Origin of the sequence: Rhizobium sp. BK251 (assembly GCF_004345245.1) — a bacterium.
In the GTDB taxonomy this organism is placed as follows: domain Bacteria; phylum Pseudomonadota; class Alphaproteobacteria; order Rhizobiales; family Rhizobiaceae; genus Rhizobium.
The window spans coordinates 115,344-451,295 of the sequence record NZ_SLUQ01000009.1 but is presented as its reverse complement, the minus strand read 5'-3'; the positions used below and the strand labels follow the sequence as shown (position 1 = coordinate 451,295).

At 62.0% G+C, this 335,952-nt stretch carries 278 protein-coding genes, 9 pseudogenes and 2 riboswitches (1 of these 289 cut by a window edge); of the genes and pseudogenes, 135 read left to right on the top strand and 152 right to left on the bottom strand.

All coding sequences use genetic code 11. The annotated features are described in order from the left end of the window. The 3 genes and pseudogenes from EV286_RS24790 to EV286_RS24780 form a co-directional block, all read left to right on the top strand. Window positions 1–114: pseudogene (locus EV286_RS24790) on the top strand (ATP-binding protein); the annotation flags it as partial. Window positions 115–214: 100 nt separating this feature from the next. Continuing rightward, entirely contained in the window at window positions 215–541 is a 327-nt protein-coding gene (locus EV286_RS24785; RefSeq protein WP_132959833.1) for a mobilization protein, read from the top strand. After that, the gene (locus tag EV286_RS24780) at window positions 538–2,241 is read left to right on the top strand and encodes a type IV secretory system conjugative DNA transfer family protein (protein ID WP_132959832.1); all 1,704 of its coding nucleotides are present in this window, start codon (window positions 538–540) and stop codon (window positions 2,239–2,241) included. Before EV286_RS24785 ends, EV286_RS24780 begins: the two co-directional genes overlap by 4 nt. A gap of 386 nt (window positions 2,242–2,627) precedes the next feature. Here EV286_RS24780 and EV286_RS24775 read toward each other — a convergent pair whose 3' ends face one another. From EV286_RS24775 to EV286_RS24765, 3 genes are all read right to left on the bottom strand, one after another. Next, on the bottom strand, window positions 2,628–3,467 hold the full coding sequence (locus EV286_RS24775) for a hypothetical protein (RefSeq protein WP_132959831.1): 840 nt from the start codon (window positions 3,465–3,467) through the stop codon (window positions 2,628–2,630). Window positions 3,468–3,614: 147 nt separating this feature from the next. Next, a complete protein-coding gene (locus tag EV286_RS24770; RefSeq protein WP_132959830.1) occupies window positions 3,615–4,574 on the bottom strand; it encodes a zincin-like metallopeptidase domain-containing protein in 960 nt (319 codons plus the stop codon). Window positions 4,575–4,842: 268 nt separating this feature from the next. Then, window positions 4,843–5,733, bottom strand: a complete 891-nt coding sequence (locus tag EV286_RS24765; RefSeq protein ID WP_132959829.1) for a LysR family transcriptional regulator — start codon at window positions 5,731–5,733, stop codon at window positions 4,843–4,845. 128 nt (window positions 5,734–5,861) lie between these two features. Here EV286_RS24765 and EV286_RS24760 point away from each other — a divergent pair, with 128 nt between their 5' ends. From EV286_RS24760 to EV286_RS24750, 3 genes and pseudogenes are all read left to right on the top strand, one after another. Then, the gene (locus tag EV286_RS24760; protein ID WP_132959828.1) at window positions 5,862–6,125 is read left to right on the top strand and encodes a helix-turn-helix transcriptional regulator; all 264 of its coding nucleotides are present in this window, start codon (window positions 5,862–5,864) and stop codon (window positions 6,123–6,125) included. Window positions 6,126–6,572: 447 nt separating this feature from the next. After that, entirely contained in the window at window positions 6,573–6,887 is a 315-nt protein-coding gene (locus tag EV286_RS24755; RefSeq protein ID WP_088702569.1) for a metalloregulator ArsR/SmtB family transcription factor, read from the top strand. Next, a pseudogene (locus EV286_RS24750) lies at window positions 6,884–7,099 on the top strand (hypothetical protein); the annotation flags it as partial. The gene EV286_RS24755 and the pseudogene EV286_RS24750, both read left to right, overlap by 4 nt. Before the next feature lie 164 nt (window positions 7,100–7,263). Here EV286_RS24750 and EV286_RS24740 read toward each other — a convergent pair. Continuing rightward, window positions 7,264–7,512 (bottom strand): annotated as a pseudogene (locus EV286_RS24740) (DUF3085 domain-containing protein); the annotation flags it as partial. Window positions 7,513–7,627: 115 nt separating this feature from the next. Then, window positions 7,628–8,578, bottom strand: coding sequence for a DUF3616 domain-containing protein (locus EV286_RS24735; protein WP_245500815.1), 951 nt, complete (start codon window positions 8,576–8,578; stop codon window positions 7,628–7,630). 554 nt (window positions 8,579–9,132) lie between these two features. Between EV286_RS24735 and EV286_RS24730 the strand changes: the two genes are divergently transcribed. The 5 genes from EV286_RS24730 to EV286_RS24710 all read left to right on the top strand — a co-directional run bounded on the left by EV286_RS24730 (window position 9,133) and on the right by EV286_RS24710 (window position 23,706). Next, a complete protein-coding gene (locus tag EV286_RS24730; RefSeq protein WP_132959826.1) occupies window positions 9,133–11,904 on the top strand; it encodes a caspase family protein in 2,772 nt (923 codons plus the stop codon). Window positions 11,905–12,286: 382 nt separating this feature from the next. After that, complete coding sequence (locus tag EV286_RS24725; protein WP_132959825.1) at window positions 12,287–15,103, top strand: hypothetical protein; 2,817 nt, start codon at window positions 12,287–12,289, stop codon at window positions 15,101–15,103. Continuing rightward, entirely contained in the window at window positions 15,100–16,170 is a 1,071-nt protein-coding gene (locus EV286_RS24720) for a hypothetical protein (protein WP_132959824.1), read from the top strand. Before EV286_RS24725 ends, EV286_RS24720 begins: the two co-directional genes overlap by 4 nt. 10 nt (window positions 16,171–16,180) lie before the next feature. Then, window positions 16,181–21,733, top strand: a complete 5,553-nt coding sequence (locus EV286_RS24715) for a DEAD/DEAH box helicase (RefSeq protein WP_132959823.1) — start codon at window positions 16,181–16,183, stop codon at window positions 21,731–21,733. After that, window positions 21,730–23,706: an AAA family ATPase gene (locus EV286_RS24710; RefSeq protein ID WP_132959822.1), complete on the top strand. Its 1,977-nt coding sequence runs from the start codon at window positions 21,730–21,732 to the stop codon at window positions 23,704–23,706. The genes EV286_RS24715 and EV286_RS24710 overlap by 4 nt, the downstream gene beginning before the upstream one ends. Here EV286_RS24710 and EV286_RS24705 read toward each other — a convergent pair. The 3 genes from EV286_RS24705 to EV286_RS24695 form a co-directional block, all read right to left on the bottom strand. Then, entirely contained in the window at window positions 23,703–25,709 is a 2,007-nt protein-coding gene (locus EV286_RS24705; RefSeq protein ID WP_132959821.1) for a Druantia anti-phage system protein DruA, read from the bottom strand. The two genes, EV286_RS24710 and EV286_RS24705, sit on opposite strands and share 4 nt — an antisense overlap. Before the next feature lie 57 nt (window positions 25,710–25,766). Further along, the gene (locus tag EV286_RS24700) at window positions 25,767–27,317 is read right to left on the bottom strand and encodes an ATP-binding protein (protein WP_132959820.1); all 1,551 of its coding nucleotides are present in this window, start codon (window positions 27,315–27,317) and stop codon (window positions 25,767–25,769) included. Between the two features lie 530 nt (window positions 27,318–27,847). After that, on the bottom strand, window positions 27,848–29,068 hold the full coding sequence (locus tag EV286_RS24695; RefSeq protein WP_132959819.1) for a hypothetical protein: 1,221 nt from the start codon (window positions 29,066–29,068) through the stop codon (window positions 27,848–27,850). Window positions 29,069–29,485: 417 nt separating this feature from the next. On the opposite strand from EV286_RS24695, the gene EV286_RS24690 reads away from it, so the two are divergent. Both EV286_RS24690 and EV286_RS24685 read left to right on the top strand, forming a co-directional pair. After that, window positions 29,486–30,811 (top strand): FAD-dependent oxidoreductase, encoded by a 1,326-nt coding sequence (locus EV286_RS24690; protein ID WP_132959818.1) that lies wholly within the window; start codon window positions 29,486–29,488, stop codon window positions 30,809–30,811. After that, window positions 30,808–31,461: a hypothetical protein gene (locus tag EV286_RS24685; protein WP_132959817.1), complete on the top strand. Its 654-nt coding sequence runs from the start codon at window positions 30,808–30,810 to the stop codon at window positions 31,459–31,461. Before EV286_RS24690 ends, EV286_RS24685 begins: the two co-directional genes overlap by 4 nt. 508 nt (window positions 31,462–31,969) lie before the next feature. Here the strand turns inward: EV286_RS24685 and EV286_RS24680 are convergent. From EV286_RS24680 to repA, 6 genes and pseudogenes are all read right to left on the bottom strand, one after another. Then, window positions 31,970–32,685: pseudogene (locus EV286_RS24680) on the bottom strand (SMC-Scp complex subunit ScpB). Further along, a pseudogene (locus EV286_RS24675) lies at window positions 32,682–33,633 on the bottom strand (DUF1403 family protein). The pseudogenes EV286_RS24680 and EV286_RS24675 overlap by 4 nt, the downstream one beginning before the upstream one ends. A gap of 178 nt (window positions 33,634–33,811) precedes the next feature. Beyond that, window positions 33,812–35,242, bottom strand: a complete 1,431-nt coding sequence (locus EV286_RS24670) for a bifunctional diguanylate cyclase/phosphodiesterase (RefSeq protein WP_132959816.1) — start codon at window positions 35,240–35,242, stop codon at window positions 33,812–33,814. 135 nt (window positions 35,243–35,377) lie between these two features. After that, window positions 35,378–36,592: a plasmid replication protein RepC gene (gene repC, locus EV286_RS24665; protein WP_132959815.1), complete on the bottom strand. Its 1,215-nt coding sequence runs from the start codon at window positions 36,590–36,592 to the stop codon at window positions 35,378–35,380. A 154-nt stretch (window positions 36,593–36,746) separates the two neighbouring features. Further along, the gene (gene repB, locus EV286_RS24660) at window positions 36,747–37,757 is read right to left on the bottom strand and encodes a plasmid partitioning protein RepB (RefSeq protein WP_132959814.1); all 1,011 of its coding nucleotides are present in this window, start codon (window positions 37,755–37,757) and stop codon (window positions 36,747–36,749) included. After that, on the bottom strand, window positions 37,754–38,953 hold the full coding sequence (gene repA, locus EV286_RS24655; RefSeq protein ID WP_132959813.1) for a plasmid partitioning protein RepA: 1,200 nt from the start codon (window positions 38,951–38,953) through the stop codon (window positions 37,754–37,756). The genes repB and repA overlap by 4 nt, the downstream gene beginning before the upstream one ends. A gap of 199 nt (window positions 38,954–39,152) precedes the next feature. On the opposite strand from repA, the gene cobF reads away from it, so the two are divergent. The 5 genes from cobF to EV286_RS24630 all read left to right on the top strand — a co-directional run bounded on the left by cobF (window position 39,153) and on the right by EV286_RS24630 (window position 43,549). Then, on the top strand, window positions 39,153–39,923 hold the full coding sequence (gene cobF, locus EV286_RS24650) for a precorrin-6A synthase (deacetylating) (RefSeq protein ID WP_132959812.1): 771 nt from the start codon (window positions 39,153–39,155) through the stop codon (window positions 39,921–39,923). Between the two features lie 83 nt (window positions 39,924–40,006). Next, window positions 40,007–41,419, top strand: coding sequence for a precorrin-3B synthase (gene cobG, locus EV286_RS24645; protein WP_132959811.1), 1,413 nt, complete (start codon window positions 40,007–40,009; stop codon window positions 41,417–41,419). Window positions 41,420–41,421: 2 nt separating this feature from the next. After that, complete coding sequence (locus EV286_RS24640; protein ID WP_132959810.1) at window positions 41,422–42,054, top strand: precorrin-8X methylmutase; 633 nt, start codon at window positions 41,422–41,424, stop codon at window positions 42,052–42,054. Next, on the top strand, window positions 42,051–42,788 hold the full coding sequence (locus EV286_RS24635) for a precorrin-2 C(20)-methyltransferase (protein WP_132959809.1): 738 nt from the start codon (window positions 42,051–42,053) through the stop codon (window positions 42,786–42,788). The genes EV286_RS24640 and EV286_RS24635 overlap by 4 nt, the downstream gene beginning before the upstream one ends. Then, the gene (locus EV286_RS24630; protein ID WP_132959808.1) at window positions 42,785–43,549 is read left to right on the top strand and encodes a precorrin-3B C(17)-methyltransferase; all 765 of its coding nucleotides are present in this window, start codon (window positions 42,785–42,787) and stop codon (window positions 43,547–43,549) included. Before EV286_RS24635 ends, EV286_RS24630 begins: the two co-directional genes overlap by 4 nt. Here the strand turns inward: EV286_RS24630 and EV286_RS24625 are convergent. Then, complete coding sequence (locus EV286_RS24625) at window positions 43,513–44,283, bottom strand: cobalt-precorrin-6A reductase (protein WP_132959807.1); 771 nt, start codon at window positions 44,281–44,283, stop codon at window positions 43,513–43,515. The two genes, EV286_RS24630 and EV286_RS24625, sit on opposite strands and share 37 nt — an antisense overlap. Between EV286_RS24625 and cbiE the strand changes: the two genes are divergently transcribed. The 3 genes from cbiE to nikR all read left to right on the top strand — a co-directional run bounded on the left by cbiE (window position 44,282) and on the right by nikR (window position 46,823). Continuing rightward, complete coding sequence (gene cbiE / locus EV286_RS24620) at window positions 44,282–45,514, top strand: precorrin-6y C5,15-methyltransferase (decarboxylating) subunit CbiE (RefSeq protein WP_132959806.1); 1,233 nt, start codon at window positions 44,282–44,284, stop codon at window positions 45,512–45,514. The two genes, EV286_RS24625 and cbiE, sit on opposite strands and share 2 nt — an antisense overlap. 24 nt (window positions 45,515–45,538) lie before the next feature. After that, window positions 45,539–46,297: a precorrin-4 C(11)-methyltransferase gene (gene cobM, locus EV286_RS24615; protein ID WP_132959805.1), complete on the top strand. Its 759-nt coding sequence runs from the start codon at window positions 45,539–45,541 to the stop codon at window positions 46,295–46,297. Window positions 46,298–46,376: 79 nt separating this feature from the next. Beyond that, the gene (gene nikR / locus EV286_RS24610; protein ID WP_132959804.1) at window positions 46,377–46,823 is read left to right on the top strand and encodes a nickel-responsive transcriptional regulator NikR; all 447 of its coding nucleotides are present in this window, start codon (window positions 46,377–46,379) and stop codon (window positions 46,821–46,823) included. Between the two features lie 90 nt (window positions 46,824–46,913). Here nikR and EV286_RS24605 read toward each other — a convergent pair whose 3' ends face one another. The 3 genes from EV286_RS24605 to EV286_RS24595 all read right to left on the bottom strand — a co-directional run bounded on the left by EV286_RS24605 (window position 46,914) and on the right by EV286_RS24595 (window position 49,718). After that, a complete protein-coding gene (locus EV286_RS24605) occupies window positions 46,914–47,513 on the bottom strand; it encodes a HupE/UreJ family protein (RefSeq protein WP_132959803.1) in 600 nt (199 codons plus the stop codon). 189 nt (window positions 47,514–47,702) lie between these two features. Next, window positions 47,703–48,527: a TIM barrel protein gene (locus tag EV286_RS24600; RefSeq protein WP_132959802.1), complete on the bottom strand. Its 825-nt coding sequence runs from the start codon at window positions 48,525–48,527 to the stop codon at window positions 47,703–47,705. A 162-nt stretch (window positions 48,528–48,689) separates the two neighbouring features. Further along, a complete protein-coding gene (locus tag EV286_RS24595) occupies window positions 48,690–49,718 on the bottom strand; it encodes a LacI family DNA-binding transcriptional regulator (RefSeq protein WP_132959801.1) in 1,029 nt (342 codons plus the stop codon). Between the two features lie 147 nt (window positions 49,719–49,865). Between EV286_RS24595 and EV286_RS24590 the strand changes: the two genes are divergently transcribed. The 5 genes and pseudogenes from EV286_RS24590 (at window position 49,866) to EV286_RS24570 (ending at window position 54,042) form a co-directional block, all read left to right on the top strand. After that, complete coding sequence (locus EV286_RS24590; RefSeq protein ID WP_132959800.1) at window positions 49,866–50,954, top strand: fatty acid desaturase family protein; 1,089 nt, start codon at window positions 49,866–49,868, stop codon at window positions 50,952–50,954. 34 nt (window positions 50,955–50,988) lie between these two features. After that, window positions 50,989–51,303 (top strand): MocE family 2Fe-2S type ferredoxin, encoded by a 315-nt coding sequence (locus tag EV286_RS24585; protein ID WP_132959799.1) that lies wholly within the window; start codon window positions 50,989–50,991, stop codon window positions 51,301–51,303. 9 nt (window positions 51,304–51,312) lie between these two features. Continuing rightward, the gene (locus EV286_RS24580; RefSeq protein ID WP_132959798.1) at window positions 51,313–52,539 is read left to right on the top strand and encodes an FAD-dependent oxidoreductase; all 1,227 of its coding nucleotides are present in this window, start codon (window positions 51,313–51,315) and stop codon (window positions 52,537–52,539) included. Between the two features lie 41 nt (window positions 52,540–52,580). Beyond that, window positions 52,581–53,384 (top strand): annotated as a pseudogene (locus tag EV286_RS24575) (3-methyl-2-oxobutanoate hydroxymethyltransferase); the annotation flags it as partial. Window positions 53,385–53,481: 97 nt separating this feature from the next. Continuing rightward, window positions 53,482–54,042, top strand: coding sequence for an NADPH-dependent FMN reductase (locus EV286_RS24570; protein ID WP_132959797.1), 561 nt, complete (start codon window positions 53,482–53,484; stop codon window positions 54,040–54,042). A 46-nt stretch (window positions 54,043–54,088) separates the two neighbouring features. Here EV286_RS24570 and EV286_RS24565 read toward each other — a convergent pair whose 3' ends face one another. After that, window positions 54,089–54,886, bottom strand: coding sequence for an SDR family oxidoreductase (locus EV286_RS24565; RefSeq protein ID WP_132959796.1), 798 nt, complete (start codon window positions 54,884–54,886; stop codon window positions 54,089–54,091). 119 nt (window positions 54,887–55,005) lie between these two features. Between EV286_RS24565 and EV286_RS24560 the strand changes: the two genes are divergently transcribed. After that, a complete protein-coding gene (locus EV286_RS24560; RefSeq protein ID WP_132959795.1) occupies window positions 55,006–55,950 on the top strand; it encodes a GlxA family transcriptional regulator in 945 nt (314 codons plus the stop codon). A gap of 13 nt (window positions 55,951–55,963) precedes the next feature. On the opposite strand, the gene EV286_RS24555 is transcribed toward EV286_RS24560, so the two are convergent. From EV286_RS24555 to EV286_RS24530, 6 genes are all read right to left on the bottom strand, one after another. Beyond that, entirely contained in the window at window positions 55,964–57,010 is a 1,047-nt protein-coding gene (locus EV286_RS24555; protein ID WP_132959794.1) for an NAD(P)-dependent alcohol dehydrogenase, read from the bottom strand. Window positions 57,011–57,247: 237 nt separating this feature from the next. Next, a complete protein-coding gene (locus tag EV286_RS24550) occupies window positions 57,248–58,762 on the bottom strand; it encodes an ABC transporter substrate-binding protein (protein ID WP_132959793.1) in 1,515 nt (504 codons plus the stop codon). Window positions 58,763–58,781: 19 nt separating this feature from the next. Then, the gene (locus tag EV286_RS24545; RefSeq protein ID WP_132959792.1) at window positions 58,782–60,494 is read right to left on the bottom strand and encodes an ABC transporter ATP-binding protein; all 1,713 of its coding nucleotides are present in this window, start codon (window positions 60,492–60,494) and stop codon (window positions 58,782–58,784) included. After that, the gene (locus EV286_RS24540) at window positions 60,491–61,342 is read right to left on the bottom strand and encodes an ABC transporter permease (RefSeq protein ID WP_132959791.1); all 852 of its coding nucleotides are present in this window, start codon (window positions 61,340–61,342) and stop codon (window positions 60,491–60,493) included. Before EV286_RS24540 ends, EV286_RS24545 begins: the two co-directional genes overlap by 4 nt. Beyond that, the gene (locus EV286_RS24535; RefSeq protein WP_132959790.1) at window positions 61,339–62,277 is read right to left on the bottom strand and encodes an ABC transporter permease; all 939 of its coding nucleotides are present in this window, start codon (window positions 62,275–62,277) and stop codon (window positions 61,339–61,341) included. The genes EV286_RS24540 and EV286_RS24535 overlap by 4 nt, the downstream gene beginning before the upstream one ends. A gap of 51 nt (window positions 62,278–62,328) precedes the next feature. Then, the gene (locus tag EV286_RS24530; RefSeq protein WP_132959789.1) at window positions 62,329–63,219 is read right to left on the bottom strand and encodes a proline iminopeptidase-family hydrolase; all 891 of its coding nucleotides are present in this window, start codon (window positions 63,217–63,219) and stop codon (window positions 62,329–62,331) included. 129 nt (window positions 63,220–63,348) lie between these two features. On the opposite strand from EV286_RS24530, the gene EV286_RS24525 reads away from it, so the two are divergent. Both EV286_RS24525 and EV286_RS24520 read left to right on the top strand, forming a co-directional pair. Further along, window positions 63,349–64,131, top strand: a complete 783-nt coding sequence (locus EV286_RS24525) for a LuxR family transcriptional regulator (protein ID WP_132959788.1) — start codon at window positions 63,349–63,351, stop codon at window positions 64,129–64,131. A 54-nt stretch (window positions 64,132–64,185) separates the two neighbouring features. Continuing rightward, window positions 64,186–65,100, top strand: a complete 915-nt coding sequence (locus tag EV286_RS24520; protein WP_165932930.1) for a proline iminopeptidase-family hydrolase — start codon at window positions 64,186–64,188, stop codon at window positions 65,098–65,100. A 30-nt stretch (window positions 65,101–65,130) separates the two neighbouring features. Here EV286_RS24520 and EV286_RS24515 read toward each other — a convergent pair whose 3' ends face one another. From EV286_RS24515 to EV286_RS24505, 3 genes are read right to left on the bottom strand one after another with little or no spacing between them, the layout of a single operon-like run. Next, a complete protein-coding gene (locus tag EV286_RS24515) occupies window positions 65,131–66,366 on the bottom strand; it encodes a cyclopropane-fatty-acyl-phospholipid synthase family protein (RefSeq protein ID WP_132959786.1) in 1,236 nt (411 codons plus the stop codon). Further along, window positions 66,353–67,171, bottom strand: a complete 819-nt coding sequence (locus tag EV286_RS24510; RefSeq protein ID WP_132959785.1) for a DUF1365 family protein — start codon at window positions 67,169–67,171, stop codon at window positions 66,353–66,355. Before EV286_RS24510 ends, EV286_RS24515 begins: the two co-directional genes overlap by 14 nt. Beyond that, window positions 67,171–68,520, bottom strand: a complete 1,350-nt coding sequence (locus tag EV286_RS24505; RefSeq protein WP_132959784.1) for an NAD(P)/FAD-dependent oxidoreductase — start codon at window positions 68,518–68,520, stop codon at window positions 67,171–67,173. The genes EV286_RS24510 and EV286_RS24505 overlap by 1 nt, the downstream gene beginning before the upstream one ends. Window positions 68,521–68,709: 189 nt before the next feature. On the opposite strand from EV286_RS24505, the gene EV286_RS24500 reads away from it, so the two are divergent. The 4 genes from EV286_RS24500 (at window position 68,710) to EV286_RS24485 (ending at window position 71,895) form a co-directional block, all read left to right on the top strand. Further along, entirely contained in the window at window positions 68,710–69,309 is a 600-nt protein-coding gene (locus tag EV286_RS24500) for a sigma-70 family RNA polymerase sigma factor (RefSeq protein WP_245500814.1), read from the top strand. Continuing rightward, entirely contained in the window at window positions 69,306–69,953 is a 648-nt protein-coding gene (locus EV286_RS24495; protein ID WP_132959783.1) for a ChrR family anti-sigma-E factor, read from the top strand. The genes EV286_RS24500 and EV286_RS24495 overlap by 4 nt, the downstream gene beginning before the upstream one ends. 80 nt (window positions 69,954–70,033) lie before the next feature. Continuing rightward, on the top strand, window positions 70,034–70,870 hold the full coding sequence (locus tag EV286_RS24490) for a DUF1295 domain-containing protein (protein ID WP_132959782.1): 837 nt from the start codon (window positions 70,034–70,036) through the stop codon (window positions 70,868–70,870). Then, window positions 70,867–71,895 carry a cyclopropane-fatty-acyl-phospholipid synthase family protein gene (locus EV286_RS24485; RefSeq protein WP_132959781.1) on the top strand — a complete coding sequence of 343 codons (1,029 nt, stop codon included), beginning with the start codon at window positions 70,867–70,869 and terminating at the stop codon, window positions 71,893–71,895. The genes EV286_RS24490 and EV286_RS24485 overlap by 4 nt, the downstream gene beginning before the upstream one ends. A gap of 45 nt (window positions 71,896–71,940) precedes the next feature. Here EV286_RS24485 and EV286_RS24480 read toward each other — a convergent pair whose 3' ends face one another. Then, on the bottom strand, window positions 71,941–72,351 hold the full coding sequence (locus EV286_RS24480; protein ID WP_132959780.1) for a DUF2177 family protein: 411 nt from the start codon (window positions 72,349–72,351) through the stop codon (window positions 71,941–71,943). 156 nt (window positions 72,352–72,507) lie between these two features. Here EV286_RS24480 and EV286_RS24475 point away from each other — a divergent pair, with 156 nt between their 5' ends. Beyond that, entirely contained in the window at window positions 72,508–72,900 is a 393-nt protein-coding gene (locus tag EV286_RS24475) for a DUF2147 domain-containing protein (protein WP_132959779.1), read from the top strand. Between the two features lie 21 nt (window positions 72,901–72,921). Here EV286_RS24475 and EV286_RS24470 read toward each other — a convergent pair whose 3' ends face one another. The 4 genes from EV286_RS24470 to hutI form a co-directional block, all read right to left on the bottom strand. Continuing rightward, complete coding sequence (locus EV286_RS24470; RefSeq protein ID WP_132959778.1) at window positions 72,922–73,413, bottom strand: cupin domain-containing protein; 492 nt, start codon at window positions 73,411–73,413, stop codon at window positions 72,922–72,924. Between the two features lie 116 nt (window positions 73,414–73,529). Beyond that, window positions 73,530–75,218 (bottom strand): urocanate hydratase, encoded by a 1,689-nt coding sequence (hutU, locus tag EV286_RS24465; RefSeq protein ID WP_132959777.1) that lies wholly within the window; start codon window positions 75,216–75,218, stop codon window positions 73,530–73,532. A gap of 1 nt (window position 75,219) precedes the next feature. Continuing rightward, window positions 75,220–76,755 (bottom strand): histidine ammonia-lyase, encoded by a 1,536-nt coding sequence (gene hutH / locus EV286_RS24460; protein ID WP_132959776.1) that lies wholly within the window; start codon window positions 76,753–76,755, stop codon window positions 75,220–75,222. Continuing rightward, window positions 76,752–78,011 (bottom strand): imidazolonepropionase, encoded by a 1,260-nt coding sequence (gene hutI / locus EV286_RS24455; protein WP_132959775.1) that lies wholly within the window; start codon window positions 78,009–78,011, stop codon window positions 76,752–76,754. Before hutI ends, hutH begins: the two co-directional genes overlap by 4 nt. A gap of 77 nt (window positions 78,012–78,088) precedes the next feature. Between hutI and EV286_RS24450 the strand changes: the two genes are divergently transcribed. Beyond that, the gene (locus tag EV286_RS24450) at window positions 78,089–79,483 is read left to right on the top strand and encodes a formimidoylglutamate deiminase (RefSeq protein WP_132959774.1); all 1,395 of its coding nucleotides are present in this window, start codon (window positions 78,089–78,091) and stop codon (window positions 79,481–79,483) included. 73 nt (window positions 79,484–79,556) lie between these two features. Beyond that, on the top strand, window positions 79,557–80,276 hold the full coding sequence (gene hutC / locus EV286_RS24445; protein ID WP_132959773.1) for a histidine utilization repressor: 720 nt from the start codon (window positions 79,557–79,559) through the stop codon (window positions 80,274–80,276). Here hutC and EV286_RS24440 read toward each other — a convergent pair. The 12 genes from EV286_RS24440 to EV286_RS24385 all read right to left on the bottom strand — a co-directional run bounded on the left by EV286_RS24440 (window position 80,260) and on the right by EV286_RS24385 (window position 90,855). After that, entirely contained in the window at window positions 80,260–81,060 is an 801-nt protein-coding gene (locus EV286_RS24440) for a hydroxymethylpyrimidine/phosphomethylpyrimidine kinase (protein WP_132959772.1), read from the bottom strand. The two genes, hutC and EV286_RS24440, sit on opposite strands and share 17 nt — an antisense overlap. Further along, a complete protein-coding gene (locus tag EV286_RS24435; protein WP_132959771.1) occupies window positions 81,051–81,656 on the bottom strand; it encodes a thiamine phosphate synthase in 606 nt (201 codons plus the stop codon). The genes EV286_RS24440 and EV286_RS24435 overlap by 10 nt, the downstream gene beginning before the upstream one ends. After that, window positions 81,653–82,426, bottom strand: a complete 774-nt coding sequence (locus tag EV286_RS24430) for a thiazole synthase (RefSeq protein WP_132959770.1) — start codon at window positions 82,424–82,426, stop codon at window positions 81,653–81,655. The genes EV286_RS24435 and EV286_RS24430 overlap by 4 nt, the downstream gene beginning before the upstream one ends. Window position 82,427: 1 nt before the next feature. Further along, complete coding sequence (thiS, locus tag EV286_RS24425; protein ID WP_132959769.1) at window positions 82,428–82,625, bottom strand: sulfur carrier protein ThiS; 198 nt, start codon at window positions 82,623–82,625, stop codon at window positions 82,428–82,430. Continuing rightward, window positions 82,622–83,596: a glycine oxidase ThiO gene (gene thiO, locus EV286_RS24420; RefSeq protein ID WP_132959768.1), complete on the bottom strand. Its 975-nt coding sequence runs from the start codon at window positions 83,594–83,596 to the stop codon at window positions 82,622–82,624. The genes thiS and thiO overlap by 4 nt, the downstream gene beginning before the upstream one ends. Window position 83,597: 1 nt before the next feature. Then, window positions 83,598–85,424 (bottom strand): phosphomethylpyrimidine synthase ThiC, encoded by a 1,827-nt coding sequence (gene thiC, locus EV286_RS24415; RefSeq protein WP_132959767.1) that lies wholly within the window; start codon window positions 85,422–85,424, stop codon window positions 83,598–83,600. Window positions 85,425–85,515: 91 nt separating this feature from the next. Next, window positions 85,516–85,653: riboswitch (TPP riboswitch) on the bottom strand. Between the two features lie 84 nt (window positions 85,654–85,737). Continuing rightward, window positions 85,738–86,640 carry an L-threonate dehydrogenase gene (gene ltnD, locus EV286_RS24410; protein ID WP_132959766.1) on the bottom strand — a complete coding sequence of 301 codons (903 nt, stop codon included), beginning with the start codon at window positions 86,638–86,640 and terminating at the stop codon, window positions 85,738–85,740. A gap of 34 nt (window positions 86,641–86,674) precedes the next feature. Beyond that, a complete protein-coding gene (locus tag EV286_RS24405; RefSeq protein ID WP_132959765.1) occupies window positions 86,675–87,088 on the bottom strand; it encodes a heme-binding protein in 414 nt (137 codons plus the stop codon). Between the two features lie 91 nt (window positions 87,089–87,179). Then, the gene (locus EV286_RS24400; protein WP_132959764.1) at window positions 87,180–87,815 is read right to left on the bottom strand and encodes an aldolase; all 636 of its coding nucleotides are present in this window, start codon (window positions 87,813–87,815) and stop codon (window positions 87,180–87,182) included. Then, window positions 87,812–89,062, bottom strand: coding sequence for a 3-oxo-tetronate kinase (gene otnK / locus EV286_RS24395; protein WP_132959763.1), 1,251 nt, complete (start codon window positions 89,060–89,062; stop codon window positions 87,812–87,814). Before otnK ends, EV286_RS24400 begins: the two co-directional genes overlap by 4 nt. A 1-nt stretch (window position 89,063) precedes the next feature. Then, on the bottom strand, window positions 89,064–90,056 hold the full coding sequence (gene denD, locus EV286_RS24390) for a D-erythronate dehydrogenase (RefSeq protein ID WP_132959762.1): 993 nt from the start codon (window positions 90,054–90,056) through the stop codon (window positions 89,064–89,066). Window position 90,057: 1 nt separating this feature from the next. Continuing rightward, a complete protein-coding gene (locus tag EV286_RS24385) occupies window positions 90,058–90,855 on the bottom strand; it encodes a FadR/GntR family transcriptional regulator (protein ID WP_165932927.1) in 798 nt (265 codons plus the stop codon). Between the two features lie 498 nt (window positions 90,856–91,353). On the opposite strand from EV286_RS24385, the gene EV286_RS24380 reads away from it, so the two are divergent. The 7 genes from EV286_RS24380 (at window position 91,354) to EV286_RS24350 (ending at window position 100,893) form a co-directional block, all read left to right on the top strand. Next, window positions 91,354–92,883, top strand: coding sequence for a sugar ABC transporter ATP-binding protein (locus EV286_RS24380; RefSeq protein ID WP_132959761.1), 1,530 nt, complete (start codon window positions 91,354–91,356; stop codon window positions 92,881–92,883). Between the two features lie 19 nt (window positions 92,884–92,902). Then, entirely contained in the window at window positions 92,903–93,973 is a 1,071-nt protein-coding gene (locus EV286_RS24375) for an ABC transporter permease (protein ID WP_245500813.1), read from the top strand. Window positions 93,974–94,156: 183 nt separating this feature from the next. After that, window positions 94,157–95,164, top strand: coding sequence for a sugar ABC transporter substrate-binding protein (locus EV286_RS24370; protein ID WP_132959760.1), 1,008 nt, complete (start codon window positions 94,157–94,159; stop codon window positions 95,162–95,164). A 101-nt stretch (window positions 95,165–95,265) separates the two neighbouring features. After that, window positions 95,266–96,504, top strand: coding sequence for a hypothetical protein (locus EV286_RS24365; protein WP_132959859.1), 1,239 nt, complete (start codon window positions 95,266–95,268; stop codon window positions 96,502–96,504). Window positions 96,505–96,537: 33 nt separating this feature from the next. Further along, window positions 96,538–97,920, top strand: a complete 1,383-nt coding sequence (locus tag EV286_RS24360; protein WP_132959759.1) for an FAD-dependent oxidoreductase — start codon at window positions 96,538–96,540, stop codon at window positions 97,918–97,920. Between the two features lie 20 nt (window positions 97,921–97,940). Beyond that, complete coding sequence (locus EV286_RS24355) at window positions 97,941–100,034, top strand: FAD-dependent oxidoreductase (RefSeq protein WP_132959758.1); 2,094 nt, start codon at window positions 97,941–97,943, stop codon at window positions 100,032–100,034. A 22-nt stretch (window positions 100,035–100,056) separates the two neighbouring features. Further along, window positions 100,057–100,893, top strand: coding sequence for a sugar phosphate isomerase/epimerase (locus EV286_RS24350; RefSeq protein WP_132959757.1), 837 nt, complete (start codon window positions 100,057–100,059; stop codon window positions 100,891–100,893). 148 nt (window positions 100,894–101,041) lie between these two features. Here the strand turns inward: EV286_RS24350 and EV286_RS24345 are convergent, their stop codons facing one another. The 3 genes from EV286_RS24345 to EV286_RS24335 are packed head-to-tail and all read right to left on the bottom strand — an operon-like array spanning window position 101,042 to window position 103,073. Beyond that, on the bottom strand, window positions 101,042–101,758 hold the full coding sequence (locus tag EV286_RS24345; protein ID WP_132959756.1) for a Bax inhibitor-1/YccA family protein: 717 nt from the start codon (window positions 101,756–101,758) through the stop codon (window positions 101,042–101,044). Window positions 101,759–101,779: 21 nt separating this feature from the next. Beyond that, window positions 101,780–102,547 carry an anti-sigma factor gene (locus EV286_RS24340; RefSeq protein WP_132959755.1) on the bottom strand — a complete coding sequence of 256 codons (768 nt, stop codon included), beginning with the start codon at window positions 102,545–102,547 and terminating at the stop codon, window positions 101,780–101,782. After that, window positions 102,534–103,073 (bottom strand): sigma-70 family RNA polymerase sigma factor, encoded by a 540-nt coding sequence (locus EV286_RS24335; RefSeq protein ID WP_132959754.1) that lies wholly within the window; start codon window positions 103,071–103,073, stop codon window positions 102,534–102,536. Before EV286_RS24335 ends, EV286_RS24340 begins: the two co-directional genes overlap by 14 nt. A 136-nt stretch (window positions 103,074–103,209) precedes the next feature. On the opposite strand from EV286_RS24335, the gene EV286_RS24330 reads away from it, so the two are divergent. Together EV286_RS24330 and EV286_RS24325 are read left to right on the top strand one after the other, a co-directional pair. Continuing rightward, window positions 103,210–103,449, top strand: a complete 240-nt coding sequence (locus EV286_RS24330; RefSeq protein WP_132959753.1) for a type II toxin-antitoxin system VapB family antitoxin — start codon at window positions 103,210–103,212, stop codon at window positions 103,447–103,449. Beyond that, window positions 103,449–103,877, top strand: coding sequence for a type II toxin-antitoxin system VapC family toxin (locus tag EV286_RS24325; RefSeq protein WP_132959752.1), 429 nt, complete (start codon window positions 103,449–103,451; stop codon window positions 103,875–103,877). The genes EV286_RS24330 and EV286_RS24325 overlap by 1 nt, the downstream gene beginning before the upstream one ends. A gap of 12 nt (window positions 103,878–103,889) precedes the next feature. Here EV286_RS24325 and cueR read toward each other — a convergent pair whose 3' ends face one another. The 4 genes from cueR to treY all read right to left on the bottom strand — a co-directional run bounded on the left by cueR (window position 103,890) and on the right by treY (window position 110,962). After that, window positions 103,890–104,306, bottom strand: a complete 417-nt coding sequence (gene cueR / locus EV286_RS24320) for a Cu(I)-responsive transcriptional regulator (RefSeq protein WP_132959751.1) — start codon at window positions 104,304–104,306, stop codon at window positions 103,890–103,892. Between the two features lie 12 nt (window positions 104,307–104,318). Beyond that, window positions 104,319–106,841 carry a heavy metal translocating P-type ATPase gene (locus EV286_RS24315; protein WP_132959750.1) on the bottom strand — a complete coding sequence of 841 codons (2,523 nt, stop codon included), beginning with the start codon at window positions 106,839–106,841 and terminating at the stop codon, window positions 104,319–104,321. A 132-nt stretch (window positions 106,842–106,973) separates the two neighbouring features. After that, the gene (locus EV286_RS24310) at window positions 106,974–108,137 is read right to left on the bottom strand and encodes a fumarylacetoacetate hydrolase family protein (RefSeq protein WP_132959749.1); all 1,164 of its coding nucleotides are present in this window, start codon (window positions 108,135–108,137) and stop codon (window positions 106,974–106,976) included. A 164-nt stretch (window positions 108,138–108,301) separates the two neighbouring features. Continuing rightward, entirely contained in the window at window positions 108,302–110,962 is a 2,661-nt protein-coding gene (gene treY / locus EV286_RS24305; RefSeq protein ID WP_132959748.1) for a malto-oligosyltrehalose synthase, read from the bottom strand. Window positions 110,963–111,208: 246 nt separating this feature from the next. Here treY and EV286_RS24300 point away from each other — a divergent pair, with 246 nt between their 5' ends. The 5 genes from EV286_RS24300 to EV286_RS24280 all read left to right on the top strand — a co-directional run bounded on the left by EV286_RS24300 (window position 111,209) and on the right by EV286_RS24280 (window position 117,422). Continuing rightward, a complete protein-coding gene (locus EV286_RS24300; protein WP_132959747.1) occupies window positions 111,209–111,778 on the top strand; it encodes an alpha/beta hydrolase in 570 nt (189 codons plus the stop codon). Window positions 111,779–112,109: 331 nt separating this feature from the next. Continuing rightward, on the top strand, window positions 112,110–113,525 hold the full coding sequence (locus tag EV286_RS24295; RefSeq protein ID WP_132959746.1) for an FAD/NAD(P)-binding protein: 1,416 nt from the start codon (window positions 112,110–112,112) through the stop codon (window positions 113,523–113,525). A gap of 168 nt (window positions 113,526–113,693) precedes the next feature. After that, window positions 113,694–115,634 carry a PAS domain-containing sensor histidine kinase gene (locus tag EV286_RS24290; RefSeq protein ID WP_132959745.1) on the top strand — a complete coding sequence of 647 codons (1,941 nt, stop codon included), beginning with the start codon at window positions 113,694–113,696 and terminating at the stop codon, window positions 115,632–115,634. Window positions 115,635–115,914: 280 nt separating this feature from the next. Further along, on the top strand, window positions 115,915–116,301 hold the full coding sequence (locus EV286_RS24285; RefSeq protein ID WP_132959744.1) for a DUF983 domain-containing protein: 387 nt from the start codon (window positions 115,915–115,917) through the stop codon (window positions 116,299–116,301). 131 nt (window positions 116,302–116,432) lie between these two features. Further along, on the top strand, window positions 116,433–117,422 hold the full coding sequence (locus EV286_RS24280; protein WP_132959743.1) for an Ldh family oxidoreductase: 990 nt from the start codon (window positions 116,433–116,435) through the stop codon (window positions 117,420–117,422). 6 nt (window positions 117,423–117,428) lie between these two features. Here the strand turns inward: EV286_RS24280 and EV286_RS24275 are convergent, their stop codons facing one another. The 18 genes from EV286_RS24275 to EV286_RS24190 form a co-directional block, all read right to left on the bottom strand. Further along, window positions 117,429–117,884 (bottom strand): carbon monoxide dehydrogenase subunit G, encoded by a 456-nt coding sequence (locus tag EV286_RS24275; protein ID WP_132959742.1) that lies wholly within the window; start codon window positions 117,882–117,884, stop codon window positions 117,429–117,431. 31 nt (window positions 117,885–117,915) lie between these two features. Further along, a complete protein-coding gene (locus EV286_RS24270) occupies window positions 117,916–118,749 on the bottom strand; it encodes an XdhC/CoxI family protein (RefSeq protein WP_132959741.1) in 834 nt (277 codons plus the stop codon). An 11-nt stretch (window positions 118,750–118,760) separates the two neighbouring features. Further along, entirely contained in the window at window positions 118,761–119,966 is a 1,206-nt protein-coding gene (locus tag EV286_RS24265; RefSeq protein ID WP_132959740.1) for a VWA domain-containing protein, read from the bottom strand. Continuing rightward, complete coding sequence (locus EV286_RS24260) at window positions 119,963–120,835, bottom strand: MoxR family ATPase (protein WP_132959858.1); 873 nt, start codon at window positions 120,833–120,835, stop codon at window positions 119,963–119,965. Before EV286_RS24260 ends, EV286_RS24265 begins: the two co-directional genes overlap by 4 nt. Window positions 120,836–120,924: 89 nt before the next feature. Beyond that, window positions 120,925–123,345 (bottom strand): aerobic carbon-monoxide dehydrogenase large subunit, encoded by a 2,421-nt coding sequence (locus EV286_RS24255; protein ID WP_132959739.1) that lies wholly within the window; start codon window positions 123,343–123,345, stop codon window positions 120,925–120,927. Further along, window positions 123,342–123,842 carry a (2Fe-2S)-binding protein gene (locus tag EV286_RS24250; RefSeq protein ID WP_132959738.1) on the bottom strand — a complete coding sequence of 167 codons (501 nt, stop codon included), beginning with the start codon at window positions 123,840–123,842 and terminating at the stop codon, window positions 123,342–123,344. The genes EV286_RS24255 and EV286_RS24250 overlap by 4 nt, the downstream gene beginning before the upstream one ends. Window positions 123,843–123,852: 10 nt before the next feature. Continuing rightward, window positions 123,853–124,716, bottom strand: coding sequence for a xanthine dehydrogenase family protein subunit M (locus EV286_RS24245; RefSeq protein ID WP_132959737.1), 864 nt, complete (start codon window positions 124,714–124,716; stop codon window positions 123,853–123,855). 163 nt (window positions 124,717–124,879) lie between these two features. Further along, window positions 124,880–126,100, bottom strand: a complete 1,221-nt coding sequence (locus tag EV286_RS24240; protein ID WP_132959736.1) for an MHYT domain-containing protein — start codon at window positions 126,098–126,100, stop codon at window positions 124,880–124,882. 186 nt (window positions 126,101–126,286) lie between these two features. Further along, window positions 126,287–126,754 carry a cyclic nucleotide-binding domain-containing protein gene (locus EV286_RS24235; protein WP_132959735.1) on the bottom strand — a complete coding sequence of 156 codons (468 nt, stop codon included), beginning with the start codon at window positions 126,752–126,754 and terminating at the stop codon, window positions 126,287–126,289. Between the two features lie 39 nt (window positions 126,755–126,793). Continuing rightward, on the bottom strand, window positions 126,794–129,508 hold the full coding sequence (locus tag EV286_RS24230; protein ID WP_132959734.1) for an ABC transporter ATP-binding protein: 2,715 nt from the start codon (window positions 129,506–129,508) through the stop codon (window positions 126,794–126,796). A gap of 214 nt (window positions 129,509–129,722) precedes the next feature. Then, a complete protein-coding gene (locus tag EV286_RS24225) occupies window positions 129,723–130,859 on the bottom strand; it encodes a glycosyltransferase (RefSeq protein ID WP_132959733.1) in 1,137 nt (378 codons plus the stop codon). Beyond that, on the bottom strand, window positions 130,856–132,103 hold the full coding sequence (locus tag EV286_RS24220) for a glycosyltransferase family 4 protein (protein ID WP_132959732.1): 1,248 nt from the start codon (window positions 132,101–132,103) through the stop codon (window positions 130,856–130,858). The genes EV286_RS24225 and EV286_RS24220 overlap by 4 nt, the downstream gene beginning before the upstream one ends. Before the next feature lie 12 nt (window positions 132,104–132,115). After that, the gene (locus EV286_RS24215) at window positions 132,116–133,321 is read right to left on the bottom strand and encodes a glycosyltransferase family protein (RefSeq protein ID WP_132959731.1); all 1,206 of its coding nucleotides are present in this window, start codon (window positions 133,319–133,321) and stop codon (window positions 132,116–132,118) included. Window positions 133,322–133,423: 102 nt separating this feature from the next. After that, window positions 133,424–134,599 (bottom strand): ABC transporter permease, encoded by a 1,176-nt coding sequence (locus EV286_RS24210; protein WP_132959730.1) that lies wholly within the window; start codon window positions 134,597–134,599, stop codon window positions 133,424–133,426. Beyond that, window positions 134,596–135,594 (bottom strand): ABC transporter permease, encoded by a 999-nt coding sequence (locus tag EV286_RS24205; protein WP_132959729.1) that lies wholly within the window; start codon window positions 135,592–135,594, stop codon window positions 134,596–134,598. The genes EV286_RS24210 and EV286_RS24205 overlap by 4 nt, the downstream gene beginning before the upstream one ends. Window position 135,595: 1 nt before the next feature. Then, window positions 135,596–137,503, bottom strand: a complete 1,908-nt coding sequence (locus EV286_RS24200; RefSeq protein ID WP_132959728.1) for an ABC transporter substrate-binding protein — start codon at window positions 137,501–137,503, stop codon at window positions 135,596–135,598. Next, on the bottom strand, window positions 137,497–139,386 hold the full coding sequence (locus EV286_RS24195; RefSeq protein ID WP_132959727.1) for an ABC transporter ATP-binding protein: 1,890 nt from the start codon (window positions 139,384–139,386) through the stop codon (window positions 137,497–137,499). Before EV286_RS24195 ends, EV286_RS24200 begins: the two co-directional genes overlap by 7 nt. A gap of 141 nt (window positions 139,387–139,527) precedes the next feature. After that, window positions 139,528–140,874, bottom strand: a complete 1,347-nt coding sequence (locus EV286_RS24190) for an adenylate/guanylate cyclase domain-containing protein (RefSeq protein ID WP_132959726.1) — start codon at window positions 140,872–140,874, stop codon at window positions 139,528–139,530. 500 nt (window positions 140,875–141,374) lie between these two features. Here EV286_RS24190 and EV286_RS24185 point away from each other — a divergent pair, with 500 nt between their 5' ends. Beyond that, window positions 141,375–142,718 (top strand): nucleotide sugar dehydrogenase, encoded by a 1,344-nt coding sequence (locus tag EV286_RS24185; protein ID WP_245500812.1) that lies wholly within the window; start codon window positions 141,375–141,377, stop codon window positions 142,716–142,718. A 9-nt stretch (window positions 142,719–142,727) separates the two neighbouring features. Here the strand turns inward: EV286_RS24185 and EV286_RS24180 are convergent, their stop codons facing one another. Next, window positions 142,728–143,930, bottom strand: a complete 1,203-nt coding sequence (locus EV286_RS24180) for a DUF3095 domain-containing protein (protein WP_132959725.1) — start codon at window positions 143,928–143,930, stop codon at window positions 142,728–142,730. A 127-nt stretch (window positions 143,931–144,057) separates the two neighbouring features. Between EV286_RS24180 and EV286_RS24175 the strand changes: the two genes are divergently transcribed. Continuing rightward, complete coding sequence (locus tag EV286_RS24175) at window positions 144,058–144,537, top strand: class I SAM-dependent methyltransferase (RefSeq protein ID WP_132959724.1); 480 nt, start codon at window positions 144,058–144,060, stop codon at window positions 144,535–144,537. Window positions 144,538–144,543: 6 nt separating this feature from the next. On the opposite strand, the gene EV286_RS24170 is transcribed toward EV286_RS24175, so the two are convergent. Further along, the gene (locus EV286_RS24170; protein ID WP_132959723.1) at window positions 144,544–145,422 is read right to left on the bottom strand and encodes an FkbM family methyltransferase; all 879 of its coding nucleotides are present in this window, start codon (window positions 145,420–145,422) and stop codon (window positions 144,544–144,546) included. 8 nt (window positions 145,423–145,430) lie between these two features. Next, window positions 145,431–147,149 carry an adenylate/guanylate cyclase domain-containing protein gene (locus EV286_RS24165; protein WP_132959722.1) on the bottom strand — a complete coding sequence of 573 codons (1,719 nt, stop codon included), beginning with the start codon at window positions 147,147–147,149 and terminating at the stop codon, window positions 145,431–145,433. A 298-nt stretch (window positions 147,150–147,447) separates the two neighbouring features. Between EV286_RS24165 and EV286_RS24160 the strand changes: the two genes are divergently transcribed. Together EV286_RS24160 and EV286_RS24155 are read left to right on the top strand one after the other, a co-directional pair. Beyond that, a complete protein-coding gene (locus EV286_RS24160; RefSeq protein WP_132959856.1) occupies window positions 147,448–148,542 on the top strand; it encodes a glycosyltransferase family 4 protein in 1,095 nt (364 codons plus the stop codon). After that, on the top strand, window positions 148,539–149,300 hold the full coding sequence (locus EV286_RS24155; RefSeq protein ID WP_132959721.1) for a polysaccharide deacetylase family protein: 762 nt from the start codon (window positions 148,539–148,541) through the stop codon (window positions 149,298–149,300). The genes EV286_RS24160 and EV286_RS24155 overlap by 4 nt, the downstream gene beginning before the upstream one ends. Before the next feature lie 16 nt (window positions 149,301–149,316). On the opposite strand, the gene EV286_RS24150 is transcribed toward EV286_RS24155, so the two are convergent. After that, the gene (locus EV286_RS24150; RefSeq protein ID WP_132959720.1) at window positions 149,317–150,147 is read right to left on the bottom strand and encodes an MBL fold metallo-hydrolase; all 831 of its coding nucleotides are present in this window, start codon (window positions 150,145–150,147) and stop codon (window positions 149,317–149,319) included. Window positions 150,148–150,514: 367 nt separating this feature from the next. On the opposite strand from EV286_RS24150, the gene EV286_RS24145 reads away from it, so the two are divergent. From EV286_RS24145 to ligD, 18 genes are all read left to right on the top strand, one after another. Further along, the gene (locus tag EV286_RS24145; RefSeq protein WP_245500811.1) at window positions 150,515–151,687 is read left to right on the top strand and encodes a transporter substrate-binding protein; all 1,173 of its coding nucleotides are present in this window, start codon (window positions 150,515–150,517) and stop codon (window positions 151,685–151,687) included. Beyond that, window positions 151,684–152,292: an ANTAR domain-containing protein gene (locus tag EV286_RS24140; RefSeq protein ID WP_132959718.1), complete on the top strand. Its 609-nt coding sequence runs from the start codon at window positions 151,684–151,686 to the stop codon at window positions 152,290–152,292. The genes EV286_RS24145 and EV286_RS24140 overlap by 4 nt, the downstream gene beginning before the upstream one ends. Then, entirely contained in the window at window positions 152,282–153,175 is an 894-nt protein-coding gene (locus EV286_RS24135) for an ABC transporter permease (protein ID WP_165932926.1), read from the top strand. Before EV286_RS24140 ends, EV286_RS24135 begins: the two co-directional genes overlap by 11 nt. After that, a complete protein-coding gene (locus EV286_RS24130) occupies window positions 153,175–154,095 on the top strand; it encodes an ABC transporter permease (RefSeq protein ID WP_132959717.1) in 921 nt (306 codons plus the stop codon). Before EV286_RS24135 ends, EV286_RS24130 begins: the two co-directional genes overlap by 1 nt. A gap of 60 nt (window positions 154,096–154,155) precedes the next feature. Continuing rightward, on the top strand, window positions 154,156–155,784 hold the full coding sequence (locus EV286_RS24125) for an ABC transporter substrate-binding protein (protein ID WP_132959716.1): 1,629 nt from the start codon (window positions 154,156–154,158) through the stop codon (window positions 155,782–155,784). Continuing rightward, the gene (locus tag EV286_RS24120) at window positions 155,774–156,718 is read left to right on the top strand and encodes an acetamidase/formamidase family protein (protein ID WP_132959715.1); all 945 of its coding nucleotides are present in this window, start codon (window positions 155,774–155,776) and stop codon (window positions 156,716–156,718) included. Before EV286_RS24125 ends, EV286_RS24120 begins: the two co-directional genes overlap by 11 nt. A 58-nt stretch (window positions 156,719–156,776) precedes the next feature. Then, window positions 156,777–158,582 (top strand): ABC transporter ATP-binding protein, encoded by a 1,806-nt coding sequence (locus EV286_RS24115; RefSeq protein WP_132959714.1) that lies wholly within the window; start codon window positions 156,777–156,779, stop codon window positions 158,580–158,582. Window positions 158,583–158,653: 71 nt separating this feature from the next. Continuing rightward, window positions 158,654–159,625, top strand: coding sequence for a DMT family transporter (locus EV286_RS24110; protein WP_132959713.1), 972 nt, complete (start codon window positions 158,654–158,656; stop codon window positions 159,623–159,625). A 142-nt stretch (window positions 159,626–159,767) separates the two neighbouring features. Next, window positions 159,768–160,880 (top strand): ABC transporter ATP-binding protein, encoded by a 1,113-nt coding sequence (locus tag EV286_RS24105; RefSeq protein WP_132959712.1) that lies wholly within the window; start codon window positions 159,768–159,770, stop codon window positions 160,878–160,880. Then, window positions 160,873–161,835, top strand: coding sequence for an ABC transporter substrate-binding protein (locus EV286_RS24100; protein ID WP_132959711.1), 963 nt, complete (start codon window positions 160,873–160,875; stop codon window positions 161,833–161,835). Before EV286_RS24105 ends, EV286_RS24100 begins: the two co-directional genes overlap by 8 nt. A 16-nt stretch (window positions 161,836–161,851) precedes the next feature. Next, window positions 161,852–163,531, top strand: coding sequence for an iron ABC transporter permease (locus EV286_RS24095; protein WP_132959710.1), 1,680 nt, complete (start codon window positions 161,852–161,854; stop codon window positions 163,529–163,531). A 4-nt stretch (window positions 163,532–163,535) separates the two neighbouring features. Beyond that, on the top strand, window positions 163,536–164,621 hold the full coding sequence (locus EV286_RS24090; RefSeq protein ID WP_132959709.1) for an MBL fold metallo-hydrolase: 1,086 nt from the start codon (window positions 163,536–163,538) through the stop codon (window positions 164,619–164,621). A 329-nt stretch (window positions 164,622–164,950) separates the two neighbouring features. Further along, window positions 164,951–165,745, top strand: coding sequence for an SDR family oxidoreductase (locus EV286_RS24085; RefSeq protein ID WP_132959708.1), 795 nt, complete (start codon window positions 164,951–164,953; stop codon window positions 165,743–165,745). Between the two features lie 105 nt (window positions 165,746–165,850). Beyond that, a complete protein-coding gene (glgX, locus tag EV286_RS24080) occupies window positions 165,851–168,013 on the top strand; it encodes a glycogen debranching protein GlgX (RefSeq protein ID WP_132959707.1) in 2,163 nt (720 codons plus the stop codon). Between the two features lie 20 nt (window positions 168,014–168,033). Further along, complete coding sequence (locus tag EV286_RS24075) at window positions 168,034–169,086, top strand: DNA topoisomerase IB (RefSeq protein WP_132959706.1); 1,053 nt, start codon at window positions 168,034–168,036, stop codon at window positions 169,084–169,086. Between the two features lie 92 nt (window positions 169,087–169,178). Beyond that, a complete protein-coding gene (locus tag EV286_RS24070; RefSeq protein ID WP_132959705.1) occupies window positions 169,179–169,673 on the top strand; it encodes a cupin domain-containing protein in 495 nt (164 codons plus the stop codon). A gap of 135 nt (window positions 169,674–169,808) precedes the next feature. Continuing rightward, window positions 169,809–170,648, top strand: coding sequence for a Ku protein (locus EV286_RS24065; protein WP_132959704.1), 840 nt, complete (start codon window positions 169,809–169,811; stop codon window positions 170,646–170,648). Between the two features lie 2 nt (window positions 170,649–170,650). After that, the gene (gene ligD, locus EV286_RS24060) at window positions 170,651–173,158 is read left to right on the top strand and encodes a DNA ligase D (RefSeq protein ID WP_132959854.1); all 2,508 of its coding nucleotides are present in this window, start codon (window positions 170,651–170,653) and stop codon (window positions 173,156–173,158) included. Here the strand turns inward: ligD and EV286_RS24055 are convergent. The 3 genes from EV286_RS24055 to EV286_RS24045 all read right to left on the bottom strand — a co-directional run bounded on the left by EV286_RS24055 (window position 173,155) and on the right by EV286_RS24045 (window position 175,295). Next, a complete protein-coding gene (locus EV286_RS24055) occupies window positions 173,155–173,961 on the bottom strand; it encodes a Ku protein (protein ID WP_132959703.1) in 807 nt (268 codons plus the stop codon). The genes ligD and EV286_RS24055 overlap by 4 nt on opposite strands. A gap of 13 nt (window positions 173,962–173,974) precedes the next feature. Beyond that, a complete protein-coding gene (locus EV286_RS24050; protein ID WP_132959702.1) occupies window positions 173,975–174,709 on the bottom strand; it encodes a glutathione S-transferase in 735 nt (244 codons plus the stop codon). A 322-nt stretch (window positions 174,710–175,031) separates the two neighbouring features. Next, window positions 175,032–175,295, bottom strand: coding sequence for a DUF2934 domain-containing protein (locus EV286_RS24045; protein WP_132959701.1), 264 nt, complete (start codon window positions 175,293–175,295; stop codon window positions 175,032–175,034). Window positions 175,296–175,579: 284 nt separating this feature from the next. Between EV286_RS24045 and treZ the strand changes: the two genes are divergently transcribed. From treZ to EV286_RS24030, 3 genes are all read left to right on the top strand, one after another. Beyond that, the gene (gene treZ, locus EV286_RS24040) at window positions 175,580–177,427 is read left to right on the top strand and encodes a malto-oligosyltrehalose trehalohydrolase (protein ID WP_132959700.1); all 1,848 of its coding nucleotides are present in this window, start codon (window positions 175,580–175,582) and stop codon (window positions 177,425–177,427) included. A 108-nt stretch (window positions 177,428–177,535) separates the two neighbouring features. Continuing rightward, window positions 177,536–178,999: a phospholipase D-like domain-containing protein gene (locus EV286_RS24035; protein ID WP_132959699.1), complete on the top strand. Its 1,464-nt coding sequence runs from the start codon at window positions 177,536–177,538 to the stop codon at window positions 178,997–178,999. A 116-nt stretch (window positions 179,000–179,115) separates the two neighbouring features. Next, on the top strand, window positions 179,116–179,976 hold the full coding sequence (locus EV286_RS24030) for an endonuclease/exonuclease/phosphatase family protein (protein WP_132959698.1): 861 nt from the start codon (window positions 179,116–179,118) through the stop codon (window positions 179,974–179,976). Here the strand turns inward: EV286_RS24030 and atzF are convergent. Genes atzF through EV286_RS23985 form a run of 9 tightly spaced genes read right to left on the bottom strand, consistent with a single transcriptional unit; the run spans window position 179,949 to window position 189,274 of the window. After that, complete coding sequence (gene atzF, locus EV286_RS24025) at window positions 179,949–181,754, bottom strand: allophanate hydrolase (protein WP_132959697.1); 1,806 nt, start codon at window positions 181,752–181,754, stop codon at window positions 179,949–179,951. The genes EV286_RS24030 and atzF overlap by 28 nt on opposite strands. A gap of 3 nt (window positions 181,755–181,757) precedes the next feature. Then, window positions 181,758–182,102 carry a cupin domain-containing protein gene (locus EV286_RS24020; RefSeq protein ID WP_132959696.1) on the bottom strand — a complete coding sequence of 115 codons (345 nt, stop codon included), beginning with the start codon at window positions 182,100–182,102 and terminating at the stop codon, window positions 181,758–181,760. Next, complete coding sequence (locus EV286_RS24015) at window positions 182,095–182,763, bottom strand: isochorismatase family cysteine hydrolase (protein ID WP_132959695.1); 669 nt, start codon at window positions 182,761–182,763, stop codon at window positions 182,095–182,097. Before EV286_RS24015 ends, EV286_RS24020 begins: the two co-directional genes overlap by 8 nt. Next, the gene (locus tag EV286_RS24010) at window positions 182,763–184,313 is read right to left on the bottom strand and encodes an ABC transporter ATP-binding protein (RefSeq protein WP_132959694.1); all 1,551 of its coding nucleotides are present in this window, start codon (window positions 184,311–184,313) and stop codon (window positions 182,763–182,765) included. The genes EV286_RS24015 and EV286_RS24010 overlap by 1 nt, the downstream gene beginning before the upstream one ends. Continuing rightward, a complete protein-coding gene (locus tag EV286_RS24005) occupies window positions 184,310–185,011 on the bottom strand; it encodes an isochorismatase family cysteine hydrolase (protein WP_132959693.1) in 702 nt (233 codons plus the stop codon). The genes EV286_RS24010 and EV286_RS24005 overlap by 4 nt, the downstream gene beginning before the upstream one ends. A gap of 11 nt (window positions 185,012–185,022) precedes the next feature. Next, window positions 185,023–186,039, bottom strand: coding sequence for a formamidase (locus tag EV286_RS24000; protein WP_132959692.1), 1,017 nt, complete (start codon window positions 186,037–186,039; stop codon window positions 185,023–185,025). Window positions 186,040–186,052: 13 nt separating this feature from the next. Next, window positions 186,053–186,979 (bottom strand): ABC transporter permease, encoded by a 927-nt coding sequence (locus tag EV286_RS23995; RefSeq protein ID WP_132959853.1) that lies wholly within the window; start codon window positions 186,977–186,979, stop codon window positions 186,053–186,055. After that, window positions 186,979–188,127, bottom strand: a complete 1,149-nt coding sequence (locus EV286_RS23990; RefSeq protein WP_132959691.1) for an ABC transporter permease — start codon at window positions 188,125–188,127, stop codon at window positions 186,979–186,981. Before EV286_RS23990 ends, EV286_RS23995 begins: the two co-directional genes overlap by 1 nt. Before the next feature lie 19 nt (window positions 188,128–188,146). Further along, a complete protein-coding gene (locus EV286_RS23985) occupies window positions 188,147–189,274 on the bottom strand; it encodes a BMP family ABC transporter substrate-binding protein (RefSeq protein WP_132959690.1) in 1,128 nt (375 codons plus the stop codon). A gap of 346 nt (window positions 189,275–189,620) precedes the next feature. Here EV286_RS23985 and EV286_RS23980 point away from each other — a divergent pair, with 346 nt between their 5' ends. Then, a complete protein-coding gene (locus EV286_RS23980; protein WP_132959689.1) occupies window positions 189,621–190,304 on the top strand; it encodes a GntR family transcriptional regulator in 684 nt (227 codons plus the stop codon). 32 nt (window positions 190,305–190,336) lie between these two features. Here the strand turns inward: EV286_RS23980 and EV286_RS23975 are convergent, their stop codons facing one another. The 3 genes from EV286_RS23975 to EV286_RS23965 all read right to left on the bottom strand — a co-directional run bounded on the left by EV286_RS23975 (window position 190,337) and on the right by EV286_RS23965 (window position 193,803). Then, the gene (locus EV286_RS23975; RefSeq protein WP_132959688.1) at window positions 190,337–191,110 is read right to left on the bottom strand and encodes an SDR family NAD(P)-dependent oxidoreductase; all 774 of its coding nucleotides are present in this window, start codon (window positions 191,108–191,110) and stop codon (window positions 190,337–190,339) included. Between the two features lie 69 nt (window positions 191,111–191,179). Beyond that, entirely contained in the window at window positions 191,180–192,373 is a 1,194-nt protein-coding gene (locus EV286_RS23970) for an arabinose transporter (RefSeq protein ID WP_132959687.1), read from the bottom strand. A 77-nt stretch (window positions 192,374–192,450) separates the two neighbouring features. Then, entirely contained in the window at window positions 192,451–193,803 is a 1,353-nt protein-coding gene (locus EV286_RS23965; protein ID WP_132959686.1) for an amidohydrolase family protein, read from the bottom strand. Between the two features lie 124 nt (window positions 193,804–193,927). On the opposite strand from EV286_RS23965, the gene EV286_RS23960 reads away from it, so the two are divergent. Then, complete coding sequence (locus EV286_RS23960; protein ID WP_132959685.1) at window positions 193,928–194,833, top strand: LysR family transcriptional regulator; 906 nt, start codon at window positions 193,928–193,930, stop codon at window positions 194,831–194,833. A 174-nt stretch (window positions 194,834–195,007) separates the two neighbouring features. Continuing rightward, complete coding sequence (locus EV286_RS23955) at window positions 195,008–195,826, top strand: enoyl-CoA hydratase/isomerase family protein (RefSeq protein WP_132959684.1); 819 nt, start codon at window positions 195,008–195,010, stop codon at window positions 195,824–195,826. Window positions 195,827–195,855: 29 nt separating this feature from the next. Here EV286_RS23955 and EV286_RS23950 read toward each other — a convergent pair. The 3 genes and pseudogenes from EV286_RS23950 to EV286_RS23940 form a co-directional block, all read right to left on the bottom strand. Continuing rightward, window positions 195,856–196,119, bottom strand: a pseudogene (locus tag EV286_RS23950) (DUF2934 domain-containing protein); the annotation flags it as partial. A 197-nt stretch (window positions 196,120–196,316) separates the two neighbouring features. Continuing rightward, window positions 196,317–197,273 (bottom strand): AEC family transporter, encoded by a 957-nt coding sequence (locus EV286_RS23945; protein ID WP_165932925.1) that lies wholly within the window; start codon window positions 197,271–197,273, stop codon window positions 196,317–196,319. A gap of 404 nt (window positions 197,274–197,677) precedes the next feature. Next, window positions 197,678–198,610: an MBL fold metallo-hydrolase gene (locus EV286_RS23940; protein WP_132959681.1), complete on the bottom strand. Its 933-nt coding sequence runs from the start codon at window positions 198,608–198,610 to the stop codon at window positions 197,678–197,680. A gap of 85 nt (window positions 198,611–198,695) precedes the next feature. Between EV286_RS23940 and EV286_RS32105 the strand changes: the two genes are divergently transcribed. The 3 genes from EV286_RS32105 to EV286_RS23930 all read left to right on the top strand — a co-directional run bounded on the left by EV286_RS32105 (window position 198,696) and on the right by EV286_RS23930 (window position 200,681). Next, window positions 198,696–198,845, top strand: a complete 150-nt coding sequence (locus EV286_RS32105; protein ID WP_165932924.1) for a hypothetical protein — start codon at window positions 198,696–198,698, stop codon at window positions 198,843–198,845. 187 nt (window positions 198,846–199,032) lie between these two features. Further along, window positions 199,033–199,605, top strand: coding sequence for a L,D-transpeptidase (locus EV286_RS23935; protein ID WP_132959680.1), 573 nt, complete (start codon window positions 199,033–199,035; stop codon window positions 199,603–199,605). A 233-nt stretch (window positions 199,606–199,838) separates the two neighbouring features. After that, complete coding sequence (locus EV286_RS23930) at window positions 199,839–200,681, top strand: SDR family NAD(P)-dependent oxidoreductase (RefSeq protein ID WP_132959679.1); 843 nt, start codon at window positions 199,839–199,841, stop codon at window positions 200,679–200,681. A gap of 174 nt (window positions 200,682–200,855) precedes the next feature. Here the strand turns inward: EV286_RS23930 and EV286_RS23925 are convergent, their stop codons facing one another. Beyond that, the gene (locus EV286_RS23925) at window positions 200,856–201,239 is read right to left on the bottom strand and encodes a VOC family protein (protein WP_132959678.1); all 384 of its coding nucleotides are present in this window, start codon (window positions 201,237–201,239) and stop codon (window positions 200,856–200,858) included. Between the two features lie 626 nt (window positions 201,240–201,865). Here EV286_RS23925 and EV286_RS23920 point away from each other — a divergent pair. The 4 genes from EV286_RS23920 (at window position 201,866) to EV286_RS23905 (ending at window position 206,482) form a co-directional block, all read left to right on the top strand. Further along, entirely contained in the window at window positions 201,866–202,621 is a 756-nt protein-coding gene (locus EV286_RS23920; RefSeq protein ID WP_132959677.1) for an SDR family NAD(P)-dependent oxidoreductase, read from the top strand. Between the two features lie 203 nt (window positions 202,622–202,824). Continuing rightward, window positions 202,825–203,457, top strand: coding sequence for a MarC family protein (locus tag EV286_RS23915; protein ID WP_132959676.1), 633 nt, complete (start codon window positions 202,825–202,827; stop codon window positions 203,455–203,457). 302 nt (window positions 203,458–203,759) lie between these two features. Then, window positions 203,760–204,980 (top strand): ATP-binding protein, encoded by a 1,221-nt coding sequence (locus tag EV286_RS23910; RefSeq protein ID WP_132959675.1) that lies wholly within the window; start codon window positions 203,760–203,762, stop codon window positions 204,978–204,980. Next, entirely contained in the window at window positions 204,980–206,482 is a 1,503-nt protein-coding gene (locus tag EV286_RS23905; RefSeq protein WP_132959674.1) for an ATP-binding protein, read from the top strand. The genes EV286_RS23910 and EV286_RS23905 overlap by 1 nt, the downstream gene beginning before the upstream one ends. A gap of 50 nt (window positions 206,483–206,532) precedes the next feature. Here the strand turns inward: EV286_RS23905 and EV286_RS23900 are convergent, their stop codons facing one another. Continuing rightward, window positions 206,533–207,447 (bottom strand): LysR substrate-binding domain-containing protein, encoded by a 915-nt coding sequence (locus EV286_RS23900; protein ID WP_132959673.1) that lies wholly within the window; start codon window positions 207,445–207,447, stop codon window positions 206,533–206,535. Between the two features lie 180 nt (window positions 207,448–207,627). Here EV286_RS23900 and EV286_RS23895 point away from each other — a divergent pair, with 180 nt between their 5' ends. From EV286_RS23895 to EV286_RS23880, 4 genes are all read left to right on the top strand, one after another. Continuing rightward, window positions 207,628–208,374: a glucose 1-dehydrogenase gene (locus EV286_RS23895; protein WP_132959672.1), complete on the top strand. Its 747-nt coding sequence runs from the start codon at window positions 207,628–207,630 to the stop codon at window positions 208,372–208,374. A gap of 66 nt (window positions 208,375–208,440) precedes the next feature. Continuing rightward, window positions 208,441–209,280: an alpha/beta hydrolase gene (locus tag EV286_RS23890; protein WP_132959671.1), complete on the top strand. Its 840-nt coding sequence runs from the start codon at window positions 208,441–208,443 to the stop codon at window positions 209,278–209,280. A gap of 114 nt (window positions 209,281–209,394) precedes the next feature. Continuing rightward, a complete protein-coding gene (locus EV286_RS23885) occupies window positions 209,395–210,135 on the top strand; it encodes a 3-oxoacyl-ACP reductase family protein (protein WP_132959670.1) in 741 nt (246 codons plus the stop codon). 12 nt (window positions 210,136–210,147) lie between these two features. After that, window positions 210,148–210,894 carry an SDR family oxidoreductase gene (locus tag EV286_RS23880; protein WP_132959669.1) on the top strand — a complete coding sequence of 249 codons (747 nt, stop codon included), beginning with the start codon at window positions 210,148–210,150 and terminating at the stop codon, window positions 210,892–210,894. Between the two features lie 323 nt (window positions 210,895–211,217). Here the strand turns inward: EV286_RS23880 and EV286_RS23875 are convergent, their stop codons facing one another. Both EV286_RS23875 and EV286_RS23870 read right to left on the bottom strand, forming a co-directional pair. Next, the gene (locus tag EV286_RS23875; protein ID WP_132959668.1) at window positions 211,218–212,051 is read right to left on the bottom strand and encodes an oxidoreductase; all 834 of its coding nucleotides are present in this window, start codon (window positions 212,049–212,051) and stop codon (window positions 211,218–211,220) included. An 81-nt stretch (window positions 212,052–212,132) separates the two neighbouring features. Next, the gene (locus EV286_RS23870; RefSeq protein ID WP_132959667.1) at window positions 212,133–212,843 is read right to left on the bottom strand and encodes an SDR family NAD(P)-dependent oxidoreductase; all 711 of its coding nucleotides are present in this window, start codon (window positions 212,841–212,843) and stop codon (window positions 212,133–212,135) included. A 180-nt stretch (window positions 212,844–213,023) separates the two neighbouring features. Here EV286_RS23870 and EV286_RS23865 point away from each other — a divergent pair, with 180 nt between their 5' ends. Then, complete coding sequence (locus EV286_RS23865) at window positions 213,024–213,977, top strand: LysR family transcriptional regulator (RefSeq protein WP_132959666.1); 954 nt, start codon at window positions 213,024–213,026, stop codon at window positions 213,975–213,977. 168 nt (window positions 213,978–214,145) lie between these two features. On the opposite strand, the gene EV286_RS23860 is transcribed toward EV286_RS23865, so the two are convergent. Further along, window positions 214,146–215,183 carry an LLM class flavin-dependent oxidoreductase gene (locus EV286_RS23860; RefSeq protein WP_132959665.1) on the bottom strand — a complete coding sequence of 346 codons (1,038 nt, stop codon included), beginning with the start codon at window positions 215,181–215,183 and terminating at the stop codon, window positions 214,146–214,148. A 529-nt stretch (window positions 215,184–215,712) separates the two neighbouring features. On the opposite strand from EV286_RS23860, the gene EV286_RS23855 reads away from it, so the two are divergent. The 3 genes and pseudogenes from EV286_RS23855 to EV286_RS23845 all read left to right on the top strand — a co-directional run bounded on the left by EV286_RS23855 (window position 215,713) and on the right by EV286_RS23845 (window position 217,435). After that, complete coding sequence (locus tag EV286_RS23855; RefSeq protein ID WP_132959664.1) at window positions 215,713–216,600, top strand: NmrA family NAD(P)-binding protein; 888 nt, start codon at window positions 215,713–215,715, stop codon at window positions 216,598–216,600. Between the two features lie 118 nt (window positions 216,601–216,718). Then, a pseudogene (locus EV286_RS32790) lies at window positions 216,719–216,847 on the top strand (hypothetical protein); the annotation flags it as partial. A gap of 201 nt (window positions 216,848–217,048) precedes the next feature. Then, entirely contained in the window at window positions 217,049–217,435 is a 387-nt protein-coding gene (locus EV286_RS23845) for a glyoxalase superfamily protein (RefSeq protein ID WP_132959663.1), read from the top strand. A 124-nt stretch (window positions 217,436–217,559) separates the two neighbouring features. Continuing rightward, a riboswitch (cobalamin riboswitch) is annotated at window positions 217,560–217,782 on the top strand. Window positions 217,783–217,891: 109 nt separating this feature from the next. Here EV286_RS23845 and EV286_RS32100 read toward each other — a convergent pair. Further along, window positions 217,892–218,029 (bottom strand): hypothetical protein, encoded by a 138-nt coding sequence (locus EV286_RS32100; protein ID WP_165932923.1) that lies wholly within the window; start codon window positions 218,027–218,029, stop codon window positions 217,892–217,894. Here EV286_RS32100 and nrdH point away from each other — a divergent pair. The 7 genes from nrdH (at window position 218,028) to EV286_RS23810 (ending at window position 226,979) form a co-directional block, all read left to right on the top strand. Then, window positions 218,028–218,249, top strand: coding sequence for a glutaredoxin-like protein NrdH (gene nrdH / locus EV286_RS23840; RefSeq protein ID WP_132959662.1), 222 nt, complete (start codon window positions 218,028–218,030; stop codon window positions 218,247–218,249). The genes EV286_RS32100 and nrdH overlap by 2 nt on opposite strands. Before the next feature lie 12 nt (window positions 218,250–218,261). Continuing rightward, the gene (gene nrdI, locus EV286_RS23835) at window positions 218,262–218,675 is read left to right on the top strand and encodes a class Ib ribonucleoside-diphosphate reductase assembly flavoprotein NrdI (RefSeq protein WP_132959661.1); all 414 of its coding nucleotides are present in this window, start codon (window positions 218,262–218,264) and stop codon (window positions 218,673–218,675) included. A 5-nt stretch (window positions 218,676–218,680) separates the two neighbouring features. Next, window positions 218,681–220,828, top strand: coding sequence for a class 1b ribonucleoside-diphosphate reductase subunit alpha (gene nrdE / locus EV286_RS23830; protein WP_207909916.1), 2,148 nt, complete (start codon window positions 218,681–218,683; stop codon window positions 220,826–220,828). A 15-nt stretch (window positions 220,829–220,843) separates the two neighbouring features. Next, complete coding sequence (gene nrdF, locus EV286_RS23825) at window positions 220,844–221,833, top strand: class 1b ribonucleoside-diphosphate reductase subunit beta (protein ID WP_132959659.1); 990 nt, start codon at window positions 220,844–220,846, stop codon at window positions 221,831–221,833. Window positions 221,834–222,870: 1,037 nt separating this feature from the next. Beyond that, window positions 222,871–224,040 (top strand): HlyD family secretion protein, encoded by a 1,170-nt coding sequence (locus EV286_RS23820; protein ID WP_132959658.1) that lies wholly within the window; start codon window positions 222,871–222,873, stop codon window positions 224,038–224,040. An 82-nt stretch (window positions 224,041–224,122) separates the two neighbouring features. Beyond that, the gene (locus tag EV286_RS23815) at window positions 224,123–225,742 is read left to right on the top strand and encodes an MDR family MFS transporter (RefSeq protein WP_132959657.1); all 1,620 of its coding nucleotides are present in this window, start codon (window positions 224,123–224,125) and stop codon (window positions 225,740–225,742) included. A 25-nt stretch (window positions 225,743–225,767) separates the two neighbouring features. Further along, window positions 225,768–226,979, top strand: coding sequence for an adenylate/guanylate cyclase domain-containing protein (locus tag EV286_RS23810; protein ID WP_132959656.1), 1,212 nt, complete (start codon window positions 225,768–225,770; stop codon window positions 226,977–226,979). 68 nt (window positions 226,980–227,047) lie between these two features. Here the strand turns inward: EV286_RS23810 and EV286_RS23805 are convergent, their stop codons facing one another. Continuing rightward, window positions 227,048–227,572 carry an EF-hand domain-containing protein gene (locus EV286_RS23805; RefSeq protein ID WP_245500810.1) on the bottom strand — a complete coding sequence of 175 codons (525 nt, stop codon included), beginning with the start codon at window positions 227,570–227,572 and terminating at the stop codon, window positions 227,048–227,050. Between the two features lie 311 nt (window positions 227,573–227,883). Here EV286_RS23805 and EV286_RS23800 point away from each other — a divergent pair, with 311 nt between their 5' ends. The 8 genes from EV286_RS23800 (at window position 227,884) to pepT (ending at window position 236,162) form a co-directional block, all read left to right on the top strand. Beyond that, entirely contained in the window at window positions 227,884–228,606 is a 723-nt protein-coding gene (locus tag EV286_RS23800; protein ID WP_132959655.1) for a FadR/GntR family transcriptional regulator, read from the top strand. Further along, complete coding sequence (locus EV286_RS23795) at window positions 228,603–229,775, top strand: PLP-dependent transferase (RefSeq protein WP_132959654.1); 1,173 nt, start codon at window positions 228,603–228,605, stop codon at window positions 229,773–229,775. Before EV286_RS23800 ends, EV286_RS23795 begins: the two co-directional genes overlap by 4 nt. Before the next feature lie 39 nt (window positions 229,776–229,814). After that, a complete protein-coding gene (locus EV286_RS23790) occupies window positions 229,815–231,074 on the top strand; it encodes a sugar ABC transporter substrate-binding protein (protein WP_132959653.1) in 1,260 nt (419 codons plus the stop codon). Window positions 231,075–231,166: 92 nt separating this feature from the next. Next, window positions 231,167–232,102, top strand: coding sequence for a sugar ABC transporter permease (locus tag EV286_RS23785; protein ID WP_132959652.1), 936 nt, complete (start codon window positions 231,167–231,169; stop codon window positions 232,100–232,102). A gap of 3 nt (window positions 232,103–232,105) precedes the next feature. After that, window positions 232,106–232,936, top strand: a complete 831-nt coding sequence (locus tag EV286_RS23780) for a carbohydrate ABC transporter permease (RefSeq protein WP_132959651.1) — start codon at window positions 232,106–232,108, stop codon at window positions 232,934–232,936. 4 nt (window positions 232,937–232,940) lie between these two features. Then, window positions 232,941–233,999 (top strand): sn-glycerol-3-phosphate ABC transporter ATP-binding protein UgpC, encoded by a 1,059-nt coding sequence (gene ugpC, locus EV286_RS23775; protein ID WP_132959650.1) that lies wholly within the window; start codon window positions 232,941–232,943, stop codon window positions 233,997–233,999. Window positions 234,000–234,082: 83 nt separating this feature from the next. Then, window positions 234,083–234,850, top strand: coding sequence for a metallophosphoesterase (locus tag EV286_RS23770; RefSeq protein ID WP_132959649.1), 768 nt, complete (start codon window positions 234,083–234,085; stop codon window positions 234,848–234,850). 79 nt (window positions 234,851–234,929) lie between these two features. Continuing rightward, complete coding sequence (gene pepT / locus EV286_RS23765) at window positions 234,930–236,162, top strand: peptidase T (RefSeq protein WP_132959648.1); 1,233 nt, start codon at window positions 234,930–234,932, stop codon at window positions 236,160–236,162. Between the two features lie 69 nt (window positions 236,163–236,231). Here pepT and EV286_RS23760 read toward each other — a convergent pair whose 3' ends face one another. The 13 genes from EV286_RS23760 to kdpF all read right to left on the bottom strand — a co-directional run bounded on the left by EV286_RS23760 (window position 236,232) and on the right by kdpF (window position 249,902). Then, entirely contained in the window at window positions 236,232–237,017 is a 786-nt protein-coding gene (locus tag EV286_RS23760; protein WP_132959851.1) for a cell wall hydrolase, read from the bottom strand. Window positions 237,018–237,179: 162 nt separating this feature from the next. Further along, the gene (locus EV286_RS23755) at window positions 237,180–238,220 is read right to left on the bottom strand and encodes a sulfate/molybdate ABC transporter ATP-binding protein (protein WP_132959647.1); all 1,041 of its coding nucleotides are present in this window, start codon (window positions 238,218–238,220) and stop codon (window positions 237,180–237,182) included. An 11-nt stretch (window positions 238,221–238,231) separates the two neighbouring features. Next, window positions 238,232–239,104 carry a sulfate ABC transporter permease subunit CysW gene (gene cysW, locus EV286_RS23750; RefSeq protein ID WP_132959646.1) on the bottom strand — a complete coding sequence of 291 codons (873 nt, stop codon included), beginning with the start codon at window positions 239,102–239,104 and terminating at the stop codon, window positions 238,232–238,234. Next, window positions 239,094–239,951 (bottom strand): sulfate ABC transporter permease subunit CysT, encoded by an 858-nt coding sequence (gene cysT, locus EV286_RS23745; protein ID WP_132959645.1) that lies wholly within the window; start codon window positions 239,949–239,951, stop codon window positions 239,094–239,096. Before cysT ends, cysW begins: the two co-directional genes overlap by 11 nt. Window positions 239,952–239,959: 8 nt before the next feature. Then, window positions 239,960–240,985 carry a sulfate ABC transporter substrate-binding protein gene (locus tag EV286_RS23740; protein WP_132959644.1) on the bottom strand — a complete coding sequence of 342 codons (1,026 nt, stop codon included), beginning with the start codon at window positions 240,983–240,985 and terminating at the stop codon, window positions 239,960–239,962. Between the two features lie 168 nt (window positions 240,986–241,153). Next, a complete protein-coding gene (locus tag EV286_RS23735; RefSeq protein WP_132959643.1) occupies window positions 241,154–241,603 on the bottom strand; it encodes a PTS sugar transporter subunit IIA in 450 nt (149 codons plus the stop codon). 85 nt (window positions 241,604–241,688) lie between these two features. Then, window positions 241,689–242,381, bottom strand: coding sequence for a response regulator transcription factor (locus tag EV286_RS23730; protein ID WP_132959642.1), 693 nt, complete (start codon window positions 242,379–242,381; stop codon window positions 241,689–241,691). Next, entirely contained in the window at window positions 242,378–245,086 is a 2,709-nt protein-coding gene (locus EV286_RS23725; RefSeq protein ID WP_132959641.1) for a sensor histidine kinase KdpD, read from the bottom strand. Before EV286_RS23725 ends, EV286_RS23730 begins: the two co-directional genes overlap by 4 nt. 60 nt (window positions 245,087–245,146) lie before the next feature. Continuing rightward, window positions 245,147–245,716 (bottom strand): potassium-transporting ATPase subunit KdpC, encoded by a 570-nt coding sequence (gene kdpC, locus EV286_RS23720; RefSeq protein ID WP_132959640.1) that lies wholly within the window; start codon window positions 245,714–245,716, stop codon window positions 245,147–245,149. Window positions 245,717–245,728: 12 nt separating this feature from the next. Further along, window positions 245,729–247,819 (bottom strand): potassium-transporting ATPase subunit KdpB, encoded by a 2,091-nt coding sequence (gene kdpB / locus EV286_RS23715; RefSeq protein WP_132959639.1) that lies wholly within the window; start codon window positions 247,817–247,819, stop codon window positions 245,729–245,731. Between the two features lie 44 nt (window positions 247,820–247,863). Next, entirely contained in the window at window positions 247,864–248,010 is a 147-nt protein-coding gene (locus tag EV286_RS32095) for a hypothetical protein (RefSeq protein WP_165932922.1), read from the bottom strand. A gap of 11 nt (window positions 248,011–248,021) precedes the next feature. Then, complete coding sequence (gene kdpA, locus EV286_RS23710; RefSeq protein ID WP_132959638.1) at window positions 248,022–249,725, bottom strand: potassium-transporting ATPase subunit KdpA; 1,704 nt, start codon at window positions 249,723–249,725, stop codon at window positions 248,022–248,024. An 87-nt stretch (window positions 249,726–249,812) separates the two neighbouring features. After that, a complete protein-coding gene (kdpF, locus tag EV286_RS23705; RefSeq protein ID WP_132959637.1) occupies window positions 249,813–249,902 on the bottom strand; it encodes a K(+)-transporting ATPase subunit F in 90 nt (29 codons plus the stop codon). 432 nt (window positions 249,903–250,334) lie between these two features. Here kdpF and EV286_RS23700 point away from each other — a divergent pair, with 432 nt between their 5' ends. After that, a complete protein-coding gene (locus EV286_RS23700) occupies window positions 250,335–251,060 on the top strand; it encodes an SDR family oxidoreductase (RefSeq protein WP_132959636.1) in 726 nt (241 codons plus the stop codon). Here the strand turns inward: EV286_RS23700 and EV286_RS23695 are convergent. The 4 genes from EV286_RS23695 to EV286_RS23680 form a co-directional block, all read right to left on the bottom strand. Then, window positions 251,057–252,040 (bottom strand): ABC transporter permease, encoded by a 984-nt coding sequence (locus tag EV286_RS23695; protein ID WP_132959635.1) that lies wholly within the window; start codon window positions 252,038–252,040, stop codon window positions 251,057–251,059. The genes EV286_RS23700 and EV286_RS23695 overlap by 4 nt on opposite strands. Before the next feature lie 11 nt (window positions 252,041–252,051). After that, window positions 252,052–253,050 (bottom strand): ABC transporter permease, encoded by a 999-nt coding sequence (locus EV286_RS23690; RefSeq protein ID WP_132959634.1) that lies wholly within the window; start codon window positions 253,048–253,050, stop codon window positions 252,052–252,054. 1 nt (window position 253,051) lies between these two features. After that, window positions 253,052–254,545 (bottom strand): sugar ABC transporter ATP-binding protein, encoded by a 1,494-nt coding sequence (locus EV286_RS23685; RefSeq protein WP_132959850.1) that lies wholly within the window; start codon window positions 254,543–254,545, stop codon window positions 253,052–253,054. 81 nt (window positions 254,546–254,626) lie between these two features. Further along, on the bottom strand, window positions 254,627–255,610 hold the full coding sequence (locus tag EV286_RS23680; protein ID WP_132959633.1) for an ABC transporter substrate-binding protein: 984 nt from the start codon (window positions 255,608–255,610) through the stop codon (window positions 254,627–254,629). Between the two features lie 166 nt (window positions 255,611–255,776). Here EV286_RS23680 and EV286_RS23675 point away from each other — a divergent pair, with 166 nt between their 5' ends. After that, complete coding sequence (locus EV286_RS23675; protein WP_245500808.1) at window positions 255,777–256,853, top strand: LacI family DNA-binding transcriptional regulator; 1,077 nt, start codon at window positions 255,777–255,779, stop codon at window positions 256,851–256,853. A 21-nt stretch (window positions 256,854–256,874) separates the two neighbouring features. On the opposite strand, the gene EV286_RS23670 is transcribed toward EV286_RS23675, so the two are convergent. From EV286_RS23670 to EV286_RS23660, 3 genes are all read right to left on the bottom strand, one after another. Continuing rightward, window positions 256,875–257,756, bottom strand: a complete 882-nt coding sequence (locus tag EV286_RS23670) for a LysR substrate-binding domain-containing protein (RefSeq protein ID WP_132959632.1) — start codon at window positions 257,754–257,756, stop codon at window positions 256,875–256,877. 120 nt (window positions 257,757–257,876) lie between these two features. Continuing rightward, on the bottom strand, window positions 257,877–259,019 hold the full coding sequence (locus EV286_RS23665; RefSeq protein WP_132959631.1) for an L-dopachrome tautomerase-related protein: 1,143 nt from the start codon (window positions 259,017–259,019) through the stop codon (window positions 257,877–257,879). Between the two features lie 29 nt (window positions 259,020–259,048). After that, complete coding sequence (locus EV286_RS23660) at window positions 259,049–260,062, bottom strand: zinc-binding alcohol dehydrogenase family protein (RefSeq protein ID WP_132959630.1); 1,014 nt, start codon at window positions 260,060–260,062, stop codon at window positions 259,049–259,051. Window positions 260,063–260,556: 494 nt separating this feature from the next. On the opposite strand from EV286_RS23660, the gene EV286_RS23655 reads away from it, so the two are divergent. After that, a complete protein-coding gene (locus EV286_RS23655) occupies window positions 260,557–261,063 on the top strand; it encodes a DUF992 domain-containing protein (protein ID WP_132959629.1) in 507 nt (168 codons plus the stop codon). An 87-nt stretch (window positions 261,064–261,150) separates the two neighbouring features. Here EV286_RS23655 and EV286_RS23650 read toward each other — a convergent pair whose 3' ends face one another. The 8 genes from EV286_RS23650 to EV286_RS23615 form a co-directional block, all read right to left on the bottom strand. Further along, a complete protein-coding gene (locus EV286_RS23650) occupies window positions 261,151–263,154 on the bottom strand; it encodes a CocE/NonD family hydrolase (protein WP_132959628.1) in 2,004 nt (667 codons plus the stop codon). Window positions 263,155–263,184: 30 nt separating this feature from the next. After that, window positions 263,185–263,631, bottom strand: a complete 447-nt coding sequence (locus EV286_RS23645; protein WP_132959627.1) for a type II toxin-antitoxin system VapC family toxin — start codon at window positions 263,629–263,631, stop codon at window positions 263,185–263,187. Further along, complete coding sequence (locus EV286_RS23640) at window positions 263,631–263,876, bottom strand: type II toxin-antitoxin system Phd/YefM family antitoxin (RefSeq protein WP_132959626.1); 246 nt, start codon at window positions 263,874–263,876, stop codon at window positions 263,631–263,633. The genes EV286_RS23645 and EV286_RS23640 overlap by 1 nt, the downstream gene beginning before the upstream one ends. A 55-nt stretch (window positions 263,877–263,931) precedes the next feature. Further along, the gene (locus EV286_RS23635) at window positions 263,932–265,563 is read right to left on the bottom strand and encodes an ABC transporter ATP-binding protein (RefSeq protein ID WP_132959625.1); all 1,632 of its coding nucleotides are present in this window, start codon (window positions 265,561–265,563) and stop codon (window positions 263,932–263,934) included. After that, window positions 265,556–266,383 carry an ABC transporter permease gene (locus tag EV286_RS23630; protein ID WP_132959624.1) on the bottom strand — a complete coding sequence of 276 codons (828 nt, stop codon included), beginning with the start codon at window positions 266,381–266,383 and terminating at the stop codon, window positions 265,556–265,558. Before EV286_RS23630 ends, EV286_RS23635 begins: the two co-directional genes overlap by 8 nt. Further along, the gene (locus tag EV286_RS23625) at window positions 266,380–267,387 is read right to left on the bottom strand and encodes an ABC transporter permease (RefSeq protein WP_132959623.1); all 1,008 of its coding nucleotides are present in this window, start codon (window positions 267,385–267,387) and stop codon (window positions 266,380–266,382) included. Before EV286_RS23625 ends, EV286_RS23630 begins: the two co-directional genes overlap by 4 nt. A 96-nt stretch (window positions 267,388–267,483) precedes the next feature. Further along, entirely contained in the window at window positions 267,484–269,073 is a 1,590-nt protein-coding gene (locus tag EV286_RS23620; protein ID WP_132959622.1) for an ABC transporter substrate-binding protein, read from the bottom strand. Window positions 269,074–269,798: 725 nt separating this feature from the next. After that, entirely contained in the window at window positions 269,799–270,674 is an 876-nt protein-coding gene (locus EV286_RS23615) for a LysR substrate-binding domain-containing protein (RefSeq protein WP_132959621.1), read from the bottom strand. Window positions 270,675–270,780: 106 nt separating this feature from the next. On the opposite strand from EV286_RS23615, the pseudogene EV286_RS23610 reads away from it, so the two are divergent. Further along, window positions 270,781–271,691: pseudogene (locus EV286_RS23610) on the top strand (DMT family transporter). Window positions 271,692–271,703: 12 nt separating this feature from the next. On the opposite strand, the gene EV286_RS23605 reads toward EV286_RS23610, so the two are convergent. After that, complete coding sequence (locus EV286_RS23605) at window positions 271,704–272,570, bottom strand: alpha/beta hydrolase (RefSeq protein WP_132959620.1); 867 nt, start codon at window positions 272,568–272,570, stop codon at window positions 271,704–271,706. 206 nt (window positions 272,571–272,776) lie between these two features. Here EV286_RS23605 and EV286_RS23600 point away from each other — a divergent pair, with 206 nt between their 5' ends. Next, window positions 272,777–273,331, top strand: coding sequence for an isoprenylcysteine carboxylmethyltransferase family protein (locus EV286_RS23600; RefSeq protein WP_132959619.1), 555 nt, complete (start codon window positions 272,777–272,779; stop codon window positions 273,329–273,331). Between the two features lie 36 nt (window positions 273,332–273,367). Here the strand turns inward: EV286_RS23600 and EV286_RS23595 are convergent, their stop codons facing one another. Together EV286_RS23595 and EV286_RS23590 are read right to left on the bottom strand one after the other, a co-directional pair. After that, window positions 273,368–274,435 (bottom strand): site-specific integrase, encoded by a 1,068-nt coding sequence (locus EV286_RS23595; RefSeq protein ID WP_245500807.1) that lies wholly within the window; start codon window positions 274,433–274,435, stop codon window positions 273,368–273,370. A gap of 202 nt (window positions 274,436–274,637) precedes the next feature. Continuing rightward, on the bottom strand, window positions 274,638–275,549 hold the full coding sequence (locus tag EV286_RS23590; protein ID WP_132959618.1) for a helix-turn-helix domain-containing protein: 912 nt from the start codon (window positions 275,547–275,549) through the stop codon (window positions 274,638–274,640). Window positions 275,550–275,635: 86 nt separating this feature from the next. Here EV286_RS23590 and EV286_RS23585 point away from each other — a divergent pair, with 86 nt between their 5' ends. The 5 genes from EV286_RS23585 (at window position 275,636) to EV286_RS23565 (ending at window position 281,823) form a co-directional block, all read left to right on the top strand. Then, entirely contained in the window at window positions 275,636–276,910 is a 1,275-nt protein-coding gene (locus EV286_RS23585; RefSeq protein WP_132959617.1) for an ABC transporter substrate-binding protein, read from the top strand. A 76-nt stretch (window positions 276,911–276,986) separates the two neighbouring features. Then, window positions 276,987–277,847, top strand: coding sequence for a sugar ABC transporter permease (locus tag EV286_RS23580; RefSeq protein WP_132959616.1), 861 nt, complete (start codon window positions 276,987–276,989; stop codon window positions 277,845–277,847). Then, a complete protein-coding gene (locus EV286_RS23575) occupies window positions 277,844–278,680 on the top strand; it encodes a carbohydrate ABC transporter permease (protein WP_132959615.1) in 837 nt (278 codons plus the stop codon). Before EV286_RS23580 ends, EV286_RS23575 begins: the two co-directional genes overlap by 4 nt. A 14-nt stretch (window positions 278,681–278,694) precedes the next feature. Beyond that, a complete protein-coding gene (ugpC, locus tag EV286_RS23570) occupies window positions 278,695–279,783 on the top strand; it encodes a sn-glycerol-3-phosphate ABC transporter ATP-binding protein UgpC (RefSeq protein ID WP_132959614.1) in 1,089 nt (362 codons plus the stop codon). A gap of 36 nt (window positions 279,784–279,819) precedes the next feature. Further along, the gene (locus tag EV286_RS23565; protein WP_132959613.1) at window positions 279,820–281,823 is read left to right on the top strand and encodes an aldo/keto reductase; all 2,004 of its coding nucleotides are present in this window, start codon (window positions 279,820–279,822) and stop codon (window positions 281,821–281,823) included. Window positions 281,824–281,913: 90 nt separating this feature from the next. Here the strand turns inward: EV286_RS23565 and EV286_RS23560 are convergent, their stop codons facing one another. From EV286_RS23560 to EV286_RS23530, 7 genes are all read right to left on the bottom strand, one after another. Then, window positions 281,914–282,291: a DUF3307 domain-containing protein gene (locus tag EV286_RS23560; protein ID WP_132959612.1), complete on the bottom strand. Its 378-nt coding sequence runs from the start codon at window positions 282,289–282,291 to the stop codon at window positions 281,914–281,916. Window positions 282,292–282,407: 116 nt separating this feature from the next. Then, the gene (locus EV286_RS23555; protein ID WP_132959611.1) at window positions 282,408–282,758 is read right to left on the bottom strand and encodes a DUF6665 family protein; all 351 of its coding nucleotides are present in this window, start codon (window positions 282,756–282,758) and stop codon (window positions 282,408–282,410) included. An 86-nt stretch (window positions 282,759–282,844) separates the two neighbouring features. Beyond that, entirely contained in the window at window positions 282,845–284,245 is a 1,401-nt protein-coding gene (locus tag EV286_RS23550) for a CehA/McbA family metallohydrolase (RefSeq protein WP_132959610.1), read from the bottom strand. 15 nt (window positions 284,246–284,260) lie between these two features. After that, on the bottom strand, window positions 284,261–285,361 hold the full coding sequence (locus EV286_RS23545; protein WP_132959609.1) for an ABC transporter ATP-binding protein: 1,101 nt from the start codon (window positions 285,359–285,361) through the stop codon (window positions 284,261–284,263). 16 nt (window positions 285,362–285,377) lie between these two features. Beyond that, window positions 285,378–286,208: a carbohydrate ABC transporter permease gene (locus tag EV286_RS23540; protein WP_132959608.1), complete on the bottom strand. Its 831-nt coding sequence runs from the start codon at window positions 286,206–286,208 to the stop codon at window positions 285,378–285,380. Beyond that, window positions 286,208–287,116, bottom strand: coding sequence for a sugar ABC transporter permease (locus EV286_RS23535; RefSeq protein ID WP_132959607.1), 909 nt, complete (start codon window positions 287,114–287,116; stop codon window positions 286,208–286,210). The genes EV286_RS23540 and EV286_RS23535 overlap by 1 nt, the downstream gene beginning before the upstream one ends. 78 nt (window positions 287,117–287,194) lie before the next feature. After that, window positions 287,195–288,556: an extracellular solute-binding protein gene (locus EV286_RS23530; RefSeq protein WP_132959606.1), complete on the bottom strand. Its 1,362-nt coding sequence runs from the start codon at window positions 288,554–288,556 to the stop codon at window positions 287,195–287,197. Window positions 288,557–288,866: 310 nt separating this feature from the next. Here EV286_RS23530 and EV286_RS23525 point away from each other — a divergent pair, with 310 nt between their 5' ends. The 3 genes from EV286_RS23525 (at window position 288,867) to EV286_RS23515 (ending at window position 292,785) form a co-directional block, all read left to right on the top strand. Then, window positions 288,867–289,880 carry a LacI family DNA-binding transcriptional regulator gene (locus EV286_RS23525; RefSeq protein WP_245500806.1) on the top strand — a complete coding sequence of 338 codons (1,014 nt, stop codon included), beginning with the start codon at window positions 288,867–288,869 and terminating at the stop codon, window positions 289,878–289,880. 11 nt (window positions 289,881–289,891) lie between these two features. Continuing rightward, complete coding sequence (locus EV286_RS23520) at window positions 289,892–291,817, top strand: DUF5054 domain-containing protein (protein WP_132959605.1); 1,926 nt, start codon at window positions 289,892–289,894, stop codon at window positions 291,815–291,817. Window positions 291,818–292,107: 290 nt separating this feature from the next. Further along, the gene (locus EV286_RS23515; RefSeq protein WP_132959604.1) at window positions 292,108–292,785 is read left to right on the top strand and encodes a response regulator transcription factor; all 678 of its coding nucleotides are present in this window, start codon (window positions 292,108–292,110) and stop codon (window positions 292,783–292,785) included. Window positions 292,786–292,817: 32 nt separating this feature from the next. Here EV286_RS23515 and EV286_RS23510 read toward each other — a convergent pair whose 3' ends face one another. From EV286_RS23510 to EV286_RS23500, 3 genes are all read right to left on the bottom strand, one after another. Next, window positions 292,818–294,218 (bottom strand): histidine kinase, encoded by a 1,401-nt coding sequence (locus EV286_RS23510; protein ID WP_132959603.1) that lies wholly within the window; start codon window positions 294,216–294,218, stop codon window positions 292,818–292,820. Window positions 294,219–294,345: 127 nt separating this feature from the next. Continuing rightward, window positions 294,346–294,993: a response regulator transcription factor gene (locus EV286_RS23505; RefSeq protein ID WP_245500805.1), complete on the bottom strand. Its 648-nt coding sequence runs from the start codon at window positions 294,991–294,993 to the stop codon at window positions 294,346–294,348. Then, window positions 294,962–296,440: an ATP-binding protein gene (locus tag EV286_RS23500; RefSeq protein WP_132959602.1), complete on the bottom strand. Its 1,479-nt coding sequence runs from the start codon at window positions 296,438–296,440 to the stop codon at window positions 294,962–294,964. The genes EV286_RS23505 and EV286_RS23500 overlap by 32 nt, the downstream gene beginning before the upstream one ends. A 384-nt stretch (window positions 296,441–296,824) precedes the next feature. Here EV286_RS23500 and EV286_RS32515 point away from each other — a divergent pair, with 384 nt between their 5' ends. The 4 genes from EV286_RS32515 (at window position 296,825) to EV286_RS23480 (ending at window position 310,657) form a co-directional block, all read left to right on the top strand. Next, a complete protein-coding gene (locus EV286_RS32515) occupies window positions 296,825–304,789 on the top strand; it encodes a peroxidase family protein (RefSeq protein WP_132959601.1) in 7,965 nt (2,654 codons plus the stop codon). Between the two features lie 74 nt (window positions 304,790–304,863). Next, entirely contained in the window at window positions 304,864–306,600 is a 1,737-nt protein-coding gene (locus EV286_RS23490) for a type I secretion system permease/ATPase (protein WP_132959600.1), read from the top strand. Window positions 306,601–306,627: 27 nt separating this feature from the next. Next, window positions 306,628–309,318 carry a cadherin-like domain-containing protein gene (locus tag EV286_RS23485; RefSeq protein ID WP_132959599.1) on the top strand — a complete coding sequence of 897 codons (2,691 nt, stop codon included), beginning with the start codon at window positions 306,628–306,630 and terminating at the stop codon, window positions 309,316–309,318. Between the two features lie 49 nt (window positions 309,319–309,367). Further along, window positions 309,368–310,657, top strand: coding sequence for an HlyD family type I secretion periplasmic adaptor subunit (locus EV286_RS23480; protein ID WP_132959598.1), 1,290 nt, complete (start codon window positions 309,368–309,370; stop codon window positions 310,655–310,657). A gap of 111 nt (window positions 310,658–310,768) precedes the next feature. Here the strand turns inward: EV286_RS23480 and ugpC (EV286_RS23475) are convergent, their stop codons facing one another. The 6 genes from ugpC (EV286_RS23475) to EV286_RS23450 are packed head-to-tail and all read right to left on the bottom strand — an operon-like array spanning window position 310,769 to window position 317,150. Next, window positions 310,769–311,848: a sn-glycerol-3-phosphate ABC transporter ATP-binding protein UgpC gene (gene ugpC / locus EV286_RS23475; RefSeq protein ID WP_132959597.1), complete on the bottom strand. Its 1,080-nt coding sequence runs from the start codon at window positions 311,846–311,848 to the stop codon at window positions 310,769–310,771. 38 nt (window positions 311,849–311,886) lie between these two features. After that, window positions 311,887–312,957: a Gfo/Idh/MocA family oxidoreductase gene (locus tag EV286_RS23470; protein ID WP_132959596.1), complete on the bottom strand. Its 1,071-nt coding sequence runs from the start codon at window positions 312,955–312,957 to the stop codon at window positions 311,887–311,889. 5 nt (window positions 312,958–312,962) lie between these two features. Then, complete coding sequence (locus tag EV286_RS23465; protein ID WP_132959595.1) at window positions 312,963–313,988, bottom strand: Gfo/Idh/MocA family oxidoreductase; 1,026 nt, start codon at window positions 313,986–313,988, stop codon at window positions 312,963–312,965. A gap of 25 nt (window positions 313,989–314,013) precedes the next feature. Then, window positions 314,014–314,901, bottom strand: coding sequence for a carbohydrate ABC transporter permease (locus EV286_RS23460; protein ID WP_132959594.1), 888 nt, complete (start codon window positions 314,899–314,901; stop codon window positions 314,014–314,016). Next, window positions 314,894–315,808 carry a sugar ABC transporter permease gene (locus tag EV286_RS23455; protein ID WP_245500816.1) on the bottom strand — a complete coding sequence of 305 codons (915 nt, stop codon included), beginning with the start codon at window positions 315,806–315,808 and terminating at the stop codon, window positions 314,894–314,896. Before EV286_RS23455 ends, EV286_RS23460 begins: the two co-directional genes overlap by 8 nt. Window positions 315,809–315,866: 58 nt before the next feature. Beyond that, on the bottom strand, window positions 315,867–317,150 hold the full coding sequence (locus EV286_RS23450) for an ABC transporter substrate-binding protein (RefSeq protein ID WP_132959592.1): 1,284 nt from the start codon (window positions 317,148–317,150) through the stop codon (window positions 315,867–315,869). A gap of 248 nt (window positions 317,151–317,398) precedes the next feature. Here EV286_RS23450 and EV286_RS23445 point away from each other — a divergent pair, with 248 nt between their 5' ends. The 6 genes from EV286_RS23445 to EV286_RS23420 all read left to right on the top strand — a co-directional run bounded on the left by EV286_RS23445 (window position 317,399) and on the right by EV286_RS23420 (window position 324,051). Then, window positions 317,399–318,037 (top strand): TetR/AcrR family transcriptional regulator, encoded by a 639-nt coding sequence (locus tag EV286_RS23445; RefSeq protein ID WP_132959845.1) that lies wholly within the window; start codon window positions 317,399–317,401, stop codon window positions 318,035–318,037. 146 nt (window positions 318,038–318,183) lie between these two features. Next, window positions 318,184–319,329: a Gfo/Idh/MocA family oxidoreductase gene (locus EV286_RS23440; protein WP_132959591.1), complete on the top strand. Its 1,146-nt coding sequence runs from the start codon at window positions 318,184–318,186 to the stop codon at window positions 319,327–319,329. Window positions 319,330–319,331: 2 nt separating this feature from the next. Then, entirely contained in the window at window positions 319,332–320,498 is a 1,167-nt protein-coding gene (locus tag EV286_RS23435) for a dihydrodipicolinate synthase family protein (RefSeq protein WP_132959590.1), read from the top strand. Window positions 320,499–320,502: 4 nt separating this feature from the next. After that, window positions 320,503–321,936: a mandelate racemase gene (locus tag EV286_RS23430; RefSeq protein WP_132959589.1), complete on the top strand. Its 1,434-nt coding sequence runs from the start codon at window positions 320,503–320,505 to the stop codon at window positions 321,934–321,936. Beyond that, entirely contained in the window at window positions 321,936–322,760 is an 825-nt protein-coding gene (locus EV286_RS23425) for a sugar phosphate isomerase/epimerase family protein (protein WP_132959588.1), read from the top strand. The genes EV286_RS23430 and EV286_RS23425 overlap by 1 nt, the downstream gene beginning before the upstream one ends. Window positions 322,761–322,785: 25 nt before the next feature. Continuing rightward, window positions 322,786–324,051, top strand: coding sequence for a Gfo/Idh/MocA family oxidoreductase (locus EV286_RS23420; protein ID WP_132959587.1), 1,266 nt, complete (start codon window positions 322,786–322,788; stop codon window positions 324,049–324,051). Here the strand turns inward: EV286_RS23420 and EV286_RS23415 are convergent. The 4 genes from EV286_RS23415 to EV286_RS23400 are packed head-to-tail and all read right to left on the bottom strand — an operon-like array spanning window position 324,026 to window position 328,733. Then, on the bottom strand, window positions 324,026–324,826 hold the full coding sequence (locus EV286_RS23415) for a sugar phosphate isomerase/epimerase (protein WP_132959586.1): 801 nt from the start codon (window positions 324,824–324,826) through the stop codon (window positions 324,026–324,028). The two genes, EV286_RS23420 and EV286_RS23415, sit on opposite strands and share 26 nt — an antisense overlap. After that, window positions 324,823–325,833, bottom strand: coding sequence for a hydroxyacid dehydrogenase (locus EV286_RS23410; RefSeq protein WP_132959585.1), 1,011 nt, complete (start codon window positions 325,831–325,833; stop codon window positions 324,823–324,825). The genes EV286_RS23415 and EV286_RS23410 overlap by 4 nt, the downstream gene beginning before the upstream one ends. After that, window positions 325,830–327,686: a DUF2264 domain-containing protein gene (locus tag EV286_RS23405; RefSeq protein WP_132959584.1), complete on the bottom strand. Its 1,857-nt coding sequence runs from the start codon at window positions 327,684–327,686 to the stop codon at window positions 325,830–325,832. Before EV286_RS23405 ends, EV286_RS23410 begins: the two co-directional genes overlap by 4 nt. A 24-nt stretch (window positions 327,687–327,710) precedes the next feature. Next, on the bottom strand, window positions 327,711–328,733 hold the full coding sequence (locus tag EV286_RS23400; RefSeq protein ID WP_132959583.1) for a LacI family DNA-binding transcriptional regulator: 1,023 nt from the start codon (window positions 328,731–328,733) through the stop codon (window positions 327,711–327,713). A gap of 155 nt (window positions 328,734–328,888) precedes the next feature. On the opposite strand from EV286_RS23400, the gene EV286_RS23395 reads away from it, so the two are divergent. Beyond that, entirely contained in the window at window positions 328,889–330,184 is a 1,296-nt protein-coding gene (locus EV286_RS23395; protein ID WP_132959582.1) for an ABC transporter substrate-binding protein, read from the top strand. Between the two features lie 52 nt (window positions 330,185–330,236). On the opposite strand, the gene EV286_RS23390 is transcribed toward EV286_RS23395, so the two are convergent. Then, complete coding sequence (locus EV286_RS23390; RefSeq protein WP_132959581.1) at window positions 330,237–331,523, bottom strand: hemolysin family protein; 1,287 nt, start codon at window positions 331,521–331,523, stop codon at window positions 330,237–330,239. A 138-nt stretch (window positions 331,524–331,661) separates the two neighbouring features. Continuing rightward, complete coding sequence (locus tag EV286_RS23385) at window positions 331,662–332,711, bottom strand: LacI family DNA-binding transcriptional regulator (protein WP_132959580.1); 1,050 nt, start codon at window positions 332,709–332,711, stop codon at window positions 331,662–331,664. 398 nt (window positions 332,712–333,109) lie between these two features. Between EV286_RS23385 and EV286_RS23380 the strand changes: the two genes are divergently transcribed. The 3 genes in view from EV286_RS23380 to EV286_RS23370 are tightly spaced (at most 8 nt apart) and all read left to right on the top strand, a layout consistent with a single transcriptional unit that may run on beyond the window. Then, entirely contained in the window at window positions 333,110–334,243 is a 1,134-nt protein-coding gene (locus EV286_RS23380; protein ID WP_132959579.1) for an ABC transporter permease, read from the top strand. Next, entirely contained in the window at window positions 334,240–335,286 is a 1,047-nt protein-coding gene (locus EV286_RS23375) for an ABC transporter ATP-binding protein (protein ID WP_132959578.1), read from the top strand. The genes EV286_RS23380 and EV286_RS23375 overlap by 4 nt, the downstream gene beginning before the upstream one ends. A gap of 8 nt (window positions 335,287–335,294) precedes the next feature. Further along, window positions 335,295–335,952 carry the 5' portion of an oligopeptide/dipeptide ABC transporter ATP-binding protein gene (locus EV286_RS23370; RefSeq protein ID WP_132959844.1) on the top strand. Its footprint extends 398 nt past the window's final position, so 658 of the gene's 1,056 nt are visible here — the first part of the coding sequence; its start codon is at window positions 335,295–335,297; its stop codon lies beyond the right edge, outside the window.

Below are 335,952 nucleotides of genomic sequence, written 5' to 3'. Positions count from 1 at the left end.
TCGGCGGTGATCACCATCCGAGGCGACAGCTACCGGCTTCGCGAAAAGCGTCGCTCCGGCCTTCTGCAGAAGGCCGGAGCGACGCTCGAACCCAATGAAACCGCAAACCAATGAGGGGTCAGTTCTTCAATTCGGCAAAGGGGTCAATTCCTCGATTCGCTTGACAAGGGGAGCGGCCCGACACGCGAAGGGCCGCACACGGGAGAGAAACGACATGGCACGAGGGACCATCGGCGAACGGCTGGCCCGGCTGGAGGCGCAGAAGAAGACGTTGCAGATGCGGCTTGGCAAACAGGAGCGCGCCATCGACACGCGCCGCAAGATCCTGATCGGGGCGCTGGTGCTGCATCGCCTCGAACACGCGGGCGGCGCGCCGTTTGCGCGCGAGCTCGCTGCATGGCTGCGAACGGAACTGCCGAAGTTTCTGCTGCGCGACGCAGATCGAAGCCTGTTCAACGATCTGCTGACGCCGCAGGGCGACGACCGAGCCTCGAGCGATGATACCGATGATGCTGGTGATCATCGCGAGGCCAGCCGATGAACTGGCTTCGTCTCGTCAGGGCTGCCCTTGCCAACATGATGCGCATGGCCATGCGTGATCCGCTATGGGCCGTCGTCGGACTTCTCACCCTTCCGCTTCGCACCGCAAGGCGGCTTGCGATGGGCGCGGTCGGCTACGCGATCACGGTGGTCAGTGCGGCCCTTGTCCTTCGCTATGTCGGTCACAGCCTGGGGATCGATAAGGGCGATCTGATCTGGATGATCGGCAACTGGATGTTCTCCGCCTTCGCCGTCATCCTGCTGCTCAGGATGCTGTCGGCGCCGCTGATCCTGCACTTCGGATCGGCGCGTGGCGACACGCATGGCTCGGCGCGCTTTGCCGGCAGACGGGAAGTCGCATCCCTGACGCGGGCTGCAGACGGGTTGCTCATCGGTCGCGCTACAAACTCCGGGCGGCTGCTGCGCTATGACGGACCGGCCCATCTTCTCACCATGGCGCCGACGCGCAGCGGCAAGGGTGTCGGCACGATCATTCCCAATCTCCTGACAGCCGATCGCTCCATCATCTGCATCGACCCGAAGGGCGAGAACGCCATCGTCGCAGGCAATGCGCGCCGGCACTTCGGGCCGGTCCATATTCTCGATCCGTTTGCCGTGACCGGCCACGTCCCGTCCGCCTTCAACCCGCTCGACGGCTGCGATCCAGACAGCGTCGATGTCGCCGAGGATATCTCCACTCTCGCCGATGCGCTGGTGTTCGACGCGCCGGGTCTGTCGGGCGACGCCCACTGGAACGAGGAGGCAAAGGCGCTGATATCAGGGCTGCTGCTGCATGTCGTTGCCAGCCAACCGGCAGAGCGGCGCACGCTCTCGACGCTCAGGCACTATCTGACCCTGGCGCCGGATCGGTTCCGGGCCGTGCTTGAGGAGATGCAGGCCAATGATGCGGTGAATGGACTGGTGGCGCGCGCCGCCAACCGGCATCTGAGCAAGTCGGAACGCGAGGCAAGCGGCGTGCTTTCTGCGGCCCAGCGGCACACGCATTTCCTCGACAGTCCGCGCATGACGACGGTGCTGGCACGATCCGGTTTCCGCTTCGCCGACCTGAAGCAAACCAGGGCAACCGTGTTCCTGGTCCTGCCGCCGGACAGGCTTGCGGTCTATTCCAGATGGCTGCGGCTGCTGATTGCCCAGAGCCTGACCGAGATGGCGCGCACGGCACCATCATCAGGGGCATCATCAGGACCATCATCGGCTCCCTCCCGCCCGCCGGTTCTCTATCTGCTCGACGAGTTCGCAGCCCTTGGTCATCTGGCGCCGATCGAACGCGCCATGGGCCTGATGGCCGGCTATGGCGTGCAGCTCTGGCCGATCGTCCAGGACATCCATCAGCTGCGCGCCACCTATGGTCAGCGCGCCGGCACCTTCCTGTCGAATGCCGGCGTGCTGCAGGTGTTCGGCGTCAACGATCACGACAGCGCCCGCCTCGTCTCTAACCTGCTTGGCCAGGAGACCGTCGTCTTCCAGACGGCCGCCCGTGCGCTCGATTCGGAAAAGACCGGCCTCACCCTTGCCGGACAGCATGTCGGACGCCCGCTCCTGACACCGGACGAGGTGCGCCATCTTCCCGGCGATATCGAACTGCTGTTCCTCGCCGGCCAGCGCCCGATCACTGCCACGAAGCTGCGCTATTTTGCCGATCCGGAATTCGCCGGATTGTTCGCGAGAACGCGCGAGTGAGGACGAAGAGATGAAGCGGTCAGCACGCGTGGCGGTAACGTAGCCGTGATTCCCGCAGGCGGTATCCTAGATAACGAGGGTTTTCAGTCTCTGGTATTGCGACAGGCCAAAAAAATCCGCCACAGTCATCGAAGGATGGACTTCGTTGGGCGAACGCGAGCCTGGCGCCACATGCCTCGCGGCGGCCCGGGTGTCCTTCCGTTCTCTTCATCCTTGTTAACGTCCTGTTCGACCGTACTTGCAATAGGCCGCGCAACGCATCTGGACGCCGATCGGAGAGGTTTGCCGCAAGGCGGGATTTCGGACGCGGCTTTTATAATTGGCGCAAAAGGCGAAAGTCTCTAGTCCGTCCTTGCAAAGGGCGTTCCTCACTCAAGCGTTCCGGGTCAATCGGCCGCCGTGAAATCTTGCGATAGCCGTTTTGTCGCGGTATCTTCAATATTACCCAGAGGGGTGAAAAACTCGTCCTGAGAGGTATTCGCAATGTTGTACCTTTCGCGGTCGCGCGCGGTCGCGATAAACGCAAAAGCGCGGCTACCAGCGGCTATGTGTACACATTTGTCTTCGCGCCAGTGCGATCGATCCTCATACTCTCTTAGTACCCCTCGCAGAAATTCCTCTGCCACACCGGCTAGGTTGCTAAGTTCTACCCCGTCAACGTTCACACCTGCGAGGGTTGAGACATTTGCTCGAATTGTGCGTTTCTGGATTTCTAGATCAAGCTGGATTTGCTCAAGTTCGTCGAAAATGCCTTGATATACATCCTCGTCGAAGACGTACTCGATTGGCGTTTTCGTTACAACAAGGCGGCCTCGTGCCCTCAAAGTTCTGCGCGCGAATTTTGCTCTATTGTATATTGCGAGCAATATAGAAAATTGCCGACGAAGGTACTGTAGATTACTCGTCTGTTTCTGCCGAATATCATCTCTCTTCTTTGCTGCATCTTGCCTGTCAGCCTCATATAGGCGGATGAGCGCGGCAACTACCGCGGCGGCAACACCCGTCAGTAGGAAGGAGAGGCAGGTTTTTAGCAGCTCTAGTTGAGCAGGAGGGAAATCCTGTGACTTTGATGACCAATGATTGGCAGCGAGGAAGACTGCCCCCGCCAGCGCAGAGAGCAGAATTACCATCGCCATCGAGAGCAATATTTTCGTCACCCCCGTTTTTCCCGTAGACGGTTCCCGCGTATTTTCATTGGAATCGCTGGCCATTTTAGCTTCACTCATCTCGAGTCCCCCTACTCCTCGCTGCCTCATCGTATAGCGCCCGATCGCTGCAACCAAGCTGCGCTATTTTGCCGATCCGGAATTTTCCGGATTGTTCGCGAGAGCGCGCGACTGATGCTGGCGACTGATGGTGGAAGAGACGGCGGCTTACGCCGCCGCCTCCTCCTCGTGGTCGCCATCGTCATGGTCAGCGTCGAGATCCGGCTGCAGATGATGCAGGTAGTCGACGGCGCGCTGTGCGTGGGCGGCCGCGGTGAAGATCGCCCGCCTGTCGCGGCCGAGAACCTCGAGCCAGCCGGCGAGATAGCTCGCATGATCCGGGCGTGGCTGAAGTTCCGGGACGATGCCGAGATCGGCACAGAGGAAGCAGCTGCCGAGTTCGGCAATCAGCTCCTCGCGGGCGCGTTCGCTCCTGTCCTTTGCATAGCGGCTGAGATCGCGATCGAGCCGATGCGGCGATGCCGTCCAGTGGGTCATCTCGTGACTGAGCACGGCGACATAGGAGCCATCATCGATGAACGCATCGAAGGCTGGCATCTGGATATAGTCGCGGGCCGGCACGTAATAGGCTGCCGTTCCCCCATGGCGGATCATCGCCCCGGTATTGGCAAAGAAGCGGCCGGCATCACCGATGCGGATCAGCGGATCCTGAACCGGGGCGATGTCGTCAAAGCGGTCTTCGAGGCCAGCGATCTGGTCGCGGTTGAAGACGGTGTAGCTCTTCAGGAAGGGAATATCCTGTTCCAGCTCCTCGCCGGTCTCGGACGTCTGCCTGCGCATGAAGGAACTGGCGAAGACGACGGTGGTCCCGGTCTCGCCCTTGCGGACTGCGCCGCCAAGTTCGATTGCCTGGCGAAACGTCATCCAGGTCGACGAGGCAAAACCGCGGGCGATCGCCTCGGACCAGAGAAGCAGGACATTGATGCCCGAATAGGGCTGGCCATTGTGGCGCAGTGGCCGGGTGATCGCGCCGGTCTCGGAACCGGAGTTCCACGGCCTGGTCCATGGCTTGACCCATGGCCGCACGCCCTGTTCGAGCTCGGCGATGATCGTGTCGGTGATGCGGCTATAGAGATCGGCGCGTTGATTGGACTGCTGCCTGCCCATGTTGGAACCTCCGTTTTGAGGTCGCGGCCATCGCGACCTGCTACGGCGGTCCCAAAGCCAGGCGGCAAGCGGCGCCCGCACCCGAAGGGCCGCAACGCAGTGGAGGACGGCAACGCCGTTGCGGGCGCTGCGTGCCTGGCAGGACCGGAGCCGCAGCAGGGCGCGATGGCGGCAGTCGCACGGAGATGATCGGCAAGGCAGGATATTGGCAGGGAGAGACGTTGAACGATTGGACGGCAGACGCAGACAGCAGCAGCCGTCCCTCACCTCACCTTCCCGGCCGTGCCAGCGAGCGGGCGATGTCGATGATGTCGTCGCGGGCGGCCGTCGGGTCTTCCTTGTTCCAGGCAACCCCCAGCCCGATCTTCAGATCGATGCCCCTGACCTTCTTCAGCTCGAAATTGCGCTCGGGAAGATTGGCCGTCCATTCCGGCGCAAAGCCGATGCCAAGCCCGGCAGAGACCAGCGACACCAGCGAGAAGGTGTCGTCGCAGCTATAGGCGATGTTGCCGCTCAGACCATGCTCGTCGAACAGCGAAGCGAAGTAGCGCTCGGTATAGGACAGGTTCGCCCGTGAGAAGGCGATGATCTTCTGGTCCTTCAAGTCCTCGACCGAGATCTCCTCCATCTTCGACAGCGGATTGCTCCTGGCGACAGCAAGCAGATAGTGCTCCTGGGCAATCGAGAAGAAGCGCAAGGTGCCGATGTTCTCGACCGGGCGGATGAAACCGAGATTGATGCGGCCGGTCTCCAGCTGGCGGATGATGTCGTCGCTGGTGCCGCTGGTGATGTGCAGGCGGATATCGGGATATTTGCGGGCGATCCTGGCCAGGAAGGCCGGCAGCACGCTCCTGGTGGCCGGATGCACCGTGCCGATCTTGATCTGGCGGACACTCTTGCCGGCCGCCGAGCGGGTCACCTCGGCCGAGAGATCGATCTCGCTGAGGATCCGGACACAGCGGTCATAGAACACCGCCCCTGCCCTGGTCAGTTCCACCCGTCTCGTCGAGCGGTTGAACAGCTGCACGCCGAGATGCCGCTCGAGCGCCTGCACCTGGTTGGAGAGCGCCGGCTGGGCGATGTTGACCCGCATGGCGGCGCGACCGAAGTGGAGTTCCTCGGCGACCGCGACGAAGTAGGAAAGCTGGCGCAGTTCCATGGTGGCCGCCTATTCGTAAGACTAATGAAAACCTCGGGAAACAGCGTGCGCAACGATCCCCGGCAAACAGTGTAATATGTCGGATATATCCGATGGTTTAATGCAATGCAAGATGGTGGCCATGGCTTATGGACACTCGCGCACGCATAGCTTGGAACCTGAGACAACTAAGAACGTCACAGCACATCACTCAGGAAAACCTGGCAGTGGATGCTGACGTCGACAGGACAGTCGTCAGCGACATCGAACGTGGGCGACACAACGCATCGATCGATCTCTTGGACCGGTTGGCAGCCGCTCTATCCGTTGATGTTTCAGCATTCTTCAAGGAGCCTTCGGCTAAGGAAGGCAAACCCGCACCAATGAAGCCGGGGCGCAAACCCCGTCAATAAACAGGTCGCGTCGGCTTGATTGGGATATCCAGATGGTGGAAATGGATCCGCCGACCCCGCTATCGTACAATCGATTCTTGCTCTTGAGGGGAATCGACCAGCTGGCGAGGATGTGCCGCTCGCATGATCGGAAAGGCACATTGCTCTTCCGGTTTTATTGATCACGCCCCGAATACTTTCGGGATCGTTGGACTGCCGCGACCTCCCCCAAGCTTCGCCGGCAAACTACCGATCCGCTTTTTCTAACCGCCTCGGCCGAGCAGCATAGGCGGCGCGATGACCCAGCTACGCTCTCATCCCCGTCTTGTTCGTAAACTCCGGGAAGCGCTCGGTGATTAGCCGCGTGTCGCTCTCGACGACTGCAGTATCGCAATCCGGCCACCACGAAATACCGGTCCGGCTCCAGGCAGCCTTGCGAATCGCATAAGTGTGTGCTTATGTGTTGTCATGATCGAACATGATATTTTCCGCGCTTTGGCGGATTCGACCCGCCGCACAATTTTCGAAAAGCTGGCGAACGGCAGCATGAACGCCAGCACTCTGCGCCAGGGCATGGATATCAGCCAGCCGGCGATGTCCCAGCATCTCGCCGTATTGCGAGCGGCAAGGCTGGTGCGCGAACAAAGGGAGGGCCGCTTCGTGAACTATGAAGTCGATCCGGACGGGCTGGCCCTTATCGCGCAATGGCTGGCGAAATACCGCGCCTACTGGCCGGCTCGCATCGACGCTCTCAAGCTCTTGCTGAAGGATATGGATCAATGAACGACGTGAAGGCCGAGGCGCAGGCGAAGGTGCAGGAAAGCGGTTTCGAGCAGAGATACGAACTGGACGCGCCGCTGGAGAAGGTCTGGCGGGCGATCAGCATCGCGGAATTCCGGGAGAAGTGGCTGCCGAGGGAGGCGCTTGCCGATCCGCAGTCGCTCTCCGAAACGCCAGGCAAGGAAATCCGCTACAAATTGCGCGACGATACCCCGCAGTCCAAGACCTGACGAAAGCGCGGTATTGCCGAACATATCAAGGGTGAAGGGATCGTTGCTCATCAAGTGCCTCCTTGGAAACGAGCAGGCGCCATCGCCCGGCCGCGAGCGGACAGGAGAGGTTCGCCAGAATGTTGGAAGAGCGAACGCGACGGGTCGTGTCAGCGGATCCGTTCAATGGACATGGAGCTGTCGTTCATGATGATCCGGAGATGCGTTGCATCGGGCGCAGCTGTGATCAGCCGCTCGATTTCGGCGGCGTCGAGAAACTCGACACCGTCATCACCCCCGAAATACTATCGCTTGTAATGCCAGTAGTCCGGGTTGGTCTGGGGATTGCACTCCTCGGCATAGACGACGAGCGCACGTTGGCTTCCGGCCAGCTTGCCGTTCGACATCGCGTATATTCCTGGAGACGGCGAACGTCGGTACCGAACGCACCGACTGATAGAATGTAGGCCATGCGTTTTCCCCTCTTCACACAGAACAGTTTGCGCCGAAGCATTCAAATTCAGAAACTGTGGGCTAGAACTTCACATCGACTGCCGGAAAAAAGGCTTTGGCGGGCGGAGACTTGTCGGAGCATTCCGTTCCCTCGATCGGTGAACCGCCGTTGTCGCTGAACACTTCGCCGGCCTGGTCGTCCCATGCGACGACGGCCTCGGGCGTCATTCCCGTTAAATCGGCGCTCGGTCCGGGCGTTGTCGTTTCGCTTTGTCCATCCCACCAGAAGAGTTTCGGTGCAGGGTTTCCACCGTCAGGCTCTGAGCCGCCGATGATGAGGTAGCGTTGCCCCACCCTGACGATGTCGCGCACGCCGCGCCCGACTGTTCCCGGCCCATCGGATAAATCAAGTGTCACCACACGCTCGATCTTGGCTTTCGTGGCCCCACCTGTTTCGAGGCCCACTAGTTGTTTGGGATTGCCAATCTCGATGAGGATGGCTCGATCACCGGGTAGGGTCTCCGGCCCCCGAAGGCCTATAAGCAGATGCCCGTCCGGGGTATCGGCCATGCCCTCGATATTGAGAGATGGCTTCAGGCGCTCCTCGCTGCGACCAAGTGCTGCGGCCAAATCTGCCCTGAGGTTTCGATAGACTTTTCCGACGTTGGTAAGGGTGCCATCAGCGGTCACGTCTGTTGTGAAGAGGACTTTTCGCTTCTTCTTGTCCTCGCCGCTGCTGTTGAGGGAGTGAGACGAAAGCCAGAAAACGGTGTTGCCGATGCGCGCTGCCGCTTCAATGTCCGTCACATCGCCAACATCGAAGGCTGTGATCGACTTCGCCTTCCCTCGCTCGTATGTAAGGATCGACTGAAAATCATCACTGGCGATGGCGACGTGGGACTTGTCGATTAAAACCGCCGCCGAGGCCTCACAGATGCCGTCATAGTTTCGGCTTCCCGCCCAGGCGCCCGGAGGAGCACCCAAAGAGGTTAGCAAGGCTAAAAGGATCGCGCGGCTGCAGTCCCCATGCAACACCCCTCCCGGTGGGGTAGCAATTCTAATAATAAACTCCCGCATTGGCTGAGCGTCAAGACAGTACGCGAGTATTCCACTCAGTTTCTAAGAGTATCCGCGGCCTACGTGGAAAAAGCAGCGACACCCCAGGAGAGACTGCTTTCTGGATGAACCTCTTATGTCCAGTGACGTAGATCATCTCCAATCTTGGTTGATCCTAGATGGATGACCACCGTCGTTCGATCGAATTTTCATTGTTAAGCGAGGCCACCGTAGTCTGTTTTCTCAAGGACGACGGAAAACCCGCGAAGCTGGTATCATCCTCGAAAAAAATCCATCAGGTTCGCACGTGGCGAGCGAGCCGTTTCTGCGCCGGCAGCCCCTGAGATTGCTTTCTGAAGTATAAGTGGAGTCAATAGGCCAATCTGGAACGCGGTCAAAGCCTGCGCCTCACTTCCGAAATTTAGCCAGGTGAATACGCCCGAGACCAATATCATCAGCACTGTAATAACCCAGTACAATGTGCTTCTTAGGTATTCTGGAAACCGTGGATTTGTCCTGAGGCCATACCAATGAACAAGCTCGGCAACGAAGCCACCGAAGAGTCCGACCAAGAAAACGCTCAGAGCAGTACTCAAAGCTACTCCACCACTCATGATTCTTCCCCCGTTTCGATTACCAATAAAGCCCGATATGTTTGTAGTATAGCAGCTGATCGCTTTTCCAGCCCTATCTACATGAGCGCCCGATCGCGGCTGCGGTATTCTGTGGAGGGAGCATTTGCCCTGGCCACCGCAGTCGCGGCTCTGGCATCCAGTGATCCGCCGAGCGATGTCCACGATGAGGATCTCACTCGGATATCGTTAGAGAAAGCGTTTCGAAAAATCGGCGAGCGGGATAGCAAAGACGACTGCGAGCTTATTCTGGTCCTCTCGGGCCATGGCGACCACGACACGAAAGAAACCTGGTTCTGCACCTATGAAGCCCAACCTGAAGCACCAGATCTGACAGGACGTGAGCTTGCAGCTCTGGTCATGCTTGCCAGACCAACCAAACTATCGGCGATTTTCGATTTCTGCCATGCAGGCGGCGTGGCAAAGGATTTTTGTGCGGCACTTTCAGAGCAACTTGGCACCGAGAATGTCCTGGTACTGGCGGGCGCCTCCTCAGAGCAACTGGCTTATGAGCATCCTGCTCTCGGCAGAGGGCTATTCACGATTGCGCTTCACGAAGCCCTTTTGGACCGACGACTATTTGCGCTTGCCGGACCCCATCAGACCGAGGCGAAGTCGGACAACACGGTTTCGCCTTCAGGTGATTTGGCGCGGCTGTTCGTATTCGCGAGGGAGCGAACCGAACAGCTCGCGTACCTCTTTGCCGGTGGCCGCGTGCAGACGCCCGAATTGTACGGTGCTGGCCATACCAAGCTTTCCTGGTCGGATACGGCGGTAGGCCCACCCGTCGCACCCGAACCCAGGTCAGCGCTGGCAGGGAGGATCAGGCGTACGTTTGGTTGGGGAGTAACGATCAGCGCCACGGTTTGCCTACTCCTTTATTTCTTGCAGTATCATATCGCCGTTCAGCCAAACGGTTGGATCGAATTGCGGCCGGGGCCATCCTGGATGGCTTCACTGGTTCCAGAATTTTTCAGCTCTGGCGTGCAATTGGCAATCGCAGCAGATGACTTGCAGCCCGCCTCTCCGCGTTGGGACGAAAAACGGATATTGTCTCGGACTGCTCTGATGAGAGGAGATGTTAGCGGACTGGTCAATCATCGGTTTGGTGATCAAGAGAATTGGGAGTTCCGGCTTTCATCTGAATTGTCTACCGAAGCCGCCAGACGGGTGGATTTCGTTTCGTCTCGCATGGACATGACCAAATTCTGCGAAAGCACGGACATTCGACGCGACAAAATCCGCGATTATCAATTTGCAGTCGAGGCTGCATTGCTGGATCGCGATCGGTCTTGCCCGGCCCGGTACTTTCTCCTGAATGGACCCGAGATCAACGATCTTTACGATGTGAAAAGTCTGCAAACGAGCGCTGACTATGGGCTTTTGAACTTGTCAGATCAGGTGATAAGGACCTACATGGCCGGGCTCGCCTTGGCCTACATCGAGCTTCGCGATGATTCAGACCGGCGACAGGCATTGGAAGCCGCAATTCTGTTGATCTCTTATCGAGCCGAACGGGGTGTTGTCAGGCAACCCGATTGGCTCAGTTTCCTACGGTTCGTCGAGGATATCGCGCGAAGCCCGATACTGACTGTTGAGCCAAACAACCCGATCTTTCCGCGCTTGGTCAACTGCGGCACCAGTTGGTGCGAACTGCCTATGAAAATCGTGGAGTATTTTGCAGCCGGCCCTAAAGCTTCAGGCATGGGCAGCGCTCGTGGAATGATGATGTGGCTTATGGCGAAAGATTCGGAACGTCAGGCCCTGGAAGGAGACGCCACTCGCTCGTGGTCACTTCCGCCCATCTTGCTGCTCGCGCAGCGCGGCGAACTCGAACAACGTGATCTCGATCTAATCATTCGGCGCTTCGGAATGTTCGCGGTGAACGAAGATATGTTCTTTCTCGACGAAACTTGGCTGCCGCGGTTTGCGCGCGTGCTCCCGCTGAGCGATGAATGGAAAAAGCCTCTGCTGGATTGTGCGCTTGGTTCGCCCGGCAACAACATCCAGTGCCTGCCTGTCGATTCTCAGCTTGCGGCACGCGTCCTTGCCGCTCAAGGTCGCTTCTTGGGCGGCAAGGACCTGTCACAATTGGCCTCGCGACTCGACAGTCGTATTAAACAGGAACGGGATATCCCGGCATATGCGTCCGAAATGATCGACCTGGCGTGCTGGACACCTTTGCCAGAACGATGGGTGTCCGGCCTGGAGCGAGGTGTCGACTATGACATAAAGGTCGCCCCACCCCGTGCTGCCGATCCGTTGACGGGGGTGCAAATCATCGAGGTTACGGACGTCTCAGTGGCTCAAGCGTTGGCAGCCTCGTTGAAGACCAGGCACGGCAGTTCGCCCATGACGGCTGATCTGCTTGTGAAATATGCGGCAAACCATCTCTCTTACACGGGTCTTGATATCGTCTATCGCGCACTGGCACAAAGCCTCAGTGATTTTGACGACACTACAGACCCGGTGCGATCGCTGCACGGCTTGGCATCCGATGCTCAAGCAAGGGCTGTAGTTCTTCGCGCCCTGTCGAACAACATGAAACTAGGACCGCTGACTGATCCGCGTATCATAGCCGGTCCTCGCTTCTGGCGCCTAGATGCGGTTCTAGCTGTGCGCAAACAGCTTGGCGACTATCAGTTCGAACTCGACAGGTTGTGCGAATAGTCAGGCGCCGCACCCTCTCAGGAAACAGGCTCGATCGCCTAAGTCCGTGCGCTGGTAGGTAACACATCGCAGTTTCCCAGAGAGGCTCTAAAAACCGCGGTCCAGTTCAGCAAAACGTCTTGATCCGTGTGATGATCCAGGATGTTTTGCTCGGCGCTGATCCGCTGATCAGTTACTCCAATTGGTTTCCTGTTCCGTTTCAACTCAAGCCCCATCAACGGCGCTCTCGTTAAATTCACAGCAAAAGAGGCCCTCAGTTGCAATCGGCAGAATTACGGGATCAACTCTAGGTCATCGTTGATTCGCTTGGGGGGCGAATGTTCTGCACCTTTTCACTTCATCTTGATTTCGCTGGATCTCGAAAGATCGGGGAATAGAGTTCTTGTCGGGAGGGTGGAATGAGCGCCTAGACAAACACTTCGCAGAATTGAGGGCGAACCGTGAGGGTTCAGGCCTTCCTGTTTTTGCACTTGAGCACGGGCTTTCCAGAAAAGAATTTTCTGAATTATCGGGCTACCTCATCGGACAACTCAAAAACCACGCTAGACTTGCGCCGGATTGGTTAGCTTGGGTCGTTTACGGAGCGGAGCTCGGCTATGACTTTGACGGGCAGGAATACTGGTCGAGCTTTGAGCATCGTACTCCCGGCTGGCGGTATGGGGCCGATCGCGCGTGGTTACGTGATTGGTATCGGAAATTTCACCAGCAATATCAGGGCTTCCGTCCTCGCGGCGCTTGGGCGGAATGGTTTTCAATTATTTCTTGGCCTATTACCCACGCCATTCTTCCGAAGGATCTTCAGACCCAACTAGCCCGCGCTCTATTTTACCTAAGGTTCAGAGTCGCCGCTCGTCTTGGCGATGAGCCGGTGGAGATAGGCCGTCTCATCGCCTTTCACAGTGATGGGAGTTCACGGTTTCGAAACTTCTTGCAACAGGAGGAACTGGTGGGGCGCATCGCGCTTGCCTTGCTGGGAGGGCCACAGGTTTCACCTCAAGGCGCGATCGCTGAATTTACGCTTAGCCGGATCGTTCAGGACCTCGAAAAGGGGCAAAGCGCAAAAGCGTGGCTGCGAGACGCCCGAAAAATCTTCGAAGAAGCCCAGATAAAGGGCGTCGGCAAGTTCGGTGTTCCAGTGACGGTGGCCGGTACGAGCGGGCAGGCTCGCCAATCGCGAATCCGGCTGCGACCATCTCTTTATTTCCAGCGTACTGAGGACAAAAACTGGCTGCTCCTTGCCGAGTTTCCGTCGTATCGTCCCCTTGGCGAACTGTCCCCGAACATTGATCGGTTTCTTCGAAGCACGCGTTGTCAGGTTTCCGGGGCGGAGGGATATTTACCTGCGGGCTGGTTGATATCCCAGGGACAACGGCGGGTCCTCGGAAACTGGCCCGACCCAGCGCGGCCGCTCATCAGCTTTGAGAAACCCAACCAGACCATCGAAAAGTTGCTGCAGTCAGACGCGCGGTTGTTTTCCGGATCGCCTTGGCTCTTTGAAATTGGTCCGGACGGACGCGCATGGGAGGTTCAGTCGAAGCGCGTCCGCCCTGAAAGGCATTATCTCCTGGTCACGGACGACGATCGCATTGATGTGCCGTTCTCCAAGCGTGCCGTATACCAGTCTGCCGGGATCGCACTGCGAGAGATCAATATGCCGGCAAAAATCTCGACCGATGATTTCAAGAGACTTCGCGGCGCCGGATTGCAGGTAGCGAGGACGATTTCGATCTGGCCGGCAGGTCTGCCGCCAAGGCGCTGGGACGGCGAGGGTTCCGCAGAGTGGTATCTGGGGGAAACGCCCTGCATTGGAATCTCCAGTGACCACGAGGTCGGAACGATGACCGTCGCCCTCGACGGATCGCACGTTAGAACCCTTAAGGACTTAGGCGCTGGTCAACAGATTTTTCTTTCAATGCCCGATCTCGCTCCTGGTAGTCATCTCCTGAGGGTCGATGCGCAGGTGGTGGACGCGGAGGGACACCATATCTCCTCGACCGCGTCGATCGAGTTGCAGATTACCGCTCCAGCCGAATGGAATATCGGAACGACCAATTTTCTCGGCATCGTTCCGGCTATTGAACCCTTCCAGCCAAGCCTCGACGACTTCTGGGAAGGGCGAATTGCGCTAGGCCTTCTCGGACCAGCCGGTTATTCCGCGAAGATCTACATCGAGCTTCTCGACGCTGGCAACAGCGATTTGGGAACGGAGTTGGTCACTGAAGCCAGCCTTCCCTATCGGCCGGACATTTGGCAACGGCAATCGACCCAATTTATCAAGCGCTGGACTACGCCTTGGGCCTACCTGTCCGCAAGCAGCGGCAACCTTGTTGTTGCCAGCGATGACCTTGGCACATTTCGCATCCCTCTCCTTCGCGACGTAAGGCCGGTGCGGTTGATTTGGCACAGCACGCAAAAGGCAACGCAAGTAAGGCTCATCGACGACGACCATGGCGCCGACATCGTGTCCGTTGCGTACTATCCTTTTGGCTCTCCGTGCCGCGCTCTTCCGATCACGCCCGAGGAACTGAAGATTGGTTTTGAACCACCTGCACCAGGGGGACTTTTTGTCCTTCAACACGGCGCGCATATAGAATCCGTGGCCGTAAGTATGCCTCAGATCGCAAGTCTATCGGAACTTGCTCCCGATCCGGATGGTGATGACTTTCCGTCGGGTAAAAGTGCTTTGGATGAGACGCGAAAGCATCTGTTGAGATGGGGATCTGCGAAGATTGCGGGTCCGTTGGCTGAGTTGCGCCGCGGGCATATTGTGCATCGACTTGAGCAGCATTTCTTCAAGCTCCTTTGTGGAAGCCAGTGGTGGGAAGCGGAGCGGCAATTTGAAACGTCCGAGAAAACCTACGAGGATTTGAAACTGTTCGCGAGCAAGACGGGAACGAGCGCTTCCTTCTCAGTCTTGCTCAGCCGCGAAATTAGGAAACTGCAAGCGCTCAACGAAGAAGATCGTGCCGACCAATTCATCAACATGGCTGCGCGCTATGGGATTGCCGACAGCGTAACCTGCCGGGCAGCGCTGGCCGTCGGCAGAAGAGCAGACGGCCTTCTGCAGCTAGATGAGCATGCGCTGAATGCCCTTTCAAATCTTGGGAAGCAAATCCGCCCGATCCTTCGAGCAGTTCGTTTCATGTCTTGCGCACAGGCGACGGACGCGATTGACGATATAGAGCGGATGGCGCCATGATCAAATTAGTGGGGTCCACGGATGTACTAGCCGACGCGCACCGATCTTTAGGTCTGTTGAATGGGAGTGCGACCGACGACACTTATCTGGCTGCAATTGTGCGTCGGCTTGCCGGAACCGTTTGCCCTTGTTCGCCAAAGACATTGATAAGAGCAGGACTCGAAACCCATCGGGGCCTGGTCGCCGATGACGACGCGCTGGCCGAGCAGTTGGAACGGGTCATCGATGATCTCGTCGCGGTAGGCGACCTCCTCGAGCTTTCCGATGTCGTGGCGATAGACGAGAAAATAAAAGGCACGTGGCTTTTTGCAGCGCCGCCAGGTTTTGTCATTCATCTGGGAGCGGTGGCACATATTGTTGGCCTTTCGGCCGACGAGCAAACGCCCTTGCCGGCATCTGTACGTGACCGCGTTACGATGCGAGGCGTTTCACGCCGAATATTTCCTCATGAAGGAGAAGATCTTAGGTCACTCTTATCCGAGTTAGGCCTTCGCGAAATATCCAGCGAAGCTTGGCTTCGGCATCCGAAGGCCATGACCGCAAATGAACTGATCGCACGCGCAGACAATCGGCTCGCCTCACAGGGCAAGCCCGGTCTGCTCGAAGATGTGCGCATCTTCAATACTGTGAAAGGGCATCGCAGCTATCGTACCAGTTGGGAAAAAGCGGACCGGCAGACTGGGAAATTTATCATTCGGCGGGCGCAAGGCTACGGCGCAGACCGTTGGGGATACGCAGATGTTGCCGATGGTCGAGTCGAAAGGCTGCTTGAGTTTCCGGATTTCGGTGAACGATGGCGCGGATGCGACGTGGCATGGCGTCTGTTGCTTGCACAGAAAGCAATTCGTGGCGAGAACCAGACCTATCGCTGCACCAGCGCGCCCGAAGCTGGTCACATTGATTTCTTCATGCCGCTACCAGATTGGGCAAGGCGGTCTCTTTACTTCACAGGCAGTCAGGTCGCACCCCGATCTTGCCTGCTTTCGTTCGACGTCCCGCTCACCCAGTTGCCGGCGGTCGAACGATTTCTCGGCGACTACCTTTTTTTGCTACGCGAAACTTCGTGACCGGTGACCCATGTCCAAGACAATTCAAGAAACGATCGAATCTCTTCACTCATCACTCAAAGATTATATCGAAGCAACCTATCATATCGGTGATGCAAAGCTGATCGCTCAGCGCCAAGCATTGTTGGACCGCGTCGGCGTTACTCATCAGATACCCTACCTTGAATCGACGCCCCGCTACGAAACTGGCAAGCAATTTCAAGACATCAGCGGCTTGCCCGCCGCAGCGCTCTCCGTCTACGAGGCGCTATCCGGCCCCAAGGATGGATTGGCAAGACTGCTGTACAATCCAGCCTATACACACCAAGTCGATGCGATCGAGCACGCATTGATCGCCGGTAAAAATCTGATGATCATGACTGGCACGGGTTCCGGTAAGACGGAATCGTTCCTTATGCCGATCTTGGGGAAGCTCGCAAGGGAAGCCGAAAGCCGGCCCGCCTCTTTTGAGGGCAATCGAGCGATGAGGGCATTGCTTCTTTATCCCATGAACGCACTGGTCAACGACCAATTGGGTCGTATGAGGGCAATTTTCGGCGATCCGCGCCTATGTGATCTGTTTCTGAAGTGGGCGGGTCGCCCGGCAACGTTCGCGCGCTATACGAGCCGCACGCCATACGCAGGTGTGCGCAGCCGAAAGAAGGATCCCCAGAAATTGGCTTCCTTCGAAGAGTTCTTCGTCGAGATTGAACGGCAGGCAGCGGATCCAGATGCTGAAAATCACGACCAGGCGCTGACATTAAAGGCGCAATTGAAGAAGCGCGGGAAATGGCCCGCGAAGCCGGATCTGGCAGCATGGTTCGGCAACAAGGGTAGCCATTGGTTCGACCGGAAAACCGAGGAGTTTCTGCGTGCCGTCACGCTCCAGGGCGACTCCGAAATGATCACGCGTCACGAAGTGCAGGCTGCTTGCCCCGACCTGCTGGTAACCAACTATTCGATGCTCGAATACATGCTGATGCGGCCGATCGAACGGTCGATTTTCGACGACACGAAAGCATGGCTTGCGGCAAACCCGGAAGAAAAGATAACCGTCGTGCTCGACGAAGCCCACCTTTACCGTGGTGCCGCCGGCGCCGAAGTGGGCCTCTTGTTGAGGAGACTTCGTGATCGGCTCGGGATCCCGCCGGAGCGATTTCAGATCATTTGCGCGACGGCAAGCTTCAACAATCAGACAGAAGCGGCGAACTTTGGCGCAGCACTCGCCGGCGTTTCTGCCCAAAGCTTCGAGATCGTGACCGGCCAACTGAAGCTGAAAAAGAATGCCGCGTCCGCCAGTGTCGATGAAGGAAGATTGCTGGCCTCGCTCGATCTCGGAAAATTTTACGCAGCAGCACCTTCTGACCGACAAGCGGCGATCTCTCCCTTCCTTTCTTACCGGAAAATCAAACCGAGCGGAGACGTCGAGAGGGACCTTTTCGATGCTCTGGATGAGTTCAAGCCGATCGGACTGCTCATCAACGCGACAATGCAGGCCGCACAGCCCCTCGCAGAACTTAGCCGAGTGCTCTTTCCGGAAAACGAAGGTGATGCCGACAGTGCGCTTACGTCCTTGTTGGCTCTCGGAAGTGTCGCGCGAGAAGCTCCCGAGGCAGCAGGGCTGCTTCCCTGTCGGGTGCACAATTTCTATCGTGGATTACCAGGCCTCTGGGTGTGCATGGATGCCGAATGCAGTGAGGTTGTTGAAGCGGAGCGCTCCGGAATTTGCGGCAAGATGTTTGGACAACCCCGCGAGCAATGCGGATGCGGAGCGCGGGTTTTGCAGTTCTTCACGTGCCGAAACTGCGGCGCCGCTCACGCTCGTGCCCACACCAACGACGTCGATAGCCCAAGGATGCTGTGGTCAGAACCGGGACGCCGCTTGAAGATGCATGGGGGTGAAACCCGCGAACTCCTCGATCTCGACCTTTTGTTGGAGGAGCCAAGGCAAGAAGGGGCGGCAGAGATCGCCGATTACGACCTTCTTACCGGCCAAATTAATCCTGAACTGGTCGGATCGAGGATGCGTAGCGTGTATATCCGCGCCGATCGCGTGACGCCGGCGGTGGACGACGACGGTAATTCAGATGCGCGACTTGAGGTCAGAGGACAATTTACCCCTTGCGCCGTGTGCGGTGAACAGGCGAGTTTCGGCAGAACATCCATTCAAGACCATCAGACCAAAGGTGATCAGCCGTTCCAGGCGCTCGTGTCCCGGCAGATACAGGTTCAGCCACCGGGACCGCAACCTGCGTCGTCCTTTGCACCGCTTCGCGGGCGCAAGGTTCTCGTCTTCTCGGATTCACGCCAGGTCGCTGCGCGGTTGGCTCCGAACCTTCAAATGTATTCCGTCCGCGATGCGCTTCGCTCTCTCATCGTCTGGGGATTCGGAAAGCTTCAACAATCACCGGCGCTGCAACAGACTGCTAGTCTCGAGGATCTTTATCTAGCAGTCGCCTTGGCATCCCGCGCGCTGGGCGTTCGTTTACGTCCCGAGATGCGAACCGGTGAGACATTTTGCGAGACGATCGTCGATGCTGCGGTGACGGATGGCGCGCTCGAAGACGACATCAAACTGATGAACCTCAGGATGGAGTTCGTCCATGAAACGCCACCGAGTGCTCTTTTGGACGATATCGTGAAGACAGTTCGCGACAAGCATCTGGGCCTGGAAGCTCTCGCTCTCGCTTCGATCCGAGAAACCGCCAACCGGCGCAAAGACATCATTGCCCTACCAAAAATTCCCGGGATAGCTGAGACGGACGAAGAGAAAATTGCGTTGGTAAGAGCATGGCTGCGCTGCTGGAAGGCTGACGGCTTTTGGCTCAACCTGATGCCGATCGGCTGGTACAATCGCAAGGGACGTGGCACCAGTCTTCGCAGTCGCAAGTCATCGTTCAAGGCGATGAAGCGCCTGATTAGCGACAAGAGCGCCTACAAGATCTTCGAGAAATCCTGGGAGTCCAAGCTCCTTTCTGTTTTCACCCAGGATATGGAGGCCGGCTACAGGCGCCTGGCCGGAAAAAACCTCGCCTTGGAGTTGGAAGGCGCTTGGGTAAGATGCGAGGCCTGCCGTTCTGTCCATCGTCCAGTGCCGCGGATCCCTCAGTGCCTTGATTGCGGATCGACCGCCGTGCACACCCTTGATCCGGAAAATGATCCGGTTTTTGTCGCTCGCAAGGGCTATTACCGATCCCCTGTCGCGGCGGTCCTGAGCGACGCAAGTGTTGCTCCCATGGCTTTAATTGCAGCGGAGCACACGGCCCAGCTTAACGCTCCGCAGAGCGAGGACGTGTTTTCGAAGGCAGAGGAAAACGAGCTTCTGTTCCAGGACGTCGAACTGACATGGATCGATCGACCCAAAAAGGTCACCGCTATCGACGTACTGTCGAGTACGACGACTATGGAAGTTGGTATCGACATCGGGGCGCTTTCTGGGGTCGCCCTAAGAAACATGCCACCCGGGCGAGCCAATTATCAGCAACGTGCTGGTCGCGCTGGTCGCCGTGGAAACGCTGTTGCAACCGTCGTTGCGTTTGGCAGCGCGGACAGCCATGATGAGCATTATTTCAGCGATCCAGCAGCTATGATTGCGGGGCCGGTCGTCGATCCGAAGTTGACCCTGAACAACGCCGACATTGTTCGGCGTCACATTCGTGCCTTCGTCATCCAATGCTACCTGCAAGATCGGATTGCCGCCTTCGATCCCCAGGCCAATCCAGATCTCTTTTCCGTGCTCGGTTCGGTTCATGCGTTCCAGTCGGGAGCCGGCGCTCTCAACCGTGTGGATTTTGGGAATTGGATCGGCGCCAACATCGAGATGCTGCGCGCCCGCGCGTCATCCTGGATCCCGGCGGAACTTTCGCCTGGCGACAAGAAGACGTTACTCGAAACCTTAATGGAAGACTGCCTGCATGAGATCGACAATGCGCTGGCGATTTCTACTCCGACATCGTTGAACCCTGTAGACGAGGACGATGCGGACGACGATCGTGTGGAAGTGCCGCTTGAAGAGGGCGAGGAAATACCCCCTCAACTTGCGCCGGACGGGAAGCTCTTAGACAGACTGCTCTATAAGGGGGTCCTACCTCGTTACGCATTCCCGACCGACGTCGCCACATTCAGTGTATTTGATCAGGAACGGTCCAAATCCTACCGACCGATGATGAAATTTGCCCCTTCGCAGGGACTGCCCGTGGCGCTGTCGCAATACGCGCCCGGAAAACAGGTCTGGATCTCGGGCAAGTGCTATACGTCCGGCGCAATCTACTCGCCGATGCAGCAAGATCGCTTCGACGCCTGGGCAAACCGGCGCCTGTTCATGGAATGCTCGGAATGCAGTTTCGCTGAAACTCAGCCGTTGGACAGCGGTCTCAAGCCCGGCTCACGCCTCGACTGCCGCGCCTGCGGGTCCGAGGAATGTTTCGGACCGGCGCATTTCTGGCTCCGGCCGCCAGGGTTTGCGCATCCTGTGGATCAGGAGGAGGTTACGTCCCCCGACGATATGCCTGAAACAGCTTACGCGACGAGAGCGAAGCTCACAATGTCGACACCTGGCGATGATGAACGCTGGCGCCTCGTCAGCGAGCGCATACGCGTGATGCCAGACAGGAGCCACCTCCTCGTGTCCAACACGGGCCCCAAACGGGAGGGATATGACTATTGCGTGCTTTGCGGTCGCATCGAGAGCAATGTCGAAGCTACCGGGATGTTGCTCAACCCACACCTTAAGCCCTACCCGGATGAGAAAGAACCAATGTGCAACGGTGCACGTGTGACACGTCACTTGATACTCGGAACCGACTTCATCACCGACATCGCGCTGTTTTCGCTGCGGGTAGCAGCACCGCTTAAAGTGCGCCCGGCTCGGTTCGAAACGGATGTCGCCCTGCGTACTGTTAGTGAAGCCTTGGCCAAAGCGGCGTGCGGCATGCTGGAAATCGAGCCGGGGGAACTTATGGCAGAGTACCGCCCCGCGCTGACACCGGGGGGACGAAGTGGCCTCGAGGCCGAGGTATTCCTTTATGATACACTGCCGGGAGGCGCCGGGTTCGCAACCCAGCTAACTGATCGAGGAGCAGAGGTTTTTGAACGGGCTCTTATTCTGATGAAGAACTGCCCGGATAACTGTGATGCCTCCTGCTATCGATGCCTGCGCAGCTTCAAGAACAAATTTGAGCACGCCTTGCTGGATCGACATGTGGGTGCCGAATTGCTCGAATACCTTGTCAACGGGGTCGTGGCACCGTTCAACCCGGATCGCATTCGCAGGTCGACGACGGTGTTGCATGACGATCTGCAGCGCAAGAGCGACGATTTTGACTTCAAGTTGTATCATCCGATCGATGTTGCGGGGCATGGCCAGATAGAGATTCCCATCTTGGCCACAGCGAAAGATGGACGGCAGTTTGCCATTGCGCTTTCCGGCGCCCTCACCGACGGACACGCAGCGGAACCAGCACTCGCGGGATTGCAGTTGGATCCTGACGCGGTTCAGGTTGAGGTGGTCAACGAATTGTTGGTTCGAGGCAACCTGTCAGATGCCACGCGCAGGGTGATGGCGAAGATCGAGGATCTCTCGTGATTGAGATCGTCGGCCTTCAGGAGGGGCAAGAATATGAAGCAGCCATCCACATTCGGCGGCTGCTCCTGAACGTCTGGCCGGATCTCGCGCAAAGCAAGCGGGATTCCGTCAAGATTTTTGCTGGCTTTAAAATGTACGGTCAGAGCGTCGAGGATCTCGACGTGGTCGTGGTGGGCGCCTTTGATCAGCCGCGGGAGTTCGCGGTCGAATATAAATTCTACCCGCGAGAAAACGATCCTTTCGTGCCCAAGCAAGCAAGCGTCAAAAACTTCGCGCTCGTCATCGAGGTGAAATCGCATGACGCAACCGGTGTACATTTCGAGGACAAGGTTGCCTCCGTCCGGTATATCCGCAACGGGACAACCAAATGGGAGTGTGTGACTGAGAAAAACCGGGTGCAGATGTTCGAGTTCAAAAAGTACCTTGATCGGCACGGCCTCGATCGGGTTCACGTTCAGGACTTGATTTTATTTACCGGTTTGCGCGAGAGCGATCTTCCCCAAAGGCCGCATAACTGCATTGCCTGTGATGCAAGTTTTGAGCGGGTCCTCAACGTTTTGGGTCAGGTCGCGCGGCCCTACCGCAACGGGAGTCGGGTCACTCTAAACTTTGGCGGCGATGACGTTTTCACGTCACTGCTCTCAGGAAAATTCGGTGTCTTCGAAGTGATCGAGCCGACGCCACTCGATCGCAAAAGAATGGATATGATCGCCCGAAAGTCCGTCCCTGACGAATGGATAGACGATCTTGGCAAACGTCAGATTATTTTGCGTGGTCGAGGCGGCGTAGGCAAGACCGTCAACCTGCTGCAAATGGCGTACCGTTCCTACGATGTGCGCCAGCATCGTTCTCTCCTTCTAACATTCAACAAGGCACTCGTTGCCGACCTGCGAAGAACGATGGCGTTGCTCGGCGTTCCACGCAGCATTGAGCGTGGAGGAATTGCGATTGAGACGGCGCACGGCTTTTTCGGTCGGGTGATGATCGCGCTGGGCGTGATCGAGAACTATGACGATTTTCTAGACAACTATGATCGCTACAAGGAAAACTTGCTGGAGTTCTTAAACTCCGGTGCCATTACCGTTCCAGATATTCGATCAATGTCGCAGAAAGCCCCAGTCGATTTCGATTGGGACCTTGTCTTTGTCGATGAAGCACAGGATTGGCCCCAGGATGAGATCGATATCCTGCGGCATTTGTACGGATCCGAGCGGGTCACCGTATCTGATGGTGTCGATCAGTTCGTTCGTCCAAGCGTCGCAGACTGGACTGCAGGTGTGGCGAAGGGCGGCCTGCAGCCGCGCCGTCTCAAGCGTAGTATGCGCATGAAATCAAATATCGCCGCATTCGCCAGTGATATGGCTGCTGCTATGGGGCTGTCCGACTGGGATGTGGAGCCGAATACTGATGCGGCTGGAGGCCGAGTTATTGTTATCGAGGGCCAGTTGGTTGAGCGGCCTGGAATTTTGCACGATCTCGCTAAAGACGCGCTGGCATTGGGGAATTACCCTGTCGACATGCTGGCATGCGTCCCCCCAGCTTTGGTACGCGCGTCGGCTGCTGACGGACTTTGCTTGCCAGCGAGCGCCTACGTTCTCTCAGGCGGACAGGTATGGGATGGCACGGCACGCGATATACGCGAACACTTTGCCGACCACCGTGAGCAGCTTCGGTTTGTACAATATGACTCTTGTCGCGGCCTTGAGGCATGGATTTCAGTAAATTATGGTCTCGACGAGCTCTGGGACTACAAATTCAACCAGGCGCGCTCCAGTGCGGTCAAAGACGATCTTCTCCTGAGTGAGGAGGACTACGCGACGACTCACGCCGCGCGATGGATCATGATTCCACTTACCAGGGCCATGGATACCCTTGTCATCCAGGTGGGCGATGGTGCCGGCCCCCTCAAGACTGCTTTGAAAAGCGTGTACGCGAGGCGGCGCGATTTTATCGAATGGCGATCTCAGCCTTAGACGCACGCATTGAATAGATCGGACCCGTCACTGATATGTAGAGAACACTGGACACTTGCGGGGCCCAACAAACGGAGTTTGGCGAGGGTGTCCGGTCTGCGGCTACGCGCATCGAGCCATCGAGTTCGCCAAGCATTGGCGATGGCTCCGGCGGAGTCACCTCGCGCGTCCGTGGAGGCAAGGCCCAATAAAACGTCTCTTGCCTTGGAGCCGAGCTCACAGGCATAAAACAGCCTAGGAGTCGCGTGGTGCAAGATCGTATCGCTGTCGAGGCCGAGCGCATCTAGGCCTTCTCGCATCTGGCGCAATCGCGGGCTCGTGCCCTCACCAAATCGATTATTGATGCGACGAGAGAAATGACGTGATTGAGCCATCGACCTCAAGGCGTTTGCAGTATCCGCCCCGAGATGGAGCGTTCCATAACCACCTGTAAGGCTTGTACCAATCGGCTTCCAGGCCACAGTTTCGGTGAGGCCGGCATGGTCTTCTGCTTTGAGAGCCAGGCGATTGTACTGACTTGAGCCGATGCCATAAAGGCTCGTGGTTGTTAGTATTCGCAAATCGGCCGGCTTCGAAACTGGTCGACCTGCCATCTGCGACGCGATCACACTGACCTGACCACTGTAGCGCTGCTCATATCCGATTCGGACTTCCCTCGATGCGAGCAGAAGCGCCACAAGTTTTCCGCCTAGTAGCTCGTTATAGGGCGCCACAGCGCCGCACACGCTTACATCTGCAATCCGGCTGGATAATCCTGCTTTGCGGCACTCTGTAAGCACGATGTCGACTGCCCGCTGCCCGCTTCGACCTGCGAGAAGCTGGTCGAGTGCTCGCGCCGGATCGGTAGCTAGGTTGGAAGCCCTAAACATTTGCCTAGCAAACAGCAACTGCGCCAGGACCTCGGCGCGTTTGCGGACAAAGAGCAAGTCTTCTGAGGATGCCTTCCAGTCGACCTTGGGATCGTTGGTTTTGACGGCTCCTTTCAAGGGTGACACGGATGCGCCCGCAGCCCTTTGGACTTCAAAGTGTGCCCTCAATTCCATATCACGCGCATATGCGGCGCCTGCTGCCTTTTGCTCGAGGCGCAAGACCGTTGCTTCGCTCGGCTCGGCAACCTCGTCCGCACGAACGAGGTCGTCGAACCGGATACTCGCGATCGAAGTCTCCAATTGAGACAATAGAGCGGTGGCAAGCGAATTTGGTTCAAACAGACCTTGGTCGAGCCGCGCTTTGGTCTCCTCGCGCAACCAGCCGATCCATCGGTCCCGAACGTTGACCCGCATGACGGGGCTCGCGAGCATAGCAATCCCAATGACAGGATGCTTTGGCCGTGCTGCATTGCGAACCAGAATCAACATCTGTCGCCCAGGAACTGGCCGATATTCGTGTGCCCATGTATGACGAAAATAGCGCCATATATCGATGAGATTGAGCCCCGTGTGCTCGCATTTTCGACCGGCTTCGCAGATTTCGACAACAGGGTCGATGATATGTGCAAGAGATCCGCTACGAGCGTCTCCGCTCAGATCATTCGCTTTCTCCAAAGATTTTGCCAGATCATCTCCGTCGTCGATAAGGTCAAGGACTGAACTGTGATGCCCGGATTTTCGAAGAGCGCGCCGTTCCATGCTCCGAAGAAAGGCGACGACGGACGGCTCCTTGAGTTGTCTCTGCCGGGCAGTCTGCAGAGCCGATCGAACGCGTGCTTTCACGTCTTCAACAGTCTGATCCATGAAGCGGGAGATACCTGGCGGCTCGAACTGGATGCGGCCGTCGTCAACTGACACCCGCCATCCTTGCTCAAACAGATCAGCCACAAGCAGGCAGATTGCTCGCAACTTGCGGCTCTCGCCATCGTCCACGTATCGCCGCGCCAGATCTCTGAGTTCACCCGCGAAGCTCGGTGGTGGTCCGTCTCCAAAATCGAGAAGCGCGCGCAACTGCTCCTTTTCATCTGGCGCAAGAAACGGCGAAAATGCGCGGACCCGACCGGGACCGGTCATCTCCTGTGATGCTACAGACTCTGTCCTACGTTCATCCATGATATCAGGCCAGTCCGATCAACTCTGAACCATGCCGCTGGTCCGGACCCATTCTCCCCAAGCGTCAAGAAGGCCACAATATTCATCGCAGAGCTCCACGCCAGCACAACCAGCGCGGTTTGCGATCATTTCGACAAGTTTTTCGAGAGCGGCGGCGGTCGTTTTCCCGTCCTTCGCTCCAGAAAATAAAGGATGCTGGCGGTTCAACGAAATGTTTCTTCCTCCATTGTTCTGCCAAAGTGTCGCCGGGACTGCTGGGAGAATTGGCCCCACAATGTCAGGGTGCTCATCGCGCCGAGCAGGCTGGACCTGTCCTCCCGGGAGAGGAAGTGGCACTTGATTTAGTTCGGTGCATTTCGCGGTCTTCGCAATTCTGACTTTCGCGCGAAGCTGTTCTATCGCCTTGTGTAGACCGGCCTGCCGGAGCGCATCCCAGACGGACGGTGAAACCGTCACCTGTTGTTTCGACGTCGTGACGCCGAACAACTCGTCAAGCTTGGCGGAGAATTCAATCTCCACCCGTATATAGCGATCGTTATTGACAAAGATCGTCCACGGAATCCGACTATGCACGTCGATCAGCCGGCCGTTGCGGCTGAAGATGACGCCATGGAACTCTTTCAGAATAGGAAACCGCGCGTTCGCGTTCAAACCGACGGCATCGCGAGATTTGTCTATCGCACCAAATGTCGGGGGTAGCCACGAATAGCGCAGCGTGACAATGGCATCCTGCCCTGTGGCCGGGTTGAGGATACGAACATCGATTGGTTCCAGCGCGACCGCGCGGTCCTCGTCCAGGTCATGCAATATAGCGTTGTGGCTGAGAAACAGGGGGTCGACCGGTTCGATGCGTGTATCGCCTACATGAAGCGCTGCGAGGTCTGCCATCTTATGGTAGATGACACCTAGATGGCGGATCAGGTTTGTCCGGATTCCTGCAGTAGTGGCCCACTCAAGGCGATCGAGCTTTTCAATCACGACCACGGTCCCGGATTGCCATCCTTCCGGATAGGCGCTGGCAAGATGGGCTTCTACGAAGTCCGGTATGTCGGCGGCCTGGGGGGCCGGCATCGCAAGATGCCCTTCCGAGTTGCGATAGTGGCCCATGTCCAACGCGTCGAGATCGAGTGTTACTTGAAAAGGTACCCCGCCTTCGATCTTGGATATTACCGAGAAGCGTCGCCCGATACTGACTGCCGCGCAGGGCAGTCCGTATCCGTAACGACCAAGGCCGTCCCGGTCGTTTTCACGATGGGTGCCGCCCCACATCATGGCGAGACGAAGCATTTCAGGCGGCATACCGTGGCCATCGTCGACGATGGCGATCCTATTTGGCTTCTTCAACGAACTGGTCTCATCGTAACCAAAGATCAAATCAATACGCTGAGCGTAGGCTTGGATGGAGTTGTCAATCAGTTCAGCGAATGCGTGAAGATTGCTACGATATCCAATATGTCGAATACCGCGGATGAATGCTTCGTCGAGCGTCAGTCCGTGGCGACTGATCAAATTCTCTAGCCGCGCGTAGTTACGCTGTTCCAGAATAACGTCTTCGCCTCGTGTTCTCATCTGCAAACCTTTCGAACGCTGGTCCGATCGTGAAAATATCCGAATACATTGTTGTCAACATACGTGATCCGGCAGAGTTGTCAGCTGGTCCACGGAGCTTTTTTGCTTCTCGCTCCACTCTTCTGACTAGGTTCGAACGAACGGCAACAGCCGGACTTGTCTGCTCGGCGAGAATGGCAACGATTGAGAAACGCTGACCCATGCGAAAGGAACGATTTCTAATCCATGTCGATGTCGTCACCATCGGAGACTGCGACGTGGCTCCGCGCGGCTTATCTTCCCAAAAGGCTTAGCGGCCCCGCGAGTCGTTATATTTGGAGGTCACGCAACGTCTCTTTGACGACGGGCGAAACGATGCCTCGTTGCCAGACGATTCGGCGCAGCAGGCGTCGGACGGTCGGCGCGGGACCCTGAGCTTTTGAGACGCTCGGATAGTTCTGCAATAAGCCTGTTAGAGTGCACATGAAGGTCCGCAAATCGACTGACGTCTCGGAAACGTCGAAGTGGGCTGGGCCGGCGCTTCGGCTGACTCACGAACGCAGATCGATTTCTGAGACGAAGGCTTCGCCAACATGCATTCGAGCACCTTTGCGACCGGCATCTGTGGTGGTTCGCTCTTTCGCGACATCAAGATCACGATCAACCTCCTGGATAGGGTCTTCGACCAGTGGACGTTTGGACAGTTCACCTAGAAAGTCGACCGAGACACCATACCGGACCCGAACGGATCGGAAGGTGCTTCTTCCCACTGTAATCGGGGCTGGAAGATCAAAATCCATCTGGCGACCGAGGTAACGTCGTTTGTCAGCGGTAAATGCTGCCCGGTCACGCCTGTTCTTTAGCTCGTCCTCGGCGCGCGCCTTTTTCTCGCCCACGATTTCCTGGCGCAGGCGCTCGTAACGTCCTGAGGTTGGACGGGATCGAGGAGTTGCGCCGGAGGGTGCGGACATCGCTGCGGAACTGGCTCCGAAGCCGGCAAGCCTCAAAGACTTCGCACTTGCGGCCCTGATGATGGCATCGTCCGCGTAGATCATGTCGTCCTCATCGACCGAGAATTCTTCTTCTGCTGGCGGATCGATAATCCTCAGGCTGCTGCCATGCGCGCCACCTTGCACTCCAATTTGGAGACCGCACGCCAGTCGCTGGCCGGAATATCCGGGTGGAAAAGTGATGGTTCGTTTTTGAGCGATGGCACCGGTCGGCGGCGGGCCAAGTGCTCCTAATTGCTGCTCGCGATAGCCGTTGCCCGTCTGGGTGCCTTTGCACTCGATGATGTGCCAGATACCATTGATGTCTTGGGCGACGAAATCCGGTGATTTTCCTGGTCCGCGCTTTTTCGGCTTTGTGGCTGTTGCACCAATTGATGCGGCAACGCGATCAATGAAGTATCGCCCGTCGGCGATGGGGCCGAGCTGTAGTCGGTTCATAAGCCAGTAAATCGGTGCGCCCATTCCGAAATCGTCACTCAGGATGGTTTTTTGGTGAGCGTCCAGCTCGAAAAAGGCTGGCGTTAGGCGCAGGTCAGGCGTGTCGGCGACGGCATGAAGATAGCGAATCCATGCCCAGAATTCGCTTAGCGAAACGCCGGATGCATGGGAAGGTGTTGTGAGGTAGCCGATTGTGAGCAGTAGTGCTGGAATATTCACGTCGAACAATTGTGCACCGGCTACGAACGCAGGGGGGAATGCTGGCAGAGCCAGGGATTGAGGCCAAGTCGTTTCATCGACAAATACGAACAGTTCCCGGTCCATTTCCCCTCCTGAAGCAGCAGCGTAAGCCGTAACACCATCGCCGGATGACATGAAGCCAAGAGTTTTGCTACTATAGAATTGCACTTTTGAGTTTCATTAACGGCGGACTTCACGCCGCATGCGACGCCAAAAACGCGGAGCTTTTCCTTTAGCTTGCGATGTCCTGTAGGAAACCGTCATTTCGCTGAAGACGATAAGGGCGATATCGCCAAGGTCCGGTTGCGCGTCCATTCGCTTAACACGGCACTTGGTCTTTGGGCGCCCCGCGTTTATGTCGAGCACTGTCGGGCATTCAAAGAGCGCCTGACATGGCAGGCATGCCGCGATAGTGAATGATTTTTGACATCGAGCCGGCAGCGCGAAGTAACCTGGTCGTGCTGCCTGCCTGGACCATCTTCCACATTTCCGGAACCCGACATGAGTGCAGCCCAGCAGAAGAGCCCAGCAGATATTCTAAAAACCTTCGAGATCAGCGACGGGATTTTCGCCATCGGGGTCAAAGAACGCGGCGTGACGCTCTATAACCAGCAAGTTCGAGCCCATAACCTTGTCTGGGCTCTGGTTGAACAGCACAGATCGGGCGCTCGCGGCCTTGGCCGTGTTGCCGTAATCGGGGCGGGCGCCGCTGGTTTGACGACAACCGCAGCGTTGCTCGCGTGTGACAACGGAACCTCGATCACATTGTTCGAGAAGGAGTGGGATCTATGTCCGGTTCAGCAGGGATGTGATGGGCGATGGCTGCATCCAAGCCTCTACGCTTGGCCAAGTTGGGGGAGCAGAGCGCCGAGTGCCTCTTTGCCTATCCTCAATTGGAGCGAAGGCCGGGCTTCGGACGTCGCTCGAATTTTGCTGGACGGGTTCGCCCGTTACTGCGAGGCCTATGGGAAGAAGCGGTTGCGGGCATTGGTCGGCGTTCATCACCTGCAAGTGCAGGCGGCTACGAAGGAAATCCGATTTATCGGAACGAATGTCGTCGTAAATGATCAATATTTCACGCAGGGCGAGAGCGAGGGTCGGACCGACAGATTCGATACAATTATTTTCGCCGCAGGCTTCGGCTGGGAGCGGACTAATCAGTTCAACACAAACTCGTATTGGCGCAATGAGCAACTTGGGCAGCCAGGTCTGACGGTTGATCGCAGAAGATATCTGGTTTCGGGATCAGGTGATGGAGCACTTGTCGATGTCTGCCGACTGACGATAGAGCGCTTCCGCCAAGACACGATCCTCTACGAACTGTTCGGTGACACCCTCGAGGCGACCGAAGAACATCTGCGAATGTACCTGAAAGGACGCGAAAACGATGGCCTGTTGCCATATTTCGCGAACATCGAAGACACGCTTCTGAGAGGTCCTAAAGCCGCGCTTCGCAAACGATTGCGTAAGGATACCGCGGTCACCCTTCACATTGCTGGCAAAAATTTAGACGAGCCGAACGATCTCGATAATATTTTTGGCCCGACGAGTTCTGTGCTAAACCGCATTCTGATCTATCTATTGTACCGTTGCGGTGCGATCTCGATCAGCCGGCGACCGCTCGATGAAGCAATTTCAAGCGCGCACATCAGCACTGATCATGTATTATGCCGGCACGGTTGCGATACTGAGAGTCATTTGAAACTCATATTCAACGACTATAATTTTGTAGCAGACAAGTTCGCGGAAATGGGAACGACGCAGGCGCAACATCCGGAACGGTACTGGAAACCGGGATATTTCCCGACTGCTGAGGATAGATCATGAACTCGTTTAAGAACCCCGAGCCTGTGCCGCCCGCCTCTCAAATGGCGGTTCTTCCATTCTTGTCTGCTGTCGAAGGCTTGCTTTCTGCAAGTCCGGTCGAAAACCTGCGCCTTACGATCCATCGTGTTATGAACCGAGAGGGCCAGGAATTCCTGCAGCAGGTATGCTCCTATCTCCCGTTAGATAAAACCGCAAAACCGACCGCAGGTCGGACGTTCCCGGTCAACGAGGGCATCATGGGAGAGGCCTACGGCAACCAGAAGATCTATCGGACCGGTTTTCAAGAAAGCGATGAAGCGCTCCAACAGGCGCTGGGTGAAGATAAGCCCAATGCAAAGTCATGGCTCGCCATGCCATTTCTCGGCCGGGACGACCAGGTCGTTTTGATCCTGTTTGGCGAGTGCAACACATTGAATTACTTTGCTGACGACGCGAGGATCGAGCAGATCGCGGCGATGGCGCGGGGTTTCTGTAAACTCCACGACTATCTACAGGCTTCACCGTTCGCGAACCTGCGTAATTTCCCTCTCCAGAAGGGTAACCCTAACCTGGAAGGTGGCGGTGTTTATGACATACAAGAGCCAATCAACGTCGAACCACCAAAGTTCAGCAGCTTGACCTCTTTCAACTACGAGGCAGCAGCAGCCTGACGGATGCTTGTTAGCAGATTGAGGGGCGGCAGCCGATGCTTTTAAGGCGATCATGCCCCCTCAAGACGCACGGCTTCAGCCCGGTTACTCCTCCGTCCACCAGTTGTGTGGTCATAAGGGCATGTGGTGCGTAGGGTCGACATGTTTCGATGATGGCGACGAGCATCTTGCCTGCGGTCATCACGGAATCTGTAGCGTAGGTGTTAAGTTGATTGTTACCGCCGGAGCCAGCTATCCATTTCGATAAACGGTGCTAGTGGTGAACCGATTCCCACAGGTGTTCCCAGTATTGAGCCGGTCGGCAGCACAGACGTTCAGAATAAGGCGGAGGCGGTCGTATGGCCTTTCCACCGGCCCGACGGCAGCGCCGCAGTCGCCTATTTCGACAGCGTTTTGTTCGATCAATTGCTGCTCTTCCCGATGAAGCTCGGCCTGTCGATCGCGCTTGCCTCGGTGGCGATGCTGGTCAGCCCGGCGCTGATGGCCGCGCGGCTGGAAACGATCGGCATCACTCGACAAAGGACGCTTCTTCGTCCGTCTCGCTTTCGCCGCCCTCCGAGCCGGCGATTTCGTTTTGAACCGCGTGTCGGCTGAGCAGGCCGGCGTCCTCGAGCGCTTCGATGTTAGGCAGGTCGCGCAGCGTGTCCATGCCGAAGGCGGAAAGAAAATACGGCGTGGTCACATACGTATAGGGCGCACCCGGCGTCGGGCTGCGCGGCCCGGAGCCGATGAAACCCGCACACCGCAAATTGCCGATCACGTCACGGCTCACCTCCTTGCCAAAAATCTTCGATAGCTCACTGCGGGTGACCGGCTGGAAATATCCCACCGCCATCAGCACCATCGCGTCGAACTCCGACAGCGCTGCCGCCCCTCCTCTGGTCGGCGCCGACGAAGCCCGGATTGTCTCAGCGAACCGCGGGCGGGTCCGATGCTGCCAGCCCCGGCGACCGGCACCAACTCATACGGCCGGTCACGCAGTTCCTCGACAAGATCTTCAATCAGCAGATCAATGCTGCAATCTTTGCCGACCACCCGCGCCAGCGTCTCGCGACCAACCCGCTCGGCCGAAGCGAAAATTACCGCCTCGACCCGTAGTATCCATTCTCGCCACCGCAACCCCGACGGCAGATCCTCAAGCTCGCGATCAAAGAGAACGTCCTGCCTTCGATCTCGCGATAGCCGCCTTTTGGTTTGAGTTTCCGAGGATCTTGCCATCTTCATAACCCGTACATGCGGAATGAAGAGCGGCCGGAAACTTCTCGTAAAGCCTCGAAACTCTCCAGTCGCTCAAACAGTCGAGTGGCTGCCCAGCGTGACAGATTGAAGCCCGGCGCCGAGGCCGGAATCGTCTTCATTGCGTAGCTTTTGGATAACCGCATCGCCCCCCTTGGTCCTCACCTTCGGCACTGCTGCCATCAACCGAGCGGCACGGCGATCAATGTCGGGGGCAGATTGGAGCGCCGCTTCGACGCTGCTGACCACCGCCAAGCAGATTGCCTTCGGATAGGCCGGCTCTCCCGGTCGCGCCCTGCCTCGCCCGCCGGTAGTCCGGAAGGCCGAGCCAAATCGCGTGGGCAGCAACAGAGGAACTGGCTTCGGCCATTTCAGCTTGACCGCCAGCACCACCTCCCCCAGACCAAGGGCAAGAACTTCAGCGTCCGCGCGAAGGCTCGTGATCGCAGATATCAGATCGGCGACCACAAGGGGTGCAGCACGCCCGGACTGGATCGCCGTATCGATGAGATCGGTAATCGACGCAAGGTCGTCGTCCCATCGGATCGAAAACAACGTCGCCAGTTCCTTGACGAACGGGGTGCCCGGCATCCGAGATTGACGGGCCAGCAATCGTGTGGCCAGAAACAGCCTTCCGGCCGGCCCTGGGTCGCCGTATTCCGGCATCAACAAGACGGCGTCGCGCAGCGCATATTCTTCTTCACTTCGGCCGAGCATCCCGGCGGCGACAGCGGCCGATTTGAGGGCCAGACGATCGCACCAACAACCGATCCACGGTGGGTCTGCGCGAATCAGATCATCAAGCGATTTCAGGGCAATACCGGCCGCAAAGACCGCGTCGTGCTCGCCGACGTCGCGACCGCGCGCCAATGTCCAGCCCGGCAAGCTCGCCGACCATGTGGGTGATGCCATTTGTGCTCTGGCAATCGAATCCATGTCCGTCAGCATAGATCGGGTGCGCGGTTTATGCCATCAACCTCCCACAAAACCGCACAGCCCGTCGAACCAATATAATGTCCGATAAGCTTGGCTTATCGGACTTTCTGTAGATCGTCTCGTATCTTAACCGAAAAACGTGGAGAAAGCGTCAAGAGCAGCGCTCCCACGCGCCTATCTAGCCGGCTTCTGGTGTCGGAATCGAGGCGTGCAGCAGATCCGCCTTTTCCGCTTCCGACGCGGCCGTTCGCAGAGCGCCGCAAAGCAAGGCGATTTCTTTGGCTGGCATCGCCTTGCCATAGCGATACCCCTGCCCTGTCCTGCACCCCAGATTGCGCAGCATGATTTCCTGATCGAGCGTCTCGATGCCCTCCGCAATTGTCTCCAGGCCAAGCTCGTTGCCAAGGGTAATGATTGCCCGCGTTATCGCGACGTCCTGTGGGTTCGTCAGCAGATCTCCCACGAAGCTGCGGTCGACTTTCAGCGTCGTCAGTGGAAACCTCTGCAGCGAGCTCAGCGAAGCATAGCCGGTTCCGAAGTCGTCGAAAGCAATGCCGACGCCGAGTTCGCGCAACTCTCGCATCGTCAATAGCAGGCGTCCATCGTCGTTCAACGCGACCGTCTCCGTCACCTCCAGCTCAAGCATATTCGGCTGAAGCCGATGGCGCGCGAGCATTTCACGGATCTGCTGCAGAAGCACGCCCGCGCGAAACTGCTCCTGGAACAAGTTGACGCCAACCTTGAATGCCGGCACGCCGGCATCGCGCCAGGCAGCCATCTGCCTGCATGCCTCGTCCAGCACCCACCAGCCTATTTCAAGAGCGAGAGAACTGGTCTCGAGAGCCATCAGCAGATCGCCAGGCAGCAGGAGCCCGCGCTTGGGATGGTGCCAGCGAATGAGGGCTTCGACACCGGTCATGCGTCCGTCATTCAGCGAAACCTGTGGCTGGTAATGCAGCACCAGCTCCTCGTTTCGCAGCGCGCGCAGCAACTCGGCCTGCAGGGAGCGCCGCGCAGCGGTTTCGTCGAGTGTCTCAGGCGCGAACATTCGCCAGGTTCGCCCGCCGGATTGCTTGGCCCGCAGCAGCGCAAGGTCGGCGCTGATGATCAATTCCTCGGCATCCTCGCCATGCGCCGGCGCCCGAGCGAGCCCAGCGCTTGCCCCGAGGTGGAACACATGTCCTGCAATGTCGAAGGGCCGACCCAGTTCGTCAAGGAGTTGCGAGGCGTAGTCGTTCGCCCCGTTCGATCCGACGTCCCCGCCCAAAAGGATTGCGAAGCGGTCGCCACCAAATCGCGCAACGACTGCGTTGCCGCCTGCGGCGGACGGCAACCGCCCCGCCACACCCTGCAGCAGCTCGTCGCCGACATCGTGGCCGAAACCTGCGTTGATCTCCTTCAGCCCGTCCAGATCGAGAAGGATGATCGTTGCGGCATCCTTCCGGCCGAGCGTGTCTCTCAGCAACTGCTCGATCCAGGGACGATTCCACAGGCCGGTCAGCCGGTCCTTGTCCTCAATTCGAAGCGCGACAAGACCCTCGCCGCCTGTTTCCGGGCGCTCCCCCTCCGGAAGTACGGGCATGAAATTCTGGTCCATTTCCCCCGACATCACCAGACCACCGCCCAGAAGAGATTTTTCAATCGCAAAACTGATACATGCAAGGTATTAGCAAGTTCTGAATATAAGCCGCCAACGCGTGCATTTGGCAAGATGGTCTCTTCTTCAAGCTGCAACGGCACTCCCCTACCCCGCCTTCCTCGCGACTGGCCCATTGGACCTGATGAGGGCCATCAGCATCGGGCCAATCGAAAATTCACCTTCCTCGGCCCGCCGCGTAAGATCGCGCAGATAGCCACCAACCGAGTTTATGTGCCCTGCCCTTTCGAGGAGGCAGGCGATCACTGTAGCAGCATTTTCGGCGCCCATCACCTCGCAGGCCCGTTGATAGGCGCTCGGGCTGACGCCAAGCATCGATCGGACCACCACCGCGGCCCCCATCAGGTCACGCCAGCTTGAAATAGCGCCGCCTGGCCCGTATGGCACGATTTCCGGGCAGCCCTGCAGCACCATTGCCAGCGGGAACGATTTAGGCGGCTCTGCGATCCGGTCCGGCCTGGGCTCGGCTGTCGCGCCCAGCTCTTTTTCAGAGCGTGGTTCAGATTCATAAGTTGAGTTGGGGTTTGAATTCTGTATGTGCCGACCGCTTTGGCTGTCATTGGAGTGCGTTTTTTCTGTTTTTATCTTCATTTCCAGGCTGTTGACCACCTGATCCCTGAAGGCTTCCAGGTCGCGCAGGAGCTCTTCGAGCATTTCTGCGTCCGGCGAGCGAGGAATGCCTGATACAAGCGCCCGGAAGTGGAACTGCATTTCGAACCACTCGCCTGGAATCTGCTCCTCCAGTGCAGTCTCGATGAGCTTCGAAATATCCCTACGGCAGAGAGACAGGCGCTCCTTCAGCCGCCGCAGATGCTGTCGCTCAGCGGCAATCTCGGTGGCCATAGCTTCGATCTCTTCAGCGCGAACCACGAGAGGCGCCAGGCTGAAGCCGAAAGCCTCACTGATGTCGCCGCTGCCGGTCTTGCGGGCGTAGCGCTTGCCGTTGGGGCTATCCTTGCGGATGATGAGACCTGCATCGACCAACTGAGCCAGGTTCCGTCGCAGTGTCGTTCCGGTCATCCCGTGCGTGCGAAGCGTCAGCTGCGCATTGGAGGGAAATACCACAAGCCCGCTCTCCTCCGAGATCTCGTTCTTCGGATGGAAGCTGAGCAGCGCATTCAGCACAGCAAGCGCACGATCGGAAACACCGATGCGTTCCCTCGCCTCGCATAGCCAACGAAAGATCTTCCATTTGTCGATTGCCTTGTCGGGGGCGATCTCCTCCGCATGGAGCTGACTTGCCAGCATGCCAAGCGTCATCGACCGCCGCCCGAAAGGCGTCGTCACATTTCCGGTCTGCATATCCTTCACCTCGTCAAAGGCAAAAGAAATCCACTCGCCCTGATCGGCGCCAAAGACTCTTGACAGTGATTCTCGGAAATGCGAATCTCAGATTGTCCAGATATGAGAAAGGCTTCCGTGACGGCAACGTTCGGGGGCTTTTTTCTTTTGCGGTCTAGTCTCCTGCTTCCTCTGTTTTGCCAGATCGATAAGCCTCGTAGAGCTCATCCAGCCGGCGCGAAATGTAGTCGCCGAAGTTCGGCGCCTCGGCGGTCTTCAGTGCCAGGACAAAGGACGTGCCGGATGTCGTGATCCGTGCGTTGACCCGCCCTCCACTCCTGGGTTTCCATGCGTACTCGGTCTTCTCGGCCTTGGTCTGCTTCCTGGCGAGCTCGGCGACCGCCATCTCGAAGCGCTCGTCCGATGCAGCCTTCGTGAAGGCCTCGCCCGCCACCAGCCTCTCAAGCCGACCGACAGCGGCAGGGTTCATCTCCTGCGCAAAGGCGATCCATTTGCGCCTGCCGGCGGCCGGAGCCGGCCCAACTGCCGTTACGATGGCGGCTGGAACGGCTTTCGCCACCGAGATCAGCTTCGAAAGCTCCGTCTTGTCGGTCGAGAGTGCCCGCATGATGACCGGGCGCTCAAAGCCCTTGCTCTCGAGATTGAAGGCAAAAACCGCTCGCTCGATATAGGAGAGATTGCGGCGGGCGGAGTTTTCGATGCCTTGGGCAACGACAACGTCAATGTCGTCGAGGCTGCGAACAACCGCCTGAACCTTGCGACCCAAAAGCTTCACCGCCTGAAGGCGGCGGTGGCCATAGGCGACCTGGTACTTGCCTTCGTCCGTCGGATGCCGGCGAACCAGAATGGGCACCTCCTGCCCGTTCTCAGCGATCGACTGCACAAGCTCGTCATCGAGATCGAGCGGCGCTTCGCTCAACCGGTCGCGAATAAAGGAGGCTTCGATGTCGGCGGGGTCGAGTTCGACGACGCGCTCGCCCGAAAGCAGCGCTTCCTGCATCGCCCTCGCCTCTTCCTCCATCCGGCCGAGCGTCAGGGCCATCGACCGAACCGGGCCGGCAGGCCCGCGGGTCGCATTCTCGGCCGGGCCGTTCTCGAAGTTGGCCGCGGCCAACTCCTGCGCCGTATCGTCGAAAAGCCCCTTCAGCCGATCGCGTCTACTCATTTGCGCCCCCAGGCATGATGAACCGATGCCAGGACTTCGCTGTTGGCCGCGTTGACGGACTCGAGCGCCCTGTCATAGGTCGAGCGACGCACCTGGCCCCTCTCGATCTCGTAGAGAGTTTGCTTCGTCAGGCCGGCATCGGCAATCGCCGTTGATTTGAGGATGGTTGCCGTCAGCACGTCATTGCCGAACAGGTTTCGCAGAAGCGCGACGATCTGCGACTGCGGTGCATCGAAGGGCTCGTGCCGAGTGACAACATACTTGATGAAATCATGCCGCAGATCGCCGCCGGCCTTGCGTACGACGGAAAGCAGGTCCGCCGTCATCAGCAGGAACTGCGACATCGAAGCAACGTCCACCATCTGCGGGTGGATCGTGATCAACAGCGCGGTCGCAGCGCAAACGGCGCCGAGCGTCAGGTAGCCGAGTTGCGGCGGGCAATCGATGACCACAATATCGTAGTCCTGCTCCACCTCGGATATCGCCGCCCCGACGCGCTTGAAAAAGACTTCACCATTGGCGCGCTGCCGGTCGTTCAGCGCCCGCGGCGTTTCGTGCTCGAACTCCATGAGCTCCAGATTGCCCGGCACGAGGTCGAGACCGTCAAAATAGGTCTTGCGGACGACATCTCTCAGGGATTTCCGGCTCTCGTCGTAGCGGATGGCGCCATAGAGCGTATCGCCCTCCTCCAGGTCGAATTCCGGCTGCACGCCGAGCATCGCCGAGAGCGAAGCCTGCGGATCCAGGTCAATCGCCAGCACTCGATAGCCGGCAAGCGCCAGATACTGCGCCAGATAAAGAGTCGTCGTCGTCTTGGCCGAACCGCCCTTGAAATTCGTCACCGCAATCGTCTGCAGCTTCTCGCCGGGCAGCCGCCGCGGAAGATAGTTGAGCGCATCCTTCGGCTTCACCCTTGCCATATGCTGGCGAAGGTCATTTATCTGCCCGAGAGTATAGGAACGCCGGCCATTCCCGGAGACTTCGGGCATCGGCCCCTTGCCGTCGAGCGAAAGCTGGCGCAGGTAGCCATCCGACACCCCTATCATCTGAGCGGCCTCGCCAGAGGTAAAGGTGCGCAGGCTCTTCTCAGACAATGGCGGGAAAAGCTTCTCGCGAAGCAGCTTCAACTGCCGGGACAGCTGGTGGGCATGCCGCTCAATTCGAACATCTGTCGTCGATACGCTTAAGCTGTCCAAGACACCCGATCCTTTTCAATGCGCTTTTTCGTCTACATGCAGTCAAAAAGCGTATCGAAAATGCCACGATTCGGGAGATGCGGCAACATGACCGCCGGGTCTGTCCCCGACGCGCTAAGTTGGCCGCGGCCAACTCCGCACAAGAACCTTGAAAGCGCCGGGGAAATGCTTCAAACCGCGCCGAGACAAGGGGGCACTCGTGAAACATCTTTACATCGTCGGCATCGGAACCGGCAATCCCGAACATCTCACGATCCAGGCCATAAACGCGCTGAACAAAGCCGACGTGCTCTTTATCCCCACCAAGGGTGCAAGCAAGACCGAGCTTGCCGATGTCCGTCGCGAGATCTGCGAGCGTTATGTCACGCGACCTGACAGCCGCACAGTCGAATATGATGTGCCGTCGCGGCAGACTGCAGGACGCAGCTATCTCCAGAGCGTTGATGAATGGCATGCCGGCATCGCGCGCACCTACGAGGCACTATTTGCCACGGAGATATCCGAGGGCGGATCCGGCGCCTTCCTTGTCTGGGGTGATCCCAGCCTTTACGACAGCACCATTCGCATCATCGAGCGCGTCAAGGCGGCCGACCAGGTCGAATTCGACTATTCCGTCATTCCCGGCATCACCAGCATCCAGGCGCTCGCGGCAAGCCATCGCATCCCGATCAACGCGATCGGCAAGCCCGTACAAATCACGACAGGCCGGAGCTTGGCCGAAAGCTTCCCGCAGCATGTGGATTCGGCCGTCGTCATGCTTGATGGCGAACAGGCCTTCAGCAAGATCGACGCGCCGGATGCGGAAATCTTCTGGGGCGCCTATCTCGGCACGCAAGACGAAATCATTGTCTCCGGGCGTCTCGCTGACGTTGCAGGCGATATCCTGAAAACCCGTGCCGAGGCGCGCGAGAGGCACGGCTGGATCATGGACATCTATCTCCTACGCAACGGCGGCGACCGCGACGAGTAACCGTCGCATCCAGGGCTCCCAAGCAAGACGGTTGCCTGCATGACAGGATCATGTAAGGACATTCGGCCGGGAAGGACATTCTCATGACCCAAGCAGACGGACGAGCGGAGACACTGCACAGCGCACATGCGGCGCCGGCCCGTGTCGCGGCGCCGCCCGTCGCTCGTCCGCGCCCCGTAGGTCGACGCAATGCCTGTCCGACCCTTTCGGCGCCGATGGAAACCGGCGACGGCCTGCTTGCACGCTTCCGGCCGGTCGTGCCCGGCTTCTCGATCAATCAGGCGCGGGGGCTTGCGGCGACAGCCAGACGATCCGGGAACGGCATCATCGAGATAACTGCTCGCGGCAGCCTGCAGATCCGTGGCCTGAGCGCCGAGACTGTGCCGCAGCTGACCATGGATATTCTGGCGACCGGAATAGTTCCCGCAAGCGGTGTGGCGGTCGAGGTTCCACCTCTTGCAGGCATCGACCCGCTCGAGACCGCAGATCCACGCGATCTTGCTGATCGGCTGCGTGCAAGGATAGAGACCACGATGCAAGGCCGTGTCATAGCGCCCAAGCTATCGATTGTCGTCGATGGAGGCGGGCGGTTCGATCTCTCTCGTCTCACAGCAGATATACGCCTTCGGGCTCTTGAGCGAACCGGATCCGAATGGACCCTGTCGATTGGCGGAACGGAGGAAGCCGCGCGCACCTGTGCCAGCCTATCCGTTACAGAAGCCGTCGACGCCGTGATCGCGCTCCTGCAACTCTTTGCGGATAAGGGACCGGGCACGCGGGCGAGGGACGTCACGGACGGCGACCTTCGATTGCTCTTTCGACAATACGGTCAGTCAAATTCGCCAGTGCTCCCCAAGGCAGAGATTTCATCGGGTGCCGGCATCCACGACCTAGGTTCCGCAGGCACCATGCTCGCCTTGCGGCTCGCCTACGGGCAGGTGCGCTCCACCGAACTGGGGGCGCTAGCCGATGCCGCCGGGATGTGTGGAGCGATGGAGATCCGGCCCGCGCCGCAACACAGCCTCTTCGTTCTCGGTCTCGATGCCGAGAGGGCGACCCGGCTGAAGGAGGCAGCGGCCACGCTCGGCTTCCGAACAGAAGCGAACGATTCGGCAAATCACATCGCGGCCTGCGCCGGGGCAGGGGCCTGCGCATCGGCCTTCTACAGCACGCGATCGCTGGGCGAGGCGGCACTGCAGAATGCGCCCGAACTCCTCGATGGCTCGCTCATGCTGCATCTTTCCGGGTGCCCGAAAGGCTGCGCGCATCCCGGCAGGTCAGCGATCGCATTTGTCGGTACGCCAACAGGCTACGGGCTTGTCGTAAATGGCTCCGCATCCGCCGAACCGGAAGCGTACATCGGCAGGGGCGGGGTGAATGAAGCGCTGGCGGGGCTCGCCCGCCTGGTGCGCAACAACAAACATGCTGGCGAATCGGCGCTTGCCTGCCTAACACGGCTCGGCACGCACGAAATCGCTAAAGCGACACAGGGATAGGAATGCCTGAATATAACTATATCCGGGATGGCGACGCGATCTATGAGCGTTCCTTTGCGATCATTCGCGAGGAGGCGGACCTCTCCGCCTTTACCGACGCGCAGGCGGAAATCGCCGTCAGGATGATCCATGCCTGCGGCGCGGTGGATGCCGCCCGGCATTTTTCCTTCTCGGCCGATTTCGTCACGGCTGCGCGCAGCGCCTTGCAGAGCGGCGCCCCGATCTTCTGCGATGCAGAGATGGTTGCCAACGGCGTCACGCGTGCGCGTCTGCCTGCCGCAAACGAAGTGATCTGCACCCTGCGCGACCCGCGGACCGCGGAGATCGCAGCGGAGATCGGCAACACGCGTTCGGCGGCTGCACTCCGCCTGTGGGGCGACCGGATCGCTGGCTCAGTCGTTGCGATCGGCAATGCGCCCACGGCCCTCTTCTTCCTGCTCGAAATGCTGCGGGACGGAGCGCCGAAGCCTGCTGCAATCCTCGGCATGCCGGTCGGCTTTGTCGGCGCGATGGAATCGAAGGACGCGCTTGCCGAGAATTCCTACGGAGTGCCTTTCGCCATCGTCCGAGGTCGGCTGGGCGGCAGTGCGATCACTGCGGCAGCCGTCAACGCGCTTGCGAGGCCAGGCCTATGAGCACCGCCGCAAAGGGGCGCCTCATAGGCGTCGGCACAGGTCCCGGCGACCCCGACCTCCTAACAGTCAAGGCGGTGAAGGCCATCGAAGCCGCTGATGTCATTGCATATTTTGCCAAGCAGGGAAGAAGCGGCAACGGCCGCGCCGTCGTCGAGCACCTGCTGAACCGGGACGTGATCCTGCTGCCGCTCTATTATCCGGTCACCACCGAAATCGGCAAGGACGAGGAGGCCTACCGCAGCCAGATCACCGCCTTCTATAACGCCTCCGCGGAACTTGTTTCCGGCCATCTCGATGCCGGGCGAACGGTCGCGATCCTGAGCGAGGGCGATCCGCTCTTCTACGGCTCCTACATGCACCTGCATGTGCGCCTCGTCGGGCGCTATTCGGCCGAAGTCATTCCCGGCATTACCGCAATGTCCGGCTGCTGGTCTCTTGCAGGGGTGCCGATCGTGCAGGGGGACGACGTGCTCTCCGTCCTGCCGGGCACGATGGCCGAGGCGGAACTTGCGCGCAGGCTGCGCGACACGGAAGCGGCCGTCATCATGAAGGTCGGTCGCAATCTTCCGAAGATCCGCCGCGCGCTGGAAGCCGCGGGACGGCTCCGCCAGGCAATCTATGTCGAGCGCGGCACGATGGAAAACGGCGCGATGACACGGCTTGTCGAAAAGGCCGATGGAGACGCGCCCTATTTCTCGCTGATCCTCGTTCCGGGCTGGGAGGGCAGGCCATGAGCGGTCGTCTCTATGTCATCGGCACCGGCCCCGGCAATCCATCCCAGATGACCCCGGAAGCCCAGGCAGCGGCGGCGCAGGCAACCGAGTTCTTCGGTTACGGCCCTTATGTCGATCGCCTGTCGCTGCAGCCGGGGCAGGTGCGGCATGTGTCGGATAACCGCGAGGAGCTTGCCCGCGCGAAGGCTGCCTTGGAACGTGCCGCCGCCGGAGCCACTGTATGCGTCGTTTCGGGCGGAGATCCGGGCGTCTTCGCCATGGCTGCCGCGGTCTGCGAGGCGATCGACAATGGTCCGGATACCTGGCGCGAGATCGACCTCGTCGTCGTCCCCGGGATCACGGCCATGCTTGCCGTCGCCGCGCGGATCGGTGCGCCGCTCGGCCACGATTTCTGCGCAATCTCCCTATCGGATAATCTAAAGCCTTGGAATATCATAGAAAAACGGCTTCTTCTAGCTGCCGACGCAGGACTGGTGATTGCGCTCTATAATCCCATCAGCAAGGCGCGTCCATGGCAGCTCGGCAGCGCCTTTGAAATCCTGCGCACGGTTCTTCCTTCCGAAACGCCCGTCATTTTCGGCCGTGCAGCGGGCCGTCCGGACGAGCAGATCGCCGTTTTCTCACTCGGCAGCGCCGAAGCCTCGGCCGCCGATATGGCGACGTGCGTCATCATAGGATCGGCCGAAACGCGCGTCATCAGCCGGGGTACAAGGCCCGATCTCGTCTATACGCCACGCTTTGCTGCGGGAAAGGCGACCTGATCGACATGGCGAAGCGCTGCAGCGACACTATCCACGGCTTCCATGTTCGCGGGGAGCGCCCGCCTTATCATGACGACCTCGATACCGAGTTCGCGCGCCGCCTCGATCTTGGCATAGGTTGCGTCCCCACCACTGTTCTTGGCGACGATTACCTCGATGCCATGTTCGGTAAGCAGCCTCTTCTCGTCTTCGAGATGGAAGGGGCCCATCGAGAGAACATAGGAGACCCGCTGCAATTGCAGGGGCGGGTCGACCGGATCGACGCTGCGCACGAGATAGTCGTGCTGGGGAGCGGCATTGAAATGATGGGCTTCCTGCCTGCCGATCGCCAGGAAGACGCGCCGTGGCGAAGCGCCGAGCGCCTTCACCGCCTCCGGCATGTCCGCAACCGAAATCCATCGATCGCCCGAGACACTTTCCCAGGCGGGACGGCGCAGCGCGAAGCCGGCAATGCCAGTCTTGGCGACCGCCTCCGCCGCATTGGCGGAAATTCGCGGGGCAAATGGATGGGTCGCATCGACCAGCAGTTCGATGCCTTCCTGTACGATGAAGCGCGCAAGCCCGTCGGCGCCGCCGAAACCGCCGCTTCGAACCGGAACGGGGTGGGGCAGAGGGGTCGCGGTGCGGCCGGCCAAAGAGAGCAGCACGTCGAGTTCGGCGCGCCCAGCCAAGGCCTCGGCGAGCTTCCGCGCCTCCGTCGTACCACCCAGTATCAGAATGCGGTTCCTGCCCATGTCTGAGATATCTTCATCTTCCACGCAGCGCTGGCTCACTCTTATCGGTCTCGGCGAGGACGGTCCAGACGGTCTAGGTGACGAGGCCAAGCGGCTGATCGCCGCCGCACCCATTGTTTTCGGCGGCGAGCGCCACCTGCAGCTGGTCGGACCATTGCTGAACGGAGAGGCCCGTCGCTGGCTCAGTCCCTTCGAGAAATCGATCGAGATCATCCTTGCAAGGCGCGGCAAGCCCGTGGTCGTGCTGGCATCGGGCGATCCCTTCCTCTTCGGCGTCGGGGCCACGCTCAGCCGTCATGTTTCAGCCGCCGAGATGCATGTCCTGCCGGCACCATCGGCTTTCAGTCTTGCAGCTTCGCGCCTCGGCTGGCCGCTGCAGGACGTCACGACCATCTCGCTGCACGGGCGTCCGCTCGATCTGATCCGTCCGCACCTGCATCCGGGCCGAAAGATCCTTGCCCTGACTTCTGATGGGGAAGCCCCAGGGCTGCTCGCTGAACTGCTCACGACCTCCGGCTTCGGTCAGTCTACGCTAACGGTTCTCGAGGCGCTTGGCGGTCCGAACGAGCGGATCACCACGCAAAAAGCTGCGGATTTTGCCGCAAGCGGTCTCAACACCCTCAACGTCTGCGCGATCGAGATCAGGGCAGGGGAGGGGGCACGCATCCTGCCTCTCGCCTCCGGCCTCGATGATAGGCTCTTCGAACATGATGGTCAGCTGACCAAGCGGGAAATTCGCGCGATCACTCTTTCGACGCTCGCCCCGCGACGCGGCGAGTTGCTCTGGGATATCGGCGCTGGTTCGGGCTCGATCGGCATCGAATGGATGCTCGCCGATCCGTCGCTTCGTGCAGTTGCTATCGAAGCGGTGCCTGAACGGGCAGTGCGCATCGCCCGCAATGCTGCGCTCTTCGGCGTTCCGGGCCTGCAGGTCGTGGAAGGAGAGGCGCCGCGAGCGCTGGAAGAACTGGCCACTCCGGATGCGATCTTCATCGGGGGAGGCGGCAGTGATGCCGGCGTCGTTGATGTTGCAATTGCGGCACTGCGGAGCGGGGGCCGGCTCGTCGCCAGTGCGGTAACGACCGAGATGGAGGCAATGCTGCTTCGCCTGCACACCGAGCTTGGCGGCTCTCTGATCCGCATCGATATAGCAAGGGCATCCCCCGTCGGCACGATGACTGGCTGGCGGCCGGCGATGCCGGTGACGCAATGGTCCTGGACCAAACCCTAAGAAGAAAAAGACGGAGAAGACGACATGACGGTGCATTTCATCGGCGCGGGACCGGGTGCTGCAGATCTTATCACGGTGCGCGGCAGGGATCTGATCGGCAGATGCCCCGTCTGCCTCTATGCCGGCTCCATCGTTTCTCCTGAACTGCTGCAATATTGCCCGCCCGGCGCGCGCATCATCGACACCGCGCCGATGTCGCTCGACGAGATCGAAGCCGAGTATCTCCGTGCCGCAGACGCCGGCGAGGATGTGGCGCGGCTCCATTCGGGCGATCTCTCCGTCTGGAGCGCCGTTGCCGAACAGATCCGCCGGCTGGAGAAGCTCGGCATTGCCTATACGATGACGCCCGGGGTGCCCGCCTTTGCTGCGGCGGCCTCACTGCTCGGCCGCGAACTCACCATCCCGGCCGTCGCCCAAAGCCTCGTCCTGACGCGCGTGTCCGGTCGCGCCTCGCCCATGCCGAACGACGAGACTCTGGAGAAATTCGGCGCCACCGGCGCGACGCTCGCCATACACCTCGCGATCCATGCGCTCGGCCAGGTCGTACAAGAGCTGACGCCGCTCTATGGCGCGGATTGCCCTGTCGCGATCGTCGTCAAGGCCTCCTGGCCGGACGAGCGTGTCGTCAGGGGCACACTCGCCGACATCGAAGCGAAGGTCGCCGCAGAGCCGATCGAGCGAACCGCCATCATCTTTGTCGGGCCTTCGCTTGCTGCCGCCCATTTTCGCGAGAGTTCGCTCTACGATCCTGCCTATCAGCGCCGTTTCCGCGGCCGCGAATAGAGCTCCCCGCATTGCAATCGGGGCCGGAATTGCCTCTACTTGACACGGCAATCCGCAACGCTCGCCAAAGGAGATCACCATGCAGCGCATCACCGTTACCATCGACGACGATCTGCTGGAGGTCATCGACAGGATCAGTGAACAGCGCGGTTATGCCAGCCGCTCCGAGGCCCTGCGCGACCTGGTACGTGACGCGACCACGCGGGAGCTCGCAGCCGCGGATGGCAAGACGCCATGTTACGCAACGCTTACCTATGTCTACGAACACGAAACCCGCGATCTTTCCCGCCGGCTGACCAGCTCGCAGCATCACCATCATGACCTTTCGGTCTCGACGCTGCATGTGCACGTCGACAACCAGGATTGTTTGGAGGTCGCAGTGCTGAAAGGCTCGGTCGCCGAGGTAAAGTCCTTTGCCGACAGCGTCGTCACCCAGCGTGGCGTACGCTTCGGGAATCTGCATATCATCCCATCCGAACCCGCCGCGGACGGAAACGACGCGTCTCACGGACATCACCACTCTTGAGACGAGGCGAGGAGCCCCAAGCACTGACGTCCGCCGCGAAAAAGGCCCGCCGAAGCGGGCCCTTTCGAAATCGGATTGCTTCTGGGGACGTCAGACGATCCCGGTCAGGATCCCGACGCCAGCGATAGCCGCAATGCCGCCGGCGGAGCGCGCGAGGAGCGGACCGAAGCGGCCGCTGCTCTGGCCGATTGCAAAGCCGAGGCCGATGCCGACAGCATGCAGAAGCGCCGTCGCAATCATGAAGCCCGCCGCATAGGTCAATCCGCCGGCGTTTTCAGGCATCTCCGCCCCATGCGCGTGACCGTGGAAGATCGCGAACATGCCGACGATGCCCATTGCCACGGCGACCGGCGCCTTGATGTTCAGCGCGACGATCGCTCCGAGGACAATCACGGAAAGAGCGATGCCGATTTCGACGAAGGGCACCGGAATCCCGGCAACGCCGAGACCGCCGCCCAGAGCCATGACGCCCACAAAGGTCAACGGCACGAGCCACAGCGCGCGGCCGCCGAGCTGGAAGGCGAAGATGCCGACCATCACCATGGCGAGCACGTGGTCGAGGCCGCCGATCGGATGCATGAAGCCATGCGCGAAACCGCTCGTCTCGCCGATGCCTGTGTGGGCGAAGGCGGCGGTCGGCGAGAGCAACGCCAGTGCCGCAAGTGAAGTTCTGATCATTCTCGAAGCCATCGTCCTCATCCTCTTCGTTGCAGTCGGCGCACCGGCCATATCTCGCAACAATTACTGACATAGGCGCGAGTATGAGGAAATGGGTAATTTTGCGTACGCGGCTGTTTATTTAGACAGCGCCATCCATCGTCCATTTGTTAGGCAAACGGGTCGGTGCACGCACCGGCACGATGTCGGTCTGCCAATCAATCAGATAAGGATCGAGAGCCGAGAGCGCATGAGCTCCATGCTCCCCTTCAGCGCAGCCGCAGGCTTCTCGAGCGCATGGACCTCAGGCGCGAACGGTTCGAACGAGAAGGGGCCGCTGTAGCCCGCCTTGACCAGCGCCTCCATCTGCCCGGCATTGTCGAGCCGGTCGTTCTCGTCGACCAGGACCCGGTGCGGATCGCGCATGTCCGAAACGGTCACACGCGGATCGTTGACGCCGGAAATGTGGACGAGCCCGGTAAGCTCAGGGAAAATCGGCGCCTCGCCGGCAAGGTGATGATGGAAGGTGTCGTGCACGAGCTTGAAGGTCGATTGCGCACCAAGCTGCTCGATGGCATCCGCCGCCTCAGTCTTCGAGCGCAGCGAGCAGATCTCGAAGCCGAGCGGCTCGACGAGGCCCATGATGCCGGCTTCATCGAGCATGGGCTTCAGCGCCGCAAGCGACTGGCGCAGATTGGCCTGCCGCTCGCCGTCCGCCAGGCCCGTGCCGTCGTTCTTCGGAACAAGCACCAGCGCCCTCGCGCCGCAATCGCGCGCATAGGCGATCAGCTCAGCCGCCTCCCTTGCCCTTGTCTCGTTCCATTCGTTGAAGCGCTGCAGGGCATTGATCGAGATGATCGTCACGCCATTCTGCGCAGCCAGCGCCTTGATCTCGGATGCCGGCGTCCCGTCAAGAATGGCGTTGCCCTCGAGGTCGTTGCGAATCTCGACGGAATTGATGCCGAGCGACTTCGCGAGCGCAAAGAAATCCGCGACGGGCAGGGACGGCGCGCACATGTGATTAAGGGCAAAACGAACGGCACTCATTATCGGTATCTCCTCCTGGGCCGCGGGGGACGCGGCAGACTGCTGCTGCATGCCTACTGAAATTCGCGGACGCGATCCATGCCCGGCGCTGCCTCTATCACATCATCGCTGATAGAAAACCCGGCCGCATGATAGAATTCCCTCATGCCTGCGCACCCTGTTCTAGATATTCTCCGAGATGAATATGTCGAAGGGAAGGAATGTCTGGCCGGGCACGTCGGGCTGTCCCTCCTCGATGACGGCGATCATGAGGCGGACAGCTTCCGCCGCGAGCTGCGCAACCGGTGTGGAAATTGCCGCCGTGGCTATCTCATCGACAAGCGCCTGCCGGCTCTCCTGCGTCAGCTCGTTCACGACGACTGCAAGCTCGCCCGCGCGGCCCTCTTCGCGAAGTGCGGCGATCGCTCCTTCCATCCCGCCGCCACAGGGATAGAGGCCGACCAGGTCCTTATGCTGTTGAAGCAGGTTGATGGTCGCTTCGTGGGTGATCTCCGAAGTATCGAGATTGACCATCGTCTCGAGCACCTCGAACTCCGGCGCATTCTCGCGGAAATACGAGCGAAAGCCGATCTCGCGCATTTCATGTCCCTGGAAGCGGTGGCTGCCCACAAAGCATGCGATCTTGCCGGGGCGCCGGGCCGCCTTCGTGACAATCCAGGCGGCTGTCCTGCCGACCTTGCGATTATTGAGGCCGATATAGCCGGCGCGAACTCCGGCGGCAAAGTCGGACAGAAGCGAGAAGACGGCGATGCCTCGCTCTCTCAGTTCCTCGACGACCGCGCTTACGCCTGGATAATCGGGTGCCACGAGGCCGATCGCCTGATTGCGGGCGGCAAGCGCGCGCAGCTTCTCCCCGATGATGGCGGGCGTCGACGTCCCGGTGAAATCGATCTGGCACGTCACGCGGGCTCGCTCGGCCTTGCTGCAGGCATCCGTGAAGGCGGCCGAAAGATTCTGGTAGAACGCCTGGTCGCCTTTCTGCAGCAGAAAACCGAGCCGATAGTGCGGGAGGTCCTCGAAGACGCGCTGGCGCAGGAGGCCGACAGCGTGATAGCCGATCGCCTGTGCGGCATCATAGACCCGCCGCGCCGTTTCCTCGCGCACGCGATGGCGCCCGTTGAGCACCCTGTCGATCGTCGCAACGCTGACACCCGAGGCCTTGGCCAGATCGGCGATGGTTGGTCTGCGCATCGGCTTTCCCTGATGGCATTACATCACGTATGAAACCGTGTGGTGATGTGTTTTGATAGATTCTATCATTCATGCATTGAGCATCGCAGAAAGTCAACCTATTCTCACCTCACATCGAGGAGGCGGCCTGCGCCGAGGGAGAGGTCCATGACATCACGTTCGCTGAAGCGCGACTACAGCCTGCTCGGCCCGAGCGGCCGTGCGGCTGTCGAAAAGGGACTTGCGGCAGCACAGTGGTATCACACGGAGATTCCGCGCAAGGAGATGAAGGCGCTGATGCAGCGGTCCGATGGCGCGGCGATCCGCGATACGGCCATCTGGCTCGGCAGCATGGCCGTCCTTGCAGGATTGGGCATCTATTTCTGGGGCAGCTGGTGGTGCGTGCCGTTCTTCCTAGCGTACGGCGTCCTCTACGGCTCGGCCTCGGATAGCCGGTGGCATGAATGCGGCCATGGCACTGCCTTCAAGACGCGCTGGATGAACGACGCCGTCTACGAGATCGCCTGCTTCATGATCATGCGCAATCCGGTCACCTGGCGCTGGAGCCACACCCGCCACCATACGGATACCGTCATCGTCGGCCGCGATCCCGAGATCGCCGTCATGCGTCCGCCCGATCTGGTCCGCCTTGTCCTTAACTTCTTCGGCATCATCGATGTGACCTATGCGATGATCGACATGGTGCGCAATGCGGCTGGCGTCATCAGCGCCGAGGAAAAGACCTTCATTCCGGAAATGGAGCAACCGCGAACGATCCGTGTCGCCCGCATCTGGTTCGCGATCTACGTCGCGACGGTCGCCCTTGCCATCTACATGGGCTCCGTCCTGCCGCTCGTGCTCATCGGGCTGCCGCGCCTCTACGGCGCCTGGCATCACGTGCTCACCGGCCTCCTGCAGCATGGCGGGCTTGCCGACGATGTCATCGACCATCGCCTGAACAGCCGCTCGGTCTACATGAACCCGGTCAGCCGCTTCATCTACTGGAACATGAACTACCATGTGGAGCATCACATGTTTCCGATGGTGCCCTATCACGCGCTGCCGCGGCTGCACGCCATGATCAAGCACGACCTGCCGGCCGCCAATCCATCGATCTGGTCTGGCTACCGCGAAATGATGCGGGCCTTCCTGCGGCAGCTGCGCAACGAAGACTATTTCCTGAAGCGCGAACTTCCGCCGACGGCAAGACCCTATCGCGAGGAGTTCCACAGCGAACTCGCCACGGCCGCGCAATAGCACCAGCAGGACACAACAATCGAGGGAGGAAGACATGAGTGGAAACTGGATCGCGGTTTGCGCGGCGGACGAGATCGACGAGGAGGACGTCATCCGCTTCGACCACGCAGGACGGACCTTTGCCGTCTACCGCAGCCCGGACGACGAGTATTTCGCGACCGATGGGCTCTGCACGCACGAGCACGTCCATCTTGCCGATGGCCTGGTGATGGACGAGATCATCGAATGTCCCAAGCACAACGGTCGCTTCGACTACCGCACAGGGGAAGCGAAGGCGGCGCCGGTCTGCGTCGACCTGAAGACCTACCCCGTCAAGGTCGAAGACGGTTCCGTCTTCATCTCTCTCTAGGACGCCGCCATGTCTCACTTCATGATCATCGGAGCGGGGGAATGTGGAGCGCGTGCAGCTTTCGCTCTCCGCGAAAATGGCTTCGAAGGCGACATCACTCTCGTCGGTGACGAACCCATCACGCCTTACGAACGCCCGCCGCTCTCCAAAGCCGGGCTCAAGGGATCCGACCAGCCGAAATTCATCGTCGAGCGCGAGCGCTACGATGAAGAAGGCATTCGCCTCATTCTCGGGGCGGGAGCGAGGGATCTCGACACCAGGGGAAACAGGGTGACGCTGACGGACGGACGCAGCCTCAGCTACGACAAGCTGCTGCTGGCGACCGGCGCGATCGCGAGGCCATTCCCGGGCGTCGCCGGCGGCGCCGGCCGCATCCGCTCGCTGAGAAACCACGCCGACGCCCTGGCCTTCGGCGAATTGCTGCGCGAAGGCAGCCATATCGCCATTGTCGGCGGTGGCTTCATCGGCCTTGAGCTTGCCGCAACGGCACGAAAGGCGGGTGCCGACGTGACGGTCATCGAGGGCCTGCCGCGGGTCTTGAAACGGGGCGTGCCGGAGGAAATCGCCGAGGTCATCACCGAGCGCCATCGCGCAGAAGGCGTCGATATCCGCTGCGAGGTCTCCATCTCCTCCCTGGAGGAGACAGCGGAGAAGGCGACGGTTCGCCTGGCGAGCGGGGGCACGGTCGAAGCCGACCTCGTCATCGTCGGCATCGGCGCATTGCCCAACACGGACCTGGCGGAGCGGGCCGGCCTGGTGATCGAAAACGGCATTGCCGTCGACGAATATCTGAGGACTTCGGTGCCGGATGTTTTTGCCGCCGGCGACTGCTGCTCCTTCCCGATGCCGCTTTACGGCGGCAGGCGGATGAGGCTCGAATCCTGGCGCAACGCGCAGGTACAGGGCGTGCTTGCGGCCGCCAACATGCTTGGCGAGCACGAGCCCGTCTCCGCCGTCCCGTGGTTCTGGTCCGATCAGTACGACATGACGCTCCAGATTGCCGGCCTTGCCGACGGCGCGACGACGACGCTGCGGCGCGATGTGGGGGAGGGGGCGTTCCTGCTCTTTCATCTCGATGAAGCGGGCCGGCTACTGGCCGCAAGCGGCATCGGACCGGGAAATGCGGTAGCTCGCGACATCCGTCTTTCCGAAATGCTCATTGCCGCACGAGCCCGTCCTGATCCCCAGGCGCTGGTCGCCAGCGATGTGAAGCTCAAGTCTCTGCTGGCAGCCTGACAGATCTCTCGCTTGCCTGCCGCGCCATGAGGAAGACAGACATGAAGAAACACTCCCGCCCCACGGTCGCCGACCTTCTCTCCCTCAAGGGCAAGCGCCAGCTGACGATGCTGCGCGTGACGACGCTCGATGAGGCGGCCGCGGCCGAGCAGGCAAAGATCGACATGGTGTCGGTGCCGCCGTCACTGCTCGGGCCGGAGTTCCGCGAGGCCGCGCCGTCGGTCTTTGCCTTTCCGGGGCTGGAATATGGGGACTTCGTCACCGCAGAAGAATACATGCGCGCCGCCTTCGTGGCGCTGAAGGCCGGCGGTGACGCGGTGTATTGCGCGGCGGGTCTCCAAACCGTTCGCCGTATGCGCGACGAAGGCATTCCCGTCTGCGGCCATGTCGGGCTCATCCCCTCCAAGGCGACCTGGACCGGAGGCTTCCGCGCCGTCGGCAAGACATTTGCGAGCGCGCTGGAGGTCTGGCGCCAGACGAAGGCGCTCGAAGAGGCAGGCGCCTTCGCGGCGGAGATAGAGGTCGTGCCGGGCCATGTTGCCGCGGCGATCAGCGCACGCACCTCCATGCTGATGCTGTCCATGGGCGCCGGCAGCGGCTGCGACGCGCAATATCTCTTCGCTGAGGATGTGCTTGGCGCAAATCGCGGTCACTACCCGCGCCATGCGAAAGCCTACCGCAATTTCGCGGCCGAGTACGAACGCCTGCAGCAGGAGCGGGTCGCTGCCTTCGGCGAGTTCGTCGAGGATGTGAGATCCGGCGTCTATCCCGGCGCGCAGCATGGCGTCTCGATCGAGCGCACCGAACTCGATGCATTCCTCCAGCATCTGGAGGCGGACGGCCGCCAGGGCAGAGCCGGATTTCACTCTCTGCGTCAGCCGGACATACTGGCGGAAACTACCTTACTGTGCGACCCTGAGGCGACACACAAGGAGAAGCAGAATGAAACTGGCAGCTATATCCGGCAGCCTTCGCAAGAAATCGTTCAACACCGCGCTGCTGCACACAGCGGTCGAGCTTGCGCCACAAGGGGTCGAAATCGTTGCCGAGACGATACACGGCGTACCGCTCTATGACGCGGATGTCGAAGCAAGCGAAGGCATCCCGCCCAAGGTCGCGCTGCTCAAGGATCTGATCGCCGGCGCCGACGGCCTCATCCTTTTCACCCCGGAATACAACAATTCCATGCCGGGCGTCTTCAAGAATGCCGTCGACTGGCTGAGCACACCCTCGGACGACGCCGACCGCGTATTCAAGGGCAAGCCGGTGGCGCTTGCCGGCGCTTCCCGGAGCGGCTTCGGAACCATTCTCAGCCAGAATGCCTGGCTCTCCGTGCTCCGCACGCTGAAGACCGATACCTGGTTCGAGGGACGGCTCATGATCTCGCGCGCGCAAACCGTTTTCGACGCGGATGGAAAACTCACCGACGAGAAGACACGCCAGAACCTTTCCGACTTTATCGAGGGCTTCGCCGCCTATGTGGCAGGCCGCCGGCAGGGATGAGCCCTGCCGACGACGGCGTCCTCAAAGCCTTCGAGCGACTGTCGCCTCAGGCGAGCTGGTAGCGTGGCGCCGGCTTGGTGCGCGACAGGTAGGGTTTCAGTGCCTGGCGGGCACTCTCGAACGCATCCCACTGCGCATCGTCCGGCAGCGACGGAACGGTGACGAACTCGCCCTGATCCAGGCCGGCCAGCGCGGCGTCGACCATGTCTTCGGCCGGCATCACGATCTCCTGCGGCAGGTTCTGAACGCCTCCGGCTGCGATGTCCCAGAATTCTGTGGCCGTTGCGCCGGGCACGACGACCTGGACACGGATATTCTTGTCGGCGAGTTCGTGCTTCAACGACTGGCTGAAGACAAGGACAAAGGCCTTGCTGCCGCCATAGACGCCGTTGAGGATTTCGGGCGCAACCGCTGCAATCGAGGCGATATTGACGATCGTGCCGCCACCGCGTGCCACGAGGCCCGGAACCGCGGCATAGGTCAGACGCATCAGAGCGACGACGTTGAGGTCGATCATGTCCTCCATCGTCTCGATGTTCGAGGCGAGCAGGGGGGTGCTGCCGCCAAAGCCGGCATTGTTGACCAGCACGGTAATGCTGGCGTCGCTGCGCAGTATGTCTTCCACGCGGGCGAGATCGGCCTTGCTGCTGAGATCGGCGGCGACGGTCTTCACCGACCGACCCGTCTCGGACGTCACCCTTGCTGCGACAGCGTCGAGGCGCTCCTTGTTGCGTGCGACCAGGATGAGGTCATATCCACGCTTCGCAAGGCGATCAGCATAGATCGCACCGATACCGGTCGAGGCTCCGGTGATGAGGGCCGTACCCTTGTGTTCGATAGTCATTGTCTTGCTCCATGATGGCAACGGCAACGCGCCGTTCGTCTTGAGGCAATTATTACCTCCTCTTGCAAATGTCACAAATGACGTATATGCAACGTTTTAGGACATCGCGGAGTTGACACATGCAGCGCATCGCACTCTTGCTGTATCCGGGCTTCCAGGTCATGGCGCTCGCAGCAATCTCCGTTTTCGAGTTTGCCAACCTCGCCGTCGGGGAGACTGCGTACGAGGTGAGTTTTCTTTCGGAGACGGGCGGCCCCATCAGAAGTTCGGCCGGGCTGGTCGTCGAGACGACGCCGTTTCACGATCCGACCTTCGACACGGTCCTCGTCGCCGGCGGTCCGGGCGTCGTCATCCCGAGCGAGGGACTTCAAGCCTTCGTCCAGCAGGCCTTGGCTTCGTCGCGCCGGCTCGCGGCTATCTGCACGGGAGCCTTCGTGCTCGCGGAAGCGGACATACTGAACGGTCGGCGCGCAACCACCCATTGGGCCGCCGCACGCAACATGAAGACGCGCTTTCCCAAGATAAAGGTCGAGGAGGACCGAATCTTCATCGTAGACGGATCGGTATGGACCTCGGCCGGCATGACGGCCGGCATCGATCTCACGCTGGCAATGGTGGAAAATGACCTTGGACCGGACGTCGCCCGCGACGTCGCCAGAAACCATGTCGTCTATCACCGCAGGGCCGGGGGACAGTCACAGTTTTCTACCCTGCTCGAGCTCGATGCCAAGTCGGACCGCATCCAGAACGCACTCGACTATGCGAAGCGCAATCTTCAGACTCCGCTTTCCGTCGAACAATTGGCGGAGGCCGCCAATCTCAGCCCGCGGCAGTTCAGCCGCGCCTTCAGCGCGGAGACGGGCCAGTCGCCGGCCAAGGCAATCGAGAGCCTGCGGGTGGAGGCGGCCCGGCTGCTGATGGAACAGGGGCGCCATTCCATCGACGTCATCGCCCGTGAAACCGGCTTTGCCGATCGCGAAAGGATGCGCCGGGCCTTCCTGCGCGCCTTTGGCCAGCCACCGCAGGCGATGCGCAGGAACGCGCGTGCGTCTACTGAGGCTTGATGCTGCTCGGTGACTAGCCGCCGATCGTGATCTGCAATTTCACGTCGGCCGGACGTCCCTCGGCGGCGCGCTCGAATGCCTTGATCGAATCCTCGAAGCGGAAAGTCTCCGAGATCAGCGGCTTCAGATCCACGCGCCCGGAGCCAAGAAGAGCGATCGAGCGCTCATACTGGTGCGCATAACGGAAGACCGTCTCAATGCGGATTTCCTTGGTCGTGGCGGTCGAGACGTCGAAACCAACAGGTGCGACCGGCAGTCCGACGGCAACGATGACGCCGCCCGGCCGCGGCAGCTCCATCACGGTTTCCCAGGCCTTCGGTGAGCCCGAGCATTCGAAGATGGCGTCGGCACCCCAGCCATCGGTGAGGCGAGCAATCTCTTCGGCAAGGTTCTTCTCCCTGATGTTCACCGGGATCACGCCCTGATAACGGGCGGCGATATCGAGCTTCGGCTGCGCAAGATCGGCCACGACCACGCGAGCGCAACCGCCTGCAAGCGCGGCGATCGCAACCATGGTGCCGATCGGGCCAGCGCCGAGCACGACCGCAGTATCGCCAGGAGCAATCCTTGCCTTGGTCGCCGCCTGCATGCCGACGGCAAAGGGTTCTACCATCGCCCCTTCGGCAAAACTCACATTATCAGGCAGCTTGAAGGTGTAGTTCGCCGGATGAACGACGTATGGGGTGAGAACGCCATGGATCGGCGGCGTTGCCCAGAAGGTCACTGCCGGGTCGACATTATACATGCCAAGCCGGCTGGCTTTCGAATTCGGATCGGGAATGCCGGGCTCCATGCAGACCCTGTCACCCACCTTCAGATGCGTCACGCCCTCGCCAACCTCGACGACCGTGCCGGCCGCTTCATGCCCGAGCACCATCGGCTCGTTGACGATGAAGGGACCGATGCGGCCGTGGGTGTAGTAGTGCACGTCCGAGCCGCAGACGCCGACCGTGTGGATCTTGATCTTCACCTGGCCGGGCCCCGTTTCGAGCGGCAGATCGATATCACGCAGGGCCAGCTCATGCTGGCGTTCGAGGACAAGGGCACGAACCTTGGTCATTATACTCTTCCTTCATTTCCGGGCTGCGCTGCACTCGCGGGAGCGAGCGACGTGTTCAGGGACCAATCTATAGTCCTGTCGGCGGCCAACTCAACGGGCTTCTATGGCGGCTTTGTGACCCGGGACGAAGACGCCTCAAAACAAACAGCCCGTCCACGGAACGCGGACGGGCTGTCACGATCAACTTGACGACGCCGCGCCTCTCCCTGGAGAGACGCCGCAGCCGAACGTGTCTGCTCAGTTCTTGACCGTGTCCTCGAGGAAGAAGCGGCCCAGCGGGTTCTGGTAGAAGTTGTCGATGTTCTTGCGCGCGACGTTGATGTAGGGGCTGTAGTAGAGGTCGATCCAGTTGACGTCGTCCTTCGCCATCTTCTGCAGGTCGACATACATCTGCTCGCGCTTGGCCGGGTCGAGTTCCAGGCGCGCCTTGGCGACCAGATCTTTCACGGCCTCGTTCTTGTAGTTGGTCGAGTAGTTGTTGTTGGAGTCGTGGCCGAGGACGAAGGTCGTCTTCTGGTCCGGATCGAGAATGTCGTTGGTCCAGTAGTTGACCGAGATGTCGTAGTCGCCGGCAACCGTCATGTCCCACTGCTGGCTGGGGTCAACCTTCTGCAGGTTGGCTGTGATGCCGGCCTTGGCAAGCTGCTGCTGCATCAATACGGCGGTCTGCTCGTCCACTTCGTCTCCGGCGCGCAGCAGATAGTTCAGCGTGAGGTTCGAGACGCCTGCGTCAGCCAGCATCTGCTTGGCCTTCTCCGGATCGTAGGGGCGCTGCAGGTTGTCGGCATAGTGGTAGAGCGCACCCTTCGGAATATAGGAATTTGCGATCGTTCCCTGGCCGAATGTCACTGCGTCGACGATCGCCTTCTTGTCGATTGCGAGATCAAGGGCCTCGCGAACCTCCTTCTTGCCGAGATCGCCATGGGCATGGTTGATGAGAAGGTGATCCTCGCGCGTCGAGGGGTCGATCAGCACGGTAAGGTTCGCATCCTTCTTCAGTTCCTCGACACGAGAGAAGGGCACGAAGATCGCCGCGTCAAGCTGGCCGGCCTGGACGTTCAGCATGCGCGTATTGTCGTCAGGCACCGAGATCCACTCGACGCCGTCGAGCTTCACCCGGTCCGCCTGCCAGAAATTCGGGTTCTTCTTCAGGATCACGCGATCGCCGCGGCGCCATTCGTCGACGACGAAGGCACCGGACGCGATCGGCTTTTCGCCATAGGCGTCGGAGCCCATGGATTCCATTCCGGCCTTGGAGATCACCGAAGCGTTCGGCAGCGCCAGCGTCGAAAGGAAGGGCGCGGAGGGGTTCTTGAGCGTGATCGTCAGCGTATGCGGATCGGTCGCGACCGCCGTGTCGATCACCTTGTAGGAATCGCTCCAGAGCGAACCTTCGTCGTCGCGGATGCGCAGCAGGCTATAGGCGGCGTCTTCGGCCGTCAGCGATGAGCCGTCGGAGAATTTCGCATCGCGGATCTTGAAGGTGTAGGTCAGTCCGTCATCCGACGTTGTCCAGCTTTCGGCAAGGCCCGGCTCAAGCTTGGTGCCGGTCTTGTCGACGCGGATCAGCACGTCGTAGACGTTGGAGAATACCCAGTTGTCGATGTTCTGGGCCGTCTTGATCGGATCGAAGGTCGTCGAATCCTCGCGACGGCCGATGGTCAGAACGCCCGCTGCCTCGGCATAGCTTGCGCTGAGCGTGAGGCCGGCGAGCAGTGCCGCGAGCCCGATTGATTTCCACCTGTTTGTCATTTGTTCGTTCCCTTCTTTGTTATGGCATGCGTTTGATGGGATGGACCCGCATCGATAGCGGGTCTTCCGCCGGGCTCGCCCCACCGAGCAACGGCTTGTCCGGATCGATGTCGGGAATGGCGGCGATCAGGGCCGCCGTGTAGGGATGCTTCGGCTGCGCGAAGACCTCCTCGGAGCGGCCCTCCTCGACGATCTCGCCGCGATACATGACGACGACGCGTTCGCAGAGATTGCGAACGATCGCGAGGTCATGGGCGATGAAGATCAGCGTCAGCTTCATCTTCTCGGTCAACTCGCGGAAGAGGTCGATGATCTGCGCCTGGATGGTGACGTCGAGGGCGGCCACGCATTCATCGGCGATGATGAGCTTCGGATCGACCGCCAGCGCCCGCGCGATACCGGCGCGTTGGCACTGGCCGCCGCTCATGCTGCGCGGCTTGCGGCCCGCGAATTCACGCTCGAGGCCCACGAGGTCGAGAAGCTCGTCGATACGCGCCGGGATCTTCGCCGACGCGACCTTCCCCTGCACCTTCAAGACCTCTGAAAGCATCTGGCCGATGGTCAGCCTGGGGTTCAGCGCATTGTATGGATCCTGGAAGACCATTGCCGTCTCGCGCCTGAGCTTGGCGAGGCCCGCATTCTTCTGCTGGGCGAGATCGATCCCGTCGAAGGTCACATGGCCAGAGGATATCGGCGTCAGCCCGAGCACGGCGCGGGCAAGCGTGCTCTTGCCGCTGCCGGATTCCCCGACGACGCCGACCGTATCGCCCGGCATGACCTGCATACTGACGCCGGAGACGGCGCTGACCATCTTCGCACCACTGCCCTTGAAAAGACTGCCACCGGCGTTGAAGCGCACATGCAGGTCGTCGATCTCCAGCAGCGGCTTCACCGGCGCAGTAGGCACGGCGACTTCCCGCACCGGCGCCGGCGTCTCGTCCGGCATCGAGGGGTGGCTGTTGATGAGGCTGATCGTATAGGGGTTCTGTGGCCGGCTGAGGATCGCCCGCTTCGGGCCCTGCTCCAGAAGCTTGCCGCCGCGCATCACGGCAATGCGGTCGCAGGTCTGGGCGACGATGCCGAGATCGTGGGTGATGAGGATGATCGACAGTCCTCGCTTGTCGCGGATCTCGGTCAGAAGCTTGAGGATCTGTGCCTGGATGGTTACGTCCAGCGCCGTCGTCGGTTCGTCGGCGATCAGGATCTTCGGATTGCAGGAGAGCGCGACGCCGATCATCGCGCGCTGGCGCATGCCGCCGGAGAACTCATGCGGATAGCTAGCGTACTGGCGCACCGGATCGGGAAAGCCGACCTGTCCGAGGATCTCGATCGCCGCAGCGCGCGCTTCGCGGGCACTCAGCCCCTGATGGTAGCGGATGCCCTCGGCGATCTGGTCGCCGACGCGCATGACGGGATCGAGATGGCTGGTCGGATTCTGGAAGATCATGCCGATCTCGCCGCCACGTACGTCCAGCATCTCGGCATCGCTGACCGCCGTCAGGTCGCGGCCTTCGAGCAGGATCGTGCCGCTCTCGATCTTCAGCAGCGAAGAGGGGAGGAGCCGCACCAGCGAGCGGCAGAGCAGGCTCTTGCCCGAGCCGCTTTCCCCGACGAGGCCGAGGATCTCGCCCTTGGCGAGGTCGAGCGAGACGCCGTCGATCAGTGTGCGGGTTTCGATATCGAGATGTGCCTTGACGGTAAGATCGCGGACGGACAGCACGGAGGCACTCATTCGTGAACTCCGAGAAGTTCGCCGAGCGCATCGCCCAGCATGCTGAAACCGAAGGCGAGGCAGACGATCGACAGGCCAGGGAAGAGCGTGATCCACCAGGCCGTGGTGATGAAGCTCTGCCCCTCGGCCACCATGATGCCCCATTCGGCCAAGGGCGGCTGCACGCCGAGGCCGAGATAGCTGACAGCCGCGCCACTGAGCAGCACCAGCGTCGCGTCCGACATGGAAAAGACGATGGAGCCGGCAATCGCATTCGGCAACAGGTGGCGGAACATGATGCGAGGGCGGCTGAAACCGAGACTGACGGCGGCGACCGCATAGTCGCTGCTCTTCAGCACCAGCATCTGCGCCCGGATCAGCCGCGCATAGGAAACCCAGCCGACCAGTGCGATGGCGATGTAGAAGCTGCCGAGGCCTGGCCCAAGAATCGCGATGATCGAAAGCATCAGCACGAGGAAGGGGAAGGCAAGGATGATATCGACGAGCCGCATGAAGAGCGCATCGACGATGCCGCCGAAGAAGCCGGCGATGGTGCCGACCGTCGTGCCGATGAGAAACGGGAACAAGACGCCGATGATGGCGATCTGCAGGTCGATGCGCGCACCCCAGATGACACGGGAGAGGATGTCGCGGCCGAAATTGTCAGTTCCGAACGGATGGAGCAGCGATGGCGCATGCAGGCGCGCATCGGCATTCTGCAGGATCGGGTCATAGGGCGCGACGATCGGCGCTGCAAGCGCCAGGAAAAAGAAGAAGAGCAGGATGCCTGCGCCGATGGTGAGCGTCAGCCGCTTGCTGAAAAACCTGCGCCAACTCACGGAGGTGGGAGCGATCGCCTCGACGCTCATAGCTTCACCCTGGGATCGACGGCGACGGTGACGATATCGGCGATGAAATTGACGAGCACGGTCGCGCAGGCAAAGACCATCGCGACACCCTGCACCACCATGTAGTCGCGCGAGAAGATCGCACGCACCAGGAGCTGGCCCATGCCGGGCAGGGCAAAGACGCTTTCGACGACGACCGTACCGCCGATCAGCCACCCGATGTTGACGGCGAGCAGATTGATCGTCGGCACCAGGGAGTTCGGCAGCACGTGCCGCCAGAAGACGATGCTCTCCGGCATGCCGCGGGCGCGCGCCGCCGTCGCGACGTCGGATTTCAAGGACTCGATCATCGCAGCCCTCAGGCTGCGGGTCAGCACGGTGGAAAGCGACAGCGCCACGGTCAGGCTCGGCAGTATGAGATGCAAGAGCTTGTCGCCGAAGGACGTGCCATAGCCCGAGACCGGCAGGATGCCGAGCTCGACGCTGAAAAGGATGATCAGCATCAACCCGAGCCAGAAGGGCGGGAAGCCGATGCCGAAGGTCGAGACGATGCGTACCGCATGATCAGGTGCCCGACCCGCATTGCGCGCGGCGATTGCCGACATCGGCACTGCGATCAAAATGGAAAGGATGACGCTGGTGACGACCAGTGCGACCGTCGGCTCTATGCGTGTGACGATCAGCTTCAGCACGTCGATCTTGTAGAGGATCGACTTGCCCATCTCGCCGTTTGCGAGGTTCTTCAGGAAGTAGAAATATTGCAGCCACATCGGCTGGTCGAGGCCATACTGGGCGCGGATATTGGCAAGTGCCGTCGGCGTGGCGCGCGTGCCAAGGATGTTGCGCGCCGGATCGCCGGGGATCAGTCGCACCAGGATGAAGGTGATGACGCTGATGCCGAAGATCACCGGCAGGAACTGCACCGGCCGCGTCAGAACGAACTTATAGCGATGCATGGTGGCAATCGCCCCTCTGCCCTGGTCGAGTTTCGATCGCCTTACTTAGCATCAGCGCTCCCTGTGTCGTGAAAGGAAATCGAGGAGCGCCGGGTAATAGTCCTGCGGATTCTCATAGAACGGCATGTGGCTGGCATTTGCAAAAACCCTGAGCTCGGCATTTGGCAATGCAAGTTTCATGCGCAGTGCGCAGGCGGGCGTCAACTCGTCATGTTCGCCGGTGGTGATCAGGACGGGCATGGTCAGTCGCGGGAGGTCGGGAACGCGGTTCCAGTCCTTGAGATTGCCGATATAGAGGAACTCGTTCGGGCCCTGCATCGTCTCGTAGGGCCCCATGTTCCAGTCGTCGAGAGAACGACGCACCGGGGCCGGCCATTCCGGCAGGCGGCAGACATGGCGGTAGTTCAGGATGGTAACGGCGGCCAGATATTCCGGGTGGTTGTAGGTGCCCTGCGCCTCGTGCTTCTGCATCATTGCGACTGTTTCCGGGCCGAGCGCGGCCCGTAGCCGCTCCAGTTCGGAGATCAGGTGCGGCATGTCCGCCACCGTATCCTCCAGGATCAGCGTTCGAAGGTTCTCCGGATAGGTCAGCGCATAGTCGATCGCGAGCCATCCACCCCAGGAATGACCGAGCAGGTGCACTTTGCCGAGGCCGAGCGCTCTGCGCACCGTCTCCGTCTCTTCGACATAGCGGTCGATGGTCCACAGCTCCTTGTCTGTTGGCCGATCGGAATCACCCGTGCCAAGCTGGTCGAAGGCAACGACCCGATAGCCCTTGTCGATGAGGCAGGAATGCGCCTCGCGCAGATAATCACAGGGCAGGCCCGGTCCGCCGTTGAGGCAGAGAACGGTTTCGTCGCCGCGGCCGAAGCTGTAGGCGACCACCTTGTAGCCATCGACCTCGACCTCATATCGCGCGTCGGGCTGTATTTCACGCCACATTGACCTCTCCGGCAAAGATTCCGCTTGCTCAATAATTGGGCATGGCTAAATTTTTACCCCAAACCACGCCCTCCGCCAGCTATAAGAAGTGATAGGGTGCGGTTGCATGCGCAACCCCGGAGCCGCTTGATGCTAGACCAAATCGGAACAATCAGACGGCAGTTCACCGTCCACGAAACGCTGGACGGCCGCATCGACCACGCGTTCGACGCGATGAAGCGGATCGGCTTCGAGGCGTTGATCTACGACTACACGCCGGTACCCTACGACCTCGACGGCGAGATCATGATGCCGTCGCTGCTGAAGCTCCGGAACATCAGCGAGGACATGCACGACTACTGGTTCGACGCAGGCTATTTCAAGATCGATCCGGTGCAGCAGGTGGCGTTGCGGACATCCGCGCCGTTCTTCTGGGACTATAGCCTCGACGCCGACACACCGATCCGCCACTTCATGAGCGACGATACCGCCCCGGTGAGGCGCTATCTCAGCGAGCACGACATGCTGACCGGTGTCACGGTGCCGGTTCACATGCCACGCGGCGACTATGCGACCGTCACGGGCATTCGCTTCCGCGCCAATCGCGATTTCGAACGCCATGCCTTGCGTCATATCGCCGATTTTAACCTGCTCGCCCATGTCTTCCACGAGGCAGCCTTCGCCGTCTTCGATACGGAGACACGCGGCGTCGGCAAGGTCCGCCTCACCGAACGCGAGCGCGAGTGCCTGCGCTATTCGGCCGAGGGCTATTCCGCCAAGGAAATCTCCCGAATCATCGACCGCTCGGTACCGACCGTCGTCATGCATCTCAACGCGGCCGCCAAGAAGCTCGGCGCCAAGAACCGCACCCAGGCCGTGGTACGTGCCACGCACTACCGCCTGCTCGACGAGCGCTCATCCTATAAGTTGTGATAGCTGCATTCGCCGTTTCGACGCCGCTATGCTTTTCCATCATTGCCCCAGAAGATGGAGAGGTTCGTGGCTGCAGTCCCGACGAAGGAAGCCTATCTGCCCTTTCGCGAATACCGGACCTGGTATCGCATCACCGGCTCGCTCGACGGCGGAAAGCTGCCGCTTGTCGTCGCGCATGGTGGTCCGGGCTGCACCCATGATTATGTCGACAGCTTCAAGGGTATTGCCGAGCTCGATGGCCGCCCGGTCATCCACTACGACCAGCTCGGCAACGGCAATTCCACGCGCCTGCCGGAAAAGGAACCGGATTTCTGGACGCCGGCGCTCTTCCTGGCAGAACTCGACGCGCTGCTGACGCATCTCGGCATCCAGGATCGCTATGCCTTCCTCGGCCAGTCCTGGGGCGGCATGCTGGGCGCCGAACACGCGGTGCGCCAGCCCAAAGGGCTGAAGGCGCTCGTCATCGCCAATTCGCCGGCCAACATGTACACCTGGGTCGCCGAAGCGAACCGGCTGCGCGACGAACTTCCGCTGGAGGTCCAGGACACGCTCCTCAGGCATGAGGATGCGGGCACCATCACCGATCCGGAATATATCGCCGCCTCGCGCGTCTTCTACGATCGCCACGTCTGCCGCGTCGCCCCCTGGCCGCCGGAAGTGGCCCGCACCTTCGCCATCATGGACGAGGACAATACGGTCTATCGCAACATGAACGGCCCGACCGAGTTCCATGTCATCGGCACGATGAAGGACTGGACTATCGAGGATCGCCTGCACCTCATCGAGGCGCCGACGCTGCTGATCTCCGGCAAATACGACGAAGCGACCCCGCTCGTCGTCAAGCCCTATGTCGACAGCGTCAAGGACTGCGAATGGGTGCTCTTCGAGAATTCGAGCCACATGCCGCATGTCGAGGAGAAGGAACTCTGCCTGGCGACAGTTTCGAAGTTCCTGTCGCGGCACGATTGATTGAAAGCTCAACGGCGCACGGAGGAGAGGCTAGGACCGTCTCACCGTCTCTTGCGAGAGAGCGTAGAAGCCGACGTCAATCATGCCGGCGCGAAAGCCGGCCTCGCAATAGCATAGGTAATATTCCCAAAGCCGCCGGAACCGCGGAGGAAATCCCATCTGCTCGATCTCCGGCCAGGATGCGAGGAACCGCTGCCGCCATTCGGCAAGGGTCCGGCCATAGCTCTCGCCGAAGGTCTCGACCGAGACAAGCTTCAGATCGGCAGCAGTGGCCTGTTCGGCAATCGCCGTCTTGGTGGGCAGCATGCCCCCAGGGAAGATATGGCTCTGGATGAAATCGGCCGACCTTCGATAATCCTCGAAGCGGGCCTCGTCGATGGTGATGACCTGCAGGACGGCCCTCCCACCGGGCTTGAGGCGGTCGCGCAGCGTCCGAAAATAGGTCGGCCAGTAGGATTCGCCAACGGCTTCCAGCATCTCGATCGAAACAATGCGGTCGTAAGAGCCGTCGAGATCGCGATAGTCCTTGAGCTCCAGAGCCACCGCACGGCCCAGGCCCTTATCCGCAACGCTCTGCTTCGCAAAGGCCAGTTGCTCGCGGGACAGCGTCACCCCGGTGACCTTCGCGCCGGATTGCCCGAGCCGGCATGCAAGCGCACCCCATCCGCAGCCGATCTCGAGAACCTCTTCATCTTCGCGCAGGCCAAGCAACTCGATGATGCGCCCAAGCTTGACCTCCTGCGCCTCCTCCAGCGTCTGGTCGTCGCGCTCGTAGATGGCAGATGAGTATGCCATGCTTTCATCCAGCCAGCGGCGATAGAAGGCATTGCCGAGATCGTAGTGGAAGGTGATGTTCTTGCGGCTGCCCGTCCTGGTATTGGCTTTCAGGACGTGGCGGAGGCGGCTCAGCACCCGCATCGGGAAAAACCCGGAAAATCTCCGGTCGAGCTTTCCGATGTTCTGGGCCGCGAATTCCAACAGCGCCGTCAGATCGGGGCTCGACCAGTCGGCATCGACATAGGCTTCCGCAAAGCCCAGATCCCCACGCGTGATGAAGCGCCTGACCGCGCGCCAGCGATGAAGGACGAGCGTCGCTTCGCGGCCCGGCCTCGATCCATGATGCCGCAAAGTCTCCCCGGACGGCATGACGATGGTGAGTTGGCCGAAACTCAATCCGGAAACAAGCCGCCGTAAAAGTAGCGTCGCCACGCTCGATCCCCGACCCATTTGGCCGATCGCCGCGCGGCTTTCACTATTGATGGGCATGTGTCCTCCTCTTGGGCGCGACAGGAAAGCCTGTCTGGCGACCGATCGTCACGGGATCGTCCGGCGGCAGCGGGCGCTGCTGCAGGCGGACACCCTTGAGCCAGAGCCGCAACGCCTCCCAGTGGATGCCCGCGATCACCTTCAGGGTCAGCAGCGGATAGGCGAAAAAAGCGCGAAGAAGGGAGGCATCGGTCAGGGTCCGGCGCGTTGCGGCAACCTTCGCCACGATCAACGGTCCTTCCGCATCAGACCCCGTTATGGAAACAAGCAGGCGCGCTCCCGGCGGGGTGATCGCAAAGGAATAGGTCATCTCAGTCGCCATGAACGGCGACACGTAGAGGGACTTTTCGCTTTGCTGGTGAATGACGTCCTGCGATCCGGCCACCACCGGAATGAGATAGTTGTGTCGCTCTCCGAAGGTATTGCTGACCTCGTAGAGAATGGCGGCGAGCGAGCTATCAGGCCGGTGGCAGAAATAGATGCTGAGCGGATTGAAGACATATCCGAGGATGCGCGGCATACAGAAGAGGTGAACCGGCCCGCCTGCCTCGATCCCGGCCTCACGCAGGTGGCTCTCCACCTGTACCCGCAACGGCACGCTCGAACCGTCGCCGTGATCGCGATCATTGAAGCTGAAGAGGTTCGCCCGGTTACGCGAAAAGAGCCGGAGGTCTCCGGCCAGGGCGTCGATCTCGTCGAGGTCGAGCAACAGGTAGAAGACGCTGTAGCGAAGCGTGTGCCGGCAGGGCCGCAGCCGTGCGTGCATCACCTTGCCGGCATAGAGGGCGGAGCGGACTGCGTTCATCAGGCCACCTCCACTTGCGCCGCTAGCCTCTCGATATTTCGGACATGGATGCGGCCGGATTCGTCGGGCACGGTCCAGGGCCGACGCACGCCGCCGAGCACCTCGGCCACCGCAAGGCCGGCCTGCAGGCCATCCTCATGGAAGCCTGCACCGAAATAGGCGCCGCAGAACCACGTGTTCCGCACTCCCTGCATGGACCAGAGCTCTTCTTGAGCAGCCATTGCCCCGAGGTCGAAGCGCGGGTGCCGGTAGGAAAATTCCTGCAGGACCTTCTCGCCGGCAATGTCACGATGCGGGTTCAGCGTCACGAAGAGGGACGATGTTTCAGGAATGCCCTGCAGCCGGTTCATCCAGTAGGTGACGGCCAGTTGCCTGCTTCTTCCGGTCTCGCGCGACATGTAGTTCCAGCTCGACCAGACCCTGCGTCGCTCCGGCATCAGACGCGGATCCGAATGAAGCACGGCCTCGTTGCCGACATAGGCGAAGGAGCCGAGAAGATGGCGTTCCTCGCTGCTTGGATCGGTCAGCATGCGCAATGCCTGGTCGGCATGTGTGGCAATCACGACATGGTCGAAACGGCGGCTGATGTCACCCTGGCTCACGAGCTCGACATGGCCCTCATGACGGCGGACCGCCTTGATCGGATGTCCAAGGGCGATGCCGCCGATGACTTCGCGCAAGCGCTGGACGTAAATGCGGCTGCCACCTTCGACGGTGCGCCAGATCGGCCGTCTTGCGAGCTTCAGCAACCCGTGGGTCTCGCAGAACCGAATGAAAGCGGCGGCGGGATAGCTGCCGATATCGGCCGCAGGCGTCGACCAGATCGCCGCCGCCATGGGGAAAAGGTGGTCGTTGCGAAACGCGTCGCTGTAGCCCTCAGCGTCGAGATACTCAGCGAGGGACACGGCACCGAGTCGCGCCGTATCGGCAGGCGCGCTACGGTAGAAGCGCACGAGATCACGCAGCATCCGCCAGAACCGTGGACTGGCGAGGTTGCGACCTTGGGCGAAAAGGCCGGTCAGGCCCGTCCCGGAATATTCGAGCCGCCCGCCGTCGATCGAAACGGCAAAGGACATGTCGGAGCGCTTCGTTGCGACACCGAGATGGCGCAGCATCGCCGTGAGATTGGGATAGGTCACCTCATTGAACACGATGAAACCCGTATCGACGGGAACGCCGGCCGCCTCAACCGTGTTGCTGTGCCCGCCCAGGCGATGCTCCGCCTCGAACAGTGTCACGCGATGGCGCTGGGACATGAGCCACGCAGCGGAGAGACCGGAAATGCCGCTGCCGATGACTGCAATGTCCAGTGTGCCACCGGGATCGGCGCCCGCCTTGTCGTCTGTCATTCCAAGCCCCCGTTAATCAGGACCGAGGGACTTTTCTTTGTCCCTCAAGCTGCCATTCTTCTACGCGGCGACCGGATGCGTGGATCACCGGGGCGAATGATCCAGCGCCGATGCTCCGGCGTATAAGGGGAAATGAGTGTCGCAGGACCCGCTCTTGGAGAGACAGAAAGACAGGAACGCCGCTCCTCGATGGCGAGGATCGGTCTCATGAAGACGGCCGGGCAAACCAAGGCCTTGCTCTCGGCGGATGAACTCGCGCGGCTTCTGCTGTCGGTCGCGGCCGAGCAGGATCGGCTGGCCTTCGCAATGCTGTTCGGCCATTTCGCGCCGCGCGTGAAGGCCTTCATGATGCGATGCGGCCTCTCCGATGCCGCGGCCGAGGACATAGCACAGGAAACCATGCTGGCGATGTGGCACAAGGCCTCCTATTTCGATCCCCGCCGAGCTGCGGTCTCGACCTGGATATTCACGATCGCTCGCAACCAGCGCATCAACCGCCTGCGCCGCGAGCGCGTGCAGCAGGCGGACGTTCGCCTGGATCCGAGCGACGAACCGGATTCGCCGGCGTCGGGTGAGGACATTGCGATCGCGGCCGACCGCGAGCAGCAGGTCCGCAGCGCGCTCTCCGCCTTGCCGACAGAACAGGCGACGATCGTCAGGCTGTCTTTCTTCTCCGAACGGCCGCATGCGGAGATCGCGCGCGAACTCGGCATCCCGCTCGGTACAGTCAAATCGCGGGTCCGGCTTGCGCTCGGCCGATTGCGCACTCTTCTGGATGGTGACGCATGACGATCCGGCACCATCCGAGCGACGAGACACTCCTTCGCTATTCAACGGGACGGTTGGGTGCAGCGCCGGCGCTGGTCGTCGCCGCCCATCTGGAAGGCTGCGAGCACTGCCGTTCGCGGGTAGCCGATTTCGAGGCGGTCGGCGGGGCCTTGATTGACGAGATGCCGCCGGCTTCGATGGCGGCGGATGCGCTCGACCGCACGCTCGAGCGGCTCGAGACAAAGCCGGCGGCAACCGCGCCAATAGTCTCACCCAGGCAGGCCGATCTCGGCATCGAGCTTCCGGCATCCTTGCGCCATTGCGAGATCGGGCCGTGGCGCTGGCTCGGGCCGGGTTTCCGCTGGAGCAAGATCACGGTTCCAGGAAGCCCCCAAGCCAAGCTCATGTTCCTGCGGGGTAGGGCGGGGCTCAGGCTGCCGGCCCACGGCCATACCGGCACGGAATTCATGCAGGTGCTTTATGGGTCGCTTTCCGACGGGCGCGGACGCTACGAGCTGGGCGATCTCGACGAGGCGGACGCGGACGTCGACCACCAGCCAGTGGTCGGCATGGAATCGGAATGCATCTGCCTTGCGGCACTGGAGGGTGATACGCGGCTGCACGGACTGCTCGGCCGAATACTCCGGCCTTTCGTCGGCTTCTGAGGAGTGCCCATGCACGATCCGAACACAGCTAGGTTTTCGGTCGCGGCATCCATTGCTCGGGAAACAGCAGGGGCAATGCGATGACTCTTGCGACGTTACTCATCCTACTCGCGGTCGCAATTTCCGTGACTATGGCCTTCGCTTGGTCCGTTGCGATACGGACCGGATCGTCCGGCTGGATCGATGTCGTCTGGTCATTCGGCGTCGGGGCGGGTGGCGTCATCGGATCGCTCGCTCCGCTGGGGACAGGTGGAGATATCAGCCCGCGGCGATTTCTTGTCGCCGCAATCATTGGCATCTGGTCCCTGAGGCTCGGCCTTCACATTGCCGCCCGAACACATGGCGGCGGCGATGACCCGCGCTACCGACAACTGCGCGAGGAATGGGGAGAGAGCTATCGCGGGCGGCTGTTCTGGTTCCTGCAGATCCAGGCCGCCGTCGCATTCATCCTCATTCTTTGCCTCCTGACCGCCGCCCATCGACCCGCGCCGGCGCTTGACCTCGGCGATCTCGCCGGACTCATCATCTTCGTCCTTGCCGTCGTCGGCGAGGCGGCCGCCGATCGCCAGCTGTCGCGCTTCGGGGCGAGGCCGGAGAACCGCGGCGAAGTCTGCGACGTCGGCCTGTGGCACTTCTCGCGCCACCCGAACTATTTCTTCGAATGGCTCGTCTGGGTCGCAATCGCCGCAATCGCCGTCGATTTCGGCGGCGCCTATCCCTGGGGCTGGCTGGCGCTTGCGGGTCCGCTCCTCATGTATTGGCTCCTTGTCCACATCTCCGGCATACCACCGCTCGAGGCGCACATGCTGCGCTCGCGAGGAGAGCGGTTCCGCATCTACCAGCAGCGGGTCAACGCCTTCTGGCCGGGCCCGCCCAGACACCCCTCCCACGACGCGCCGGCGGAGAAGATGCGATGAACCTGATCTCGAGCGCAATCCAGCTCGTCGAGCGCGTGCCCCTTCCTGACCCGGCGACGAGGCTTGGCATCAGTCTGCTCGTCGGGCGAACGCGACGGAGCCTCGCGAGCCTCCCACCGCATCGGGAAAGCGATTTCGCCCGCGATATGGAGAACTATCCGATCGCCGCCCATGTCGATGCCGCCAACACGCAGCACTACGAGCTGACGCCGAATTTCTTTGCGCTCACGCTTGGACCCCGCCGCAAATATTCCTGCTGCCTCTATGAGAAGGGCAGCGAAACGCTGGCCGAGGCCGAGCAGGCGGCACTCCAGGCGACCGCACGGCATGCGGACCTCGCCGACGGCCAGCACATTCTGGAACTCGGCTGCGGCTGGGGTTCGCTGACCTTGTTCATGGCCGAGCGGTTCCCGAACGCAAGGATCACCGCCGTTTCCAATTCAAAGGCGCAGAGGCAGCATATCGAAGGTACGGCGCGCATGCTCGGCCTTGCCAATCTGACGGTTGTAACCGCCGACATGAACGATTTCCAACCGACCGAAGCGTTTGACCGCATCGTCTCGGTTGAGATGTTCGAGCATATGTCGAACTGGCGCAGCCTGCTTGCCCGTGCAAGATCCTGGCTCGCACCGGAAGGGCGGCTCTTCGTGCATGTCTTCAGCCACGGCAGCCAGCCCTACCGCTTTGATCATCGAAACCCGGCGGACTGGATCGCACAGCATTTCTTCACCGGCGGGATCATGCCGAGCCACGGGCTGCTGACGCAATTCCCCGATTGCTTCGAGGTCGAGGAGGCGTGGCGGTGGAGCGGTCTGCACTATCAGCGCACCGCACTCGACTGGCTGGCAAACTTCGATGCCAATGCGACCCGCATCGACAGCATATTGGCCGATGTCTATGGACGTGAGGCCACGATCTGGCGGCGGCGCTGGCGCCTGTTCTACTTGGCGACCGCCGGTCTTTTCGGCCATGCCGGGGGCAGCGAATGGGGTGTCAGCCACTACCGCCTGCGCCCGGTTCGCTGACGATCGGCCGCGTGATTTCATGACCCGCAGGTCCATTGCCCAGGATCAATGGGGAGGCAAGAAGGCGCGGGCGACGAGATAGCCCGCCGTCGCCGCCGCAGCGGTGAGAAAGGTTCCCCAACAGAGATCGGCGATCGTGACGGCGACAGGCCAGTTCTTCAGCGTCGCCTGGTTGGTGAGATCGTAAGTAGCATAGGCAAGCAAGCCCAGGCAGGCGCCGTAGAACGCCGACGTCGTCCAGCGACCTGTCGCGAACGCCGGTGAGACGGCAAAAAGGACGATCCCGGCAATATAGATCACATAGAAGAGGGCGGCGGGGGCCAGGCTGAAGCGCGCCAGCAGCATGTCGCCCATCAGCGGGCGGTAAAGGCGTTGCGCGGCGAGCCTCAGCCAGATCACGTCGAGGCCCAGAAATACGACTGCCGTCGCGACATAGGCGATGCCGTAGGCTTTCACGATACCGCCCTCCCATTCCTTGGATCAGTAGCTTTTCTACGCCCCGCGCGGCATGTCGGATCACCGGCCCTCCTTTCCCGGCAATGGTCATCATCCCCCGGAAGTGATCCAGCAGTCGACGACCTGCGTAAGAGGAAGCAAGGAAGAGAGGAGGCCATGCCCGGAACCGTGACTCGCTGCGCAACTGCACTCGCCATGCTTGTCGCCCATGCCCTCGGCTCTGCGGCAAGCGCCATCGCTGCCGATCCGGAAGGCATCTGGATGCGCGATGACGGCAACGCCCGCGTCAGGATTGCCCCCTGTGGCGACAAGCTCTGCGCCACGAATCTCTGGATCAGGGACACGAGCAAGGGCGAGGAGGTCGGTGATCGTCTGGTGATGAAGTTGACGCGTGAATCCGAGACCGAATTCTCAGGCACTGCCTACGATCTCAAACGTGAGAGAACCTATTCGATCGATATCATCGTCGGTCAGGGCGCCCTGACGACCCGGGGCTGCATCCTCGGGCGACTGCTGTGTCGCGATGTCAACTGGACACCGGCCGAATGACGAGCTCAAGGCACTCGCGCCTTATCGATGGATCGGATCAATCCACGGCACGTCTTCCGGCTTCTCGACGGGCTCGATATCGAGATTGACCACCACCGGCTCCTGGCCGGAGCGGACGAGCACGCATTCCAGGGTCTCGTCGCGGCTCGCGTTGATTTCCTGGTGCGGCACATAGGGCGGCACGTAGATAAAGTCGCCCGGACCGGCCTCCGCCGTGAATTCGAGGTTGTCTCCCCATCGCATCCTGGCCTTGCCCTTCACCACATAGATGATGCTCTCAAGGTCGCCGTGATGATGCGCTCCGGTCTTGGCATTGGCGTGGATCGTCACCGTTCCGGCCCAGATCTTCTCCGCGCCCGCGCGAGCGTGGTTGATCGCCGTTGCCCGGTTCATGCCGGGCGTCTGGGCCGTGTTCGGGTCGAGCGAATTGCCCGGGATGACCTTGACGCCGTTGTCGCGCCAGTTCGTGGAATGATGGAGAGCTTCGTCGTCGTGGCTATGGTCGTCGGACACGGTCGTCTCGCCTGCTCAAGGGTTCGGCGTCAGCGGATCTCGCTGAGTGTTCGCCGACTATAGGGGCTGGCTTACATGCGCGCCAGCCGGCTGAGTTGTCGCGGCCCGGGCGAGCCTCAGTTTCCGAGAATGCCGGGAAGGCGCAGGCCCTTTTCCCTGGCACACTCGATGGCAATCTCGTAGCCCGCATCGGCGTGCCGCATCACGCCCGTTGCCGGGTCGTTCCAAAGCACGCGCTCGATGCGCTTGTCCGCATCCTCGCTGCCGTCGCAGCAGATGACCATGCCGGAATGCTGCGAAAAGCCCATGCCGACGCCGCCGCCGTGATGGAGCGAAACCCAGGTAGCACCGGAGGCGGTGTTGAGCAGCGCGTTCAGCAGCGGCCAGTCGGAGACGGCGTCGGAACCGTCCTTCATCGCTTCCGTCTCGCGGTTCGGCGAGGCGACCGAGCCGGAATCGAGGTGGTCGCGGCCGATGACGATCGGTGCCTTCAGCTCGCCGTTCCTGACCATTTCGTTGAAGGCAAGGCCGAGCTTGTGGCGATCGCCGAGGCCGACCCAGCAGATACGCGCCGGCAGGCCCTGGAAAGCGATGCGCTCGCGCGCCATGTCCAGCCAGTTGTGCAGGTGCTTGTTGTCGGGCAGGAGCTCCTTCACCTTGGCGTCGGTCCTGTAGATGTCCTCCGGATCACCTGACAGCGCCGCCCAACGGAACGGGCCGATGCCGCGGCAGAACAGCGGACGGATATAGGCAGGCACGAAGCCGGGGAAGGCGAAGGCGTTCTCCAGCCCCTCATCCTTGGCGACCTGGCGGATATTGTTGCCGTAGTCGAGCGTCGGCACGCCGGCATCCCAGAATGCGACCATGGCTTCGACATGCTGCTTCATCGAAGCTCGGGCCGCAGCCTCCACAGCCTTCGGATCGCTCTCGCGCTTTGCCCTTGCTTCCTCGACCGTCCAGCCGAGCGGCAGATAGCCGTTCAGCGGATCGTGCGCCGACGTCTGGTCGGTGACGATGTCGGGGCGCGGTCCGCCGGCCTTCATGCGCTTGACCAGTTCGGGAAAGATTTCGGCGGCATTGCCGAGAAGGCCCACGGACTTGGCCTCGCCGGCCTTGGTCCACCTGTCGATCAGGGCGAGAGCCTCGTCCAGCGTCTTGGCCTTTTCATCGACGTAGCGGGTCCGGAGGCGGAAATCGATGCGGGTCTCGTCACACTCGACGGCGAGGCAGCAGGCGCCGGCCATCACGGCTGCAAGCGGCTGCGCGCCGCCCATGCCGCCAAGCCCGCCGGTCAGGATCCACTTGCCCTTGAGGTTGCCGCCGTAGTGCTGTCGGCCAGCCTCCACGAAGGTCTCGTAGGTGCCCTGAACGATGCCCTGCGTGCCGATATAGATCCACGAGCCGGCCGTCATCTGGCCATACATGGCAAGACCTTTCTTGTCGAGCTCGTTGAAATGGTCCCAGGTTGCCCAGTGCGGCACGAGGTTTGAATTGGCGATCAGAACGCGCGGCGCATCCTTGTGCGTACGGAAGACGCCGACCGGCTTGCCGGATTGCACCAGCAGCGTCTCTTCTTCTGTCAGTGTCTTCAAGGTTGCGACGATGCGGTCGAAATCCTCCCAGGTGCGGGCAGCGCGGCCGATCCCGCCATAGACCACCAGCTCGTTCGGGTTCTCGGCAACATCCGGATCGAGGTTGTTCATGAGCATGCGCAGGGGCGCTTCCGTCATCCAGCTCTTGGTATTGAGTTCCAGTCCGCGCGGCGCACGGATCTCACGGATGTTGTGGCGTGGATTGGTCGTCATGTCAGATCTCCAAGGATGGCAGGATGCCGGCGGATACCGATGAATTGAGTGTTGCAGTGGCGATCAGCCCGGCTGCGGCCTTCAGGTCGTTCGCCATGAAACGGTCCTCTTCCAGCGCCGGCACGACGGCGCGGATCGCGGCGAGTGCCGCCTGCAGTTCCGGGCTCGTCTTCAGGGGAGAGCGGAGCTCGACGCCCTGGGCGGCCGTGAGCGCCTCGATGCCGATGATGCCGAAGAGATTCTCTGTCATCTGCAGCAGGCGGCGCGCACCATGGCAGGCCATCGAGACATGGTCTTCCTGGTTGGCCGATGTCGGCGTCGAATCGACCGAGGCCGGGTGCGACATCTGCTTGTTTTCGCTCATCAGCGCGGCCGAAGTGACTTCCGCGATCATCAGGCCGGAGTTCAGCCCCGGCTTCTTCGCGAGGAACGCCGGAAGACCATAGGAAAGGGCGGGATCGACGAGCAGCGCGATGCGCCGCTGCGAGATTGCGCCGATTTCACAGACCGCAAGCGCGATCTGGTCGGCCGCGAAGGCGACCGGTTCGGCGTGGAAGTTACCGCCGGAGACGACGGAGCCGTCAGAGAGCACCAACGGGTTGTCGGTCACGGCATTGGCTTCGATCTCCAGCGTGCGCGCAACCGAGCGCAGCAGGTCGAGGCAGGCGCCGTCGACCTGCGGCTGGCAGCGGATGCAGTAGGGATCCTGCACGCGCTCGTCGCCCTCGATGTGGCTCTGGCGAATGACGGAGTTTTCGAGGAGCGCGCGCAGCGCGGCGGCCGTATCGATCTGGCCGCGATGGCCACGCAGCGTATGGATATCCGGATGGAAGGGCGCGGAAGAGCCCATGGCGGCATCGGTGGACATTGCGCCGGTGATGAGTGCCGCCTGTGCCGCGCGATGCGCGCGGAAGAGGCCGGCGAGCGCAAGCGCCGTCGAGACCTGCGTGCCGTTGATGAGAGCAAGGCCCTCCTTGGCCGCAAGCACGACCGGCTGCAATCCGGCGCGCACGAGCGCGGTGGCGCCATGCATCCTCTCGCCCTGGAAGAAGGCCTCGCCATGGCCCATCATCACCGCGGTCATGTGGGCAAGCGGCGCGAGGTCGCCCGAGGCGCCGACCGAACCCTTTTCGGGAATGAGCGGAATGACGCCCCTTGCCAGCATCGCTTCGATGAGCCGCACGATTTCCAGGCGGACACCGGAAGCCCCACGCCCGAGCGAGGTGAGCTTCAGGGCCATGATCAGCCGGACGACATTTTCCGGCAGCGGCTCGCCGACGCCACAGCAGTGGGACAAAATGAGATTGCGCTGCAGCGTTGCGACATCAGCGCTCTCGATCTTGATCGAGGCGAGCTTCCCGAAGCCGGTGTTGATGCCATAGACGGGTTCGTTGCCCGCCGCGATCTCGGCGATCCGCGCCGCTGCGCGCTCAATGCTGGCATTGAAGCCGGGATCGAGCCTTGCCGGCTCGCCGGTCCAGAAGATGGTCTCGAGATCCCGCAGCGGAACGGTGCCTGGATGGAGGGTGATGGTCAACGATCGATCCTTTCGCCCTTGAAGACGCGTGCATGAAGTGGGTTGAAGCCGATGCGGTAGACGAGCTCGGCCGGGCTCTCGATGTCCCAGATCGCGAAGTCGGCGGACTTGCCGGCCTCAAGCGTGCCGGTCTCGCCGAGCAGGCCGAGCGCGCGGGCACCCTCGCGGGTCGCCCCGGCGATGCATTCCTCGACAGTCAGCCCGAAGAGGGTCGCCGACATGTTCATGGTCAGGAGCAGCGAGGTGAGCGGCGAGGTGCCGGGATTGCAATCGGTCGCGATCGCCATCGGCACGCCGGCCTCTCGGAGAGCCTTGATCGGCGGCTTCTGCTTCTCGTTGATGGCATAGAAGGCACCCGGCAGCAGCACTGCGACAGAGCCTGCCTTCGCCATGGCCGCGACGCCTTCCTCATCGAGATATTCGAGATGATCGGCCGAAAGCGCACCATAGGACGCGGCAAGCCTTGCACCTCCCAGATTGGAGAGCTGCTCGGCATGGAGTTTGATGGGAATGCCGAGTTCCGCGGCCTTGTCGAAGACGACGGCGATCTCGTCGGGAGAGAAAGCGATGCCCTCGCAGAAGCCGTCGACGGCATCGACGAGGCCTTCGGCATGGGCCGTCTCCAGACCCGGAAGCACGACCTCTGCGAGGTAGTCGCGGTTGCGTCCCTTGTATTCGACCGGCGTTGCGTGGGCCGCCAGATAGGATGTGACGATCCGGACGGGACGAGCGTTCTCGAGTGCGCGGGCAGCGCGCAGCATCTTCAGCTCGCCCTCGATATTGAGGCCGTAGCCCGACTTCACCTCGATCGTCGCCACGCCCTCGGCAAGAAGGGCGTCCAAACGGGGCAGGGCTGTCTCGACGAGACCCCGCACGGAAAGGACGTTCGTGGCTTTGACGGAGGAGACGATGCCGCCGCCAGCGCGCGCAATCTCCTCATAGGTGGCACCTTCGAGACGCATCTCGAATTCGCGGGCACGGTTGCCGCCATGGACGATATGCGTGTGGCAATCGATGAGGCCCGGCGTCACCCAGCGGCCTTCCAGATCGAGGATTTCGGCCCTCTCGGCAAGGCGGATCGGCAAATCGCCTTCAAGCCCTGCGAAGACGATGCGCTCGCCCTCGGTGACGATCGCGCCCCGCTCGATCACGCCAAGGCCGGACCGGCCCGTCGAAAGCGTGGCGATCCGCGCGTTGCGCCAGAGGCGCGGCACCACATAGGCGGTGCCTTCTCCGGAAAAATTGTTCCCACTCATCAGCTTTGCGCCTTTCCTTATGAGTGAATAAGTATATACATAATAAACGGCTGGCAAGAAGGAATTTGGGAATCTTCATGGCGAACGAACTCCGCAACGAACTGCACGACGGTAAAGGGGCAGGATCTCGACGCCTTCACGCAGGCGCAGCTCTGCTGCCCGGAGGCTGGCAGAGGAATGTCCGCCTGACGATCGAAGGCAGCCGCATCGCCGCCGTCGAGGCAGGCGTGGAGGCGCAGCCGGATGACGAGCGGCACAACGTCTTCGTGCCGGCGGTCCCGAACCTCCACAGCCATGCCTTCCAGCGCGCAATGGCGGGTCTCGCCGAGGTCCGCGGACCGAGCGAGGATACCTTCTGGACATGGCGCACCCTCATGTACCGCTTTGCGCTGTCGATGACGCCCGAGCAGGTGGAGGCCGTTGCGGCCCAGCTTTACGTGGAGATGCTGGAAGCAGGTTTCGCCCGTGTCGGTGAATTCCATTATCTTCACCATGACAGGAACGGTAGCCCCTATGCCAATGTGGCAGAACTTGCGGAGCGCATCGGCGCGGCGACCGCGGAGACCGGCATCGGCCTGACGCTTCTGCCGGTTTTCTACGCCCATCACAGTTTCGGAGGCTTGGCACCCATCGACGGCCAGCGCCGCTTCATCAACTCGGTCGACCGTTTCGAGGCCCTGATGACCGGCTGCCGCAAGGTGGTGGCCGGGTTAGACGGCGCCGGACTTGGCCTTGCACCGCACAGCCTGCGAGCCGTCACACCCGAAGAGCTCCAGGCAATCCTCCCGCTTGCCGGCACCGGCCCGATCCATATCCATGCAGCCGAGCAGGTGAAGGAGGTCGAGGATTGCATCGCCTGGTCCGGTGCGCGGCCGGTCGAATGGCTGCTCGACAATGCGCCGGTCGACAGTCGCTGGTGCCTCATCCACGCGACACACATGACCGACGAGGAGACGCGGCGGATGGCGAGGAGCGGCGCGGTTGCCGGCCTTTGCCCAATCACTGAGGCCAATCTCGGCGACGGCATCTTCTCCGCGCCACAATTTCTGGCGGAGCGCGGCCGCTACGGCATCGGCTCGGATTCGAATATCCTGATCTCGCTCGCAGCCGAGCTCCGGCAGCTCGAGTATGCGCAGCGGCTCGCTCGGCGGGTTCGAAATGTCGTTGCCGCGCCCGAGGCCTCGACGGCGCGCGCCCTCTTCGACCGCGCGGTCGAGGGCGGTGGTGCGGCGCTGAACGCGCAAGTAGGGCTTGCCGTCGGGAACCATGCGGACATCGTATCGCTTGACCTGTCGGAAGTGCCTTATCTCTCCGGCGACCAACTGCTCGACAACTGGATCTTCGCGCGCGGTGTTCGCGTCGACTGCGTATGGGCTCTGGGGCGCAGGCAGGTCGAGAACGGCCGCCATGTGCGGCGCGATGCGATTGCAGCACGCTTCGTCAGCGTTATGAACGAGTTGCTCGCCTCGTGAAGAGAGCACTCCTCCACGCAAACAAAGCCATCCGGATGGCTGGCAACAAACAAGGAAGGACGGACCGCCGTCGATGAAAACGATCAGCGACGTCACCCTGCACCAGCGCATCCTCGGCGATATCAAGGGTCGCATCGTCTCCGGCGAGTGGCCGCCCGGACACCGCATCCCGTTCGAGATCGACCTTGCAGCGCACTATGATTGCTCGCGCATGACCGTCAACAAGGTGCTGACACAGTTGGCCAAGGCCGGTCTCATCGAGCGGCGCAAGAAATCCGGCAGCTTCGTCACGCAGCCGCAGGCGCAATCGGCTGTCCTCGAAATCCACGACATCAAGACGGAAGTGCAGTCGCTCAACCTGCCCTATTCCTTCACGCTGACGAAGAGGCAGAAGCGCAAGAGCCGCGCCGAAGACGCACTGCGCCTTGAGCTTCCGGCCGCCACGTCTTTGCTGGAACTGGCCTGCACCCATTTCGCCGGCGCCCGGCCGTTCTGCCTGGAGGAGCGGCTGATCAGCCTCTCGACCGTGCCCGGTGCCGAGGAGGCGGATTTCTCGCAGATCGCGCCCGGCCCCTGGCTGCTGGGCCAGGTTCCCTGGAGTGCCGCCGAACATCGTATCCTTGCGGTACCCGCAAGTGCGGGCAAGGCGACGGCGCTCGAAATACCGCGCAACACCGCCTGTCTCGTTGTCGAGCGGCGCACCTGGAGCACGGGCGGGCCGGTTACCCATGTTCGTTTCACCTATCCCGGAGACCGGCACGCGCTGGTGGCACGCTTCACGCCTGCGGGATGAGAGTGACGGAAGGTCCATTCCTTTCCGCTTGCGCCGAGAGCTTGTCGTGAAGCAAGGCTTTCGCCTTGGCGACGCTGTCTGAGAGGGTTTCGCCCTTCGCCAGATAGGCGGCGATGCCGCTTGCGAGCATGCAGCCCGTTCCGCGCATCTCGACCGCGAGGCGCTTCGCTTCGAAGCGCTCCGGCGGCCTCCCGTCGCGCACGAGGATGTCCGTCGACCACGGTCCGTGCCCGTGACCGCCCTTGACCAGTATCGCCCCACCTTGCCGAATCAGGGAAAGGAGGGCCTGTGCCTGATCCAGTGCCTCCGTCTCGTCCCGGGCCGGCCGTTTGCCTGTCAAAGTGCCCAGCTCTCCAAGATTGGGCGTCAGAACAGCACAATGGCGAAGGAGCTTCGTCTTGAGTATTCCCACCGCGTCCTCGCCAAGCAGTCGTCCGCCGGAGCTTGCGGCGAGGACCGGATCGAGAACCACCGGAATGTGTTCGTGGTGGTCGAGAACGGAGGCAACGGCGGCAATGATTTCCTCCGTCCCGAGCATGCCGATCTTCACGGCGGCCACGTCATTGGCTTCGAGCGCTGAGCGCATCTGCGCTTCGACGAGCATGGCATCTGCCGGCACGACCTGCCGCACCGCATGATGTGTCTGCACGGTGATCGCTGTCACCGCGAGGCAGGTTTTAACGCCGCGTCCGGCGATCGTCTCTATGTCGCGCGCAATGCCCGCGCCTCCCGATGAATCGGAGCCGGCAACGACGAGAACGTGCCGTTCCCCGTTCAGCGCCATTGGGCCGTCCTTTCGATCCATTCGCGCGTTCGGGCTTCCGGATCGGCGTTGCGGGTGATGTCGGTGACGACGGCGGCACTGTCCGCGCCATGCGCAAAGACGCCCTCCAGCCGCTCGACGTTCAGCCCGCCGATCGCAACCAGCGGCAGCGGAGCCACGCGTTCCTTCCAGAGCCGGAGCTTCTCCAGGCCCTGCGGTTCCCACTTCATCGCCTTCAGAATCGTCGGATAGACCGGCCCCAGCGCGACATAGTCGGGTCGGGCGGCAAGCGCGGTTTCCAGCTCTGCGTCGTCATGGGTCGAAAGCCCGAGCTTCAGCCCGACCGCGCGGATCGCCGCCAGATCGGCAGCTTCAAGATCCTCCTGCCCGAGATGCACGAAGTCGCAGCCTTCCTCGATGGCGATACGCCAATAGTCGTTGACGATGAGCTGGCAGCCATGGGCAGTGCAGATCGCCTTGGAACGACGGATTTCGCCGCGCAGCTCATCCTCCGGCATATCCTTGATGCGCAGCTGCACCAGCTTCACGCCGAGCGGCACGAGCCGTTCGATCCACTCGGCGCTGTCGACGATGAGGTAGAAGGGGTCGAGCTTCATGCGAACACGGCCTTTCCGATGACGGGCGTTGAGGGTACCGCCATGTCGCGCGGCTCGAGCATGCCGGCGTAGAAGGCCTCGTTTCCGGCCTCGATCGCCTTGGCGAAGGCTCCCGCCATGGCGGCCGGATCAGCCGCACCAGAGACGGCAGTGTTGAGCAGAACGGCATCGTAGCCGAGCTCCATCACCGTCGCCGCGTGTGAGGGTCGACCGATTCCGGCATCGACAACAAGCGGGACGTCGGGGAAATGAGCCCGCATCGCCCTGAGCGCAGTGAGGTTCAGCGGACCGGCGGCGCTGCCGATCGGCGCGCACCAGGGCATCAGCACCTTGCAGCCAGCCTCCAGCAGTTTTTCCGCGACGACAAGATCATCCGTCGTGTAGGGAAACACCTCGAAGCCCTCAGCGGTCAGGATACGCGCCGCCTCGACGAGCGCGAACACATCCGGCTGGAGCGTGTCGTGGTGGCCAATCACTTCCACCTTGATCCAGTTCGTCGCGAAGACCTCGCGCGCCATCTTCGCCGTCAGCACGGCCTCGGAGACGCTGTGGCAGCCTGCCGTATTGGGCAGAACCCGCACGCCGAGATCGCGGATCATCTCGAAGAAGGCGCCGCCCGTCTTGCCGCCGGCGGTCTCGCGTCGCAACGAGACGGTGACGATCGCGGTCTGCGATCGCCGGACGGCTTCAGCGAGAATCGCCGGGGAGGGATAGCGCGCCGTGCCCAGCAACAGGCGCGACGAAATGGTGGTGCCGTACAATTCGAGCATGTCAGCCTCCCTGCATCGGCGACAGGATCTCGATCCGGTCGCTGTCGTTGAGTTCGAAACGCGCACGCTCGTCACGATGGACGAGCTCGCCGTTGACGGCCGTCGCGAGCCATTCGCCCTCATATTCGAGAAGCGCCAGCAGCTCGGAAAGCGTCGCGGATGCGACCTCCTGGGTCTCGCCGTTGATGGTCAGTCTCATGGGAAATTTCTCTCTTTCAGCTGTTCGGCGAACATGACCTCAGTCGCCTCGCGCGCCATGGCGGGCGCCAGCAGGAAGCCGTGGCGGTAGAGGCCGTTGATGGCGATGGTCGTGCCCGCAGTAATGACGCGCGGGAAATTGTCGGCGAAGGCGGGGCGGACACCCGTTCCGGTCTCGGCAACGGCAGCTTCGGCGAAGGCCGGGTGCAGCGTATAGGCGGCGTTCAGCAGCTCCATCAGCGAGCGTGCCGTGATCGGCCCTTCGTCGTCGGCCTCGATCATCGTCGCCCCGACCATGAAGAGCCCGTCGCCGCGCGGCACGATATAGACGGGTATGCGCGGATGCAGCAGCCGGACGGGCCGAGCAAGCTCGATCTCGGCACTTCTGAGATAGAGCATCTCGCCGCGCACGCCGCGCAGTCCCGAGCGATCGGCAATGCGCGCCGCGCCCGTGCAATCGAGGATGCGGTCGAACGCATCCTCTGCCTGCGCCTCTTCGACAAATCGCACGCCGGCGGCAGCGAGCTTTGTCCGGAGAGCCGGCAGTGCCCGGCGGGGGTCCAGATGCGCCTCGCTCGGGAAGAAGAGGGCCAGCCGGAAACGGCCCGCAAGGGCCGGTTCCAGCATCGCGATCTCCGTCTCGCCGAGCCATTCGTAACCCGAAGTACGGGAAGCAAACCGCCTCAGTTCGGCAGCATCGCGAGGCGGGGCGACGACCAGGGTTCCCTTGCGCTGCACTTCGCCGGGAAGCACGGCATCCCACCAATCGGCCGCGTCGCGGCCTCTCAGTAACACCCTTTCCTCTGCGCCCTCGCGCTCGCACCAGGGCGCGAGCATGCCGCCTGCAAACCAAGAGGCGGCATGGCCGAAGCCCGGCCGCGGGTCGACAACCGTTACCTCCGCCCCGCGTGCGGCAAGCTCATGGGCCGCAGTGAGGCCGGCGACGCCGGCCCCTTTGACGAGAATGCGCATATCACTCGCCTGCCGGCTGGCCATCACCGAGCGGCATATAGAGATCACCGCCCTCGCGATACTTTGCGGCCATGGCCTCCAGCCCCTCCTTCTGCGCTTCGGCGCGGATATCGTGCGAGATCCGCATGGAACAGAATTTCGGACCGCACATGGAGCAGAAATGCGCGACCTTGTGCGCCTCCTTCGGCAACGTCTCGTCGTGGAAGGAGCGGGCCGTTTCAGGATCGAGCGAGAGGTTGAACTGATCCTCCCAGCGGAACTCGAAGCGCGCCCGCGACAGCGCGTCGTCACGCACCTGCGCGGCCGGGTGCCCCTTGGCGAGGTCGGCGGCGTGGGCGGCGATCTTGTAGGTGATGACGCCCACCTTCACGTCGTTGCGATCCGGCAGGCCGAGGTGTTCCTTCGGCGTGACGTAGCAGAGCATGGCGGTGCCGAACCAGCCGATCATCGCCGCACCGATGCCGGAGGTGATGTGGTCGTAGCCCGGCGCGATGTCGGTCGTCAGCGGCCCGAGCGTATAGAAGGGCGCCTCGCCGCAGACCTTGAGCTGCTTGTCCATGTTCTCCTTGATCTTGTGCATCGGCACATGGCCGGGGCCCTCGATCATCACCTGGCAGTCCTTGGCCCAGGCGATCTTGGTCAGCTCGCCAAGCGTCTCCAGTTCAGCGAACTGCGCGGCGTCGTTGGCGTCCGCGATGGAGCCGGGACGCAAGCCGTCGCCAAGCGAGAAGGACACGTCATAGGCGCGGCAGATGTCGCAGATCTCCTCGAAGTGCTCGTAGAGGAAACTTTCCCTGTGGTGATGCAGACACCACTTGGCCATGATCGAGCCGCCGCGCGAGACGATGCCGGTCACGCGGTTGACGGTGAGCGGGATGTAGTGGAGCCGCACACCGGCATGGATGGTGAAGTAGTCGACGCCCTGTTCGGCCTGTTCGATCAGCGTGTCGCGGTAGACCTCCCAGGTCAGGTCCTCGGCGATGCCCCCGACCTTCTCAAGCGCCTGGTAGAGCGGCACGGTGCCGATCGGCAGCGGTGAGTTGCGAACGATCCATTCGCGGATGTTGTGGATGTTGCGGCCGGTGGACAGATCCATGACGGTATCGGCGCCCCAGCGCGCGGCCCAGACCATCTTCTCGACCTCTTCTGCCATCGACGAGGTGACGGCGGAATTGCCGATATTGGCGTTGATCTTCACCAGGAAGTTCCGGCCGATGATCATCGGTTCGCTTTCCGGGTGGTTGATGTTGGCAGGGATGATGGCGCGGCCGGCAGCAACCTCCTGTCGGACGAATTCGGCGGTCACGTGGTCGGGGATGTGGGCGCCAAAGCTTTCGCCGTCGCGGACAAGGGCCTCCTTGGCGGCCTTGCGGCCGATATTCTCGCGAATGGCGATGAATTCCATTTCCGGCGTGATGATGCCGGCGCGGGCGTACGCGAGCTGGGTCACCGCTTTGCCGTCCTTGGCCCGCAGCGGCCGGTTGCGGATCGGGAATTCCGGTGTCAGCCGGTCGCCGGTCACAAAGCCGTTGTCTTCCGGCCTGACGTGGCGGCCGTCATAGGTCTCGACGTCGCCGCGTGCCATGACCCATGACCGGCGCAGATGCGGCAGACCGCTTTCTATCGAAGCCCGATATGCCGGGTCGGTATAGGGACCCGAGGAGTCATAGACCATGACCGGCGGCTCGCCGGAGGTCGGGTGCAGGGCGATCTCGCGCATCGGCACGCGGATATCCGGATGCACGTCGCCCGGAACATGGATCTTGCGGGAGGCGGGGAGGGGACCGGTGGTAACGGTCGGAGTTGGGGTCTTGGCGGCAATGTTCATCGTGAGGCTCCAAGTGTTAAGTTTGGAGACCCAGTCCTCAGCCGGAATGATGGAAAGACGCTGACAGGAGCCCAGTAAGGGATTTCGAATCCAGGCAGCGCTTGCACCGTCCCTACGCCAGTATGAACTGGATCAGGTTCAACGGGTCACTGCGCTGCTCAAGCCGGATAAAGCCCGGATCTCGCCAGCAGAATCTCAGCCCCTTGTCGGGACACCCCTGGTGAATGTGCGCGAGGTTAGGTCTGCCCCCGGCCATCGTCAAGCCCAATCCGCAACCGGCCGGAACTTGTGATTGGAAGGCGCGCCGAGGCCCTTATTTCCCCGGCAGCTCCAGCCCGGCGATCTTCGCGAGAAGCCGTGCGACGGAGGCGTCGTCATCCTTTCCCATGCCGGCCGCCTCGGTCATGACAAAGAGCTGAAGGGCGGCACTCGCGATCGGGAGGGGAAACTTTCCGCTCAATCCGATCTCGGAAACGAGCCCGAGATCCTTGGTGAAGATCGAGACGGCGCTGCGCGGCGAATAATCGCCCTCGAGAATGTGGGGCACGCGGTTTTCGAACATCCAGCTGTTTCCGGCCGAGCGGGTGATGACCTCGAAGACCCGGGAGATGTCGAGCCCCAGGCTCTTCGCAAAGGTAATGGCCTCGCAGGCCGCGGCGATATGGACGCCTGCCAGAAGCTGGTTGACGATCTTGAAGGACGATCCGATCCCCGCCTCGTCTCCAAGTTCGAACACTGTTTCCGCCATCGCGTCGAGCGCCGGGCGAGCCGCCTTGAATGCATCCGGGGTGCCGGAAGCCATGATCGTCAGCTTGCCGGCTTCAGACTTCACCGACCCACCGCTGATCGGCGCGTCCAGATAATGCAGCCCTTGCTCTGCCGCCCGCGCAGCAAAGGCGCGCGCCTGCGCCGGGGGGATGGTCGCGCAGGAAATGATGACCGATCCGGGACGCAGGACCGATGCGACACCCGCGCTGCCGAAGAGCACGGTTTCGGTCTGGGCCGCGTTCAGGACCACGATGACAGCAATCTCGGCATCGCGGGCCGTGTCCGCAGGCGTGTCGAAGGCCTGGCCGCCGCTATCTCGCAGCCTGTCCCTGGCGCCGGCGGCGACATCGCAGCCCGACACGGCATGGCCGGCACGAAGCAGTGACGCCGCCATGCCGAATCCCATGGAGCCAAGACCGATGACCGCGATATTCTTCCTGTCCGGCATGGACCTGCCTTCCTTTCCTTCGTATTGCCAGCGCTTAGAGACTTTCGAGCAGCTTCGCGCCGATGCGGCCGATATCGCCATCGGCTTCGTCACTCGCACCGCTGACGCCGATCGCGCCGATGATCTCTTCGCCTACCTTCAGCAGCACACCGCCGTCGAGCGGAATGCCGTTCGGTATGCAGAGTAGAGCATAGCGGCCTTCGCCTTCAACGACATCCTGAAACTGCCTGGTGTGACGGCGGAACAGCACGGCGGTGCGCGCCTTCAGCGTGGCGATCTCGACGCTGCCGACCTGCGCGCCGTCGTCGCGATGGAGCAGCACGAGATGTCCGCCGTCGTCGACAATGGCGATGACCAGCCTGAGGCCCTGCCTCTTTGCTTCCGCCTCACAGGTTGCGGCGATCGCCTTTGCAGCCTCAATGGTCAATGCGGTCTTCGTTGCAAGCATGTCGTCCTCCCCTTGCCTCGGTATCATTCGGCCGGCTGCAAGGCCGATCCTGCGGCGCCGGCAATGCGTTCTCTCCGGAATGCTGGCACCATCACCGCAGCTTGAAAGTGCGGTTCAACTCCTCGATCGCCTCCTGGCCGAGATATCTCACGGGCATTCCGCGCGTGATGATCGCAAGCTTTGCCGCTTCCTCCAGCTCCTCGATGGCAAAGACCGTCGAATCGAGGCTGGCGCCGGAGACGATCGGCCCATGGTTCTCCAGAAGTGCGGCGCTGTGCTCACCGACGATCGCGGCGATCAACGGCTTAACCTCGGGCGAGCCTGGCCGGGTGTAGGGCACCACCGGCACCCTGCCGACGCGCATCACCACATAGGGCGTGATCGGCGGAATGGAGTCCTTCGGGTCGACATCGCTGAGGCATGAGAGCGCTGTGGCAAAGGTCGAATGCAGATGCACGACGGCCCGGCATTCGGCGCGTCCCTCGTAGAATGCAAAGTGCAGCGGCAGTTCCTTCGTCGGCGCGTCGCCCGAGACATGCAGGCCCTCTGCGTCGAGCTTCGACAGCCGGTCAGGCTCCAGGAAGCCGAGGCAGGAGTTGGTCGGAGTGGCCAGATAACCGTCCTCGATGCGCACCGAAATGTTTCCGGAGGAACCAGCGGTGAGGCCTCGGTCGAAGAGCGACTTTCCCCATTGCACGATCTTTTCACGGACAGCCTGTTCGCTCATGGGCGGCCCACCCTTTCCAATGCCTTGCTGAAGAAATCCGGCGCGCCGAAATTGCCGCTCTTCAGAGCGAGGCCGAGCGGGCCGCCGCGATCGGCGACCAGCACCGGCACGCCGGGATCGATTTCGGGTCCGATCTGCATGCTCGTAAGCTTAAGGGCCTCGACGATCGCGCCGGAAGTCTCACCACCGCCGACAACGATGCGCCTCGTACCGGTATCGGCAAGATGGCGTGCAAGCCCGGCGAAGAAGCCTTCGATCGCTTTCGCCACTGCCTCGCGGCCGAACCTGTCCTGTGCCGCGGAGACCGATTGCGGCGCAGCGGTCGAATAGATGATCGGCGTCCGCCCGTCCTGCTCGCGGATCCAGGCTGCCGCACGCTCCACGGTCATGCGCTCGGTCATCAGTTCGCCAGGATCGATCGCAAGGCCCGGGTGATCGCCCAGGTAGTGCTTCACCTGATCCTGCGAGGCGGTCGAACACGACCCGCAGAGCACGATCCCGCGGCCTTGCGCGACGGGAAGGGCAGCCGCCCGGTCGGCAAGCTTTCCGCGGCTGCGGAAGTTTTCGGGTAGCCCCTGCGCGATGCCAGATCCGCCGGTAACAAGCTTGTGGCTGGCGATCGCCTTGCCGATCGCCAGAAGATCCGGGTCGGCAACGGCGTCGGCGACGACCAGCCGCCGTCCGGCCTTACTCTCCGCATCAAAGGCATCGCGGATGGCCTGCTCGCCGCTGCGGATCGTGTCAAAGGTGATGCTGCCGACCTCGCCCTTCGTCTGCAGCCGCAGCCAGCGGCGGATGTCAGGGTCGGTCATCGGCGTCAGCGGATGGTTCTGCATGCCGGATTCGCTGAGCAACCGGTCGCCGACGAAGAGGTGGCCCATGAAGAGCCGGCGCCCGGCGCCCGGAAAAGCCGGACAGACGACGGTGACGTCGGCGCCGAGCAGGTCGAGCAATGCCTCGGCAACAGGGCCGATATTACCCTCGGGCGTGGAATCGAACGTCGAGCAATATTTGAAGATGATCTGCTCGCAACCTTGGGCGAGGAGCCAGCGCGCCGCGGCGAGCGACTGCTGCACTGCGTCGGCAACAGGCGCCGAGCGGGTCTTCAGGGAGACCACGCCTGCCTCACAATTCACCTCGCCGTGGCCGTAGCCCACGAACTGGACGGTCGACATGCCACCCCTGGCGAGCGTATTGGCAAGGTCGCTCGCGCCGGTGAAGTCGTCGGCGATCGCACCAAGCAGCATTTCAGGCACGCTCCGCGATATTGTTCTGGAGTTCGTCCTCGATATGGACGCGGATGATGTCGTCGAAGGAATTTTCCGACTTGAAGCCCAGCGCCTCGGCGCGCCGCGCGTCGAAGCCTTGCGGCCATCCGGCGACGATATCGGCAATTGCGGCGTTCGGCTCGCGACGGATCAGCTTGACGGCATCCTCACCGGCCACCCGGCGCAAGGCCTCGATTTCCTCGCCGACCGTTGCGCAAAGACCCGGCATGGTAATGCTGCGCTGGTGGCCGAGCGGCGCCGTGTCGAGTTCGGCCGCATGAAGGAGGAACTTTACCGCCGCGCGCGGGCTCGCAAACCAATGGCGCACGGTTTCGCTGACGGGCAGCACCGCCTCCTGGCCGATCAGCGGCTCGCGCAGGATGCTGGAAAAGAAGCCGGAGGCCGCCTTGTTCGGCTTGCCGGGGCGGATCGAGATCGTCGGCAGGCGGATGCCGATACCGTCGAAGAAGCCCTTGCGTGAATAGTCGGCAAGCAGCAACTCGCAGATCGCCTTCTGGGTGCCGTAGCTCGTCAGCGGCGTCAGGCACTGCGTGTCGCTGATCACTTCCGGCAGCGGCTCGCCGAAGACGGCGATCGAGGACGTGAACACGACCTTCGGCGTGTAGGGCTCTTTCAGGCCTGCCTGGCGGATTGCCTCGAAGAGAGATCGCGTGCCGTCCAAATTGACGGCGTAGCCCTTGTCGAAGTCGACCTCCGCCTCGCCGGAGACAATAGCCGCGAGATGGAAAATGAGGTCCGGCCGCGACTGTATGAGTGCCGCGCCCGTCTCGGGAAGTGAAAGATCGGCGACCACCGTCTCTATTTCCCCGGCGAACTCAGGCTTTTCCGGCATGGTGATGTCGGCCAGCACCAGCCTGTTGATCGCCTTTCCGCTGATCTCCCCTTGCGTCAGCAGCGCGCGCACCAACTTGCGGCCGATCATGCCGGCCGCTCCGATAATCAGTATTTTCATCTCAGGCCGACTCCTTTTTCCCGCCGGCGGCGTTGAATGGGATGGTTTGCGCCGTCTTCTGCCCCGTATCTGCAAGCCCGCCTTCGTCGACCGCGCGCGAGGTATCGTGGATGCGCAGGATATGTTCGGCGAAGGCGGCCGACACCGCTTCCGGATTGCGCATCTTCAGCGCCCTCACGATGAAACGGTGGTCCTCCAGGCTCTTTTCGATCGCCCCCGGCTGCGCCATGGCGATGCGCCGATGGTCGAGCATGTAGGTGTAGAGATCGACCACGAAATCTGCGAGCAGGCGGTTCTTGGAAGCGTAGTAGATCGTCAGGTGGAACTCGCGGTCGCAGATGAGGAAGCGGACCGGGTCGTTCAGCGCCTGCTCCTGGGCAGCGATCGAATCCTCCAGCCGCCTGATGTCCTCGGCGCTCAGGTTGCGGGCCGCGTCGGCGACGACGGACGTCTCGACGAGCAGCCGCGCCGCGTGCACCGCCTCGAGGCTGTAGCCATTGATCGAGGTCGGGTTCGTAACGCCGATCCGCTGGGCGCTGACCTCGACATCCACCCGGGCCACCCGGGTCCTCGCCCCTTGCGAAACCTGCACCACGCCTTCGCCGGCAAGCCGCTGGATCGCGCCACGCACCGTCTCGCGGCTGACCATCAGCATGGTCGCCAGTTCCCGCTCGCTCGGCAACTCGTCGCCCAATTGCAGAATGCCCGAGGCGATCATGGAAATGATCTTGTCGCGGATCATTTCCTTGGCGGTCTGCTTGTGTATCGTCTCGTGCAGGGGCGACAGAGGGGTTGCCATATATTCACCGAGAACTGGACTGTTACTTAGTCCAGTTAAACCATTAGATGTCTCCTGTCACCTCCCCAACCACAAAAATTTCCTGATGCGCCGCAGCGAAACCGCGTGGCATCTGCCGCACTGCGGAACCGATCTTCAGGCTGGCCTTAGCCCGATGATACATGCATCCGCTGAGACGAAACACAATACAGCACATTGAAATTTAAAGAAAATGCTCTCTTCCGGCGGCGGTCTGGCAGATCACGACACCAGCTTGACACCATCGACCACGCTCGAAGCGCCAAGCGCCTTCTCCCCTTCGCCCGAACGCCAAGAACATTAGCCTGGACGAAAAATTCAACTGGTCCGCTATCTCTACCAGTTGACAAGCGGAAATGGGGCGAATAGCGTGAACCCGTCCTGCTGCAGCCGGAGGAGCGGCCCAGCGTGACGGTGGAGGATTCATCGCATGAACCTATTGAGGGGCTGTGGGCGCGTGCGCCCCGTGGAGGACACGCCATGACCGTCGCGGATAGCGCTGGGCTCACGGCGATTGCCGCCGTGGCCCATGAGCCACGTCAGATTCTCCTGGCCCGCGGCGTTACCAAATCATTTCCGGGTGTTCTCGCCCTCGACAACGTCGATTTCGACGTTCGCGCCGGCGAGGTCACGGCACTTCTCGGCGAAAATGGCGCGGGCAAGTCGACGCTTATCAAGCTGATGGCCGGTTTCTATACGCCCGACAGCGGCGAGATCACCGTGAACGGCGTCGCCCTGCATGCCGATCCGGCCGCCGCCCATCGCATCGGCGTCGCCACCATCCACCAGGACGCCCACCTCGTTCCGGCCATGACGGTAGCCGAAAACATCATGCTCGGCCGCTGGCCGTCGCGCTACGGCTGGCTTTCGATGCAGGCCCAGCGGCAGAAGGCGCACGCGGCCCTGGCTCTCGTCGCACCGCATCTCAACCTATCGACGCCTGCCGGCAGGCTTTCGCCGGCCGACCAGCAGCTCATCGAGATCGCCCGGGCGATCTCCGAGGATTCGAAGATCCTCGTGATGGATGAACCCACCACCTCGCTTTCTCCTCCCGAGATCGACCGCCTGTTCAACGTCGTCAACGATCTGAAGGGCAAAGGGCTCGGCATCGTTTTCGTATCGCACTGGCTGGAGGAGGTCTTCCGCATCGCCGACCGCGTGACGGTGCTGCGCGACGGCCGCCTCGTCGGCACGAAGCCCATCGGCGAACTGGACCAGGACAAGGTCATCCGCATGATGGTCGGCCGCGAAGTACGCGAGACCGTGCTCACCGAACGCCCGATCGGCGACGTCGTGATGCGCGTCAGCAATCTCTCCCGCGAGAACGTGCTGAACGACATCTCCTTCGAGGTGAGGGCGGGCGAGATCGTCGGCATGGCGGGCCTCGTCGGCGCCGGCCGCAGCGAGCTTGCCGCCTGCATCTTCGGCATCGATCCCTATGACAGCGGTTCGGTCGAGATCGGCGGCACGAGCGTCCCGCCGAGCGATCCGCGGTCTGCCATCGAGGCGGGCATCGGCCTCGTTCCGGAGGACCGGCGCCGGCAGGCGCTCGTCGGCCTCATGAGCGTCAAGAGCAATGTGACGCTCAGCCTTCTCGATCGCGTTTCGTCCTGGGGCTTCCTGTCCAGTGCGCAGGAGGAGTCCATCGCGAACCGGGAGATCCGCAGCCTGGGGGTCAAGACGCCGTCCTCGAAGGTACGCGTCTCGACGCTTTCGGGTGGCAACCAGCAAAAGGTCGTTCTCGCCCGCTGGCTGGCGCGGCGCCCGAAGATCCTGATCCTCGACGAGCCGACCAAGGGAATAGACGTCGGCGCCAAGTCGGAGATAAGCGAGCTGATCCTGCGGCTGGCCGAGGAGGGGATGGCGATCCTGCTCATCAGCTCGGAACTGCCGGAGATCCTCTCCATGACGGACCGGGTGCTGGTCATGCGCGCGGGCCGGATATCAGCTTCGCTGACGCGCGAGCAGGCGACGGGCGAAACCATCATGAGCTATGCGACGACAGGCTGAAGGCGAGGAGAATTTCTAGATGGCAATGGAGAACACACCGATGTCCGATGTCGCGCGGGGCAGAACCGCTGGACTGTCAGCCCTTCGCGGCAGGATATCCTTCATTGATCTCATGCAGAGTGTCGGCCTCATGGCAGTCATCCTGTTGGGCAGCGCGATCATGAGCGTCATGAGCCCGGTTTTTGCGACGGTGCGTAACATAGAAAACGTGCTGCAGGCGGCAACCATCATCGCCGTCGTCGCAATCGGCCAGACCTTCGTCATCCTGGTCGCCGGCATCGATCTGTCGGTCGCCTCGGTTCTCGTGCTCTCATCGGTCCTGTCCGTCGGGCTCGTCCAGTTCCAGGGCATGCCGGCGGAGGTTGCAATCATGCTCTCGCTGCTTGCGGGGCTGGGGATCGGCCTCGTCAACGGCCTCGCGGTGACGAAGCTGCGCATCCCGGCGCTGATCGCGACGCTCGCCACGATGACGATGGGGCGCGGCCTCGCCTATATTTATTCAGGCGGCACCAATATCGCTCCGGTTCCCGAATTCTTCGTGGAACTGCAGGCGGCGCGCATCCTCGGCATTCCCGCGGTCATCGTTCTGACCCTCGTGATGGCGGCTATCGCCCAGGTCGTCCTGTCGCGAACATCCTTCGGCCGGTCGGTCTATGCGACGGGTGGCAACCCGCTGGCTGCAAAACTCGCCGGTATCAACACAGAGCGCGTCATCATCATCGCTTTCATGATCTCCGGCTTCATGTCGGCGGTTGCGGGCCTGCTCATCACCGCGCGCTTCGAGGCGGGTGCGGCGACCGCCGCCCAGGGCATGGAGCTTGCCGTCATCGCGGCAGTCGTCATCGGCGGCGTCAGTCTTTTCGGGGGCGAGGGCAACATGGGCAGCATGCTGCTCGGTGTCCTGCTTCTCGGCCTCGTCCAGAACGCGGTCAATCTTCTGAACGTACCACCGAACTGGGATTCGGTCGTCAGCGGCCTCGTGATTGCCGCGGCCGCAGCCCTCGACGTCTACCGCCGCAGCTATCTGGAGGCCGGCATGCGGAAGAAGGTCATCGCCACGAAGGCGGGCAAGCCACCCAAGCCTTCCTAGTCGAAGCTGCACGCGGGGGGACGCGTGCGGGAGTGAAGTGAACTGAAAGCATGGAAGTTGAAATAAGCGCCTTTCCGGCGAACGGCATTGCTTTGCCTGGATTCTGGCATGGCCGGCCGAAACGGAAGTTCTGAATCGTCGCCGGCATCGGCGACTGGACGAGTCCAATCGGGAGGAAACACAATGGACGCGAATGACACCATGAAGACCACACGCCGCACATTCCTGCAACTCGCCGCCGGCGTCGCTGCACTCGGCGCGGGAGGCCTCGGCATGCCGCTTTCGGCGCTTGCCGAAGACAGCGTGCTGAAGGGCAAGAACCTTGCCTATATCGCCTTTGGCCTGCAGTACGAATACCAGGTGACGCTGGTCGATCACGTCAAGAAGCTCGCTGCGGAAAAGGGTATGAACATCTCCGTCTATGACGGCAAGGGCGATCCCTCCACGCAGACCACGCAGCTCCTCGACGTCGTCAGCAAGCAGCCGGACATCATCCTGCTCAATCCGGTCGATGCCAAGCTGCTGCAGGGCGGCGTGCGCAAGGCGAACGAATCGAAGATCCCGCTCTTCATGCTGGAGAACCTGCCGCCGGAAGGCGACTGGATCGCCTACAACACCTTCGACGACGTTGCCGGCGGTGCAGCAGCAGCCGATGCCGTCGCAAAGCTCACGAACGGCAAGGGCCTTGTCCTCGAAGTCCGCGGTGCGATCGGCTCCGGCCAGTCGGAAAAGCGCTACAAGGGCTTCCACGACCAGATGGCCGCGAAATATCCGGACATCAAGATCGAGACGTTGAAAGCCGAATGGACGGCCGACAATGCCCAGACGCTCACTGTCGACGCCTTTACCCGCGATCCGAACGTCGCCGCCATCTGGGCGCATAACGACGAAATGATCCGCGGCGTCGTCTCGGCGCTGCGCCAGATCGATCGCCTGAAGCTGGCGGGCGAGGAAGGGCATGTCCCGGTCATCGGCTTTGACGGAACGCCGCTCGGCCTGCAGCGCATCCGCGAGGGAACCCAGGATGCCGACGTCGGCCAGAACCCCTTCTCGATGGGCAGCTCGATCATTGGCGAAATGGAGAACCACTTCGCCAACAAGCCGGTGAACCGCGAGACGTTGATCCAGCCGGTGATGATCTGGAAGGAGAACGTCGACAGCAAGGAAAACTGGGGCAACATGGTCAAGTAGTCGCCCCTTTCTGGAAGCCGGGGCGCGACACCAACCGTCGCGCCCCGGCCTCATGAGAACGCATGTGATGGGATCGGGAGCCTAGCGTGACAACAGACATCATGAAGCCGGACTATGCCATGAACATGCGCCTGATCGGCCACAGCGACCAGGGCAGTCGCGCCGATGGCATCCAGGTCATGGTGCAGGACGGCTTTGCCTATATCGGCCATCTCTTCAGCCAGGGCTTCTCGATCGTTGACGTGCGCGACCCGAGGAACCCTAAGCCGGCGGGATATGTCGCCGCTCCGGCCAATACCTGGAATGTGCATCTGCAGGTCGCCGACGGGCTGCTCCTCGTCATTCACGGCAAGGATGTCTTCGCCGACGCCGCATTTGCCGACGAGGCGAGCTACTACAAGGCCGCTGCCGGCACCGCGCTCGGAACGGCGGCGCCAAAAAGCGAGCGCAACTGGGATGCCGGCCTGGCGGTCTATGATATTGCCTCATCTCCGGGAGAGCCGAGGCGTATCGGCTTCATGCCCGTTTCGGGCGGCATCCATCGCATCTGGTGGACCGGCGGCCGATGGGCCTATGTTTCCGCTCTCCTTGATGGCTACACCGACTTCATCTTCATGACGGTCGACATGTCGGACCCCGCCAATCCGCGCGAGGCGGGACGCTATGCACTGCCGGGCATGCACCTTGCCGCCAGCGAGGAGCCGACATGGCCGGCCAATGCCAAGTTCGGCCTGCATCATGCGATCGTCAACGGCGACATCGCCTGGGGTGCCTGGCGCGACGCCGGCCTCGTGGTCATGGACGTCGCCGACCGCGCCAAGCCCAACCTTATCCGGCATGTGAACTGGTCGCCGCCTTTCCAGGGCGGCACGCACAACTGCCTGCCACTCGCTGATCGCGACCTGCTCGTGGTGCTCGACGAGGCGGTCCTCGACGATTTCGAAGACGGGCTCAAGAACATCTGGATCTTCGACGTGAAGAACCCGGCCAACCCCGTGCCGATCGCGACCATGCCCCCGCCGTCCAATCAGGACTACACCCACAAGGGTGCGCATTACGGGCCGCACAATATCCACGAGAACCGGCCGGGCACATTCCAGAGCTCGTCGATCATCTTCTCGACCTGGCAGAATGCCGGCGTGCGCGTCTTCGACATTTCGAACGCCTACCAGCCGAAGGAGGTCGGCGCCCTCGTACCGCCGCCGCCGCGCTCGATGATGGACAAGCGGCCGGGCAAGAAGCCGATCATCCAGACCTGCGACATCTTCGTGGACAAGGCGGGGCTCATCTACGTGACCGACTACAATGCCGGTCTCTACGTCATGGAATATAATGGCTGAGACAGCCGGAAACGCATCCTGAAGGGACTGATCATGAATCTTTTCGGCTCATATGACGTGGTTGTCACGGGCGCCGGCTCGTCGGGCATCGTCGCGGCGATCCGCGCCGCGCGCGAAGGCGCAAGGACGCTGTTGCTCGAAGGCACGGGCTTCCTCGGCGGCCTCATCACGGGCGGGCGCCTGACCAAGCCGACCGGTCTCATCAACTCGAAGATCTTCCACGAGATGCTCGACCGCTGCGTCGGCTACAAGGGCGCCGACGGACGCATCCGCGAATCCTATTGGGGCAAGTATACCGGCACCTTCGACGCCGAGGTGATGCAGCGCGTCATCATCGAGATGGTCGAGGAAGCCGGCGTCGAGGTGCTGCTGCGTGCCAATGTCATCGAAACCGTCATGAAGGACGGTGCCATGCACGGCCTCCTGATCCGCACGAAATCCGGCGAGAGCCTGGTGCTCGCCAAGGCTTTCGTCGATGCCTCCGGCGACGGCGACGTGGCCGCATTGGCAGGCGCCGATTTCATGCTCGGGCGCGAGGGCGACGGGCTGACGCAGCCGATTACCTCCTATTTCCGCGTCCTGAACGTCGATGTGCCCGCGCTGATCGCCGATTGCGAGGCGAACCGGGCCGACATGTGGGAGGTCGTCTATCCGAAGGAAGCCGGAAACCGCAACGAAGACTATGCAATGGCGGTGCTCCTCACAGGCTTCCAGCAGCGGATCAAGGACAAGGTGGCCGAAGGCTTCGACTGGATCATTCCCAAGGACCACATCACCATGAAGACCGGGCTCATCCCCGGTGAGATCAGCGTCAACGTCACCCGCTTCCAGGGCAACGGCCTCGACGACCGCGACCTCAGCCGCGCCGAGATCGAGATCCGCAAGCAGGCCTATTGCGCCTTCGACTTCCTGCAGCGCTATGTGAAGGGCTTCGAAAATGCTATCTTCCTCGAAGTGGCGCCGAAGCTTGGCGTGCGGGAAACGCGGCGGGTCACTGGCCAGTACGTGCTGACCGAGGCCGATGTACGCGGCAATCGCCGCTTCGAAGACGCGATCGGGCTCTGCAATTCGCCGGTCGACGTTCACGAACCGGGCGGCAGCCGCGCGATCATGGATCATGTCGGCGTCGGTTACGGCATTCCCTATCGCTGCATGGTGCCGCTGAAGGTCGACAATCTCCTCGTCGCGGGCCGCTGCATATCTGTCGATGAGATCGCCTTTGGTTCGACCCGCAACGTGCCGGCCTGCACCATGACCGGAGAGGCGGCGGCTATCGCGGCCTCGCTTGCCGCAAAGCGCGGCGTGGCGACCTCGACGGTTGGTGCGGCCGAAGTGCAGGGGCGTCTGCGCGAACTCGGCGTCTGGCTGGGCACGCCCGGCGAGGCGGTGCCGGACGTCCTGAAACAGGCGAGCTGACGAACGCAGGGAGGAAAAGCGTGGCGGAGAGACACGCGATATCGATCGCTGAACACGAAGTGGGCTACAGCCATCTGCTCAGTCCCTTCGCGATCGGTCCCGTGCAACTGCGCAACAGGGTCGTCTTCCAACCGCATTTCACCGCGCTCGGCACGCTCGACGGCATGCCCTCGGACGAGCATGTCGCCTATCACGAGGAACGGGCGCGCGGCGGCGTCGGCCTTATCATCCTCGAAAGCATGGCGATCCACCCGACGGGCAAGATGTCGCGGCGCTTCGTCAATGCCTGGGATCCCGCCGTCGTGCCGGGTCTTGCGCGCATCGCAGACGCCGTGCATGCGCATGGGGCGAAGCTCTTCGGGCAGCTGACCCATGGCGGTCATACCTCGCTCGAGCATCCGCCGCATATCATGTGGGCGCCGACGCAGATGCCGGAGCCCTCCAGCCACCACTCCACGAAGGCGATGGACGAGGACGATATCCGCGCCGCGATCGAGGGTTTTGCGGCGAGCGCACGCAACCTGGTCGATGCCGGGCTCGACGGGATCGAGATCAAGATCGCCCATGACGGTCTGCTGCGCTCCTTCGCCTCGCCTTTTTTCAACCGCCGTACCGACGCCTATGGCGGCTCCTTCGAGAACCGCATGCGGCTCTCCTATGAGGTGATTGCCGCGATCAAGGCGGCAACGGGGCCGCACGTTCCGCTCGGCGTGCGCATCTGCGTCAACGAGTTCACGCCCTTCGGCTACGATACCGACTATGGCCTGGAGATGGTTCGCAGCCTCGAAGCCACGGGCATGATCGACTATTTCAATTCCGATGCCGGCTCGTTCTCCAGCTACTGGATGGAGATCCCACCGGCCGCCGTCGCCGCCGACGACTTCCGCCGCATCAATACCGCCCTGAAGCACGCGACAGGCGTTCCGGTGATCGGCTTCGGCCGCATTTCGCCCCAGAGCGGGGAGGCGTTGATTGCAGCAGGAGACGCAGATCTCGTCGGCATGGCCCGCCAGCTCATCGCCGACCCGGAAACGGTCAACAAGATTGCCGCCGGCCGCGGCGACCTCGTGCGGCTCTGTATCGCCTGCAATGACGGCTGCATCTACCAGGTCGGCCAGGAGAAAGCGGTTCGCTGCGTCCACAATCCCGGCGCCGGGCAGGAGCGGCGCATGAGCGAGCGCCTTGTCAGAAAGGCCGAAACGTCACGCCACGTCGTCATTGCCGGCGGCGGCCCGGCGGGACTGAAAGTCGCGGAGATTGCTGCCCGACGCGGCCATCGCGTGAGCCTTCTGGAGAAAGCGCGCCGTCTCGGTGGCCAAGTCAATCTAGCTTCACTACAGCCCGAACATGCGAGCATCGGCGAGGTGACCTCCTATCTCGAAGCGGCCGTTGCCGATCTCGGCGTCGAGGTCCATCTCGGCGCGCCTGCGACGCCGGAAAGTATTCTTGCCCTCTCCCCGGACGTCGTCGTCGTGGCCACGGGCTCCGAGCCCAACCTGCCGATCGGCCCCGACGACGCGTCTGAGGCTTCCCGCGCGCTCGGGCGCCAGATCCTTCCCGAGATCGAAGGTCTCGACCGCGATTGCGTGGTTTCCAGCGACCAGGTCCTTTCCGGCGAGAAGCGGCTTTCGGGCCATGTGGTGGTCATTGACGACAACGGCCATTGGGAAGCCGCGGGCACCGCCGAGTACCTGGCTGATGAAAACTGTCGCGTGACCGTCATCGCGGGTCACGGCATGATCGGAGAGGACATCGAGGCCGGCACGCGCACGCTCTTCCACCGCCGCGCGGCGATCAAGGGCATCCGGCTGATGCCGAACACCTCGCTCGTCGCAATCGAGGAGCGCCGGGTGCGCATCTCGCCGGTGTTCTCAGACGCCGACGCCATCGGATGGGCGAAATACATCCTGATGCCCGGCGACGACAGCTTCATCGACGATGTCGACTGGGTCGTTCCCGTCATCGGCCGGCGATCCAGGGAAGATCTCTATCTCGAACTAAAGACACGGCCGGAATTCAAGGGCATCGAGATCGCGCGCGTGGGCGATTGCGTCGCTCCGCGCCTGATCCAGAGCACGATCCTGGAGGCGTTCGAGTTCGCACGCGGCCTATAGAAAACAAGCTGGGAGGAAATCTATGAAGCTCGCGTTCAACAGCTGGGTCTATTCCAGCTTCCCCGTCTGGGTACCCTCCTATCCGCTCGCCGACACGATCGAGCGCATAGCCGCGATCGGCTATGACGGTATCGAGATCGGCGCGGCGAGCCCCCATGCCTATCCCGACTATCTCGGCCCGGAGCGTCGCAACGAAATCCGCCGGGTGCTTGAAGCGAACGGGCTGGCGCTCGCCAGCATGCTGCCCGCTCCCGGCGGCGGCCCAGGCTTCAATGTCGCTTCGCCGTTGCCGGAAGAAAGAGTCAACACCCGCGACCAGTATCGCAAGGTCATAAACCTCTGCGCCGATCTCGGCGGCAGGACTGTCATCTATGTGGCCGGATGGCAGGTCTTCGGCACAAGCCGCGAGCAGGCATGGTCCTGGAGCCGCGAGGCGCTTGCCGAAATCGCCGAGGCTGCGGCCGCGCGCGGCGTGACGATCGTCATCGAGCCGACATCTGCCGACAGCAACCTCATCGATTCCTGCGATGACGCGATGCGGCTGATGGCCGAGGTGGACAAGCCCAACGTCAAGCTGATGTTCGACACCTACCACGTCATCTATCGCAACGAGGTTGCAACAGACTATGTCCGGCGCATGGGCAAGGACCTGCGCCACATTCATCTGGCCGACGCCAATCGTGCGGCACCAAGCGATGCCGGCAGGGCCGATTACCGGGCGATCGTCGCCGAGCTCAAAAAGATCGGCTTCGATGGCTACCTGACCATGGAGATCGGCTTCGATCGGCGCGCCGTCGAGCCCGACCGCATCGCGCGCGAGGCTTTCACCTACATGAAGAGCCTGCTGGCCGAGGCTTAGTACCGGCTACTCAAGGCTGCAAACGAGATCGGGGCAGGAGGCTTTCGCCTTCTGCCCCGATCCTGCTGTGTGTCAGCGCCCGAGCCGTCATCCTCGCGATGTCGGTTCGGGCGCCTGCCGCGCTTCTAATCCCCCAGAAGCGCGTTTTCTATTCCCGCTCGCCCGTGAAGTTGAGGAGCAGCTGGAAGATGTTGACGAAGTTCAGGTAGAGCGAGAGTGCACCGAAGACGGCGAGCTTCTGGCTCGATTCCTGGTCGAAGTTCTCGGAATACTGTTCCTTGATGTTCTGCGTGTCCCAGGCGGTCAGGCCGATGAAGACCACGATGCCGATGACCGAGATCGCGAACTGCAGGGCGCTCGAGCCGAGGAAGATGTTGACCACGCTCGCGATGATCACGCCGATCAGGCCCATCATCAGGAACGATCCGAACTTGGAAAGGTCACGCTTCGTCACGTAGCCGTAGAGGCTGGTCGCACCGAACATGCTCGCGGCAATGAAGAAGGTGCGGGCGATGCTCGTGCCGGTGAAGACGAGGAAGACCGATGCGAGCGAGAGGCCCATGACGGCACAGAAAGCCCAGAAGGTCATCTGCGCGGTACTTGCCGACATCGTCTGGATGCGGAACGAGAAGAAGAAGACGAAGGCAAGCGGAGCCAGCATCACCACCCACTTCAGCGGCGACTGGAAGATCGGGACGTAGAGCGCCGGCGTGCTGCCGACGACGAAGGCGACGATGCCGGTGATGACCAGCCCGACGGCCATGTAGTTGTAGACGCGCAGCATGTGCTTGCGCAGGCCCTCGTCGAACAGCGTCTGTGACGTCGCTCCCGAGCCGTAGCCATATCTCGGATTGACAGGATTCATGTCGATCTCCTCGTGTTGTAACTAGTAAAGTGTGCGGGCGAGCCTGCCGGCCGCCTCATCGAGATTTGCCGCCTTGCTGCCGACGAGGGCATAAGCAACCTCGCCGATCTGCCAATAGGCTGCATCCACTCCGTCGACGGTCACGTGATTGACCCGCTCGACGGCAAAGCTGCCCGGACGCGCGGCAAAGAGCGAAAGGCGCTTTCCACCTTCCGCCTCTATGGCCATTTCGACGCTCGGGCCGAATTCAGACGGATAGACCTGCACGTCTGAAACCTTCCAGTTCCGGAGCAGCTCAGGCATGACGATCGCCGTTGCCGCGCGAATGCCGTCGGCATCGTAGCCTGCGGCCGGCTTCTGCGACGGCATGTTGCTGCGAAGCATGGTTGTCTGGTGCGCGCGCACCGCGTCCTCGACAAAGGCCGGTGCCGGAACCGATGCGGAAACCTCCGTCGCCGTGAAGGCGCCGAAAGAGGTGTGCGCGACCCAGCCGGCCATGACAAGCACGCCGACCGCGGCGATACGCTGGATCGAATTCAGCATGCGTCCGTAGGAAAGTCCGCGCTCAAGGCGCCGTGCCGCCTCGCGCGTTTGAGGATGGCCATGGACCTTGTCTCCGGCAAGTGCCAGGCGCAGCTCGCCCTTGAGACTGAGGTCGGCCATTACCTTCGCCGCCATCTCCGGATTCTCGGAGAGATAGGACTCGACCTGGATGCGCCGCGTCACGCCGAGCTCGCCGTCGACATAGGCGTCGAGATCGGTATCGATGATCGGATCAACCGCCTTCATTGCCGTTACCTCCGACAATTCTGAGATGCGATGCGCGCGGTGTTTTTTCCTCGAGCTCCCTGAGCATGGCGCGAGCCCGCGAAATTCGCGACATCAGAGTGCCGACCGGGATGCCGAGCGCATTGGCGGCTTCCTGGTAGGAGAGATCCTCGATCGCGACGAGATGCAGGGCCTCGCGCTGCTCTTCCGGCAGGTCGAAGAAGGCGTTGCGAACCTGCTGCAGGCGGACTGCATGTTCCTGCGCCGGCGGAACCGCCTGTTCGGCTTCTTCTGCGGCGGCATCATGCCGCCTTGTCAGCGAGCGCGATTTGCGCAGCCTGTCGATATGAGCATTGTGCAGGATGGCGAGCAGCCAGTTTCGAAGGTTCGCGCCGCGCCGGAAGGTTTTTCGGCGCTCGTAGGCGCGGACGAGGGCGTCATGCACCAGGTCTTCCGCATCGGCGGAATCGCGCACCAGCGAACGCGCGTAACGCCTGAGCGTCGCGAGCTGGCCGATAACTTCGAACTGGCGGTCCTTCTGTTCCATGCTTGAGTATACGAGAACAGCCGGAGATTTATTCCCACCCCAGCAGAAATTTTCTGCAATTGCCCGCCCGATCGGGAGGGACGCCTTCATGGCCGTTCAGACTTTGCTGTCTTTACTTATACACGGGAGACTTTTCATGCCCCTCAACATACGAAGCGAAGAGGTCAATGCGCTCGCCGCAAAACTCGCCGAGAGGATACAGGTCAACAAGACGGAGGCCGTGCGGATGGCTCTCGAGAACGAGTTGCGCCGCATCGATGAGGCGGTCCCGCTCTGGGAGCGACTGAAGCCCCTGCGCGAACGGATCGCGGCCTATCCTGATACAGGCCTTGTCGCCGACAAGGAATTCTTCGCCGAACTCAGCGGCGAATACTGATGTTCGTCGATGCCTCCGTCATCATCGCGATCATGACCGGCGAGCCCGGCGCCGAGGAGTTGGCGGCGCTGCTCGATGCTCTCGGCGAGCAGCAAGCGATATCCTCGGTCCTTGCCGTCTGGGAAGCGGTCGTGAGGCTCTATCGGAAGAAGCGCATTCCCATGGCGGAGGCGGAAGCGCGCGTGCAGGAATTTCTGCAGGTTGCGCGTATCGAGGTCATGTCGGTCGCCAGTGACCAGATGCCGGCCGCCCTGCAGGCATTCGAGCGCTACGGCCGGCACCGCTATCCGGAGGCCGAGCAAAACAGCGCGCTCAGCCTCGCCGACTGCTTTCATTATGCGACGGCAAAGTCGCATGGCTTGCCGATCCTGACGACCAATACCGGCTTCGCGCTGACGGACATCGAGGCAATCGGGCCTAGCCGCTGAGGCGTCTGCGTATCAGGCGTGCTGTTCCGCAAGGTGCTGGACCGAACCTTCTGCAAGTTCCTCCAGGATCGGACAATCCGGCCGATCGTTGCCATGGCAGGCGTGGACGAGGTGCTCCAGTGTACGCCGCAGCTCCATCATTTCGCGGATCTTGCGGTCGATCTCCGAAAGCTTCGCCTGCGCGATATCCTTGACGTCGCCACTGGCCCGGCTCTTGTCTTCGTAGAGGGCGAGCAACTGCCGACATTCCTCGACGGAGAAGCCGAGGCCGCGGGAGCGCTGCAGGAAGCGAAGCTTGTGGACATCGGAAATGTCGTAGTCGCGATAGCCGTTTCCGCCCCTGTCGGGGCGGATCAGACCGATATCCTCATAGTAGCGGATGGTCTTCGACGGCAGGCCGGACCGCTCCGATGCTTCGCCGATGTTCATCTATTCACTCCTTCAAAGTTTTTCGAATCTCAGCCGCAGCGCATTGCTGATGACCGAGACCGAGGAAAGGCTCATGGCGGCCGCAGCTATCATCGGCGAAAGCAGGAGGCCGAAGACGGGGAAGAGCACGCCGGCGGCTACCGGGATCCCAAGCGCGTTGTAGCCAAAGGCAAAGCCCAGATTTTGTCTGATATTACGCATCGTCGCTCCCGCAAGCCGCCGTGCTCGCACGATGCCGTTGAGATCGCCCTTGACCAGGGTGATGCCGGCACTTTCGACCGCGACATCGGCGCCTGTACCCATGGCGATCCCGACATCGGCCGCGGCAAGCGCCGGGGCATCGTTGACGCCATCGCCGGCCATGGCGATCACCGCACCCTTTGCACGTAGTTCGTCCACCAGCGCCTTCTTGCCTTCCGGCAGCACGTCGGCACGCACCTCGTCGATGCCAAGGCTCTTGGCCACCGCGCGAGCGGTGCGTTCGTTGTCGCCGGTCGCCATGATGATCTTCAATCCGCTTTCGTGCAGGGCCTTGATGGCGGCGGCGGTGGTCGGCTTGATCCGGTCCGCTACGGCGACAAGGCCGGCAAGCGCGCCGTCGACGACGACGAACATCACCGTCTTGCCTTCGCCGCGCAACGCATCGGTCCTTTCGGCGAGCACCGCCGGGTCAATACCGAGATCGCCGAGCATCGCGGCATTGCCGAGCGCGACCGATACGTCGCCCGCCTTGCCCTCGACGCCCTTGCCGGTCTTTGCGGCAAAGCCCGTAACTTCCACGAAGCCGGTACCACGCTCTTCGGCACCCGAAACGATCGCTTCGGCCAACGGATGCTCTGAGCCGCGCTCGAGGCTGGCGGCAAGCGAAAGCAGTCGTGCTTCGTCGATGTTACCGAAGGGGACGACGTCCGTCAGCTTCGGCTTGCCTTCCGTCAGCGTGCCGGTCTTGTCGACGATCAGCGTATCGACCTTCGAAAAGCGCTCCAGCGCCTCCGCATCCTTGATGAGCACGCCTTCCTGCGCACCCCGGCCGGTTGCGATCATGATCGACATCGGCGTCGCAAGGCCGAGCGCACAGGGGCAGGCGATGATGAGGACGGCGACTGTAGCAAGCAGCGCATGCGCAAGCTGCGGTTCGGGACCGACGAAGTACCAGACCAGGAAGGCGATGATCGCGACGGCGACAACCGCCGGCACGAAGATCGCCGAGACGCGGTCGACCGTCCCCTGAATCGGCGCGCGCGAGCGCTGCGCCTTCGCGACCATGTCGACGATGCGCGAAAGCGTCGTGTCCTCGCCCACCTTCTCGGCGGTCATGACCAGCGTGCCGTTCTTGTTCATCGTGCCGCCGGTCAGCATGTCGCCCTTCGTCTTCTCGACAGGAACCGGTTCGCCGGTGATCATCGATTCATCGATGGTCGACTGGCCCTCGATCACGGAGCCGTCGACGGGTACGCGCTCGCCGGGGCGCACGCGTAGCCGGTCGCCGGCCTGAATAACATCGACGGAAACGTCGCTCTCGCTACCGTCGGCATCGATCCGGCGTGCCGTCTTCGGTGCGAGGTCGAGCAGGGCGCGGATTGCCGAACCCGTGCGTTCGCGGGCCTTGAGCTCCAGCACCTGGCCGACGAAGACCAGTGCGACGATAACGGCAGCGGCCTCGAAATAGACCGGAACCATGCCTCCATGCCCGCGGAAACTGTGCGGGAAGATGTCGGGCAGAAGGACAGCAACGAGGCTGTAGACATAGGCCGTGCCGACCCCGAGGCCGATCAGCGTCCACATGTTCGGGCTGCGGTTGACGACCGATGCCCAGGCGCGGCGGAAGAAGGGCAGGGCGGCCCAGAGCACGACCGGCGTTGCGAGCAAGAGCTCGATCCATGTCGCAAGCGGCTCGCCGATGGTCTCGCGAAGCGGCAGGCCGAGCATCGGGCCCATGCTGAGGGCGAGCAGCGGAACGGAAAGCACCGCGCTGACCCAAAGCCTGCGGGTGAAGTCGATGAGCTCCGGGTTCGGACCTTCATCTGCAGGCGGGACGCCCATCGGCTCCAACGCCATGCCGCATTTCGGGCAGTCGCCGGGGTGATCGCTGATGACCTCCGGATGCATCGGGCAGGTATAGAGCGTGCCCTTCGGCATCGCCTTGGCAACCGGCCTGCTGCCGTCGAGATAGCTGGCCGGATCGGCCTCGAACTTGCCCCTGCACGCCGCCGAGCAGAAATAGAACTTCTCGCCCTCATGCTTCAGGAAATGCTTGGCCGTAGCCCGGTCGACGCTCATGCCGCAAACGGGATCCTTTGCCGTCAGATAATCCTGCGGCGCGGCCTCGAACTTCGTCCGGCAGCCGCCGCAGCAGAAATGATAGGTGTGGTCCTGATGATCCAGCGATGGCTTGCCGGCATCGGGATCGACCGTCATGCCGCAGACCGGGTCGCGCGTCATCAATGCAGTCTTTGACGCCTCCGGCGCATCATGGTGATGATCGCCGTGCCCATGTGCATGGGGATGATGGTGATGGTCTTTCGTCGTGTCCATGTTCGGTTCTCCGAGGCCCATTTAGGCATCCGGACAAACTTATCAACCTTCCAGCAACTGGAAGGTCAAGAGAAAAATGAAGGGGCCGCTCGCGGGCCCCTTTTTCGGTGCAAGAGTCCGTCCGCCCCGGCCTCAGAGGAGGCCGCGGTCCGCCAGATTGCGCATGAGTGCCGACAGGCCGAACGTCCATGGCGGGCATTCGGTGGAGAGCCGCACCGAGTTCACCAGCGTGCCGAGCCCCGGCGACTCGATTTCCACGACGTCCCCGAGCTTGTGGGTAAAGCCCTGGTTTGGCGCGTCGCGGTCCTGCGTCGGGGCGAAGAGCGTGCCGAGGAAGAGCATGAAGCCGTCGGGATACTGGTGATGCGGGCCGCAGGTCTGCTTGACGAGGTCGGTGGGATCGCGACTGATCTTCGCCATCGAGCTTTGTCCCTTGAGCACGAAACCGTCCTCGCCCGTCACCTTGAGGTCGAGGATCGCGCGGCGCACGTCGTCGATTCCGTAGCTCTGGTCGAAGAGCCGCACGAAAGGCCCGATCGAGCACGACGCATTGTTGTCCTTCGCCTTGCCGAGCAGCAGCGCCGACCGTCCCTCGACGTCGCGCAGGTTGACGTCGTTGCCGAGTGTTGCGCCCTTGATCTCGCCACGGCTGTTGACGGCAAGCACGATCTCCGGCTCGGGATTGTTCCAGGTCGAAACCGGATGAAGGCCGACATTGGCCCCCCAGCCGACGGCCGAGAGAACCGGCGCCTTGGTGAACACCTCGGCGTCCGGCCCGATGCCGACCTCCAGATATTGCGACCACATGCCCTCGTCGATGAGCGCCTGCTTGACTGCGGCAGCTTCAGGCGAACCAGCCTTTAGATTGGCAAGGCTGCCGCCGATCAGCGTGCTGACACGCTCGCGGATCGAGGCGGCACGGGCGGGATTGCCTGCCGCCTTCTCCTCGATGACGCGCTCGATCATCGATTGGGCGAAGGTGACGCCACAAGCCTTTATGGCCTGCAGGTCGGCCGGTGCTAGAAGATAGGGAAGGGCGGTATCGGGTGTTGCCGCCGTGCTGTTGGCCGCGATAGCCTCGATCGTTCCGAGCGACGGGCCTGTCGCGGCGCGGACGAATCCGGCCGGATCATCCATTTCCAAGAGTGCGCTCAGCGTCGGCGCCGCCCGCGAGGTGATATCGACGAGAGCGCCGTCACGCAGCACGACGATGCTCGGACCGCCGGCCCCAGGATTCCAGACGCGGCCGACAAGCAGGCCCTGCGTCGCTGCAGCGTCGAGGATGGGATAAGACATTTCGAAACCTCCCGATTGGCGGCGGCGAGATCGCGCCGCCTTTGCTCGCTCGGCAGCAAATGCCGAGACGCGTCAGACCGCAAGGGAAATCGCCCTTATTCCACAAGTCGGCCGCTCCCTTTGCGTCAAAAAGATAGATGAGAGGCGATCGTTCGAGAGCCGGCCTATGCCGGCTCTGGGTTTTCCGGCAGCAGAAGCACGACCGGCTGCGACCCCAGACACGAGCCGACCGGCAAGGTCGCACCGGCCCTGTGAATCGAGCCCGTGAGGGCGTCCCGCATCGTGCTGTCCTGCAGCGACGCCGGCAGCACGACCGCCGTATCCGACCAGAAATCGGCCGGCGCGTGTAGCTTTCCCGGCACCAGGCGGCCATGCATCAGGCGGGGAACGACCACCAGCGCGAAATCCCTGCCGCTCTGCCGTGAGAAAGCAAGCACATGGTTGCCCTGGCTCCCGGTGACGTCGAGCGGTAGATAGGAGCCGGGAGAAAAGAGCGACGGCCGCTCCTGACGAAGCCGCAGGCAGCGCTGCACCAGCTTGAGCTTCATCGCCCCTGGCTCCAGATCGGTCCACTGTTCTTCGTTCTCATCCAGCACTGCCGCGAGCCGGTCGAACGCGACCGGACGACGGTTGTCGGGATCGACAAGGCTGAAATCCAGCATCTCTGCCCCCTGGTAGATGTCGGGCACACCGGGCGCAGTCATCTTGAGCAGCGTCTGCGTCAGGCTGTTGAGGAGGCCGGTGCGGATAAAGGGCTCCAGCGTCGCGGCGAAATCCCTCGCAAAGGCGGTATTCCCCGCGGAAAGCAGGTTTCGCGCATAGGCCTTGACGGCATCTTCGTAGTCCTCGGCCGGCTCGAGCCAATCCGTGCGCAGCTTCGCCTCGCGCACCGCCTTTTCGACATAGGCAAGGAAGCGGCCTTCGAGCTGTTCGCGATCCGGGCTCGAGGACGGATCGAAGCGCGCGGGCCATATTCCCGCAAGCGCCTGATAGAGCATCCATTCGACATTCGGCTCCGGCGCGGATCCGCCGGCAAGATCGCGGATGAGGTGGCGGTTCATCTTTCGCCAGCGGGTCACGCCAGCAGCCCAGGCCTCGGGCGCCTCGCTCAAGGCATAGAGCCTTGCGCGGGCGTCCTCGCCGCGCTTGGTGTCGTGGGTGGAGGTTGCGGAAAGCCCGTTCGGCTGCCGACGCAGGCGCCCGCCCATCAGGCTATGGAAGCGTTGGGGGCCTCCCGGCGGGCGTTCCGGCTCGCCGCCGACTTCATTTGCTGCCAGCAGGCAATTGTATTGGTAGAACAGCGTGTCCTCGAGTGCCTTCGCCATGATCGGGCCGCTCAGTTGCTGGAAGCGGATGCGGAAGCGACGAGCCTCCAACGTCGCTATTTCTCCGGAAAGAACGCCACCGACGAGCGCCAGCGCCTCGGCTCGCGCGGCTCGCGCGGCATACCGGATCGCGGCATCGAGCACCTCACGGTCATGTGCATCCGGCGGTCCATCGACACCGTAAGTCCGGTAGACCGGAAAGCCGATCAGAAGTTCTGCGATCGCCGTCCTGATGTCCTCGGCCCTCTGCTCGGACCAGCCTTCGCTTTCGGCGATCCGCATTGCGAGATCCACCAGGAACGCGACCTCGCCGTCAAAGTTGTGCTCGATCATTCGGCTCTTGGCGTTGCGCTCGCCGCCCCGGTAGTCGGCGGCCTCTTCCGCCACCAGCCGATAGGCTTCATGAAGCCATCGGCTTCCATGCGGATCAATCATGAGATCGGCAAGTGCGGCGATGAACTCGTATCCGGTCGTCCCAGCGACCGGCCAGTCCACTGGAAGCATTTCGTCGCCGGCAAGGATCTTCTCGACGACGATATAGGCGTCGGGGCCGGCCTCGCGCCGCAGACGTGCGAGATAGGCCTCCGGCTCGGCAAGACCGTCGACATGGTCGATGCGCAAACCGTCGATGCGGCCGGACCGCAGCAGCTTCAGGCTCTCGCGGTGAACATCGTCGAAGACGGTATCATCCTCCACCTTCAGACCTGCGAGGCCGGCAATCTCAAAGAAGCGCCGGTAGTTCAGCTCGCTTCGCGCATCCTGCCAGGGTATCAGACGCCAGGGCTGACGGCCGTGGAGGTCACGCATGAAGGCGGGATCTGATGCGAGGGTCGCAAGTCTCTCTTCAAGTCGGTGCCGGGCTGCGACGTCGGAGAGCAGGGCACGCATCTCATCGTGGAAATCGGCGGGGGACGAGGGCTCGGCGGCTGCGGCAAGTTCAGCCACGCGGAGCGCCAGCGGATCGTCCAGTTCGCGCAGCACTTCGCCGTAGGTTCGCGGATCGAGGGCGATGCGATTTTCGTAATAGGCAGCGGCGAGATATCCGCCGTCGGCATCTGCAACGAGCCGCAACTCGCGGTCAGCCAGCACCTCGTCGAAAGGTCGGCCAAGGCAGGGGAGCGTCAACCGCTTCGTCCAGTCGATATCGAAATGTCCGGCATAGGGGCTGTCGGCTCCCCATTCGAGCAGGCTCAGCCACCATCGGTTTTCCGGAGAGGCGGCCATGTGGTTTGGAACGATATCGAGGATCAGGCCGATACCAGCGGCCTTCAGATCGCCGACGAGGCGGTCGAAACCCGCTTCTCCCCCAAGTGCGGAGTCGAACCCATTGGGATCGACGACGTCATATCCGTGGGTGGAGCCTCGCGCGGCCCTGAACACAGGCGAGGCGTAGAGGTGGCTGATGCCAAGCGCCTTCAGGTAGCCGATGATCTGCCGGGCGCGGTCGAAGGTCATTCCGTCGCGAAACTGCAGCCGATAGGTGGAGGTCGGAAAGGTCATGGAGATTGTTCTGTCGCAACTATGCGCCTCGGTGCTGACTTTCCAGAACGGCATGCCGGCCGCTTTGTTCCGTGGCTATTACACCAGAGACGGGAGCCTCAGCCGAATATTCTACCAATATTATAGAGTTTAAACTTTAATTCCTTATCGGCCAGCTTCCCGTCCTCATAATAAAGCCCAACGGGAATTATCGTGCCCGCATGCGCGCGGGTGACGGCCGCAGGATGCGCGGCGACAGGATTTCTCATGGCGCGAACGCTGATTTTTCCAGGATTGAACGGCTCTGGCGAAGGGCACTGGCAACAATACTGGGCGCAGGACGACGCAACTGCTCTGATCGTGCAGCAGAGGGACTGGGAAAGACCCGTGCTGGACGAATGGGCCGCGAGGGCGGAGGCTGCGCTGGTGGCGTGCGGAGAGGCCTTTATCGTCGCCCACAGTCTCGGCTGCCTCCTTGCTGCAAGGCTCGCCGATCGCCCGGTGGCCCGCAGAATCAAGGGCGCGCTCCTCGTTGCCCCCTGCGATCTGGAACGCACCGAAAGGCTTCATCCCGGACAGATAGAGTTCGCGGATATGCCAGCAAGAGAACTGCCGTTTTCGACCCTCGTCGTGGGCAGCCTAGACGACCATTACATGTCGTTCGAGAGGCTGCGGCACTACGCCTCCCTGTGGAAAAGCGATCTCATCCATCTCGGCCATGCCGGGCACATCAACGTGGCGAGCGGCTTCGGCCGTTGGCAGGACGGCTATGATCTCGTGAAGCGATTGAAAACACAGTCTGATCGTCCCGCACTGGCGACGCTCGCCGCCTCCTAGTGGACCGAGTACGGTGGCGAGCCTTCAGGCCTCTGGCGCTTTGGACTGCGAAAATAGCCTCAGAAAGTGCTTGCAGGGGCCCTTAAATAGCGCTTTTATACACGACCAAAACGATAGACAATAATGTCTCAAGTCCGCGCCAAGCGGCAAGACAAGGGGTTTGGCGGACTAGGAGCCGCCATTTCCAATGCGGAGGAAATCACCGCGCTGGAACCGATTTGAACGCCGGAAGTTTGATTGCGGCGGGAATCCGTGAGGACTTATCTCTGACTGCATCGAATGCGCTGAAGCCTTGATCGACCACGTAGCGGCAAGCCGCAAAGGAGTTGATATGACGGTTCGGGGACTTTTCTCTTCGAAGGCTGCCGCGGCAGCACCAGCCTGCAGCGTTCCGCGCATCGCCATTGTTGGCCGCGGCTTTTCCGGCATGATGATGGCGATCTCGCTGATGAAGACCGTCAAGACGCCGTTCCATCTTCAGCTTTTCGATCCGAATGCGGACGTCAGCGGCGGTCAGGCACTGGCCTCGGCCCAATTGGGCGAGATCCTCAATAGCCGCGTGCGTGACCTTTCCGTTTCCGAGGGTGATCCCGAGGATTTCAACGGCTGGCTGCTGGGCAATGCCGAATTCCGCGCCGCCGTGCCGGCCGCCATTCCCGGGTTCCAGCAGATCTTCGTGCCCAAGGGCATCTTCAGCGACTACGTCTTCCAGCGCTTTTCCGAAGCGCTCGCCACGCGCCACGACATCACCGTGCAGGTCTGCCACGAGCCGGTCATTTCCATTGGCCGCAGCCGCGGCAACCGCTTCCTCGTCGAGAGCGCAAATCCGGGCAATCCGCTGTTCGACCGGGTCATCCTCGCCACGGGCTACGGCATCAGCAATCCGGCGCAGCAAAAGCGACAGCATGCAGTGGATGAGACGGGCGTGCGCGCGCGCCGCCTTGTCGCCCGCCCGCACACGGTTCTGCTCGGCAGCGGCCTCAGGGTCGTAGATACCTTGCTGCGCATGCGCGAGGACGGCTATGCCGGCCAGATAACGATCATTTCGCGGCGCGGTTTCCTTCCGCAAAGCCATACCCGCATGTCCGCAGATCCGGTGTTCCCAGCCGAAGCCCTGCCGTCGAGCCTTCCGGAGATCGTGCGCTTCATTCGCGATGCCTGTCGCCGCGCCGAGGAAGAGGGCCAGAACTGGCAGTCGGTGATGAACGGCCTGCGCAAGCGCGCCCGCTCGCTGTGGCGGTCGCTTCCTGCGCGCCAGAAGCAGCAGTTCAACCGACACCTCAGGGCAATCTACGACAGCCATCGCAACCGCCTGCCCGAAGCTATCTATCTTCGCCTGCGTCGCGAGCTTGCGGAAGGCAACACCGTGTTGCGCAAGGGTGTCGTGGGAGAACGCATGCCGGGCGGCATCATGATGAGGCCCGCCGGCAAGTCGCAGGAGGAACTCGTCTATTGCGACCAGGTGCTGGATTGCCGCTGCCAGGCGCCCCACCTGGACACACCGCTGATGCAGAGCCTGATTTCGGCCCGCCTTGCCATGCCGGACGAGCTTGGCCTTGGTCTCGCGGTCAATGCGGCGGGCGAGGTTTCCGTCGATGGGCGGACAACGGCGGGACTGTTCGCGATCGGTCCGCTCGGGCTCGGCAGCCTGCCCGATATCGACCTCGTGCCGGAGATCGTCACCCAGGCCTATGCCGTCGCGGAGCGACTGGCACGGATCTATTATCCGCACGAGCAGGCGGTCTGAACCATCCTTCCGTCCTGCCGCTACGGCAACGCTGCGGCGCAGTGAATACAGTTTTCCATTCATGCCGGACCTTGCGATCTTGGTCCGGGGCCGCGAATTTTTCCCTCCTGATGGAACCAATTGAAATCAGAGGCGTTTCGGGAGTTGGTCCGTAGCGCCGAGGGGAACATGCAGCTTGCCGAGAATGAGCGACGCATAGAGTCATTGATGGACGAGGGGCGCTTTCGCCTTCTCGTCGACGCGATCACGGACTATGCCATTTTCATGCTGAGCCCGGAGGGCCTGGTCACAAGCTGGAACGCCGGGGCGCAGCGTTACAAGGGCTATCAGGCCCATGAAATCCTCGGTGAGCATTTCTCTCGCTTCTATCCCGAAGAGGATCGGAAGGCCGGCCTGCCGGAGCGGGCGCTTGCAACCGCGCTGAGCGAAGGGCGGTTCGACAACGAGGGCTGGCGCGTCCGCAAGGATGGAAGCCGCTTCTGGGCGCATGTCATCATCGATCCGGTGCGCACCTCGACAGGCGAACTGATCGGCTTTGCCAAGGTGACGCGCGACCTGACCGAGCGCAAGCAGGCCGAGGCCGAGCTCAAGCGCAGCGAGCAGCAGTTTCGCATCCTCGTGCAGGGTGTCACCGACTACGCGATCTACATGCTTGATCCCGACGGACTGGTCTCCAACTGGAACGCGGGGGCGCAGCGGATCAAGGGCTATATGCCCGAAGAGATACTCGGCCAGCATTTCTCGCGCTTCTACACCGACGAGGACAGGGCAAGGGGCGAACCGCAGCGCTCGCTCGAAACGGCGCGAAGGGAAGGCCGCTTCGAAAGCGAGGGCTGGCGGCAGCGAAAGGACGGAACCCGCTTCTGGGCAAGCGTCGTGGTCGATGCGATCCGCGATGAGCGCGGCGAACTCCTGGGTTTCGCCAAGGTCACGCGTGACATAAGTGAAAAGAGACAGGCGCAACAGGCGCTCGAACGCGCCCGCGAAGAGCTCTTCCAATCTCAGAAGATGGAGGCACTCGGCCAGCTTACCGGTGGGATCGCCCATGATTTCAACAATCTGCTGATGGCGGTGCTCGGCAGCCTGGAGATCGTCCGCCGACGGCTGCCGGAGGATTCGCCGATCGCGCCACTGATCGCCAACGCCGTCCAGGGTGCCCAGCGCGGGGCTGCGCTCACCCAGCGGCTGCTCGCCTTCTCCCGCCGCCAGACCTTGCAGATGGACGCGATCGAGGTTCCGGCGCTGATCGCTGGCATGACAGACCTGCTGCAGCGGTCGCTCGGGGCGACGGCATTTCTGGAAACCCGCTTCCCGCCCGATCTTCCATCGGTGATGACGGACTACAACCAGCTGGAGACGGCAATCCTCAACCTCGTGGTCAATGCCCGGGACGCGATGCTTTCCGGCGGCCTGATCTCGATCACCGCCTACGAGGAGACCGTTTCGCCAGGTCAGGCGGCAGTGCTGCGCCCGGGCCGTTATGTCTGCATTTCGGTAAAGGACGAGGGCGAGGGCATGGACGCCGAAACGCTCGCCCAGGCGGCGGCACCGTTCTTCACCACGAAAGGCGTCGGCAAGGGCACCGGCCTTGGACTGTCGATGGTGCAGGGGCTCGTGGAGCAGTCGGGCGGAGGGCTCGTGCTCAGAAGCGGAAAGGGTAAGGGAACCACTGTGGAGCTCTGGCTTCCTGTCGCCACAGACGGCGCGAAATTAGCCAGCGCGGAAAAATCCGCCCCCTCGAAGTCGGCCGCACACGAGCAAAGGTCGCTCAGGATCCTTGTCGTCGATGACGACAGTCTGGTGTTGAAGAACACGACGCTGATGCTGGTCGATCTCGGCCACAGCGTGCTGGAGGCCGAGGGTGGAGAGGAAGCGCTCGACATCCTGCGCCATCAGAGGGTCGACCTCGTCGTCTCCGACCATGCCATGCCACGCATGACTGGATCGCAGCTCGCCGAAATCATCCGCGGGGAATGGCCGCAACTGCCGATCATCCTCGTCACCGGCTATGCCGAATTGCCGGCCGGCAGTAGCCCTGACCTGCCGCGGCTCGGCAAACCCTTCTCACAGGAACAACTCGCCGAGACGATTGGCAATCTCATGATCTGATCGTGCCGGGCAGGGCGGCCTTCGGGCGAAAGGGGCTGCTCCAAAAGGTCGCATGGACAGCCCGTTGCCTCCGGCCGTCGCGTCAAGTCTTTCCTCCAAGTAATTGCTCCGCCTTTGGCTTATAGTTACGTCCGCTCCTGGCTCGAGAAGAGAATAAGCCGGGCGCACCCCTTCGATGCAGAAATGAATGCATTCAAATATTGACATTGTATGGCTTCAATGACATTTGAATGCATACAGGCGCAGACAATGCGCCGCAGATCTCCGGAAGGAATGGACGATGTCGGACGATTCAGATTGGCCGCCGCTGCCACCGATGCAGACGGGCCTCAGGGGCCGCTGCCCGCGATGCGGCCAGGGTCATCTCTTCAAGGGATTCCTGACCCTGCAGCCGAAATGTGAGGTCTGTGGGCTCGACTATTCCTTTGCCGATCCCGCCGACGGCCCGGCCTTCTTCGTCATCTGCTTTGCCTGCATCCCGAGCGTCGCCCTCGGCGTCTGGCTCGAAGTGCAGTTCAGCGCGCCCTATTGGGTGCATCTCTTCACCACGCTGCCCTTCATGCTTGCCACCTGCATACCGCCGCTGAGGCCGCTCAAAGGGTGGCTTGTCGCCAGCCAGTATTTCTACAAGGCCGAGGAAGGCCGCCTGGCAACACCACGAAATTGAATGCATACAATGCGGACTACTTCCTGGTCGCGCGGATGGGTGCCGTTCAACGAGAATTGTCTTGCCGGAGGCACCGGCGAGCGGTAGGCACAGGTCTACCCGCCCCGCTTTCCCATTGAAGGTTCCCCGCGATGCATTTGACCCTTGCCGAGGCTGAGCAGCTCGTTGTCCGCGCGCTGGTACGCAACAGGGTAAGCGAGGGAAATGCGCGATCGGTGGCTGTCGCCCTCGTCGCTGCCGAAGCGGCCGGGCAGGGGGGCCACGGGTTGAGGCGCGTTCCGGCCTATGCCGCGCAGGCCAAGAGCGGCAAGGTCGATGGCTTTGCGCGACCGCTTCTCACGAGGCCAAGGCCCGCGGGTCTGGCGATCGACGCCGTGCACGGCTACGCCTATCCGGCACTCGACCTCGCTCTGCAGGAACTACCCTCCCTGGCAAGGAGCCAGGGCATTGCATTTGCCGCCATCAACCGATCCCATCATGCCGGCGTCATGGGCCTGACCGTCGAGCGGCTGGCCGATCAGGGGCTGGTCGGGCTGATGTTTGCCAATGCGCCTGCAGCCATGGCGCCCTGGGGTGGCCGGCGGCCGCTCTACGGCACCAATCCGATCGCCTTCGCAGCACCGCTTGCGGATGCCGATCCCGTCGTCATCGATCTCGCACTCTCCAAGGTGGCGCGCGGCAAGGTCATGGCCGCCAGACAGAAGGGCGCGGCGATCCCGGCCGACTGGGCCTTCGACCGCAACGGCAATCCGACGACCGATGCCGAAGAGGCGCTGCGGGGCACGATGATGCCCGCAGGCGAGGCCAAGGGTGCGGCCCTGGCGCTGATGGTGGAAATCCTTGCTGCCGGCATCACCGGCGCGAACTATGCCTTTGAGGCCTCTTCGCTTTTCGACGACAAGGGGCCGCCGCCGGCGCTCGGCCACATGATCATCGCCATCGATCCCGTCGCGACCGGCGGAAACTGCGTTGCGGCAAGACTGTCGCAACTCGCAGACGAGATTACCTCCGATCCCGATGTCCGCCTACCCGGCCGGCGCGGTCAGACCGCCCGGCGCGCGGCGCTCGCCGATGGCATCGAGATCGAGGATGAGGTGATCCGCGCGATCGAACTTACCTGACCCACCTTAAGGGACAAGCTGTGCCGAGACCTGCTTGTTGAAGGTCGAGAAGAACTCGCCGGCGAGCTTCTTTGCCGTTGAATCGATCAGGCGGCTGCCGAGCTGGGCGATCTTGCCGCCGACATCAGCCTTCACTGTATAGTTGAGGATCGTCGCGTCCAGCCCGTCGGCCGCAAGAGAGACATCGGCGCCGCCCTTGGCGAAGCCGACCATGCCGCCTTTTCCCTCGCCGCTGATCGTGTAGGAATTGGGCGGGTCGAGATTGCTGAGCTGCACTGCGCCTTCGAAGCGGGCCTTCACCGGACCGACCTTCAACGCGACCGTCGCGGTCATTTCGGTGTCCGAGAGCTTTTCGAGCTTCTCGCAGCCGGGAATGCACTGGCGCAGGATATCTGGATCGTTCAGTGCCTTCCATACGGCATCCACTGGAGCTTCGATCCGCTCGCTACCGTTCATGTCCATGATGTCTTCCTTCCTAGGGGCTCTTGCCTGATTATTTCTGGTGGGCGGCTTCGCCGCGTTGGCCGCGCCGGCGCAACTGCACGATCTCTGCAATGATCGAGAGCGCGATTTCCTCCGGCGTGATCGCTCCGAGGTCGATACCGGCCGGCCCCTTCACCCGGTCGAAGTCTTCCGCGGCGATACCGGCAGTGAGGAACTTCTCGCGCAGCGCCGCCATCTTGCGATAGCTGCCGACAAAGCCCCGATAGTCCGCACGGATCGAAAGCGCCGACTTGAGAGCGGCCTCGTCGCCCCGGCCCTGGGTAGCGACGACGACGAAGCGATAGGCTTTGGCTGTCTCGCCGGTCGGAAAGCCGTCCAGAACGGCGTCTGCCACCGGCGGTTCGGCAAAATCCTTCGCGGGCGCTGCGATCGTCACATGGAAGCCCATCTGCGGCGCCTGCTCCGCGAGCGCGACCGCCACAGGACTTGCGCCGAGGACAAGGATAGTCGGGCGCGGCAGTACCGGCTCGACGAAGATATCCATGGTGCCCTGGCTCGGGCACATGTTGCGCACGAAACGCACGCCGTCGCGGCTCTCGCCGGTCTTGACGCCGAGATTGGTGAGCAGGTCTTCCGGCTGCACGGAAACGAGCCGGGAGGCTCCGTCGGCAAGCGCCTCCTGCGCGGCGCGCAGCACCGCGCCCCGGGCGCAGCCGCCGCCGATCCAGCCGGCGATCATCGTTCCGTCGGGTTTGATCACCGCCTTGGCGCCGGCCTTTGCGGCGGTCACCGAGACGGTGCGCACCACGGTCGCAAGCACGAAGGCCTCCTCGGAGGACTTCAGTTGGGAAACAAGTTCAAGGACGTCGACATGGGCGTTCATCGCCACCTCCGTCACAGCTTTGCAAGATAGGGTTCGAGTGCGGCCAGGCTTTGCAGCGTATTGGCCGGCGCATGCAGATCGACATAGGGAAGGGCGGCCTTGATGCCGCGCGCCTCAGGCGCGTATCCGTCCCAGCCGGCCATCGGGTTCAGCCAGACGATACGGCGGCAGCGCCGCCTCAGCGCCGCCATCTCGACACCAAGCTGTTCGGCATCGCCGGTCTCGTAACCATCCGAAACGATCATGACGCAGGTACGCGAATGGATGGTCCGCGCCGCGTACGAGCGGTTGAAAGTGGCAAGGCATTCGCCGATCCGCGTGCCGCCGCCGACGCCCTGCGCCATCATAGACAGCCTGTCGAGCGCACGCGCCGGATCGCGTTCCTTCATTGCATCGGAGACATGGGCAAGCCGCGTGTGGAAGAGAAAGGCTTCCGCCTCGCGGAACTCGTCGAGCACGCCATGGATGAAACGCAGGAAGACGCCCGTATAGAGGCTCATCGAGCCCGACGCATCGAGCAGCATCACGAGGCGAAGGGGCTTTTCCTTGCGCTGGCGGTGATAGAGGCTGACCGGCGCGCCGCCATGGCTGATATTGCCATGGATCGTCCGCCGCAGGTCAAGTCGCTCGCCATGGCGGCGGATGCGGTCGCGGCGCGTCATGCGCGTGCGCATCACGGCAGCGAGCCGCGCGGCAAGCTCATGCGCCTTCTGAATCTCGTCTGGGTTGCTGAGCTTGCGGAAGTCCGTCTCCGCGAGGCTTTCCGCCCGCGATGCTCCTTCCATCCGCCCTTCGGCACCGCTTTCACTGCCGGCTTCATCAGAGGACGGGACCTGGTCCGTCACATCGTTTCGATCTGCGGTCTTCGGCTGCTCGGAAAGCGATTTCAGCGCGGGATTGCTTGAAGATGCGGACGAACCTGAGATCACTGACCGCGAGCGCACCCGCTTGCCGAGCCAGAAGGCATCGAACAGACCGTCGAATTTCTGCCAGTCCTCCTTGCGCGCGGAGAAGAGATGCTTGAAGGCAGAACGCAGCAGCGCCGGTCTTTCCGCATAGCCCGCCGCCATCAGCGCGGCGGCGTCCTGACCCTCGGGCAGGCCGACGGCAAAGGCGTTGTCGCGCAGCGTCTTCAGGAAAGCCGACAGCTTCCGCGCGACGGCCTCGGAGAGCGCATCAAGCTCGTCAGGTGTCATGGGGGCGGTGCAGCAGCTCATGCGACCCTCCCAAGCAGGCGTTCGGTTACCTCGCGGGTAAAGCGGGACTTGTCTTCCCGCGTCTTCAGGAGGCACATCAGGGTGGCGTGGATAGCCTCCGGATTGTCATGCATGTCCGAAATGTCGAGGCCGACGAGGGCGGCCGCCCAATCGAGCGTCTCGGCGACGCCCGGCACCTTGCGCAGGTCTTCCTTGCGGATGCTCTCGACCATGCGGGCAATCTGCAGCGCGAGCGAGGTTCCGGCGCCGTTGATGCGCGCCATGATGATGCGTGCCTCCCGGTCGACGTCCGGATAGTCCACATAGTGGTAGAGGCAGCGCCGGCGCAGCGCATCGGAAAGCTCGCGCGTGCCGTTTGAGGTCAGCACCACATGCGGGATCGTCGTCGCCGCAACGGTTCCGAACTCGGGGATCGAAACCTGGAAATCGGAAAGCAATTCCAGCAGGAAGGCTTCGAATTCCTCGTCTGCCCGGTCGATCTCGTCGATCAGCAGCACCGGCGGCTTCTTCCGGCGGATCGCGGCAAGAAGCGGGCGCTCCAGCAGGTATTTCTCCGAGAAGATCTGTTCCTCGACGGCCGCTGCATCACGACCTTGATGCGCCTGGATTGCCAGAAGCTGGCGTTGGTAGTTCCACTCGTAGAGAGCGGCCGATTGATCCAGTCCTTCGTAGCACTGCAGGCGGATGAGCTCGGTCTCATGAACGTCGGCGAGCGCCTTTGCGACCGCCGTCTTGCCGACGCCCGCCTCGCCTTCGAGCAGGAGGGGTCTCTTGAGGAGCTGCATCAGGGAAATGGCGGTCGCGAGTTCGCCCTCGGCGATATAGCCCGCGCGCGCCAGCCCCTCGGCGATCTTGTTATGTGAGAGCATAGCCGGGTTCTTCGCCCCCTCCCCACGCTGGGAGAGAGGGCTTTCACGGTCAGGCTCGGGAGGGAGCTTCGGCATAGTGTCTGCCTCGCTCAGGCGACTGCGCCCAGCTTCTTGGCCGCCTGCCAGTTCCGCCAGAAATCATGCGGCATCTGGATATGGGTCGAGCCGAGGAAGGAGAACGCGTCGTTGACGGCATTGGAGAAGCATGGAACCCCGCCGACATTCGGGCTTTCGCCGACGCCCTTCGCCCCGATCGGATGATGCGGCGAGGGCGTGACGGTGAAGTCCGTCTCCCAATGCGGTGTCTCGACGGCCGTCGGCATGAAGAAATCCATGAACGAGCCGGTCACCACGTTGCCGTTCTCGTCGTAGCGGATCTCCTGGCCCATCGCGATCGCGAAGGCTTCCGTCAGGCCGCCATGCACCTGGCCCTCGATGATCATCGGGTTGATTCGGGTGCCGCAATCGTCGAGCGCGTAAAAGCGCCGTACCTTGTAGACTCCCGTGTCGACGTCGATGTCCATGACGCAGATATAGGCGCCGAAGGGATAGGTCATGTTCGGCGGGTCATAGTAGCTGACCGCCTCGAGGCCCGGCTCCATGCCTGGAGGCACGGAATTATAGGCAGCCCAGCAGATGTCCTTCATCGACTTGAAGCGTTCGGGCAGGCCCTTGACGCGGAAGCCGTCGATGTCCCATTCGAGGTCGTCCTCGTGGACTTCGAGCAGATAGGCCGCGATCATCTGCGCCTTTGCCTTGATCTTGCGCGCCGCCATGGCGATCGCCGCGCCCGCGACCGGCGTCGAGCGCGAGCCGTAGGTGCCGAGCCCGTAGGGCGCGGTGTCGGTGTTGCCTTCCTCGACCATGATGTCATCGGCGGGAATGCCGATCTCGGTGGCGATGATCTGCGCCCAAGTCGTCTCATGACCCTGGCCCTGGCTCTTCGTGCCCACGCGGGCGATGCCCGCGCCGGTCGGATGCAGGCGGATCTCGCAACTATCGAACATCGCAATGCCGAGGATGTCGCAGTTCTTGGAGGGGCCGGCACCGACAATCTCGGTGAAGAAGGAGACGCCGACACCCATGATCTCGCGGGTTTCGCCGCGCCTGAAGGCCTCACGCTTTGCCGCCTGCTCCTTGCGCAGTTCGGTGTAGTCGACCGTCTTCAGCGCCTTCCTCATGGCGGTATGATAGTCGCCGGAGTCATATTCCCAGCCGAGCGCGGAGTTATAGGGAAACTGCTCCGGCCTGATGAAGTTCCTGAGCCTGAGTTCCGCCGGATCCATGCCGAGCTTCTGGGCAAGAATGTCCATCGCCCGCTCGATGCAGTAGGCAGCCTCCGTGACGCGGAAAGAGCAGCGATAGGCCACTCCCCCCGGCGCCTTGTTGGTATAGACCCCGTCGACCGCCAGATGCGCGACCGGGAAATCGTAGGAGCCGGTGACGATGTTGAAGAAGCCGGCCGGCCATTTGGACGGATCGGCGCAGGCATCGAAGGCGCCATGATCGGCGAGCACATGCACGCGAAGGCCCGTGACCTTGCCTTCCTTCGTCGCGGCGATCTCCGTCGTCATGTGATAGTCGCGGGCAAAGGAGGTGCTGGTCAGGTTCTCGATCCTGTCCTCGACCCATTTCACCGGCTTGCCGGTGACGATCGAGGCGACCGCCGAGCAGATGTAGCCCGGATAGGCGCCGACCTTGTTGCCGAAGCCGCCGCCGATATCCGGCGAGATCACATGGATCTTGTGCTCAGGAATCTTGGCGATCAGCGCCACCACCGTGCGGATGACGTGCGGCGCCTGGAAGGTCCCCCAGATGGTCAGCTCGCCCTTGATCTTGTCGAAGGAGCAGACGCACTGGCAGGTTTCGAGCGGCGAGGGGTGGGTGCGGTGATAGGAGATCATCTCCTTGATCGTTACCTCCGCCTTACGGAAGGCGGCATCCGTCAGGTCCTTGTCGCCGACCGTCCATTCGAAGATGTGGTTGTGGTGCTTGCGCGGCCCGTGGGCGCCGGTCGTCTTGCCTTCAAGATCTTCCCGAAGCACCGGCGCGTCGGCATCCATCGCCTTGAACGGATCGACCAGGACGGGGAGCGCCTCGTAGTCGACCTCGACCGCGTTGATGCCGTCATCGGCGGCGTAGCGATCTGTCGCGACCACAAAGGCCACTTCCTGGTTCTGGAACAGCACCTTGCCGTCGGCGAGCACCATCTGCACGTCGCCGGCGAGCGTCGGCATCCAAGCGAGGTTGACCGTCTTCAGCGTCTCGGCGGTGATGACCGCCAACACGCCCGGCACTTTCAGCGCCTTCTCGGTGTTGATCGACTTGATGCGCGCATGCGGATGCGGCGAGCGCACGAAATCACCGTGGAGCATGCCGGGCAGCTTCACGTCGTCGACGTAGTTGCCCTTGCCTTGCGTAAAGCGGATGTCTTCGACGCGCTTGCGCTTGCAGCCCATGCCTTCGAGGCGAGCCTCGCGTTGTTCCCGCGTGGGAGTCATGTCGTTCATTCTGCGGCCTCCTCGAACTCGATGCCGTTCATCTTGGCGGCGGCATACTGGATTGCCCTGACGATGTTCTGGTAGCCGGTGCAGCGACAGAGATTACCGGCAATGCCGAAACGGATCTCCTCCTCGGTCGGGGTCGGATTCTCCTGAAGCAGCCGGTGGGCACGGGTGATCATGCCCGGCGTGCAGAAGCCGCATTGCAGGCCGTGCATCATACGGAAGCCTTCCTGCAGGGCGGCAAGCGTGCCGTCGGCATTGGCTATGCCCTCGATCGTGGTGATCTCGGAACCGTCGGCCTGGACCGCGAACATGGTGCAGCTCTTTACCGACATGCCGTCGATATCGACAGTGCAGGCGCCGCAATGGGTCGTCTCGCAGCCGATATGCGTGCCCGTGAGGGAGAGATTTTCGCGGATGAAATGGACAAGCAGCGTGCGCGGCTCGACGAGGCCTTCGACCTCCGTCCCGTTCACCGTCATCTTTACCTGGATCTTTGCCATCTGTGTCTCCTCAGGCAGCGCGAGCGGCGGCGCGCTTCAGCGCCCGCATCACCATGATGCCGCCGACATGCTTGCGATATTCGACGGGTCCGCGGCCATCGGCGGCCGGCGTCATGATGCTGCGCGCCAGATCAGCCGCCTTCGCGAGCGTCGCATCGTCGAGGCTGGTGCCGATCACCGCCTTCGCCGCATCCTCAGCCAGCAGCGGCGTCTCGGAGAGATTGGTAAGCCCGATGGAACAGGTCGCAACCTTGCCGCCGGCCATGGTCAGCATCACCGCGGCTGCCGCAGTGGCATAGTCGCCGATCTTGCGCTTGAGCTTTTCATAGGCATAGCCGTGCCCTGCTGGGGGAACCGGGACGGAGATTTCGGTCAGGAGTTCGCCAGGCTCGAGCGCCGTGAAGTAGGCTCCCTGGTAGAAATCCCTTGCAGCGACGTCTCGTGAACCGTCCGGCCCTTCGAGCCGGTAGCTCGCGTCGAGCGTCAGCATCAGGGCCGGCATGTCGTTGCCCGGATCTCCATTGGCGACATTGCCGCCGATCGTGCCGCGATAGCGCACCTGTGGGTCGGCGATCTGCAGCGCGGTCTCCTTCAGAATGGGAAAGGCCGAAGCGATCTCGGGCGAGGCGAGCAGTTCATGCTGCGTGGTCATAGCGCCGATAATCATCCGGCCACCGTCTCGCCGCACGCCCTTAAGGCTCGCGATCCCGTGCAGATCAACGAGGTGCTCGGGTGTGGCGAGCCTGAGTTTCATCATCGGAATCAGACTGTGCCCGCCTGCAAGCGGCCGCGCATCTTCTCCTAACGAAGACAAGAGTTTGACGGCATCGTCTACCGTTGCCGGGCGATGGTAACTGAATGGGCCGGGTATCATAGGCTTCCTCCTTTCGTCCGTCTGGCTTTCGTCCGTCTGGCGCCGATTGCGGACGTTTCGAGGAGGTTCATCCCGCATTGGAGGACATTCAAGCCGCAGGGTTACGCAGCGTCACGAGGAGCGAAAATTCACACGAAACGCGGTCTCTCGCGCACGAACTGCGTCAGGGATTATGACCCATCTCGCCGTTGCCGGCGGCGGCACCGTTGCGGCGCGTGAGCCCGAGTCGGGATTTCAACTCGGCGATCTTCGCCCTGCTGACGGGGACGAGATGCGGCACCGGCCCGTCGAGTTCGACGACGGCGCCGTCGCCCTCCTTGCGGATGAAGGCGATGTGCAAAAGCGAGACGATGTGGCTGCGGTGGACGCGCATGAAGTTGCCGCCGGATAGCTGGCTTTCCGCCTCGGAGATTGCCCAGGGGCACATGCGCTCGCGCGTGCCGTCGTTGACGAGAGTATAGTGCGCGTCGGCGCGAATGCCGCGAATGTCCGCGACATCGATGAAATGCGTGCCGTCGGCGCTTTCGACCGGGACACGCGAGACGGATGGCCGCGGCGGTTGGCCGATGCCGGCAAGGGGTGCGGTCACGATCACGGGACGACGCACAGTCCAATCCCCCGGGGACTCGTCTTCGCCATTGTCGGCTGCCACAACCATTCTGGGCCTTGCCTCCGGTACGAGGAAAAGCAGGAAGCCGCCCGCGATGAGAAAACAGAGAAGCGCGACGATCAACGACAGCGCCTGGGCGGAGGCGACAAGACCGCCGCCCATCAGGTGGTGGTCCATGCCTCCTGCCAGGGCCGGACCGAAACGCATGCCGTACATCGCGGTATAATGCATGCCGGAGACAGCGATGCCGAAGGCGACCGCGCTCAGCGCCAGCCGGACGCCGCCCTGCCGGGCGAGATAGATGCGCAAGCCTCCGTAGCCGGCGACGACCGCGACGAGGATCGACAGGACGACCATCGAACGCTCGTGGACAATCGTGAAGTTCCCCTGCAGCCCGTGGATGCCGACATAGTGCATGGAGACGATGCCGCCGCCGAGAAAAAGGGCAGCCGCCAGCACCCGCAGGTTCGACGGCTCGCCGATGCTGACGAAGAAGAGCGAGATGCCGACGACGAGAGCGCAGATGAGAAAGGAAACGAAGGTCGGCAGCACGAGATAGACGGCATCGGCGGGAATGGGCGCGGCAAGCATGCCGACGAAATGCATCGTCCATATCCCGATCGCCAGGAAGATCGCCGCACCCGCAAGCAGCAGGCGCCTGCTTGCATTGCTGGTGGCGCGGATGCGCGCTGCAAGTCCGAAACCGGTATAGCCACCCAGAATCGCGACCGCGACCGAGAGCGCGACCAGATAGGGATTGTGCCCTGCAAACATGATGCCTTCGGCCGGCGAACTTCCCCCTGCAGCCGGCCATCTCCTCGGCGAAAGTTTACAGAGACTGTGACACTTGGCAAGCGAGAGCCTGACGGCATGCGAGCGTCACAAGGCAGCAGGCATAGCCGTGACAGGCATCGCCTGAAAACCGCAAGCGCCGCACAGCCTGGAGGCCATGGCAGGAGCTTACTGGATCGTGGGCTCCGGCTGGCGACTGCGGGCAGCGGTCAGTTCGGTCGTCGTGTGGTTCAGGCGGTCTGCCAGGACACGCATGATCTCGACGGCCATCTCCGGGAAATCGCTGAGCAGCTTGAGGAAATGATCCTTGCTGATGCGCAGCACCTCGAGAGACGATGTCGCCCTTACGGTCGCCGTACGCGACACATCACAGAGGATCGCAATCTCACCGACAAGCGCATTCAGCTCGACATCCGCTACCTTGATCTCGCCAGCGGGAGAATCGACGATGATATCTGCAGTGCCTGAGAGAACCACATAAGCCGCGTCGCCGGTATCTCCCTGGTGGAACAGGTCTTGCCCGGCCCTATAGCTGACGCGGTCGGAGGTGAATGCCAGAAGCTTGAGCTTTGCCGGCGCAATGCGGGCGAAAATTGGCACCCGCCTCAACATTTCGACTTCGTCTTTCAGAAGCATGAGCGCTCCATTGTTCATCTCCTCGGCACTCATAGAATATTACGATAACAGTTCCTTGAACATAGCATTTTTCTCCAAGAGTTCCGTGTAGTTTCCGGTCTCGACAAGGCTTCCGCGATCGAAAAGCAGAATGCGGTCGAACAGACCCGAAACAGCTGCGTTCGGCAATACCCATACGATCGAAGGTTCGTGCCCTTCCTTGTGCAGGTTCAACATCACATTCTGGATGATCTGGTCCTGTACGCGCTGGTCGAGCGCGGGCAGCGGCCGGTTGAAGATGAAGTAGTCCGAGCGCTTCAGCAACGCGCGGGCGAGGTTGAGCTTCTGTCGCTGGACGCTGGTGAGCCGCCTTCCGCCAGAACCCACGTCGAAATCAAGGCCTATCGAAAGCACGTCGTCGTAGAGATCCAGCGAGGCGAAGACATCGCGCATGATCGCGCGGATGCGCTCGGATGCATCAGCCTGCTGAACCGAGAGGCGGCCGAAGAGCATGTTATCCATCAGGGTTGCGGACGAGGTGAAGCGTTCGAAATCATAACGCTCGATCACCGCCTTGAGGTCGGCCGGGATGTTCTCGTGGAACTGCTTGCGGGCGCTCACGATCTTCGCCATCAGCTCGTCGGTCAGGAGACCGAAGCGATGCCGCGGCTCGATGTAGGCGAAGCTCAGGCGCGTGATGCTCGCGCGATCCTCGTTGGATACCTCCTCGATACTGCGTCCCTGCAGCTTCTGCAGCAGCGCCTGGTAGTGCGGGATATCCTCTGATGTCATGAACGTCAGCTGCTGGAAGAACGGATGATCCGGCGGCAGGTCGTGGAACAGTTCCACCGTATTTTCCGCAATCTCGAGACCCATCGTATAGAGCATAGCGCTGAGGCCGGTATTGCGGAACAGGCGCTGGAAATAGGGATGCGCCGCAAGCCTTCGGTTATTCATCATCGGACGGCGCATCGTGCCGAATAGCAGGTTCTCGCCAACGGTTGCCTGCGTGTTGTAGGCGTCGAATTCGAAGGGCACGACGAGATCGTCGAGATTTTCGTCGCGCAGCCGCTGCCGCAGCGCCATGCGCAATTCTACGATGCGCTCGGTGAGACTGGCATGCGCCACGGTATCGACGTTCGAGCGCACGGCAAGTTCGAGAATGTCCTGCGAAATGATCACGGCGTCGAGTACGGGGCGGATCGCCTTCAGCAGGTCGTGCGGACCGCTGGCGCCGGCCGAGACGTAGTCGACCCAGTCGCTGTTGACGTCCATCTCCGGATTGCCGGCCCGGCGTGCCTCGTAAATGTCCCAGGGATAGTCGATCAAATGCGGCGCCAAGGGATCGGCCGCCTTGAGCGGCGCGTGCTTGAGACCGTAGAGGAGATTGTCGCGCAGCGTCCCGTGGAAGAAATAGACGTCTGCCGAGGCATAGGAGATGCGCCGGCCCGTGATCGATTCCGGCAGGTCGAGAATATCCTTTCCGTCGATGGTGATGCGACCGCTTTCGGGCCAGACCTGACGGCCGAAGGCCTCGGCAAGCGCTTCGCCGCCGCTGCCGTTACCACCGACGATCGCGACGGTCTCGTTCGGATTGATCTCGACCGACACGTGATCCACTATGCGCGCACCCGTGTCGTCGGCGATGGTCAGGTTCGTGGCGACCAGCGCGTGGCTGAGCGGCCCGACGGTATCCGGCGCGACCTCCTGGATGCGCGCGTCGATCAGCTTTTCAACATTGAACTGCTCAACGACTTGCGCGTATTTCACCTGCACGTCCTGGCGCGCCTGGTCCCAGTCGATGAGCTCCTTCAGCGGCCCGGGAAGGTCCTTGTAGGCGTTGATGACGGCGACCAGCTGCCCAATGTCGAGCCGCCCCTGCAGCGCCAGTGCGCCGCCGATGGCGTAGAACAGGAAGGGCGTGATCTGCGCCAGGAAATTGTTGATGAACTTGACCAGGAACTTCCACTGATAGAGGTCGTAGCGGATCGAGAAAATGCGTCCAAGCCTTGCGGCGATGTCGGCGCGCTCGAGGTTGGAGGTGTCGTGGCTATGGATCGTGCCGATGCCGTCGACGATCTCGCCGACGCGGCCGGAAAGCTCGCGCGCCGTCAACTGCCGCTGCCGGCCGAGTTCCAGGAGCCGCTTGCGCATGCGCGGGATGACGACGGCCTGCACGCCGACGATCCCGGCGGCGATCATGCCCAGCCAGAAGTTCTGGAGAATGATGAAGATGAGGGCTGTCAATGCCTGTCCGCCGAGCAGAGCAGGCTGCACGAAAGCATCGCCGGTAAAGCCGCCGAGCGGTTCCACCTCGTCCTTGATCATCGTCGCGATCTCTGGCGATTTCACCCGCTTGAACTGGGACGGCGGGAAGCGCAGCACCCGGTCGATAAGCTCGAAGCGGATGCGCCGCAGCATGCGCTCGCCGAGCCGGCCCTTGTAGGTGTTGATGTAGAACTTGAAGAGGCCGTTCAGCACGACCAGCAACAGGAAGACGAGGCTAAGCGCGATCAGCATCTGAAAGCGGTTGAGCTGCAGGCCCTGGAATATTTCGACATGGCCGACGATCGGCAGGTCGTAGGCGATGTGCATGAAGGTTTGCGTCGCGCCCGGGCTTTCGAAACCCTCGCCCTGGATCGGACCGTTGACGATCTGCTTGGGTAGATCGAAGGAGAGGAAGTAGGGGATCATCGAGACGAACACGACCAGCAGAATCCAAAGCTGCTGGAGGCGAGTATTCGTCCAAATGTAGCGTGCTAGGCTTTTTTCCATCGTTAACCGTGTATGCCCTGGCTGAACTGGGTCTTGAATCCGCAAGCGGAACAAAACAATGGACAGATGAAGAGGAACGTCATCGCGACCGGCCTGTCAATGCCGGAGAATGAGAAGAAGGGCGCGCGACATTTAGCGGCTTCTATCCGATTCTCGCAAGAAAAGACGTCATATCACAGGATTTTGAAACGCTCGAGACGAAGAAGCCACCCGATTATTGTCGCAGCATTCCGCGTATCAGTTCTGCCGTCTTTCGCGCCCCATCGAGATCGAGCCCCTGGATGCGAGGTTTCGGGTGTGCCAGCGATGCTTGCGCGGCATCGGCAAGCATCACTGAAGTAAGCCCGCTTTCGGGAAGCGCCGTCGCAAGACCGAGGCGCTCGAGCCGGGAGGCACGCACTGCCTGCTCTGTTTCGCCACCGGTCGTGAACGGCACCAGCAGCGAGCGGCAGCCGGCCCGCATCAGGTCGCAGACCGTGTTGTAGCCGGCCTGGGATATGGAGAGCTCGGCGGCGCCGAGCAGCGAAGGAAAATCCTTGCGGAAACGGACCAGCCTGACATTCGCCGGCGCATCCGCCTCCAGCGCCGAAAAATCGCCCTCCGGCAGATTCGGTCCGGAAACGAGGCACCAATTCAGGCTGCCAGGCATGAGGCGAGCCGCATCCAGCGAAGCGCTGATCAATTCGCGCCCGACCGCGCCGCCGCCCGCCGAAACGACGATGTCGAATTTCTCCGCTGCGGGAGGTGGCGGAGGGGCGGCGACGAGACCGGTATAGCTGATCCGGTCGGCAATCTCCGCGGTTGGAGGGAATGTCTCCTCTAGCCTTACGAAAGTCGGGTCGCCATGGACGAGCACGCCGTCGAAATGCGCTTTCAGGAGCGCAACCGTCTCCTCGTCCCGGCCGGGCTTCTTCTGCTGCTGCAGGATGTCGCGCACCGATGTCAGAAGTTTCGGCCGCGGGTCTGCCGCCTCGATCGCGCCGAGCAGCGGCAACAGCTCGAAGCGCATCTGGCGCCTTCCGAAGGGAAAGGCCTCGATGATAACGACGTCGGGCCTAGCTTCCTCGAAAGCCCGCAGCAGAAGATCCCGGCGATTTTCAAGGAACGCCTTGTCGGTCTCTTTTCCGTCGCGGTCGGCAAGACCCTTGAAACCCGCGCTCGCGGCAAGAACGGCCGGCAGCTCCACGGACCTGACGCCTTCACCGGGAAAGCCGGGGACGGGTAGCCCGCCGGTGACGACGGTTACGTCGAAGCCATCGTCCGCCAGCGCGGCGGCAATTCGGCTTGCACGGGCAAGATGGCCGATGCCGAGCAGGTGCTGCACGTAGAAGAAGACGCGGGGTGCGCTCATGCGGATTTCCGCCATTCCTGTTCAAAGAGCCGGGCCAGTTGATGGATGCTGGAATGATGGTCGAAATGCTCGCGCACGCGGATCTCCGCGGCATCGCCGAGGCGACGACGCAGCTCGGGGTCGCGTATCGCCCTTTCGAGCGCCACGGCCAATGACTGAGGATCCTGCGGCGGAACGACGAGGCCGTTTTCGCCGTCGATTAGCAGTTCCGGCACGCCGGAGACATTGGTGGAAATGCAGGGAAGCCTTTGGCTCGAGGCTTCGACGAGCACGTTCGGCAATCCGTCGCGGTCGCCATTCGAGGCCACGCGACAGGCAAGCGCAAAAATATCCGCGCGGCGATAGGCGTCTAGCACGTCTTCCTGCGCCAGGGCGCCCCGCCAGCGAATGCGCTCTTCGAGACCGAGCTTCGCCGCGAGCGGCTTGAGCTTCTTCAGTTCATCGCCGCCGCCGATATGCTCGAAGCGCCAATTCAGCTGTTTCGGCAAGAGTGCGAGCGCGTGCAGGAGCGTGTCGAAGCCCTTCTTCTCCACGGCTCGCCCGACGCTGAGAATGAAGACCGGATGCTCGGGCTGCGAACCGTCGCGGCTCGAGTGCTCTCCGCCGAAATGGCCAAACCGGGCGAGGTCCAGCCCGTGATAGCTCAGGTGAACCCGATCCTTGCGGTCCGTGAGCTCGCGCATATGGTCGAAACCGCTGCGCGTGCAGGTCACCGTCCATCGCGCATCATGCAGCTTTTCCGTCAGCTCCCAATCGGAGGAAGTCCAGATGTCCTTTGCATGGGCGGAGCAGGTCCAGGGAACGTCCGTCATGATGCTCGCATAGGCCGTCACCGAGGCCGGCGTGTGAATGAAGTGCGCATGCAGCCATTCGCCGTGGTCCGGCCACTCATGCGCCAGCACTAGCGCCTGGCCGAGACGACGGAACCGGTTGCGGCTGAGGTCGCGGCGGAGATCGCCCCAGAAGCGCTTCATCAGCGGCTTGAAGCCCGCCTTCCCGCGACCGGCAAGGAAGGCCCGCAAGACCCTGACCGGCTCCTGGTGAAGATATTCCGGCAGGTAGACGACGCGTGCCTTGATCTCGTCATGTACCGGGTGGCGCTTCTTGTCCGTCGGCTTGCGCATCGAGATCAACGTCAGGTCGAAGCCGGCGCGCTCGAGGCCGAGCAATTCCTGGGCGATGAAGGTTTCCGAGAGGCGCGGATAGCCTTTCAGGACGACAAGGATCTTCTTGCGGTCTGACAAGGGTGTGAACCTTTACTCGGCGACGGAAAGCCGGCGCCCGCGATTGTCGAGCCAGTTGCCGACAGTGCGCGAAATATGCGTGAGGCCTTCGAGACGCATGTTTTCCCCGCTCTTGGACGGCGGCGCGCGCTCCGGCAGCCGCTTCAGCGCCTCGGCAAGCCGCAGCGGATCGGCGGATTCTTCGGGCAGGAGCATCTCCACGAGCCCGAGTTCGCTTGCGCGGCGAGCCCGCAAAAGCTGCTCCTCGCGCGGCCTGACGCGCGGCACGATCAGCGCCGGTTTGTCGAAGGAGAGGATCTCGCAATAGGTGTTGTAGCCACCCATGGCGACGACAGCCTTCGAACCGGCGATCAGATCCTCCATGCGGTTGTCGAACTCGATCACTTCGACATAGGGTATGGCTTCGCCCTGCTGCACAAGCCTGGCGCGCTCGGAGCCGGGCATGTAGGGCCCGAGCACGATCAGCGCCTTCTGTCGCAGTGTTGGGTCCGCCTGGTAGGCATTCAGCACGTCGTGAACGAGGTCCGCGCCATCGCCACCGCCGCCCGTGGTAATGAGGATATAGTCCTCATTCGGGACGTGCTCCGACTTGCCACCCTGCAGGGGGACGCTTCGTTGAAGAAATCCAACGAAATCCATCTTCCGACGAACACCGGCAGGAACGTCTAGCCCCACCAGCGGATCGTAGAAGTCCGGCGGCCCGTAGACCCAGATGGAATCATAGAAATGGTCGATCTTCTGGAGCGTGTCGTTCCTCTTCCACTCCGCGTCGAGAAGATGCGGCGCGTCCATGATTTCCCTGAGGCCGAGCACGAGGATCGTGCCGCGCGACTTCAGGTAGGATAGCGTCTCCTCGACTTCGCCCTTGAGCCCCATGGGCTCCTTGTCGACGATGAAGATGTCGGGTTCGAAAGTCTCCGCCGTGTGCCGGATGCTCGACTGACGCATCTTCAGCGTTTCGTGCAGGTCGATATGGCTCGCAAGCGACGTGTATTCGCCGTTGCGGAGCTTTATCACACTCGGGATTTTGACGAAGTCGACGCGGGCGCGGTAGTCGAAGGCGCCGGCGATGGTGGCGCCCGAAATGATCAGGATATTGAGGCCGCGATAGTCCTCGACCAGCGCATGAGCGATCGCGCGGCAACGCCGCAGATGGCCAAGACCGAAAGTGTCGTGGCTGTACATGAGGATTCGAGCATCTTCCAAACGCCTTAACATAGGCAGAACCTCTGGGGGAAATGTCATTTCTGCAACGTCCTCCGTGGGAAAGACTCGGAGTCGTTGCGGCGGCACGCGGCGGTCCGTCCGCCTGATCCTTGTTTACTTGTAGGGATCAGCCGCATCACGCAACCCGTCTCCGAGGAAATTGAACGCCAAAATCACGAGAACAACAGGTATTATCGGGAACAACAACCACGGATAGAATGCGATGATGCTGACACTTTTCGCCTCGGTCAGCAATATTCCCCAGCTGGTAATCGGCGGCCGCAGGCCTAGGCCAAGGAAGCTGAGAGCGGTCTCGCCGAGGATCATGCCGGGAATGGAAATGGTAGCGGACGCGATGAGGTGGGACATGAAGCCTGGGATGAGGTGCCGTCCGATGATGCGCGGCGTGCTCGCGCCCATCAGCTGGGCGGCGACCACATAGTCTTCCTCTCGCAGCGCCAGAAGTTTCGAACGGACCGCGCGGGCAAGCCCGGTCCAGTCGATGATGCCAAGAATGATGGTGATCCCGAAATAGACGAGGATCGGGCTCCAGGTCACGGGCATGATCGCCGCCAGCGCCATCCAGAGCGGCAGCGACGGCAGTGATTGCAGCACCTCGATCAGGCGCTGCACGATCAGGTCGAAAAGGCCGCCCCAATAGCCGGCAAGACCGCCGATGATGATGCCGAGCATGAAGCTGATGCTGATGCCGATGAGGCCGATCGTCAGCGAGATGCGGGCGCCGTAGATGATGCGCGACAGTACGTCGCGGCCGAGCCTGTCGGTCCCGAGCAGGAACATCTGTCCGCCCACGGCCGGGCAAACCAGATGGAGATTGGATTCCACGAGACCCCAGAAGCGGTAGGAATCGCCTCTGCAGAAGAAGCGGATCGGCTGCACGTCATTCGGCTGGTCGGAATAGATGCGTCTCAGCGAGTTGATGTCCAGCGTCATCGAGCGGCCGTAGACGAAGGGCCCTACGAAATTGCCGTCATGGAAAAGATGCACGCGTTGCGGCGGAGAGTAGATGAAGTCCACGTTGCGCGTGTGAAGATTGTATGGCGCAAGGAATTCGGCGATCGCGATCGAGCCGTATAGCAGCAGCAGGAAGATGCCTGAGAAGTAAGCGAGCCGGTGGCGCTTGAACTTCCACCACATGAGCTGCTTCTGCGAGGCACGGTGAAAGCGCGTCTGCGTCGCCGAACCGGTCTCGAGCAGCATCGGATCGAAGGGCGCCGACGAGACGTAGTGGGTCAGGGGTGCGCCGGGTTCGGGTAGGGGCGTTGTCACTTGGTGCTCCTGCCTTGCAGCCGAATACGCGGATCGAGGAACCCGAGCGCTATGTCCGATATCAGCACGCCGATGACGTTGAGGAAGGCAAGGAACATCAGGAACGATCCGGCAAGATACATGTCCTGGCTCTGCAGGGCCTTCACCAGCATCGGCCCGGTCGTTTCGAGCGACAGCACGATCGCGACAATCTCGGCACCGGATATGATGGAGGGCAGGATCGAGCCGATATCGGCCACGAAGAAGTTAAGCGCCATGCGCAGCGGATATTTTATCAGCGCCCGCATCGGATGCAGGCCTTTCGCACGGGCGGTCACGACATACTGCTTCTGCATCTCGTCGAGCAGATTGGCGCGCAGGCGGCGGATCATGCCTGCCGTGCCCGCGGTGCCGACGATGACGACGGGGATCCACAGATGTCCCAGGATCGACTTCGCCTTGTCCCAGCTCATCGGCTGGTTGAGATATTGCTGGTCCATCAAATGGCCGATCGACAGGCCGAACCACACATTGGCGAAATACATCAGGATCAGCGCCAGCATGAAGTTCGGGATGGCGATGCCAAGAAGCCCGAGGAAGGTCAGCCCGTAGTCGCCCCAGCTGTACTGATGGGTCGCCGAATAGATGCCGATCGGGAACGCGATCAGCCATGTCAGCAGGATCGTCGTGAAGGAAACGAGAATCGTGAGCCAAAGCCGGTCCCCCACGACGTCCGAGACCGGCAGCTGATATTCGAAGGAATAGCCGAAATCACCATGCAGCATGCCGCCAAGCCAGTAGAAATAGCGGACAACCGCGGGCTGGTCGAAGCCATATTGATGGCGAAGCTCCTCGATTTCCTGTAGGTTGGCGCTTTCGCCTTGTGCCTGCAGTTCGGCGATCTGGCTCTGGAAGAAGTCACCCGGCGGCAGTTCGATGATCGTGAAGACCAGTGCCGAAATCACCAGAAGGGTCGGCACCATCGCGGCGATGCGCCATATAATGTATCTCAGCACGTCACACCTCCCCCTTCAGCCAGAAAGTGTCCGGCAGGTAGATGCCGAGATAACAGGTGGGGTCGAAGCCGTAGAGTGCCTTGCCGGGCATGTTCTGCAGGCGGGCCGAGCGGAGGAGGGGCGTCAGCGTGCCGTTGATCAGGCCGATGGAGAATACCTGCTGGGTATAGATCGAAAGCATCCGGTGCCAGATATCCGCGCGCTCCTGGTGCTGCGCTGTATCGCCCCAGCGGTTCAGAAGGGTCACGAGCTCGGTCACTTCGGGAATGTCCGGCGCGGTGCCCTGCGTGCCGCCGGAAAGATAGTACATGCCCCAGAGCGGCCATTGCATCTGGTCGTCGACGGTCGGCGCCAGCTGTCCGGGATACATGTCGGCCGTCGCGACACCATTGTCCAGGCCATACCAGATCGACATCATGATGCTGCCTGCCATGGCGCGGCTGCGGAAGATGTCGCGCTGGGAGGTGCGGGTGTAAAGCGCGATGCCGACCTTGCGCCAGTGGTCCGTAATCAGCTCCAGCACGTCGGTGTCGAGCGTGCTTTCGCCCGGCGTCTCGACCGTAATCTCAGCTGCCCGTCCGTCCGGCAGGAGCCGAATGCCATTATCGTCCCGCTTCTCCAGTCCAAGTTCGTCCAGCAATGCATTTGCCTGCTGCGGATCGAAATCGATCCAGGCGTCGGCGTATTCCGGTTTGAAGAGCGGGCTCTCCGGCAGCACCGTGTCGGCGCTCGCCGTACCGAGCCCGTAGAAGGCCACCATGTTGATCTCATGGCGGTCTATGGCAAGCGAGAGCGCGCGGCGGAAGCGGACATCATGGAAGAGGCTGCGCCAGGCGGGATCGGCGCAATTGAGGTTCGGCAGCAACGCGAGCCGTGAACCGCGCGCGAGCTTCCACAGATCCACCTTCACCGGAAAGCGCTTCTCCGCCTCCTTGAGGAAGGTGTAGTCGGAAAAGTCGAGGCCCGTCGCCTGAAGGTCGCTTTCGCCCGCGCCCGCCTTCGCTGCTATGATCGACGACGAACTGACGTTCAGGACGAACTTGTCGATGTAGGGAAGCTGGCGCCCGTTCTCGTCAACGCGATGGAAGAAGGGGTTCCGCTCGAATATGAACTGATCAGCCGGAGGCGCGGTGCGGTTGCGCCAGGGATCGAGCGTCGGCAATTCCGGATTGTTCGGTCGCGACGCAAGCGCCATCTTGATATGGAGGTCGGCCCATTTCTTGACGCGGTTTTCCTTCATCAGCGCCGACATGCGGAAGTCGTCCTGATACTTCTTGTGGAACTGCTTCAGGTAGTGCCCCGGACCATAGATGACGAGCGGCAGCGGGCCGGCGAGGCTCGGCAGGAAATTCGGGTTAGGGCGGTCCCAGCTGTAGCGGACAGTAACCTCGTCTAGGACCTCGAACCGGGGGAGGTTGCCGTGCGGGCGAAGCTCAAGCGCCCCACCGCCCGGCGTCAGCTCCTTGTTGAGGATGACGTCTTCCCACCAGTAGCGGAAGTCATCGGCGGTAAAGGGGGCGCCATCCGACCACCTGTGGCCTTCGCGGAGCGTGAAGGTGAAGACCGTATCGTTCTCGGCCTTAAAGTCCTCAAGGATATCCGCGTGCAGCGAAAGCCTGTCGTCATATCCGACGAGCCTCGAATAGCCGTAGACGGTCATGTAGCGGATGTCGCGTGCGCTGCCGATGATCGTGCGGACCGTGCCGCCATATTCGCCGGGCACGCGCCCCAGCTCCTTCATATTGATGATCCGCGGCCTCATCGGAAGCCGGTCAGGAAGGGGAGGGACCTGTCCCGCCCGCAGCCACGGGCGCAGGAATTCAGGCTCGTTGTCGCGATCGGCGGCGCGTGCCGCGCCGCCGATCAGCGCCGAACCAAGCATGCCGAGAACGGTTCTGCGCGTTACCACGAGCGTAGTTCCTGTGCATTGGCGCCTCGGCGGGCGCGCACCAGATGGCCGCCGCCGAGATCGGCGAAGGCAAGGCCTTCCGGATTTTCCTCGTGGAAGTCCTCGCCCCAGCTCTGCTTGTCCGCTGCGCCGTTGGCATGCAGCGCCTTGAAATCCAGCGGCCGGTCGAGGTCCGGGAATGGGACGGCCGCCAGCAGCGATCGCGTATAGGGGTGCACGGGATCGCGCAGGATGATCTCGCGCGGCGCGATCTCGACGATCCGGCCCTTGCACATGACCGCGATGCGGTCGGCGATATAGTCTACTACGGCCAAATTGTGCGAGATGAACAGATAGGTGAGGCCGAGCTGCTTCTGCAGGTCCTTGAGAAGGTTCAGGATCTGTGCCTGCACGGAAACGTCGAGCGCGGAGACCGGCTCGTCCAGGATAAGAAGCTTCGGCCCGAGGGCGAGGGCGCGTGCGATGCCGATGCGTTGGCGCTGACCGCCGGAGAAGCTGTGCGGGTAGCGGTTCAGATATCTGAGGTCGAGGCCGATAGCGCGCATCAGACCTTCCACCTTCTCCTTGCGGTAGGCGCTGTCGCCCATGTCGTGGATCTCGAACGGCTCGCTCAGGATGTTGCGCACGGTCATGCGCGGCGACAGCGAGGAAACCGGATCCTGGAACACCATCTGGATCTTCGTGCGCAGCTCCTGCAGGTCGCCGTTGCGCGCCGCCAGCACGTCGATGTTCTCATTGCCGTCATGCAGCGTCACGGAGCCTGTGTCCGGGGTAATGGCGCGCATGAGGATCTTGCTGACAGTGGTCTTGCCGCAGCCGCTTTCGCCGACGAGCCCGAGGCATTCGCCGCGGCGGATATCGAAACTGACGTCATCGACGGCCCGGAACACCGTGGCGTCGCGCGGCTTGAAAATGCCGCGCTTTCGCGTGCCATAGGTCTTTGAAAGGTTTCGCACCGAAAGAAGCGTCTCGGGACCGGTCGGCTCCTGCTTCTTCTTGTTGCCGAGCAGCGTGTCGATATTGATCGGAATCTCACGCAGCGCCTTCAGCCGCTCGCCCGGCTTCATGTCGAAATGCGGTACGGCCGCCATGAGCCCCTTGAGGTAGGGATGCTGCGGCTTTCTGAAGATTGTCTCGACCGGGCCGGCTTCCATGATCTCGCCGTGATAGATGACGACGACCTCGTCCGCCATGTTGGCCACGACACCGAGATCGTGAGTGATCAGCAGCACTGCCATATTGAGCTTGCTCTGCAGCTCGCGCAGCAAGTCGAGGATCTGGGCCTGGATGGTGACGTCGAGCGCCGTCGTCGGCTCGTCGGCGATCAGGAGCGCCGGCTTGCATATCAGCGCCATGGCGATCATGGCGCGCTGGCGCATGCCCCCCGAGAGCTCGAAGGGATACATGTCGTAAGTGCGGTGCGGATTGGGAAAGCCGACGAGACCCAGCATTTCTTCGGTGCGCGACCGCCTCTCGTCCTTATCGAGCTCCGTATGGATGCGGAGCACCTCGCTGATCTGGTTGCCGACCGTGTGCAGCGGCGAGAGCGAGGTCATCGGCTCCTGGAAGATCTTCGCCATGCGGCTGCCGCGCAGTGTCCGCATCTCGATGCCGTCACGCGGCAACGGAATGACGTCGGTGGTTTCGCCGTTCAGCGGGTCGGTAAAGAGGATGCGGCCGGTCGCCTTCGCCGGTGCCGGGAGGATGCCCATGATGCTCTGGCTGATGATCGACTTGCCCGAGCCGGACTCGCCGACGAGCGCCGTCACCTTGCCGGGCAGCACCCTGAGGCTTGCGCCTCTGACCACGCGCAGTTGATCCCCGAAGATCGAAAAGGAGACGTCAAGATTCTCGATACGCAGCAAATCAGTCCCAGACGCCATGCCAAAGAATTTCCCCGATCGCGTACCAAGTGCGGCTCTTTCAGGCACACTATCTTACAGAAAACAGGGTGTCCAGTTGGCCGCCGGCGGCCGGGGAGGGCCGCCGGATATGTCACAGCCAAAGGGCGTAGTCGCCTGCAATTACTGCATGAATTTCTCGAGTTGCGGACGCGCAGTTGCCTGCTTCTTCGCGTCGCGATGCAGCAGGATCACCTGTTCGGCCTCCGAAAGGCCGTCATGCGACGCTTCCTTGAAGCTGTCCTCCAGACGAAGCGGCGGCTGGGCCGGCCTAGGCTGCAGCACAGTGACCTTCTGGCGTACGCCGCGCAGCTTTTCCTCGCCGAGTGTGGTCCAGTCGCCACCGCAATAGCTGGCGAAGGCCTGGCTCGCGATGACTTCGCGGGAGTACTTCTTGGTGAGACTCTGGAGGCGCTGCACCTCGTTGACGGCAGAGCCGAAAGCCGAGAAGGTCAGCCTGTCCTTCAAGCCGACATTGCCGAGCATGACGTTGCCGACATGGAGCCCGATGCCGTAGCGCACGGCGCTGAAGCCCTTCTGCTGGCGCTCGTTGTTGAGTTCGGAAACGCGCGCCTGCGCCTGGTTGACGGCAGACAGCGCGGCCTCGCAGGCGATCTTGGACGGATCCTTGTGCCGGCCGCAAGGATAGACCGCCAGGAACCCGTCGCCGAGGAAGCTCAGGATCTCGCCGCCGTTGCGGTTGAAGGGCGCTGCAATGGCGTCGAAGAACTCGTTCAGCGTGTCAATATAGGCCTGACGCCCTTCCTTCTCCGCATATACAGTCGACTGGCGCATGTCGCCCATGACGAGCGCGGCGCGGATCGTCTCGCCGTCACCGCGGCGGATCTGGCCGTTGAGCACGCGCTTGCCGGCGTCGCCGCCCAGATAGGTCGTCAGCATGTTATTGGCGAGCTTGCCGAGCACGGCCATCTTGGCCGCGACGGCCAGATGGTTCTGCATGCGCAGCAGCGCGGCGATCATGTCGTCGCTGAAGCCGCCATGGCTGTCGGTCGACCAGGAGCCCATCATCCCCTGCACGGAATCGTCGCCGAAGGGCTGCACGAAGGCAAGGTAATCGGTGATCCTGTCCTTACGGAGATCATCGAAGATGGGGAATTCGGACGGTCCTTCCGGCATGATGCGGCGGCGCAGATGCTGCAGGTTGTTGTCGAGCAGGTGATAATAGGGGCTCTGCAGAAAACGGTCGGGCTTGCTACCGGCCGAGTGCCGGTATCCCTCGATCGTGACGCCGCTCGCCCGCCGCCAGGTGAAACCGAGCGCGTCATAGAGCGGATGCAGCATGGAGAAAGTGAGATGGACGCGCGCGATGGGAAGACCCGCCGCAGCGATGCGTTCGCAGAAACCGCGGACAATGGTTTCCAGATCCTGCCCGGCCAAGGAGGCCTGGGTCAGCCATTCGGCAACCCGGTCCAGAAGAGTGGCGGAAACGCTGGCTTCGATAGTGCTCATTCCTGGTTGTAATCCTCAGAAAGCACGTCGGTTCGGTCCGGCCGAAACGCGCTGCACGCGCACGCATCGTTCATGCGCGGGGCAGGAGGCACTGGGTCAGGATGAACAAACGGTATTATGTCTAAACACGGTGCCGGACATTTCCGGCGCCACCACTCGTCCGGCACGTCCCTTGGGGGAAAAAGGGCCGGGCGAGCATTTCTTTCAGCAAAAAAATCCAATGTTAAGCGTCAAGTAGGCATGCGGGCGGTCTTAAACAATGGGTTTCGCGATGATTTTTTTCGGGTGCGCTACAATAAGCGCACATTGAATCACCTTCGCGGTGCTGTGGTTGATGCGAGCCAATTAAGGCGAGGATGGGGCAGCGGCTCTCCGGGCGGGCACGCCCTGTCGCGGGCGGGCGACGCGGGTTTCCTTCATTCCAAGATTGCTCTAGATCAGGATCCGGTGTGCAATATGCACAGCTTTCCGGACCCACGCCCGACCGCAGCGAGATGACATTGGCTGACCGTTCTCCCCACTTCGAAACCCTCCTCGGCAGGATAGAAACGCGCAGTGCCCGCGCCGGCATCATCGGCCTCGGCTATGTCGGCCTGCCGCTCGCCATCACCGTCGCACGCGCCGGCTTTCCGGTGACAGGCTTCGACATTGATCCCGCCAAGATCGTATCCCTCGATGCGGGACGCTCCTACATCGACGCGGTGAGCGATGACGCGCTCGCAGCCGAACGGGATGCGGGACGATTCGGGGCGACGACCGATTTTGCCGAGCTTGCTGCCTGCGACATCGTCGTCATCTGCGTGCCGACGCCGCTGACCAAGCACCGTGATCCCGACCTTTCTTTCGTGGAGGCAACAAGCCGGGCGATCGCCGCGCGGCTGCGCCCCGGCCAGTTGATCGTGCTTGAATCGACTACCTACCCAGGCACCACCGACGACATCGTCAAGACGATCCTGGAAAAGACCGGCCTCAAATCAGGCGCGGAGTTCTTCCTCGGCTTCTCACCGGAGCGCGAGGACCCCGGCAACCGCGACTACCACACCGCAACGATCCCGAAGGTCGTGGCCGGCGACGGCGCTGATGCGCTGGCGCTGATGCAGGCCTTCTACGGCGCGGCGGTAAAGACGGTCGTGCCGGTCTCCTCCAATGCCACGGCCGAGGCGGTGAAGCTCACAGAAAACATCTTCCGCTCGGTCAACATCGCGCTCGTCAACGAACTGAAGACTGTCTATGCGGCGATGGGAATCGACGTCTGGGAGGTGATCGACGCGGCGAAGACCAAGCCGTTCGGCTACATGCCGTTCTATCCGGGGCCCGGTCTCGGCGGGCACTGCATCCCGATCGATCCCTTCTATCTCACCTGGAAGTCGCGGGAATACGAGCTTCCGACGCGCTTCATCGAGCTTGCCGGCGAAATCAACTCCGCCATGCCGCGCTATGTCGTCGGCAAGCTTGCCGAGGCACTCGATATCCGTTCCGGCAAGGCGCTCAGCCGCTCGCGGGTGCTGGTCGTCGGGCTTGCCTACAAGAAGAACGTCGGCGACATCAGGGAAAGCCCGTCCCTGCGGCTGATCGAGGTGATCGAGGAACGCGCCGGAAGGGCCGACTATCATGATCCCTTCGTGCCGGAAATTCCCTCGACCCGCGAATACCAGGCCCTCAAGGGACGCAAGTCGGTCACCCTGACGGAAGAAACGGTGAAGGCCTGCGACGCGGTATTGATCGCCACGGACCACGACGATGTCGACTATGCGGCGATCGCTCGATGGTCGCCGCTGATCATCGACACGCGGAACGTCTTTGCGCGATGGGGTTTGTCAGCCGACCATATCATCAAGGCGTGACGGCTGGGGTCAGGGCGAGACGGGCAGCGCGATCGCCGCTCCCGCTTCGCGCGCGGGCGGTTTCTTCGCCTTCATCCGGCTTGCCGCCATCGAATAGCCACCGCCGGCACCGTCGATGAAATGGATATGGTCGTGCAGGAGCGGCGAAGGGACGATGCAAGTCACCAGCGCCGAATCCTGCCGATGCAGGCCGTAATGGCAGATACCCCTGCGCTCTGCCTCTTCCAGGAGCGCCTCGATCCGCCGCAGATGCTCTTCGTCGACATCGATCGTCATCTTCAGCCCGTCGTCGAACTTGCGGAAATCGGAATTCTGCGACACCTCGCGACGATAGGCCCGGAAGTTGAAGGTGCTGATCGTGATGTTGGAGATCTGCAGGAATATGGCGAGGAAGACCTCCCAGAGAATGACGAGCCGGCGGCGGAAGCGCTTGCCTTTCGGCGCGGTCGCCTTCACTTCGCTCTCGACGCCGTTCTGCGAGAAGAAGCTTACATCCGGCCCTTCCTCGGGCACGGGATGGCCGTTCCTGTTCTGCTCCGCTGTCACGGCGATGATGGCGCCGACTAGGTCCTGGAATTCCTTTAATGCGTCGGGCTGGGCCGAGACAGCAATGATCGAGACGATCTCGCCATTGCTGGCGCCGATCGGATTCCAACGGCAGGAGAGCCCGGCGAGATCCGGCCGCGTGCTCGGCGCCGCCGGCTCGACACCGTAATTACCCCTCTTCATCTCCGCCTCCGCCCAGCTTGCGCCGCCGCCGGCGAACATGGCGTAGGAAATGTTCGGGCTTGCGCCATAGCGGGCGACACGGACATCGAGACCCTGCCGGCGAATGTCGCCGATCGGCACGACGGCGATGCGCAGCGTGAGACCCATCTCCTCGCCTGCCCATACCTGGACCGCTGCCAATGCCATCCGCGCCTGCTGTTCGAAGCAGGAGGGCAGGGCGAGCAAGGCGCCGTCGCCTCCGAAAGCGAAAGGATAGTCGCCCATGTTGACGGCGTTGAGCACGGCGGAGATGACGCTCGCACCCACCATGTTTACATCCTTGTAGCGGCCGGCCTCGAGTGCAGACGTGGATCCCACGATATCTGCAAGGGCCAGGATCCAGTCCTCCGGTAGGGGGCTATAGTTGTCGGCGTCCGCCACGCCTTCGAAACGCGTGAAGACGGGGAGGCTCCTGTAGAAGGTATCGGCAGGGGCTTCTTTCATGGCCCGAGTCTAGCACAGACCGCGTCTTTCGCCGCTACGCGATTTTTGCCGCGGCCACTGATCGACTTTCCCGAGGGCCCTATGCTAATCGGGATCTCCTTGCCATGACAACGAGCCCCAGCAACTCATGAGCCGCCTCGACAGCTTCATCCGCCGACTGACGGCACAGCGCGATATCCTCGACACGCTCCCGGACATGGTGGCCGCGGTGGAGGGGCCGATTCTCGAGCTCGGCCTCGGCAACGGCCGCACCTATGACCATCTGCGTGAGCATTTTCCGGGGCGACGCATCATCGCCTTCGACCGGGAGGTGCGCTCCTTCGCCACCTCGACGCCCGAGGGCGAGAACATGGTGATCGGCGAAATAAGGGAAACGGCCCAGACCTATGTCGGCATCGGCGCGGCACTTGCCCATGCCGACATCGGCACCGGCCATGACGGGCTGGACGCGATTACGCTCACCTGGCTGCCGCAACTGATGGCCGGCGTCGTGGTGTCAGGCGGCATCGCCGTCAGCGGCTTGCCGCTCGACCATCCGGCGCTCCGTCCGCTGCCGCTGCCGGCGACGGTCAAGGAAGGCCGCTACTTCCTCTACCGGCGGGTCTGAGAAAACTCAGCGCAGCAGCAGGACGTCGAACTGCTCCCGGTCGATCGGAATATCCGCCACTTTCATCTGCCTCTGCTCTTCTTCGAAGAAGACGAGGCACTCGTCGTAGAATTCGGCAAGATACTGGACGAACGATGCGGCCCCAGCGCCGTAAAAGACCGGCGTGAACTCCATGTAGAGCGGCACCCTGCGCTCCATCAGCCGCTCCATCGAACGGCAGGCGACGGGCTCATACCCCTCGATATCCATCCAGACGAGACCGACCGCGTCGAGGGACGTGCCTGCATCCGCAAGGATATCGCCGACCGGGCGCACCGGCACGACGATCCTCCTATCGGCGGCACTCTGGCGGATCGCGCTGCTCTTGCCGTGATTGCTGCCGTGGAGAAAGAAATCGATCTCGCCCGAGGTCTCGCCTGCCGCGCAATTGACAAGCGTCACCCGTTCGCCAAGGCCATTCTGCGCGATGTTCGCCCGCAGGAGCGCGAAGTTGCGGGGATCCGGCTCGACACTGACAATGTGCCGGTAGCCGCTGTCGAGCGCGAAATAGACGGTCTGCGTCCCGATATTTCCGCCGAGCTCGAGGAGCACGCCCTCGTCGCGATAGAGCTTCTTCTCCTTCAGCACGGCGATGAGGCTCTTGACGCGATCGCGCTCGAAATGCCCCTTCCGAAAGACCTTGCGGCCGATATAGTCGGAGGGCGAGAAGCTCATCAGGTGATCGCCGCCATCGACCGTCATCGACGTTACGCGTGGACCGATATTAGAAATCAGCAGTTCGCGGCCGAAGCGCGTATCGAAGAACCAGCTTGCCACACGGTTCCTCACCTTGCGGAGCCGGCGCTTCCAGAATTTTGCCGTCAGTCGTCTGCGATCGGGGCCCATTGCATCCTTCAGGCGAATACGCCGCTTTTTTCCTTGGGAACCACGTAGATCTTCAGCGGTCCGCTCCTGCCTCTGATGGCGATGTCATGGCTGTCGATTCCGGAAACGTCGACGCCGGAAAGGGCGGCGACCGGTTCGGAAATGACGAGCTCGGCATCGTATTCCTTCGCGACGGATTCCAGGCGGCTCGCCACGTTGACGGTGTCGCCGATCGCCGTCAGGTTGCGCGCCCTGCCATAGCCCAGCGTGCCGACCACGGCCGGGCCGGTATGGATGCCGATCGCAATCCTCAACGGCAAGGTAAGCTCTTCTGAGAGCTCCTTGTCGAGCCTGTCGATCTCCTCGATGATGCGCGCGGCAGCGGCGAGCGCCTGGCGACAGCCGTCCGCGGCCGTTCCGTTCAGGCCGAAGAGAGCCATCGCGCCATCGCCGATGAACTTGTCGACCCGACCGCCTGCCTGCTCCACAGCCTGCCCGACAACGGCAAAATAACGATTGAGAAGAAAGACGATGTCAAAGGGCAGTCGCGTTTCGGTCAGCATCGTGAAACTGCGCAGGTCACAGAAGAGGACCACGATCTCGTGCTCCCGGCCGGGATTGGCCGTAACGCTGTTTGCCGGAATGTCGCCTTCCGGCGCCGGAACCAGGAGCGGCGCAACGCTGAGATCGGCGACCGGTCGAAGCTGGCAGGCGAGGCGGACGTCGGGGCCGGCGGCGATGCGGTGGAGCGTGTGTCTCTCGATCGGCCCCGGGGCGGGCAGCGAGGCAGCGCCCTCGATGACCTGCACCCTGCAGGTGGAGCATTGCCCCTTGCCACCACAGACCGAATAATGCGGCAGTCCGCCCAGCCGGCTTGCCTCGAGCACCGTGAAGCCACGCGGCACGCGCACGATTTCGCCGCCGGGATAGCGCACGGCGATGAGGTTTGCCCGTTCCTTGAGCTTGCGACGGGTCCGCAGCGCAACGACGCTCAGGACAGCGAAGGCGAAGGATCCATAGAGAATGACCCGGATGCGTGCGATTTCGGCGTCGGCCTCTCGGGAACCGTAATAACTGCGCGAGCCACCATAATTTTGGGATTCGCCATAGTAGCCGCTGGGATTACCACCCTCCTCGATCTCCGCCTCCAGCGTGCGGCCCATCTGTGCGAAGCCGAGCAGCGCAAGGACCGGCAGCAGGATCGCAAGTGTCAGCAGCCAGGGCGCGGCCCGCCCGTACCAGGGACGATAGCGCAGCCAGTAGTGCACGCCGATGCAACCGTGGAACCAAGCGGCCACCACCGCCAGGGCCTGGCGCGCGCCGTTCAACGGCGAGGAGATCCAAAGCAGCCGTATGATCGTGTGGTAGGTGTCGGAGTAGCGGTAGAGCTCGTGGACGATCCGCGTGCCGACGACATGGTCGATCAGGATCACCGGAATCGACAGGCCGACAATGATCTGGAGGGCTTCGCTTATCGGCATCACGAGGCTGCGCCTGAGATAGAGCGAGCGCAGCACGAGCAAGACGTGGACGACCACTGCGCCATAGAAGACGAGCGTGCCGAGCGGATTGCGCCACAGTATGACGAACCATTGCCGACCCTCCTCGGCGGCGGAAAGCGAGATCAGCCCGAGCGAGTGGTTCGTCAGATGCAGGACGACGAAAAGGAAGATGAGAAGGCCAGACCCCAGTCGTGCGTTGCGCACGAACTGCTCGGAGAGAAGAGGTGTCTGGACTTGCGTGGTCATCGATCGCGGTTCTTGAGGGTATCGGTTCACAACTGCATTGAAAAACGTTAGGACCGCCAATAGTTCAAATTCATTCCATCCGATCCGGTAGTCTGAACGCACGTTTTTGTGAGCGCAGAATACAGAACTTGCGGAGAAAGAAAGTGGCCCCAGCCGGAAACAGTGTGTCTCCCCGCGGTTCGTTAGCGGTTTCGGCTGGAAGTGTAAATCGGGCGCGGCTCCTCGCGATCGGGAACCTGCCAGCGAAAAATGCATGGGCTCGAGGACCGGGACAGAGCCGGAACCCGTGGTGAACGCGATGCGCATCGCCTTCTACGCGCCACTCAAGCATCCCGCTTACCCGGTCCCTTCCGGCGACAGGCTGATGGCGCGCCTCCTGATTGCTGCGCTGGAAAAGACCGGACACAGCGTCGAAGTCGCTTCGGAACTGCGGAGCCTCAGCGGATCGCCCGATGGGCCGGAGCGGGTGGAGATCGAGAGAAAAGCCCAGGACGAAGTCAGGCGCCTGGCAGGGGAATGGCGCAAGGCGGGGCCACCTGACCTTTGGTTCAGTTACCATCCCTATTACAAGTCGCCCGACCTGATCGGCCCTTCGCTCTGCAGGGAATTTGCCGTTGCCTACGCAACAGTGGAGGCGTCCTATTCGCGCCGGCGCAACGAGAGCGGCTGGGGCGAGTTGCAGGCGACCGTCGCAGATGCCGTTCGCCAGGCTGCCATCAATATCTGCATGACGGTGCGCGATCAGGAGGGGCTTTCCCTTGCCATCCCCGAAGGACGCTATGCGCGGCTGAAACCTTTCATCGACGTCTCACGCTTCGAAGCCGCCGGACCTGCCGGCGATGGGCGTCGGCTCGTGGCGGTGGCGATGATGCGCCGGGGGGACAAGCTCGCAAGCTACGCAATGCTGGCACGCGCCCTCGAACGCCTTGCCGACCGTGACTGGACGCTGACATTGATCGGCGACGGTCCGGCGCGTGCGGAGGTCGAGGCTATGTTCGCGACATCAGGGTCGGAGCGGATCGAGTGGCTCGGCGAGCGTAGTGCCGAAGAGGTCGCCCGGCTTCTCTCGAAGGGAGGCATCTATGTCTGGCCGGGTTGCGGGGAGGCCTATGGCCTTGCCTATCTCGAGGCGCAGGCCGCCGGCCTGCCGGTCGTCGCCCAGGCGACCGCCGGCGTTCCTGAGGTCGTCATGGACGGTATAACGGGTTATCTGACGCCGGACGGCGATACCGAGGCCTATGCATCAGCAATCCGGCGGCTGCTGGACGACGCCGGCAAGCGCAGTTCCATGGGTGCGGCGGCACGGCAATTTGTCGTCAATGAGCGCTCGCTCGACCAGGCGGCCCACCATCTCGACTCAATATTGCGGCAATATGTGGAGCAACGGCGATGATCGATCATGGGGCATGGAAAGCGCTCGACGATGCGCTCGATCGCTGGGCTGCTGTCGGACGCCGCGCAAAGCTCTGGCTGCGGGACGACGATGCGATCGAGCCGACGACGGCGCTCGACCGATTGCTCGGCCTGACCACCGCTCATTCCATTCCGTTGACGCTCGCGGTGATTCCAGCCCCGACAGGCACGGAACTGGCGGAGCGGCTTGCGGCCGAGGCGGGTCTCTCCGTCGCCATCCATGGCTGGTCGCACAAGAACCACGCACCGATCGGCGAGAAGAAGCAGGAGCTGGGTTCGCATCGCCCGGCCGAGACCGTGCTGGGCGAGCTACGGCAGGGCCATGACCGCCTTCGAGAACTCTATCCGCAGCAGTTCGTGCCGATGCTCGTGCCGCCATGGAACCGCATCGATGCCCCGCTCGTGCCTGCACTTGCCGGCTGCGGCTTTTCATGCCTTTCAGTCTACGGACCGATCAAGACCACGAGCCCCATGCCGCTCATTAATACGCATGTGGACATCATGGACTGGCACGGGACCGGCGGCGGGCACGATCACGGTGAACTCGTCTCCGGGCTGATCGGCGAATTGCAGAGGCGGTTCGACGGCGATCCCGAACCTGTCGGCGTCCTGACCCATCACCTCGTCCATGACAAGACGGCCTGGGAATTCGTCGAACGCCTGCTTCGGGCGACCTCGGGGCATCCGGCGGTGGAATGGTTTTCGGTCGCGGATATGCTGCCTGGACGCCCGGGCTAGAGGCCGAAGCGGCTCACTAAAGATTGATAAGCTGGCCGTCGCGGGCCGCGAACGCGCCGGGGAAGGCAGCTTTTGCCGCCTGTTCCAGCTCTTCCATCTGGTGGTCGGTGCGCGACGGAGCATGGTGGAAAAGGGCGATCTGCTTCGTACCCGCCTCCGTGGCGAGCTTGACCGCCTGCTGCCAGGTGGAGTGACCGAAGCCGCGATAGCGTTGCATTTCGTCGTCCACATAGGTCGCATCATAGATCGCGAGATCGGCGCCGGCCATCAACTCCAGCGCGACCGGATCGAGCGTGCCGGGCTCGTGCTCGATGTCGAAGACCAGAGACAGGATCTGGCCCTGCCATTCGATGCGGTAGCCGATGCAGCCTCCGGGATGGTTGAGCGCGAAGGTCTGTATGGTAATGCCCGGGCGCGGCCTCAGCACGTCTCCGGCATGGAAATCCCGAAAGTTCAGGCTTGCCTCGCAGATGTCCGTCTTCACCGGGAACCAGGGAGGGCTGATGAACTGCTCCACGATCTGCCGCGTGCTCATCTTGCCGGCAAGATGTCCCGACCAAATGTTGAGGTTGATCCTGGGATAGTAGATCGCCTTGAAGAAAGGCAGCCCGATGATGTGGTCGTAGTGACAGTGGGAGAAAAAGAGGTCGACGTCGGTGACGCCTTCTTCCAGCAGAGCGAGCCCCGCTTCCCGCAATCCGGATCCTGCATCAAAAAGGAGTTTGTGGTCGCCGCAGCGCACTTCGATACAGGCTGTATTACCGCCGTAACGCTCGAATTCCGGTCCCGAGACCGGTATGCTGCCGCGCACACCCCAAAATTTCACCTGAAACACGTCGTTACTCATCAGCTTTTCAAACTGGGCTCCTGAATTTCGCCATCGTAATCACACTTTCCACAATCTGCGAAGCATCGGCTTTCCGCGAAATCGCCCGCCACCCAAAAAATGGGGGCGAATGATACGCCGAAAAGGGACGAAAATTCCTACGAGGGGGACTGTTTCGCACGCCTCCTGCGATTTCTCGCCATCAACGGAAGTCTTTCGCCGACGCCACAAATTGCCTAAAAAGTATCTTCGGCCAATATTTATGCAGCTCACTTGACTCTAGCGCACAAACGTTTTTATTTGATTGAACAAATAGCATTTTGGCAAATGGGCCTCGCCGGGGATGACAATTCCCCTGTGGGGCCCTTGTCGTTATAGGTGGTTGTTCGTGAGTGGAATTGCAATTCCCGTCGGTGTGCTTTTCTCAAGGTCGGGTCCCTATGCCGACCTTGGGGAGCAAGGCTACGCCGGCGCGCTCGCGGGAATCGAAGCAGTAAACGCACAAGCGGGCCACTCGTTCCGGCTGCAGGCGGTTCCCGCCGATCCGCAGGGCTCGACGGACCGCTATGCGACGCTCGCCACGGACCTCGTATCCACACACAAAGTGCAGCATATCGTCGGCTGCACCACATCCTGGAGCCGCAAGGAAGTCATCCCCGCTCTGGAGAAGACTGGCGCGCTCCTTTGGTACCCTTGCGTCTACGAAGGCTTCGAGGCGAGCGAGAACGTGGTCTATGTCGGCGCCTGCGCCAACCAGCATATCCTGCCGCTCCTGGAATTCGCGCTGCCTGCCTTCGGCCGCAACGCCTTCCTCCTCGGTTCCAACTACATTTGGGGCTGGGAGACCTGCCGCATCGCCCGCGATGTGATAAGCCGCTCAGGCGGGCAGGTGATGGGCGAGCGGCATGTACCGCTCGGCGACACAGATATCGGCCGCATCGTCGAGGAAATCCGCCGCAAGAAGCCGGATTTCATCCTGAGCTCGCTGATCGGCCCGTCATCCCATGCGTTTCTCGAAGCCTATCGCGCGCTCGGCGAGGTGGATCCCGACTTCGCGCCCGGCAATCGGCCAGTGCTGAGCTGTAATCTCAGCGAAAACGAGATCGCCCATATCGCGCCCGCTGCCGAGGGCCACTTCACCATCGCCACCTATTTCGAGGCGCTCGCAGGTGCCGCCAACACCGCATTCCTGGCGAGCCTGCCTGTCGAGACGCGGGCGACCGGCGTTTCCGCCTTCTTTGCGCAGGCCTATACGAGCGTCCTGCTGATCGCAGCCGGCCTGAAAAGGACCAGGCAGGGCTCGGCCATGGACGTGCTCGACGCCGTCAAGGCCGAAGGGGTCGCCACCCCGATCGGCAACCTCAGGGTCGATGCCGGCAACAACCACATCCATGTTCCCGCCCACATCGCCCGCGCCACGACCGACGGCCGCTACGAGATCATCCGAGAGGGATCATACGCCATTGCACCGGATCCCTTCCTGACGCGTGCCATGCTTTCCATTCCCGAGACCGAACCCGGCACGACACCTGTCAGACCGACATTGAGGATCGTCAAATGAGCAACGGCTTCATGACACCCTCCTTCGAGGGCTTCCGAGCCCTTATCCTGCATCGCGAGCACGCCAACACCGAAGCGCTGGAACGCCAGTTCGCGCGCATCGGGGTCAGGACCATGACCTTCTGGCCGGACCTCGCGCCGGATTGCAGTTTCGCCGATTTCGACATCCTGCTCTTCGACGCCGACATGGGCTATGACGAGCAGTTTCCCTGGGCGGCCGGCGAGGCGCCGATACCGACGATCGCCCTCATCGGTTCGGAAGCGCCGGGCCGGGTGACCTGGGCCGTCAGCCACGGCGCCGACGCTCAGCTCCTGAAGCCGATCGGAAGTTCGGGCGTCTATTCGGCGCTCGTCATCGCCACCCATGCCTTCAAGCGGCGCAAGGCGCTCGCCAGCCAGATCTCAACTTTGAACGACCGGCTCGCAAACCGGGAGAACCTGGCAGAAGCGACGGCGGTGCTGATGGTGCGCCACGGCATTTCGGCGGCCAGCGCCTATGCCTTCCTACGCCGCCTGGCGATGGAGGAGCGCCGTACGATCGACGAGATCGCGCTTGCGATCCTTGCCGAAACCCAGAACGAAAGCGGACAGCGCCATGGCGGGTGAAGTAACCGTGCCGGGCCACGCGCCGTCGGCCAGTCCCGGCATCCTGCGCCGTCTGGCAGCGCGCCGCCTGGCGCTCTTCGGATTGTTCGTCATAGTGGTGATCGTGGCTCTCGCAGTCCTGGCGCCCTGGGTTTCTCCATACAATCCGGATGAACAGTTCTTCGACGGGCTGACGCTGGAGGGCGCGCCGCTGCCGCCGAATGCGCAATTCTGGTTCGGCACCGATCTCGTCGGCCGTGATCTGTTGAGCCGCATGATCTACGGCGCGCGCACCTCGCTTATCATCGGCGTCATCGCCAATGGTGTTTCGATCCTCATCGGCTCCGTGATCGGTATCACGGCCGGCTATTTCCGCGGCTGGGTCTCGACCGTGCTGATGCGCTTCACCGACCTGATGATGGCTTTTCCGGCGCTGCTGCTTGCGATCGTGCTTGCGGCAATCTTCCGCCCGAGCCTGCTGATCGTCGCCATGGTGATCGCCATGGTGAACTGGGTGCAGGTGGCGCGCGTACTCTATACCGAAACGCGCTCGCTTGCCGAACGCGACTTTGTCGAGGCAGAGCGGGCGCTCGGCGCCAGCACCTTCCGCATCCTGACAAAGCACATCTTCCCGCATCTGTCGTCGACCATCGTCGTCTATGCGACGCTCGGGATTGCGACGACCGTGCTGCTCGAGGCGACCCTCAGCTATCTCGGCATCGGCGTGCAGCCACCGACGGCCTCCTGGGGCAATATCATCTTCGAGAACCAGACCTATTTCACCTCGGCCCCCTGGCTCGTCTTTATTCCCGGCTTTGCGATCATCCTGCTCGCTCTTGCCTTCAATCTGGTCGGCGATGCGCTGCGCGACATCCTCGATCCGACACAGCAGGGCCACCACTGATGCTTTCCTATCTCACGCGCCGCCTGCTGCAATCGCTGCTGATCCTGATCGGCATCAGCCTCGTCACCTTCGTGCTGCTTTACCTGCTGCCGGCCGACCCGGCCCGTCAGATCGCCGGGCGCAGCGCCACGGCCGAGACGGTTGCCAACATCCGCCGCCAGCTCGGCCTCGACCTGCCCTTCTACCAGCAATATTTCCGCTACGCCCTCGGCCTGCTGCATGGCGATTTCGGCCGGTCCTACCTGCAGAAGACTGAGGTCGCCGAACTCATCGCCTCGCGCCTGCCGGCAAGCCTCATCCTGATGGCAGGCGCCATCACCTGTGAGCTCGTCATCGGCATTGCCATGGGCCTCGTCTCCGCCCTGAAGCGCGGCAGTGCAGTCGACAACGGGCTGATGCTGATTTCCTTCGTCGGCGTCTCGGCGCCGCAATTCGTCATCGGCATCATGATGCTCTACGTCTTCGCCGTTCTGCTCGGCTGGTTTCCGATCGGCGGCTACGGCGGCTTCTCACATCTCGTGCTGCCGTCGCTGACGCTCGGCATCCTCGGCGCCGGCTGGTACGCCCGAATGATGCGCTCCTCGATGCTCGACGTGCTGCGCCAGGATTTCATCCGCACCGCCCATTCCAAGGGGCTGAGGCGAGCGACCATTCTTTTCCGCCATGCGCTGCCGAACGCGATCCTGCCTGTAATCGCCATGATCGGCATCGACATCGGCATGTTCATGTCGGGCATCGTCGTCGTCGAGAGCGTCTTCGGCTGGCCGGGCATCGGCCAGCTCGCCTGGCAGGCCATCCAGCGCGTCGACATTCCGATCATCATGGGCGTGACGCTGGTTTCGGCGATCGCCATCGTGATCGGCAACCTCATCGCGGACCTGATCGCTCCCATGATCGATCCGCGCATCAAAGTCCGCTGACCCTCGGGCCGGCGGAAAAAAGACAACTGCAGAAGAAAATCATCTTAGAGGAGAACGATAATGCGTAAGGGATTTCTAACGGGCGTGGCGGCACTTGCCATCGCCGCCGCCAGCTTCGGGTTGGCCCAGGCCGAGGACAATATCAAGCAGGGCGGCTCGATGGTCGTCACCTACAAGGACGACGTCTCGACGCTCGATCCGGCGATCGGCTACGACTGGCAGAACTGGTCGATGATCAAGAGCCTTTTCGACGGGCTGATGGATTATGAGCCCGGCACTTCGACGCTGAAGAAGGACCTCGCGGAAGACTACACGATCTCCGACGATGGCAAGACCTTCACTTTCAAGCTGCACAAGGGCGTGAAGTTCCACAACGGCCGCGAGATGACAGCCGAGGACGTCAAGTATTCGCTCGACCGCGTTACCAATCCGGAAACCCAGAGCCCCGGCGCCGGTTTCTTCGCCTCGATCAAGGGTGCCGACAAGATGGCCGATGGCTCGGCCAAGACGCTGGAAGGTGTCACCGTCGTCGATCCCTACACCATCAAGATCGAGCTTTCGCGCCCCGACGCCACCTTCCTGCACGTGATGGCGATCAACTTCGCCTCCGTCGTTCCGAAGGAAGAGGTCGAGAAGTGGGGTGCCGATTTCGGCAAGCATCCTGTCGGCACCGGCGCTTTCAAGCTTGCCGAATGGACGCTTGGCCAGAAGCTCGTCTTCGAGCGCAACAAGGACTACTGGAACAAGGACCTGCCGAAGCTCGACCAGATCACCTTCGAAATCGGCCAGGAGCCGGTCGTGGCGCTCCTGCGCCTGCAGAAGGGTGAAATCGACATTCCGGGCGACGGCATCCCGCCGGCAAAGTTCCTCGAGATCAAGAACGACCCGACCTTCTCCAAGCTCATCATCGAGGGCGGCCAGCTTCAGACCGGCTATATCACGATGAAGACGACCATGAAGCCCTTCGACAACGTGAAGGTGCGCCAGGCCGTCAACATGGCGATCAACAAGGAGCGCATCGTCCGCATCATCAACGGCCGCGCGGTTCCCGCAAACCAGCCGCTGCCGCCATCGATGCCCGGCTACGCCAAGGACTACGAGGGCTACAAGTACGATCTTTCCTCCGCCAAGGCGCTGCTGGCGGAAGCCGGCTACCCGGACGGCTTCGAGACCGAGCTCTATGTATACAACACCGATCCGCAGCCGCGCATCGCCCAGGCGATTCAGCAGGACCTTGCGGCAATCGGCATCAAGGCCGAGATCAAGGCTCTCGCCCAGGCGAACGTGATCGCGGCCGGCGGCGAGCCGGACCAGGCGCCGATGGTCTGGTCGGGCGGCATGGCGTGGATTGCGGACTTCCCGGATCCCTCCAACTTCTACGGCCCGATCCTCGGTTGCGCCGGCGCGGTCAAGGGCGGCTGGAACTGGTCCTACTATTGCAACAAGGATCTCGATGCCCGCGCGGCTGCCGCCGATTCCATCGTCGATCCGCTCAAGAAGGAAGAGCGCGAGGAAGCTTGGCGCTCGATCTATCTCGACATCATGAAGGACGCGCCCTGGGTGCCGGTGTTCAACGAACAGCGCTTCACCGTCCGCTCCGAGCGGCTCGGCGGTCCGGACGCGATCTTCGTCGATCCGGTCCACGTTCCCGTCAACTACGATCAGGTCTACGCCAAAGATGTGCAATAACTGCAACTACACCATTCACGGCGCCAAGCATCACTACGGGTGGGATCGTTCGATCCCACCCGTAGAGAAGGTCGCGCCGGGTTCGAAGATCTTCTTCGAATGCAAGGATAGCGGCAGCGGCCATTTCAAGCCGGAAAGCACGGTGACCGACGTCTCGACGCTCGACTTCTCGAAGGTGAACCCGGTCACCGGACCGATCTACATCGACGGCGCCAAGCCCGGCGATGCCGTGAAGGTCACGATCCACGAGTTCGAGCCCTCGGGCTTCGGCTGGACGGCGAACATTCCGGGCTTCGGCCTGCTCGCCGACCAGTTCAAGGACCCGGCGCTCCTGCTCTGGAAATACGATGCCTCGACGATGGAACCGGCGCTCTACGGCAAGCACGGCAAGGTGCCGCTGAAGCCGTTTGCGGGCACGATCGGTCTTGCTCTTGCCGAGCCCGGCCTGCACTCCGTCGTGCCGCCGCGGCGCGTCGGCGGCAATCTCGACATCCGCGACCTTTCATCGGGCGCGGTGCTCTACCTGCCGGTGGAGGTCGAGGGCGCCCTGTTTTCGATCGGCGACACGCATGCCGCCCAGGGCGATGGTGAAGTCTGCGGCACGGCGATCGAAAGCCAGATGAACGTCACCGTGACGCTCGACCTGGTGAAGGACGCAAACCTCTCGATGCCGCGTTTCACGACGCCGGGACCGGTGACGCGCCATCTCGACGCCAAGGGCTACGAGGTGACGACCGGCATCGGCGCCGATCTGATGGAGGGTGCCAAGGCCGCGGTCGCCAACATGGTCGACCTGCTTGGCAAGCAATACAACCTTTCGGCAGAGGACGCCTACATGCTCTGCTCGGTCTGCGGGGATCTGCGCATCAGCGAGATCGTCGACATGCCGAACTGGGTGGTGTCCTTCTATTTCCCGCGCATCGTGTTCGAATGACGAACCGGAGGCCGCCTTCCGATGCGGCCTCCCCACATCCCGCAACTGAAACGACCCAATGATCCCGACCGCCGTATCATCCCCCGACCTGCTGCTTTCCGTCCGTGATCTCGTGACTCAGGTCGCAACGCCCGCGGGCGCGAAGACCGTGGTCGACCGCCTGAACTTCGACCTGAAGCGCGGCGAGACGCTCTGCATCGCCGGCGAAAGCGGCTCGGGCAAATCCATGACGGCGCTTTCGCTGATGCAGCTACTGCCCAAGCCGATGGCCCGCGTTGCCTCGGGAAAGGCGCTGTTCAAGGGCACCGACATCTTCGCACTCTCCGACGAGGCGCTGCGCAAGGTACGCGGCCGAGAGATCGGCATGATCTTCCAGGAGCCGATGACCTCGCTCAACCCGGTGCTGACCATCGGCCGCCAGCTTGTCGAGGCGATCACCGTGCAGAAGCCGATGAGCCATGCCGACGCCATGGCGGAAGCCCGACGCCTGCTCGACCAGGTGCAGATCCCGGATGCGGCGCGGCGGCTCAGCCAGTACCCGCACGAGCTCTCGGGCGGCATGCGCCAGCGCGTAATGATCGCGATCGCGCTGTCGCAGGGGCCGGACATCCTGATCGCCGACGAGCCGACGACGGCGCTCGACGTGACGGTCCAGGCGCAGATCCTCAGCCTCATCCGACACCTGCAGAAGGAACGCGGCACCTCCGTCATCATGATCACCCATGACATGGGCGTCGTGGCCGAAATGGCCGACCATGTGCTGGTGATGAAGGACGGCAAGGCGGTCGAATACGGCGCGGCTGCCGAGATATTCGAGAAGCCCGAGCAACCTTATACCAGGATGCTGCTCGACGCCGTGCCTAAGCTTGGCGAAATGAACGGCACCGACCTGCCGAAGCGCGCCAAGGCCCTTCCGACCGCGGAGCTACCGGCCGGCATCGCCGACGACACTGTCATCGTCGACGTCGCCGACCTGACCGTGCGCTTCGACATCAAGGGCGGCATCCTGCAACGGCCAGTGAGCCGCGTGCATGCCGTCGAAGGGCTGAACTTCCAGATCCGCAAGGGCGAAACCCTGGCGCTCGTCGGCGAATCCGGCTGCGGCAAGTCGACGACCGGCAAGGCCCTCATGAACCTGATCCCGTGGACCGGCTCGATCCGTGTCGGCGGGCGCGAGACGAACGGGCTTTCGCGCGCTGCCATGAAGCCTGTGCTGCGCGATGTGCAGATGGTGTTCCAGGACCCCTATGCGTCGCTCGACCCGCGCTATCGCGTCGGCGATCTGGTCGCCGAGCCCCTGCTGATCCACGGTATTGCGAAGGGAACTGAACTCAAGGACCGTGTCGAGTATCTCTTCCGCCGCGTCGGCCTCTCGCCGGAACAGGCAAGCCGCTATCCGCACGAATTCTCGGGCGGCCAGCGCCAGCGCATCTCGATTGCCCGCGCGCTTTCGCTGTCTCCCAAGGTCATCATCGCCGACGAAAGCGTTTCGGCGTTGGACGTCTCCATCCAGGCACAGGTGCTCGACCTGCTGCAGGACATCCAGAACGAAACGGGCATCGCCTATCTCTTCATCTCGCATGACATGGCGGTCGTCGAACAGATCAGCCATCGTGTGGCGGTCATGTATGGCGGACAATTCGTCGAGGTCGGCACGCGGCGGCAGGTCTTCGAAAATCCGCAGCACGACTACACCAGACAGCTTCTTTCGGCCGTTCCCGTGCCCGATCCGCGCCGCGAGCGCCGGCTCTACATCGAAAACGCCCGCGAGATCCGCAGTCCGATCCGTCCGCTCGACTATGTGCCGGTCTACAACAAGCTCGTCAGCGTCGGTGAACACCATCTCGTCGCGACCAGCGCCTGAGCAGCGCAAAGCCCGCGCCCGAGCGCCGTCTTCATCTGGGCAGCTCACGGGAACTGTGGCATAACTGATCCATGGCGATAAATGTCCTGGCGGTCCATCGCGACACAGTCGGGACGGAACAGGCGGCCGGCAATTCGCTTGCAGCCGCCTATTCCGTGGCGGTTCTCTGTTGGCTGCTGTCGGCAGGAGTCTATATTGCTGCGAAATGGGTCTCCCCGGAGATGCCGCCTTGGGCGCTCTGCTTCTGGCGCGTTCTGATCGCCTGGGCGATCCTGCTGCCGATCGTGCACCGGCATTTCCGCGAGATGGTCGCGCTGGTGCGGGCTCGCGCCCTCGAACTGCTTTTCATTGGCGGAATGGGGTTGGCGATCTGCCAGGGCATGATTTTCGTCGGCCTCGAATATGCCGATGCCACCACCGCCGGCATCATCATCGCTTTGATCCCGATCATCACCATGATCCTTGCCCGCTTCATGCTCGCCGAGCCGATGGGGAGCTGGCAGGTGATCGGGTCGATCCTGGCCTTTCTCGGGATCGTCGTCATCATCGTCAAGGGTAGCCCGGCCGCGCTGATGCATCTCGACCTCAATCCCGGTGAACTGTGGATCGTTGCCGGCGCCTTCTGCTTCAGCTTCTACACCGTCCTGCTTCGCCGGGCGAAGTTCGGTGTCGATCGCCTTTCGCTGCTGGTGCTGCTTCTTGGGGCAGCGGTGATCACGGCGCTGCCGTTCTACCTCTTCGAGCTTGCCTCCGACGAACGCTCGACGCTGAACGCCAGCGGGCTGATTGCGCTCGCCTATGTCGCGATCCCCGGCGGGGCGCTTATGTACTATCTCTTCAATTGGAGCATCGAGGCCCTGGGCGCGGCTCGGGCGGGCGTGCTCCTGTACATCCAGACGATCTTCATCGCCGTGCTTGCCTATCTGATCCTCGGCGAGCGGTTGCAGCGCTATCACCTCGAAGGCGCGGCACTCGTCATCGCCGGCTTGCTTCTCATCATCCTGCTGAAGCCGAAGGCCACGGCGGAGACGGCAAAGGCCTGAGGACGGGCTGTGTGGTGCCCTGCATCACACGCCCGATGTGACGCGGACAACAATGTCACGAAACCGCAATCAAACTGTCGCATAGCTGTCATGCGCGGTGCCTAAATGTCGCCTTAATTTCCTCAGCGCGACATCCGGTCTCATGAACATTTCCCATAGCCATTCGCCTGCTGCCGTTCGCGCAGCGGGACTGGAACTGAGCTATGGCGCGTCGGCGATCCTGCGCGGCATCGACTTCTCCCTCGAGAAAGGCAAGACCCTTGCGCTTCTCGGTCCTTCCGGCTGCGGCAAGACCACGCTTCTGCGCCTCGTAGCCGGGCTGCTGGCGCCGACTAGAGGAGCGATCGACATTGCCGGGCGGGCGGTTGCGGATGCAGCAACGAAGACCTTTGTTCCGCCCGAGCGCCGCGGGCTCGGCATGGTCTTCCAGGACTATGCGCTCTGGCCGCACCTGAACGTCGGGCGCAACGTTTCCTTTCCGCTCGAGATGCGCGGCCTCGGCAAGGCCGAGCGCGAGAGCCGGACAAAGCGCGCCCTCGAACGCGTCGGGCTCGGCGCCTACGCCGACCGGCGCCCGAGCGACCTTTCCGGCGGACAACAGCAGCGTGTGGCGATCGCCCGCGCCATCGTTGCCGAGCCCGAACTCATCCTCTTCGACGAGCCGCTCTCCAACCTCGACCGCGAACTGCGTGACAACATGGTAGGAGAGATCGCCGGCCTGATCTCGGGGCTCGGCCTCACCGCGATCTATGTCACCCACGACCACGCCGAGGCACTGACGCTTGCCGACGAAGTGGCCGTGATGCGTGCGGGCATGATCGAGCAGCTCGCTTCACCCGACAGGCTGGTTGACGCGCCGGCAACGCCTGAGGTCGCAGAGTTCCTGCGGCTTGGCTGCCTCGCCGAGGCCGAAAGGCGCGGCGCCGTCTGGTTCCTCAAAGGCAGCGATATCGCGATAGGGGAGGCGGACGCCGCGGGCCGCACCGCGCGCGTGCTCATCCCGGTCGCCTCCATTTCCACCGTTGCACAGTCGCCTGACGGGCTCTCTGCAACGGTGCTGCGCTCGCAATTCCGCGGCGACGGGCATCTCGCAAGCGTTTCGCTCGCAGGCCTGCCGGGCCTGGAACTGCAGGTATTGAGCCGGGCGCGGCTGCGGCCCGGCGAGGGGATCGGCCTTTCGATCGACCCTGCGCAGATACGCTGGTTTCAAGACACGGTTCAAATGTCCAAACAGGAGAAGCTGGAGAATGTTTAATTCATTGAAGAAAATCACGCTCGGCGTCGTTGCCGCAGCCCTGATGTCGGGCGTCGCACATGCCGACATCACCGTCTACACCGCCGGCCCGCAGAGCCTGATCGACAAGCTTTCGGCCGGCTTCACCGCCCAGAGCGGCATCAAGGTCAACGTCTTCCAGGCAACGACCGGCAAGGTGATGGCCCGCATCGAAGCGGAGGCCGCAAACCCGGTCGTCGACGTGCTGATCTCGGCTTCCTGGGATACGGCAACCGACTTCGCCAAGCGCGGCTGGCTCGTCTCATACACCAGCCCGAACGCCGCCAAGGTTCCGGACTTCCTGAAGACGGATACGGCCGTCGCGCAGGGCATCTCCGCCCTCGGCATCGCCTGGAACACCAAGAGCGGCACGCCGAAGCCGGCCGAATGGGCAGACCTCGCCAAGCCGGAATACAAGGATCTCGTCAACATTCCGGATCCCGCACAGTCCGGCTCGTCCTTCGAGCTCACCGCAGCACTTGCCGGCCAGGACGACTGGAAGCTCTTCCATGACCTGAAGGCGAACGGCGCGATCGTCGCAGGCGCCAATGCCGAAGCCCTCAACCCGGTCCTGCAGGGTGCCAAGGCCGCCGTCTTCGGCGCCGTCGACTACATCGCGCTCGCCGCCAAGGCCAAGGGCGAAAGCATCGACGTGATCTTCCCGGAATCCGGTACGGTCATCGCACCGCGCCCGGCGATGATCCTCAACTGGTCGAAGCAGCAGGACGAAGCCAAGAAGTTCATCGACTACATGCTGTCGGATGAAGGCCAGAAGCTCGTCGCCGACCAGATGCTGATGCCCGCGCGCACGGACATTCCGGCGAGCCGCCCGCTGATCAGCGATCTCAAGCTCCTGAAGTACAGCACGGCCGATGTCTACGGCAAGCGCAAGGAAACGCTGAAGCAGTTCGCCGACATCTTCGCGGTCGGCAACTAACGGAAGGGCAGGGCGGATGAAAGGGAACGGAATCGGCGGCACGACGCCCGCAGCCTGGGTGGCGACCGCCGGACTGATCCTTGTCGTCGCCGTTCCCTTCCTCGCCGTGGTGCTGCAAGGCATCTTTCCCGAACTCGGACGGGGCTCCTTCGAAGCCCCGTTCTCCTCGCTGATCACGACGCTCGCCGACGACGCGCTGCTCGGCATGGCCGGCAACACGATCCTGCTCGGCGGCTGCGTCGTACTCGCCTCGGCGCTGGTCGCAGTGCCCCTCGGTGTCTTCCGGGCGCTCTACCGCATTCCCTTTGCCGCTTTCTGGGACGTGCTGCTGCTCGTGCCCTTCATGATCCCGCCCTATATCGCGACGCTCGGCTGGATCATGACGCTGCAGCCACGCGGCTATCTGCAGCAACTCGCCGGCTTCAACCTCGCGCCCTTTCTCTTTTCGCTCGCCGGCATGACGCTGGTCATGGCCTTCAACACCTTCCCGGTCGTCTATTTCGCCGTCTCGCGCACTGTCGAGGCCGTGGGCGCCCGCTATGCCGATGTCGGCCGGGTCTTCGGCGCCTCGCCGGCGCGCGCCTTCTGGCGCATCACCCTGCCGCTTTCGGCTCCCGGGCTTGCGGCAAGCCTCATGCTGGTCTTTGCCGCGGCGATCGAGGAATACGGCACGCCGGCGGCACTGGGCCGCCGCACCGGGTTCCAGGTCCTCGTCACCGGCATCGATCTGCGCGTCACCGACTGGCCTATCGACCTGCCGGGCGCGGCGATCCTCTCGCTGCTCCTCGTTTCCATGTCGCTCGTCACTTTCCTGCTGCAGCGCTGGATACTTGCGCGCCGTTCCTACCAGACCGTCGGCGGCAAGCCCCAAGGCAAGGACAAGCTGCCGCTCGGCGCGCTCAAGGTGCCGGTGCTTCTTGCCTTCGGCGTCGTCGCGTTCCTGGCGACCGGCGTGCCGCTGCTCGCGATCCTCGCGACCGCTTTGTCACGGACGATCTCGGGCGGGCTCTCGGCGGACAACATGACCCTTTCGAATTTCGCAGCTGTCTTCCAAAACAGCTCGGGGGCGCTCGGCGCGCTGGCGAACAGCTTCTCGCTCGGCATCGGCACGGCGCTGATTACCGGCCTGCTGGGCGTGCTGGCGGCCTATACGGTGGTGAAGTCGAAGCTCAGCGGCCGCATGGCAATCGACATCATGACCATCCTGCCGAACGCACTGCCGGGCATCGTCGTCGCCGTCGGCCTCATCCTCGCATGGAACATGCCGGGTCTGCCGGTGACGCCCTACAATACCGGCTTCATCCTGCTGCTGGCCTATTGCTGCATCCTTCTGCCACAGCCGGTGCGATACGCAGCCGCCGCCTTCCAGCAGATCGGCGACAATCTGGAGGCGGCGGCCCGCGTCTGCGGAGCAAGCGGCTTCACGGCCTTCCGCCGCATCATGCTGCCGCTGGTCTTTCCGAGCCTTGCCTCAGCGATGCTTCTCGTCTTTGCGCTGGCATCGAGGGAACTTGTCGCCTCGGTCGTCGTTGCACCGGTCGGCATGCAGACGATCGCGACCTTCATCTGGCGCCAGTTCGAGCAAGGATCGGTCGGTCTTGGCATGGCGATGGCCTTCATCGCCATCGTCATCACCACGCTGCTGCCGCTCTGCGTGCTCGGCGCGATGCGAAAAGGCGGCTTCATTCAGGACTGACAGCATGAAAATCAAGGCAATCTCAGGCTATGGCGGCAAGACCCCGGCCTGCTTCCTCGTCGAGCTTTCCGGGAGGCGCTTTCTCCTTGATCTCGGCGAAGGCCCTGAACCCGGGGTGTTTCCGGACCTGGCCGGCGTCGGCCCGATCGACGCCGTGCTTGTCAGCCACAGCCATAAGGATCATGTCGGCGGACTGCATCTTCTGGGACAGGTCGGCTCGCCGCCGGTCTATTCCACTGCGATGGCGAGGACCATCTACGGTGGTCCGGCATTCGACCCATCCCGTGACCTGCCGCTGCACGGCAGCGTCGACATTCTCGGCGTTACGGTCGAAACAGGCCTCGCCTCGCATGCGCCTGGCGGCATATGGATGCGGCTCGGCGGCGAAGACGGCGTGCTCTACACCGGTGATTGGACGCTGGAGAGCGCGATCTACCGCTTCGACCCGCCGCCACAGGCAGCCGTGCTGATCTGCGATGCCTCCTACGGCAACTACGAGGCATCCCTTGCCGACAGCCTGCCGGAACTCGCAACGGAGGCAGCGAGGGGACCGCTGCTATTGCCGATGCCCCCGGCAGGCCGTGGGCTCGATGCCGCGGTGATCCTCGCCGAGGCCGGATTCGAGGTATCCATCTGCCGTGCCCATCGCGAGGTCGCCACGCGACTGATCGAGAGCAAGGCCGGCGAGGTCACAGAAGAGGCCAAGCAGCGCCTTTACGACATGCTCGGCGAGGCCGGCGAGCTCACCGAGACGTCGATCGCCAGCGGCGTCTTGATCGCTGCGACGGCAGATGCAGCAGGCGGCATTGCCCAGACCCTCGCTTCGCGCTTTTCGGCCGACCGATCGGCCGCCATCATGTTCACCGGCCATCTCGCGAAGGGTACGCCCGGCAAGGAGCTGGTTGAGCAGGACAGCGCGCGGTTCATCCGGTGGAATGTCCATCCGCGGGCAAGCGATTTCCGTTGGCTGGTCGAATGCGTGCGCCCGCGAGCGATCCTGCCGGCCTTTATCGGCGAGCCCGGCCTTGGCGAATTCATCGCCGCCAATCCGGGCATGCATTTCGTCGCCGGCGAGGTCGAACTCGGCTAGGGCTCGATGCCTCCACCGGCGCAACGCGATACTCGGTCATGCTTCATGCTGGGACCATCGGTTCGTGACGCGGAAGCAGCTCTTCCTCATTCCTATGGCAACGAGATGCCTCCGGCGACAGCCATTTCCACATCTGCCTTCATCCGACAGAGGATCAGGTCAACTGCTTCTTTGCCCCGTCTGACGGGGGTCCGAACGGCGCTGCAGGAGAGACGCAATGACGCTGTGCCGCGCTCACGCATTGCCGGGGCGGGCCGCCGCCTGCTAAGACAGTCTGCAAATCAATTTCATGACTTATCTTGTTGGAGCCACGGGAGGCTATCGCTGCCATGTCAGATCTTGCCCAATCACTCGCGTCCATCCGTATTCCCGACCTCGCCGGCAAGGCCGTGCTCATCACCGGCGCCTCGACCGGGATCGGCGCCGCGGTCGCCCGCGCCTTTGCCGCGCAGGGGATGAAGGTCGGCGTCCATTATAATGCAAGCCGCGAGCCTGCCGAAAAGCTGGCCGAAGAGATCAAGTCCGCAGGCGGCACCGTGCATCTGATCCAGGGGGACGTTTCGACGGCAGGGGAGACGGAGAAGGTCGTCGAGAAGGCGGCAGAAGCATTCGGCCGTCTGGACGGCCTCGTCAACAATGCCGGCGGCATGCTCGGCCGCAAGCCGACCTCGGAATATACCGACGAGCATTATGTGAAGGTCATGGACCTCAACGCGCGCTCGGTGCTGGCGGCAACCCGCGCCGCTCTTCCCTGGCTGAAGAAGCAGGGCGGCTTCATCATCAACACGACTTCGATCGCTGCGCGCAACGGCGGCGGCGGCGGCGCAATCCTCTATGCCGCGTCGAAGGGCTTCGTCTCCACCATCACCCGCGGCCATGCCAAGGAATTCGTCGGCGAGAAGATCCGCGTCAACGCGGTGGCGCCGGGCGTCATCGCCACGCCGTTCCATGAGCGATACACCGACGATCAGACGATGGAGCTGCAGCGCAAGACCATTCCCATGGGCTTCGTCGGCACCCCCGAAGACTGTGTCGGCGCCTATCTCTTCCTCGCGTCACAGACGCTTTCGGGCTACATCACCGGCCAGATCATCGAGGTCAACGGCGGCCAGCTGATGCCTTGAGCCAAGGCTTGCGTGGAGACGAGCGCCTGTCAAAATAGGTTCGTCTCCACGGAACTTTCCCATGACCACTTCGTTTTCGCTTGGTTGACCAAGGGCGAGACGACGATGAGTTTTTCTTTTTCCGAACTCGACTTCATGAAGCCGGAGCTCGGCGCCGAATACACCGGATCCGGAACACATTTCGCCGTCTTCTCCGCCCACGCGGAACAGGTCGAGCTCTGTCTCTTCTCCGAGAACGGCAAGAAGGAGATTGCGCGCCTGCCGCTTCCGAAGCGCGAGGGCGACATCTGGTCCGGCTATATAGCGGGCGTGGGGCCCGGAACGGTCTACGGCTATCGCGCCCACGGACCATACGAGCCGAAGGCCGGCCATCGCTTCAACCCGAACAAGCTGCTGCTCGATCCCTATGCCAAGCAGGTGCTGGGAGAGCTCAAATGGAACGATGCGCTGTTCGGCTACAAGATTGGCGAGGACGACCTTTCCTTCGACGAGCGAGACAGTGCGCCCTTCACCGTGAAGGGCGTCGTGCAGGATCCGGATTTCGACTGGGCCGGTGAAGAGGCGATCCGCAGGCCATGGACCGAGACCATCATCTACGAAGCGCATGTGCGCGGCCTGACGATGACACATCCGAAGGTGCCCGAAAAACTGCGCGGTACCTTCCTCGGCATGTGCAGCGACCCTATCGTCGATCACCTGCTGCAACTGGGCGTCTCGGCGGTCGAGCTGCTGCCGATCCAGTATTTCCTCGACGACCGCTATTTGATCGAAAGGAAGCTTAGAAATTACTGGGGCTACCAGACGCTCGGCTTCTTCGCGCCGCAATCGCGCTACATGTCCGGCGACAAGATCACCGAGTTCAAGACCATGGTGAAGAGGTTCCATGCCGCAGGCATCGAAGTCATCATGGATGTGGTCTATAACCACACCGCCGAAGGCAGCGAGAAGGGGCCGACGCTCTCCTTCCGCGGGCTGGACAATGCGAGCTACTACATTCTCTCGCAGGACGATCCGCGCCACACCTTCGACACCACAGGCACAGGCAATACGCTGAACGTCGCCAATCCCATGGTGATGCGCATGGTGCTCGACAGCCTGCGCTATTGGGTGGGCGTCATGCACATCGACGGCTTCCGCTTCGATCTTGCCAGCACGCTCGGTCGCCAGGACCTTGAATTCGACCGGCAGGGCATCTTCTTCGGCGCAATCCGCCAGGATCCGATGCTTGCGGGCGTCAAGCTCATCGCCGAGCCCTGGGACGTCGGGCAGGGCGGCTATCAGGTCGGGGGCTTTCCCCATCCCTTCCGCGAATGGAACGACAAGTTCCGCGACGATGTCCGCCGCTTCTGGAAAGGTGACGGCGGAATGGTTCCGGACATGGCGTCGCGCATCACCGGCTCGGCCCTGCAGTTCAACCATTCGGACCGTGGTGCGACATCCTCCGTCAACCTGCTGTCGGCTCATGACGGCTTTACGCTGATGGACACCGTTTCCTACAACGACAAGCACAACGAGGCGAACGGCGAGGACAATCGCGACGGCCATTCGGACAATCATTCCGACGACATGGGGGCAGAAGGCGCAACCGATGATGCGGACATCAACGCCGCCCGCGCCCGCCGCCGCCGCAACATGATGATGACGCTGATGCTTTCGCAAGGCGTGCCGATGATCCTCGCCGGCGACGAGCTCGGCAACAGCCAGGGCGGGAACAACAATGCCTATTGCCAGGACAACGAGATCGGCTGGACGGACTGGTCGGGTCTCGACGACCCCTTCCTGGACTTCTGTTGCAAGGCTGTGGCGTTCCGCAAGGCACATCCGGTGCTCAGGCAAGAGCGTTTTCTGACCGGCGAAAGCACCGAGGAAGGGCGCATCGAAATCGCCTGGCACAAGCCCGACGGCGACTTCATGGATGACGACGCCTGGAACGACGACGGACTGCGCATCCTCGGAGTATTCCTGTCGAGGAGCGTCCATGCCCTCGAGACCGACGCGATGGACGACATCTTCCTCGTCTTCAATGCGGGTGACGATTGTGAGTTCACATTGCCTGAAGCCAATGGCTTCAGCGAGTGGTCGCGCGTGCTGGATACAGCGGAAGAGGACGGCTTCACTCTTCGCAAGGAGACGAATCCGGTCAGGATCCGAGGCGCCAGCGTGGCCGCCTTTGCCCCGCAGGGTATTGCCGAACCATTGAAGATTGCGAAGCAACAGGCAAGCGCCGGTCGCCGCAAGTGGTTCCAGTTCGGCCGCAAGGAGAAATGAGCCACCGGGACGAAGCTGCCATGAACGCAGACGCTATTGCCGCACAGGGCCTGATCTATGTGAGCGACACCGAACCCGGCATACGCCGCCATCGGAAGGGCAAGGGGTTCTGTTACAGCATGCCGGACGGCACGCTTCTCGGCGACCCGGAGGAGCGGAGGCGTATCGCATCGCTCGGCCTGCCGCCGGCCTACCGGGACGTCTGGATCTGCCTTCATGAAAACGGCCATCTGCAGGCGACGGGCTTCGACGCCCGCGGGCGCAAGCAATATCGCTATCATCGCGACTGGCAGGTCCTTCGCAGCGTCGCGAAATTCGACCAGCTTGCCGAATTCGGTGACGCCCTACCGAAGATCCGTCGCACGGTCCTGCGCCATCTCGATACCGGGACGGAAGACATCAACGGCATTCTGGCAGCCCTCACCACACTGCTCGACGAGGCACACCTGCGCGTTGGCAACCAGGCCTATGTCAAGGAAAACGGCACCTATGGCGCCACCACGCTGCTTAAGCGGCATCTCAAGCTGGTTGACGGCCGCATCGAACTCAAGTTCCGTGCGAAGGGTGGCAAGCGGGTGCAGCGCAGCCTCAAGCATCCGCGGCTGCAGAAGATCCTCGAGGAGATCGCTGACCTGCCGGGCCGTCAGCTTTTCGTCTGGAAGGACGAGGCCGGAGCGCTGAGGCCGATCGATTCCGGCCGGCTGAATGCCTATCTCGCGGAAATCTCCGGCGTTGCGATCTCCGCCAAGACATTCCGAACATGGGCGGGATCGCTCGCAGCCTTCGGCGCTGCCCGCAACGCCGTCGCCGCCGGGCGACAGCCAACCGTGAAGGAAATGTCCGAGGCCGCATCGGGCACCCTGTGCAATACCCCTGCGATCTGCCGCTCCAGCTACATTCACCCCGCAATCATCGCACTTGCCGAAAAAGACATCGCCGACACGGCCCGGGACATGGAACTGCCGGGCGGGCAATCGCGCGGGCTGCGGGCCGACGAAGCCAGGCTTCTCGATTTCCTGACCCGGCAGGCGAGGCCCATGGCAAGCGCGCCCGCGCTACGCAAGGCATCCTGAGAAAGGAGCCGGGAATCGTCCGGGCCGGACTGATGGACGGAGACCGAACCAAGACACCTGCTACAATGGACCAACGAGCGCGGGAGGCGGTCATGGAACCCCAGAAAATCCGGTTCGAGCGGAACGACTGGATGCCGAACAATCCCAACTTTCCCGTGCTCTTGTACCGCGCGGTACTCGACGGCACAGCTGACATGGCCAAAGGCTTCGAATTGCACTTTGCCGGCAACGGCTGGGGAATGTTCTGGCGCAACGGTGTCTTCCCCTTCCATCATTATCATTCCAACGCCCATGAGGTGCTGGGGTTTGCGAGAGGCACCGTGCGGCTGATGCTCGGAGGACCAGGCGGCGCCGAAGTCGAAGTGAATGCGGGCGATGTTGCCATCCTTCCGGCAGGCACCGGCCACTGCCGACTGAGCGTCAGCCCGGATCTGCTGGTCGTCGGCGGCTATCCGCCCGGCGAGGACCGGGATCTCTGCCACGAGGCAGCCACGCCGGAACAACTGCGCAGCATCCGTACGCTGCCCGCGCCGGCGACCGATCCCGTTACGGGACGAAGCGGCGGGCTGACCGAGATCTGGCGCTAGCGAAGGCCGTCCAGAAGTTCGCGCGGAACATTTCTGCGTACGGATAGTTGGAACCCTTGTCGGGGACAGCCGCCCGACTAACTCTACGTAAGAGCAGGGCCAAGGGACGCAGGCGACCCAACCGGAGCAATCTGCATGGCAGCGCGCGCGAGCTGGAAGGGATATCTGAAGGTCGGGGAGCTCAGCTGCGCCATCGCTCTCTATTCGGCGACTTCTTCGTCCGAACGCCTCTCCTTCCATATCATCAACCGCAGGACCGGCCATCGCGTCGAGCGCCAGTTCGTCGACAGCGAGACGGGCGAGCCCGTCGGCCGCGACGACCAAGTGAAAGGGTTCCGGCAGGAGGGCGGCGATTATCTGATGATTGAGGGCGACGAGATCGCGGCCGCCGCTCCCGATGGCGACAAGACGCTGACGATCGAGGATTTCATCGCGTACGACGACATCGACAAGCTCTATTTCGACCGGCCCTATTATCTGGCACCGGCCGACGATGTGCAGGCAGAGGTGCTTGGGCTCCTGATGCAGGCCATGCAACAGAAGAAGGTGGCAGCGCTTGCCCGCGCCGTGCTCTTCCGGCGCTACCGGACGCTGCTGATCCGCCCGCACGGGGACGAGCTTGTCGCGACGACGCTCAACTTCGACTACGAGGTGCGTTCAGCCCGCGATGCGTTCAAACAGATCGGCGACGTCAGGGTAACGGGTGAGATGCTCGACCTCGCCGGTCACATCATCAAGACGAAGCTCGGGAATTTCGATCCTGCCGCCTACGAGGATCGCTATGAAGCGGCCCTCGTCGAGTTGGTGCGGGCAAAGATCGAAGGTCGGCTGGTCAGCAAGAAGCGGCCGCGGGCCGAACGCAAGGTCATCGACCTGATGGAGGCGCTGCGGGAGAGCGCCAAACTCGGCGCCACCACCAAGGCGCCCAAGAAACCGGCCCGTAACAAGGATAGCCGGCAGAAGAAGGCGAGTTGACCATGGCGCTCGAGACCTACCAGTCCAAGCGGGATTTCAAGAAGACACCGGAGCCGAAAGGCGCGAAGGCACCTGGCAAGGGCTTCAGCTTCGTGATCCAGAAGCACGACGCGACCCGGCTGCACTATGATTTCCGGCTCGAGATGGATGGCGTTCTGAAGAGCTGGGCGGTGACGAAGGGGCCAAGTCTCGATCCCGAGGACAAGCGTCTCGCCGTCCATGTGGAGGACCATCCGCTCGACTATGGCGATTTCGAAGGCATCATTCCGAAGGGCCAATATGGCGGCGGAACCGTCATAGTCTGGGATCGCGGCACGTGGAAACCGATCGGCGACCCCAGGAAAGGCTATGCAAAGGGCCACCTGGAATTCGAACTCGATGGAGAGAAGCTGCACGGGCGCTGGCATCTCGTGCGCATGCAGCCGCGCGAAGGCGAAAAGCGCGAGAACTGGCTGTTGATCAAGGGTGACGACGCCGAGGCCCGGCACGACGGTTTCGACATTCTCGAAGAGCTCCCTGACTCGGCAAAGACCGGGCGCAGCCTGGAAGAAGTCGCCGAGGATCCGGACAAGGTGTGGAATTCCAAGCCGAAGGGCAAGGCGACCGTGACTGCTCGGAAGAAGGCAGCGCCTGCCGCGAAGGCGACGCAGTTTCCAAAGGGTGCGAAGAAGGCGGCGATGCCGGATTTCATCGAACCGGCACTCACCAAACTCAAGCCGAAACCGCCGGCCGGTGAGCGCTGGGTTCACGAGATCAAGTTCGACGGATACCGGCTTCAGGCGCATATCGAGCATGGCAACGTCAGGCTGCTCACGCGCAGCGGCCTCGACTGGACGGAGAAGTTCGGCAAGGCCGTCGTGGAGGCAATGGCCTCGCTGCCGGCAGAGCAGGCGATCATCGACGGCGAGATCGTTGTCGAGCGTGACAACGGCGCGTCCGATTTCTCAAGCCTCCAGCAAGACCTGAGCTCGGGCCGTAGCGATCGCTTCGTCTTCTACGGCTTCGACCTCATCTATCTCGACGGCCACGACCTGCAGGGCGCCACGCTGATCGACCGGAAGGCGACGCTGAAAGGACTGCTTGCCGATGCCGCTCCCTGCCTGCGCTACAGCGAGCACTTTGAGGACGACGGAGGGCTGGTGCTGACCCATGCCTGCCGCCTTAGCCTGGAAGGCATTGTCTCCAAGGAGCGCGACAGCAAATATGTGTCGGGACGGAGTGGCCAGTGGATCAAGTCGAAATGTTCCGACCGCCAGGAGTTCGTCATCGGCGGCTATGTGCCATCGACGGCGATGAAGGGTGCGATCGGCTCGCTCGCTCTCGGTGTCTACGAGGACGGGAAGCTCAGGCATGTCGGACGCGTCGGCACCGGCTTTTCCACTGCGGTGGCGACGGAGCTCTACGGCCGGCTTTCCGCAATGGAGCAGAAGGACAGCCCCTTCGGCGACCGGCTGACGGCCGAGGAACGCCGCGCTCTGGTCTATGTCAAGCCTGAGCTTGTCTGCGAGGTCGAGTTTCGCGCATGGTCCGCCGATGGTAACCTGCGCCACGCGGCCTTCCGGGGCCTGAGGGAAGACAAGCCGGCGAGAAAGGTCGTTCGGGAAATGGAGACGTCTCCGTCGAAAAACCTGCCGAAATCGGCAGTGCAGCTTAGCCATCCCGACCGGATCTACTGGCCGGAGGAAGGGGTGACCAAGGAAGGGCTCGCGAACTACTACGCGCAGGTCTGGCGGCACATGGCGCCGTTCATCGTCAACCGGCCGCTCGCCCTTCTGCGCTGCCCCGACGGCATCGCCGGGCAGCGTTTCTTCCAGAAGCATGCCTGGAAGGGCATCAATCCCCATATCGAACAGATAACCGACCCCAAGGACAAGGCTGGGGAAAAGCTGCTGCGGATCATGGATTTCGATGGGTTGACGGCGCTCGTGCAGGCGGCTGTCCTCGAAATCCACCCCTGGGGCACCACGACGGACAATTGGGAAAAGCCGGACATGATCACCATGGATCTCGATCCCGGCGAGGATGTCGAGTGGCCCGCCGTTATCGCTGCGGCGATCAACATCAGGGAACGGTTCGCAGCCGCCGGCCTTGCCTCATTCGTCAAGACCTCCGGCGGCAAGGGTCTGCACGTCGTCGCGTCACTGAAGCCCAAGGCCAACTGGACGGCGGTGAAAGCCTTCGCCAAGACGCTCGCCGATTCCATGTCGGCCGACGAGCCCGACAAATATCTGGCGACGGCGACCAAGGCCAAGCGAAGCGGCAAGATCTTCATCGACTACCTGCGCAACGGCCGCGGCAATACCGCCGTTGCGCCCTATTCGACAAGGGCGAGGCCCGGTGCCGCCGTCTCCATGCCACTTGCTTGGGAGGAACTGACGGAGAAGATCGGCCCCGCCTATTTTACCGTCGACAACACGCCTGCCCGGATCCAGGCGCTTGCGAGCGATCCGTGGGAGGGCTTCTTCAAGGCGGCCGAACCTCTTGCTGCGCCGAAGAAGGCACTAAGCTAGCGCGGCTTCGACTTCTTGCGCTCGGCAAGGCTCTTCTTCAATGCATCCATGATGCTGACGACATTGCCACCTGTCGGCGCAGGTTCCGGTCGTGGCTTCGGTGCGACCTTCGCCTGCCCCTTCTGCTTGGCCCTGATGATGTCCTTCAGCCGCTTCTGGATCGGGTCCTTGACCATCGAAGGGCTCCATTTGCGCGTACGCTCCTGGATAAGCTCCTTCATCAGCGGAAGCATCTTGGCATCTGCCTTCGTGTCGGCTTCGAGCGCCTCCTCGGGCATGTTGCGCACCTCGCCGCCATAGCGCAGCGTCCAGAGGATGATGCCGCTCTCCCGTGGTTCCAGGAGCACGGCATGTTCGCGCCGGTAAAGCACCAACCGGGCGATACCGACGACCTTGTTTGCCTCCATCGCATCGCGAATGACGCAAAAGGCCTCGGTTCCAACCTTGTCATCGGGCGTCAGGAAATGCGGCTTGTCGTACCAGATCCAGTCGATCGAATCCCGGGGCACGAATGTGTCTATGTCGATCGTGCGGGTACTTTCGAGCCCGACCGCCTCGATCTCATCGTCCTCGAGCAGCACGTAATCATCCTCGCCGCGGGCGTAGCCCTTCACCTCGTCCTTCTCGGAAACGGGCTTGCCGGTGACGGCGTCTAGATATCGGCTTTCGACGCGATTGCCGGTCTTGCGGTTCAGAACGTGAAACCGCACCTTGTTGCTTTCGGTTGTGGCGGGAACGAGCGAAACGGCGGCCGTGACCAGCGACAGCTTCAAGTAGCCTTTCCAGAATTTCTGCCGGGCCATGGCGGCCTCCTGCCTAGGGGTCGAGATGGGCCTCGAGCTCGGGATAGTGGCGAAAGATCCCCGCTTCGCTGAAGGGGAGCCTGCGTTCGGATTCCAGGTAGCGGGAAATATTGGGACGTCGAGCAACCGCGTCGTGAAGCGCGATCAGTGCCGGCCATTCTCTTTCGGTACGACGCATCGCTTTCGGGAAGGCATAGCGAAGGCCCTCGACCACCTGGAAAAGCGAGAGATCGACATAGGTCAGGCCGTCGCCGACGGGATGATCCGGCCCGGCCGGGTTCTGTTTCAACACGCGCTCGAAATAGCCGAGGAACATCGGGATGCGATAGACGATGAATTCGGCGGCGCGAGCCTTCGCCTCCTCCTTCTGGTCCTCGTAGTAGAGCGAGCCGGCGATCGGATGATGGGTGTCGTGCGCCTCGGCGACAAGATCGGTGATCGTCAGCTGCAGCCCGTTTGCCACGAAACGTTGCGCCTCATCGGCCGGGGAGAGGCCGAGCTTCGGGCCGAGATACAGAAGGATGTTGGCGACATGCGGAATCAGCAATTCGCCGTCGACCAGAAAGGGCGGTGCGAAGGGGACGAGCGGATCAGACCGGCTCTGCATGATCTTCATCATGCGGTCGGTCCCGCCTCCCTCCTTGTCGCGGGTCACATCGATATAGTCGGCACCCGCTTCCTCGAGCGCCAGCCTGACGAACTCACCGCGACCCTGGATGCCGTCCCAGTAGTAAAGTTCATACGGCATGTTCACTGCCCCCTTGCGCAGTCTGCAACGCCGCGCAGATCCTTTAACCTTTCGGCTCCAAGCCGAAGTTCTTTCGGCCGTTCCAAGCTTCCGGCCGGCACGGCTGATTTAGAGTTTGAAGCACCGCGCTTGCAATCGAGCCTAACCCGTTTCGCATCGAAAGGTTCCGGACGGGCCGAAAGTGACGAGTGCGCGGCCCGCAGAGCCGCCGGCAGCCACGCGAACTATTACGTCAACGCGTAGCTCGAGCGTCTTGAGACACACAGGATGACCGGACGGTCAGACGTGCCGACCGCACCCAGATGATGGCCGTTTCCTGGCGTTACTTGCTAGCGACTTTGCGCGTGGTCTTCTTCGGCGCCGCGGAGGTTGCCGTCTTGGTGGTCGTCGCCGCCGCCACCCGCGGTTTTCGGATGACCTTGGCCTTGATTTCCTTGCCGTCAACAGACGCCGCGGAATTCTTCAGCGCATCATGTTCCTTGGTGGCCTGCTCCCAATGATGAAAGTCACGGCCGGTCGGATACCCCTCCTTTTCCCAGAGAGCGTATGCCCGTTTCTTGATCCACTCTTCGCGTGATTCTGCCATCGTCGACCTCCAGTGGGGAACTGCCGGATTATGAACTCTGGAATGCGGTGATCGTTCCAGAGGTTCACCCAAGGTTCAAGAGGAAATGCACCAGAAACGTCGAATATTTGCATGTGCGAAGACCGTTGTGTGCACAAGCACTATTATAGGGGTGTGAAACGGGCGGACGCTTACCGCCCGGCAGGGAACCAATCGACGACTGGGCAGTTTTCCGCTTCCGTAGCAGACCGTCGGGCATCGGCCTGCTCGGGCGACAGTCCACCAGCGCAAAGGGTGCAAAGCGCATGGCAACAGTCCTGGATATCGACCGACATCGCAGCATCGCCGGGAACTGGGGCGCGACCTTCACGGCCCGCGATCGAGTCCGCTTTCGGCTGTGGGCTCCGGCTGAAACCGACATCAAGCTCAGGCTCGGCGGCGAGGACCGGCCGATGAGGCAATCTGGAGGCGGTTGGTTCGAGATCGAGGTTCCGGGTGTCGCGAGCGGCGACGAGTACATGTTCGTCCTTTCTGACGGGCTCGCCGTAGCCGATCCGGCATCGCGTGCGCAGGCCGCCGATGTCCACGGACCTTCCCGGATCGTCGACCCGATTTATCCATGGCAGAACAAGAACTGGTTGGGCAGGCCGTGGGAGGAGGCCGTGCTCTATGAACTTCATATCGGCACGTTCACGCCGGAAGGGACCTTTCGTGCTGCGATGGACCGCCTACCGTATCTTGCCGAAGTGGGCATCACCGCGCTGGAGGTCATGCCCGTTGCGCATTTTTCCGGCGCACGCGGGTGGGGATATGACGGCGTCCTCCACTATGCGCCGCATCCGGCTTATGGCACGCCCGACGACATGAAGGCCTTCATCGATGCCGCGCACGGACACGGCATCATGGTGCTGCTGGACGTGGTCTACAATCACTTCGGGCCGGACGGGAACTATCTGCACCGCTATGCGCCGCGCTTCTTCCGCAAGGGCAAAGCGACACCCTGGGGTGCTGCCATCGATTTTGGCAGGGAAGAGGTCCGCGCGTTCTTCATCGAGAACGCATTGTACTGGACGGGCGAATTCAATCTCGACGGACTTCGGCTCGACGCCGTCGAGCAGATCCACGACAGGTCTGCCCGACACGTGCTGAGCGACATCGCGGAAACGGTGCGCTCAAGGCTTCCCGATCGCCATGTCCATCTCGTGGTAGAGGATCAGCGCAACATGACGAGCCTGCTCCAGCGCGAAGCGGACGGCGAGACCCGCAGGTTCACCGCCGAGTGGAACGACGATTTTCACCACGTTGCCCATGTCATCGCAACTGGCGAGAAGAAGGGGCACTATGCGCGATTTTCGGCCGACACATGGGACAAGTTGGCACTGGCGCTGCGTTACGGTTTCATCTTTCCGGACATCGATGCGTCGGGCAACGAGCGGCAGGCATCCGAAGGCGAGGAGAACCTTCTGCCGCCGACCGCCTTCATCGACTTCCTGCAGAACCACGACCAGGTCGGCAACCGCGCCTTCGGTGAACGGCTTCTTTCACTTGCCGAGTCGGAAATGGTGGAGGCATTGACGGCGATCCAGTTCCTTTCGCCGCACATACCGTTTCTTTTCATGGGCGAGGAATTCGGGGAGACGCAGCCCTTCTTTTTCTTCACCGACTATCAGGGCGAGCTCGGCGAGGCGGTCCGGAAGGGTCGCATCAAGGAGGCCCAGGGCTTCGGCGGACTGGCAAACGGCCGGTCCGAATCTGAGTTGCCGGACCCGAACGATCCGGCGACATTCGAGAATTCCAAGCTTCGGTGGGACAAGCTGAATTCCTCTCACGGCCGCAAATGGCTCGGCCTGGTCGGCGATCTGGCGAAGCTGCGGCAGCGCTACATCGTCCCGCTGCTTTCCTGGCGTGGCGAGGTGGAGACGAAGACGCTTGAAGCCGCGGACGGCATTCTCGCGATCTCCTGGACCTTTGGCGACTGGACGCTGGAACTACGCGCGAACCTCGGCACCGAGCCGCGACGCGCGCCGCCTTTCGAAGGCGCGGTGATCTTCCATCGGCCTGACGTGACCGAGTCGGAAATGAGAAGCGGCAAGCTTGCCGGCCATTCCGTTCTCTTTGCGATCGATCCTGGCAACGCCGCGGGCAGCGGCTGACGGAGGCCCGGCCTACAGCTAGGTCGCCACCCGTTCAATCGACAATACATCCTGTGGGTGTTCCGCGGTGGCATTGAACCTTGCAGGACCGCGGCTATACTCCGCGCCATGATCGACCTCATCCTTGTCTATTGGCCGCATATCCTTGCAGCAATCTCGATCGCGATGGGAGCCGTCGCGGCGATCCATGCGGCAATGACGAAGGAGGAGGTTCGCGCCGCAATCGGCTGGGTCGGCGTCATCATCCTGTCGCCGATCGTCGGCGCCGTGCTTTATGCCATTGCCGGGATCAACCGAATCCGCAGGGCATCGCTCAGCCTGCAGCGCAACGGCCTCTTCGAAAAAGGTCCACGCAGCGACCTCACCGGCTACGAGGCTGCCTCAGAAGACGTGCTCGCGAAATATGGCGGCCGTTTCGCTGCCCTGCAGACGCTCGGCGACCGCGTTGCGTACCGACCGATGACGACGGGAAACACGGTCGAGATGCTGAAGTCGGGCGACGAAGCCTATGCGGCGATGAAGGCCGCGATCGAGAGCGCCGAGCGCAGCGTGATCCTGGAAACCTATATTTTCGACCGCGACAAGATCGGCCAGAGGATAGCCGATGCACTGATCGCGGCCGTCAAGCGCGGCGTCAACGTACGCGTTCTGATCGATGCGGTCGGCGCCCGCTATTCCGTGCCGAGCATCCTCGGCTATCTGCGCGACGGCGGAGTGCCGGTCGACATTTTCAATGGAAACGTCATCATGGGCCTGCGGCTGCCTTATGCCAACCTGCGCACCCACCGAAAGATCCTGGTGGTCGATGGCCGCGTCGCCCTGACCGGCGGCATGAATATCCGCGAAGGCTTCACCTACGAGGTCGCCGGACCTGCCTATGCCCGCGACATGCATTTCCGCGTCACGGGACCCGCCGTCGCCGGGCTATTCAGCACCGCTGCCGAAGACTGGCGCTTTGCCGCCAAGGAACTCCTGAACGGGCCGGGCTGGGAGATCGCCCCACCCAGCACCGAGGCAGGAGCGCCGGTCCTGATGCGTATCGTCGCTTCCGGGCCGGATCGCAGCGTCGAAACGAACCACAAGATGCTGATGGGTGCCTTTTCCGTCGCGCGCACCTCCATCCGCGTGATGTCGCCCTATTTCCTGCCGGACCGCGAGCTCATCAGCGCGCTCGTCACCGCTGCCCGGCGTGGCGTGGAGGTCGACATTGTGGTTCCCGCCGCCAACAACCTGACGCTCGTCGATCGAGCCATGACCGCACAGTTCGACCAGATCCTGAAGAACTACTGCCGCATTTGGCGGGCCAAGGGCCCGTTCAACCATTCGAAGCTGCTGGTGATCGACGGCGCGTGGGCCTATGTCGGCTCATCCAACCTGGATCCGCGATCGTTGCGGCTGAATTTCGAAGTCGACTTGGAAGTCCTCGACGAGCAGTTCGCGGGGCGGATCGCCTCGCATATCGACGACGCCATGGCTTCGGCAGAACCGGTCAATCTCGAGGAGCTGAGGGCGCGGCCCTTCCCGATAAGGCTCGTCGAGAAAATCCTGTGGCTTGGTTCGCCCTATCTTTGAGGCCCCGAGCTCTTACTCTATTGTGCGAGGGGCATGGCAGGTTCCGGGATGCTGCCTATATGTTGGGTTGACGCGGATTTCATGGTTTCGGAAGCGGCAAACGGTCGGCGGCGTTGATGCACAAAAAGAAGGACAGTATCCCGGCTAACATCCTTGCTTCGCTCAAGAAGAGAAGAAGGCGGCCGGAAACGAGTCATGCGCCGCGCGGCAGCGCCAAGGTTGGAACGCTCATCGCTTCCTACAATGTGCACAAATGCGTGGGCGCGGACCGTCGTTTCGATCCCGAGCGCACGAGCCGCGTCATCCACGAGATCGATGCCGACGTCATCGCCCTCCAGGAGGCCGACACGCGCTTCGGAGAGCGAATGGGGCTGCTCGATCTCGGCCGGCTGGAGCGGGAGACGGGGCTGACGCCGGTCCCCCTTTCGGGCGTCAACAAGGCCCACGGCTGGCACGGCAATGTCGTCCTTTTCAAGAAAGGGATGGTGCGCGACGTGCACCAGATCAAGCTGCCCGGGCTGGAGCCGCGTGGCGCGCTCGTTGCCGAGATCGATCTAGAGAGCGGCGGAGCGCTGAGAATCATCGCCGCGCATCTCGGTCTTCTTCGGCGTTCGCGCGCGCAGCAGGCACGGATGATCGTCGACATCCTCGGCAGCAAGGACGAGACGCCGACCGTGCTCCTCGGCGATCTCAACGAATGGCGGCTCGGCGACCGCTCCTCGCTCAATACCTTCCAGACGGTGTTCGGCCCGCTGCCGCCCGCCGTACCGAGCTTTCCATCGGGCCTGCCCGTGCTGGCGCTCGACCGCATCATGGGCAACCGCAGAGGTCTGGTTTCGACCGTCGAAGTCCACGACACACCACTGGCGCGCATGGCATCGGACCACCTGCCGATCAAGGCGATGATCGATCTCACCAAGATCGAGGAGACGGCAGCGGACCTTGCCGCTCAGGCGGCGGCCAGGCTGCGGACATAAGACCGCCAGCCGCCATAGCCGGTGATGTCAGATGCGTCCTTGAGCGCGGCCGCTTCCACCAGGAACCCCTTTGCCGAACTGCCGTCCGCAAGCGCGATCGTGCCCACGCCGAGCGGTGAGGGAATGGCGGCCACGAAGCGCCCGAAGGCTTCCGGCGTCAGCTGCCAGACTTCGGTATCGATCTCCGCGCCCTGTGCGTCCTCCACCCGAATCAGTCCGGGCTTCGGCGGATTTTGTCCCGCAAGAGCATAGAGCCGGTAGGATTTGCGGGTGCGAACGCTGCGGTCGAAACGGGCGCCGAGGGTCTGGAGCTGGCCATTGAGCGGCATTCCGGAGAGATGGGCACCTACAACCACAATCTCGATGGTCTCCTCCCGGAGAGGCACCGGCGCAATCGTGGGTGCAGGCAGTGGCCATCCCGTCGCGCCAAGCGAAATTCCAGCGGCCTGCTGCATATCGCGGGCGAGCGACGCGGGAAGTCCGTCGCGCCCGGCGGCGGCAAGCAGAGTGACGCTCGACGGTAGGCCGTCCCCGCGTTTGCCGGCGGGAACGGCGATGCCGCACATGTCGAGCAGGTTAACGAAGTTCGTATAGGTGCCAAGCCGCGAATTCTCGCGGATCGGCTCGGCTTCGAGATCGGTAAGGCTATAGTGCGCCGGCGCCGTCGGTACGCAGAACAGGTCGACGGAAGCGATGAGCGGCGCGAGCTTCTTCTTCAGCGCCTGCAGCGCGTAGAAGCCGTTGAAGGCGTCGGCCGCCGAAAGCGTCTTCGCTCCGCCATAGATCTTGCGCGTTACCGGGTGAAGGCTTGCTTCCCTGAGGTCGAAGAAGGGTTTGATCGCCGCGTAGCGCTCGGCTACCCAGGCTCCCTCGTAGAGCAGGTTCGCGACGTCATAAAAATCGTCGAAGGGGACTTCCACGATCCGGTGACCGAGGGTGGCCAGCATTTGCACGGCCGTCTCATAGGCGGCTTCCATCTCGGCATCGAAGAACCGGCGGTCGACCTTTGCCGGCACACCGACGGTCAGGACCGGAGGCGATACGCCGTAACCGGTCGCGGCCATCGCTCGCGAATAGACATCACTCGAATCCTGGCTTGCCGCGAGCGCAAAGACCTTCCAGGCGTCGTCTACAGTTAGGGCAAAGATCGAAACGCAATCGAGCGTCCGGCAGGCCGGCAGGACCCCGGTCGTCGAAAGCGCGCCGACGCTCGGCTTCAATCCGACGATATTGTTGAGGCCGGCCGGGATGCGGCCGGAGCCTGCGGTATCGGTGCCGAGAGCAAAACTCACAATGCCCCGTGCGGTCGCAACTGCCGATCCCGAACTCGAGCCACCCGGCACGAGGCGGGGGTCGATGGCGTTGCGGGGAACCGGATAGGGCGTGCGCACGCCAACGAGGCCGGTCGCGAACTGATCGAGATTGCTCTTGCCTATGACGAGCGCGCCGGCCTCCCTCAGAATCCGGACGACCGTCGCGTCGACCTGTGGCCGGAAGGCGAAATCCGGACAGCCCGCGGTGGTCGGCATGCCGGCGACGTCTATGTTGTCCTTGACGGCGAAGGGCACGCCCCAAAGGGGTTTTGCGACCGGGTCGAACGCGCCGAGCGCGGCAGCCTCCGCAAGCAATTCGTCCTTGCGGGCAAGGTGGATGAAGATGCCCGGATCATCTGCCGCCGAGATGCGGGCGAAGGCGGTCTCGATCATCTCCGCCACGCTCCAGCCGGCAGCATAGGCGGCGTGCAGGGAGGCAATGTCGAAGGCCTGTCCTTCCGTCATTTCTCATTCCCCCAGTATCTTCACCGGCCGATCCCACTGGATGAGGACGACGCAGCCGGTATCGCTCCAGACGGAATGCTCGGTCCCCACCGCATTGACGATGTAGCTCCCTTGGCCATAGGCGCCTGCTTCATCGCATTGGATGCCGTCGAGCACGAGAATGGTTTCGAGCCCCTCGTGGCGATGGTGGGGAACGGTCGCGCCGGGTTCGTATTTCAGCAGCGCCACGCCCGGCTGATCGGTGTCGAAATGATGGATCCAGTGGATTGTCACCCCCTGTCGAAAGGGTCCGAACTCGAGCGACCGCCAGCCACCGTCCGTCAGCTTCTCGCGCGTTGTTTCAGACACGGGCAATTCCCTCGAGTATGTCGTCGATCCGTGCCGTCCAGCCGACGATGCCGCCCTGGGCGCGGATCATTGCGATGGCGGCAGCCTTGAATTCGGGAAAGTAGCTCTCCGTTGCCTCCTCGGCGAGCAGACATTCATAGCCACGGTCGTTCGCCTCGCGCATCGTCGTCTGGACGCAGACTTCCGTCGTGACCCCAGCAAAGACCAGCTGCTTGATGCCCCTTTCCTTGAGCACGTCGCCGAGTTCGGTCGCGTAAAAGGCGCCCTTGCCAGGCTTCTCTATGACGATCTCGCCATCTACGGGCGCGAGTTCGGAAAGGATCGCCGTGCCCGGTTCGCCAGATATGAGGATGCGCCCCATAGGACCCTCGTCACCGATGCGGAGCACGGGATTACCGCGGTCACGCTTGGCTGGCGGCAGGTCGGAGAGGTCCGGCTTGTGGCACTCCATCGTGTGGATGACCGGGAGGCCAGCACCGCGGAAACCTTCGATCAGCCGCTTGACGTCGGGGACGATCTTCGTGATGCGGCTGACGTCGTTTCCGAGGCTTGCACCGAAACCGCCGGGCTCGGCGAAGTCGCGCTGCATGTCGATGACGATCAGCGCCAGTTCATCGGTCTTTGCCGGGAAGGCGAAGGGTTTTGCCTTGATCGCCGCCATCAGTGATGCCCTGCCATATGAGCGCCGATCACGCCGATATCAGCCGAACGCGCCGGCGTTTCGTAGACGAGCCTGCCCTCGGAGATGACCATGATGCGATCGGACATTTCGAGGAGCTCATCAAGGTCCTCGGACAGGAGGAGCACCGCCGCACCGGCATTGCGGGCGCGCATGATGCGGGCCCGGATCTCGGCCACCGCGGAGAAATCGAGCCCGAAGCACGGGTTCGAGACAATCAGAAGGTCGACTTCGCCGGTAAGTTCGCGGGCAAGCACGGCGCGCTGGACGTTGCCGCCGGAAAGCGCGGCGATCGGGGACGACGACGAGGCGGTCTTGACCTTGAAATCCGCAATCAAGGCAGTGGCGCGCTTCTTCATCTTGCCGGCGTTGAGCCAGATTGCGTCCGTGCCGTTCTCCCTCAGATCGAAGGTCCGGAACGCAAGGTTCTCGCTGACCGTCATGCGCGGGGCGCAGGCATTGTGCAGCGGTTCCTCGGGAATGAAACGGACCTTGTTTTTCCGCGTTTCCGGCCGCGTCGCGCCATAGGTCTCGCCATTGACGGTCACGCGGCCGGCATCGGTCGGGCGCTGGCCGGCCAGGATCTCCGTCAATTCCTTCTGGCCGTTGCCGGAAATGCCGGCAATGCCGACGATTTCGCCGGAACGCACGGTCAGGTCCTCGATCTCGATCATCTTCAGGCCGGAGCGGTCCGGTGCCTTGACCTGCTCGACCTTGAGCACGGGCTTCGCGCCCGCGGTGACGGGAACGCGGCTATCGAGCTCGGCGAGCTTGACGTCGCCGATCATCATCGCGGCCATGTCCGCCGTCGACAGTTCGCCGACCTTGCCGCCGCCCATGAGCTTGCCGCGGCGAAGGATCGACACGGCATCGGCGAATTTGGTGACCTCGTGGAACTTGTGGGAGATCATCAGCACGGTCAACTCGCCGCGCTCTGTCATGCCACGCACGAGCCCCAGCATTTCGTCGGCTTCGGCAGGCGTCAGCACCGAGGTCGGCTCGTCAAGCACCAGAAACGAACGACCGAGATAGAGCTGCTTGACGATCTCCAGCTTCTGCTTTTCGCCGGCAGCAAGCTCGCTCACCGGCCGGTCGAGCGGGATGCGGAAGGGCATCTGCTCCATGAAGGCGGCGAGGTCCTTACGCTCCTTCGCCCAATTGATGATCGGAGGCACCTTGGCGCGGTTGATGACAAGGTTTTCGGCGCCTGTGAGCGATGGAACCAGCGTGAAATGCTGGTAGACCATGCCGAGCCCGTAGGTGGCTGCATCCTTCGGTGAGTGGACCGCCACTTCCCGGCCGTCGACCGAGAGCGAGCCGGAAGTCGCGTGGTAGAAGCCCATAATGCATTTGACGAGCGTGGACTTGCCGGCGCCGTTTTCGCCGAGCAGTGCATGAAAGCTGCCTGCGGGAATCTTGACGGAGACATGATCGAGCGCGGTAAAGCTGCCGAAGCGCATCGTCATGTCGATCGTTTCGATGCCGACGGCCTTGCCGGCCTGGGGGAGGGGCGTGTCGCGGACGATTTTCATGGCAGCTGGCTCACGAGTGCGGTCGAATTGGAGACGGAGCCGAACACACCGCCCTGCATCTTCACCATATGGATGGCGGCGAGATGATTGCCGTAGTCGGTGGCGCCGCAGCAGTCTTCCAGCAGCAGGCATTCGAAGCCGCGGTCGTTTGCCTCGCGCATGGTGGTCGAGACGCAGACGTCGGTGGTGATGCCGGTAAGGATTATGTTCTCGATGCGCTTCTGGTTGAGGATCAGTTCCAGGTCGGTGGCACAGAAGGAGCCCTTGCCCGGCTTGTCGATGATGACCTCGCCTTCGAGCGGATAGAGTTCCGGAATGATGTCCCAGCCCGGCTCCCCGCGCACGAGGATGCGCCCGCAGGGACCGGCATCGCCGATACCGGCGCCGATGCGCTGCGAACGCCAGCGCTTGTTGGCCGGCAGGTCGGCGAGATCGGGGCGGTGCCCCTCGCGGGTGTGGATGATGTGATAGCCCTTGGCGCGCATGGCGGTCAGCACCTTCTTGATCGGCTCGATCGGCGCCTGCACCAGGGACAGGTCGTAGCCCATGTGGTCGACATAGCCGCCCTTGCCGCAGAAATCGGTCTGCATGTCGATAATGATGAGCGCGGTATTCTCCGGCCTGAGATCGCCGTTATAGGGCCAGGGATAGGGATCGGCGTCGATAAAATGTCCTTTGGTCTCGACCATGGCGTCCATCGTCTAGTCTCCTATTCACCCGCAAGTTTGAATGTCTCGCCGTAGCGGCGCGTCGGCCTGGCAAAGCCGCAGGAGGTGCCGTCGGTCACCTTCACCTCGTCCTCCCAGGGCAGGCGGTATTCTCCAGCAATCAGGTCGTGCATGTAGCTGTAAGGCGCGTCGCCCGCTCCGCCTGCGACAGCCACATAGCCGCGATGGCCGAACTGGTAGATGTTGTTTTCCACGCCCCAGCCGAGGCGGGCCTCGCGGATCAAATCAGGGCGCACTTCGGCGGTGATGATCTCGTTGACCCGCCCCGAGGTGCCATGGGCGATGATCGAGCCGTCGAAATTGCAGATCATGCCTTCGCCCATCGAATCGAACGTGCCGTCGGAGCCGCACATGCACACACTTGCCGTGACCATCAGGTTGCAGAAGGCGTTCGACTGATTGGTAAATTTCCAGCTCTCGCGGATCGGCGCGGTATAGCCGGCGGTGCGGATCATGATCTCCGTGCCCTTGTAGGCGCATTCGCGCGCCATCTCAGGGAACATGCCGTCATGGCAGATGATGAGGGCGAGCTTTGCGCCCTTCGGCCCGTCGATGACCGGGATCCCGAGATTGCCGGGCTCCCAGGGCTCGACCGGCACCCATGGATGCATCTTGCGATAATAGAGCTTCAACGCGCCCTGGTCGTCAATCACGATCCCGGAATTGTAGGGCATGCCTTCCGGGTTCAGCTCCATGATCGAGAAGCAGCCCCAGATCGCATTGTCCTTGCAGGCTTGCCTGAAAGCCGCGACCTCGGGCCCGTCCAACGTGCACATGATCTCGGGGTTGATGTCCATCGAGAGGCCGTGCAGCGCGTATTCGGGAAAGACGACGAGGTCCATGCCCGGCTGGTTGCGCCGCGCCTTGCCGACGAGATCGACAATGACCTGCGTCTGGCGGGCAAGATCCGCCTTCGTGACGGTAACGGGAAGCTGCAGCTGTACGAGGCCGATGCCGACGCCGTGCTCCGACTTGTTGAGGCCGCCCAGTCCATTCATCGCAAGCCTCCTCCTATTTCGTCAGCGAGAGCGCGCCCGGAGCGCCCGCGAGCGATCGGGTGGGCGAGGACGTCGCAATCATGATGACGAGGGTCAGCACGTAGGGTGCGGCATAGAACAGATAGTAGCCCTGCGTGACGCCGACCGATTGCAGCGCCGGTCCGAGCGCGCCCGCACCGCCGAAGAGAAGGGCAGCAAGGAAGCAACCGATCGGGTTCCAGCGGGCGAAAATGACGAGCGCGACGGCCATCAGCCCCTGTCCCGAGGAAATGCCCTCGTTCCAGGAGCCGGGATAGTAGAGGGAGAGATAGGCGCCGCCGATGGCGGCGAGCGAGCCGCCGACCGCTGTTGCGAGCAGTCGCACCGTATCGGGGTTGATGCCCATGGCGCGCGCCGCATCGGTGCTGTCGCCGACCACGCGGAGGATGAGGCCGACGCGCGTGTTCCTGAAGGCCCACCAAAGGGCAAATGCCAGCGCCGCACCAATGAAGAACAGCACGTTGATGTTGAGTGCGGCCTGCACCTGCGGCACTCCGGACCAGCTGCCGAGCGGGATTGAAGGGAGTTTCGGCGCCACCGGCTGGATGAAGGGCTTGCCGAGGAAGAATGCGAGGCCGAGCCCGAACTGCATCATGGCGATGCCGATCGCGATGTCATTCACCTTCGGCCATTTGCAGATCCAGCCATGAAGGAGCCCGAAGATCGAGCCCGTCGCCATGGCGGCCAGTACGCCCAATGTCGGCGAGCCGGTCATGACCGCAACCGCATAGGCCGTCATGGCGCCGAAGACGAGCGTGCCTTCGAGGCCGAGATTGATGCGCCCCGAGCGCTCGGTGATCGTCTCGCCAAGGCTGACGAAGATGAAGGGCGTGGAGACGCGGATGGCTCCGGCGAGAATCGCGAGCGGCACGCCCCAGATTCCGATGCCTGTCTCTTCCATCATGCTCTCCCTTTTGCCGCTTGCGGGCTTTTCCAGAGGTCGGGATTGAAGATCTTGAAGCGGCCGTAAAAGGTCTCGCAGAAAAGGATGACGATGAAGAGCGTCCCCTGCAGCACAAGCACCGTGGCATCAGGGAGACCCATGCGGCGCTGGATGAGCCCGCCCGAAGCATCGATGCCGCCAAGCAGGATCGCAACCGGGATGATTGCCAGCGGATTCTGCCGCGCGAGGAAGGCGACGAGAATGCCGGTATAGCCGTAGCCGGCGGCCAGCGATGCATTGGCGCTTCCTTGCACGGCGGCAACCTCGATCATGCCGGCGAGCCCGGCAAAGCTCCCGGCAATCGCCGTGAAGCCAACGATCAGCCTTCCCACCGGCAACCCTTGGATCTGCGCGGCACGCACATTGCCGCCGGCGATGCGGGCGGCAAAGCCGAAGCTCGTCACCTCGATCAATATCCAGGAGGCAATGCAGGCGACGACCCCGATAACGAGACCCCAATGTACGTCCATGCCGGGGATGTTGCCCAGCATGTATTCCGGCGGCAGCGGCGTGGTCGAAGGCTTGTTCAAGCTTGCCGGATCACGAAGCGGCCCTTCCACGAACTGGTTCATCAGCGCAATGGCGATATAGGCAAGCAACAGTGAGGAAATCGTCTCGTTGACACCCCGATAGTGGCGAAGGAAGCCGGCAAGGCCGATCCAGATGCCGCCGACCACCATGGCGGCCACCCCCATCACAACCAGGGTCAGGAATACGGGAGCGACGCCGACGATCGGCAGGGCAGCGGCCGCTGCGGCGACACCGCCAAGAACGACCGCGCCCTCGCCACCGATGATGACGAGGCCGAGGCGGGCAGGCAGTGCAACGCAGAGAGCAGTGAGGAGGAGTGGCGCGGCACGACTCAGGCTGTTTTGCACCGAGAACCAACTGCCGAAGCCGCCCGTGTACATCAGCTGGAAGAGGGTGGCCGGCGACTTGCCGACCGCCAGGATGAAGATGGAAAAGAGCGCCAAGCCGATCAGGATCGCGACAAGACTTATCGCTACCGGCTCGGCATGGCGGGCGGTCCACTCGAGTATCGGGCGGAGCGAGCCCCGTCTTTCGCCGGCCAGGGAGAGGGTGGAATCATTCGCCTCGATCGTCATGACGAAGCCTCCCTGGCCATCAGGCCGTCGATCCAACCACGCCCTCGACGAGGTAATCCATGCTTTCGAGCTCGATCGCGTCCTCGGCAAAGCTCTTGTCGGCGGTCACGACCGCGTTGCCCTTATTGTCATTGATCGGCCCCTTGAAGACCGAGAACGTGCCGGCCTTCACGTCCGCAAGCGTCGCCTCGAACTTCGCGCGTGCCTCATCCGACACGCCGGGTCCGAGCGGGCTCATCTTGACGAAGCCGTCCTTCAGGCCGCCGCGAACGAAATTGCCGAGCGGTTCGCCGGCCTGGGCCTTCTTGACGAAGTCCGTATAGACGTTGCCCCAGGCCCATTCGGCGCCGGTCAGGTACTTCTCCGGTGCGAGCGGGCTCTGGTTGGCATGGTAGCCGCAGATGAAAGCACCGCGGCCGGCAGCGGTCTCGACGACCACCTTGGGGCTGTCGACATGGCAGGTGATGACATCGGCACCCTGGTCGATCAGCGCGTTGGTTGCTTCCGCTTCCTTTACGGCAAGCGACCATTCGCCGGTGAAGATCACCTGGCAGGTGATCGACGGATCGACCGAACGCGCGCCAAGCAGGAAGGAGTTGATGTTCTGCAGCACCTGCGGAATAGGCTTGGCTGCAACGAAGCCGATCTTCTTGCTCTTCGAGGCATAGCCTGCGGTAATGCCGTTCAGATATTGCCCCTGGCCGATATAGCCGAAATAGGATCCGGTATTTGTCGGGTTCTTGCCCTCTTGCCAGAGGCCGCCACAATGGCGAAACTGGATGTCGGGATATTTCGCGGCCATGGCGAGCATGTGCGGATCGAAATAGCCGAACGAAGTCGGGAAGAGCAGGGTAGCGCCGTCCAGATTGATCATCGACTCCATGGTCTTCTGAACATCGACGGTTTCGGGCACGTTCTCTTCCTCGACGACGGTGATTCCGGGCATCGCCTTGATGATCGCCGCACCTTCGGCATGGGCCTGGTTGTAGCCGTAGTCGTCCTTCGGGCCGACATAGATGAAGCCGACAGTAAGAGCATCCTGCGCGGCAGCGCGCGAGCCAAGGAGCGACGGGGCGAGCCCGAGGAGGGCGCCGGCTGCCGAGGTCTGGAGGAAGCTACGACGATTCATGGGAAGGAGTTTGGTCATCGGAATGCTCCTTGCGGCGGAAGCCGCGCTCGAAAGGGTTACAATAAAGTGCATGCAATACCCGTGCCAAAAGTTAAGTGACTGCTTATGTTGAATTTTCTTTCTTAGCGGATTTTCAAAGGCAAAAACTGTATGCACATTTCTGCCCCGAAGTGAGCAAAGTTAATGCAATGTACAAATTTTATGCAGAGTGAATGAACAGGAAGACAATGCGGGACAATGGGCCTGAAAGGCAGATTAGCTTCGCGGCTTTGACATTGATATTACAACCATTTACATCCAAGATTGACTTTTCATCCTGCGCGATACATCTGTATACAGTGATGTAATCCGGCAGAATCGCGCGGTGAAGCAAGTCAGAAGAAGAGAGATCATTCGTGCAGGCACGACCGTCGAGCAGATGGTCCGGGCAATCGCAGACATGATCGTGCTCGGCGAGATACTGCCGGGCGAACGTCTCGAGGAAACATCACTCGCAAGCCGCTTCGAGGTCTCGAGAACGCCCGTGCGCGAGGCGCTGCGGCAGCTCTGCACGATGGGTCTTGTCGAGCGCGAGCCGAACCGCAGTGCAGTCGTCGCGACCGTCACCGAGCAGTATCTTTCCGCGATGTTCGAAGCGATGGCGGAGCTGGAGGCGATCTGCGCCCGGCTTTCGGCGGAACGCATGACGGTGGATGAGCGACGGTCGCTGGAGACGATGCACCGCGCATCGATGCGGCTGGTACATGCGGGCGCGGAAGAGGATTATGCTGCCTATAATGCAGAATTCCACACCCGCCTTTATCGCGGCGCGCACAACGAGCACATCTACGATCTTGTGACCCAGACGCGAGTACGTCTTGCCCCTTTCCGCAGGGCGCAATTCCGCATCCCGGGTCGTCTTGCGAAATCCTACGACGAGCACGACGTCATCGTCACGGCGGTGATGCGCGCGGACGCGGCCGGGGCAGGCGGCGCCGCCTATTCTCATGTCTCGATCGTCAGCGATGCCAGCGCGATCTTCGCCGCCGATTCGAAATCCTACCTCTAGCAATCGCCGGCTGGGCGGAGCAGCGGCGCTGTCTAGGCGCTGGCGAGTTCCACGCCTGAAATTTCGCGACAGATATCGAGCAGCTGGTCTTGCAACGCGATGTCACGACTCTCCGGATTGGGGTCCAGCGGCCTCAGGTGATAGAAATAGCCGCCGGAAGTTCTTGCAGCGGCATCCTCGCTTGCTGCGAGCCATGCCTGGGTCTTGTGGGCCTGGGTGAGATCGTCGGGAGCGCCGCGACCGCCCATCTTTGTGGCGACCCAGCCCGGCTCGAGCGCGTTGGACATGACGACCGGCCAAAGGCGCGCCGCCGCAAATGCCAGCAGCACGTCATGCAGCTTGCTTTCGGCATAGGCCGTTGATCCGTTCCATCGGCGCCTCTGCCAGAGAATGTCGTCGAGATTGGCATCGGCATGTTGGTGCATGCCGGAGCTGAGATAGACGAGCCGCTTCGGCCGCTCGATCAGCGCAGTCAGGATGTAGGCGGCGAGCGTATTGACCGCAAAGACGTGCGGCAGTCCATCGGCCGTGACCTGATGTGCCTCGCGGTATCCGACGGCCGCATTGTGGATCACGGCATCGAACCGCCCGAGCTCATTCACCTGCCCGGCGACCTCCTTCGCCGTGGCGACCGTCGCCAGGTCACCGATCACGACGGCCTCTGCCGCGGGCAGCGCGCGCCTGGCATCTTCGGCCCGCGAAGCGCTGCGGGCATGCAGCACGACGCTGTGACCCTGCTCGACAAGCAGCTGGCCCGCCATCAGACCGAGGCCGGTCGATGACCCGGAAATGAATACCCGCGACATGGATTTCTCCTTCTGCTGAAAACCTAGAAAGGCGCGTGGCGGTTGCCAAGCAACTTCGGCCGGCTGGAGCTAGTTCCGCGCTTTCGCCCGCCAGGCGACGAGACTTCCAAGAAACGCCGCAACGCCGCCGAGAACGTAGACGGCAGCGTAACCGAACATGCCTGAGACGACCCCGGCGGCCGGGCCGGACAGGCCGTAGGCGATGTCGAGGAACGCCACGAATGCGCCCATGGCGCTCCCACGGCTTGCCGGAGGCACGCGCTTCAGGGCCTCGACGCCAAGCGCCGGAAAGACGAGCGCGCAGCCAAGCCCTGTGACTAGCCCGCCCAGGAGTGCGACGGATTCATTCGGGGCGGCCCAGATCAGTGCCTGCCCGACCGCTTCGACCAGCAAGGAGACGACCGCGACACGGTATCCGCCGATCCGGTCCGGCAGGTGGCCAAAAAGCAGGCGCACGAGGATGAAGCCGGCGCCGAAACACGTCATGACGAAGCCGGCATGAGACCATCCCTTGGAAGCGAAGAAGAGTGAGGCAAAGGCGCTGAGCACCGCGAGCCCGACGCCCGAGAGCATCAGGCCAAGGCCCTCCCGCCAGATCTGGCCGACGACGCGGCGGAAGGCGAGGCGCGCGCCGGCCGCCGACGTGTAGGACTTCGCGCCGAGTGCGATTGCTGCGGCAAGCAAGGGTGTGGCGATGCAGGCGATCGTAACCGCGAGGAAGCCGTGGCTCTGGAAGAGCCGCATGCCGATGGGCGAGCCGACGGCAAGTGCGGCAAACATGGCGATACCGGTCCAGGACATCGACATCCCGGCGCGCTGCGGGCCGACCGAGGCGATCGACCATGACACGCATCCCGTCACGAACTGGCTCTCGCCAAGGCCGACCGCAAGGCGGCCGATGACGAGCAGGGGCAGGCTCAGGGCGGAATCGAATGAAGGTGTGGCCGCAATGAGATACAGGAGCCCGCCGAATGCGCAGGCGGCCGCGCCCTGCAGCGCCGATCGCTTGCCGCCTTGCATGTCGGTTACCCTGCCTGCATAGCCGCGGGTGAGCACGGTTGCCAGAAACTGAACGCCGATCGTGAGGCCCACGACAAGATTGCCATAGCCGAGGCTGTCATGGACGAAGAGCGGGATGACGGGAAGCGGCAGGCCGATGCAGAGATAGCCGCAGAAGAGTGCAGCGATGATGGCCGGGGCGGGACGATCGAGGTGGACCGGCGCCTCGTCGCCATCCGCGGTCGCGGAGAGCGGTTGCGACATGATGGTCTCCATGTTCGGTAGGGGATGGAAGCTGCCGGCCGCGTGAAATGCGGCCGGCGCGTCAGATGCCCGATGCTTCAGGCGGCATCGAGAGGCGGAAAGGATTTCTCGAATCCCTCGGGCCTGTAGCCGGCGGCCGCGAAGAGGTGGTCACGCGATGCGGCTATATCCGAGAACAGGCGACCGGTATCGACGCCGAGCAGCTTTCCATGACGCTTGCGAATGCGGCCCGCGACCATGACGGTGTCGACGTCCGAGCGCCCGATAGCCTGGACGACCGCGCCGATCGCATTGGTCGGCGGGAATACGCCGATGCCGTCCGCCCGCACCATGATGATATCGGCCTGCTTGCCCGGCGTCAGCGTGCCGATCTGCGACTGCAGGCCCGCTGCTCTCGCACCGTTGACCGTCGCGGCCTCCAGGACAGCTTGCACCGAAATGGGGGCGGGGACGTCGGCTTCGCCTCGGAACTTTCGGTAGCGCATGGCCGAGCGTTGCTGGGAGAAGAGGGCATGCATTTCGCCGAACATGTCGCTGCCGAATGCCGTGTCGAGATCGATGCCGAGGGCAGGTGTCAGGCCGTGGTCGATCGCCTGCTGGTAGGCAAAGGACTCGTCATCGAAGCCGAACAGTGCGTCCGACCGCGGGTTGACGGTTACGTTGACGCCGGCATCGGCAAGCAGCCTCCAGGCATCCTCCGGGATACGGGTGCAGTGATTGAAGATGTTGTCGGGACCCAGCACGCCCTTTTCTGCGAATTCAGGACCGAGCTTGGCGAGATCGCCGATGAATTCCGTCAGTATCCGCAGGCCGAGTCCTCGAGCGACCTTCCAGGCGTCGAGGTCGAACTGGCCGAACAGGCCGACGCGGACCAGGTCCGTTTCAGAGGAGCCCCATTTCCCGGCAAGCCTGGCAAGATCGCCGGGCAGGTGAAGCGGCGAGGCTTTCTTGTCCATCGGCTTGCCGACCATGTGGAGCGCACGGATGCCGGCCTCCTGAAACGCGGCGAGCGCGGCGTCAGTGTGCTCAGGGCTGCGGGAATTGTGGCAGGCGTCGATGATGGTGGTAATGCCGGCATCGAGCGAGGCGACCGCGGTCAGCCTCGTGCTCTGATACATGTCCTCAGGCCGGTAGGCCGAGCCGAGGGCTTCGGCCACGACCGCGATATAGTCGAAGAGATCGTCGACATTCGGCATCATCCTGCGCATCACGCCGAGCCAGGCATGATGATGGGCATCGACGAGACCCGGCAAAACGATGGCGCCGGCAGCATCAATGACCTCCGCATCGTCCGCCTGAACGGCAGGACCGACCGCCACGATCCTGTCGCCCTCCACTAGGACATCGCCCTTTCCGAGGTTCGGGACCGCCGGGTCCATGGAGACGACGGTGCCGCCCCTGAAAATCTTCCGAGGATTGCCCGTGCTCATGTTCAGTTCCTTTCCGTTGTCGTTTTGGCCTTGCGAGGCGCCGAGCACGTTATCGCGCCAAAGCGATCTTGATTTAAGTGCGCTTATGTCAGATGGTTGCTGACCAAAAGTCAGGAATAGCCCCATGAGCTTCGATGGACGCCTGCTTGCCGGGGTGAGTGTTCTGGCCGCAGTTGTCGAAGGCGGCAGCTTCGTCAAAGGCGCCGAACTGATCGGGATTACCGCATCCGGGGTAAGCCGTGCGATCGGGCGGCTCGAGGCACGACTGGGCGTCCGCCTCCTCGACAGGACGACGCGATCGATCATGCTGACCGACGAGGGCAGGCACTTCTATGAAGAGGTGAAGCCGCATCTCGACGCGATCGAGGAAGCCGCTTCAGTTGCTGCCGGCACAACCGCTCTCGTACGCGGCCGGTTGAAGGTCGACATGGACCCGTTTTTCCTGCCGCTCGTTCTCGCCGGACGGCTCGGGGCATTCTGTGATCGCTACCCCGAACTGTCGATCGAATTCGTCTCGAGCGAGGAGCTTGGAAATCTCGTCTCCGACGGCATCGACCTTGCGATCCGTTTCGGACAACCCCGTTTTTCCAGCCTTGTTTCCAGAAAACTGGTGGAAGCGCCGATACTGACCGTCGCCTCTCCCCTCTACATCGCATTGTATGGCCGCCCGGTGCACCCTTCCGAACTTTCAACGCACCGCTGCCTGCAATTTCGCGACCCACACACCAAGCATGCCTTCGAATGGGAATTCGTCAACGAAACCACCTCGATAGTGGTGGAGACGCATGGCCCGCTTCAGTTCACCGATCCCAAGACAATGCTCCAGGAGTGCGTGGCAGGCACGGGCATCGCGCAGGTGATCGGCTGGGGCGTCGGCGATCTGCTGGAAAGCGGCGAATTGATCGATCTTTTTCCGGAATGGCACGGCGAGCGCTTCCCGCTCTTTGCCATCCACCCCTCACGCAAGCATCCGCCGGCCAAGGTCCGCGCATTCACCGATTTCTGCATCGAGGTCATCAGCAGGCTCTGACGGCCGGTCCTTTGACCGGTGCCAAAAACGTGTCAGCGCATATTGCATCTGTAACCGCATCACCGCCTGCAGAACGGCGCGGTAGCGAGCGGGTGCTACCGAAGCCGGTGGCCGGGTGCCGTGGACCGCGCCATATGTCTCATCTGATGCTTTGGAATGCGATGGAGAACCAGGATGACGATCAAGAAGGATTTTCAGGTAACACGGCACTCACCGGACTTCTGGCATGTCACCTTCGACAATCCGCCATTGAACCTGATAGGCCCGGCCACGATCAATGATCTCAACGAATTGGCTCGTGAAATGGAAGCTGATCCCGAGCTGAAGGTCGTGCTTTTCGACAGTGCCAATCCGGAATTCTTTATTGCGCACTTCGACATGAGCCGCGCCGGCGAAGCGCAGCCCGACATGCCCGGAGGCCGCTCGGTGTGGATCGATTTCACGGAACGCCTCAGCCAATCGCCTGCAATCAGCATCGCATCGGTGCGCGGCCGCGCGAGGGGCGTTGGCAACGAAATGCTTCTCGCTTGCGACCTTCGATTTGCGAGCCTGGAGAAAGCGATATTCTGCCAGCCGGAGGTTGCATTCGGCCTGGTGCCGGGGGGCGGCGCCATCGAACGGTTGACGCTGTTGATGGGACGAGGCCGGGCGCTCGAGATGCTTCTCGGAAGCGATGACTTCGATGCGGCAACTGCGGAGCGATACGGCATGATAAATCGCGCCTTGCCCGATCACGAACTGGACGGGTTCGTGGCCGAGTTCATCCGGCGCATCCGGTCGTTTGATCGAGAGGGCCTGTCCACCGTGAAGCAACTCGTCAACCGGCATGGGTTGCCAAATGCCGATGATCTGATCGCTTCGACCAACGCTTTCCGTCGAGCGACCTCGCTGGAAAGCACACGGAAACGCCTTGGGCAACTGGCCGAAGGCGCAAGGACCAATCCGGATTTCGAGCGCCGCCTGGGCTATCATGCCGGGCAGTTGTCACGGTGAATTCCGGCGCCTTGACGGCTCCACTCGTCTCAAGGCTGTTCGCGCGTCCCTGGCGCTGCCTCGCGTTGGTCCGCATCCTCGAGGTCACTAGGGACTAGAAAGGTATCAGTGTGCTCCCGCGCGGCCTCGCGAATTGCGGCGAGGTTTGGAGTGTCATCGCCTTCGATCTCGCCGATCCCCTGGTCTATTTCATGCTCTGCCTGAAGCCAGTGCTCGTCGTGCTTGCCTTCGGGGCGACCGTCTCTTTCCCATATTGCGTGGGCACGTCTGCGCACCAGTTCGTGTCGGTTTGAGGTGTTATTGGTACTCTTAGCCATGTCTGTGCCTCCGTTGCAATATTCATGTAGTGCAAGTTGACTGCGGGACCATGTTGACATCGCGCACCTGGCGCTGCCTTCAAGGCCCGCTCCCCCGACTTTGCCATTTTCGGGGATTGCCTGGCGGATAAGCAGGCAAGATCGAAGCAGTGGCGATGATGCGTCGCACCCGATCAGGACTGGAGGAAACGCGCGATGGCGACCCCGACGCTTATCGTCACGATGCTTGCCAGCACGCTGGCGGTCGTGCTGCCTGCAACCTTTTCGGCGTAGGCGTTTCGCGCCACCGCGATTGCCGAGACCTCCGCGGCCGTTGGCAGGACGCCAAGCAGGAACGCCTGGGCAAGATTGGCTCCCCTCAGCCCAAGCGCGTAGCCGACGGCAAGAATGACACTCGGCTGGATCACGTTCTTGACCAGGACATTGAATATGATCTCACGATCCAGCCGCAGCGGGGCTTCCGATAGTATCAGCCCAAGGGCAAACAGGGCTGTCCCGCCAGCCGCCACGCCGATTTCCTTGGCTGAAGTTACGGCAAGCGGTGGCAGGCCGATCCCCGCGACGGCGAAAAGGGCGCCGGCGACAGGAAGAAGCAGGAGAGGCTGGCGCAAAGCCCTCGCCACTGCGCCCACAAAGCTTACCTTCTTCGCTTCATGCTTCGCGTTTCTCGCCATCACGACCAGGGCGATCGGCACGATGACAAGGGCGGCGACGAGATTGCCAGTTACGACCATAAGAAGTGCCGAATTTCCGACAGCGGCGACCAGAACCGGTGGGCCGCAGTAGGAAATGTTGGGAAACGAGCATGCCAGGGCCTGAACCGCGCGGTCGGTTTCGTTGTGTCGGAAAAGATGACGCGCGCCAAGCCAGCCGATCACGAAGGTCAGGCCAAATCCCGCCAGAAGCGCCAGGAAGGTCCGAATGTCGAAGATATCCCGCGGATTGGCCTTCGTCGCGGCGATGAACAGTGCGATCGGCAGCGCGAACAGCACCACGAACCTCGCAAGCGCCCGGCCGTATTCCGTTGGCATGACTTTCGTCTTGCCGGCCATCCATCCCAAGAGGATGCAGAAGCAGATTGGCATCAGCGCCTGCGCGATCGTTTGTGCCATGCCATTTGTCAACGGCATTCCTTTTCTACTTCGTATCGACATCGACGATCGCGCACACGCGCCGGTCATTGACCCGCAGCGCTTTTGAGCAAAGGAACAATGCGGCGGTATGCGAGCCATGTAGAGCGTGCCCGGCAGAAAGAAATAACAGATCACCTCACTCCTTCGGGACCATGAACCATGCCTCAAGTGGATATGAATTCCGGGCGGCGGATTGGGTGGCGCCGCGCAGGGAAGGCGGCGGGTCTGGCGTGCAGACATAAGAAGCCCCGGCACTGGCTGGGGGGCGAAGGCCGGGGCTAAACGGCCGACGATTTGGGAAGTCGACCGGTAAGACATGCTCAACGCATCAATGGGCGGAAGGTTCCAAAAATCCTCGACGGATCTTGGCTCATAATCCTAAGAAGCGCAGACCCCGGCTGCTAGGCCGCGATGAAGCGATATGCGCTATCCTTGCGCTCGGCATAGCCCACGCCGGGATATGTCCAGTGATAGCCGAGCATCTTGATCTTGCCGGCAGCGGCCTGCTCTAGCAGCGTCCGTCGGCTCTTTAGCGCAACCTCCGCATCCGTGTCGAAGCCGAAGTGCCAGTTCGGATGTTCGAAGAATATGATGTCGTTGGTGCAGGCGTCACCGGTAATCAGCAGGTTGCCATCTCCGGCCAGTTCCAGGGAGATGTGTCCGGGCGTGTGACCCGGCGTTCCGATGGCGCTTATGCCTGACACGATCTCATCACCCGGGATGACCAGCGTAAGCCTGTCCTTGACGGCGAAAAGGTCGCGCTGCGCGCCGCGCGCAAACTCATGGAGCGCGGCAGGCATGTGCGCCTCATAATTCTTGTCGGTCCAGAACTCCCATTCCACGCTGCTGACATAGTACTGCGCGTTCGGATAGAGGACCCTTCCCTCAGCTGTGGTGGTCGCTCCGGAATGGTCGGGATGCGCGTGGGTGAAGATCACCTTCGTTATGTCCGCAGGATCCACGCCCAAGGTCTTGAGATTCTCGACGAGCTTTCCGGCGCTCGCCTGGAAGTGCGTTCCAGACCCATCATCGACGAGGATCAGGTCGCTTCCCTGCCTGATGAGCGGGATATTCGCCTGCACGGGAGCGGCTTGGAGATCCCCGCCGAGCCGCTTTATGATGGTGGCTCTTTCATCCGGGGTCGCGTCGGGAAGCAGGACTTCAGCCGGAAGAGTGATGAAGCCATCGCTGACGACAGTGATATCGAACTGCCCGTGCGTAAACCGGTGAAACTCCGCCGCGTACACGCCGTGCGGCAGAAGAGAGGTCGCCGTCGCCGCAAGCGCCCCGGCGATGACCTCCCTCCGAGTGGCACAAACCTGAAATTTGCTCATTTTCAATCACCTCTTGCCGAAGCTGGAACCTGAAGAACATTCGCAGGAGAGAATGTAGCTCGTCCTTGTTTTCGGCAAGTCGTAGTTGCGTGGTGCCACCGCAACGCAGTTTGGAATCATCGACGGGGGAAACGCCATCCTCACCGCGATCGTGATTGTCCACGGACCGTCTCGCACCGAAGCGGCGGGCGGCGGTTTGATGATCGGCAACATCGAGCGGGAAACCGGTCGCTAGACGATCACCGTTGCCGTTGTATTCCTCGCTGTCATTCCACGGTCGGCGACCGTGGCACGATAACAACACATCGCTGCAGATTAGCATCTACTGAACAAACTGCAGCTTCCCGCCGGTCCCATCCCTTGGCCGTCACGGCCCGCGATGATAATTGGTAACTTAGAGGGACAAGAACGGGCAGGTACGAATGGATCGCAACCATGTCACGCGTCGCGCGCTCCTGCTCAGCGGGCTCGCAGTTATGGCTTCCGGATGCGTTTCCAGTGACGAAAGGTCTTTCGCGGATCCCGACCGCGATCCCCGCTATCGCAAACAGGAAGTCGCCTACTATGGACCTGAACGACCGGGAACCATCGTCGTCGATACGCGGGAACGTTTCCTCTATTACGTCGAGCCAGGCGGTCGTGCGACACGCTACGGCGTCGCGGTCGGGGAGGAGGGACTGACCTTCAGGGGCGAGGCAACGGTCGGGCGCAAGGCCGAATGGCCCTCATGGAAGCCGACCGAAGCCATGATGGAGCGCAAACCGAGACTGCTCCAATATGCGGACGGCGTTCCCGGTGGACCGCTTAATCCGTTGGGAGCTGCGGCCCTGTATCTGTACCAGGATGGGCGCGATACGATGTTCCGGCTCCATGGCACCAATGAACCCTGGTCGATCGGCCAAGCGGTGTCGAACGGCTGCGTGCGACTGACGAACTTGAATATCGTGGACCTCTATTCCCGAGCGCCGGTGGGAACGCGGGTGCTCGTTATTTAGTACTCGCCTGCCATCCAGAACAAAGGCCGGCCTGCACACCGGACGAGAAGGATACCGTCACGGATCGGCATCCTTCTCCTTCACCGACGGGACGTTACACTCGACGTCTCCTGAAGTGCCCGCCAACGCTTACGGGGCAATTGCGTCGAGTCATTCTTTGAGGGCGCTATACCGCAGCCCAAATGCATGCTCACCAGCCGTGCAAACAGCCATCGTATGGGAGGCCAGCCAACATGAAAGATGTCGTCGCGCTGGTAACGGGTGGAAGCCGCGGTATCGGCCGCGGGATTGCGCTGGCTCTGCTCGCCGAAGGAGCCACGGTACACGTTACCGGCAGGACGCGTTCCGAGGCAGAAGCACGCGTGCGGGGCAACCGCGCGGGATCGCTGGATGGGCTCGAGCTTGAGGCTGAGAAACTACCCGGACGAGTTGTCGTTCATCATTGTGACCATAGCAACGACGCCGAAACCGAGCGCGTGGCCGACGAGATTCGAGCCGGCAACAGGCTGGATATTCTGGTGAACAATGCATGGCCCGGCTATGAAAACATGGTTGAGGACGGCGAATTTACCTGGCCTCGGCCCTTCTGGGAGCAGCCCATCTGGCGGTGGGACGCAATGATCGACACTGCACTGAGGGCGGCTTTCATGATGTCGCGTGCAGTGGCACCGATGATGATCTCGGCGCAGAGCGGTCTGATCGTCAATATTTCATTCTGGGCCGCGCAACTCTACGAGGGGAACGCGATCTATGGTGTCGCCAAAGCCGCTGCCGACAAGATGGCCGCGGACTTCGCGCATGAACTGCTGCCACACAATGTAGCCGCCGTCGCGCTCTATCCCGGTCTGGTACGCACCGAAGCCGTCTTGCAGAACGCCGAATATTTCGACTTGTCCAACTCCGAATCCCCCAGCTTCATCGGCCACGTCATTGCCGGACTTTGGCGGGACCCTGCGCTGATGTCGAAATCGGGGCAGGTCCTGGTCGCAGCAGAGCTGGGTCGGGAATACGATATTGCTGATGTCGGCGGCTACAGACCTGTTCCTCTCACAGCGGCGGACTTCGCGAAGAGCTGAATTCACGTTAGCTGTTTTCAAAGACCCGGATAATTGGCTGATCTTTCGAATTGCGCCCCAAGGCCTCGGGATTGGTCATTTTCGCGGCTGTCGCCTCGGCGCTCTGCGGAGCCGAATGGTTGCCTTTGGCGGAGAGCGGACCAAAGCTTTCGTCAGCCTCTGACCCCTTGCAGATTATCCGCTAGCCGGCTGGAACAACTCGACGACATTGCCGGAAGGGTCAACCAGAAGAATCTGCACTCCTCCGGGTCCAGTGACCAGTTCATTGCGGAACAGAACGCCGGCAGCCCTGAGCCTTGCCAATTCGCTCGGCAGATCTTCCACGACGAGGTGTATGCGATTCCAGCCGCCTGGCCCCGGTCGCTCACCATCTGGCATCGGCCGTCCCGCCGAGCTCATCGGTCCACTGAGCAGGAGCCGCAACGCGCCGCGCCGCACATCCGCGAAGGCGGGAGCGTGGTTTGACAGAAGCGAGAAGCCAAGGTGGCCCGTATACCAGGCGATGGCGGCCTCCACGTCATCGACCATGTAGCGAACATTGACCGTCGTCTCCGGCATTCCTGTTCCTCCAAGAACAGCGCAGCCGTGACGCCGCCTGAGGGCACAGCAACGCAGCAAAAGGGCTAGGACTGGTCGGGCAACTTTACCACAACAGCGGGGTCAGCCCAATGAGCGTATCGGCCCAGCAAATCCCAGGTCGGCGGCTTCCGGCCGACTTTTGATGGGCAAGGCGGCTTTGCCCGCATTCTAATTTCCCTGAAGACGCAAAGTCGAGCCATTCCCGATACGTCCGCGCCGGAGTATTTCCCATGTAGGGGTCGATATTCAATCCGCAAACGGCCACAAGACGCGCATCTTCAAAAGCCCCGGCAAATATCTCCCGGTCCATCAAGGCGATTGGCTGCGGACTTCCACTCATTGACGAGTTGACTGCAGGGGCCCTGTCGACTAGCTATCCACCTGCAGCGGTGCAAGACACTCTGTCGTAGGCGTTACCGTCATCCAACGCGTCCTTTGTCGAGAAGGTCCCAGCAGGGAAATCTCGGGTGTAAAGGCGCGGTAACAATTCAAGTCACTCCCACAGCCAATCCTTCGACCGATCACTCAGGGTCGTCCAGGGCGTTGCGCCGGGTTGATGATGACGCCGTGGCCTTTCCTTAAAACGCTATGGAAAGGTTCCAACAATGCGAATGACTGACAACACCATCCTCATAACAGGCGGCACGAGCGGGATCGGGCGTGCGCTCGCCGAGGCGTTTCACGACCGGGGCAACCGCGTGATCGTAGCCGGACGCCGACATGATCTGCTGACCGACATCACGGATCGTCGCCCCGGCATCGTCGGCATGCATCTCGACCTGAATGATCCTCAAGCCTTGGAACGCACGGCACGTGATGTTCGCCAACGCTTCCCTGACCTGAACGTGTTGATCGCCAATACCGGGATATCGCGCGTCGAGGACATGACGTCCGCCGATTGGGATGGAACAACGGCCGAGAACATCGTGCAGACCAACGTCCTGGGAGTGCTGCGCGTCGTAGCTGCCTTCCTGCCGACGTTGAAGACGCAGCCGACTGCAGCCATCATGGCGACAAGCTCTGCACTCGCCTTCCTGCCACGGGCTGATTTCCCGACTTACTGCGCGAGCAAGGCCTTCCTGCATTCATGGCTGACGTCGCTGCGTCACCAGTTGCGCAACCTGCCGATCGAGATCCTCGAACTGTCTCCTCCCTACGTTCAAACCGAGCTGACCGGTGCCTCTCAGGCGGCGGACCCACGCGCAATGCCGCTTGCCACTTATGTCTCAGAGGTGATGGCGATGCTGGAACACGGCCGACACCCGCGGGGAGAGCTACTCCTCGAACGGGATCAAGCACGCCGTTGGGCTGAGCGGGATGGAAACTACGATAGCTTGTTCGCTGCGATGAACCCCGTCTGAAGACAAGGATACGCCGTGGCGGATGTCTTGGCAGAGTTGCAGCGTGGCTGCGTCGAGTGCCGACGATATGGACCGCGTGATCTCATGGGCCTTCTCCGTTAAAGGCCCATGGAGCGTATCAGCCTTACCGTTCACCGTGGTTCAGTCCGAGGGGTTGCCAGAGCACAGGCACATCCTTTACGTCGAGCGCGAAGGAGACATCCATGGGATCCCATGATCTTATCGTTAGCGCTTTTACCACGTTGCTCGTAACCGTCGATCCGCCGGGCCTTGCGCCGCTCTTCTTGGGAGTAACGCATGGCATGACGCGCCAGCAGCGCAAGCTGGTCGCAATTAGGGGCGTTCTGATCGCATTCTGCATTCTCACCCTGTTTGCCCTATTCGGGGCGACGATCCTCCAGACGCTTGGCATATCGATGGGTGCCTTTCGCATAGCGGGTGGCCTGATGCTGTTTGCGATCGCTTTTGAGATGATCTTCGAGTTGCGCCAGCATAGACGGTCGCGCAGCACCGACGCCGCCATTACCAAGGAACACCTGCACCACATTGCCGTATTCCCGATTGCCACCCCGCTCATCGCCGGCCCGGGCGCATTGTCCGCGACGGTGCTGATCGCAGGGACCATGGACGGAGTGGCCGGAAAACTGGAGTTGATCAGCGTCATTGCTGCGGTGATGGCACTCGTCGTGGTCGCCCTTTTTGTGGCGCAGAAGGTGGACAAGGTGCTCGGTGTCAGCGGTCGTGCACTGCTGACGCGTCTGCTCGGGGTTCTCCTTGCGGCGCTCTCGATCCAATTTATAGTTGACGGAATTCACGCTGCATTTGGGCTCAGGTGAGAAGGGCAGTGCGTTCGACGTCGGTTGTCGTGCGGGGCTCAACGGCCCTGTCTCGCCCAGCCTGACCTTAGAGTTCTGCTGCACCGACTTTCTAGCAAGCGGGTCGTAGACGCCGTGATAGCCTGCCTTCGGGCCACGCGGGGCTGTCGCACAACCGCGACCAGCAACCGAAACCAAACGGAGGCGTAGTGTTCGACTATGCATACGGCTTGATATCTTCCTGTCTGCATACTAGAACTTAAACCGCATTGATATGCAATGGCAAAGATATGCAGAAGCCTGCATAGGTAAGGGTGGTTGCGATGGCAGCACACACGCGGAAGTTCAAGCCTGGCTACGGCACACACAAGTTCGGCGATGACTACTGGCCCGGCGCACGGCCTGATCCAGACGAGATTGTCGATCGCTTACTGGACGGGACTTCCGTATCGGTGTTCGGCTTGAGGCGCATCGGCAAATCATCGCTGATCGCAGAGACCAGGGAGCGCCTGCGCGCATCCGGCAAAACCGTGCTTTGGATTGATCTGCAGAAGCACGACACGCTTGCCGGAACTCTTGCGGCTCTTCTGAAGGCCCTCGCAGAAAACAATGGGCCGGTCGCAAAGATCAGCAAATGGGCTGAAAGGACGGACTTTCTTCCCGCCAACATCAAGGCAAAAGTCACCTCAATCATCAAAAGCAAGATCGATTCAGTCGCCGACAGCGACATCGACGACTACGCCGAGGCACTGTTCGAGCAGATCGGTTCCGAGCTCGCAGCACTCGACAAGCAAACGCGCCCCATCATCATTTTCGATGAGCTGCCGCTTCTCTTCCTGAACGCGCTCAAGGCGGCTGATCCTGTTGACCAACCGAAGGTCGTCGCCCGTCTGAACAAATTCCTCGCGATCCTTCGCCATTGGCGATCGGACGATGTTGGCGTTGCCATGGCGCTGTGCGGCTCCTTTTCGATGCCGTGGCTGCGTCGCGAGTACGGGATCGATGACGAACACCTCAATGATTGCGACCCCGTCACGATCGAGGAAATGAAGGAAGAGGACGCGAGTAAGCTTATCGAAGCCTGCATTGCCGCACGCAGGCCGAAAGGTTGGCAAGACGGCTGTACCGACGCGCTGCTTGAACTCCTGCCCGCCTACTTTCCCGGCGTCATCCAACTCGCCTATAGCAAAATCAAATACGCCCCCGACGCATCTCTGTCAGCGTTGAAGGGAGATCTTCGCGACAAGATCGAAGATGCGCTCGAGGAGAAGTATTACAGCCAGTTCGACCGGCGTTTCTCACGCTATGACGAGCCCGAGCGGGAACGCGCCGCCCGGCTATTCAAGGAGATTGCCAAGGCCTCGGACGGCAAGATCGAATTCGACAAGGCCATCCAGATCCTGAGCGCACAAAGTCAGCAAGGCGACGACCAGACAGGTCGCGAGCTCCTGGATTTCCTGCAGTCTGACGGATTTGTAAGTTCTTCGCGATCACGCGGTGTCGCTTATGCGTCCGGTCTGGTTTCCGCCTGGCGGTCCGACTGATGCAGAGCGATATCGTCGAATTCCTGAAAACCTATCGCGATCTCTATAGCCTTTCCGATCCGGGTCAAAGCGCAATGGCGCCCCCAATGTTCCATCCTGACGCTGTCGAGCAGTTGGTGTCGGAGGCCCGCGACAATGCCGCTCGCCAAACCGGCCCGATGCAGCATATGGCTGTTGTCGGCAGGCCTGGCTCAGGCAAGACATTCCTGACGCACGCCCTTGAGAGCATGCTCGTAATGGCGACATTCCCCGGCAAGATCGTGAGGCTGCCGGAGTTCCATCCTCACATCCAGTCTCCAGAAGACTTCATCAACGAGGTCTACGCGCGGTTCGAAGGAGAGGCCGTCAAACCAGCCGCCAGCTGGGAGGAAATCACAGCGAAGCTCGACAAGGCGTTCACGGCCCGCAGCCGAAAGCAGCGGCTGTTGATCCTCATCGCGGAGGATTTTCCCGGCCTCCTTCGCCGCGCCTTTTCGAGCCACGGTGCGCAGGCCAAGCTTCGCAATTGGCTGGATCGCTCGGAAAGTCGGGTGATGCTGGTGACGACGTCGGATACCGGCGGCATTGACAGTGAGCCGGGCGATCCGCTGTTCGGGATATTCAATACCGTTTCCCTCGGCGGGATCGCCGTGACGGACGCGACGGCGCTGTTCGACGCGCGATTTGCGCAGGGACAGCAAATGGCGGAGGAGCGCCTGATGCGCTTTCTATTTCTGCTGACGGATCGCACCCCGAAGGCAGCAAACGTTCTTGCTCGCGCCTATACCCAGAACGGCAGACAGGGGTTGCCCTTCGTCATCACTGATTTCCAGCGATACTATGCAAGCGCCTACGAGTTCATTCTGGCCGACCTTGGTCAACGAGCTGCGAGCTGCATGCACGACATGATCGCCAATGGCGAACCCGTCTCGCAGTCCGATCTTGCACGCCGGCTTGGAGTTCAGCAGCAATCGCTGATCGCCCAGCCGTTTTCGGAAATGCGGCGCAAGCATCTTCTGAGAGAGGAGTCGGCGCCGAGCGGCCGCGCAAAGCTTGCGTCCTTTGCCGACCGGTTCTTCGTGAGCTTCTATCGCCAGACGGTTCTCGGCGCCAACGAGCGGCATGACATCATTCTTCTTCTAGGCGCCATACTTGAGGCGCCCGTGCCTGATGAGATCCGCGAGGCAGTCGATACAATCGCAAACGCAGTCGACAAAGATGGTCGTGCACCCGCCTTCAAACTATTCTCCGGCATCCGCGCCTCTCATGCGCAAAAAGATGGGGTCTTCTGGAGGGGTTTGGCCATAGAGCTCATCACAAGGATCGCTGCATGGGGCCCACTGTCCGACTTTGGTGAAAAGATTGCCGAGTATGATGCTCTGTCCGCGCGGATCGTCCTGACCTACGCGAATTGTCTTGGAAGAGACGATCCGAACCGGTGGGCAGCCAGCGACCCCGACTTACGGGCTCTCTTCGAGGCGCTCGGGCGCACAAGCGAAGCCCTGCAGCCATCCGCTGTATAGTGCCTGCGCCCCTGCGCCGGCAAACCTTCGCTGCGAGCGCGCGCGGTTGATCATGCCGAGCGGTCGTCTGCTCCAACGCGCGGCGACCCCTTGCTGCTCGTCAGTCTTGATAGGAACACGGAAAGAATAGGGGAATTGTTCGAGCGTTTATATCCGACCGCAAGGTCAATCGTTGGTGGCTCGCCCTTCAGCGGGCGGCTGGTGACGGACCAGGGCAGGAAATTCTCGGCATAGGCCGGCAGCAGCGCCACGCCTCGCGTCGAGGCGATCAGCGACATGGCCATGGTCAGGTTATGGACCCGGTGGGCGGGCTCTATGTTGAGGCCGCTGGCGGCAAGATAATCCTCGATCGCCTGCCGCATCGGCCCTGCGATGTTCGAGCCACCGATGAAGGTCTCCTTGGCGAGTTCGCGCACGTCGATCTCCTTCTGGCGGGCGAGCCGGTGATCGCTCGGCATCAGCACGACGAAATGCTCCGTTCCGACGGTGATGTAGTCGAGCTCGGGATGGTTGGGTTCATGCCGCAAGAAGGCGACGTCGAGGCGGCCGGACGATAGTCCCTCTGCCAGCTCCGGCGAATTCTCGCTCGATACCGTCATCTCGATGTTCCGGAGGTCCGCTCCGAGAAGCCGGGTCGTCTCGGCCAGCCAGTTGACCTCCTGGCCGCTCAGGAAGCCGACGGCAAAGACCGGCTTCAGCGGCCGCGCCGCGCGCCGCGCCCCTTCACGGCCGGCATCCACCTGCGCCAGCGCCAGGCGTGCATGGTCGAGGAAGACCTTGCCAGCCTCGGTCAGTTCCACGCCGCGCGCGCTCCGCACCAATAGGGAAACGCCGACCTCATGCTCCAGGTCGCGGATCTGCCGGCTGAGCGAAGGCTGTGCTGTATGCAGCCGGCGTTCGGCGGCAACCGTCAGGCTGCCCTCCTCGGCAACGGCAATGAAATAGCGCAGATGTCTCAGTTCCATGAGTCAACCCATACTTTTCAGGCATGGGCTCCAACCTACAAAGTCTTTTTCAAAGGCACAAGGGAGGCCTAAATCAATGCTCAACGGAAGCGGACATCTGGCTCGGGAAACGAAATCGAAGAGCGAGAAAGAAGTCCGGATGATTCCAGATAAACGTAACCTTGTCAAAGGATTAAGATCATGCCAGCACCTGTCGTTCTCATCACCGGCGCATTGACAGGCATCGGTCGCGCCGCCGCTCTCTCCATCGCCAATGGCGGTAGCCGCGTCGTTATTTCCGGCCGCAGCGAAGGGAAGGGTCATGCCCTGGTGGAAGAGCTTCGCGGGATGGGCGCCGAAGCCGAGTTCATCAAGGCCGACGTCCGCAGCGACGACGAGGTTCGTGCGCTCGTAGACGGTGTGGTGGCCCGTTTCGGCCGTCTCGACGCCGCCGTCAACAATGCCGGCACCGAAGGCCAGCCCGGCCCGGTGACCGAACAGAGCGCCGAAACCTATGCCGCGACCTTCGACACCAATGTGCTCGGCACCTTGCTCAGCATGAAGCACGAGCTGCGGGTCATGCTGGCCCAGGGTGCGGGCAGCGTCGTCAACATCTCCTCGAGCTACGGCCATGAGGGCGCCGCCGGTGCTTCGGTCTACGCCGCGAGCAAGCACGCCGTGGAAGGTCTGACAAAGTCGGCGGCGCTCGAAGCGGCCGGCTCCGGCGTGCGTGTCAACGCCGTCGCTCCTGGCCCGACCGAGACCGACATGCTCAACCGTTTCACCGGCAGTACCGAAGTCAAGGCGGCGCTCGCCGCCAGGGTGCCGCTTGGCCGCGTCGGCGAGCCGAGCGAGATCGCCGAGGCGATTGCCTTCCTTGCCTCCGGCAAGGCCTCCTTCATCACTGGCCAGATTGTCACCGCCGATGGCGGCAAGACGGCAGGCTGACCATCCGCGGCGAGCGGGCCCGACGGTCAGGCGCCCCTCGCACTTAAGGCATTCGAGGTTACCATCATGACATACACCCATGAAACCGCTCCGACCAAGTTCGTCGAGGCCAACGGCGTCCGCTTCGCCTATCGCCGCTTCGGCAAGGCCGGCGGCGTTCCCATCGTCTTCAACCAGCATTTTCAGGGCACGCTGGACCACTGGGATCCGGCCGTCACCGACGGCCTGGCCGCGACGCGAGAGGTGATCCTCTTCGACAATGCCGGTATCTCCTCCAGCTCGGGTGAAACCCCTGACAGCTTCCAGGCGATGGGCGCGAACGCGATTGCCTTCATCAGGGCGCTCGCCCTCGACCGGGTCGACGTGCTCGGGTTTTCGATCGGCGGCATGGTCGCCCAGGAGATCGTGCTGCAGGCCCCGGCGCTCGTGCGCAAGCTGATCCTGGTCGGCACAGGTCCGCGCGGCGCGGACATGTCCACGAGCCAGTCATCGGCGATCTTCTCCGGCACTTATGATCCGGCCGAACATCTATGGCTGAAGGTCCATTTCTCGCCCTCGGTGGCAAGCCAGGCGGCCGGCCTCGCCTTCCTCGAACGCAAGTTGCGCCGCAAGGATCGCGATCCGCTGGTCGGCGCGCAGACGGTCAATGCCCAGATCGCGGCGATCGGCAAGTACATGGCGTACCGGGAGGTCGAGGGACATCTCGACTACCTCAAGGACATCCGCCAGCCGACCCTCGTCGTGCAGGGCAGCAATGACGTAATCATTCCGACGGAGAACTCCTACGTGCTGCAGCAGACACTGCCGAACGCGCAACTGATCCTCTACCCGGACGCAAATCACGGCTCCTTCTACCAATATCCAGACCTGTTCGTCGCCGAGGCCAGCCTCTTCCTCGACCGCTGAGCGACGGCCCAGCACGGCAACTTCGACTGACATTCCGAAACCGGGTGCACCGCGGATCGCTTCCGCGATCCCTCGGCTGCACCCAAAATTCAACCCAGCATAAGGAAACTGACAATGACCAATCTCTCAGGAAAGACCGCTCTCATCACCGGCGCATCGCGCGGCATCGGTGCCGCAATCGCCAAGCGGCTGGCAGCCGATGGCGCGTCCGTCGCAATTACCTACACCAAGGGCGCCAACGCAGCCGCCCAGGTGGTCAACGAGATCGAAAGCGCCGGCGGCAGGGCAATCGCGATCCAGGCGGACGCAGCCGACGCCAAGGCCGTCACGGCCGCCGTCGAGCAGACTGTCTCGACTTTCGGCAACCTCGACATTCTCGTGAACAATGCCGGCACGGCTATCCCCAGGCCCTTCGAGGAAGCGACGCTCGAGGAGATGGATCGCGTGATCGACATCAACCTGCGCGGCGTCTTCATCGCCACCCAGGCAGCGCTCAGGCACCTGCGCGACGGCGGACGTATCATCTCGATCGGCTCCTGCGTCGGTGAACGCAATGGAACCCCGGGTCTCGTGGCCTATGCGGCAACCAAGGGTGCGGTGAAGATGTTCACGCAGGGCCTTGCCCGCGAGGTCGGCGCTCGCGGCATCACGGTCAACAATGTCCAGCCGGGTCCGATCGACACCGATCTCAATCCCGCCGCAGGCGATTGGGCGGAACCGCAGATCGCCAACACGGCGCTGAAGCGCTACGGCCATGTCGAGGATATCGCCGCCATGGTGGCATTCGTCGCCGGTCCGGAAGCGAGCTACATCACCGGCACCAGCCTGACCGTCGACGGCGGTACGAACGCCTGAGGAGACACGGTCATGACCAATTGCAACGGAAAGACTGCTTTGGTCACGGGAGCGTCGCGCGGCATTGGCCGCGCGGCCGCCCTGGCCCTCTCCGAGGCCGGTGCCCAGGTGCTGGTCCACTACAGCCAGGGCAAGGCGGAGGCCGAGGCCGCAGTTCGCCAGATCCGCACCGCCGGTGGCCGCGCCGAGGCTGTCGGCGCCGATCTCTCCACCGCGGACGGGCCGGGCAGGCTGGCCGAGCGGGTCCATGAGATTGTCGGCGAACGACTGGACATCCTGGTCGCCAATGCCGGAGTCGCCAAGGCCGTGTCGATCGAGGAAACGACGGTCGAGGATTTCGACCGGCTCTTTGCCGTCAATGTCCGTGCCCCTTTCTTCCTCGTGCAGCATCTGCTGCCGATCCTACAAGAGGGAAGCAGCATCGTGCTCGTCTCGTCGCTGGCGGCGCGCGCCTCCGTCGGCACGCTGTCCGCCTATGCCGCGACCAAGGGCGCTATCGACACACTCGTCAAGCATTTCGCGTCCGCCCTCGGCCCACGCGGCATCCGTATCAATGCGGTCGCTCCGGGCGTCGTGCGGACGGACATGTCGAGCTTTACAAAGACCGATGCCGGGCGCGACTTCGCCCTCGGCATCCAGTCCCTGAAGCGTCTGGCCGAGCCGGACGACATCGGCGACGTCATCGCCTTTCTCGCCTCAGACCGGGCACGCTGGGTTACCGGCGGCACCATTCAAGTCGACGGCGGGTCGAAACTATGACCATGGTGATGTCAGGTTAGGTTCTCAAAGCTCGTCTTCGGCATGGCTATGTGGATCAGGCTGCTATGCGGACTGGCGACCTCAATAGCCACGGCAGCCATGCGCAATAGCGGACATTTGCCTCTGATTGAACGGATGACCGATTTGGGGCCGACGATCAGCTGGCGGCTGGGACAGCCAATACTACAAGCGGACATATGAGTTCTTGCAGCCAAGGTATGGGAATGGGCCCAATGCGGAATCAGCGGCACGAGAGCGAATTCAAGTTCTAATGACGCAACTGATTTCGTGCGTTGCCGGCTCGTCGGCCGACGACGATACCATCAGGCGAAATCGGTCGAGAGTGAAACCTCTTCCCAAGTGTCCAGTTCGCCCAGAAAAGTTGCAGTGCGATCGCGTACGAGCTTGAGCGCATCGGCCCCAAGGATCAGATGCACCGGCGGGTTCTTCTCCTCGACCAGATCGATCAGGACCCTGGCCGCCTCTGCCGGGTCACCGACCTGGCGTCCGCTCTTCTGCTCGCGGCCCTCGCGTATCGGCGTGAACAGACGATCATAGTCAGCGATGCTGCGATCCGACCGGATCATGGACTTGCCGGCCCACTCAGTACGGAACGATCCGGGGGCAAGCGCCGTGACATGGATGCCAAAATCGTGAACCTCATTGGCGAGAACCTCCGAGATCCCCTCAAGCGCGAACTTGGAGCCGGCGTAATAGGCGATGCCGGGAAGGCCGACGATCCCCGCCATGGAAGTTACATTGACGATATGGCCGCGACGGCGGGCGCGCATCCCGGGGAGAACGGCCTTGATCACGGCAACCGCGCCGAAGACATTGACGTCAAACTGGCGACGGATCTCGTCGAGAGAAGACTCCTCGAGAATGCCCTCATGCCCATAACCGGCATTGTTGACGAGGACGTCGATTGGGCCGAATTCCGTTTCCAGGGCTTGTACGGCCGGTTTGACGGCGTCAAAATCGGTGACGTCAAGCACAATTGCTTTCGCCCGACTGGAAGCGACTGCCTCGAAATCAGCGACTGCCTTCTGGCTGCGGACGGTGCCAGCCACGCGGTGGCCGGCGCCAAGAGCAGCTTCAGCGAACGCTCGTCCCAAGCCTTGGCTTACGCCGGTGATCAGGAAATTCTTGGCACTCATTTGCCTTCTCCTCGATTGGTGGGCCATGGACGCCAGACGCATGAGGGTCGGGGAATTCTGTTCCCCGACCCTCATAACTCACTAGTGACCAGCGCTCTGGCCGCCGTCGACATGAAGGATTTCACCTGTCACGAACTGGGCGCTGTCGAGGTACAACACCGCGTCGACTATATCGCCGATCTCGCCCATTCGACCGACCGGATGCAGGGCCGCCAGAAACTCATGTGTCTCGGGAGAGTGCATCGGCGTATTGATGATGCCCAGCGCGACCGCGTTCACGCGAATGCCGCGGGTCGCATATTCGATCGCCAGGCTCTTGGTCGCGGCGTTCAGGCCGCCCTTTGTGAGCGAGGCGAGAACCGACGGCACCTTCGAATTGGCTTGATCGATCAGACTGGTCGAAACCTGGACGACATGGCCGCTACCCTGCTTTTCCATTGCCTTGATCGCAAGTTGGCTGATGTAGAAGAAGCCGTTGAGATTGGTCGACAGGACCTGTGCGTATTGCTCCGGCGTGTACTCCGTAAACGCGTCCGGGATGAAGATGCCGGCATTGTTGACCAGGGTGTCGACGCGGCCGAACCTGGCAAGTGCCGTGTCAATCACACGCTTGCCGGTTTCCTGATCGCCGATATCGCCAGTGACCGTGACGAGATCAGGATTGTCTGAAGGCTTGATCGAACGCGATGTGGCGACGACACGGTAGCCTCGCTTCAGAAAGCCGTCGACCAGGCTCGCCCCGATGCCCTGCGATGCGCCGGTGACGACGGCAACTTTGCGTGAATTGTTCATTGTGCACCTCGGTTGAAGATTGGTTCGGCGCCCGATTGCGCCGTTGGTGCAAATGTATTTTCAATCGCAAAACGCTTGAACGGCCGTCGTTCGGCAGACACTGTTTCGAAAAGCGAGCGAATTTAACCCGGCTTTGATAAGGTCGGTGGATCATCGACACAAAGCACGGAGACAAATCGCATGGACCGCATCGAGGCAATGGAGGTGTTCATTGCCACCCTCGAGACAGGGAGCCTGGCTGGCGCCGGGCGGCGGCTGCGGCGGTCACCCGCAGCGATCAGCCGCGCCATTGCCTTTCTCGAAGCTCAAGTCGGGGTGGAACTGCTCCATCGCACTACACGCACCATCCGTTTGAGCGAGGCTGGTGAGCGCTATGCCATAGCTTGTCGTCGTATCCTTAGCGAGCTGCATGAAGCAGACATCCTGGCCCTCGGGGAGAGATCCGCACCGAGAGGGATTCTCACAATCTCCGCACCACCGATCATAGGCGAAGATATACTGCATGAGATCGTTGACAAATTTCTGATCGAGTACCCGGCAGTTTCGGTACGCTTGTTGCTGCTCGACCGGAGCGTCAATCTGGTCGAGGAGGGGATCGACCTGGCGTTGCGCGTCGCGCAGTTGCCCGATTCGTCGTTGATTGCCATCAAGGTTGGCAACGACGTCCGCAAAGTGGTGGTGGCATCTCCCGACTACCTGGCTGCACATCCGCCGATTGTCGAGCCGGCCGATCTGGTCGGACATCAAATAATCGCGTTCACCAACCTTGGCCTTGATAGCTGGAGCTTCACCCCGCCCGCGGGTTCGAAGATTCCGAGGACAGTGAATTTCGAACCGCGCCTCAGCGTCAATACCGTTCGCGCGGCACTGGCATCGGCGATTCGAGGCAACGGCCTAACCCGCCTATATTCACATCACGTCGCCAAGGCGATCAAAGATGGCCAATTGCGGGTCGTACTTGCCAAAGACGAATATCCGGCCCTCCCTATTCATCTATTGACGCCGCAAGGCCGCGTTTCGGTCCCAAAAGTCAGGGCATTTATCGACTACGCCGCACCACGCCTGCGTTCGACGTTCGCGACGCTTGCGATCGAGGCCCGGTCGCTCAGCACTTTCGACTATTCCGAACAATGACCGGATGGTGGTGTCGATTGTCGAAGCCGCGAGGACAGACCCTTTTCGTACGAACATAGACGGAGGTCTCGCATGACGGCGGGTGGCGCCGGCAGCTTGTGCCGTATGGTGGACATTCGGGTGTCCAAGAAGATCCTCCTTTCATGGACCGGCCCCTCCATAGCTACCCTAGTCGGGGCGATGTCCACGAACCACCGGCGCTACATCTGTGCCAAGCAGCCCGATCGACCGGTGCATTGCTTCAGTCTCCAGCGCGGCGGTGCTCATCTGGAAAGTGACGCGGGAGACCCCTCCCAATGTCCTGTTAAGATGCAATATCTTTGCCGCGACAGTCTCTGGACTGCCGACCAGGAACGCGCCGTGCGGACCGCACATCTGGTCGAACTGAGCTCGCGTCGGAGACGGCCAGCCCCGTTCCTTTCCCGCTTCCGAAAACATTTGGAACCAGCCGGGAAAAAACGCTTCCTTGGCAGCCTTGTCGGTCTCAGCGACAAAGCCGAGAGCGTGCACGCCGATTTTCTGGTTCTCGGGAGGATGGCCAGCGGCGAGCCATGCGCGACGGTAGAGTTCGACCAATGGCAGAAAACGCTCGAAACTCCCGCCGATGATGGCAACCATCAACGGCAAGCCGAGCGTTCCAGCGCGAACGAAGGATTGCGGCGTTCCGCCGACACCCAACCAGATCGGCAGGGTTGGTTGATGTGGACGAGGAAAAACACCCTCGCCATTGAGCGGTGGACGAAAGCGGCCCTGCCACTTGATATTGGGTTGTTCTCTTATCTTGAGCAGCAGATCCAGTTTTTCCACGAAGAGCGCATCGTAGTCTCGCAAGTCGAAGCCGAACAGAGGATAGGCGTCCACCGACGAGCCGCGACCCACCACGATCTCCGCTCGTCCGCGGGAAATGAGGTCAAGCGTCGAGAATTCCTGAAAAACCCGAACGGGATCTGCAGCGCTCAGGACCGCGACAGCGCTTGTCAGCCTGATCGACTTCGTGCGTGCGGCGGCGGCCGCAAGGATTACAGCGGGCGCCGAGTCAAGCGCGTTTGCGCGATGGTGCTCGCCCATTCCGAAGACATCCAGGCCGACCTGGTCCGCCAGTTCGATTTCGGAGAGCACGCTCTCCATGCGATCGACGGCCGACTGAAGCCTGCCCGTTGCAGGGTCGGTAAGGAGCATCGCAAAGCTATCGACACCAATTTCCAATGATGGATCCTTTCAAGGGATGGTTGCCGCCGAACCCACGGAAAGTTGGCCTCTGTGGGAAGAGACGCGACACTTCTCACACGGCAGGTGCATGTCACGCTACCCGCTATTTCAGGATGGATCCCATCGAAACTTTCGATAAGTAAGGTGTGCGATCAACCGCCAGCATTTCCGTCATGCCCAACAATCGACTTCTCGTACAGCTTTGACGGAGGCGTCGAGCAGTCCCAAGGACAGCGTCTTCGCCATTTTAAGCAACGCAGCCTTCGCCGCCGCGTAGCGGCGCGCCAATCACAGGTGGGACGATCCATCGCTCGTTCGCTCTCGACTGACGCGAGCCGCCTCGAAGATACGATTACACCGATTTTAAGCTTGATAAACTCCATGGCCGAAAACGAGGCAAATATGACATTTGGGATATGAGTGCGCGCGAGTAATTTGTCCGTATCGGAAACTGCTGCTGCTCGAGGGTGGCCTGGAGTCAACCCGCGGCGGGAACCGATCGACCCACCAACAGAAGGACAAAGCAATGGCTACTGCACTCGTAACCGCCGCCGTGGGCGACACCGGTCGTCCGACCGTCAAGCTCCTTCTCGAGAAGGGCTTCAAGGTCAAGGCGCTGGTCCGAAAGGACGACGAGCGCGCCCAGGTGCTGCGAGACCAGGGTGCTGAGATCATACTCGGCGACATCCTGGATCTGCGGGCCGTGCGCACGGGAATGGAAGGCGCCGACATGGCGTATTTCTGCTACCCCGTCGCGGGAGGCCTCGTTGAAGCCGCCGTTAATTTCGCTCAGGCCGCCAAGGAAAACGACATCAAGTTCATCGTCAACATGTCGCAGAAGCAGTCGCGTCCTTTCGCACGCAGCAAGGCTACGCAGAACCACTGGCTCTCCGAGCAGATCTTCACTTGGACCGGCATTCCGTCTGTCCATCTGCGGGTCAGCTTCTTCGCCGAGTGGCTGCTCTACATCGCTCCGCAGATCAAGTACGGCCGCTACGTGCTTCCCTATGACGGGGAGAGCCGTATCGCTCCGATTGCGGCCGCCGATATCGCCCGCATCATCGTCGGCCTTTTCCAGAACCCGGAAAGATACGCCGACCAGGCTCTGCAGCTTCACGGCCCAAAGGAATACAGCCATGAGGAGCTCGCTGCCGAGGTCGGTCGTCTCCTCGGCAAGGACCTGCCTTACGAGCAGGTGACGGTCTCCGTGTTCCTCGAACTCCTGGGTCTGCAGGACGCCCAGGGTATACGCCGCCATTTCGAGGCAATTACTCTCGACCAGCGTGAAGGCCTGCTTGCAGGTACCGACACAACCGGTCGCGAAATCATCGGCCAGCCTCTGATGACGGTCGAGGATTTCATCAACGCGAACAAGTCGAAGTTCGTTCTCGAGTACCCTTTGAAGAGGGCGTGAAGCTCCTCTAGCGGCTACTGAAGGGTGCCGGGCGGGCCTAACGATTCGGGCAGCGCGGCAACACCAGCGACATGCCCTTCAGCGTCAACGTTTTGCTCGCCAATCACCGACAGCTCTGGTCAATCCGGATTGTGGCCTGAAGACCCGTCAATGGGAGGAAGTAAAGCCAGCCCTCGTGAACATGGTTGAGGCAGCACAGCACTTACGCAAGGCTGCGGAACCGAGCGAGTCAGGAGTGAAGGCATAGACTTCCAAGGGAGCGCCGGTGCAATTCCGGCGCTCCTCATTTCTTCTAGTAAGTGGTGCCGGATCCGCGAGCCGCAATGATCGCGAATGGCTGACCTTTTACCGGGATGGCACGATCTTCTTTGGCCTACGCCGTTGGACTGGCGAAGGTCATTGACATTCGGTATCCTCTGCCATCGACTGTTGGGAGCTGCTGACGCTCATGACCACAATGTTGCTGAAGCCCGCAGTCCCAATACTTTTCGTGCGGAATGTCACGGAGAGCGCCGCCTTCTATAGTTCGAAGCTCGGTTTCGTCATCGACTTTCTCTACGGGGAGACGCCGTTCTACGGTTCCGTTTCTCGCGACGGCGCATGCCTTCACCTCCGCGAGGTTCGCGAACCGAATTTTTCCGAGATTGCGGCGCGCGAGCCATCGTTGATCCTGGCAACGATTGAGGCCTCTGATGTCCGCGAACTCTATGAAGAGTTCAATCGGCAAGGGGTCGAGATGCCCCAAGAGCCCACGGAGCAGACCTGGGGTGGCACCGACTTCCATGTCCGCGATCCGGATGGAAACGTGATTTCTTTCGTGACTTTCGGCGCATAGCAGTCGGCCAGCCAAGGCCTTGGCTCGGACAACAACAGTTTGCTCAAGCACATCGACCCTCGCTCGTCCCCAACAATCTGGAAACGTCTCCGTCATAGTCGTTGACGGAATCTACACCTCGTCTACTATATCTAGCGTTCGAGGTTCTTCCGATTCGCATCGGAAGCTAAGACGGGAATCCGGTGCGTATCGTCCATGACGGGCGAAGCAAGGCCGGAGCTGCCCCCGCAACTGTAAGCGGCGAGCATGCGATCAATCAGTCCACTGGTGCGGACCACGCATTGGGAAGGCAGATCGGATGTGACGACCCGCAAGCCAGGAGACCTGCCTCAGAGCATAACGTCCACGGGCGGGGTGTCCGGAAGGTCGCGTTCATGTGCGGAATGATCGCCGCACGTACCGCTGCCCCTGATCCCCGCATGAGCCAGCTTCGGGGTGAAGTCCATGTCCAGTTGTTCAGTCCATAGCAAGCGCGAGTAGCGTGAAGCCGCGCGGCGTAAGCGCGTGCCATTCCCATTTCTGATCCTTCGTGCGGGCATCGGCGGATGTCCGAACGACTTCCCATGCCTTTCGAACCCATACGAGGAAAAACATGAGCATCACCGTCTACAGCAAGCCCGCCTGCGTCCAGTGCACGGCGACCACCCGCGCGCTCGACCGCCAGGGTATCGACTACACTGTCGTCGACGTTTCAACAGATACGGCTGCCTACGCGCTGGTGCAGGGGCTCGGCTATCGCCAGGTTCCGGTCGTGATCGCGGGCGAGCAGCACTGGGCCGGTTTTCGTCCTGACATGATCAGCGCGCTCGCCTGAGGACGTATTGCAATGGGCGAGATCGTCTATTTCTCGAGTCGCTCGGAGAACACCCATCGCTTCGTCGAGAAACTCGGGCTTCCGGCTGGTCGGATCCCGATAAGTGGAGAGCGCGAGTTCTCGGCAAACAATCCTTACGTCCTGGTCGTTCCCACATACTGCGGCGACGGTGGCAAAGGAGCAGTGCCTAAACAGGTGATCCGTTTCCTCAACGATGCGGCAAACCGTTCGAACCTCCGTGGGGTCATCGCCGCCGGCAACAGCAACTTCGGCGCGACCTTCGGGCTCGCCGGCGACATCGTCTCGCAGAAGTGTCAGGTACCTTACCTCTACAGGTTCGAGCTCTTGGGCACCGAGGAAGACGTCGCCAATGTCAAACACGGATTGGAACGATTTTGGACACGGCAGTACTTGAACGCCCTTTGAAGGCTATGGACACGAAGGCGACGGACGTCAAAGTGGCGGATTCAACGCTCGACTACCACGCGCTCAACGCGATGCTGAACCTCTATGACGACGAGGGCAGGATCCAGCTCGACAAGGACCGGCAGGCGGCAAAGCAGTACTTCCTGCAGCATGTCAACCAGAACACGGTCTTCTTCCATAACCTTAGGGAGAAGCTCGATTACCTCGTCACCGAGGGATACTACGAGCAGGAGGTTCTGGACCAGTATTCGTTCAACTTCGTGCGCGATCTCTTCGACCACGCCTACGCGAAGAAGTTCCGCTTTCCGACCTTCCTCGGCGCCTTCAAATACTACACCTCCTATACGTTGAAGACCTTCGATGGAAAACGCTACCTCGAGCGCTACGAAGACCGTATCTGCATGGTGGCGCTGACGCTGGCGCGCGGCAACGAGGCGCTTGCCCGTGACATGGTCGACGAAATCATCTCCGGCCGCTTCCAACCGGCAACACCGACCTTCCTGAACGCAGGAAAGAAGCAGCGAGGAGAACTCGTTTCGTGTTTTCTTCTTCGCATCGAAGACAACATGGAGTCGATCGCGCGAGGCATCAACTCAGCACTCCAGCTCTCCAAGCGTGGTGGCGGCGTCGCCTTGTCCCTGACGAACCTTCGTGAAGCCGGGGCGCCGATCAAGCAGATCGAGAACCAGTCGTCGGGAGTCATCCCCGTGATGAAACTCCTGGAGGACTCGTTCTCCTATGCCAACCAGCTCGGTGCGAGGCAGGGCGCAGGTGCCGTCTACCTCAATGCGCACCACCCCGACATCATGCGCTTCCTCGACACCAAGCGCGAGAATGCCGACGAGAAGATCCGCATCAAGACGCTGTCGCTCGGCGTCGTCGTGCCGGACATCACCTTCGAACTCGCGAAGAACAACGAGGATATGTACCTGTTCTCGCCCTACGACGTGGAGCGCGTCTACGGCATGGCGTTCAGTGAAATCTCGGTGACGGAAAAGTACCGAGAGATGGTGGCCGACAGCCGCATCAAGAAGAAGAAGATCAGGTCGCGCGACTTCTTCCAGGTGATCGCCGAAATCCAGTTCGAGAGCGGTTACCCCTATATCATGTTCGAGGATACGGTGAACAAGGCGAACCCGATCGCCGGCCGCATCACGATGAGCAATCTCTGCTCCGAGATCCTGCAGGTCAGCGAGGCGAGCACATTCAACGACGACCTGTCCTACAGCCATCTCGGCAAAGACATCTCCTGCAATCTCGGCTCGTTGAACATCGCGGCGGCAATGGATTCGACCGACTTCGGCAAGACGATCGAGACGGCGATCCGGGCGCTTACGGCGGTTTCCGACATGAGCAACATCACCTCGGTTCCATCCGTTGCCAAGGGCAATGACGAAAGCCACGCCATCGGCCTCGGCCAGATGAACCTGCACGGCTATCTCGCCCGCGAGCGGATCTATTACGGCTCCGAAGAGGGCGTCGATTTCACCAACATGTACTTCTACACGGTGACCTATCACGCGATCCGTGCCTCGAACCTGCTTGCCGTCGAGCGCGGCCAGAGCTTCAAGGGCTTCGAGAATTCGAAATATGCTTCCGGCGAATATTTCGACAAATACATGGAGCAGGAATGGAAACCGGCTACGCAGACGGCTGCCGATCTCTTCGAACGCGCTGGCATCCATATCCCGACGCAGGAAGACTGGCGGGAACTGAAGCAGTCCGTCATGGAGGGCGGGCTCTATAACCAGAACCTGCAGGCTGTGCCGCCGACCGGGTCTATCTCCTACATCAACCACTCGACCTCCTCGATCCATCCGATCGTCTCGAAGATCGAAATCCGGAAGGAAGGCAAGATCGGCCGCGTCTACTACCCGGCCGCCTTCATGACTAACGACAATCTCGACTATTACCAGGACGCTTACGAGATCGGCCCGGAGAAGATCATCGACACCTATGCGGCGGCGACTCAGCACGTCGACCAAGGCCTGTCGCTGACCTTGTTCTTCCGCGACACGGCAACGACGCGCGACATCAACCGGGCGCAGATCTACGCTTGGAAGAAGGGCATCAAGACCATCTACTACATTCGCCTTCGCCAGATGGCGCTGTCCGGCACCGAAGTGCAGGGTTGCGTCTCCTGTGCCCTCTGATTTCAGGTGAGGAAAATGAACATCCAAGTGAAGACCAAGGCCCCGAAGGCTGGCGCCGTCGTGCAGGCCATCAACTGGAACCGCATCGAGGACGACAAGGATGTCGAAGTCTGGAACCGTCTGACAGGAAATTTCTGGCTGCCCGAGAAGGTGCCGCTGTCAAACGACATCCCCTCCTGGGCAACCCTGAAGCCGGAAGAACAGCAGCTCACGATCCGCGTTTTCACCGGACTGACGCTGCTCGACACGATTCAGAACGGCGTCGGCTCGATAAGACTGATGGAAGACGCATCGACACCACATGAAGAGGCCGTGTTGTCGAACATCTCCTTCATGGAGGCGGTGCATGCGCGCTCCTATTCGTCGATCTTCTCGACCCTATGCTCGACGCCGGATGTAGACGACGCCTATCGCTGGTCGCAGGAGAACGAATTCCTGCAGAGGAAATCGGCGCTGATCATGGAGCAGTATGCTTCGGGCGATCCGCTGAGGAAGAAGATCGCCTCCGTTTTCCTCGAAAGCTTCCTGTTCTATTCCGGCTTCTATCTGCCGATGTACTGGTCGAGCCGTGCCAAGCTCACCAACACGGCCGACATGATCCGCCTGATCATCCGCGACGAGGCGGTACACGGCTATTACATCGGCTACAAGTTCCAGCGCGGGCTGGAAAGGATTTCGCGGGCCGACCGCCAGGAGATCAAGGACTTCGCCTTCGACCTGCTGCTGGAACTCTACGACAACGAGGCGAAGTACACCGAGGCGCTCTATGACGGCGTCGGGTTGACCGAGGACGTCAAGAAGTTCCTGCACTACAACGCCAACAAGGCGCTGATGAACCTCGGCTACGAAGCTCTCTTCCCTTCCGAAGCCTGCAAGGTTAACCCGGCGATCCTCTCTGCCCTCTCGCCGAATGCCGACGAGAACCACGACTTCTTCTCCGGCTCCGGCTCGTCCTATGTCATCGGCAAGGCAGTGGCGACGGAAGACGAGGATTGGGATTTCTGACCCACGCCTCTCGTAGGATCTTTGAAAGCTTGGGCGTCCGACGATCGCCTCCGTCGTCAGGATCACATTGGGATCAACAGGGCCCTGTACAGGTCACAACGGCGCTTAATGGCAACCCGTCTGTTGAGATAGGGATATGCTAATTTGGTTCAAGGTGCAGCATCAACGGCGCGGGCGCATGTCGGACGATCTAGTTGCTGATCTCGCCCCCGCTCGCGATGGGGGCATGGGTTGCCGCGCAAAGGCCGTGAGGCGAAAACATCAACCTGCCGGAATGAAAATTTGCTGGGGATGTGCCTCAAGTCGTAGTCCTTCCGTTGCGGATCAGGTTTTCTTATGGTGTCGCGAATGAGCGCTAACGCAGGGTGTTTATCAAGGCAGTGAATAGCTCCCAGTTGCGTAGACGCCTTCGGGTTAGGCCAGTACCGTCGCCTTCGGCTTGCGGCGCCAGACGAACAGGAGCAGTTCCTGCAGAAATACGCCCGTGGTCTGGCGGCTCTGCATCGCCCATCCGATACCTTCTCAACATCTTCGGCGATGCTTCCCATGGCCGAAAACAAGCGCACATCCGCGGGTGGCCAAGCCGCTTCCCGTCCACCGATCCCAAACCTTAGTTTGGCTTACAGGCGCTTGGGGGTGGCCGTAATATTCTCTGGGCCTGCACTAACCAGCGCTCGATAACGACGACATCCTTTGAGACCAGACAGAGCCAAGCTGGACGACTCGGGGTGATTGCAAACTCAACCAATCGGTGCCTCGTAACCGCCGACTGATCGTTGCCGACGTGGAAATCGATTCCGGGCAGCTTGGATCAACCGCGCCTGCGCTACGCCGTTCCGGCAGCGCGGGCGTAACGGCTCTGGTCGAGATCCCCATCCACTTTCAATGGTGCGCACCCAGGCGAAGCAGGCGGAAAAACCCATCGATTATCCATCCTCAGCGGATAATCTTTAAAGCAATCCGTCAATTATCAATTCCCAAAACATAGGGCATTGGAGTTCAGAGATGGTCGCGAGCAAGGATCGCAGGAGATTGCAATGGTTGAACTGCCCCGCAAGGAAGAATTCGAGTCCACCGAGCCCGGCATAAGCGGAGCCGATCCCGGGGCAGGACCCGCCCAACAGGCCGCGGCGACGCCTGTTTCCACTACCCCTCGCAAATCTGTCCTCAAGAGGGGTGTGCTTGTCATGGTCCTACTCGCCGGAGCAGCATACGGCGTCCAATTCGGCCACCACTACTGGACCGTCGGCCGATTTATCGAGTCCACCGACAACGCCTATGTAAAGGCGGACTACACGACAGTCGCACCGAAGGTGGCCGGCTACGTCAAGGAGGTGCTCGTTAATGACAACGACGCCGTGACGGCCGGGCAGCTTCTTGCGCGAATCGACGACAGCGACTTCCAGGTAGCACTGAATCAGGCGCGGGCCGACGTGAAGGCGTCAGAGGCCGCGATCACGAACATCGATGCGCAGATCGAGCTACAGAGGTCGGTCATCACTCAGGCACAGGCGTCGGTCAATGCATCGAATGCTTCGCTTGTCTTTGCAAAGTCGGAGTCGAAAAGAAGCACGCGCCTGATCAGCGCCGGGGCGGGCACCCAGTCACGCGCCGAGCAGAGCCGATCCCAGATGGATCAGGCGACCGCCGCAGTCCAACGCGACCAGGCCGCATTGATCGCAGCGCACGACAGGGTGCCCGTTCTGAATAGCCAGCGTGATCAAGCGGTCGCCCAACGGGAAAGAGCCGCCGCCGCCGTTCAACAGGCCGAACTGAACCTTTCCTATACGAACATCCTGGCTGCGGTCGATGGAACGGTCGGCGCACGTTCGATCCGCCTTGGACAGTATGTCACTGCCGGCACTCAGTTGATGGCGGTGGTGCCCCTGCACTCGGTCTACGTCGTTGCCAACTTCAAGGAAACGCAACTCACCTACGTTCGGCCAGGACAGCCGGTGGACATCAAGGTGGACAGCTTTCCAGACATGGAAGTGAAAGGTCATGTGGACAGCGTTTCGCCAGCCAGCGGCCTCGAGTTTTCCCTGCTTCCTCCGGACAATGCGACAGGCAACTTTACAAAAATCGTCCAGCGCATACCGGTGAAGATCATCATCGATGACGAAGCCCGCGCTGCTCAACTCCGTTCCGGAATGTCCGTAGAGCCGGAAATCAACACCAGGCTCACGCGGCTATCGGAAGCGAAGTAACGGGCGCTGACGGGTAACCGTCTCTTTCCCGATAAGAGAAATACCGTGGTGAAAATTCTGCAACAGCGGATGGAGCAATGTCATGGCTACAATCAAGCTCGTAGCAAACAACAATGTGCCCCCGCAGGCCGCATCGGCTCAATCCGAGGCATCCCGCATGAGTCCTCTCCGGATGTGGTGCGCGGTTGTGGGGTCGACGCTGGGCGCATTTATGGCCGTCCTCAACATCCAGATCGTCAACGCATCACTCGCCGACATCCAAGGGGCAATCGGCGCAGGCAAGGATGACGGCGGTTGGATTTCAACTTCCTATCTCATCGCCGAGATCGTGGTCATCCCACTCAGCGGCTGGCTGGCCCAGGTCTTCTCCATTCGGAAGTATCTTCTGACCAACGCCATCCTGTTCCTGGTCTTTTCGGTCGCCTGCGCGTTCGCAGCAAACCTCGAACAGATGATAGTGCTTCGTGCCATCCAGGGCTTTGCCGGTGGCGTCCTCATCCCTATGGCGTTCACGATCATCATCACCCTGCTGCCGAAGCCCAAGCAACCGATCGGACTGGCGCTCTTTGCGCTGTCGGCCACGTTCGCTCCCGCTATCGGGCCTACCATCGGCGGATATTTGACCGAGAATTACGGCTGGGAGTTCATCTTCTACGTAAACCTCGTCCCCGGCCTGTTGATGGTCGGTCTGCTCTGGGCATCTCTCGATGAAGCTCCGATGAACTTTGGCTTGCTTGCCAAGGGTGATTGGCCCGGCATCGCGACCTTGGCGATCGGCCTTGCCGCCCTTCAGACAGTGCTGGAGGAGGGCAACAAGGAAGATTGGTTTGGATCCGAATTCATCGTGCAGCTCTCGATCGTTGCCGCGGCCTCTCTGACGCTTTTCCTGATCATCGAGTTCAAGACCGCAAACCCGCTTCTGAATCTCAGGCTTCTTGCGCGCCGCAACTTCGGCTTTGGTATCTTGGCGAACACTATGCTCGGCATCGCACTTTACGGGTCAGCCTTCGTGCTGCCGATCTATCTGGCACGCATCCAGGGCTACAATTCCGAACAGATCGGCATGGTGCTTGCCTGGACCGGAATCCCACAACTTATTCTCATTCCGCTCGTCCCCAAGCTCATGAAAATTATCGATGTCCGCTTGCTGATCGCCGTAGGCTTCGCTCTCTTCGCTGCCTCGAACTTTATGAACGTGCACATGACCGGCGACTATGCGGCCGACCAGCTTTTCTGGCCGAATGTCATCCGTGCCATCGGGCAGGCCCTTGTCTTCGCGCCGCTCTCGGTGGTCGCAACGGCAGGCATCGAACAGGAGAACGCAGGCTCCGCATCGGCATTGTTCAACATGATGCGAAACCTGGGCGGCGCAGTCGGAATCGCCTCGCTTCAGACCTTCATATCGAAGCGTGAGCAGTTCCATTCCAATATCCTGACGAACTCTATCAGCATCTTTGAAGAAGCCACGCGAACTCGCGTCGCCAAACTGACGAATTATTTCATGAACCACGGCGTCAGCGACCCGGCCACCGCTACCCACAAGGCCCTTGTCGCCATTGCATCCAGCGTTCGCAAGCAGGCCAACATCATGGCGTTCAGCGATGCATTCTTTCTGCTTGGCGCGGGCCTCATCGTTGCCCTGTTCGCAACGCTCCTCCTCAAGAAGCCAAGCGGCCAGATGTCTGGTGGCGGGGCACACTGAAACCGCAATTCTCAAGGAGATCACCATGAATACGATCACAAGAGAGCCGATTTCCCAACGACACCGCGGGAGCGTCGGGCGCAATGTCGACCCCGGCTCCATCCTTGCCGTCTTGGAATGGCTGGCAGGCGACGAGTGCCATTCGATCGACGAAGCCGGCCTGGTCGCCGGGCTTGGCCTCAGGCTGCGGCAAATCGGCCTCCCAATCGACAGACTGACGCTTCATCTCATGACCCTTCATCCCGAAATCCTCGGCCGAACGGTCGCATGGGCCCCCTTGGAACCCGTCGAGATTCACGACAGGGATCACGGGATCAAGCTCGAATTCGCTTCCAGCGCGCTGGTCAAGGTAATGGAGACGCGTGAGCCGATGATTGTCGATGCGGGCGACAAGGACTCCCCATGGCAGCATATCGACGTCTTCGCGGGAAGGAACCTTGTCCAGCTCATGATCGCGCCGCTGTGCAATGTCGATGGGCCGGTAAGTGCGGCGGGATTTGGGACGAAGCGGCCAGGCGGCTTCACCCTGTCCGAGATCCGCGTGGTCGAGCGGATTCTGCCCGCCTTGCGCAATACCTGCGAGATGCGGGTCATGCGCCACGCAGAACTGTCCTTGCTCGATACGTATATCGGGCCGATGACGGCGCAACGGATCCTCGCCGGCAAAATCCGCCAGGGCGAGATCGAAACGATGCAGGCAGCACTTCTGCTTTGCGACATGAAGGGGTTCACCGAGCTCTCGAACCGCTTGCCCGATGAAAAGGTGCTCGAGTTACTCAACGCCTATTTCGATGTGGTCGTGCCTGCAATTACCGGTCACGGCGGCGAAGTGCTGAAGTTCATGGGCGACGCGGCACTCGCATTCTTCCCGACGTCTGACGCGGTTGTTGCGAGCCAGCGAGCCTTGGCTGCAAGCGATGAGATATTCACCCATCTAGCAGAATTCGAGCAGGACGGTGTCCGCATCGATGCCACGGTGGCCTTGCATTATGGGAGGGTGAGTTATGGAAACATCGGCTCCGGGCAGAGGCTGGATTTCACCGTCATCGGGTCCGACGTCAACCTGCTTAGCCGGATCCAGACAGCCTGTGGCGTACTCGGAAAATCCATCCTGATGTCGGATGCTTTCCGTCGTCGGATCGCGTCTGACAAGGTCGTTCGCACAGGGCGCCAGAACCTTAAAGGCTTCACAGAACCGGTAGAGCTGTTCACGATTGCGATGTCTGGAGCGAAGTAGATCCAACCGAATGGCTGAGGAAGGCCCGCTCGACGACAGGCCTTCGATGAGAAGCCTCCAAGTAACGATCAGGCCGGCGTCTGCTTCGCACGCAGTCGTTCTGCGAAATTCGAGTCGAGATGACCTACCTTTACCGGCAACAGCTGTCCCAGACCTTCGCGAAGTTCGTCCTCGCTTAGCGATCCCGTTCCGGTCGGATCGAGTTTCGCCCAGTGCCGCTCTGCCACCTGGCTGTCGTACTGCCGGTCGTTCAAAGCCGCCAGCTTCTTCTGCCCTTCCAGATACTCGGCCTTCGAAACTTCGCCGTTCTTATCTGAATCGGCCCAGTCCAGCTGCTGTTTGGCCAACCGCGAATTGAACTCATCGATCAACTGAGCATCGGTCCGGACGGACGGAGTCTTTGCGGGTGTTGCGACCACGCCGATGCCTTGGTCCTTTACCGAGGGTCCTTTGCGGGACGTGGGAACCATAAGGCTGTAAATCGAATTGTCAGAAACTACTTTCACGAAATCCTCCTTGAAGATGGCGGCAGTCTGAAGAGACAACCTTGCTTCAGACTTGCCGCAAACGTGTATTGAATCATCGAATTGCAACCGGATTCACTTCTCCAGTCCGGCGTCGGTCCATGCGTCACCCACGCAAAATCCGTCAATGCATACCTACGTTGGGTAGCTGAATCGCGAGCCCGGTAGCTTAGTAGCCGTTGGCCCGACCGAACGTCCCCGAGGGCGTTCCACAGTTTTGCAGAACGCCTTTGGCGGCGCGGGCCGTGTGATTTCGGATAAGGAGAATGGAATCACGCTCTTCAGAATCACCCTTCTTGACGACCCGCCATGGCTCTGCATAATGCTAAGATGTCAGACCAATTTAAGGGTCGGCTGCCTGATAAGAAAATTGGGGAACCATGAAGGCAAGCATCAACGGAAGGCCGGTGATCCAGCCGCTACCGGCGGTCGATCGCGCCCGGCAGGTGACGGATGCCCTGGCGCACTATGTGCAGGATGCGCGGCTTGAGGCGGGCGACAGGCTGCCGGCCGAACGCGAGCTCATGGCGGCCCTTGCCGTCGGGCGCTCTACGATCCGCGAGGCGATCCGCCATTTCCAGGCGCTCGGCGTCATCGAGACGCGCAAGGGCAGCGGCACCTACCTGCTGAAGCGGGTTTCCCGGGATACGATCCATATGCCGCTTTCGCTCGACACGGCGCATCTGCGCGACGTGCTGCTGCAGACGCTGGAGGTTCGTCGCGGCATCGAATGCGAGGCAGGCATGGTGGCGGCGCGGCGGCGCACGGCCGAGGACCTGTTCCTCATCGAGGAGAAACTCGGCGAGATGGAGCGGGTGCACATGGAGAAGGGCACCTCCGGCCCTGAGGACCTCGCCTTCCACCTCGCGGTCTATGACGCCACCCACAATCCGCTGTTCCGCCAGCTTCTCGAACAGATGCGCGAGACCTTCGAGCGTTTCTGGACCCATCCCTTCGACCGCCAGGACTTTGCCCGCCGGTCGTTTCCCTTTCACCGAACCCTTTTCAACGCCATCGCCGCCCAGGACACCGAGGCGGCGCGGCGCGAAACACTGAAAATCCTCGACGTCGTCGAGGAAGACATCAAGGAAATGTCCAAATGAGTGACGGGCTTGAGCCGTTCGAACTGGCGTCGCTGATCACCGCCCATGACGAAGGCAACTTCGCCGAGGCAGTCGTGCCGCCGATTTTCCAGACATCGCTTTTCACCTTCTCGGACTATGACGACATGATCGCCTCCTATCGCGGCGAGAAGGTACGCCCGATCTATACGCGCGGGCTGAACCCGACGGTGCGCATGTTCGAGGAGATGCTGGCGAAGCTCGAGGGCGCAGAGGATGCAATCGGCTTTGCGAGCGGCATGGCGGCGATCTCTTCCGCCGTCCTGAGCTTCGTCGAGCCGGGCGACCGCATCGTCGCCGTCAAGCACGTCTATCCCGATGCCTTCCGTCTGTTCGGCACGATCCTCAAGCGCATGAAGGTCGAGGTCACCTATGTCGACGGGCGCGACGAGGAGGCGGTCGCCAAGGCGTTACCCGGCGCCAAGCTCTTTTACATGGAAAGCCCTACGAGCTGGGTAATGGAGGCCCATGATGTCGGCGCGCTGGCGGGGCTCGCAAAGCGCCACGGCATTGTCACCATGATCGACAACAGCTGGGCGAGCCCCTTCTTCCAGCGACCTTTGACGCTTGGCGTCGATCTCGTCATCCATTCGGCGTCGAAATATCTCGGCGGCCACAGCGATGTCGTCGCGGGCGTCGTCGCCGGCTCCAAGGAGATGATCGCGCGCATCAAAGCCGAGGCCTATCCCTATCTCGGCGGCAAGCTTTCTCCCTTCGACGCCTGGCTCCTGGTGCGAGGGCTGCGCACGCTGCCGCTGCGCATGAAGGCGCACGAGGCCGCGGGCCTTACGATCGCGAAGCGCCTTCAGAATCTCGATATCGTGGAAACCGTCTGTCATCCGGGACTTGCCAACCGCCTGCCCACGGGACTCAACGGCACGTCCGGCCTGTTCTCGTTCATCTTCCGAGAAGGCATCGACATCCGCACATTTTCCGACCACCTCAAACTCTTCAAACTGGGAGTGAGCTGGGGTGGCCATGAAAGCCTGATCGTACCGGGCGAGGTCGTGCTTCAGCAGAAGGCACAGCCCAATTCCGCGCATGCCTTCGGCATACACAAGCGGTCCGTACGCCTCCATGTCGGCCTCGAAGGAACCGAGGCCCTCTGGAGGGATATCGAGGAAGCGATCGCCGCCGCCTCAAAAGCCTGAATTACCAAGGAAAGACACCTGACAAAAAGGGGGAATGACATGAAAAGACTGATAACGGCCGCGCTTTTCGCCACGATGATGGCAGGCACGGCATTTGCCGATACCACGTTGAAGCTGGTGGAAGTGATCACCAGCCCCGAGCGCACCGAAACGCTCAAGTCAATCGTCGGCAAGTTCGAGGCGGAAAATCCGGGCACCAAGGTCGAGATCATCTCGCTGCCGTGGAACGAGGCCTTCCAGAAGTTCGCCACGATGGTTTCGGCCGGCGACGTTCCCGATGTGATGGAAATGCCGGATACCTGGCTCTCGCTCTATGCCAACAACGGCATGCTTGAAAGCCTCGAGCCCTACCTGGCGAAGTGGGAGCACACGAAGGAGCTGACGCCGCGGGCGCTCGAACTCGGTCGTGACGTGAACGACACGGCCTACATGCTGCCCTACGGCTTCTACCTGCGCGCCATGTTCTACAACAAGAAGCTCCTGCAGGAAGCCGGTGTTGCCGAACCGCCGAAGACGCTCGAGGAATTCACCGCGGCGTCCGAGAAGGTTTCCAAGCTGCAGGGCAAGTATGGCTACTGCATGCGCGGCGGACCGGGCGGCCTGAACGGCTGGATGATCTTTGCCGCGACCATGGCCGGCAATAACAAGTACTTCAACGAAGACGGCACCTCCACGATGAACAGCCCCGGCTGGGAGAAGGGCATCGAATGGATGGTCGACCTGTACAAGAAGGGCTATGCGCCGAAGGACAGCGTCAACTGGGGCTTCAACGAAGTCGTCGCCGGCTTCTACTCCGGCACCTGCGCCTTCCTCGACCAGGATCCGGATGCGCTGATCGCCATCGCCGACCGCATGAAGAAGGAAGATTTCGGCGTCATGCCGCTGCCGAAGGGACCGGACGGCAAGTCCTTCCCGACCATCGGCTATGGTGGCTGGTCGATGTTCAGCTCCAGCCAGAACAAGGACCTTTCGTGGAAGCTGATCGCCACGCTCGAAGGGCCGGAAGGCAATATCGAGTGGAACAAACGTATCGGCGCGCTGCCGGCTTATACCTCGGCAGAGAAGGATCCCTTCTACGCCGGAGACCAGTTCAAGGGCTGGTTCGAGGAACTCGCTGACCCGAACACGGTTCCGACGGTCATGCCGACCTATCTCGAGGAATTCGCCTTCTTCAAGGATTCGCTCGCGATCAAGACGTCGCAGCAGGCCCTTCTCGGCGACATCTCGGCCAAGGACCTTGCCGACCAGTGGGCCGACTATCTGACCAAGGCGCAACAGAAGTTCCTCGCCAAGAAATAGGCGCGGGAGCCTCACGGCGGCGGGTTGACCCGCCGCCGCTACCAGCCTCAAGGACTTGATCGGCCTCGGCCGCAAGCGGGAATACTTGCCTGATGGATACAACTGCCGTTCCGCACCATATGCGTGATGACCGGCGGCCGCTGATGAAACGGATCGCGCAGGCGTCCGAACCTTATCTCTACAGTGCGCCGTCGCTCATCCTCATCATCGCCGTCATGCTGGTGCCCCTGGTGCTAGGCATGTCCTACGCGTTCCGCGACATCCAGCTCCTGAACCCGTTTTCGGGCGGCTTCGTCGGGCTGGAGCATTTTCGCGAACTCGCCGAGGACCAGGCCTTCTACGGCGCACTGCGCAACACGTTGTGGTGGACCGGCGCTTCCGTCGTCCTGCAGTTCTTTCTCGGGCTGATCCTCGCCCTCCTCCTCGACAAGCCCTTCTGGGGCAGGGGGATCGTGCAGGCGCTCGTCTTCCTCCCCTGGGCGGTGCCGTCCTTTCTGGCCGGTCTCAACTGGGCGTGGCTCTTCAACCCTGTCATCGGCCCCATCCCGCACTGGCTTTTCGGGCTCGGCTTGATGAATGAGCCCGGCAATATCCTCTCCGATCCCAGCTACGCGATGTGGGGTCCGATCATCGCCAACGTCTGGTGGGGCATTCCGTTCTTCGCGATCACGCTGCTGGCAGCACTTCAGGCGATCCCGCGCGATCTCTACGAGGCGGCCTCCATCGACGGCGCCGGCTGGTTCCAGCGCTTCCGGTCGATCACCCTTCCGTTCCTGGCGCCGACGATCGCGATCACGATCCTCCTGCGCACCGTCTGGATTTCAAACTTCGCCGATCTCATCGTCGTCATGACGGGCGGCGGCCCGGCCGACCGCACGCAGATCGTCGCGAGCTACATCTTCACCCAGGCCTTCAAGCGGCTGGACTTCGGCTATGCCTCGGCAATCGCGCTCGTGCTTCTCGTACTGCTGCTCGCCTATTCGATGCTGATCATCCTGCTGCGGCAGACGCTGCTTGCAAAGGACTGAGCCATGAGACGATCCATCCTGCCCACCGTCGCGCACCGCCTGGCAATCCTCTGCTACATCGTCTTTGCGCTGTTTCCGCTCTTCTGGCTGCTCAAGGTCTCGGTGACGCCGAACGACCTGCTCTATACCGAGGGCGTGCGCATGTGGCCGTCGCGGATGACCTGGGACCACTATGCCTTCGTCATCCAGCACAGCGCCTTCCCGACCTTCTTCAAGAACAGCGTCATCGTCTCGGCATCGACGGCGATCGCGGTCACGATCTGTGCCTCGCTTTCGGGCTATGCCTTGTCGCGCTTCAATTTCCGGGCCAAGTACTGGATCGTGGCATTGATGCTGCTCACCCAGATGTTCCCGCTCGTCATGCTGGTGGCGCCGATCTTCAAGATCCTCTCGCCGTTGCATCTGACGAACAGCCTGACCGGCCTCGTCATCGTCTACACCGCGTTCAACGTGCCGTTCGCTACCTTCCTGATGCAGTCCTTCTTCGACGGCATTCCGAAGGATCTCGAGGAGGCGGCGATGATCGACGGCGCCACGCAGTTCGTCGCCTTCCGGCAGATCATCCTGCCGCTCACGCTGCCGGGGATCGCCGCCACGCTCGGCTTTGTCTTCACGGCCGCATGGAGCGAACTGCTCTTCGCACTCATGCTGATCAACGGCAATGACGCCGCTACCTTCCCGGTCGGGCTCCTGACCTTCGTCTCGAAATTCTCCGTCGACTTCGGGCAGATGATGGCCGCCGGCATCCTGGCGCTTATCCCGGCCTGCCTCTTCTTCCTGCTCATCCAGCGCTATCTCGTGCAGGGCCTGACGGCCGGCGCGGTCAAGGGTTAGTCACATGGCATCCATCGATATCAGGAACATCCAGAAATCCTACGGCCACTTCTCGGTGCTGCACGGGATCGATCTCGAGATCAAGGACGGCGAATTCGTCGTGCTCGTCGGCCCTTCCGGTTGCGGTAAATCCACGCTGCTGAGGATGATCGCCGGGCTGGAGGAGGTGACCTCGGGCGAAATTCGCATCGCAGGCAACCGCGTCAACGAACTGGCCCCAAAGGACCGCGACATCGCAATGGTCTTCCAGTCCTATGCGCTCTATCCGCACATGAACGTGGCCGGCAACATGAGCTACAGTCTGAAGCTCAGGAGGACGGCCAAGGACAAGATTGCGAACGCCGTCCACGGTGCGGCAGCCAAGCTCGGCCTCGATCCCTTTCTGGAGCGCCGGCCGAAGGCGCTCTCCGGCGGCCAGCGCCAGCGCGTCGCCATGGGCCGCGCCATCGTACGACAGCCAAAGGCGTTCCTCTTCGACGAACCGCTGTCGAACCTCGATGCCCGACTGCGTGAGCAGATGCGCGCCGAGATCAAGAAACTGCATGGCGACCTGAAGGCAACCTCGATCTACGTCACGCACGACCAGATCGAGGCGATGACGCTGGCTGACCGGATCGTCGCCATGCATGGCGGCGTGGTCCAGCAGGTCGGTAGTCCGCTCGAGCTTTACGATCGCCCAGCCAATCTCTTCGTCGCGGGTTTCATCGGTTCGCCGGGAATGAATTTCCTCGACGCCACCTATGAGGCGGGCGGTGTCCGGCTGAAGGACGGCACGCTCGTCCAGCTGCCTGCGCCGCTCGCCATCGCGAATGATGCGAAGGTGACGCTCGGCGTCAGGCCGGAGCATGTGGTGATGACGTCTGATGGCAGCGGCATGAGCGCCAATGTCGAGCTCGTCGAGCCGACCGGCTTCGGCATCATCCTGCATCTTTCGCTGCACGGCCTGCCGTTCAAGATCTTCACGCTGGACCGGGAGACGCTTTCCGCCGGGCCGACGGTGAACGTGTCGTTTCCGGCGCAGCATCTCCATCTGTTCGACGGCGAGGGCAAGCGGGCGGTCTGAGGCCACACGGCGGGCGGCATCCAAGCCAGCGATATTGCTGCCGCGGTATGATGCACCTTCAGGATCTGGCGAGGGAGGGCAGGATGCTTGTTGCGCAGATATCCGACATTCATGCAAGCCCGGATTCCGCCTCTCTCGATGTGCTGGCCGAAGCGATCTCCTGGCTCGATACCCTCCGGCCCGACGCGCTGGTGATCACCGGCGATCTCGTGGATGACGGATGGCGGCAAGGCTACCGCCGCATCGTGCAAAGCCTGCAATCGCTGTCCTGTCCGATTCACATCCTGCCCGGCAACAGTGACCGGCAGGACCTCATGCGATCCGAGCTCGGCGATGTGGCCCGGTGGCCGAGTTCGACCGGCCCGATGCACTTTCTCAGCGCCATCGGTGACGTGGTGCTTGTCGGTCTGGACGTCACGGTGGCGGGTCAAAGCCATGGCGATGCATTGCCGCATCTGCAGTGGCTGAAGGACAGTCTTGCGGACGTTGGCGGGACCGCCCTCATCTTCATGCACCAGCCGCCTTTCCCTATCGGCATCGAGGTTCTGGATCATGCCGGATGCCGGAACGCAGACGGCTTGCTCGCGGTCTTGGACACAGCGGAGAAAAGGCCGTTGGCGGTCCTATGCGGGCACGTTCATCGGCCGGTCTTTGGGCGCCTGGGCTCGATCGCCGTACAAACCTGCGGTTCCCTATGTCCGCCCAATCCCCTTCTGCTCGAGGGCCGGCCTGACATCGCCGCGATCGATGCACCTTCCTTTCTAGTCCATCAGATAGCCGACGGTCGATTGCTTTCGCACGTCGTTTCAGTGCCGGTATCCACTCCGGTTCAAATCGATACCGGCGGGTGAAGCCTCTCACATGGAAAAGACTTTTGCCGCGCGATCTGCGCGGGCTATATCAGTGTACGAATTCACTGGAATGGACCCCATGACCGACACAGTTCTTGATCGCTTCCTCCGCTATGTCGTCATCGACACGCAATCCGACGCCCAATCACCGACCCAGCCTTCTACCGAGAAGCAGAAGAATCTCGGGCGCCTGCTGGTCAAGGAATTGCTGGCGATCGGTGTCTCCGATGCGCACCTCGACGAGCACGGCTATGTCTATGCCACGATCCCCTCGAATACGGACAAACGCGTGCCGGTCATCTGCTTCTGTTCGCACATGGACACGGCGCCGGATTTCACGGGGACGAGTGTGATGCCGCAGATCGTCCGGAACTATCGCGGAGGCGATATCCGGCTTTCGGGCGACACCAGCCAGGTGATCCGGGTGAGTGACCACCCAGAGCTCGCCAACCAGATCGGCAATGACATCGTCACGACGGACGGAACGACGCTGCTGGGCGCCGACGACAAGGCCGGCCTTGCCGAGATCATGAGCGCGGCACAGTTCCTCGTAGACAATCCCGATGTAAAACACGGGACCATCAAGCTGCTCTTCACGACCGATGAGGAAATCGGGCGGGGCGTCGACAAGGTCGACCTGAAGAAGCTCGGAGCCGAATTCGCTTATACGGTCGATGGTGAGACCGCCGGCCATATCGAGGATGAGACCTTCTCGGCGGATGCCGCCGATATCACGATCCAGGGTGTCGCGATCCACCCGGGCTTTGCCAAGGACAGGATGGAAAACGCCATCAAGATCGCCGCCGCGATCGTCGATCGCCTGCCGAGGGATGCAGCACCCGAGACGACCGACGGCCGGCAGGGCTTCCTGCATCCGACAAGCATCACCGGGTCGATGGAAAAGGCGGCGATCAGCCTGATCATTCGCGACTTCACGGAAGAGGGACTTGCCACCAAGGAGACGATGCTCGAGGAAATCGTGAAGGATGTCATGGCGGGCTATCCCGGCTCGACCTACCGCTTCGAGGTCAGGCAGCAATACCGCAACGTGAAGGCCATTCTCGACCGTCATCCGCAGATCGTCGAAAACGCCGTCGAGGCGATCCGGCGTGCGGGCATGGAGCCCTTCCGGGGCAGCATCCGCGGCGGTACGGACGGTTCGCGCCTGTCCTATATGGGCCTTCCCTCGGCAAATATCTTCGCCGGCGGCCACGCCTTCCACTCGCCGCTCGAATGGGTCAGCCGGCAGGACATGGAAAAGGCTGTGCGAACGCTCGTCGAGCTGGCAACGGTCTGGCAGGAGAGGGCCTGAACGCTTTTCTTAGACCAGTGACTCCGGGGGCGATCGGCGCTCCCGGATCTCGGCTACTCGATCCCGGGATCAGCTTCCGCTGATCGGGAGACTGCCACGCAGCATCACGCTGTCATAGGCTGGGCGCGGCGTCGGTATTGCGACCGGCATCACCGGATCGCTTGCAAGAATCGGCACGGCGCCCGTGGCGATCGATTCATCCGGAGCCGGCGTCGGTATCGGTACGACAGTCGGAACCAGCATGTCGAACTGCGTTGGCATCATGCTCTGACCCGGCACGTAGTTCATCGCCACTTCATAGGAGGGCAGGGGCGGCGGCGTCTGAAGTTCGCCATCCGATCCGCGCTTCTCATAGAAGGCATTGCCACCGGCAACAGTCACGTAGTGCATGTTGTTATACGGGAATTTCAACCCGTTGGTGTGAAAGAACATGGCGTTTTTCACTGCCGGATGACGTGCGCCGCGCAAGATTGCGTCCGCCGCACTCGCAAGCTCGGGTTCGGCCTGCGGCATGACCTCACGGGTCATCACGCCTGGAGCAAACTGCTTCTTCTGGGCAACGACGCCACAGATCGAAGGAGGATAGGCGCCGGACGTGAGCCTGTTCATCACAACCGTGCCCACGGCCATATAGCCCGACTCGTCAGAATGCTCTGATTCAAAATACATCGCGCGTTTCAGGCAATCGCGATCCTTGGCCGTATAATTGAAAGTGACCTTTGTTGATTGAACCTTTTTCTGTCCGGCCGAGGCGACCGATCCAGTAGAATTGGGTGCTGTCGTGCAGCTCGCCGCTGCCAGTCCTATAAGCAAAATCCCCCCCAAGGACTTCGCAAAGGAGATGTCCGCCCTCAACGCCAAGTGCCTCCTATTGGATTAGTCCAGCCCTTATCGATTAAGCGAAAACGTTTTACCCAGCATGTGACAAAAATACAAACAACCTCAGATCACAAAATCCCTGCAGATTTTTCGCTCTGAAGGCCATTGACGGCGATCCAGGTTGCAAGAATGTGCCGATCAGCTCCGAAACAGCTTCCAACGCGTCGGCCTGAAGGCGATTCGATTCCGATCGAGCGATACGGCACGGTCCGGCGGCAGCTCGATTTCGACATTGCCATGGCCATGTCCGATATCGACTTCGATATGGCGCGTGCCGGCAACACGACGGCTTGTCGTCATCAGACCGGCGATGCAGCCGCTACAACCGTCCCTGAGTTCGATGTCGTGCGGCCGGAAATAGAGCTGCGCGTCACCTTCGGTCTCGCCATAGACGGAGAGGCCGAGAGGGCGGTCCTCGAACCACACGTCGCCGTTCTCAACCCGCACGTTCAGGCAGTTCGATTGGCCGATGAAGCCGAAGACGAAGGGCGAGTTCGGAAAATCGTAGATCTCGTCCGGCGTCCCCACCTGCTCGATGTTGCCCTTGCTGAGAACCACGACGCGGTCTGCAAGTTCGAGCGCCTCTTCCTGGTCGTGCGTCACGAAGACGGTGGTATGGCCGGTACGATCATGGATTTCGCGCAGCCAGCGACGCAGATCCTTGCGTACCTGCGCATCGAGCGCGCCGAATGGTTCGTCGAGCAGCAGCACGTTCGGCTCCACCGCCATGGCGCGGGCGAGCGCCACGCGTTGACGCTGGCCACCGGAAAGCTGAGCGGGATAGCGCTTCTCAAGCCCGGTCAGCTGGACCAGGTCGAGGAGTTCGAGCGCGCGGGCGCGGATATCGGCCTTCGAAGGGCGACGCGAGGAGGGGCGGACCGTAAGGCCGAAGGCGATGTTTTCCAACACGGTCATGTGCCGAAAAAGCGCATAATGCTGGAAGACGAAGCCGATATTGCGTTCCTGAACCGTCTTCCTGGACGCATCCTCCTCTCCGAAGAAGATACGCCCGTCGGTCGGGCTTTCGAGGCCTGCAATGAGACGCAGAAGTGTCGTCTTGCCCGAGCCGGAGGGGCCGAGAAGCGCGATCAGTTCGCCGGACCGGATATCGAGGGAGACATCGTGCAGCGCCGGAAAGCGATCGAACTCCTTGCGTAGGTTTTGAACCCGAACTTCCATTTACAATTCCTTCAGTGACGCCGGCTGGCAGCAATTTCCGCGCTGTATTTCATTTCCAGCAGCGTCTTCAAGACAAGGGTGACAAGGGCAAGCAGGGCCAGAAGCGATGCGACGGCGAATGCGCCCGTAAAATTATACTCGTTGTAGAGGATCTCAACCTGCAGCGGCATCGTATTCGTCTGCCCGCGGATATGGCCCGAAACGACCGAAACGGCCCCGAATTCGCCCATGGCTCGGGCGTTGCAGAGCAGCACGCCGTAAAGCAGGCCCCACCTGATGTTCGGCAGGGTCACGTGCCAGAAGGTCTGCCACCCGCTGGCGCCGAGCGAAAGCGCCGCCTCCTCGTCCGCGGTTCCCTGCTCCTGCATGAGCGGGATGAGCTCGCGCGCAACGAAGGGAAAGGTGACGAACATGGTTGCGAGGATGAGGCCCGGCGGGGCGAAGAGGATCTTGATCTGGTGCGCCGAGAGCCACTGTCCGAGCCAGGTATTGGCGCCGAAGAGGAGAACGAAGACCAGGCCGGAAATGACCGGTGACACCGAGAAGGGCAGGTCGATGAGCGTCGTAAGGAAAGCCTTGCCCTTGAACTCGAACTTGGCGATCGCCCAGGCCGCAGCCACGCCGAAGACGAGGTTCAGCGGCACGCTGACGGCAGCGACGATCAGCGTCAGCCGGATCGCGGAAAACGTCTCCGGGTCCTGCAGCGCGGAAACAAACGCTCCCGGCCCTTTGCGGAAGGCCTCAACGAAGACGGCCGCAAGCGGCAGGAGCAGGATCAGCGTCAGGAAGACCAGCGACACGATGACCAGGATCCAGCGCGCGAGCGTGCTCTCGGTGGTGACCGAACGCACCTTGAGCGAATGGGAAACGAGATCATGTGCCATAGCCGTACCTCCGCCTGCTCCAGGCCTGGATGAGATTGATGACGAGAAGCATGGTGAAAGACAGGACCAGCATGACGGCGGCAATCGCGGTTGCAGCCGGATAGTTGAACTCCTCCAACCGGATGACGATGAGAAGCGGCGCGATTTCCGAGACGTAGGGCAGGTTGCCCGCGATAAAGATCACCGAACCGTATTCGCCGACGCCGCGGGCGAAGGCAAGCGCAAAGCCGGTCAGCACGGCGGGCGCCAGCCCCGGCAGGAGCACGCGGCTGATCGTCTGGAAGCGGTTGGCGCCGAGCGTTGCCGAAGCTTCTTCGATCTCGCGGTCGATCTCCTCCATCACCGGCTGGACCGTGCGCACGACGAAGGGCAGGCCCACGAAGATGAGCGCAACCACGATGCCGGCGGGCGTAAAGGCGATCTTGATGCCGAGCGGCGTCAGGAACTGCCCCACCCAGCCGTTCGGAGCGTAGAGCGTCGTCAACGCAATACCGGCGACTGCCGTCGGCAATGCAAACGGCAGGTCAACCATCGCATCGATGATCCGCTTGCCGAAGAAGCGATAGCGTACGAGCACCCAGGCAAGCATGACGCCGAAGACGACATTGAAGCAGGCGGCGATGAAGGCGCCGCCAAAACTGATTCGAAGCGCATTCAGCGTCCGTGGGTCAAGCGCGATGGACCAGAACTTGTCCCAGCCAAGTGCGCTCGACCGCCAGGCAAGACCTGAAAGCGGGATAAGGACGAGAAGGGTGAGCCAGGTCAAGGCAAGGCCGAGCGCCATTCCGAAACCCGGAATGACGCTCGGCCGCTTGAACCGCCACCGTGTGCGGCTAATTTCGTTCATGCGGAATATTATTGGCCCGGCTTGTAGATTTGGTCAAATATTCCGCCGTCGCCGAAGAATTTCGGCTGCGCTTCCTTCCAGCCTCCGAAATCGTCGATCGTGGCGAGCTTGAGGTCCTGGAACCGCGCGATATCGGCCTTGTCCGCGGCTTCCGGCTTGAACGGGCGGTAGTAGTGCTTGGCAGCGATCTTCTGGCCGTCATCCGAATAGAGGTAGTTCAGATAGGCTTCGGCGACCTTGCGCGTCCCCTTCTTGTCGACATTGCCATCGACGATCGCGACCGGAGGATCGGCGCGGATGGAAACCGAGGGCGTCACGATCTCGAAGCTGTCGGGGCCAAGTTCCTCAAGGGAGAGATAGGCTTCGTTTTCCCAGGCAAGCAGGACGTCGCCAAGGCCACGCTGGACGAAGGTGGTCGTCGCGCCGCGTGCGCCGGTATCGAGCACGGGAACGTGCTTGAAGAGCTGGGTGACATACTCCTGCGCCTTCGCATCGTCGCCGCCATTTGCCTGTTTTGCCCATGCCCAGGCAGCCAGCACGTTCCAGCGAGCACCGCCGGAGGTCTTCGGATTGGGCGTGATGACCTGGACGTCGTCCTTAACGAGATCGGACCAGTCCTTGATGCCCTTGGGATTGCCCTTGCGGACAAGGAAGACGATGGTGGAGGTATAGGGCGTCGAATTGTTCGGGAATTTGGTCTTCCAGTCGGCAGGGATCTTGCCTGTCGCCTTGGCGATCGCGTCGATATCACCCTCAAGCGCCAGCGTGACGACATCGGCGTCGAGTCCGTCGATGACCGAGCGAGCCTGGGCGCCGGAGCCGCCATGCGAGGTCTGGATGGTCAACGTTTCGCCGTTATCCTTCTGCCATTTGGCTGCGAAGACGGCGTTGAAGTCCTTGTAGAGCTCGCGCGTCGGGTCATAGGACACGTTCAGAAGCGTGCTATCGGCAAGCGCTGGGGCGAGGCCGCCTAGGGTGAAACTGCTCGCCACGAGCGCGGTCGCGAGCAGCCGGGAAAGCCTTGGAATCTGCATGGGTTACCTCCTTCGTCAATGGTTTAACTCTATCAACTTGGTAGTATAATGTAACGCAGATTGTTCCGGTTCCCTTGCACCGGTTAGAACGTCATACCTTTTCAGCGCATATTTTGAAATGTCATTGCTGTCGGCCAGCGGTTTTTGGCTTCCTGGCGAACGCAAATCTCACGCAGGAGCCATGAACAGGGCGTAGAGCTCATCGGCTGTGCGGGCCCACCGCATCCGGTCCGGGATGCCGTCGGCCTTCAGCCGCCTGGCGACGGCAGCGAGCACGTTCAGGTATTCGCCACGCGCGCTTTCGCCGTAGAGCAGCAGAAAGGCGAGATCGACCGGGACATCGTCAATCGCCTCGAAATCGATCGGCTGGCCGAAGCGCATGATGAGCCCGCGCGGCCCGTCGAGACCGGCGACGGCCGAGTGCGGAATCGCTATGCCGTTGCCGATGCCGGTCGAGCCCAGTCTTTCGCGCACTTCGAGCGCGTGCAGCACCACTTTCTGGTCGAGCTGCATCAGCTCGCCAGCCTTGGAGGACAGGACCTGCAGGGCCCGCCACTTGGTTGGCGCCGAGATGTCGATGAAGACGTTTTCGGGCGGAATTATCTTAGAGAGATCCATTCTGTGCTCGCTCAAGCGGATGATAGGGCGAGGATACGCGCCGTCCCTTGCACGGGCGTTGACCGGCCGCGATACATCCGCGGGTTCAGTCGGGCTCACGTAGGCGATAGCCCACACCGGTTTCGGTGGTGATGTATTGCGGCTGGTCCGGCACCTGCTCGACCTTCTGGCGCAGCTGCCGCACATATACGCGCAGGTACTGCACATCCGCGGCTGCACCCCATACCTGCTTCAGGAGGAACTGGTGCGTCAGCACCTTGCCGGCATGCTGGGCGAGAACGCGCAGGATCTCGTATTCCTTGGGCGAGAGCTTGATCTCGCGCCCATCCACCTTGACGATGCGCTTGACGAGATCGATGGAGAGCCCGCCGGTCTGGAAGATCGCCTTCTCGCCCTGCTGCTGCAGGCGATGGCGCAGGGCAACGCGGATGCGCGCCCCGAGTTCGTTCATGCCGAAAGGCTTGGTGACATAATCGTCGGCGCCGGTTTCCAGCGCCTTTACGATGCCCGCTTCGTCGGTCCGGCTCGAGAGTATGACGACCGGCATCTGCAACCCGTCCTCCCGCCATTGCTGCAGCAGGTCATGGCCCGGCCTGTCGGGCAGGCCGAGATCGAGGAGGATCAGGTCGGGCTGTTCTTCATGGACTGCCTGGAGCGCAGTCGCCGCATTCGACGCCTCGCTCACGGCATAGCCCTGGGCGCTGAGGCCGACGCGTAGAAGCTTGCGGATAGGCGGCTCGTCGTCAACGACGAGTATTTTCACGGCTGAACCGTTCATTTGAGTTCATCCAGTCTTGGGATATCGATTGGTTTGGGCAGGCGTATGGTGAAGACCGCGCCGGACTGGCCGCTGCGGTTTCCGGCGGTGATCGTTCCGTTCATGGCTTCGATGAAGCCGCGGCAGATCGACAGGCCGAGCCCGGTTCCGGCCCGCACCTGATCGCCCTTGCGCACGCGATAGAAGGTGTCGAAAACGCGGTCGAGATCGGCAGGCGGTATTCCCGGGCCCTCGTCGAGTACCTGGAAGACGACTTGGTCGGAATTGGCCCAGCCGTCGAGGCGGATCGTCGAACCTTCCGGCGCGTATTTTGCCGCGTTGTCGAGCAGGTTGAAAAGCACCTGCTCGAACAGGACGGGATCGACCCGGATCATCGGCAGGTCGGCCGGGATCCTTACCTCCATCTTGTGGTGGGCGAGGATCTTGGCGCTGCGGCGCAGTGCACTGCCGACAATATCGCCGGCATAGTGCAGCGCGTGGTTGGGCTCCATCGCACCGGACTCGATTTTCGTCATGTCGAGCAGGTTGGCGATGAAGCGGTTGAGCCGCTCGGATTCGTCGATGACCGTCGAAAGCAGGTCGACCCGGTCGACCTCGGCAAGCGATTCCCGGTATTCGCGCAAGGTGCCGGCCGCACCGAGGATGGCCGCAAGTGGCGTCTTCAGATCATGCGAGATGGATGTGAGCAGCGCCGAGCGGAGGCGATCGGCTTCGGCAGCGAGTTTCGCCCGGTCCACATCGGCGACCAGCTGGATTCGTTCGATGGCGAGTGCGGCCTGGTCTGCCAGCGCATCGAGAAGGCGCTGCTGCTCCGGCGTGAGCAGCGGCCCGTCACCGCGATCGCTGTCGAGACCGATGACGCCGACAGCGCCGCGCCCGGTGCGCAGGGGGAAGTAGAGCCGCTTTGCACCCGGCAGGGTGTCGGCGCCGCGGCCGGCAGCATGATTGTGCTCCCAGGCCCAGCGCGCGGCGGCAATATCGGCATCGTCCAGCGTGTCATCAGGCGGATAGCCGGCCTTGACCGCGATCGTGTCGTCTTCCGGCAGCAACAGCACGACGCGAACCTTCAGCATAGAGGCGAGCTGGAAGGCGGTCGCCCAGAGCACGTCGTCGAGCGTGCCGGTTCCGGCAAGTTTCCTACTGAACAGATATAGATCCTCGGTCGTGCGCGCCCGCTGGCGCGCGGCAGCCGCCTGGCGCTGTACCGTCGCGGTCAGGTTGCTGGCGATGACAGCGACGCCGAGGAAGAAGAAGAGGGCGAGCACGCTTTCCGGATCGCTGATCGTCAGGGTGTAGCGCGGCGGCAGGAAGAAGAAATTGAAGGCGAGCGCGCTTGCGACGCAGGCATAGAGTGCCGGGCGTAAGCCAAGCGTGACTGCGGTCGTGAGCACCGCCATCAGGAAGACGAGGGCGAGGTTGCGGACGTCCAGCACCTGGTCGAGCACGACGCCGGCCGCGAGCGCGACGGCGACATGCACGGTCGCCAGAGCATAGGCGCGAAGCTGGAAGGTGGCGGAAGGCGTGCTGGTCTTCACGCCACGGTCGGCGGAGCTTTCCTTGTCCGTTCCGGCAATGACGTGAACGCTGATATCACCGGCCTTGCGGATCAGTTCGTCGGCGGGTGAGCGCTGGAACCATTCGCGCCAACTCGCCCTTCTTGGCGAGCCGATGACGATGTGCGTGACGTTCTGGGTCGCCGCATACCGCATGAGCTCCTCGACGACCTCCCTGCCGGGGATGGTGATCGCTTCGCCACCCAACTGCTCGGCAAGCCGCAAGGTCGCGGCGATCGCGTCACGGCCGGCCTCGGTAAGATTGATCGAGCGGGCCGTCTCGACATAGATGGCGGCCCAGGGTGCGCGCAGGCGCGCGGCGATCCGCGATGCGTAGCGCACTAGCGAGGCACTGCGGGGGTGGTGGTCGATCGAAACGACGACCCGCTCGCCGGCGGCCCAGGGGCCGGAGATCGCATGGGCCTGCATGTGGTTGAGTAACTGGTCATCGACCCGCTGGGCAGTCTTTCGCAGCGCGAGCTCGCGCAGCGCCGTCAGGTTACCGGGGGTGAAATAGCCGGTGAGCGCGCGCTCGGCCGTCTTCGGCACATAGACCTTGCCGTCGTGCAGGCGCTTGATCAGATCGTCGGGGGTAAGGTCGATGATCTCGACGTCGTCGGCGATGTCCACGACGGAGTCAGGCACGGTCTCGCGCACCCTTATGCGCGTGATCTGCGAGACGACGTCGTTGAGGCTTTCGACGTGCTGGATGTTCAGCGTCGTATAGACGTCGATGCCGCGGTCGAGCAGTTCCTTGACGTCGAGGTATCGTTTGGGATGGCGGCTGCCTTGCGCGTTGGTGTGGGCGAGTTCGTCGACAAGAACGAGATCCGGCCGGCGGGCGAGGATGGCGTCGATGTCCATCTCCTCCAGAACGTGGCCCTTGTACTCGACGCGCACGCGCGGAATGATTTCGAAGCCATCCAGAAGCGCCTCGGTTTCCTTGCGCCCGTGGGTTTCAACGACGCCGACCACGACATCCTGGCCATCGGCGATCTTGGCCCGGCCGGACACCAGCATTTCGTAGGTTTTGCCGACACCCGGCGCTGCGCCCAGAAAAATCTTCAGGCGGCCGCGCGATTCTGCCCGGGCCTTTTCGAGAAGGGCGTCCGGCGAAGGGCGGCTTCGCGATTCCGGGCTGTCGTCTGGCATATGCGAACTTTCTTCAGGATCGAGGCCGGGGGTCATTCAGGAGGCCCCCGGCTCTCAGTCTCACGGAGTCATAGAAGCATCCAGGGCCTGGTTCAATGCAAGCACATTGACCACCGGCTCGCCAAGGATGCCGAGCTCACGGCCCTTGACGGCATCGTCGACAAGCGCCTTCACCTTTGCCTCATCCATGCCGCGTGCCTTGGCGACGCGCGGAACCTGGAAATAGGCGGCTTCCGGCGAGATGTCCGGATCAAGGCCGCTGCCGGAGGCGGTCACCAGGTCGGCCGGGACTTCCGCGTCGGGATTCGTGGCCTTGGCGGCCTCGTAGTCGCCCTTCACCCGGTCGATCAGCTTCTGGCTGGTCGGGCCGAGGTTGGAGCCGCTGGAGGCGGCGGCATTGTAGCCGTCGCCGGCGGCGGACGGGCGATCGTGGAAGTACTTGTCGCTGGTGAAGGCCTGGCCGATAAGCCTCGAGCCGATCACCTGGCCGTCCTTTTCAACAAGGCTGCCGTTCGCCTGGTAGGGGAAGATCGCCTGGGCGACCCCTGTCATGGCCAACGGATAGGCAAGACCTGTGAGCACTGTGGTGGCAACGATCATGACGATTGCCGGACGTAGTTCTTTTAGCATGGTACGAACTCCTTAGGCGAGGCCAATGGCCGTGATGACGACGTCGATCGCCTTGATGCCGATGAAGGGCACGATGATGCCGCCGACGCCATAGATCAGCAGGTTCCGGCTCAAAAGAGCGCCGGCGCCGATCGGCCGGTAACGCACGCCTCTCAGCGAGAGGGGGATAAGAGCGATGATGATCAGCGCATTGAAGATGATCGCCGACAGGATCGCGCTTTGCGGCGTGGCGAGACCCATGATGTTGAGCGCGCCGAGCTGCGGGTAGAAGGTCAGGAACATCGCCGGGATGATGGCGAAGTACTTGGCGATGTCGTTGGCGATCGAGAAGGTCGTCAGCGCACCACGGGTCATCAGCAGCTGCTTGCCGATTTCGACGATCTCGATGAGCTTCGTCGGATCCGAGTCGAGGTCGACCATGTTGCCGGCTTCGCGAGCAGCGACCGTACCGGTGTTCATGGCGACGCCGACATCGGCCTGTGCCAGCGCCGGGGCGTCGTTCGTGCCGTCGCCGCACATGGCGACGAGCTTGCCCTTGGCCTGTTCCTCGCGGATCAGCGACAGCTTGTTTTCGGGGGTCGCCTGGGCGAGGAAGTCGTCGACGCCAGCTTCGGCGGCGATCGCAGCCGCCGTCATCGGGTTGTCGCCGGTGATCATCACGGTGCGGATGCCCATGCGGCGCAGTTCCGAGAAACGCTCGCGGATGCCGCCCTTGACGATGTCCTTGAGCTGTACGATGCCAAGGAGCCTGCCGTCGCGAGCAACCGCCAGAGGCGTGCCGCCCGACTTGGCAATCTCGTCGGCGATCGCCTGCAGCTCGCGGACGGTCTCACCGCCGGTGCGCGACATGACGAACGTGCTATCTGCGGCGCCGGAAGCGGGAGCGGTGTTGACGTAGGTGAGAACCGCATCGACGGCGCCCTTGCGGATCGACGAGCCTTCGAGGTCGACGCCGCTCATGCGGGTCTGCGCCGTGAAGGGCACGAAGGTCGCCTTGAGGCTTGCCATGTCTCGGCCGCGGATCGAGTACTTCTCCTTGGCGAGAACGACGATGGAACGGCCTTCCGGCGTCTCGTCGGCAAGCGAGGCGAGCTGGGCGGCATCGGCAAGCTCCTGTTCCGTCACGCCTCTGACAGGACGGAAGGAGGTGGCCTGGCGGTTGCCGAGCGTGATCGTGCCCGTCTTGTCGAGGAGCAGAGTATCGACGTCACCGGCGGCTTCGACAGCGCGACCGGACATGGCCAGCACGTTGAAGCGCACCAGGCGGTCCATGCCGGCGATACCGATGGCCGACAGGAGTGCGCCGATGGTGGTCGGGATCAGGGTGACGAACAGCGCGACAAGTACAATGATCGGGATCGAGCCGCCGGCATAAGTCGCAAAGCTCGGGATCGTCGCAGTAGCGAGCACGAAGATCAGCGTCATGCCTGCGAGCAGGATGTTGAGCGCGATCTCGTTCGGGGTCTTCTGGCGTTCGGCACCTTCGACGAGCGCGATCATGCGGTCGAGGAAGGTCGAGCCGGCAGCGGCGGTGATGCGAACCCGGATCCAGTCGGACAGCACCTGCGTGCCGCCGGTGACCGCGGACCGGTCGCCACCGGATTCACGGATGACCGGAGCCGATTCACCGGTGATCGCCGCTTCGTTGACCGACGCCACGCCCTCGATGACTTCGCCATCGGAGGGGATGATGTCGCCGGCTTCGACGAGGACGACGTCGCCGACCCTGAGGCTCGTGCCGGGAACCAGCTTGAAGCCGGAGCCGTTGTTGGCCGAAAGGAGCTTCGCCTGTGTTTCGGTGCGTGCCTTGCGCAGTGAATCGGCCTGCGCCTTGCCGCGGCCTTCGGCGACGGCTTCCGCGAAGTTGGCAAAAAGGACCGTGAACCAGAGCCAGATGTTGATCTGGAGCGAGAAGCCGAGATTGCCGCCGCCGGTGAGCAGGTCGCGGATGAAGAGGACGGTCGTCAGCGCCGAGACCGTGGCCACGACGAACATGACCGGGTTCTTGGCAAGCGTACGCGGGTTCAACTTCTTGAACGCGGCGCCCACGGCCGGGAGGAGGATGCGAGAATCCATGATGCTCGCGGATTTTGACTGGCTCATAAGAGACTCCAGCTTGAAACGAGGATGGCGAACCGGAAGACCGGTCAGCCCTGTAAGATTCTGATTGCGGCGAGGACGACGAGAAGCACGATCATCATCATGAGGATGATGTCGGAGGCGCGGGCCATCCGTTCCGTTTCACGTCCCGGCAACCCGGGACGTGAAGTGAAGAGCTTGCGGACGATATGCATGGCACATCTCCTCAGAAGGTCTGACCGGCGAGCGCTACCAGGTGCTCGACGACTGGGCCAAGGGCCAGCGCCGGGAAGAAGGTCAGGCCGCCGACGATCAGGATCGTGCCAACGAGCAGGCCGACGAAGAGCGGACCATCAGTTGGGAAAGTGCCTGCCGAGGCGGGAACGGTCTTCTTGGTGATCAGCGAGCCGGCAATCGCAAGGGCCGGGATGATGACCAGGTAGCGACCCATCAGCATGCCGAGGCCGAGCGTGATGTTGTACCAGGGCGTGTTGCCCGTCAGGCCGCCGAAAGCCGAGCCGTTGTTCGCAGCAGCGGACGTATAGGCATAGAGGATTTCGGAGAAGCCGTGCGGACCGGCCGTACCGACCGAGGCAACGGCGCTCGGAAGCACGGTGGCGATGGCGGTAAAGACCAGCATGGCGAGCGGTAGGCAAAGAATGGCGAGAACGGCCATCTTCATTTCCTTCGCCTCGATCTTCTTGCCGAGATATTCCGGCGTACGACCGACCATGAGACCGGCAACGAAGACGGCGACGATGATGAAAAGCAAGATGCCGTAGAAGCCCGCACCGACACCGCCGACGATGACTTCGCCGAGCTGCATGTTGATGAGCGGGATCAAGCCGCCAAGCGCGGTAAAGCTTCCATGCATGGCGTTGACCGCGCCGCAGGATGCCGCCGTGGTGATCACGGCAAACAGTGACGACAGGGTTATGCCGAAGCGGACTTCCTTGCCTTCCATGTTGCCGCCCTGCAGGCCGAAGGCATGCATCAGCGGGTTGCCGGCAGCTTCCGCCCAGTAGGTGACGATGACGCCGGCGACGAAGAGCACGCCCATCGTGGCAAGGATCGCCCAGCCCTGGCGCTGGTTGCCGACCATCCGGCCGAAGACGTTCGTCATGGCGGCACCGATCGCAAAGATCGAGACCATCTGGATCAGGTTCGAGATCGCGTCGGGATTTTCAAACGGATGGGCGGAGTTGGCATTGAAGAAGCCGCCGCCGTTGGTGCCGAGCATCTTTATGGCGAGCTGCGAGGCAACCGGGCCGACGGCGATCGTCTGCTTGACGCCCTCGAGGGTCGTTGCATCGACATAGGGACCGAGCGTCTGCGGCACGCCGAGATAGACGTAGACCAGCGTCAGCACGATGCAGAGCGGCAGCAGGATATAAAGCGTCGACCGGATCATATCGACCCAGAAGTTGCCGATGGCCTTGCCGGATGCGCGTGCGAAGGCGCGTATGAAGGCGACGGCGATGGCGATGCCGGTTGCCGCAGAGACGAAGTTCTGCACTGTGAAGCCTGCCATCTGGGTGAGGTAGGACATCGTGCTTTCGCCGCCGTAGTTCTGCCAGTTGGTGTTGCTGACGAAGCTGGTGGAGGTGTTGAACGACAGTTCTGGCGGAATGGCAGCCATTCCGGCCGGATTGTAGGGAAGCATGGCCTGGAAACGCATCAGCGCATAGAGCACGATGACGCCAAGCAGATTGAACATCAGCATGGCGAAAGCATAGGAGGTCCAATGCTGCTCTTCGCGTTCGCTGGTGCCGGCAACTGCATAAAGTCCCCGTTCGATCGGAACGAGGACCGGTGACAGAAATGTGCGCTCGCCGCTAAAGACGCGCGTCATGTAGCCGCCGAGCGGCTTGACGAGCACGAGGACGATCCCGCAGAAAATCAGGATCTGAAGCCATCCGTTGAGGGTCATGGAAGTTACTTTCAATACCGGGCTATTTTTTGATGTCGCGCCTGGATCGCTCCTCGGGTGGGAGGCCCGGGAACCGGCGGGCGGAGATCAGAAGCGCTCGGGGCGAATGAGAGCGTAGGTGAGGTAAACGGTGAGAAACACGGTTACGGCACCGCTGAGAATATAATCGAAGCTCATCAGCGTTTCTCCGGTTAAAGCCTGTCGCAGGCTCTGGTATAGGCAAAGCACAGCAGGAAAAATACGACCGCGGTGCCGAGGAGAACTATATCCATCATGATCTTGACTCCTGTTGTTCTTGTTTGGAGTCAGACAAGACAGAAGGGCGCCTTTTGCGAAGGCGCCTTTCAGACTTTCTGGCGTGGAGACATCTTGCGATCTCTCGCCATTAATAATGAAGTAAAAATGCATAAAGGTTCGAGATGGGCGCGACAGGAAAGATATAAAAATCCTATAAACGCCCGCCGTTCCTCTACGGTCGCTACGACCTGTCCGATGCTTCCGGCAAAACGCTGCTGCTGCGGCGGCGCAGTCGCTGCTTCCGATTGAGCTATGCTATAGCTCGGAATCGACGGGGAAACCGAATCCCCGAACGGCGGAGGAGCTTGATCCATGGAATGGCGGAACAAACGCGTGCTGGTGACGGGCGCGGGCAAGGGCATCGGGCGCGCCACGGTCGTGATGCTTGCATCTCGAGGAGCAAAGGTGGTCGCTCTCAGCCGGGACCAGCGCGATCTCGATGCCCTCGCCACCGAAACCGGCTGCGAAAGCGTCTGCATCGATCTTGCCAGGACGGAAGCGATCCAGCACGCGGTCAGCGCGACCCTGCCGGTCGACCTTCTGGTAAATTGCGCCGGCACGACCGTTCTCCAGTCCTTCGTCACCACCGAGTTGCCGGATTTCAACCGGGTGCTCGCCGTGAATACGGTGGCCCCGCTGGTTCTCTCGCAGATCGTCGTCCGTGACTGGCTGGATCGGGGCATCAAGGGTGCGATCGTCAATGTCTCCAGCGACGCCGCACGCCGTGGCGTGGTGAACCACACTGCCTATTGTGCCTCGAAGGCGGCGCTCGACGCCATGACTCGCGTCATGGCCGCCGAACTCGGATCCCATGGAATCCGGGTCAATAGCGTCAATCCGACCGTGACCTTGACGCCGATGGGCGAGCTCGCCTGGAGCGATCCGGCAAAGGCCGATCCCGTGAAGGCGCGCATTCCACTCGGCCGCTTTCTCGATCCGGATGAGGTTGCGGAAACGATCCTGTTCCTGCTCAGCGACGAAGCCTCGATGGTCAACGGCATTTCGCTGCCGGTCGATGGCGGCCTGTCGGTGTCCTAGGCGGCTGACTTGGCCGTCAGGCGGGCCTGCAGCACCACGACGATCAGCAGAAAGACACCGCGGATAACCGACTGCCAATAGGCCGAAAGCGATATCCAGCCTAGGCCGTTCTCGAAATTGAGCACATTGAAGACCATGCCGAGAAGCAGCGCGCCTGCAAGCGTCGCGCCGATGGAGCCGGAACCGCCGGTCAGCAGCGTGCCGCCGACGACCACCGAGGCGATGGCGAAAAGCTCCCAGCCGACGCCCTCCGTCGGCTGGCCGGCGCCGAACTGCGCTGCAAGGATGACCCCGGCAAGGCCCGCCAGCAGTCCGGAAATAGCATAGACGGTAAAGAGCGTGCGCTCGACCTTGAGGCCCATCAAGGCGGCGGTGCCCTCTCCGTCTCCGATTGCGAGGACATGGCGACCGAAGGGACGACGCTCCAGCAGGATCCAGCCGACGATGTAGGCGACCAGCGCTATCCATCCTGGAATCGGAAAACCGAGAAAGTCGTCCTGGCCGATGGAGACGAAGCCGGTATCGTAAGAAACCGACACTGACTGGTTGTTCGCAAGCAGCAACGCGCATCCATAGGCAGCCAGCATGGCCGCGAGCGTCGCGATGAAGGGCTGGATCCGCATCTTCGTGATGACGAAGCCGTTGAGAAGTCCGACAATCAATCCTGCCCCGACGCCGCCGCCAAGGCCGATCGCCCAGCCATAGGGCGAGAGCAACGCGGATACCACGCTCGCAAGCGCCGCGACCCCGCCGACCGAAAGGTCGATACCGCCCGTCATGATCACGAATGCCATGCCGAGTGCGATCAGCGCGAACATTGAGTTGTAGCGCAGGAAGGTGAGGATGTTGAAAGGCGACAGGAAGTTGTCGTAGCGCAGCGCACCGAAGAGGATCAGCGCGGCAAGCGCAAGCAGGACACCGAGGCGCGCAAGGTCGCCGGAGGATTTTGGCGCAAACGGCTGAAGAAGAGCGGCGAACATCTTTCAGGTCCTCACGACTTGTCGGCACGTTGTTGAATGAACACCGCCACCACGATGAGCCCCGCCTTCACGACCAGCGCCGCCGCATCCGGCACGCCGTTGGCAAGGAGCGTGTAGCGGACGAGCTGGATCACCAGCGCGCCCAGCAGCGTGCCGAAGATGTTGGCACGCCCGCCCGTCAGTAGCGAACCACCGACGGCCACCGCGGCGATGGCGTCAAGCTCCATGCCCATGCCGACCAGATTGGCGTCGCTCGCGGAATTTCGGGCAACGACGACAAGACCGGCGATGCCGGCAAGCGCGCCGCTGATCACATAGACCAGGGTCTTCACGCGCCGGACCGGAATGCCGGTGAGCTGGGCGGCCTTCTCATTGCCGCCGGTCGCGATGATCTGCCGGCCGAGGACAGTGAAGCGGATCATGCAGTAGGCAAGCGCGGCGACGACTACCATCAGCGCGACCTGCGCCGGAATGCCGGCAACATGGCCCATGGCGATGAACTGGAAGGACGGGTTCTTGAAGACCTGCAGATTGCCGTTGGTCATGACCTGCGCGATGCCGCGCCCGGCGATGAAGAGAACCAAGGTTGCGACAATGGGCTGGATGGAGAAATGCGTGACCAGGAGGCCGTTGAACCAGCCGAAGAGCGCGGCAACGATGACCGGGACCACAAAGGCGAGGCCGACTGCCAGGGCCATGTTATCGATCGGAAACAAGGTGCCGAGAAAGATCATCGGCGCTATGGCACCGGAGATAGCCATCAGCGAGCCGACAGAAAGGTCGATCCCACCGGTTGCGATCACCAGCGTCATGCCGGTCGCTACGATGACGATCGTCGCGACCTGCGTCAGGTTGACGTTCAACGTCTGCCAGGAGAGGAAATTCGGCGTTACGGCGACATTGAAGACGATCAGCAACAGGAACGCGACGAGCGTGCCGTAGCGACTGGCGATCTGGAGAAACGAGGCTCGGGGCGCTACGGGCTTGAGGGATGTGTTTGTGATCGTCATCTCAATTTACCTGATGCGCCATGGCGGCAAGCAGATTCTGCTCGGAAAGCTCCTGCCGCGGCAGGACCGCGACGGACATGCCGTCGCTGAGCACGGTCACGCGATCGGCCGCAGCCAGCAGTTCCTCCAGTTCGGAAGAAATCATCAGCACGCTCAGCCCCTCGTCGGCAAGATTGCGCAGAAGCCTGAGGATCTCGGACTTCGCCCCGATATCGATGCCGCGCGTGGGCTCGTCGACGATCAGCACGCGGGGATTGGTGCACAGCCAGCGGGCGAGCAGCACCTTCTGCTGGTTGCCACCCGAAAGCTCCTTGATCGGCTGATCCGGAGAGGCACACTTGACGCTGAGCGCCTTGATGAACCGGTTGACGATTTCATCCTGCCGCGCGCGATCGACAATGCCGGCCTTGTTCAGCTTCGGCAGCAGCGCCAGGGTCATGTTCTCGCGAATGCTCATGTCCGGCACGATTCCGTCCACCTTGCGGTCTTCGGAGACGAGGCCAATGCCATCGGCAATTGCCGCCGCAGGCTCGGCATAATTGCGTTCGCTGCCGGCGAAACGCAGGCTGCCGCGCTGCAGCCGGTCGACGCCGAATATGATCCGGGCGGTTTCCGTCCGTCCTGAACCGAGCAGACCGGCAAGACCGGAAATCTCGCCCTCGCGCACCGTCAGGCTGACATCGCGCACGCGCAGCCCCGATCCGGCATTCTCGAGTTCGAGGCGAACCGGCTTTTGCTCATTGTTGTCCGCATCGCGACTGAGCGCCTCGAAAGCAGCCAGCTCGCGGCCAAGCATGTGGCGCACCAACTCCATCTTCGGCATGTCTGCCATCGGGCTCACGGCAACCGTCTGTCCATCGCGCATGATCGTGACGCGATCACAGATCGCATACAACTCGTCCAGGCGGTGGCCGATGAAGATAACGGCGACACCGTTCTTCTGCAGGGTCCTGATCGTTTCGAAAAGCACCGACACTTCACGATCGTCGAGCGAGGAGGTCGGCTCGTCCATGATGAGCAGCCGGGCATTTTGCGTGACTGCGCGGGCGATCGACACCATCTGGCGGGTCGCGGCGCTGAAGCGCGATACGGGCAGGTCGACGTCGATATCGAGGTTGAAGGTCTTCATGACCTTGCGTGCATTGTCGCGCATCGTCCGGCGATCGAGGAAACCGTATTTCCGCGGCTCCCGGGACAGGTAGATGTTCTCGGCGATGGAACGCTGCGGGGCGAGGTTGATTTCCTGGTAGATCGTCGCGATCCCCGCCGCCTGGCTTTCGGCCGGCGTTGAAAAGGCAACGTCCTGCCCATTGAAACGGACCGTGCCCTCATCGCGATGATAGGCACCCGTGAGGATCTTGATCAGTGTCGACTTGCCGGCGCCGTTCTGGCCGACCAGCGCCATGATCTCACCCTCGGCAATGTCCAGCGACGCCGACCGCAGGGCGGCAATACCGGCAAAGGACTTGGAAATTCCCTGCATGGACAGCAGCATGCCCATCGACCCCATCAACAACAAAAGAAATGCCGGCCGAGGCGGTACAAGCCGCATCGGCCGGTTGGTCCGCCGCCGAAATCAGTAAGCGTTGGCGAGTTCATCCTTGGCGTTCGAGCTGTCGTAGAACTTATCATCATTGATGAGCTTGGGCTCGATCTTTTCGCCCTTAGCGTAGCGGGCCATGGTTTCGAAGGCCTTCGGCCCGAAGCGCGGGTTGCATTCGACCACGGCCGCGATCTTGCCGTCGACCACGGCCTGGACGGCTTCCTTGCCGCCGTCGATGGACAGCACGAGGATGTCCTTGCCCGGCACCTTGCCGGCGGCCTCGATGGCCGAAATCGCGCCGATCGCCATTTCGTCGTTGTGGGCGTAGATGATGTCGGCATCCGGATGGGCCTGGAGGAGCGCCTCGGCGACCTGGCGACCCTTGTCGCGGGCGAAGTCGCCCGACTGGGACGCGACGATCTCGAAGCCACCGGCAGCCTTGATCGTGTCGTCGAAGCCCTTCTTGCGGTCGTTTGCCGGCGAAGAGCCGGTCGTGCCTTCGAGCTCGATGATCTTGGTCTTGCCGTTGGCGTTCTTCGCCAGCCACTCGGCGACGCGCTGGCCTTCGAGGATGAAGTCGGAGCCGATGAAGGTCAGATAATCCTGGCCTGCCTTGGCAAGGCTCGGATCGACGCTGCGGTCAAGCAGGATGACCGGAATACCGGCCTTCTTGGCGGCCATGACTGCCGGGATCAGCGGCTTTTCTTCGCGGGGCGCCAGGAAGATGACGTCGACGCCCTGGGCGATCATCGAGTTGACGTCGGCAACCTGCTTCGCAGCCGAACCGGCGGCATCCGTATAGACGAGCTGATAGCCGTGCTTCTCCGCTTCGGCCTTCATGCTTGCGGTCTGGGCGATGCGCCAGGGATTATTGGATTCGGTCTGCGCGAAGCCGACCTTGTACTTGTCCTTCTGCTTCAGGGCAGGGACTTGCGCGATCGCGGCAGTGCCGGCAACGGCGAACACGCCAAGAGCCGTGGCTGCGAGCATGAATGTACGACGCGAGAATGTGGCCATCTCAGTTTCTCCTCCCGATTTCTCCGGTCTCCTCAAACCGGCAGTGAGCGAAAGTGCTTCACAGACGGCAATATTGTCGCTAATATTATTAGCAGTCAAGTCTCATTTTATGAGCACTTGCGGTAAGTCGGTTTGCAGCGCAGCAGGCCGTGGGAGGAGATTTGGGATGGGGAAGAATAATGGCCGCGACGACACGCGTCGCGGGGGAAGCACGCGCCCGACGATGACAGACGTGGCCAGGATTGCGGGCGTGTCGCAATCGAGCGTCTCCCTTGTCCTCAACCAGATGTCTGGTTCGAGGATTTCTCCGGAGACCCAGGCGAAGGTCCGCGAGGCTGCTCATAAGATCGGCTACCAATTGCCCGGCGTGCGGCATGACCGGCCATCGCAGGCAATCGTCGAGAAGGACACGATCGCCTTCATCGTCGATGAAATTTCCACCAGCCCGCATCCGGTCGTGAGCCTCGACGGTGCACGCGACTATGCCTTCGAGCAGGGCTTCCTCGTCTCCGCCCATGCGACCCGGTCGAATCCGGACCTGGAAGAGGCGGTGCTGCGCTCCGTCCTGCGCGACCCGAGCATCGTGGGCGTGATCTTCGCGACCATATTTACACGCCGCGTCCACGTGCCGAAACAGCTCCAGAATATCCCGACGGTCCTTCTCAACTGTTATGCCGAGCCGCGCCAGCATATGGCGATCGTACCAGGCGAGGTGGCCGGCGGCTTTGCGGCGACCGCGCATCTGACGTCGCTCGGCCATCGGCGCATCGGCTTCATCAACGGCGAGTCCTGGATGGATGCCGCGGTCGACCGCCTCAAGGGCTACAAGCAGGCGCTGGCGACCGTCGACGTTGCCTTCGATCCGGACCTGGTGCGCGACGGTGACTGGCTTCCCCTGCGCGGCTATGAAGCCGGGCTCGAGCTGCTTTCCATGCCGAACCCTCCGACGGCGATTTTCTGCGGCAACGACCTGATGGCGATCGGCGTCATGGAGGCAGCGGCCGAAAAGGGGCTGCGCGTCCCCGAGGACGTTTCAGTCATGGGCTATGACGACCAGGAACTGGCGCGCTACACCCATCCACCGCTCTCCACGCTCGTTCTTCCCAACTACGAAATGGGGCAGAAGGCGGCAGAAATCCTTATCGACATCGCCGTCCACCAGAAGGAGCTGCGTCCGATGACGATCAAGGTGGATGGCCCGCTTGTCGTGAGAAGTTCGACGGCGAAACCGGCAAACAGCTAGGAAACGCCGTGGCTGCCGGCCCTAGGCCGCCATCAGCGGTCCGCCCTTGCCGGTCAGGTTTTCGGTCAGGAACGAGACGAGGGCCTCAACGAGGTGCCGCCCCTCGCCATCTTCGCCGAGCACCGCAATCTCGGTCATCGGGAGCGCCGGCCAGTGATCCGGCGCCTGCAGGATCTTCATGCCGTCCTGCACGAAGGAACCCGCGAGCACGGTGACACCCAGCCCGCCGGCAACCGCTGCCTGGACACCCATCAGGCTACTCGCGGTGCAGACGGCAACCCATTCGCGGCGAACGCTATCGAGTGCCGAGATCATGATGTCCCGATAGGAGCATGGCGCCCGCAGCATCACCAGGCGCGCCGGCTTCGTAAAGTCGAGCTGGTAGTCGGCGGACGCCATCCAGACGAGCGGTTCCCGCCATATGACACGGCCTCGTGGCCCGTGGCCGTCCTTCTTGGCGATAACGGCGTCCAGCTTGCCACCGTCGTAGGCCGCAAGAAGGTCGCCGCTCAGCCCGGTCATCAGGTCGAGATGAACGCCGGGATAGAGGCGGCCAAAGCGGGCAAGCAGCCGTGGCAGCTGATCCGGAACGAAGTCCTCCGAAATGCCGAGCCGCAGCGAGCCCGTCGCCGGCGGCTCGGTCAGTTCCCGGACGAGGGAATCGTTGAATTCCAGCATCCTTCTCGCGGCAACCAGCAACCGCTCGCCTTCGCGCGTCAGCGTCAGCGAGCGGCTGGTCCGCTCGAAGACCTTCCGCTGCAGGATCTCCTCCAGCCTTAGGACCTTTTGCGACACGGCCGATTGCGACCGCCCGACGACATCGGCCGCCAGTGTAAAGCTGCCGGTTTCCGCAACAGCGACAAAGGCTCTCAGAAGATCGATCTCAAGGTCAGGATAGCGCATCGGCAGATGGAAGATTAATAGGTGAATTGCAGCCTATCTGATTTTCTTCTGAATTCAAGAAGGGGGCGGTACCAACCACAAGGCCGATACCGCGATCAGGAAGACCATTGCTGCGTGCCTCTACTTCAAGGCGACGGGACCGGCGTCGATCCGGATGCGCAGGAGCTTGTAGGGTTTCTTGCGCAGATCGTTCCCTTCGTGGAAGCCGGCCTGGCGATCGAGCTGGTTGACGGTGAAGTAGAGGTAGCCATCACTGCCCGTCGAGAGCGTGTCCGGCCACTGGATTTGCGGGGACTGCGCAATTGTCTTCCACCTCCCGTCTTCCAGCATGCGAATGCGGTGGTTCTCGTAGTCGCCGCCATAGACACGGCCCTGGTCGTCGGCCTCCAGTCCGTCGGACGCGCCTTTCAAACCTAAATCCTTGACCTGTTTGGCGAGGTCGGCGTCGCTGATCGACCGATCGCGCAGGGCGGCGGTCGCAACGGAGTAGAGGTGGCGGCTCGAAAGCGGCGAGTAGTAGAGCGTCTCGCCATCCGGGGACAATGCGATGCCGTCGCTTGCCACGGTGAACCTGGAAGGGGTGCCCCCCTTTGGTCGGTTCATCATCTTCTTGCCGTCGATCACCGCAACAAAGTCGGGATCGGCAGAGGTAGTGCGGTCGCCGGTCAAGCGGCGGAAAGCCTCTCCCGTGGCAAGGTCCACGACGATCAGGCCGCCGGGACCGGCCAGCGAGGAATCCGTAAGATAGGCGACGCCTTCCATGCCCTCGCGCAAATCGAAGCGAACGTCGTTCACATAGGTCGTCGGCAGGATCACATCGGCCGGGAAGACGACCGTCTTGACCACCTTGTTGGTGGCGAGATCGACAGCGACCATCTTCGCGCCGCCCGCAATCGGCGTCTGGAAACCGGGTGCGGCGGTATCCAGGATCCAGAGGCGGTTCGCCGGATCGACGACGACGCTCTGCACGCTCAGGAGGCTGTCTGCCGGATGCGCCGGATCGGCCTTGTTGATCGCCGCATCGGGGTAGGCGACCGCCTTGCCGTTGACGATTTCCGCGACCGTGAAGGGAACGTCGTCTCCCCAACGAGGATAGTTGACGAAGATGCGACCGTTCGGAGCGACCGTAACGCCGGTCGGCATCGCGTCGTCGAATGTCGCGACGGTCTCGATCTTGCCGATCTCCTCGGCCGCATGGCCCAAGATCGTCGTGGACTGCAGCAGGGCGGCCGTGAGGGCCGCCATCATGGTACGTCTGAACATCTCATTCTCCTTCCTGTCTGCTGTCGCTCTCAAAATCCGCTGAGGACGATCTTGCCCATGCCGCGGGCACTCTCGATGGCTGTGTGGGCGCGCTTCAGGTTCTCGGCATTGATCGTGCCGTAATCCTCGTGAAGGGTCGTCCGAATGATGCCTTGGTCGGCAAGGGCAGCGACTTCGGACAGGATGCGGTGCTGCTGCGCGATGTCAGGCGTCATGTAGAGCGTCGGCGTGAACATCAGCTCCCAGTGCACGGAAAGGCTCTTGCGCTTGAACGGCACGATATCGAAGGTCTCGGGGTCGTCGATCATCGCGAGCGCGCCATGCGGCTTGAGGGACTCGATGATCGCCTTCTGGTGCGTGCCCGTTGCGGTCAGGCCCGCGACATAGCGCACATGGGGAATAGCGATCTCCTTCAGCCCTTCGTTCAGCGGCTTGTGATGGTCGATCACGTGATGGGCGCCCATCTCCTTCACCCAGGCGATTGTTTCCGGACGGGAGGCGGTGGCGATGACGGTCAGCCCCGTCAGCCGCCGAGCGATCTGGGTCAGGATCGAACCGACGCCGCCGGCGCCGTTGACGATCAGGATCGCCTCATCGGAAGTCATGGTGCCGAGGGGAACGCCAAGCCTGTCGAAGAGCAGTTCCCAGGCCGTCAGCGAGGTGAGCGGCAGGGCGGCAGCCTGCGCGGCGCTGAGTGACTTCGGCTTCGGGCCAACGACGCGCTCGTCGACGGTGTGATATTCGGCATAGGTGCCCGAACGGTTGATGGCGCCGGCATAGAAGACCTCGTCGCCGGGCTTGAAGAGCACGGCTTTCGCACCGACCGCCTCGACGACACCGACGGCATCATAGCCCAGGATGCGAGGTTGGCCGTCCGTGGGCATCGAGCCCGCGCGCAGCTTGACATCGGCCGGATTGACGGAGATCGCCTGAATCTTGACCAGGAGGTCATGCGGACCCGGTACCGGTTTTTCGATTTCGATATCGACAAGGGACTGCGGCTCGTTGATGGGCAGGTTCTTGTAGTATCCGATAGCTTTCATGTCGGCTCTCCTTGAGGTTGGTTCAGTTGGTGCTCTGCCTTCGTGAATAAAGGGGCGTGTGGATGCGCAGCCGCCGTTCGCCGGCCCTTGAAGGCTGCGTTCGCCCAGATTGCTCTGTTTCCGGTGATGTCTGCCGTCAGCCGATGCCGATCGGCGGCATTGCTATCTCGCCGACCTGGAAATTCTCGATGTCACTAGGAGCGTTCAGGACGAGGGCTTTCATCTCGGTCTCCACTCGGTTTGCGAGGAGAATGGTGTCGCCAGAGTGTCTATTATGCAAACGCATAATTCATATAGAACCAATTCGAGAATCGAATTGATCAGCGCCCATCCGCGTGGCTTTCCGGTTTCAAGGAGCCGTGAGAAGGGCAGTCCTCGGAAAACCGTTGCAAGAGGAACACGGTTGGTTTCCGAATGAAACGCCTTGTTAGCTGCAAGCGCTTGGCAAACCGCTATGACTCTCTATGTTCCATCCCGTTCAAGCGGAGAAAATCATGAAGATCAAGATTGCAGCCCTACTCGCCGGATCGCTGGTTCTGGCCCAGACCGCAAGCGCGGCCGACCTGGGTCCGCCTCCTCAGTCTGACGTCGTCGACGGCGTCAAGATCGGGCTCCTGACCTGCGACGTCGGCGGTGGTGTCGGTTATCTGCTTGGTTCGTCCAAATCGCTCGACTGCACTTTCAGCCCAGCCTCAAGCGGTGACTCTGTCGACCGCTATGTCGGAGAAATTCGCAAGTTCGGCGTGGATGTCGGTTTCACAACACGCGGCCGCCTCATCTGGGCCGTTTTCGCGCCGACCTCCGGCTACCATCGCGGTTCGCTGGCCGGTCTCTATCAGGGTGCAAGCGCCGAGGCGACACTCGCCGCAGGCGTCGGTACGAACGTCCTCTTCGGCGGCACGGCCGGCTCTGTCCATCTTCAGACGATCAGTGTGACCGGACAGCTCGGCCTCAACGCCGCAGCAACGGGAACGTCGGTAACGCTCACTCCGTCAAGCTGACGCGATCACGAAAAGCGCCGGGGCTGCCAAGCATCCCGGCGCTTTCTTTTCCAAGGCGTTCGTCGCCCATCCTCATCCGCAAGCCGATCACATCAGGTCGCGCGGGATCCTCTTTTCGGCAAAGACCTTCTCATGGATGACGGCATCGCCCTCATAGGCGGTGACGCTCGCGCCGATGACCCATTCAGCCTTCGTGCAGGAAATCTTCGCCGTCGCTACCGTGCGGACGTTCCAACCCGGGCGCTGCATGTCGCATGTCCAGGTGGACGTGCCGGTCATCGACAGCGGATCGTCCGGCGCGATCGACCAGACCTCGTCCCTGAGCTGGCGGGTGGCAAGGCCGGTATCCGGATGCTCGAAAAGCCCGGTATCCTCGGTGACGAGATAGCGCGTGCGATTGGCCGAGAGATCGCGCGTCACCTGCCTGCGCGTTTCGCCGGGGGCGTGTTCTACATATTTCGGCAGCGGATCAGGATTGGATGGCTGCTTCATCTCGAAGCGCTGGTGATCGCCGAGCTTCGGCAGACCAAGGCCGATCGAGGCGATGTCGATCGTCAGCCCGGGATCTTCGGGAGGCGGAAGGATCATCGGCCAGTAGGCGGTCGAAAGCGACAGCCGGATGCGGTGGCCCTTGCCGAAGCGATAGCCGCAGGCGTCGAGGACGAGCCGCACCATGGTGCGCTCGCCTTTCTCCAGCGCCCTGGGCTCCGCATTGCCGTCACGGTGGGCGAGGTTCAATACGCCGAAGGACACGCGCGTAGCCGTCCCGTCCGGATGGACGTCGATGAGGCGGGCGCAGAGATTGGCTATCTCCGCCTCGCTGCGGAGCGAGAGCGTCAGCACCGGCCGGCCGAGATAGTCCCGCTCTTCGGGAAGCGGCATGGTCTCGAAAACGAGTGATCCCGCATCGTCGCAGCGCTGGTCGAGCGCCATTTCGGCATCGGGCTTCAACGTGAAATATTCACCAGCCGCCGTTCCGGTATCGAGCGGAGAGCGCAGGTAGACCGGATGCTCCGGCGCGTTGGGGATTGGCATCCCCTCGGTGAGCCTTCCGAACTGCTCGACATAAAGGCACTGCATCTCCGGCGCCTGCCAGGCATCCTTCGACACCCAGAAGCCGGGATCGAAATCGCGGCGCGGCGCCGGGCGGATCGCATCGAGTATATAGGCGCGCACCTGCGGCAGGGCGTCCGCCCCGTTCTTCTCCCCGCGCAGCCAGCGATTCCACCAGGCAATCGCCTCGCCGAGGAAATCGGCTCGCGGTTTCGGCCACGCGAAATGCGGATACTTGTGTACCCAGGGCCCGACCAGCGCCTTTGCGCCTTCGCCGATCCCTTCCACCGCCATCAGCGGCGTATTGCGATAGCCGTCGGCCCAGCCGGCGATCACCAGCGCAGGGATCTCGACGCGGGAGAAGTCCTCGCCGATCGAGCCGTGGCGCCAGAATTCGTCCCGGCGCTGATGGGTAAGCCATTCCTCCATGAAGAAGGGCTCGTGTTCCAGGCGTTCAAGCCACATGTCCTTCCAGCGCTCGCCGACGAGCGCCGGGTCCGGCGAACGCGACTGATAGCCGAGCATCGTCGCCGCCCAGGAGAGCTGTGCTGAAAGATGGCAGCCGTTCTTGTAGTGGATGTCGTCATTGTAGCGATCGACCGTCGAGGCAATCGAGATGACCGCCTTCAGCGCCGGGGGACGCAGGGCCGCCACCTGCAGGCTGTTGAAGCCGCCCCAGGAGATGCCCATCATGCCGACGGAACCGTTCGACCAGGGCTGGTCCGCGATCCAGGCTATCAGCTCGCAGGCATTGGCAAGCTCGAGTTCCGTATACTCGCCGTCGATGACACCCTCGGATTCACCCGATCCCCGGATATCGACGCGCACGCCGGCGATGCCGGCCGCCGCGAAGGCCGGATAGGTCGATTCATCGCGCGGGCTCGTCCCATCGCGCTTGCGGTAGGGCAGGAACTCGAACACGGCCGGCACCGGATCATTCGCCGCGTTATCGGGCAGCCAGATGCGGGCGGCGAGCCGCGTGCCATCCTTGAGGGTGATCCAGTGGTTTTCGATTGTCGTAAAGGGGCGTCCGGTCATGAGGCATCCAGCTGGGTTGACGGAGATGGGCTACAGCGACGGCAATCCGTCGAAGGGGTTGAGCAGCGGCACATCCATGAGTTCGAAGTGACGGACATTCCGAGTAAGAACGACAAGACCCGACCGCACAGCCGTCGCCGCTATGGCCGCGTCTTCGAAATCCGGCCCGCCGCCGCGCCCGACCGCCTGATCGAAAAGCTGGCCGGCAATTCGCGCTGTCGGCACGTCGATAGGCAGGATGCGGTCCGAATAGAGGTGCAATACGAGGTCAAGCCATCGTGCCAGTTCCTCGGCCTTGCGCGTGGCACCGAGCCGGCGCGCCTTGGCGATGCCCGTCTCGACCTCCGCGACGGTGACCGCCGAAAGGAAGAGCCGATCCGAGGCCGCCTCGATCCAGTGCCGCAAGTCCTCCATGTCATGCCGCTCGTGGTTCGTCGGCGAAACGACGGAGATGATGTTCGTGTCGAGCAGGTACATCAGAAACTATCGTCGCGCAGCGCCCGTGCCTGGCCGCGCGCGGGAAGATCGGCCTCCTCCAATGGTGCGTGGGCGAGGAGCCAGCCAAAAGACGGGACCTTCTTCAACCGCTCGTATTCGTCGAAGGAAATCACGACGGCCGTCGGCGCTCCATGGCGGGTAATGATCGCGCCATGACCTTTCACTGCCTCGTCCACAACAGCAGAAAGCGTTGCCTTGGCATCCTTTAGCTGAATCTCTTTCATGTCCTTCAGTCCCGTGACTACAGTAGTCACAATATGGTGCTCAAACGCAGCTTCGTCAATTGCCGGCGCTCTCCATCCGACGTGTCATCAGCACGCGTTCCAGCCAGCCGATCTCCATCTCGGGCACCGATTTCAGGAGAAGGTCGGTGTAATCGTCGAAGGGGGGCGAGAGCACCTTCGACTTGGGCCCGAAGCGAACAAGCTGGCCACGATGCATGACGGCGACGCTATCGGCGATCGCCCGCACGATGGCGATGTCATGGGTGATGAAGATGTAGGAGAGCTGAGATTCCTCCTGCAGCCTGAGCAATAGCTTCAGGATGCCTTCGGCGACCAGCGGATCGAGCGCCGAAGTGGGCTCGTCACAGAGAATGATTTCCGGGCGCGCGGCGAGGGCCCGGGCAATCGCAACGCGCTGCTTCTGGCCGCCGGAAAGTTCGGCGGGATATCGGTCGACGAAGCCGTTGCCCATTTCGATATGTTCAAGCAGCTCCTTGACGCGCGCCGTCTTCTCCGCGCCCCGCAGGCCATAGTAGAAGGTCAGTGGCCGGCCGATGATGTCGCGAACCGTCTGGCGCGGGTTCATTGCCGTGTCGGCCATCTGGTAGATGAGCTGTATGCGCCGCAGGTCCTCGTGAGGCCGGCGCTTGAGGTCCGGCGTCAGCGGCTTGCCCGCGAAGGAAATCTGGCCCGCGCTCGGCGGAAGAAGGCCGGTTATGACGCGGGCAAGCGTCGACTTGCCGGAACCGGACTCGCCCACCACCGCAAGCGTCTGGCCTCTCGGGACGTGCAGCGACACGTCGTGCAACACCTTGAAGCCGTTCGAATATTCGGCGCTGATATTCTCCACTTTCAGGAGCGTGTCGGACTGGTCGCGCGCTTCCTCGCGGGCAGTCTGGCGCACGTTGACGAGCGCACGCGTGTAATCCTCCCGCGGTTCCTCGATGATCTGGCGCACGCTGCCATACTCCACCTGCCTGCCGTGGCGCAGCACGATGATATCATCAGAGATCTGGGCAACGACGGCGAGGTCATGGGTGATGTAGAGCGCCGCGGTGTGTGTCTCCTCGATCGCGTGCTTGATCGCGGCGAGGACGTCGATCTGCGTGGTCACGTCGAGCGCGGTCGTCGGTTCGTCAAAAACGATGAGCTCGGGATTCGAGCAGAGCGCCATGGCCGTCATCGCCCGCTGCAACTGCCCGCCGGAAACCTGATGCGGGAAACGATCCCCGAAGGTTTCGGGGTGGGGCAGGCCGAGCACTTGAAAGAGGTAGAGTGCGCGCTTACGCGCCTCTTCCTTCGTCATCAACCCATGTTTCACGGAGGCTTCGATCACCTGGTCACCGAGTCGGTGCGCCGGATTGAAAGCCGCCGCGGCCGACTGCGCGACATAGCAGACGCGCGCGCCGCGGACCTGGCGAATGCCGCCCTTGCCCAGGGCAAGGATGTTTTCGCCATCGAGAAGCACTTCGCCCCCAGTGATCTCCGCCCCGCCGCGGCCATAGGCGAGGGCGGCGAGCCCGATCGTGGATTTGCCCGCGCCAGATTCGCCGATCAGCCCGAGAACCTTGCCCTTCTGCAGATCGAAGGAGACGCTGTTGACGATCGTCACCCGCTTCGGCGGCTCGCCCGGCGGATAGCTGGTCGCCTCGATCTTCAGATTTCGAACGGAAAGAAGCTCAGGCATCGCCGCGCCCTCCTTTCAAGCTGGAAGTACGTTTGAGCAGCCAATCGACTACCAGGTTGACGCAGATGGCCAAGACCGCGATGGCGGTGCCGGGCACGAGGGCGGCGGGAATGCCGAAGATGATGCCGTCCTTGTTGTCCTTGACCATGCCGCCCCAATCCGCAGCCGGCGGCTGGATGCCGAGGCCGAGAAAGGAGAGCGTGGAGAGGAAGAGGATGGAGAAGGCGAAACGCAAACCGAACTCGGCAAGGAGCGGGGAGAGCGTGTTCGGCAAAATCTCACGGAAAATGATCCAGATCTTCCCTTCGCCGCGCAGCTTTGCCGCCTCCACGAATTCCATCACCGCAACGTCGAGCGCGACGGCGCGGCCGAGACGATAGACGCGCGTGGAATCGAGCACCGCCATCACGAGGATCAGCACCGTCAGGTTCTGCGGCAGGACCGCAAGAACCACGAGCGCGAAGATCAGTGTCGGGATCGACATCATCAGATCGTTGAAGCGGGAGAAGACGGTATCGATCAGGCCGCGGGAGACGGCCGCCGTGAAGCTGAGGATGATGCCGAGCGAAAAGGAAATGATCGTTGCGGCAAGCGCCACGAACAGCGTCGTGCGGGCGCCATATATCAGCCGCGAAAGGATATCGCGGCCAAGATTGTCCAGACCGAAGAAATACTTGGCGTCGGCCACCTGCCAGACGCTGCCGACCACCTCGGTCTCGCCATAGGGCGCGATAAAGGACGCGAAGATGGCGCAAAAGAAGGCCACGGCGATGCCGATCATGCCGACCCAGGCTGTTATGGGGATGTCGCGCACTCTCATCGCGGATGCCTCAATCGCGGATTGGCGACGATCGCGAGGATGTCGGCCAGCATGTTCAGGAAGATGTAGACGGCGGCGAAGATCAGCCCGCAGGCCTGCACGACGGGCATGTCGCGGACGGTCACGGCATCCACCATGTACTGGCCCATGCCCGGATAGACGAAGACGACTTCGACCACGACGACACCGACGACGAGATAGGCAAGGTTCAGTGCCACAACGTTGATGATCGGTGCGAGCGCATTGGGCGCCGCGTGCTTGACGATCGAGCGGAAAGCACCGAGCCCCTTGAGTTCCGCCGTCTCCATATAGGCCGAAGACATGACGGAGAGGATTGCCGCACGCGTCATGCGCATCATGTGCGCAAGCACCACCAGCACAAGCGTAGCGGTCGGCAGCGCGATCGCCTTCAGCCGATCGACAAAGCCCATGCTGTCGTAGACGGTCGCGGGGAAGGTCGCGATGCCGAAGTCGACGGCGAAGAACAGGATGAGGAGGTAGCCAATGAAGAATTCAGGCAGCGAGATCGCCGCAAGCGAGATCACGTTGATGATCTTGTCGGGCAGCCGGTCGCGGAAGTGGACCGCGATCATGCCGAGGCCGACGGCAAGCGGCACCGAGATCAGCGCGGCAAAGCCCGCCAGGAAGAGAGAATTGCCGAGACGCTTGCCGATCTGCTCGCTGACCGACTGCTTGCTCGCCCAGGAAGTGCCGAAATCGCCCTGCACGGCATTGCCGAGCCACTCGACGTAACGCGTCGTGATCGGCCGATTGAGACCAAGTTCCTGGCGGATGTTGGCGACTGCCTGCGGGGTTGCAGACTGGCCGAGATAGGTGGTCGCGAAGTCGCCCGGCAAGGCTTCCAGACCGCCGAAAATGAGGATCGACACTGCAAACAGCAAGACGATGCTGAGCGTGAAGCGCTCCAGGATGAGGGCAAGCAGTGGAAAGCGCTGTCTGAACTTCAGGCCGGGCAGGACCGCGCCCGATGGGGAATTGGACATGACGAAGGTCTCGCGCTGAAACGTCGGGAGGACCGCGGGGTTTGACCCGCGGTCCCGGTTCCGTTGGAGATTGGGAGCATTCCGCCCCTTCGCCGATCAGGTATCCAGCCAGACGCGCGTCGCCACGTATCCGTTCGACATGTCGTTGCCGATGTCGTGAACATAGCCTTTGACCTGCTTGCTGCAGGCGTTCACGAAGTCGTTGAACATGGGCAGGATGAGGCCGCCCTCATCACGCACCATCATGGCCATATCCCGGTACATTTCCTTGCGCTTCGCCTCGTCGAGCTCCGAGCGGGCCTCGAGAAGCAGCTTGTCGAAATCCGGTCGCTTGAAGCGGGTGTCGTTCCAGTCCGCGGTCGAGAGGTAAGCGGTCGAATACATCTGGTCCTGCGTCGGACGCCCGCCCCAATACGAGGTCGAGAAGGGCTGCACGTTCCACACGTTCGACCAGTAGCCGTCGCCCGGTTCGCGCTTGACCTCGATCTCGATGCCAGCCTTCTTGGCGCTCTCCTGATAGAGCACGGCTGCGTCGACGCCGCCGGGGAAGGCGACCTCCGAGGTGCGCAGCAGGACGGAACCGCTATGGCCCGACTTCTTGTAGTGGAAGGCGGCCTTGTCCGGATCGTAGGTGCGCTGCTCGATGCCTTCGGGGAACAGGGCGTAGGTGCTGTTGATCGGGAAGTCGTTGCCGACCTTGCCGTAGCCACCGAGAATCTTCTCGACCATGGTCTCGCGGTCCATCGCATATTTCAGCGCAAGCCGCAGGTCGTTGTTGTCGAACGGTGCGGTGTCGCAATGCATGATGAAGACGTAGTGGCCGCGGCCCGAGGTCGAGAGGATTTCAACGGTCGGCGCACGCTTCAGGAGGTCAACCGTCTTGGGATCGACGCGGTTGATGTAGTGCACCTGGCCCGAGGAGAGCGCCGCGATGCGAGCGGTCGCATCGTTCATGTTGATGAGTTCGACGGAATCGACGAAGCCGCGGTCGCTGCGCCAGTCATCGGCATTCTTCTCGAAGGTCGCGCGCACGCCCGGCTCGAAGCTCGTCAGCTTGTAGGGCCCGGTTCCGATGCCGGCAGTCGGATTGTCGACGCCGCCGTTTGGCTGGATGACGAGGTGGTAGTCGGAAAGCAGCAGCGGCAGGTCGGCATTGCCTTCGCTGAGAGTGAGAACGAGGTCGTCGCCGTCGGCCGCGATCGACTTGATCGATTTCATGACGCCGAGCGCGCCGGATTCCGACTTCTCGTCCGTGTGGCGCTTGAGCGTTTCAACGACGTCGACGATCGTCAGGTCCTTGCCGTCGTGGAACTTGACGCCCTTGCGGATCTTGAAGGTCCAGGTCGCAGCGTCGGCGGAAGGCGCCCAGGACTCGGCGAGTGCGGGGACAGCTGCGCCGGTCAGCGGATCGGATTCGACGAGCATGTCGCCCCAGCAGCGACCTATACAGAACATCACCTGAGAAAGGAATTTCGCCGGGTCGTTGGAATCGGTGGCGGAACCGCCTTCCAGACCGAGCTTCAAATGGCCGCCGCGCTTGGGTTCCTGCGCCTTGGCGCTCTCGGCGAAGAGATGGCTTGCGGCCGTCAAGGTGAGGCCGGCCGCCACCGCGCGTCCCATGAACTCGCGGCGGCTCATGCCGCCTGACGTGACGCGGCTCGCGAGATAATTCGTGTAGTCTTTCATTCCCCTGTTCCTTCTTCTTTGCTGCGTTGAGAGAACTCCCGGACACCCTTCGCTGCGGCGGTTTCCTCTTCCGCCGTTGACGTCGATGCCCGCGATCATGCGGGAAGATGCTGCGGTTGCTGCCGCCCAGTCGCCACCTTTCCTCAGAATCTCCCGCCTTTCGGCGAAATCTTGTTCCTATGCCTGTCGGCTCGTCTTCAAACAGAAGCCCTCAGCGTCATCACCTGCCGTTTGATCGTTTTGTTCGTGGCAGCGTGAAGGCTCGAGTTTCAGTTTCGGATTTCGTTCTTCGCTAGGGCGCCGGATAACGCCGCCCAACCTTGCAATCTTTTATGCCTATCCGGGTTTCCCGGATGAAACCAACGTTTCAGGAAGGGCATCAACGGATTAATGTCTAGATCGTCCACCTGTGCGGCATCCTCAACGACATATTCTGCCGTCGCAGCGACAGCGGTATCGAGTGTCCTTGCCTCTCACCGCAAGCTGGCAACTAGGGTATGCCGGCCAATGACGACGAATCCAAACCGTCTCGTCGCAGGTCGCCCGGCGACACCGGTCAGCAATATCCGCCTGCCCTCCTTTGGAGGGCATTACGGAATAATGCCGGTATCGATGCTTTGCATTTTTGGAGTCTAGTGAAACAATATCGGAATCCAGCCGATATGCCAGCCGCGTTCGGCCCCAATTCGGCAATTCTTTGGTGCAATGCGACAAAACGCATCCGCTCAGGGAAGCCATTGGCCGGAAACCGGCCTGAAGGCCTCGCGGATCATTTCCGCAAGTTCGCCCACCGCCTCGCTCGAATGGTAAGGGTTGCGCCTGAGGACGACGCGCGAGGAATCGACCGGCGGAAACCCGTCATCGCCCGTCAGTTCCCGGCAGCCGTGCGGAATGCTGCTGCGCGACAGCGTCGTCACGGCAAGGCCCGCCGAAACCGCATTCTTCAGGCCCGAGCTCGTGTCGGCGATGAAGGCGACGCGATAGGTACGTCCGATCTTTTCCAGCGATTTCAACGCGAATTCGCGGCACCACGTCGAGTCGCGATAGGTCGCAATCGGCAACGGGTTGGCCTCGTGCAGCCGGTGCACCAGCGACGTGACCCAGACGGTCGGATCGACGCAGAGAACTTCGCCGGTCGTATGCCGGCCCCAATCGAAGACGACGGCGAGATCAAGCTCGTCGCGCTCGAGCGCGGCGATGTTGTTGGCGGTGTAGTCGCAGGATACCGTCACCTCGACGGCCGGGTGGCGAACGGCAAAGGCAGCAAGCGCAGCAGGCAGGACGGTCTGGCTGTACTCTTCCGGAATGCCGATGCGCACCGGACCGTCCAGCGGCTTGGAACGGATGGTCGCGGCTGCTTCGCTCAGCAGGTCGATGACCCGCCGGGCATAGGGGGTGAGCTGGTTTCCGGCCCGCGTCAGGGCGACGCCGCGGGCGCCGCGCACGAAGAGCGGCTCGCCGACCGTATCCTCGAGCCGCCTGATCTGGGCGCTGACGGCCGATTGCGTGCGTCCGATGCGATCGGCAGCAGCCGAAAAATTCTCGGTCTCCGCCACCATCAGGAATGTCCGGAGCAGGTCGCTTTCGATCGGTTCGCGCATATCGAGCCACAAAAAAAACAGATGACAGACATTGCTACTATTCGTTTGCCTGATGTCAATAATCGGAGCACACAGGAAGCGTTCCTTTTTCCTCGCGTGACCCACAATGACCGTCCAGACATCGGCCCGTTCGTCCTCCATGAACGAGCATGAAAGAGGTGTTGTCCTCGTCCTCCTGGCAACGCTTGCCTGGAGCGCGAGCGGCATCTATGCGCGCCTGCTGACGACGGACCTCTGGACGGCAATCGCCTGGCGGTCGCTGTTCGGCGGGCTGTTCCTGCTCATACCGAGCTTCTTCCTGGAGGGTGGCTTCTCGTGGCGCCAATGGCGCACCGTGCTGCGCCCTTCCGGCCTCGTGATGACGGCCTGCCAGACATTCTGCCAAGCCTGCTTCCTCGGTGCCCTCTATACGACCACGGTTGCCAATGTTGCGATCATCTATGCAACCGCGCCCTTCATCGCCGCGCTTTTCGGCTGGATACTCCTGAAGGAGCGGGTTCAGCCGCGCTGCTTGCGGGCGGCGCCTGTTTCCTCGGCGTGGTGATCATCGTCGCCTCTTCAGCGAGCGGGGGAGGGGCGCTCGGTGACTTGCTCGCGCTCGGCATGACCGCATCCTTCGCGTTGGTGATTGTCCTGCCGCGGCTCGATCCGGCGATGTCGACGCTGGCGCCCACGATCGCCAGTGCATTCCTGACCCTCCTGATTTTCGCGCCCTTTGGTTCGGTCGGCTCGCTCGACGCTCATAACTGGCTGGTGCTTGCCGCCTTTGGAGCCACGAATTTCGCGCTGGCGCTGGTGCTGTTTCTTGCAGGCGCAAGGCGAATGCCGCCGGCGGAAGCGGCACTGCTCGGAACGCTCGAGATCGTCCTGACCCCCTTCTGGGTATGGCTGTTCTTTTCAGAGACGCCGTCGACGGCCACGATCGTCGGCGGTGCGATCATCTTCGCGACCGTGCTCTGGCACACGCTCATCGACCTCCGCGGCGGCCGCGCGATGCCCAGGCCGCAGAAGGCATAGAGCTGCCAGCAACTACCTCAGCGGCAAAGCGCGCTTGCCCGCACTCCAGTGTCGGGCCTCATGCATCACAACGTCTTCCATGAAGCCGTCGAGGAAGCGATTGAAGATATCTGGCCGCTCCCAGAAAGGCGCATGACCAGCGCCCTGCACGATCTCGACCTGGTCCTGAAAGAGGTCGGGAATGTGCAGGCCCGTCAGATACGACAGCCGCACAAACGGATCCTCCGAGCCGTGGATCAACGCGACGGGGACAGAGGCACGCTCGATCACGCGGCGCTGATCGGCACCATCGCCTCGCAGCATGCTCTGCGACAAGGTCTTTCGGGCCCGCCCGTCCGCACGCATGATCGCCTGCTTGAACGAGGGGTCGCCGGCATTGCCGAAAGTCAGCCACTCGAAGCGCTCCGCGTCGCGTTCTGAAAAGACCTGCTTCGATGCGAGCAGGAGATCGAAGGATGCATGAAATCCGCGCAGCATCCCGATCATGCCGAGTGGTACTGGCGGCGCGCCACAGAGCATGAGACCGGCCATACCGCTCTCGCGGCTCATCATCTCCACCGCGAGATGTCCTCCAAGCGACCAGCCGAACATGGCAAAGCGCCGTAGGCCGAGCTTGGCGGTGACTTCCTCCAGGCATTCGGCATGCCTGGTGATCGCATAGGCGTCGGGATCGTTGGCGTCATCGGATTCGCCGTGGCCGAGAAGATCGACTGCGATCACGCGCCAGCGCCTGGCGAGCGGGCTCTCCATCTGCTTTCGAAAGACACGCCGCGAATAGCTGGAGCCATGAACCATGAGGAGAGGAAAGCCGGCGCCCATGGAATCGTCGAGGCGCACGTTTCCGTACCGCGTCGCAATCGTCCTGCACGTGCCATCCATAGGCGGTCAATCCCGGTTTCTCGTCAAAGAATCGCACAAGAAAATCTACGGAACGTGCACGCCCATCGTGAACGAATGCTAAACGTCTGAAATCAGGTGGATTATCCTAGCGCATCGGTTGTGTACCGTGTTGTCATCGCAAGGATCCGCAGCTAGGTTCTCGCCGATTGCGATGGTGACCGCAGGCTTTTAATGTGGGGACGGGAATGAGTTTTGCATTCGATCTGGCTGTTTCGATCGTGAGCCTGCTTGTGGTGGGCTTCTACACATGGTCGCTGCGCGGCCACTTCTCCTCGCCGAAGATGGAAATCGGGGCAAAGGTCATCTCGGCCGGCGTCATCCTGACAACGGTCTTCTTCCTCTATCTCACATGGTTCGAAGGGCAACTGGTCTGGACGCAGGTCGTCGGCTTGGCGATCGAAATTGCCGCCGCCGTCCTCTTCTGGTGGGCGATTTCGGCTTCGCGCAAGGCGCGGCTGCGCTTCGCGTTCGATCCTGCCCATCCGCACAGCATCGTCAGCGACGGCCCCTACAAATATCTCCGCCACCCCTTCTACACGTCCTATCTGATGTTCTGGTCGGGCTGGGCGCTAGCGTCCTGGTCCGTATGGGCGATCCTGCCGGTGGTGTTCTTCGTTGTTGTCTATGCGACCGCCGCAAGGAACGAGGAAAAGAACTTCTCTGCTTCGCCGCTCGGGCCGGAATACGAGGCTTATCGCCGGAAAACCGGTTTCTTCCTCCCTCGCTTCGACCAGAAGTGAGCTTTAGCGAAACAACCGAAATTGCCGCGACGGATCCTATAGCCCTGCAGCTTTGGTGAGATTGACCCGGAAACGATCCCTCCGGCGCTGATAGCGCCGCGTCATCTCGGCACTTGCGTGTCCGAGCTGCTTCTGCACGAAGCGCTCGTCCGCCTCCGCAGAGGAGGCGAGACCAGCACGCAGGGAATGGCCGGAGAATTTTCCGGCTCTTTCGCCCTCGGCGAGGTCACTGCGCAATCCGGCGGCAAGCGCGGCCTGCTTGACGAGGCGGGCGACATGCTTGTCGTTCAGCCTGTCGGCAGCGACGGATTTTCCCTTTCCGGTGATACGGCGGAAGAGGGGGCCATGGGCGATACGACCGAGCGCCAACCAGGTTTCCAGCGCGACGACCGGGCAGGTCGCGTCCGACGAACCCCGGCCGACTTCAACCTCCCGCCAGCCGGTCTTGCCGCGCAGCGTTATGACGATGCCTTCGTCCAGTATCTCGATCCAGCCGCTGCCGTCTTCGGTCTGTTCGGCCCAGCAATCGAGACCCACGATTTCGGACCGCCGCAAGCCGCCGGCGAAACCGAGGAGAAGAATGGCGCGATCGCGCAGGCCCCGCAGGGTACCGCGCTCGAGCGTCTCCAGCATGGCCGTCAGCTCCTCCGGCAGGATCGCCTCCTTCTGCACCGGCGGGCGGGCATGGGAACGGCGAATGCCGGCAAGTACGGTCGCGATGTGGCGGTCGCTGCGGTCGAGCTTCAGCCCACGCTGCGCATAATTCCAGGCAAGCGCCGAGAGTTTCCGTTCGATCGTGCTCACCGATGCGGCTGCACGGCGGCCATCCTCGCCCGATGCGAGCGCGGTGATATAAAGCCCGATCGTCTGTGGATGGGGCGGCAGCGAAGCGAGTGCGTTGCGATGACACCAGTCGGCAAAGTGATTCCAGTCGCTCGCATACGCCCGGCGCGTGTTGTCCGAGGATGATTTGCGCACATAGTCGCGCGCCCGGTCCGCGAGTTCGGCAAGATGGGCGGGCATCTTCCCCGGCTCGTGCTCCGCGGGAAGGGGCGCCGTGTCGGTGGGGGCGGGGGAAATGCCTGGTTCTTCCGTTTCGGACATTCGTCTTCCCTGAGGTCGCGAGCATGCGCATCCCGCGCAGGGGCACCCATGAACACCAACCAAACCAGGTCCGGGTGCCCGGGCGTACGCAAGATCGAATCATCGCGTTTGCCGGACTTTAACGCACATGACACGCAAGCGATATGCAGGATGGCTTATGGGCCGCTGCGGACCTATCTGCCTGCCGCTGATTGGCCTGCCCTCAGCGCTGAATACCGGAAAGCGTGTTCACAACCCGCATGTCGCGCCGGAAGTCGGAGGGGGACATGCCGGCGATGTGGCGGAATGACTTGTTGAACGCGCTGATCGAGCCGAAGCCGCTATCCATGGCCACCTGGAGCACGTTCGCACCTTCACGCATGAGCATCGCCTGCGCGTGGGAGAGCCTGAGGAGGTTGACGTATTTGGCAAGCGTCATGCCGGTGCACTTCTTGAAGAGGTTCATCGCATATTTCGGATGCAGATCGGCAGCACGCGCAATGTGCTCCGAGTCGATCTCCTGCAGGAAATTGGCGGCGATGAAGTCGCACATGCGCGCGACGCTGCGCGAGGATTGCGGGTGGAGCTGTTCCACCGTCTCGCCCTTGCCCTGCTCGGGCAGCATCGCATAGGGCTCGAAGACGATACGCTCCAAGCGCAGCAGCAGCTCGTCGACCGCATGGTCCGACATCGTCGGATCGCCTGAGCGCGCGTAACGGAACCAGCGCGCGAAGTTCTCGGTATCGGCCGCATCGGTCGCCGACGTCACCAATGTTTCGCCCTGCATCAGCCGGCTCGAAATATTCACGGGCAGGCGCAGCCGGAAGAAATAGACGAGCGGCAGGTGCGCGCCCGCATAAAGCGAATCATCCGACGATTCGTCCATCTGATGCGGCTGGCCGCCCCAGAACAGGCACATGTCGCCTGCGTTCAGCCGGATCTCATGGTCGTTCATACGGTAATGGACGCTGCCGCGGATGATGTAATTGACCTCCACCTGCGCGTGCCAGTGGGGCATTGCCATGACTGGGGGGTGGGTATGGAACATCTGCAGGCTCGTCGGCAGGCCCTCGATGCTGCTCGCCCCCGGCTGATAGACTGCCCTGCCGCCGACCTTACTTTCCGCCAACTCCACATTCCCTTTTTAGGAGACACCCGCCCCGCTGAGGATAATTTAGGCACGTTCACTAAGGGACGGCAATTGAAAAGGGAGGATTTTCAATGCGCTTCGAACTTATCGGCGCGACCGCCGCGGTTGCGCTGCTCGCGTCCAGTCCTGCGTTTGCGCAGTCTGGCACGCTCACCATCTGGAGCTGGAACGTCGCCGCATCGGCGCTGAAATCCACGCTCGAAGGCTTCAACAAACAATTCCCCGACATCAAGGTCGATGTCCAGGATCTCGGCAACCAGCAGGTTTTCGACAAGACGCTGGCCGCTTGCGCAGCCGGCGGCGACGGCCTGCCCGATATCGTGACGATCGAGAATTTCGAGGCGGAAATCTTCTGGAACCGTTTCCCCGATTGCTTCGCAAACCTGAAGGACCTCGGCTACACGTCCGATATCCAGGCGAAGTTCCCCGACTTCAAGCGCACCGAGCTCGAGGTCGGCGACGTCGCCTATTCGATGCCGTGGGATTCTGGTCCGGTGGCCGTCTTCTACCGCCGCGACTTCTATGAAAAGGCGGGCGTCGATCCGACGACCATCAAGAACTGGGACGACTTCATAGCCGCCGGCAAGAAGATCTCCGAAGCCAATCCGGGCGTCGTCATGGCGCAGGCCGATTTCAACGGCGACAGCGAATGGTTCCGCATGATCTCCAACGAGCAGGGCTGCGGCTACTTCTCGACGGACGGCCAGAGCATCACCATCAACAAGCCCGCCTGCGTCGCGACGCTGGAAAAGGTCAAGCAGATGAAGGATGCCGGCACGCTGACCGCCGCCATCTGGGACGAAAAGATCCAGGCCAATACCGCCGGCAAGGTGGCAAGCCAGATGTATGGCGGCTGGTACGAAGGCACCATCCGTTCCGGCTCGCCGGACCTCTCCGGCAAGTGGGGTGTCTACATGATGCCGAGCCTGACCGCCGACGGCCCGCATGCGGCCAACCTCGGCGGCTCGTCGCTGGCGATCAGCGCGAATTCGCAGAACAAGGAAGCGGCCTGGACCTATCTCAACTATGCGCTTGCGACCAACGAGGGCCAGGTTGCGATGCTGAAGTCCTTCGGCCTCGTCCCGTCGCTGCTGACGGCAGTGCAGGACCCCTTCGTCAACCAACCGCAGCCCTATTGGGGCGACCAGAAGGTCTGGGCGGACATCCTGTCGACGCTGCCGAAGATCGTGCCCAGCCGTGGCACGCAGTTCCAGACGGATGCGGACGCCATCTACAAGGCCGCGCAGACGAAATACTTCGCCGGCGGCTATCCGGACGCGAAGGCGGCACTCGACGACGCCGCCAGCCAGATCGCCTCGGCGACCGGCCTTCCGATCGCGGAATGAGTGACGAAGCCGGGCGCCGATCAGCGCCCGGCCTCCATCCCACGGGATGGCTCGTTTCGTCTGTGAGGAGGACAAGATGCCGAAGCGCAACCGGAGCGCCTATGCGTTTCTAGCGCCCTATCTGCTGGTCTTTGCGACCTTCTGGGTCTGGCCGATCATCAACTCTTTTCTGATCTCGTTTCAGAATACGCGCGTCAATCCGTGGAAGTTCAGCCTTGCGGCCAATTGGGGGCGCCTGTTCGGCGACCCGGCCTTCTACAATGCGCTCTACAACACTCTGATCATCCTGGTCATCCAGGTGCCTGTCATGATCGCCATCGCGACCGTGATGGCCGTGCTTTTGAATTCGCCGCTCCTTAAGGCGCGACCGCTGTTCCGCTTCGCCTTCTTCGCGCCTGTTGTCGTCGGAGAGGTCGCCTATGCGGCGGTCTTCCGCCTGATGTTCAGCATCGACTTCGGCATCATCAACAAGCTGGTCACATCCGTCGGGCTGCCGGCGGTCTCCTGGTTCGACAATGCCAATGCCGCCATGGCGCTCGTCATCATTGCGGTAACCTGGCGCTGGGCGGGCTACAACGCGATCATCATCCTCGCGGGCCTGCAATCTATCCCGGAAGACGTCTACGAGGCGGCAACGCTCGATCGCGTCAGCAAGGTGCAGCAGTTCTTCCACATCACCCTGCCGCTGCTCAAGCCCATCATCCTTTTCTGCGTGATACTGTCCGTCATCGGCACGATGCAGCTCTTCACCGAGCCCTTCCTCATCACCAATCGCGGCGGGCCCGGCGGCGGCACAGAGACACTCGGCTTGCTGCTCTATCGGCAAGGCTTCCTGTCGCTGAACTTCGGCTATGCCTCGGCAATCGCCTACACGATGGCCGTGCTCGCGATCGCGATTTCTCTTCTCAATCTCTGGGTCGGGAGGGAACCGAAATGAAATCCAAGTCGCAATCACTCCTTCTGCAGAAGATCGCACTGCATGCGATCCTGACCCCGCTCGCCATCATCTGGCTCTTTCCACTCTGGATGATGTTCGTCTTCTCGACGATGCCGGACTACGGCATCTTCAGCCCGGAGATCGTGCTCTGGCCGTCGACGAACTTCATCGAGAACTTCAAGAACCTTCAGGCCGATACCGACTTCGTGCGGGCGATGTTCATCTCGATCACGGTCGCGATCGTCTACACCTTCCTGTCGGTGTTGCTGACCTCGATGGCCGGGTGGGCACTTGCCCGCTATCGCTTCGTCGGCCGGTCGATCGTCATTGGCATCATCCTGGGCACGATCACGCTTCCCTATTTCGTGGTCGTCATACCGCAGTTCATCATGGTGGCGCGCGAGTTCAAGCTTGCCAACACCTGGATCGCGCTCGTCGTTCCGCCGCTCTTCAATTCGCTCGGCGTTCTGTTCATGCGGCAGTCCTTCTCGATGATGCCGGGCGAGCTCTTCGATGCCGCCCGCGTCGAGGGCGTCAAGGAATGGCAGATCTTCCTGCGCATTGCGCTGCCGCTGGCGCGGCCGACCATGGCGGCGCTCGCGATCATCCTCTTCCTCGCCTCCTGGAACAACTACCTGTGGCCACTGCTCATCAATTCGCGACCGGGCATGGTGACGGCGCCGGTCGCGCTCGGAACCCTGATCGGCCTCACCAGGGTCTCCTGGGGCGGCATCATGGCGGGAGCGGTGCTTCTGACGGCACCGATCCTCGTCGTTTTCGTCCTGCTCCAGCGCCACTTCATCGCCGGCATTTCGGCCGGCGCAGTCAAGTAATCGGAGAATGCCGCATGGCAGAGCTTTCACTCAGGAATGTGGTCAAGCGCTTCGGCGCGCTTGAGATCATTCACGGCGCAAACCTCGAGGTGAAGGATGGCGAATTCGTCGTCTTCGTCGGTCCCTCCGGTTGCGGCAAGTCCACGCTGCTGCGGATGATCGCCGGGCTTGAGGATATCACGGGCGGCGAACTCAAGATCGGCGGGCGCCTCGTCAATGACGCCGAGCCCGCCGACCGCGGCATTGCCATGGTCTTCCAGTCCTATGCCCTCTATCCGCACCTCACCGTCGAGGAAAACCTGAGCTTCGGCCTCAGAATGAACGGCAATCCGAAGGCCGACACGGATAGGCGGGTGCGCCATGTCGCCGATATCCTGCAGATCACCGAACTGATGAAGCGCCGCCCGAAGCAGCTTTCCGGCGGCCAGAGGCAACGCGTGGCTATCGGCCGGGCGATCGTGCGGGAACCTCAGGTCTTCCTCTTCGACGAGCCGCTCTCGAACCTCGATGCGGAACTGCGTGTGCAGATGCGCGTCGAAATCTCCCGCCTCCACAAGAAGCTCGGCACGACCATGATCTACGTCACCCACGACCAGACGGAGGCTATGACGCTTGCCGACAAGATCGTGGTGCTGCGGGCCGGCAATATCGAGCAGGTCGGCGCGCCGCTCGATCTCTACGACGATCCCGCCAACCAGTTCGTGGCGGGCTTCGTCGGTTCGCCGAAGATGAATTTCCTGAAGGCCGAGATATCCGAGGCAGGGGCCGGCAGCGTCATCGTGACGCTTGCGGGCGACCGGCAGGTGCGGCTGCGCCTTCCCATAACCGATCGGGCCGCGACCCCGGGCTCGTCGGTGACTCTCGGCATCCGGCCCGAACACTTCGGCGACGCCGGCGAGGGCGATGCCGATCTGACCGTTGCCGTCGATGTCGCCGAGCATCTCGGCAACACCAGCTACATCTACGCCAACACGCGCGGCGGCGAGCAGATCATCATCGAGCGGCCCGAATCCCGGACGACCGGCAACAGCGACGCGCTGACCGTCTCGCTGCCGGCAAGCCGTACCTTCCTGTTCGACGGCGCCGGCAAGCGGCTCCGATAGACCCATCCCAAGACCGAAAGACGAAAGAGGACAGACATGACATCAGATAATCCGATCCGCTGGGGCATCATCGGCCCCGGCACTATTGCCCGCACCTTTGCCGACGGCGTGGCCCATTCGCGCACCGGCAAGCTCGTCGCGATCGCCACGCGCAACCCGGAAAAGCCGGGTCTTGCCGAAGGCTTCCCCGGAGCCCGCATCGTCAAGGGCTATGATGCTCTGCTGGCCGACAAGGAAGTCGACGCGATCTATATCGCGACACCCCATACGGGCCACGCGGAATGGGCGATCAAGGCGGCCCGCGCAGGCAAGCATATCCTCGTCGAGAAGCCGATAGCGCTTTCCGCCTATGATGCCGAGGCGATCTACCACGACGCCAGGAAGGCGGGCGTCTTCGCCGGCGAGGCCTTCATGTACCGCGTCCATCCGCAGACGGCGAAGCTGGTCGAGCTCGTCAGGAGCGGTGTGATCGGGCAGGTGCGCATCATCCGCTCCAGCTTCGGCTTCAACATGGGAGGCTTCAAGCCCGAGCATCGCCTTTTCGCCAATGATACGGCAGGCGGCGGCATACTCGATGTTGGCGGCTATCCGGTTTCCATGGCGCGGTTGATTGCCGGTGCGGTGGAAGGCAAGCCCTTCCTGGAGCCGGAGAAGGTGGCAGGTGTTGCCCATCTCGGCCAGTCCGGCGTCGACGAATGGGCCTCCGCCGTGCTCAAGTTCCCGAACGAGATCATCGCCGAGGTCTCGTGCTCGATCATGGCGAACCAGGACAATACGCTGCGCGTCATCGGCTCGGAAGGCCGCATCGAGGTCAAGGACTTCTGGTTCGCCTCCGGCCACAAGGGCGGTGTCGGCAGGATCGAGATCTTCAAGGGCGCAGAGCAGCAGACAATCGAGGTCAGGGAAGACCGCTGGCTCTATTCCTTTGAAGCGGACGCGGCGGGCGATGCCATCCGCGCCGGTGAAAAGGAATTTACCTCACCGGGCATGAGCTGGGCGGATTCGATTGGCAATCTGCGCGTACTCGACCAGTGGCGCGCCTCGGTCGGACTGGAATACGGCGTGGAGAAGGCCGCCAAGCGGACAACGAACCTTGTCGGCTCTCCCGTTCGTCGGGGCGGCAGTATCCCCCGTCGCCAGATCCCGGGTGTCTCCAAACCGGCATCGGTCGTCACCCTCGGCTTCGAATTCTTCCCGAACTTCGCTTCTGCCTCGCTCACCCTCGACGCTTTCTACGAGGCGGGCGGCAACGCCTTCGATACCGCCTATGTCTACGGCGCTGGCAAGACGGAAAGCATCTTCGGCGACTGGCACACGAGCCGCCAGGTGCCGCGCGAGGAGATCGTGCTGATCGGCAAGGGTGCGCATTCGCCGCTCTGCTATCCGGACATGATTGCCAAGCAGCTCGACCAGTCGCTCGATCGCCTGAAGACCGACTATGTCGACATCTACTTCATGCACCGCGACAATACCGGCGTACCGGTCGGCGAGTTCGTCGATGCGATGGACGCGGAGGTCAAGCGCGGCCGCATCCGCGGTATCTTCGGCGGATCGAATTGGACGCGGGAACGCTTCGACGAGGCGATCGCCTATGCCGGCAAGAACGGGAAGGCAGCGCCGGCCGCCCTTTCTAACAACTTCTCGCTCGCGGAGATGCTCGACCCGATATGGGCCGGCTGCATTGCGGCCTCCGACGATGACTGGAAGACGTGGCTGAACGAGAAGCAGATCCCGAACTTCGCCTGGTCGAGCCAGGGTCGCGGCTTCTTCACCGAGCGCGCCGGCCGCGACAAGCGCGACGACGAGGAAATCGTGCGCGTCTGGTATTCGGAACGCAACTTCCAGCGCCGCGACCGCGCAATCGAACTCGCGAACAAGCTCGGCCGCAACCCGATCCACATCGCGCTCGCCTATGTGATTGCCCAGCCGTTCCCGGTCATTCCGCTGATCGGGCCGCGCACGATCGCGGAGCTGGAAGACAGTATCTCTGCGCTCGACATCAGGCTCACGCCTGAGCAAATCAAATGGCTGGAAGGTTAGGCTTCTCCCGCTGAAGCAGGGCCGCGAGGGATCGTTCTGTCGCGGCCTTCATCTCATGCGGCTCTTGCCTGCCAACGCGAGGGCCGCATACTACCTGTTCGTCAATACGATCCATATGATCGCCGCGTAGGTGAGCTGGTGCATGAGCTGATCGGCCCCGTGCATGGCCCAGAATGTGCGGGCGCTCGTCTTGGCGCCGGACGAAAGCGTCGCTTTTATATAGTCTATGATATAGTGGATGACGAACTCGCCGCAGAAGAGAACGAGGCACAGCCAGAGTTCCACGCCCGTCGCGAGAAGGACAGGCAGGGTGCCGACCGCATGGATACCTGCATGAACATAGCCGCCAACCTGGAAGAAGCTGCCCTTGCCGCGCAGCATCCAGGGCGGCTGCAGCAGATAGTCCGCGACGAAATGCTTGATCTGCATCCAGATCAGAAGCGTCATGGCCAAAGGTAAGATTTCCATCGCTCCTCCACTGAGCGGGCCTCCGCCGGGTTGCGGCCATCAACAGGGACGAAAGCCTCTCACGCGTATTCTATCAAGATCAGCCAGCCCGGGAGAGGGGTCTTCATCAAATCTGCTCATCCTCTCGAGGACGACGGCGGTTTCCTGACCGCACCGAGTCGGGCGATCACCTCGCCCGGAATACCATACCGCTGGATGACGTCGCGATTGTTTCGAAAGCCACAGACTTCGCGCTGAATGAAAAATGCCCAAACGGCATCCGAAGCGTCCTGCACCAGCTCTTCGCGCTCGGCGGCATCCTGCCGGTCCGGGTTCCAGGCCTTGAGCCTCGCAAGCTTGTCCTCGACCTTCAAGCCGTGGCGCCCAAGGGAACTGGCCCGTTCCGACAGCAGCTCATACTCGAGCACATTGAGCCCGCCTTCCACGGAATGCGGCTGTCGCAGGGATCTGGGCGGCGAGACGCTCATGCTGCTTCCTTTCGGCTTTGCCCTGATGCTAACCGATCCGGAGAGGCAGATCGAGAGGCAACGATGCCCGCATGTGGGCAGGCCTCTCAATCCGAGACATAGACCGGGTTGCTCAGGGCACGCAGCAGCGGCTGGCCTTCGATGTCGGCGCCGCGCAGCTGCCAGGGAAGAGTACCTGTGGGGAAGGCGGCCGTGAACTCGGCAATGATGCGTGCTCGGCTTGCATCGGCGACGATCTCTGTCCGCAAGAAAGTCTTTGGCCGGCCGCGGAAGGTCCCCGACCATGCATCCGCCGTGATCACCTCCTCGGCCAGCACGCCAGTCGCATCGAGCCAGACAAGCCGGTCTCCGGCGGCGCCGCGTGTTTCGACACTGGCCTCCACCGCGCCGGAAACCGTCGAGCCCATCGGACGACCATTGACTGTCAGAGCCAGATGCGGACCCGTCGGGCTTTCGGTCACATAGCCGTGCCCGGCCTTCATGCCAGCAAGGACGGCGTCCTCGGAAAGCTCCTCGAGCCAGAGCACCGTCGTCGGGCGAGCAAGGACCAGCGGCCCCTCCGGCATCAGCCTTGTAGGCTGGTGGAAGTCGCTGCCGCCGATGGCGGAGATTTTCAAGCCGCTCGCCAGGCGCTGCTGGTAGCGCTCGAGCGCCACCCAGTTCCAGGCCATCCAGCTCGATTGCCACACCTCCATGCAGTCGATCCGGGGCAGTTCGTAGTCCCAGGGGATCGTCGGCTTGTCGTGATTGATCGAGAGGAGGCCCCCGTACTCATGCACCATTCGCGACAGCGTGTGGGCATGCTCCGGTTTCGTCATGCGGAAATCGATCCAGTCGTCGACGCCGTAGACATTGGCGTGGCCGGTGGCAGTCGTCACTTCCATGGCACGGACGAAGACGAGTTCCGGCGAGGAATTCGGGTGGAAGTAGCGGCGCTGGGTGATCGTGTTGTGGTCGGCGATCGCGAGAAAATCGATTTCTGCCTGCTTGGCGGCCTGGTGCAACAGCTCCGGCGAACCGGCCGCGTCGGAGTGGAAGGTATGGCAATGCAGGTCGCCGCGATACCAGCCGGCCCCCTTGCGAACCGGGAAAGTTCGGGCCGGAGGCGGATTGAGCGTTCGCGGCGCGCTGTCATGGATGATACTGAGTTCCACATCGGCGCCATCAGCCGGCACCTTGTAGAGGCCGAGTATGATCTTCCAGGTCCCGACCGGCATCTCGCCATGCACATAGCCCGGCGTTGCGTCATCGGTCGCAACGAAGAAACGATCCCGCGCCCCGCCGCTCCATCCGCGAAAGCCCGAGGCAGACGGATAATCCGTCGCGCGCGGATCGAGCAGGCCGAGATCGATAATGCAATCCTCAGCCTTCGGATAGCGCATCGTCACATCGATGCGCGTCGTACCGTCCGGAATGTCGAAGGGCACGTAGAAGTAGGGGTTTGATGCCTGGTCGGCAGGGGTGACGTGGATGGTTATCTCGCTCATATGCCCTGCCTGCGCTTACTCGCCGCTCACCGGAATGCGCGCACCGGCGCTATCGAACAGCGTGATATGCGCGGCTTCGAAGGAAAGTTTGACGGTCTTTCCGACCTTGATCTCGTCATCGGTGAAGATGCGTGCCGTAACGCGTGTTGCGTCCGCCCGCTCCATGGTCACGAGGCTTTCCGGTCCCATGTTCTCGTTTGCGAAGAGCTCGCCGGCGATGACGTTTTCGTCGCCTTCGCGGGCGATGCGCAGATGCTCGGGACGGACGCCGAGGGTCAAGCGCCCAGCCGCTGCAGCCTTTGCGATGGCATCCGAAACGGGCAGGCCCGCCAACGTCAGGCCATCCGCGCGCAGCCGCAACTGGCCGCCGTCGACCATGGCGTCGACCACCACGAGGTTCATCGGCGGATTGCCGACGAAATTGGCGACGAAGGTCGTGGCAGGACGGCGGTAGATCTCGATCGGCGGCGCGAACTGGACGATATGGCCCTTGTCCATCACGGCGATGCGGGTGGCAAGCGCCATGGCTTCGGCCTGGTCGTGGGTGACATAGACCGCGGTCATCCCCATGTCGCGCTGGAGATGGTTCAAGAAGCCGCGCGCCTCCAGGCGCAGTTTCGCATCGAGATTGGAAAGCGGCTCGTCGAAGAGATAGACCTGGCTCGGATAGACAAGCGCGCGGGCAAGCGAGGTGCGCTGCTGCTGGCCGCCGGAAATCTGGCTCGGCAGGCGCTTCAGGAGGTCCCCGATCTTGAGGACGTCGGCCACCTCCTTGGCACGGGCATGGCGCTTCGCCTCGGCCTCTCCACGCACCTTCAGCGGATAGGCGATATTGTCGGCGAGATTCATGTGCGGGTAGAGCGCGTAGTCCTGAAACACCATGGAGATCTGGCGGTCCTTGGGATGCAGGTAGGTCACGTCCCTTCCACCGATCAGCACCTTGCCGGCGGTCGGCGTCTCGAGGCCAGCGATCATGCGCAGGCTCGTGGTCTTGCCGCATCCCGACGGTCCAAGCAGGCAGACGAACTCGCCGTCGGCAATCGAAAAGCTCATATCCGGCACGGCGTTGAACGCGCCGAAGCTTTTGGAAACGTTCTGGAATTCGACAGAGGCCATGAAACTTGCTTTCCGATTATGACTTGATGCCGCCGAAGAACCGGAAGCCGAATTTCCAGTTCACGAAGAGGTAGAGCGCGATGACGGGCAAGGAATAGATGAGGGAATAGGCGGCGAGCAGCGTGACGATCGGCGTGCCCGCTTCCGAATAGAAGGAATAGATCGCGACCGAAGCTGGCATCAGGCTGTCGCTGCGCAGCAGGATGAAGGGAATGAGGAAGCTTCCCCAGATGTTGACGAAAGCCCACACGACGACCACGACGATGCCCGGACGGATGACGGGCAGTGCGACGTCGAAGAAGGCCTGGAGGGGCGAGGCACCGGCGACCATGGCGCTCTCCTCGTAGGAGCGCGGAATGGCATCGATGAAGTCGCGCAGGATGAACATTGCCGTCGGCAGCAGCCCTCCGGCAAAGACGAGAATGACCGCAAGATGGGTGTCGATGAGCCCCGCGGCCGAGACGATCAGGAAGATCGGTACCATGGCCGCCGAGCCCGATACGACCGACGAGAAGAGAAGCAGGACATAGGTGACTGCACCCTTGCCGGGGACCGAGGATCGCGACAGCGCATAGGCCGCAAGCGTGGCCGCGGCCCCCACCAGTATCACGCCGCCGAAGGCCTGGATGAGGCTGTTCAGCAGCGCCCGCATCGCAAAGGTGTTCTGGAAGACGGTCGCAAAATTCGAGAGCGTGAACGGCTCGGGAAGTGCAAGTCCCAGCTCCGCGCGCGCATTGAACGGCGCGAAGACGAACCAGATCAGCGGCAGGGCGAAGATCGCTCCCAACAGGGCCGCGACCGCGGAAAAGCCGAGGCGGCGGACGTAGATGCTGCGGGAGATCTGCATCACTCGACTTCCTTGTGGCTCTTGCGGGCCATCCGCAGATAGACGAGCGCGAAGGCCAGGTTGATGAGCATGATGACCACGCCGACGGCCGCCCCCTTGCCGAACTCGAAATCCTTGAACGCGATGCGGTAGGTGTAGATGGAGAGCAGTTCGGTCCGGTAGGAAGGTCCGCCGTTCGTCAGCAGGAAAGGTGTGAAGACATTGAATGTCCACATGGTGATGAGGATCAAGTCGGTCACGACATGGCCGCGGATGAGGGGCAGGGCGATGTCACGGAATTTCTGCCATGAAGTGGCGCCTGCCACGTCTGCCGCTTGAAAATAGCTCGGCGGGATCGACTGGAAGGCCGAGTTGAAAAGCATCATCGAAAAGGCCGCGCCACGCCAGGTGTTGAAGAAGACGATGACCCAGAAGGGCTGCTGCAGCAGCCAGTCGCCGGGCGGCAGGCCGAGCCCGCGCATGATCATGTTCAGCGTGCCGTTGTCATAATCGAGGAAGGCGAACCAGGCGAAGCCGATCACCACTTCCGGCAGGATCCAGGCCGCGATGACAGCCGTCTGCAGGAAGGACTTGAGTGCTGGCGAAACGGACTGGCTGAGCCAGGCAAGCAGCAGGCCGAGCAGCGCCTGGCCGACAAGCGCTGAAAGCAGCACGAACTGCAAGGTGAGGATCAGCGAAAAGCCGAATTGGCCGCGCGTGAAGAAGGTCGCGGGATTGAACAGCGCAAAATAGTTCTGCAGCCCGACGAAATCAGGATCGAGTGCGGTGCGCCCCAGAAGCGTGCGGTTGGTGAAGGAGACGAAGATCACCCAGAAGAACGGGATGATGACGAAGACGCTGACCAGCGCCGCGGCGGGCGCCAGGAAAAGCGCACCCGCGCGCGTGGAAAGCAGAGAAAACTTCTTCATGCGTGACTGCCTCGGACCGTATGAACCAACCTGGGGCATACCGCCCGGCGAAAAACGCCGGGCGGTATCCTGATTGGATCAGAGACGGCTTACGGTATTTTCCTCGCCGACGATTCCGATGACGGAGGCCTTGTACTGGGCCATGGCATCCTCGGGAGACATTTCCCCTGACACGACGCTTTCCGTCATGCGCTGGATTTCGGCCGAGACCTTATTGTAGTTGGCGTCGTTCGGACGTGCCGTCGTGAGCGGCAGCAGCGTCTTCGAGGTCTCGGTCAGGAATGGTGCATTGGGGATCGCGACGTCATCGCGGATGCGAATGGCCGGCTGGATTTCCTGGAATGCGGTCAGTTGCTCCTGGCTGTTCATGAAGGAGAGCAGTTCCCAGGATTCCTTCGGCGCATCCGTGTGCGGATTGATGACGAAACCGGTGCCGCCCGAGATCGTCACGAAATCCTGGCCGCGCAGGCCCTTGCCCGGCGCTTCGGCCGGCATCTTCTTCCAGGTCATGACATTGTTGCGATCGGCAACAGCGAATTCCGAACCTTCGGCAGTCACCGAGCGGTAGAACCAGTCGCCCTCGACGAGCATCGCCGTCTTGCCGTCCCGGAAGTTCGTGAAGGTGCGATTGCGCCCGTCGGCCAGCAGCTGCGCGCGCTGGTCGCCGAGCTTATCGTCAACATAGATGGTCTTGTAGAGCTTCAGCGTGTTGAGGATACCGGGGCTCGCGACGATGTATTTGCCGTTCTCGTCGGTGACCTGCTCGCCGGTGCCGAGAAGCGCCATCCAATAGCCCTGCATGGTCGTCGCCTCGCCCATGGAGACGCCGGCATTCAGTTGCAGCGGGAAGGATTCCGGATCGGCGGCCTTGAGCTTGCGCGCGGCCTCCAGCAGTTCGTCCCAGGATTTCGGCTGCCAGCCATCCGCGTCGATGCCCGCCTTCTGGAAGAGGTCCTTCCGGACGAAGATCATGCGCGCGTCGGTGCCGAGCGCGATGCCATAGGGCTTGCCCTGGTAGCTCATCAGCGCCTTGGTGCCGTCGGCGATGTGGCCCCAGCCTTCCCAGCTGTCGACCTCGGTCCCCGCAACCTCGTCGAGCGGCTTCAGCAGGCCGCCCTGCACGAAGCTCGGAATGAGGAAGCCGTCGAAGCCGGAAACGTCAGGGCCGGCGCCAGTCGAGAAATCGAGTGCGAGCTGCTGGGTCAGCTGCTCGTCCTCGCCGCCGAACTGGTTGAGGGTGACGGTCACATCCTTGCCTTCCGTCTTCATCTTCTCGGTGAAGGCCGGAATGATCTTGTTCTGAATCCACTCGGCCATGCCGCTATTCACGCCGCCGATGACGCAGCGGCAGGTGATGTTGAGTTCGGTGGCCGATACCGGGGCCGACAGTGCGATCACCGCCGAAACGCCCAGCAATAAAGACTGAATGCTCTTGCGCATTGAAGCTCCTCCCAAGGATTGGCCCGGATCTCACACGGACCGTTTTCGGTTTCGGTGCATCACGGCCTCCTCCGGCCCAACCTCACCTCATCCGCGAATAAGAATGAACACGCTTTCATTTTTGTCAACACGGATCGCGAGCGACAGCAGCTGATGATGAAGAAAAGAGCGTCTATGGCAGCAGTTGCACAATTTTTGGAGTTTTTTAGCGCCCCTTCTTGACGAAACGCAGCGAGCAAGTGCACCTTGAATGAACACGTTTTCATTTCTGGCACTGTTTCCCATGAGCGAACGAAGCGAAAAGAGGACAATGCGCGCGACCGCCGACCAGGTGGCCCGCGAGGCCAATGTCTCGCGCGTCGCCGTTTCGCGTGCCTTCAATCCGAATGCGTCGCTCAAGCAGGAAAAGCGCGACCGCATCCTTCAGATCGCCCGCGAACTGAACTACACGCCCGACATGGCTGCCCGCTCGCTCGTGACACGGCGCACGCACCTCGTCGGCATGATCGTGCCGGATGTCTGCAGTCCGTGGGAGAGCGCAGAGATCGACGCACTGACGACGGCGCTGCAGGCGGAGGGCTTCGCGACCCTGCTTTTCAAGGCGAAGGCCGATTTCAGCATGGACCCGACGCTGCTGACCTATATGCGCGGCTTCAACCCGGATTCAGTCATTGCCTTTACGGAAAATATCGAGCCGGACGTGCTGAGCGGTTTCCTCGACCACGCCGTACCGATCTATGTGATCTATGACGATGCAGAACAGTTCGCAGGCAAGCCATCGGCCAGTCTCTATGACCGGCTGCTCGTTCGCCAGAGCGACGGCATCGGGCAGGCGGTCGCGTTGCTGCAGGGCTACGGAGTGCGGCGCATTGCCTATCTCGCCGGCAAGACGCAGTCGCTTGCAAACACCGAACGCCAGCGCATGATCACGAAGGCAATGGCCGAGCGCGGCATGGAGCCGCCGGTCATCGTGGCGGGCGACTACACCTACGACACGGCCTATCGCGCCACGCTCGATCTCTTCCGCATCGGCGAAGGCGCGGATGCCGTCTTCGCCTCCAACGACGTCGGCGCCTTCGGCGCGATCGATGCGCTGCGCCACGAGCTTGGCCTCTCGGTGCCCGGCGACGTCAAGGTCGTCGGCTTCGACGACATCCCGCAATCGCACTGGAAGAGCTACAACCTGACCACCGTCCGGATCGATCTCGAAGAGCGCGTCAGGGCGCTCGTCCGGCTGATCCTCATGCGCCTCAAGACGCCCGATGCGGCCCCGCTCACGGAAACGCTGAGCACCCGGCTCGTCGTGCGCGGTACCGTCGGCTGAATGGAATGAAAATGACCGAAAAACGCGTCCACCTCATCTTCAAGACCCATCTCGACATCGGTTTCACCGACCACGCCGAGAAGGTCCGGCGGCAATATCACGAGCGCTTCATTCCCCAGGCGATCGAGACAGGGGCGCATTTCTACGCCGAGAACCCGGAGGAGCCAAAATTCATCTGGACCACGGGCGCCTGGCTGATCTGGGATCACCTGAACTCGCGCACACCGCAGGAAGTCGCCAAGCTGGAGCAGGCGATCGAGCGCGGGCTCATCCGCTGGCATGGGCTGCCCTTCACCACGCATACGGAATTGATGTCTCCCGATCTGTTTCGCGCCGGGCTCTCCTATTCGCAGGAGCTCGACCGGCGGTTCGGCAAAAGGACGACCGCGGCCAAGATGACCGATGTGCCGGGCCACACGCTCGGCATGGTGCCGCTGCTGGCGGAAGCCGGCATCCGCTTCCTGCATCTTGGCGTCAACACGGCCTCGCCGCCGCCGCAAGTGCCGGATGTCTTCCGCTGGCGAGCGCCGGGCGGAGACGAAGTCGTCGTCATGTACCAGCGCTCCTACGGCGAAACCTATTTCCCCGAGGGCTTCGACGACGGACTGAGCTTTGCCCATACCAGCGACAATATCGGCCCGCAGAGCGTATCGCAGACGGCGGACGCCTATCGCGAGATGCGCCACCGCGAGCCCGGGGCCGTGATCCGCGCGGCAACGCTCGAAGACTACGGCGCCTTGCTTTGGGATCGTCGCAAGCAGTTTCCGGTGGTCGAGCTTGAACTTGGCGACAGCTGGATCCACGGCAGCGCCAGCGACCCGACGAAGACGGCCCGCTTCCTGGCTTTGCAACGGCTCTACGACCGGTTTGCGGTCGAGGAGCTCACGACGGAGCGGCTTGCCTTCGGTCGTGGCCTTGCGATGGTTGCCGAGCACACCTGCGGCGTCGACATCAAATCCTATCTGCGGGACGACAAGGCGTGGTCACGCGAGGATTTCGAGGCGGCACGCAAAGCCGACTACCGTTTCGCCTATACCGAGGCCTCGTGGCAAGAACAGCGCGGCTATCTCGATCGGGCAGTTCGAGAGCTCGGCGAGGAGGACCGCCCTGCCGCCCAGGCAGCCCTCGACGATCTCGCCGCACCCGCACTTGTCGAGCCGCGCGCTCGCGACCTGACGCTGAGAACAGGAGACTGGTCGATCAGCCTCGATGAGGCGACTGGCGATGTCGCGGCAATTACCGCACCCTCGGGCAAGACCGTTTCCGGCCGTGATGGCTCGCTCATCGGCTATCGCTATGAGAGCTACGACGCCGATGACATGAACCGGCACATGGACACCTATCTGACCCATCGGCAGGAGTGGGCGATCCTTGACCACGACAAGCCGGGCCTCGGAAGATCGGGGGCAGCGCTTTCGAAGGCCTTCGCGCCGACACTTTCAGGTTCGGGCGCCGGAGCCGCGCTGCTCTCCATGCCTTCGGAAGCTGCAACGAAGTTCGGCGCGCCCGAGCGCGTGCTGCTGCAGTTCTCCGCGATCGGACAATCGCTGGATCTGCGCCTCACCCTGCTTGGCAAGGCCGCCAACCGAATGCCGGAAGCAAGCTTCCTTTCCTTCACGCCTGCGGAGGCGGCCGACTGGAGCTTTCGGAAAATGGGGCAATGGCACCCATCCGGCAATTTTGCCCCGGGCGGCGGCGCTCAGCTTCAGGCCGTCTCTGCGGTGCGTGGCGATCTCGGCGGCGGATCGCTGACCATCGAGCCTCTCGACACACCGCTTGTTGCGCCACAGAGCTGGGATTTCATGACCTTTTGTCGGGCGTTGCCGAGCTTCGAAGCCGGCATCCGCTTCAACCTGCACAACAACAAGTGGGGCACGAACTTTCCGATGTGGTGGGAGGGCAGCTTCTCGGCGCGCTTCCGCCTACAGCTGTCGTAGGCTACCAGTCCGGCTACCAAGTTCCCTGCATGGTCTCAAGACCACAGGCAGTCTTTGCCGCGCCGACCACACCCCCGTGCAGCCCTCCATGCTCAATCAAGAGTAGCACCAAAAGGCAGAAACTATCGCGACAGTATGAAATACGGCCAAAACGGGCGGAAATCCTATATCACAGGTAGAATATCTAGGCCTCGTCTACGCCTTAAGACTTAACTGATTGCTAATGAGCGGCTTTGACATCCTCAACCCATATATTAGCTTAGGTGAAAACTGGGGGAAGGGTCGAGTGCATGCCGATATCAGTTGCGTTTGTCGATGATCATCCGATTCTGCTTGAAGGTCTTGTCAGTCTTTACTCCGGTAAGGACGATCTCTTCATCACCGCCCAGGGCGAGAACGCGGTCGATGCGCTGAAGATCGCCGAAGAGAAACGGCCAGACGTCCTCGTCCTCGACCTCAACATGCCCGGCGACACGATGGCAACGATCGAGATGATCGTCCGGAACCACAACGCCACGAAGATCATCGTTTTCACGGCTGCCTCGAACATCGAGACTGCCGTCAAAGTCCTTGACCTCGGCGTTAACGGCTATGTCCTGAAGGGAAGCACCGCCAGGGACCTGCACGAGGCGATCAAGATCGTCCATGGCGGCAACACCTTCATCACTCCCGGCTTCGCGACCAAGGTCATCCTCTCGATGAAGGCAGCCGAGCTTCGGCGCAAGACGCGCATCCAGAAGCGTCTTAGCGCGCGCGAGGAACAGATCGTCCGTTACCTGATGATGGGCAAGACCAACCGGGAAATAGCCTGCATGCTCGACATCAGCGAGAAGACGGTCAAGCACTACATGACGCTCCTGATGCAGAAGCTCGACGCCCGCAACCGTCTGGAAGTGGTCCTCGCCGCGCAGAAGCTGGATGTGCCGATGGAGACAGCCGGCGCCGACACGGGCGCGCGCTTCAACTAGGCCGATGCCCTTCGTCCCGAAAGGATAGGGCTTCAGACCTGCTGCCCGGCCGGCAGCGATGCAATCACGAAAGTTCCGTTCTTGCGCCGCACCGTGCGCATCCTCCCACCGAAGGCGCTTATGCGCCGCTTCTGCGTGAGCTTGCCGAGCTTGATCCGAGCGAGGTCCCGAGGCGGTATCGGCGCGGCGGACGTGCCTATGTCGGCCACACTTATGAAGATCCGGCTCCCCTGCCTGCCGTAGCGCAGAAGCAGCCGATTCTGCGGCGCGTGGCGGTGGGCATTGATCAGCGCCTCCTGCACGAATCGGTAGGCGCAGATGTTGAGATTCGACAGTACGGCCGAGTGGCTGACGTCGCCTTCGACATCGACTGGCATCCCGACGAGGTTCGTGTGCCGCGATACCGCAAGGCGGATCGAATCGTTCAGCGAGAGATCCTCCAGTTCCGGCAGCACGAGGCCGGTCGAGATGTTGCGAAGGTCCTCGAGGACCTGTGCCGTCAGCAGCATCAGCTTACCGATGTTTTCGCGGTCGGCGGCGCCCGTGGCCTGGTCTTCCCGCTGTACGACGTCGCTCAGCCTTAGCTGGATAAGGGTCAGGACCTGAACCGGCCCGTCGTGAAGCTCGCTGCCGATCTGGTCGAGAATCTTCTCGTTGAGTTTGCCCGCCTCTATGCGTGCGTGTTCGGCGCCAAGGCGCAGCTTCCTGTTCTGGTTCGAAAGGTCGAGTGCTCGTTTCAGGCTTGTGCGCAAGGCCTCGTGCTGGCGATCGATCAGGCGGCTGCCGCGTCGAACGACCAGATAGAGCGCGCCAAGCATCGGTATCGTCACGCAGCCGACAATCAGGAGCGTCGATCTCCAGGCCGGCGCGAGTTCGGCGGCAAGGTATTCCGGCCGTTCATAGAATTCGCCGACGAGGACGACGTTGCCGGACGGATCGCGGACGAGTGGCGCATAGACTTCGATATACATCGCGGCGCGCTCGGCGTCGTCATAGGGATGCTTCTCGCCGGCCGTAGTGCGGGAGACGACGACCTCACCCGAGATTGCCTGCCTGAGCGCCGGGAAGATCACCGGCCTGTCGATGGATTTACCGGAGGTCGAATAAAAAAGGCTTCCATCCCTGTTCCATATCTTGATTTCGCGGACATGCTGGCCGAGCGCGCTCGTGCCGAGCAATTCCTGGAGCCTGTCCCTGGCTTCCGTGGAAATCATGCCGTCACGCCAGTCGCCCTTCTCGATAAGGGGCGCGACGAACGTCTGCAGATATCGCGCACCGACCGTGCCTACGCCCTTCAGTGCAGCGCGTTCAAGGCTGTTGGTCGTCCACAGGCCCAGCAGAAACATCAAGGCGACCACGACCAGGGATGCGATGATGATGAACTGCATTTCCAGCCGCAGGGCGCGGAACCGATTGAGCAGCAGGTCCCGCATCGTGGCCCGCCCGAAGATAGAATCGAGAGCCGGGCTGCGACTTGTTCCGTTTCGAAATCCCGATCGCCTGTTCACGGCCGTTCCTCCATGTCGTGTCGATCCGCGAGGCGCCTGCGATCCCACTTGTTCATTTTGATAGAAGCCTCTGCGCCAGCAGCGCCAATTCGACCCGGTTCTTCGCCTTCATCTTCACAAGTATGCGGGAGACGTGGAATTTGGCGGTCCGCACCTGTATTCCCATCGCGGCAGCAATTTCCCGGTTGCTCAGGCCTCGGCCGAGGGAGCGAAAGATCTCCTGTTCCTTTGGCGAAAGGGAATCCGCGAGCTGTGACGTCCCGCGTTCGTTCGATTGCGCCTTCATGGCGCTGAAGAGCAACGCGCCGGCCTTTGGATCGAGATATGTCTGCCCGCGGGCTATGGCGATGAGGACCGCGACAAGGTCGGGTGCTGCAATTCCCTTGAGGATGTAGCCCGTGGCACCGGCATCGAGGGCCTGCATCACGTCGTCCTCCTCCTCGGAAACCGTCAGCATGACCACCTTCACGGCTGGCCAGCGGCTATGAATCTCGCGCGCTGCGGTGATGCCGTTACCCGGCATCGATATGTCGAGCAGGGCAATGGATGGCAGGAACTCCTCGACAAGGGCAATCGCGTCGGCCTTGGTAGAGCCTTCGCCGACGACCTCGATCTCCTCGTTTCCGGCCAGTGTCTTCGATACGCCCATTCTGAAAAGCGCGTGGTCGTCAACGATGATCAGCGATGTTGTAGTCCCCAACCGGAACTCCTCCCCCCAGTTCGATCTTCATTTTCAGCCGTGCCCCACGACCTAGCATGCGTTCGAAGGAGAGCCTTCCTCCAAGGCTCTCTATTCGTTGGCGCAAGCCGTAGATGCCCATGCCGGCACCTCTGCCGGTCTCCGTGACGCCGCCGCCCTGGCGGCCACTGTCATGCACGGACACCTCAATGCTCCGTGCATCGATACGACATCGGACCTGTTGGCCGTTGCCGTCGGCATGCCGGTATGCGTTGTTGAGACCCTCCTGCACGAATCGGTAGAGGCAGGTCTTGATAGCCGGCGGCAGTTCGATATTCGCGTTGCGCGCCTCGAACGTGACCTTCGAGCCCGTCCGCGCCTGGTGCAGCTTTATCGCCCGGGCGATGATCGCCTCTGCGCCCAGATGCTCGATCTCCGGCAGGATCAGCGCTTTGGCAATCATGCGTATCTCGGCGAGAGCAGTGTCCAGCGCCTCCTTCAGCGCAGCAAGCGCCGTCCTGCGGTGGGCAGGGCTCCTGGCCGTGCGCACCTGTTCGGTCTGCAGGACTGCAAATCCGATCAGCTGCGACGGCCCGTCATGCAGGTCGGCACCTATGCTGCGGATGAACCTCTCGTTAAGGGCAGCGAGCTCCAACGAAGCCAGCCGCGCTCGTTCCCGCAGCTGCAGGATCTCCGCCGAAGTCGCCTCGGCTTCCTCGGCGCGCTGAGTCAGGTGCTGCCTCTGCAGTTCGATCGTTCGGCTGCCGCGCTGCACGATGCCGAAGAGGCCCGCCATGAGGAAGGCGGAGACGAGTGCCACAGCACCCCAGCTTATCCAGCGCTGCCTTGCCGCCTCGTCCGCCAGAACCGCCTCGTGGATCTCGGCGACGGCGATGATCCTGCCCGATGAGTGCTCCCGCAAGGGGCTGTAGATTTCAAGGTAGCGGTTGTGGAAATTGCGCATCGTATGTTCCGGCGCGCTGAGGTCGGCACGGAGTACAGCCACATCTCCGGACAGCGCTTCACGAAGCCCGAGCGGCGGATCGAAGCGGCGGTTGATCAGTTCCTTCGATAGCGAATAAGCGACCGTGCCGTCCGGTTTCCATATCTCGAGATGCGGGAAGCGCTGCCTGAATGACGGGTCGGCGAGCAGCCTGTCTAGCTGCGCGATATCTTGCGGCGGCAGGACATCCGCCGACGCAAGCTCCTGCACGATCGGCTCTGTCATGCTTTGTACCAGGAGTGCGGCCGCACCCGCCTTGTTGCGGACCGCATTTCCGGACGTGATTTCGGAGATCAGATAGCCGGCAATCAGAGTCGTGAAGAGTATGAGAACGCCGCTCGCGGCCAGGAATTGTATGGAAAGGGTCTGGGCCTTGAACCAGCCTAGTGGCGTCCTTTTCCTTCCCTGTGGATGTGGTGGCCCGCGCTTCACGGTTTGAACCACGATATCCGATACTTCGACCATACTGAGCGCGTCGCCTCCCAACGATTCAACGTCCAATGATTGCAATATATTAGGTAAAATGAAAGTCCCTTCCGGCCTCGGCCGAAAGGCGGGCAGATTACTGTACCAAGGTCCAGTCTGTCCCCGGTCCGCCGGCCATCGTGCCCACGGCGGAAGGCCGGTCCCGGCCTGCGACGAAAATCGAAAACATCATCGGACCATCCGCCGTTTTCTCTTCATGCCGTCCGAGGGAGGATGGGATCACGGCGTAATGCTGCTGGAGAGGGGAACTGTCCAGATCGAATAGGAATTGCCGGTCCGCCAAGCCCGAAAGGCGCGCAGGTCGGAAGGCGGAGCTTTGACAATTCGTTGGCGTGCCGCGTGAAGGGCACCGAGGAGAGGACAATGGTACAGATTAACAAGCACGACCTCACTTTCATCCTGAAGCAGATCAAGATCGCGGAGGCCAATTCGGCCGGTACGGCGCTGACAGATATTTATGTCGATGAAGCGGGCAATGTCGTGGCGGCCGGAACGCCCGGCGCGGTGCTGGCGATCAGCAATCCGCTCGCGCCCTATGGGCTGCGCACCGTCGACGGCAGCTACAACAACCTGATCGAGGGCCGCGAACATTGGGGCGCGGCCGATAACCCGTTTCCCCATGTCGCCGATCCGAGCTATCGCGACGAGGATGACGACGCGATGCCGTTCCCGGGCTATGTCGGGCCTGACGCAACCATTCCCGACGCAAGCGGCCCGCTGGTCGACCAGAACAACAACTACGGCACGCCGGGCAGCGTCGTCGACGCGGATCCGCGCATCATCTCGAACCTGATTGTCGACCAGACGCTCGACAATCCCGCCGCAATCTATTCCGCGCTGCTCTATGCAGGCTATTCGGGTGCCGCACTCAATACGGCGCTGAACGCCATCATCCAGGCCAAGACCGCGCTCGAAACGGCGATCGGCAATTCCGGGACGGCAGCGGGCTCCATCCCGGCACTGCAGGCTGCCGTGACTGCCGCGCAGACACAGGCAACCGATGCGCAATCGCAGGCGAACGCCGCAGCAGCCCAGGCGGCTGCAGATCAGGCAGCCTACGACGCCGCCCAGGCAGACGTGGCAACTGCCGCCGCCGGCGTGTCGGCCGCAACAGCCACCCTCATCGCCCTGCTGACGGACGGCATTCCGGAGCCGGAGGCAGAGGCCGCAGCGGTCACCGCCGTCATGCAGGCCCAGGCAGTGCTGGACGGGGCTGAGGCAATCGCGGAACCTCTCGGTGTGACAGCCGCGGCCTCCGCAGTCGCGGCAGCTGCCGCCGCCGCGCAGGCGACAAGTGCCGCCCAGGCCCTGGCAGGCGCGCAGCAGGCACTAGCCGATGCAGAAGCCGCCAACTCCGATGCATCGGCGGCAGTCGTGGTCGCCCAGACCGCGCTCGACACGTTGCTCGAGACCCACAGCATCGAGATGGAAGGCAACACCGTCATCATCCCGAACGTCTCGCCAGACGAGGGGCTTTCGGCTCCCTTCAACTCCTGGTTCACCCTGTTCGGGCAGTTCTTCGACCACGGCCTCGACCTTGTCGCCAAGCAGGGCGGCACGGTCTTCATCCCGCTGCAGCCTGACGATCCGCTCTACAATCCCGCGAGCCCGCGGACGAACTTCATGGTTCTGACGCGCACGACGCCGGACGCCGACAACCTGACGACGCCCTGGGTCGACCAGAACCAAACCTATACCTCGCATGCATCGCACCAGATGTTCCTGCGTGAATACGCCATCGTCGACGGCAAGCCGCTCGCCACCGGCAAGCTTCTGGAAGGTGATCGCGGTCTCGCCACCTGGGCAGACGTCAAGGAGCAGGCAGCCACCAAGCTCGGCTTCCAACTCACCGATGCGGACGTCGGCAATGTCCCGCTTTTCGCAGTCGACGCTTACGGCGAGTTCATCCGCGGCCCGAACGGCTTCCCGCAGCTCGTGATCGGGCTCGGCACGGACAACACCTTCGGCACGGCGGACGACGTGCTCCTGGAGGGCAACCCGGCGGCGAACGGCGGGCTCGGCGTCGCGCTCCCGGCGACGACCCTCCGCACCGGCCACGCCTTCCTCGATGACATCGCCCACAGCGCCAAGACGGTCAACGACCGTGGCCAGGTGCTGACCGCCGATGCCGATGATGCCGTCGGCCTTGCTGCCGGCACGCTCGTCTACGACGACGAACTGCTCGACGCGCACTACATCACTGGTGACGGACGCGGCAACGAGAACATCGGCCTTTCAGCCGTCCACCATGTCTTCCACTCCGAACACAACCACATGGTCGAGCAGGTGAAGGAACAGGCGCTGGCTGCCGGCGATCTCGCCTTCCTCAACGAATGGCTGCGCGTCGACGTGGCGGCGATCCCGACCGATCCCGCTGCAATCGCCGCTCTCCAGTGGGACGGTGAACGCCTCTTCCAGGCCGCCCGCTTCACCACCGAAATGCAATACCAGCATCTCGTCTTCGAAGAGTTTGCCCGCAAGGTGCAGCCGGACGTCGACGCCTTCGTCTTCAACCCGAGCATCGACATCAACCCGGCGATCTTTGCGGAGTTCGCGCATGTCGTCTACCGCTTCGGCCATTCCATGCTGCGCGAAGAGGTCGCGGCAACCAATCCGGACGGCAGCGATGCGAGCCTCGACCTGTTCGAAGCCTTCCTCAATCCGCTCGCCTTCGGTTCGGAAACGATCGATCACGATGCGGCAGCCGGGGCGATCGTGCGCGGCATGACCAACCAGGTCGGCAACGAGATCGACGAGTTCGTGACCCACGTGCTGCGCAACCAGCTCGTCGGCATTCCGCTCGACCTTGCAGCGATCAACATCGCCCGCGGACGCGACACCGGCATTCCCTCGCTCAACGAGGCGCGTGCTCAGTTCAAGGAGATCGCCAGCGGCGACACGCAGCTCGACCCCTACAAGAGTTGGGTCGACTTCGCGCTCAACCTGAAGAACCCGGCTTCGATCGTCAACTTCATCGCGGCCTACGGCACGCATGCGACCGTCGCCAGTGCGACGACAATCGATGCAAAGCGCGATGCGGCAATGAAGCTCGTCTTCGGCGATGCCTCGCTCAATGAAACCGATCGGCAGGACTTCCTGAACGGCCGGAACGCCTATGCCACCAATCTCGGCGGCCTCGATCTCGTCGATCTCTGGGTCGGCGGGCTGGCGGAAAAGAAGATGGCCTTCGGCGGCATGCTGGGTTCCACTTTCTCCTTCATCTTCGAGCTGCAGCTCGAAAACCTGCAGAACGCCGACCGCTTCTACTATCTCTCACGCGTCCAGGGCCTGAACTTCCTGAACGAGCTGGAGAACAATTCCTTCGCCAAGATGGTGCTCAACAACACCGACCTCGGCGAGAGCGGCTATGCGGTGCCGGGCGACATCTTCTCGGTTCCGGACCATGTGCTCTACATGGATCACGCGATGCAGAACGCCTTCGACTACGAGGATCCGCAGCAGGAGGACCCATTCCTGCAGGCGATCTCCCCGATGGTCGAACGTCGCGACGCGGCAGGCAACCTCATCAACCCGGTCGACAATCCAACGGCCGTCACAAGCTACATCCGCGTCAACACCAACGACCACGTGCTCATCCAGGGCACGAACGGTGCCGACCACATCGTTGCCGGCGGCGGCGACGACTCCGTCTGGGGACGCGGCGGCAACGACCGTATCGAAGCCGGCTACGGCGTCGACAAGATCCACGGCGGCGAGGGTGACGACATCATCACCAACAACGGCACCGACATCGGCGAAGTCGACATGCTGCACGGCGAAGACGGCAATGACGTCATTCACGGCGGCTCTGGCCTCGCACTGATCTTCGGCAACAAGGGACAGGATTTCATCATCACCGGCCCGGACGGCAAGGAGGCCTTCGGCGGCGAGGGCAACGACTTCATCCTCGGTGGCGACGGCGGCGACTTCCTGCTCGGCAACGAGGGCGACGACTGGCTCGAGGCCGGCAACGGCTTCGATACCACGGCCGGCGACAACTCGGAGCTCTTCTTCAACTCGACGATCATCGGCCACGACGTCATGTTCGCCGGTGAAAACGAGCACGATTTCGACGCCGAATCCGGCGATGACATCATGGTCCAGGGCGAAAGCGTCATGCGCAACGAAGGCATGCTCGGCTTCGACTGGTCGATCCACAAGGGCAACAGCCAGGCGGCAGACTCCGACCTCACGACGCCGATCTTCACGACTGACGAGCAGGATATCCTGCGTGACCGGTTCGACGCGGTGGAAGCGCTCTCCGGCTGGCAGAAGGACGACCGGCTCTGGGGCGACAACCGCGGCGATCTCGCCGGCGAAGGTGCGGTGGAGGGCAATCCGAACCTCGCCGGCGCGGAAGCGACCATGGTCGGCCACGAGCTGACACAGGCCGGCGTCAACCGCATCGCCGGACTTCGGGCAGTGCTCGGCGACTGGGTTGCGGCCGCATCGACCGACCCCGCTGTCGATCTCGAGACGGTCGTCGCCTTCGACGACGGCAACATCCTGCTCGGTGGTGGCGGTGACGACACGATCGAAGGCCGCGGCGGCAACGATGTCATCGACGGCGACGCCTGGCTCAACGTCCGCATCAGCATCCGGGATACCAACGGCGTCCAGCTTGCGACGGTGGACAGCATGGCGGCCGTCATCAGCCTGCCTGTCGGCCATCCGTACTACGCGGCCTGGAACGGCAAGACCCTGCAGACGCTGATGCTCTCCGGAGACATCAACCCGATCCAGCTCAACATCGTCCGCGAGATACTCGACGGCGAAGTGGCCGGTAACATCGACACCGCCGTCTACTGGGACGAGCGCGCCAACTACAGCTTCTCGACGGGCGCCGACGGCACCCTGCTCGTTTCGCATACGGGCTTCGATACCGCAAACGTACCGGCCGGTGCCAACAACGTGTCGGACGGCCTCGACAAGCTGCGCAACATCGAACGGCTCCAGTTCGACGGCAGCACGCTCAACGTCATCACCGGCACGCCCGGCAACGACACGGGAGCGACGGCGCTGAACGGGACCACGGGTGACGACATCATCCTCGGTCTCGCTGGCAATGACACGTTGAACGGCAACGCCGGCAACGACATCCTGCTCGGCGGCGCCGGCAATGACACCCTGAACGGCGGCTCCGGTGACGACACCTATGCCTTCGGCCTGGCCGACGGCACCGACACCATCAACGAGACGAGCGGAACCGACCGCATCACCATCACCGGCGGTACGCTGACGGGCTTGAGCTTCTCGGAGACGACCACGGGGGCCGGAAACGACAACCTGGTCATCCAGTTCAACGGCCAGCAGATCACGGTCACCGATCATTTCGAGACCACGGGCGAGGCGGTCGAATTCGTCAACCTCGATGGCACCACCTACGAGGGCTATGTCTTCGACGGCGACTATGCCATCAGCACCGACGACAACGGCACGCGCAGCGCGGTCGCAGGCGTCAATACGGTCCTTTCCGGGACGACCGGCAACGATGAACTCGTTGGCGACACCGGCAACGACCTGCTCTTCGGCAATGGCGGCGGCGACGATCTCGATGGCGGCGCCGGCGACGACCTTCTGGTCGGCGGCACGGGTAGCGATGAAATGGTCGGCGGTCTCGGCGCCGACACGATGGTCGGCGGCGCCGACAGCGACACCTACAGCGTCGATGACGCAGGTGACGTGGTCGTCGAAATCGCCGGCGGCGGCACGGCGGACCTCGTGGAGACCACGCTTGCGGCCTATACGCTGACGGCGAACGTCGAAAACCTGACCTACACGGGAGCGGCAACCTTTGCCGGTACCGGCAACGAGCTGGCAAACCGCATCGAAGGTGGGGCGGGCGTCGACACGCTGACCGGTCTCGGCGGCAATGACACCTATGTCGTGACGGCCGGCGACATCATCGTCGAAGCGGCGGGCGGCGGCACCGATACGGTCCAGTCCGACGGCACCTACACGCTCGGCGCAGAACTGGAAAACCTGACGCTGACAGGCAATGCGGCGATCAACGGCACCGGCAATGCGCTGAACAACGTCATCAACGGCAACGGCGGCGCCAACCAGCTCTTCGGCGGCGCGGGTAACGATACGATCGACGGCGGAGACGGAAGCGACCTCGTTGATGGCGGCAGCGGTGACGACACGTTGAGCGGCGGTGGCGGCAACGACACCGACACGATCATCGGTGGCGCCGGCAACGACACCATCGACGTCAGCAGCGGCAACGACATCATCGTCTACAATGCCGCCGGCTTCGGCGCCGACACCATCACCAGCTTCGACGCAACCGGTGGGACGGCAACGACCCAGGACCGCATCGACCTCAGCGCTCTCGGAATCACGGCCGCGAACTTCGCGACCCGCGTTCTCGAGGCGGCATCCGGTCCGAATACGATCCTGACGATCCGGGATGCTAACTTGCAGACGATCGGCACGATCCAGGTCAACGGCGTTACCCCCGGCAATATCGATGCGAGCGACTTCATCCTCGCAACGGCCCTGACACCGATCGGCGGGGCAACGACGGGCAACAACACGCTGAACGGCGGCGCCGGCAACGACCTCATCGACGGGCTGGCGGGCAATGACACGATCAACGGCAATGCCGGCAACGATACGATCATCGGCAACCTCGGCAACGACAACATCAATGCCGGGACGGGCGACGACACGATCATCTGGAACGCCAACGCAACTGGCGCCACGGACGGCCGCGACACCGTCAACGGCGGCACCGAAACGACGCTCGGCGACACCTTCGTCGTCAACGGCAATGCTTCGGCAGAAGTCTACCGCATCTACACCCGCGCGGCCTGGGATGCGATCCCTGGAAACTCGGGCTTCAACCTCGCCGCCCAGACGGAAATCGTGATCACGCGAAATGGGGTGAACAACACCTCGATCATCGCCGAGCTCACGGAAATCGAGGAGATCCGCATCAACGGCGCCGATCCGGCAGGCAACGGCACCTCCGGCAACGACAGCTTCGAACTGATCGGCGACTTCTCGGGCACCCATCTGCGCCTGAATACGGTCACCATCGACGGAGACGCCGGTGACGACATCGTCGATATCTCGGCGCTTACCTCGGCCCACCGCATCGTCTTCCGCTCCAACGGCGGCAACGACACGATCGTCGGGACGCTTCGTCCCCAGGACGTGATCGAGCTTCCTGCCGGCACCACGGTCGACGAATACACCGTCACCGAGACGGACGGCGTGAAGACGATGACCAACGGCACGCACACGATCACCTTCGTGAGCGAAGGCATGCCGACCTTCGAAGAAGTCGATGGCGAGGAAGAAGACCCGGACGACGATCACCCGAACGATGGCGACAACGGCGAAGAAGAGGAACCGACCGAGGAGCCGACGGAAGAACCCACGGTTCCGGACGACGAGGATGAAGGCGGCGTGCCGGCTCCGGTCGCGGCAAGGACGGTCATCGGGACGACGGCAGGCGAGGTGCTGCTCGGCGCATCGCAGGCGGACACGATCCTGGCAGGCGGTGGCGCGGACATCCTCGCCGGCGAGGGAGGCGACGACATCCTGCGCGGCGAGGACGGCGATGATGTCGTGACTGCCGGCAGCGGGGCCGATGTTGTGTCCGGCGGTGCCGGCGATGACGAAATCCATGGCGGCGACGGCAACGACATGCTCTTCGGCAATGCCGGCAAGGACATGATCCATGGCGACGAGGGCAACGACATCGCAGAGGGCGGTGCGGACGACGACCAGATCTGGACCGGGGCAGGCAACGACACCGTCATTGCCACCAATGGCGACGGCAACGACGCCTATTGGGGCGGAGAAGGCAGCGACACGCTGGACTACGCCGCAGCGACCGCAAATCTGACGGTCGATATCGGCAGCGGCTACATGCAGCGTGGCAGCGTGGCCGGTAGCGGCACGGGAACGGATGTCGTCTACGGCTTCGAGAACTTCGTCGGTGGCTCCGGCCACGACGTGATCACGGCGTCGGCAGTTGCCAACATCATCGATGGCGGCCTTGGGGATGACGTCTTCCGCTTCACCTCCGCCGCCGCGGCCCAGGGCGACAAGATCTACGGCTTCCAGCCCGGCGACAAGATCGATTTCTCGCAGATCGATGCCGACGCCGGAACGGCAGGGGTTCAGCACTTTACCCTTGCGGCAGGGGCAACCCTGACGGCGGCAGGCCAGATCGTCGTCACCCACGAGACCATCGACGGTGAGGAACTGACGATGATCCGCGGCAATGTCGACGGCGACCCGGAAGCGGACTTCGAGCTGGCATTGACCGGCACGCACAACCTGAAGGCCGCCGACTTCAACGGCGTCTCCTAAACGGAGAAGGGTATCCCATGGCCGGCGCCGCCGGCCATGGGACTGAGTTCTGAGTTAAGGGACGGGGGCTTATCATGACCAAGAAGAAAACAACGCCGCAATACAAGATCGAGGGCCTGCGCGGCATCTTTGTCTATCTTTTCGGATTGTCCGGCATCATCAACATTCTGGCGCTGACCGGCGCGTTCTACATGCTGCAGATCTACGATCGGGCACTGACGAGCGGCAGCCTGTCGACGCTCGTGGCACTGTCGGTCCTCGCGATCGGCCTTTATCTCTTCCAGGGCATCTTCGACATATTGCGCTCGCAGATCCTGGTGCGGCTGGGCGCAAAGCTCGATACCCAGCTTGCGCCGCTCGCGCATGAAGTGGTCATCGAGATGCCGCGCTACGGCTATTCGACGTCCGAAGCCGCGGAGCGCGGCCGCGACGTCGACACGCTGAGAGGCTTTCTCGCCGGCCAGGGACCCATCGCACTTTTCGACCTCCCCTGGATCCCGATCTATCTCATCTTCGTCTGGCTGCTGCATCCGATGCTCGGCATGCTGACGGTCGGGGGTGCGCTGGTGCTGGCGATGCTGACACTCGTCGCCGAGATCCTGACGCGCCGTCACGCGCATTCGATGATCAAGGTGTCGGTGACGCGCAATTCGGTGATGGACTGCAACACGCGCAACAGCGACGTGCTGCATGCCATGGGCATCACCCGCCGCGCCGTCGACCGCTTCGAACGCGCCAACCGGCGGCATCTCGAATGTCAGACCAAGACGTCGGACGTCGGCGGCACGCTGTCGGGCCTCTCGAAGGTACTGCGCATGATGCTGCAGTCGGCGATCCTCGGCCTCGGCGCCTATCTCGCCATCCGCGGGCATCTCTCCGCAGGCTCCATCATCGCTTCGTCGATCGTCACGGCACGGGCACTTGCGCCGGTCGACCAGGCGATCGCGCAGTGGAAGGGCGTGGTCGCCGCCCGGCGCAGCTATCATCGCGTCAACGAGACGCTGGCAGTGCTGAAGGACAGGACGGGCTTCATAGACCTGCCCGCACCGCAGCACAGCCTGACGGTCGACAATATCACCACCGTTGCGCCGTCGAGTGGCGCCGTTCTCCTCAGCGAAGTCAGCCTGGAGCTGAAGGCCGGGCAGGCGTTGGGGCTGATCGGGCCTAGCGGCGGCGGCAAGACCACGCTTGCCCGCAGCATGCTCGGCATCTGGCCGGTGCTGCGCGGTTCGGTTCGCGTCGATGGTGCGGACCTTGGGCAGTGGACGGAAGCCTTCTATAGCGATCACGTCGGCTATCTTCCCCAGGACGTGGCGCTGATGGACGGCACGATTGCCGACAACATCTCGCGCTTCGCCGAGACCCCGGACGCCCGCAAGATCATCCGCGCGGCGAAGACCGCAGGCATCCACGAAATGATCGTGCATCTGCGCGACGGCTACCAGACGGAGCTCGGCCCGCACGGCACGGCGCTTTCGGCGGGCCAGCGCCAGCGCATCGCGCTTGCCCGCGCGCTCTACGGCGATCCTTTCCTGATCGTCCTCGACGAGCCGAACTCCAATCTCGATGCCGAAGGCGAGGAGGCGCTGACCAAGGCGATCATGGCGGTGCGCGAGCGCGGCGGAATCGTCGTGATCGTCGCCCATCGGCCGAGCGCGCTGCAGGCCGTCGACATGGTCGGGCTCGTGCAGGGCGGGCGGCTGACCGCCTTTGGCCCCAAGGAACAGATCATCCAGCCGCCGAAGGCGCGCCCTCTCGTGGTTGAGAAGACCGCGGGTCCCGAACGCCAGAAATCGCTGGCCGGCGAATAGCGCGGACAGCAAGAGGGGGAGGTCGCAATGGACAAGAAGCTGGTTCTGGGATTGCCCGACGCGCAGGCCGCCATCGCGCCCATGAACAAATATGAGATCGCCGAGAAAAAGGATGGCCGCAAGAAGATGCTGCTCTTCCCGGCCTTCCTCTTTGGTGCCATCGGCGCGGTCTTCAGCAAGGGGCAGCCGGACGCGCCGCACGCGCAGGAGCAGCCTGCCGTCGAACCCGAAACGGCTGCACCGGTCGAGGAAGTGAAAAGCGATGTCGGGGTGATCGAGGACGTCGCTGCCTTCATCCGCGAAATGGCGGCCGAATCCGTGACGACCGAAATCGAGCCGGAGCGGACGCGCAATATCGCGTCCGTGCGCGTCGGCTTCGCGGATTCGGGGAGCTTCTCCGCGAATGCGCGAACCTTTCGAGCCGGCAGCGCCAACGACAACGACTTCGGCGTCGTCGACCGAACCGAAAACTTCGAGTTCCCTCCGCTGCCGACGCCCGGCAAGGCAAGACGCACCGCCGACATCGATGCGCCCTCCATTCCGGGCCTGCCGATGGAGGATGACGCAGCGATCCCAGGTGGTTACTTCGGTACGCCGCCTTCCGATGACGAAGACGATAACAATCCCGCCGCGCGTCCCAACAGGTTGCCCTTCTCGTTCGGAAGGAATGTCCTTGCCGACGGCCTGATGAACCTGTCGGTGGTGATCATGCTGGACGACCTGCTGGCCATGGCGCGCGATCTCGACGGAGATCAGCTCTCGATCAGGAACCTGACAGTCTCCAGCGGCTCGATACGCGCTTATGGCGACGACGCCTGGATCTATACGCCGGAGCGCGGCCATCTCGGCCAGGTCACCTTTTCCTACGGCATTTCCGACGGGCAGGGCGCCGTCGCTTCGCAGGCCGTGCTGAACCTGCGCAAGCATCCGCCGCGCGAACTGTCCGGCACGGATGGCGACGACACGCTCCTCGGCACGCCGCAGGACGACATCATAACCGGCCTTGGCGGCGACGATCTGATCTATGGCCGGGAGGCGAACGACATCCTCGCCGGCGGCGACGGCGGCGACAGGCTTCTCGGCGGCGACGGCGATGATGTGCTTTACGGCGACGGCGGGCGCGATCACCTCTCGGGCGGACGCGGAAATGACGTTCTCTTCGGCGGTGACGGCGACGACAGGCTCTTTGGCGATGAAGGCGATGATGTGCTTGTCGCCGGTCTCGGCGACGACATCCTGCATGGCGGCAGCGGCAACGACCGATTGTTCGGCGACGAGGGCCGCGACACCCTCTTCGGCGAAGCGGGCAACGACCTGCTCGACGGCGGCGACGGCAACGACGTGCTGACCGGCGGCGGCGGCAACGACGCGGTACTCGGCGGTACAGGCGACGACGTCATGAAGGCCGGCCGTGGCGGCGAAGAGGAACGCAGCGGCAGCACGACCGCGTCCGACGGCGACGACGTCTATTCCGGCGGCGAGGGCTTCGACATCCTCGACGCGAGCGCGGCACAGGAGTCGGTCACGATAGACCTCGCAGCGGGAACGGCCGAGGGAGAAGACATTGGAAGCGACAGGCTGGATGGCATTGAAGGTGCCATCGGCGGCAGCCAAGACGACGTCCTGACGGGCGATGCCGAAGACAACATGCTCGACGGCCAATCGGGCAACGACGAGCTTGCCGGCGGCGACGGCGACGACACGATATCTGGCGGCGCGGGTGACGATGTCGTCATCGTCGTTGCCCGGCATGTCGCTGGCAACGATCATGAAGACAACGATGATTGCGACGACAACGACGGCGACGACGTCTATTCGGGCGGCGACGGCTTCGACACGCTCGACCTTACCGCGCTGATGCAGGAAGTGCTCGCAGACCTCGAGCAGGAACTCGCGGCGGGAGATGAGATCGGCTTCGACCGCCTGCACGGTTTCGAGGCGGTCCTTGGCGGCAGCGATGACGACCGTCTGAGCGGCAATTCCCAGGCCAACCTTCTCGTGGGCGGCGGTGGGGACGATCGCCTCAGTGGCCGCGGCGGTGACGATGTGCTGATCGGCGGCAGCGGCGATGACGTGGTGTCCGGTGATGCCGGCGACGACACGGTGATTGTCGCGGTGTTCTCCGACGGCGACGGCGCGGACGACGGCGACGACAGCTATCGGGGCGGCGAGGGATGCGACACCTATGATGCCTCCGGCGCAATGCAGGCCGTGGTCATCGATCTCGAACGCGGCACGGCAACAGGATGCAATGTCGGCGCGGACACGCTCGAAAGCTTTGAAGCGGCGATCGGCGGCAGCAGCGGCGATACGATCATCGCCAACGGGGCCGTGAACTTCCTTGCCGGCGGCGAGGGCGGCGACGTCTTCGTCTTCCGCAATCTCGCCTCCCTGGCAAACGATGGAAACGGACGAGACGAGATCAGGGACTTCGGCGTCGGAGACAGGATCGACTTTTCCGATCTCGCCTCCGAGGTCGGTGGCCTGGTCTTCAGGAGCCTGATGGAAGAAGTCGAGAACGGCGGGCATGTCCGGCGCGTGACCTTCTATCACCAGACCTTCGACGATGGCGAACGGACGGTCGTCAAGGCAATCGTCGACCTCGACCGGGATGAGGACATCGAGATTCTGCTCTATGGCCGCCATGAATTGACGGAGCAGGATTTCATTCTGGCAGCACGCGAAGCGGCCGCCGACGATGCAGTGGGCCGCGGCTGAGCACGGCAATTGATTGATCAACCAAGTGTTGCGTAGGGAGAGAAAGACAATGGAGAAGAACAAGGACAGCAAAAAAGGCGAGCAGTTCGGCATATCCGCGCGGATCTGTCTTTCGGCGGCGCTCGCGGGCGTGCTCGTCTTCGGCATCGGAGGATGGGCGGCGCAGGCGAAGCTCTCCGGTGCGATCGTCGCCCCGGGTCAGGTCATCGTTTCGCAGCAGCTGAAGATGATCCAGCATCGCGACGGCGGCATCGTCTCGGAAATCCTGGTGCAGAACGGTGACGCCGTGCGCAAGGGCGATGTGCTGCTGAGGCTCGACGAGACGCAGACCCGGGTGGAACTCGCCATCGTACGCACCCAGCTGCAGCAGCTGATCGCGATGGGCACGCGCCTGGAAGCCGAGCGCGATGGCGCGGAGACCCTGGACTTTTCCGGTCGCGGCGTGCCTGCGGCGCTTGTCGCCAGCGAAACGAAACTCTTCGAGGAAAACCAGCGTATGCTCTCGAACCAGCGCGAGCAGTTGCGCCTGCAGGTTCGGCAGCTGAAAGAGCAGGTGCGCGGCTTCCGGGCGCAAGGGGAATCCAATGACCAGGAGCGGTCGATCGTGGCGCAGGAAGTCGCCAAGATGGAGCGCCTGCTGAAGAACGGCCTGGTTCCGGTTTCCCAGCAGCGCGACATGCTGCGCCAGATGGCGCGCATCGACGGCACGCGGGGAGAGCTTGCCGCGCGCATCGCCGAAGCAGAAAGCCAGATCAGCGAAACGCAGATGAAGCTTTTGTCGATCGACCAGAACATACGAAAGGAAGCCCAGAGCGAGATCGTCGGCATAGAATCGAAGGTCGCCGAACTGCGCGAGCGCGAGATCGCCGCCAGCGACCGCCTTTCGCGCATGGAGGTGAGGGCGCCGGCAGACGGGCTCGTCTATGATCTTCAGATTCACACCATCGGCGGCATCATCGGCGCAGGCGCGACGGTCATGTCGATCGCTCCCCAGAGTGAGGAGATGAACGTCGAAATCCGCGTCGCACCTGTTGATATCGATCGGATCGCGCCCGGCCAGCCGGCTCGCATGCGCTTCACGGCCTTCAACCAGCGCACGACGCCGGAAGTACACGGCACGGTCGAAGTCGTCGCTGCGGCCACTTCGACCGATCGCAACACGGGCCAGCCGTTCTACCTCGCAACGCTGTCGCTCGACGACGTCGAAATGCTCGGTGAGCGCGACCTCATGCCGGGAATGCCCGTCGAGGTCTATGTCCAGACGGACGAACGCAGCGCCCTTTCCTACCTGACGAAACCGTTCACCGACCAGATGATGCGTGCATTCAGGGAGGAGTAAACGGCGCGCCGGGCGCTATCTCGATCAATATGCGCCCGGCACTTCCGGAAAACTCGCAAATGCCACCCAGTTCACTTCAACGGCCGCGGCAGACTGGCGTCGCGGCGGCCTTTATATCGCCATGCCGTCGGCGGCGAAGAGATGGCAGCGGTCGGGGTCGATGTGGATCTGCACCACTTCGCCGGCGCGGATCGGCTGCTGGTCCTCGAGCGCCACGGTGAGCGACTTGCCGTTCTGCAGGGATGCGTAGAGGATGGTCTGCCCACCGAGGTGCTCGACAAGGTCGACATGGGCCTCACCGAGTGCGATCCCGCGGTCCTTGACGGTCAGGTGCTCCGGCCTTGCACCGAAGGTGACGGCATCGCCGGGCTTCGTCGAGCCGACACCGCGCGGCAGGCGCACGAGCTGGCCATTGATCTCGACGCCAGGAGAGCCATCGGATGAAGCCACCACGCGGGCATCGATGAAGTTCATCTTCGGTGAACCGATGAAGCCGGCAACGAACTTGTTCTTCGGCTTGTTGTAGAGATCGAGCGGTGCGCCGACCTGCTCGATGCGGCCGCCGTTCAGCACGACGATCTTGTCGGCCATGGTCATGGCCTCGATCTGGTCGTGGGTCACGTAGATCATCGTGTTGCCGAGCTTCTGGTGAAGCTTGGCGATCTCGACGCGCATCTGCACGCGCAACTCGGCATCAAGGTTGGAAAGCGGCTCGTCGAACAGGAAGATGTTCGGCTCGCGAACGATCGCGCGCCCGATCGCGACGCGCTGGCGCTGACCACCGGAAAGCTGCTTCGGCCTGCGCTGGAGCAGCGGCTTGATCTGCAGGACTTCGGCCGCCTTTTCCACCCGCGGCTGGATGTCCTGTTTCTTCATGCCAGCGGTCTCCAAGCCGAAGGCGAGGTTCTTGTAGACCGTCATGTGCGGATAAAGCGCGTAGGACTGGAACACCATGGCAATGCCGCGCTTGGCTGCCGGCACGTCGTTCATCCGCTCGCCATCGAGGTAGAGCGAACCGCCCGAGATCGGCTCGAGGCCCGCGATCATCCTCAGAAGCGTGGACTTGCCGCAACCTGACGGGCCTACGAAGACGGCGAACTCGCCGGGCTCGATCTCCAGGTCGACGCCGTGCACGACCTGGAGTTCGCCGTAGCTCTTGACAATCTTCTGCAGCGAAACGCTTGTCGCCATGGATTTTTCCTCCGAATCCGGCATCACCACCCGCACATTCATGCGGGCCTCCAGCTCTTGTATTTCGGGCTTTCCGGTCCGACCGGAAAGCGGACTTCGGTCCGCGTTTCCGATGACTGGTAGAATGCCGTCACCAATTCCAGCGCGCGCCGCGCATCGGTGGTGGTGACAGGCAGCGGGTCGCCCGAGACAAGTGCCTCATGAAAAAGCTTCATCTGCGTCTGGAAGCGCACCGGGATCGGCGTCCAGTCCACCAGCAATTCATCAATCCTCTCGCCGATTTCGGGCGTTGCCGGAATGATCTTCCAGGGGTCGCGGCCGGGACTATAGGCTTCGTGGTTGCTTTCGAAGAGCACATTCTCGAAGCAGAGCCGCAGGCGGCTGATTTCCTCGGGGGAGCCGAGCGTCGCGCTGATCGTCGCAAGCGCGCCGTTCGCCATGAGCAGACTGGCGCTGGCGCAATCCTCCACCTCGATGTCGTTGACCCTAGTTGCCACGCGTCCGAAGAGGCCGGCGATCGGCCCCATCAGATAGGTCAGCATGTCGTGAAGATGGATCGAATGGGTCATCAGCACGCCGCCGAGCTCGGTCGCCCACTTGCCGCGCCACGGCACGGCGTAATATTCCGGCGTCCTGATCCAATGGGTCTCGGAGGTGGCGACGTAGGGCTTGCCGGCGATCCCGGCGTCGATGATCCTCTTTGCCTTCTGGATGCCGTCACCATAGCGGTACTGGAATATCGGCATCAGACGACCCCGCGCCGACTTCTCCGCCTCGATGACGGCATCGATATCGGCAAGCGAACCGACGAGCGGCTTCTCGCAGACGGCGTCCTTGCCGGCGGCCAGCGCGCGCATGATCATCTCGAAATGCGAACCGGGCGGCGTGCAGATGTCGATGATGTCGATCTCGGGCATGTTGAGCACTTCCCGGAACTCGGTCGTGCGGTGGGCAATGCCGAATTCCTCGCCAACGGTCGCGAGGCGCTCGAGATTAAGATCGCAGAGGACCGCGACTTCGAACTCTTCGGCATTCGGCACGTAGCCTTCGACAATATGCGAGCGTCCGATGCCAAGACCGACGACGGCGACTTTCTTTCTATACGACATGCTTCCTACCTCTGCGCATTGCCGGGCGCGGTCGCCTCGGCCTGCAGTTGTGCCTTCAACGCCAGCTCCATGGCCTTGAAGCAGTGCTCCTGGCTCATGGCAGTCTCGGTGCGGTCGCGGATATCGGCGGCGAGCTGCCGCCCGTAGGGGAGCTCCACGCCGCTGCAATCGATATGCTGCGTTCCCTTGCGATCGACGAGGAACAGATGGTCGCCGCCGGGTCGTCCCGCGACATCGAGATATTTGCGCAGCTCGATGGTGCCTTCCGTCCCGACGATGAACAGACGCCCGTCGCCCCATGTCGGCAGTCCGTCCGGGGTGAACCAGTCGACGCGGATGTAGCCGGTCGCCTGCGGCGTGCGCAGGTGTATGTCGCCATAGTCCTGCAGGCCCGGCGTCTCGGGATTGGCACGGTTGGCAACGGTCGCGGAGAGCACCTCGGCCTCGAGCGAGCCCGTGAAGAACAAGAACTGCTCGCATTGATGGGAGGCGATGTCGGCGAGGATGCCGCCGTAGCGCTTACGGTCGAAGAACCAGTCAGGCCGCGTCGGCTTGCGCAGCCGGTGAGGGCCAAGGCCGGTCGTGTGGATGACCTGGCCGATCGCCCCGGCCTGCACCAGTTCGCCGGCCTTCACGGTCGAGGCCGTCTCGAAATGCTCGGAATAGAGGATCGAGACGATCCGGCCGGTCTCGGCCTGCACGCGGCGCACCTCGGCAAGCTGATCCAGCGTCGTCATGCCGGGCTTGTCGAGCATGACGTCCTTGCCGTGATGCATCGCATCGATCGCGATGCCGGCGCGCTCTGATGAGACTGCAGCGCTCAGGACGAGACCGATGGAGCGGTCCTCCAGGATGCGGCGGCGATCGCCGACCCGCTCCGCCTGCGGGAAACGCTGGCTGAAGGTGGCCGCGAGATCGTCCTCGGCGGCGTAGAACGCGACCAGTTCGGCGCCGGCCCGGAGCATGACGTTGACCTGACCGTAGATATGGTCGTGGTTGATGCCGATGGCGGCGAAGCGCAGGGCGGTCATGCGATAATTCCTTTCTGCTGTGTCATCATCTCTTCAGGCCGGCCGTGGCAATGCCTTCGATCAGCAGCCGCTGGAAGAACAGGAAGATGAGGAAGACCGGCACCAGCGAGAGGCTGGACATGGCAAACAGGCTGCTCCAATCCGAGCTTCCGGTGGAGTCCACGAAGGAGCGCAGGCCGAGCTGGACCGTGTAGGTGTTGATGTCGCTCAGATAGATCAGCGGCCCGAAGAAATCGTCCCAGGTCCAGATGAACGAGAAGATCGCGGCAGTCGCAAGCACCGGCAGCGACAGCGGCAGCATGATCTTCCAATAGATGCGCCAGGGGCTGCAACCATCCATCATCGCCGCTTCGTCGAGTTCGCGCGGGATGCCGCGGAAGAACTGCACCATCAGGAAGATGAAGAAGGCGTCGACGGCGAGGAACTTCGGCACGACGAGCGGCAGCATCGTCTTCACCCAGCCGAGCTTGAGGAAGAGGATATATTGCGGGATCAGCGTGACGTGGTAGGGCAGCATCAGCGTGCCGAGCATCAACGCGAACCAGAGATCGCGGCCCGCGAAGCGCAGCCGCGCAAAGGCATAGGCAGCGAGCGAGCACGACATCACGTTGCCGATCACCGAAAGCACGGCGATGACGGTCGAGTTCCAGAAGAAGGTGCCGAAGGTCACCTGTCCGCCGAACCAGCCGCGATAATAGGAGCTGAAATCGAACTGGCTCGGGATCAGCGACGCCTGGCCGAAGATCTCGTTCTGGTCCTTGATGGAGCCCGACAGCATCCAGAAGAGCGGATAGAGCATCACGACCGAGGCAGCCACCAGCGCGGCGTGGATCAGGATCGACTGCCAGAACGGGCGCTCGCGCGGCGGGTTGGGCGCATCGGCGGCGGAGAGTGTGGTCGTCGCATCAGTCATCGTAGTGGACCCAATAACGTGCTGACAGGAAGGAGAACGCGGTGAAGAGCGCGATGATAATCACCAGGATCCAGGCGAGCGCCGCGGCATAGCCCATGCGGAAGAAGCCGAAAGCCTCCTGGTAGAGATAAAGCGTATAGAACAGCGTCGAGTCGATCGGCCCGCCGGTCCCCGACGAGATGACATAGGCCGGGGTAAACGCCTTGAAAGCGTCGATCGTCTGCACAACCCCGTTAAAGAAAATGACAGGCGTCAGGAGCGGCAGGGTGATCTTGAAGAACATGCGGGTCTTCGAGGCGCCGTCGAGGCTGGCGGCCTCGTACATGTCCACCGGTATCTGCCGCAGGCCCGCAAGGAAGATGATCATCGGCGAACCGAACTGCCAGATCGCGAGCACGATCAGCGTATAAAGCGAATAGTCGGGGTTCGAGATCCAGCTCGGACCCTCGATGCCGAACAGATTCCAGAGCAGGACGTTGACGACGCCGTCGCCATCGAAGAGCTGCCTCCAGAGGACGGCGATGGCGACGCTCGCGCCGAGCAGCGACGGCAGGTAGAAGATCGCGCGGTATACAGGCAGGCCACGTATGCCACGATTGAGTAGCAGCGCGACCAGCAGCGCGAAAGTCAGCTTCAGCGGCACCGAACAGATGACGTAGAAGAGCGTCACCCTCATGGAAGAGATGAACTTCTCGTCCGCCGTCGCTATGCGCATATAGTTTTCGATGCCGACGAGGTTGGGCGCCTGCAGCAGATTATAGTCGGTGAAAGAGAGATAGAGGGACGCCACAGCCGGCCCCAGCGTCAGTCCGAAGAAGCCGATGAACCACGGCAGCAGGAAGAGAAAGCCCGCCGCATTGCGCGACAGTATCCCCGGAACCCTGCGTGACGTCTCGACGCGCGAGATTGTCCGCAGGCCGGCGGTTCTGCCGCCGGCTACGCTGGTGCTCTGCGTTCCCAATGTCTTAGCCTCGTTTCAGGTTGGCCGCTGCCTGTTCGACGAATTTCGCAGCGCCTTCTGTCGGCGTGGACCGGCCGAAGGCCACTTCTTCTGCGACCTTCTTCAGAAGGAAGGCGTTTTCGCCCGCGCCGTTCGGCGGTGGTGGTGGCAGCGCGCCGACCTTCGGCGTCAGCCTTGCGATATATTCGACGACTTCCTGGCTCTGGGCGTCGAGATCCGGCGTGAGCGCATTGCGGATCTTTTCAGATGCCGGAACGCCGCGTTCCACGCCGAGCGCCTTGGCCCCCGTCGGGTCTTCGACAAGGTAGTTGACGAAGGCGACTGCCGCATCCTTGTTCTGCGATGCGGCCGAAACCGACATCAGCATCGACGGTTTCAGATACTGGCCGGGCTTGCCGTCCTTGGTCACCGGATAGCTGATGAGCGTCAGCTTGTCCTTGTTGATCTTCTGATAGCCGATGAACTGGTTCGAATGGGCAAAGCCGACCGCGGATTTGCCGAGCGAAATCGTGCTTGTTTCGATGTTAAGCTGGTCGAGCGCCTGGACGTCCGCCGGCACGCAGGCCTTGGATTCGCGCAGCGACGCCCAGAAGGTGAACCAGTCGACGATATCCTTGGCGTCGAAGGCGATGTTGCCGTCGTTGCCATAGAGCGCCTTGCCGTGCTGGCGCAGCCAGCATTCCAGCGCAGGCTCGAGGCCGCTTGCATCGGTCGTGCCGTAGAAGGCGCGCCGCTTTCCGGCAGCCGTCACCTTGGCGCAGGCTTCGCCGAACTGCTCCCATGTCATGCCTTCAGTCAGCGGCTCGACGCCGGCCTCGGCCCAGGCATCCTTGTTGATGACGACCATGCTCGAATTGACGCCGAGATTGACGCCGTAGAGCTTGCCGTCGACCTTGCCGGAATCGATGTTGGCGGCGCCGAAATCCTCGATCGTCAGCGACTTGCCCATATAGGGCGTGAAGTCGAGCAGCGTGCCGCGGCGCGCATATTCGAAGATGTAGCGATAATCCATCTGGATCAGGTCGGGGGCATTGCCGCCGGCCGTCTGCGTCGCCAGACGCGTCCAGTAGTTGTCCCAGCCGAAGGACTCCCCGGCTATGGCAACATCCGTGTTCTTCTCGCTATAGAGCTTGATGGCGTTGAGGGTTCGGTCGGTCCGGTCCTTGGACCCCCACCAGAGGAAGCGCATCGATGTGGCGGCGCTTGCACGCCCCAAACCGATTGTGCTCAATCCGATGGTTGTTGCCGTGCCTATAAGCAAACGGCGGCGGTCGATCGTGAATGTCATGGTTCTCCTCCCAGTAGCACCGATGAACTTTTACGAAACGTCTTTGCAGCAAATAACTATTTGGTTACAAGTTGGAGAGAAAGCGGACGCCTGTCAAGCGTCATTTGGCGCGGATCCCGGGAAGATTTTTATTCGTCCAGGATTTTCAAAGGCATAGACCTGAAATACAGGAGGCGATAATGGAAATGAGGAAGAACGGGAACGGCGACGGCAAGCAGCCGGTCGAGGCCTCAGGCGACGAAGGAACGATGGAAAAACAGCTTGTGAAGGGTGCATCCCGCAATCCCAAGCGAACGCATGCGGCCATTCTCGAGGCGGCGACGGACGAATTTGCCGCGCACGGCTTCGGAGGAGCGCGGGTCGATGCCATCGCGGCGCGCGCCAAGACCAACAAGCGGATGCTCTACCACTACTTCGGCGACAAGGAAGCGCTCTATCTCGCGGTACTCGAAGCGACCTATGCCTCCATCCGAACCGCGGAAAAAAGCCTCGACCTGACCCATCGCGACCCGGAAGAGGGGATGCGGGAGCTCGCGCTCTTCACCTGGAACTACTTCCTCAAGCATCCGGAATTCCTGAGTCTTCTCGCTACCGAAAACATGCATCAGGCGCGCTACCTCAAGCGCTCGGACAAGATCGCCGCAATGCACTCGCATTTCATCGGCGAGCTCTCCGATGTCTTGAAACGAGGCGAGGCCACCGGCATTTTCCGGCCGGCGATCGACCCCGTGTCGGTCTACCTGACCATCGCGGCGCTCGGGTTTTTCTACCTCTCGAACCGCCACACGCTTTCGACCATTTTCGGTCGCGACTTGACCGCGTCAGCAGCCGTCAAGGCCTGGGGCGAGCACATTGTTTCGGTCACGCTCGCATCCATCAAGGCCTGACTTCCACGAGAAATTTTCGAAAGACGATTGACAAAACGGATTTTCCTGCGCGATCTTGTAACCAGATAGTTACATCGAGCGACTGGCTAAGCCCCTGTTTTCCCTAGGTGTGGTGGGCGGATCCGGTGAAATTTGGGAGGACGCTCATGAAACGCCTTGGAATTATCATGCATGGCATAACGGGCCGGATGGGGCTCAACCAACATCTCATCCGCTCCATCGTCGCAATCCGCTCCGAGGGAGGAGTGCTGCTGTCGAACGGGGATCGGGTCATGCCGGATCCGATCCTCGTCGGCCGCAACGGCGGCAGGCTCGAGGAGCTCGCCAAGACCTATGGTCTGGAACGCTGGACCACGGATCTCGACGAGGCCCTCGCAAATCCGGAAGACAAGATCTTCTTCGACGCGGCGACCACTCAGATGCGCACGACGCTTCTGTCGCGGGCGCTCGATGCCGGCAAGCATGTCTATTGCGAGAAGCCGATCTCCGACGATCTCGATGCGGCCGTGGCGCTTGCCCGCAAGGCCAAGGCTTCCGGCCTCAAGAACGGTGTCGTGCAGGACAAGCTGTTCCTGCCGGGCCTGCGCAAGCTCGCCATGCTCCGGGATTCCGGCTTCTTCGGGAAAATCCTCTCGGTGCGCGGCGAGTTCGGCTACTGGGTTTTCGAGGGCGATTGGCAGGCAGCACAGCGCCCCTCGTGGAACTACCGCAAGGCCGACGGCGGCGGCATCATCCTCGACATGCTGTGCCACTGGCGCTACGTGCTCGACAATCTTTTCGGCGAGGTAAAGTCCGTCAGCTGCCTCGGCGCCACTCATATTCCCGAGCGCGTCGACGAGAAGGGCAGGCGCTACGCGGCCGACGCGGACGATGCGGCCTATGCCACCTTCGAGCTGGATGGTGGCGTCATCGCGCATATCAATTCCTCCTGGACGGTGCGGGTTCGTCGCGACGACCTCGTCACCTTCCAGGTGGACGGCACGCATGGCTCGGCCGTGGCCGGCCTGACGAAATGCTGGACGCAGCACCGCGTCAACACGCCGAAGCCGGTGTGGAACCCTGACCAGCCGCAGACGATCGACTTCTACAAGACCTGGGACGAGGTGCCGGACAACCAGGTCTACGACAACGGCTTCAAGGTGCAGTGGGAGATGTTCCTGCGCCATGTGCTGGAGGATGCGCCCTGGCGCTTCACGCTGGACGAAGGCGCCAAGGGCGTGCAGCTCGCCACGCTCGGCCTGCAGAGCTGGGCGGAACGCCGCTGGCTGGACGTCAAGCCGCTGGAGATCTGACCATGGCGACGCTTCGTCTTCCGACTGCCGACCGCACGATCGAGGTCTACACGACGCGCGGCGAGCCGATCCCTCTGGTGCGCCGCGCCGCCTCGGACTTTTCGCGCGTCGCCTTCGCCGCGGCGCATGTCGTTGCCGACCCTCTCGCCGACAATGATCCCTGGCTGACACCGGCGATCGATTGGGAGCGCACGCTTGCCTTCCGTCATCGCCTCTGGGACCTCGGCCTCGGCGTCGCCGAGGCCATGGACACAGCCCAGCGCGGCATGGGTCTTGGCTGGCCCGAGGCGAAGGAGCTGATCCGGCGTTCGCTGGCGGAAGCGAAAGCCCGTCCCGACGCGCTGATCGCAAGCGGCGCCGGCACCGACCACCTTCAGCCCTCTCCGGGGCTGACCCTTGATGACGTGATCACCGCCTATGAAGAGCAGGTTGGCACCGTCGAGGGAATGGGCGGCCGCATCATCCTCATGGCGTCGCGTGCGCTGGCAGCCACGGCAAAGGGACCCGAGGACTATCTCAAGGTCTACGACCGCATCCTCTCGCAAGTGCGCGAGCCCGTCGTCATCCACTGGCTTGGCGAGATGTTCGACCCGGCGCTGGAAGGCTACTGGGGATCGGCCGACCACTGGAAGGCGATGGACACCTGCCTCAAGGCGATCGAAGCCCATTCCGACAAGGTCGACGGCATCAAGGTGTCGCTTCTGTCGAAGGAAAAGGAAATCTCCATGCGCGCCCGGCTGCCGGCCGGCGTTCGCATGTATACGGGCGACGACTTCAACTACGCAGAGTTGATCGCGGGCGACAAGGATGGTTTCTCCGATGCGCTGCTCGGCATCTTCGACGCCATCGCACCGGCTGCTTCCGCAGGTCTCGCCGCGCTCGGCAACGGCAAGACCGATACATTCTTCGAATTGCTGGAGCCGACGGTTCCGCTCTCGCGGCACATCTTCAAGGCGCCGACGCGCTTCTACAAGACCGGCGTCGTCTTCCTCGCCTATCTGAACGGTTTGCAGGATCATTTCCGCATGATCGGCGGGCAGGAGAGCGCCCGCTCGCTCGTCCATCTTGCCGAGCTCTTCCGGCTTGCCGACAAGGCGAGGGTGCTCGCCAATCCCGACGACGCGGCGGCCCGAATGAGCCGGCTGCTGGCGGCGCAAGGGATCGCCTGAGATCATGGCGGAGCCGCTGAGAATAAGGCTGGTCGAAGCGCAAGCCTTTGAACGTCCCGTGCGGCTGCGCCTGCCGTTCCGCTTCGGTGCGGCAACGCTGCGCGAGGCACGTCAGGCCTTCCTGCGCGTCCGCATCGAGGATGCAGCCGGCCGCTCGGCCTTCGGCATGGCGGCCGAGCTGATGGTGCCGAAATGGTTCGACAAGTCGCCAGCGCTTTCGAATGCCGACAATGAGGCGCAGTTGCGCCGCTCCCTTGCCCTTGCAAGCGAAGCGCTGCGGGATGCCGGGAGCGGCACGGCCTTTGGCCTCCATGCCTCTGTCGAGAAAGATCATCACGCCCGTGCGGCGGCGGACGGCCTGAACGGCCTTGTCGCCTCCTTCGGCCTCGCCCTTGTCGATCGCGCGATCCTCGATGCGCTCTGCCGGCTGGAGGGGATTTCGGTCGCGCAGGCGATCCGCGCCAACCGGCCCGGCATCGGTCTTTCGACTGCGCCCGACCTCGGCGGTTTCCGTCTCGAAGATTTTCTCGCGACGCTGGAACCGGCCCGCAGCATCGCCGCCCGCCACACGGTCGGCCTCGTCGACGCGATCACCGCGGGCGAGGTGCCCGCCGCCGAACGGCTGAACGACGGACTTCCCGAAAGCCTTGAGGAGGCGATCGATGCCTATGGGCTGACCTTCTTCAAGGTCAAGGTTTCCGGGAACCCGGCCGCAGACATCGACCGCCTCTCCCGGATAGCATCCCTGATCGACGCGAAGCTTCCCGAATACTCCGTAACGCTGGATGGCAACGAGCAATTCGCCGCGGCCGACGCCGTGGCGGAGCTCTTTGCAAGCATCGAAGCCGAACCGAGGCTCGCCCGCTTCGCTTCTGCCATCCTGTTCGTCGAGCAGCCAATCGCGCGTGCCCATGCTTTTGAAAAGCCCGTCGCGTCTCTTTCCGCCTTCAAGCCGGTAGAGATCGACGAGTCCGACGCGACGATCGAGGCATTTCTGACGGCGCGCAAGCTCGGCTACACCGGCATCTCCTCCAAGTCATGCAAGGGCTTCTATCGTTCGCTTCTCAATCGGGCGCGCGTCGCCAAGTGGAGCGCCGAGGATGGTAGCGCCTATTTCATGTCGGCCGAGGACCTGACGACACAGGCGGGGCTCGCCGTGCAGCAGGATCTGGCGCTTGCCTCGCTCATCGGCATGACGCATGTCGAGCGCAACGGCCATCACTATGTCGACGGCATGGCCGGTGCGCCGGCTGCCGAGCAGGCGGGCTTCGCCTTGGCCCACGCCGATCTCTACGGCTTCCAGGATGGCCGGGCACGCCTGCGGATCGACGGCGGGAGGATCGGCATCGGCTCGGTGGTCGGCGCGGTCGGCCTCGGATCGGCCGTCGAGCCGGACTGGACGGCCATGGAACCCATGCTGCAGCCGGGGAGGGCATAATGGCAATCGAGGGTCTTTCCATCAATCTTGCGACGACACGCGGCAGCTGGGGCTTCGCTGAAGCAGTCGACGGCTGCCTGACGCGCGGCATCACGGCGATCTCGCCCTGGCGCGACCAGATCGCGGCAATCGGCCTGGAGGAGGCCGCGCGCATCGTCCGCCTGAACGGGCTCAGGCTGACCGGTCTCTGCCGCGGCGGCATGTTTCCCGCAGCGGATGCGGCCGGCAGGCAGGCGGCGATCGACGACAACCGGCGTGCCATCGACGAGGCGGCGGAGCTCGGAGCCGATTGCCTGGTCTTCGTCGTCGGCGGGCTGCCGGCAGGCTCGCGCGATATCGCAGTCGCACGCCAGATGGTGGAGGACGGCTTCCAGGCGATCCTGCCCCATGCACGCGCTTCGAAGGTGCCACTTGCCATCGAGCCGCTGCATCCGATGTATGCCGCCGACCGGGCCTGCGTGAACACATTGAAGCAGGCGCTCGATCTCGCCGGCAGGCTCGGCCCCGATGTCGGCGTCGCGATCGACGTCTACCATGTCTGGTGGGATCCGGATCTTGCGGAGGGCATTGCGCGTGCGGGGAGGGAGAACCGTATCTTCGCCCACCACATCTGCGACTGGCTGGTCCCGACCCGCGACCTGCTGCTCGACCGCGGCATGATGGGCGACGGCGTAATCGACCTGCCGGGCATTCGCCGGATGATCGAGGCGGCGGGCTTTCACGGCCCGCAGGAAGTGGAGATTTTTTCGGCCGGGAACTGGTGGAAGAAGCCGGGCGCGGTCGTGCTGGACACAGTTATCGAACGTTTCCGTACAGTGTGCTGACCCGCGGTCAGCCAGGAGGAGAGACATGCAGGCGTCACCAAAGATCCGTTACGCACTTGTGGGCGCCGGCCACCGCGGCACTACCATGTGGGGCAGGGACCTCGTGGAGCGATGGAACAAGGAGGTCGAGCTCGTCGCGATCTGTGATCTGAACGCGATGCGCGCCGAGCGCAGCAGCGGCTACATGGGCGTTTCCGTGCCGATCTACACCGATTTCGACGAGCTTCTGCGGGTCGTTCGCCCCGACCTCGTCATCGTCTGTACGTGCGACTCGACGCATGACGACCTGATCGTCAAGGCGATGGAGGCCGGCGCCAACGTCATCAGCGAGAAGCCGATGACGACGACGACCGAAAAGATCAAGCGCATCCTGGACGCCGAGAAGCGGACCGGCAAACGCCTCGACATTTCCTTCAACTACCGCTTCGCCCCGACGGCTGCCCGCATCAAGGAACTGCTGAATTCCGGCGTGATTGGCGACGTCACCTCGGTCGACTTCCATTGGTATCTCGACACCAGCCATGGCGCGGACTATTTCCGGCGCTGGCACGCCTATACGGAGAACTCCGGCAGCCTCTTCGTGCACAAGGCGACCCATCACTTCGACCTTTTGAACTGGTATCTCGGCTCCGATCCCGACATGGTCTCGGCCTTCGCCGACCTGAAGCACTACGGCCGCAAGGGACCGTTCCGCAGCGAGCGCTGTCGGACCTGTCCGCACAAGACGGAGTGCGACTACTACCTGGACATCAGCGAGGTGCCGCTGCTTGAAAGCCTCTACGAGGACCCCTCGAAAGTCGACGGCTACGTCCGCGATGCCTGCGTCTTCCGTGAGGATATCGACATTCCCGACACAATGGTGACCTCGATCCGCTACAAGAGCGGCGTGCACGTGTCCTATTCGCTGAACACCTACATGCCCATCGAGGGTCACCACATCGCCTTCAACGGCCACAAGGGCCGCATCGAGCTGCGCCAGTACGAGAAGCAGCCCTGGACGGAGCCGCCCGCTGACGAGATCGTGCTTATGCGCAACTTCGACGGCGTCGAGCGTATCTGGGTCCCGCATTCATCCGGCGGCCACTACGGCGGCGACGACCGCCTGCGCAACATGCTGCTGCGGCCCGGACTTAATGACGAACTCAGGCAAAGGGCAGGCTCGCGCGCGGGCGCCATGTCGGTTCTCTGCGGGATTGCCGCCCTGAAGAGCAGCCGAACCGGAACGCCGGTCTCGATCGCCGATGTGTGGGGCGATGATCGCGAGTTCAACCTGCTTGCCGGCCGGCCGTAATCGGCCCCGGCGCAACGATGCGCGCAAGCGTCGCGGCATCCCTCAGGAAAGCCTGCGGGTCGTCGCGCGCCACGAATTCGAGCATGGCAAAGCGCCGCCCGCGCCAGCGGGTTTCCGGCATCGCCGCGATCACTTCGCGCCAATAGTCGCTCGCCGTCTCAAGCGCGAAGCGATTGCGCTCGTGGTCCCAGGCAAAGACGTGGATATGGGAGACGTGCGGGCCGATCTGGGCAATCTCGTCGAACGTGGCGCAGAGACGCAGGCCGGGTCGCGGCTGCCAGTAGAGATAGACATTGTCATGGCCGACGTCCTCGATCAGCCGCAGCGCCGACTGCGTTTCGTCCGTTAGCGATTGCGGATGATATTCGAGCGAGACCGTCACGCCATGGCGCGATGCTTCGTCCCCCATGTCGCGGATGGCGGCCGCAACCGCACGGCGCTCAGGAGCTGTGTAGTCCGCGGAATCGCGACCGCGCGACCCTGGCCAGATGCGGATATTCGTGGCGCCGAGACGGATAGTCGTGTCCAACACGCGCCGAAAGGCCTCGATATCGTCGGTCGGAGGCGCGACATAGGAGCCGTAGGAGACGGCGAGCCTGGCCTCGCGGCAGAGCCGGGCTGCGTCCTCCGCAGCTGGAGTGTCTCCCGGCGGCACATGGACATCGCCCGCCCATTCGATGGCGGCAAGCCGCGCCTGTACTGCCAGCGGGACGATTTCAGCCGGCCGGAGACCGCGGAAGGTGACTGTGCAGAGTGCAGGCTCGAAATTGCTCATGCCATGTGCTCCAGGTCGCGCTTTCGTATCTCGTAGACAAGCGGCTCGCCCCTGATGAAGCGCTCCACTTCCGCAACCGCCGTTTCGCCGAGGCGCGTCCGCTCGGTGCCGATGGCACCGGCGATGTGCGGCGTGAGAAAGACGTTCGGCAGGCTGTAGAAGGCGGACGCGGCTTCCGGGACCTCCGGGTCGGTCACGTCGATGATAGCATCGATGCGCCCCTCTCCCAGCACGTCAATCAGGGCAGCCTCGTCGACCAGGGCACCCCGGGCGGTATTGATGAGCGTCGCTCCGTCCTTCATCAGCGCAAGGCTGCGGCGATCGATCATGTGCCGCGTGGAGGGCAGCGACGGCGCGTGGAGCGAGACGATGTCGGCATCGGCCATGAGCGCATCTAGTTCGACCTTCTCGACGCCGAGCCGCCGCGCCTCGTCGCGATCGACCATCGGATCGTAAAGCAGGATCCGATAGTCGAAGGGCTTCAGCAGGTCGATCACGCGCCGGCCAATCCTCGATGCGCCGACGATGCCGACCGTCCGGCGATAGTTTCCGATGACATCCGCCTGCATGGGGTAGACGCGGGCACGGTTCCGGTCGGCCGCGTAAAGGTCGCGGAAGCGGAAGACGCGCTTGCCCGCGAAGATGATGGCGGCAAGCGTGAACTCCGCGACGGGCAGTGCGTTGGCCTGAGCAGCGTGGCTGACGGCAATCCCGGCGTCGAAGACGCTGCCATCCAGCAGGCCCTTCACCGTGCCGGCGGCATGGGCAATCAGCTTCAGGCCGGGTGCCCCGGCAAGCACGCCGGCATCGACGTTGGGCGAGCCCCAGCCGGTGATCAGGATCTCTGCCTGCCCGAGAAGTTCGCGAGCCCGCTCGTCGTCGAAACGTTGCATCGGATGCCGGTCGAGCAGCCGCCCGATGCCGGCCAGACGGTCGAGCAGTTCCGACGGCAGGACATGCTGCGTCCTCGCGGGATCCATGGCAAGGGCGATGGCCGGACCTGTCATGGCATCCGACCCGGCGCGAGGATCGCGCTGACCGTCACGCCGCTCTCTTCGATGAGGCGCCGCAGCTCCACCAGTTCCAGCGCCAGCGGTGGTCGCGCCCATGGGCCGGAGACAGCCGCACTGTCGCGGAGCGCGAGCACGGCCGATCGCAGGATCGTCTCGCCGGCCGGTATCGTGCCGCGCAATTGCGGCACAAGAGTCTTGGCGACGACCAGGTTCGTGTTCGGAGGCGGCTTCTGGACGATGCCTTCGCGGCCGATAGACGAACCGAGATCGACGATGCCCGAGAAATCCTCCGCACCGAGCGCGTAGGCCGCACCGGCCGACGGTGCCAGGGTGTCGGCATCGAAATCGCGCTTGGCGATTGCAAATCCTCCTTCGGCTGTCTGCAGCGGCCGCGGCGTCACGATCCGGTGGACGCGGACATGCCATGGTGCGGCCGGAATGAGCCAGGTCTCGACCAGGACATCCGGCCAGGGCGACCATTTCGAATAGAGTATGTCGCCTGCAAGCTTCGCCACCTCGTTCGTCTCGCGAACACGATAGTGCAAGCCATCCTCACTGAAGGCGAGCGTGGAATCGAAGGCACCGTTGGCAAAGCCGCGCTCGTCGACCTCGACGCTGAAGCCATAATGGGCGGAATAGGCAAACTTTGCGTATTTCTCCGTCCCGCATCGCATCTGCAGGTTCTCCTGGCCGGAGGACAGGGCAACGACGTCCTCTCCGCTGCGCAGCGTGACCATGCCCGGATGCGGTTGCGGGCGAACAGTCGAAGCGGGGGAGGGCGGGGCCTCATCGGCGGTCCAGAAGGGATGGTCTTCCTTGAGCGCCAGCGGCAGGAACGCCTTGAAGGCCCAGTAGGGAGAACCGGCGGAATTGTAGCTTTCCGACATCATGAGGTTGGGATAGCCGTAGCCGATCGAGAGCACACCGTCCCGGTCCGCGATCGGCTTGTCCGCCCACCACCTCAGATGCCGCAGGCAAAGTCCCTTGACCTCACCCCAGGGCAGCGCCTCGACGCCGGCAAAGGCAAGCGCTGACCAGAAACCCGCGCATGCGAAGCGATAGGTGAGACTGCGGCCGAAGGCGACCGTCGCGCCGTCATCGGTAAACCAGTGACGGAAGTCCTCGGCGAAGAGGATCGCGCGCTCGCGATAACGGCGGGCATGGTCGTCGTCGACGAGCCGGGAATAGATCAGCCCGTAGAAATGCATCGCAAAGGGGATGTAGTGATCCACCCGCCTGACATTGCCGTCGCGATACCAGCCGTCGGCGATGTAGAAGCCGTCGAGTTCCTTGAGATAGGTTTCGGTGAGGCTCCGATCGAAATCCACGCCCAGGCGGTCGAGGGCAATATCGACCAGCACGCGGAAGAACTTCCAGTTGTTGTCGGCATAGTCGAAACGACGGGCGTGCTTGAGATAGGCGACGAGATTGTCGCGCGCCCGGGCGTCAAGCGGCTCCCAAATCTCCTCGGGCACGAGCGCCAGTGCAAAACCAAGTGCTGCGAGCTCCACCATCCGCTGGTCACGACTATTGACGGTGCCCCAGTATTCCGGATGCGCCGGATCGGTTCCGTTGATGATCCCCTCGACATACCGCCCCCAATGGGCGAATTCGCCATGGCCCGCGCCGAGCGGCGCGAGACCCCAGAGCGGCCGCGCGAAACCCTCCAGATCGGCGGCGGCCCGGTCGAAATGAGCACCGACCGCGTCAAGGCGCACGCGCGCATTACCCTTCGAGAAATGAGGAAGGAGAGGATTGAAAAGGTCGATCAACCCCCGCGTCATGTCGGCGCGGGACCGGAGCGGATTGCCGGCTAGGGGATTTGCGCTGGCGGGGTCATAGGTCATCGGTTGGCTCTCGCACTTGAGCTTTCAGCTTTGAGGAGGAAGCGTGCCGCCCGGCACGGACGTAACTGCGTGGCACACATGTCGCGCCGGTGCTTTTCGGTCGCGCTGGCGCGCCGCCATCAGGCTTATCGCCTCGCGGCCGAGAGCGACGCGGTCGACGCGCATCGTGGCAAGTGGCGGATTGGTCATCAGCGCGCAGGGAAGGTCGTCGAACCCGACGATCGCGAAATCATCGGGCACGCGCCGCCCGGCCTCGAGCGCGGCCTCGAGCGCGCCAACGGCAATGAAGTCGTTCATGCAGAAGGCCGCCGTGAAACCTCCGTCCTCGGCGAGCGCGGCGGCGGTCATCGCATGGGCCTCCTCGCTGGCGCTCCCCTGGAAGGAAAGCCGGACAAGTCGACCCTCGCAGCCAGGCACGGAGGCAATTGCCGCCTCGAAGCCGCGCACCCGTTCGCGGATCGTGTGGCGATGCGAGCCGGTCAGATGCAGAATGCGGCGATGGCCGGCCGCAATCAGCCGGTTCGTCGCCTCATAGGCGCCGAAGAAATTGGACGGCGATACGCCGTCGAACTGCAGCTTCGGATCCGTGCCGTTCACAAGCACTGCCGGCGTTCCGCTCTCGAGCAGCCAGGCCCGCAGCTCTTCCGAGGGATCGATGCCGACCAGAAACAGGCCCTCGGCGCCCGCCGCCCGCAGATACTCCCTGACATCTTCGGGGCCCATCCGTGCCTCGCGGACCATGCGGATGTCGAAAGGCATTCCGCGCTCCGCGGCACCGGCCCTGAGGCCCTCGACGATACCCTCATAGAAGACGCTAAGCCCGCCCGTCGCGCTGTCGCTGGCGATGAGCGCAAAGCCACCGGCGGTGCTGTCCGCCGCGGTCTTGATCGGGTAGCCGAGATCGCCCGCGACCTTGAGGATTTCGCGCCGGATCGGTTCGCTGATCCCCGGCTCGTTGGCGAGCACACGAGAAACCGTGGACACGGATACGCCCGCCCGGGTGGCTATATCGGCCTGACGCAGCTTTTTGGGTGACGTTTCGTTCATAGTCGCAACTTTCATGCAAATAACGCAAATTTGCAAGAAAAATATAAAATCTTGCAAACGGGAAAGTTTGTTGCATAATTCCGCCTCGGAAAGGCCTGCAACAACGGACGACGGAGGATCGTCGCGGGCCATCACGCAAGAGTAGGAGGAATCTCATGCGCCTGAATCGTCGCTCATTCATGATTGGATCAGCAGGGGTGGCGGCCGGCCTGGCCTTCGGCGCCTCGGCCTCGCGATCGGCCTTTGCCGCCGAAGCTCAGTTGCGGGCCATGTGGTGGGGCTCGAACGACCGCAACAAGCGCACCGTCGAGGTCATAAAGCTGTTCCACGAGAAGAATCCCGACGTTGCCGTCGTTGGGGAGACGATCAGCGGCGACGGCTACTGGACGAAGCTCGCGACCCAGATGGGAAGCCGCGACATCTCCGACGTCTTCCAGCTCGAGCCCAGCACGATCTCCGACTATTCCAAGCGCGGCGCCTGCCTCCAGCTCGATCAGTTTGTGCCCGCGACCCTTAAGGTCGATGCATTCGGCAAGGATATGCTGAAGCTGACGAGCGTCGGCGACAAGCTCTGGGGCGTCGGCCTGGGGCTGAACTCCTTCGCGCTCTTCGTCGATACCGTGGCATTCGAAAAAGCCGGGATCCCGGTTCCGGGCCCGGATACGACGTGGAAAGAGTACGGTGATATCGCGGTCGAGATGACCAAGGCGGCCGGCAAGCGCAGCTATTGGGGCGGTCCCTATGGTGCCCGCTACAACTACGTCTTCGACGCCTGGCTGCGCCAGCGCGGCAAGAGCCTCTACGGAGCCGAAGGCGGGCTCGGTTTCGGCGTCGACGACGCCAAGGAATGGTTCAGCTACTGGGAGGACCTGCGCCAGCGCGGCGGCACCGTCGCCGCAGACGTGCAGACCCTCGACCAGAACACGATCGAGAGCAATTGCCTTGCACTCGGCAAGTCGGCGATGGGCATGGCCTATTCGAACCAGCTCGTCGGCTATCAGCTCGTCGTCAAAGACAAGCTCAACATCACCATGCTGCCTCGCGCGGAGAAGGGCGGCCCCTCGGGCCACTATTACCGTCCAGCCCTGATCTGGAGCATCGGCGCGACGACCGAGCACGGCGAGGACGCGGCGAAATTCATCGACTTCTTCGTCAACGACGTTGATGCCGGCAAAATCCTCGGTGTTGAGCGCGGCGTGCCGATGTCGCCGAAGGTGCGGGAGGCCATCCTGCCGCAGCTCAATCCGACCGAGAAACAGACTGTCGAATACATCAACCTGCTCAAGGATCAGGTCGGGGTTTATCCTTCGCCGGCTCCTGTCGGTTCGACCGAGTTCGACCAGAAGATCCTGCGGCCGACTGCCGACGAGCTTGCATTCGGCCGGACGACCGTTGACCAGGCAGCGCAGAAGCTTGTCGAGCGCGGCAAGTCGATCGTCAAGATGAACTGAAAATGCGGGGGCCGGACGCTTAGCCCGGCCCCGCACAACCCTGTAACCGCCGTCAGGCCGCCGCCGCTTCGGGGATGAGGAGCAGCTTGTCGATGCGCCGGCCGTCCAGGTCGATAACTTCGAAGCGCCAGCCGTTCTTGCTGAAGCTCTCGCCAAGTTCCGGCAGGTGTTTCAGCTCTTCCAGCACCAATCCCGCGACGGTCTGGTATTCCACATCGTCGTCGAGCCGGAAGTTCATGAAGTCGGAGAACTCGTCGATCGGCATCCAGCCGGAGACCAGATAGGAGCCGTCATCGCGCCGCGCGATCGCCTGCTCATCGCTTGCGCCCTCACGGAAGACGCCGACGATCGCCTCCAGGATGTCGCCTGAGGTGATGACGCCTTCGAAATGACCGTATTCGTCGTAGACCAGGACCATGTGCGTCGAAGACCGTCGGATCGCCTCAATAACGTTGTTGGCGCTGGAAAAGTCCGACACCACGGGCACTTCGCGGACCAGCGTCAAGAGATCCGCCCGGCCGCCCGAGGACATAGCGTCGTAGAAATCCTTGACGAACAATACGCCGAGAACCTCGTCCGAGCTGCCCTTGCGGACGGGAAGCCGCGAACGGCCCGTCCGGTGCAACTGCGCTCTTATTTCTTCGAGACTATCCTCGATATCGATGACCTCGACGTCCCTTCTGGGGGTCATCAAGGCGCGCGCGGTGCGATCGGCAAGGCGCATCACGCCGGAGATCATCGCCGATTCCTCGGTCTCGATGACGCCTGCACTCTGCGCCTCCGCAAGCACCGTCCTGATCTCCTCGTCGGTGACGCCGTCGCTTCCCTTCCCGGACTGGCCGAGAATGCCGAGTACCAGGCGGCCGGATGCGTCGAGCAGCAGGACCAGCGGCGCACCCAGCTTGGACAGGACGACCATTGCGGGCGCAACCCGGCTGGCCACCGCCTCCGGCTCGCGAAGCGCGATCTGCTTCGGCACCAGCTCTCCGATGATCAGCGACAGATAGGTGATGGCGACGACGACGGTACCGACGCCGATTGCATCCGCAAAGGTCGACGGGACCCCCTGAGCCAGCAACCAGCCGGTAAAGCGCGCCCCCAGCGTCGCACCCGAAAAGGCACCTGAGAGGACACCGACGAGGGTGATGCCGATCTGGACGGTGGAAAGGAACCGTCCGGGGTTCTCGGCAAGCTTGATGGCGAGACGGGCGCCTCGGCTGCCCTGGTCGGCAAGGACCTTCAGACGGGCCGGGCGAGAGGAAACGACAGCAAGCTCTGACATTGCAAGCACGCCGTTGAGAACGGTGAGCAGTATGACGATTGAAATCTCTACGAACAAAACCGGCTCTTGTTACTGATGACGATGCCGACAAGGATAGAGGCTAGCCACAGGCAATGCCAGCGGGAAGGCACGCGAAACGACCAAAATGAGTAACGGAAACCAATGCCTTGCCGCTCAAACGCGATCCGGCCACCTTCACCGGCCCGGCATGTGCCCCAGCTCTGCGGAAAGCTTCCTGAGCCAGGAGTGCTTCGGAGCCTCGGCCGAAGACTGGCGCACGACCAGATGTGGCACGAGGCTTACCCGCTGCGCCGGCAAGTCGTTCAGCTGACCGTTCATCCCGAGGCGGGACAATAGCTGCCGGACCGCCGCGACCCCCATCTGCTTGTGAGGCATGTGGACAGTCGTCAGATTGGGCGAGACCTGCGTTGCAATGGGATAGTCGGCATGGCCTACCACGGAAACGTCATACGGTACCGATATACCCATGCGCATCAGCTCCGAGACGACTGTAACCGCAACCCCGTCGCTGCCGCAGAAGAATGCCGTCGGCTCGAATCCCACCTTCGCCATCTTCATCACGGCATCGCGGAAGTCGGCCGCCATGTAGTCTTCCTTGAAGGATATTTCGCGCAGCTCCGCGCCCTGCAGTTCCGCGGTAGCCTCCGAAAAGCCCCTGAGGCGTGCATAGCGACCGGGATAGCCAAGCTGGCCATGTACGTAGACGAGCCGCCTGTGACCCAGTCCATACAGGAACTTTGCGACCGAAACGCCCGCCTCGACGTCGGTGGCCGTGATCTGGTCCATTGGGTAAAGCTCGGGCACGACGTGGGCGACGACGACCGAAGGGACGACGCTGTCGCGAGCCGCATCGAACATCCGTGGCTCCTGCGGACCGACCAGGATGAAGCCGAGCGTCGAGGCCTCCAGCCGGTCGATAATGTGATGATCGTCGGTCCATCGCACCGCCATGGTGCAACCGAACCGCGTCGCCTCCATCTCGATGCCATGCTGCACGTCGATCCACAATTCACGGTTCGCCACCGTCCGATCGTGAAAGATCACCTCGATCGACTGCGGAACCGTGCGATTTCGGCGCGCCGTGTAGCCGAATTGCTCGGCCGCATTCAGCACGATGCGCCGCGTATCGTCGCTGACGCCGGGCTTTCCCGTGAGTGCGCGGGAGACCGCGAACTTGGAAATCCCTAGGTGATCAGCAATTTCCTGGAGGGTGACACGTGTCATGTACGATCTTTTCAGTTAGCACAGGCGTTGCAGTGCAATTTTGTTCTTGTTAGGTCAAAGTTGCGTGCGTTGTCAAACGATAAGTCATTGTGCAATGCACCCGGTCTCTTCTGCATCATACCATACAAGGGCACTGATTTCGCTTAGTTTCCTGATATTTCTTCGCAATATCCACTTGCGCAGATGCAGCAGAGGAGTTCACAGCTATTTTCATGTCTGGCCAAAGAGAAAATTGCGCTTGACGCTGAGTTGTTTTGTCTGCATGTTTGGCTAACAACAAGCAAACAAATGCTCCAAACTAGCGTTGGAGCTTGCGGCTGAGGGAGGAACCTTATGGTCTTGTCCGCCTTGCCTTGTCGTTCTCTTTCAACATCGCTCCTGCTGGCCGAGAGGCTGTCATGAGTGCGGTCGAAGCAGGACCAAAGACAACGATCGCAGCTGCCGCTATCGGCCTTGCAAGCCAGCGCCAGCTGATCTGGCTCAAGTTCAAGGAGCACAAGCTCGCTTATTGGAGCGGCCTTGTCATCCTCTTGATATATCTCGTCGCAATCTTTGCCGAGGTCGTCGCGCCGCGTTCGCCGGACTTTTATGATCCGGCCTACACGATGCTGCCGCCGCAGGGCATCAATCTGTTCTATACCGACGCAAACGGTAGCTATCATTTCGGGCCGCATGTCACGGGCTTCAGCTCGAAGCGCGATCCGAAGACGCTTCGCCGCGTCTTTGCGCCCGATCCCGACGTCAGGATTCCGATAGGGCTCTTCGTGCAAGGCGAGACTTACAGGCTCTGGGGTCTCATTCCGATGAGCACCCATCTGATCGGCCCCAAGGACGTGAAGCAGTCCTTTTATCTGCTCGGATCTGACCGCCTGGGCAGGGACGTGTTCAGCAGACTGGTCTATGGAACGCGCGTATCGACCTCCGTCGGCCTCATCGGCGTGGCGATCAGCCTCGTCCTCGGCATCGTCCTGGGAGGCATCTCGGGCTATTTCGGTGGCTTTGTCGATAACGCCATCCAGCGCGTCATCGAGTTCATCATGTCGGTCCCGACGATTCCGCTATGGATGGGCCTTGCCGCGGCAATTCCCGTCACGTGGTCGCCGATCCTCGTCTACTTCATCATCACCATGATCATTTCACTGATCGGATGGACGTCGCTTGCCCGCGAGGTGAGAGGCAGGTTCATGTCCTGGCGCAACGAGGTCTTCGTCCTTGCTGCACGCCTCGACGGCACATCCGAAATGAAGATCATCACGCGACACCTCGTACCCGGCTTCATCAGTCACATCATCGCGTCAACAACGCTTGCCATTCCGGCAATGATCATCGCGGAGACCTCCCTATCGTTCCTCGGCATCGGCCTGCGGCCTCCGGTCGTCAGCTGGGGCGTGCTGCTCCAGGAGGCGCAGAACATCCGGTCACTGGCCGAAGCACCGTGGCTTCTCGCTCCCGGCGCACTGGTCATCATAACCGTCCTTTCGCTGAATTTCCTCGGTGACGGACTTCGAGATGCGGCGGACCCCTACGCATGACCCAGTCCATCGATCAACCCATCCTCTCCGTGCGCGGCCTGAAGACGCATTTCGATCTGCGCGAAGGTCTCATCAAGGCCGTCGACGGCGTTGACCTCGACGTGAAGCGCGGCAAAACGCTCTGCATCGTCGGCGAATCCGGCTCCGGAAAGTCGATGATGGCGAAATCCGTCCTGCAGATCGTCGGGGGTCCGGGACGAGTTGTCGCCGGCAGCATGGTCTTCAGCCGCGACGGCATAAAGAGCGTGGACATCGCCGGGCTCGACCCGAAAGGCAAGGAAATCCGTGCGATCCGCGGGCGCGACATCGCGATGATCTTCCAGGAGCCGATGAACTCGCTGAGCCCGGTCCATACGATCGGCGACCAGCTCGTCGAGAAGATCCTTCTCCACCATCGCATTGCCCCCAGGCAGGCGATCGAGCGCACCGTCGATGCCCTAGATCGTGTCGGCATACCCGATCCACGCCGGCGCCTTGCATCCTATCCCTTCGAACTCTCCGGCGGCATGCGCCAGAGGGTGATGATTGCGATGGCGCTGGCCTGCCGCCCCGCCATGCTGATCGCGGACGAACCCACCACCGCGCTCGACGTCACGACGCAGGCAAACATTCTCGAACTCATCAAGGAACTGCAGCAGGAAACCTCGATGGGGGTGATGTTCATCACCCACGATCTTGGCGTCGTGGCCGAAATCGCCGACGAAGTCGCGGTGATGTATCTCGGTCGCGTCGTCGAACGTGGAAGCGTGGATGACATCTTCTACCGGCCCCAGCATCCTTACACGCTCGCGCTTCTCGACTCGATCCCGAAGCTCGGTGCGCGGCACACGGCGGGCCAGAGGCTGAAGGCGATCGAGGGCATGGTCCCGCATCCGCTCAACCGTCCCGAAGGATGCCCCTTCAATACGCGCTGTCGCGAGGCGGCCGCTGGCCTCTGCGACAGGATCGAACCGTCCCTGCGCGAACTTGGCCCGGCGCACCTTGCAGCCTGTCATATGCGGGACCCGCAATATGCAGGCGTCAAGGCCAGGATGGAGGCGTGAGTATGAACATGGTACCCGCCGGCTTGCCAAGATCGGGCAGCCTCTCGAGCGAGACGCTACTCAAGGCCGAAGACGTGAAGGTGCATTTCCCTGTCACTTCCGGTTTCTTCAAGAAGACGGTCAAGCACATACGCGCAGTGGACGGCATTTCGCTGTCGATCCGGCCCGGCGAAACGCTGAGCATCGTCGGTGAATCGGGCTGCGGCAAGACCACTCTCGGCCAGGCGCTGGTGCGCGTCATCGAACCGACCGGTGGTCGCATCCTCTATTCCCAGGGCGGGCAGGAGGTCGATCTCGCCCATCTCTCGCCTGCGGAAATGCGGCCCTATCGCTCCGATATCCGGATGATCTTCCAGGATCCGTTCGCATCCCTTAATGCGCGTCGGCGAGTGATCGACATCGTCGGCGAGCCGCTGCGGAATTTCGGGATGACGGACAAGGCAGAGGTCGAGGCGACCGTTGCCGACCTGTTGCGGCGCGTCGGACTGCGACCCGAATACATGTCGCGCTATCCTTACGCCTTCTCGGGCGGGGAGCGGCAGCGCATCGGCATTGCGCGGGCTCTGTCCGTCCGTCCCAAGCTCGTCGTGGCCGACGAGTGTGTCTCCGCGCTCGACGTGTCGATCCAGGCACAAACGCTCAATCTCCTGCAGGACCTGCAGGAAG

Bases quoted from the DNA above. Each gene is read 5' to 3' on its own strand.
- EV286_RS24375 (WP_245500813.1), top strand. From the start codon at position 92,903: ATGGCAATGGAGAACACACCGATGTCCGATGTCGCGCGGGGCAGAACC.
- EV286_RS23425 (WP_132959588.1), top strand. From the start codon at position 321,936: ATGGCAATCGAGGGTCTTTCCATCAATCTTGCGACGACACGCGGCAGC.
- cysT (WP_132959645.1), bottom strand. From the start codon at position 239,951: ATGAACGAAATTAGCCGCACACGGTGGCGGTTCAAGCGGCCGAGCGTC.
- EV286_RS23645 (WP_132959627.1), bottom strand. From the start codon at position 263,631: ATGTACCTGCTCGACACGAACATCATCTCCGTCGTTTCGCCGACGAAC.
- EV286_RS23530 (WP_132959606.1), bottom strand. From the start codon at position 288,556: ATGCGCAAGAGCATTCAGTCTTTATTGCTGGGCGTTTCGGCGGTGATC.
- EV286_RS24170 (WP_132959723.1), bottom strand. From the start codon at position 145,422: ATGGGCCCCGATCGCAGACGACTGACGGCAAAATTCTGGAAGCGCCGG.
- EV286_RS23585 (WP_132959617.1), top strand. From the start codon at position 275,636: ATGCGCTTCGAACTTATCGGCGCGACCGCCGCGGTTGCGCTGCTCGCG.
- EV286_RS23965 (WP_132959686.1), bottom strand. From the start codon at position 193,803: ATGAGCACGGGCAATCCTCGGAAGATTTTCAGGGGCGGCACCGTCGTC.
- EV286_RS23800 (WP_132959655.1), top strand. From the start codon at position 227,884: ATGAAGGCAAGCATCAACGGAAGGCCGGTGATCCAGCCGCTACCGGCG.
- EV286_RS24160 (WP_132959856.1), top strand. From the start codon at position 147,448: ATGCGCATCGCCTTCTACGCGCCACTCAAGCATCCCGCTTACCCGGTC.
- EV286_RS23945 (WP_165932925.1), bottom strand. From the start codon at position 197,273: ATGCCGTTGACAAATGGCATGGCACAAACGATCGCGCAGGCGCTGATG.
- thiO (WP_132959768.1), bottom strand. From the start codon at position 83,596: ATGCGCATTCTCGTCAAAGGGGCCGGCGTCGCCGGCCTCACTGCGGCC.
- EV286_RS23680 (WP_132959633.1), bottom strand. From the start codon at position 255,610: ATGGCCACATTCTCGCGTCGTACATTCATGCTCGCAGCCACGGCTCTT.
- EV286_RS23865 (WP_132959666.1), top strand. From the start codon at position 213,024: ATGGACCGCATCGAGGCAATGGAGGTGTTCATTGCCACCCTCGAGACA.
- EV286_RS23470 (WP_132959596.1), bottom strand. From the start codon at position 312,957: ATGTCGTATAGAAAGAAAGTCGCCGTCGTCGGTCTTGGCATCGGACGC.
- EV286_RS24635 (WP_132959809.1), top strand. From the start codon at position 42,051: ATGAGCACCGCCGCAAAGGGGCGCCTCATAGGCGTCGGCACAGGTCCC.
- EV286_RS24365 (WP_132959859.1), top strand. From the start codon at position 95,266: ATGAAGCCGGACTATGCCATGAACATGCGCCTGATCGGCCACAGCGAC.
- EV286_RS24690 (WP_132959818.1), top strand. From the start codon at position 29,486: ATGAGTGCAGCCCAGCAGAAGAGCCCAGCAGATATTCTAAAAACCTTC.
- EV286_RS24495 (WP_132959783.1), top strand. From the start codon at position 69,306: ATGACGATCCGGCACCATCCGAGCGACGAGACACTCCTTCGCTATTCA.
- EV286_RS24330 (WP_132959753.1), top strand. From the start codon at position 103,210: ATGCCCCTCAACATACGAAGCGAAGAGGTCAATGCGCTCGCCGCAAAA.
- EV286_RS24520 (WP_165932930.1), top strand. From the start codon at position 64,186: ATGGAGAGGTTCGTGGCTGCAGTCCCGACGAAGGAAGCCTATCTGCCC.
- EV286_RS24105 (WP_132959712.1), top strand. From the start codon at position 159,768: ATGAACATTTCCCATAGCCATTCGCCTGCTGCCGTTCGCGCAGCGGGA.
- EV286_RS24135 (WP_165932926.1), top strand. From the start codon at position 152,282: ATGGCGGGTGAAGTAACCGTGCCGGGCCACGCGCCGTCGGCCAGTCCC.
- EV286_RS24065 (WP_132959704.1), top strand. From the start codon at position 169,809: ATGGCAGCGCGCGCGAGCTGGAAGGGATATCTGAAGGTCGGGGAGCTC.
- EV286_RS24785 (WP_132959833.1), top strand. From the start codon at position 215: ATGGCACGAGGGACCATCGGCGAACGGCTGGCCCGGCTGGAGGCGCAG.
- EV286_RS23930 (WP_132959679.1), top strand. From the start codon at position 199,839: ATGAAAGATGTCGTCGCGCTGGTAACGGGTGGAAGCCGCGGTATCGGC.
- EV286_RS24215 (WP_132959731.1), bottom strand. From the start codon at position 133,321: ATGTTAAGGCGTTTGGAAGATGCTCGAATCCTCATGTACAGCCACGAC.
- EV286_RS24440 (WP_132959772.1), bottom strand. From the start codon at position 81,060: ATGGCGCTGAACGGGGAACGGCACGTTCTCGTCGTTGCCGGCTCCGAT.
- cobG (WP_132959811.1), top strand. From the start codon at position 40,007: ATGACCCAAGCAGACGGACGAGCGGAGACACTGCACAGCGCACATGCG.
- kdpF (WP_132959637.1), bottom strand. From the start codon at position 249,902: ATGAGCTTCGATTATATTCTCAGCGGTGCCGTAACCGTGTTTCTCACC.
- EV286_RS23430 (WP_132959589.1), top strand. From the start codon at position 320,503: ATGGCGGAGCCGCTGAGAATAAGGCTGGTCGAAGCGCAAGCCTTTGAA.
- EV286_RS23880 (WP_132959669.1), top strand. From the start codon at position 210,148: ATGACCAATTGCAACGGAAAGACTGCTTTGGTCACGGGAGCGTCGCGC.
- EV286_RS24625 (WP_132959807.1), bottom strand. From the start codon at position 44,283: ATGGGCAGGAACCGCATTCTGATACTGGGTGGTACGACGGAGGCGCGG.
- nikR (WP_132959804.1), top strand. From the start codon at position 46,377: ATGCAGCGCATCACCGTTACCATCGACGACGATCTGCTGGAGGTCATC.
- nrdF (WP_132959659.1), top strand. From the start codon at position 220,844: ATGAACATCCAAGTGAAGACCAAGGCCCCGAAGGCTGGCGCCGTCGTG.
- ligD (WP_132959854.1), top strand. From the start codon at position 170,651: ATGGCGCTCGAGACCTACCAGTCCAAGCGGGATTTCAAGAAGACACCG.
- EV286_RS23905 (WP_132959674.1), top strand. From the start codon at position 204,980: ATGCAGAGCGATATCGTCGAATTCCTGAAAACCTATCGCGATCTCTAT.
- EV286_RS24385 (WP_165932927.1), bottom strand. From the start codon at position 90,855: ATGGCAACCCCTCTGTCGCCCCTGCACGAGACGATACACAAGCAGACC.
- EV286_RS23755 (WP_132959647.1), bottom strand. From the start codon at position 238,220: ATGGAAGTTCGGGTTCAAAACCTACGCAAGGAGTTCGATCGCTTTCCG.
- hutU (WP_132959777.1), bottom strand. From the start codon at position 75,218: ATGACGACCAATCCACGCCACAACATCCGTGAGATCCGTGCGCCGCGC.
- EV286_RS23990 (WP_132959691.1), bottom strand. From the start codon at position 188,127: ATGACGATCGAGGCGAATGATTCCACCCTCTCCCTGGCCGGCGAAAGA.
- EV286_RS23415 (WP_132959586.1), bottom strand. From the start codon at position 324,826: ATGAGCAATTTCGAGCCTGCACTCTGCACAGTCACCTTCCGCGGTCTC.
- EV286_RS24640 (WP_132959810.1), top strand. From the start codon at position 41,422: ATGCCTGAATATAACTATATCCGGGATGGCGACGCGATCTATGAGCGT.
- EV286_RS24510 (WP_132959785.1), bottom strand. From the start codon at position 67,171: ATGAACGCAGTCCGCTCCGCCCTCTATGCCGGCAAGGTGATGCACGCA.
- EV286_RS23615 (WP_132959621.1), bottom strand. From the start codon at position 270,674: ATGCGCGAACCGATCGAAAGCGACCTGCTCCGGACATTCCTGATGGTG.
- treY (WP_132959748.1), bottom strand. From the start codon at position 110,962: ATGACCTTTCCGACCTCCACCTATCGGCTGCAGTTTCGCGACGGAATG.
- EV286_RS23890 (WP_132959671.1), top strand. From the start codon at position 208,441: ATGACATACACCCATGAAACCGCTCCGACCAAGTTCGTCGAGGCCAAC.
- EV286_RS23450 (WP_132959592.1), bottom strand. From the start codon at position 317,150: ATGACATTCACGATCGACCGCCGCCGTTTGCTTATAGGCACGGCAACA.
- EV286_RS24260 (WP_132959858.1), bottom strand. From the start codon at position 120,835: ATGCTCTCACATAACAAGATCGCCGAGGGGCTGGCGCGCGCGGGCTAT.
- EV286_RS23985 (WP_132959690.1), bottom strand. From the start codon at position 189,274: ATGACCAAACTCCTTCCCATGAATCGTCGTAGCTTCCTCCAGACCTCG.
- repC (WP_132959815.1), bottom strand. From the start codon at position 36,592: ATGCAGACCGGAAATGTGACGACGCCTTTCGGGCGGCGGTCGATGACG.
- EV286_RS24120 (WP_132959715.1), top strand. From the start codon at position 155,774: ATGTGCAATAACTGCAACTACACCATTCACGGCGCCAAGCATCACTAC.
- EV286_RS23925 (WP_132959678.1), bottom strand. From the start codon at position 201,239: ATGCCGGAGACGACGGTCAATGTTCGCTACATGGTCGATGACGTGGAG.
- EV286_RS24180 (WP_132959725.1), bottom strand. From the start codon at position 143,930: ATGAAAGAAGCCCCTGCCGATACCTTCTACAGGAGCCTCCCCGTCTTC.
- EV286_RS32100 (WP_165932923.1), bottom strand. From the start codon at position 218,029: ATGTTTTTCCTCGTATGGGTTCGAAAGGCATGGGAAGTCGTTCGGACA.
- repB (WP_132959814.1), bottom strand. From the start codon at position 37,757: ATGAGTAGACGCGATCGGCTGAAGGGGCTTTTCGACGATACGGCGCAG.
- EV286_RS24100 (WP_132959711.1), top strand. From the start codon at position 160,873: ATGTTTAATTCATTGAAGAAAATCACGCTCGGCGTCGTTGCCGCAGCC.
- EV286_RS24405 (WP_132959765.1), bottom strand. From the start codon at position 87,088: ATGCTTGCAACGAAGACCGCATTGACCATTGAGGCTGCAAAGGCGATC.
- thiC (WP_132959767.1), bottom strand. From the start codon at position 85,424: ATGAACATTGCCGCCAAGACCCCAACTCCGACCGTTACCACCGGTCCC.
- cobM (WP_132959805.1), top strand. From the start codon at position 45,539: ATGACGGTGCATTTCATCGGCGCGGGACCGGGTGCTGCAGATCTTATC.
- EV286_RS23910 (WP_132959675.1), top strand. From the start codon at position 203,760: ATGGCAGCACACACGCGGAAGTTCAAGCCTGGCTACGGCACACACAAG.
- EV286_RS23665 (WP_132959631.1), bottom strand. From the start codon at position 259,019: ATGTTCAGACGTACCATGATGGCGGCCCTCACGGCCGCCCTGCTGCAG.
- EV286_RS24000 (WP_132959692.1), bottom strand. From the start codon at position 186,039: ATGAATGGACTGGGCGGCCTCAACAAGTCGGAGCACGGCGTCGGCATC.
- EV286_RS23640 (WP_132959626.1), bottom strand. From the start codon at position 263,876: ATGAAAGAGATTCAGCTAAAGGATGCCAAGGCAACGCTTTCTGCTGTT.
- EV286_RS23690 (WP_132959634.1), bottom strand. From the start codon at position 253,050: ATGACGATCACAAACACATCCCTCAAGCCCGTAGCGCCCCGAGCCTCG.
- EV286_RS24590 (WP_132959800.1), top strand. From the start codon at position 49,866: ATGACATCACGTTCGCTGAAGCGCGACTACAGCCTGCTCGGCCCGAGC.
- EV286_RS24130 (WP_132959717.1), top strand. From the start codon at position 153,175: ATGCTTTCCTATCTCACGCGCCGCCTGCTGCAATCGCTGCTGATCCTG.
- EV286_RS23565 (WP_132959613.1), top strand. From the start codon at position 279,820: ATGACATCAGATAATCCGATCCGCTGGGGCATCATCGGCCCCGGCACT.
- EV286_RS23700 (WP_132959636.1), top strand. From the start codon at position 250,335: ATGGAATGGCGGAACAAACGCGTGCTGGTGACGGGCGCGGGCAAGGGC.
- ugpC (WP_132959650.1), top strand. From the start codon at position 232,941: ATGGCATCCATCGATATCAGGAACATCCAGAAATCCTACGGCCACTTC.
- EV286_RS24715 (WP_132959823.1), top strand. From the start codon at position 16,181: ATGTCCAAGACAATTCAAGAAACGATCGAATCTCTTCACTCATCACTC.
- EV286_RS24350 (WP_132959757.1), top strand. From the start codon at position 100,057: ATGAAGCTCGCGTTCAACAGCTGGGTCTATTCCAGCTTCCCCGTCTGG.
- EV286_RS23465 (WP_132959595.1), bottom strand. From the start codon at position 313,988: ATGACCGCCCTGCGCTTCGCCGCCATCGGCATCAACCACGACCATATC.
- EV286_RS24670 (WP_132959816.1), bottom strand. From the start codon at position 35,242: ATGTCGGGGGAAATGGACCAGAATTTCATGCCCGTACTTCCGGAGGGG.
- EV286_RS23420 (WP_132959587.1), top strand. From the start codon at position 322,786: ATGCAGGCGTCACCAAAGATCCGTTACGCACTTGTGGGCGCCGGCCAC.
- EV286_RS24295 (WP_132959746.1), top strand. From the start codon at position 112,110: ATGACGGTTCGGGGACTTTTCTCTTCGAAGGCTGCCGCGGCAGCACCA.
- EV286_RS23935 (WP_132959680.1), top strand. From the start codon at position 199,033: ATGGATCGCAACCATGTCACGCGTCGCGCGCTCCTGCTCAGCGGGCTC.
- EV286_RS23815 (WP_132959657.1), top strand. From the start codon at position 224,123: ATGGCTACAATCAAGCTCGTAGCAAACAACAATGTGCCCCCGCAGGCC.
- EV286_RS24585 (WP_132959799.1), top strand. From the start codon at position 50,989: ATGAGTGGAAACTGGATCGCGGTTTGCGCGGCGGACGAGATCGACGAG.
- EV286_RS24685 (WP_132959817.1), top strand. From the start codon at position 30,808: ATGAACTCGTTTAAGAACCCCGAGCCTGTGCCGCCCGCCTCTCAAATG.
- EV286_RS24150 (WP_132959720.1), bottom strand. From the start codon at position 150,147: ATGAGTAACGACGTGTTTCAGGTGAAATTTTGGGGTGTGCGCGGCAGC.
- EV286_RS23970 (WP_132959687.1), bottom strand. From the start codon at position 192,373: ATGTCGCAACCGCTCTCCGCGACCGCGGATGGCGACGAGGCGCCGGTC.
- EV286_RS23960 (WP_132959685.1), top strand. From the start codon at position 193,928: ATGAGCTTCGATGGACGCCTGCTTGCCGGGGTGAGTGTTCTGGCCGCA.
- EV286_RS24075 (WP_132959706.1), top strand. From the start codon at position 168,034: ATGAACGCAGACGCTATTGCCGCACAGGGCCTGATCTATGTGAGCGAC.
- EV286_RS24265 (WP_132959740.1), bottom strand. From the start codon at position 119,966: ATGAGCTGCTGCACCGCCCCCATGACACCTGACGAGCTTGATGCGCTC.
- EV286_RS23920 (WP_132959677.1), top strand. From the start codon at position 201,866: ATGCGAATGACTGACAACACCATCCTCATAACAGGCGGCACGAGCGGG.
- EV286_RS23405 (WP_132959584.1), bottom strand. From the start codon at position 327,686: ATGACCTATGACCCCGCCAGCGCAAATCCCCTAGCCGGCAATCCGCTC.
- EV286_RS24140 (WP_132959718.1), top strand. From the start codon at position 151,684: ATGAGCAACGGCTTCATGACACCCTCCTTCGAGGGCTTCCGAGCCCTT.
- EV286_RS24435 (WP_132959771.1), bottom strand. From the start codon at position 81,656: ATGAAGCTCGACCCCTTCTACCTCATCGTCGACAGCGCCGAGTGGATC.
- EV286_RS24525 (WP_132959788.1), top strand. From the start codon at position 63,349: ATGCTAGACCAAATCGGAACAATCAGACGGCAGTTCACCGTCCACGAA.
- thiS (WP_132959769.1), bottom strand. From the start codon at position 82,625: ATGAGACTGACCATCAACGGCGAGACCCAGGAGGTCGCATCCGCGACG.
- EV286_RS24360 (WP_132959759.1), top strand. From the start codon at position 96,538: ATGAATCTTTTCGGCTCATATGACGTGGTTGTCACGGGCGCCGGCTCG.
- EV286_RS24765 (WP_132959829.1), bottom strand. From the start codon at position 5,733: ATGGAACTGCGCCAGCTTTCCTACTTCGTCGCGGTCGCCGAGGAACTC.
- EV286_RS24125 (WP_132959716.1), top strand. From the start codon at position 154,156: ATGCGTAAGGGATTTCTAACGGGCGTGGCGGCACTTGCCATCGCCGCC.
- EV286_RS23770 (WP_132959649.1), top strand. From the start codon at position 234,083: ATGCTTGTTGCGCAGATATCCGACATTCATGCAAGCCCGGATTCCGCC.
- EV286_RS24485 (WP_132959781.1), top strand. From the start codon at position 70,867: ATGAACCTGATCTCGAGCGCAATCCAGCTCGTCGAGCGCGTGCCCCTT.
- EV286_RS24310 (WP_132959749.1), bottom strand. From the start codon at position 108,137: ATGTCTTATCCCATCCTCGACGCTGCAGCGACGCAGGGCCTGCTTGTC.
- EV286_RS24250 (WP_132959738.1), bottom strand. From the start codon at position 123,842: ATGGCAAAGATCCAGGTAAAGATGACGGTGAACGGGACGGAGGTCGAA.
- EV286_RS23460 (WP_132959594.1), bottom strand. From the start codon at position 314,901: ATGACTGATGCGACGACCACACTCTCCGCCGCCGATGCGCCCAACCCG.
- EV286_RS23445 (WP_132959845.1), top strand. From the start codon at position 317,399: ATGGAAAAACAGCTTGTGAAGGGTGCATCCCGCAATCCCAAGCGAACG.
- EV286_RS23940 (WP_132959681.1), bottom strand. From the start codon at position 198,610: ATGAGCAAATTTCAGGTTTGTGCCACTCGGAGGGAGGTCATCGCCGGG.
- hutI (WP_132959775.1), bottom strand. From the start codon at position 78,011: ATGAGTGGGAACAATTTTTCCGGAGAAGGCACCGCCTATGTGGTGCCG.
- EV286_RS24285 (WP_132959744.1), top strand. From the start codon at position 115,915: ATGTCGGACGATTCAGATTGGCCGCCGCTGCCACCGATGCAGACGGGC.
- EV286_RS23480 (WP_132959598.1), top strand. From the start codon at position 309,368: ATGGAGAAGAACAAGGACAGCAAAAAAGGCGAGCAGTTCGGCATATCC.
- EV286_RS23735 (WP_132959643.1), bottom strand. From the start codon at position 241,603: ATGGATCTCTCTAAGATAATTCCGCCCGAAAACGTCTTCATCGACATC.
- EV286_RS24430 (WP_132959770.1), bottom strand. From the start codon at position 82,426: ATGCTCGAATTGTACGGCACCACCATTTCGTCGCGCCTGTTGCTGGGC.
- EV286_RS23915 (WP_132959676.1), top strand. From the start codon at position 202,825: ATGGGATCCCATGATCTTATCGTTAGCGCTTTTACCACGTTGCTCGTA.
- EV286_RS24005 (WP_132959693.1), bottom strand. From the start codon at position 185,011: ATGGACGCCATGGTCGAGACCAAAGGACATTTTATCGACGCCGATCCC.
- atzF (WP_132959697.1), bottom strand. From the start codon at position 181,754: ATGACGGAAGGACAGGCCTTCGACATTGCCTCCCTGCACGCCGCCTAT.
- EV286_RS24085 (WP_132959708.1), top strand. From the start codon at position 164,951: ATGTCAGATCTTGCCCAATCACTCGCGTCCATCCGTATTCCCGACCTC.
- EV286_RS24770 (WP_132959830.1), bottom strand. From the start codon at position 4,574: ATGGGCAGGCAGCAGTCCAATCAACGCGCCGATCTCTATAGCCGCATC.
- EV286_RS23535 (WP_132959607.1), bottom strand. From the start codon at position 287,116: ATGAAGAAGTTTTCTCTGCTTTCCACGCGCGCGGGTGCGCTTTTCCTG.
- EV286_RS23560 (WP_132959612.1), bottom strand. From the start codon at position 282,291: ATGGAAATCTTACCTTTGGCCATGACGCTTCTGATCTGGATGCAGATC.
- EV286_RS23955 (WP_132959684.1), top strand. From the start codon at position 195,008: ATGACGATCAAGAAGGATTTTCAGGTAACACGGCACTCACCGGACTTC.
- EV286_RS24605 (WP_132959803.1), bottom strand. From the start codon at position 47,513: ATGGCTTCGAGAATGATCAGAACTTCACTTGCGGCACTGGCGTTGCTC.
- EV286_RS23580 (WP_132959616.1), top strand. From the start codon at position 276,987: ATGCCGAAGCGCAACCGGAGCGCCTATGCGTTTCTAGCGCCCTATCTG.
- EV286_RS24545 (WP_132959792.1), bottom strand. From the start codon at position 60,494: ATGAGTGCCTCCGTGCTGTCCGTCCGCGATCTTACCGTCAAGGCACAT.
- EV286_RS23780 (WP_132959651.1), top strand. From the start codon at position 232,106: ATGAGACGATCCATCCTGCCCACCGTCGCGCACCGCCTGGCAATCCTC.
- EV286_RS24515 (WP_132959786.1), bottom strand. From the start codon at position 66,366: ATGCCCATCAATAGTGAAAGCCGCGCGGCGATCGGCCAAATGGGTCGG.
- EV286_RS24730 (WP_132959826.1), top strand. From the start codon at position 9,133: ATGAACAAGCTCGGCAACGAAGCCACCGAAGAGTCCGACCAAGAAAAC.
- EV286_RS24370 (WP_132959760.1), top strand. From the start codon at position 94,157: ATGGACGCGAATGACACCATGAAGACCACACGCCGCACATTCCTGCAA.
- ugpC (WP_132959597.1), bottom strand. From the start codon at position 311,848: ATGGCGACAAGCGTTTCGCTGCAGAAGATTGTCAAGAGCTACGGCGAA.
- EV286_RS24335 (WP_132959754.1), bottom strand. From the start codon at position 103,073: ATGGAACAGAAGGACCGCCAGTTCGAAGTTATCGGCCAGCTCGCGACG.
- EV286_RS23600 (WP_132959619.1), top strand. From the start codon at position 272,777: ATGAGTTTTGCATTCGATCTGGCTGTTTCGATCGTGAGCCTGCTTGTG.
- kdpA (WP_132959638.1), bottom strand. From the start codon at position 249,725: ATGACCCTCAACGGATGGCTTCAGATCCTGATTTTCTGCGGGATCGTC.
- kdpB (WP_132959639.1), bottom strand. From the start codon at position 247,819: ATGAGCCAGTCAAAATCCGCGAGCATCATGGATTCTCGCATCCTCCTC.
- EV286_RS23435 (WP_132959590.1), top strand. From the start codon at position 319,332: ATGGCGACGCTTCGTCTTCCGACTGCCGACCGCACGATCGAGGTCTAC.
- EV286_RS23490 (WP_132959600.1), top strand. From the start codon at position 304,864: ATGACCAAGAAGAAAACAACGCCGCAATACAAGATCGAGGGCCTGCGC.
- cysW (WP_132959646.1), bottom strand. From the start codon at position 239,104: ATGGCACATGATCTCGTTTCCCATTCGCTCAAGGTGCGTTCGGTCACC.
- EV286_RS23795 (WP_132959654.1), top strand. From the start codon at position 228,603: ATGAGTGACGGGCTTGAGCCGTTCGAACTGGCGTCGCTGATCACCGCC.
- EV286_RS24325 (WP_132959752.1), top strand. From the start codon at position 103,449: ATGTTCGTCGATGCCTCCGTCATCATCGCGATCATGACCGGCGAGCCC.
- EV286_RS24705 (WP_132959821.1), bottom strand. From the start codon at position 25,709: ATGACCGGTCCCGGTCGGGTCCGCGCATTTTCGCCGTTTCTTGCGCCA.
- EV286_RS23500 (WP_132959602.1), bottom strand. From the start codon at position 296,440: ATGGTCGAAGTATCGGATATCGTGGTTCAAACCGTGAAGCGCGGGCCA.
- EV286_RS24030 (WP_132959698.1), top strand. From the start codon at position 179,116: ATGCACAAAAAGAAGGACAGTATCCCGGCTAACATCCTTGCTTCGCTC.
- EV286_RS24230 (WP_132959734.1), bottom strand. From the start codon at position 129,508: ATGGAAAAAAGCCTAGCACGCTACATTTGGACGAATACTCGCCTCCAG.
- EV286_RS32515 (WP_132959601.1), top strand. From the start codon at position 296,825: ATGGTACAGATTAACAAGCACGACCTCACTTTCATCCTGAAGCAGATC.
- EV286_RS23635 (WP_132959625.1), bottom strand. From the start codon at position 265,563: ATGCCTGAGCTTCTTTCCGTTCGAAATCTGAAGATCGAGGCGACCAGC.
- EV286_RS23790 (WP_132959653.1), top strand. From the start codon at position 229,815: ATGAAAAGACTGATAACGGCCGCGCTTTTCGCCACGATGATGGCAGGC.
- EV286_RS24540 (WP_132959791.1), bottom strand. From the start codon at position 61,342: ATGAGCGTCGAGGCGATCGCTCCCACCTCCGTGAGTTGGCGCAGGTTT.
- ugpC (WP_132959614.1), top strand. From the start codon at position 278,695: ATGGCAGAGCTTTCACTCAGGAATGTGGTCAAGCGCTTCGGCGCGCTT.
- EV286_RS32095 (WP_165932922.1), bottom strand. From the start codon at position 248,010: ATGCATATCGTCCGCAAGCTCTTCACTTCACGTCCCGGGTTGCCGGGA.
- EV286_RS23520 (WP_132959605.1), top strand. From the start codon at position 289,892: ATGACCGAAAAACGCGTCCACCTCATCTTCAAGACCCATCTCGACATC.
- EV286_RS23845 (WP_132959663.1), top strand. From the start codon at position 217,049: ATGACCACAATGTTGCTGAAGCCCGCAGTCCCAATACTTTTCGTGCGG.
- EV286_RS23550 (WP_132959610.1), bottom strand. From the start codon at position 284,245: ATGAGCGAGATAACCATCCACGTCACCCCTGCCGACCAGGCATCAAAC.
- EV286_RS23670 (WP_132959632.1), bottom strand. From the start codon at position 257,756: ATGCGCTATCCTGACCTTGAGATCGATCTTCTGAGAGCCTTTGTCGCT.
- EV286_RS23650 (WP_132959628.1), bottom strand. From the start codon at position 263,154: ATGACCGGACGCCCCTTTACGACAATCGAAAACCACTGGATCACCCTC.
- EV286_RS24070 (WP_132959705.1), top strand. From the start codon at position 169,179: ATGGAACCCCAGAAAATCCGGTTCGAGCGGAACGACTGGATGCCGAAC.
- EV286_RS24270 (WP_132959741.1), bottom strand. From the start codon at position 118,749: ATGAACGCCCATGTCGACGTCCTTGAACTTGTTTCCCAACTGAAGTCC.
- EV286_RS23725 (WP_132959641.1), bottom strand. From the start codon at position 245,086: ATGCCAGACGACAGCCCGGAATCGCGAAGCCGCCCTTCGCCGGACGCC.
- EV286_RS23630 (WP_132959624.1), bottom strand. From the start codon at position 266,383: ATGAGAGTGCGCGACATCCCCATAACAGCCTGGGTCGGCATGATCGGC.
- EV286_RS24340 (WP_132959755.1), bottom strand. From the start codon at position 102,547: ATGAAGGCGGTTGATCCGATCATCGATACCGATCTCGACGCCTATGTC.
- EV286_RS24600 (WP_132959802.1), bottom strand. From the start codon at position 48,527: ATGAGTGCCGTTCGTTTTGCCCTTAATCACATGTGCGCGCCGTCCCTG.
- EV286_RS24090 (WP_132959709.1), top strand. From the start codon at position 163,536: ATGAAAATCAAGGCAATCTCAGGCTATGGCGGCAAGACCCCGGCCTGC.
- nrdI (WP_132959661.1), top strand. From the start codon at position 218,262: ATGGGCGAGATCGTCTATTTCTCGAGTCGCTCGGAGAACACCCATCGC.
- EV286_RS23740 (WP_132959644.1), bottom strand. From the start codon at position 240,985: ATGCAGATTCCAAGGCTTTCCCGGCTGCTCGCGACCGCGCTCGTGGCG.
- EV286_RS23625 (WP_132959623.1), bottom strand. From the start codon at position 267,387: ATGTCCAATTCCCCATCGGGCGCGGTCCTGCCCGGCCTGAAGTTCAGA.
- EV286_RS24630 (WP_132959808.1), top strand. From the start codon at position 42,785: ATGAGCGGTCGTCTCTATGTCATCGGCACCGGCCCCGGCAATCCATCC.
- EV286_RS23510 (WP_132959603.1), bottom strand. From the start codon at position 294,218: ATGCGGGACCTGCTGCTCAATCGGTTCCGCGCCCTGCGGCTGGAAATG.
- pepT (WP_132959648.1), top strand. From the start codon at position 234,930: ATGACCGACACAGTTCTTGATCGCTTCCTCCGCTATGTCGTCATCGAC.
- EV286_RS24720 (WP_132959824.1), top strand. From the start codon at position 15,100: ATGATCAAATTAGTGGGGTCCACGGATGTACTAGCCGACGCGCACCGA.
- EV286_RS24530 (WP_132959789.1), bottom strand. From the start codon at position 63,219: ATGTGGCGTGAAATACAGCCCGACGCGCGATATGAGGTCGAGGTCGAT.
- EV286_RS23400 (WP_132959583.1), bottom strand. From the start codon at position 328,733: ATGAACGAAACGTCACCCAAAAAGCTGCGTCAGGCCGATATAGCCACC.
- EV286_RS23660 (WP_132959630.1), bottom strand. From the start codon at position 260,062: ATGAAAGCTATCGGATACTACAAGAACCTGCCCATCAACGAGCCGCAG.
- EV286_RS24345 (WP_132959756.1), bottom strand. From the start codon at position 101,758: ATGAATCCTGTCAATCCGAGATATGGCTACGGCTCGGGAGCGACGTCA.
- EV286_RS24475 (WP_132959779.1), top strand. From the start codon at position 72,508: ATGCCCGGAACCGTGACTCGCTGCGCAACTGCACTCGCCATGCTTGTC.
- EV286_RS24050 (WP_132959702.1), bottom strand. From the start codon at position 174,709: ATGCCGTATGAACTTTACTACTGGGACGGCATCCAGGGTCGCGGTGAG.
- EV286_RS24055 (WP_132959703.1), bottom strand. From the start codon at position 173,961: ATGGCCCGGCAGAAATTCTGGAAAGGCTACTTGAAGCTGTCGCTGGTC.
- EV286_RS23385 (WP_132959580.1), bottom strand. From the start codon at position 332,711: ATGACACGTGTCACCCTCCAGGAAATTGCTGATCACCTAGGGATTTCC.
- EV286_RS23900 (WP_132959673.1), bottom strand. From the start codon at position 207,447: ATGGAACTGAGACATCTGCGCTATTTCATTGCCGTTGCCGAGGAGGGC.
- EV286_RS23375 (WP_132959578.1), top strand. From the start codon at position 334,240: ATGACCCAGTCCATCGATCAACCCATCCTCTCCGTGCGCGGCCTGAAG.
- nrdE (WP_207909916.1), top strand. From the start codon at position 218,681: ATGGACACGAAGGCGACGGACGTCAAAGTGGCGGATTCAACGCTCGAC.
- EV286_RS23605 (WP_132959620.1), bottom strand. From the start codon at position 272,570: ATGGATGGCACGTGCAGGACGATTGCGACGCGGTACGGAAACGTGCGC.
- EV286_RS24570 (WP_132959797.1), top strand. From the start codon at position 53,482: ATGAAACTGGCAGCTATATCCGGCAGCCTTCGCAAGAAATCGTTCAAC.
- EV286_RS24700 (WP_132959820.1), bottom strand. From the start codon at position 27,317: ATGAGAACACGAGGCGAAGACGTTATTCTGGAACAGCGTAACTACGCG.
- EV286_RS23395 (WP_132959582.1), top strand. From the start codon at position 328,889: ATGCGCCTGAATCGTCGCTCATTCATGATTGGATCAGCAGGGGTGGCG.
- EV286_RS24555 (WP_132959794.1), bottom strand. From the start codon at position 57,010: ATGACCAAGGTTCGTGCCCTTGTCCTCGAACGCCAGCATGAGCTGGCC.
- EV286_RS23685 (WP_132959850.1), bottom strand. From the start codon at position 254,545: ATGCTGCTGTCCATGCAGGGAATTTCCAAGTCCTTTGCCGGTATTGCC.
- EV286_RS24015 (WP_132959695.1), bottom strand. From the start codon at position 182,763: ATGGCGGCGATCAAGGCAAAACCCTTCGCCTTCCCGGCAAAGACCGAT.
- EV286_RS23575 (WP_132959615.1), top strand. From the start codon at position 277,844: ATGAAATCCAAGTCGCAATCACTCCTTCTGCAGAAGATCGCACTGCAT.
- glgX (WP_132959707.1), top strand. From the start codon at position 165,851: ATGAGTTTTTCTTTTTCCGAACTCGACTTCATGAAGCCGGAGCTCGGC.
- EV286_RS24155 (WP_132959721.1), top strand. From the start codon at position 148,539: ATGATCGATCATGGGGCATGGAAAGCGCTCGACGATGCGCTCGATCGC.
- EV286_RS24500 (WP_245500814.1), top strand. From the start codon at position 68,710: ATGGCGAGGATCGGTCTCATGAAGACGGCCGGGCAAACCAAGGCCTTG.
- EV286_RS24195 (WP_132959727.1), bottom strand. From the start codon at position 139,386: ATGGCGTCTGGGACTGATTTGCTGCGTATCGAGAATCTTGACGTCTCC.
- EV286_RS24280 (WP_132959743.1), top strand. From the start codon at position 116,433: ATGCATTTGACCCTTGCCGAGGCTGAGCAGCTCGTTGTCCGCGCGCTG.
- EV286_RS24315 (WP_132959750.1), bottom strand. From the start codon at position 106,841: ATGGACACGACGAAAGACCATCACCATCATCCCCATGCACATGGGCAC.
- EV286_RS23410 (WP_132959585.1), bottom strand. From the start codon at position 325,833: ATGACAGGTCCGGCCATCGCCCTTGCCATGGATCCCGCGAGGACGCAG.
- EV286_RS24240 (WP_132959736.1), bottom strand. From the start codon at position 126,100: ATGTTTGCAGGGCACAATCCCTATCTGGTCGCGCTCTCGGTCGCGGTC.
- EV286_RS24755 (WP_088702569.1), top strand. From the start codon at position 6,573: ATGATCGAACATGATATTTTCCGCGCTTTGGCGGATTCGACCCGCCGC.
- EV286_RS23675 (WP_245500808.1), top strand. From the start codon at position 255,777: ATGGGGAAGAATAATGGCCGCGACGACACGCGTCGCGGGGGAAGCACG.
- EV286_RS24010 (WP_132959694.1), bottom strand. From the start codon at position 184,313: ATGAAAATCGTCCGCGACACGCCCCTCCCCCAGGCCGGCAAGGCCGTC.
- EV286_RS23555 (WP_132959611.1), bottom strand. From the start codon at position 282,758: ATGAGCGTCTCGCCGCCCAGATCCCTGCGACAGCCGCATTCCGTGGAA.
- EV286_RS24490 (WP_132959782.1), top strand. From the start codon at position 70,034: ATGACTCTTGCGACGTTACTCATCCTACTCGCGGTCGCAATTTCCGTG.
- EV286_RS23380 (WP_132959579.1), top strand. From the start codon at position 333,110: ATGAGTGCGGTCGAAGCAGGACCAAAGACAACGATCGCAGCTGCCGCT.
- EV286_RS23895 (WP_132959672.1), top strand. From the start codon at position 207,628: ATGCCAGCACCTGTCGTTCTCATCACCGGCGCATTGACAGGCATCGGT.
- EV286_RS23515 (WP_132959604.1), top strand. From the start codon at position 292,108: ATGCCGATATCAGTTGCGTTTGTCGATGATCATCCGATTCTGCTTGAA.
- EV286_RS24400 (WP_132959764.1), bottom strand. From the start codon at position 87,815: ATGAGCGAACAGGCTGTCCGTGAAAAGATCGTGCAATGGGGAAAGTCG.
- EV286_RS24380 (WP_132959761.1), top strand. From the start codon at position 91,354: ATGACCGTCGCGGATAGCGCTGGGCTCACGGCGATTGCCGCCGTGGCC.
- EV286_RS24550 (WP_132959793.1), bottom strand. From the start codon at position 58,762: ATGACAAACAGGTGGAAATCAATCGGGCTCGCGGCACTGCTCGCCGGC.
- denD (WP_132959762.1), bottom strand. From the start codon at position 90,056: ATGAAAATACTGATTATCGGAGCGGCCGGCATGATCGGCCGCAAGTTG.
- EV286_RS23655 (WP_132959629.1), top strand. From the start codon at position 260,557: ATGAAGATCAAGATTGCAGCCCTACTCGCCGGATCGCTGGTTCTGGCC.
- EV286_RS24095 (WP_132959710.1), top strand. From the start codon at position 161,852: ATGAAAGGGAACGGAATCGGCGGCACGACGCCCGCAGCCTGGGTGGCG.
- EV286_RS24165 (WP_132959722.1), bottom strand. From the start codon at position 147,149: ATGACCACGCAAGTCCAGACACCTCTTCTCTCCGAGCAGTTCGTGCGC.
- EV286_RS23975 (WP_132959688.1), bottom strand. From the start codon at position 191,110: ATGTCGCGGGTATTCATTTCCGGGTCATCGACCGGCCTCGGTCTGATG.
- EV286_RS24695 (WP_132959819.1), bottom strand. From the start codon at position 29,068: ATGGACCGGGAACTGTTCGTATTTGTCGATGAAACGACTTGGCCTCAA.
- EV286_RS23785 (WP_132959652.1), top strand. From the start codon at position 231,167: ATGGATACAACTGCCGTTCCGCACCATATGCGTGATGACCGGCGGCCG.
- cbiE (WP_132959806.1), top strand. From the start codon at position 44,282: ATGTCTGAGATATCTTCATCTTCCACGCAGCGCTGGCTCACTCTTATC.
- EV286_RS24035 (WP_132959699.1), top strand. From the start codon at position 177,536: ATGATCGACCTCATCCTTGTCTATTGGCCGCATATCCTTGCAGCAATC.
- EV286_RS23440 (WP_132959591.1), top strand. From the start codon at position 318,184: ATGAAACGCCTTGGAATTATCATGCATGGCATAACGGGCCGGATGGGG.
- EV286_RS23870 (WP_132959667.1), bottom strand. From the start codon at position 212,843: ATGAACAATTCACGCAAAGTTGCCGTCGTCACCGGCGCATCGCAGGGC.
- EV286_RS24450 (WP_132959774.1), top strand. From the start codon at position 78,089: ATGGCGAACGAACTCCGCAACGAACTGCACGACGGTAAAGGGGCAGGA.
- EV286_RS23820 (WP_132959658.1), top strand. From the start codon at position 222,871: ATGGTTGAACTGCCCCGCAAGGAAGAATTCGAGTCCACCGAGCCCGGC.
- EV286_RS23485 (WP_132959599.1), top strand. From the start codon at position 306,628: ATGGACAAGAAGCTGGTTCTGGGATTGCCCGACGCGCAGGCCGCCATC.
- EV286_RS24255 (WP_132959739.1), bottom strand. From the start codon at position 123,345: ATGAACGACATGACTCCCACGCGGGAACAACGCGAGGCTCGCCTCGAA.
- EV286_RS24565 (WP_132959796.1), bottom strand. From the start codon at position 54,886: ATGACTATCGAACACAAGGGTACGGCCCTCATCACCGGAGCCTCGACC.
- EV286_RS23995 (WP_132959853.1), bottom strand. From the start codon at position 186,979: ATGGAAGAGACAGGCATCGGAATCTGGGGCGTGCCGCTCGCGATTCTC.
- nrdH (WP_132959662.1), top strand. From the start codon at position 218,028: ATGAGCATCACCGTCTACAGCAAGCCCGCCTGCGTCCAGTGCACGGCG.
- EV286_RS23855 (WP_132959664.1), top strand. From the start codon at position 215,713: ATGGCTACTGCACTCGTAACCGCCGCCGTGGGCGACACCGGTCGTCCG.
- EV286_RS23810 (WP_132959656.1), top strand. From the start codon at position 225,768: ATGAATACGATCACAAGAGAGCCGATTTCCCAACGACACCGCGGGAGC.
- EV286_RS23730 (WP_132959642.1), bottom strand. From the start codon at position 242,381: ATGAACGGTTCAGCCGTGAAAATACTCGTCGTTGACGACGAGCCGCCT.
- EV286_RS24190 (WP_132959726.1), bottom strand. From the start codon at position 140,874: ATGAGCACTATCGAAGCCAGCGTTTCCGCCACTCTTCTGGACCGGGTT.
- EV286_RS24245 (WP_132959737.1), bottom strand. From the start codon at position 124,716: ATGATACCCGGCCCATTCAGTTACCATCGCCCGGCAACGGTAGACGAT.
- treZ (WP_132959700.1), top strand. From the start codon at position 175,580: ATGGCAACAGTCCTGGATATCGACCGACATCGCAGCATCGCCGGGAAC.
- EV286_RS24760 (WP_132959828.1), top strand. From the start codon at position 5,862: ATGGACACTCGCGCACGCATAGCTTGGAACCTGAGACAACTAAGAACG.
- EV286_RS24780 (WP_132959832.1), top strand. From the start codon at position 538: ATGAACTGGCTTCGTCTCGTCAGGGCTGCCCTTGCCAACATGATGCGC.
- EV286_RS24580 (WP_132959798.1), top strand. From the start codon at position 51,313: ATGTCTCACTTCATGATCATCGGAGCGGGGGAATGTGGAGCGCGTGCA.
- EV286_RS23525 (WP_245500806.1), top strand. From the start codon at position 288,867: ATGCGCGCGACCGCCGACCAGGTGGCCCGCGAGGCCAATGTCTCGCGC.
- EV286_RS24300 (WP_132959747.1), top strand. From the start codon at position 111,209: ATGGCGCGAACGCTGATTTTTCCAGGATTGAACGGCTCTGGCGAAGGG.
- otnK (WP_132959763.1), bottom strand. From the start codon at position 89,062: ATGCTGCTTGGTGCGATCGCCGACGACTTCACCGGCGCGAGCGACCTT.
- EV286_RS23545 (WP_132959609.1), bottom strand. From the start codon at position 285,361: ATGGCCTCTGTCGAATTCCAGAACGTTTCCAAAAGCTTCGGCGCGTTC.
- EV286_RS24225 (WP_132959733.1), bottom strand. From the start codon at position 130,859: ATGAGCGCACCCCGCGTCTTCTTCTACGTGCAGCACCTGCTCGGCATC.
- EV286_RS24775 (WP_132959831.1), bottom strand. From the start codon at position 3,467: ATGAGTGAAGCTAAAATGGCCAGCGATTCCAATGAAAATACGCGGGAA.
- kdpC (WP_132959640.1), bottom strand. From the start codon at position 245,716: ATGCTAAAAGAACTACGTCCGGCAATCGTCATGATCGTTGCCACCACA.
- EV286_RS24290 (WP_132959745.1), top strand. From the start codon at position 113,694: ATGCAGCTTGCCGAGAATGAGCGACGCATAGAGTCATTGATGGACGAG.
- EV286_RS23620 (WP_132959622.1), bottom strand. From the start codon at position 269,073: ATGAAAGACTACACGAATTATCTCGCGAGCCGCGTCACGTCAGGCGGC.
- EV286_RS24175 (WP_132959724.1), top strand. From the start codon at position 144,058: ATGAGCCGCCTCGACAGCTTCATCCGCCGACTGACGGCACAGCGCGAT.
- EV286_RS24595 (WP_132959801.1), bottom strand. From the start codon at position 49,718: ATGCGCAGACCAACCATCGCCGATCTGGCCAAGGCCTCGGGTGTCAGC.
- EV286_RS23540 (WP_132959608.1), bottom strand. From the start codon at position 286,208: ATGCAGATCTCCCGCAGCATCTACGTCCGCCGCCTCGGCTTTTCCGCG.
- EV286_RS23595 (WP_245500807.1), bottom strand. From the start codon at position 274,435: ATGTCCGAAACGGAAGAACCAGGCATTTCCCCCGCCCCCACCGACACG.
- EV286_RS24275 (WP_132959742.1), bottom strand. From the start codon at position 117,884: ATGGACATGAACGGTAGCGAGCGGATCGAAGCTCCAGTGGATGCCGTA.
- ltnD (WP_132959766.1), bottom strand. From the start codon at position 86,640: ATGCCGGACAGGAAGAATATCGCGGTCATCGGTCTTGGCTCCATGGGA.
- EV286_RS24505 (WP_132959784.1), bottom strand. From the start codon at position 68,520: ATGACAGACGACAAGGCGGGCGCCGATCCCGGTGGCACACTGGACATT.
- EV286_RS23885 (WP_132959670.1), top strand. From the start codon at position 209,395: ATGACCAATCTCTCAGGAAAGACCGCTCTCATCACCGGCGCATCGCGC.
- EV286_RS24560 (WP_132959795.1), top strand. From the start codon at position 55,006: ATGCAGCGCATCGCACTCTTGCTGTATCCGGGCTTCCAGGTCATGGCG.
- EV286_RS24110 (WP_132959713.1), top strand. From the start codon at position 158,654: ATGGCGATAAATGTCCTGGCGGTCCATCGCGACACAGTCGGGACGGAA.
- EV286_RS24115 (WP_132959714.1), top strand. From the start codon at position 156,777: ATGATCCCGACCGCCGTATCATCCCCCGACCTGCTGCTTTCCGTCCGT.
- EV286_RS23695 (WP_132959635.1), bottom strand. From the start codon at position 252,040: ATGTTCGCCGCTCTTCTTCAGCCGTTTGCGCCAAAATCCTCCGGCGAC.
- cueR (WP_132959751.1), bottom strand. From the start codon at position 104,306: ATGAACATCGGCGAAGCATCGGAGCGGTCCGGCCTGCCGTCGAAGACC.
- hutC (WP_132959773.1), top strand. From the start codon at position 79,557: ATGAAAACGATCAGCGACGTCACCCTGCACCAGCGCATCCTCGGCGAT.
- EV286_RS24535 (WP_132959790.1), bottom strand. From the start codon at position 62,277: ATGCATCGCTATAAGTTCGTTCTGACGCGGCCGGTGCAGTTCCTGCCG.
- EV286_RS24045 (WP_132959701.1), bottom strand. From the start codon at position 175,295: ATGGCAGAATCACGCGAAGAGTGGATCAAGAAACGGGCATACGCTCTC.
- EV286_RS23875 (WP_132959668.1), bottom strand. From the start codon at position 212,051: ATGAGTGCCAAGAATTTCCTGATCACCGGCGTAAGCCAAGGCTTGGGA.
- EV286_RS24235 (WP_132959735.1), bottom strand. From the start codon at position 126,754: ATGCTTCTGAAAGACGAAGTCGAAATGTTGAGGCGGGTGCCAATTTTC.